The sequence below is a fragment of the Pectinatus sottacetonis genome, from assembly GCF_015732155.1.
GTDB lineage: Bacteria > Bacillota > Negativicutes > Selenomonadales > Selenomonadaceae > Pectinatus > Pectinatus sottacetonis.
The window spans coordinates 282,501-743,873 of the sequence record NZ_WIQK01000001.1 but is presented as its reverse complement, the minus strand read 5'-3'; the positions used below and the strand labels follow the sequence as shown (position 1 = coordinate 743,873).

At 36.0% G+C, this 461,373-nt stretch carries 425 protein-coding genes, 13 tRNA genes, 5 rRNA genes, 8 pseudogenes, 1 riboswitch and 4 other annotated features (2 of these 456 running past the window's edge); of the genes and pseudogenes, 285 read left to right on the top strand and 166 right to left on the bottom strand.

Annotated elements, in window-relative coordinates; translation table 11 throughout:
• The 56 genes and pseudogenes from flgA to I6760_RS03180 form a co-directional block, all read left to right on the top strand.
• Positions 1 to 701, top strand: partial view of a flagellar basal body P-ring formation chaperone FlgA gene (gene flgA / locus I6760_RS03455; protein ID WP_196593104.1) — the 3' portion only. It extends 283 nt beyond the left edge of the window; the window shows 701 of its 984 coding nt (coding positions 284–984); its start codon lies beyond the left edge, outside the window; its stop codon occupies positions 699 to 701.
• Positions 702 to 723: 22 nt separating this feature from the next.
• On the top strand, positions 724 to 1,323 hold the full coding sequence (locus I6760_RS03450; RefSeq protein WP_196593103.1) for a flagellar basal body L-ring protein FlgH: 600 nt from the start codon (positions 724 to 726) through the stop codon (positions 1,321 to 1,323).
• Between the two features lie 25 nt (positions 1,324 to 1,348).
• Positions 1,349 to 2,458, top strand: coding sequence for a flagellar basal body P-ring protein FlgI (locus I6760_RS03445; RefSeq protein WP_196593102.1), 1,110 nt, complete (start codon positions 1,349 to 1,351; stop codon positions 2,456 to 2,458).
• Between the two features lie 29 nt (positions 2,459 to 2,487).
• Positions 2,488 to 2,886 (top strand): rod-binding protein, encoded by a 399-nt coding sequence (locus tag I6760_RS03440; protein ID WP_196593101.1) that lies wholly within the window; start codon positions 2,488 to 2,490, stop codon positions 2,884 to 2,886.
• Between the two features lie 353 nt (positions 2,887 to 3,239).
• Entirely contained in the window at positions 3,240 to 4,640 is a 1,401-nt protein-coding gene (locus I6760_RS03435) for a phosphodiester glycosidase family protein (RefSeq protein ID WP_196593100.1), read from the top strand.
• An 86-nt stretch (positions 4,641 to 4,726) separates the two neighbouring features.
• Entirely contained in the window at positions 4,727 to 5,026 is a 300-nt protein-coding gene (locus I6760_RS03430) for a biotin/lipoyl-containing protein (RefSeq protein ID WP_196593099.1), read from the top strand.
• Between the two features lie 36 nt (positions 5,027 to 5,062).
• Positions 5,063 to 7,012 carry a SpoIVB peptidase S55 domain-containing protein gene (locus tag I6760_RS03425; RefSeq protein WP_196593098.1) on the top strand — a complete coding sequence of 650 codons (1,950 nt, stop codon included), beginning with the start codon at positions 5,063 to 5,065 and terminating at the stop codon, positions 7,010 to 7,012.
• 105 nt (positions 7,013 to 7,117) lie between these two features.
• A complete protein-coding gene (locus I6760_RS03420) occupies positions 7,118 to 7,882 on the top strand; it encodes an MlaE family ABC transporter permease (protein WP_196593097.1) in 765 nt (254 codons plus the stop codon).
• A gap of 13 nt (positions 7,883 to 7,895) precedes the next feature.
• Positions 7,896 to 8,630, top strand: a complete 735-nt coding sequence (locus I6760_RS03415; RefSeq protein WP_196593096.1) for an ABC transporter ATP-binding protein — start codon at positions 7,896 to 7,898, stop codon at positions 8,628 to 8,630.
• Between the two features lie 24 nt (positions 8,631 to 8,654).
• Positions 8,655 to 9,929, top strand: a complete 1,275-nt coding sequence (locus I6760_RS03410) for an MlaD family protein (protein ID WP_196593095.1) — start codon at positions 8,655 to 8,657, stop codon at positions 9,927 to 9,929.
• A gap of 22 nt (positions 9,930 to 9,951) precedes the next feature.
• The gene (locus I6760_RS03405; protein WP_196593094.1) at positions 9,952 to 11,424 is read left to right on the top strand and encodes a TolC family protein; all 1,473 of its coding nucleotides are present in this window, start codon (positions 9,952 to 9,954) and stop codon (positions 11,422 to 11,424) included.
• A 39-nt stretch (positions 11,425 to 11,463) separates the two neighbouring features.
• Positions 11,464 to 15,774, top strand: a complete 4,311-nt coding sequence (locus I6760_RS03400; RefSeq protein ID WP_196593093.1) for a translocation/assembly module TamB domain-containing protein — start codon at positions 11,464 to 11,466, stop codon at positions 15,772 to 15,774.
• A 36-nt stretch (positions 15,775 to 15,810) separates the two neighbouring features.
• The gene (locus I6760_RS03395; protein ID WP_196593092.1) at positions 15,811 to 16,434 is read left to right on the top strand and encodes a sigma-70 family RNA polymerase sigma factor; all 624 of its coding nucleotides are present in this window, start codon (positions 15,811 to 15,813) and stop codon (positions 16,432 to 16,434) included.
• 166 nt (positions 16,435 to 16,600) lie between these two features.
• Positions 16,601 to 17,185, top strand: coding sequence for a hypothetical protein (locus tag I6760_RS03390; RefSeq protein ID WP_196593091.1), 585 nt, complete (start codon positions 16,601 to 16,603; stop codon positions 17,183 to 17,185).
• A 35-nt stretch (positions 17,186 to 17,220) separates the two neighbouring features.
• Positions 17,221 to 19,230, top strand: a complete 2,010-nt coding sequence (locus I6760_RS03385) for a BamA/OMP85 family outer membrane protein (RefSeq protein ID WP_196593090.1) — start codon at positions 17,221 to 17,223, stop codon at positions 19,228 to 19,230.
• 20 nt (positions 19,231 to 19,250) lie between these two features.
• Complete coding sequence (locus I6760_RS03380; protein ID WP_196593089.1) at positions 19,251 to 20,546, top strand: ABC transporter permease; 1,296 nt, start codon at positions 19,251 to 19,253, stop codon at positions 20,544 to 20,546.
• An 85-nt stretch (positions 20,547 to 20,631) separates the two neighbouring features.
• Entirely contained in the window at positions 20,632 to 21,105 is a 474-nt protein-coding gene (locus I6760_RS03375) for an OmpH family outer membrane protein (RefSeq protein ID WP_196593088.1), read from the top strand.
• A 57-nt stretch (positions 21,106 to 21,162) separates the two neighbouring features.
• A complete protein-coding gene (locus I6760_RS03370; RefSeq protein WP_196593087.1) occupies positions 21,163 to 22,227 on the top strand; it encodes a coiled-coil domain-containing protein in 1,065 nt (354 codons plus the stop codon).
• A 21-nt stretch (positions 22,228 to 22,248) separates the two neighbouring features.
• Positions 22,249 to 22,734: an OmpH family outer membrane protein gene (locus I6760_RS03365; protein WP_196593086.1), complete on the top strand. Its 486-nt coding sequence runs from the start codon at positions 22,249 to 22,251 to the stop codon at positions 22,732 to 22,734.
• Positions 22,735 to 22,752: 18 nt separating this feature from the next.
• Positions 22,753 to 23,763 carry a UDP-3-O-(3-hydroxymyristoyl)glucosamine N-acyltransferase gene (gene lpxD / locus I6760_RS03360; protein ID WP_196593085.1) on the top strand — a complete coding sequence of 337 codons (1,011 nt, stop codon included), beginning with the start codon at positions 22,753 to 22,755 and terminating at the stop codon, positions 23,761 to 23,763.
• A 283-nt stretch (positions 23,764 to 24,046) separates the two neighbouring features.
• Positions 24,047 to 24,451: an IS200/IS605 family transposase gene (gene tnpA / locus I6760_RS03355; protein ID WP_196593084.1), complete on the top strand. Its 405-nt coding sequence runs from the start codon at positions 24,047 to 24,049 to the stop codon at positions 24,449 to 24,451.
• 15 nt (positions 24,452 to 24,466) lie between these two features.
• Entirely contained in the window at positions 24,467 to 24,715 is a 249-nt protein-coding gene (locus I6760_RS03350; protein ID WP_196593083.1) for a helix-turn-helix domain-containing protein, read from the top strand.
• On the top strand, positions 24,715 to 25,344 hold the full coding sequence (locus tag I6760_RS03345) for a YjbH domain-containing protein (protein WP_196593082.1): 630 nt from the start codon (positions 24,715 to 24,717) through the stop codon (positions 25,342 to 25,344). The genes I6760_RS03350 and I6760_RS03345 overlap by 1 nt, the downstream gene beginning before the upstream one ends.
• Before the next feature lie 183 nt (positions 25,345 to 25,527).
• Positions 25,528 to 26,358: a UDP-3-O-acyl-N-acetylglucosamine deacetylase gene (gene lpxC, locus I6760_RS03340; protein ID WP_196593081.1), complete on the top strand. Its 831-nt coding sequence runs from the start codon at positions 25,528 to 25,530 to the stop codon at positions 26,356 to 26,358.
• Between the two features lie 24 nt (positions 26,359 to 26,382).
• Entirely contained in the window at positions 26,383 to 26,826 is a 444-nt protein-coding gene (gene fabZ / locus I6760_RS03335) for a 3-hydroxyacyl-ACP dehydratase FabZ (protein ID WP_196593080.1), read from the top strand.
• A 155-nt stretch (positions 26,827 to 26,981) separates the two neighbouring features.
• On the top strand, positions 26,982 to 27,797 hold the full coding sequence (lpxA, locus tag I6760_RS03330; RefSeq protein ID WP_196593079.1) for an acyl-ACP--UDP-N-acetylglucosamine O-acyltransferase: 816 nt from the start codon (positions 26,982 to 26,984) through the stop codon (positions 27,795 to 27,797).
• Between the two features lie 12 nt (positions 27,798 to 27,809).
• Positions 27,810 to 28,622 (top strand): LpxI family protein, encoded by an 813-nt coding sequence (locus tag I6760_RS03325; protein ID WP_196593078.1) that lies wholly within the window; start codon positions 27,810 to 27,812, stop codon positions 28,620 to 28,622.
• Between the two features lie 156 nt (positions 28,623 to 28,778).
• Complete coding sequence (gene lpxB / locus I6760_RS03320; RefSeq protein ID WP_196593077.1) at positions 28,779 to 29,933, top strand: lipid-A-disaccharide synthase; 1,155 nt, start codon at positions 28,779 to 28,781, stop codon at positions 29,931 to 29,933.
• Positions 29,930 to 31,669 carry an ABC transporter ATP-binding protein gene (locus I6760_RS03315; RefSeq protein ID WP_196593076.1) on the top strand — a complete coding sequence of 580 codons (1,740 nt, stop codon included), beginning with the start codon at positions 29,930 to 29,932 and terminating at the stop codon, positions 31,667 to 31,669. Before lpxB ends, I6760_RS03315 begins: the two co-directional genes overlap by 4 nt.
• Positions 31,670 to 31,677: 8 nt before the next feature.
• On the top strand, positions 31,678 to 34,167 hold the full coding sequence (gene lpxK / locus I6760_RS03310) for a tetraacyldisaccharide 4'-kinase (RefSeq protein ID WP_196593075.1): 2,490 nt from the start codon (positions 31,678 to 31,680) through the stop codon (positions 34,165 to 34,167).
• Between the two features lie 16 nt (positions 34,168 to 34,183).
• Positions 34,184 to 34,915 carry a 3-deoxy-manno-octulosonate cytidylyltransferase gene (gene kdsB / locus I6760_RS03305; RefSeq protein WP_196593074.1) on the top strand — a complete coding sequence of 244 codons (732 nt, stop codon included), beginning with the start codon at positions 34,184 to 34,186 and terminating at the stop codon, positions 34,913 to 34,915.
• Entirely contained in the window at positions 34,916 to 35,740 is an 825-nt protein-coding gene (kdsA, locus tag I6760_RS03300; RefSeq protein ID WP_196593073.1) for a 3-deoxy-8-phosphooctulonate synthase, read from the top strand.
• A 123-nt stretch (positions 35,741 to 35,863) separates the two neighbouring features.
• Positions 35,864 to 36,841: a KpsF/GutQ family sugar-phosphate isomerase gene (locus tag I6760_RS03295; protein ID WP_196593072.1), complete on the top strand. Its 978-nt coding sequence runs from the start codon at positions 35,864 to 35,866 to the stop codon at positions 36,839 to 36,841.
• Positions 36,842 to 37,474: 633 nt separating this feature from the next.
• A pseudogene (gene tnpB / locus I6760_RS03290) lies at positions 37,475 to 38,584 on the top strand (IS200/IS605 family element RNA-guided endonuclease TnpB).
• Positions 38,585 to 38,697: 113 nt separating this feature from the next.
• Positions 38,698 to 39,216 (top strand): annotated as a pseudogene (locus tag I6760_RS03285) (KdsC family phosphatase); the annotation flags it as partial.
• 73 nt (positions 39,217 to 39,289) lie between these two features.
• A complete protein-coding gene (locus I6760_RS03280) occupies positions 39,290 to 40,189 on the top strand; it encodes a lysophospholipid acyltransferase family protein (RefSeq protein ID WP_231036068.1) in 900 nt (299 codons plus the stop codon).
• Between the two features lie 3 nt (positions 40,190 to 40,192).
• Positions 40,193 to 40,747: an LPS export ABC transporter periplasmic protein LptC gene (gene lptC, locus I6760_RS03275; RefSeq protein ID WP_196593070.1), complete on the top strand. Its 555-nt coding sequence runs from the start codon at positions 40,193 to 40,195 to the stop codon at positions 40,745 to 40,747.
• A gap of 6 nt (positions 40,748 to 40,753) precedes the next feature.
• Positions 40,754 to 41,446 carry an LptA/OstA family protein gene (locus I6760_RS03270; protein WP_196593069.1) on the top strand — a complete coding sequence of 231 codons (693 nt, stop codon included), beginning with the start codon at positions 40,754 to 40,756 and terminating at the stop codon, positions 41,444 to 41,446.
• A gap of 258 nt (positions 41,447 to 41,704) precedes the next feature.
• Entirely contained in the window at positions 41,705 to 42,424 is a 720-nt protein-coding gene (lptB, locus tag I6760_RS03265) for an LPS export ABC transporter ATP-binding protein (protein ID WP_196593068.1), read from the top strand.
• A gap of 12 nt (positions 42,425 to 42,436) precedes the next feature.
• Positions 42,437 to 43,519 carry an LptF/LptG family permease gene (locus I6760_RS03260; protein ID WP_196593067.1) on the top strand — a complete coding sequence of 361 codons (1,083 nt, stop codon included), beginning with the start codon at positions 42,437 to 42,439 and terminating at the stop codon, positions 43,517 to 43,519.
• 40 nt (positions 43,520 to 43,559) lie between these two features.
• A complete protein-coding gene (locus tag I6760_RS03255) occupies positions 43,560 to 44,756 on the top strand; it encodes a DUF3084 domain-containing protein (protein ID WP_196593066.1) in 1,197 nt (398 codons plus the stop codon).
• A gap of 1 nt (position 44,757) precedes the next feature.
• A complete protein-coding gene (gene ruvX / locus I6760_RS03250; RefSeq protein WP_196594746.1) occupies positions 44,758 to 45,165 on the top strand; it encodes a Holliday junction resolvase RuvX in 408 nt (135 codons plus the stop codon).
• 41 nt (positions 45,166 to 45,206) lie between these two features.
• Positions 45,207 to 46,937: an adenine deaminase gene (gene ade / locus I6760_RS03245; protein WP_196593065.1), complete on the top strand. Its 1,731-nt coding sequence runs from the start codon at positions 45,207 to 45,209 to the stop codon at positions 46,935 to 46,937.
• A gap of 19 nt (positions 46,938 to 46,956) precedes the next feature.
• Entirely contained in the window at positions 46,957 to 47,763 is an 807-nt protein-coding gene (locus I6760_RS03240) for an MBL fold metallo-hydrolase (RefSeq protein WP_196593064.1), read from the top strand.
• 157 nt (positions 47,764 to 47,920) lie between these two features.
• Positions 47,921 to 48,247: a YerC/YecD family TrpR-related protein gene (locus tag I6760_RS03235; RefSeq protein WP_196593063.1), complete on the top strand. Its 327-nt coding sequence runs from the start codon at positions 47,921 to 47,923 to the stop codon at positions 48,245 to 48,247.
• A 42-nt stretch (positions 48,248 to 48,289) separates the two neighbouring features.
• Entirely contained in the window at positions 48,290 to 49,438 is a 1,149-nt protein-coding gene (gene hisZ / locus I6760_RS03230; protein ID WP_196594745.1) for an ATP phosphoribosyltransferase regulatory subunit, read from the top strand.
• Positions 49,435 to 49,956 (top strand): HD domain-containing protein, encoded by a 522-nt coding sequence (locus I6760_RS03225; protein ID WP_196593062.1) that lies wholly within the window; start codon positions 49,435 to 49,437, stop codon positions 49,954 to 49,956. Before hisZ ends, I6760_RS03225 begins: the two co-directional genes overlap by 4 nt.
• A gap of 38 nt (positions 49,957 to 49,994) precedes the next feature.
• Positions 49,995 to 50,648, top strand: coding sequence for an ATP phosphoribosyltransferase (gene hisG / locus I6760_RS03220; RefSeq protein ID WP_196593061.1), 654 nt, complete (start codon positions 49,995 to 49,997; stop codon positions 50,646 to 50,648).
• Positions 50,649 to 50,717: 69 nt separating this feature from the next.
• Positions 50,718 to 51,785, top strand: coding sequence for a histidinol-phosphate transaminase (gene hisC, locus I6760_RS03215; protein ID WP_196593060.1), 1,068 nt, complete (start codon positions 50,718 to 50,720; stop codon positions 51,783 to 51,785).
• Positions 51,786 to 51,789: 4 nt separating this feature from the next.
• Entirely contained in the window at positions 51,790 to 52,374 is a 585-nt protein-coding gene (hisB, locus tag I6760_RS03210) for an imidazoleglycerol-phosphate dehydratase HisB (protein WP_196593059.1), read from the top strand.
• A gap of 2 nt (positions 52,375 to 52,376) precedes the next feature.
• Positions 52,377 to 53,003, top strand: coding sequence for an imidazole glycerol phosphate synthase subunit HisH (gene hisH / locus I6760_RS03205; RefSeq protein WP_196593058.1), 627 nt, complete (start codon positions 52,377 to 52,379; stop codon positions 53,001 to 53,003).
• A gap of 251 nt (positions 53,004 to 53,254) precedes the next feature.
• Positions 53,255 to 53,983: a 1-(5-phosphoribosyl)-5-[(5-phosphoribosylamino)methylideneamino]imidazole-4-carboxamide isomerase gene (gene hisA, locus I6760_RS03200; RefSeq protein ID WP_196593057.1), complete on the top strand. Its 729-nt coding sequence runs from the start codon at positions 53,255 to 53,257 to the stop codon at positions 53,981 to 53,983.
• Between the two features lie 2 nt (positions 53,984 to 53,985).
• Positions 53,986 to 54,744 (top strand): imidazole glycerol phosphate synthase subunit HisF, encoded by a 759-nt coding sequence (gene hisF / locus I6760_RS03195; RefSeq protein WP_196593056.1) that lies wholly within the window; start codon positions 53,986 to 53,988, stop codon positions 54,742 to 54,744.
• Positions 54,741 to 55,451, top strand: coding sequence for a bifunctional phosphoribosyl-AMP cyclohydrolase/phosphoribosyl-ATP diphosphatase HisIE (gene hisIE / locus I6760_RS03190; RefSeq protein WP_196593055.1), 711 nt, complete (start codon positions 54,741 to 54,743; stop codon positions 55,449 to 55,451). Before hisF ends, hisIE begins: the two co-directional genes overlap by 4 nt.
• A 469-nt stretch (positions 55,452 to 55,920) precedes the next feature.
• Entirely contained in the window at positions 55,921 to 57,303 is a 1,383-nt protein-coding gene (gene ltrA / locus I6760_RS03185) for a group II intron reverse transcriptase/maturase (protein WP_231036020.1), read from the top strand.
• A gap of 120 nt (positions 57,304 to 57,423) precedes the next feature.
• Positions 57,424 to 58,143: a SagB/ThcOx family dehydrogenase gene (locus I6760_RS03180; protein ID WP_196593054.1), complete on the top strand. Its 720-nt coding sequence runs from the start codon at positions 57,424 to 57,426 to the stop codon at positions 58,141 to 58,143.
• Between the two features lie 190 nt (positions 58,144 to 58,333).
• On the opposite strand, the gene I6760_RS03175 is transcribed toward I6760_RS03180, so the two are convergent.
• Positions 58,334 to 59,464, bottom strand: a complete 1,131-nt coding sequence (locus I6760_RS03175; protein ID WP_196593053.1) for an N-acetylmuramoyl-L-alanine amidase — start codon at positions 59,462 to 59,464, stop codon at positions 58,334 to 58,336.
• 150 nt (positions 59,465 to 59,614) lie between these two features.
• Between I6760_RS03175 and nhaA the strand changes: the two genes are divergently transcribed.
• Positions 59,615 to 60,805 (top strand): Na+/H+ antiporter NhaA, encoded by a 1,191-nt coding sequence (gene nhaA, locus I6760_RS03170; RefSeq protein ID WP_196593052.1) that lies wholly within the window; start codon positions 59,615 to 59,617, stop codon positions 60,803 to 60,805.
• A 153-nt stretch (positions 60,806 to 60,958) separates the two neighbouring features.
• Complete coding sequence (gene ftsZ, locus I6760_RS03165; RefSeq protein WP_196593051.1) at positions 60,959 to 62,116, top strand: cell division protein FtsZ; 1,158 nt, start codon at positions 60,959 to 60,961, stop codon at positions 62,114 to 62,116.
• A gap of 90 nt (positions 62,117 to 62,206) precedes the next feature.
• Here ftsZ and I6760_RS03160 read toward each other — a convergent pair whose 3' ends face one another.
• The 3 genes from I6760_RS03160 to I6760_RS03150 form a co-directional block, all read right to left on the bottom strand.
• Positions 62,207 to 63,997, bottom strand: coding sequence for a heme NO-binding domain-containing protein (locus I6760_RS03160; RefSeq protein ID WP_196593050.1), 1,791 nt, complete (start codon positions 63,995 to 63,997; stop codon positions 62,207 to 62,209).
• A gap of 173 nt (positions 63,998 to 64,170) precedes the next feature.
• On the bottom strand, positions 64,171 to 64,635 hold the full coding sequence (locus I6760_RS03155) for an Hsp20/alpha crystallin family protein (protein ID WP_196593049.1): 465 nt from the start codon (positions 64,633 to 64,635) through the stop codon (positions 64,171 to 64,173).
• A 48-nt stretch (positions 64,636 to 64,683) separates the two neighbouring features.
• Entirely contained in the window at positions 64,684 to 65,145 is a 462-nt protein-coding gene (locus I6760_RS03150) for an Hsp20/alpha crystallin family protein (protein WP_196593048.1), read from the bottom strand.
• Positions 65,146 to 65,405: 260 nt separating this feature from the next.
• Between I6760_RS03150 and I6760_RS03145 the strand changes: the two genes are divergently transcribed.
• The 7 genes from I6760_RS03145 to I6760_RS03115 all read left to right on the top strand — a co-directional run bounded on the left by I6760_RS03145 (position 65,406) and on the right by I6760_RS03115 (position 74,248).
• Entirely contained in the window at positions 65,406 to 66,647 is a 1,242-nt protein-coding gene (locus I6760_RS03145; RefSeq protein ID WP_196593047.1) for an ATP-binding protein, read from the top strand.
• A gap of 378 nt (positions 66,648 to 67,025) precedes the next feature.
• The gene (locus I6760_RS03140) at positions 67,026 to 68,729 is read left to right on the top strand and encodes a solute:sodium symporter family transporter (protein ID WP_196593046.1); all 1,704 of its coding nucleotides are present in this window, start codon (positions 67,026 to 67,028) and stop codon (positions 68,727 to 68,729) included.
• Between the two features lie 51 nt (positions 68,730 to 68,780).
• Positions 68,781 to 69,386 (top strand): cytidylate kinase-like family protein, encoded by a 606-nt coding sequence (locus I6760_RS03135; RefSeq protein ID WP_196593045.1) that lies wholly within the window; start codon positions 68,781 to 68,783, stop codon positions 69,384 to 69,386.
• Between the two features lie 86 nt (positions 69,387 to 69,472).
• On the top strand, positions 69,473 to 70,642 hold the full coding sequence (locus tag I6760_RS03130) for a galactokinase (protein ID WP_196593044.1): 1,170 nt from the start codon (positions 69,473 to 69,475) through the stop codon (positions 70,640 to 70,642).
• A 60-nt stretch (positions 70,643 to 70,702) separates the two neighbouring features.
• Positions 70,703 to 71,695 carry a UDP-glucose 4-epimerase GalE gene (gene galE, locus I6760_RS03125; RefSeq protein ID WP_196593043.1) on the top strand — a complete coding sequence of 331 codons (993 nt, stop codon included), beginning with the start codon at positions 70,703 to 70,705 and terminating at the stop codon, positions 71,693 to 71,695.
• Positions 71,696 to 71,710: 15 nt separating this feature from the next.
• A complete protein-coding gene (locus tag I6760_RS03120) occupies positions 71,711 to 73,207 on the top strand; it encodes a UDP-glucose--hexose-1-phosphate uridylyltransferase (protein ID WP_196593042.1) in 1,497 nt (498 codons plus the stop codon).
• Between the two features lie 21 nt (positions 73,208 to 73,228).
• Positions 73,229 to 74,248: a LacI family DNA-binding transcriptional regulator gene (locus tag I6760_RS03115; protein ID WP_196593041.1), complete on the top strand. Its 1,020-nt coding sequence runs from the start codon at positions 73,229 to 73,231 to the stop codon at positions 74,246 to 74,248.
• A gap of 54 nt (positions 74,249 to 74,302) precedes the next feature.
• Here I6760_RS03115 and pheT read toward each other — a convergent pair whose 3' ends face one another.
• From pheT to I6760_RS03075, 8 genes are all read right to left on the bottom strand, one after another.
• Positions 74,303 to 76,735: a phenylalanine--tRNA ligase subunit beta gene (gene pheT / locus I6760_RS03110; protein WP_196593040.1), complete on the bottom strand. Its 2,433-nt coding sequence runs from the start codon at positions 76,733 to 76,735 to the stop codon at positions 74,303 to 74,305.
• Between the two features lie 21 nt (positions 76,736 to 76,756).
• Positions 76,757 to 77,782, bottom strand: coding sequence for a phenylalanine--tRNA ligase subunit alpha (gene pheS / locus I6760_RS03105; RefSeq protein WP_196593039.1), 1,026 nt, complete (start codon positions 77,780 to 77,782; stop codon positions 76,757 to 76,759).
• Between the two features lie 64 nt (positions 77,783 to 77,846).
• Positions 77,847 to 78,088: a binding site (T-box leader), on the bottom strand.
• Between the two features lie 113 nt (positions 78,089 to 78,201).
• The gene (locus I6760_RS03100) at positions 78,202 to 79,569 is read right to left on the bottom strand and encodes an amino acid permease (protein WP_196593038.1); all 1,368 of its coding nucleotides are present in this window, start codon (positions 79,567 to 79,569) and stop codon (positions 78,202 to 78,204) included.
• 36 nt (positions 79,570 to 79,605) lie between these two features.
• Positions 79,606 to 81,651 carry a glycine--tRNA ligase subunit beta gene (gene glyS / locus I6760_RS03095; protein WP_196593037.1) on the bottom strand — a complete coding sequence of 682 codons (2,046 nt, stop codon included), beginning with the start codon at positions 81,649 to 81,651 and terminating at the stop codon, positions 79,606 to 79,608.
• Positions 81,644 to 82,528, bottom strand: coding sequence for a glycine--tRNA ligase subunit alpha (gene glyQ, locus I6760_RS03090; RefSeq protein ID WP_196594744.1), 885 nt, complete (start codon positions 82,526 to 82,528; stop codon positions 81,644 to 81,646). Before glyQ ends, glyS begins: the two co-directional genes overlap by 8 nt.
• Positions 82,529 to 83,022: 494 nt before the next feature.
• Positions 83,023 to 83,190 carry a hypothetical protein gene (locus I6760_RS03085; RefSeq protein ID WP_196593036.1) on the bottom strand — a complete coding sequence of 56 codons (168 nt, stop codon included), beginning with the start codon at positions 83,188 to 83,190 and terminating at the stop codon, positions 83,023 to 83,025.
• A 64-nt stretch (positions 83,191 to 83,254) separates the two neighbouring features.
• Complete coding sequence (locus I6760_RS03080; protein WP_196593035.1) at positions 83,255 to 84,538, bottom strand: SGNH/GDSL hydrolase family protein; 1,284 nt, start codon at positions 84,536 to 84,538, stop codon at positions 83,255 to 83,257.
• Between the two features lie 116 nt (positions 84,539 to 84,654).
• Positions 84,655 to 85,923, bottom strand: coding sequence for an NAD(P)/FAD-dependent oxidoreductase (locus I6760_RS03075; protein WP_196593034.1), 1,269 nt, complete (start codon positions 85,921 to 85,923; stop codon positions 84,655 to 84,657).
• Positions 85,924 to 86,349: 426 nt separating this feature from the next.
• Here I6760_RS03075 and I6760_RS12910 point away from each other — a divergent pair, with 426 nt between their 5' ends.
• The gene (locus I6760_RS12910) at positions 86,350 to 87,192 is read left to right on the top strand and encodes a methyl-accepting chemotaxis protein (protein WP_196593033.1); all 843 of its coding nucleotides are present in this window, start codon (positions 86,350 to 86,352) and stop codon (positions 87,190 to 87,192) included.
• Between the two features lie 139 nt (positions 87,193 to 87,331).
• Here I6760_RS12910 and I6760_RS03065 read toward each other — a convergent pair whose 3' ends face one another.
• The 4 genes from I6760_RS03065 to I6760_RS03050 form a co-directional block, all read right to left on the bottom strand.
• Positions 87,332 to 87,646 (bottom strand): hypothetical protein, encoded by a 315-nt coding sequence (locus I6760_RS03065; protein ID WP_196593032.1) that lies wholly within the window; start codon positions 87,644 to 87,646, stop codon positions 87,332 to 87,334.
• A gap of 121 nt (positions 87,647 to 87,767) precedes the next feature.
• Positions 87,768 to 89,129 (bottom strand): RNA polymerase factor sigma-54, encoded by a 1,362-nt coding sequence (gene rpoN / locus I6760_RS03060; protein WP_196593031.1) that lies wholly within the window; start codon positions 89,127 to 89,129, stop codon positions 87,768 to 87,770.
• Positions 89,130 to 89,157: 28 nt separating this feature from the next.
• Complete coding sequence (locus I6760_RS03055) at positions 89,158 to 90,429, bottom strand: hexokinase family protein (protein WP_196593030.1); 1,272 nt, start codon at positions 90,427 to 90,429, stop codon at positions 89,158 to 89,160.
• Positions 90,430 to 90,445: 16 nt separating this feature from the next.
• Positions 90,446 to 90,811 carry a VOC family protein gene (locus tag I6760_RS03050; protein WP_196593029.1) on the bottom strand — a complete coding sequence of 122 codons (366 nt, stop codon included), beginning with the start codon at positions 90,809 to 90,811 and terminating at the stop codon, positions 90,446 to 90,448.
• 216 nt (positions 90,812 to 91,027) lie between these two features.
• On the opposite strand from I6760_RS03050, the gene dhaM (I6760_RS03045) reads away from it, so the two are divergent.
• Positions 91,028 to 91,423: a dihydroxyacetone kinase phosphoryl donor subunit DhaM gene (dhaM, locus tag I6760_RS03045; RefSeq protein ID WP_196593028.1), complete on the top strand. Its 396-nt coding sequence runs from the start codon at positions 91,028 to 91,030 to the stop codon at positions 91,421 to 91,423.
• Between the two features lie 68 nt (positions 91,424 to 91,491).
• Here dhaM (I6760_RS03045) and I6760_RS03040 read toward each other — a convergent pair whose 3' ends face one another.
• The 3 genes from I6760_RS03040 to I6760_RS03030 form a co-directional block, all read right to left on the bottom strand.
• On the bottom strand, positions 91,492 to 92,139 hold the full coding sequence (locus I6760_RS03040; RefSeq protein WP_196593027.1) for a hypothetical protein: 648 nt from the start codon (positions 92,137 to 92,139) through the stop codon (positions 91,492 to 91,494).
• A 31-nt stretch (positions 92,140 to 92,170) separates the two neighbouring features.
• Positions 92,171 to 92,380 (bottom strand): heavy-metal-associated domain-containing protein, encoded by a 210-nt coding sequence (locus I6760_RS03035; RefSeq protein WP_196593026.1) that lies wholly within the window; start codon positions 92,378 to 92,380, stop codon positions 92,171 to 92,173.
• Positions 92,381 to 92,528: 148 nt separating this feature from the next.
• Entirely contained in the window at positions 92,529 to 94,733 is a 2,205-nt protein-coding gene (locus I6760_RS03030) for a heavy metal translocating P-type ATPase (RefSeq protein ID WP_196593025.1), read from the bottom strand.
• A gap of 363 nt (positions 94,734 to 95,096) precedes the next feature.
• Between I6760_RS03030 and ispE the strand changes: the two genes are divergently transcribed.
• The 11 genes from ispE to I6760_RS02975 all read left to right on the top strand — a co-directional run bounded on the left by ispE (position 95,097) and on the right by I6760_RS02975 (position 107,874).
• On the top strand, positions 95,097 to 95,975 hold the full coding sequence (gene ispE, locus I6760_RS03025) for a 4-(cytidine 5'-diphospho)-2-C-methyl-D-erythritol kinase (protein ID WP_196593024.1): 879 nt from the start codon (positions 95,097 to 95,099) through the stop codon (positions 95,973 to 95,975).
• A gap of 34 nt (positions 95,976 to 96,009) precedes the next feature.
• Positions 96,010 to 96,705 (top strand): GntR family transcriptional regulator, encoded by a 696-nt coding sequence (locus I6760_RS03020; protein ID WP_196594743.1) that lies wholly within the window; start codon positions 96,010 to 96,012, stop codon positions 96,703 to 96,705.
• 1 nt (position 96,706) lies between these two features.
• Positions 96,707 to 98,074, top strand: coding sequence for a bifunctional UDP-N-acetylglucosamine diphosphorylase/glucosamine-1-phosphate N-acetyltransferase GlmU (gene glmU, locus I6760_RS03015; RefSeq protein ID WP_269140286.1), 1,368 nt, complete (start codon positions 96,707 to 96,709; stop codon positions 98,072 to 98,074).
• A 173-nt stretch (positions 98,075 to 98,247) separates the two neighbouring features.
• Positions 98,248 to 99,222 carry a ribose-phosphate diphosphokinase gene (locus I6760_RS03010; protein ID WP_196593023.1) on the top strand — a complete coding sequence of 325 codons (975 nt, stop codon included), beginning with the start codon at positions 98,248 to 98,250 and terminating at the stop codon, positions 99,220 to 99,222.
• 121 nt (positions 99,223 to 99,343) lie between these two features.
• Complete coding sequence (locus I6760_RS03005; RefSeq protein WP_196594741.1) at positions 99,344 to 100,156, top strand: undecaprenyl-diphosphate phosphatase; 813 nt, start codon at positions 99,344 to 99,346, stop codon at positions 100,154 to 100,156.
• Between the two features lie 279 nt (positions 100,157 to 100,435).
• Complete coding sequence (locus I6760_RS03000; protein ID WP_196593022.1) at positions 100,436 to 100,594, top strand: hypothetical protein; 159 nt, start codon at positions 100,436 to 100,438, stop codon at positions 100,592 to 100,594.
• 110 nt (positions 100,595 to 100,704) lie between these two features.
• A complete protein-coding gene (gene pth / locus I6760_RS02995; RefSeq protein WP_196593021.1) occupies positions 100,705 to 101,280 on the top strand; it encodes an aminoacyl-tRNA hydrolase in 576 nt (191 codons plus the stop codon).
• A 110-nt stretch (positions 101,281 to 101,390) separates the two neighbouring features.
• Positions 101,391 to 102,611: a radical SAM protein gene (locus I6760_RS02990; RefSeq protein ID WP_196593020.1), complete on the top strand. Its 1,221-nt coding sequence runs from the start codon at positions 101,391 to 101,393 to the stop codon at positions 102,609 to 102,611.
• 320 nt (positions 102,612 to 102,931) lie between these two features.
• On the top strand, positions 102,932 to 103,759 hold the full coding sequence (locus I6760_RS02985) for a CheR family methyltransferase (RefSeq protein ID WP_196594740.1): 828 nt from the start codon (positions 102,932 to 102,934) through the stop codon (positions 103,757 to 103,759).
• Between the two features lie 235 nt (positions 103,760 to 103,994).
• Positions 103,995 to 105,131, top strand: coding sequence for an exonuclease SbcCD subunit D (locus I6760_RS02980; RefSeq protein WP_196593019.1), 1,137 nt, complete (start codon positions 103,995 to 103,997; stop codon positions 105,129 to 105,131).
• A 1-nt stretch (position 105,132) separates the two neighbouring features.
• Positions 105,133 to 107,874, top strand: coding sequence for an AAA family ATPase (locus I6760_RS02975; RefSeq protein WP_196593018.1), 2,742 nt, complete (start codon positions 105,133 to 105,135; stop codon positions 107,872 to 107,874).
• A gap of 64 nt (positions 107,875 to 107,938) precedes the next feature.
• On the opposite strand, the gene nrdG is transcribed toward I6760_RS02975, so the two are convergent.
• From nrdG to I6760_RS02950, 5 genes are all read right to left on the bottom strand, one after another.
• Positions 107,939 to 108,445: an anaerobic ribonucleoside-triphosphate reductase activating protein gene (nrdG, locus tag I6760_RS02970; RefSeq protein WP_196593017.1), complete on the bottom strand. Its 507-nt coding sequence runs from the start codon at positions 108,443 to 108,445 to the stop codon at positions 107,939 to 107,941.
• Positions 108,432 to 108,716 (bottom strand): anaerobic ribonucleoside-triphosphate reductase, encoded by a 285-nt coding sequence (gene nrdD / locus I6760_RS02965; protein WP_196593016.1) that lies wholly within the window; start codon positions 108,714 to 108,716, stop codon positions 108,432 to 108,434. Before nrdD ends, nrdG begins: the two co-directional genes overlap by 14 nt.
• A 28-nt stretch (positions 108,717 to 108,744) precedes the next feature.
• Positions 108,745 to 111,012 (bottom strand): anaerobic ribonucleoside triphosphate reductase, encoded by a 2,268-nt coding sequence (locus I6760_RS02960; RefSeq protein ID WP_196593015.1) that lies wholly within the window; start codon positions 111,010 to 111,012, stop codon positions 108,745 to 108,747.
• A gap of 233 nt (positions 111,013 to 111,245) precedes the next feature.
• Complete coding sequence (locus I6760_RS02955; protein ID WP_196593014.1) at positions 111,246 to 111,974, bottom strand: glucosaminidase domain-containing protein; 729 nt, start codon at positions 111,972 to 111,974, stop codon at positions 111,246 to 111,248.
• A gap of 26 nt (positions 111,975 to 112,000) precedes the next feature.
• On the bottom strand, positions 112,001 to 113,305 hold the full coding sequence (locus tag I6760_RS02950; protein ID WP_196593013.1) for an NCS2 family permease: 1,305 nt from the start codon (positions 113,303 to 113,305) through the stop codon (positions 112,001 to 112,003).
• A gap of 293 nt (positions 113,306 to 113,598) precedes the next feature.
• On the opposite strand from I6760_RS02950, the gene I6760_RS02945 reads away from it, so the two are divergent.
• Positions 113,599 to 114,180: a hypothetical protein gene (locus tag I6760_RS02945; RefSeq protein WP_196593012.1), complete on the top strand. Its 582-nt coding sequence runs from the start codon at positions 113,599 to 113,601 to the stop codon at positions 114,178 to 114,180.
• A gap of 55 nt (positions 114,181 to 114,235) precedes the next feature.
• Here I6760_RS02945 and I6760_RS02940 read toward each other — a convergent pair whose 3' ends face one another.
• From I6760_RS02940 to I6760_RS02930, 3 genes are all read right to left on the bottom strand, one after another.
• Positions 114,236 to 115,009, bottom strand: a complete 774-nt coding sequence (locus I6760_RS02940; RefSeq protein WP_330997940.1) for an amino acid ABC transporter ATP-binding protein — start codon at positions 115,007 to 115,009, stop codon at positions 114,236 to 114,238.
• Positions 115,010 to 115,012: 3 nt separating this feature from the next.
• Positions 115,013 to 115,657 (bottom strand): amino acid ABC transporter permease, encoded by a 645-nt coding sequence (locus tag I6760_RS02935; RefSeq protein WP_196593011.1) that lies wholly within the window; start codon positions 115,655 to 115,657, stop codon positions 115,013 to 115,015.
• Between the two features lie 100 nt (positions 115,658 to 115,757).
• Positions 115,758 to 116,198, bottom strand: coding sequence for a hypothetical protein (locus tag I6760_RS02930; RefSeq protein ID WP_196593010.1), 441 nt, complete (start codon positions 116,196 to 116,198; stop codon positions 115,758 to 115,760).
• A 216-nt stretch (positions 116,199 to 116,414) separates the two neighbouring features.
• Here I6760_RS02930 and I6760_RS02925 point away from each other — a divergent pair, with 216 nt between their 5' ends.
• Positions 116,415 to 117,191 (top strand): amino acid ABC transporter substrate-binding protein, encoded by a 777-nt coding sequence (locus tag I6760_RS02925; RefSeq protein WP_196594738.1) that lies wholly within the window; start codon positions 116,415 to 116,417, stop codon positions 117,189 to 117,191.
• Between the two features lie 60 nt (positions 117,192 to 117,251).
• On the opposite strand, the gene I6760_RS02920 is transcribed toward I6760_RS02925, so the two are convergent.
• Positions 117,252 to 117,647: a nitrous oxide-stimulated promoter family protein gene (locus tag I6760_RS02920; protein WP_196593009.1), complete on the bottom strand. Its 396-nt coding sequence runs from the start codon at positions 117,645 to 117,647 to the stop codon at positions 117,252 to 117,254.
• A 198-nt stretch (positions 117,648 to 117,845) separates the two neighbouring features.
• Between I6760_RS02920 and I6760_RS02915 the strand changes: the two genes are divergently transcribed.
• The 32 genes from I6760_RS02915 to I6760_RS02760 all read left to right on the top strand — a co-directional run bounded on the left by I6760_RS02915 (position 117,846) and on the right by I6760_RS02760 (position 148,059).
• A complete protein-coding gene (locus I6760_RS02915; protein WP_196593008.1) occupies positions 117,846 to 118,907 on the top strand; it encodes a methionine ABC transporter ATP-binding protein in 1,062 nt (353 codons plus the stop codon).
• Entirely contained in the window at positions 118,876 to 119,529 is a 654-nt protein-coding gene (locus tag I6760_RS02910; RefSeq protein ID WP_196593007.1) for a methionine ABC transporter permease, read from the top strand. Before I6760_RS02915 ends, I6760_RS02910 begins: the two co-directional genes overlap by 32 nt.
• 75 nt (positions 119,530 to 119,604) lie before the next feature.
• Entirely contained in the window at positions 119,605 to 120,429 is an 825-nt protein-coding gene (locus I6760_RS02905) for a MetQ/NlpA family ABC transporter substrate-binding protein (RefSeq protein WP_196593006.1), read from the top strand.
• A gap of 196 nt (positions 120,430 to 120,625) precedes the next feature.
• On the top strand, positions 120,626 to 121,807 hold the full coding sequence (locus I6760_RS02900; RefSeq protein WP_196593005.1) for a type III PLP-dependent enzyme: 1,182 nt from the start codon (positions 120,626 to 120,628) through the stop codon (positions 121,805 to 121,807).
• Between the two features lie 284 nt (positions 121,808 to 122,091).
• Positions 122,092 to 123,543 carry an aminotransferase class I/II-fold pyridoxal phosphate-dependent enzyme gene (locus I6760_RS02895; protein ID WP_196593004.1) on the top strand — a complete coding sequence of 484 codons (1,452 nt, stop codon included), beginning with the start codon at positions 122,092 to 122,094 and terminating at the stop codon, positions 123,541 to 123,543.
• Entirely contained in the window at positions 123,540 to 124,214 is a 675-nt protein-coding gene (locus I6760_RS02890; protein WP_196593003.1) for a dTMP kinase, read from the top strand. The genes I6760_RS02895 and I6760_RS02890 overlap by 4 nt, the downstream gene beginning before the upstream one ends.
• A 305-nt stretch (positions 124,215 to 124,519) precedes the next feature.
• The gene (locus tag I6760_RS02885; RefSeq protein WP_196593002.1) at positions 124,520 to 124,972 is read left to right on the top strand and encodes a YaaR family protein; all 453 of its coding nucleotides are present in this window, start codon (positions 124,520 to 124,522) and stop codon (positions 124,970 to 124,972) included.
• On the top strand, positions 124,972 to 125,958 hold the full coding sequence (holB, locus tag I6760_RS02880) for a DNA polymerase III subunit delta' (protein WP_231036315.1): 987 nt from the start codon (positions 124,972 to 124,974) through the stop codon (positions 125,956 to 125,958). The genes I6760_RS02885 and holB overlap by 1 nt, the downstream gene beginning before the upstream one ends.
• 12 nt (positions 125,959 to 125,970) lie before the next feature.
• Positions 125,971 to 126,801, top strand: a complete 831-nt coding sequence (locus I6760_RS02875) for a PSP1 domain-containing protein (protein WP_196593000.1) — start codon at positions 125,971 to 125,973, stop codon at positions 126,799 to 126,801.
• Positions 126,791 to 127,549 carry a tRNA1(Val) (adenine(37)-N6)-methyltransferase gene (locus tag I6760_RS02870; RefSeq protein ID WP_196594737.1) on the top strand — a complete coding sequence of 253 codons (759 nt, stop codon included), beginning with the start codon at positions 126,791 to 126,793 and terminating at the stop codon, positions 127,547 to 127,549. Before I6760_RS02875 ends, I6760_RS02870 begins: the two co-directional genes overlap by 11 nt.
• Before the next feature lie 90 nt (positions 127,550 to 127,639).
• Positions 127,640 to 128,356 carry a PAS domain-containing protein gene (locus I6760_RS02865; RefSeq protein WP_196592999.1) on the top strand — a complete coding sequence of 239 codons (717 nt, stop codon included), beginning with the start codon at positions 127,640 to 127,642 and terminating at the stop codon, positions 128,354 to 128,356.
• A gap of 39 nt (positions 128,357 to 128,395) precedes the next feature.
• Entirely contained in the window at positions 128,396 to 129,412 is a 1,017-nt protein-coding gene (locus I6760_RS02860; protein ID WP_196592998.1) for a GGDEF domain-containing protein, read from the top strand.
• Positions 129,413 to 129,440: 28 nt separating this feature from the next.
• Complete coding sequence (gene rsmI / locus I6760_RS02855; protein WP_196592997.1) at positions 129,441 to 130,319, top strand: 16S rRNA (cytidine(1402)-2'-O)-methyltransferase; 879 nt, start codon at positions 129,441 to 129,443, stop codon at positions 130,317 to 130,319.
• Positions 130,320 to 130,421: 102 nt separating this feature from the next.
• A complete protein-coding gene (gene metG / locus I6760_RS02850) occupies positions 130,422 to 132,362 on the top strand; it encodes a methionine--tRNA ligase (RefSeq protein WP_196592996.1) in 1,941 nt (646 codons plus the stop codon).
• On the top strand, positions 132,362 to 133,126 hold the full coding sequence (locus tag I6760_RS02845) for a TatD family hydrolase (protein WP_196592995.1): 765 nt from the start codon (positions 132,362 to 132,364) through the stop codon (positions 133,124 to 133,126). Before metG ends, I6760_RS02845 begins: the two co-directional genes overlap by 1 nt.
• Positions 133,127 to 133,291: 165 nt before the next feature.
• A complete protein-coding gene (locus I6760_RS02840; RefSeq protein ID WP_196592994.1) occupies positions 133,292 to 134,281 on the top strand; it encodes a G5 domain-containing protein in 990 nt (329 codons plus the stop codon).
• Between the two features lie 87 nt (positions 134,282 to 134,368).
• Complete coding sequence (gene rnmV, locus I6760_RS02835) at positions 134,369 to 134,914, top strand: ribonuclease M5 (protein WP_196594736.1); 546 nt, start codon at positions 134,369 to 134,371, stop codon at positions 134,912 to 134,914.
• Positions 134,914 to 135,765, top strand: coding sequence for a 16S rRNA (adenine(1518)-N(6)/adenine(1519)-N(6))-dimethyltransferase RsmA (gene rsmA, locus I6760_RS02830; RefSeq protein ID WP_196592993.1), 852 nt, complete (start codon positions 134,914 to 134,916; stop codon positions 135,763 to 135,765). Before rnmV ends, rsmA begins: the two co-directional genes overlap by 1 nt.
• A gap of 48 nt (positions 135,766 to 135,813) precedes the next feature.
• On the top strand, positions 135,814 to 136,572 hold the full coding sequence (locus I6760_RS02825; RefSeq protein WP_196592992.1) for an exodeoxyribonuclease III: 759 nt from the start codon (positions 135,814 to 135,816) through the stop codon (positions 136,570 to 136,572).
• 55 nt (positions 136,573 to 136,627) lie between these two features.
• Positions 136,628 to 136,714: transfer RNA gene (locus I6760_RS02820), tRNA-Leu, on the top strand.
• 128 nt (positions 136,715 to 136,842) lie between these two features.
• Positions 136,843 to 137,085, top strand: a binding site (T-box leader).
• Between the two features lie 36 nt (positions 137,086 to 137,121).
• Entirely contained in the window at positions 137,122 to 137,955 is an 834-nt protein-coding gene (pheA, locus tag I6760_RS02815) for a prephenate dehydratase (RefSeq protein ID WP_196592991.1), read from the top strand.
• Between the two features lie 22 nt (positions 137,956 to 137,977).
• Complete coding sequence (gene aroF, locus I6760_RS02810; RefSeq protein ID WP_196592990.1) at positions 137,978 to 139,009, top strand: 3-deoxy-7-phosphoheptulonate synthase; 1,032 nt, start codon at positions 137,978 to 137,980, stop codon at positions 139,007 to 139,009.
• Between the two features lie 426 nt (positions 139,010 to 139,435).
• Positions 139,436 to 140,984 (top strand): 16S ribosomal RNA (locus I6760_RS02805).
• A gap of 131 nt (positions 140,985 to 141,115) precedes the next feature.
• Positions 141,116 to 141,191, top strand: a tRNA-Ala gene (locus I6760_RS02800).
• 9 nt (positions 141,192 to 141,200) lie between these two features.
• Positions 141,201 to 141,277 (top strand) — tRNA-Ile (locus tag I6760_RS02795).
• A 268-nt stretch (positions 141,278 to 141,545) separates the two neighbouring features.
• Positions 141,546 to 144,465 (top strand): 23S ribosomal RNA (locus tag I6760_RS02790).
• 399 nt (positions 144,466 to 144,864) lie between these two features.
• A 5S ribosomal RNA gene (gene rrf, locus I6760_RS02785) occupies positions 144,865 to 144,981 on the top strand.
• The 16S, 23S and 5S rRNA genes sit together here with 5 tRNA genes alongside, the layout of an rRNA operon.
• A gap of 56 nt (positions 144,982 to 145,037) precedes the next feature.
• Positions 145,038 to 145,113: transfer RNA gene (locus tag I6760_RS02780), tRNA-His, on the top strand.
• Between the two features lie 4 nt (positions 145,114 to 145,117).
• Positions 145,118 to 145,193 (top strand) — tRNA-Trp (locus I6760_RS02775).
• 17 nt (positions 145,194 to 145,210) lie between these two features.
• Positions 145,211 to 145,301, top strand: a tRNA-Ser gene (locus tag I6760_RS02770).
• Between the two features lie 325 nt (positions 145,302 to 145,626).
• Complete coding sequence (locus I6760_RS02765; protein WP_196592989.1) at positions 145,627 to 146,520, top strand: LysR family transcriptional regulator; 894 nt, start codon at positions 145,627 to 145,629, stop codon at positions 146,518 to 146,520.
• A gap of 315 nt (positions 146,521 to 146,835) precedes the next feature.
• Positions 146,836 to 148,059, top strand: coding sequence for an MFS transporter (locus tag I6760_RS02760; protein ID WP_196592988.1), 1,224 nt, complete (start codon positions 146,836 to 146,838; stop codon positions 148,057 to 148,059).
• A gap of 542 nt (positions 148,060 to 148,601) precedes the next feature.
• Here I6760_RS02760 and tnpB (I6760_RS02755) read toward each other — a convergent pair.
• The 3 genes from tnpB (I6760_RS02755) to amrA form a co-directional block, all read right to left on the bottom strand.
• Entirely contained in the window at positions 148,602 to 149,711 is a 1,110-nt protein-coding gene (gene tnpB / locus I6760_RS02755; RefSeq protein ID WP_196592987.1) for an IS200/IS605 family element RNA-guided endonuclease TnpB, read from the bottom strand.
• 570 nt (positions 149,712 to 150,281) lie between these two features.
• The gene (locus I6760_RS02750; protein WP_196592986.1) at positions 150,282 to 150,797 is read right to left on the bottom strand and encodes a radical SAM protein; all 516 of its coding nucleotides are present in this window, start codon (positions 150,795 to 150,797) and stop codon (positions 150,282 to 150,284) included.
• Between the two features lie 17 nt (positions 150,798 to 150,814).
• Complete coding sequence (amrA, locus tag I6760_RS02745) at positions 150,815 to 152,161, bottom strand: AmmeMemoRadiSam system protein A (protein ID WP_196592985.1); 1,347 nt, start codon at positions 152,159 to 152,161, stop codon at positions 150,815 to 150,817.
• Positions 152,162 to 152,406: 245 nt separating this feature from the next.
• Here amrA and I6760_RS02740 point away from each other — a divergent pair, with 245 nt between their 5' ends.
• From I6760_RS02740 to dhaK, 11 genes are all read left to right on the top strand, one after another.
• Complete coding sequence (locus tag I6760_RS02740; protein WP_196592984.1) at positions 152,407 to 153,459, top strand: DUF2939 domain-containing protein; 1,053 nt, start codon at positions 152,407 to 152,409, stop codon at positions 153,457 to 153,459.
• Between the two features lie 218 nt (positions 153,460 to 153,677).
• On the top strand, positions 153,678 to 154,079 hold the full coding sequence (locus I6760_RS02735; protein ID WP_231036060.1) for a DUF3783 domain-containing protein: 402 nt from the start codon (positions 153,678 to 153,680) through the stop codon (positions 154,077 to 154,079).
• A 3-nt stretch (positions 154,080 to 154,082) separates the two neighbouring features.
• Positions 154,083 to 154,766 (top strand): zinc ribbon domain-containing protein, encoded by a 684-nt coding sequence (locus I6760_RS02730; RefSeq protein ID WP_196592983.1) that lies wholly within the window; start codon positions 154,083 to 154,085, stop codon positions 154,764 to 154,766.
• Between the two features lie 312 nt (positions 154,767 to 155,078).
• Entirely contained in the window at positions 155,079 to 155,963 is an 885-nt protein-coding gene (locus I6760_RS02725) for a YitT family protein (protein ID WP_407947293.1), read from the top strand.
• Positions 155,964 to 155,984: 21 nt separating this feature from the next.
• The gene (gene dhaM, locus I6760_RS02720) at positions 155,985 to 156,371 is read left to right on the top strand and encodes a dihydroxyacetone kinase phosphoryl donor subunit DhaM (RefSeq protein ID WP_196592982.1); all 387 of its coding nucleotides are present in this window, start codon (positions 155,985 to 155,987) and stop codon (positions 156,369 to 156,371) included.
• A gap of 193 nt (positions 156,372 to 156,564) precedes the next feature.
• Positions 156,565 to 157,293 carry an MIP/aquaporin family protein gene (locus I6760_RS02715; protein ID WP_407947308.1) on the top strand — a complete coding sequence of 243 codons (729 nt, stop codon included), beginning with the start codon at positions 156,565 to 156,567 and terminating at the stop codon, positions 157,291 to 157,293.
• Positions 157,294 to 157,439: 146 nt separating this feature from the next.
• A complete protein-coding gene (gene glpK / locus I6760_RS02710; RefSeq protein WP_196592980.1) occupies positions 157,440 to 158,933 on the top strand; it encodes a glycerol kinase GlpK in 1,494 nt (497 codons plus the stop codon).
• A gap of 462 nt (positions 158,934 to 159,395) precedes the next feature.
• Positions 159,396 to 161,003, top strand: coding sequence for an anaerobic glycerol-3-phosphate dehydrogenase subunit GlpA (gene glpA, locus I6760_RS02705; RefSeq protein WP_196592979.1), 1,608 nt, complete (start codon positions 159,396 to 159,398; stop codon positions 161,001 to 161,003).
• Positions 161,000 to 162,265 (top strand): anaerobic glycerol-3-phosphate dehydrogenase subunit GlpB, encoded by a 1,266-nt coding sequence (glpB, locus tag I6760_RS02700; RefSeq protein WP_196592978.1) that lies wholly within the window; start codon positions 161,000 to 161,002, stop codon positions 162,263 to 162,265. Before glpA ends, glpB begins: the two co-directional genes overlap by 4 nt.
• Positions 162,266 to 162,267: 2 nt before the next feature.
• Positions 162,268 to 163,482: an anaerobic glycerol-3-phosphate dehydrogenase subunit C gene (locus I6760_RS02695; protein ID WP_196592977.1), complete on the top strand. Its 1,215-nt coding sequence runs from the start codon at positions 162,268 to 162,270 to the stop codon at positions 163,480 to 163,482.
• 189 nt (positions 163,483 to 163,671) lie between these two features.
• Positions 163,672 to 164,667, top strand: a complete 996-nt coding sequence (gene dhaK / locus I6760_RS02690; protein WP_196592976.1) for a dihydroxyacetone kinase subunit DhaK — start codon at positions 163,672 to 163,674, stop codon at positions 164,665 to 164,667.
• Positions 164,668 to 164,876: 209 nt separating this feature from the next.
• Here the strand turns inward: dhaK and I6760_RS02685 are convergent, their stop codons facing one another.
• The gene (locus I6760_RS02685; RefSeq protein WP_196592972.1) at positions 164,877 to 165,980 is read right to left on the bottom strand and encodes an ISAs1 family transposase; all 1,104 of its coding nucleotides are present in this window, start codon (positions 165,978 to 165,980) and stop codon (positions 164,877 to 164,879) included.
• 133 nt (positions 165,981 to 166,113) lie between these two features.
• Here I6760_RS02685 and dhaL point away from each other — a divergent pair, with 133 nt between their 5' ends.
• The 14 genes and pseudogenes from dhaL to I6760_RS02615 all read left to right on the top strand — a co-directional run.
• Positions 166,114 to 166,737 carry a dihydroxyacetone kinase subunit DhaL gene (dhaL, locus tag I6760_RS02680; protein ID WP_407947292.1) on the top strand — a complete coding sequence of 208 codons (624 nt, stop codon included), beginning with the start codon at positions 166,114 to 166,116 and terminating at the stop codon, positions 166,735 to 166,737.
• 14 nt (positions 166,738 to 166,751) lie between these two features.
• Entirely contained in the window at positions 166,752 to 167,147 is a 396-nt protein-coding gene (dhaM, locus tag I6760_RS02675; protein WP_196592974.1) for a dihydroxyacetone kinase phosphoryl donor subunit DhaM, read from the top strand.
• Positions 167,148 to 167,191: 44 nt separating this feature from the next.
• Positions 167,192 to 167,632, top strand: coding sequence for a desulfoferrodoxin family protein (locus I6760_RS02670; protein WP_196592973.1), 441 nt, complete (start codon positions 167,192 to 167,194; stop codon positions 167,630 to 167,632).
• A gap of 137 nt (positions 167,633 to 167,769) precedes the next feature.
• Complete coding sequence (locus I6760_RS02665; RefSeq protein ID WP_196592972.1) at positions 167,770 to 168,873, top strand: ISAs1 family transposase; 1,104 nt, start codon at positions 167,770 to 167,772, stop codon at positions 168,871 to 168,873.
• A gap of 253 nt (positions 168,874 to 169,126) precedes the next feature.
• Positions 169,127 to 170,251, top strand: coding sequence for a hydrogenase small subunit (locus I6760_RS02660; protein WP_196592971.1), 1,125 nt, complete (start codon positions 169,127 to 169,129; stop codon positions 170,249 to 170,251).
• An 8-nt stretch (positions 170,252 to 170,259) separates the two neighbouring features.
• Entirely contained in the window at positions 170,260 to 172,158 is a 1,899-nt protein-coding gene (locus I6760_RS02655) for a nickel-dependent hydrogenase large subunit (protein ID WP_196592970.1), read from the top strand.
• Positions 172,155 to 172,916 (top strand): Ni/Fe-hydrogenase, b-type cytochrome subunit, encoded by a 762-nt coding sequence (gene cybH / locus I6760_RS02650; protein WP_196592969.1) that lies wholly within the window; start codon positions 172,155 to 172,157, stop codon positions 172,914 to 172,916. Before I6760_RS02655 ends, cybH begins: the two co-directional genes overlap by 4 nt.
• Before the next feature lie 250 nt (positions 172,917 to 173,166).
• Positions 173,167 to 173,508: a hydrogenase maturation nickel metallochaperone HypA gene (gene hypA / locus I6760_RS02645; RefSeq protein ID WP_196592968.1), complete on the top strand. Its 342-nt coding sequence runs from the start codon at positions 173,167 to 173,169 to the stop codon at positions 173,506 to 173,508.
• On the top strand, positions 173,508 to 174,182 hold the full coding sequence (hypB, locus tag I6760_RS02640) for a hydrogenase nickel incorporation protein HypB (protein ID WP_196592967.1): 675 nt from the start codon (positions 173,508 to 173,510) through the stop codon (positions 174,180 to 174,182). Before hypA ends, hypB begins: the two co-directional genes overlap by 1 nt.
• Entirely contained in the window at positions 174,160 to 174,648 is a 489-nt protein-coding gene (locus tag I6760_RS02635) for a HyaD/HybD family hydrogenase maturation endopeptidase (RefSeq protein ID WP_231036058.1), read from the top strand. The genes hypB and I6760_RS02635 overlap by 23 nt, the downstream gene beginning before the upstream one ends.
• Before the next feature lie 12 nt (positions 174,649 to 174,660).
• Positions 174,661 to 176,925 (top strand): carbamoyltransferase HypF, encoded by a 2,265-nt coding sequence (hypF, locus tag I6760_RS02630; RefSeq protein ID WP_196592966.1) that lies wholly within the window; start codon positions 174,661 to 174,663, stop codon positions 176,923 to 176,925.
• A gap of 23 nt (positions 176,926 to 176,948) precedes the next feature.
• On the top strand, positions 176,949 to 177,170 hold the full coding sequence (locus I6760_RS02625) for a HypC/HybG/HupF family hydrogenase formation chaperone (protein ID WP_196594732.1): 222 nt from the start codon (positions 176,949 to 176,951) through the stop codon (positions 177,168 to 177,170).
• The gene (gene hypD, locus I6760_RS02620) at positions 177,160 to 178,254 is read left to right on the top strand and encodes a hydrogenase formation protein HypD (RefSeq protein ID WP_196592965.1); all 1,095 of its coding nucleotides are present in this window, start codon (positions 177,160 to 177,162) and stop codon (positions 178,252 to 178,254) included. The genes I6760_RS02625 and hypD overlap by 11 nt, the downstream gene beginning before the upstream one ends.
• A pseudogene (locus I6760_RS02615) lies at positions 178,244 to 178,540 on the top strand (AIR synthase related protein); the annotation flags it as partial. The gene hypD and the pseudogene I6760_RS02615, both read left to right, overlap by 11 nt.
• Positions 178,541 to 178,613: 73 nt before the next feature.
• Here the strand turns inward: I6760_RS02615 and ltrA (I6760_RS02610) are convergent.
• The gene (gene ltrA, locus I6760_RS02610) at positions 178,614 to 179,996 is read right to left on the bottom strand and encodes a group II intron reverse transcriptase/maturase (RefSeq protein WP_231036020.1); all 1,383 of its coding nucleotides are present in this window, start codon (positions 179,994 to 179,996) and stop codon (positions 178,614 to 178,616) included.
• Positions 179,997 to 180,394: 398 nt separating this feature from the next.
• On the opposite strand from ltrA (I6760_RS02610), the gene hypE reads away from it, so the two are divergent.
• Positions 180,395 to 181,129, top strand: coding sequence for a hydrogenase expression/formation protein HypE (gene hypE / locus I6760_RS02605; protein ID WP_196592963.1), 735 nt, complete (start codon positions 180,395 to 180,397; stop codon positions 181,127 to 181,129).
• A gap of 110 nt (positions 181,130 to 181,239) precedes the next feature.
• Here the strand turns inward: hypE and I6760_RS02600 are convergent, their stop codons facing one another.
• The 6 genes from I6760_RS02600 to I6760_RS02575 form a co-directional block, all read right to left on the bottom strand.
• The gene (locus tag I6760_RS02600) at positions 181,240 to 182,673 is read right to left on the bottom strand and encodes a sucrose-6-phosphate hydrolase (RefSeq protein ID WP_196592962.1); all 1,434 of its coding nucleotides are present in this window, start codon (positions 182,671 to 182,673) and stop codon (positions 181,240 to 181,242) included.
• 54 nt (positions 182,674 to 182,727) lie between these two features.
• Positions 182,728 to 183,693: a LacI family DNA-binding transcriptional regulator gene (locus I6760_RS02595; RefSeq protein ID WP_196592961.1), complete on the bottom strand. Its 966-nt coding sequence runs from the start codon at positions 183,691 to 183,693 to the stop codon at positions 182,728 to 182,730.
• Between the two features lie 11 nt (positions 183,694 to 183,704).
• A complete protein-coding gene (locus I6760_RS02590) occupies positions 183,705 to 185,567 on the bottom strand; it encodes a glucose PTS transporter subunit IIA (protein WP_196592960.1) in 1,863 nt (620 codons plus the stop codon).
• Positions 185,568 to 185,763: 196 nt separating this feature from the next.
• On the bottom strand, positions 185,764 to 187,650 hold the full coding sequence (locus I6760_RS02585; RefSeq protein ID WP_196592959.1) for a glutamine synthetase: 1,887 nt from the start codon (positions 187,648 to 187,650) through the stop codon (positions 185,764 to 185,766).
• Between the two features lie 283 nt (positions 187,651 to 187,933).
• Positions 187,934 to 189,076, bottom strand: coding sequence for a glycerate kinase family protein (locus tag I6760_RS02580; protein ID WP_196592958.1), 1,143 nt, complete (start codon positions 189,074 to 189,076; stop codon positions 187,934 to 187,936).
• 237 nt (positions 189,077 to 189,313) lie between these two features.
• Positions 189,314 to 189,541, bottom strand: a complete 228-nt coding sequence (locus I6760_RS02575; protein WP_196592957.1) for a helix-turn-helix transcriptional regulator — start codon at positions 189,539 to 189,541, stop codon at positions 189,314 to 189,316.
• Positions 189,542 to 189,708: 167 nt separating this feature from the next.
• Here I6760_RS02575 and I6760_RS02570 point away from each other — a divergent pair, with 167 nt between their 5' ends.
• A complete protein-coding gene (locus tag I6760_RS02570; protein WP_196592956.1) occupies positions 189,709 to 190,059 on the top strand; it encodes a helix-turn-helix domain-containing protein in 351 nt (116 codons plus the stop codon).
• 132 nt (positions 190,060 to 190,191) lie between these two features.
• Here the strand turns inward: I6760_RS02570 and I6760_RS02565 are convergent, their stop codons facing one another.
• The 7 genes from I6760_RS02565 to alsS form a co-directional block, all read right to left on the bottom strand.
• Positions 190,192 to 190,584 carry an arsenate reductase ArsC gene (locus tag I6760_RS02565; protein WP_196592955.1) on the bottom strand — a complete coding sequence of 131 codons (393 nt, stop codon included), beginning with the start codon at positions 190,582 to 190,584 and terminating at the stop codon, positions 190,192 to 190,194.
• A gap of 184 nt (positions 190,585 to 190,768) precedes the next feature.
• Positions 190,769 to 191,455 carry a DNA alkylation repair protein gene (locus tag I6760_RS02560; protein ID WP_196592954.1) on the bottom strand — a complete coding sequence of 229 codons (687 nt, stop codon included), beginning with the start codon at positions 191,453 to 191,455 and terminating at the stop codon, positions 190,769 to 190,771.
• Positions 191,456 to 191,472: 17 nt separating this feature from the next.
• The gene (locus tag I6760_RS02555; protein WP_196592953.1) at positions 191,473 to 192,096 is read right to left on the bottom strand and encodes a plasmid pRiA4b ORF-3 family protein; all 624 of its coding nucleotides are present in this window, start codon (positions 192,094 to 192,096) and stop codon (positions 191,473 to 191,475) included.
• 270 nt (positions 192,097 to 192,366) lie between these two features.
• The gene (locus I6760_RS02550) at positions 192,367 to 194,148 is read right to left on the bottom strand and encodes a sensor domain-containing diguanylate cyclase (protein WP_196592952.1); all 1,782 of its coding nucleotides are present in this window, start codon (positions 194,146 to 194,148) and stop codon (positions 192,367 to 192,369) included.
• A gap of 125 nt (positions 194,149 to 194,273) precedes the next feature.
• Positions 194,274 to 195,044, bottom strand: a complete 771-nt coding sequence (locus I6760_RS02545) for an SDR family NAD(P)-dependent oxidoreductase (protein WP_196592951.1) — start codon at positions 195,042 to 195,044, stop codon at positions 194,274 to 194,276.
• A gap of 253 nt (positions 195,045 to 195,297) precedes the next feature.
• The gene (budA, locus tag I6760_RS02540) at positions 195,298 to 196,023 is read right to left on the bottom strand and encodes an acetolactate decarboxylase (protein ID WP_196592950.1); all 726 of its coding nucleotides are present in this window, start codon (positions 196,021 to 196,023) and stop codon (positions 195,298 to 195,300) included.
• A 43-nt stretch (positions 196,024 to 196,066) separates the two neighbouring features.
• Positions 196,067 to 197,773 (bottom strand): acetolactate synthase AlsS, encoded by a 1,707-nt coding sequence (alsS, locus tag I6760_RS02535; RefSeq protein WP_196592949.1) that lies wholly within the window; start codon positions 197,771 to 197,773, stop codon positions 196,067 to 196,069.
• Positions 197,774 to 198,241: 468 nt separating this feature from the next.
• Between alsS and I6760_RS02530 the strand changes: the two genes are divergently transcribed.
• The gene (locus tag I6760_RS02530) at positions 198,242 to 199,126 is read left to right on the top strand and encodes a LysR family transcriptional regulator (protein WP_196592948.1); all 885 of its coding nucleotides are present in this window, start codon (positions 198,242 to 198,244) and stop codon (positions 199,124 to 199,126) included.
• Positions 199,127 to 199,216: 90 nt separating this feature from the next.
• Here I6760_RS02530 and I6760_RS02525 read toward each other — a convergent pair whose 3' ends face one another.
• Positions 199,217 to 200,071, bottom strand: coding sequence for a formate/nitrite transporter family protein (locus tag I6760_RS02525; protein WP_196592947.1), 855 nt, complete (start codon positions 200,069 to 200,071; stop codon positions 199,217 to 199,219).
• Positions 200,072 to 200,348: 277 nt separating this feature from the next.
• Positions 200,349 to 201,215, bottom strand: a complete 867-nt coding sequence (locus I6760_RS02520; RefSeq protein WP_196592946.1) for a Cof-type HAD-IIB family hydrolase — start codon at positions 201,213 to 201,215, stop codon at positions 200,349 to 200,351.
• Positions 201,216 to 201,659: 444 nt separating this feature from the next.
• On the opposite strand from I6760_RS02520, the gene I6760_RS02515 reads away from it, so the two are divergent.
• A complete protein-coding gene (locus I6760_RS02515; protein ID WP_196592945.1) occupies positions 201,660 to 202,769 on the top strand; it encodes a hypothetical protein in 1,110 nt (369 codons plus the stop codon).
• A gap of 161 nt (positions 202,770 to 202,930) precedes the next feature.
• Here the strand turns inward: I6760_RS02515 and rsmH are convergent, their stop codons facing one another.
• Together rsmH and I6760_RS02505 are read right to left on the bottom strand one after the other, a co-directional pair.
• Positions 202,931 to 203,995, bottom strand: a complete 1,065-nt coding sequence (rsmH, locus tag I6760_RS02510; RefSeq protein ID WP_196592944.1) for a 16S rRNA (cytosine(1402)-N(4))-methyltransferase RsmH — start codon at positions 203,993 to 203,995, stop codon at positions 202,931 to 202,933.
• Between the two features lie 31 nt (positions 203,996 to 204,026).
• Positions 204,027 to 204,620: a hypothetical protein gene (locus tag I6760_RS02505; RefSeq protein WP_196592943.1), complete on the bottom strand. Its 594-nt coding sequence runs from the start codon at positions 204,618 to 204,620 to the stop codon at positions 204,027 to 204,029.
• A gap of 193 nt (positions 204,621 to 204,813) precedes the next feature.
• Between I6760_RS02505 and I6760_RS02500 the strand changes: the two genes are divergently transcribed.
• The 3 genes from I6760_RS02500 (at position 204,814) to I6760_RS02490 (ending at position 206,545) form a co-directional block, all read left to right on the top strand.
• Positions 204,814 to 205,374, top strand: coding sequence for a PadR family transcriptional regulator (locus tag I6760_RS02500; RefSeq protein ID WP_196592942.1), 561 nt, complete (start codon positions 204,814 to 204,816; stop codon positions 205,372 to 205,374).
• 1 nt (position 205,375) lies between these two features.
• Entirely contained in the window at positions 205,376 to 206,101 is a 726-nt protein-coding gene (locus I6760_RS02495) for a flavodoxin family protein (RefSeq protein WP_196592941.1), read from the top strand.
• A gap of 102 nt (positions 206,102 to 206,203) precedes the next feature.
• Positions 206,204 to 206,545 (top strand): transposase, encoded by a 342-nt coding sequence (locus tag I6760_RS02490; protein WP_196592940.1) that lies wholly within the window; start codon positions 206,204 to 206,206, stop codon positions 206,543 to 206,545.
• Between the two features lie 84 nt (positions 206,546 to 206,629).
• Here I6760_RS02490 and I6760_RS02485 read toward each other — a convergent pair whose 3' ends face one another.
• Positions 206,630 to 207,415: a YdcF family protein gene (locus I6760_RS02485; RefSeq protein ID WP_196592939.1), complete on the bottom strand. Its 786-nt coding sequence runs from the start codon at positions 207,413 to 207,415 to the stop codon at positions 206,630 to 206,632.
• Between the two features lie 116 nt (positions 207,416 to 207,531).
• Here I6760_RS02485 and I6760_RS02480 point away from each other — a divergent pair, with 116 nt between their 5' ends.
• A complete protein-coding gene (locus I6760_RS02480) occupies positions 207,532 to 209,076 on the top strand; it encodes a hypothetical protein (protein WP_196592938.1) in 1,545 nt (514 codons plus the stop codon).
• A 145-nt stretch (positions 209,077 to 209,221) separates the two neighbouring features.
• Here I6760_RS02480 and I6760_RS02475 read toward each other — a convergent pair whose 3' ends face one another.
• Complete coding sequence (locus I6760_RS02475; RefSeq protein ID WP_196592937.1) at positions 209,222 to 209,797, bottom strand: chromate transporter; 576 nt, start codon at positions 209,795 to 209,797, stop codon at positions 209,222 to 209,224.
• 14 nt (positions 209,798 to 209,811) lie between these two features.
• Positions 209,812 to 210,393: a chromate transporter gene (locus I6760_RS02470; protein ID WP_196592936.1), complete on the bottom strand. Its 582-nt coding sequence runs from the start codon at positions 210,391 to 210,393 to the stop codon at positions 209,812 to 209,814.
• 153 nt (positions 210,394 to 210,546) lie between these two features.
• Between I6760_RS02470 and I6760_RS02465 the strand changes: the two genes are divergently transcribed.
• Entirely contained in the window at positions 210,547 to 211,002 is a 456-nt protein-coding gene (locus I6760_RS02465; protein WP_196592935.1) for an Lrp/AsnC family transcriptional regulator, read from the top strand.
• Between the two features lie 414 nt (positions 211,003 to 211,416).
• The gene (locus I6760_RS02460; RefSeq protein ID WP_231036307.1) at positions 211,417 to 212,790 is read left to right on the top strand and encodes an MFS transporter; all 1,374 of its coding nucleotides are present in this window, start codon (positions 211,417 to 211,419) and stop codon (positions 212,788 to 212,790) included.
• A 287-nt stretch (positions 212,791 to 213,077) separates the two neighbouring features.
• On the opposite strand, the gene pdxT is transcribed toward I6760_RS02460, so the two are convergent.
• Both pdxT and pdxS read right to left on the bottom strand, forming a co-directional pair.
• Positions 213,078 to 213,644, bottom strand: a complete 567-nt coding sequence (gene pdxT / locus I6760_RS02455) for a pyridoxal 5'-phosphate synthase glutaminase subunit PdxT (protein ID WP_196592933.1) — start codon at positions 213,642 to 213,644, stop codon at positions 213,078 to 213,080.
• Between the two features lies 1 nt (position 213,645).
• On the bottom strand, positions 213,646 to 214,524 hold the full coding sequence (gene pdxS / locus I6760_RS02450) for a pyridoxal 5'-phosphate synthase lyase subunit PdxS (RefSeq protein ID WP_196592932.1): 879 nt from the start codon (positions 214,522 to 214,524) through the stop codon (positions 213,646 to 213,648).
• Positions 214,525 to 214,596: 72 nt separating this feature from the next.
• On the opposite strand from pdxS, the gene pdxR reads away from it, so the two are divergent.
• The 7 genes from pdxR to I6760_RS02415 all read left to right on the top strand — a co-directional run bounded on the left by pdxR (position 214,597) and on the right by I6760_RS02415 (position 221,136).
• Positions 214,597 to 216,090, top strand: a complete 1,494-nt coding sequence (gene pdxR / locus I6760_RS02445) for a MocR-like pyridoxine biosynthesis transcription factor PdxR (protein WP_330997977.1) — start codon at positions 214,597 to 214,599, stop codon at positions 216,088 to 216,090.
• Positions 216,091 to 216,249: 159 nt separating this feature from the next.
• On the top strand, positions 216,250 to 217,356 hold the full coding sequence (locus tag I6760_RS02440; RefSeq protein ID WP_196592931.1) for a fibronectin type III domain-containing protein: 1,107 nt from the start codon (positions 216,250 to 216,252) through the stop codon (positions 217,354 to 217,356).
• Positions 217,357 to 217,926: 570 nt separating this feature from the next.
• Positions 217,927 to 219,036 carry an IS200/IS605 family element RNA-guided endonuclease TnpB gene (gene tnpB, locus I6760_RS02435; RefSeq protein ID WP_196592930.1) on the top strand — a complete coding sequence of 370 codons (1,110 nt, stop codon included), beginning with the start codon at positions 217,927 to 217,929 and terminating at the stop codon, positions 219,034 to 219,036.
• A gap of 197 nt (positions 219,037 to 219,233) precedes the next feature.
• The gene (locus I6760_RS02430; RefSeq protein ID WP_196594730.1) at positions 219,234 to 219,707 is read left to right on the top strand and encodes a glycosyl hydrolase family 28 protein; all 474 of its coding nucleotides are present in this window, start codon (positions 219,234 to 219,236) and stop codon (positions 219,705 to 219,707) included.
• 380 nt (positions 219,708 to 220,087) lie between these two features.
• Positions 220,088 to 220,282: a YwbE family protein gene (locus I6760_RS02425; RefSeq protein ID WP_196592929.1), complete on the top strand. Its 195-nt coding sequence runs from the start codon at positions 220,088 to 220,090 to the stop codon at positions 220,280 to 220,282.
• 119 nt (positions 220,283 to 220,401) lie between these two features.
• On the top strand, positions 220,402 to 220,671 hold the full coding sequence (locus tag I6760_RS02420) for a TrmH family RNA methyltransferase (RefSeq protein ID WP_196592928.1): 270 nt from the start codon (positions 220,402 to 220,404) through the stop codon (positions 220,669 to 220,671).
• Positions 220,672 to 220,779: 108 nt separating this feature from the next.
• Positions 220,780 to 221,136, top strand: a complete 357-nt coding sequence (locus I6760_RS02415; RefSeq protein ID WP_196592927.1) for a molecular chaperone Hsp90 — start codon at positions 220,780 to 220,782, stop codon at positions 221,134 to 221,136.
• 78 nt (positions 221,137 to 221,214) lie between these two features.
• Here the strand turns inward: I6760_RS02415 and I6760_RS02410 are convergent, their stop codons facing one another.
• The 9 genes from I6760_RS02410 to I6760_RS02375 all read right to left on the bottom strand — a co-directional run bounded on the left by I6760_RS02410 (position 221,215) and on the right by I6760_RS02375 (position 227,796).
• Positions 221,215 to 221,493, bottom strand: coding sequence for a glutaredoxin family protein (locus I6760_RS02410; RefSeq protein WP_196592926.1), 279 nt, complete (start codon positions 221,491 to 221,493; stop codon positions 221,215 to 221,217).
• A gap of 43 nt (positions 221,494 to 221,536) precedes the next feature.
• On the bottom strand, positions 221,537 to 222,190 hold the full coding sequence (locus I6760_RS02405; protein ID WP_196592925.1) for a CatA-like O-acetyltransferase, family 3: 654 nt from the start codon (positions 222,188 to 222,190) through the stop codon (positions 221,537 to 221,539).
• 371 nt (positions 222,191 to 222,561) lie between these two features.
• On the bottom strand, positions 222,562 to 222,858 hold the full coding sequence (locus tag I6760_RS02400; RefSeq protein WP_196592924.1) for a hypothetical protein: 297 nt from the start codon (positions 222,856 to 222,858) through the stop codon (positions 222,562 to 222,564).
• 253 nt (positions 222,859 to 223,111) lie between these two features.
• Positions 223,112 to 223,747, bottom strand: coding sequence for a GyrI-like domain-containing protein (locus I6760_RS02395; protein ID WP_196592923.1), 636 nt, complete (start codon positions 223,745 to 223,747; stop codon positions 223,112 to 223,114).
• Positions 223,748 to 223,797: 50 nt separating this feature from the next.
• Positions 223,798 to 224,409, bottom strand: coding sequence for a DJ-1/PfpI family protein (locus tag I6760_RS02390; RefSeq protein WP_196592922.1), 612 nt, complete (start codon positions 224,407 to 224,409; stop codon positions 223,798 to 223,800).
• Positions 224,410 to 224,645: 236 nt separating this feature from the next.
• The gene (locus tag I6760_RS13025; protein ID WP_407947307.1) at positions 224,646 to 224,891 is read right to left on the bottom strand and encodes a DJ-1/PfpI family protein; all 246 of its coding nucleotides are present in this window, start codon (positions 224,889 to 224,891) and stop codon (positions 224,646 to 224,648) included.
• 200 nt (positions 224,892 to 225,091) lie between these two features.
• Positions 225,092 to 226,042, bottom strand: coding sequence for a helix-turn-helix transcriptional regulator (locus tag I6760_RS02380; protein WP_196592921.1), 951 nt, complete (start codon positions 226,040 to 226,042; stop codon positions 225,092 to 225,094).
• A gap of 383 nt (positions 226,043 to 226,425) precedes the next feature.
• Complete coding sequence (locus I6760_RS13020; protein WP_407947291.1) at positions 226,426 to 226,545, bottom strand: putative holin-like toxin; 120 nt, start codon at positions 226,543 to 226,545, stop codon at positions 226,426 to 226,428.
• Between the two features lie 66 nt (positions 226,546 to 226,611).
• Positions 226,612 to 227,796, bottom strand: coding sequence for an MFS transporter (locus tag I6760_RS02375; protein WP_196592920.1), 1,185 nt, complete (start codon positions 227,794 to 227,796; stop codon positions 226,612 to 226,614).
• 114 nt (positions 227,797 to 227,910) lie between these two features.
• Between I6760_RS02375 and I6760_RS02370 the strand changes: the two genes are divergently transcribed.
• The 3 genes from I6760_RS02370 (at position 227,911) to I6760_RS02360 (ending at position 229,705) form a co-directional block, all read left to right on the top strand.
• A complete protein-coding gene (locus I6760_RS02370; RefSeq protein WP_196592919.1) occupies positions 227,911 to 228,735 on the top strand; it encodes a helix-turn-helix transcriptional regulator in 825 nt (274 codons plus the stop codon).
• 176 nt (positions 228,736 to 228,911) lie between these two features.
• On the top strand, positions 228,912 to 229,079 hold the full coding sequence (locus tag I6760_RS02365; RefSeq protein ID WP_196592918.1) for a hypothetical protein: 168 nt from the start codon (positions 228,912 to 228,914) through the stop codon (positions 229,077 to 229,079).
• Positions 229,079 to 229,705 carry a DJ-1/PfpI family protein gene (locus tag I6760_RS02360; RefSeq protein WP_196592917.1) on the top strand — a complete coding sequence of 209 codons (627 nt, stop codon included), beginning with the start codon at positions 229,079 to 229,081 and terminating at the stop codon, positions 229,703 to 229,705. The genes I6760_RS02365 and I6760_RS02360 overlap by 1 nt, the downstream gene beginning before the upstream one ends.
• Positions 229,706 to 229,831: 126 nt before the next feature.
• Here I6760_RS02360 and I6760_RS02355 read toward each other — a convergent pair whose 3' ends face one another.
• Together I6760_RS02355 and I6760_RS02350 are read right to left on the bottom strand one after the other, a co-directional pair.
• Positions 229,832 to 230,302: a nucleotidyl transferase AbiEii/AbiGii toxin family protein gene (locus I6760_RS02355; RefSeq protein ID WP_196592916.1), complete on the bottom strand. Its 471-nt coding sequence runs from the start codon at positions 230,300 to 230,302 to the stop codon at positions 229,832 to 229,834.
• Positions 230,289 to 230,984 carry a hypothetical protein gene (locus I6760_RS02350; RefSeq protein WP_196592915.1) on the bottom strand — a complete coding sequence of 232 codons (696 nt, stop codon included), beginning with the start codon at positions 230,982 to 230,984 and terminating at the stop codon, positions 230,289 to 230,291. Before I6760_RS02350 ends, I6760_RS02355 begins: the two co-directional genes overlap by 14 nt.
• A 139-nt stretch (positions 230,985 to 231,123) precedes the next feature.
• On the opposite strand from I6760_RS02350, the pseudogene I6760_RS02345 reads away from it, so the two are divergent.
• The 6 genes and pseudogenes from I6760_RS02345 to ltrA (I6760_RS02320) form a co-directional block, all read left to right on the top strand.
• Positions 231,124 to 231,653: pseudogene (locus tag I6760_RS02345) on the top strand (IS3 family transposase); the annotation flags it as partial.
• A gap of 157 nt (positions 231,654 to 231,810) precedes the next feature.
• Positions 231,811 to 232,218: a helix-turn-helix domain-containing protein gene (locus I6760_RS02340; RefSeq protein ID WP_196592913.1), complete on the top strand. Its 408-nt coding sequence runs from the start codon at positions 231,811 to 231,813 to the stop codon at positions 232,216 to 232,218.
• A 20-nt stretch (positions 232,219 to 232,238) separates the two neighbouring features.
• Entirely contained in the window at positions 232,239 to 232,958 is a 720-nt protein-coding gene (locus tag I6760_RS02335) for a Fic family protein (protein WP_196592912.1), read from the top strand.
• Positions 232,959 to 233,220: 262 nt separating this feature from the next.
• Positions 233,221 to 233,544: an IS66 family insertion sequence element accessory protein TnpA gene (gene tnpA / locus I6760_RS02330; protein WP_407947290.1), complete on the top strand. Its 324-nt coding sequence runs from the start codon at positions 233,221 to 233,223 to the stop codon at positions 233,542 to 233,544.
• The gene (tnpB, locus tag I6760_RS02325; RefSeq protein ID WP_196592910.1) at positions 233,534 to 233,890 is read left to right on the top strand and encodes an IS66 family insertion sequence element accessory protein TnpB; all 357 of its coding nucleotides are present in this window, start codon (positions 233,534 to 233,536) and stop codon (positions 233,888 to 233,890) included. The genes tnpA (I6760_RS02330) and tnpB (I6760_RS02325) overlap by 11 nt, the downstream gene beginning before the upstream one ends.
• Positions 233,891 to 234,346: 456 nt before the next feature.
• Positions 234,347 to 235,729 (top strand): group II intron reverse transcriptase/maturase, encoded by a 1,383-nt coding sequence (ltrA, locus tag I6760_RS02320; RefSeq protein ID WP_231036020.1) that lies wholly within the window; start codon positions 234,347 to 234,349, stop codon positions 235,727 to 235,729.
• 556 nt (positions 235,730 to 236,285) lie between these two features.
• On the opposite strand, the gene I6760_RS02315 is transcribed toward ltrA (I6760_RS02320), so the two are convergent.
• The 21 genes from I6760_RS02315 to I6760_RS02215 all read right to left on the bottom strand — a co-directional run bounded on the left by I6760_RS02315 (position 236,286) and on the right by I6760_RS02215 (position 257,358).
• Positions 236,286 to 239,261, bottom strand: coding sequence for a DEAD/DEAH box helicase (locus tag I6760_RS02315; RefSeq protein WP_196592909.1), 2,976 nt, complete (start codon positions 239,259 to 239,261; stop codon positions 236,286 to 236,288).
• 477 nt (positions 239,262 to 239,738) lie between these two features.
• The gene (locus I6760_RS02310; protein ID WP_196592908.1) at positions 239,739 to 240,977 is read right to left on the bottom strand and encodes a site-specific DNA-methyltransferase; all 1,239 of its coding nucleotides are present in this window, start codon (positions 240,975 to 240,977) and stop codon (positions 239,739 to 239,741) included.
• Complete coding sequence (locus I6760_RS02305; protein WP_196592907.1) at positions 240,978 to 241,853, bottom strand: hypothetical protein; 876 nt, start codon at positions 241,851 to 241,853, stop codon at positions 240,978 to 240,980.
• Positions 241,854 to 242,054: 201 nt separating this feature from the next.
• Entirely contained in the window at positions 242,055 to 242,462 is a 408-nt protein-coding gene (locus I6760_RS02300; protein WP_196592906.1) for a hypothetical protein, read from the bottom strand.
• Between the two features lie 56 nt (positions 242,463 to 242,518).
• Positions 242,519 to 242,755, bottom strand: coding sequence for a hypothetical protein (locus I6760_RS02295; protein WP_196592905.1), 237 nt, complete (start codon positions 242,753 to 242,755; stop codon positions 242,519 to 242,521).
• Positions 242,756 to 242,770: 15 nt separating this feature from the next.
• A complete protein-coding gene (locus I6760_RS02290) occupies positions 242,771 to 243,778 on the bottom strand; it encodes a virulence RhuM family protein (protein WP_196592904.1) in 1,008 nt (335 codons plus the stop codon).
• 316 nt (positions 243,779 to 244,094) lie between these two features.
• Positions 244,095 to 245,021 carry a DUF4268 domain-containing protein gene (locus tag I6760_RS02285; RefSeq protein WP_196592903.1) on the bottom strand — a complete coding sequence of 309 codons (927 nt, stop codon included), beginning with the start codon at positions 245,019 to 245,021 and terminating at the stop codon, positions 244,095 to 244,097.
• A 577-nt stretch (positions 245,022 to 245,598) separates the two neighbouring features.
• Entirely contained in the window at positions 245,599 to 246,651 is a 1,053-nt protein-coding gene (locus tag I6760_RS02280; protein ID WP_196592902.1) for an HNH endonuclease, read from the bottom strand.
• Between the two features lie 17 nt (positions 246,652 to 246,668).
• On the bottom strand, positions 246,669 to 246,854 hold the full coding sequence (locus I6760_RS02275; RefSeq protein ID WP_196592901.1) for a hypothetical protein: 186 nt from the start codon (positions 246,852 to 246,854) through the stop codon (positions 246,669 to 246,671).
• Positions 246,855 to 246,876: 22 nt separating this feature from the next.
• Positions 246,877 to 247,707, bottom strand: a complete 831-nt coding sequence (locus I6760_RS02270) for a nucleotidyl transferase AbiEii/AbiGii toxin family protein (protein ID WP_231036052.1) — start codon at positions 247,705 to 247,707, stop codon at positions 246,877 to 246,879.
• Positions 247,704 to 248,297, bottom strand: a complete 594-nt coding sequence (locus tag I6760_RS02265; RefSeq protein WP_196592900.1) for a type IV toxin-antitoxin system AbiEi family antitoxin domain-containing protein — start codon at positions 248,295 to 248,297, stop codon at positions 247,704 to 247,706. Before I6760_RS02265 ends, I6760_RS02270 begins: the two co-directional genes overlap by 4 nt.
• Positions 248,298 to 248,607: 310 nt before the next feature.
• The gene (locus I6760_RS02260; RefSeq protein ID WP_196592899.1) at positions 248,608 to 250,173 is read right to left on the bottom strand and encodes a recombinase family protein; all 1,566 of its coding nucleotides are present in this window, start codon (positions 250,171 to 250,173) and stop codon (positions 248,608 to 248,610) included.
• Positions 250,166 to 250,591 (bottom strand): recombinase, encoded by a 426-nt coding sequence (locus I6760_RS02255; RefSeq protein ID WP_118005362.1) that lies wholly within the window; start codon positions 250,589 to 250,591, stop codon positions 250,166 to 250,168. The genes I6760_RS02260 and I6760_RS02255 overlap by 8 nt, the downstream gene beginning before the upstream one ends.
• Entirely contained in the window at positions 250,591 to 252,153 is a 1,563-nt protein-coding gene (locus tag I6760_RS02250; RefSeq protein ID WP_118005361.1) for a recombinase family protein, read from the bottom strand. Before I6760_RS02250 ends, I6760_RS02255 begins: the two co-directional genes overlap by 1 nt.
• Before the next feature lie 60 nt (positions 252,154 to 252,213).
• Entirely contained in the window at positions 252,214 to 252,447 is a 234-nt protein-coding gene (locus tag I6760_RS02245; RefSeq protein ID WP_118005360.1) for an SHOCT domain-containing protein, read from the bottom strand.
• A gap of 55 nt (positions 252,448 to 252,502) precedes the next feature.
• Positions 252,503 to 254,425, bottom strand: a complete 1,923-nt coding sequence (locus tag I6760_RS02240; protein WP_196594727.1) for a DNA polymerase — start codon at positions 254,423 to 254,425, stop codon at positions 252,503 to 252,505.
• Positions 254,422 to 254,946, bottom strand: coding sequence for an NUMOD4 domain-containing protein (locus I6760_RS02235; protein ID WP_196592898.1), 525 nt, complete (start codon positions 254,944 to 254,946; stop codon positions 254,422 to 254,424). The genes I6760_RS02240 and I6760_RS02235 overlap by 4 nt, the downstream gene beginning before the upstream one ends.
• A 61-nt stretch (positions 254,947 to 255,007) precedes the next feature.
• Positions 255,008 to 255,190 (bottom strand): hypothetical protein, encoded by a 183-nt coding sequence (locus I6760_RS02230; protein WP_196592897.1) that lies wholly within the window; start codon positions 255,188 to 255,190, stop codon positions 255,008 to 255,010.
• A 75-nt stretch (positions 255,191 to 255,265) separates the two neighbouring features.
• Positions 255,266 to 255,832: a DUF2815 family protein gene (locus I6760_RS02225; RefSeq protein WP_196592896.1), complete on the bottom strand. Its 567-nt coding sequence runs from the start codon at positions 255,830 to 255,832 to the stop codon at positions 255,266 to 255,268.
• Between the two features lies 1 nt (position 255,833).
• Positions 255,834 to 257,006: a DUF2800 domain-containing protein gene (locus I6760_RS02220; RefSeq protein ID WP_196592895.1), complete on the bottom strand. Its 1,173-nt coding sequence runs from the start codon at positions 257,004 to 257,006 to the stop codon at positions 255,834 to 255,836.
• Positions 256,996 to 257,358, bottom strand: coding sequence for a hypothetical protein (locus tag I6760_RS02215; RefSeq protein WP_196592894.1), 363 nt, complete (start codon positions 257,356 to 257,358; stop codon positions 256,996 to 256,998). Before I6760_RS02215 ends, I6760_RS02220 begins: the two co-directional genes overlap by 11 nt.
• Positions 257,359 to 257,959: 601 nt before the next feature.
• Here I6760_RS02215 and I6760_RS12660 point away from each other — a divergent pair.
• Positions 257,960 to 258,435 (top strand): annotated as a pseudogene (locus tag I6760_RS12660) (transposase); the annotation flags it as partial.
• Positions 258,436 to 258,513: 78 nt separating this feature from the next.
• Here I6760_RS12660 and I6760_RS02205 read toward each other — a convergent pair.
• Complete coding sequence (locus I6760_RS02205) at positions 258,514 to 258,738, bottom strand: hypothetical protein (protein WP_196592892.1); 225 nt, start codon at positions 258,736 to 258,738, stop codon at positions 258,514 to 258,516.
• 127 nt (positions 258,739 to 258,865) lie between these two features.
• On the opposite strand from I6760_RS02205, the gene tnpA (I6760_RS02200) reads away from it, so the two are divergent.
• The 3 genes from tnpA (I6760_RS02200) to tnpC all read left to right on the top strand — a co-directional run bounded on the left by tnpA (I6760_RS02200) (position 258,866) and on the right by tnpC (position 261,269).
• Entirely contained in the window at positions 258,866 to 259,240 is a 375-nt protein-coding gene (gene tnpA / locus I6760_RS02200) for an IS66 family insertion sequence element accessory protein TnpA (protein ID WP_407947306.1), read from the top strand.
• Complete coding sequence (tnpB, locus tag I6760_RS02195) at positions 259,210 to 259,590, top strand: IS66 family insertion sequence element accessory protein TnpB (protein WP_330997939.1); 381 nt, start codon at positions 259,210 to 259,212, stop codon at positions 259,588 to 259,590. Before tnpA (I6760_RS02200) ends, tnpB (I6760_RS02195) begins: the two co-directional genes overlap by 31 nt.
• Before the next feature lie 107 nt (positions 259,591 to 259,697).
• Complete coding sequence (gene tnpC / locus I6760_RS02190) at positions 259,698 to 261,269, top strand: IS66 family transposase (RefSeq protein WP_196592889.1); 1,572 nt, start codon at positions 259,698 to 259,700, stop codon at positions 261,267 to 261,269.
• A 70-nt stretch (positions 261,270 to 261,339) separates the two neighbouring features.
• Here tnpC and I6760_RS02185 read toward each other — a convergent pair whose 3' ends face one another.
• The gene (locus I6760_RS02185; protein WP_231036049.1) at positions 261,340 to 262,512 is read right to left on the bottom strand and encodes an IS4 family transposase; all 1,173 of its coding nucleotides are present in this window, start codon (positions 262,510 to 262,512) and stop codon (positions 261,340 to 261,342) included.
• A gap of 143 nt (positions 262,513 to 262,655) precedes the next feature.
• Between I6760_RS02185 and I6760_RS02180 the strand changes: the two genes are divergently transcribed.
• Positions 262,656 to 263,327, top strand: coding sequence for an IS3 family transposase (locus I6760_RS02180; protein ID WP_196592888.1), 672 nt, complete (start codon positions 262,656 to 262,658; stop codon positions 263,325 to 263,327).
• Here the strand turns inward: I6760_RS02180 and I6760_RS13015 are convergent.
• The 28 genes from I6760_RS13015 to I6760_RS02040 all read right to left on the bottom strand — a co-directional run bounded on the left by I6760_RS13015 (position 263,259) and on the right by I6760_RS02040 (position 285,066).
• A complete protein-coding gene (locus tag I6760_RS13015) occupies positions 263,259 to 263,660 on the bottom strand; it encodes a helix-turn-helix domain-containing protein (protein WP_196594726.1) in 402 nt (133 codons plus the stop codon). The two genes, I6760_RS02180 and I6760_RS13015, sit on opposite strands and share 69 nt — an antisense overlap.
• A 9-nt stretch (positions 263,661 to 263,669) precedes the next feature.
• On the bottom strand, positions 263,670 to 264,053 hold the full coding sequence (locus tag I6760_RS02170; RefSeq protein ID WP_196592887.1) for a transposase: 384 nt from the start codon (positions 264,051 to 264,053) through the stop codon (positions 263,670 to 263,672).
• Between the two features lie 100 nt (positions 264,054 to 264,153).
• Positions 264,154 to 265,785, bottom strand: a complete 1,632-nt coding sequence (gene hcp / locus I6760_RS02165; protein WP_196592886.1) for a hydroxylamine reductase — start codon at positions 265,783 to 265,785, stop codon at positions 264,154 to 264,156.
• 138 nt (positions 265,786 to 265,923) lie between these two features.
• On the bottom strand, positions 265,924 to 266,499 hold the full coding sequence (locus I6760_RS02160) for a hemerythrin domain-containing protein (RefSeq protein WP_196592885.1): 576 nt from the start codon (positions 266,497 to 266,499) through the stop codon (positions 265,924 to 265,926).
• Between the two features lie 73 nt (positions 266,500 to 266,572).
• A complete protein-coding gene (locus tag I6760_RS02155) occupies positions 266,573 to 266,863 on the bottom strand; it encodes an antibiotic biosynthesis monooxygenase family protein (RefSeq protein ID WP_196592884.1) in 291 nt (96 codons plus the stop codon).
• A 104-nt stretch (positions 266,864 to 266,967) separates the two neighbouring features.
• Complete coding sequence (locus I6760_RS02150; protein WP_196592883.1) at positions 266,968 to 267,582, bottom strand: class I SAM-dependent methyltransferase; 615 nt, start codon at positions 267,580 to 267,582, stop codon at positions 266,968 to 266,970.
• A 17-nt stretch (positions 267,583 to 267,599) separates the two neighbouring features.
• A complete protein-coding gene (locus I6760_RS12905; RefSeq protein ID WP_196592882.1) occupies positions 267,600 to 268,187 on the bottom strand; it encodes a TetR/AcrR family transcriptional regulator in 588 nt (195 codons plus the stop codon).
• Between the two features lie 46 nt (positions 268,188 to 268,233).
• Positions 268,234 to 268,458 (bottom strand): ferredoxin, encoded by a 225-nt coding sequence (locus tag I6760_RS02140; RefSeq protein ID WP_196592881.1) that lies wholly within the window; start codon positions 268,456 to 268,458, stop codon positions 268,234 to 268,236.
• A 22-nt stretch (positions 268,459 to 268,480) separates the two neighbouring features.
• Positions 268,481 to 269,605 carry an ABC transporter permease gene (locus I6760_RS02135; protein WP_196592880.1) on the bottom strand — a complete coding sequence of 375 codons (1,125 nt, stop codon included), beginning with the start codon at positions 269,603 to 269,605 and terminating at the stop codon, positions 268,481 to 268,483.
• Between the two features lie 3 nt (positions 269,606 to 269,608).
• Positions 269,609 to 270,742 carry an ABC transporter permease gene (locus I6760_RS02130; RefSeq protein ID WP_196592879.1) on the bottom strand — a complete coding sequence of 378 codons (1,134 nt, stop codon included), beginning with the start codon at positions 270,740 to 270,742 and terminating at the stop codon, positions 269,609 to 269,611.
• Positions 270,739 to 271,716: an ABC transporter ATP-binding protein gene (locus tag I6760_RS02125; protein WP_196592878.1), complete on the bottom strand. Its 978-nt coding sequence runs from the start codon at positions 271,714 to 271,716 to the stop codon at positions 270,739 to 270,741. Before I6760_RS02125 ends, I6760_RS02130 begins: the two co-directional genes overlap by 4 nt.
• Entirely contained in the window at positions 271,709 to 272,647 is a 939-nt protein-coding gene (locus tag I6760_RS02120) for an ABC transporter ATP-binding protein (protein ID WP_196592877.1), read from the bottom strand. The genes I6760_RS02125 and I6760_RS02120 overlap by 8 nt, the downstream gene beginning before the upstream one ends.
• 3 nt (positions 272,648 to 272,650) lie before the next feature.
• Positions 272,651 to 273,643, bottom strand: a complete 993-nt coding sequence (locus I6760_RS02115; RefSeq protein WP_196592876.1) for an efflux RND transporter periplasmic adaptor subunit — start codon at positions 273,641 to 273,643, stop codon at positions 272,651 to 272,653.
• A gap of 623 nt (positions 273,644 to 274,266) precedes the next feature.
• The gene (locus I6760_RS02110) at positions 274,267 to 274,488 is read right to left on the bottom strand and encodes a DUF4314 domain-containing protein (RefSeq protein WP_196592875.1); all 222 of its coding nucleotides are present in this window, start codon (positions 274,486 to 274,488) and stop codon (positions 274,267 to 274,269) included.
• Positions 274,472 to 275,221: a virulence gene (locus I6760_RS02105; RefSeq protein WP_196592874.1), complete on the bottom strand. Its 750-nt coding sequence runs from the start codon at positions 275,219 to 275,221 to the stop codon at positions 274,472 to 274,474. Before I6760_RS02105 ends, I6760_RS02110 begins: the two co-directional genes overlap by 17 nt.
• Positions 275,222 to 275,306: 85 nt before the next feature.
• Positions 275,307 to 276,557 (bottom strand): site-specific DNA-methyltransferase, encoded by a 1,251-nt coding sequence (locus I6760_RS02100; RefSeq protein ID WP_196592873.1) that lies wholly within the window; start codon positions 276,555 to 276,557, stop codon positions 275,307 to 275,309.
• On the bottom strand, positions 276,557 to 276,721 hold the full coding sequence (locus tag I6760_RS02095) for a hypothetical protein (RefSeq protein ID WP_196592872.1): 165 nt from the start codon (positions 276,719 to 276,721) through the stop codon (positions 276,557 to 276,559). Before I6760_RS02095 ends, I6760_RS02100 begins: the two co-directional genes overlap by 1 nt.
• On the bottom strand, positions 276,721 to 277,296 hold the full coding sequence (locus tag I6760_RS02090) for a terminase (RefSeq protein ID WP_196592871.1): 576 nt from the start codon (positions 277,294 to 277,296) through the stop codon (positions 276,721 to 276,723). Before I6760_RS02090 ends, I6760_RS02095 begins: the two co-directional genes overlap by 1 nt.
• 81 nt (positions 277,297 to 277,377) lie before the next feature.
• Complete coding sequence (locus I6760_RS12805; protein ID WP_269140283.1) at positions 277,378 to 277,572, bottom strand: HNH endonuclease; 195 nt, start codon at positions 277,570 to 277,572, stop codon at positions 277,378 to 277,380.
• A gap of 325 nt (positions 277,573 to 277,897) precedes the next feature.
• Complete coding sequence (locus I6760_RS02080) at positions 277,898 to 278,314, bottom strand: DUF1492 domain-containing protein (RefSeq protein ID WP_196592869.1); 417 nt, start codon at positions 278,312 to 278,314, stop codon at positions 277,898 to 277,900.
• Positions 278,311 to 278,502, bottom strand: a complete 192-nt coding sequence (locus I6760_RS02075; protein ID WP_196592868.1) for a hypothetical protein — start codon at positions 278,500 to 278,502, stop codon at positions 278,311 to 278,313. Before I6760_RS02075 ends, I6760_RS02080 begins: the two co-directional genes overlap by 4 nt.
• The gene (locus tag I6760_RS02070) at positions 278,499 to 279,863 is read right to left on the bottom strand and encodes a DEAD/DEAH box helicase (protein ID WP_196592867.1); all 1,365 of its coding nucleotides are present in this window, start codon (positions 279,861 to 279,863) and stop codon (positions 278,499 to 278,501) included. Before I6760_RS02070 ends, I6760_RS02075 begins: the two co-directional genes overlap by 4 nt.
• Positions 279,838 to 280,431 (bottom strand): HNH endonuclease, encoded by a 594-nt coding sequence (locus I6760_RS02065; protein WP_196592866.1) that lies wholly within the window; start codon positions 280,429 to 280,431, stop codon positions 279,838 to 279,840. The genes I6760_RS02070 and I6760_RS02065 overlap by 26 nt, the downstream gene beginning before the upstream one ends.
• Complete coding sequence (locus tag I6760_RS02060) at positions 280,409 to 280,693, bottom strand: VRR-NUC domain-containing protein (RefSeq protein ID WP_196592865.1); 285 nt, start codon at positions 280,691 to 280,693, stop codon at positions 280,409 to 280,411. The genes I6760_RS02065 and I6760_RS02060 overlap by 23 nt, the downstream gene beginning before the upstream one ends.
• 220 nt (positions 280,694 to 280,913) lie before the next feature.
• Positions 280,914 to 283,241 carry a virulence-associated E family protein gene (locus I6760_RS02055; RefSeq protein ID WP_196592864.1) on the bottom strand — a complete coding sequence of 776 codons (2,328 nt, stop codon included), beginning with the start codon at positions 283,239 to 283,241 and terminating at the stop codon, positions 280,914 to 280,916.
• Positions 283,234 to 283,560 carry a DUF7768 domain-containing protein gene (locus I6760_RS02050; protein WP_330997938.1) on the bottom strand — a complete coding sequence of 109 codons (327 nt, stop codon included), beginning with the start codon at positions 283,558 to 283,560 and terminating at the stop codon, positions 283,234 to 283,236. Before I6760_RS02050 ends, I6760_RS02055 begins: the two co-directional genes overlap by 8 nt.
• A 94-nt stretch (positions 283,561 to 283,654) precedes the next feature.
• Positions 283,655 to 284,455 (bottom strand): phage antirepressor, encoded by an 801-nt coding sequence (locus I6760_RS02045; protein ID WP_196592862.1) that lies wholly within the window; start codon positions 284,453 to 284,455, stop codon positions 283,655 to 283,657.
• A 62-nt stretch (positions 284,456 to 284,517) separates the two neighbouring features.
• Positions 284,518 to 285,066 (bottom strand): sigma-70 family RNA polymerase sigma factor, encoded by a 549-nt coding sequence (locus I6760_RS02040; RefSeq protein WP_196592861.1) that lies wholly within the window; start codon positions 285,064 to 285,066, stop codon positions 284,518 to 284,520.
• Positions 285,067 to 285,736: 670 nt separating this feature from the next.
• Here I6760_RS02040 and I6760_RS02035 point away from each other — a divergent pair.
• From I6760_RS02035 to I6760_RS02015, 5 genes are read left to right on the top strand one after another with little or no spacing between them, the layout of a single operon-like run.
• Positions 285,737 to 288,076, top strand: coding sequence for an NACHT domain-containing protein (locus I6760_RS02035; protein ID WP_196592860.1), 2,340 nt, complete (start codon positions 285,737 to 285,739; stop codon positions 288,074 to 288,076).
• A gap of 17 nt (positions 288,077 to 288,093) precedes the next feature.
• The gene (locus I6760_RS02030; RefSeq protein ID WP_196592859.1) at positions 288,094 to 288,330 is read left to right on the top strand and encodes a helix-turn-helix domain-containing protein; all 237 of its coding nucleotides are present in this window, start codon (positions 288,094 to 288,096) and stop codon (positions 288,328 to 288,330) included.
• Positions 288,323 to 289,891 (top strand): type I restriction-modification system subunit M, encoded by a 1,569-nt coding sequence (locus tag I6760_RS02025; protein WP_231036047.1) that lies wholly within the window; start codon positions 288,323 to 288,325, stop codon positions 289,889 to 289,891. Before I6760_RS02030 ends, I6760_RS02025 begins: the two co-directional genes overlap by 8 nt.
• The gene (locus tag I6760_RS02020) at positions 289,888 to 291,144 is read left to right on the top strand and encodes a restriction endonuclease subunit S (RefSeq protein WP_196592858.1); all 1,257 of its coding nucleotides are present in this window, start codon (positions 289,888 to 289,890) and stop codon (positions 291,142 to 291,144) included. Before I6760_RS02025 ends, I6760_RS02020 begins: the two co-directional genes overlap by 4 nt.
• A 12-nt stretch (positions 291,145 to 291,156) precedes the next feature.
• A complete protein-coding gene (locus tag I6760_RS02015) occupies positions 291,157 to 294,318 on the top strand; it encodes a type I restriction endonuclease subunit R (protein ID WP_196592857.1) in 3,162 nt (1,053 codons plus the stop codon).
• Between the two features lie 206 nt (positions 294,319 to 294,524).
• On the opposite strand, the gene I6760_RS02010 is transcribed toward I6760_RS02015, so the two are convergent.
• The 9 genes from I6760_RS02010 to I6760_RS01970 form a co-directional block, all read right to left on the bottom strand.
• The gene (locus I6760_RS02010) at positions 294,525 to 295,364 is read right to left on the bottom strand and encodes a GIY-YIG nuclease family protein (protein WP_196592856.1); all 840 of its coding nucleotides are present in this window, start codon (positions 295,362 to 295,364) and stop codon (positions 294,525 to 294,527) included.
• 341 nt (positions 295,365 to 295,705) lie between these two features.
• Positions 295,706 to 296,050 (bottom strand): hypothetical protein, encoded by a 345-nt coding sequence (locus tag I6760_RS02005; RefSeq protein WP_196592855.1) that lies wholly within the window; start codon positions 296,048 to 296,050, stop codon positions 295,706 to 295,708.
• Positions 296,051 to 296,150: 100 nt separating this feature from the next.
• On the bottom strand, positions 296,151 to 297,074 hold the full coding sequence (locus I6760_RS02000) for a recombinase family protein (RefSeq protein ID WP_196592854.1): 924 nt from the start codon (positions 297,072 to 297,074) through the stop codon (positions 296,151 to 296,153).
• A gap of 296 nt (positions 297,075 to 297,370) precedes the next feature.
• Positions 297,371 to 298,741 (bottom strand): 23S rRNA (uracil(1939)-C(5))-methyltransferase RlmD, encoded by a 1,371-nt coding sequence (gene rlmD, locus I6760_RS01995; RefSeq protein WP_196592853.1) that lies wholly within the window; start codon positions 298,739 to 298,741, stop codon positions 297,371 to 297,373.
• Positions 298,742 to 298,774: 33 nt separating this feature from the next.
• Positions 298,775 to 299,434 carry an HAD family hydrolase gene (locus I6760_RS01990; RefSeq protein ID WP_196592852.1) on the bottom strand — a complete coding sequence of 220 codons (660 nt, stop codon included), beginning with the start codon at positions 299,432 to 299,434 and terminating at the stop codon, positions 298,775 to 298,777.
• Between the two features lie 17 nt (positions 299,435 to 299,451).
• The gene (locus I6760_RS01985) at positions 299,452 to 299,913 is read right to left on the bottom strand and encodes a methylated-DNA--[protein]-cysteine S-methyltransferase (RefSeq protein ID WP_196592851.1); all 462 of its coding nucleotides are present in this window, start codon (positions 299,911 to 299,913) and stop codon (positions 299,452 to 299,454) included.
• 51 nt (positions 299,914 to 299,964) lie between these two features.
• Complete coding sequence (locus I6760_RS01980) at positions 299,965 to 300,315, bottom strand: dihydropteroate synthase (RefSeq protein ID WP_196592850.1); 351 nt, start codon at positions 300,313 to 300,315, stop codon at positions 299,965 to 299,967.
• A 9-nt stretch (positions 300,316 to 300,324) separates the two neighbouring features.
• On the bottom strand, positions 300,325 to 300,948 hold the full coding sequence (locus I6760_RS01975) for an MBL fold metallo-hydrolase (RefSeq protein WP_196592849.1): 624 nt from the start codon (positions 300,946 to 300,948) through the stop codon (positions 300,325 to 300,327).
• Between the two features lie 3 nt (positions 300,949 to 300,951).
• Positions 300,952 to 303,183, bottom strand: coding sequence for a RelA/SpoT family protein (locus tag I6760_RS01970; protein WP_196592848.1), 2,232 nt, complete (start codon positions 303,181 to 303,183; stop codon positions 300,952 to 300,954).
• Between the two features lie 437 nt (positions 303,184 to 303,620).
• Between I6760_RS01970 and rny the strand changes: the two genes are divergently transcribed.
• The 6 genes from rny to I6760_RS01940 all read left to right on the top strand — a co-directional run bounded on the left by rny (position 303,621) and on the right by I6760_RS01940 (position 308,563).
• Positions 303,621 to 305,147, top strand: a complete 1,527-nt coding sequence (rny, locus tag I6760_RS01965) for a ribonuclease Y (RefSeq protein ID WP_407947305.1) — start codon at positions 303,621 to 303,623, stop codon at positions 305,145 to 305,147.
• Positions 305,148 to 305,274: 127 nt separating this feature from the next.
• Entirely contained in the window at positions 305,275 to 305,793 is a 519-nt protein-coding gene (locus I6760_RS01960) for a hypothetical protein (protein ID WP_196592847.1), read from the top strand.
• A gap of 121 nt (positions 305,794 to 305,914) precedes the next feature.
• Positions 305,915 to 306,697: a TIGR00282 family metallophosphoesterase gene (locus I6760_RS01955; protein ID WP_196594723.1), complete on the top strand. Its 783-nt coding sequence runs from the start codon at positions 305,915 to 305,917 to the stop codon at positions 306,695 to 306,697.
• 134 nt (positions 306,698 to 306,831) lie between these two features.
• Entirely contained in the window at positions 306,832 to 307,092 is a 261-nt protein-coding gene (locus I6760_RS01950) for a stage V sporulation protein S (RefSeq protein ID WP_196592846.1), read from the top strand.
• Between the two features lie 132 nt (positions 307,093 to 307,224).
• Positions 307,225 to 308,058 (top strand): Asp23/Gls24 family envelope stress response protein, encoded by an 834-nt coding sequence (locus I6760_RS01945; RefSeq protein ID WP_196592845.1) that lies wholly within the window; start codon positions 307,225 to 307,227, stop codon positions 308,056 to 308,058.
• Position 308,059: 1 nt separating this feature from the next.
• Positions 308,060 to 308,563, top strand: a complete 504-nt coding sequence (locus I6760_RS01940; RefSeq protein ID WP_231036045.1) for an HD domain-containing protein — start codon at positions 308,060 to 308,062, stop codon at positions 308,561 to 308,563.
• 126 nt (positions 308,564 to 308,689) lie between these two features.
• Here the strand turns inward: I6760_RS01940 and I6760_RS01935 are convergent, their stop codons facing one another.
• The 9 genes from I6760_RS01935 to I6760_RS01895 all read right to left on the bottom strand — a co-directional run bounded on the left by I6760_RS01935 (position 308,690) and on the right by I6760_RS01895 (position 317,702).
• Positions 308,690 to 309,946: an HD-GYP domain-containing protein gene (locus tag I6760_RS01935; protein WP_196592844.1), complete on the bottom strand. Its 1,257-nt coding sequence runs from the start codon at positions 309,944 to 309,946 to the stop codon at positions 308,690 to 308,692.
• Between the two features lie 272 nt (positions 309,947 to 310,218).
• Positions 310,219 to 311,886, bottom strand: coding sequence for a formate--tetrahydrofolate ligase (locus I6760_RS01930; protein WP_196592842.1), 1,668 nt, complete (start codon positions 311,884 to 311,886; stop codon positions 310,219 to 310,221).
• A 71-nt stretch (positions 311,887 to 311,957) separates the two neighbouring features.
• On the bottom strand, positions 311,958 to 312,818 hold the full coding sequence (gene folD, locus I6760_RS01925; protein ID WP_196594721.1) for a bifunctional methylenetetrahydrofolate dehydrogenase/methenyltetrahydrofolate cyclohydrolase FolD: 861 nt from the start codon (positions 312,816 to 312,818) through the stop codon (positions 311,958 to 311,960).
• Between the two features lie 17 nt (positions 312,819 to 312,835).
• Positions 312,836 to 313,687 carry a 4-hydroxybenzoate octaprenyltransferase gene (locus tag I6760_RS01920; protein WP_196592841.1) on the bottom strand — a complete coding sequence of 284 codons (852 nt, stop codon included), beginning with the start codon at positions 313,685 to 313,687 and terminating at the stop codon, positions 312,836 to 312,838.
• Positions 313,680 to 315,140: a menaquinone biosynthesis decarboxylase gene (locus I6760_RS01915; RefSeq protein ID WP_196592840.1), complete on the bottom strand. Its 1,461-nt coding sequence runs from the start codon at positions 315,138 to 315,140 to the stop codon at positions 313,680 to 313,682. The genes I6760_RS01920 and I6760_RS01915 overlap by 8 nt, the downstream gene beginning before the upstream one ends.
• A gap of 42 nt (positions 315,141 to 315,182) precedes the next feature.
• A complete protein-coding gene (gene tatC / locus I6760_RS01910) occupies positions 315,183 to 315,908 on the bottom strand; it encodes a twin-arginine translocase subunit TatC (protein ID WP_231036286.1) in 726 nt (241 codons plus the stop codon).
• A gap of 61 nt (positions 315,909 to 315,969) precedes the next feature.
• Complete coding sequence (tatA, locus tag I6760_RS01905; RefSeq protein ID WP_196592838.1) at positions 315,970 to 316,182, bottom strand: twin-arginine translocase TatA/TatE family subunit; 213 nt, start codon at positions 316,180 to 316,182, stop codon at positions 315,970 to 315,972.
• Positions 316,183 to 316,327: 145 nt separating this feature from the next.
• The gene (locus I6760_RS01900; protein ID WP_196592837.1) at positions 316,328 to 316,618 is read right to left on the bottom strand and encodes a Sec-independent protein translocase subunit TatA/TatB; all 291 of its coding nucleotides are present in this window, start codon (positions 316,616 to 316,618) and stop codon (positions 316,328 to 316,330) included.
• A gap of 115 nt (positions 316,619 to 316,733) precedes the next feature.
• Positions 316,734 to 317,702, bottom strand: coding sequence for a polyprenyl synthetase family protein (locus tag I6760_RS01895; RefSeq protein ID WP_330997937.1), 969 nt, complete (start codon positions 317,700 to 317,702; stop codon positions 316,734 to 316,736).
• A gap of 491 nt (positions 317,703 to 318,193) precedes the next feature.
• On the opposite strand from I6760_RS01895, the gene nadE reads away from it, so the two are divergent.
• The 7 genes from nadE to I6760_RS01865 all read left to right on the top strand — a co-directional run bounded on the left by nadE (position 318,194) and on the right by I6760_RS01865 (position 326,570).
• Complete coding sequence (gene nadE / locus I6760_RS01890) at positions 318,194 to 320,092, top strand: NAD(+) synthase (protein WP_196592836.1); 1,899 nt, start codon at positions 318,194 to 318,196, stop codon at positions 320,090 to 320,092.
• 66 nt (positions 320,093 to 320,158) lie between these two features.
• Complete coding sequence (gene rsmD / locus I6760_RS01885; RefSeq protein WP_196592833.1) at positions 320,159 to 320,728, top strand: 16S rRNA (guanine(966)-N(2))-methyltransferase RsmD; 570 nt, start codon at positions 320,159 to 320,161, stop codon at positions 320,726 to 320,728.
• Between the two features lie 12 nt (positions 320,729 to 320,740).
• Positions 320,741 to 321,220: a pantetheine-phosphate adenylyltransferase gene (coaD, locus tag I6760_RS01880; protein ID WP_196592828.1), complete on the top strand. Its 480-nt coding sequence runs from the start codon at positions 320,741 to 320,743 to the stop codon at positions 321,218 to 321,220.
• 167 nt (positions 321,221 to 321,387) lie between these two features.
• Positions 321,388 to 321,873, top strand: coding sequence for an ATP synthase subunit B family protein (locus tag I6760_RS01875; RefSeq protein ID WP_196592826.1), 486 nt, complete (start codon positions 321,388 to 321,390; stop codon positions 321,871 to 321,873).
• Between the two features lie 107 nt (positions 321,874 to 321,980).
• Entirely contained in the window at positions 321,981 to 323,861 is a 1,881-nt protein-coding gene (locus I6760_RS01870) for a TIGR03960 family B12-binding radical SAM protein (RefSeq protein WP_330997936.1), read from the top strand.
• On the top strand, positions 323,833 to 324,537 hold the full coding sequence (locus I6760_RS12900) for a TIGR03936 family radical SAM-associated protein (RefSeq protein WP_330997935.1): 705 nt from the start codon (positions 323,833 to 323,835) through the stop codon (positions 324,535 to 324,537). The genes I6760_RS01870 and I6760_RS12900 overlap by 29 nt, the downstream gene beginning before the upstream one ends.
• Before the next feature lie 311 nt (positions 324,538 to 324,848).
• A complete protein-coding gene (locus tag I6760_RS01865; protein WP_196592825.1) occupies positions 324,849 to 326,570 on the top strand; it encodes a methyl-accepting chemotaxis protein in 1,722 nt (573 codons plus the stop codon).
• Between the two features lie 42 nt (positions 326,571 to 326,612).
• Here I6760_RS01865 and I6760_RS01860 read toward each other — a convergent pair whose 3' ends face one another.
• The gene (locus I6760_RS01860) at positions 326,613 to 327,140 is read right to left on the bottom strand and encodes a sigma-70 family RNA polymerase sigma factor (protein ID WP_196592824.1); all 528 of its coding nucleotides are present in this window, start codon (positions 327,138 to 327,140) and stop codon (positions 326,613 to 326,615) included.
• A 1,303-nt stretch (positions 327,141 to 328,443) separates the two neighbouring features.
• Here I6760_RS01860 and I6760_RS01855 point away from each other — a divergent pair.
• The 12 genes from I6760_RS01855 to brnQ all read left to right on the top strand — a co-directional run bounded on the left by I6760_RS01855 (position 328,444) and on the right by brnQ (position 341,967).
• On the top strand, positions 328,444 to 329,808 hold the full coding sequence (locus tag I6760_RS01855) for a glycoside hydrolase family 1 protein (protein WP_196592823.1): 1,365 nt from the start codon (positions 328,444 to 328,446) through the stop codon (positions 329,806 to 329,808).
• Between the two features lie 16 nt (positions 329,809 to 329,824).
• Positions 329,825 to 331,159 carry a PTS sugar transporter subunit IIC gene (locus tag I6760_RS01850; protein WP_231036043.1) on the top strand — a complete coding sequence of 445 codons (1,335 nt, stop codon included), beginning with the start codon at positions 329,825 to 329,827 and terminating at the stop codon, positions 331,157 to 331,159.
• A 2-nt stretch (positions 331,160 to 331,161) separates the two neighbouring features.
• A complete protein-coding gene (locus tag I6760_RS01845; RefSeq protein WP_231036042.1) occupies positions 331,162 to 331,461 on the top strand; it encodes a PTS sugar transporter subunit IIB in 300 nt (99 codons plus the stop codon).
• A 12-nt stretch (positions 331,462 to 331,473) separates the two neighbouring features.
• The gene (locus I6760_RS01840; protein WP_196592821.1) at positions 331,474 to 331,806 is read left to right on the top strand and encodes a PTS lactose/cellobiose transporter subunit IIA; all 333 of its coding nucleotides are present in this window, start codon (positions 331,474 to 331,476) and stop codon (positions 331,804 to 331,806) included.
• 162 nt (positions 331,807 to 331,968) lie between these two features.
• Positions 331,969 to 333,879: a BglG family transcription antiterminator gene (locus I6760_RS01835; RefSeq protein ID WP_196592820.1), complete on the top strand. Its 1,911-nt coding sequence runs from the start codon at positions 331,969 to 331,971 to the stop codon at positions 333,877 to 333,879.
• 277 nt (positions 333,880 to 334,156) lie between these two features.
• Positions 334,157 to 334,444: a hypothetical protein gene (locus I6760_RS01830; protein ID WP_196594717.1), complete on the top strand. Its 288-nt coding sequence runs from the start codon at positions 334,157 to 334,159 to the stop codon at positions 334,442 to 334,444.
• A gap of 344 nt (positions 334,445 to 334,788) precedes the next feature.
• Positions 334,789 to 336,690, top strand: a complete 1,902-nt coding sequence (locus tag I6760_RS01825; RefSeq protein ID WP_196592818.1) for a BglG family transcription antiterminator — start codon at positions 334,789 to 334,791, stop codon at positions 336,688 to 336,690.
• A 17-nt stretch (positions 336,691 to 336,707) separates the two neighbouring features.
• Entirely contained in the window at positions 336,708 to 337,160 is a 453-nt protein-coding gene (locus I6760_RS01820) for a PTS sugar transporter subunit IIA (protein WP_196592817.1), read from the top strand.
• Positions 337,160 to 337,480, top strand: a complete 321-nt coding sequence (locus I6760_RS01815; RefSeq protein WP_196592816.1) for a PTS fructose transporter subunit IIB — start codon at positions 337,160 to 337,162, stop codon at positions 337,478 to 337,480. Before I6760_RS01820 ends, I6760_RS01815 begins: the two co-directional genes overlap by 1 nt.
• A 3-nt stretch (positions 337,481 to 337,483) precedes the next feature.
• On the top strand, positions 337,484 to 337,675 hold the full coding sequence (locus I6760_RS01810) for a hypothetical protein (protein WP_196592815.1): 192 nt from the start codon (positions 337,484 to 337,486) through the stop codon (positions 337,673 to 337,675).
• Between the two features lie 81 nt (positions 337,676 to 337,756).
• Positions 337,757 to 340,435, top strand: a complete 2,679-nt coding sequence (gene mngB / locus I6760_RS01805; RefSeq protein WP_196592814.1) for a mannosylglycerate hydrolase — start codon at positions 337,757 to 337,759, stop codon at positions 340,433 to 340,435.
• A 161-nt stretch (positions 340,436 to 340,596) separates the two neighbouring features.
• Positions 340,597 to 341,967 (top strand): branched-chain amino acid transport system II carrier protein, encoded by a 1,371-nt coding sequence (gene brnQ / locus I6760_RS01800; protein ID WP_196592813.1) that lies wholly within the window; start codon positions 340,597 to 340,599, stop codon positions 341,965 to 341,967.
• A 299-nt stretch (positions 341,968 to 342,266) separates the two neighbouring features.
• Here brnQ and I6760_RS01795 read toward each other — a convergent pair whose 3' ends face one another.
• The 3 genes from I6760_RS01795 to I6760_RS01785 form a co-directional block, all read right to left on the bottom strand.
• Positions 342,267 to 343,595: an amidohydrolase gene (locus I6760_RS01795; protein ID WP_196592812.1), complete on the bottom strand. Its 1,329-nt coding sequence runs from the start codon at positions 343,593 to 343,595 to the stop codon at positions 342,267 to 342,269.
• Between the two features lie 118 nt (positions 343,596 to 343,713).
• Complete coding sequence (locus tag I6760_RS01790; protein WP_196592811.1) at positions 343,714 to 344,616, bottom strand: DNA-binding domain-containing protein; 903 nt, start codon at positions 344,614 to 344,616, stop codon at positions 343,714 to 343,716.
• On the bottom strand, positions 344,601 to 345,935 hold the full coding sequence (locus tag I6760_RS01785) for a sensor histidine kinase (RefSeq protein ID WP_196592810.1): 1,335 nt from the start codon (positions 345,933 to 345,935) through the stop codon (positions 344,601 to 344,603). The genes I6760_RS01790 and I6760_RS01785 overlap by 16 nt, the downstream gene beginning before the upstream one ends.
• 245 nt (positions 345,936 to 346,180) lie before the next feature.
• Between I6760_RS01785 and I6760_RS01780 the strand changes: the two genes are divergently transcribed.
• Positions 346,181 to 347,605: a DASS family sodium-coupled anion symporter gene (locus I6760_RS01780; protein WP_196592809.1), complete on the top strand. Its 1,425-nt coding sequence runs from the start codon at positions 346,181 to 346,183 to the stop codon at positions 347,603 to 347,605.
• A gap of 170 nt (positions 347,606 to 347,775) precedes the next feature.
• Positions 347,776 to 349,164, top strand: coding sequence for an aspartate ammonia-lyase (locus I6760_RS01775; protein ID WP_196592808.1), 1,389 nt, complete (start codon positions 347,776 to 347,778; stop codon positions 349,162 to 349,164).
• 56 nt (positions 349,165 to 349,220) lie between these two features.
• Here the strand turns inward: I6760_RS01775 and I6760_RS01770 are convergent, their stop codons facing one another.
• The 3 genes from I6760_RS01770 to I6760_RS01760 all read right to left on the bottom strand — a co-directional run bounded on the left by I6760_RS01770 (position 349,221) and on the right by I6760_RS01760 (position 350,830).
• Entirely contained in the window at positions 349,221 to 349,658 is a 438-nt protein-coding gene (locus I6760_RS01770; RefSeq protein ID WP_196592807.1) for a hypothetical protein, read from the bottom strand.
• Positions 349,659 to 350,129: 471 nt separating this feature from the next.
• Complete coding sequence (locus I6760_RS01765; protein WP_196592806.1) at positions 350,130 to 350,456, bottom strand: hypothetical protein; 327 nt, start codon at positions 350,454 to 350,456, stop codon at positions 350,130 to 350,132.
• A gap of 26 nt (positions 350,457 to 350,482) precedes the next feature.
• A complete protein-coding gene (locus I6760_RS01760; RefSeq protein ID WP_196592805.1) occupies positions 350,483 to 350,830 on the bottom strand; it encodes a mannan-binding lectin in 348 nt (115 codons plus the stop codon).
• A gap of 173 nt (positions 350,831 to 351,003) precedes the next feature.
• Between I6760_RS01760 and I6760_RS01755 the strand changes: the two genes are divergently transcribed.
• From I6760_RS01755 to rfbD, 4 genes are all read left to right on the top strand, one after another.
• On the top strand, positions 351,004 to 352,374 hold the full coding sequence (locus I6760_RS01755; RefSeq protein ID WP_196592804.1) for a helix-turn-helix domain-containing protein: 1,371 nt from the start codon (positions 351,004 to 351,006) through the stop codon (positions 352,372 to 352,374).
• 48 nt (positions 352,375 to 352,422) lie between these two features.
• A complete protein-coding gene (locus I6760_RS01750; RefSeq protein ID WP_196592803.1) occupies positions 352,423 to 353,403 on the top strand; it encodes a hypothetical protein in 981 nt (326 codons plus the stop codon).
• 131 nt (positions 353,404 to 353,534) lie between these two features.
• Entirely contained in the window at positions 353,535 to 353,744 is a 210-nt protein-coding gene (locus I6760_RS01745; protein ID WP_196592802.1) for a helix-turn-helix domain-containing protein, read from the top strand.
• Positions 353,745 to 353,813: 69 nt separating this feature from the next.
• The gene (gene rfbD / locus I6760_RS01740) at positions 353,814 to 354,683 is read left to right on the top strand and encodes a dTDP-4-dehydrorhamnose reductase (protein ID WP_196592801.1); all 870 of its coding nucleotides are present in this window, start codon (positions 353,814 to 353,816) and stop codon (positions 354,681 to 354,683) included.
• A gap of 128 nt (positions 354,684 to 354,811) precedes the next feature.
• On the opposite strand, the gene I6760_RS01735 is transcribed toward rfbD, so the two are convergent.
• Both I6760_RS01735 and I6760_RS01730 read right to left on the bottom strand, forming a co-directional pair.
• On the bottom strand, positions 354,812 to 355,471 hold the full coding sequence (locus tag I6760_RS01735) for an NUDIX hydrolase (RefSeq protein ID WP_196592800.1): 660 nt from the start codon (positions 355,469 to 355,471) through the stop codon (positions 354,812 to 354,814).
• Between the two features lie 127 nt (positions 355,472 to 355,598).
• On the bottom strand, positions 355,599 to 355,940 hold the full coding sequence (locus tag I6760_RS01730; protein ID WP_196592799.1) for a cupin domain-containing protein: 342 nt from the start codon (positions 355,938 to 355,940) through the stop codon (positions 355,599 to 355,601).
• A 106-nt stretch (positions 355,941 to 356,046) separates the two neighbouring features.
• Between I6760_RS01730 and I6760_RS01725 the strand changes: the two genes are divergently transcribed.
• From I6760_RS01725 to I6760_RS01700, 6 genes are all read left to right on the top strand, one after another.
• A complete protein-coding gene (locus I6760_RS01725) occupies positions 356,047 to 356,805 on the top strand; it encodes a YdcF family protein (RefSeq protein WP_196592798.1) in 759 nt (252 codons plus the stop codon).
• 574 nt (positions 356,806 to 357,379) lie between these two features.
• Positions 357,380 to 358,489 carry an IS200/IS605 family element RNA-guided endonuclease TnpB gene (tnpB, locus tag I6760_RS01720; protein WP_196592797.1) on the top strand — a complete coding sequence of 370 codons (1,110 nt, stop codon included), beginning with the start codon at positions 357,380 to 357,382 and terminating at the stop codon, positions 358,487 to 358,489.
• Between the two features lie 261 nt (positions 358,490 to 358,750).
• A complete protein-coding gene (locus I6760_RS01715) occupies positions 358,751 to 360,085 on the top strand; it encodes an MATE family efflux transporter (protein WP_196592796.1) in 1,335 nt (444 codons plus the stop codon).
• Positions 360,086 to 360,556: 471 nt separating this feature from the next.
• Positions 360,557 to 361,909 (top strand): phosphohexomutase domain-containing protein, encoded by a 1,353-nt coding sequence (locus tag I6760_RS01710; protein WP_196592795.1) that lies wholly within the window; start codon positions 360,557 to 360,559, stop codon positions 361,907 to 361,909.
• Positions 361,910 to 361,984: 75 nt separating this feature from the next.
• Complete coding sequence (gene galU / locus I6760_RS01705) at positions 361,985 to 362,863, top strand: UTP--glucose-1-phosphate uridylyltransferase GalU (RefSeq protein ID WP_196592794.1); 879 nt, start codon at positions 361,985 to 361,987, stop codon at positions 362,861 to 362,863.
• Positions 362,864 to 362,936: 73 nt separating this feature from the next.
• The gene (locus tag I6760_RS01700) at positions 362,937 to 364,406 is read left to right on the top strand and encodes a glucose-6-phosphate isomerase (protein WP_196592793.1); all 1,470 of its coding nucleotides are present in this window, start codon (positions 362,937 to 362,939) and stop codon (positions 364,404 to 364,406) included.
• 97 nt (positions 364,407 to 364,503) lie between these two features.
• On the opposite strand, the gene uvrA is transcribed toward I6760_RS01700, so the two are convergent.
• The 10 genes and pseudogenes from uvrA to map all read right to left on the bottom strand — a co-directional run bounded on the left by uvrA (position 364,504) and on the right by map (position 377,171).
• A complete protein-coding gene (uvrA, locus tag I6760_RS01695) occupies positions 364,504 to 367,356 on the bottom strand; it encodes an excinuclease ABC subunit UvrA (protein ID WP_196592792.1) in 2,853 nt (950 codons plus the stop codon).
• A gap of 108 nt (positions 367,357 to 367,464) precedes the next feature.
• A complete protein-coding gene (locus I6760_RS01690) occupies positions 367,465 to 367,836 on the bottom strand; it encodes a MerR family transcriptional regulator (protein WP_196592791.1) in 372 nt (123 codons plus the stop codon).
• A gap of 150 nt (positions 367,837 to 367,986) precedes the next feature.
• A pseudogene (locus I6760_RS01685) lies at positions 367,987 to 368,862 on the bottom strand (helicase-related protein); the annotation flags it as partial.
• Positions 368,863 to 368,981: 119 nt separating this feature from the next.
• On the bottom strand, positions 368,982 to 370,091 hold the full coding sequence (tnpB, locus tag I6760_RS01680) for an IS200/IS605 family element RNA-guided endonuclease TnpB (protein WP_196592790.1): 1,110 nt from the start codon (positions 370,089 to 370,091) through the stop codon (positions 368,982 to 368,984).
• 573 nt (positions 370,092 to 370,664) lie between these two features.
• Positions 370,665 to 371,822: pseudogene (locus I6760_RS01675) on the bottom strand (DEAD/DEAH box helicase family protein); the annotation flags it as partial.
• A gap of 90 nt (positions 371,823 to 371,912) precedes the next feature.
• Positions 371,913 to 373,064: a S41 family peptidase gene (locus I6760_RS01670; RefSeq protein ID WP_196592789.1), complete on the bottom strand. Its 1,152-nt coding sequence runs from the start codon at positions 373,062 to 373,064 to the stop codon at positions 371,913 to 371,915.
• Between the two features lie 119 nt (positions 373,065 to 373,183).
• Positions 373,184 to 374,311, bottom strand: coding sequence for a murein hydrolase activator EnvC family protein (locus I6760_RS01665; protein WP_196592788.1), 1,128 nt, complete (start codon positions 374,309 to 374,311; stop codon positions 373,184 to 373,186).
• An 11-nt stretch (positions 374,312 to 374,322) separates the two neighbouring features.
• On the bottom strand, positions 374,323 to 375,210 hold the full coding sequence (gene ftsX / locus I6760_RS01660) for a permease-like cell division protein FtsX (protein ID WP_196592787.1): 888 nt from the start codon (positions 375,208 to 375,210) through the stop codon (positions 374,323 to 374,325).
• Positions 375,200 to 375,910 carry a cell division ATP-binding protein FtsE gene (gene ftsE, locus I6760_RS01655; protein WP_196592786.1) on the bottom strand — a complete coding sequence of 237 codons (711 nt, stop codon included), beginning with the start codon at positions 375,908 to 375,910 and terminating at the stop codon, positions 375,200 to 375,202. Before ftsE ends, ftsX begins: the two co-directional genes overlap by 11 nt.
• 388 nt (positions 375,911 to 376,298) lie before the next feature.
• A complete protein-coding gene (gene map, locus I6760_RS01650) occupies positions 376,299 to 377,171 on the bottom strand; it encodes a type I methionyl aminopeptidase (RefSeq protein WP_196592785.1) in 873 nt (290 codons plus the stop codon).
• A gap of 229 nt (positions 377,172 to 377,400) precedes the next feature.
• Here map and uvrC point away from each other — a divergent pair, with 229 nt between their 5' ends.
• From uvrC to I6760_RS01635, 3 genes are all read left to right on the top strand, one after another.
• Entirely contained in the window at positions 377,401 to 379,230 is a 1,830-nt protein-coding gene (gene uvrC, locus I6760_RS01645) for an excinuclease ABC subunit UvrC (protein ID WP_231036040.1), read from the top strand.
• 65 nt (positions 379,231 to 379,295) lie between these two features.
• The gene (locus I6760_RS01640; RefSeq protein ID WP_196592784.1) at positions 379,296 to 380,153 is read left to right on the top strand and encodes a PHP domain-containing protein; all 858 of its coding nucleotides are present in this window, start codon (positions 379,296 to 379,298) and stop codon (positions 380,151 to 380,153) included.
• A 451-nt stretch (positions 380,154 to 380,604) separates the two neighbouring features.
• Entirely contained in the window at positions 380,605 to 381,156 is a 552-nt protein-coding gene (locus tag I6760_RS01635; RefSeq protein WP_196592783.1) for a gamma carbonic anhydrase family protein, read from the top strand.
• A 126-nt stretch (positions 381,157 to 381,282) separates the two neighbouring features.
• On the opposite strand, the gene I6760_RS01630 is transcribed toward I6760_RS01635, so the two are convergent.
• The 6 genes from I6760_RS01630 to I6760_RS01605 form a co-directional block, all read right to left on the bottom strand.
• Positions 381,283 to 382,422 (bottom strand): HD-GYP domain-containing protein, encoded by a 1,140-nt coding sequence (locus tag I6760_RS01630; protein WP_196592782.1) that lies wholly within the window; start codon positions 382,420 to 382,422, stop codon positions 381,283 to 381,285.
• Positions 382,423 to 382,530: 108 nt separating this feature from the next.
• Positions 382,531 to 383,013, bottom strand: a complete 483-nt coding sequence (locus I6760_RS01625; RefSeq protein WP_196592781.1) for a hypothetical protein — start codon at positions 383,011 to 383,013, stop codon at positions 382,531 to 382,533.
• 9 nt (positions 383,014 to 383,022) lie between these two features.
• Positions 383,023 to 384,021 carry a flotillin-like protein FloA gene (gene floA, locus I6760_RS01620; RefSeq protein WP_196592780.1) on the bottom strand — a complete coding sequence of 333 codons (999 nt, stop codon included), beginning with the start codon at positions 384,019 to 384,021 and terminating at the stop codon, positions 383,023 to 383,025.
• Positions 384,022 to 384,055: 34 nt separating this feature from the next.
• Positions 384,056 to 384,688 carry an NfeD family protein gene (locus I6760_RS01615; RefSeq protein ID WP_196592779.1) on the bottom strand — a complete coding sequence of 211 codons (633 nt, stop codon included), beginning with the start codon at positions 384,686 to 384,688 and terminating at the stop codon, positions 384,056 to 384,058.
• 164 nt (positions 384,689 to 384,852) lie between these two features.
• The gene (locus I6760_RS01610; RefSeq protein ID WP_196592778.1) at positions 384,853 to 386,223 is read right to left on the bottom strand and encodes a type II secretion system protein GspD; all 1,371 of its coding nucleotides are present in this window, start codon (positions 386,221 to 386,223) and stop codon (positions 384,853 to 384,855) included.
• A gap of 21 nt (positions 386,224 to 386,244) precedes the next feature.
• A complete protein-coding gene (locus tag I6760_RS01605) occupies positions 386,245 to 386,775 on the bottom strand; it encodes a hypothetical protein (protein WP_196592777.1) in 531 nt (176 codons plus the stop codon).
• A gap of 341 nt (positions 386,776 to 387,116) precedes the next feature.
• Here I6760_RS01605 and hpf point away from each other — a divergent pair, with 341 nt between their 5' ends.
• From hpf to I6760_RS01495, 22 genes are all read left to right on the top strand, one after another.
• Complete coding sequence (hpf, locus tag I6760_RS01600) at positions 387,117 to 387,659, top strand: ribosome hibernation-promoting factor, HPF/YfiA family (RefSeq protein ID WP_196592776.1); 543 nt, start codon at positions 387,117 to 387,119, stop codon at positions 387,657 to 387,659.
• Between the two features lie 255 nt (positions 387,660 to 387,914).
• Positions 387,915 to 388,931, top strand: a complete 1,017-nt coding sequence (locus I6760_RS01595) for a LacI family DNA-binding transcriptional regulator (RefSeq protein ID WP_196592775.1) — start codon at positions 387,915 to 387,917, stop codon at positions 388,929 to 388,931.
• 3 nt (positions 388,932 to 388,934) lie between these two features.
• The gene (locus I6760_RS01590) at positions 388,935 to 389,435 is read left to right on the top strand and encodes an ureidoglycolate lyase (RefSeq protein ID WP_196592774.1); all 501 of its coding nucleotides are present in this window, start codon (positions 388,935 to 388,937) and stop codon (positions 389,433 to 389,435) included.
• Position 389,436: 1 nt separating this feature from the next.
• Complete coding sequence (locus I6760_RS01585) at positions 389,437 to 390,363, top strand: carbohydrate kinase family protein (RefSeq protein WP_196592773.1); 927 nt, start codon at positions 389,437 to 389,439, stop codon at positions 390,361 to 390,363.
• A gap of 272 nt (positions 390,364 to 390,635) precedes the next feature.
• On the top strand, positions 390,636 to 391,943 hold the full coding sequence (locus I6760_RS01580; RefSeq protein ID WP_196592772.1) for an MFS transporter: 1,308 nt from the start codon (positions 390,636 to 390,638) through the stop codon (positions 391,941 to 391,943).
• Positions 391,944 to 392,019: 76 nt separating this feature from the next.
• Positions 392,020 to 392,700 (top strand): fructose-6-phosphate aldolase, encoded by a 681-nt coding sequence (locus I6760_RS01575; protein WP_196592771.1) that lies wholly within the window; start codon positions 392,020 to 392,022, stop codon positions 392,698 to 392,700.
• 703 nt (positions 392,701 to 393,403) lie between these two features.
• Entirely contained in the window at positions 393,404 to 393,760 is a 357-nt protein-coding gene (locus tag I6760_RS01570; protein WP_196592770.1) for a zinc ribbon domain-containing protein, read from the top strand.
• Between the two features lie 1,814 nt (positions 393,761 to 395,574).
• Entirely contained in the window at positions 395,575 to 395,760 is a 186-nt protein-coding gene (locus I6760_RS01565; protein ID WP_196592769.1) for a helix-turn-helix domain-containing protein, read from the top strand.
• Between the two features lie 68 nt (positions 395,761 to 395,828).
• Complete coding sequence (locus tag I6760_RS01560; protein WP_196592768.1) at positions 395,829 to 396,065, top strand: helix-turn-helix domain-containing protein; 237 nt, start codon at positions 395,829 to 395,831, stop codon at positions 396,063 to 396,065.
• Between the two features lie 56 nt (positions 396,066 to 396,121).
• The gene (locus I6760_RS01555; RefSeq protein WP_196592767.1) at positions 396,122 to 396,661 is read left to right on the top strand and encodes a hypothetical protein; all 540 of its coding nucleotides are present in this window, start codon (positions 396,122 to 396,124) and stop codon (positions 396,659 to 396,661) included.
• Between the two features lies 1 nt (position 396,662).
• Positions 396,663 to 396,920 (top strand): hypothetical protein, encoded by a 258-nt coding sequence (locus tag I6760_RS01550; protein ID WP_196592766.1) that lies wholly within the window; start codon positions 396,663 to 396,665, stop codon positions 396,918 to 396,920.
• Positions 396,901 to 397,170 (top strand): hypothetical protein, encoded by a 270-nt coding sequence (locus I6760_RS01545; protein WP_196592765.1) that lies wholly within the window; start codon positions 396,901 to 396,903, stop codon positions 397,168 to 397,170. Before I6760_RS01550 ends, I6760_RS01545 begins: the two co-directional genes overlap by 20 nt.
• Before the next feature lie 215 nt (positions 397,171 to 397,385).
• The gene (locus I6760_RS01540) at positions 397,386 to 397,886 is read left to right on the top strand and encodes a protein NO VEIN domain-containing protein (RefSeq protein WP_196592764.1); all 501 of its coding nucleotides are present in this window, start codon (positions 397,386 to 397,388) and stop codon (positions 397,884 to 397,886) included.
• Between the two features lie 470 nt (positions 397,887 to 398,356).
• On the top strand, positions 398,357 to 399,490 hold the full coding sequence (locus I6760_RS01535; protein ID WP_196592763.1) for a tyrosine-type recombinase/integrase: 1,134 nt from the start codon (positions 398,357 to 398,359) through the stop codon (positions 399,488 to 399,490).
• A gap of 201 nt (positions 399,491 to 399,691) precedes the next feature.
• Positions 399,692 to 399,922 (top strand) — a binding site (T-box leader).
• A 48-nt stretch (positions 399,923 to 399,970) separates the two neighbouring features.
• On the top strand, positions 399,971 to 400,981 hold the full coding sequence (gene aroF, locus I6760_RS01530; protein WP_196592762.1) for a 3-deoxy-7-phosphoheptulonate synthase: 1,011 nt from the start codon (positions 399,971 to 399,973) through the stop codon (positions 400,979 to 400,981).
• Between the two features lie 2 nt (positions 400,982 to 400,983).
• Entirely contained in the window at positions 400,984 to 401,880 is an 897-nt protein-coding gene (locus I6760_RS01525; protein ID WP_196592761.1) for a prephenate dehydrogenase, read from the top strand.
• Between the two features lie 226 nt (positions 401,881 to 402,106).
• A complete protein-coding gene (gene prmA, locus I6760_RS01520) occupies positions 402,107 to 403,045 on the top strand; it encodes a 50S ribosomal protein L11 methyltransferase (RefSeq protein ID WP_196592760.1) in 939 nt (312 codons plus the stop codon).
• Positions 403,045 to 403,782 (top strand): 16S rRNA (uracil(1498)-N(3))-methyltransferase, encoded by a 738-nt coding sequence (locus I6760_RS01515; protein ID WP_196592759.1) that lies wholly within the window; start codon positions 403,045 to 403,047, stop codon positions 403,780 to 403,782. Before prmA ends, I6760_RS01515 begins: the two co-directional genes overlap by 1 nt.
• 40 nt (positions 403,783 to 403,822) lie before the next feature.
• The gene (gene mtaB / locus I6760_RS01510) at positions 403,823 to 405,112 is read left to right on the top strand and encodes a tRNA (N(6)-L-threonylcarbamoyladenosine(37)-C(2))-methylthiotransferase MtaB (RefSeq protein WP_196592758.1); all 1,290 of its coding nucleotides are present in this window, start codon (positions 403,823 to 403,825) and stop codon (positions 405,110 to 405,112) included.
• 79 nt (positions 405,113 to 405,191) lie between these two features.
• A complete protein-coding gene (locus I6760_RS01505; RefSeq protein WP_196592757.1) occupies positions 405,192 to 405,539 on the top strand; it encodes a histidine triad nucleotide-binding protein in 348 nt (115 codons plus the stop codon).
• A gap of 94 nt (positions 405,540 to 405,633) precedes the next feature.
• Positions 405,634 to 405,813, top strand: a complete 180-nt coding sequence (rpsU, locus tag I6760_RS01500) for a 30S ribosomal protein S21 (protein ID WP_182185884.1) — start codon at positions 405,634 to 405,636, stop codon at positions 405,811 to 405,813.
• 17 nt (positions 405,814 to 405,830) lie between these two features.
• Positions 405,831 to 406,277, top strand: a complete 447-nt coding sequence (locus tag I6760_RS01495; protein WP_196592756.1) for a GatB/YqeY domain-containing protein — start codon at positions 405,831 to 405,833, stop codon at positions 406,275 to 406,277.
• Between the two features lie 114 nt (positions 406,278 to 406,391).
• Here the strand turns inward: I6760_RS01495 and I6760_RS01490 are convergent, their stop codons facing one another.
• From I6760_RS01490 to I6760_RS01475, 4 genes are all read right to left on the bottom strand, one after another.
• Positions 406,392 to 407,273 (bottom strand): AraC family transcriptional regulator, encoded by an 882-nt coding sequence (locus tag I6760_RS01490; protein WP_196592755.1) that lies wholly within the window; start codon positions 407,271 to 407,273, stop codon positions 406,392 to 406,394.
• Positions 407,274 to 407,842: 569 nt separating this feature from the next.
• Entirely contained in the window at positions 407,843 to 409,099 is a 1,257-nt protein-coding gene (ilvA, locus tag I6760_RS01485; RefSeq protein ID WP_196592754.1) for a threonine ammonia-lyase, read from the bottom strand.
• A 360-nt stretch (positions 409,100 to 409,459) separates the two neighbouring features.
• A complete protein-coding gene (locus tag I6760_RS01480; RefSeq protein ID WP_196592753.1) occupies positions 409,460 to 410,392 on the bottom strand; it encodes a SufB/SufD family protein in 933 nt (310 codons plus the stop codon).
• Positions 410,392 to 411,120 carry an ABC transporter ATP-binding protein gene (locus tag I6760_RS01475; protein ID WP_196592752.1) on the bottom strand — a complete coding sequence of 243 codons (729 nt, stop codon included), beginning with the start codon at positions 411,118 to 411,120 and terminating at the stop codon, positions 410,392 to 410,394. The genes I6760_RS01480 and I6760_RS01475 overlap by 1 nt, the downstream gene beginning before the upstream one ends.
• A gap of 233 nt (positions 411,121 to 411,353) precedes the next feature.
• On the opposite strand from I6760_RS01475, the gene I6760_RS01470 reads away from it, so the two are divergent.
• From I6760_RS01470 to I6760_RS01385, 18 genes are all read left to right on the top strand, one after another.
• Positions 411,354 to 411,430, top strand: a tRNA-Pro gene (locus I6760_RS01470).
• A 97-nt stretch (positions 411,431 to 411,527) separates the two neighbouring features.
• Positions 411,528 to 411,603, top strand: a tRNA-Thr gene (locus tag I6760_RS01465).
• A 4-nt stretch (positions 411,604 to 411,607) separates the two neighbouring features.
• Positions 411,608 to 411,683: transfer RNA gene (locus I6760_RS01460), tRNA-Met, on the top strand.
• A gap of 4 nt (positions 411,684 to 411,687) precedes the next feature.
• Positions 411,688 to 411,763: transfer RNA gene (locus I6760_RS01455), tRNA-Thr, on the top strand.
• 11 nt (positions 411,764 to 411,774) lie between these two features.
• Positions 411,775 to 411,851 (top strand) — tRNA-Met (locus I6760_RS01450).
• Positions 411,852 to 412,081: 230 nt separating this feature from the next.
• Entirely contained in the window at positions 412,082 to 412,231 is a 150-nt protein-coding gene (gene rpmG / locus I6760_RS01445; RefSeq protein WP_196592751.1) for a 50S ribosomal protein L33, read from the top strand.
• A 132-nt stretch (positions 412,232 to 412,363) separates the two neighbouring features.
• Positions 412,364 to 412,573, top strand: coding sequence for a preprotein translocase subunit SecE (secE, locus tag I6760_RS01440; protein WP_196594715.1), 210 nt, complete (start codon positions 412,364 to 412,366; stop codon positions 412,571 to 412,573).
• A 20-nt stretch (positions 412,574 to 412,593) separates the two neighbouring features.
• On the top strand, positions 412,594 to 413,139 hold the full coding sequence (nusG, locus tag I6760_RS01435) for a transcription termination/antitermination protein NusG (RefSeq protein ID WP_196592750.1): 546 nt from the start codon (positions 412,594 to 412,596) through the stop codon (positions 413,137 to 413,139).
• Positions 413,140 to 413,166: 27 nt separating this feature from the next.
• Positions 413,167 to 413,592, top strand: a complete 426-nt coding sequence (rplK, locus tag I6760_RS01430) for a 50S ribosomal protein L11 (RefSeq protein ID WP_196592749.1) — start codon at positions 413,167 to 413,169, stop codon at positions 413,590 to 413,592.
• A gap of 52 nt (positions 413,593 to 413,644) precedes the next feature.
• Positions 413,645 to 414,346, top strand: a complete 702-nt coding sequence (rplA, locus tag I6760_RS01425) for a 50S ribosomal protein L1 (protein WP_196592748.1) — start codon at positions 413,645 to 413,647, stop codon at positions 414,344 to 414,346.
• Positions 414,345 to 414,500: a sequence feature (ribosomal protein L10 leader region), on the top strand. (Overlaps the previous gene by 2 nt.)
• 16 nt (positions 414,501 to 414,516) lie before the next feature.
• Complete coding sequence (rplJ, locus tag I6760_RS01420) at positions 414,517 to 415,056, top strand: 50S ribosomal protein L10 (RefSeq protein WP_196592747.1); 540 nt, start codon at positions 414,517 to 414,519, stop codon at positions 415,054 to 415,056.
• 50 nt (positions 415,057 to 415,106) lie between these two features.
• Entirely contained in the window at positions 415,107 to 415,475 is a 369-nt protein-coding gene (rplL, locus tag I6760_RS01415; protein ID WP_196592746.1) for a 50S ribosomal protein L7/L12, read from the top strand.
• Between the two features lie 215 nt (positions 415,476 to 415,690).
• Positions 415,691 to 415,869: riboswitch (cobalamin riboswitch) on the top strand.
• Between the two features lie 205 nt (positions 415,870 to 416,074).
• Positions 416,075 to 418,285, top strand: coding sequence for a methylmalonyl-CoA mutase family protein (locus tag I6760_RS01410; protein ID WP_196594714.1), 2,211 nt, complete (start codon positions 416,075 to 416,077; stop codon positions 418,283 to 418,285).
• The gene (gene scpA, locus I6760_RS01405; protein ID WP_196594713.1) at positions 418,282 to 420,483 is read left to right on the top strand and encodes a methylmalonyl-CoA mutase; all 2,202 of its coding nucleotides are present in this window, start codon (positions 418,282 to 418,284) and stop codon (positions 420,481 to 420,483) included. Before I6760_RS01410 ends, scpA begins: the two co-directional genes overlap by 4 nt.
• Positions 420,484 to 420,487: 4 nt before the next feature.
• Positions 420,488 to 421,669, top strand: coding sequence for a methylmalonyl Co-A mutase-associated GTPase MeaB (gene meaB, locus I6760_RS01400; protein WP_196592745.1), 1,182 nt, complete (start codon positions 420,488 to 420,490; stop codon positions 421,667 to 421,669).
• A 51-nt stretch (positions 421,670 to 421,720) separates the two neighbouring features.
• The gene (locus I6760_RS01395; protein ID WP_196592744.1) at positions 421,721 to 422,290 is read left to right on the top strand and encodes a peptide-methionine (S)-S-oxide reductase; all 570 of its coding nucleotides are present in this window, start codon (positions 421,721 to 421,723) and stop codon (positions 422,288 to 422,290) included.
• Positions 422,291 to 422,437: 147 nt separating this feature from the next.
• A complete protein-coding gene (locus I6760_RS01390; RefSeq protein ID WP_196592743.1) occupies positions 422,438 to 423,175 on the top strand; it encodes a DUF4198 domain-containing protein in 738 nt (245 codons plus the stop codon).
• 366 nt (positions 423,176 to 423,541) lie between these two features.
• Positions 423,542 to 424,378 carry an MBL fold metallo-hydrolase gene (locus tag I6760_RS01385; RefSeq protein WP_196592742.1) on the top strand — a complete coding sequence of 279 codons (837 nt, stop codon included), beginning with the start codon at positions 423,542 to 423,544 and terminating at the stop codon, positions 424,376 to 424,378.
• A 10-nt stretch (positions 424,379 to 424,388) separates the two neighbouring features.
• Here I6760_RS01385 and I6760_RS01380 read toward each other — a convergent pair whose 3' ends face one another.
• Entirely contained in the window at positions 424,389 to 425,561 is a 1,173-nt protein-coding gene (locus I6760_RS01380; protein ID WP_196592741.1) for a PucR family transcriptional regulator, read from the bottom strand.
• Positions 425,562 to 425,831: 270 nt separating this feature from the next.
• Between I6760_RS01380 and I6760_RS01375 the strand changes: the two genes are divergently transcribed.
• The 20 genes and pseudogenes from I6760_RS01375 (at position 425,832) to rlmN (ending at position 448,050) form a co-directional block, all read left to right on the top strand.
• Complete coding sequence (locus I6760_RS01375; RefSeq protein WP_196592740.1) at positions 425,832 to 426,902, top strand: pyridoxal phosphate-dependent aminotransferase; 1,071 nt, start codon at positions 425,832 to 425,834, stop codon at positions 426,900 to 426,902.
• A 136-nt stretch (positions 426,903 to 427,038) separates the two neighbouring features.
• The gene (locus tag I6760_RS01370) at positions 427,039 to 427,695 is read left to right on the top strand and encodes an amino acid ABC transporter permease (protein WP_196592739.1); all 657 of its coding nucleotides are present in this window, start codon (positions 427,039 to 427,041) and stop codon (positions 427,693 to 427,695) included.
• Between the two features lie 176 nt (positions 427,696 to 427,871).
• Positions 427,872 to 428,633 carry a DeoR/GlpR family DNA-binding transcription regulator gene (locus tag I6760_RS01365; RefSeq protein ID WP_196592738.1) on the top strand — a complete coding sequence of 254 codons (762 nt, stop codon included), beginning with the start codon at positions 427,872 to 427,874 and terminating at the stop codon, positions 428,631 to 428,633.
• Positions 428,634 to 428,875: 242 nt separating this feature from the next.
• A complete protein-coding gene (locus tag I6760_RS01360) occupies positions 428,876 to 430,897 on the top strand; it encodes a BglG family transcription antiterminator (RefSeq protein WP_196592737.1) in 2,022 nt (673 codons plus the stop codon).
• Entirely contained in the window at positions 430,890 to 431,330 is a 441-nt protein-coding gene (locus I6760_RS01355; protein WP_196592736.1) for a PTS sugar transporter subunit IIA, read from the top strand. The genes I6760_RS01360 and I6760_RS01355 overlap by 8 nt, the downstream gene beginning before the upstream one ends.
• A 13-nt stretch (positions 431,331 to 431,343) precedes the next feature.
• On the top strand, positions 431,344 to 432,405 hold the full coding sequence (locus I6760_RS01350) for a PTS fructose transporter subunit EIIC (protein WP_196592735.1): 1,062 nt from the start codon (positions 431,344 to 431,346) through the stop codon (positions 432,403 to 432,405).
• A gap of 27 nt (positions 432,406 to 432,432) precedes the next feature.
• Complete coding sequence (locus I6760_RS01345; protein WP_196592734.1) at positions 432,433 to 432,747, top strand: PTS fructose-like transporter subunit IIB; 315 nt, start codon at positions 432,433 to 432,435, stop codon at positions 432,745 to 432,747.
• Between the two features lie 140 nt (positions 432,748 to 432,887).
• Positions 432,888 to 435,248, top strand: a complete 2,361-nt coding sequence (locus tag I6760_RS01340) for a glycyl radical protein (RefSeq protein ID WP_196592733.1) — start codon at positions 432,888 to 432,890, stop codon at positions 435,246 to 435,248.
• Positions 435,245 to 436,147, top strand: a complete 903-nt coding sequence (locus I6760_RS01335; RefSeq protein ID WP_196592732.1) for a glycyl-radical enzyme activating protein — start codon at positions 435,245 to 435,247, stop codon at positions 436,145 to 436,147. Before I6760_RS01340 ends, I6760_RS01335 begins: the two co-directional genes overlap by 4 nt.
• Before the next feature lie 73 nt (positions 436,148 to 436,220).
• Positions 436,221 to 436,901, top strand: coding sequence for a fructose-6-phosphate aldolase (locus tag I6760_RS01330; RefSeq protein WP_196592731.1), 681 nt, complete (start codon positions 436,221 to 436,223; stop codon positions 436,899 to 436,901).
• Positions 436,902 to 437,507: 606 nt separating this feature from the next.
• A pseudogene (locus tag I6760_RS01325) lies at positions 437,508 to 438,771 on the top strand (SLC13 family permease).
• Between the two features lie 63 nt (positions 438,772 to 438,834).
• Entirely contained in the window at positions 438,835 to 440,175 is a 1,341-nt protein-coding gene (locus tag I6760_RS01320) for a serine hydroxymethyltransferase (RefSeq protein ID WP_196592730.1), read from the top strand.
• A gap of 28 nt (positions 440,176 to 440,203) precedes the next feature.
• Positions 440,204 to 440,515, top strand: a complete 312-nt coding sequence (locus I6760_RS01315; protein ID WP_196592729.1) for an OadG family protein — start codon at positions 440,204 to 440,206, stop codon at positions 440,513 to 440,515.
• Between the two features lie 77 nt (positions 440,516 to 440,592).
• Positions 440,593 to 441,708 carry a sodium ion-translocating decarboxylase subunit beta gene (locus tag I6760_RS01310; protein ID WP_196594712.1) on the top strand — a complete coding sequence of 372 codons (1,116 nt, stop codon included), beginning with the start codon at positions 440,593 to 440,595 and terminating at the stop codon, positions 441,706 to 441,708.
• A gap of 26 nt (positions 441,709 to 441,734) precedes the next feature.
• Positions 441,735 to 441,971 carry a hypothetical protein gene (locus I6760_RS01305; protein ID WP_196592728.1) on the top strand — a complete coding sequence of 79 codons (237 nt, stop codon included), beginning with the start codon at positions 441,735 to 441,737 and terminating at the stop codon, positions 441,969 to 441,971.
• A 207-nt stretch (positions 441,972 to 442,178) separates the two neighbouring features.
• Positions 442,179 to 442,856 (top strand): 3'-5' exonuclease, encoded by a 678-nt coding sequence (locus I6760_RS01300; protein WP_196592727.1) that lies wholly within the window; start codon positions 442,179 to 442,181, stop codon positions 442,854 to 442,856.
• A gap of 12 nt (positions 442,857 to 442,868) precedes the next feature.
• Entirely contained in the window at positions 442,869 to 444,629 is a 1,761-nt protein-coding gene (locus tag I6760_RS01295) for an ABC transporter ATP-binding protein (RefSeq protein WP_196592726.1), read from the top strand.
• A 221-nt stretch (positions 444,630 to 444,850) separates the two neighbouring features.
• Positions 444,851 to 445,624 carry a DUF116 domain-containing protein gene (locus I6760_RS01290; protein ID WP_196592725.1) on the top strand — a complete coding sequence of 258 codons (774 nt, stop codon included), beginning with the start codon at positions 444,851 to 444,853 and terminating at the stop codon, positions 445,622 to 445,624.
• The gene (rsmB, locus tag I6760_RS01285) at positions 445,624 to 446,955 is read left to right on the top strand and encodes a 16S rRNA (cytosine(967)-C(5))-methyltransferase RsmB (RefSeq protein ID WP_196592724.1); all 1,332 of its coding nucleotides are present in this window, start codon (positions 445,624 to 445,626) and stop codon (positions 446,953 to 446,955) included. The genes I6760_RS01290 and rsmB overlap by 1 nt, the downstream gene beginning before the upstream one ends.
• Positions 446,956 to 447,000: 45 nt before the next feature.
• Positions 447,001 to 448,050 carry a 23S rRNA (adenine(2503)-C(2))-methyltransferase RlmN gene (gene rlmN / locus I6760_RS01280; protein WP_196592723.1) on the top strand — a complete coding sequence of 350 codons (1,050 nt, stop codon included), beginning with the start codon at positions 447,001 to 447,003 and terminating at the stop codon, positions 448,048 to 448,050.
• Positions 448,051 to 448,309: 259 nt separating this feature from the next.
• On the opposite strand, the gene rbr is transcribed toward rlmN, so the two are convergent.
• Positions 448,310 to 448,846, bottom strand: a complete 537-nt coding sequence (gene rbr, locus I6760_RS01275) for a rubrerythrin (protein WP_196592722.1) — start codon at positions 448,844 to 448,846, stop codon at positions 448,310 to 448,312.
• 426 nt (positions 448,847 to 449,272) lie between these two features.
• On the opposite strand from rbr, the gene I6760_RS01270 reads away from it, so the two are divergent.
• The 12 genes from I6760_RS01270 to I6760_RS01215 all read left to right on the top strand — a co-directional run.
• Complete coding sequence (locus tag I6760_RS01270; RefSeq protein WP_196592721.1) at positions 449,273 to 450,016, top strand: FhaA domain-containing protein; 744 nt, start codon at positions 449,273 to 449,275, stop codon at positions 450,014 to 450,016.
• On the top strand, positions 450,016 to 450,447 hold the full coding sequence (locus tag I6760_RS01265) for an FHA domain-containing protein (RefSeq protein ID WP_196592720.1): 432 nt from the start codon (positions 450,016 to 450,018) through the stop codon (positions 450,445 to 450,447). Before I6760_RS01270 ends, I6760_RS01265 begins: the two co-directional genes overlap by 1 nt.
• 5 nt (positions 450,448 to 450,452) lie before the next feature.
• Entirely contained in the window at positions 450,453 to 451,157 is a 705-nt protein-coding gene (locus tag I6760_RS01260) for a Stp1/IreP family PP2C-type Ser/Thr phosphatase (RefSeq protein ID WP_330997934.1), read from the top strand.
• Positions 451,157 to 452,410: an FtsW/RodA/SpoVE family cell cycle protein gene (locus I6760_RS01255; protein WP_196592718.1), complete on the top strand. Its 1,254-nt coding sequence runs from the start codon at positions 451,157 to 451,159 to the stop codon at positions 452,408 to 452,410. Before I6760_RS01260 ends, I6760_RS01255 begins: the two co-directional genes overlap by 1 nt.
• Positions 452,403 to 453,818, top strand: coding sequence for a peptidoglycan D,D-transpeptidase FtsI family protein (locus I6760_RS01250; protein ID WP_330997933.1), 1,416 nt, complete (start codon positions 452,403 to 452,405; stop codon positions 453,816 to 453,818). The genes I6760_RS01255 and I6760_RS01250 overlap by 8 nt, the downstream gene beginning before the upstream one ends.
• The gene (gene pknB, locus I6760_RS01245; protein WP_231036029.1) at positions 453,815 to 455,551 is read left to right on the top strand and encodes a Stk1 family PASTA domain-containing Ser/Thr kinase; all 1,737 of its coding nucleotides are present in this window, start codon (positions 453,815 to 453,817) and stop codon (positions 455,549 to 455,551) included. Before I6760_RS01250 ends, pknB begins: the two co-directional genes overlap by 4 nt.
• A 26-nt stretch (positions 455,552 to 455,577) precedes the next feature.
• Positions 455,578 to 456,249: a 7-cyano-7-deazaguanine synthase QueC gene (queC, locus tag I6760_RS01240; protein ID WP_196592717.1), complete on the top strand. Its 672-nt coding sequence runs from the start codon at positions 455,578 to 455,580 to the stop codon at positions 456,247 to 456,249.
• Between the two features lie 7 nt (positions 456,250 to 456,256).
• Positions 456,257 to 457,042 carry a GTP cyclohydrolase FolE2 gene (folE2, locus tag I6760_RS01235; RefSeq protein ID WP_196594709.1) on the top strand — a complete coding sequence of 262 codons (786 nt, stop codon included), beginning with the start codon at positions 456,257 to 456,259 and terminating at the stop codon, positions 457,040 to 457,042.
• A gap of 390 nt (positions 457,043 to 457,432) precedes the next feature.
• A 16S ribosomal RNA gene (locus tag I6760_RS01230) occupies positions 457,433 to 458,981 on the top strand.
• 131 nt (positions 458,982 to 459,112) lie between these two features.
• Positions 459,113 to 459,188: transfer RNA gene (locus I6760_RS01225), tRNA-Ala, on the top strand.
• 9 nt (positions 459,189 to 459,197) lie between these two features.
• Positions 459,198 to 459,274, top strand: a tRNA-Ile gene (locus I6760_RS01220).
• Between the two features lie 268 nt (positions 459,275 to 459,542).
• Positions 459,543 to 461,373: ribosomal RNA gene (locus I6760_RS01215) — 23S ribosomal RNA — on the top strand; it runs 1,089 nt beyond the window's last position.

The following is a 461,373-nucleotide window of genomic DNA, read 5'->3' as shown; positions in this document are numbered from 1 at the left end:
GTAATATAAGCTGGAGTATGCCACAAAGCGTGGAGGTGACACGTGCATCGCAGACAGTTTCTGCTGATAAAATAATCGCAGCAGCAAAAGCAGAAATGAAACGGGTTATTTTGCAAACTGGAGAAACACGTCAATGGACAGCTGAAATTCTGACTGCACCTTCGGATATGGTTATTCCACCGGGGCAGTTAACACTTAAGGCAGAAATCCCCTATGGTGTAAAGTATGCTGTTCCTACTGTTGTATATGTTTATCTGCAAGTAAAAGGGCAGACTGTTGATAAGGCATTGTGTCGTTTGCAGATGCATTTATATGATAATGTAGTAGTTGCCTCTAAGCCATTACGTGCTAATGAAATATTGACTGCAGCTGATTTGCATATAGAAAAAAAAGAAATAGGTGCTATAAACACTGATTATTTGACTAAAATAAGTGACGTAACTGGTAAGATGTCTAGATATCCGCTTAGACCAGGTGATATACTAAAGGCAAGATTATTGGTAATGCCGGATATAATAAAACGCGGGGCACCTGTCAAGATTATTGTAAAAACAAAGGGCCTTTTTGTTAAGGCTAGTGGCATAGCCCTTATGGATGGCAGTAAGGGTGAATATATCCGGGTGAAAAATTTATCAACAGGAAAGATTATAAGTGGTAAGGTAGTTGATGCACAAACTGTTAACGTTGAAATAAGTGATTAAGAATTGATTACAGGTGGTAAAAATGAATTTAAGAAAAGTTGTAATTATAATATTCCTTTTATGCAGTGCTTTTTTTTATCAGCAGTCTTTTGTTCATGCCCAATCTTTATGGTCTGAATCACAGACTAATTCTTCAATGAATTTATTTGCAGATAGAAAGGCACGAAATATAGGAGATATATTGACAGTTATTATAAGTGAATCTTCTTCTTCAAGTGCTACAAAATCCACCAGTAATGGAAAAACGGCTAGTAATTCGCTTAATGGCGGAGTTGGAATATTTAGTTTTTTAGCGCAGGCAAGTGCCGGTCAATCTGATAGTTTTAAGGCAAACGGCTCAGCAAAGGATACTAATACGGTAAGTGGTAAAATAACAGTTACTGTTGTTGATATTCAACCCAATGGTAATATGATTGTACAAGGAACACAGTCCATATGGCAGAATAAAGATGAACATAAAATAACTTTGCGTGGAGTAGTAAGACCGGATGATGTTGCATATGATAATACAGTTCCATCTTATTTGGTGGCAGATGCTACGCTGAAATTTGATGGCAAGGGACCACTTAATGCTAAGCAAAGACAAGGCATTTTGTCACAAATATTTAATATACTCTTTTAAATGTATTGATTATAGAGGGAGATATATGGATAAGAGATTAAAATTTATAAGCTGTTTAGCAGTATTTATTATGATACTGGGAATTGAGGGAATGTCTTTGGCGGCAGGTGTTTCTTCAGCAAAAATAAAAGATATTGCAAAAGTTGAGGGCGTGCGTTCCAATCAGCTTGTAGGTTATGGGCTGGTCGTTGGGTTACAAGGGACCGGTGATAGTAATAAAACAATAGAAACTCTTAATTCTGTAGCAAATATGCTTAAAAACTTTGGGGTTAGTATAAATACAGCATCTTTGAAGACGAAAAATGTGGCCGCTGTTATGGTAACGGCAACATTGCCACCATTTGTACATGCTGGTGATACTATTGATTTTACCGCAGCGTCAATGGGAGATGCGAAAAGCTTGGCTGGAGGGGTATTACTCCAGACACCATTAAAAGCTGGTAATGGACAGGTCTATGCGGTAGCGCAGGGACCTATTGCTACAGGGGGATATTCTACATCGGGACGCAGTAAGAATATTACTACAGTGGGGATTGCTACTAATGGAGCAATTGTTGAACAAAATGTAGAAGATACTTTAGGTAAGGATGGGAGTATTTCATTGTCAGTTGATAATGCTGATTTTTCCACCTCTGCAAGAATAGCCAATGCAATAAATTCTCATTTTGGAAATGTAGCATCAGCAGTTAATCCAGGTCGAATCGAAGTAATGGTGCCACCATATTATCGTAATAATGTAGTAGGATTTGTCGCTAATATTGAAAATTTATCAGTTGTACCAGATTCAGTGGCTAAAGTAGTAGTAAATGAACGAACAGGAACAATTGTCATGGGAGGCAATATAACTGTTGATCAGGTGGCTATTGCTCAGGGTGGTCTTAGTATAAGTATTGATAAATCAACAGATGTGTATCAACCTTCTCCATATAGCTTGGGAAGTACGATTGTGACAAAAAATAAGAATACTAATGTTAAAGAACAAAAAGCCAATACTATTGTGTTGGATGCTACAGCAAATGTAAACGATGTTGTAGGGGCATTGAATGCAGTTGGAGCAACACCACGGGATATTATTGCCATATTGCAGGCTATGAAATCTGCCGGAGCGTTGCATGCAGACTTGCAGGTTATATAAGAAATTTTAGGAGTAATATAGGAGTAATAATGGAAACAATAAATCCCATATTGTCTTCGCCTATGATGGAACAGGCAAAGCAGGCTCAGGAATTGAAAAAATTTAAAGAGTCAGCTAATCAATTGGAAAATGCGGCAAAGACTTCGGCAGATAATAAAAATGATGCTAAGTTGAAAAATGCCTGTAAACAATTTGAAGCGTTATTTCTTGATCTGATGTATAAAGAAATGAGAAAGACAGTGCCTAAGGATCCGTTATTAGGTGATTCTAATGCAGATAACATTTTAAGATCAATGCATGATACCCAAATGACTAAGGAATTAGCTGATGCTGGGGGAATGGGCTTAGCTGATATGATGTATAAGCAAATAAAGCGGGAAAATGTAAAACAGCCCTTAACTGCCGTAGCACATGCTTATAAAAAATGAGAAATTATTAATATTTGAAAGAGGCTATTGTAAAGATAATTATTTGCAGTTGATATCATATATTTGATGATTTGACTCCAAATGATATTATTTACAGTGGTCTCTTTTGTGATTTTAGATTATATTAGTTATATATTAGTGAAAAAAGACATTAATTGTTTTTACTAAAAATATGCAGGAAATATTTATGTTCATAAAATAAGGGAAAAAGATGATAAAAAAATTGTTATTTACATCAGTCAGCATAATATAAAGTATGGTTAAAGTTTATGTATGAGATAATATATGGCTAATTAAGTAGAGCAATTTTTAATAAAATTGCTATTATAATAAAAGTGTAGGGAGATTTTGGTGTGAAACGATTATATAAAATATATTTTTTGTTTGTTGGTTTGATTTTTTTATTTCATTCATTAGCGTTTGCAGCTGGTAAACCAATAAACATGACGGATATACGTTCCAGTATATCACCAGAAAAAGAACGTATTGTATTTGAGTTTGATGATAAACCTGTTTATAATGTTAGCACAGAACAGGATGGAAAGTGCATTGTTTTTGATATTTCAGGTGTCAATGCCCAGGCAGTGAAGGATAAAATACCAGCACCGAATGATGTAATAAAGTCATTTAATATTAGTAATACTCAGGCTGGATGCAAGGTATCAATAGAACTTAAGCAAAAACAGCCATACACGGTGAATGTTTTAAATTCACCTGACAGAATTTTTATAGATATACAAAGATATTATAAGGATTCTTCAGTAAATCATGTAATGGATGGGTTTGATTATACAACATTTCGTCGGTACGATGAAAATGGTGTTTTGACAGCTTATATAGCTAATATAGATCCGGCTAAATTCAGTTTTGTTCCAGTACTAGGCGGTGGAAGAACTCTAGGGAAAAATACAGTTTTGAATATGGCCCGTTATTATAATGCGGTAGCTGCTGTTAATGCCTCTTATTTTGGCGGAGAAAAAGAAGTGTATGGACTAACTAAGATAGATGGAACAATTGCAACAAATACTTATTTAAAACGTACTGCGTTTGGAATAGATGCAGCAGGAAAACCAATTATAGGACAGGTAAGCTACAGTGGTAGTGTTCATACCAAAAATGGCGATTTTTTTATCAACGGAGTAAATTGTGCTCGGGAAGCAAATACAATTGTTGAATATAATTCATTTTATGGTGATAGTACACAAACTAATGAATATGGAATAGAATATGTAGTTGAAAATAATAAAATTGTCAAGATAAACACTAATGATACTCTGTTAAAAGATGGACAAATTGTAATATCGGCAAACGGAACAATGAAAGATGCGTTGAACGGGCTTAAAGTTGGCGATGAAATGACTATAAATGAAGATTTGGGCAGTGATGAATGGAATAAAGCTTCAGAAATAATTGGGGTTGGGCCGCAATTGGTAAAGAATGGGCAGATTGACATAACCGCCGCAGAAGAACAAATAGGACCTGATGTGACAGGGGGGCAGTCACCACGTACTGCTGTCGGCATAACTAATGATGGGCATGTTTTGTTACTGGTAGCTGATGGACGTCAGTCGATAAGTGATGGCCTGACGTTAAAGCAATTGGCTCGCTTGCTAATTGAATTTGGGGCAAAAAATGCAGTTAATTTTGATGGTGGCGGATCATCGGAATTAGTGATTAAAAATGAAGTCATTAATTCACCTTCTGATGGAATACAAAGGCCTGTTGGAGTTAGTCTGGCAGTTATAAAGAAATAAAAAGAAAAATATTCTTCTTGCTATTAGAAACAGCTACTGTATAATTAAAGAGAGAATATTAGTATGGCAGAGAAAGGAGCTCGAAAATGAAAAAAAAGTTATTACTTGCATTTATAATTGGCATAGGTATAATAGCAGGAATTTATCATATGGCAACTGCTCAGTCAATGATAAATGAAAAATCGGCTTTATCAGGCACGGTTTCCTGGACGGCAGTTCCAGGGAATAATGTAACGCAAGGCAGCGAACTGGTAAAGATATCTACAATTACAGGAAGTACAACAGCATGTAGAGCTTCAGCAGATGGTATAGTAAAAGAAATATTAGTTCATCCAGGGGAAAAAATAGAAGCAGGACAAATTGTAGCACGTATAATTACTAAATAATAGATATAAATCCATGATAATTTTGAGGTGAATTTTTTGCGTAATTTTGTAAAATATTGTTCAGTAGTGTTGTCATTTTTAATTTGGCTGTTACCGATCACCGCGTTTGCTATGCCAAAGATTTTAACAACAGAACAATTAAGACCTGGCATGATTGGAATGGCAAGAACGGTGGTTCAGGGAAATCAAATTAAAAGTTTTAATGTAAAAATAATTGGTGTAGAAGATAATGGAAAAGGGGCTCCAAGGCAAATAATGGCAAAAGCTTATGGGCCTATGATGCAAGACACAAATGGAGTTATTCATGGTATGAGTGGTAGTCCGGTATATGTTGATGGATACTTGATAGGTGCAGTTGCCCGAGGTATAGGTAGTGACACTAATCCGCATGTATTCTATATAACACCTATACAAGATATGCTTGCTTTATGGGATATGCCGGATAATAGGGCAAATACTAAAAAAGTAAAACAGATTAAAATAAGCCTGGAAAGCCATAAGGCGGAAGTGCTTAAAGAAGAAAAAGAGTTAGATAAAATATGGAAAAAAGATACAACGGAAAAAAAATGTATTAAAAAATCGGTTGCAAAGGCTAATGCTGCAACTGAAGAGGAATTTAATAAAGTCCAATTTGTGGATACAAAAGGCTGGAAGAAAAATTATGGTGTTCAAAAGGAAACAAAATTAAAAGGGGAAAGTATACCTTTAGCTGTTAATGGTTTTTCAAGTATAGGAATGGAATATTTGAAAAAGGAACTAGCGCCATTTAATATGTATCCATATATGATGAGTACGGCCTCGGGTAATTCAGATGATGATAGTCTTGTGGGAAAAGCTGATTTGAAGCCAGGCAGTTCCGTCGGTGTGGCAATTGCTTATGGTGATTTTTCTGTCGGAGCAGTGGGAACTATTACGGCTATTGACGGTGATAAAATCCTGGCATTTGGACATCCTTTTACTTATCGGGGAAATGTAAATTATTTCATGACAAATGCGGCTATTATTGGAACTGCTAGTGGTCTTGTTAACGGGCAGAAAGTGTCTTCTTTTGGAAAAATAATTGGCCGTATTAATCAGGATAGATATGCAGGTGTCAGTGGAATAACAGGACAGTATCCCCAAGTTGTACCGGTAAGAGTGACTGTAGATGACAAACAGCTGAATAAGCATGAAGTGTTTGGTACAAATATAGCTTATGATGAAGAGTTGATCCCTAATTTAACAGCAGGTATAACATATGCGTCTTTGGACCGGGCTATAGACAGCTTAAGTGCTGGAACGGCAAATGTTAAATTTGAGATAATGACAGATGCTGTTCCCAGTGGTAAAGTGGTTTGCAGCAATATGTATTACAATGGAACAGATGTAGGACAGTTTGCTGTGTCAGATTTGGCGCAGGTGCTTGACATAATATGTTCTGATCCTAATAAGGAGTATGACATTACAGGTGTAGAAGCACAAATATCATTTAATGAAGCTAGAAAAACTGCATCAATCATAAGTATAGTACCTGATAAGAGTATTGTTTATCCGGGTGAAAGAGTGAATTTTAAGCTAACTCTGCAGCCGTATCGTGCACCTAGGGAACAATTGCTGATTCCCTATATAGTTCCTAAAAATCAAATAGCAGGAAATATGACGATAGAAGCAAGAGGCGGTGGACTTATACCTGTGTCGGCATTAGCACTGCAGGGAGTTGATTTAAGCCCAGAGGAAAATAAGACGCTTACAGCTGCAGATAAAATAAATACTTTTTTGCAGACTGATAAAAATAATGAGATTATTGTAGATCGAGTTGTTCCACCAATAAAAAATGAAAAAGAACAGAAAAAAGCTATAGAAGATGCTGTGAAGATGCAGCAAAAAATGGAAAAAAACGGCCAACTTGGAAATAAGAATGCTGCTGTTGATAGAGTAAAAGCATCAACTAATTATGTAATAGATAATGTTGTACGGATAAACTTAAAGGTAAAAGAAATAAAATAGTGGTTAATTTAAAAAAAATAGTAAATTAGTATTTACTATTTTTTTTATTATTGTTAAAATCATTGAGTAGGGTTTTTATATAATATAAATGCAAGGAGGGATTAAATGTTTATATTGGAAAAGATTGGGTCTGTTGTTTTAAAGATTTTAGGAACATGGGGAGGTTTCGTAATTTTATTTGCACAGACTCTAACTCAATGTAAGCACATACCCCGCCCTCGTCATGTTTTAGTGCAAATGGCCCATTTAGGTGTGGATACATTACCTATAGTCACACTTACAATGCTTTTTACTGGAATGGTAATTACTTTGCAAACAGCAACGGAATTTATACGCTTTGGCGCACAGTCTACAATTGGTGGAGTTGTAACAATTGCAGTTGGCCGTGAATTGGGGCCAGTTTTGACGGGAGTGGTAGCAGCAGGACGCGTTGGGGCTGCAATAACTGCGGAGATAAGCACTATGAAAGTAACAGAACAAATAGATGCATTAAAAGTTATGGCGGCTAATCCGATAAAATATCTTGTGGTTCCAAGATTTATAGCATGCATGTTTATGCTGCCATTATTAGTAGTATTTGGTGATATAATAGGAACTTTTGGCGGATGGATAGTGGCAAGTTATTATGATATTTCCTCTTTCATGTATATGCAATCAATAAATACTTTTGTAATTGCGCATGATTTTACAGGAGGATTGATAAAGGCAGTTGTTTTTGGTGCTATTATTGCTATAATTGGCTGCTATTATGGAATAAATGCGGAAAATGGAGCAGAAGGGGTAGGCAAGGCAACAACAAAATCAGTGGTTGATGCAATAATAGCGATATTTTTTTTCAATTGTTTTTTATCTATAATTTTATATCGCTGAAAAGGTGAACTGAATGATAAAGTTAGTTAATGTTAACAAATCTTATAAAGACTATATGGTATTAAAAAATATAGATTTATTAATACAAAAGGGTGAAACCTTAGCAATTATAGGTGCCAGTGGTTCGGGAAAAAGTACACTGCTAAAATTGATGATCGGGTTAGAACGACCTACTACAGGAGAGATTTGGATAAAAGATAAAGAGATATCTCATATGGATGAAGAACAACTCGATGAAATAAGGTTGACGATGGGAATGGTTTTTCAATATTCGGCATTATTTGATTCAATGACAGTTGCAGAAAATGTTGCGTTTGGGTTGAATGAACACAGCAATTTTACAGAAAAAGAAATCGAAAAAATAGTCGATGATAAATTAGAATTAGTAGGCTTAAAAAAATTTAAGCACTATATGCCTAATGAATTATCCGGTGGTATGAAAAAAAGAGTAAGCTTGGCAAGGGCAATAGCTTTTGGACCAGAAATTATTCTTTATGATGAGCCTAGTTCAGGGCTTGATCCCATTATGGCAGGAAAGATAGACAATCTTATTAAATATACACAAAAAAAAATGAACGTGACTTCTGTTGTAGTTACGCATGATATGAATAGCGCATATTATATTGCAGATCGTATAGCAATGATTTATAAAGGACAGATAATAGCATTGGGGGATGTAAAAAGTATAAGGGAATCCAAGGACGAACGTGTACAGGAATTTATAAGTGGTGGTCGAAATAATATATAAATAATTTCGTAGGGAGGCGATTATATGACTACAGAGGCCAAGGTGGGCTTATTTACAGTGATAGCAGTAGTTTTAGCACTGGCAATTATAGTTCGTTTAAGTCATTTTAGTTTTGGCGGTCCGCCTCATTATAATGTAACGGTTTCGTTTAAATATGTAGATGGTTTAAAACCAGGAGCTTTGGTGCGATATGCTGGAGTAGATGTGGGAGATGTAGCTTCAGTAAAAACAGATGGAATGGGAGCAAAAGTTGTTTTAGAAATAAAGAAAAATGTTAATATTCCGCAGAGTTCTGTTATTACTATTTCCAGTGATGGATTGATGGGAGAAAAGTTTGTTAATATTTATTCAAATGGGAATCCTAGCAAAGCGTATTTAGAAAATGGGGCAGTTATGAGAGGAACTGAAGAGCGCAGTATAAATGCGTTGATAAAGTCAGCAGCTGATACCTTGGATAAAGTTGATAAAATGGTTACGGCTATGAATAAGGTGATAGCTAATCCAAAAGTACAGGATTCATTGATAAAATCAGCTGTTAATATAAAACAGATAACTGATAATATGAATCAAGCAACAGCGGTTATGGCAGATGTTATGCAGGCTAATAAGGCCAATATAAACGATATTATACGTAATTTGACAGTAGCATCGGCTAATGTGCAGAATATTACCGGTGATGTGCAAAATATGGTCGAGCAGTTAAATGGTGATGGAAAAATGACAGATGACATGCGTACTACTGTTGGTAATCTGGCACAAACCAGTACAAGAATAGAGCATATGGCTGCTAATTTAGAACCAGTAATTTCTGATCCACAGACTGCAAATGAACTGCGTAATATTATACATAATGCCAGTGATGTTTCTCAGCGTGCAGATCATATGATGAAAAAAATTAATTCCATAAAAATGAAAACAGGTACAGAAGTTTTATATAGTGGTAAAAAATCAGATTTGATGGTAAATGCTGATTTAAAAATATATAATAATCCTAATGATTTTTTGTTAATCGGAGGTGATGATATAGGCGGTGACAACCCGGCAATGAATTTACAGCTGGGGTCAGGTAATAAAAATTTTTCCGGCAGAGTAGGGATAATTGATAATAAAGCTGGACTAGGTATTGATGCTTATAGTGGTCCATGGAAATTTTCTGTTGATGCATATGATATTGATGATGTAAGGTTAAAATTGCGCAGTCAATACAGGCTATCGTCAGATATCTATTTATTGGGGCAGATAAGTGATTTAAACGATGCAGATAGAGCTGCTTATTTTGGAATACGTAAGGAATTTTAAAAAATTTTTAGGGGGAAATAAATTGAAAAACAATAAAAAATTGATTAAAAATTTAACGGCATTAATTTTAAGCGGGTTTATGACATTGTCTTTAACTAATCCGGTTTTTGCTCGTCAGATGTCATTGGAAGAAAGTATTACTGAAGCACTTAGTAATAATCATTCGATAAAACAGTCAGAGGCTGATTTAGAAAAAGCTAAGGCTGTTTTAGGAGAAGCAAAAGGCAATAAAGGTCTTAAGTTAACATGGGAAGGAACAGCTAATAAAGTAGGTGGACATTATTATAATCAATATGATATAGACCATTCTTATGGTAATGTTCTATCGGCAAGTATCCCAGTATATACTGGTGGGGCTTTAGAAAATCAATATAAGAGTGCTGATTTGGGAGTAGAAATTAGTGCACTTACTTTGGAAAATGAAAAACAAACTATACAGTTGCAAACTATTCAGGACTATTATAAAATATTAGATTGCCAGAATATAAAGAAGGTGCGGCAGTCAGCAGTAACACAATATAGTGAACATGAAAAAGTAGCTATGGCCAAGTATAATGCAGGGGTTGTTCCTAAATCAGATTTACTGCGGGCCCAGGTGAATTTAGCTGATGCAAAGCAAAATTTGATTACTGCTGAAAATGATTTACAGATTGCTGTGACAGATTTTAATAAATTGATTGGACAGAATGTATTGACTGATGTGGAACCAAGTGACAATTATCTTACAAATACAGAGTATCCCAATACATTGCAAAAATGTATGGATACAGCATTGCAGAATCGACCGGATGGTTTGGCTGCGCAAAAGGCAGTATTGCAGGCACAAAAATCAGTGAAATCGGCTAAGGCTGGCTATTTGCCGCAGGTATCCATTGTAGCGCAAAAAGATATAGCAGGGAATAGCATGTTTGATGATGATCAGACGGATAAGTCTGCTATCGGTGTGCAGGCTGACTGGACAATTTTTGATAGTTCTGTCACGAAATCCCAGGTTAAGCAGGCTGAAGCAACAGTAATACATGCACAGCAGGGAGTTGCAGAAACAAATGACCAGATACTTTTGGATGTGCGTCAGGCATATTTATCAATGGAAGCAGCTAAGAGAAATATAGAAACAACAAAAATTGCAGTTGCCCAGGCGGCTGAAGATAATAGAATAGCCCAGGTACGTTATCAGGCTGGTGTAGGCACGAACAGTGACAGACTGGATTCAATAGTTGATTATGTTACAGCACAGATGAATTATAATCAGGCACTATACGATTATACGATAAGCAGAGCTGCTTTAAATAAAGCGATGGGGTTGCCAGCTGAAGCAGTAGTTGACAATAATAATAAAGCAGATAAAGGAAAAGATGAAAAAGTAGTAAAACAAAAGGCAATAAAACGGAACACTACAGAACAGAAAGTAGTAGAACAAAAAGCTGAAAATACAAATCAGATAGATCAACAAAAAAATGATTCACCACAGTTGGATGTACTTGACAGAGGCTGAAAAATAAGACAATATAACAGAAATTAAGGGAGGATAATAATGAAGAAGCCGTGGAAAAAAATTGCGATATTTGTAGTGGCATTTATCTGTATATTTATAGCGGCTTCTTTTTTTTATATAAGCCATTCTGAATCTTTTATGAAAAGAGCAGCCAAAACAGCAGGTAATATATTAACTCAGTCAATACACACAAAAATAAATATTCAGTCAGTTAAAATAACTTCATTTTCGACTATTCAGGCAGACGGGGTAGCTATCTATGACAAAAAAGGCATTTTGTTTTTACAATCTAATAAGGTTGGTGTTAAGTTCAATCCGTGGAGAATTTTAACAGGCAAAATAACAGAAAGTGTTAATAAAATAATAGTTAACAAACCGCAGATGAATATTATAGAATATCAAGATGGAACTTGGAATTATAATGATATTCTAGTGCAGAATCAGACAAATAATGCATTTAGAGGTAATATTGTTGTTAAAGATGGATTAGTTAATGGGAATATAAAAAATAAGAAACTTATAATAGACAAGGTAAATGCAAAAATTGATTTATCAGATAGTAATAAAACTGTATTTAAAATCGATATGATGCAGGAAAGTAGCAAAATACATATTAATGGTTTTATGGATAAATATGCAAAGCATTTTAACATAAGAGCAGATAAAATAGATATAATGAAATACCGTATATTTATACCTTCAGGTAAAATTCCTAGTAATTTAAAAATAAAAGCAGGAATAATAAATAAATTAGACATATCAGTAAATATACCGGCAAATGGAAAAATTAGCGTGATAGGACAATTACAGGTAACTGGCGGAAAGTGTCAGTTTATGGATACAAATATTACAGATATTAAAGGGTTAGTTATTCTTAAAGACAAATACGCAGTTGTTTTTGCCAATGCTGCTGTAAAAGGACAATTGGTAAAACTACATGGGAAAATAACAATAGAAACTGATCCTAAAATTTCTATGACCGTTAGTGCAAATAAAATCAATCCGCATAGTATATTTAAAGAAAGTCCGTTTAACGGTGATGTAAAATTTACGGCTGACGTCACTGGTAGTATAAAAAATCCTGTGATTGCAGCAGAGCTTTCAGCTGGACAAGGCCAAATATATGGGTATTCATTTAGCAACGCCAAAGTGCAGGGAAATTTTTCTAATAATAAAATTTATTTGGATAAGGTTTCTGCTAATTGCTATGGAGGGATAATTAGTGCAGAAGGTATATTTGACCTTAGTAGTAAAAAATATCAAGGGCATGCCCAGATAAAAAATATATCTGCTAAAAGTCTGCCCCGTACTTTACCAGCATTGTCGGGTAAAATATCTGCTGATGCAGTGTTTAAAGGAACGATAAATGAATTTGATGACATGGTATTTTATGCTGTATTATCACTAGAAAATGGTAGCTATAACGGTATACAAGTAAGCCAAGCAAATGCTGTGCTGTCAAAAAGTGCTGGGCAAATGATAAGCTTACAAACTTTTACAGCTGATTTGGTAGGAAAAGGTAATATCACTGCTTCCGGCAGCTTAAATAGTGAAAATATTGATGTGGATTTTTATGGATCAAATGTTGATTTAAGTCTTTTGAATACATATATGGCTGTTCCATTAAGTGGACGGGCAGAATTTCATGGATATTTGCAAGGCAATATTGCAGATCCTTATTTGACGATAAAACTGGGGGCATCTGATGGGCAGATAGCAAAGCAGCCTTATCATACGTTATTACTTTCTGCTTCTGGTAATGCTAATAGTATCCATTTAGATAAATTTGTTATGAAAAATGATAAAAATAATGTTGTTCACAGTGCTATAGGGACTATTGGTCTAAAAAATAACCACCCAGTAGATTTAATTGTAAATACTAAAAATGCCCGCATGGAGAATATAGCCGCTGCTTTTTTCCCCGGTCAGCCTATAACAGGAAATATAGATAATACACTGCATTTAACAGGTACTTTTAATGATATAAAAGTACAGGGGCATGTGTTTTTTCATGAGGGAAGCTATCATGGTGTTTTATTGACAGCAGCTTATGGCAATTATGTATATGAATCAGGGAATATCATTTTAAAAGATTTTATAATCAAAACTCCGTTTTTGTCTGCAAAAATAAGTGGAGAAGTAGATAATAATAAACTCGACTTTGCAGTAGATATAGATCGAATATCCCTTGCCAAATTACCAGCATATTTTCCTTATCCTATAAAAGGTGAAGCAGGTTTTACAGGGCATGTAGGAGGAACTTTTGATAATATAATATTTACCAGTACCGTTAAAGCTGAAAAACTTATTTTCAATGGGGTGGAAATAACTGATGTAATCGGGCAGTGCAATTACCAAAATGGGATATTGTCTTTCCCGAAAATACAATGCAGGCAGGATAAGGGAACGATTTCACTTCAAGGGAAGATGGATTTGCAGACAAAGCAGCTTATGGGCAATTTGAATGTTAATGCAGTTGATATTAAATCTTTGGCAGCAATAGCGGACTTTAAAAATAAATATTTAACTGGGACTTTTAATGGGATAGTAAATATGGGAGGGAATTTTGCTGATCCGTTTATACATTTAGATGGAAATATAAAAAATGGATATTTAAAAAAATATCCATTGCAAAATATTGTTATTAATGTATCTTATAGGAATAATATTGTACAAATTAATAAATTTTATGGTGAACAAGGAGCTGGAAAAGTTGCAGCAAAAGGTACATGGAATATAAATGGGCCAATTGATATAATATTTTCAACACAAGGCATAAATGCTAAATTAATGACTGAACTGATGAATTATGATGTCGATGCGAAGGGAATCATGAATGCATATGCGCAAATAAAAGGCACAACAAAAAAACCTCAGGCTGATGTTTCTTTTGAAATAGATGGTGGAGGAATAGGCACAGCAACATTTGACAGGATGACAGGGCTTCTAAATTTAAAAGACGGTGTTATAAATGTTAATCAGATTTTAGTAAATAAAGGACAGTACAAAGCATCTGCCAGTGGGCGGGTACCTATTGTAGCACTTAAGGCGAAGCCGTGGGAAATGCTTACACAGTACGATCAGATTGATCTTGATATATCACTAGATAATGCTGATTTGAGTATTTTGCCATTTTTATCTAAAGATATTGATTGGGCTGCTGGACCTTTACAAGGAAGATTGAAAATTAATGGTACTTTAGCACATCCTTTATTTGATGGATTCATAAAAATGCATAATGGTACAGTAAAATTAAAAGGATTGGTAGATCCCATACAAAATATGCAAGCTGATATTGTTTTCAACCGTGAAAAAATGAAAGTAAATGATTTCAGTGGCAAAATAGGTTCTGGGAAATATTCTCTTGTAGGTGATACATTGCTTACAGGTGGAGGTCTGCGTGATTACAAATTTACTTTGAATATGGATAAATTATCTATCAACAGTAAATATTATCGTGGACCATTTAGTGCGCAATGCAATTTGACAGAAGAAAATTTATTTGGTAGAGTTATGCCTAAATTAACAGGGACAGTAAACATAGAGAAGGCCACCATATCTTTTCCTGGGATACCAGATAATAATATTTCTATCTTGCCAAAGATGATATTAGATTTAGGCATAAATGTCGGGAAAAATGTTCGTTTTGCTAGTTCAATGCTTTATGATATGGATATTTCGGGAAATATTCATTTTGGTGGGACGACAAAATATCCACTGCCATCAGGTGAAATTATCGTAGATAGAGGTACGATAAATTATTTAAAGACAATTTTTAAAATACGTGAAGGTGTTGCTTCCTTCAACCAAATTGGTTCCTTTTTCCCTAGTATAGTTTTTAAAGCTGATACGGAATTGATGCAGACTAAAGTGTTTTTATCAGCAGAAGGGCCTGTGGAAAAAATGAAATTTACTCTTGTATCAGAACCGGCGATGAGTCAGGAAGAAATAATTAAGCTTTTGACTTTTCGCAATAATTATCGGGAGGGCGGCCGTATTGGGTCAGCCGATTTAGCAGAGCTTGCTTCTATCGGATTTCAAATGAGCTTTTTCAATGAAATAGGAAACTTTATGCGTGATACTTTGAAATTGGATGAATTTAATGTAGTAGGAGATACTATATATAACGGAAACGTACGAAATAATCAGGATAACTATGATGAAGTTTATAATATAGAAATTGGAAAATATATTTCTAATAAAATGATGTTAAAATACACTAACAGTATAAATTATGATGATTATAAATATGGTGTGCAATATGATTTGAATAATAATATAAGCATTTTAAATGAATGGGATAAAAAAGATGGATATAAAATTACCTTGCAGGCTAATATTAAATTTTAGTGTAAATAATAATATTGGTGAAAGGAGGCGGCTGGTATGCAGCTTAGAGAGTATATGGCAGAAATACAAAAGGTTATTCTGCTGGAACCGGAAAAGGAAGCAAAACTGTGGAAAGCCTATAAAATAAATAATGATAAAAATGCACGCTGTGAGATAATAGAATCATATCAGCCGCTTGTATTTAAGTGTGTAAAACCTTTTTCCCACGTTGAGTTTGTCATGGATTTAATACAGGAAGGAACTGTTGGTTTGATCGAAGCTGTTGAGCGCTATGATCCGGGGAAAAAAGTAGCATTTTCTTTATATGCTGTCCATCGTATTAAGGGACGTATACTAAATTATTTTGATAAAGAATGTAAAGGGGCAAAATGCTGTAGTTTATATGATTTTTTTGATGATATAATAGTAATTGCAGATGATAAGATAAATATACAAAATCAGGCTGAGAAAAATTTTTTACAGGGACAAATACGAAAAGAAATGCTTCGCCTGCCGGTAAAGGAACGAGTGGTTTTAGATGGTGTATATCTTAAGGATAAAGCTCCGCAAGAAATAGCTGATATAATGAATGTCAGTTTATCTCATGTATATCGACTGCAGAAAAATGCGGTACGTCGTTTACGTGGTATGATGGCAAAATTTATGCAGCATTGGCATTGAAAGGCTAATGATAAAGATATGAAGATAATGTGTTGAAATATGTTTAAAAATAGTATTAATTTCCTGAATATAGTATAATATAACTAAATTTACCTGAAAATGACATGTAAAATAATTTTTTATTATTGGATATTATTAATAGACATGGATAAAGGAGGGCAGTCATATGGCAAAAGTTGACAAAGTAATGAAAGATCATGTTGCAGCTGCTAAAAAATGGCTGGGCAAGGCGGAAACATCATTGGATAATGATAATGATATTCGCGGAGACCTTCACATTATGTTGGCGGAAGCTGAATTGAAATGTGCAAAGGAAAAGCGGCATAATACTTTTCATCCAATATGGGTGAAATATGTTGTCTTACTGTCATCAATTGTGTTATTTTTGTCGGCTGGTGGTTATTGGTTATGGGGAAAATCAAATAGTTATGATGAAAGTAAGAGAACACCCGTTATAGCAACTACTGTTAATAATCCTGCAGTAAATAAAGCCAAAAAACAGCTGGCCTCCGTTGATCCAGAGAAAAAAATTATAACAAATAATATTGCTGAAACAAATTTTTCCAGTCATAAATTACAAAAAAAAGAGATAACCAATGTACCAGAAGAAGTCATAACTACACCTGCAGCAAACCATATGAATAAAATTTCCAGGCAGGAAAAGTCAGATTATCCTAAAGTGCAGACTCAAGTCCCTTCGAAAAAAATGCAGCAATTAATGCGAACAGCAAAAAAGACATTGCAAGAATAATAAAAAATTAGAAAGTGATTCAGGAGGTAATTTATTTGAACAAAAATAAGGGTCGTTTATTAGCTTGTGCTTTAGCTGTGGCCGTAACAAATGTCACTATGTTGGAAATACCAGTTGCTCACGCGCAAGATAATGGTACAGCCTATAATAATGTGATTGTTGATAATAATCCTAAAGAACCAGCTTCTCAATTGGCAGCAACTGATAAATTAAAAAAAGAAGATGAAGATATAGATGTTAAAACTGATCAGGAATCAATTGTAAAAAAAGATTTACCGGCTGAAGAAAATAAGGCCGTTTCCAGCAATAAAAAAATGATAGAAAAAGAAAATCCTATTGAAAAGTGGAAAAAACAGCGTCCAGAAGAAAAAAAAGTTGTTGATTCAGCTGCGCAGTATAATGGTATGACAGTTGTGAGTGTCGATGTTGCTGGTTTAACTACACTAACTAAATCAACCGTTATGGATGCAGTAAAAATTAAACCGGGTGATATATTTGCCAGTAAAAATATTACAATTGATAGACAGGCTATTTATGAAACAGGATTATTTTATGATAATTTTCCGTCCTATGAAGTGGTACCTGAAGGCGTGAAAATAACTTACCATGTTATGGAAAATCCGGTATTGCGTAAGATTAACATAACAGGAAATAGGGATATTTCCACTGACAAGATTAAGTCAATGTTGCATGTTAAAGTAGGGCAGATATTAAATAGCAAAACATTGAGTAATGATATTGCTAACATTGAAGAAGAATATAGAAGCGAAGGATATATTCTTGCTAAAGTAAGCAATATGGCAATAGATGAAAATGGTGTCTTAAATCTCAAATTTGATGAAGGCATCCTAGAAGGTTATGTAGTTAAGGGTAATGATAAAACAAAAACGAAAGTAATAACACGTGAAATGAGAATGAAACCAGGAGATGCTTTTAATGCGAAACTGGCAAAAAGAAGCATGCAGCGGATTTATAATCTGGGTTTTTTTCAAGATGTAAATATGAAACTGCTGCCGGGTGAAAAAGATCCTAATAGCGTGATTATCGAAACAACTGTTGTGGAAAAACGTACGGGTTCTTTTGGGATTGGAGCTGGGTATAGTAATAGCGATGGTTTTATTGGTATGATTACTTTAAGTGATAGTAATTTCCGTGGTACAGGAGATGCTACTAAGCTGGTGTATGAGTTTGGTGGTGATGATAATAATGACCGTGGATTTACTTTCAGCTATAGACATCCCTGGCTCGATTCTAAAGAAACTTCCTTAAGCCTGAGTATTTATAATCGTACATATGAGTATGACGACTATGATTCTGACGGAAATGAAATTGAAGATTATGACCGAAGTTATAAAGGTGGAGAAATTACTTTAGGAAGACCTGTTAATGAATATTCTACTAATTATATAACACTGAGAAATCGTAAAGATGAGTATGCAGGGCATGAAGATGGTCTAGATCGAAGTAACAATACGGAATGGAAGGACAGTAATTTTGGTACTACCAGAAGCATAACTTTTATGCATGTGTTAGATACAAGAGATAATGTGTATAATCCAATGGAAGGAAGCAGGTACAGTGTATCTGTTGAAGCTGCTGGATTAGGTGGTGATTTCAACTATGATAAATATATATTGAATACCCAGAGATTTTATAATTTAGGTCATTCTCATGTACTGGCGTTAAAACTCAATGGTGGTTATGCTAACCATGATCTGCCTGAGGCAGGTAGATTTGAAATTGGTGGTCAGGGAACTCTGCGTGGCTATAAAGATGATCAGTTTAAGGGAAACAAGATGATTTTAGGATCAATAGAATATCGTTTTCCTATTATCACTAAAGTCCAGGGAGCGTTGTTTTTTGATATGGGTGATGCCTGGGGTGGACGGAATTGGTCATGGCAGCCTATTGAAGATAAACTTTCCCTGCATCATAGTTATGGTGTTGGTATTCAGATTGAAACCCCTGTAGGACCGCTTCGTTTGGATTATGGTATTGGAGAAGATGGCGGGCGCACTAACTTCTCAATAGGCGGGTCGTTTTAGATGTTTTTAAAGGCATGAATATGAACTTAAGAAAAATATTTTTGCTGTTGCCATTGTTTATAGTTGTTTTTAGTTTTAGTAATGTTTATGCGGCAGCAGCTGATGATAATAATATAAAAGTTGATATAGTTACTTCAGGACGTCTGCCTGTGCTTATAAAAAATAGAATGGAAAGAAGTGTAACAGTTATTGCCGATCAGCTGATGAGTGGAAAACAATTTGCTGATATCACAGATAAAAAAATTCAGTATGAGAATATAATAAAAGATGTCTTTGATAAAATTCTTATTGGTTATACGGTGAGTAATGTAAATATTTATTTTGATAAGAGTAATGTATATGTTACAATAAACTTACTTCCATGGAATGATGTTATAACGAATGTAGATGTGGATATTAAGACCGATGGTGTTTCGGCGGATATAGCCAATTTGGCAATAAGTGACATACAGGGGGTTGATGAATTATTTAAGAATAATTTGTGCGGACTTCCTGTTGATGCAGTGGATTGGACAAATGGAGTATTGAAACGCAGCCTGGATGACTTTATGAAAATACATCTGCCGGAATTTCGGGCGGACTTTGAAATGACTCCTGGTATAAATACGAAGATCACTATTACCATTTACCCACGAATGCCGGTTGTGCGGAACATTGATTTAAAAATGCGTTCATCATCTATGCCTAATATTTATTTATTACAGGAACGTTTATATTTTCAAGAGCAGACTAATATTTTATTAGGCGTGCCAGTAGATTTTGTAGAAAGGCATAAAAAGTATTTTGCCGTTCGACTAACAAAAACACTTGATAAACAAAAAGCCTTTTCTATGGTTAAGATGCATACGACAGTTGATATAGAACCAGGTGAAAAGACATATATCACTACTCATTCAGATACTGATAGGTATAATATAAATCTGGAAGGTTGGGTCGATTTTGGTCGCAATAATGATAATGACTCAATTTATCGGGCACATTTGGGAAAAAATATAAATAAAAAGAATGAAGTTTTCAGTGAAGTGTTTTTTAAACCGCAGGATGCTGTAGTAAAATGGGCAGTAGGCTATGATTATCATTTTAACGATCAATGGAAGCTGGGCGGAAGATATTTTTTTAGGGATGGGATAAAAACTATTGATGTTCAGAGAAAATTTAACAATCGCTGGCAGGGACGATTTAATTATCTTCTGACAAAGGATTCGTGGGAAACGGCAATTCGTTATCGTATACATGATTTTGTGGGTTTAGAATATATATGGCAGAATCTTGATAATAGGGAAAGTAAATGGATACGTTTAATTGGTACTTTTTGAGGCTGCTTGAATAAAAAAAATTTGTTTGATATAATTATTTTGTTTATATAAAATATACGTTTATAATTAAGAGGAGATTTATTTAATGATTAATTTTGAAAAAAAACAAATTAAAATTATAAGTTTTGTTATTGCAGCTGTATTTGTTCTTAGTATAGCAGCTATTGGTATTTCACAGTATGATTCAGGAATTGCTTCAGCAGCGTCTTCTTCCAATGTAGGCATTGTTGATTATCGCCAGCTTATTTCCAGTTCACCTCAATTGGCGGCAGCACGTCAGCAAATGCAGACTGAACAGAAAAAAGCTGAAGAAGATTTTAAAGCTAAAGCAGCTAATATGGATGATAAACAAAAAAGTGAATATGCCTTAAAAATTCGTGAAGATATGATGAAAAAACAAAAAGAATTATTGAATCCTATAGTTGAAACAGTAAAAGCCAATGTACAATCGGTGGCTGATGCTAAGGGTTTAGCTGTAGTCCTTGATAAAAGCAGCGTAATATATGGTGGGCAGGATATTACTCAGGATGTTTTAAACAAAATGCAGAAAAGTAAATGATAATGTATTATTTTACTGAAATTACCGAGCCTTTGTGCTCGGTAATTTTCTCAAGAGGTGAGTTCTACGAATAAACAGCAGTACCGGAAGAAAAAAAATATTATTTTAGGAACAGCTATAATTATTATTGCCTGTATAATATTGTTTTTTATTATTAAACATTTTTATAAACCGGCTGCTGTCCATAATCCACCAATACTTTATGCAGCTGGTGTTATAGATATAAATAAAGTGATAAAAGTTCATCCCCGCTATGAGGAATTTCTCAAACTGCAAAGTGAACGAGTGTCTCTGGAAAGTAAAATAGATGCACTATCAGGCAATATGAATGATTTAGCAAAAACTTTCAATAGTCGTGATAAAGTGGTGAATGAGTCTTTTCTTAACTTTACGCAACAAAGAGAAAATATGAGAAATCATATTGCATATAAAGTTTTGCAAAATAAAATGACTGATAAGGAAAAAGAATTACGTCAGCAAGTAGCGGGACAGAAATCGGCTGATATAAAAAAAATAAGTGACAACTATAAGACTGATATATTTAACTGTACATTAAAACTAGATAATGCTGATAATTTGCGGTTAACTTACGATCAAATAATAGAAATTAAAACACAATTGACTGCTTTAAAAAAAGAGCAGGCAGAAAAGATCCATACCGTGAATATGAAATATGAAATGTATATAAAAAATCAACTAGATGCCTATTATGCTGAGCAGATAAAGCAATTTAGAGCTAAATTGGCAGCGGAAAATGACAATGATAGACAGTTAGCAGATAAAAAATTATTAGAATTTAAGGCTAAAAGGGATGAAATATTAAATCAACAAGCTGCCCAGATGAATACCCAAAAGAAGGATATTCTGAAAGTACAGCATGACTTAATGAATAAAAATGATGAGATTAATGCCTTGAAAGAGACAATGATAAATGATATAAGGGTAAAAGTGGCTAAAATAGCTGTAAATGATCATTTAAATATTGTATTTATTAACCAGGATAGTTTAGATGATGAGGCAATAGAAAGCATGGATGATTATTTAAAAAGACAAGTCGTGAAGGGAGCATCTACACAGGATATTACAGATGCTGTTGTAAAAGAATTTAGAAATGCAGATTAAAGCTAATAGGAGGATATGGTTTTGAATCAGAAAATGAGAAAAGTTTTAATAATAGTAGCTGTTACAATTGCTGCATGTTTTGTATTAACTGGGTGTTCTAATAATGCTAAAATAGGCTATGTTGATTTGGAACGGGTATCGAATGAAAGTCCGCAAATAAAAAATATAAATAAAAATTTTGAAAATGAATATAAAACTGTCAGTAAACAAATGGAAGATTTGATGCAGAAACAAGGAAGTATGCCAAAGGATGAGTATACTAAAGAAGTAGGAAGTTTGCGACGTAAAGCATATGGCATACAGCAAAAATATACGGTGCAGCGGCAGAATTTAATGAATAAGGTATTAGCTGAAATTGTAAAGGAAAAAGGTCTGTCTGCTGTAACGGTAAAATCGTCTGTAGGACTTGATCCTGAAGATGCTTCAGGAAATGCAGCTACTGTTGATGGTGTTGTGGTACAAGGCGGAATAGATATAACGGATGAAGTTATACAGAAATTACATTAAAAAGGGGCAGTTTAGGCAATGGAAAAAACATTAGGGGAATTAGCAAGATTTGTCGGCGGCAGATTATCAGGAGATCCGTCAATTATAGTAAAGGGTGTAGCTAATATTGCGTCTGCGGGTTCTTGCGATATTACATTTGCAGTAGAGCCACATGTAGAAAAAGCAAAAAAATGTAATGCTGCAGCTGTTATTTTATCTAATGAAATTAAGAATTTCCCATTGCCGGCAATTTTTGTCAAAAATCCGCGTGAAGTTTTTATAAAGTTAATTAAAATTTTTACACCTCCTTTAAAAATAAAAAAAGAAATAAGTAAACAGGCATTTATTGGAACTAATGTAGTTATTGGTAAAAATACAGCTATAATGCCATTTGCAGTTGTTGATGATAATGCTGTAATAGAAGATAATGTCGTATTATATCCGCATGTTTACATAGGACAGTATGCACAAATTGGCAGCGATAGTATATTGTATTCTAATGTTACTGTAAGAGAATTTTGTGAAATCGGGAAGAATGTTATACTGCATAGCTCGGCTGTAATTGGTTCTGATGGATTTGGTTTTGTTACAGAAAATGGGATACATGAAAAGGTACCACAGGTTGGAAATGTTGTAGTGGAAGACAATGTGGAGATAGGAGCCCATACGGCAGTTGATAGGGCCGCTATGGGATCTACGTATATCCGTAAGGGAACTAAAATTGACAATCTTGTACATATAGGTCATAGTTGTGATATTGGAGAAAATACATTGATCGTAGCGCAAACGGGAATATCAGGTTCTACAAGGGTCGGGCATAATGTTACTTTTGGTGGACAGAATGGAATTGTTGGACATATAGATATAGGGGCAAATTCAATATTTGCAGCACGTTCTGGTGTTATAAATAATGTGCCTAAAGGATCATTTTATGCAGGTTTTCCGGCAAGGCCGCATCAGGAATGGTTAAGGATAATAGCAGCTTCATCACATACGCCGGAAATTTTGAAAGAAATAAAAAAAATTAAGCGTCAGCTGGAAAATAAATAAAGTTTATTTTCCAAAAGCGGTTGTCGCATGTAGACACTTTTATTCATAAATATGCAATATACCATGTTTTTCTAGTATTAGAAAAAAGAAATTCGCGTAGCAATGGTTGATTGTATTATCATGAAATTAGTGTTACTTGTGCGGCAGCCTCTTTTTTAATTTTTTGTGGGGAGAATTCCCCCACTTCTAAAGTGGTTGGATGAATCACCACGGTTTTAATATTGCAAGTATAATTTTTTCATGCTATTATATTATCAGTCGAAATGATTGGAGAATTTTTATAATGAGGGAATTACAGCATAATTCACATTCAGTTTTTCTGATGTATTACCATCTCGTTTTGGTTGTAAAATATCGTCGCAAGGTAATTAATGATGATATTTCTGGGAGACTTAGAGGAATATTTGACTACATTAGTCCAAAATATGGAATTACTATAGATGAATGGAATCATGATAAAGATCATGTTCATATCATGTTTACAGCACAGCCCAAAAGCGAACTTAGTAAATTTATTAATGCATATAAAAGTGCAAGTAGCAGACTAATAAAAAAAGAATATCCACAAATTCGTAAAAGTCTCTGGCAGGAACGTTTTTGGAATCAAAGTTTTTGCTTATTCACAACAGGCGGTGTTCCTATTGAAGTGATAAAGAGATATATTGAAGAACAAGGTAGTAAAAATTAAGCAGGAGGTAAGGCTATGAACAAGGCATATAAATTTCGTATATATCCTAATACTGAGCAAAGTGTTATGATTGCAAAAACTTTTGGCTGCACACGTTTTATTTACAATAGAATGCTTAGTGATAGAATAGAACATTACAAAACAACTAAGCAAAGACTGAAAAACACGCCTGCACAATATAAAGCAGAATTTATTTGTCTCAAAGATGTTGATAGTCTTGTCCTCGCCAATGCTTTGAATGTGGTGTATTCAGGAGAGGTGTAATGCAAAAAAAATTTGTTGTGATTTTATTAGTGCTTGTGGGAATTATGGTAAATTGCGATATAACTAAGGCAGCACCTACAACTTATGGCCCTACTGGTCTTATTGATGTACCATCTGCTGATGTAATGCGTAGTAATCAAATGGAAATAGGTTATTATCATTTGAATACGGCTGCTTATGAAGTTATAGCAGTTCCTCTGTTTCGCAGTTTTGAAATGAGTGGGGCGGTACGTGATGAAAATAATATTCATACATTAAAGACATTTAATTTGAAATACAGCCTGGAGCAGGAAGGTGTTTTTACCCCGGGAATCGCTATGGGGGTTGATGATATAGCTGACAATGATAATACTGCAGCTTATTTGGTATTGAGCAAGGCACTTCCTTTTGGTTTGAGAATTCATACAGGAATTGGGACAATGCGTTATAAACATGGGTTTGCAGGTTTAGAAACAAGACTTATTCCCTTGTCAAAAGGAGGAGAATTTCCTGATTTATCCTTTATGGTGGAACATATTGACAAAAAAACTTCGTATGGTTTTCGCCTGGCAACAGCAAAGGGATTACAATTTACGGCAGGTTGGCGTGACAAAAAATCTTTTTGGGGGATCACATATACAGTACCGTGACTATCAAAACATAAGAAGAAATTATTTTGCGGCATTATATATTTGTGCTGGCAAAGTTAAGTGTATCACAGAGAGAATGTACAGTGTAAATTATAGTTATCTTTCTAAATTTAACAAGTAAAAAAGCTTGCAGTTAAAGATGATGTCTTGTAGAATATAATAAGATATGGCAGGAGGATTTTTATGTGTTATCAAATAACGCTGGCACGAGAAGTGATTTGTGAGGGAATAGGCCTTCATTCAGGCAAATTATCTAAAATAAAGCTTTTACCAGCACCAGAAGATACGGGAATTATTTTTGTAAGAACAGATCTGGCAGGATGTCCGCAGATAGAAGCTGTTGCAGAAAATGTAACGACAACGCTTAGAGCTACTACAATCAGCAATGGACAGGCTCAGGTTTTTACTATCGAACATTTAATGTCGGCATTGCATGTTTGTAAAATTGACAATTGTCGTATTGAAATGAGTAGTGAGGAGCCTCCAGTTGAAGATGGTTGCTCGGCTATTTTTTTTGCAGCTTTGCAAAAAGCTGGGCAAAAAAAACAACAGAAGAAACGCAAAGAGATAGTTATAGATAAAGTTTATCGAATAGATGATAGGGAAAAGTTTGTTGTTGCTCTACCATATGATGGTTTCAGAGTGAGTTTTACATCGCTTAATGAGCATCCACTGATAGGAATCCAGTATGCTGATTTCACAATTAATAAAACTACATATGAGAAAGAAATTGCACCAGCTCGGACAATTGCTTATGAAAAAGAAATAGAACAGTTGCGCTCTATGGGCCTGGGACTAGGTGGCAGTCTGGAAAACGTAATTGTCTATAATGATAAAGGCTGGATAAATAAATTGCGTTTTGATAATGAGCTTGTTAGGCATAAGATACTTGATATTATTGGTGATCTGAGATTAACCGGTGGAATAGTCAAGGGTCATTTTATTGCAGTCAAATCAGGTCATAAACTTAATACAGCGTTAGCAGGACTTATTAGAAGGAATGTCAATACATAGACATTTAGCATTGGAGGAAAAGAAATGATAGATATAAATGAAATTCAAAAAGTGTTACCACATCGTCCGCCTTTTTTACTTGTGGACCGCATATTAGAAGTAGTTCCTTTTAAGAGTGCTACTGGAATAAAAAACATTACTATGGGCGAAGCTCAATTTAGAGGTCATTTTCCAGGACATCCGATAATGCCAGGAGTTCTTATTCTTGAAGCAATGGCTCAAGTTGGTGGTTTTGCGATGCTTTATCCAGAAGAAAATCGGGGGAAGTTGGCTTTTTTTGGCGGCATGGAAAATGTAAAATTTAAGGTACCGGTAGTTCCTGGAGATCAACTTGTTATGAAGGCTGAACTTATGCGTGTTAGGGGAGATTTTGGCAAAATTCATGCCGAAGCTTTTGTAGAGAAAAAACTTGTAGCACAGGGAGATTTTACATTTGCTTTAAAAAATGTGAAAGATGCTGATAAATAGTGATATTATAGATATAAATGCTCAGAAAACATTTAATATCGTTTATTTTTACGTTTTTTAAGCATAAATGAAGGGTGGAATATTTTTCCTCATGTGGATTTTATCCATAGAAAAGACGTGTTACTAATTAAGAGACGTCAGCGAGGAGTGGGATTATGAATGCAGAAAATAAAGTGATTGCATATATACATCCAACCGCTGTTATAGATCCCCATGCGAAAATTGGTAAAGATGTTCAAATAGGGCCATATGCAGTAATTGATGGAAATGTTGAAATCGGTGATGGGACAAAAATAATGTCGCATGCGCTTATAACAGGTTGGACGGGCATTGGTAAGAACTGTATAATTTATCCGGGAGCAGTTGTAGGTACGGAACCGCAGGATTTAAAATTTAAAGGTGAAAAATCATATGTTTTTATTGGTGACAGAACTACTGTAAGAGAATGTGCAACTATTCACCGAGGCTGTGGTCCTGAAAGTGAAACACGCATAGGTAATGATTGTCTGCTTATGGCTTATACTCATGTAGCGCATAACTGTCTTGTTGGCAATAATGTTATTATGGCTAATTCAGCGATGATTGCAGGTCATGTGGTAGTAGAAGACAGAGTTGTTATCGGAGGAATAACAGGTGTACACCAATTTGTACGCATAGGACGCAATGCGATGATTGGTGGAGCTTCGAAATTAGTTCAGGACGTTGTGCCATATACTATTGTTGACGGACATCCGGCCAAAGTCAGTGGATTAAATAATGTTGGCATTTCACGTGCGGGTATTTCAATTGAGGTAAGGCGCAATATAAAAAAAGCATATAAAATATTATATCGTTCGGGTCTCAGTTTATCACAAGCAATAGAAGTAATAGAGCAGGATGTTGATTCTTGTGAGGAAATAGAACATTTTTTACGATTTTTACGAAATGCAGAACGTGGTATCTGCCGCAGTCGTAGGGAAAGTATTGAATAAAAGGGGATTTTTATGGAGTCTATAGGGTTATTGGCCGGAATTGGCAGGTTACCGGTAGAACTTGCAGTTGCAGCCCGTCAGGCAGGATTTAGGGTTTTTGCTGTTGCGCTGCTTGACGATGTTGATAAAGAGCTGGAACATGTTGTAGAAAAATTTGCTAGAATAAATGTAGCTAAGTTAGATGAAATTATAACATTTTTTAAAAAAAACGATATAAAAAAGGTAACAATGATCGGAAAAGTTACTAAGGAATTATTATTTAATGGGCAGCATGAACAGCTGGATACACGAATGCTTAAGCTGCTGGCTGGTGCTAGAGATAAAAGTGATGATACTTTGATGTTGAAATTCGTTGGAGAATTGGCAGCAGAAGGGATTGAAACCTTAGATCAGACAATTTTGTTAAAACATTTTATGCCGAATGAGGGAATTTTATCAGCAAGAAAACCTTCTGAGGAAGAAATGGAAGATATCCGATTGGGTTTTTTTATGGCAAAGAAATTGGGTGACCTTGATGTAGGGCAGACCGTAGTGATAAAAAATAAAGCGGTTATGGCTTTGGAAGCCATTGAAGGCACGGATGCATGCATTAAACGCGGTGGAGTTCTAGCAGGAAAAGATGGTGGAGCCGTCGTTGTAAAAGTTGCAAAACCAAATCAGGATAATCGTTTTGATGTGCCGGTTATAGGTGTAAATACTATAGAAGTTATGATTAAAGTTAAGGCAAAGGTGCTAGCGGTTGAAGCTGGGAAAACGCTTATAGTTGATAGGCAGAAAGTAATTTCCTTAGTAAATGAAAACGATATGATAATAGCAGTAATATAATAAATGGGCGCGGCGGATTTTCAAAAATGAATTATCCTCGCGTCTTTTTCTGCCTGATAATATTCTAATTGGCTAAAAAGATTTATATGGTGAATATTATACGGAAATGAAACCACGTTTGAATTAATGTAATGGTAAGTATGGAGCGTTTATTTAATGCATAAGATTATGTTTTCAGCCGGTGAAGTGTCAGGAGATATGCATGGGGCTAATTTAGCTGAGGCATTAAAAAAAATTGAACCTGATATAAAGCTTGTTGGTTTTGGCGGTAACAAGATGGAAAAAGCTGGTGTCAGATTAATTGCCAATATGGCCCAATATAGTGTAATGGGTTTTTATGAAGTGTTGGTAAATTTACGTAAAATGATTAAATTACGTGATAAGTTAGGCCGTTTCATGGAAAAAGAGAGACCAGATATATTGGTATTAATAGATTATCCTGATTTCAATTGGCGGTTGGCACCTATAGCAAAAAAATTAAATATTCCTGTTTTTTCTTATATTCCCCCGTCAGCGTGGGCTTGGCGCAGAAGCCGAGCTAAAAAAGTGGCAGTATTAGCAGATAAGATTGCGTCTATTTTTCCCTTTGAAATAGATGTTTATAAGGAAAATGGTGCAGATATAGAATTTGTGGGCAATCCTTTGATAGAAACTGTAAAACCGTCCTTAAAGCCAGAAAATATTAATGAATATTTTTCCCTGGATAATGGGGAAAATAATATTTTACTTTTGCCGGGAAGTCGTAAACAGGAAATAAAGGCAATTTTTCCGGTAATGCTGCAGGCAGCAGAATTATTTCAAAAACGGCATCCACTGACGAAATTTCATTTAGTAATTGCACAGGGAATTGAAGAAGAGCAGTTAAAAAAAATTGCTAGTAGATATACTTTAAATATAGCCTATCATAAAGATCATCTTTATGACTTAATGTATGGATGTGATATGGCGTTTGCGACATCAGGAACAGTTGTTTTGGAGGCAGGTTTGATGGAATTGCCGACAATAGTTTTATATCGAATGTCTTTTCTTACGTATTGTATAGCCAAGGTAGCTGTTAATATAAAATATTTTAGTCTTCCTAATATTTTGGCGCAAAAACAGGTTATGCCGGAACTACTTCAATATAAGGTAACTCCAGCTAATATTGTGATACATGCAGAAAAAATATTACAAAATGGCGGTGAAAATATAAAAAAAGAATTACGTAAAATAAAAATGAATTTAGGGAGGCCGGGTGTATCAAGACGCGTGGCTGAGTTAATAATAAAAACAGCAGATAAAAATAAGCTGATGAATGGGAATAAAACATGAAAAATTATAAAAGACTTTTATTATTTATAAAACCATATATCCCCCGTCTATTATTGGCAGTAGTATGTATAATGTTGGCAGCTGCGGCCAATTTATATGTCCCATGGATAATAAAAGACCTTATAGATAAGGTCTTGGCAGAAAAAGATATGGTAACACTTAATATATTGGGAGTAGGTATTATTATTGTCTTTTTTTTCCGGGGAATATTTTATTATGGACAAACATACCTAGTATCTTATGTAGCAGAACGAGTCATTATAGATATAAGAGAAGTTCTTTATAAAAAATTTCAGGAATTTCAACTTGCTTATTATGAGAACAAACAAACCGGAACAATTATGAGTTATATAACTAATGATGTAGCGGCACTGCAAGTTGCGCTTGTTGATAGCCTGATAGATATGGTTACAGAATTGTCGATATTTATAGGTTCTATAGCAATGATGCTTTATCTTGATTGGAAACTGACACTTATCACAATAATAGTAGTGCCATTAATTGGGCAGGCCATGAAGATTTTTGGACGCAAGCTTAAGGCCAGTGGTGTGGTGGTTCAGGAACGTACAGCGGATATAACTTCATTATTGCAGGAAACTATTTCAGCAGTGCGAGTTATAAAGTCATTTGTGCGTGAAGATTATGAAATAGAGCGTTTTAAAAGACAAAACTACTTAAATTTCCGGGCAAATATGAAAAGTGTACAATTAATGTCGTTATTAACACCAATTGTTGAATTTTTGGCAGCGGTTATTGTAACTCTTATTTTATGGTTTGGGGGATATCAAGTTGTCCATGGCAATTTGACAGCAGGTTCATTAATAGCTTTTTTAACGTATGCCGTAAATTTAGCTAATCCGGTAAAACGGATCAGCCGTGTTTTTGGGACAGTACAAAAAGCTATGGCTGCTGCTGATCGAGTCTTTGGTGTATTGGATACAGAAGAAAAAATCAAGGATAAACCAGGGGCAGTTGTTCTTCCCGATGTGGCTGGGGCAGTAGAGTTTAAAGATGTTTGTTTTGAATATAATACAGGGCATCCTATAATTAACAATTTGTCGCTTAGTGTAAAACCGGGGCAGGTAGTAGCTATAGTAGGTCCAAGTGGTGCGGGTAAGACGACCATTGTCAATTTGATTCCACGGTTTTATGATGTTACATCAGGATCTGTTAAGGTTGATAATATTGATGTGCGTGATGTAAAAATTAATTCGTTACGGGCGCAAATTGGTATAGTTCCGCAAGAAACAATGCTATTCAGTGATACTGTAATGCATAATATTCGTTATGGCAGGCTAGAAGCAGCAGATGAAGAAGTTATTGCTGCTGCAAAGGCAGCAAATGCACATGATTTTATTTTGGAATTAAAAGATGGTTATGAAACTAAAATTGGAGAAAGGGGAGTTATGCTGTCAGGAGGGCAACGGCAACGTATTGCCATTGCCCGTGCGATCTTAAAAAATCCACGAATATTGATATTGGATGAAGCTACATCAGCTCTCGACACAGAAAGTGAAGAATTAGTACAGGATGCTCTTGATAAATTAATGGTCGGGCGGACTTCTTTTGTTATAGCACATCGTTTATCTACTATTTTACAGGCAGATAATATAATAGTTATGGAAAGCGGTAAAATGGTTGAATCGGGAACGCATAAAGAGCTATTGGCTCAAAATGGATTGTATAGTCACTTATATAACATACAATTTAATGATAAAAAATCTAGGCAGGTGTGATTTGATTTATGCAGATACTATATGATGTTGTAGTTGTATTACTCATAATTATACTGATGCCGTATTTTTTCGTACGATTGATAAGAGAAAAGGGATTTTGGCGGCGGATAAAACAGAGCTTTGGTTTTTTGCCGAAACATGCACTGGATAAGGTGGCAGGAAAAAATTGTATCTGGGTACACGCAGCATCTGTAGGAGAGATAGTTGCTACGAGTCCTTTAATACGCGAATTTCGCCGGGAATTTCCCCATACACCTATATTAATATCTGTTGTCACATGTTCAGGTTATACAATGGCTAACCGTATTATAAAAGATGCTGACAGTATAATATATTTCCCCTTGGATTTGCCATTTTTAGCGGCAAATACAGTTAAAAAAATACGACCACGTATATTTTTACCGGTAGAAACAGAGCTTTGGCCAAATCTGTTAAAGGCAGCACGCAAGTACAATGTAGCAGTAATGATGGTAAATGGCAGAATAAGTGATAAAAGTGTAAAACGTTATCAGTACATGTTTAGTTTGCTTACTGATATGATTGGGACAGTAAACAAATTTGCTATGCAGTCTGATATTGATGCTTCCTATATAATGCGACTGGGAGCAGATCCCAAACTGGTAGCTGTAACAGGAAATACCAAATTTGACCAGACATATACCAATGTTTCTTCTAAAGAAAAGCAGATCCTTATAGATGAAATGGGGCTTAGCAGGGCCAGTGGAATTGTTATTGCTGGAAGTACCCATAAAGGCGAAGAAAAATTTGTACTTGATGCTTTTGCTGGATTACGGCAGGAATTCCCCGATGTTAAATTGATTATTGCGCCGCGTAAAATACTGCGTAAGGATGATGTCAGGACAATATGTGAGCAACATGGATTAAAGACAGCCTTCCGCACTGAATTAAAAAATAGAAAATCTTCAGAACACGATGTATTAATTTTAGATACTATAGGTGAGCTGGGACGGATATATAGTGTCGGTGATGTTATTTATGTTGGCGGTAGCCTTGTTCCGCATGGTGGGCACAATATATTAGAACCGGCTGCCCATGGTAAGGCTATAATCGTAGGCAGAAATATGTTTAATTTTAAGGACACATATATGTTGTTTAAAAATAATAACGCGTGTATTACCGTAAAAAATACGGCTGAACTTACTAGGGCAATGATTGATTTGTTCAGGCAGCCGGAGCTTCGGCATGATATGGAAGCGGCAAGCCTAAAAATAATTCATGATAATCAGGGAGCTTCTAGGCGTTCAGCTGTAATTTTGCGTGAAGTTCTGACGGAATTAGGCGATAATCCTAAGATGGTTGCAATTCAGTCGACGGAGGCAATAGAAAACTTTCAAACATATTTATTTGAGCTGGCGCATGGAAAAAGGAAAAAAACTTTTTTTGGTTATCTGTTGTTATTTATTTTACAGATATTTTCCTTTATATATGAAAAACTGGTTAATTTTAAATTGTGGCTTTATCGCTGCAATTTTTTACGGCAAAAAAAGATTGATTGTTATGTTATAAGCATTGGTAATATAACGGTGGGAGGAACGGGCAAAACCCCAACTTCACAGAGGCTGGCTAAGGAAATAAGTGGAATGGGCTATAAAGTAGCTATTTTAAATAGAGGATATAGGGCGAAATGGCGCGGTGATGTAGGTGTGGTTTCTAATGGGAAAAAATTACTGATGACAGCAGCGCAGGCTGGTGATGAAGCTTACTTACTGGCTAAAAATTTACCGGATGTCCCCGTATTGATTGGTGCCGATCGGTCTTTGACAGGTCGATATGCAATTGAGAATTTTGGTATAGAAATTGCTATTTTGGATGATGGATATCAACACTGGCAGTTAAAGAGAGACTTAGATATATTGCTGGTTGATTCGATAAATATTTTTGATAATGGATATGTTTTACCACGGGGAACCTTGCGTGAATCGCTTACTCATTTAGATCGGGCCGATATATGTTTATTGACTAAGGTGGATCAGGCAGCACCGCATTCGTGTGAATATATCAGGAATACACTGGCACAGAATAATAATCATGCACTGGTGGTGGAAAGTATTCATAATCCGCGGGGCTTTGTGGAAATTGGTGATTGGCTAGCTAATATCGGTTGTAGTGGAAAGGAAGTAACAGAATTGGCTGGAGCTAAAATAATAGCTGTTTCAGCTATTGGCAATCCGGCATCTTTAGAACAGACTTTGCAGAGTATCGGAGCCGTGATTGTGGAAAGTATTCGTTTCCCTGATCACCATGATTACACATCGGCTGAAATTACGGAAGTAATGGAACAGGCTAAAAAACGTGGCGCGGAGGCAATAGTAATAACTGATAAGGATGCAGTGAAATTTCCTCGGGAGATTGTAGAGCAAAAACGCAGAATTCCTATTTATATAATATGTATAGAAATAAGATTTAAAAAGGGCGCAGAAGAATTCGAAAAGTATTTGCGTAATCATCTGCCGCCTGCAAAAAAAGCTAAGTCTTGATAGGAGGGCAGGATTAATGAAGATTATTTGTATAATACCGGCAAGATATGCGTCAACACGGTTGCCGGGTAAGCCTTTAGCAGATGTGGCAGGTAAACCGCTTATTGTCAGGGTATATGAGCAGGCTGTAAAAGCGATGGTACCGGAACAGTTTATCGTGGCTGTAGATGATAAACGGGTTTATGATGCAGTAATAAATGCAGGCGGTAAGGCAGTTATGACACGGGCTGATCATCTTACAGGGACGGATCGTCTGGCAGAAGCAGCAATGCATTATCCGGATGCTGATGTTATAGTCAATATCCAGGGAGATGAACCGCTTATAGATCCAGCCCTCATAGATGAATTAGGGAAACTGTTTTTGGAAAATGATGCACTTGATATGGCAACGGTAAAAACACCAATGCTGGAAGAAGAAAAAACGAAACCAGGCAATGTAAAAGTTATTACGGATAAAAATGATTATGCAATATATTTTTCCCGTTCTTTAATACCTTATCCTCGTAATGATACAGGTGTTAAGGTCTATAAGCACATTGGAATATATGCGTATAGAAGAGATTTTTTATTTAAGTATGCTCAAATGCAACCTACGCCCTTGGAAAAGACGGAATCACTTGAACAATTACGGGCAATTGAAAATGGTTATAAAATAAAGGTTATAACTTCGCCAAAACGTTTTATTGGTGTAGATACACTGGAAGATTTATTAAAAGTAAATGAATATTACCAGAAAAGGAGATTATGAATGAATAATATTAAGATAGGTAATTTTGAAGTAGGTTCAGGAAATCCACTGATACTTATTGCCGGACCATGTGTACTTGAAGGTTATGAAAGAAGTCTTTATATTGGTAAGAGAGCAAAAGAAATAGCACAAAAATTAGGTATACCATATATTTTTAAAGCTTCATTTGATAAGGCTAATCGTTCTTCGTATAAAGGTTTTCGCGGCCCGGGATTGAAAGAGGGATTGGCTATAATAAAAAGAATAAAAAAAGAATTAAAGGTACCAGTGATAAGTGATGTACACACAGAAGAACAGGTAGAGCCAGCTGCACAGGTGCTTGATATAATTCAAATCCCAGCATTTTTATGTCGTCAGACAGATTTATTATATACTGCTGCAAAAAGTGGTAAAATAGTAAATGTAAAAAAAGGTCAGTTTATGGCACCTAAGGATATGAAGAATGTTGTGGAAAAAATAGAAAGTGCTGGCAGCCATAAAATAATGCTAACAGAAAGAGGCGCTTCTTTTGGTTATAATAATCTAGTAGTGGATATGCGTGCGTTTCCAATAATGCGATCTTTTGGTTATCCTGTTATTTTTGATGCAACACACAGCGTACAGTTGCCTGGTGGAGGCGGTACATGTTCAACCGGAAATCGTGAATATGTAGAATATTTAACGAGAGCTGCTGTAGGAGCAGGCATTGATGGTTTATTTATGGAAGTACATGATAAACCAGAAGAAGCTTTATCAGATGGGCCAAACATGGTTCGACTGGATGATTTATCAGTAATATTAGAAGATGCCTTGGCAATTCATAATATAGTAAAAAAACATTTTTGATACTATTGGTAGTTAGTATAGACAATTTAAGAAAATATTCATGATGCAAAATAAGATAATATGGATGATAATTTACTTAGATTTTCTTATAGAAATACTTTGGTTTATGAGGAGAATTTTGTTATGCAGGGAACAATAAAGGAAAAAGCAGTAGAGACACTTATGATAGAAGCAAATGCTGTAAAGGCATTAACACAACATATAGATCAAGAGTTTGAAACAGTAGTAAGAGCTATTTTAGCATGCAAGGGCCGTATTATATTGACCGGAATGGGAAAATCGGGCCATATCGGACGTAAGATAGCAGCAACATTGGCTAGTACAGGAACACCAGCTTTTTTTATGCATCCGGGAGAAGCGTTCCATGGAGATTTGGGAATGGTAACAGCTGAAGACATCGTCATGGCATTGTCCCATAGTGGTGAATCTGCTGAAGTAATAAATATATTGCCAATAATAAAAAGAATTGGAGCATCAATAATAGCTTTATGTGGAAAACGTGATTCTTCATTAGGTCGTAATGCGGAATATTATGTTGATGTAAGTATAGAAAAAGAAGCTTGCCCACTGGGATTAGCACCGACAGCAAGTACCACAGCTACTCTCGCTATGGGAGATGCTATTGCGATGGCTCTTTTATCAGCACGAAATTTTACTGCAAAGGATTTTGCCGTATTTCACCCAGGTGGTGCTTTAGGACGAAGATTACTGCTGACGGTAGAAAATGTTATGCATAGTGGTGAAGATAATCCGGTTATAGGAAAAGATAAAACGGCGAAGGAAGCTTTGTTCTTAATGACAGATAAAGGGCTGGGGGCTACTTCGGTTGTGGATGAAAATAATAAATTTATCGGGCTTATAACAGATGGAGATATAAGACGAGGTTTATCTCAGGGCATAGAATTTTTAAACGAACCGGTAGAACGTCTTATGACAAAATCACCAATTACTATTGCACAAAATAAGATGGCAGCACAGGCTTTGAGTATTATGGAAAAACATAAACCACGGCCAATTACGGTACTGCCGGTTATTGATACAGAAAATAATCCTGTAGGGATTGTCCATCTTACCGATCTGCTGCGTCAAGGTGTAGTATAATGGAATTGAATGAAGGAGCGAATTTAAAAGCAGCAAAAGTTCGCTTGATTATTTTTGATTAAATGGGAGCCGCACACTCGTGACATTAGTCGTGAGTTAGGCGACCAAACTAGTCAGTATGTATAGAAATATGCATATAGAGATTGGCAAAGACCAATCCAATACTGCCTGAAATGCTGGAAACTCCTAAAGACAGCATAGCCACAACGCTAAGATGAAACAAGCTCAAACGTGACGGCGACGAAAGTAAAAAAAATATGCTGTATGGTGCAAGGTTAAACCCTAAACACTAAGAAAATGGACAATCAGCAGGAAAGCTCCGAACAGGAGAATCCCCAACGACTATTCCTCTTGAGGGAAGTACAGCCAAGCGGCTGGAAGTGGGCAGACCTTAACGGATAATGCCGAAGGACAAGATATAGTCTGTGCTTTATGGAAACATAAAGGAGTTCATAAGAGAACCGCATAGGAAGCAGCGAGCCAGTGTGAACGACACCTCCCCCATACGACTAAAAAAGAACTTACGACTCTTATATATGTTACTGCAAAGAACTTGCTTTTCTAAAGCCTGCATGTTAAGTTTAAAATAATCAGGCAATAATCTTGTAAAGATAAAAAGAAAAGTGAGCAATCATGGAAAAAGCCTTCAAATTTAGGATATACCCCAACAAAACACAATAACTACTGCTGCAAAAAACATTTGGCTGCGTAAGATATGTTTTTAATCACTATCTCGACATGCGAATCAAAGCATACAATAATGATAAAACCACACTTACCTATACCAAATGTTCCAGTAATTTAACGCAGTTGAAAAAAGAAAACACCTGGTTAAAAGAACCAGATAAATGTTCCTTACAAAACGCGTTAAAAGACCTCGATACAGCTTACCAGAACTTCTTTAAACACAAAAAAGTTGGCTTTCCTAAATTCAAGACCAAAAAAAACAGGCATAAATCCTACAAGACAAACTTTACCAATAGCAACATTGAATTTCTGGGAACAAAAATAAAACTTCCCAAACTAGGTAAAGTAAAAATAAGAGATAAGCAAGTACCGCAGGGCAGAATCTTAAACGCAGTAATATCACAAACCCCTGATGGTAAATACTTTGTATCCCTATGCTGTACAGAAATAGAAAAACCTGTTTTTAATCGTACTGACAACTATGTCGGTATCGACCTTGGCCTAAAAGAATTTGCAATCACCTCCGATGGCGATAAACATCCCCATCACAAATACCTCAAGCAGTCACTACGAAAACTTGCCAAACTGCAAAAAAGCTTGTCCCGAAAAACAAGGGGAAGTATAAACAGAAACAAAGCAAGAATCAAAGTAGCCAGATTACAGGCACGTATTGCAAATCAGCGAAAAGATATGCTGCATAAACTATCTCATAAACTTATAGAAAACTACGATGTTATCTGCTTAGAAGACTTACAAATAAATAACATGCTGAAAAACCACAAACTTGCCCGAAGTATTATAGATGCCAGCTGGTCAGAATTTATCCGCCAGATAAAATATAAAGCTCAGTGGTATAGCAAAGAAATAGTACAAATAGACAAATTCTATCCATCAAGCCAGCTGTGCCATAATTGTGGTTACCAGAACAAAGAAATAAAAGACCTTACTATAAGGAAATGGGAATGTCCTAACTGTAAAGCCCAGCATGACAGAGATATAAATGCCGCCATAAACATTCGCAATGAAGGACTAAGAATATTAAACATAACAGCGTAATAACATATATAAGAACCGTAGGAACTACGGGGATAGCCTGTGGAGATAATGTAAGACGTGCTTTTGGCGCAACTATCCGTGAAGCAGGAACCCCGCGACTTTAGTCGTGGGAGGTTCAGGTTGACGGTGTATTAAGTGATGGCAAGTTGTATTATGGTAATAAAGGTGAACTGCTCAAAACATTTTTTGTCAGAGATGGTTTAGGGATAAGTTTGGCCAGACAAAATGGTATAAAATTGGCAATAATAACCGGAAGAAAATCTGAAATAGTAGAAACACGTGGCAGAGAGTTAAAATTTAATGCTATTTATCAAGGGCAGTTATTCAAGATGGATGCTTTTGAAGCATTAAAGGAACAGTTTTCCCTGAAAAATGATGAAATTGCCTATATCGGTGATGATCTAGTGGATTTACCTATCATGGTAAGGGTCGGATTTGCTGCTGCTGTTGCTGATGCCGTTGAAGAAGTAAAACAAAATTCAGATATGGTAAGTGATTTTAAAGGCGGTTATGGAGCGGTACGTCAGATAATAGAGTTTATTTTAAAAGCGCAGGGCAAATGGCAGAAGATAGTAAAAGATTATTTAGAAAAAGCAGATTCTGCCAGATTATTTGATAATAAAGCTCAATAATTATATTATTAGATTGATTTTTAAAATTATTTTTGTTATTGTGATGGTAAGCGTTTGGAAAGGGGAAGTACTGTTGCAGTATCGTATATTAAAAATATTAAGTTTTTGTGTGTGCATGCTGCCGCATAAAGCATTATTATATATAGGTAAAGTTTTAGGAATATTATATTTTCGTTGTATAGCAAAGGAACGTAATAGGGCTATAAAACAAATGCGTGCGTCATTGGATAATAGTGAATCAGAAGCTGCTGAACTGGTGAAAAAATCTTTTATAAATATGGGACAATCTTTTCTGGAAATACTTTATACACCGCGTTTAAATAAAGCTAATATAAATGATTTTGTCGCACCGGAAGGACTCGAGAAGGTAAAGAATGCATTAGCAGAAGGACATGGAGTAGTACTTCTTACGGGGCATGTGGGAAATTGGGAATGGCTGGCAGCTTCACTGGCCTTTAATGGAATGCCAACGACGACTATAGTTAAGCCACAGCCTAATTCACAGCATACACGTATATTGAATGAATACAGGGAAATGGTAGGAGTAGAAGTTTTTGCCAGAGGAACAAGTGAGCTTTTAGCAGCGGCTAGAGCTTTAAAAAAAGGAAAAATTTTAGGTTTTCTGGCAGATCAGGATGCTGGTCCGGGCGGTGCGTTTATTAAGTTTTTAGGACGGACAGCATCTACTCCATTAGGACCAGCTGTATTTGCTCATAAATTTTCATCACCAGTAATACCTATGTTCATAGTGCGGCGTAACGATGGCAAACATCGTTTAATAGTCGGTAATGTTATGCGTTACAAGGACTCGGGAAATATAGATGATGATTTACTTACCTTTACACGGGAAATGACTGCTTTTGTGGAGAAGGTAATTAGAGAAAACCCTACGCAATGGCTATGGTTCCAGAAACGGTGGAATACTAAACCAAATGAACAAAAAATAAAACATCATGTATCGGGAAGACGATAAAGTATGAATAAATTAACAAAAAATAAAAAATTAATATTAATATATGCGCTTATCATATTTGTCGTTGCTGTCTGTGTATGGGCTGTTGTAACAAAACCAGTACCGACTAAAAAATCGGCTCAGAATGTAAATAATGAACGAAGTATGGATTATAAGTCCAATACTATTGTGGAAGAAAAAGATGGTAAAAAAATATGGGAAATAAAGGCTGAGAGCATAAATATGAACACTGATACACAAGAAGCGGAAATGAAAAAAATAGAAGGGAAATATTATGGTGAGCCGGGAAAGATTTTAACAGTGACAGCACCGCATGGGCTTTATGATGCAAAAGAAAAAAATATTATTTTGGATCAGGGAGTACATGCAGAAAATAGTGATGGTTTAAGCTTTGATGCGCAAAAAATGACATGGAATAATAAAGAACAGCTGTTTACAGGTGAGGGAAATGTAAGAATAGTCAGAGCTGATATACAGGCTGCTGGAGATAAATTTGAGAGCAGTAAAGCTTTTTCTCAGTTTAAGTTGACCGGTCATGCGCATATAATAAGGAGATAGAATGAGATGAAAAAAATGACCAATAAATTTAAAATAGCTGTTATAACTGTAGTATATACTTTTATAATATGTGTCGGGACAGTTTTTGCGGCAGAGAATAAAGCAACTGAAGTAAATGCAGATACAATAGAATATAATATGCAGACAGGCGTTATAAACGCTATGGGAAACGTGGTAATGATGCAAAATGGAGCAAGAATAAGTGGAACAAATGCCGTATATAATACAAAAACACAGCAAGGTAGTGTTACTGGTAATGTTGTTGCCGATAAGGGTAATATGCATATGACAGCAAATGAAGTTTTTACGCAAGGAGCAGACAATATAGTCGCGTCGGGAAATGTGAGAGCACATCAATTGGACAAGACACTTATTGGTTCAAAACTGGAGTATAATTCTAAAACAGATTATGCGATAATGCCTAGCGGAGGTAAAATCATATCAAAAGATGGTACTATCACTGGGAATACATTAGAAGCTTATATGGATAGTAATCATTTTATTGCGGCGGGAAATGTACATATAGTCAGTCAGACACGTAATATTGAAGCATATAGTGATAATGCAGATTATTATAGTGATGCGTCGGGAAAAATTGTGTTAAATGGTAATGCAGTAGCTATGCAGGATAATAATACTATAAAAGGTGATAAGCTTACCTTGTATTTAGATGATAATGGAAATGCGGCAATAAAATAGAAAATACAATGTAGTTGTTAATGCTTATTCATTTGAAATTCCCATTATAAAAGTTCGGGAAATTATAAAGTTCTGTCGCACATAACCATTTTTCTTCATAAATATGCAGTACACTATTTCCCATATCCGATGTCAGAGGGTGGAGAAATGCACAACGGGGGAGGCTGCATTTTATGATTTTTAATGTTGTTTGTGCGGCAATCTTTGTCTAGCGGGCTATTATGGCAGGATAGGCAAAACTGCTTTGGAGGTATAGTCTTGAATATAGATGCTAAAAATCTTATAAAAAATTATAAGGGCAGAAATGTGGTTAATAATGTATCACTTAGTGTAAAAAAAGGTGAAATTGTTGGACTGCTGGGACCTAATGGGGCAGGTAAGACTACAACATTTTATATGATAATAGGAATTGAACGACCGACAAAAGGTCAGATTTTTTTATCAGATTTGAATATTACAAGACTGCCTATGCATAAACGGGCTGAGCTGGGAGTTAGTTATCTAGCGCAGGAATCATCAATATTTCGCAAATTGACTGTTGAGGAAAACATATTAGCAATATTAGAAACAACGAGTTTATCGAAAAAAGATCAATTGAGAAAAAAAGATGAACTAATGGAAGAGTTTGGTTTGGAACATGTTAGCCAGCGTAAAGGAATGCAGCTTTCAGGAGGAGAAAGAAGGCGTGCTGAAATTGCCCGCTGTCTGGCATTAGAACCCAAATTTATTCTGCTTGACGAACCGTTCGCTGGTATAGATCCTTTAGCAGTAGCTGATATTCAAAATATAATCGGTTATCTTTGCAAAAGGGGAATGGGTATATTGATAACAGACCATAATGTGCGTGAAACTTTACAAATAGTAAATCGCGCTTATATAATGAATGAGGGTAAAATACTTGTATCTGGAGATAGTGCAACTATTGCTAATAGTGAAATAGCAAAGAAATTTTACCTTGGAGATAATTTTACTTTATAGGAGCAATTGTACATGCGAATTTTAGACCGATATATATTAAAAGAAGTATTATTAGCATTTTTATTTGGTATATTTGCTTTTTCTGCTGTTTTTATCGGCTCGGGTACATTGTTTCGTATTGCTCAGTATGTTACACAGTATGGTGCGTCTTTCTCTTCTGTAGTCAAATTATTTATATACAGCATGCCGGCGATAATGCTTTGGACCTTTCCAATGTCGATGCTGTTGTCTTCATTACTCGTATTTGGGAAATTATCAGGTTCAAGTGAAATAACAGCAATGAAATCATGTGGCGTAAGTTTTTATCGTCTTATGAGACCGATTATCATAATGGGATTTATCGTTAGCCTTTTTGCCATTGCTTTTAATGAATATGTAGTTCCTTGGGCTAATCAGGCTTATGCTGATGTTATAAATTATGAAATTAAGAATAATGCCAAACCGCAATCACAGGAACATATAATACTCAAGGAAATAAAGGATGGCAATATCCAAAGACTGATTTATGCACGCCGTTATGATGCTAAGAAAAACCGCATGGAAAGGATTGCCATGCAGGATTTTGAGAATGGGAAATTAGTGCGGGTGGAAAATGCGGATTACGCTGATTATTCAGGTAATGAATGGATATTGCATAATGGGATTATTTATTCCATATCTGATGGGGAAATGTCACATACAATGCATTTTGGGACGCAAAAACTTCCTATAAGGGAAGGTCCTGACAGTATAATACGTGAACAAAAAAAACCAGAAGAAATGACAATGAAGGAACTGGAACAGCAGATAAAAATAATGAAGAGCCAGTATGTTGATACAACTGATTTGGAAATAGAACTATATCAGAGAATAACTGTACCAATGGCCAGCTTAATATTTACTCTTATAGGGGCACCATTGGGAATGCAGCCAAATCGTAACAGTTCATCAATAGGTTTTGGTCTCAGTATTATTATAATTTTTATTTATTATGCGTTAATGACAATTGCAAGTGTGATAGGCAGAGTGGGTATACCACCAGCTTATGCAGTATGGCTGCCTAATATAATAGGAGCTGTTATTGGTATATATCTTATAAGAAAAGCGGCCAGATAGTGCATAATTCATAATTTGTAGGAAAAGGGGGGCAGCTGATATGTATGGCATTGTGTTGATAGTAATATTAGTAATAGTAGGCGGTATGATAGCTTTTATTGGCGATCGTCTGGGAAGTAAAGTAGGAAAAAAGCGAATGTCTTTGTTTGGTCTGCGGCCAAGGCATACATCGATAATAGTGACAATAATTACTGGTATTGCTATTACGACAATGACACTGGGGATTTTAGCTGTCACCTCAAAAAATGTACGAACAGCTCTTTTTGGTATGGAAAAACTTCAAGAGAAAATACAAATAACACAAAATAACTTAAATACGGCGCAAAATGGTTTGAAAGTAGCAGATGCTGATTTAAAAAAGGCGAAAATACAGCAGACTAAAATGCATATGGAATTGACAAAAACTAATGATGCACTTAGTGCAGCGCAGAGAGAAACAAAAAAAATGCAGAAGCATCAATTGCAACTGTTGGCTGATAATGATAAACTCGAAGAGCAGAATGTATTTCTTGATAATACAAATGAAGCATTGCAAAATAATAATGATGATCTTAAGAATAATAATGACCAACTGCAAAAACAAAATGATGATCTCCTTAAAAGAAATGGAGATTTGAGCAATAAGAAGATTATATATCAGGCGGGAGAACTTATTTTTGGCGGAATTGTTTCCTCTACAACTGACAGGGCAGCTGCTCAAAGCAGCTTGTCAAAATTGATTACTATTGCCAATACTAAAGTAGCAATAAAATCAGGAGAATCAGTTAATGGTAAAACAGGAATTTGGATTTATCCCAGTGAGTATGAGGATGCTATAGATAAAATATGCTCGGCTAAGACAGAAATGGTCATTCGTCTTATTGCAGCAGCAAATCTGGTAAAAGGTGAACCTGTACGCACAAATATAGAATTATATCCTGATAAAATAGTTTATTATGATGGAGAAGTTATTACGAATGGTGAATTTATTTTAAATGGAACGAAAGAACGAGCACAGCAGGTATTACTGGTTTTTTTACATGATATTAATAAAATAGCTTCGGCTAATGGCATTTTACCGGATCCATTGCGTGGATCTATAGGTGTGATAAATATGGAACAATTATATAATGTTACCGATGTTTTATCACGGGTGAATGGTAAGATCATCATTACGGCATATTCCCGGGGAAATACCGATATATTAGGCCCGTTGCACTTAACATTAAAAGTAGAGGAACTGCAAGAAAATGAGTAATATGGATGAAACATATATAATGGCTATAGATCCTGGACGTGATAAAAGTGGAATTGCTGTCTTATCTTTAGATAAGACAGCAATTTTTCATAAGACAATACTTACAAGGCAGATTACTATCGCTGTTGCCAAGTTGCGAGAAAAATATCAGATAAAAAATATAGTTATAGGTAGTGGTACTACCAGTAAAAAAATGCAGGCAGTAATAAAGCAATGTTTGCCAGAAATAAATATACATATAGTTGATGAATACAGGACGACTGATGCTGCTAAAAAAAGATATTGGCAGAAAAATCCGCCAAAAGGGTTAAGAAAGATTATTCCACGGGGAATGCTTGTACCGCCGGTGCCAGTTGATGATTTGGCAGCAATTATAATTGGTGAAAAATTTTTGGATAATAGAGCTTAAAAAATTCAGTATAATTATTTTATAATAGGAGGGAGTAATAAATGGAAAAGGAATATTTGAGAAAATTGATTGATACGGCAAAAGGCCGCAGAAAAGCAGATCTAGTGCTAAAAAACTGCCAGATAGTCGATGTTTATAATGCTAAACTGATAAAAGGAGATATTGCGGTAGCGGGAGCTTCTATAGCCGGTATTGGAAAATATACGGGCAGTGAAGAAAAAAATATGAATGGAGGATTTGTTATACCTGGTCTTATAGACAGCCATATTCATATAGAATCTTCCTGTGTAAGCCCGGAAGAAATTGGTGCTCTTCTAGTACCACATGGAACGTCGACTATTATTGCTGATCCTCATGAAATTGTTAATGTATGCGGGATGAATGGCCTGGCATATATGATTAAAGCTGCGGCTAATACACGATTGGATATAAAATATATGATGCCATCATGTGTTCCAGCAACGCCTTTTGAACATGCAGGGGCAAATATTACGGCTGATGTTATGCGTGATATGATGGCTTCGGATAAGATACTGGGATTGGGAGAATTTATGAATTTTCCCGGAGTAATAGCAGCAGATGAGGAAGTTTTGGCAAAGATTTTGACAGCGAAGGAAAATGGTAAAATTATTGATGGACATGGACCCGGATTAGCAGGAAATGATTTGAATACGTATATTGCTGCGGGAATAAGCGATGACCATGAGTGTACTACTGTTGAAGAAATGAACGCGAAACTTGAACGCGGTATGTATATACTTTTGCGTAATGGGTCAGCCTGTCATGATTTGATAAAACTTGTCAAAGGAGTAACTGCAGCTAATGAGCGCCGCTGTTTATTATGTTCAGATGATAGACAACCAAAAACAATTTTTTCCAAGGGGCATCTTGAAGATCATTTGAGAATATGTGTGCGGGCGGGATTAGATCCTTTTACGGCGATAAGAATGGCGACAATTAATGCTGCTGAATGTTTTGGACTGACAGATAGGGGGGGGATAGCTCCCGGGAAAAAAGCAGATCTTGTCGTAGTTGATGATTTGGAGAATTTTAATGTATCAGATGTTTATATTGATGGAATTTTAACGGCATCACGAGGACAATATTTGCCGCAAATAAAGAAATATCCTATTAATAAGGTCACAGGCACATGCCATGTGAAGGATTTTTCGCAGGAAAAATTATCTTTGAAACTTACATCTAACAAAGTAAAAACAATTGATATTATGCCGGATGGTGTAGTTACAGGGCAGGGAACAGCAATAGTACAATTGAATGAAAACAGTGAGTTTGTATATTCTCCGGATAATGATATAGTCAAAATAGCTGTTATTGAAAGACATAAATATACAGGAAATGTGGCAACAGGGTTGTTAAGAAATTATGGGATAAAAAAGGGGGCTGTTGCTGTTTCAATAGCGCATGATTCGCATAATATTATAGCTGTGGGAACCAATGATAAAGATATATACTATGCAGTTAATGAATTAATAAAACATCAGGGGGGGATTGTCCTGTCCTGTGCTGCTAAAACTATAGCAGCAATGCCAATGCCTATTGCGGGGATTATGAGTGATAAGGATGGCAGGTGGGTCAATGATAAGCTGACGATAATTCATAAGGTTGCGTATGAAAAACTTGGAATCAATAGAAATATAGATCCAATTATGACATTATGTTTTATGGCACTGCCGGTAATTCCAAAATTAAAGATAACTGATATGGGTTTATTTGATGTTACAAAATTCGCTTTTACTTCTGTAGAAGCTTAGAATATGAGGTCGATTTATTATGCGGGAAGTTATTATGCTAGGAACAGGTAATGCTATGGTCACGAAATATTATAATACCTGTTTTGCGGTTCGATTGAATGAAAAAGAATTTTTTTTAGTAGATGCTGGCGGAGGAAATACTATTTTAAAACAGCTGGAAACAGTTGGATTAAAATATAATATGCTTCATCATATGTTTGTAACTCATGGACATACAGACCATATCTTAGGTGTAATATGGATTATAAGAAAAATTGCTTCTCTGGCGGAACAGGATAAATATGCAGGTATTTTAAATATATATGGTTCTGTTGAGGTGATAAATATAATAAGGACAATAGCAGAGCTGACTTTAAAAGATAAGGATCTAGCGCAGATAGGTAAAAGTATTATGCTTATGCCGGTAAAAGATCGGGAAGTAAAAATGATTTTTGCAGCGGAAGTAACTTTTTTTAATATTTTTTCTACTAAGAAAGCACAGTTTGGTTTTAGGCTAATTTTCCCGGATGGCTATAAGCTATCATGTCTGGGAGATGAACCATATAATACGAAATGTTGTGATATAGTTAATAATAGTGATCTTTTACTATTGGAGGCTTATTGTTTATATTCAGATAGAGATAAATTTAATCCGTATGGAAAACACCATAGTACTGTCAAGGAAGCATGTGAAACAGCGCAAAAATTAAATGCTGTCCATGTACTCCTTTATCATACTGAGGATAAAACTTATCCTCAGCGCAAGGAAAGATACACTGCTGAAGCAAAGCAATATTTTTCTGGAATTGTATATGTGCCGGATGATTTGGAAAGAATAATATTATGAAAATAAAACCCGCATAATTTTTGGATGTGGGTTTTATTTTGTTTAATGACAAATATTGATTATTTTGTTGTTTTAGTGTATAACTATAATATAGACTTTTACACGATAAAGACTTAACGAGAGAAAATATAATATTTAGATTAACCAGGAGGATCATATGAGTAATCCAAAATTGAAAGATGAATTGAATGACCATTTATGTGAATCAGTTTTAAGCTTGAAGAGCATAGAAGAATGTTATCAGTTTTTTGAAGATATCTGCACTGTAAGTGAAATAAAAGCAATGGCGCAGCGGCTGGAAGTCGCATCTATGCTTAGACAGGGATATATATATGAGGAAATAGTTGAGAGAACCGGAGCAAGTACAGCCACGATAAGCCGTGTAAAACGATGTTTAAATTATGGTGCTGATGGGTATAATATCGTATTAGACCGGTTGGGAGTGAAACATAATACTGCATTAAGAAATGGAGAGAAGAAATAAGTGTGTCGTGATAAAGAATTTTTATTAGAAATACCATATGGAATGCGTGATTTTTTACCACATGATGCTGCGATAAAGAGAAATGTGGAAAATGTATTAGCAGAATTATTTAAGGTTTGGGGATATGATGAAGTTATTACACCAACTGTTGAATATATGGATACACTTACTATAGATAACAAGGATACTATAGATAAACATATGTTTAAGTTTTTTGATAAAAATAATCGTACATTGGCGCTGCGTAATGAAATGACAACTTCTATAGCCAGGCTTGTTTCCAGCAGAATGCAGGATGAAAACCTGCCGTTAAAACTGTCATATATTTGTAAAGTATATCGATATGAGCAAGCCCAGACTGGCAGACAGTGTGAGTTTTATCAGGCTGGAGTGGAATTGATGGGTAATAATGATCCATCAGCAGATGCAGAAATAATTGCTTTGTCCATAGAGAGTATGCTAAAAGCAGGTCTGAATGACTTTCAAGTTTGTATGGGACAGGTGGCTTTTATAAATGGTCTTATGCAGCAATGGCAATTATCAGATGAGGAACAAAAAACTTTGCGGTCTGCTTTAGAAAGACATGATTTGGTTAAATTGGAAAAAATAGCTGATAAAACAAATTTATCAGCGGAAGATAAAAATATATTAAAAATGTTGCCAATGCTTCATGGCAAGGAAGAAGTTTTGGCAAAAGCAAAAATTTTTTCTAATAATGAACAAAGTAAAAAAGCCATAGCTAATTTGAAAACTGTTTATGAATTACTTAAAAGTTATGGAGTAGAAAAATATGTTGTATTCGATTTGGGTGTTATCCGCGATTTTACCTATTACACAGGCATGGTTTTTGAAATATATGTACCTGGATTGGGTTGTCCGTTGTGCGGTGGTGGTCGATATGATAATCTTTTGGCTAATTTTGGTAATAAATGTCCGGCAACTGGATTTGCGTTAGGTCTGGAACGGTTAATGCTAGCTCTCAAAAAACAAGGGAAAAGTGAGCAATTAGTAAATGGAAAAGATAATTATGTGGCTTACGCAGCAGGCCATTATAAAGAGGCAATAGAAAAAGCTGTAACATTGAGAATGGCGGGGGAAGTAACAGAACTTGCTGATAAAAAGCAAAGTTTTGCAGAAGCAGAGCTTTACTGCCAGACAAAAGGATATATGAATCTGGTTTACTTAGCATGATGAAAAGAATAGTGCAGTTTTACCGGGCAGTTACAGCAGACTTATCATATTGTGATGAATTGTTTATAAAGGCACATTTATCTGATAAGGAATTAAAATTATTTAACGATATGAATGCATATGATAAATGTCATGCAGTCAATGTGGCTGTAACAGCAGAAAAAATGGCAGAACAAAGAGTGGATATTAATAACGAACTACTCATAAAAGCAGCATTATTACATGATATAGGAAGAGATAGGTATACAAATCTTTGGGATAAAGTATTTACAGTAATTATATGCAGTATTTCCAAAAGTCTGTCATTGCGTTTAGCAGAAAAAAATGCCAGGGGCATTGGCGGTAAATGGCGCAGAAACTTGTACATATGTATAAATCATGCGGAACTGAGTGCGCAGAAATTAGAAAAAATCAATCAGAAAAGTATTGCTGCTATAGTAAGACAGCATCATGCAGAACCGTTGCCGGATGATAATGAGGAACTTGTTATACTACGCAAGGCTGATGAACTGAATTGAAATGCAGCAATATTCTTATAAGGAAAGGTGTTGGATAAATGTCAGCAGAAAATATGGAATATCTTACGATTGCTCTGCCGAAGGGAAAAGTTTTTACTAAGGCAGTTGATTTATTTAGTAAAATCGGCTATACCGCGGAAGGCCTGTCTGATAAGTCACGTAAACTTATTATTGTTAACGAAGAAAAGAAAATAAGATTTATAATCACTAAAACAGCCGATGTACCTGTGTATGTAGAATATGGAGCAGCTGATATAGGCATTATTGGTAAGGATGTTTTGCTGGAATCGGCAAAAGATGTTTATGAATTATTGGATCTGAACATAGCTAAATGCCATTTAATGATGGCTGTTCCTAAAAAATTAAAACGACTGCGGCTTATTGATTATGCTAACACCAGAGTGGCAACCAAATTTCCCCATATTGCAGCTAGTTTTTTTAACAGCAGGGGCATGCAGATGGAATATATAAAATTACATGGGTCAATTGAATTAGGTCCTATTGTCGGATTATCAGAAAGTATTGTTGATATAGTGGAAACAGGAACTACTTTGCGGGAAAATGATTTAGAAGAATATGCTTTTATAGCTGATGCTACAGCAAGACTGATAGCCAACAGAGTCAGCTTTAAACTGAAATTTTCCCGCATCAATCAAATGACTGAAGAGCTACGGCAGGTAATAAACAAATGACTAAAATATATGGGGTTAATGTGTTATTTATATAAAGAACAGGCTGTTAAATTTGGGGAGGTTGTACTATTGTTAAAATATCGTGCGGGAATAAAAAAATTACCTGAATATAATGTCAATGAACATGACTGGAAAATAAAACTGGATGCTAATGAATGTAATATGAACTTGCCGCCATTGGTTGAAGAACGAGTAATGGGACGTATTTCCCGGCTGGCTTTTAATCGCTACCCGGCATTAGAAGTTCAATCACTTATTGAGCAGCTTGCTTCTGGATATAACGTTATGGAGGATAATATAACTATTGCTAATGGATCAAGTGAAATTTTAGAAAAATTATTTTTCTCCTTTGGTGGACGCAATCACAGGATAGTTTATCCGCAGCCATCTTTTTCTATGTATAAAATATATACTGAATTGAGTAATTCTGTAGGAATACCATTTGATTTGGCAGAAGACTATACTCTTGATTCTCAAAAATTTGTTAATACCGTAAATGAAAATAAGGCTCATCTGGCTATTATATGTGCTCCCAATAATCCTACCGGAACCCATATCCCGTTAGAAGATATTGAATATATTGCTAAAAATATTGATTGTGCGTTTGTGGTAGATGAGGCTTATATCGAATTTGACGGTGAATCAGCAGTTAAATTCTGCGCTAGATATCCGCATATGATGGTAGCACGGACTTTTTCCAAGGCATTTGGGTTGGCTGGAGCCCGAGTAGGGTATCTTATAGCTGACAGTAGGATAACAAAAGTTATAGGAAAAGTATTTATGCCATATCATGTGAATAGTATGTCAGCTGCAACAGCGGATATTGTTTATCAGATGAAAGTTGAATATGAACCGCGTATTGCAATGATGCAGACTGAGCGCAGCCGTATTGAAAATGAACTGAATAAGCTGGATGGTTTGAAGGTATATCCTTCAAGAACAAATTTTGTTTTGTTTAAATATGATAAGGCTGATGCATTGAATGAATATTTGAACGGTAGGGGAATTGCTGTGAGAAATTTTGGGAATGCTCCGCGTCTCGATAACTGCATACGGATGACGGCGGGACTCAGGGAAGAGAATGATATTTGCATGAATATAATAAGAAATTTTGTGCAAAACGGCGGCAGGGAGTAAAAGCATGCGTAAATTTAGTATAACACGTAAAACAGCGGAAACAGCAGTTTCTGTTGTTATGAATCTTGATGGAACAGGAAAATATGATATTGATACTAAAATAGGTTTTTTTGATCATATGTTGACGCTCTTATCTGTGCATAGTCTGATTGACTTACAGGTGAAATGTGATGGTGATACAGAGGTAGATGGACATCATTCAGTAGAAGATACTGGTATTGTGTTGGGAGATGCTTTTGCCCGAGCCATAGGTGACAGAAAGGGAATTAAACGGTATGGAACATTTTTTCTTCCTATGGATGAAACACTGGCAATGGTTTCGCTTGATATTAGCAATAGGCCATTTTTAGTTTTTGATGCTGGAACATTGGTACCGATGGTGGGCGATTTTGCCACAGAACTTACAGAGGAATTTTTTAGAGCTTTTACAGTACATGCAGGATTGACACTTCATATTAAAATATTATATGGAAAAAATTCTCATCATAAAATTGAAGCAGCTTTTAAAGCTTTTGGACATGCTTTACGACAAGCTGTAGAAAAGGATCCTAGAGTAAATGGGATACCAAGCAGTAAGGGAGTATTGTAATTATGATAGCCATTGTAGATTATGGACGGGGAAATTTGTTTAGTGTGAAAAAAGCATTTGATTTTTTAGGTGCTGACGCCGAGATTACAGGTGATATAAAACGTATAGAAATGGCAGATAAAGTTGTGCTGCCGGGAGTAGGGGCTTTTGGCGACTGTATGGATAATTTGACAAAAGCAGGGTTGGTAGCGGTATTACAGGATGCTGCGGCAAGAAAGCCTTTTTTGGGCATTTGCTTAGGATTACAGCTCATGTTTGAGTATAGTGAAGAAAGTCCTGGAGTAAAAGGCTTGGCTATATTTAAAGGAAAAGTAAGAAAAATCAAAGCGCCAGGCCTTAAAATACCGCATATGGGGTGGAATAATATTTTTATTAAAGAAGATGAATCATTACTGCAGGGGCTGCCGGAAAGACCGTATGTTTATTTTGTACACAGCTATCATGCTGTACCGCAGGATAAATCGCTTATAACTTCATGGACAGAGTATGGGGAACATGTAACGGCTTCTGTTGGCAGGGGAGATATACAGGCAACTCAGTTTCATCCAGAAAAATCTGGTGATATAGGAATGAAAATTCTGCAGAATTTTGTTGGTGACGAAAAAAAGCATTGTAATGGTTTAAAATAAAAGTCTGTTTATGGTATAATTAAATATAGTAATTGTTTTACCTATCTTTAGATGTTTAACCGTTTAGCAGTGGGCTGCTGCGTTGTAATTTTGGATAAGATATTATTGTACATTAATGGCTTAAATCAAATAAAAAATGCATTATTCTATTACTTATAAAGCGAGAAGAAGAAAAACAGTAACTGGTAATTAGGAAAAGATGGGATGATATAGTATATTATTAAAAATAAATAGATTGTGAGGTTGTGAATATGCTTATTTTACCGGCGATTGACATACGAGGCGGAAATTGTGTACGCTTATTCAAGGGAAACTTTTCTAAGGAAACAGTTTTTTCTGATCATCCAGCAAAAATGGCTAAAAAATGGATGGCTATGGGGGCAAGATATTTACATTTAGTTGATTTAGATGGAGCTCTTGCAGGCGTATCAAAAAATTTACCGGTAATAAAGGAAATTGTTGATACTGTTAACATTCCTATTGAATTAGGTGGGGGAATTCGCACAATTGATAATATAGAGAAAATATTATCAATTGGGGTAAAGCGTGTAATCCTAGGATCTGCAGCTGTTAAGAATACTGAATTGGTACGTGAAGCTTGTAAGATATATGGTGATAGGATTGTTGTGGGAATAGATGCAAGAGATGGTGTTGTGGCCGTAGAAGGCTGGGGAATATCAGGCAATATTCATGCGGATGAACTGGCGAAGAAAATGGCTGATGTTGGTGTTAGATGTATTATTTACACAGATATTTCTCGTGATGGTACTCTATTGGGAATCAATGTGAAAGCAACTGCAGCCTTGGCAAAGGCAAGTGGTATAGATGTGATCGCTTCAGGTGGTCTTTCTACTTTAGAAGAAATAAAAGAATTAAAGAAACATGAAGAGGAAGGAATTGTCGGGGTAATAGCCGGGAAAGCAATTTATACAGGGGCACTTGATTTGAAAGATGCAATAAAAACTGCTGAGGATGGATGAATATGTATACAAAAAGAATTATTCCCTGTTTGGATGTAAAGCGAGGCCGGGTGGTAAAAGGAACTAATTTTGTTTCACTGCGGGATGCAGGAGATCCGGTAGAATTAGCTTGTTTATATGACAAAGAATTTGCAGATGAGCTTGTTTTTTTAGATATAACTGCTTCAAATGAAGCGAGAAACACAATGATAGACGTGGCTTCCAGGTGTGCTTCGCAGGTGTTTATTCCTTTTACTGTTGGTGGTGGTATAAAAAGTACAATTGATATGAGAAACATACTCAAAGCTGGGGCGGATAAGATTTCTCTTAATACTGCCGCTGTGAAAAATCCACAGCTTATAGTTGAAGGCGCTGAGAAATTTGGCAGACAATGTGTGGTATTGGCTGTAGATGCGAAAAAAAATGGTGATAATTCCTGGGAAGTATATGTGAATGGCGGGCGTACACCTACGGGAATTGACTGCATTGAATGGGTAAAAAAAGCTGTAGAACTGGGTGCGGGAGAGATTTTGTTGACGAGTATGGATTGTGATGGCACAAAAAATGGTTATGATATTCCTTTGACAAGAACAGTTTCAGAGATGGTGGAAGTCCCTGTAATAGCTTCTGGAGGAGCAGGAGAGTTGTCACATTTTTATGATGTATTAACGGAAGGCAAAGCTGATGCAGTATTGGCCGCTTCCGTGTTTCATTATGGACGATTTAGAATACGCCAGGTTAAGGAATATTTGCTATCACGCGGAGTGGAGGTAAGATTATGATAGATATCAGCAATATAAAATTTGATGATAACGGGCTAGTTCCAGCAATTATTCAAGAAGTGGATAATAATCAGGTATTGATGCTAGCTTATATGAATGAAGCATCACTACAACAGACATTAAAAACTGGTTATACATGGTTTTTCAGCCGCAGTCGCAAAAAATTATGGAATAAAGGCGAAACATCAGGTAATAAACAGAAAGTTAGGGAAATATTTTATGATTGTGATGGAGATACGTTGCTGGTAAGAGTTCATCAGACGGGTGTTGCTTGTCATACAGGAACATATACCTGTTTCAGTGGTCGTCGTTTAGGAGCAGATGAAAAAGCTGTGGCTGTTGTTAAAGACGACAACATGAAGCGTGAGAATAGCCTAACACGTGTATTGAATGATTTGTATAATGTTATTCAGGATAGAAAGCTGCATCCGGTGGAGGGATCTTATACTAATTATCTGTTGCGTCATGGACAGGATAAGATTTTGAAAAAATTGGGTGAAGAAGCAGTAGAAACCATAATTGCTTCCAAAAACAATGATAAAAAAGAAATTTTGTATGAAATGGGAGATTTGTGGTATCATTGTATGGTAACGTTGGCTTTTCATAATATAGCACCTAATGAATTATTGAATGAACTTTTGACAAGGAAGAGCGGTGGCGAATACCACAAGTTTATTGATCCTGATGATTTGGACCATCAGGAGTGATAACTGATCTTTTATACTCCGCTAAAGCGCATGTACAGCGTTTTAGCGGCTTTTTCTAGTGTGCCCGGCATGGGCGCAGTCTAACGGGTGAAAGTCCCGAGTGCAGGTTAATAGTGCCAAGCACATAGCTTAAGGCAAGGGTGTCCATCGCGAGGTGGAATCTAAAGGAAGCCAGCGGCAAATCTCTGGTCTGACGAACAGAAATCACATATAAGGCAGGAGTAACCGGGTAAGGTTGCTAGACAAACCAAAGCCCAAAACTATTCGAGGCCAATCCTGTAAATGTGGCAGATGGATGGAGAGAAAGACTGCGTTCTTACCCGGGGAGGTCTCGCGGACATGCAGAAATAAAATTGAAACATGGTTGAAATAAGATTTATCGTGAGAAGTCAGCTGAGGTCATAGTACTGGAAGAAATCCAGGAAGGACCGAACAATAATAGCGTTCTTGGGCAGAGGGAGGAGAAGTCATGCAAAGAAAGCAGAAAACCAATAAAATGGACTGCCCTTGTAAGGGTATGTTGGAAACAGATAGTAGCAAGGGAGCGCAGAGCATGACATCGCTGGGAACTGCAACAAAGAACCGTGTGAACCTGTTAGAAATAATCCTAAGTCCGGCAAATCTCAATGAAGCCTATCTCAGGGTAAAGCGAAAGAAAGGCGCAGCCGGAGTAGATGGCATGAAAGTTGACGAAATGTACGGATGGTTAAAAGAACATAAGGAAGAATTCCTTGAATCGCTAAAGAACGGGAAATATAAACCACAGCCGGTACGGCGGGTAGAAATACCTAAGCCAGACGGAGGGAAAAGAAAGCTTGGCATACCAACAGTACTGGACAGAGTAATACAACAAGCAATAATGCAGGTACTACAGCCAATTTTCGAACAGACATTCTCAGACAACAGTTATGGATTCAGACCGGGAAAGAGTGCGCACCTGGCCATAAAACAGGCGGAAGCCTATTATAAAGAAGGATACACTAAAATAGTGGACCTTGACCTTGCACAGTACTTTGACACGGTAAATCATGACATGCTCATAAACATGCTCCGAGAAGAAATACAGGATGAGCGCGCAATAGCACTCATCCGAAAATATTTAAAGAGCGGAGTAATGGAAGGCGGAATAATAAGCCCGACAATGGCAGGAACGCCGCAGGGAGGAAACCTGTCACCATTACTGTCTAACATCTATCTTACAAAATTTGACAAACTGCTAGAAAGCAGGGGACATAAATTTGTAAGATACGCCGATGACTGTAACATCTATGTAAAAACGCCAAGAGCGGCAAAACGTGTAATGGAGAGCTGTATAAACTATCTTGAAGGAAAACTGAAACTAAAAGTCAACCGGAAGAAAAGTAAAATAGGCAGCCCATTGCGGGAAAAGTTTTTAGGATTTTCTCTGCACAAAGTAGTAGGGAAAATAGGAATCAGGCCACACCAAAATGTAATCCGGAAATTCAAGCAAAAGGTGAAAGAAATAACCGGCCGCAGTCGCGGCCGGTCAATAGAAAGCATCTTGCTTGAATTAAAAAATTATACAATAGGCTGGCTTAATTACTTTTCCATAAGCGATATGCGCAGCAGAATACAAGATTTAAACCAGTGGATTAGGCGTAGATTGAGAATGTATCTGTGGAAACAGTGGAAGAAAATTTCCGCGAGATTTAAAAATCTGAATCGATTAGGATTGTACAAAGGCAAGGCGTGGGAGTATGCCAATACAAGACTGGGGTACTGGCGCATCGCAAACAGTCCAATATTAGGCAAAACACTAACAGATAAATATCTTGAGTCGCTTGGTTATATGAATATAGCCAAGAAATATGAGATGTTTCATTCACGTTAAATTATTGAACCGCCGTATACTGAACAGTAAGTACGGTGGTGTGAGAGGTCGGTCATTCAATTAATGAGTGACCTCCTACTCGATTTAATAATTTAAAAAAATCCAGGAGAGAATATTATTATGAATAATTTTGAAGCTGCTCAGAAGTTTTTACACGAATCTGCATGGAAATCAGGATCGACTGTTCTATCAGGAAGTAAACCGGCATTAGAATTGCCTCTTGCAAAGAATGAACAAATTATACCTCTGCCAGATCCGGGAATGCTGCATGACCATCATGTTAATTTTTTGGAAATGGTAGAATTGCGGTCTACTGTGCGGCAATACAGCAATGTTCCGCTAACTTTAGAGGAACTATCCTATTTATTATGGTGTACACAAGGTGTAAAGGCAGCTAATCCTAATATGACGCTGCGGACAGTTCCCTCAGCAGGAGCAAGTCATTCGCTAGAAACATATATTTTGCTGAATAATGTAAGTGGACTGGCAAAAGGTATATATCGGTTTTTAGCAATAGAACATGCTTTAATTCCTGTAAGCGCAGATATTGAGGCAGTGATGAAATGTTTTTCAACATATAAAGTGGTACACAATAGTGCGGTAGTATTTATATGGAGTACTGTGATCGAAAGATTATCTTTTAAGTTTGGGTTAAGAGGATATAGATATGCTTTTATTGATGCAGGGCATGTATGTCAAAATCTTTATCTTGCGGCTCAGACAATTAATACAGGTGTATGTCCTTTAGGCGCATTTGAAGATGAAAAACTTAATGAATTATTAAATTTTGATAATGATAAGCAATTTGTTATATATGGGGCCGCTATGGGAAAAGTTTAAAAAAGCTGCTACCCATAAACATTTTCATTCATAAATATGTGACAGGTATTTATCCCACTATTTTTAAATAGCAAGAAAAAAACTATGCAGTAATAGTGGTCCAATTTTTATGAGATTGATGTTAATTGATGTTATTTGAGTGGCAGTTTTTTATGTTTTATAAATAAAGGGAAAAATCGATTATAAATTTTTATGAAGTTGCAGGAGAAAAGAACTTACTGATTCCACTGAATATACCTTCAGCAATTTTTTCATCACCAGACTGAGAGGTTAATAGTTTTTCTTCCGTGGGATTTGAAATAAAAGCGACTTCTATTAATGATGCAGGCATTTTCGTGTGTTTAACAACATAAAAATTGCAGCTGCGCGTGCCACGGTCAGGGGTATGTATGGCATTTATAACGCCCAGCCTGATATAGTTAGCTAGTTGTTTACTGAGCCCAGAACCTTTGGCGTAATAATATGAAGACGTTCCATTGGTACTGCTGTCAGTAAAGGAATCATTGTGGATACTTATAAAAATATCGGCATTGGCATTATCAGCGACATCACAGCGTTTTTGCAATTCTTCCACGTCAGAAGCGGTGGGAGCAGCGACTGATGTATCTGTAGTTCTTGTCATTACTACTACAGCGCCAGCATTTTCTAATAATTTTTTTAGTTTTAATCCAATACTCAATGTTGTAGTTTTTTCCATGGCGCCGGAAGGACCAATAGCACCTGAATCATTACCACCGTGTCCGGGATCAATAGCGATAATCTTTCCCTTTAATCCAGTAGTTTTAAAAATATCTGTATGATTTTTTGTTGTGACTGCAAGCGGTGTTGTATTGGAAGAAACAATATGTTTATTGGAACTGGTGGTATGTCTAATGGAAGCAGTTTTTTTATTATCAAAATCCATCACGACTCGGTAAGGAATATTTCCACTCGTTAAGGAAAAAACATCATAGTTATCTTTTTTCAGTGAGGTTTTTATGACAATGCGTACTGTGTCGGGAGAAAATTGGGCAATGCGAATATCCTTAATAATTTTATTGGCTACGGGATAAACTTTTTTTACTGATGGAGTAAGATAAGCTCCCTGTAAATCGATAACAATTCTGTCAGGAGCAGACAAGCCAAATGATTTGTAATCAACTTCTTTATCAGCATCAGCAACAAGGCGCAGTTTATTGTCAGTTATGCTTATTCGTAGATCTTTTATTTTTGCCAATGATGATTTAGCATAAGATTTATTGGCTAAAGCAACAGTAGAAGAAGATATGCCGAAAATTAGTAAAAGTATAGCTATAGTAAAAATTTGCAATGATTTGGGCAAAAAGATCCCTCCTGTTACAGTGAATAGTATTTTCTTATATCACTTAATATTGTACAACAAAGCGGTAAAAAAGACAAAATAAAATTAACATACTTGTCATATACTACTATCAATGTATATAATAAAGACAGTAATATAAGGGAGGAAGAAATGAAGAGAACAATACGTGATATGAGAAAACGGGCAGAGAATTTAACACTACCATTTAGTAAGTTTTTTAAAAATGAATCATCAAGTGGCTTGGTATTATTGTTATTTGCCGTTTTAGCTATGATAATCGCAAACACAATTGCTGCAGATAAATATAAATATATTTTACATATGCATTTTACTATTGCTTCATTTAATTTATCTATTTTACATTGGATTAATGATGGATTAATGGCGGTTTTTTTCTTCGTGGTAGGCTTAGAAATAAAAAGAGAATTTTTGTTTGGTGAATTAAAATCATTATCGGCTACTATCTTACCTGTTATGGGGGCTATCGGTGGCATGATTATGCCAGCTATTATATATAGCTTGGTAAATTGGGGACAGGTCACTTTACATGGCTGGGGTATTCCCATGGCTACAGACATAGCGTTTTCTCTGGGGATTTTGTCAATTGCAGGCAGTCGGGCACCGCGGAGTATAGCAGTTTTTTTAACGGCATTGGCAATAGTTGATGATTTGGGAGCAATAATTGTGATAGCATTGTTTTATAGTAGTGATGTATCTTTTTTATATTTAGGATATGGTCTTGCAGCTCTGATGATGGCAATTATACTTAATAAGGTTGGCAGTAAAAATGTATTATTATATTTACTGGCAGGTATAGCAGCTTGGACTACGTTTTATAAAGCTGGTGTACATCCGACAATTGCCGGTGTTGCCTTAGGCATGATAATACCAGCTGATAAAAGCCAGAATGTTGCTAAATCTTTATTACATAAACTTGAGCATATGATTCAACCATGGTCATCATGGGTTATAATGCCTGTTTTTGCTTTGGCTAATGCAGGTGTCCAGCTTAATTTTTCTGGGCTGGAAGAATTATTAACACCAGTATCTGTTGGTGTAATATTAGGATTGGTAGTTGGCAAACCATTAGGAATTTTTGGCACGGCGTTTTTGTTATTTAAGATGAAAATTGTAAAATTACCGGAAAAAACATCATACAAACATTTTTTAGGGGCAGGCGCACTGGGGGGTATAGGTTTTACAATGTCGTTATTCATAGCTTCGTTAGCTTTTGCCAATACAGCAGAGTATATAAATTCTGCTAAGATAGGTATTATTATGGCTTCATGTTTATCAGGGATAGTGGGAATGTGTATTTTTAAAATGATAAAATATGAATAATCTTAAATAAATAAGGGCAGGATTGTTTTATTATATAACGAATATAAATATAATAATTTATTATAGTAGTTTATGAAATTAAAAGGTAAATTTTACCAGAAATTGTTATAATATGTAATTAAATGTATATATAACATTAAAGGGGGTGTATTTTTGCAGAAGGAACACAATATAAAAAGTGCAATTGTTAATATAAAAGTCGTGGGAATAGGCGGCGGTGGCAATAGTGTTATAAAGCGCATTGCTGCTGAGGGAAGTTCAGGGATGGAACTTATTGCCATAAATACAGATAAAAAACAATTGAAAACCCTTGTAGATGATAAAATAGAAATATTGCACATAGGAGAAAATGTTACACGTGGTTTGGGTAGCGGTGGAAAGGTAAGTATTGGTGAAGAGGCAACTAAAAATGACGAAACACTAATAAAAAATGCCATAACAGGTGCTGATATGGTTTTTATTACCGCCGGAATGGGTGGTGGCACAGGAACAGGGTCTATGCCTGTAGTTGCTGAAATAGCACATTCAATGGGAATATTGGCAATAGGTGTTGTTACTATACCATTTTCATTTGAAGGCTCGCGTAAAAAAAGGACTGCTATGGCTGGAGTTGAAAAAATGCGTCCATTTCTGGATGCCCTTATTGTTATTGAAAATGATAAACTTCTGCAGTTGCAGACTGATAAACATATGTCACTTATAAATGCCTTTAATATGGCAGATAGTGTATTGAAACAGGCGATTCGCTGTGTTTCAGAATTGATTTTGACGGTAGGGGTAATAAATGTCGATTTTGCCGATGTTAAATCTATTTTCAGACAGAATAGTAATGCTGAAGCCCTGCTGGGAATAGGTGAAAGTGATGGTGCGGTAAAAGCTGTAAAAATGGCGATAGAAAGTCCTCTTATAGAACGTTCAGTCAAAGGGGCACGCGGGATAATTCTCAATATAACAGGTGATGCATCTTTAAGCTTGTTCGAAGTTAATGAAGCCACAAAATTTATTTATGAAAATACAAGTCCTGATGTTAATATCATATTAGGGACAGTTATCAACAGTAAATTAAAGGGTAAGGTCAGAGCAACTGTCATTGCGACAGATTTTGTGGATGATAAAGTTCCAGACAAGAAAAAAGAGTATGAGATAGAAAACCATAAAAATAATATAGATGGTTTTAATTTACCTGAGTTTATGAAAAAGAGGAATTTACCGAAACCACCTGTATTTAAACCAGTTATCAATAAACATAAGCCTTTTGATATAGATAAAATTAATAAAGATTGGCGCATAACTGATAGAGATAAAAGATGAATGTTTGAATAAAAAACGTCTATTAATGTTAAAAATAACATTAATAGACGTTTTTTATATAGAATATTTTATTAACCTGTTATGTATAAATTAAACTTTAAATATACTAATATCATCAGCAAAATATTGGGCTAATTTTTTAAATTCACCTATTTTATCCATAAGATTCTGGATACGTTCATTGTATGTATGGATAGAAGCATTTATTTCCTCAGTGGAAGCAGAATTTTCTTGAGCAATATCGACAATAGATTCTATTTTGTGATATACCTGGTTCATGCCACTCATTTCTTGTTCCAGTTGTCTTATTATTTCTACTATAGCATCAGATACATTGCGTGCTTTTTTTAGATATATGGCATTTTCATTTACGGCAGTTACAAGACTAGTATTTTCTTTAGATAATATATCATATTCTAGATCAACATGTTCTACTACTTCCTCAATAGTTTTAGTTATTGATAAAACATCATCGGAAATTATTTGGGATTGTTCCTGCGATTGTTCGGCTAGTTTCCTTACTTCTTCGGCAACTATAGCAAAGCCTTTACCATGTTCACCAGCTCGAGCTGCTTCAATAGCAGCATTCAAAGCTAATAAATTGGTTTGTCCTGCTATAGCTGCAACTGTATTTGTTATTTCAGTTATACGTTTTGTTTGATTACGCAGGCCTTCAACTGATGCGTTAACCTTGGCAAAATTAGCCATACTGGAGTTGATTTTATCACTGGAACTACGTACATTGCCAAAGCAGTTTTCTATTTCACCCACAGCTGTTTGCAGGTGTGAATTATTATCAGATTGTTTTTCCACGACATTTTTCAGTGTTGATATACTGTCATTTAAAATATTTACAGCCTGGGAAACTTCTTCAGATGCTTTTATTGAAGCTTCAGCGCGGGCATTGACAACATCAGCAATTGTATCAGATGTTGAACTCATATTATCAGCCAGATCATTAAATACATTGCCATATCGTGCTAGTTCATCATCATGGCCTTTTATGCCTGTAAACCGTCGACGTATGCTAATTTTATAGTCTTCTATCTGCTGGGAGATTTTTTCAAAAATATCACCGGACTTTATTTCTACAGTAGTAGCATATTTGTGTTCCTGTAAATCATGGAGTATATTTTCTAAGGCCCTGAAAGGCCTTAAAAGTAAGTTCGTAGTTAAAGCTGTAATGATACCAGATAATATAGGGATCCATAAAGGAAAGGAAAAACCGATAATTTGTGTAATAAAAGCAATGATAAACGATAAAACAGCAGATACTATACCGGCTTTTATTGCTAGAGAAGGAACAAATTTCATGATATTGTTTATATGATAATATTTTTTATTGGTTATCTGATAAGGAAACTTTAATTTTAATTTCAGGAAATCACTACCACTTTCAACTACAGTTATAGTAATACTTTCATGGTAATGGGCAGCTGCACCATCTAAAAGACCGCGGAAGTAATTAAACATTTTTCTTTTAGAACGATATATAAATAATGATTCATCAGATGAAATGTTTTTAATTTCTATGCCTGGAGGATTGGCTCCAGGGATTAGGCGGGTTATTTCTACATGAATGTCATGAAGTGAACTTAAAAAAGCATGTAGATTTTCCCTTTGGAAAAAACCAGGATAAAATTCAAAAAATGTTTCAGCGTTATCTCTACCTATAGCATGCCAAATCTCAGCAGATGATTTGCCTAATTTTTTTGCAATGATGTTTCCCAGTGACTGGGCAGTAGCATCATTTATATCTTCACTTGGGAGAAAAATATGATTGGATTCAAGACCAATTTCCTGCATAACTTCTTTTACCAGATCATTACCCCAAAGTTTTTTGCAAGTGCGGACCCATGTGCCAACTATTGTACCTTTCATTGTCGATACACCTCTTAATTATTATATATACATAATATTATATAACGTTTTTTTTATGTAGTAAATAATATTATTGTTTATTAGGAATATATATTAAATAAAAAAGCCTTGCATAGCAAAAATGTATATTTACTATGCAAGGCAACTATATTATTGCTGTAAATCAAATAATATTAATTTTCAATATTAATTTGCTTAGCTGTACTTTTGGGTGTGGCTTTGGGCAGCATTATTGTCAAAATACCATCTTTAAATTGAGCTTTTGCTTTTGTATCATCTATATTGTCAATATAAAATGAACGTGACATGCTGCCACTGCAGCGTTCCCGGCGGATGTATTTATCGTTATTGTCTTTTTCATCCTGGCCACTGTTGGTCACGGCCTGAATTGTAAGATAACCATTGTCATAGCTAAGTTTTATATCTTCTTTTTTGATTCCAGGTAGTTCAGCGGTTAATTCATATGCATCGTCCATATCCTTTACGTTAACTTTAAATGAAACAAAGTTAGAGGCTGCTGTCCGCAGCGGAGCAATGGCTGAATCAAAAAAAGGTTCATTAAAAACATCAAATAACCGACCAAATTCACTGTCTTTACCCATGACATTGTTTTTAACAAAAGGAACTAAACCGAACATAATAAGATCTCCTTCAAACTTATTTATAAATTAATTTAATAAACACTATCAATCAATACTAATTTGTTTAGCATCATTTTTTGGTGCTGCTTTAGGTAGATTAATAGTTAAAATGCCATCTTTAAACTGGGCATTTGCTTTGCTGTCATCAATGTTATCAATATAAAAGGAACGAGACATGCTGCCACTGCGGCGTTCCCGGCGAATATATTTGCCACTGTCATCTTTTTCATCTTTACTACTGTTAGTATTAGCCTGAATTGTGAGATATCCATTTTCATAACTTAATGATATGTCATCTTTTTTGATGCCAGGGAGTTCGGCTGCCAACTCGTAAGCATTACCGAGATCCTTTACATCAACTTTAAAAGAGGCAAATCCAGATATTGCCGATTGCATTGGGGCAATTGCAGAATTAAAAAAAGGTTCATTAAAAATATCAAATAAGCGATCAAAACCATCATCTTTTTTAGTAATATTATTTTTAGTAAAAGGAACTAAACCGAACATAATGAAAACCCCCTTGAATAAGATATATTTTTTTATTCGTAAGGATGAATCCTCAATCTGTTGATTTATCCTTACAAATTCTATTATACTCATAAAAGTCAAAAAGTCAATATATCAAAAGGTAAAAAATGTTTATTATAAAAAATAATTTTTTAAGCTAAACCGTATATTAATCCATTGGCATCAGATTAATTTTTTGTTATTATATATAAAAGTGTATTTATGATAATTATTTATAATAAACATTGGGAGATAGTATATTGAATAAAAGTATGAATAAAGGCAAAATACCGTTAATAGTTTTTCGTAAGCTTATGAAAAATTCTATAATACGGGCATATAATATAGCGGATAAAAGTAATTCACCGAAGGACTGGCGAAAATTTTTTTATAAAATAATAAAAAAAGCCGAAAAAAAAGGATTGTCAGGGAATATATTATCTTCATATATAATATATTTACTGGCACAAGGAAATAATCCTATTGCTTCTAGAATCCAATGTAGTGGTGATATAGGTCAGGGACTGGAAAAAATGTTAAGGCTGGACATGAAGAAATTATATCCTTATTTGAATATAAAAGTGTCAGGAAACAATTCTTATGCAGAAATTATAAATGAATATGAACCTTCGCATATGTGTAATGATGAGCCATACATGGAGTTATTGCAAAATATGGCGAAGGCAGAATCAGCAGATGAAGCAGCAAGGATATTGGTAAATCATTATAAAAAATATGGTTCAGGAAAATTGGCCAATTATAAGGCTTTTTATTGGAACCGTGGTAAGCTTAAAGGAATTACTTATTTTGAAAAAGTAGAAATGGCAGATCTGATTGGATATGAAAAGCAAAAGCGGCTGTTGCTCGATAATACAGCAGCGTTTATTAATAATAGGCCGGCAAATAATGTATTATTGACAGGGGCAAGAGGGACAGGCAAGTCTTCCAGTGTTAAGGCACTAATTAATATGCACTATAAAAAAGGGCTGCGGTTATTACAGATAAGGAAAAACCAAATACAAAGTATGGAAGAAATTATGGAATATTTGCGTAATTTGGCAGGATATAAATTTATTATATTTATGGATGATCTTTCATTTGGAGAAACAGAACCAGAATATAAATATCTTAAATCAATTATTGAAGGCGGGGCGGCATCATGTCCGGAAAATGTTATTTTATATGCTACTTCCAATCGGCGTCATATGATAAAAGAAACATGGAACGATAGAGAAGATACTCAAGAAGAATTATATAAAAATGATAGCATAAATGAGTCAATATCATTGGCTGACAGATTTGGTATTATTGTTACTTATGATACACCGGATCAGAACCAATATTTGTCAGTTATTAAGTATTATCTGCAAAAAGCAGGCATCCATATGGATGCAGAGGAACTGCGCTTAGAAGGGATTCGCTGGGAAATGCTCCATTCAGGTAGGAGTGGACGTACAGCAAAGCAGTTTGTTAACTGGTACTTGGGCCAGAAAAATAATTAAGTTAGTATTGTGGTACAGTGTATTAAATCTACTCAAGTATACTGTACCATGTTTTTTAGTTAATAAAATTTTATAAAATCAGGTTATCAATAAACTATTCTTACATTTTGAATTTAGCAAATGTAATGTAGATTATAAGAAATTATATAATTAGTGCAATGCAAAGATTAATATAAAAATTTATTTACTTTTTATGTTTATTGGGTTATAATTTAAATAATGAGTAAACGTTTACAAGAAAATAGATAGAAAATTTGCAAGAATGATAATATCTTAAAAATATTATCTAATATGAAAAAGAAGGTGTTATAAAATATTATAATTGTTTTGGTTATTGGCAGAAGAGTTATTATCAAAATTATTATGGGAGGATTAGTCATGCAGTATTTAACAATAATAACCTTTGTTTTGGCTATTGCAGTAGTAGGAATATATACATATAGGAAAATGAAAAAGGGACAGAGTGCATCGGGGTCGGAAGATAATTATTTTCTAGGGGGACGCAGCCTTACCTGGGGTGTAGTAGGAATGTCACTTTTACTGACGAATATGAATCCTACTCAGTTTGTCGGCATGAGTGGGCAGGCTTTTAGTCAGAATATGAGCAATATGGCCTATGAAGTAACATCTGGATTTGTTTTGGTGATAGTAGCATTGCTGCTTGTTCCAAGATATTTGAAACAAGGGCTTACTACTATACCACAGTTTTTGGAGTATCGTTATGATAAACAAACAAAATCCATAGTTTCCATATTATTCATGATATTATTTATTATTAATATTATCCCTACAACGTTATATGCAGGTGCCATTGCGCTAAGTCAAATCTTTAATGTTCAACAACTTTTTGGACTGACTTTTGCTCAAGGGATATGGCTTACAGTATGGGTCGTTGGTATTATAGGTTTTTTCTATGCCATATTAGGGGGATTAAAGGCTGTTGCTATTTCAGATACATTTAATGGAATTGCTCTGGCCATTGGTGGCTTATTAGTACCTATTTTTGCGCTTATCCATATGGGAAATGGCAATTTTTCAGTTGGATTGGCGCAGTTTTTAACAGCAACACCAGAAAAATTCAATGCAATCGGCGCTGTTGGTGATGCAGTTCCTTTCAACGGCGCGATAATTGGTTTGCTGTTAGTTAACTTTTACTATTGGGGAACAGATCAGTCTATTGTTCAACGTGCTTTGGCGGCAAAAAGTTTGGAACACAGCCAAAAAGGTGTTATGCTATGCGGATTGTTGAAAACGTTTACGCCTATATTAGTTATTTTACCAGGGATTATGGCTTTCCAAATGATTGGTAATGACGGTTCACCGGCAGATACAATGTATGCTAAATTGGTTCTTCAGGTTTTGCCAACGTGGCTTATTGGTTTATTTAGCGCAGCGATGTTTGGTTCTATTTTGAGTGTTTATAATGGTGTATTGAATAGTGCAGCGACACTTTTTGCTATAAATGTTTATAAACCGCGTTGGGGAAAAGGAAAGAATGACAAACAGATAGTTGCTGCTGGTAAAAAATTTGGTATACTCATCGCGATTATTTCAATGATAATTTCACCAATGATCATGTACGCACCAGCTGGCTTATTCCAGTTTACCCAGACTCTGTCAGGTTTTTTTAATGTTCCTATATTTACTATTATTTTTATGGGGTATGTTACAAAACGAGTTCCTGCTGTAGCTGCTAAAATTGGCTTGGTGTTTTTCATTGTTGTATATGGTATACTACAGCTGATTATTCAGCCGGAAATGTCATTTTTGTATCAGTTGTTGATATTGTTTATTATAACCTGTGCTATAATGCTCATCATTGGCAGAATAAAACCGCGTAAGGAAGATTTCGTACTGGAAACATATAATGTTGTAGAGTTAAAAGAATGGAGTCATCGTTATGAAGCAGCATGGTTTGTAACATTTTTGGTTTTCTTCTGGTATATAATTTTTTCGCCATTGGGATTGGCAAGTACACAAGGTCTTGGTGTTCACACATTAATATATATCGGTATATCGGCAGTATTCTGCATAATTGGTTGTGTTATTTGCAAGAAAAAATTTTATTCTAAGAATGCTTAAAATGATTTTAATGGATAATATATTTGGTATCTAAGAAAGGGAGAAAAAGTCATGGATAAAAATTCTCTTATCATTACAATAAGTCGTCAGTATGGATCAGGCGGCCGAGAAGTAGCACAAAAATTAGCTGATAAGCTTGATATTGCTCTTTTGGATAGAAAAATAATTAATACAGCGGCACAAAAGTTAGGAGCGCAGGATTTACCGAAAGGTTTTTTAGATTCATTGGAACATCATGTAAATGCAGGGTATGAGTTTATCCCGTTTGTTCCTTTTGGAACTAATATAATGCCTAGCAGTACAGATATGTTTTTTGCAGAAGTAAAGGTTATTTATGAATTGGTAAAACAAGGACCATGTGTTATTTTGGGACGAAGTGCTGATGTTATATTAAAAAATTATCCACATAAGTATTCATTTTTTATTTGTGCAGATAAGAATTTTCGTCAGCAGCGTGGCAAAACAGTATATAATGGAAAGACTTTTGCAGAACTTGAAAACGAAGATAAGAAGCGGGCTGAATATTACTATCGCTTTACCGGTCACACATGGGGCCGTGGGGATAATTATGATTTGTCGATAAATACCTCAAAAATTGGCACTGATGGAGCGGTAAATATAATAATGAAATATATTGAAAATGTAAAAAAATTATAAATAAATTATACTCAGGTAGAGTAAAATCCCACCTGAGTATAATTTAAAATATTTGATATGATTATGTATGCAAGGAGAAATAAGAAATGGAAATAATAGATAAATTAAAAAAAAGTTTTTATGATCAATTCAAAGAAGAAGCAATAGAATTATTTTTTTCTCCGGGACGGGTTAATTTGATTGGAGAACATACTGATTATAATGGAGGACATGTTTTCCCTTGTGCTATTTCATTAGGAACATATGGGGCTGTATCGGCAAGAACAGATAATAAAGTCTGTTGCTATTCCCTTAATTTACCCGATATAGGTGTTATCAAAACAGATTTAACCGATATTGTTAGTAAGAAAAGTAATGATTGGGCAAATTATCCTTTGGGAGTAATAAAGGTATTCCAGGACAGCGGTTATGAATTTGCGCATGGTTTTAATATTGCTTTTTATGGTAATCTGCCTAATGGAGCAGGATTATCTTCATCAGCATCTATAGAAATGCTCACTGCTATGACACTTAAGACACTTTTCTCACTTGCTATACCAACATTAGAAATGGTAAAATTGTGTCAGAAAGCAGAAAATCAATTTGTGGGAATGAATTGTGGGATATTGGATCAGTTTGCTGTAGGAATGGGAAAGAAAAATCATGCAATGTTCCTTGACTGCAATACATTAAAATATCGTTATGTAAAGTTGGTTTTGGAAGGATATAGTATTGTTATTTCTAATACTAATAGCAAACACAGTCTGGTCGATTCTGAATATAATATGCGCCGCAGTCAGTGTGAACAGGCTTTGGCAGATATTCAGACTGTCAGGAAAGTAAATAGCCTGGGAGAATTAACAGCAAGTGATTTTGCTGTTGTAAAAAAAGCGATAAAGGATCCTGTATGTGCTAAAAGAGCACGTCATGCTGTACTGGAAAATCAACGTACGATTAAAGCGGTAGAAGCCCTTGAAAATAATAATATGCAATTATTTGGGCAGCTTATGAATGAATCACATATATCACTGCGTGATGATTATGAAGTTACAGGAAAAGAGCTTGATACGCTTGCTGAAGCAGCATGGAAAGAAAAAGGTGTGCTTGGTTCCCGGATGACTGGTGGCGGGTTTGGCGGCTGTACCGTCAGCATTGTAAAAAATGATTGCCTGGATGAATTTAAGCATAATGTTGCAGAAATTTATATAGCTAAAATAGGTTATAGTCCTGAATTTTATGTTGCAGATATAGGTGAAGGAACACATGTTATAAAGTAATATATATGATATAATTTTATAGTATCTGTTTTTTATAAATTGGAAAAGAGGTCATTTTTAATGGCAATATTAGTATGTGGCGGAGCTGGATATATAGGTTCACATATGGTTGATGAACTTTTAAAAAGAAAAGAAGTTCCCGTGGTAATTGATAATTTGCGGACAGGGCATAGAGAAGCTGTTCCGGAAAATGTGAAATTCTATCAGGCAGATATACGTGATAGTAAAGCTTTGGATAAAGTTTTCACGGAAAATAAAATAGAAGCTGTTATCCATTTTGCCGCCTGCTCACTCGTAGGTGAAAGTATGGAAAAACCTTTGTTGTATTTGAATAATAATGTGTATGGAATGCAGGTATTGCTTGAAGCAATGGTAAAATATAACGTTGATAAAATAGTATTTTCTTCTTCAGCTGCTACATATGGTGAACCCCAAAAGGTGCCTATTGTAGAAACAGATCCTACAGAACCGACTAATCCCTATGGTGAATCAAAATTGATGATGGAAAAAATGATGAAGTGGGTAAGTTTGATTCATAAAGTGCGGTATGTGTCTTTGCGATATTTTAATGTTGCTGGTGCTGCTGAAGATGGACATATTGGCGAAGCTCATAGTCCTGAAAGTCATTTAGTCCCAATTATATTACAGGTCCCATTGAAAAAACGGGCTGCTATAACGATTTATGGGGAAGATTATCCGACAAGAGATGGCACATGTATAAGAGATTATGTACATGTTGTTGATTTGGCAGATGCACATATAAAAGCACTTAACTATCTGCGGGAAAATAATAAGAGTGATATTTTTAATCTTGGCAGCGGCAATGGTTTTTCTGTAAGGGAAATGATCGAAGCTGCGAAAAAAGCTACCGGAGAAGATATAAAAGTAATAATAGGGAAAAGGCGTCCGGGAGATCCGGCACAGCTTGTAGCGGCCAGTGAAAAAGCACAAAAAGTTTTAGGCTGGAAACCGCATTATACTGATATGGAAAGTATTATAAAGACGGCATGGACATGGCATAAAAGTCATCCTAAAGGATTCAATAAACTGTGATAAGAGGCTTTAGCAATGAAAATAAATCATGAGATAAACAGATTACTAAATTTCGCTTTGCAAAATGGACTTATCGAAGCAGAAGATGTTGTTTATTCAGCTAATTTATTGCTTGATCTTTTAAAGCTGGAGGAATTTGTCCCGGAACGAATAGAAGAAGAAACAGCGGATGTTTCCCCCATTTTAAGTGAAATACTATCATATGCAGCAGCGCATAATATAATTGAAGATACTACGGCACAGAAAGACTTATTTGATACGCGTATCATGAACTGTGCTATGATGCGCCCGTCTGATGTCATAAGCCGGTTTAAAAAGTGTTATAGTGAATCGCCGCAGGCAGCTACACAGTTTTTTTATAAACTTAGTATTGCTTCAAATTACATACGGCGAGCGCGCATTAAAAAAAATATAATATGGAAAACCGGCACTCAGTATGGTGATTTGGATATAACAATAAATTTATCTAAACCAGAAAAGGATCCACGTGATATAATAAAAGCAAAAACAATGAAGCAGCAGACATATCCTAAATGTCTGCTGTGCCGTGAAAATGAAGGGTTTGCTGGTAATATAAGCCATCCGGCCCGTCAGACACATCGGCTTATTCCGCTTGATTTAAGCGGGCATCAATGGTTTTTGCAGTATTCGCCGTATACTTATTATAATGAACATTGTATTGTTTTGAACAAAGAACATATTCCAATGAAAATCGCGCGTAGTACTTTTGTGAATCTGCTTGATTTTGTCAGTAAGTTTCCGCATTACTTTATCGGTTCAAATGCCGATTTGCCAATTGTTGGTGGTTCTATTTTATCGCATGACCATTATCAGGGCGGCTGTTATGATTTTGCGATGGCAAAGGCGTCGGTGGAGAAATATTATACAATCAGTAAATTTCCTCAAGTAGCAGTAGGCAGGGTGAAATGGCCAATGTCAACAATACGGCTTAGCGGTGAATCAAAAAATGATTTAGTGGAACTGTCTACTGTTATTTTGGAAAAATGGAAAAAATATTCGGATGCATCTGTTGATATTTTAGCGTATACTAATAATATACCCCATAATACTATTACACCAATTGCCCGTAAAAAAAATGACAAATATGAAATGGATCTTGTGTTGCGCAATAATCGTACGACAAAAGATTATCCTTTGGGGATTTTTCATCCTCATAAGGAAGTGTATCATATTAAAAAAGAAAATATTGGTCTTATTGAAGTAATGGGGTTAGCTGTTCTGCCGGCAAGATTAAAAAATGAACTTGCCAAATTAAAAATGGCACTGCTGGAAGGTAAAAATGACATAAGTAATGATAAAGCCATAGAAAAACATGCACCATGGTATAAAGAGATAAAAGCAAAATATTCTAATATTAATGAAAATGATATTAATGGTATTCTCAATGACGAGGTAGGAAAAGTTTTTTTACAGGTATTACTTTATGCTGGTGTATATAAGCGCGATGAAAAGGGTATGGCAGCATTTGATCAGTTTATATCTACAATATAATGTTTTAAGGATGATATATTGATGAAAACTACGACAATAATAGATGTAGCAAAAAAAGCCGGTGTTTCAGTTGCAACTGTTTCGCGGGTAGTAAATGGAAACTATCCTGTTAAGGAAGAAACAAAGAAAAGGGTAATAAAGGCTATAGAAGAACTTCATTATGTGCAGAACATACAGGCCCGTGAGCTGAATACGCGTCAATCGACAACTATTGGTGTAGTTGTTCCCAGTTTATTTAATATGTTTTTTGCTGAAGTATTTGATGGAATAGAAGAATATATAAAGCATTATAACTATTCTATGCTTATTACCTGTGCTAAGGATAACGCGGTGAAAGAGAAACAATGTATGCAGGAATTATTGTCGCGCAATGTTTGTGGGATCATTAATATATCACCTAATACATATGCTGTGGAGGCTCCCTTCTATGATCAGATAGCACAGAGAGTTCCTCTGGTTTTCATTAATAGTTATGTGAAGCGTCCTGGTATATCATATGTATCAAATAATGAGGGAGCAGGTACAAAACTGGCTCTGGAACACCTCTTGCAACTTGGTCATCGTGAGATCTTATTTGTGCGCGGTATGAGTAGCGATTCATATGAAATAAAAGAAGAAATTTATCGTAAGATGATGGCCCAATATAATATACGACCTTATATTTTAAATATAGGGGAAGGCAATGTGGAAAAAACTGTGGATAATGCTATGGAAAAAGTTATGATGGCAATAAAGAGCGGACGAAAAATAACCGCAATATTTGCTTGTAATGATTTGATGGCAGTAGGGGCAGTTAATGGTTGTCACCGGTTACAAGTAAAAGTACCGGAAGATATATCAGTCATGGGATTTGACAATATAGCTATCAGCCGGTTCGTGGAACCTAAGCTGACTACTATAGATCAGAATATGTCATTGCTAGGCCAGTCAGCAACAGCATTATTATTGGAAAAAATTGAGGCTGATAATAAATCAAGTGACGAAATTATTTTGGAAAATACATTGATAAAAAGAGATACAACAGCTCCGGTTAAAAAATAATAAAGAAAAAAACCACTAGTTTTTTAGCTAGTGGTTTTTTTCTTTAGGAGTTATTTATGAACGTAATACAGCAGCAAATGATTTTTTTAAGGCAGTAATTATTGCTGTAAAAGATTTATCTATTTCTTCGTCAGTGAGTGTTTTTTCTGCTGCCTGAAAAGTCAGGGCAAAAGCCAGACTTTTTTGTCCTGCTTCGATCTGTTTTCCGCTATATACATCAAATAAATCAAGGTTTACAAGATACTGGCCGGCAGATTTAGTAATAACTTTTTTAATTTTCTCTGAATCAATTCCAGCATCTACAGTGATTGCCAGGTCCCGGGAAACAGCAGGATATTTTGGTAGAATTTTACTTTTTATGTGTTTTGCGGCATATTTCATTAATCTTTCTACATCAGCAGAGAAAATATAGACAGGTTTAGTTATATTGAAAGCAGCAGCAGTGGATGGATGCAGTTCGCCTACCGTGAAAATGGTATCACGCCCTTTTTTGAACAGGGCTGTTTTTCCCGGATGCATGGCAAAGTGTTCTCCTGCTTCAACGGTATAACGATTTATGGACAGTTTATCCAGTAATTCTTCAACAATACCTTTGGCATCATAAAAGTCAATATCATTATTGCTTTGGTTCCAGCCGACTGGATCTCTTCTACCGGAAATGGCACCGGCTAGTTTCAAATATTCATCAGGTTGTTCAGTTACAGGCAGGGCTTTAGGCTGAAAAACAGTGCCTACTTCAAAAATTTTTATGTCATTGTTTTTGCGGGAGAAGTTGCGTGCCAGATTTTCCATTACAGAACCCAGCAGACATGTGCGGACAAGAGGATATTCATCTGTAAGAGGATTCATTATAGGAATGGCGCGGCGCATTTGATGATTTTCTGGGACATTTAATTTGTCGAATATAGAAGGATGAGTAAAGGCAAATGATATTGTTTCAGACAGGCCGATACTGGATAATACATCCTTGATCTTGTCGGTGAATATTTGTTTTTCTGATTCCTTGCCCTGTAGAGCAATGCCGAATGGTAAAGTTGAAGGAATGTTTTCAAAACCATAAATACGGGCAATTTCTTCTGAAATGTCTTGCATACATGTTATGTCATTGCGCCATGAAGGAATTTTAGCTGTAATGCAGTCCTGTTTATCCACAGTAGTAATTTCCAATTTTTCCAGAATGTGCAACATTGTTTCTTTATCAATAGTAGTTCCCAGGTGTTTATTTATTTCATCAGTGGTAAAGTCTACACTTATGGGCTGTTTGGGTTCAGGATATATATCGACGATACCTTTACATACAGTGCAGGCGCCTATATCTTGTAATAATTGGGCAGCACGGTCTAGGGCACAGGTGGTGTTTTCTATATCAGTACCGCGCTCAAATCGGCCGGAGGCTTCTGAAGTTAAGCCACAGGCCCGTGAGGTGCGGCGTATACTAGGTCCATAGAATTTGGCGGCTTCTAAGATAACAGTAGTAGTTTTAGCTGTTACTTCTGTTGCTAAACCACCCATTATTCCTGCCAGTCCGACCGCTTTTTGGTCATCAGCAATCATGAGCATATTTTTTTGCGTTTTGTGGACGGTATTGTCTAATGTGTGGATAAGTTCTCCTTCCACAGCTCGGCGGACAATTAATTTATGTCCAATGATAGTGTCATAGTCATATGAATGCATTGGCTGACCTAATTCAATCATTACAAAATTTGTTACATCGACGACATTGTTTATGGAACGGATACCGGCACCATCAAGACGCTGCTGGAGCCATTCAGGAGAAGGACCTATCTTTACATCTTTAAGCATGCGGCAGGAAAAACGTGAACATAGATCAGGATCTTTGATTTCAGCATTAAAGGAACTTTCAATTGCCAGAGGATTATCTTCTTTTACATGGATAACAGGCCAGACAGGCTTGTTGCCTGTCAAAGCAGCTATTTCCCGGACAAGCCCGAAGACACTAAAACAGTCGCTTCTGTTGGCAGTCAGTTCAAATTCTAAAATAATATCATTGAGGCCAAGTATATCCTTTACATTTATACCGATTACTGTATCAGAAGGTAGTATATATATACCTGTTTTTTGTTCATTGGGAAGAGCTTCAAGATCAAGTTTTAATTCCTGTGCAGAACATAACATACCATAAGACATTACGCCGCGTAGTTTTCCCTTGGAAATTTTCATTCCATTGGGCAGATGAGCGCCGATCATAGCGACAGGAACTATCTGGCCTTCGGCAACATTCTGTGCTCCGGTTACGATGATTATGTTTTTTTCCAGACCAACATTTATTGTGCATATTTGTAAATGATCTGAGTTTTGGTGTGGTTCTAATTTTTCAATTCGACCAGTGATTACCTTGTCTAAGCCTGCACCTGGATCTATAATATTTTCTACGGGAACACCAGCCATTGTCAGCAAGTCAGCAATTTTTTCCGGAGTTTCACTGAATTGAATATAGTCTTTGAGCCATTTTATGGATACCTGCATGTGAGGAAATCTCCTTTACTATTAAAATTGTTTTAAAAAACGTAAATCGTTGTCGAAGAAAAGTCTTAAATCTTCTATGCCGTATGAAAGCATGGCAATGCGTTCTACCCCCATGCCAAAGGCAAATCCGCTGACTTTTTTAGGATCATAACCACTCATCTGTAATACATGAGGATGAACCATACCGGCACCGAGTATTTCCAGCCAGCCAGTTCCTTTGCAGACACGGCAGCCTTTGCCATGGCACATGACACATGTCATATCAACTTCAGCACTGGGTTCTGTAAAAGGGAAGAAGCTGGGACGGAAACGCAGTTGTAAATCATCACTGAATAATTGTTGCATGGCTGATGTTAAAGTACCTTTTAAATCAGATAAACGGATATTTTTATCAATGCACAATCCTTCCACCTGAGTAAACATAGGCGAATGTGTAGCATCATAATCATCACGGCGGTATACCCGGCCTGGTGCAATTATACGAATGGGACTGTTAGGATCATGTGCCTGCATGGTTCTTGCCTGGACAGGAGAAGTCTGTGTACGCATGAGTATGTCATTAGTGATGTAAAAAGAATCCTGCATGTCGCGGGCAGGATGATCCTTGGGCAGATTTAATGCTTCAAAATTAAAATAATCTGTTTCGATCTGCGGTCCTTCAGCGATGGAATAACCCATGCTTTTAAAAATATTTTTAATTTTATTGAGTGTTAGTGTTAATGGATGGAGATGACCAAGGTGCTGTTTTCTGCCAGGGAGGGTAACATCAATTTTTTCATTAGCCAGACGATGTACCATTTCTTCTTTTTTTAATGTTTTTACCCGTTCTTCCAAAAGAGATTCGAGTTCTATGCGTACATTGTTGACAAGTTGTCCGACACGCGGACGGTCTTCTGGTGCCAGTTTGCCCATACCGCGTAGTATAGCGGTAAGAGAACCCTTTTTTCCCAGATATTTCACTCGCTGTTCATTAAGAACAGTTAAATTTTCAGCAGCTTTTATTGCTGTTAGAGCTTCGTGTTTGATTTGAGATAATTCCTGTTCCAAGATAAGTGCCTCCTGATGAAGTTTTATAATTAAATTTCTAGAAAATAAAAAAACCTCCCCCCTATAAAGGGGCGAAGGTTAAACTCGCGGTACCACCCTAATTGATACTTTGACTGCGTTAACGCCGCCAACGCTATAGCTACACAATTAATTGCCGGTAAGCTCATAAAATAAAATATATATTTTATAATTTTCACTATAGAACTCAAAAGTGAACTTCTGCCTGAAATTTCGGTATCGCTCTCAGCTGAAACGATATTTTCTGTACGAAATAAGCAGGCATACTCTCTTTATCATTGTCAAATATCTATATATATACTAACTTTCTAATATATCATAGCTCAGTATATCACAAAATAAATCATAAAACAATTATATATAAATTCAGCGCATATGGTTTAAGCAACATGTCATTTATTTTATAAAAACGTATGTTTTTTATCCGGCTGCCATATTATATAATAGATTGATAATATGCCGCAGAAGATCCAGCCGACGATTAAAGAAGTCCGAGTATCATTATTCAGCCACATGCCTATTATTACTAACAGAAGAAAAATAATGCAGAAATAGTTGCTGTAAGGATATAGGGGAGATTTAAAGGGGTGTTCAGCCATAACTTTTTTTCCATGAGTTTTCCGAAAATTTTTTTGAGCTATAGCTATGACAAACCAAGCAATCATTCCGGGAAATACACTGGCACTGTAAATATACAAAAATAACTTTGAGTTAGGAATTAAATAATTCAAGACAACACCGATACTAAGTAACGCAATAGTAAATAAAATAGCATTTTGGGGAATACCTGATTTTGATAATCGACAAAAAAATTTAGGAGCCTGACCGTTTTCTGACAAAGTGTAGAGCATGCGGCCGGCACTGTATAAGCCGCTGTTACAGCCGGAAAGTGCAGCAGTTAATACGACAAAATTTATAATGCCAGCAGCCGCTGTAATGCCCGTACGGGAAAATATTGTAACAAATGGGCTGCCGAGCATACCCAGTCGATTCCAGGGATAGATAGTAATTACTATAAAAATAGCGCCGATATAAAATAAAAGAATACGCCAAACAATTCCCTGGATGGCTTTTCTTAAAGTTTTTTGAGGTTGTTCAGCTTCACCAGCGGTTATGCCTATTAATTCTATACCTTGAAAAGAAGCAGTAACTATACATAAAGCAGTCAGCATACCTTTTGCTCCATGGGGGAAAAATCCGCCGTGGGACCATAGATTGGAAAAACCAAGGGGATGACCACCATAACCTATGCCAAATAATATGATACCGAAGCCAAGCAGGATCATTATAACAATCGTACTGATCTTTATTATAGAAAACCAGAATTCAAATTCTCCATAATATTTTACAGCTGTTAAATTAGCGGCAGCAATAATAAACATGCCGCCAAAAGCGGAGATCCATTGGGGCATAAAAGGCAGCCAGTATCTTATATAGATACCAATAGCTGTTATTTCAGATAAACCTACAGCAACCCATAAAAACCAATAACACCACGCTGTCAAGTATCCGGCAAAGGGATGAATGTATTTATAGCCGTAAGAGGCAAAAGATCCGGTTACTGGTTCTAAATATAACATTTCACCCATAATTCGCATTATGAAAAATATTACAAGTCCTGCTAATCCATAGCAGAGTAAGACGGAAGGGCCAGCAGTTTCAATAGTGCTGGCCGATCCCATAAATAATCCTACGCCTATTGTTCCTCCTAAGGCGATCATTTCTACATGTCTGGCTTTCAGATTACGTTGTAATCTTTTTTTTTCCATATAATCAAAGCCCTCTCTTTAAATATAAATTAGATATTAGAGAACAATTTTACTGAAGTCAGCGGTTTGTTTGCTCAAGTTATCTATATTCTTTAAGAGTGCCAACCGATTATTTTTTATTTTTTCATTTTTATCCATTACCATTACCTTATTGAAAAAGGCATCAATAGGGATGGTTAGTTTTTTCAGGTTTTCAATCATAGATGCATAATCATCATGTAAGTTTGTGTTAGCGGTTTTAATAGCAGTATAAATGTTATAAAGTGTTTTTTCTTCTTTTTCTACAAATAAATCAGGGCTCATTGTCAAACTATCTTTTTTGGCAATATTGCTGACACGGACAAATGCCTGTATGGTATCATCCATGCTGCCAGTAGTAATTTTTTCATTAAGAATGACAGCTTTCTGGTAAACAGAGTAAATATCATCCACATTATTGCTCACAGCATCTACAATATCGTAACGAATTTTTTTGTCAGATAATATAGTCTTTAGACGCAGGTGGATGAAGTCAAGTATATTGCTCAATAAATTAGATTTGCTGTCAGAATTGATGTTGAGCAAATCCATTGATTTTTCAATGAGAGCAGTCAGAGATATATGCATGGCTGCTTTTATTATTGTATTAATCATGCCTAAGGTCTGGCGGCGGAGTGCAAATGGATCCTGGGAACCTGTAGGTATAAGATTGCGGCTGAATGTTGCGGTGATATTATCGATTTTATCAGCAATACTTACCAGCTGACCAGCAGTTTCGGAGGGAAGCTTATCTCCAGCAAAACGCGGCATGTAATGTTCATAAATGGCTTTTGCCACCGCTGTTTCTTCACCATCTAAAAGAGCATATTCGCGTCCCACGGTTCCCTGTAGTTCAGTAAATTCACATACCATGCCGGTAACTAGATCTGCTTTAGATAAATAGGCGGCACGTTTTGCTGTCTTCAATTCACCAACAGATATATTCAAGTAATGACCGAGGTAATTAGTAAGTTCAACTAGTCGTAGTGATTTGTCATAGATACTGCCAAGATTTTCCTGAAAAACAACAGTCTTTAATTTATCAAGATAGTCAACGAGTTTGTTCTTTCGGTCTTCATCAAAAAAGAACTGAGCATCGGCAAGACGAGCCCGAAGAACTCTTTCATTGCCATGTTGTACAATATTAAGGGATTTTTTACCGCCATTGCGTATAGTAATGAATAAGGGCAATAAATTATTCTTATTGTCTAGCACAGGAAAATATCGCTGGTGTTCACGCATTGGAGTTATTACCGCTTCTTTAGGTAACTGCAAATATTTATTTTCAAAACTGCCGCATAAAGCTGTAGGGTATTCAACCAGATAGGTAACTTCTTCTAGAAGATCTTCCGTTATTTGTGCATTACCATTATGTTCAGCAGCAAGTTTATTTATTTGTTTTTCAATAATAGCCCGGCGTTTGTTTTGATCTACTATAATAAATAGGTCTTGCATTGTTTTTTCATAAGCTGAAGCACAGCCTATGATATGTTCACCATTACTTAAAAATCTATGACCGCGAGTTTTGTTGCCGGATGTTACATTGGCTATAGTAAAATTAATAATTTCCCTGTCATATAAAGCAACTATCCAGCGAATAGGACGGACAAAACGGAAATCAAGATTACCCCAGCGCATTGTTTTGGGAAAATTTAGTTCAGTAATCAGCTGAGGAAGTATATTTTTCAGCAGACTGAAAGTGGCTTGGCCCTGTTCATGAACTACAGCATATACATAACCGTCTTTGATGGTAAGCGTTTCTACAGGAATCTTCTTACCGCGGGCAAACCCTTCAGCTGCTTTAGTAGGATTGTTGTCAGCATCAAAAGCTATTTTTACAGAAGGTCCTTTATGTTCGGTAGAGATATCAGCTTGTTTTTCTGCTAAGCCCTTTATTAAAAGAGTAAGCCGGCGTGGTGTGCCCAATGTCTTAATTTCGCTGAATTCTATATGAAGACTGGAAAACTTTGTCTGAGCTTTTTCTTGTAATTGTTTTAATATGGCCGGCATAAAATGGGCTGGAATTTCTTCAGTACCTATTTCGAGTAATAAATCTTTACTCATTATTGTCACCTCGTGTTAACATTGGATAACCTAATTTTTCGCGTTGTTCCAGATAGCATTTTGCGCATAAGCGGGATAAATTTCTGATCCGGCTGATAAATGCTGTGCGTTCTGATACACTAATAGCACCACGTGAATCGAGTAAATTAAACGTATGGGAACATTTTAAGACATAATCATAAGCTGGATGGACATAACCAAGTTTTATGATACGGGTTGCTTCTTGTTCATATTTATCAAATAGGTCAAATAATAAAGTAGTATCAGCAAGTTCAAAATTATAGGTGGATTGTTCAAATTCATTTTGTTTGAAAACATCACCATATGTATAATCACCAGACCATACTATATCGAAAACATTTTCTTTTTCCTGTATATACATGGCGAGTCTTTCCAGGCCATATGTGATTTCAGAGGCTACAGGCTTGACATCAACACTGCCGACTTGCTGGAAATAGGTGAATTGAGTTATTTCCATGCCGTCAAGCCACACTTCCCAACCCAATCCCCATGCACCAAGTGTAGGAGACTCCCAATTATCTTCCACAAAGCGTATATCATGGTCTTCAGGATGGATGCCTAGTTTTTTTAGACTGGTTAAATATAATTCTTGGATATTATCAGGTGAAGGTTTCATAATAACCTGAAATTGATGATGCTGGAATAAGCGATTAGGATTTTCTCCATAGCGGCCATCAGCAGGGCGGCGGGATGGCTCAACGTAAGCAATATGCCATGGTTCAGGGCCTAGAACACGTAAAAATGTCGAAGGATTCATAGTGCCTGCACCCTTTTCTACATCGTAGGCCTGTCCTAGAATGCAGCCTTGATCAGACCAAAATTTTTGTAATGTCAGGATAATTTCCTGAAATGTCATCAAAATAAAAACCTCCTTGATATGATGGTGAAGATAAATTTTCGAGACATACTCCCACCACCTACGCTGATACATTAGAAGGCGGGAATTTCTTGTTCGATACGACTGATGCCGCAAGCATAAACAAGCTACCCCCGTGTGTCCCACGGTTTTATGTTTTATCTATGGTGCTAATTTCACTGTATCGGAAGAAAAGGAAAGTTATCACCATACAAATGATACATTAAAATAAAAAAGTCCCTGTGATATAAAATATCACAGGGACGGATTCATATATTATAATCCGCGGTTCCACCCTGATTGGCAAAATGCCCGCTTATATATTTAATTATTAGCTCATGGCTGCCGCTGACTCCATTAACGTCTTTCACTATCACGTTTCGCTTTATATTGAAGTCGATATACCATTCATTGCTGAACGTGTATAGTCTAGCAGATAAAATACATATTGTCAATTAATATATAATAGTTATTGCCAAAAAATAAAAAATATGTTATTTTTGTTCTTTTTCCAGTTTCAGTAGATCATAGTGAAGCGATTCTATAGAGCGTCTGGCTATCGCTACAGGGCAGTCAGGACTACAGATTTCACAATGTCCGCATAGTTTATTAATGGCTGTTATGGCAGCTTCGGCATTTTTTATGCTTTCATGGTTTAACATTGTAGTTCACTCTCCTTGACAGGGTATAAGTTATAAAAAATTAATTACAGTATTCTTCGAACAATCAATTGGGGAAATGGTTGGACACAATTGTCGGATAATTCTGTAGAAGTTTGGTCCCAATGGTTTTGCCGATAATACATTTGCCAGTTTTATCGGGATGCAGTCCGTCTGTTGTAAAGGTGCTTTTCAGCTGTCCAGCTTTATCAGTTAAAAATGGTGCTACATCAATTGAGGTTTTAAAAGAACGTATCCAATTATTAAGAATTAATAGCTGTTTTTGCCAACCGGCGGATGGTGTAAGGTTGATATTCTGCATTTTTTGCGGGTTTATTGGCGCAACAGTTACCATTACAGGAATAATATTATGCTTTATGCATAACGTGCGTATTTTGGTTAAATTAGCAATAACATCAGATGCTTTTGTGCCAATTCGTATATCATTTATTCCTCCCATAATTATGAGAATACTTGGTTTAAAGGGAAGAACATCCTTGTGAAAACGATTAAGCATAGCTGTTGTGGTGTCACCACTGTAGCCAATATTCAGTATAGGGACAGGACTGTAAGTTTCCCAGTCATATATTGGATAACTTGGAGGAGTACTTATTGCTCCACCGCCATGTGTAATACTATCTCCTAAAGCAGCAACTTTGATATTTGACCTTGTTACGGTAAAATAGCTTGGTTTTGACCAGCGGCTTACTGGAAAACCTACTGCATCCTGTGCCTGGATTGTCCAGTAATAACGACCTTCACTAGTGTAAGCAGCAGGGTCATAAAAATCAAAACTTATATTATTATGTAGATGATATTCATGGATTAATGTGTCATTTGTATAAACTGGTGATAAGGCAGTTTTATAAATACGTATTTCATATTGGGCGGCGTTTAAGTATGGTATCCAGGAATAGACTGGGTAAACAGGCATATAGGACATTTTATTGAATTGTGTGGTAGTAAAAGGACGCATTGAATTATTTAGATCAGCCATTAATGGCAGTGGTTCGGAAAAGTTATTTACTGGCCTGCCATTAAAGTCCAGTCCGCGAACCCGCCAGTATAAATTATCCAGGTTATACTCCAAACTGTTGGTACTGAGTTCGTAGCCAGCAGCATAAATGTGATTTATATCATTTATAGAAGCATGAGTAGTTTTATCAATAATAGTCACTTCATATTGCACAGCTTTTGGGATAGGCTGCCAAATAAGAGTAAATTTTTTTGTATGAGAAACAGTTCCTTTTTTTATTATTGTATATGGGTTGACAGGTGCAGCATACAAGGGTGTAATATAAGAAAAAAACACAGAGATACTAACAGTTATTACAAATAAAATACGTAGCAATACGATACACTTCTCCTTTGCTTTTTTTATGATTACCTAATATTATAGCATATCAGACACAAAGAAAATACCAAACTATTATTCCAAGTTTGGTATTTTAATAAAGTGATAGATTTTTATTTAGAATCTCTATTATCGGGGATATTAGTAATGATACGGCCAAGTCTTATACCTGATAATAAATTCCAAGCCCATTTTAAGGCAACTGTTATATTAGTATGAGTACCGGCAAGCCGCATAAGATGAACTAACATCCAGGCACACCAGGCAAAAAAGCCTTTCATTTTCCAGCTGCCTTTAGCCATTACGGCTTGACCACGACCTATTGTTGCCATACTGCCGACATCATGATAGACAAATTCTTCTAAATCGGTTTGACCTTTGATAAGTTTTTTTATATTTTCCACGCATACTAAGGCTCCTTGTGTAGCAACGGGAGCAATTGTAGCTAAAGGGCGACCATTTTGTTCTAGATGAGAACAATCACCAATGGCAAAAATTTCGGGATGACCAGGAACCTGTAAAGTTTTGTTTACAATGACGCGTCCTGCTCGATCAACTTCAGAACCTAATTTTTCGATAACAGGAACAGCTTTTACTCCTGCTGCCCATATAACAGTATTAGTGTCAATCTTACTGCCATCTTTTAAAGTAAGACTGTCTTCACTGCAATCTACGACCTGTGTGTTTAGACGTACATCAACTTTTTTTGACTGGAGAATTTTTACTGTTTCATCACGTAGATCTGGTGGCATCATGGGAAGAACTTTGTCAGTAGCTTCAATTAAAATAATAGAAACTTCGTTCATATCAAGTCCATGATATTCATCTTTCATAGCATTGTAAATGAGTTCGGACAAAGAACCAGCTTCTTCAATACCAGTAGGCCCGCCGCCTACACAGACAAAGGTAAGCATCCTTTTGCGTATTGTTGGGTCAGATTCACGTTCAGCTCTTTCGAACATATGTAGTACATGGTTGCGGATATGAATGGCTTCACGCAGTGTTTTCATTCCATAAGTCGTATATGCTAAATTATTCATACCAAAATAATTCGTAGTAGAACCTGCTGCGATAATAAGATAGTCATATTTTACCCGTTTATAAGGTGTAATAACTTCTTTGTTTTCTGGATCAAATCCTTGGACATGTGCGAGCATAAAACGAACATTTTTATGTTTGCGGAAAAATGCCCTGGTCGGATAGGCAATTTCATCAATTGACAGCATAGAGGTAGATACCTGATATAATAAAGGTTGAAATAAGTGATAATTATTGCGATCAATCAAGGTAACATCAACGGCTTCATTTGCAAGTAATTTTGCCGCTTTTATTCCACCGAATCCGGCACCGATGATTACTACATGAGGTCTTTTTTCTGACATTTTTTCCACTCCTAATATAAACCCTAATAATATTAAAACAATTTACTATAAGCATGTGCTTTTTGTAACATAGTTATTATATATGATTGTGAATAAAATAACAAGAGAATTTTACAATTATCTGACTTTTTTTCTTAAAAACCAACAATTTTATAATATATTTATCTTGTCAAGATAAATATAGCTTATTTTGTTATATTATGGTAATAGGATGATTAATCAAATTGTCATAAAATGGTAAAATATTCATAAATAAGAAAAAATAATACATTTTATTGCTAGTTATATGAATTATATAATTAAATAGTAAAAATAGATTTACTAATATAAATATTGACTTTTTCTTGTCTATAAACTACAATCAATTTATATAAATTTTCTAAAAATATTATTTAAATAAAAATTTTATAAGAGGGGGAGCATATAATGAATTATCCGGATAGTGTGAAAAGTAACGAGGATATATTAAATGCTTTTAAAATTGTTATGCCTTACATAAAACAAATTGTTCGTGAAGATTTGGTTATGGGATTGACTGACTTGCAGGAATATATTGGTTATGAAAAAGGGAAAAGTTTTGAAATAGATCTTCATCCGGGTAAACCTGTTACCCCCGTAATAAAAAAATGTATAGATGGGAAAAAGGTTGTACGACAAGATATTGATGCTACTGTTTATGGTGTTCCAATTAAAGCAATTTTTGCCCCTATTTATGGGATAAATAATGAGGTAATAGGAACCATAAGTACAGGTATAGATATGGAATCAAGTCTTGATTTAATAAAATCAGTAAAAGATGTAGTCAATTCAACACAAACAGCATATCAATCTATTGAACAAGTGGCAAATAGTGCTAGTGAACTGGCTAAATCGGGTCAGGGGTCTATTACACAGGCTACTAATTTAAAAGAAAAAAGCGGAGAAACTGCTAAAGTAATAGAATTTATCAATAATATAGCACAGCAGACTAACTTATTGGGACTTAATGCAGCAATTGAAGCGGCTAGGGCTGGTGAACATGGCAGAGGATTTGCCGTAGTTGCCGAAGAAGTACGGAAATTAGCAGATCAGTCTAAAAATGCTACTGAACAGATACATTCTACTTTGGAAGAAATGAACAAGGCTGTAGAAGAAATATTCAAGTCTACTGAGACAGTGGGGGCAATCAGTGAAGAACAAGCGGCATCTACTGAAGAAATAACAGCAACGCTAGCGCATATTACAAAGGCTGCCGACCATTTGAATTCTTTTCTCGAGGATTATAAATAACAGTTGTATAATGAAGCTGCTACGCATAAACATTTTGATTCATAAATTTATACTGTTTTCCTTAGATTATTTATAGAAGGACTGAGGAAAATGATGGGGTTTATGCGGTCGATGTTAATTTGCGCGGCAGCTTTTTGTTTTAATAGGATAAAGTTAAAATATCAGTTGTACAATAATTATTGGAGTTTGAATTTTTCAATGATTTCTGCAATGCATCAGCATGGGCGGCAAGATTCTTGGCACGTTTTGTTACTTCACTTATTATTGAGGTCGTTTCTTCACTTAATGCAGCTACTTCCTCTGTTCCTTCAGCTGCTTTTTGAAAAATGACGGTGGCTTGGTTTATTTCATTACTGGCAGATTCTGTTTCGGTATTGATTGCTATAGATTTTTCTGAAATAGTAGCTATTTTTTCTTCAATTATGAATTTTTGATCAAAAAATAATAAATTCATAATATTAATATAGTATTGGTATAAAAGTCCAATATTGACTTAAATAATAAATAAAAAATTACCGAATATAAAGAAATAATCAATAAATCGGTAATTGTAGAATGAATAAATATATATTTTTTTATTTATATTGTTTTCTATTAGTAGATGATGGATAGCCGAGTTGCTCGCGATATTTCATTACAGTACGGCGTGAAATATTTATATCCTGCTGTTTTAAAAGATCACATATTTTTTGGTCACTCAGCGGATTTCTATTGTTTTCTTTATCGATAAATCCCCTTATAATATTTTTTATTTGTCCGGCAATTAATTCTTCTCCGGCAGCATTTGCGGTAATACCGGTATTAAAAAAACTTCGTATACTTATGATACCATGTGGAGTTTCCATATATTTATTGGCAATAGCACGGCTAACTGTTGATTCGTGAATATCTAACTTATCCGCAATCAATTTCATTGATAAGGGATGAAGGAAAGCATTTCCCTTATCAAAAAAATCTTTTTGGTAAAAAATAATTTTAGCAGAAACGTTGTATAAAGTCCGCCGCCGCTGCTCAATACTGTTTATAAGCCATATAGCGGAATTAACACGCTGTTCTACGTATTTTTTTGTCGGTACATCCATATCATGAGTATTGCGATAAAGATCACTTATACGTAAGCTGGGAACAGTGTATTCATTGACAAATACGATATAGTCATTATCAATTTTTCGTACAGTAACATCGGGAATAATCAATTTTGGTTGTTCATCACTGTAAGAAGAACCTGGTTTGGGATCTAAATGTTTTATTTTATCAACTGCGGTTTGAACGGCATTAATAGAAGTGTTTTCCTGCTGGGCTATTTTTTTTATTTGATTTTTAGCAAGATCATGGAGATGTTTATCAATTATTACAGCAATAAGGCCATGATATATACCTGAATAGCGGGCTTGCAAACGTAAACATTCAGATAAATCACGTGCGCCGACGCCAATGGGGTCAAATGACTGGATACGCTGCAGCACATCTATAACAAAAGATTCAGCAGTATTTGTTGACAGAGCTATTTCTTTAGTTGAAATGGTAAGATAACCACGCCCATCGATACAACCGATTATATAATCAGCAATATGCTGTTCGGTATAGTTGGTAAAAGTAAAACCGGCCTGTTCATGGAGCATATCGGCAAGACTACTACCGGGAGCAGGCAATTGTTTAAAATCGTAGCCATCATGAGAAACTGAGTGAGTGTTGCTAGAGCGGTCATTAAGAAATTCAGCAAGATTGTTTATGTCATCAGCAGCTATTTTTTCATCACTTAATTGATCAGTGTTGCCAGTTGATTCATCAAATTCCAGCGTAGGATTTTCATTGTATTCCTGTTCTATTGTTTCGTGAAGTTCTTGTGATGACATTTGAAGAATTTTGACAGATTGTTGCATTTTAGGGGTCATGACCATTTTTTGTTTTATGTGAAGTGACAAATCTTGTTTCATTTTAACAACCTCATAGTAATCTAGTTGATTATTTACTCATGGCAGCGGCTAGGGCAGCACCTAATATTGATCCGCCATTTTCCAATACCAGGTTAATACCAGCAGAGTCACTTCCCAATACCTGATGAAGTGCCTCATGCATATTGTCAGTAACTGTAGGCATTTTTTCAAATAAAGAACCGTCAATGACAATGTTATGTCTGGGAATATTATTTGGGAAAATATGCCATAATATGCCGCAATAGGTTGCAGCAACAATACGGGCTGACCGGCTTACTATATTCTGAGCAAGTGTCTGTATTAAGCGGGCATTTTCGGTAGATAATTCTATGGATAAATGATTTGTTATTAATGTTTTCACATCATTTAAAGTGGTTGAGTTATCATTGAGAATGGTAGATAGATCAATACTTGTAAAATCAGGCAGTTTTTCTAATTGTAAACCATCTTGTAAACAGTAAGAAAATAGCTCACCGATATAGCGGCCTGAAACCATTTTTTCTAGTCTTTGATGGTCAGGTAGTTCGGAATTATTGTTAAGTATAGTATCATATTTATTTACAGCAAGCTTATAAAAATTACCTATTTCCAAATTAATTATCATAGGCTGGCTGTTACTTTCAGGATATGATTCAAAATAACACGTATTATGTCCTGTAGCATATATCGAGCCGATATATGTGTCAGAAGATTTGTAAGCGGCAGCTAATAGTACAGCAACAGTATCATTTATTACCGCAATGGGTTTTACGTTATTAAAACCATATCTGGACAGGGATTCTTTTAATAAGTCATTAACTACCTGTCCTTCAACACCGCTGGTGGCAAATTCCTTAGTCCATGTTATTAATTTTGCGTTATAAATATTAGTTTGGCTTGAAGGGAAAGAGAAAGTATGTCCTAAAAAATATTCTTCATTTTTATTGCCTTCAATTACTTCATCAATGATTTCAGTTATAAAATCAAACATATCTTTCGCACATGATCCTTTGCCGACAAAGTCATAGTTTCCAGCAACTTTTAATGGTTTAGCCACTTTTTTTAATATAGTAAATTTACCATTTTTATGTAGTTCTATTAATACTACGCGTAAATTTGTTCCACCAAAATCGAGTGCGAGATATTTACCTTCTTCCTGACCGGAAGGCAGACCAATATAGGATTTTAGCATTTTTAATGAAGATGTATTTCCCTTGAGCCCTTCTTCAATGTCATATCGTACAGCGGCAGCTATATCCATAAGATCCTGCTGGGAAGTGGAAAAAGTATTTATTATAGCTGAAAATTTATTATTATCCATTATTAATTACTTCCTTTTATTTATTTGCAGGGATAATTTCTGACCAATAGCCATCAGGATCAGAAATAAAATAAATTCCCATGTCTTTATTTTCATAACAAATACAATTCATTCGTTTATGTAGCTCATGGGCAGCTTTAAAATTATCAACAGAAAAAGCCAAATGTGTTTCATTATCGCCTAAATTATATTTTTCTTTGCGATTTTTAAGCCAGGTTAATTCTAATTCGTGGCAGCCTTGTCCATCGCTTAAATATGAAAGTATAAAATTGTCGGTTTCTTTGCGGCGGATTTCCGTCAGACCAAATGCTTCTTTATAAAAATCAATTGATTTTTTTAGATCCAGGACATTGATATTATTATGGGCAAATTTGAAATTCATAAATGAGTCAACTCCTTTACATTTAGTTGGCATTTAATAAAATATACAACATATATTTTATCAAACAATATATATATTAACAAATTGATTTTGGTGTTAGTAATGTAATCAGAGAATATATTAAAGATAATTGTTTGTGATATAATAATCAATGTGTTTTACATATTATAACATAATAAATATATTGTATATAATAATTTTATGAGGGTGAAAATAATGGTAGGAATCATAATAGTATCACATAGTTTAAAAGCAGCAGAAGGAATAAAAGAAATCGCGGTAGAAATGGCAAAACCAGATCAGCCTATAAGTGCTGTGGGTGGAACTACTGACGGAAAACTGGGAATAGATCTTGATAGAGTGGAAGATGCTATTGAAAAAATGGATGAGAAAGATGGAATGATTTTATTTGTAGATCTAGGAAGTGCTATAATTTGTGGTGATATGATAAGAAATAATAAAAAAATAAATAAGAAAAATGTTTACATAGCAAATGCACCTATCTTAGAAGGTACTGTAATTGCAACTATAGAAGCATCTTTAGGCAGCTCGGTGGAAAAAGTTTTAGAAGTGGCAGAAGAAGCGGGTAAGTTGCCTAAGTTTAATTTTTAAGTGAATATAGCGGAAATTCAGCTTTGCAGAGCAGAATTTCCGCTATATATTATAGGTAGATGGGGCTTTTATAGAGTACTTGCTATACTGCCAGGAGTTAAATGTGTAGTCATGACATTTTGCCATTCTCTTATTATCTGTGAGGGGATTATATAGCGTTTTTCTATAACAGTAGAAGTGTCAGTTAAAACATTTTTTTGATATAATTTTTGCAAATTTCCTTTTTTATTTTTTTTATAAATAAAATTACAGCCGTTTGTTATGACGGGAAAAACAATTTCTACCTTATCAGCAGTATAAAGCGGCATTAGGGTATTTTTTTTTAGCTTAAAAGAAATAAAGTACTGATCGTTATAATAGACATCCTTTAATATTAAATTTTTTAATTGTCCATTTGAAGTATATTCAATTTTCGGTGGATAATTTTTGTTAAATAATAAATCAATTTTTTTAGTACGAGAAGTCAGTTCTAGCTCGCAGAGTGAACGGAAATGGGTTTTGTCACGATTGTAGAACTGAGTAATTTTTACAAAACTGGAAAAAATATTTTCTGATTTTATGTTTTTATTGTAGGATTTATTATCAGAAATAGGAACAGTGTAAGTGAAAGCACTTTCCCTCGTAATGGTATTGCCGGATTCTGTTTGTCTGATTTCGGCATGAACATTTAAAGGAATTATCAACATAACAGACAAGATAAGTAATAATTTTTTCATGAAAAAATCCTTTATTAATTAAGTTGGTAGCTTAATATTCTTCTATTTTAGTTACATTATAACCTTCATCTTTTATTGCGGCACGCAAGGTATTTTCATTCGTACTACACTCGACAGATATATAATTTTCAGCTAAATTTGCTTCCTGGATTTTATGCATTCCTTCAAGATCGCCCAGGGCAGCAATGATACGAGACATACTATGACTGCTGTCCATGTTTTTAATATAAATTTTCAACATAATAAAAACCCCCTTATAAAATATCAATCATTAATAAATATGATAAAAATTTCCTTGGGAATATTACAGGTATAATATAATTTGGTAACTAGGATTGTCAATAAACATCCTGTTGACCTAAAATAACTTTTTAAGCCAGGGAAATTTGTTATACTTGTTTATGGTGAAAGTGCACATATAATGCCCGAGTTGTTATAAAAATAGGAACAGGCATAATAGTTAATACAGCAACTAATGGATTGAGTAGTTGTTGGCTCCAAGGATAGAATAAGCCGGCAGCTGTTAGTATACAAAAAAGATTACAGATGGCAGCTAAAATGATATTTTGTTTTGTCTGGTGGATTATTTTACGGCTAAAATTAATAGTATCTGAGATGAGCGGGAGATTATCGGCAAAAATAATAACGTTTGCAGCCTTGATAGAACTTATAGCGTAGTTATCAAAAGCAATTCCGATATCAGCGGCAGTAAGAGCAGCATCGTCATTCATATCATTGCTGATCATGCTGATAGTTAATCCGTGAGTATGCAGTAGGGAAATTTCCTTGGCTTTATCTGCTGCTGATAATTCGCAGCGTATTTGGTTTATACCAGCCTTAGCGGCAAGGTTTTTAGTAGTAAGTCTGTTATCGCCTGTAAATATAATAACAGCTGTGTTTTTCAGTGCATGAAGAACATCTTTAATATTGTGATTGAGTGGGTCATTGATAACGATAACTCCGTGGCAATATTTATCTAGAGCAATAAATAAAGGTGTGTTTCCCTCATTGGCAGCTTGCAGAGCTTTTGCTTGGAGTTCATTACTCACTTCAACACCCTCATCTTTCAGCCAGGAAAGTTTTCCTACACGAATAATTTCTCGGTTTATTAAAGCTTCTACGCCCTTTCCTCTTATTAATTGTGCTGATGATATACGTTGTAATTGAACTCTGTTTTTGGCAGCAGAGGCAAGAATGGAACGGCTTAGCAAATGATTTAGAGATGCTTCAGCGCTAGCAGCTAATGAGAGTAGAACCTTAGGTGATAGTCCTTCAGGATATAAACCGGTAACACGAGGCTGGCCTTTTGTTAATATTCCTGTTTTAGCAAATATTAAAGTATCAAGATGGTAGGATTGTTCAAATACAGAGGAATCTTTAAGAAAAACACCTGCCCTAAAACACCGCTTTATGGCAGACATAGCTGGTAATTTTGCTGATAGGTCGATGCCATATGGATATGCTGTAATTAATATTGTGGAAAATACAGTAATTATAAAGGAAAGGGGCTTACCAGTAACAGCCCAGTAAATGGACATTATTATAGCTGCTAACAAGGCAATAATCAGCATGATATGAGATAATTTATGGGAACTATCTGCAGTAGATAGGGCTGAAAATTGAGCATTATGGGCAAAAGTACAAAGCTGCAACGCTAGTGTAGCAGAACCTGTATTATCGGCTTGATATTGAAAAGTACCGGATGTATTGACAGTAAAAGCATAAACCCTGTCATCGATCCCCTTTTTTACAGGAGTTTTTTTGCCGGTTAAAATAGATTCATTGATAGATGCATTTCCCGCTATAATTTTGCCATCTGCTGGAAGTGTGTCATTTGGGCCAATAAGCAGGGTAGTAGCAGAAGAAATTTCTTCTATAGGAATTTTTGTTTTTTCACCTGATATAGGGTCAAGTATATTTACAAAGTCAGGCAGTTTATCAATTGAAGCAGGATTCAGTTGCCAAAAAATTTTTTTAGCATATGCAGTATATAATTCCATTATGGTAGAAAATGTCAACAGTAGTGCAATGGATTCAAGATACAGGCTGTCAGCGGGTAAAAATGTGTTATGGGAAAAAGTATCATAGATAGCAAGTATTAAAAGAGCAAATGTACTTAAACTCAGCAGAAGATATCGGTGTATTTTCTTTGCAGCCATAGCATTGACACTTATCATATAGTAACGGTAATTTATAAGCAATAGCAATATTACTAAGGAAAAATTGCTTATAGTAAATATTTGGGGATTATGCAGATAGTCCGCGATAAAAAATGGTGATGATCTCAAAGTTGTAACAGAATTTATGGCTAATAAGACAATAAAACATATTATAGACATAAGGGCAGCAGCAACCATCTGTCTGATTGTATTAAATTTTTTAGCAGATAAGAATGTGAGTTTATACCCGGCTTGGTCTGCCGCATAGATAACAATGTTTTTATCTACATAATGGGATAATAATATTTTGAGTTCTTTCGTATGTATGTCGATTGAAGCAGCATCTATACCAGGAATGTTGTTTATTATACTTTCAATATTATTGATGTCAGTCTGATTTTCAATATTGGCAATATAAAAATTTTGCTGCAACATAGGAAAACTCCTTTAATGATAATAAAATCAGCGATTTCACTAATTTTTATCACTCATAAACTGTAATAAAATAGTAAATCTACTGACTTTTGTAGTATTATAGGAAATAGTTAAATTAATATATTATAGCTGTACAAAAATAGCTTTAATATATTAAAATATAAAATTAAATTATCTTATATTTTATTATGCGATTTATTAGTAATATTGTCAAGAACAAACATTTATATGCTTGCTGTTTAGGGAAAAAATTGTTACAATCTTATTATATTTATTGGATATGTCGAGAATAATTTCGGCTGAAAGTAAATATACGCTAGAATAAAATTTTTTACAATATGATATGGGATGAGTGAATAAAAATTGCTGACGGTTACTGCTAATAGCAAAATTAATTTAACACTGGATGTTTTAGGTAAACGCGATGATAATTATCATGATGTAGAAATGATAATGCAGTCTATAAATCTTAGTGACAAACTTGTAATTGAAAAAAGTGATATTTGCGATATAATAATTGATTGTTCTATACCGGGAGTTAAAAGTAAACAAGACAACCTTATATATAAGGCAGCAAAATTATTTTTAGAAAAATATAAGATTACTTCTGGTGTAAAATTTACTTTAGAAAAAAATATACCGGTAGCAGCGGGATTGGCGGGCGGCAGTGCCGATGCAGCAGCGGCTTTATATGGACTTAATAAATTGTTTGGGTTGAAGAAATCTCGGATTGAGCTATGTAGTATAGCTGCTTCACTGGGGTCAGATATTCCCTTTTGCCTTATTGGAGGCACAATGCTTGCTCAAGGCCGGGGGGAGAAAATAACTTCTATGCCGTCTTGGGGAAATGGTGCTTTTGTAATAGTTAAACCACCAGTAAGTGTTTCAACTGCATGGGTGTATGGGCAGTATAAAGAAACTAAGATAAAAGATCATCCTCATGCGTCTGTGATGATAGAAGCATTAAAAGCTAAAAATCTTGATGATATTTGTAAATCATTGGGAAATGTCCTGGAAAGTGTGACTATTACTAAGTTTCCACAACTGGCTGAATACAAGAGTAAGTTGTGCAGATATGGGGCGAAGGCGGCATTAATGTCCGGTAGTGGACCAAGTATTTTTGCAATATGTGAAAACATTGCAAAAGCAGAGAAAATTGCAGAAAAAATGAACCATGAGTATTGTGATATGGATATATATGTTGCGTCAGCAGTATCTGTGGGATGCAGTGCAGATAAGTAGGGGGAGATATTAAGTGGGAGAAAATAAAAAACTTATGCCAATAAAGCTTGATAGTTACCAGCCGTTGCGTGAAGTGGTATTTGAAACTTTGCGTAATGCTATCAGGACAGGGCTGTTAAAACCCGGACAAAGGCTTATGGAAATACATTTAGCAGAAAAACTTGGAGTCAGCCGTACTCCGGTGCGGGAAGCTATAAGAAAACTGGAATTGGAAGGGTATGTAATAATGATGCCGCGTCGGGGAACTTATGTGGCTAATTTGTCAATACGTGATGTAAATGAAGTTTTTGAAATACGCACGGCATTGGACTCTTTAGCCAGTGGGCTGGCAGCTGAACGGATTTCGGAAGATGAGCTGGAAGAGTTACAGAGATTATTAGTTCAGATTGGTGAGTATATTGAAGAAAATAACATGAATAAAATAGTAGAAATTGATACTAAGTTTCATGATTTATTATATAAAGCAAGCCGAAATAATCGTTTAGTAGGAATTATTTCCAATCTGCGGGAACAGCTTACACGTTTTCGGACAAAATCAATGTCGTATCCAGGACGGTTACGGGAAACTTTGGAGGAACATCGCCGGATAGTGGATACTATTGCCCAGGGCAATGTTTCAGATGCGCAAAAAGCAGCGGAAAAGCATATGGAAAAATCAGAACAGACTTTATTGAAAAGTATGGAAGATATGAAGCAAGATGTGAAAAACAAAAAAAAGGAAAGTGAATAAATTGAGTAGTGGGGAATTTTCTACCGTAATATTAGCAGCTGGCAAGGGAACACGTATGAAGTCAAATATACCAAAGGTCCTGCACCATATAGGAGGCAAACCGATGCTGCAGCATGTTATTGATGCAGCTATTGGGGCTGGAGCGGTAAAAAATATAGTCGTTGTCGGATTTGGCCGGGATGAGGTTAAAGCTGCTGTCGGGAATACAGCACGTGTCGTTGTTCAGGAGGAGCAACTGGGTACTGGACATGCAGTACTGCAGGCAAAACCATTGATAAATGAAAATGATACAGTGATGGTTTTGTGTGGGGATACACCTTTGCTGACGGCGAAGATGCTAAAAAAATTTTATGATGCCCATAAAAAAGAAAAAGCCCAGGCATCAGTATTAACTGCTGTTATGCCTGATCCTAAAGGCTATGGACGTGTCATAAGAGATTTTAATGGCTATGTTAAGAAAATCGTTGAACATAAAGATGCTACGACAGCAGAACGGGCAGTAACCGAAGTAAATACGGGTATATACTGTTTTGAAGCGAAGACATTATTTGCTGCATTGAAAAAAGTAGGCAATAATAATGCCCAGGGAGAATATTATTTACCAGACGTGTTAGAAATTATTAGAGATCAGGGAAAGAAAATAAGTGCAGCAGCAGTAAAAAGCTATGAAGCTACATTAGGAATAAATTCACGACAGCAGTTAGCTGAAGCCGAAAGAATATTACATCGGCGAAAAAACAGGCAGCTTATGGCAGACGGTGTAACAATAATGGATCCGGCTACTACATATATAGATGTGGATGTGACAATAGGGCAAGATACAGTTATTTACCCGTCTACATGGATACAGGGTAATTCCACTGTAGGCAGCAATTGTGAAATAGGGCCGTGTAGCAGATTTACTGATATTAATATTGGTGATAAAGCTGTAGTTACATTTACCTATGCACATGAATGTGAAATTGGGGCAGAAGCAACTGTGGGTCCTTATGTACACTTACGGCCGCATACTAAAGTTGCTGATAAAGTCCATATAGGCAATTTTGTTGAAGTGAAAAATTCTAATATAGGTGAAAAGACTAAACTGCCACACCTGAGTTACATTGGAGACAGTGATATTGGGTCGGGTGTAAATATGGGGTGTGGAACTATAACCGTGAATTATGATGGGAAGAAAAAGTATCGGACAACGATAGAAAATGATGCTTTCGTAGGTTGTAATTCTAATTTAGTAGCTCCGGTAAAAGTAGGAGAAGGCGCTTATGTAGGAGCAGGTTCTACTATTACGAAAGATATTCCAGCAGGTGAGCTTGCTGTAGGAAGAGCCAGGCAAACAAATATACCTAAATGGCGTGATAAAAGAAAATAATTGACAATTGTGTTATGATGAGTGATTATAAAGGTAGAATAAAAATAACTGCTTATTGAAGAACATTTTGAGGATGGTAATATTTGCTAAGGTTATTAAATGATCTCGGTATGTTCTTTTATAACAAATATAATAAAATTTATTTAAGCATCTAAATTGCAGGAGGAAAATTGATGATTTTGGACACAGACAAGCTATGTATTCTTACTGGTAATGCCAACCCTCAGCTGGCACAAGAGGTAGTAGATTATATAGGAGTCGAATTATGCCATGCGTTTGTGGGACATTTTAACAATGGGGAAACACAGGTAATGATCAGTGAAAGTATCCGAGGAAAGGATGTTTTTATTATACAGCCAACCAGTCAGCCTGTGAATGACAATCTTATGGAACTGCTTATAATGGTAGATGCGTGCAAGAGGGCATCAGCACGCAATATAACAGCAGTTGTACCATATTACGCTTATGCACGGCAGGATAGGAAGACCCGGGGTCGTGAACCTATATCAGCTAAATTAGTAGCTGATTTAATGACTACAGCTGGTGTTGACAGAGTTGTTACAGTAGATTTACATGCTGGTCAGATACAGGGATTTTTTGATATTCCGGTAGATCATTTGGCAGCTGCGCCGGTTCTGGCAAAATATGTCAGGGAAAAAAATTTAACAAATATAGTTGTAGTCTCACCTGATCTTGGCGGTGTTACACGGGCCCGTAATTTGGCTGACAGATTGGGTGCGCCAATAGCTATTATCGAAAAAAGACGTCCTATGCCGGGCAAAGCTGAAGTTATGAATCTTATCGGTGAAGTAGAAGGAAAAGATGCTATTATAATTGATGATATTGTTGACACCGCTGGTTCATTATGCGAAGGGGCAAAAGCATTAAAAAATCGAGGTGTAAAATCCATTCATGCCTGCTGTACCCATGGCATTTTGAGTGATCCGGCAATTCAGCGTATTGATGATTCACCTATTGATGAGCTTATTATAACTAATACTATTCCATTGCCTAAAGATAAACATTCTAGTAAAATTATATCATTATCAATGGCTCCAGCTATTGGTGAAGCTATTGCGCGTATATATACACAGACTTCTGTAAGTAAATTATTTGATATGGAAAATGCTGTACAGACTAAAGTTTAATGATTTAATATTTCCTATTATTATATGTACCAATTCAAAGCCTTTCCTTTTGGGGAGGCTTTTTTAGATAAATATGCAGTAAAGAAAGACATCTTAGGAGGAAAAATAATTGGACTTTGTAATGATGATAAAAGTAGTTATCCTGGGAGTTGTTGAGGGACTCACTGAATGGCTGCCGATAAGCAGTACCGGACACATGATTCTGGTAAATGAATTCATAAAAATGGCTGTAGATAAAAAATTTATGGATATGTTTTTGGTTGTTATTCAATTAGGCGCAATTATGTCCGTAGTCGTATTAAATTTTACGAAATTAAATCCATTTGCCAGAAGTAAAAATAAAGTGGAGAAACAGCAGACCTTTTCTTTATGGTATAAGGTAATATTTGCCTGCATTCCAGCAGCAGTAATAGGTTTGCTGTTTAATAACTACATGGAAAAGCATTTTATGAATGCTCATGTAGTAGCATTTACCCTTATCTTATATGGAATATTATTTATTATTGTAGAAAATTATAATAAAAGAAGAACTTCTACCATAAATAGTTTAGAAGAACTTGACTATAAAACAGCGTTTATTATAGGGTTATTTCAGGTTTTAGCATTAGTTCCGGGAACATCACGGTCTGGTGCTACTATTCTGGGGGGAATTATTTTTGGTACTTCCCGTTATGTGGCAGCAGAATTTACTTTTTTTCTGGCAATACCAGTAATGTTTGGTGCCAGTCTACTGAAAATGGTAAAATTTGGACTTAATTATTCGGCCGAGGAAACTATGATCATGCTTCTTGGTATGACGGTGGCATTCGTTGTATCTATAGCCTCAATTAAATTTTTGCTACGGTATATTAAAAAGAATGATTTTAAAATATTTGGCTGGTATCGGATAATATTAGGAATTATTGTTTTTGCATATTTTATATTAATAAGTTAAAATATATATATATAATATGAAATAAAAGTTTTCATTAATAATATAATGAAAGCTTTTATTTTTTTCAGATTTTGCTATATAAAATCAAGTGGTTTATATGCTAAAGTAAAATGGAGCTTTTCAGGAAAAATGTAAAAATAACTCTATTGCTAATCCAATGGTATGCTTAATCAGGTTTGCAGCATTCTTCTTGTGTTTAATAATGAAAAAAGTGAGCTTTTCTAATTGGCAGATCGGTATAATGAGAAATAAATGTTTTTTAGAGGTAAGCAGGGATAAATGCCCAAGGGGAAAAATGATTTTGTGATGTATGAAAAAATAGAAAATGAGTTAGAGTATTATAAAAAATATGATGTTCTTACTGTAGTATGCCATAAAGCCCCTTGCTTTAGCAATGGGGATATAAGCCATGTCCATCGAATTTGCGTAAGCAATTGAAAGTGGGGCATTTTATATAATAAACAGTATTGGATTAATGAATAAATTGCTGCTATGCAGCAAAAAAGTGATTGTATATAATACACAACTTTAAAGGGGAAGATTTTCTAATGAAAATAATTGCCGGTCTTGGAAATCCGGGGCAAGAGTATAGCAAGACAAAACACAATGTAGGTTTTATGTTTATTGATGCATTAGCGGAAAAACTTACAGTTGGCAGCTGGCAGGAAAAATTTAATGCTGCTGTTTCGCAGACCGTTATTGGTACAGATAAGGTATTATTATTAAAACCACTTACATTTATGAATCTTAGTGGCAATGCAGTGGCACCAGCAATGCATTGGTATAAATTAAAACCAAGTGATGTTATAGTTGTACACGATGACATGGATTTACCGCCTGGCATGATAAGAATACGTACAAAAGGCAATTCTGGCGGACATAATGGAATAAAGTCAATAATATCATCTATAGGCAGCAATGAATTTATCCATGTACGCATAGGTATAGGGCATCCCTTACCCAATTGGCGAGTAAATGACCATGTTTTATCACGGTTTTCGCCAGAAGATCAAAAATCAGTGCAGGAAGCAATACAAAAGCTGATACCGGCTGTAGAATGCATAATTAATGAATCTGCAGATAAGGCTATGAATAAATATAATCCACGTCGGGTTAAAAAGTAACTGTATAAATAATAGATAATTTTGTAATTTGGTCCTTGAAAATACTTATTGTTTTATGTAAAGCAGATATGAAACCAGCATAGTACACATTAGATAATGGGAGAGTTTAAATGGATACTGTAAAAATTACAGCTTTATATGCTGATGAAAATGGAGGGATTTTTGATGCTCCAGGAGTAGCAGCTATGGGTAGAAGTGGTAAAGAAAATATAGTCTTAAAAAAAAGGGATTTAATATTACTGCCTGATGATGCTGTTTTTATGTATTTACCGGGAAGGATGACTTTGGGACAAAGAAACGGCGAAATAATACCAATATCGGGACAGGCTGTAGCAGCAGTATTGCCAAAAGAATATATCAGGGGTTATTTGCCGTCTTTTTATAAAGAAGAAACAGCAGTTCAATTGCCTTCATATGCATATACTGCTGTAGGCCTATATAAGGAACAAATATATGCAGCTGCATTGTATACGGATGAAAAGAAGAAAACGGTCAGAAATAGTTATGATATAGAAGCATTAAATGTTTCCGTAAAAAAGGTAAAAAATGCTTTACCTGATAATAGGCTTGTTTGCTGGTTGGCGGATTGTGCATTGAAACAGCAAGAGCAGGCAACAGATTTGTTTTATCATCGCAAAGTAGTAACGATACCAATGTCAGATGCTTATAATAATACAGCTTGTCTTGGCTGTGATTTGATATCGGAGGAAATTCAAAAGCCTTTAAATTTTATTCCTACAACTGAGGAAATAACGCAAATAGGGATATATTATTTTGAACATGTCAAAGATGGAATATTGAATTTTGGCTGCGGGGGAAATACTGATCCGGCCCTTATGGCTGAAAAATTAGCAGCAGCAATAGGCAAGATTAGGGAGAAAACTGCTGGACATATAAATATAAGGACCAATGCGGGGTGTACGACAGGAATTGCTAAATTGGCTGATGCAGGATTGGATAGTATGACGGTAGATATAATAAGTGCTGTACCGGAAAATTATCAAACATATTTTAACTGTAATTATGAACTGGCTGATGTAGTGAAGTCGCTTATTTATGCTAGAGAAAAGGGTGTGGTTATTACTCTTAATATGTTATATTTTCCAGGATTCAATGATAATAAAAGTGAAGCGTTGAACTGGCGAAAATTTTTGCGTAAAATACCAGTGGATAGGATCTGTATATGTGATTTGAACATAGACCCTGACCTTTTTACTAGAGTAATGCCCATGCTGGACAGGGCTTTAGGTACTAAAATGTTTTTTGGCGGGCTTAAGGGAGAATTTTCTGCAATAAGAATTCCCCAATTATTTCGATATAAGAATAACTGATATTTTGTGTAAAAGTTTTTCTGAGTATTCTGATGTTCGTTTAGTTAAGATAATGACAGGTTATATCTTTTCTAGAAAATATATGATAAAATGATAACAGTTTTATTATATATTTAGTTTATTCAAGAAATCATTAAAATTGCCATAGGGAAGCTCCCTGCTGGCTGAATATTATTTATATTGTCAGGATCTTGATTTTATAGGAGAATTATAGTAAGTAAGCAGATTTATATTTTAATCTGTTTATTCCAGGGACGGTTTTTATGAATGAAAGAAAAAAATACTATAGTCTGGGGATTGATGAAACGTGGGGAGTACCTATGTATATTCTCAGGAATGGTAAAAAGGGAGAAATAATTGAAGTGAATGAGCATGATTGGAGTACCTTTAAGCAAAAACTTAATAGGAAGACTGGTATAGACCTTGACTTATATAAAGAAGCACAAATGAAAAGGCGTATAAATAATCTTGTTATGCGCAAGGGATATAAAAGTTTTACAGAGTATTTAGATTTTGTGGCAAAAGATAAAGATGAATTTGCGTCATTCATAGAATATTTAACAATTAATGTATCAGAATTTTTTCGTACACCGGAAAAATTTTCTGAACTGGAAACAGTAATAATTCCAGAGCTGTTACAAAGAAGCCCTCGGCTGAACATATGGAGTGCTGGATGTTCAATAGGAGCTGAACCGTATTCTATTGCCATGATATTGGATGAGAAAACACCAGGAGTTAAGCACCGCATACTGGCATCAGATCTTGATGTTGATATTTTGAATAAAGCAAAAACGGGTATTTATTCGGATAATGAGCTTAAAGCAATTTCTTTAGGACGTAAACAAAAATATTTTACTAAAACAGCAGATGGTAAGTTTGCTGTTAGCCCGACGATAAAAAGCAAAATAGAGTTTCGCCGGCACAATCTGTTAAAAGATTCTTTTGAGAATAATTTTGATCTTATTTTATGCAGAAATGTAGTGATTTATTTTACTGAGGAAGCAAAGGATAAACTTTACAAGGAATTTTTTAAAGCATTAAAGCCTGGAGGAATTTTATTTGTAGGAGGAACAGAAGCTGTTCTGAACTATCGTGATATGGGATATGAAAATCACCGCCCATTTTTTTATAGAAGACCATTGAAATAATTTGCCCAGGATATTAAATAGTAGTTAGTAGAGTATATTAGTCGAGTTTTTGTACATATATACTGAAGAGGTTGTCGCAGAAAAACATTTTCATTCATAAATATGCAATATATCATCATTACCTTTGTTTGTATTTAGAGGAATAATACCTTACGGTGATGGTAGTCTGCATCATTATGAGAGTTAATGTTTATCGTGCGGTAGCCTTTTGTTTTTATATAAGGAGGATTTTATAATGAAATTTGTTCACTTAGGTGATTTACATATAGGTAAAAGGGTTAATGGTTTTTCAATGCTGGAAGACCAAAAATATGTACTGGAGCAAATTCTAAAATTTTTGGAAAATAATAAACAAGATGCTGTTTTTATTGCTGGAGATATATATGATACACAGCTCCCTTCAATAGAAGCTGTACGGTTGTTCGACAAATTTTTGACGAAGTTGTCAAATCTGGGAACAAATATATTTATTATTAGTGGGAATCATGATTCAGCAGATAGACTGGCATTTGCAGCCGACCTGTTAAGCCAGAGCAGAGTGTATATTTCACCGGTATTTAATGGCAATATAACCGCTACAAAGATGAAAGATGCATATGGATATATAAATATATATATGCTCCCCTTTATAAAACCTATTCACGTAAAAAAGATATGGCCGGAAGAAGATATACAAACATATGATGATGCAGTAAAAACTGTAATCTCTAAGATGTCAATTAATCCTGATGAACGCAATGTTATAATAGCACATCAATTTGTCACTGGGGCGAAGACCAGCGATTCTGAAGAGATAAGTGTAGGAGGAATCGACAATGTATCAGCAGAAAATTTTCTGTCATTTGATTATGCAGCATTAGGGCATATTCATCGTTCGCAGTCTATAGGCAGAAAAACTATAAGATATGCAGGGGCTCCGTTAAAATATTCTTTCTCTGAATATAATAATGATAAAGTAATTACATGCGTTGAAATAAAAGCGAAAGGAACAGCTATTAATATCAGTCAGAAAAAATTGCACCCATTGCGTGACATGAGAAAACTACGCGGACAATATATGGATTTAACATTAAAATCTAATTATGAAGGAACAAGGGTTGATGATTATTTAGCGATAACATTGACTGATGAGAATGAGATTCCTGATGTTATAGGAAAACTAAGAACAATATATCCTAATATTATGAAAATAGATTATGACAATACAAGAACGCGAACAGCTAATATGGTTGATATAGATTATAAGACATTGCAAAAGAGCCCCATAGATATGTTGAATGATTTCTATTTATTACAGAATAATAGATCTTTCAGTCAGCAGCAGTATGATTTTGTAGAAAGTATAATTGAGGAAATTTGGGAGGAAGAATGATATGCGGCCTTTAAATCTTATATTATCAGCTTTTGGACCCTATGCGGGAGAAGTAAAAATAGATTTTTCTCAGCTGGGTAGAAAAGGACTATATCTTATAAGTGGTGATACAGGAGCAGGAAAGACAACTATATTTGATGCGCTTATATATGCTTTATATGGAGAAGCTAGTGGAACAGTGCGTGAAACAAACATGTTTCGCAGTAAATATGCTGATAAAAATACGGCTACATTTGTTGAATTATATTTTTCTTATAATAATTGTGAGTATAAAATACATCGAAGTCCGGAATATGAACGGCCGTCAAAGCGTGGTGATAAAACAGTTCAGGCTAAACCGAAGGCATATATTGAGCTGCCGGATGCTCCTCCTATAACAGGTGTAAAGGAAGTTACGCAGTTTGTGGAAAATTTAATGGGATTAGATCGTGTTCAGTTTACCCAGATTGCAATGATTGCACAGGGAGAATTTTTACGTTTGTTATTATCTTCAACAAGGGAACGTAGTGAAATTTTTCGTAAAATATTCAATACACAGCGTTATCAGCAGCTGCAGGAAAAAATAAAAAAGGCCGCTGATGAAACTGCAAAAAAACTTGAGTATATAGATATGGAAATAATACATAATAAAAAAAATATCCAGCTTGATACAGAAAAATTGCCGGATATTCCTGTAGTAAATGAATTTATTGATTTTATAAAAAAGTATATTGAAACTGATGAAAATAAGGAAAAAGCCTTGCAGCTTAAACTTCAGGATAACGAGAAAAAAGCGGCATTTAATAATGTGCAGCTGGGACATGCGGATTATTTGGAAAAAACACGTAAAGCAGCATTTTTATGCAGGGAAAATATAAAAAATACGGCTGGGTTATTAGGAAAAACCGAAGGAAATTATAAATATGCTAAGTCATGTTATGATAATGAATACATACCAGTGGTGGAGATGGTAAGTAAAATAAAAGATAAAATGGATTCTTATGATGAATTGGAAAAGCTTTTAACTTTAGTAAAGCAGCAGGAAATAGAATTACAACAGCTTGATAATAAGAGAAGTTTCATAGAGGAAAAACAGGAAACTTTAAAATTAGAAATAACTGCTAGTAAAGAAAAACAACATTTATTAAAAGATATTTTATTGGAAAAAGAGCAATGTGTACAAAAAATAGCTGAAATATCGAAGCAGGATAAGGAATTAAAAGATCTGTTAGCTGATATGGAAAAATATAATAAAATGCTGTGTAAGTATAAAAAAGCACAAAGTGAATATAAAAAGCAGCAGGCGGAACAAGAAATATTGCATAAAAAGTGTGATAAAATGGAAAAGGCATATCTTGATGAACAGGCTGGGATATTGGCTTTATCACTTGAAGATGGACAGCCATGTCCCGTTTGCGGGTCATCAAATCATCCTTTTCCAGCGGACTTACTAAAAGAAGCACCAACCAAAGAGGCTGTAGAAGCAATAAAAAAAATAAGGGAGAAGCTTGATACTGTAGTGACACGGCTGAGCATGGAAGCAGGAACATTAAAAGGTACATTTACGGCATTGGAAAATGATGTTAAGAAAAAAGCATCGCAATTATTATCATGTACTGATAAAGATAAAATCAGAAAAGGAATAAGTAAGCGGGAAAATGATCTGCAAAAAAAGACAATAGATTTGAAAAAGAAGTTATTAGATGTTAAAAAATCTGTTTCTGTAAAAGAAGAACTGGATAAAAATATTCCTTTATGGGAAAAACAATATGAAACAGAAAATATGGAAATGAAAAATTTAGAACAGATAATGGCAGTAGCAACAGAAACTATTAAAAATAATACCAGCAAAAGAACTGAGCTAACAGAAAAATTGACATTTAAAGACAGGAAAACAGCGGTTAGTGTATTGAAGGAAAAAGAAACATATATAATGCTGTTGGAGAAAAATCTGGAAACAAATAAAGCGGCATATGAGAAGCAAAAGAGTTTTATTGATAGTGAAAAAGCTAAGTTGACAGCATTAGAAAAGCAGATGAAAGACAATAATCCGGTTAATATAGCAGAATTGCGCAAACTGCAGCAGGATTTATTGCATGAAGGGGATAAGTTAACCAGAGAAAGACAAAAAATAAACATACGTATTGCTGGTAATAAAAAAGCATTGTTTAATATTATAGAAAAGCAGACTGACTATGAAAAACTTGCTCGGAAATTATCATGGCAGAAAGAATTATCTCAGACGGTTAATGGCATGCAGACAGGAAAAGATAAAGTAACATTGGAAACTTATGTACAGATGCAGTATTTTGACAAGATAATAGCAAGGGCAAACAGCAGGTTTATGGTAATGAGTGCAGGCCAGTACGAATTGAAAAGACGGTTGGCTGCACAAAATATGCGTAGCCAAAGCGGATTGGAATTAAATGTCATAGATCATTATAATGGCAGTGAACGCAGTATAAAGACACTTTCTGGCGGTGAATCATTTAAGGCATCACTATCACTGGCATTAGGGTTATCCGATGAAATTCAGTCTTCTTCAGGAGGTATAAAATTGGATACGATGTTTGTCGATGAAGGCTTTGGCAGCCTGGATGAAGAATCATTGGAATATGCAGTAACTGTTTTAAATAATCTTACCTATGGAAACAAGTTAGTGGGAATTATTTCCCATGTAGAAGAATTAAAACAACGTATTGACAAACAGATAAGAGTTACCAAGACACCACATGACGGAAGTAAAGTAGAAATAATTGTTTGATATAAACAAAAAGTCCGGCATATTAATGTCAGACTTTTTTGCTGAATGAAATTATCCATATGAATTATTCATAAATTTTTAAAATTATTTTACCCTGCTGACGTGTCTTATTCATATCAATTATACGTTGATTGCGGCTGCCGCGAAATGTAAGAGTTAAATCACGCTGTGCAAGTATAAATGGACCGTCAATTAGAATATCAGTATCATATAAGAGGGCAGTTATATTTTTGTCAGGCATTGATTGTAGCTGTTCCAGTGTATAACCAGTATATGTAGTTATATTAAGAGCAGTATTTTGGTGTATTTTCCTAGCCAACAGAGCAAGGGGGGAAGGCTGCATAAAAGGCTCACCACCACTGAAAGTTACGCCTGATAGCAGAGGATTTTTTCTGATAGCGGCAAATAATATATCTGTATCTGTAATATAACCTTTTTGGGGATCGTGTGTCTGAGGATTATGACAGCCGGGACAATTATGCATGCACCCCTGAGTAAAGATCGTAAAACGATATCCTTCTCCATCAACTACTGAATCGTTAACAGTGCCAGCTATTTTAATTAAGGCCATGTTTTACCCTATCATGTTCTTCCGCGCGTTTGGCATTATTAAAACGATCAGTGGTGCCTACTAAGTAACCAGTTATACGGCGGATTCGTTCAAATTTTGCAGGGGAAAATTTATAATCAAGAGCAACGCTGCCATCAATAGTACTGGATATTTTGAGATACTGGAGTTTTTTTGGTGAAGAGTTTTCTATTTTATTTATATAACTTATGATTTCGTTTTTTGATAAGTCATTAATTCCAGTTACATTAACTTTGATACCTTTTACTAACATTTTACAAGACTCCTTTATAAATTTAATATTATATTTTATTTCGGGCAATTACCATATGGTGCATATGTTCTTCTTCACGACGACCGCATTTAGGACATATATCATTGATTATACCGGTATAACCGCAAATCGGATCACGATCTACGGGGTGGTTTACAGAGCCATAACCGATACCGCTGTCATGCATGCAGCGAATTATTGTTTCAAACGCTTTTAGATTTTTAGTGGGATCGCCATCCATTTCCACATAGCTTATGTGGCCGCCGTTGGTTAATGCATGATAAGGGGCTTCAAGCTGAATCTTTTTGTAAGCACTTATATTGTAATAAACTGGTACATGAAAAGAATTAGTATAATATTCGCGATCGGTTACACCGGGAATTTTTCCGTAGCGTTTAGCATCAATTTTTACAAAACGGCCGCTTAACCCTTCAGCAGGAGTGGCAATTAAAGAAAAATTCAAATGAGTACTAGCCGAAGCCTCATCCATGCGGTCACGCATGTGACCAATTATTTCGAGCCCCAGTTTTTGTGCTTTTTCGCTTTCACCGTGATGTTTACCAACAAGGGCTTTTAATGTTTCGGCCAGCCCAATAAAACCGATGGTAAGTGTACCGTGTTTTAATATATCACCGACTTTGTCATCAGCAGAGATTTTTTCTGAATCGAGCCAAATATGTTCACCCATTAAAAAAGGATAGTTACGGCCGCATTTTGCAGCTTGGATTTTAAATCTGTGTAACAGTTGCCGTATGACTAAATCAATCATTCCATCGAGGTCAGCATAAAATTTTTGGATGCTGCCATGTGCTTCAATACCCAGGCGGGGCAGATTTATGCTGGTAAAACTTAAATTACCACGTCCGCAGGTAACTTCATGGGCAGGATCATATACATTGCCCATAACGCGCGTACGACAGCCCATGTAAGCAACTTCTGTATTGTAATCCCCTTTTTTATAATATTGTTTATTGAAAGGAGCATCAATAAAGCTGAAATTAGGAAATAATCTTTTGGCGGAAGTTTTTATTGCCAATTGAAATAAATCATAGTTGGGGTCACCTGGATTATAGTTTATACCTTCCTTTACCTTAAAAATCTGTACAGGGAATATAGGTGTTTCATTATTGCCGAGACCAGCTTCTGTTGCCAATAAAAGATTTTTCATTGCCATACGGCCTTCTGGTGAAGTGTCGGTGCCATAGTTAACTGAGCTAAAAGGGACTTGTGCACCGGCACGTGAGTTCATAGTATTTAAGTTATGAATAAAAGCTTCCATTGCCTGGTAAGTAGCGGCATCAGTTTCCCTCAATGCTGTTTTTACAGCATAATTATGCGCCAAAGAGGCAAATTTTGAGGATATGGTCTGATAATTGTGTGCTTGTTGATGCTGGGGCAGGTAATTTACTAAGGCATGACCAAAATTATCAACGTCAGCTATGGTAATTTTCAAACAGAGTGTATTTTCGATTTCTTTTACTAACAACAGAGCATCATTGATATTCATAGCCAAGGCTATATTAAAATATTGAGCCAAAGCTTTAAAATATTGTTTGCGAAATGTTTTTCCTACACCGGGAGCCATAGAAAAGTCAAAGTTTGGCACAGCTTGACCACCATGCATTTCGTTTTGGTTTGCTTGTATAGCAATACAGGCAAGTGCTGCATAGGAACGTATATCGTTAGGTTCGCGCAGGGCACCATGTCCGGTAGAGAAACCATTGTGGAATAATTTTAGCAAATCTATCTGGCAGCAAGTTTCTGTGAGCATATAAAAATCCATGTCATGTATATGAATATCTCCGTCAACATGTGCAGCAGCAATGTCTTTGGGCAGTATGTAATTATCAATGAAATATTTTGAGCCTTCTGAACCATATTTGAGCATAGTACCCATGGCAGTATCAGCATCAATATTAGCATTTTCTCGTTTTAAATCGGCATCTTTAGCTGTTTTGAAAGTAAGTTCACTATAGATATCCATGAGATCCATAGTGGCTTCACGAATTTTTGTGTGTTCAGCGCGGTATAAAATATAAGCTTTAGCTGTACTGGCTAAATTGGCAGCAATAAGCACTCGTTCGACTGCATCTTGAATTTGCTCCACTGTAGGTAATTTAAAAGTCTGTATTTCGTTTATTACCCTTTGGGTTAATTCCTGCAGGTTATCTGGAGAAAATGTTTCATCTACAGATTCAAGATTAGCCTTTTTTATGGCAGTAGTAATTTTTTGGGCGTCGAATGCCACAATGTCACCGGTACGTTTTTTGATAGAATTGATTGCTTTTTGTATCATTTCATACTCCTGTTTGTTTAAGCTTTTATTATTTTGCAATAGGCAAATTATACTATATATGCCACATAAAGTCAATTTACACACTATATATTGTGTTGAAATAAGAAACCGGCATCCGCTGTCTGGAGCATGTTTATCGATTTTAAATTTTTTATAAGTAGAAAATATTGGAATGATAATGCCGCCAATCAACAAGATGACTGGCGGCATTATCACGAAAAAAGAAAATTTTTCTATGAATTTAATATAGCATGGTATATTTTTAATATATTTTGTCCATATGTATTTCCAGGGACAGCCCAGCGTCCATTTAGATCCTGCCATGTATCCAGCGTGTGGTGTTTATAAATAGAACGCACAAGAGAATAACGAGGATCTATTATAGGCTCTTTTGGTGGTTTATTAGACGCATAGGCCAATAAATGCTGTATATGGGCACGTACGCCCAGCAGAGACGAAGAAAAGTATGCACCTTTTACCAGTGTGTTTGTAGTTCCTAGGCCACAATAATTGTTTTGATCAGGTGTTACTGTGCCGCCATAACGGAAAAAACCTGTTTCGACTAAAGCCTGAGCAAAGGCAATATCGGGACGAACGCCTTCACGATCGCCTTCCTTGTAGTAATATGAAACAAGTTTTTGCGGGGAAACTGAAATTTCCGGATTAGGATTGATGCGCAGTAAATAACGCACACATTGTTCAGGTGTAGCAGTAGCACTGCCTAGAATAGAACTAGGTGCATTAGTTTTTGGACTGGATGAATGCTCAGTATCGTAATTTTGAATTAAATTTTTTATCTTATCAGAAAAAGAATGAGCTTGTGATTCATCAGTGATAACTTTTACTGCAATAGTATTATTGTAATGTCTAAACTGGCTGGCATTACAAACACCGGATGCACTTGATAAAAGGGAGATAAAAATTGTTAAAACTGTTGTTGAAATGAAGTTTATTTTAAACAATATAAATTTATCCTCCTATATCATAATTAATGATTCATCATAATGAACTGGATAATAAATAAAACAAGGAAAACATATAGGAGAGGATGGATTTCTCTCATTTTTCCCCGAAAAATCTTAATCAGTGGATAGAGTATCAATCCAGCACCGACACCGTTGGTTATACTATAAGATAAAGGCATCCAGAAAAGAACAAAAAAAGCTGGAAGGGATTCTTCAATATTTTTCCAGTCAATATTATTAAGACTGCCCATCATTAGGAACCCGACAACAATAAGTGCTGGTGATGTTATTGCTGGTACGGATGCTAATACCTGGGCAATAGGGGCCAGGAAAAGCATAAAGAAAAATAAAATGGCAACAACAACAGAGGTAAAGCCAGTCCGGCCTCCAGCAGCAACACCAGAGCCTGATTCTATATATGAGGAAGTAGGTGATGTACCTAATAAAGAACCAAAGGTACTAGCAACGGCATCAGCTAAAAGGGCACTTCTTACATTGGGAAAATGGCCGTTTTTCATCAAACCGGCTTGTTCTGCTATACCAATCATTGTACCAGTTGTATCGAATAGGGTTACAAGGAAGAAAGTAAATATTATAGCAAAGAGGTTAGGCGTAAATGCTCCGGAGATGTCAAGATGCATAAAAGTAGCACCAAGACCTGTAGGCAGGCTGAAAATTGAAGAGGGAAGAGTTATATATCCCATGCAGAATGAAACTATAGCAGTTATTATCATACCAAGAAAAATAGCAGCTGGAACATTATTTACCAGCAGGATAATGGTTATTATAAGACCTAAAATGGACATATAGGCAACCGGCTCAGAAAAATTCCCCAAAGTTATTATGGTTGCCGGGGAAGCAACAACCAGATGGGCATTCTGCATGCCAATAAAAGCAACAAAAAGACCAATACCACCGCTGATACCGGCTTTTAAGGAAGGAGGAATAGCCTCAATAAGGGCCTGTCGAAAACTTGTAAGTGATAGCAGTAGAAAGATAACTGAAGCTATAAATACACTCCCCAAGGCTGATTGCCAGGGAATACCCATACCAAGGACTATTACAAAAGAGAAATAGGCATTCATGCCCATGCCGGGAGCAATGGCAATGGGATAATTGGCGAAAAGTCCCATTATCAATGTTCCGATTATAGAAGCCAGAATAGTTGCGATAAATACACCATGAAAATCCATACCGGCTTTATTTAGAACACTGGGGTTTACTATGATGATATAAGACATTGTGACAAAAGTAGTAATACCAGCTATGATTTCAGTTGACATAGTAGTATTGCGTTCAGCAAATTTAAATTTGTCATTTAAAAACATTAAAAGATCAACCTCCTTAGAATAATAAAAATATAGAATATCTTCGCCATATACTTCGCCATATAATTGTACTAAAATGAAAGTAATTAAGCAAGGCAAAAAGTTGGAATATGTAATGGTGTTTTATATGAATAGTAGTAAATTAGTTATATATTAAAAAGCTTTTGAAAGTAAATAGAATTTACGGTTTTTCCTGAAATAATATTATGGTATAATTTAGGAAGAATAAATATAGGAGGTATATAAGAGAGGTGTACAGGACAACAATATTTTTTATAATAATATTCTCATTTATGGCTAGAGCCTTTGCAGCAGCAGAAACCGTTCCAACAGATATTTATGAATGGGTGCAGGCTTCGCCTAGAATAAGTTATTATTTTAACAAAAAGGAAATGAAATATGTAGTTGGTGACGATGGTATTGTTAATACAGATATTTTAGAAGTACCTGTTTTAGAACAGTACGATTGGATAGAAATACAGGATGTAATTCAAAAAAGACGATGGAACAATGAAGATGTAAGTACTTTAGGGGGGATATGGGGTGCTGAGGCAATTCTCCATATAGACACTAAAAAACGTACTGTAGCATATTTGCAGCAAAGCTATTTAGATGCAAATTGGAATTCGATATTAGATATAACGTCAAATCGTGTTGACAATATTGATAAAATGTCTGATAAAAATTTAGATAGAAATTTTTATCAGGCGATAATTGATTATGCGGAGAAAAATAAGCAAGAGTTAATAAAACGACAGCAAGGAAAAATATCTCCCGCAAATCTACAGGAAGATACTAAGGATAAATTGAAAAAAAACTTAAAAACAGAAAAGCAGAAGGTAAAAGAGATAATAAAATTATATGGAAATAAATGAAATAGGAATGCAACTTCTTCCATAATAAAAACTGTCGGACATTGTTCGACAGTTTTTATTTAAGCATATTATGCAAAAATGCTCTTGTACGATCTTCTTGTGGAGCATTAAAAAATGACTGTGGTTCACCTTGTTCAATAATATTACCGTCAGCCATGAAGATTATTTTATTGGCGACATCCTGGGCAAAACCCATTTCATGAGTAACCACGATCATGGTCATATGATCATCAGCTAATTGTTTCATAGTGTTCAGAACCCCTACAGTGAGTTCAGGGTCAAGGGCAGATGTAGGCTCGTCAAATAGCATTATATCAGGAGACATGCATAAAGCACGGGCAATAGCTACTCGCTGCTGCTGTCCACCGGATAGGCGGCTGGGATAAGCATCTTTTTTATCAAATAAACCTATTTTATGCAGCAAATCTTCTGCAATGGGAAGAATGGCTGTTTTTTTCATATTTTTTACATGCATAGGAGCTTCCAGAAGATTTTCAATTACGGTCATATGTGGGAAAAGATTAAATTGTTGAAATACCATTCCCATGCGGCTTAAGATATTCTTTTGAGTTTTCCTATCAGCATAAACTGCCCTGTTATCAATACTTTTAACAAGAAATTCATCTTCTATTTTTATTATACCATCATCAATGGTTTCCAGATTATTAAGACAGCGCAGAAGTGTTGATTTACCTGAGCCAGAAGGCCCAATAACAGCTAAAACTTCGCTTTTTTTTACAGTTATATCAATTCCTTTCAGTACAGGAATTCCATTAAAACTTTTGTGTATGTTTTTCATGCAGATGATATTGTTGCTAGTAGTTACCATTGACTATACCTCGTATTTTCCATAGTGTGTTTCAAGACGATTGAAAATGTAAGTAAGAACAAACGTCATAATGAGATAAAAAACCGCAGCAACAATAAAGGGAGTCATATCGAATTCACGTTGAACAATTGTTCTGGCTACACGCAATAAGTCATTCATAGCTAAAATATAAATTAATGAAGTATCTTTTACAAGATTGATGGTTTCATTGCTTACCGGTGGCAGGACTCGTCTTATTACCTGAGGAAGAATTATTCGGCGCATGGTTTGAGGATAACTCATGCCTAATGTTTTAGCAGCTTCGTATTGTCCACGGCTGATAGACTGGATACCTGCGCGGAATATTTCAGCAAAATAAGCGGCATAATTTAATGTGAAAGCGAGTAAAGCAGCACTTATATCGGATAATTTTATTCCGATCATGGGAAGGGCAAAATAAACAAATAATAATTGCAGCATGAGTGGTGTACCGCGCATTATCCATATATATAGTTCCATTAATAGACTTAGCGGTTTTAATTTTGAAAGTCTTGATAGTGAGACTAATAAACCAAGTGGAATAGATAATATAAAAGTAATACAAAAGATTTTTAAAGTAGTTTCGGTACCTTCCAGCATCAATATAATAGTATTTGCAATGTGCTCCATAAATTAACTCCCAGAATAAGATTTAAGATGTTATTGAGTAATAAAAGCCTGCTCATTATTCTATAACAAATATGAGAAAAATACAAAAGGAAAATAGCTGTTAGTAATGAGTTCTGGTAATAATGTATTTTAGCTCTTTAATTTGCTGATATGTAAAGCTGTAATTAATATTTTGTTCTGGTATGATGATAGTTATATTCTGGGCTTGATTGATATTATTTATCATGTCATCTGACAGCACGAATTCAAAGCGCCGGGCTGTTTCATCGTTAGGAAAAGACCTAATTTGACGTGAAAATAAGCGTACCTGTGGAAAGAATGTATATCCGTTTATGATAAATTTTAATGTGGAATTGTTGTTAAAAATACAATACCAGTTTTTATTATATGCAGTAAATGTATAATAAATAGGGGAACCATCTGTCGGGAAAAACTTTTGGGTATAAATGGTAATATCGTTGCGTCCAGGATGTATAATACTACTTATGGAATAGGCATCATGCAGTTGATCATATGCCTGAACAGATTGGGCGCTGGTCATCAAAGGATAAGCAAAGAAACAAAAAAATATGACAGATAATATGAGAATAAAATTTTTTATATTTTCTCTCTCCTTTCATAATTTCACTTTGTAATTTTTTATTGCAATAAAGTAAAACGTAAACTATAATATAATTATCGCTCGTAAAGCTTTATAAATCAAGTGTTTTTATATATTTTATATTAGGGGGAGTTTTTAGTGAAGAAATTTTTGATTATGAGCCTGTGTATTGTTTCTATGCTGTTTTTAGTAGCTGGATGTGGACAAAAACAGCAGGCTACATCATCTAGCAGTGATAAAAATAGTAAAATCGTAGTCGGTCTTGATGATAATTATCCACCGATGGGATTTAGGGATGAAAATAATAATATCGTAGGTTTTGATGTTGATTTGGCAAAAGAGGCAGCTAAACGTCTTAATCGCAAAGTAGAATTTAAACCTATTGACTGGTCCAGCAAAGAAGCGGAACTTAAAAGTGGTCGTGTTGATGTTTTATGGAATGGTCTTGATATAACAGAAAAACGCAAGGAAAATATGTTATTCAGTGATCCATATATGGATAATAAGCAGATTGTTTTTGTAAGAAAAGATTCAAAAATAAAAACGGTGGCTGATTTAAAGGGAAAAATAATAGGAACACAAAGTGGTTCTACTGGTGAAGTTAATATAAATAAGGATAAGGCACTAAAAGATTCCCTGAAAGAAGTAAAAGCTTACCCCGACTATATAGCTGCCTTTATGGATTTGGAAAATGGACGCATCGATGCGATTGTCGGCGATGAAATAACAGGCCGCTATTATATGAGTAAGCATCCTGATAAATTTGCTGCTCGTGATATTATAATTGGTAAAATGACAAGCTTTGGCATAGGTTTCGCAAAAGATAATAAGAAACTTCGCGATGAAGTGCAAAAAGTAATGAATGAAATGAAAAAAGATGGAACGATGGCCAAAATTTCTAAAAAGTGGTTTGGTAAGGATATAACAAAATAATAGGTTACTATAATAAAAATGCTGTACCAAATCTTAAAAAGATTTGGTACAGCATTTTTATTATTTTTTTTGGTTTTGTTTTTGTTTCATATAGGCAAATCCCCATTCTTTGAGTTTTTGTTTGATAAACATCATTGGATGACGGAAGAACATACCCCTTTGTGAGCTTTTCATTATTTTACGAAATTCCATTGTTTGTTTTTGACCGAAACATGGTGTTTCACATATATGACAAAGTGGCTTAGTAATACCATAAGGACAGCGTTGGATTTTGGTCATTGCTGTCATTAAAAGGGCATTACACTTAGGGCAGAGTGCCTTGCCGCTAGTATTGTGATGACTGTGGCAGTATATGCCAAAAGCCTTTCTTATTGCCTTTTTTTCTTCAGGTACAGTGTTTTTTATAGGTGCTGGCTGTTTAGTACGCTTATTAAAAAAGCGAGAAAAAATTCCCATTTTGCTTCCATCCTTATTATAAAATAAATAAATTATTGCTAACCTTATTTATTTTACGTTGTATTACTATTAAAGTCAATGGCTGTATTACCTTAACGCAGTATTGGCAAATTACAGCTGTAATTCTATTGCATTGATGGTAAGAAGGCTTTATGATAATAAATATATATTTAATAAAAGAAAGGAAAGTGTAATTATATGATAAAGCTTTCCCATATAAGAAAAGTATACGATACTCCATCTGGGCCGTTAGAAGCACTCAAGGATGTAAGTTTAACAATTGAGGATGGAGAGATTTATGGGATTATAGGACTTTCAGGGGCAGGCAAATCTACTTTGGTGCGATGTATCAATATGCTTGAAAGGCCTACATCAGGAAGTGTAGAAGTCGATGGGGAGAACTTGACTGCATTAAGTAATAAGTCACTGCGGCAGGTTCGCAAAAATATTGGAATGGTATTTCAACAGTTTAATTTATTGTCTTCGGCGACAGTTTATGATAATGTTGCATTTCCCTTAAAGTTGTCAGGGGAAAGCAGCACTGTAATACGAGAAAAAGTACAACCGTTGCTGAAATTGGTGGGCCTGGAGGAAAAGGCAGGTCAGTATCCTTTACAACTTTCAGGGGGACAGAAACAACGGGTAGGTATAGCAAGAGCTTTAGCCAGTAATCCTAAAATACTTTTATGTGATGAAGCAACATCAGCTCTTGACCCCCAGACTACACAGGCAATTTTAAATTTAATTCGTGAAATAAATAAGAAAATGAATATTACCGTGGTCATCATAACGCATGAAATGCAGGTTATAAAAGACATTTGTAGTAAAGTAGCTGTTATAGACCATGGCGTAATTGCTGAAAAAGGGACTGTTATAGAAGTATTTACCCAACCAAAGGAATCAATAACGCGGGAATTTATCAGTGTATTGCTCAGTGATGAACTTCCCAGTGCTTTTAGAAATCAGCCTGTTTCGAAAATACCAGTGGAAAACGGGTATTTACTGCTGAGACTTACATTTATTGGGGAATCAGCTGATGAACCTGTTATAATGAAGCTTATCCGGCGACACAGAGATATCGATGTTAGTATATTATTTGGTGATTTGGATCAAATACAGATGGTACCTTATGGGAGAATGATCATAGGAATTAAGGGACCAGAACAGCAAGTGACAGAGGCAAAGGACTGGCTTAAACAACAAAAATTAAAAGTAGAGGTGATTGGATATGTCAAGCGACATGATACTACTTTTAGGTAAGTCTTTATGGCAGACAATTTATATGGTATGTGTGTCTATGGCTATAGCATGTATTATAGGGATTCCCTTAGGTATATTATTAGTAACAACCGCTAAGGATCAGATATTGGAATGTAAAATAGTCAATCGTATTATTGCGGTCATAGTCAATGCTGTGCGTTCTGTACCGTTTATTATTTTAATGGTTGCTATAATTCCTTTTACGAGAATGATTGTTGGCACATCTATAGGAACGACAGCAGCAATGGTTCCCTTGACACTTGCAGCTATCCCATTTATAGGAAGACAGGTGGAAAATTCTCTAAAGGAAGTTCCTTATGGTTTAGTTGAAGCTGCATTATCACTGGGAGCGACACCGCTGCAAATAATAAGACGTGTATTATTGCCGGAAGCATTGTCTAGCATCATTTCCCAGCTTACAACAGTCGGTATTGCTTTGATTGGGGCATCTGCCATGGCTGGGACAATTGGTGGCGGTGGTATTGGTGATTTGGCAATTCGTTATGGCTATCAACGGTTTAGACCTGACATTATGATAATAACAGTAGTAATTTTGATTGTATTAGTTCAGTTGGTTCAGTTGGTGGGAAATTATGTTGCTGATAAAGTAAATAAAAAATAATGATATATTGCACATCAATACATCATAAGGTAAAATAAATATTAAAATATTTATATTGTCGGGGAGGATTTTTTAGTGAAAAAAGTATTATTGGTAATAGCAGCACTTATAGCTATGATGGCTGTTTTTGCTGGATGTGGTTCAAATAATCAACAGGCGGTAAAAAAAGATTCGTCAGGAAAAATTATTCTTAAAGTCGGAGCTACGCCGGTTCCGCACGCAGAAATCCTGGAACAGGTGAAACCAGAGCTGGCTAAGGAAGGTATTGATTTGCAAATAAAAGAATTTAATGATTATGTTCAACCTAATTTGGCACTTAATGATGGTGAACTGGATGCAAACTTTTTTCAACATCTTCCCTATCTGAAGAACTTTGATGCTGAACACAATATGCAGCTTGTAAGTGCTGGAGGTATTCACATAGAACCAATGGGGGTATATTCACATAAGATAAAGAAGATTAATGAATTGAAAGATGGAGCGGAAATTGCTATTCCCAATGATCCTACCAATGGAGGTCGTGCTTTATTGTTGTTGCAGCAGGCAGGTATAATCAAGCTAAAAGATGGTGTTGGAGTAAAAGCTACAGTGCAGGATATTACGAGTAATCCTAAACATATAAAAATTGATGAAATAGAAGCAGCACAGCTGCCACGCTCACTCGATGATGTAGATGCTGCTGTTATTAATACAAATTTTGCGGTTCAGGCAAATTTAGTACCTACTAAAGACGCGCTGGTCATCGAAGGTGCATCTTCACCATATGTAAATATAATTGCTGTAAGAAAAGGCGATGAAAATAAACCAGCAATTAAAAAATTAGTTAAGGCTTTGCAGTCAGAAAAGATAAAGAAATTTATCGAAACAAAATATAAAGGTGCAATTATCCCAGCTTTTTGATTGTTAAAATAATAATTATGGATATGATTCATATATTTTTATCCTTATAATGCTCATTATTATGCGATAAAAAAATATTATATTTGCGGCAAAAAATTATTGAATATAAGTATTGATTTCTGATAAATTTTAGCGTATATTAAAGGCAGTTTCATGAGAATAAGTACAATTGTACGTAGAGAATAAGGGGAGTGTTATGAAGAGTTTCAAATTGACAAAGGAACAAGCGGAAATGCTAGCAAGGAAATATCCTACACCGCTTGCGGTTATATCGACAGATCAAATAGAAAAAAATTATCACTTTTTACGTGATAATATGCCGCGTGTGCGCGTGTTTTATGCGATGAAAGCAAATCCTTCACCAATTATTCTTAATAAGATGTTTCAATTAGGAGCAAGTTTTGATGTTGCTTCTGACGGGGAGATAAGAACACTGCAGGAGATGGGAGTTAATGGAGATAGCATGATATATGCTAATCCCATAAAAACCATTCAGGGACTCAAGGCTGCAGCTGAAGCTAAAATTAATAAATTTACGTTTGATAATGAAAAAGAAATTTATAAAATGGCTGAATATGTTCCAGGGGCAAAGGTACTTTTAAGAGTACGCATAAAAAACGCTAAAGCACTTGTTAATTTGAATGAAAAATTTGGTGCTGAACCTGAAGATGCCGTGGCGCTGCTGAAAAAAGCACAGGATAATGGCTTAGAACCGGTAGGAATTGCTATCCATGTAGGTAGCCAGACATTATCAACGGAGCCTTACCATGAAGCTTTTGGTATTTGCCATGAAATTATAAACAGAGCAGGAGCTGCAGGTCTTCAACTAAAAGTTATTGACATTGGTGGAGGTCTGCCAGTACCAGCTCCGGATACATGTGTGAACTTGGAAAATATGGTAAATGATATCAATAGGGGTATAGAAAAATTTCCGCCTAATATTGAGATATGGGCTGAACCGGGACGCTATATCTGCGGAACAGCAATGAATGCCATTACCCGTATTATAGGAAAACAGCCGCGTAATGGGAATATATGCTATTATCTTGACGATGGGGTATATGGTATATTTTCTGGTGTGTTTTTTGATCATTGGGAATATGAAATTAATCCATTTTGTCAAGGTAAACTTTTGCCTTCTACATTTTTTGGTCCTAGTTGTGATTCACTGGATGTTATTGTCAAGAATTATTTATGCCCAGAATTAGAGATTGATGATATAATAGCTGCATATGATTGCGGAGCGTACACAATTGCTTCTTCGACAAAATTTAATGGATTTGCCAGAGCCAGGGTGTTGCATTGGGAACAAGAAAATACTGAAACATCTACTGTCGGTGTATTTACTGGGAAAAGTAAATGTGAGGCCGTTATTTAGAGAACAACGGGGTGATCATATATCAAGTTTAATAAATATATTTTTATTGGCATGTCTTTTGCTGTTTATGTATTATGATATGACCGATCAGGTTAACCCGGGGCTGAAAAATAAGTTTTTATTTATCGCTATTTTTATCTTAGCAATATTTGTTGCTGTGAAAATATTTTTGGCTAAACGTCGGAAAAAATAATTAATATGATAATTTATTAAGCCGTCTGGAATTAAATATAATTTTTAGACGGTTTTTTATTATATAAATCAAGGAGAGTTTGTTAAATTTTATGAATCAAAATATAGCACCATTATTTGAAGCTATGGGTAAATATGTTGCAGATGGTGCGATTGCTTTTCATACACCGGGACATAAGCAGGGAAAAGTAGTTCCAACGGCAATTCGTAAAATTATTACACCGCTGGGATTAAAAATGGATGTTTCTCTCATGGATGAACTAGATGATTTATTTGAACCTGGTACATGTATAAAAGAAGCGCAGGAACTTGCTGCTGAATTATATGGAGCTGATGAAACTTTATTTATGGTCAATGGAACTACGGGGGCTATCCATGTAATGATACTTTCAGCTGTAGCACCTGGAGATAAGATTATTATACCGCGCAATGCGCATAAAAGTGTTTTAGGTGCACTGATTTTGTGTGGAGCAGTGCCTGTTTTTATTGAACCATTTATTGATGAAAAAATGGGAATAGCGATGGGGGTTACCGAAGAAAGTGTGCAAAATATTTTACAAAAAAATCCTGACGCTAAGGCACTTCTTTTAGTTTATCCTACATATTATGGTGTAGCCTGCAATATAAAAAAAATAGCTAAAATGGTGCATGATGCAGGGATGTTATTATTGGTAGATGAAGCTCACGGACCACATTTAAAATTTTCCTCGCACCTGCCCATTCAGGCTATTGATGCCGGAGCTGATATGGCAGCACAAAGTACCCATAAGATTTTGGCATCTGTTACACAGACTTCGATGCTGCATGTCAGTTACAAAAGAATTAGACGGGAACGGGTTCATATGATGAATGCGGTTATTCAGACAACAAGTCCTAATTATTTATTTTTGTCAGCATTGGATACTGTTAGAAGACAGATGGCGCAGTCTGGAAAAGTTCTTATAAATCGTGCCTATGAACTGGCCCAGCAACTGCGCAAAAATATAAATACCATTAATGGTTTATATTGTTTTGGTGATGATATCGTAGGAAGTGATGGCATTTTTGCCCTTGATTATACTAAGATTACTGTAACTGTGAAGCAGCTTGGAATAACAGGGTATAAAGCCGAGCAGATTCTGCGTCATAAATATAAGATTCAGTGTGAATTAGCTGATATGTACAATGTTTTATTTATAATATCACTGGCTGACAGTAATAAAGAAACAGCAATATTATTAAAATCATTATCTTTGCTGGCATATGAATATGCTCAAAATAATGCACCTTTAAATATTAAACTGAAAAAAATGCCGCTTCCAAAAATGATTATACCGCCGCAGCAGGCCGTATATGAAGATTATACAACTATTCCTTTTAATGAAAGTAAAGGGTGTCTTTGTGCAGAAACGATAACTTTTTATCCTCCGGGTATACCCTTGATTTATCCTGGAGAAGTAATATCATCAGAAATTATAGAATATATTATTCAAGGCAGAAAGTATGGTGGAAAAGTAGTTGGGCCATTTGATAATGAATTAAATACAATAAGGGTGATCAAATGATACGGGGAAAATTGATAATAATAGAAGCAGGAGATGGATCAGGGAAAGCTACACAAACCAATAAACTATATACTCACTTACAAGAAGAGCATAAAAATGTTTATAAGGTAAGCTATCCTGATTATGAAAGTGAATCATCAGCATTGGTAAAGATGTATTTGCGAGGAGCTTTTGGCAAGTCTGCTAATTCAGTTAATGCCTATGCAGCGTCTACTTTTTTCGCTGTCGATAGATATGCTTCATATCGTTTGAAATGGGAAAAAAACTACAAAGAAGGAGGTATTATACTAGCTGATCGTTATACTACCTCAAATATGGTACATCAGGCTGTTAAAATAAAAGAAAAGCAGGCGCGGGATGTATTTCTTGACTGGCTTTGGGATCTGGAGTTTGTAAAGATGGGGATGCCTAAACCCGACTTAGTTATATTTCTTGATATGCCGCCGGAAATAAGTGATAAACTTTTGGCAGACAGAGGAACATCTTCAGGGGAAAACGATATTCATGAACTGGATAGGAATTATCTGCATCACTGCCATGATGTATATAAAAAAATGGCTGACAAATATGACTGGAAAACAATTCCCTGTTCTGAAAACAGCAGGATCCGTTCAATAGACGATATTCATTCTGATATATATGATTTAGTGACAGAGCTGTTAAATAAGTGATTTTATTGCTAAATTATATAAAACCAATTATAATTATTAATTAATAGATGAAAAATTTTCTTTTAGCTTATATCCAATGGTGAGTATCAGAAAATTACAGATAAATTTGTTTAAGTAAAAAACAAAAATTCTACTATTTCTAAAGAATATGTGGGTAAAAAAGATAATTTGTAAAATGGTGAATGGATGAGTACTTGCTTATGGCAGAAATTGCATCGAAGAGAAATTCGCTGATTCAAAGATCGTGAGAAGGTTGTCGTATATTTTTAGGGGATAGTAAATGTGAATAAAGTAAGGTGACAGATATGATAAAAATAGATTCGCTTAATCCGAAGGGGCAGTTATTCAAGCCGGCAGAAAATAACCGTGATGTGCAGGTAAAAGAACATACTGATGATTTTTCCATGGAACTTGAGCATAACCAAGAAGATCTATCCATGGAACAGTTAAAAAAATTATTTGATAAAGTATCTGAGCAGGGGGAAAAGCTTACTAAAACACCTACTTATGATGAATTACGTTCATATCGTGATGTAGTAAAACAGTTTATTGGAGAAGCAGTTACACGCATGTATTCTATGCGTTCACAATCAGGCTGGGATAGGCTGGGCCGGCAAAAAATCTATACAACAGTCAGAAAAGTCGATTCTAAATTAGAAGAGATGGCCGAAGAAATTCGCTTAGGTCAGGCAAGTGCTCTTACTATAGCGGCAAAACATGAAGCTATACGTGGGATGCTTGTTGATTTGTATATGTGATGGACTGGCAGAAAATAGTAGGACATGAACATATAATTGACAGTCTGCAAAGAATGGTAAAGGATGAAAACATGCCGCACGCATTACTGTTTTTTGGCATGAAGGGCATAGGAAAATATTTGACTGCGAGAATACTGGCTAAGGCCTTATTGTGCGAAAAGAATGATGGACCATGTGGTCACTGCTCTTCTTGTAATGCTTTTTCCCACGGTGTACATCCAGATTTTTTTGTAATAAAACCAGATGGAAAAACTGTAAAAATGATTAAAATAGAACAAATTAGGGAAATGAGACTCAATATCTCATTAGCCCCGTATTTAGCAGATAAACGCGTGATTATTATAGATAATGCTGATACTATGAATGAAACAGCAGCTAATGGTTTGTTAAAGACATTGGAAGAACCTATAGGAAAAGTGTTTTTTATATTAGTTGCAAGCAATCGGGAAAAGCTCCTGCCTACAATACTATCTAGATGTATGCAGATTTATTTTGCCCCTTTGAAAAAAAATCAGATTAGGCAGATCTTGTATAAAAGGGGAATAGCAGAAGAGACTGCCCGGAGTTTATGCAGTCTGTCTGGAGGAAGTGTTGAACAAGCATTAGCATTATATGAAAATGGTGGGTTGGAAAGTCGTTTATCAGCTTTTGCGTTTATGCAGAATATTTTTAAATATACTGATGAAGATATATGGAAGAAAACGGATGACTTATCATCTTTTACAAAAGAAAAATTTAGTGAATGGGTTTTTTATTTACAGATGTTTTGGCGTGATATGATAATTTTACAGCAAAAGAATAATGATGTGGAGTTATATAACAGTGATATAAAAAATGATTTGCTAAAACAGTCTTCATTTTGGGATATATCCTGTATATTTACAGCTATTGAGTATGCTGATGAAGTGCAGAAACGTCTTATATCTAACGCAGATTTAAGACTTATTATAGAAGCTTTTATGATAAAATTACGTGATTTGAAATAAGGAGTTATTTTTGTGCAAATAGTAGTAGGGATTCGTTTTAGAAAAGCGGGGAAAATATATTATTTTGCTCCCGGGAAAACTAAATTAGCAAACAACGATGGTGTTATTGTAGAAACAGCCCGTGGTGTTGAGTATGGCACAGTAGTCATAGAGGAACGCAGCGTTCCAGATAGTGAGATAGTCCAGCCTTTAAAAACTGTTTTAAGAAGGGCCACAGAAGAAGACTGCAAGAAAGTTACTGAAAATAGAGAAAAAGAAAAAGAAGCTTTTAAAATATGTGAAAAGAAGATAGCTATACATAATCTGCCAATGAAACTTATTGGGGTAGAATATACCTTTGATATAAATAAAATAATTTTTTATTTTACGGCAGATGGACGGGTTGATTTCCGTGAATTGGTAAAAGATCTAGCTGCTGTGTTCCATACACGCATAGAACTGCGACAAATAGGGGTAAGAGATGAAGCTAAAATTATGGGTGGAATAGGTTATTGCGGTAGAGCACTATGCTGTGCTACTTTTTTAGGTGAGTTTGAGCCTGTTTCTATACGTATGGCTAAAGATCAGAATTTATCGCTTAATCCTACAAAAATATCAGGTATATGCGGCAGACTTATGTGCTGTCTAAAATATGAAAATGATATGTATTGTAACTCCAAATGCTGCCGTAATACAATAATAGCACCGCCAAAACGTGGCAGCCGAGTAGTTTCGGTTGATGGCGAGGGAAAAGTCATATCTATTAATGAACAGAAACGTACGGCTACGATATTGCTGGATGACAAACATACTATAGTTGCTTCATGGGATGATGTTATTGAAAAAGACGAAGATGATATATGAACTTAATCCTTTTGAACGCATTGATGATTTATTGACAGATGGGCTTAAGATAATCCAAAATAAAAAAGAATTTTGTTTTTCCCTGGATGCTGTATTGCTGGCTCATTTTGTTAATGTAAAAAAGAAATACTGTGGAGTTGATTTAGGCACAGGAACAGGAGTTATTCCGTTGCTTTTATCTAAAAAAGTAGAAAAGATATATGCAGTGGAATTAAATCCCGTGATGATAGATTTAGCGCAGAGAAATGTAATCTTGAATAATTTAGCGGATAAAATAAGTGTCAAATCAGGCGATTACCGAAAAATAAGGGAATTTTATCCGCCGCAATTTGCTGATTTTGTAGTAGTAAATCCACCATATAGGCCAGTCCGGCATGGCAATATAAATGTTACTGCCGGTATAGCCAGTGCCAGGCATGAAATAACGGCTACACTGGCTGATGTAGTGAAAGCAGCTGCATATGTCTTGCGTTTTCGCGGTAAATTTGCAATGGTGCATTTGCCGGAGCGACTAGCAGAAATAATAGTTGAAATGAATAAAAATAATATTGTACCTAAACGTTTGTGTTTTGTCCAGCCGAAGAAGGATAAACCACCTAATATGGTACTTATAGAAGGAGTTTCAGGTGGAGCACAGGGAGGGCTTAAAGTGGATACACCGCTTATAGTCCACAATGAAGATGGTAGCTACACTAAAAATTTATTGGAGTATTATTATCCAGATGAGTTTGTTAATAAAAATATTTAGATAAAGGAATTTCTCTATAGGACAGAAAATAATATATAGGGAAATATTTTTTACACTAAAAATGATAATAAACAGAAAGAGAGGATTAGTGTGGATGCAAATGAGCTTATTGAATATGTGAGAACAATATTAATAGGATATTTTCAAAATCATGATTGGTATACAGGATTTTGCGCATTTCATCCAGAACATTTTTCTTTTATTTCTGTGGGAGTAGCAAAACCTATTAATTCCCATCACAGCTTGAAAAAGGAATTGCAACGGTTTACAGATAAATATAAGAATACATATATAAATGACCTAAAAGTAGAATTGGTAACAAATTGCAAGGCCTACGTTGTTATAACAGCTCGATTTAATATGCATATTGATGATTCTATGTGGGGAAAATATTATGAAAGTGCACGCTGCGTGAGCATGACTTTTATTCCATATAAAAATACATACAAGATAATAAATTATCATATTGCAAAGCCGAGCAATGATTTTAAGAAAAATGAATATATACCCCAGGAAATAAGTTCTGATAACTACCTGAATTTGGAACGTAAGTTGACTGAGAAAAAAGAACAGATTGAAATGATTCTAAGAACCACTGCCGGAGGGATGAAAGGCAGTTTTGACGATGATGATTATACTTTTTTTTATGTTAATGATGAATTATGCAGGATGTTGGGGTATTCCCATAAAGAATTTGTCAAAATGAGCCGAGGCAGTGTTGCTGGAATGATATACCCACCGGATGCCGGACGAGCGCTTACTGATATAAAAAAAGCATTGTCTAAAAATGAAACTTATACTACCTAATATCGTGTTAAGAAAAAAGACAATACTTTATTGTGGGTTATGGATTCTGGACGGAAAATAATAAACAGTAACAGGCAGATAGTAATAAACAGTATAATAACAGATATATCGCCATTAAAAAATGCTTTAGAAAGGTTGAAAATTGAGCAAAATATAAATGATATATTGTTTGATTTATCCGATGAAATAATTTTTCAGTATGATGCTATAAAAAATACGGCTATTTTAAAATTAAAGAATAAAAATAATAGTAATATTCATAAAAAGTTTTCCCTGCTCTCTACTAAAAAGCTGGAGCGATATGGGATAGTTGACGAAAGCATACAGAAAATAGAGCATTATATTATTAAGTTAAAAAATAAACTTTTTTTACATAGGCCGATTTTTGATTTTACTTTGCATCAGATATATAACAACAAACATATTTGGTGGCGGGTAAAAGGGATAGGAATACTTAATTCTGAACATAAAACTGTAAGAATGATAGGTAAATTAACAGATATTACCAATAATGTATGTCTTGAAGAAAAGAGCAGTCATGATTCTCTTACAGGACTTTATAATAGAGATTACCTTATAAATTATATTAAAGAAAATATAAATATAAAAAATGATGTTAAAAATTGCTATTATACGCTGGTTCTTTTTGATATAGATCATTTTAAAACAATAAATGATCTGCTGGGGCATCCTACAGGAGATAAAGCCTTATGTCTTATTGCAGATGTTTTATCAGCTAAATGTTCTTGTGATATGATTGCTGCACGTATCGGTGGTGATGAGTTTGCTATATTTGTTCCGCATATAGATGCACGTGATAAATTGAAATGCATACTAGTAGAAATTATAGATAATATAAGGGAAGAAGGCTGGAATAATCATATTTCGTTGAATTTGAGTATAAGTATTGGTGTGTCTTCTTTGTATAGTTATAGTAAAGACGTGTCTTTTAAGAAATTGTATAAAGAAGCAGATATAGCATTATATAAAGCTAAAAATAGTGGTAGGAGCCGCTATGTATTTTATGAATATGATGAAACCAAAACCACTTTGTAATAGAGTGGTTTTTTATTTAGGAGAATATATGGATACGAATAAAGAAGGAATATTATACTTAGTAGGGACGCCTATAGGAAATTTAGATGACATTACCTTTCGGGCAATAAAAATTTTGCAGCAGGTTGATTTAATAGCCGCTGAAGATACACGGCACACTCGTAAATTATTGACGCATTTTGCTATTCATACACCATTGACAAGTTACCATGAACACAATAAATTTGTAAAGGGACCAGAATTACTGGAACAATTATTACAAGGAAAAGAAATTGCTGTAGTGAGTGATGCCGGACTGCCGGGAATTGCCGATCCCGGCAGTCATATAGCCGCTTTGGCCATTGAAAATGAGATAAAAGTTTTTCCAGTGCCGGGAGCCAATGCAGCCTTGACAGCGCTTATAGCCTCGGGGCTTGATACGACAGCATTTTCTTTTATTGGTTTTTTACCCAAAAAACTGGCAAAAAGAAGAGAGATATTTGAAAAAATAAAATATCGTACGGATACACTTATTTTTTATGAAACACCGCATCGGCTAAAGAAAATACTGTGTGAGATTTCCGAAGCTCTGGGAGAACAAAGAAAGATAGCTGTCTGCCGTGAACTTACAAAAAAATTTGAACAATTTATACGTGGAACAATTAAAGATATTAATGAGTATTTTATTGATAATGAACCGCGAGGAGAATTTGTTCTGATTATAGAAGGAAATAATGAATCCTGTAATAATAAATTACAGGATAGGGTAGAGAAAGAAATAGAACCAATAAAATACATATTAAAACTCATAGATGAAGGTCTAATAAAAAAAGATGCGGTAAAAAAAGCCGCTAAGGATTTAAATTTGAATCGCAGAGATCTTTATAAATGTATGGTTGAATATAAAGGTGATGAAAAGCAGTTATAAGTCACAGGAACAGTAATTGATAAGCGGGAAAGTGGAAATTTTTCTTAGGATAAAGTATAATTTAACTTTACAGAACATATAATAAACATGGAGGGTTTTCTTTTGGAGAAAAAATCATTTTATATAACAACACCTATTTATTATCCTAGTGCCAAATTACATATAGGTCATGCCTATTGTACGACGATTGCGGATGCTATAGCCAGGTATAAAAGGTTGAACGGTTATGATGTATTCTTTTTAACAGGATCTGATGAACATGGTCAAAAAATACAACAAAAAGCAGAAGAAGCGGGAATAAGTCCTATTGAGTATGTAGATAAAATAGTTGCGGGTTTTCAGGATTTATGGAAACGCTTGAATATTTCCAATGATGATTTTATCCGGACAACGCAAAAACGTCATTATGATGTGGTACAGGAAGTATTCCGCCGTATATATAAAAAGGGGGATATCTATAAGGGCGAATATAAGGGCCTTTATTGTACTCCCTGCGAATCATTCTGGCTCGAACGACAGTTAGTAAATGGTAAATGTCCTGACTGCGGACGTCCAGTTAAAGAAGTGAGTGAGGAAGCGTATTTCTTTAAGATATCTAAGTATGCTGACCGTCTGTTGGAATATATTGAAAATAATCCAGAATTTATTCAACCTGTTTCCAGAAGAAATGAAATGATAAATTTTATAAAGCAGGGACTAGATGATTTATGTATATCAAGAACTTCTTTCAGCTGGGGGATACCGGTACCAATTGATACAAAGCATGTCATCTATGTGTGGTTTGATGCGTTAACTAATTATTTGACACCCATAGGATTTTTAGATGACCAGGAAAAATTTAAAAAATACTGGCCGGCTGATCTGCATTTAGTAGGAAAAGAAATAGTTCGTTTCCATACAATAATATGGCCTATTATATTAATGGCACTGGATTTGCCATTGCCGAGAAAAGTTTATGGTCATGGATGGCTTATAGTTGATGGGGATAAAATGAGCAAGTCCAAGGGAAATGTCATTGATCCTATTGGACTTATTGATGAGTTTGGAGCAGATGCAATAAGATATTTCCTGCTGCGGGAAATAAATCTGGGGCAGGATGGTAATTTTTCACGTGATGCATTGATAGCACGGATCAATTCAGACTTGGCAAATGACTTGGGGAATTTGCTGCACCGTACCCTTAACATGATTGATAAATTTAATGATGGTATTATAGGAGAAAAGGCAGCTGTCAGAGATGTTGACCAGAATCTGATTGCTGAAGCAGAAAAAACCATAAGAACTTATAAAGAACTTATGGATAATATGCAGTTGTCTGATGCTATAAAATTAGTATGGATGTTTATCAGCCGTTCTAATAAATATGTTGATGAAACTGCACCGTGGATATTGGGCAAAGATGAAAATAGAAAAAGTGAACTTAATCGTGTTCTTTACGATTTAGCAGAAAGCCTGCGTATTGTAGGTATCTTGATTTTTCCATTTATGCCTGGCACTGCACAGAAAATATGGAAGCAGCTTAATATAGCGGAGAAAATTGAAGACAGCAGTTTGAAGAACCTTAAATGGGGTGATCTGCCAGAAAATATGAAAGTAAATAAACCAGTACAGTTATTTCCACGAATTGAAATAGAAGAAAAACAAAATAGCAATAAATACATACAAACTGTTAAAGATGATGATAGTGAAAATGTAAAAAAGATAACTGCTGACAAAGACAGTGTTGGACTGATATCAATAAAAGATTTTTCTAAAGTTGATTTGCGTGTTGCGGAAGTAAAGGCAGTAATACCAGTGCCTAAAACAGAAAAATTATTACAACTTACGGTTGAACTTGATGGTAAGGAAAGGACGATCGTATCAGGTATTGCCAAGTTTTATACACCTGAAGAACTAGTTGGCAAACATGTGATACTTGTAGCTAATTTAAAACCGGCAAAGTTACGGGGGATTTTATCACAAGGCATGCTCTTAGCTGCCTCTAAAGGTGAAAAATTGAAAATTGTAGAAGTAGATATGCCGGTTGGAAGTAAGGTGAAATAATGCTTGTAGATACACATGCTCATTTAGATGATAAACAATATGATGCAGATAGGGATGAAGTTATAAAACGGGCTGCTGCCGATGATGTAAAATTTATAATAAATATGGGAGCAGACATTGCTTCATCACGGAAAGCATTAGTTGTAGCTGATAATTATGATATTGTTTATGCAGCAGTAGGTATACATCCAGAAGAAGCAGATGGGATGACATCTAAGGACGACTATATTTTATCTGAACTGGCAGAGGGGAAAAAAATACTAGCTATAGGTGAAATAGGACTTGATTATCATTTTAGGATGGATAACAAGGAAAAACAAAAAAATGTTTTTGTGCGTCAGCTGGATATTGCCAGGCAGCTGCATTTACCGGTAAGTATACATGCACGTGATGCCCATGGAGATTTAATGCAGATATTAAAAAAAGAAGGTCGTGGCGTAAGAGGCACAATCCATTGTTATTCCGGTAGTATGGAAATGGCCCGGGAATTATTTAAAATGGGCTGGTATATTGGAGCTGATGGTCCGCTTACCTTTAAAAATGCGGCAAAATTACCAGAGGTAGTGCAAAAAATGCCCTTAGAACGGCTCCTTCTGGAAACGGATTGTCCTTATTTGGCTCCTGTTCCTAAAAGGGGAAAAAGGAATGAGCCGGCATTTGTAAAATATACAGCGCAAAAGGTCGCGGAACTGCGCAATATTGCCTATGAAGAGGTTTCACGAATAACAACGGCAAATGCTGAAACACTTTTTTTAGAAAGATAAAATACAACAATATTATCCTGATTGTGTGTGTATTAGTCATATTGTTTATTTATAGTATAAAAAGAGTATAAATGTATATAGTTGGTACGTTGTTTTACAGTTGATCCTAGCGATTTGACAAAAGTGTAACTGCCATGTTATAATCGCAAAAATAGGAGGTAAGCAATGACTGTAAAAGAACTTTTATTACATCATACTAAATTCGCCAGAGTTTTATTGTGTACGACATTAATTTTTATAATGTCAGTAGTGGTTGGCTTTTCTAGAATAAGTAAAAATGTTTGTATTGTTGTTGATGGTCAGACAAAAATGATTAATACCATAAATAATGACCCGAAAGATATAATTAGGCAGGCCGGAATAAAAATCGGTACAGCTGATAAATATGTAATATCAACAAAAAATATAAAAGATGGAACAACCATAACGATACACAGAGCTGTTCCGGTAATGGTACAGCTTAACAATAACACTCAGAAAATAAAAACGACTGCTGGAAATGTAGAAAATTTATTGAAAAACCTAGGGTATAATCCCTTGAATTTTTATACTATGCCGGCAGGAAATGCAGCATTAAGTCCAAATATGTTAATACGCTTAGAACCATTAATAGATAAAATAATATTTCGTGAGTCGCAAGAACCTTTTAATACTGTTTATCAAAATGATGATAGTTTACCAAAAGGAGAAACCAAGGTAGTTCAAGAGGGTGCGAATGGTATAGCACGTTTTATGGTTAAGGAATATTATAAAGGCGGAAAAAAAGTTGATGAAGAAATCTTACAAAAATCGATGATTAAAAATTCTGTTCCCAAAGTAATAGCAAAGGGAACATATTCACCACAGACTGTTGTTAATGGTGAAATAATTCCGGCATATAGTTCTACTATGTATGTCGAGGCTACGGCATATTTACCGACAGATGGCAGCGGTAGCGGCTATACTGCAACAGGTATTGAGGCTCATCATGGTGTAGTGGCAGTTGATCCAGATGTAATCCCTTACGGGACAAGGCTGTATATACCCGGTTATGGAGAGGCTGTAGCAGCTGATACGGGTGGATTTTCCGGCAGAAGAATTGATTTATGTATGGACTCTTATTCAGAGGCAATGAGCTGGGGCCGTCGTAATGTAAAAATATATATTTTGCAATAGATACTGTGCCGTAAAGGCACAGCTTTTTTTTACCAGGAAAAGTAAAATCGGAATTTTATGTCAGAAAAATTTTTATGGGAGAAGAAAATGATAAAAGAAGTTTTAGTTGTAGAAGGGAAAATGGATGTTGTTGCTGTAAATAAAGCAGTAGAAGCTGACTGTATAATTACAGGTGGGTTTGGCCTGCAGAAACAAACTGTTGATAATATTCGGCATGCATATAAAAAAAGAGGTATAATAATATTCACTGATCCTGATACGGCTGGTGAGGCTATCAGACGATGGCTGATAAAGAGGTTTCCTAAGGCTAAACATGCTTTTATTTCTATAGAGGAAGCAAGTGCGCATAATGATATTGGGGTAGAACAGGCTTCACCTGATTCTATAAAAAGAGCACTCAGCAGGGTAAGAACGCCTAACTGGCAGGTGCAGAATATTTTTACTGCACAAGATTTGTTGCGAGAAGGTTTGAGTGGTGGTACCGAATCGTCTCATAAAAGAGCAAAACTAGGGACAATGTTAGGAATAGGTTATGCAAACGCAAAAGTTTTTCTGCAGCGTCTTAATACATATGGTATAAAGCGCGATGAATTTGAAAATGCATTGAAAATATTGCAAAAAGAGGTGAAGTGATGCAGCATCCGATAATTGCTAAAAGGGAAATAACCCAATATATACTAAAACGATTTGGTATTCGCATGAATAAAAAACTAGGGCAAAATTTTCTGATTGATGAGGGAATAATAGCAGGAATAGTCAATACTGCTAAAATAACGGCTGATGATGTAGTATTAGAAATAGGTCCGGGCATCGGTACTTTAACGCAGGGGGTGTTAGAAACAGGTGCTCAGGTTTATGCTGTAGAAATAGATAAAAAATTACTGCCAGTACTGGAACACACTTTAGAAGGATATGATAATTTAGAAATTATTAATGCCGACATATTAAAAACTGATATAAAAGAATTAATTGGCAACAGGTCGTTTAAAGTAGTGGCAAATCTGCCATATTATATAACAACACCAATTATAATGGCACTATTGGAAGAAGATTTGCCGATAACTCAATTGGTGACAATGGTGCAAAAAGAAGTGGCTGAACGGATGGCCGCTGTACCTGGCAGTAAAATATATGGGGCTTTGTCAGTGGCAGTGCAGTATTACAGCAAACCAGAAATTTCTTTCATCGTACCGCCAAATTCTTTTATGCCGTCGCCAGAAGTTGATTCGGCAGTCATTGTATGTGATATCTACAAAGATAAGCCGGTAAAACCTGTCGATAAAAAAGCATTTTTTCAGGTAGTTAAGGCAGCCTTTGGACAGCGTAGAAAAACATTAACTAATTCGTTAGGTCTGCTGGGACTGCCTAAGGATGAAGTGCGTGAATTATTGGCACAAGCGCAGATTGATGGTAGAAGACGAGGTGAAACATTGTCGCTGCAGGAATTTAAAATATTAGCTGATATTTTAGTGTTAAAAAAATAAATAGTCAGGACAGGGGCTTTATTTAAAATGTAATGGAGAAAAGATAATATGAAATTTATATCATGGAATGTAAATGGATTACGAGCTTGTGTAAAAAAAGGTTTTTTAGAATCATTTGCTCAGCTTGATGCAGATTTCTTTTGTCTGCAGGAAACTAAAATGCAGCCGGAACAATTGGCTTTGGATCTGCCTGATTATAAGCAGTACTGGAATAGTGCCGAAAAAAAAGGCTACTCTGGTACGGCTGTATTTTCTAAATATGAACCATTAAATGTTTTTTATGGCATTGGTATTGAAGAACATGATAAAGAAGGTCGTGTCATAACCTTGGAAATGCCGCAGTTTTATCTGGTTACCGTATATACACCTAATTCACAAAATGAACTAGCTCGTCTTCCTTATCGAATGGTATGGGAAGATGCATTTAGTGAATACTTACAGAGCCTTAAACAAAAAAAGCCTGTTATTGTTTGTGGTGATTTAAATGTTGCCCATAACGAAATAGATTTAAAAAATCCTAAAACAAATCACAAGAATGCCGGATTTACTGACGAGGAAAGAAGGAAATTTAGTGATCTTTTATCAAATGGATTTATAGATACATTTCGTTTTTTATATCCTGATAAGGAAAGTATTTATAGCTGGTGGTCGTATTTGAGAAAATCGCGTGATAGAAATGCCGGATGGCGTATAGATTATTTTCTTGTTTCAGATGCGCTAAAAGAGAATATAAAAGATGCATATATTTATAATGATATACTGGGCAGTGATCATTGCCCAGTTGGGCTGGTATTGAAAAACATATAAAAAATGATTGACAAGCTAAGTATTTGATATTATAATATTATATGTTTCACAGCTCGCCGTTGTGGCGGAATTGGCAGACGCAGCAGACTCAAAATCTGCCGCCTTCACGGGTGTGTGGGTTCGACTCCCACCAACGGCACCATAGAAGATAGAGGCTCCCCTTTTTAGGAGAGCTTTTTTGTTTTTTACAAGTAATTGATTAATAAAAACAGATACTTGCAATAAAAAAATATATATGATATGATAGTATCACTTTTAAATGTATATATGTAAAAAGCATGGAATGAGAAAAGTAAGCGATTATAATTATTACAGAGAATCTTGGCTGCTGAAAACAAGATATAAAAGTAATTGTTGAAGTTCACTCAGGAGCTGCTTACTGAAAATATGTAGGTAAAGCCGGAGCCCCACCGTTACAGAGGGGAGAGTATCAGCAGACAGCTTGTACTTTTATGAGATAAATCAAATTTTGATTTTATTAAGGTGGTAACGTGAGCGAGTCTCACCCTTTATGGGGTGGGACTCATTTTTTTTTAGGAGGGAGAACAAATGTTAGTGCTGGGTTTTTTAGGACCGTGCGGAACCCATAGTGAAGAAGCTGCAATGTATATAAATAAAGTGTGTGGGGGAAAATGGCAGCTGCAGCCATACCAAAATATTTATGAAACAATATATGCTGTCCACGAAGGAAAAATTGCTGCTTGTTTGGTTCCTATAGAAAATTCTATAGAAGGAACTGTAAGAATTACATTGGATACACTAGCCCACGATGTTGATTTGAAAATAAATATGGAACTTGTGTGGAAAATACAGCATCAATTATTGGCAAAAAACAATAAGAGAGATTTTAATAAAATAATCTCACACCCACAGGCATTAGCTCAGTGCTATAAGTACATAAAGAAGAATTATCCTTGTGCCAAGCTCATTGAAGCACCTAGTACAGCTGATGCAGCAGCAACGGCAGCAGTCAATGAAAAAACAGCAGCCATTGCTTCTAAAAGAGCTGGAAAATTATATAGGTTAAATATTATTGCTGATAATATCCAAGATGTTAACAATAATGTTACGCGTTTTGTACTTTTAAATAAAGAACAAATAGATTATGCAAAAGGCAATACAGGAAAAATATTATTGATTTGCCAAATAGATGGTGCAAAAGCAGGTAGCCTGTGTGAAGTGCTTATGATATTTGCCAAATATAATATAAACATGACACATATTGAATCAAGACCGGCAAGGACAAAATTAGGAAATTATATATTCTTCTTTGAAATAGAAACAGATATGGCAGGTGAAAAATATTTATCAGAAGCATTACAAAAAATTAAACAGAAATGTTTATGGGTAAAAAATCTAGGAACTTTTTCAGTATTAAAATAGTAAATAATGGAGGCAGACAAAAATGATAGTTATAATGAACCCGGATGCAACTTGCCGAGAAGTAAAAAATGTAGTAGATGCAATTGAAAATGTTGGAATGGAAGCAAAAATCATGGAGGGCAGTAAACAGAAAATAGTAGGGCTGATAGGTGATAAAAGCAATATTAATTCTTTATCATTAGAAGCATTACCTGGGGTTGATCATACGGTACCTATTTCCAAAAGTTATAAATTAGCAAGTCGTGAATTCCATCCACAGTCGAGCATTGTAAACATTGGTGGAATAAAAATAGGCCGGGGCAATTTTGTTATAATGGCGGGACCATGTGCTGTAGAATCACTGGAACAATTATTGGAATCGGCTAAAATAGCAAAAGCCGGCGGGGCACAATTTCTGCGGGGCGGTGCTTACAAACCCCGTACATCACCATATTCATTTCAAGGTTTAAAAAATGAAGGCCTTAAGTATTTGGCAGAGGCTAGAAATCAAACAGGATTGAAAGTTATAACTGAAGTAACAGAAGTTGAAGCTGTAGAAACTATAAGCAAATATGCAGATATGCTACAGGTAGGCGCCAGGAATATGCAGAACTTTCGTCTATTGAAAGAAGTAGGACAGACAAATATGCCTGTGTTATTAAAAAGGGGATTGTCAGCTACGTTGGAGGAATGGCTTAATGCAGCTGAATATATAATGAAAGAAGGAAATAATAATGTTGTGCTATGTGAGCGGGGAATACGTACATATGAAACATATACGCGCAATACACTGGATATGAGTGCGGTTGCAGCCATAAAGCATTTAAGTCATCTGCCAATAATAGTAGATCCGAGTCATGGCACGGGAAAATGGCGCATGGTGAAACCGATGTCGTTTGCAGCAGTAGCTGCTGGAGCAGATGGATTAATGATAGAAATGCATCCAGATCCGGCTAAGGCTTTATCCGATGGGCAGCAATCACTTACACCGGAAAATTACCTTGAAGTTACGAAGGGCGTCTATAAAATTGCTAATTTTATGAAACAGGAAAAATTAACAATAACCCAATTATGAAAAATATAGGAAAGAAATAAGAATAATAAAGTTATTAGCGGATAAAATATTAATACAACTGCCAAATCTTTGTTTTAAAGATTTGGCAGTTGTATTAATATAATAAAACAAGGAAAAGATAAAAAAGGAAGAAAAAAGATAAGAAAAAGTATTGACAAAATATACAGGATTAGATATAATAATTTCTGCGCTCGAGAGAGCGGCCGGGACTTAGAGGGCTAAAGAAATTTAACTTAAAAAAGTTCTTGACAAACGAAAAGGTTTTTGATAAAATATAAAAGCTGACTCGTTGAGGCAGGCACCTTGAAAACTGAACAATACATCATTATATGTTTTCTAAAATATACCAGATGTGCGGTTTAAATATAAACCTGAAACAATTCTTTAAACAACAAATGAAAGAGCCAAATTGGCTCTCCGATAAATTTAATGGAGAGTTTGATCCTGGCTCAGGACGAACGCTGGCGGCGTGCTTAACACATGCAAGTCGAACGGGGCTTTTATTTCGGTAAGAGCCTAGTGGCAAACGGGTGAGTAACGCGTAGGCAACCTACCTTCAAGATGGGGACAACATTCCGAAAGGGGTGCTAATACCGAATGTTATAAAAGCTTTGCATGAAGCTTTTATCAAAGATGGCTTTGGCTATTACTTGGAGATGGGCCTGCGTCTGATTAGCTAGTTGGTGACGGTAACGGCGCACCAAGGCGACGATCAGTAGCCGGTCTGAGAGGATGGACGGCCACATTGGGACTGAGACACGGCCCAGACTCCTACGGGAGGCAGCAGTGGGGAATCTTCCGCAATGGGCGAAAGCCTGACGGAGCAACGCCGCGTGAACGAGGAAGGTCTTCGGATCGTAAAGTTCTGTTGCAAGGGACGAATGGCAATATCGCTAATATCGGTAATGCATGACGGTACCTTGTTAGAAAGCCACGGCTAACTACGTGCCAGCAGCCGCGGTAATACGTAGGCGGCAAGCGTTGTCCGGAATCATTGGGCGTAAAGGGAGCGCAGGCGGATAGTTAAGTGGATCTTAAAAGTGCGGGGCTCAACCCCGTGATGGGGTCCAAACTGGCAATCTTGAGTGCAGGAGAGGAAAGCGGAATTCCCAGTGTAGCGGTGAAATGCGTAGATATTGGGAAGAACACCAGTGGCGAAGGCGGCTTTCTGGACTGTAACTGACGCTGAGGCTCGAAAGCTAGGGTAGCGAACGGGATTAGATACCCCGGTAGTCCTAGCCGTAAACGATGGATACTAGGTGTAGAGGGTATCGACCCCCTCTGTGCCGGAGTTAACGCAATAAGTATCCCGCCTGGGGAGTACGACCGCAAGGTTGAAACTCAAAGGAATTGACGGGGGCCCGCACAAGCGGTGGAGTATGTGGTTTAATTCGACGCAACGCGAAGAACCTTACCAGGGCTTGACATTGATTGACGTATCCAGAGATGGATATTTCTTCTTCGGAAGACAAGAAAACAGGTGGTGCATGGCTGTCGTCAGCTCGTGTCGTGAGATGTTGGGTTAAGTCCCGCAACGAGCGCAACCCCTATTATCTGTTGCCAGCACGTCAAGGTGGGAACTCAGATGAGACTGCCGCGGACAACGCGGAGGAAGGCGGGGATGACGTCAAGTCATCATGCCCCTTACGTCCTGGGCTACACACGTACTACAATGGGATACACAGAGGGAAGCGAAGGAGCGATCTGGAGCGGAACCCAAAAAATATCCCCCAGTTCGGATTGCAGGCTGCAACTCGCCTGCATGAAGTTGGAATCGCTAGTAATCGCAGGTCAGCATACTGCGGTGAATACGTTCCCGGGCCTTGTACACACCGCCCGTCACACCACGAAAGTCATTCACACCCGAAGCCGGGAAAGGGCCTTATGGAACCGACCGTCTAAGGTGGGGGCGATGATTGGGGTGAAGTCGTAACAAGGTAGCCGTATCGGAAGGTGCGGCTGGATCACCTCCTTTCTAAGGATTTTTAATAAAATCTGTCGAGTACATCTGGAAACAAGCATATCAGGGGCAGGCAGCTGCAACTGAGAAGCTTGATGTATTGTTTAGTTTTGAGGGTTTCTTCCCTCAAAAAAGCTAGGACTAATGGGGGCGTAGCTCAGCTGGGAGAGCACCTGCCTTGCAAGCAGGGGGTCAGGAGTTCAAATCTCCTCGTCTCCACCAGAAGAGAATGGGCCTATAGCTCAGCTGGTTAGAGCGCACGCCTGATAAGCGTGAGGTCAGTAGTTCAAGTCTACTTAGGCCCACCAAATTGCACATTGAAAACTACACAGAAGAAAAGCAAAGAACAATTATCACCAATGCCAAACTTGTGAAAATGAGAATGGCGAGGGAATAGTTGGACCAAGCACAAAGGATTATAAAGAAATACGCCAAGATAAAACGTATGAACTTATAGCAAAGGTGGCATTTTATAAGTAAGATTATGAAATGCAAAAACAGATTGCGGCAGTTATTATGATACCAGGCAGAGCTTAAAGCACTGGCAGGGATAATAATAACCAAGCAATACTGATAAGTTAAGTGAACAAGGGCATATGGTGGATGCCTTGGCGCCAGGAGTCGAAGAAGGACGCGGTAAGCTGCGAAAAGGTACGGGGAAGAGCAAGCATCTATTGATCCGTACATATCCGAATGGGGCAACCCGATAGAAAAAGTTCTATCATCCGAAAGGAAGACAAACCCGGGGAACTGAAACATCTAAGTACCCGGAGGAAAAGAAATCAAACGAGATACCCAAAGTAGCGGCGAGCGAAATGGGTAAAAGCCCAAACCATATTACTTCGGTAATATGGGGTTGAGGACTGACAAAAATGCTGAAACATTTAGCCAAATGACTTGGAAAGGTCAGGCATAGAAGGTAAAACCCCGGTAGGCAAAAAGTGGGGCAGCATGGTCAGTATCCAGAGTATCGCGGGGCACGAGAAACCTTGCGAGAAGCTGGGGGGACCACCCTCCAAGGCAAAATACTACCTGGCGACCGATAGCGCATAGTACCGTGAGGGAAAGGTGAAAAGAACCCCGGAAGGGGAGTGAAATAGAACCTGAAACCGTATGTCTACAAGCAGTCGAAGCTCCGTAAGAGAGCGACGGCGTGCCTATTGAAGAATGAACCGGCGAGTTACATTATATTGCGAGGTTAAATGGAAAACATGGAGCCGAAGCGAAAGCGAGTCTTAATAGGGCGGCAAGTAATATGGTGTAGACCCGAAACCGCAGTGATCTATGCATGCCCAGGTTGAAACGCAGGTAAAAATGCGTGGAGGACCGAACCCGTGAGTGTTGAAAAACTTTGGGATGAGGTGTGCATAGGGGTGAAATGCCAATCGAACGCGGAGATAGCTGGTACTCCCCGAAATAGCTTTAGGGCTAGCCTCAAGGGAAGATTACAGACGGTAGAGCACTGATCAGGCAAGGGGGCGTAAAGCCTGCCGACCCTAGTCAAACTACGAATGGCTGTAATAAAATACTTGGGAGTCAGACTGTGAGTGATAAGACCCATAGTCGAAAGGGAAACAGCCCAGACCACCGGCTAAGGTCCCAAATGCTGTGCTAAGTGGAAAAGGATGTAGGACTTCATAAACAACCAGGATGTTGGCTCAGAAGCAGCCATCATTAAAAGAGTGCGTAATAGCTCACTGGTCGAGAGGCTCTGCGCCGAAAATATCCGGGGCTCAAGCACAGAACCGAAGCCGTGGCAGGATGTAGCAGTACATTCTGGGTAGGGGAGCATACTGTATGCGACTGAAGATGTACCGTAAGGAGCATTGGAGTGTACAGCAGAGAGAATGCCGGTATGAGTAACGACAAGAACAGTGAGAATCTGTTCCACCGAAAGCCTAAGGATTCCTGGGCAACGCTCGTCGACCCAGGGTAAGTCGGGACCTAAGCCGAGGCGAAAAGCATAGGCGATGGACAACAGGCAAAAATTCCTGTACCGTTTTATTTTGTTTGAATGATGGAGTGACACAGCAAGCAGTTTGAGCGTACGGATGGAAGAGTACGTCGAAGCCGGTAGGCTGTGCAGCAGGCAAATCCGCTGCATAAGAGCCGAGAAGTGATAGATAGGTAAATCTACGGATGAGCCGAATTTGAATGAGCTACACTGTCGAGAAAAGCTTCTAGTGAGAAATAAAGCGCCCGTACCAAAACCGACACAGGTAGGCACGGAGAGAATCCTAAGGTGCGCGGGACAACCCTCGTTAAGGAACTCGGCAAAATATATCCGTAACTTCGGGAAAAGGATAGCCGCAGGCAGTGAAGTCCGAACGGATGGAGCAGCAGGCGGTGGCACAAGAGAGGCCCAAGCGACTGTTTAGCACAAACACAGGTGCCTGCGAAAGAGAAATCTGACGTATAGGTGCTGACACCTGCCCGGTGCCGGAAGGTTAAGAAGAGAGGTTAGGAGCAATCCGAAGCTTTGAATTGAAGCCCCGGTAAACGGCGGCCGTAACTATAACGGTCCTAAGGTAGCGAAATTCCTTGTCGGGTAAGTTCCGACCCGCACGAAAGGTGTAACGACTTGGGCACTGTCTCAACGAGGGACCCGGTGAAATTGAAATACCTGTGAAGATGCAGGTTACCCGCGACTGGACAGAAAGACCCCATGGAGCTTTACTGCAGCTTGGCATTGATATTCGGTAAATGACGTACAGGATAGGTGGGAGACTTAGAGATACATGCGCAAGTATGTAAGGAGTCATTGTTGGGATACCACCCTTCATTTAACGGGCATCTAACTGGAAGAGTAACGATCTTCAAGACAGTGCCAGGTGGGCAGTTTGACTGGGGCGGTCGCCTCCGAAAGAGTAACGGAGGCGCCCAAAGGTTCCCTCAGCGCGGCCAGAAATCGCGCAAAGAGTGCAAAGGCAGAAGGGAGCTTGACTGCGAGACCAACAAGTCGAGCAGGTGCGAAAGCAGGGCTTAGTGATCCGGTGGTACCGAGTGGAAGGGCCATCGCTCAACGGATAAAAGCTACCCTGGGGATAACAGGCTAATCTCTCCCAAGAGTCCATATCGACGGGGAGGTTTGGCACCTCGATGTCGGCTCATCACATCCTGGGGCTGGAGCAGGTCCCAAGGGTTGGGCTGTTCGCCCATTAAAGTGGTACGTGAGCTGGGTTCAGAACGTCGTGAGACAGTTCGGTCCATATCCATCGCGGGCGAAAGAAACTTGAAGGGGGCTGCTCCTAGTACGAGAGGACCGGAGTGGACGAACCAATGGTGTACCAATTATCCCGCCAGGGGTACAGTTGGGTAGCTACGTTCGGAAAGGATAAACGCTGAAAGCATCTAAGCGTGAAACCTGCCTTAAGATGAGGTTTCCCATAGCGCAAGCTAGGAAGGCACCTTGAATAACACGAGGTAGATAGGTCGGGAGTAGAAGTATTGTGAAATATGAAGCAGACCGATACTAATAAGCCGAGAACTTAACTTAAAAAACAATTTGACTGCTTGGTCTAATTTTCTTCTGTGAAGTTTTGAGTGTGCAAACACTTAAAAAAGATACAAAAGAGTAGAGATTATATAAAGGATATTGAAAGTATGGTAGAAAAAACATGTTCGCACAGTTCTTTTTACGTGGTTTATTTCTGGGTACTGGAAGATAAGATTTATTAATAAGAAGCGCATTTGCGCTGCTCACTCTGCGTACTTTATCTCTAACTGCTAAAGCACTAAGAGAGTAAAAAGGAAACGCGTCGTTCACATAGTGAACTGTGCGTACTGTTTATCTAAATAACAAGTTATAAAGATTTGTTTACAGATGAAACGCGCGTTCGCGTTGTTCACTCTGCGTACTTTATCTCTAACTGCTAAAGCACTAAGAGCTAAAGCATCTGGTGGCGATACCTGGATGGATCCACCTGTTCCCATTCCGAACACAGCAGTTAAGCATCCACAGGCCGAAAGTACTTGGGGGGCAGCCCCCTGGGAGGATAGGTTGCTGCCGGTTAAGTTAATATCAGGTCGTCTTAGGATGACCTGATATTACTTTATAAATTTTAAATGGTGGCTATGGTGAAGCGGTTAACACGGCGGATTGTGGCTCCGTTACGCGTGGGTTCGATCCCCACTAGTCACCCCATTGTAGGGGTATAGCTCAATTGGTAGAGTAGTGGTCTCCAAAACCATTGGTTGAGGGTTCAAGTCCTTCTGCCCCTGCCATTATAATTTAATAATCTGGAGTGATACTCAAGAGGCTGAAGAGGACGGTTTGCTAAATCGTTAGACCGGGTAACCGGTGCGAGAGTTCGAATCTCTCTCACTCCGCCATTAGTAAATGTAAGGTATTAGGAAATTTTTCTAATGCCTTTTTTGTTATAGGTACACTATAAGATATAGATGTCCATTATAATAAAAAGGAGTTTACAGATGTATTTGTTACTAATAAACTTTGGGTGTTAGATTAATTATTATTTTAGAAAATAGGCTTTGTTTTATTTAATGAGAGTGATATAATTATATTATTTTAACAGCAGATAAAGATTGTTGATTAATATCAAAAATAATATATGGTAGTATATAACTAGAGAAAAATTTTTGTATGTAAATAAAATTTATTGTTTCAGAATGTTAATGTTAATTGAGGAGAATGAGTATGACGCAGCTGCCAAGTATTCAGCAATTAGAGAATTTCGTTATTTATGGTAAAGTCAGGAATTTTACAGCCGCGGCAAGAGAGGCTAATATCACACAATCAGCTTTTAGTTTTCAAATGAAGAAACTGGAAGAACTTATTGGTATTCAACTGATAGCACGATCAAACAGAGGAAGTGATTTAACTGAGATAGGGGAAGACTTTTTTCAGCGTGTACAAAAGATTATTGATGAATTATCTGGTTGTATTTATGATATTAAAAGAATAAATGGTCATAAGATCACCTTAGCTGTTGGAACTTTGATGTCGTTGGGAGATGTTCTCATGAATCAGCATGTGGAATATTTTCAGGAACATAATATGAATTTTATGATTAATGTATATAATTTAGAAGCACATGAGCTTTGGAAACAATTAGAAAATGACAAGCTCGATATAATATCTACGTTTTTTATGCCTCAATTGGATATGGATAAGTATGAGAAAAGATTTTTTTGCAAAGAAAAAATGGTTTATTATGCACCTAATCTTGGAATAGATGGCAGCAAAATCAATATGGATGTGATAAAAAATTATGATTTGGCACAGTATTCGCCTTATTATTTAATGAATGCAATTATAAAAGATTTTTTTATTTCTTATGGAATAGCACCAACGGTTAAAACATGGCTTTCTACGCCGTATGCTATTATGCATTATTGCCAGCAGAATGAGGCAGGGAGTATTTTGTCGAAAAGATTATTAAATGCTATGCATATACAATCAGGATATTATGAAATTATGCCGCAGTTTGAACTTGAGTGTTATCTTTTATATAAACGTAATAATCCTAAATATAAGATCATGAAAATTTTTATCGAGCATATACAGGAGTTTTATAAAAATAAATTATAATATTAGGCAGCTTATGGATTTTAGTATAATATCCATAAGCTGTTTTTGTTTATGATAAAATATTCTGCCATAATATTTTTTTATGATATATATATGTTTCTTTTGTTATACAAGAAAAAATTAAAGGTATATAATGTGCAAGTATAAATTTTTAGCAAATGGTTGATGTTGTTGTGTGTATTGAAACATTAATCATAGTTTGCGTGTAGGTATACATTTATGGAGATGATGCTGCAAAAGGATATAAGATCGGTAATTAGTTTTTAGTCGTTGGCAATTACAGCTAAAAAAATATAAATTAATGGAGATGAATTTATGAAGAAGAATAGCTTATGCAATAAAGATTTTATCCTGGATACAGGGATAAATTTTGTTGTATACCTTATTTATTATTTATTGATGGTCATTATAGCTGTTGTAGCCAAACAAGAATTGAAAGCTTCTTTGAGTGAGGCAGGATTAGCTTCGGGAATTTTTATTTTAGGCACATTATTGGCACGTTTGCAACTTGGTAAGGAAATTGAACTTTATGGACGTAAAAAAACATTATACTTTGGAGTTGTATTTTATTTATTGACGACGTTGATGTATTTTTATATTCCTAATCTGGGAATTATGTATCTTATCCGTTTTCTTAATGGAATGGCATATGGAGTTATATCAACAGCTACGAATACTATTATTGCCAGCTGTATTCCTATTGAACGTCGTGGTGAAGGAATAAATTACTATGGATTAAGTACTAGTCTGGCAGCAGCAATAGGACCTTTTTTAGGAATGCTGCTGATGTTAGTAGCTAATTTTCATATTATTATTATTACATGTGTAGCACTCATTCTTTTATGCGTATTCGGTTGTTTAATGCTGACAGTTAAAGAAATAGAACTTACAGATGCCGAAATAAAAAATATGAAGGCATTTACTTTTGAAAATTATGTAGAACCGCGTGTATTGGTCATATCTGTAATTGGCTTGTTAATGGGATTTGCCTATTCCAGTGTGTTAAGTTTTCTTGCAGCATATACGCGTGAAATAAATTTAGTTGATGCAGGAACATTTTTCTTTGTCGTATATGCTGTTGTGATTACTGTTACCCGTCCATTGACTGGAATATTATTTGATCGTAAAGGAGAAAATTCTGTATTGTATCCCTGCTATCTGTGTTTAGCACTGGGGTTATTTATGCTTAGTGTAACGCATACTTCTGTTATTTTATTATTATCGGGAGTTTTTGTGGGTCTAGGGTATGGAACTTTTATGTCAAATGGACAGGCAGTGTGTATAAAACTCACACCACCGCATCGTGTTAGCGTAGCATTGTCTACCTATTTCGTGGCACTTGATCTAGGGATAGGTGTTGGTCCATATATACTGGGGACAATGCGTACTTTTTTAACGTTTCAATCACTTTATCTTGTGGCATCAGCCATTGCTCTGGTATGTTTCATTATTTATTATTTATTTTATGGCAGAAAGGCAAGTATGCAAATGCAACCTGTTGTAATTGAAAAATTGATTGACACGGATAATTTTGAATAATTAATAGCTTTGTCAATACAAAAAACCATTTTCATTATTTATTTTAATGAAAATGGTTTTTAAGTATTATTTTTATTGTATAATTTAATGCATATTTCCTAAATAAACATTATGTAAATACTGCTTGGCAATATTTTTTAGTTGGTACATCTCAGATGCATGGGGAGGAGGTATATTCATTTTAAAACAAGGAAAGTAGCGTGACAGATGTAAGGGAATGTTTTTGTCTATTGAAGCTATCCATTTAGACAACATGGATATTTCTTCGTGGTTGTCATTTAATCCGGGAATAATAAGTGTTGTTATTTCGACATGACATGTATCGGCAGCTGCTTTAATATTTGCTTTGACAGGTGATATTCTTCCAGCGCAGATTTGTTTATAAAATTTATCAGAATATGATTTTAAATCTATATTTACTGCCTGAACCTCCCACGACTAAAGTCGCGGGGTTCCTGCTTCACGGATAGTTGCGCCAAAAGCACGTCTTATATTATCTCCACAGGCTATCCCCGTAGTTCCTACGGTTCTTATATATGTTATTACGCTGTTATGTTTAATATTCTTAGTCCTTCATTGCGAATGTTTATGGCGGCATTTATATCTCTGTCATGCTGGGCTTTACAGTTAGGACATTCCCATTTCCTTATAGTAAGGTCTTTTATTTCTTTGTTCTGGTAACCACAATTATGGCACAGCTGGCTTGATGGATAGAATTTGTCTATTTGTACTATTTCTTTGCTATACCACTGAGCTTTATATTTTAGCTGACGGATAAATTCTGACCAGCTGGCATCTATAATACTTCGGGCAAGTTTGTGGTTTTTCAGCATGTTATTTATTTGTAAGTCTTCTAAGCAGATAACATCGTAGTTTTCTATAAGTTTATGAGATAGTTTATGCAGCATATCTTTTCGCTGATTTGCAATACGTGCCTGCAGCCTTGCCACTTTGATTCTTGCTTTGTTTCTGTTTATACTTCCCCTTGTTTTTCGGGACAAGCTTTTTTGCAGTTTGGCAAGTTTTCGTAGTGACTGTTTCAGGTATTTGTGATGGGGATGTTTGTCGCCATCGGATGTGATTGCAAATTCTTTTAGGCCAAGGTCGATACCGACATAGTTGTCAGTACGATTAAAAACAGGTTTTTCTATTTCTGTACAGCATAGGGATACAAAGTATTTACCATCAGGGGTTTGTGATATTACTGCGTTTAAGATTCTGCCCTGCGGTACTTGTTTATCTCTTATTTTTACTTTACCTAGTTTGGGAAGTTTTATTTTTGTTCCCAGAAATTCAATGTTGCTATTGGTAAAGTTTGTTTTGTAGGATTTATGCCTGTTTTTTTTGGTCTTGAATTTAGGAAAGCCAACTTTTTTATGTTTAAAGAAGTTCTGGTAAGCTGTATCGAGGTCTTTTAACGCGTTTTGTAAGGAACATTTATCTGGTTCTTTTAACCAGGTGTTTTCTTTTTTCAACTGCGTTAAATTACTGGAACATTTGGTATAGGTAAGTGTGGTTTTATCATTATTGTATGCTTTGATTCGCATGTCGAGATAGTGATTAAAAACATATCTTACGCAGCCAAATGTTTTTTGCAGCAGTAGTTCCTGTGTTTTGTTGGGGTATATCCTAAATTTGAAGACTTTTTCCATGATTGCTCACTTTTCTTTTTATCTTTACAAGATTATTGCCTGATTATTTTAAACTTAACATGCAGGCTTTAGAAAAGCAAGTTCTTTGCAGTAACTCTATATAAGAGTCGTAAGTTCTTTTTTAGTCGTATGGGGGAGGTGTCGTTCACACGGGCTCGCTGCTTCCTATGCGGTTCTCTTATGAACTCCTTTATGTTTCCATAAAGCACAGACTATATCTTGTCCTTCGGCATTATCCGTTAAGGTCTGCCCACTTCCAGCCGCTTGGCTGTACTTCCCTCAAGAGGAATAGTCGTTGGGGATTCTCCTGTTCGGAGCTTTCCTGCTGATTGTCCATTTTCTTAGTGTTTAGGGTTTAACCTTGCACCATACAGCATATTTTTTTTACTTTCGTCGCCGTCACGTTTGAGCTTGTTTCATCTTAGCGTTGTGGCTATGCTGTCTTTAGGAGTTTCCAGCATTTCAGGCAGTATTGGATTGGTCTTTGCCAATCTCTATATGCATATTCTATACATACTGACTAGTTTGGTCGCCTAACTCTGACTGAAGTCACGAGTGTGCGGCTCCCATTTAATCAAAAAGTTTTATAAGATTTTTAAAAGGAATACTGTTAAGAAAACCGTTAGTTACTAAGACTGTTTTTAATTTGGTATTATGAACCATAACAGCGGTATCATAAACATATTCATAGCAAACGAGAGGTTCAGAGTAGGTAAAGGCAAGACCAAGGTTATTATCACCGCTGGCAAGGGCAATTTTGGTAATAGTATCAGAGGATATATATTTTACTGAAGGGGATTTCTGTGATATTTCATAGTTTTGGCAAAATTTACATTTTAAGTTACATCCCCAGCTGCCTATTGATAATATGTTGTGCTGGGGAAAAAATTTATATAATGGTTTTTTTTCTATGGGATCAATGGATAAGGTGGAACACATGCCGTAATTAAGGCTATATAATTTATGTTGTTTATTTAAACGTACATGGCAAAGTCCAGTATCTCCAGGATTGATTTTGCAATTGTGTGGACATAAATCACAAATAATAGAATTTTTTTCGTGGTGATAATATAAAGCTTCATGCATTTTTATACCTCAATAGTTTAATAATAACGAGTTACTGTAAACCTATATAAAACAGGTTTTTCCCATCGTGCAATATTACCTTTTTCCATGGCTATTGATATTTGAGTATCAACTGATTCAATTCCATCAAGCATGGGCAGCAGAAGACCTTTTCGTCCATCAGCCATAGCGGTTATTATACCGTATTTCTGGGGATTTAGATTATTCCTGGTAGTTATTTCGGGGGTGCTTAATATATCTACAGAGATAGTTATATCAGCTAATTCATCTGAATTCATTGGAGGAAAACGAGGATCTGCAGTTCCTGCGGCAACGGCATTGTGGATTATTTCTGCAGCAATGTTTTTATATACAGGCGTGATTGTGCCAATACAGCCACGCAGTTGCCCCCACTTTTTTAAAGAAACAAATACACCGGCTTTTCTGGTAAAAGTTTCAGTCAGGTTATTGGGAATGGAAAGAATTTTGCCAGTATTTAAATAGTGGGTAAGGGACTTTTTTGCCAAGGCGCTTTCCCGGCTATGCAGGATTTTTTTATTGGCTTTATGCAAAAATAAAGCTGTTCCGTAGCCCACACCGAATGGACCTTTATGTGATAAATACTGAGGAGTAGATTCACTGTTATATAAGGCACCAAAAAGAAAAAATATAGGACGCAGTCCACATTCACCGGCAGCATCGATAAAGCTTTGTTTCATTTTAAATAAAGGAGAAGGATTCATACTGCATAATGCCTGCATTACTTTTTCATCGAATACTTGGCCTTCTGCCGAATAACCATTGGGGGAATACTTTGTCAAACGATGTGATAAATCTCCGGAAGCTAGAACAAAAGTCTTCCTTCCAGTGGCTTGTATCGCATTATAGATAATAGTGCCAAAGGAGAACATCTTTTTATAAGGAATAAAGCCCATTGATAGATGGACAATTTTCCCATTAAATCCTGCTTTATAAAGATAATATAAAGGAACAAAAGCTCCTTTATCTATATTGAAAGAAATATTATTTTTTTGGCAGAATGATTTAGTGATAATTTTTAAGGGTAAGTTATTTTCTTCACACAATAAAGCAATTTTTTCGACAAGCTCAATATCTATTTTATAAGTTAAAGATAGCTCAGGATAGCCGAACTCAGCCATAGTTCCCGTTAATTTTTCTGCCGCACTTATACCAACACAATCTGAGAAAACAGGAGCATGGGGAGAAATGATAACAAGGGTATCTGGTTTTTGAGCGGATATTTCATTTGCTATATTTTTAACAGCTGTTACAGTAGTAGTAATTTTATTTAATTCATTTTTGCCAATTTCCGGCAGCATTATGGGAGGATGTGGCATAAGAGCTCCCCCAAGAAAATAGTTCATATAAAAACCTCCATTACTAACAGGATATTTGGTCCATATGATAAGATAAAGTAAAAATAATTTAGATATATTAATACAAAATAATATACTTATAAGAGTTTACTTAAATTATACTATCAAATCTATTATTTTTATAGATGTATAATAATTTTTAGTGACATAAAATTTATTGTTCAGGTATTGCGTAAAAACTAACATGATGTCATAATATGAGTTAAATTGGTGCAAGGGAAGAAGGTGTTGAAATGAAAATGATTTCTAAAAACTTAAAAATAAAAATTTTTATTACAGGTATTATTTTATTATTAATGGGGTGTGGTACCTTATATTGGTATTTTGGTTATTATGTAAAAACTCCTGAATATACATTGCAGATGACAGAAAAAGCAATAAAAAATCATAATGAGGAAAAGTTTGCAGAATATGTAGATAAAAAAGCTTTGATTGACCAGCTTTCAAGTGATGTGGTCAATAATTTAATTAATTCTAATCAGGAAACACCAAATGGAATGCCAGCTACTATGCAGGAATATTCTGGTATATTTAAGGAAGCTTTTACCAAAGAATTAAGTGATGCTTTAGACTTTTACGTTAAAAATGGCAAATGGCAGAACAATGCTAAACAGCAAAATGAATCAATTACTCAGTATAATGCTTTGCTGGAAAATTTAGGATTAAATAATCTCACGGTCAAGGATTATAAAATGATTAGTGTAGACAAAAAGGCAGGCAAGGCTGTTTTTCAAATAAATGTGGTGCAGAATGAATTAAAAAAAGCTTTTCCTTTTAAAATAATATTGCTTAGACAGTTAGATGGACATTGGAAAATAGTCCGTATAGCTAACTTTTCTGATTTTTTTGTCATGTTGAATCAGGATAGACGACAATATATGTACTTATATGTAAATAAAACAGATTCATTGATGAATCAGCATAGGGAAACCTTTATAAGTATTCAAGATCAAATTCAGTCTATAATAAGGTCGGGAAATATCGGCAGTGACGAAGTGAGAAATAAGCTAAAGGTAATCATAAATACAAATATGATTCCTCACTGGCAAATGCTCAAGACGGCATTGTCAGCTATAAATGCACCTCAGTCAGCAGTAACGCTGCAAAAATTGCGTCTGCGTGTGTGTGATGCGTATATTGCCTATTATCAAAATTATGCAAAATGGCTTGATGATAAAAATATCAACAGTCTGCATGCAGCTAATGATAATTTAAAAAAGGCAAAAATTTTAGAGGATAATGAGAGGAACTTAACAAATATTATAAAAAGAAATTTAACACAATGAATAGCAGAGACTGTCCGCACATAGCCATTTTATTCATGATATGCCATTTCCCTTGTCTGTTTTTATAAGGAACAATTTCCTATAGAAGTTAGGCTGTTGATGATATAAAATGAATTTCTTGTGGGCAGTCTCTTGTTTTTGTAATAATATCTTAGTGCTTCTATTGAGATATTATAGGGCATCACTTATAATAATAGGAGTAGAGGTGTAAAATATTCATGAAGATAAAAAGGCAGGAAAAAGTATTAATATATAATTTTAATGAGGTTTCTGATGAAGAAAAAGCATGTGATTTTTTCCAATCACTGCATATAAAAACAATTGTGCTGAGCCCAGATGCTTTTTGCCAAAAGGTCGGATTTTTGTTGGGAATTACAGGCTTTTCCCGAGTTGAAAAAACTAATAATGCAAATTTTTATTTTTGTCAAAAAGTAATAGTTTTTTATAATATCAAAAATAAGCGTTTAGATGAAGTTTTGCAAAAGATGAGGCAAGCAAATATAAATATAGCCTATAAGGCTGTAGTGACTCCCTTAAACCGATTTTGGTCATTACAAAGACTATGTCTTTCTATGCAGAAAGAACATGGTTTTTTTCTGGATAAGAAAAGAAATGAGTAACAAATGTCAGGAGAAAACGATTCTAAATTAAATATAACGCATGAAATGCAACCTGTAAAACCAAAAGAAATAATAATAGATACCAGAAAAGATATTGAAATACAAGATACAGGCGGTAATAAGAAAAAAGTAGAAAAAAATAGAAAGTATAAGAAATATTTATTAATAAGTTTTTTTATTATAGTTTTTGTAGGTGCTTTATCAGGTGGATTCATGTTGTCATCATATTATAATAATAAAATGCAGCAGGTTCAGAACAGTAATATATCAGAGCAACAAAAATTAAAGCAAGAGCAAATACAAATAAGCAATGAACAAAAAGACTTAGAAAGTCAGAAGCAGCAGTTGGAAGAAGAAAAAGATCATTTAAAAAGTCAGGAAAAATTACTAACGGAGAAAGTATCGTGGTTGGAAAATGTTTGGGACACATTTACAGGACAAAAGCAAAAAGAAGTAGACAAGAGAAATGCAGAAAAAGCACAATTTAACACAAGACTTGCGCAAATTCAAAATTTGATAGAAGGAATAAACAAGAGAACAGAGCAATTAAATACAATGAGAGGAAAAACTGATTCATTGCAAAAAAAAGTACATGAAGAATATGTTGAAAATAAAAATGTATGGGGATTTTTTAAAAATCAGTTATTGGACATTATAGCAAATAGTATTAGCACATTAAGCAATTAAAGACATTAATAGGTAGCAACAAAAGTTTATGTGCTTGTACATAATATAAACAAAATAGTTTATTTTTATAAGAATTATTATATTAAAAATGAGTTTGGCAGTATAAAAAATGCATTTGAAAACAGTAATGCTTACGGAAAAAATATAGTTTACTTGTTTAGTTTCTTTAATTTAATATGATTAATCAATAATATATTGCAATTATAATAAAAAAATTTTTATATAAAAATTTTTTATTTGCATAAATTAAAAATTTCATTTATAATTTGTCTTACACAATGAGGCAGGATAAAAACGAGGTTAGTTATTTATTTGGAGAATTCAGAAATAGATGGTTTAAACAATAAAAAAACAGTTTCTGGGTATCGATATCTAGGATATTTACGAAAATACTTGCTATTGTTTATTGGCACAATAATAACAGCGGCAGGTTTGGAATTATTTTTAGTTCCCAATAATATTATTGACGGAGGTGTAGTGGGACTGTCAATAATGGGAAGTTATTTAGTAAAAGTACCATTGGGTGTTTTTTTAATAGGACTTAATATACCATTTTTATATTTGGGATATCGTAGTATTGGTAAGGCTTTTGTAGCTGCCAGTGTATTCTCTATAATATCCTTGTCAATATGGACAGCCGTATTTGTGCCGGTTCGAGAAATAACGGGTACACCATTTTTGGCTGCAGTGTTTGGTGGTATTATTACCGGTTTTGGTGTAGGCATAATAATCAGGAACGGTGGTTCACTTGATGGAACAGAGATGGTAGCAATTATTCTTGATAAAAAAACTGTTTTTTCCGTTGGTGAAATAGTAATGTTTATTAACCTGTTTATACTAAGCAGTGCTGGGTTGATATTTGGTTGGGATAACGCGATGTATTCACTAGTAGCGTACTTTGTTATAGCTAAAACTATTGATGCTGTAATACAGGGACTGGAAGAATCATATGCTGTTATGATAGTGACATCCTGTTATAACGATGTATCTGATAAGCTGGTCAATGAATTAGGGCGTGGTGTTACGCTGCTGCACGGAGAGGGCGGCTATTCGGGAGATCCTAAGAAAATTTTGTACTGTGTAGTGACACGATTAGAAATAGATAAATTAAAAACGACGGTTCTTAATGTTGATGATCAGGCGTTTGTTACAATTTATCAGGTTAATGATATAATTGGTGGACGATTTAAAAAATAAGTTTTTATGGCGAGGATAATTATGGTCGGTTTAGTTATTGTTTCGCACAGCAAAAAAATTGCTGATGGAATTAGAGATTTACTGATAAATAAGGTTGGCAACTGTGAGTTAATTGAGGCAGTTGGTGGTGCAATTGATGGAACATTAGGGACAAATGTTGTAGCAATTAGGAAGGCAATTGAAAAAGTTGCCCAACCGGATGGGGTAATAGTTTTTGCTGATTTAGGTAGTTCTGTTATGAGTGCATCTATGGCAATTGAATTCATGGATATGAAACTGCAGGAGAAAATAAAAATTGCTAATGCTCCTATTTTAGAAGGAGCATTAGCTGTTGCTAAATTTTTAAAAAATGCGGATTTAGATGAAATTATGGCTGTAATTAAAAAAAGCAGAGAAACGGCAGTGTAATATCTGCTTTTTTTATCTGTTATGTAATGTTAAACTGATTATTCTGAAAAATAATAAAAATTAATATTATATGATATATATAATATTAATTTTATACTGATACATACCAAAGTGTAATATAAATAAAAGGAGGGATATTATTATTAATAAAGACTATATTACACGGGGATAATTTCATATGGAGGAGGAATTTATAATGGATAATTTATTTGGAGAATTTTTAGGAACTGCTGTGCTTATAATTTTTGGGTGTGGTGTTGTTGCCAATGTGTGCTTAAAAGGCTCAAAAGGTGAAAACAGTGGTTGGATTGTAATAACTGCCGGATGGGGATTTGCTGTTATGTTGGGAGTTTTTACAGCAACATCATTAGGAGCACCGCAGGGAGATTTGAATCCGGCAGTTACTCTGGCAAAAGCATTAAACGGTGTTTATTCTCCTGGACAGGCTGTAGCAACTATGGGAGCACAGATATTTGGTGGAATAGTAGGGGCAATCGTAGTATATCTTTCTTATCTGCCCCATTGGGAAACTACAGAAGATAAGGCAACAAAATTGGGAGTTTTCTCGACTATACCAGCAATAAGAAGCTATGGAAAGAATTTTTTATGTGAATTTATTGGTACATTCATGCTTATTGTAATGATTTTTGCGATGTTTCATGCTAATAATGGTAAATTTCCCGCTGGTGTAGGACCCTATCTTGTTGGAGTGTTAATTTGGGCACTGGGCTTGAGCTTAGGAGGACCAACAGGATACGCAATAAACCCTGCCCGTGATCTTGGACCGCGTATAGCACATGCAATTTTACCTATAGCAGGTAAGGGTAATTCGGATTGGGCATATAGTTGGGTACCGATATTGGGGCCACTAGCCGGAGGTTTTGCTGCCTATTTATTTGCAAAAATGATTGGAATTATTTAAGATTTTAAATTATTTATTTTTATCATATTGAAAATAATAATTATTATTTTTGTTATAATATCAATTATATTTATTTAATGATAATAAAAGGTGGAGTAAGTTATTTTATCAAATAAGATACAATTATACTGAGGAGGTTTCTTGTAATGGAAAAAAAATATATATTGGCACTAGATGAAGGAACAACAAGCTGTAGAACGATTTTATTCGATCATGAATCTAATATAGTAGCTGTGGCACAGAATGAATTTACTCAGATATTTCCTAAACCCGGCTGGGTAGAACATAACGCTAATGAAATTTGGTCTACACAGGTTGGAACTATCTCGGAAGTTATAGCAAAAGCTAATATAGATCCAAATGAAATAGCTGCTATCGGAATAACTAATCAGCGTGAAACAGCAGTAGTTTGGGATAAGAATACAGGTAAGCCTATTTATAATGCTATAGTATGGCAGTCTCGTCAAACTATGGAAATTTGTGATAAATTAAAAGAACAGGGACTTGCTGATATATTCCATAGAAAAACTGGCCTGCTGATAGATGCATATTTTTCGGGAACAAAGGTAAAATGGATATTAGACAACGTAGAAGGGGCACGGGAGAAAGCAGAAGCAGGTGATTTGCTTTTTGGTACAATGGATACATGGCTTATTTGGAAACTAACAGGCGGAAAAGTACATGTCACTGATTACTCTAATGCCTCTAGAACGCTGATGTATAATATACGTGAGCTTAAATGGGATGATGAGCTTTTAGGATATTTAGATATTCCTAAAGCAATGCTTCCAGAAGTAAAACAATCCAGTGAAGTCTATGGTGTGACTATTCCTAATGTAACCCAGGGAGCAGAAATTCCTATTTCCGGTATTGCCGGTGATCAGCAAGCTGCGTTGTTTGGGCAGACGTGTTTTAAAGCGGGAATGGCGAAAAACACTTATGGAACAGGATGTTTTATGCTCATGAACACTGGTTCACAGGTTTATGATTCTAAGAATGGTTTGTTGACGACAATTGCATGGGGACTTGATAATGAAGTCCAATATGCATTGGAAGGCAGTATATTTGTAGCTGGTTCGGCAATTCAATGGTTGCGTGATAGTTTGAAAATATTAGATTCAGCACCAGATTCGGAATATTATGCAAGTAAAGTGAAAGATGCTGAGGGAGTTTATGTGGTTCCGGCTTTTGTGGGATTGGGAGCGCCATATTGGGATATGAAATCACGTGGGGCAATTTTTGGGTTGACACGCGGCAGCACCAAAAATCATATTATACGTGCAACGCTTGATTCACTTGCTTATCAGACCAAAGATGTACTGGACGCTATGCAGGCTGACTCTGGTATAAAGCTCAATGAATTAAAAGTTGATGGTGGGGCAGTTGCTAATAATTTAATGATGCAGTTCCAGAGTGATCTGTTGGGAGTTCCTGTAGACAGGCCTAAAGTTGTAGAAACGACAGCACTAGGAGCTTCTTATCTAGCGGGATTGGCAGTTGGCTTCTGGAAAAATAAAGAAGAACTAATAAAAAATTGGCAGCTTGATCGCCGTTTTGAGCCTGATATGGAAGAGGAAAAAAGAAGAGAATTATATGTTGGCTGGTTAAAAGCTGTGCGCCGCACTATGAATTGGCTTTGATTTAGTGAGATACATGGTTTGATAAAAGGCTGCAGAGAGTTTGTTTTCTGCGGCTTTTATTATTTCCTAAAGTTACTATGGTAACTCGCCATACGAAATAATATTACATTCATACGAAAATAAAAATGTTTATTTATGTATGCTGTATTTATTGCTATAAAGCATATAATGCTTTATAATAATAATAAACTTCTCCTATATAGTATAGATTCATATTATCTAACATTATTTATAAAATATATATTTATTATAAACAGGGAGATATACTATATTTATAAATAATAATAGTTAATGGAATGGTATCTGTTATTATTGCTGTATTAATATATAGTATAGGTATGGACAAATTAGACTTAACAAGGTAATATGAAAAGCTTGTTGAAAACCATATTAATAGGTCATTAGAAAAGAGTAATCCCGGGATAACAGGGATATAATATTAAGGAGGAAAAGGGATAAAATATGTTAAAGACAACAGTGGTCGTTATAGGTGGCGGTGCTACCGGGGTAGGTATCCTGCGGGATTTATCCATGCGTGGCATAAAAGCTATTTTAGTAGAGCGTGATGATCTTGGTTATTGGACCAGCTCAAGATTTCATGGACTACTTCACAGCGGTGGGCGATATGCGGTGAAGGACAAGGAAGCTGCTAAGGAATGCATACAAGAAAATACTATTTTGCGCAGAATAGGACATCATTGTGTAGAAGCTACGGAAAGTATTTTTGTTCGTACCCCGGAAGACAGTGAGGAGTTTGAACAAGAATGGGTAAAATCATGTAAGGAATGTGGTATATCAGCTATACCGCTTCCTATGGATAAAGCCTTTGAACTTGAACCAAACTTAAGTCATAAGATATTATCGGCATATCGCTGTCCTGGTGCAGCCATAGATGGTTTTCGTCTTCTATGGCAGACAGTAGCATCAGCTGATAAATATGGCGGTAAGACAATGACTTATACTGAAGTTACGGGTATCGAAACAGTTAATGGTACTGTAAGTGGTGTAAAAATACGTGATAAATGGACAGGCAGGGAAGACAAAATAGCCTGCGATTTTGTTATAAGTGCAGCAGGTTCATTCGCTGGACAGGTAGCTCATATGGCCGGGCTGACTGTTAATGTAAAACCAAGTAAGGGAACACTTATTGCCTTTAACCATAGAATCTGCAATCGTGTAATACATCGTCTTCACAAATCTTCCGATGCAGATATTTTTGTACCACATGGATCAATAACTATTTTGGGAACAAGTTCTATCGACAGTGCCCCAGATGATACAAGTACAGAAACAGCTGAAGTTACGGCAATGATGGAAATAGGTAAATTAACATTTGAACATATTTATGATTATCGTATTCTGCGTGTATTTGCCGGAACACGACCGTTATACAGTGCAGATCCTAATGCTAAGGGACGTAGTGCATCACGTGGTTTTGTTGCCTTGGATCATGCGCATGATGGTATTAAGCATTTTATGAGCGTATGCGGTGGCAAATTTACCACATACCGTTTAATGGCAGAAAAGGTATGTGATATGGTATGCGAGCAATTAGGCGTAAATGAAAAGTGCCATACTGCTGATGAAAATTTGGTTGAAGATCCTTCACCTGAGTTAATGGGACGGGCTAAAGCAGTATTTCCGAGTTATGGTGCCGAGCTTGCAGCATCCCGTTTGGGAAATAGAAAATTAGAACATGTAATAGAACGTATTGAAAGCAAGCCGGAGATGCGAGAGCTGGTATGTGAATGTGAAAATGTTACATTAGCGGAAATTGAAGAGATAGCAGCAGAACCGACAAGCCATACTGTGAGTGATTTAAGAAGACGTACACGGCTGGGTATGGGAACCTGCCAGGGTACATTTTGTGCCTACCGCAGTGTAGGAGCAGTCGATAAAGAAGAGATGCCGTGGGCGAAAGATACAGTATATTTATTCAAAGAATTTTTGGAAACGCGCTGGAAGGGCATCCGTCCTGTATTATGGGGTAATATGCTTCGTGATATTGAACTTACGCGGGCAATTTATGATGCAGCCTTAAATTTAAGCGGGGTGGAAGAGATAAAATGAAAAAAAGTGATGTTTTAATTATAGGAAATGGTATCTCTGGTTTATTTGCAGCCTGTATTGCTGCGGATAGAGGTAAAAAGGTCCAAATACTGTCCTATGGTGCGGGTACGCTGACTATCGGCGGCGGTATAATAGATGTTTTAGGGTATACCGATGAAGGCAGACCGGTTACTGATCCAGTACAAGCTATGGGACAAGTTAATCCCACTCATCCATATGCTAAAGTTGGTAGTGATACAGCAAAAAAAGCTTTGAATACTTTCCTTAAAATAACAAATGAAGAAGGTTTTCCCTATATTGGCTCACCAAATAAGAATAAATGGATACCAACGGCAATAGGCAATTTTAAACCGAGCTGTCTGGTACCACGTACAATGGATTCTGATGTTGTATTTAAAACTTCTAATATATTAGTAATAGGTTTTGATACAATGAAGGATTTTTATGCTAATATGGTGACAAAAAATCTGAAAAAACGTTTAGATAGTGATAAAAGCATAAAAGAATTTACGGTAACATTAAATTTTGAATATGGCAAGGATTTACGTGACATATCAGCGATGGATGTTGCTAGATGGCTGGAAACAGAACAGGGACATGTATCTTTTGTCGAACAAGTAAAACCACATATAAAAAAGGATACAGTTATCATATTGCCACCTGTTTTAGGTCTTGATCCTAATTATAAGGTATTAGATTCATTAGAAAAGGATTTATCATGCTCATTAGTAGAAGTATCTTCTCTGCCACCGGCAGTTACGGGAACACGTTTGACCAAAATGCTTAATTCCTATGCTAAAAAACGTGGTGTGCAGGTAATTGAAAAAGCACATGTCGTTGGTGCCAAAGTTGTTAATGGAAAATGTAAATCAGTAATAACCGAGGGATTTGATCGACAGAGAGAATTTTATGCTGATCAATTCATCTTAGCTACAGGCGGTATATACGGTGGAGGTATTATTGCTAAAATAGGGGCACTTACAGAACCTATTTTTAATATTGCTATAGATGTTCCTAAGGTACAAACTGAATGGTCACATAAACAGTTATTTGCTGATAAAAAGCAGATTTTTGCTCAATATGGTGTCAGTGTTGATGAGAATTTGATACCACTTACAGCAGAAGGAAAACAAGTAGCATCTAATGTAAAAGTTGTAGGCAGAAGTCTTGCTGGATATGATTTTTGTTATGAAAAATCCGGCAATGGTGTAGCGCTTATTACGGCGTATAAAGCAGCTGCCGCATTTTGTGGGGAGGCATAAAGATGGCAATAAATAAACAACATGCGATAGATCCTGATAAATGTACAGCTTGTACTATATGTATTACTGCATGCCCAGTGACCGCAGCTACCAGAAAATTTCGGGGACCTAAAATGACAGGACCGGCTCTTACGCGATTAAGAAAGCTGGTATCAGATGATGATCCAATGCTGGATTACTGTTCCAATTGTAAAACCTGCGATTTGGTATGCCCATCAGGAGTTCCGATTTCGACACTTAATATGATGGCCAAGAATGAATATTATAAGACCCATCCGCGTAAGTCAAAAGCTGATGATATGCTGGCTCACAGTGAAAAAATGGGAAAATTGATAACGGCACTTCCATTAGGGTCTACTTTTGCGAATTTAGGAGTGTCAATAGGTAAGGCTTTTAATATGATGGGAGCTATGGGTATAACTAAGGACGCTAAAATGCCTTCTTATGCTAGTGAGTCATTTATCAGTAAATTTAAGAAAATTAAGCAGACTTCGTATCCACGAAAAGTAGTGTTTTTTTCCGGTTGTTATATTAATTATAATCAACCGGAAGTAGGCGTTGATTTGGTAAAAGTTTATCAGAAAAATAAGATAGAAGTTGCTATTGATGAAAATTTTGTTTGCTGTGGGTCGCCAATGGTGTCAGGTGGTTATATAGATGATGCCCGTGTAAATGCAGCCAAAAATACAGCTATATTAAAAGCATGGGTAGATAAAGGATATGATATTGTTACGGCATGTACAAGTTGCGGGCTTATGCTTAAGCAGGAATATCAGGAGTTATTTGATTTTGCGGGAATGTCCGAATATGCAGCGCATATGTATGATTCTATCGAGTACTTGGCTAAGTTGAATGATGAAGGTAGCTTTAATACGGATTTTACTCCAATCAACAAAAAATATATTTATCATGCCCCCTGTCATTTAAAGGTACAAGCTATAGGAAGACCTTCAATGGAGCTGTTGCCACTTATTCCTGGTATAAAAATAGAAGAGGCTGATGCTGGTTGCTGTGGTATTTCAGGCAGCTATGGATTTAAAGCTGATAAGCATGAAATAGCGATGAAAGTTGGTTCTAAGTTATTTGCAAGAATTAAAGATTCAGGAGCAGATTTAGGCGTTTCTGAGTGTGGCACTTGCCGTCTGCAAATGGAAAATGGCAGTGGTGTGGAGGCAATACATCCTCTTACTGTTTTAAGACGTGCATACGGTTTGTAAGAATGGCATGTTACTTTGATAAAAATGGCATCTTAATATTAAGGTGCCATTTTTTTATCTCCCATGATAGAACGTAAAATATTGGGAATAAAATAAAAAATATAATTGGAAGTGTTTTAAAGGAATTTTTTCTGGTAAAGTATAATATATATACAATATAAAACTACAATAATAGGAGGACAGTAAATTATGAAAAAAATTATTAATAATCCGGATAATGTAGTAGAAGAAATGTTGAAAGGCATGGCATTGTCACATCCCCAATATTTGAAAAAACTTGAAAATTTTGACGTTTTAGTAAGAACAAATAAGAAAGATGGTAAAGTTGCTGTAGTAAGTGGTGGCGGTAGTGGACATGAACCCGCTCACGCAGGATTTATTGGAAAAGGAATGCTTGATGCAGCAGTTGCTGGGGCGGTATTTACCTCACCTACACCCGATCAGATTTATGAAGCAATAAAAACAGTTAATACAGGAAAAGGTGTTTTGCTTGTAATTAAAAATTACAGTGGTGATGTTATGAATTTTGAAATGGCTGCTGAAATGGCTGCTGCTGATGGGATTTCCGTTGAAAAAGTCATAACTAACGATGATGTTGCAGTGGAAAACAGTACATGGACAACTGGCAGACGAGGAATAGCGGGGACAATTTTTGTTCACAAAATTGCTGGAGCTAAGGCCGAACAAGGTGAATCTCTTCAGGCAGTAAAGAGTATTGCCGAAAAAGTTATTAGTAATGTTCGATCTATGGGAATGGCGCTTTCCTCTTGTACTATTCCAGCTGCTGGCAAACCGAGTTTTACATTGGCAGAAAATGAAATGGAAATTGGTATAGGAATACATGGAGAACCGGGAACACATCGTGAAAAAATAAGAACCGCTGATGAAATAGCAGCACAGCTTCTGGATAAAATTTTAGCGGAAAATATTTATGGGAATAAGGATCAAGTGGCTGTTCTTATCAATGGACTAGGTGCTACACCATTAATGGAACTTTATATATTAAGTGGCAAAGTGCAGGCAATGTTAGGAGAAAGAGGTATAAGAATTGTAAAAACTTTTGTAGGAAATTATATGACTTCACTGGAAATGGCAGGATGTTCAATAAGTCTACTTAAACTCGATAAAGAATTGAAAGAGTTATTACTAGCTCCTGCAGATACACCAGCATTAGTGCAATTTTAATATATTATGCTGAGAATGTCCTTGCTTCTAGAGCAATGAAATGGTAATCACCACGAAGAAAATGTAAAACTGTGAAATATATAAAGTTTTATGGTAATAGTCATATAGAATAAAAAATTCCCACCTAATAAATAAACGCTAGAGCAGAAAGTATATTGCCACGTTCGTTTCATAAACAAGATAATTGTTCTTAAATAAGAAATGTTAGTTTATAAGTCAGCGACCTCACATAACAGTTGGCTATTCATAAGACATTTTAACAGATTAGCTTTAATGCTACATTTTTTAAGCTGCTTAGCTAAATATCTTTTATGTAGCAGTAATGCCAATTTTCTAAGGCTGTTTAAAGTTTTTTGCCCATTTTCAGATATAATAGAGCACTCATCTTCCGAAAAGGTTACATCTAACAGCCAATGCATGCTTTCAATTTTCCAATGTTCACGGCAAATATGTAAAAGCTCTTTGGCATCTGTATCCTTACTTGTTATATAATAACCAGTTTCATTACTGGTTCCACGGTTCGTTGTTGTAATACGCTTAACTGCAAATATTGAACTCAGTCCTGCCCATTCTTTATATCCATTCAGCCATTTAATATCTGAACATTTTTTGCAGATGCGTTTCTCAATTCTTCCTCCATTTTTTTCAACTGTCGTATAAGAATCTAATGTTTTGCTATCGAATTCTTCATCAAAGAAAAATTTAACATCATCGTGCAATGTCTTTTGGTTTTCCTTAAGCCCAAAAACGTAATTGCCATGCTTGGCTATAATTTTCTTGCAGGTTTCTTTTTGACAATGCATCGCATCAGCCGTTACTGTCTTGTCCTTAATGTTTAGATTATCCAATAGCTGCTGGAATACAGGAATCTCGTTCGTCTTTTCATGTATAGATTTTTGCCCTAAAACGATGCCGCTTTGTGTTAAATATACAGTTAATATTTGCAGTGCTGAATGCGGTGTACCTTTTTTAGAGGTACTACGGATTGCCTTCCCGTCTACAGCAATAACATCGCCCAAGTCACAGTATGCTGCATCATGCATTATTTCAATAATTACACTGGCTACTTTATCTGCGTCCATCATATTTAATATACGGCTGAAAGTAGCTTTAGAAGGGATTTTAGTGATATTAAATTTCTTTTTTAAAAATTTTGCATTGCTTTGTGCATAAGTTGTTATATCTGCCAGTTCATCTAATCCACACAATACGGCACACATTATTATAATAAGTATATCTGTTAAACTATGTTCTACATAGCTTGAATGTCTGTTATCTTCTATTATTGCAAATTTTTCTTTGATATAATCCATTTTTTCACCTATACTTTTTTACTTTGGATTATATCATTTATTTCCTTTTTTTGTTAATATTTATTTTCCGGTTTATGAAACGAACGTGGTATATTGCTTGATAGTGTGGACAATCAGTAAAGGGATGTGGATATTGATGGCAAGTATAAGGGAAGCTGTAAGAGTTGTAAGTAAAGCTGTTATTGCTAAGAAAATATTATTGACGGATCTTGATCAAGCTATTGGTGATGGAGATCATGGAATAAATATGGCGCGTGGTTTTGAAAGTGTTTTAAAAAAAATTGATTTGTTAGAGGAAAATACGGATGCTGCATTGATTTTAAAAACTGTTGGTATGGGTTTGATTTCTAGCGTTGGTGGAGCAGCTGGTCCTTTGTATGGTACGGCATTTTTACGCGCTTCGGCTGTATGTAAAAATAAAAGTGAAATTGATTTAGCAACGGCACAGGCAATGCTGGATGCAGCTATTAAGGGAATTCAAGACCGAGGAAAAGCGCAAAAAGGAGAAAAAACGATGCTGGATGCGCTTATTCCTGCTTCCGAAGCTTTTTCAGCAGGTACTAAGAATAAGAAAAATATACTTCAATGCTTAAATGATGCTGTTAAGGCAGCACAAAAAGGTGTAGAATATACGAAAACAATTATTGCAACTAAGGGAAGAGCCAGTTACCTTGCAGAACGAAGCATAGGACATGAAGATCCTGGAGCAGTTTCATCTGCTATTATGTTGGAGGCACTTTATAATTATTTGAAATAAAAAGGGATGATGGGATGGTAGGCATAGTAATAGTTTCACATAGTATTAAAATTGCTGAAGGAATAAAAGAATTGGCATCTCAAATGGCGGCTGGCGATCAGTCTATATTTGCAGTCGGTGGAACAGAAACAGGGGAAATAGGAACAGATCCTGTACGCATTCAGGAAACTATTGAAAAAGCTGATCAGGGAGAGGGAATTGTAGTTTTTGCTGATCTTGGAAGTGCAATAATGAGCATAGGAGTAGCTAAAGAAATGCTTAATCCTACATTAGCTAAACGTGTATATTTAGCTAATGCACCCATTGTCGAAGGAGTAGTCGCAGCTGCCGTTGAAGCATCTTTAGGTAGTTCCTGTGAGAAAGTATTGCAGACAGCACAAGATGCAAATAAAATGGATAAATCATTATGAAGAAAATTAGTAGATAACAATATATATTAGGAAGGAAAAGTGTAATGAAAAAATTATTGGTTTACAAATGTAATATTTGCGGTTATGTTTTAGAAGTTATAGATGTAGGTAAAAGAAAGCTTATTGAAAGTGGTTCTGGTTATACAAGAAGTCTTACTGTAGCTGATGCAAAATTAATCTGCTGTGGCAAAGAAATGAGCCTTCTGGAAGCAAATTCAGTGGATGCTTCTAATGAAAAGCATGTGCCCGTTATTGAATTTATAGGAGATAAAATAGTAGTAAGGGTTGGCAGTGTAGAGCATCCAATGATACCGGAACATTATATAAAATGGATAGCAATTTTGTATAATTCAAGGATACAGCGCATAGAATTAGAACCAGGTGATAAACCGGAAGCTGTTTTTTGTGTTGGTGACATCGCAAATGTTAAGGCTTATGCATACTGTAATTTGCATGGCTTATGGACTAGCGGAAAGAATAGATAATATATTAAGTAATATTTCTTATGTTTTATATAATATCAGTATATAGATACACGTTCGTTTCATAAACCGGAAAATAAATATTAACAAAAAAAGGAAATAAATGATATAATCCAAAGTAAAAAAGTATAGGTGAAAAAATGGATTATATCAAAGAAAAATTTGCAATAATAGAAGATAACAGACATTCAAGCTATGTAGAACATAGTTTAACAGATATACTTATTATAATAATGTGTGCCGTATTGTGTGGATTAGATGAACTGGCAGATATAACAACTTATGCACAAAGCAATGCAAAATTTTTAAAAAAGAAATTTAATATCACTAAAATCCCTTCTAAAGCTACTTTCAGCCGTATATTAAATATGATGGACGCAGATAAAGTAGCCAGTGTAATTATTGAAATAATGCATGATGCAGCATACTGTGACTTGGGCGATGTTATTGCTGTAGACGGGAAGGCAATCCGTAGTACCTCTAAAAAAGGTACACCGCATTCAGCACTGCAAATATTAACTGTATATTTAACACAAAGCGGCATCGTTTTAGGGCAAAAATCTATACATGAAAAGACGAACGAGATTCCTGTATTCCAGCAGCTATTGGATAATCTAAACATTAAGGACAAGACAGTAACGGCTGATGCGATGCATTGTCAAAAAGAAACCTGCAAGAAAATTATAGCCAAGCATGGCAATTACGTTTTTGGGCTTAAGGAAAACCAAAAGACATTGCACGATGATGTTAAATTTTTCTTTGATGAAGAATTCGATAGCAAAACATTAGATTCTTATACGACAGTTGAAAAAAATGGAGGAAGAATTGAGAAACGCATCTGCAAAAAATGTTCAGATATTAAATGGCTGAATGGATATAAAGAATGGGCAGGACTGAGTTCAATATTTGCAGTTAAGCGTATTACAACAACGAACCGTGGAACCAGTAATGAAACTGGTTATTATATAACAAGTAAGGATACAGATGCCAAAGAGCTTTTACATATTTGCCGTGAACATTGGAAAATTGAAAGCATGCATTGGCTGTTAGATGTAACCTTTTCGGAAGATGAGTGCTCTATTATATCTGAAAATGGGCAAAAAACTTTAAACAGCCTTAGAAAATTGGCATTACTGCTACATAAAAGATATTTAGCTAAGCAGCTTAAAAAATGTAGCATTAAAGCTAATCTGTTAAAATGTCTTATGAATAGCCAACTGTTATGTGAGGTCGCTGACTTATAAACTAACATTTCTTATTTAAGAACAATTATCTTGTTTATGAAACGAACGTGTATATAGATATAAGGGGTATTGCTTTTTTTATAATTAGGTTTATTTTTGCAGTATTAAATCATTGGAAGCATAGAATATTAAACATAATACAATTATAGGTAAATAGGCTTTTCCTTGACTAACAAAATAAATAGGGCTTATAATAAACGCATATAAAGCAATATTATTATATTATATTAATAGTATGTTTAGGAGGTCTAATATGGAAAAATATAATTCTATCTGGGACATGTACCAAAAAAAAGGCATCAGTCGCCGCAGTTTTATTAAAACATGTACGGCAATGACGGCACTGCTGGGATTGGCACCGGCGATGTTGCCTAAGGTAGTTGAAGCAGCAGAAAAAAGACTACCAGTGGTTATATGGCTGCACGGACATGAATGTACGGGATGCAGTGAATCTTTTTTGCGTTCTACGGCACCAATGGCGTCTGATGTAATACTTAATATGATTGCCCTGGAATATGATGATACGTTGGGGGCGGCCTCAGGAGAACCATTTGAGCATCATCTTCAGGAAGTAATGAAGAATTATAAAGGAAAATATATTTTAGCTGTAGAAGGGGCTGCTCCGCCTGATCCCAAAGGTGGCTTTTGTATGGTTGGTGGAAAACCGTTTGTCGATCAGCTTAAAGAAGCAGCTGAAGGGGCAGCTGCAATAATTGCTTATGGTACATGTGCCACATGGGGTGGAATCCAGGCAGCTCGTCCTAATCCGACACAAGCTGTATCTGTCAATGAAATTATAAAAAACAAACCAGTTATAAATGTTCCAGGTTGTCCTCCTATTCCAGAAGTTATGACGGGGGTTATTGCCCATTATGCAATGTTTGGCAATTTACCGCCGCTTGATAATAGAAATTGTCCAAAACAATTTTTTGGTAATCGTATACATGACACTTGTTACCGTAGACCATTTTTTGATGCAGGAATGTTTGCTAATGATTTTAATGATGCAGGAGCAAAAGCCGGCTGGTGCTTATATAAACTTGGCTGTAGAGGCCCAGAAACATATGCATCATGTGGTAATATGAGGTGGTGGAATGGATTATCGTATCCTATTCAATCAGGTCATGGCTGTATTGGTTGTACCAGCAAGGATTTTTGGGATAATGATCCTTTTTATCAAAGACTTCCTGAAGTAGCAGGACTCGGGTTGGGAAATATAGATAAAATAGGGGCAGCGGTTACTGGTGGTTTAGCCATAGGAATAACAGCTCATTTGGCTACATCAGCTGTCCAAAAGAAAAAACGTGATCACAAAGAATTAGAAGAAATAAAGAGAAAAGAAGAAGAAAAAGAACGGGAAAATAGAGGAAAGGACTGATTTTATAAATGAAAAGAGTTATAGTTGATCCTGTTACTCGAATAGAAGGTCATTTGCGTTTAGAAGTTGAGGTTGATGAAGGAACAGGGAAGGTAAAAGATGCTTTGTCAAGCGGTACGGCATGGCGGGGTATTGAAACTGTAGTAAAAAATCGTGATCCCCGTGATGCATGGGCTTTTGTCCAAAGAATATGCGGTGTATGTACGAGTGCTCATGCATTAGTAGCAGTACGTGCGGTTGAAGATGCCCTGGGAATAAAAATTCCTAAAAATGCACACTATGTAAGAAATATTATGGCGGGAGCAATATTAGTACATGATCATATAGTTCATTTTTATCATCTGCATGCACTTGACTGGGTTAGTCCTATTGAAGCATTAAAAGCTAATCCTGTTGCTACGGCTTCGTTGCAAAATGCTGTTCTGGATAATTATACAATACCGGTAAAAGGGCCGGATGGTTTTGATTTTAGTGCCTATCCCAAGGTATCTCCCAAGGGGACAGCAGCTTATTATAAAAATATTCAAAGTAAAATAAAAGAATTGGTGGATACTAATCAGCTGGGAATATTTGCGGCTAACTGGTGGGATCATCCTGCATATAAAATATTACCGCCAGAAGTACATTTAATGGGAATTGCACATTACCTGGAAATGCTTGACAAACAACGCGAAATAGTTACACCTCATGTCGTATTTGGCGGAAAAAATCCACATCCTCATTATGTAGTTGGTGGAATGTCATGTGCTATCTCCATGAATGAAATGAATGCGCCTATTAATAGTCAGCGTCTGGCCAGAGTAGAAAAAGCAATAGATTCGACTATTAATATGACTAATCAGTTTTATGTGCCTGATGTAATGGCTATAGCACATATTCATGCTCAGCATGGCAGTGCCTTAGATGGAGGTGGATTATCAAAAGTACGTGTATTGGGGTTTGGTTCATATCCAGATGAACCATTTGTGTCGCATCGGGATTTTGCATCGGCAGCATTAGTCCGCTGTGATGGAGTTGTAGAAAATTTTGCACAGGGAATAGACAATGCTGCGTATATTCCATTAACAGGTAAAGATCTTGAGGATAGTGTAGTTATAACTGAAAGTGCAAAGCATGCATGGTATAAAGATAATGAAGCTCTTCATCCATGGAAGGGAAAAACAAATCCTGATTATACAGGTGATAAAAATGGTAGTAAGGAAAAATGGGATGAGCTTGATAAAGATAAAAAGTATTCATGGATTAAAACACCCAAATGGCGGGGAAAAGTTTGTGAAGTAGGTCCACTGGCAAGATATATAATAGTTTATACTAAGATAAAAAAAGGTATTATAAAACCGACATGGGCTGAGCAGATCATGATGGACCAAATTGCTAAAGTGTCAAATGTTTTAAATTTGTCGCCGGAAAAATGGCTTCCGTCTACTGCCGGTCGTACTATGGCACGTGCTCTTGATGCACAGCTGGCAGCTATAATGGAGAAATATTTCTTTGATAAATTAGTAAAAAATATTGGTACAGGGGATACTAATATTGCCAATACCCTGAAATGGGATCCCTCGTCATGGACTGATGGAGAATTTAAAGGTGTAGGGCTTTTTGAAGCACCACGCGGCGCTTTGTCACATTGGATTGTCATTAAAAATAAAAAGGTAAAAAATTATCAGGCTGTTGTCCCTACAACATGGAATGCATGTCCACGTGATGATAAGGCTGGAAACGGTGCTTATGAAATGTCAATGATTGATACGCAACTGCAGATTCCTGATAAACCGCTTGAAATTGTCAGGGCAATAAGATCTTTTGATCCATGTCTGGCTTGTGCAGCACATGTGTATGACAGTAAGAAGAAAACGCTTAGCATGGTTGATACTGATCCATATATAGGAGGGAGTGGTAAAGCATGACAGTTAAGGAAAGAGATTTTTTGGAAACATATATCCCCGAAGGCAAGCAGGTGCATTTGTCGCGGTATTATATCTTCAGTCCATTTTTACGGATTTTTCATTGGACAATGGTTGTTTGTATAGTTATTTTATTTGCAACAGGAATAGTTATTATGACACCTATGTCAATGGGGGAGGGACAGTATGTTGCGCTCAATGAATGGCATTTGTCAGTCGATTGGATAAGAAATCTCCACTTCCTCGCAGGTTTTATTTTGACAGCAGCATTTTTATTCAGAATATATGGTTATATAATAAATAAAGGAGATAGACTTTTACCAAATTTTTTCAAAATGAAATTTTGGGATGATTTAGTTGAAGTAATGCTGCATTATTGTTTGCTGAAATATTCACATAAGCAGTTTTTGCGTAATCCAATGGCACGTATGTCTTATCTGGCAATATATGGCTTGATATTTGTGGAAATGCTTACAGGTTTTGCTATGTATTTTCAAGTTAATCCTACAGGAGTAGGGGCAACTATTTTTGGTTGGTTGACAATCCCTTATGGAGAAATGGCCTTACATGTTGTCCATCATGTTGTTGCATGGGGGATTTTCCTATTTGCTGCTATCCACGTATATATGGTTGTCCGGGCTGACTTTATGGAACGTGAAGGAGAAATATCAAGCATGATTTCGGGAACAAAAGTTTTAGCACATTTGCCAGATGATATTAATGATATCAGGGATAAAAGCGGGCGGATAATAAAAGGTTGAACCATAAAGAAGATTATTGTAAGTGTGAAAGTTATTATCAGGCAGGACATGATTTTATGTTTTGCAGGGAAATCTGTCAGCACAGCTATGTGAAATAAAAGGGGCTGTCACATGAATGACATTAACCTCATAAAGATGCAATCTATCACCGCTATGCGGTTTCCCAGTTTTTGAAGGAAAGATGTGTTTGTTTTATGAGTAAAAATGCTCATGTGTGACAGCTTTTTGTTTAGAAATAATAGGAGAAAAAATGCATGAAATGGCAATGGCACAGGGCGTCATGGAAATAGTAGAAGATTATGCCCATAGGAGTAATGCGAAAAAGGTCTGTACTATATCACTGCTCATAGGAGAAATGGCCGGAGTAGTTTTTGAGTCATTGGAATTTTGTTTTTCGGCATTAGCAAAAGGGACTATTGCTGAAGATGCTGAAATAAAATTGAAGAAAGTTCCACTTGTAGGTCATTGTAACAACTGTGGTTGGCAGGGACATATTGAAAATTATAATTTTTTCTGTCCTGAATGCGGTTCAGCTAAAGTCGATATTATTTCAGGGCGGGAATTACGTGTTGAATATTTGGAGGTAGACTGATGGAAGTACCTGTAATGGAAAATATTTTAAGCAGCAATGACAAAAAAGCTGCGGAAAATAAGAAAATTTTTGCTAAAAATAAAATATTTGCGCTGAATTTAATTGGTTCTCCTGGAGCAGGTAAAACTTCATTATTAGAAAAAACTATTGATGTTTTAAGTGATCAAGTAAAAATGGCAGTTATTGAGGGAGATTTATTTACTAATAAGGATGCTGACCGCATAGCCAAATATAATGTGCCAGTTATTCAGATAAACACGAGCGGCGGTTGCCATCTTGATGCCATGATGGTAGCAAAAGTGCTGCCACAATTAGATTTATCCGAGTTAGATCTTGTTATAATTGAAAATGTGGGGAACTTAGTCTGCCCGGCAGAGTTTAATATCGGAGAAGATACAAAGGCAGTAGTATTGAGTATTACTGAAGGTGATGATAAACCGCTTAAATATCCACTTATATTTAAAGAAGCAGCTGTGGCGGTATTAAATAAAGTTGATATATTAAAGTTCACTAACTTTGATATGGTTTCAGCGCGGCATGATATTAATTGTTTAAATCCCGGAGTAACAATATTAGAAACATCTTGTCAGACTGGCAGGGGTATAAATGAATGGTGCAGCTGGATTAAGGAAAGAATAAATTCAAAGAAAAATGGATGTAACAATAATGGATGATATAACAGTACTAGGTGTAGGAAATACGATCATGCAGGACGATGGTTTCGGAGTGCATGTAATAGAAAAAATGCAGGAAATGAAGTGGCCTGATAATATAAAATTCCTTGACGGAGGAACATTAGGGATGGGGCTTCTGCCATATTTAGAGGGAACTACCAGACTGCTTATAGTTGATGCAATAAGTGCTGATGGTAAGGCCGGTGATTTTTTTTCTTTTGCAGGAGAAGAAGTTAATGCATATTTTTCCCATAAGATTTCAGTACATGATTTAGGTTTGAATGATTTACTGGCTGCATTATCAATAACTAATAAACCAATAAAAGAAACAATTATCATGGGAGTAAAACCAGCAGTAGTTGATTTAGGTGTAAGTATGACGAAAAATATAGAAGCTAAAATTGATGAAACGGTGGAGAAAATAATTATCCAGTTAAAAAAATGGCATGTACAGCCAATCATATAACGGAAAATAATTATGATAAAAAGATTAGCGATACGTGTCAAGGGAATAGTACAAGGCGTAGGTTTTCGTCCTTTTATTTATCGACTGGCTTATAAATATGGTATACATGGATTCGTTTTTAACGATGGCGAGGGAGTATTCATTGAAGCACAGGGAGAAAACGCCAAATTGGAACAATTTGTGGCTGTCCTTAAAAATGAATTGCCACCAGCGGCAGTAATAAATGAGCTTATTATTAGAGAAACACAATTAGAAAAAGACAATGAAGAATTTGTTATAAAAAAAAGTCCGGCAACTAAAAAACATGAAACTTATATTTCACCGGATTTGGCAATATGCCCAGATTGTCAGCAGGAAATAAGAAATAAAAACAACAGAAGATACCATTATCCTTTTACTAATTGTACTAATTGTGGTCCGCGGTTCTCGATAGTAAAAGATATTCCGTATGATCGTGAAAATACGACAATGAAAAAATTTGTTATGTGCGAGCAATGTCAGAAAGAATATGATGATCCATCTGACAGACGTTTTCATGCTCAGCCCAATGCCTGTGGTAAATGCGGACCACGTTATGAGTTGCAGGATAATACGGGACGATTGATTACTGCTGATAACGAAACAATGCTTCGGCAGGCACACCAGCTTATAAAACAGGGCCAGATTATTGCACTAAAAGGAATTGGTGGCTATCATCTCGTCTGTGATGCCTGTAATAAAAATGCGGTTGATATACTGCGGCACAGGAAAAAACGTTTTGACAAGGCACTGGCCGTAATGGCTGGGAGTATACAGGCAGCGGAGAAAATATGTGAAATAAGCAGACTGGAAAAAAATTTATTGCTTAGCCCGGCAGCACCCATAGTATTATTGAAGAAAAAAAAGAAATATAATTTGCCTGAAGTGATAGCCCCAGGTACTCAATTTCTTGGTGTTATGCAACCATATGCACCTATTCACTGCCTGCTATTGCAATCTGATGATATATTTGTAATGACTAGTGCTAATATAAGTGAAGAACCAATAGCTTATTTAAATGCTGATGCGCAGAAAAGATTATGTAGTTTGGCAGATTATTTTTTAATACATGACCGTGATATAAATATGCGTATTGACGATTCTGTTATACGCGTCATGGAAAAGGCTGTTTTTTATATAAGGCGCAGCAGGGGATTTGCACCATCTCCCATAAAAATTTCAAACAGCAGCAAAGAAATATTGGCAGTAGGAAGCCAGTTAAAAAACACTTTTTGTCTGTTTAAAAATGACAAAGCATTTTTAAGTCATCATATAGGTGATTTAGAAAATAAAGCAGCTAATGATGCTTATAAAGAGGCTATTATCCATTATGAAAAAATTTTTGCCATAAAACCGCAGATTGTTGCCTGCGACATGCATCCGGAATATTTTTCTACTAAATATGCTGAATCGCTGAATTTACCGCTTGTTAAAGTACAGCATCATCATGCCCACATTGCTTCAGTTTTGGCAGAAAATAATATAACTACTAAGGTAATAGGAATAGCACTGGATGGAACAGGCTATGGTGATGACGGCTGCTTATGGGGTGGTGAATTTTTCATATGTGACTGCAAGGAATATAAACGGGCCGGCCATTTTTCCTATATCCCATTGCCTGGCGGCAGTATGGCAATAAAAGAACCATGGCGGCCGGCGGTATATGTTATGGATACCTTGTATGGTAAAAATGCCCAGAAGCAAAAATGCGGCTTATGGGGTGTTACACCGGCTAATTGGCAGTTGGCAGTACAAATAGCCAGAAAGAATTTTAATTCACCATTATCTTCTAGTGCAGGACGCTTATTTGATATAGCGGCGGCTATTCTTGGAATAAGAGGCAAAATAAATTATGAGGGACAGGCCGCAGTAGAATTAGAACAAATAGCTGCAAAAAGCAGTGGGAAAATACTTCCTTATGATATAAAACATGATAATGGGATGTATGTATTAGATTTTCTGCCAGTTTTTAAGTGCCTGGTTGAAAATAATAGAAATATTGCAGAAAAGGCAGCTGATTTTCATGTGACTATGGCTGTTGCAATTAAAGAAATGACAGAACGTTTGAAAGAGCTGACAGGGATAAATAAAATTGTTTTATCAGGTGGTGTATGTCAGAATAAAGTATTATTGGAATTGATATTGGAATTATTGCAAACAGAGTTTATTATTTATATAAATCGGAAAGTTCCTGCTAATGATGGCGGTTTATCATTTGGACAGGCAGCAGTAGCAGCGAATATAATAAATGACATTTGATATTAAAGGGAGAAGAGATTAAGATGTGTCTTGCTGTTCCGGCAAAAATAATAGAAAAAAACAACATGATGGCAACAGTAGATGTTGAGGGAATAAAGAGGCAGATCAGCCTTATGCTTCTGCCTGATGCACAAACGGGTGATTTTGTGCTGATGCATGCAGGGTTCGCTATTCAGCTTATAGATAAACAAGAGGCGGAAATTACAACGCAGCTCCTAAAAGAGGTATCTTTAGATGACGCCTGAAGAAAGTAGAAAAGCGGCAGAATTTTTTTTGCGGAAGATAGATGAATATATTGATCATCCAGTAAGATTTATGGAAGTTTGCGGAACCCATACAGTAGCAATATTTCGTTCAGGCATAAGACAGCTTCTGCCGGAAAAGGTAGAGTTGGTAAGTGGTCCGGGATGCCCTGTATGTGTTACACCGAATGATTATATGGATATGGCTATTGCCTATGCCAAAGAGGAAAATAATATTATTGCTACTTTCGGGGATATGCTAAAAGTTCCTGGGACAACATCAAGTTTGATTGAAGCAAATACGCGGGGGGCGGATATAAGAATCATTTATTCGCCACTTGATGCTTTACAGATGGCCAGAGATAATCCGTCAAGAAATATTATTTTTTTGGGAGTAGGTTTTGAAACTACAGCACCATTAACTGCGGCTACTATACAGGCAGCAAGACAGGAGAATATTAAAAATTTTTTTGTTTTGACCTCACATAAATGGACCGATGCACCAGTTAAAGCATTACTTAGTGATGATAAAGTTAATGTGGATGGATTTTTACTTCCGGGACATGTATGTGTTATTACTGGAGAGGGTCCATTTTCTTTTGTGGCAGAAAAATATAAAAAATCAGCAGTTGTTACTGGTTTTGAAGCTCTGGATATATTACAGGCCGTATATATGCTGGCAAAACAAATTCATGAAAAACGAGCAGAGATAGAAAATGCTTATAAACGTGTAGTTAAATATAATGGAAATATTATTGCCCAGAAAGCTATAATGGAAGTATTTGATAAAACAGCAGCAACTTGGCGTGGTTTTGGTTTAATAGAACAGTCGGGTATGTCTATTAAGGATGAATATAGTGAATATGATGCATTAAAATGTATAAAAGGGGATAAGGAAATATCAAAAGAAAATCCCGCCTGCTGTTGTGGTGATGTATTGCGGGGAATAATAAAACCACCGCAGTGTCCTTTATTTAAAAAAATCTGTACACCGGATAAACCAGCAGGAGCATGTATGGTTTCAGTGGAAGGAGCATGCCATGCATGGTATAAATATGGGCAGGGGAGATATCACTATGGAAGATAAGTTTATAACATTGGCACATGGGGCCGGTGGGTTAAAAAGCCGCGAATTAGTTGAAGATATAATGCTGCCGGCATTTGATAATGATTATTTGCGGCAAATGCATGACGGAGCAAAAATAACCATACAAAACAATATTGCGTTTACTACTGATTCTTATGTAGTACAGCCCTTGTTTTTTAATGGTGGTAATATAGGAAAATTGGCAGTCTGCGGTACTGTTAATGATTTAGCGGTAACAGGAGCTGTTCCTAAGTATATATCCGTGGGAATGATAAATCGAGTAGGAGGTCACTCATTAATTGAATGACCGACCTCTCACACCACCGTACTTACTGTTCAGTATACGGCGGTTCAATAATTTAACGTGAATGAAACATCTCATATTTCTTGGCTATATTCATATAACCAAGCGACTCAAGATATTTATCTGTTAGTGTTTTGCCTAATATTGGACTGTTTGCGATGCGCCAGTACCCCAGTCTTGTATTGGCATACTCCCACGCCTTGCCTTTGTACAATCCTAATCGATTCAGATTTTTAAATCTCGCGGAAATTTTCTTCCACTGTTTCCACAGATACATTCTCAATCTACGCCTAATCCACTGGTTTAAATCTTGTATTCTGCTGCGCATATCGCTTATGGAAAAGTAATTAAGCCAGCCTATTGTATAATTTTTTAATTCAAGCAAGATGCTTTCTATTGACCGGCCGCGACTGCGGCCGGTTATTTCTTTCACCTTTTGCTTGAATTTCCGGATTACATTTTGGTGTGGCCTGATTCCTATTTTCCCTACTACTTTGTGCAGAGAAAATCCTAAAAACTTTTCCCGCAATGGGCTGCCTATTTTACTTTTCTTCCGGTTGACTTTTAGTTTCAGTTTTCCTTCAAGATAGTTTATACAGCTCTCCATTACACGTTTTGCCGCTCTTGGCGTTTTTACATAGATGTTACAGTCATCGGCGTATCTTACAAATTTATGTCCCCTGCTTTCTAGCAGTTTGTCAAATTTTGTAAGATAGATGTTAGACAGTAATGGTGACAGGTTTCCTCCCTGCGGCGTTCCTGCCATTGTCGGGCTTATTATTCCGCCTTCCATTACTCCGCTCTTTAAATATTTTCGGATGAGTGCTATTGCGCGCTCATCCTGTATTTCTTCTCGGAGCATGTTTATGAGCATGTCATGATTTACCGTGTCAAAGTACTGTGCAAGGTCAAGGTCCACTATTTTAGTGTATCCTTCTTTATAATAGGCTTCCGCCTGTTTTATGGCCAGGTGCGCACTCTTTCCCGGTCTGAATCCATAACTGTTGTCTGAGAATGTCTGTTCGAAAATTGGCTGTAGTACCTGCATTATTGCTTGTTGTATTACTCTGTCCAGTACTGTTGGTATGCCAAGCTTTCTTTTCCCTCCGTCTGGCTTAGGTATTTCTACCCGCCGTACCGGCTGTGGTTTATATTTCCCGTTCTTTAGCGATTCAAGGAATTCTTCCTTATGTTCTTTTAACCATCCGTACATTTCGTCAACTTTCATGCCATCTACTCCGGCTGCGCCTTTCTTTCGCTTTACCCTGAGATAGGCTTCATTGAGATTTGCCGGACTTAGGATTATTTCTAACAGGTTCACACGGTTCTTTGTTGCAGTTCCCAGCGATGTCATGCTCTGCGCTCCCTTGCTACTATCTGTTTCCAACATACCCTTACAAGGGCAGTCCATTTTATTGGTTTTCTGCTTTCTTTGCATGACTTCTCCTCCCTCTGCCCAAGAACGCTATTATTGTTCGGTCCTTCCTGGATTTCTTCCAGTACTATGACCTCAGCTGACTTCTCACGATAAATCTTATTTCAACCATGTTTCAATTTTATTTCTGCATGTCCGCGAGACCTCCCCGGGTAAGAACGCAGTCTTTCTCTCCATCCATCTGCCACATTTACAGGATTGGCCTCGAATAGTTTTGGGCTTTGGTTTGTCTAGCAACCTTACCCGGTTACTCCTGCCTTATATGTGATTTCTGTTCGTCAGACCAGAGATTTGCCGCTGGCTTCCTTTAGATTCCACCTCGCGATGGACACCCTTGCCTTAAGCTATGTGCTTGGCACTATTAACCTGCACTCGGGACTTTCACCCGTTAGACTGCGCCCATGCCGGGCACACTAGAAGAAGGATTTCCTGTAAAGGATTTACAGAAAATCGTTAATACGATGCATGATGCAGCGCAGGAAGCTGAAATATATATTGTTACTGGAGATACAAAAGTAGTTGATAAAAACCATGGCGATGGTATTTTTATCAATACAGCGGGAATAGGAGAAATAATAACGGGCAGTAATATTGCGCCGCAAAATGTAAAAGAGGATATGGATGTAATAATAAGTGGTAATATAGGTGATCATGCCGCCTGTATTATGGCAGCAAGGCATAGCCTTGCTCTGCCGGATACACTGAAAAGTGATTGTGCACCGTTAAATAAGCTTATTTATAAAATACTGCACGCTGTTCCGGATATAGCAGTAATGCGAGATGCTACCCGGGGTGGGACGGCAGCAGTATTAAATGAGATAGCGGCTCAATCTGCGACAGGCATTATTATTGATGAAGCTGAACTTCCCGTAAGAAAAGAAGTAGCAGGATTTTGTGATATATTGGGATTTGATCCGTTGTATTTGGCAAATGAGGGAAAGTTTGTTGTTTTTGCTGCTAAAAAAGATACGGATAAAATATTGAAAATAATGCATGAAGATAAATATGGCAGAGATGCTTGTGTAATAGGTAAAACTAACAGCCAGTCACCAGGAGAAGTAGGGCTGCATACAATAATAGGCGGCATACGGATAATTGATATGCCATCTGGAGAGCAGATCCCCAGGATTTGTTAAAATAAAAGGTCCGTTTAATTGAAAAGTTAAAATTTAAAACAAGGTTATTGATAAAACTATATTTCATTTTATCAATAACCTTGTTTTATTATACATACATAATTATTTTTTTAGGAATATTTTATAGATCCCAGTTCGTAAATAGTTAAATTTAAATCAACTTTTTTCTCCATGAATATTTGAAGAATAGGAGTTGATTCATGCTGGGGATAATAAGTCCATGTAGCGGCAGAATATCCTTTTTGGGCATATAATTCCATTATTGATTTGTCAATAAATAAATCAATAACAAGACCACTGGTTTTATGAACAGGCAAATAACGCTTTCCTTTGCCGCCCAGCAGCATATTGCTGCGGTCTATGCATATTTCCTGGGTGTCTTTTTTATAGGAAATTATGATAGCTTCATTACCAAAACCCAGAGTTAATGAAAAAGTATCAGTATCAGTTGGCAGTATTTCAAAATGTATTTCACAGGCTGCTGGTAAAATACCGGAAAAATTGTTTGTTTTTCCCTGATAAGTTATTTTCTTTTTGCGAAGTTTTTGTAGTTCTACCACAGGATATTGATATAAACGATTGTTTTTATAATGAAGCTGGCGGGGAAGAGTAAGCGAAAACAGCCAGCCATTTTCGCTGCTAGGATAGTCTTTTTCCTGCTCAGGCATACCGACCCAGCCGAATAATATAGATCTTTTTTCTTCTGATAGAACTTGCGGAGCATAAAAATCAAAGCCATTATCAAGCTCCGTAAATTTCCCATGTGACAGTGTGCTGACATTATTATTGAGCTTACCAGCAATATAGCCACTTTGATAAAGATTATTATATTGATGACCGCTGCTTTTTAAACCTTGTGGACAAAACAATAAAATATCATTGCCGTTTAGTGTTATTAAATTAGGACATTCCCACATATAACCAAAATTGTCATAATTAGTTTGTAATTCTCCGGTGAAGGTCCACTCTCCTGTAAGCTGTTCCCGGTAGATCAAAGTACAGCCTGTCAAATTACTGCGCTGTGCTCCTAGGATAATGTAGTTTTTATTACGTTTTTTAAATATATATGGATCGCGAAAATGAGCAGTATAATTTGGTGGTTGATGAGGAATTATAATTTTTTCTTTAGAAAAAGTGCCATCAGAATTTTTTTTGACTAATATCTGACAGGAGGAACGGGCATTACGTCGATTTTTTACATTACCAGTGTAAATTAAATATAAATTATCATTTTTTACATAAGCACTGCCGGAATAACAGCCATCTTTGTCAAATGAATCAATGGGAGCTAAAGCTAATTGGGGAATACTGTAGTTTAAGAAATCCCTTGTGCGAATATATCCCCAATGCTTAAATTTATGTTCGCAGTTGAAGGGATTCCATTGATAAAATATATGATATTCATTATTGAAAAAACATAGTCCGTTGGGATCATTTACAAGGCCAAATGGCATTTCAATGTGGAAATTATTTCTCCAGATGTCATTTTTAGCTCTACTTTTTTGCCAAATTGTTAATAGGTCATTATTATTTATTGTTTTCATAAAATCACCTGAATTCATTTTACTGCGATGTTTTTTAGTCAGATAACAGAATAATTATGTACTTTCTCTTATTAATAATTTGAAATCATCTTCAAAATAAGAAGAAAATGTTTCTCCGGAAAGTCTTTTGAATGTAAAAAAAGCTATTTTTCTGCCTAGAGCTTTAAAATTAAAGAAGATACTGGTAAGTGATGGTGAGGAAACTTCTCCCATGGAATAACCGCCAAAGCCTGCTAAGGCGATTTTTTGCGGGACGTTTATTTTATTTTGATGCAGATATTTTAAAAAACCTAAAGCAATATTATCCGTTGCTCCGACAACAACTGACGGAGTATAGCTCATTATTTTGTCACCCTGTGCATAAGCTTGTTCAAAACTGAAATCAGTGTGAATAAGAATAACTTTATTTTTAAAGGCCTTGATAAAACCGTTGCGGCGCTCAATTCCTACAGCTTTATCGGAATCAGGAACACCAAGATATACACATGTTTTAAAGCCTTTTTGCCGAAGATATTCTCCCAAGATGCTGCCGGCCTTTTTGTCGTTGAATTTTATACAAGACAATCTTTTATCATACTGTCCAGCAAAAACTATAGGTGTAGAATATTGATGGACTATTTCTATTTGTTTTTCTGTAATTCCAATAGAAATCACAATGATGGCATCTACACCTTGTTCATTAAATTGATGGATCGCACGAATTTCTTTTTCATGATCAAGATCACTGGTTATAATAATAGCCTGATAGGATTGTTCATTTAATATTTGTGTTATACCGGCCAGCATTTGTCCTACAGCATAAGAATCAATACGCGGCAGGACAATACCAATAAGCCGGCTGTATTTTGTTTTTAGGCGTGAAGCAAAAAAGTTTGACTTGAAACCAGTATCTCTTATTAACTGGCTGATAATAGCCGACTTTTTCTCACTTATATAACCGTTATTTAAGTAGCGGGAGACAGTACTTTTAGAAACACCGGCCATTTTAGCAATATCACTGATAGTTACCTTTTTTGCCATAATTTGTAAATCTATTCCTCTGGTTTAAAAAATATAATAGTAAGGCCAAATCCAACTATAAGGCCTATAGCATTAACTAATAAATATTGGGGCAGCTGGTGCATATATAAAAGAGTTCCAGGAATAACTGTAATACCCATCCCTGTTCCTGCAAGATGCATCCAACTTGCAGCCATTCCAGATAAAGCTCCGCCTGCCAGACCACAGATAAAAGGTTTGATGAAACGTAGATTTATGCCAAAAATAGCTGGTTCAGTAATGCCCAAAAAGGCGGGAATTACTGAAGAAATATATAAAGAACGCTTTTTAGGATTTTTAGTACGTATGGCTACTGCTAGAGCCGCACCACCCTGAGCAATTACAGCACCGGTTATTATTGCGTTGAACATATCCTTGCCAGTAGAACTCAATAATTCTATTTCCAATGCATTAAAAATTTGATGCACGCCGCTTACAACTATTACCTGCTGTAAACCGCCTACAACAAAACCACCTATGCCATAAGGCAATTCTAGAAACATGCGTACAGCGTTAAAAATAAATAATTCAATATGGTGCATCACAGGCCCAATAATAAGTATACCTAAAATCATGGAAATAAACAATGTTAAAAAGGGTGTAAGAATAAGGTCGAGAACATCAGGAATGATTTTTTTCAGACCAAGCTGCAGTTTAGATGCAAAAATTCCTAATATCAATGCAGGAAGTACAGAACCTTGATAACCAATTACCGGAATAGATGCTCCAAATATATTGAGCATTAATGGTTGGCTGGAGCCATTAGCTACTAAATAAGAATTCGGTAGCTGCGGGGCAACTAGCATAAGCCCTAAAACAATACCTATAACTGGGGTACCACCAAATTTTTTCATGGCCGACCATGTTACGAGAGCTGGCAGAAAAGCAAATGCCGTATCAGTCAAAATTTGTGACATCAGCATAAAATGAGGACTGAATTTAACGCCTAGGCTGATAAGGGTACCGCGTAGTCCCATAAATAGTCCTGTAGCCACTAGTACAGGGATTATTGGCACAAAAATATCACCTAAAATACGTGAAGCTTTTTGAAGTAAAGTCATATCAGCATAGGCAGTGTCTTTATTGTTGCTTTGGGATAATGAGTCAGAACCGCGGATTATTACTGCATAGACCTTATTAACAAAGCCGGTTCCCAGAATTATCTGGTATTGGGCTGCAGCAAAGAACTGTCCTTTTATGCCGTCGATATTTTCTATAGCCTTTTCATTTATTTTTGTTTTGTCTTTTAATATTAGTCTAAGACGTGTTGCACAGTGTTCTACGGACCGGATATTTTCTTTTCCACCAATATTAGCGAGAATTTCCCCGGCAACACGTTCGTCAGCTGAAAGTTCAGCATGTTTTGCAGAAGATACAATATTATTAGGTGGAGAAGGAATAATAGTATTAATATCATCTTTTATTATAACAGAATTTTCCTCATCTTTTACAGAAATATGAGAAAATTTATCAGCATTAGTAATTATAACTGGTGTTGTCACATCATAACCATTCTTTTTCAATAAATCAATATCGAATTCAAGCAGAAGATCCCCCTTTTTTATGTTATCTCCCTGCTTAACGTAAGTTTTGAATCCTTCTCCCTTCGTATTAACCGTGTCAATTCCGATATGAATCAAGAGTTCAGCATCATTGTTCTTTCCTGTCAAACCTATAGCATGCTTAGTAGCAAAAAGTACACTTATTGTTGCATCAAATGGTGCGTAAACTTTGCCTTCAAGTGGTTTTATAGCAATACCAGGTCCCATGGAGCCACTGCTGAATCCGGGATCTTCAACATCACTTAGATTAATAATACTGCCTTTTATTGGCAGCATAAAAGATAAGTTTTTCATATTGTGCAAATCCTTTCTAAAAATAGAAAATTGTTTATATTATAATCATTTATGGAACCAATTCCATAAATGATTATAAATTAAAAAGAGAAAAATAGCAATAATAATGTAGTTTATTTTATATTAATTTTAGATAAAAAAATATTGAGGCAAAATAATTCTATTCGCCTCAATATTTTAGTAACAATTACTAATACTAAATCATATTCATTTTATAAGCAGCATAAAGGGTTTTTAATTCTTCAACTTTATCATACATTTCGATCTGCAGACCAGAAGCTGTAGCAAAATCATTTTCATTCAGAGCTTTTATCAATAAGGTAAATAAAGATTTTTCGTCAATACTGTCTTTAGCAAGATAACAACGCATACTGTTAATTTTGTTCCAATTATAAGAATCCTGGTCAGTAACATAATTAGATTTTATTTCCTGGCATGCGCTTACTATAGCGCGATTTTCTGGAATTATACGACTGATAAGTTCTGTTTTCCAGCGAATGAGTTCGCCAGCAACAAAAGCATCAATTATTTGGTCACGCAAAGCACCGCTAGCAGTAATAACAGAACGTTTTTCCGGATAATTTTTCAATGCCTGCATGTTTTCCCATACAGTAGCAGGTGGTACAGAGAAGAGATGATCACGCTCTTCTTGGGTATAATCTTCAAATACATCGTTTTCACTGCGATATGCGCGGTCTTTTTCTAAATAACCAGCAGATGAACCAGCTTCTTTTGAAAGTTCAGAAACAAGTTCAGTGGTAGTTTTTGTAATAGAATATTTAACACCATCTAAAATAGCTGAATAAATAGCTGACAATGCGATATATGTATTTGTATATGGGTTGCAGGCGCGTAATTCAAAACGCGTAGCCATAGGGCTGTTTATATCACGAACAAGGCCGGCTAGTATAGTACGGTTACGTGAAGGAATTTTAGGATCATGCCCAAGTGATGTAACTATACATACAGGTGCTTCAAATCCTGGCTTAAGACGATTGAGTGAATCATTTGTAGAAGAAACGAATGGATTGATTACTTCATAATTTTTCAAAAGTCCCATTATTGCACCATAACCTATGGAACTCATGAAATCTTTTGTCATTTCCTTGGGCGAGAATAAGTTTATTATTTTACCACTTTTTAGTTTAGCAGCCATACCTATATGAGTATGTTCTCCATTACCAGCCAGACCAATCATGGGTTTTGCCTTAAAGTTAACTTCAAGTCCATTAGCGCGAAATACTTCTTTAGCAATGGTACGGACGAGTAATTCATTATCTGCGGCTTGTACAGCATTAGCAAATTTCCAGTCAATTTCGATTTGTTCACAAACATGGTTCATATGACCTGATGAATCCATGTGTCCTTTCATGCCGCCAACTTCTTTATGACCCATTTCTGGTTCCAAACCGTAGTCTTCCATGGCTAGAATTGTTTCTTCCAGCGCGGAACGAACTGCCCCACGGGTACGCTGCCAATATTGTTCCTGCATGACCTGGGATGCACTCATTTCGGAAATGTCAGCTTCACTTAATGGTGTTTTTACCCAAAATTCAAGTTCAGTGGCAGAAGTAAAGAGAATATCTTCCACATCACTGCTTTTAATATGTTCAAGGCCAGAAACTGTTTCGTTTTGTGCAAATAGGCCAAGAAGTTCTTTTTTGACATAAGAAAGAGTATCAGTAAGAACAGCACGAGAATCAACACGCTTACCTTCATGAATAAGAAATGCTGGGATGCGGAGTGTACCAATAGGTTTATCTAATTCAGCATCATAATGTTCCATATTATAATCAATAAACCAATTAACAGATGGATCTACTGGCATATCAACTTTGGCATTATTTAAGGTAGCAATATTAGTTAAAACTACAGAAGAACCATCTGTCTGAACTGCTGATCCCTCATAAAATTTGTCTATATCATCCAGAAAAATCTGCATAGGTATTTTTTCATCAGTATCATTACCAGCAAGGTCAATACCGACTAATGAAACAAATTTAATTTCAGGGTGTTCTTTCAATTTGCACAGAATATCTTCTTTTTTAGAATTCGCAGGGATAACGAAAAGTAAATCGTCCATAAGAAAACCACCTTTATATTTTAGAAATTAAGCAATAAAAAAACCATATGAATGAACTAACCCCTACGATAATATGCAGAAATCAGGTAATCATATGGCTCCATTGCCTTGTTAACATCTTTACGTTTCATATCTTAGCATATCTGCGTACTTTTGTCTAGTAGTTTATAATATATTTTACAGGTATTTATTAAAAATTCATAAGAATATAAGAAAAAAAGTAAAATATATTAATTTTTACGAAAAAAAATCCTATTTTAGATAAATTTATTATATAATAGCATTATTTTGCAGAACAAATCAGTAATCGCAGAATATTATCCATAGTTATTTGTAAATTTTTAGCAGTTAATGGGGCACTTTGCGAAAAAGGCAAAGGATTTTGGTTTATACTAAAAATAGCGGTAATACCTCTATTGTACATCTCACTTATATCACCTTCAACTGCGCCGACCACGGCAATTACTGGTACAGAAAATTGCCTGGCGTGCTGGCATATTCCGTCTAATACTTTTCCTTGTAGTGATTGGTGGTCAAGTTTTCCTTCACCGGAAAAAATGAAATCAGTATCGCGACAAATTTTATCAAAATTTACACAATCAAGAATTGTATTTATACCACTGGATAGTGAACCATTTAAAAATGCGGCAACACCGGCTCCCATACCGCCGGCAGCTCCACCGCCTTTTAAATCAGCTATGTCCATACCCAAGGACGCTTTTATAACGCTTGATAGATGCATAAGTCCTTTATCGAGTAATTCTACAGTTGCGTCATCAGCACCCTTTTGCGGGGCGAAGATAAAAGCTGCACCATTTTTTCCATATAATTTGTTATCAATATCGCACATAGCATAAAATTTAATATTAGAATAATTGCTTTTTATGGAAGATAAATTTATGGTGGCAATATCCTTTAACGTATTACCGACTGGAAGAAAAGCATTGCCAGCAATATCTTTAAAAATACCGCCTAAAGCCGCGGCCATACCACAGCCTCCATCATTAGTACAGCTGCCTCCTAGTCCCAGAATAATTTTTTTACAGCCGCAGTCAACAGCTTTTTTTATTAATTGACCTACGCCAAAAGTGCTGGCATATTCGACATGCAGATTATCTTTTACTAAGGGCAGTCCTGCTGCTGCTGCCATTTCAATAACAGCTGTTTTGTCAGGCAGAATACCAAAAAATGAAGTGATCCTTTTCTGATAAGGACCATTTACTTCTGTTATTATTTTTTGACCTCCCAGTGCGGCTATAAAAGCGTCTGTTGTCCCTTCACCACCGTCAGCTATAGGGATAGTCACTATGTTGGCACAAGGAAAATAAGCAGTAATTTTTTTACTCATAATGGCACATATTTCATAGGAAGAAAGTGTTCCTTTAAATGAATCAGGAATTACTATGAATTTTTTTCTGCCCGGCATAATAAATCTCCTTGTTATTGATAAAATGTGTTTGCAATAATTCTGCTCATGCTAAAAACAATTATCATAAAAAATGAAATAAAACATAATAAAATACTCAATACGCCATAGAATTTCGATAAAAATATTTAATTTAAATATTATATCATAGTTAAATTTTAGTAAAGTGTTTATAAGCTTAGTTACTACTTATGTAAATATAGTAACTGATATAATATTATGTTTGCTAATATTATATTAGCACTTTTTACTTGTTGGTTTTTTCTTGCGAGAAGGACGATTATTAGAAATAATAAGCTCATCAATAGTACAATTCAATATTTTAGCAAGCATAGGCAGCTTATCAGCTCGAGGTAGACAAATCCCTGCCTCCCATTGAACTACAGCACCTTGTGTCACATTCATTCGTTTGGCTAAATTTGCCTGAGTAATTTTTAGCTTTTCTCGATATTTTTTTATGTTCATAATAAACCTCTCCTAAACAATAAGATACATAAATTAGCTAAACTAATATTATATATCATAATATAATAGGATATCTAATATGTCAATAACTTAATAGAAAAATATTGATAAAATTGCTATGATATTTTTAATACATATTAGTTAGCCTATTATTAGGGGGCACAATTTTGAATAGACTAAAAGAATTACGTAGGAAAAAAGGTTTATACCAAAAAGACTTAGCAAAAATATTAAACATATCACAAGGTGCCTTATCCGGTTATGAAACTGAGAGATACCAACCAGATCCACAAATGCTGAAAAAATTGGCAAATTATTTTGAAGTAACAATAGATTATTTATTGGGTCGTTGTGATGATGTTGCCATGAATTTTTCCAAGACTAAGGAGTTGACTAAAATTATTGCAGAAGATGAGTATACGATACATGGGAGGGTGATACCATTTCAGGAACGGCAAAGACTTATAAAGATTATCGAAGCCGTATATTGGCAGCCAAAATGTGAATATAAAAACTGAAAATTTTGATGATTTTTAGCAGTACAGATGTTTTTATGAGAATTTATGTTATAAAATCTCCCACAGTTTATTTCTGTGGGAGATTTGTTTAGATATATTACTAAAATAATATAATATATTATGCATAAATAATTACTCTTTTTTTAGTTGATTTACCAATATTTCTACTTTACTTTTTATTAAATCACGTGTTTTACGGAATTCAACATCAGATTTGCCCGATGGGTCTTCAATTCCCCAGTCTTCGCGGTGTTGACAAGGAATATAAGGACAGTTTACGTTACAGCCCATTGTTATCAAAATGTCTATAGGAGGCAGGGTATTGAGTAGTTTTGGTTTTTGTAGGATTTCCATATCTATGCCTAATTCTTTCATTATTTTTACAGCTGCAGGATTTATATTATCTCTTTTTTCTGTACCCGCAGAATAGGCTCGGCAAACTCCTAAACCTATGATTCTGGTGAAAGCCTCTGCTATTTGAGAACGACATGAGTTATGAATACAAACAAATGCAATATTTTTCAAATTATTTCTCCCTTGATTTGAAATGTATTGTAGTTATAAGAAATATTTAATATATTAAAAAATAAATTAATGTAAATAAAATATAACATATGATTGTATATATATGCAATCATATGTTATATTTTAAATTATATAGATTATTTTTACAAGGCTTTTATTTTTATTAGTAGCTGTAAAAATATTATTATTTTTTCATTTTTTTTAATAATATTTTTTCCTGTTTATTTATACGATATGATTCAATAATTTTTTGCAGAGCCTTATTATAAGTAAATTTGTCCAGATTGTTATTATGTAGAAAAGGCATAGTCTGGACAGGCAGTTTTATATAACATTCTGAAATTGTCCAGGCTGTGGCCATTTTTACATAATATCCATTATGGTTAATATTATTTAGTATAGTAAAAATTTTGTCAACGTAGGTAGTTTTTATATAATATGTTTTTAGCATAACGAGCGCAAATCTTACTTTAAATTCAGAATCGCTGGAAAAATAAGGCTGGAGGAATTGCCATGTTTCCTCTAGGTGATTTTTAGTAAATTTTAAGCTAGTGCAGAAACTGTCACATGTAGACCAATTGTTTATTTTAGGAATAAAGCTTTTTATATAAAAAATCTTTTCTGCAAATGAACAGTCAGCATAACCGATAACAAGGCCTTGTAATAAAATTTCCTCAAAAGAATCATTACAAGCTGATCTTAAATATTTTCTAAAATCATTTTTTTTAATAATATTCCTGGCTGTTTTACGAAGCAACGGAATACGTATGCCTAAAATATTATCATTAATGTTAGGCAGTAATTTAGAAATAAAATTTTTGTAATCAGGATCAATTTTTTCATATAAAAGCTGCTTTATTTTTATTCGCATTATAATACCTTATTATTTTATTTGAAGCAATTTTTTAATTGATTGTTAGCAGTTTTTTGATTGAAACTATGATAATGCTGAGTGTTTCCCCATTTTACAGTATCATTATGTTCAGGGTGATTGGGATCGCTCCATGCAGTAAGAAACTCATCATAACAAGCTGTTCCACCAACATCTTCTGGTGGACATGCACCAATTCCAGAAATAATTGTGGGATAAGAATATTGATAGTCAGTTAATATTTCTCTGAGAAATATTCTATGAACCCAGTTGTCCCCAAAATCATAAATATAATTAAGAAATTTATATTTTTCCATGTAATTTTCTATTTTTAGGTCCTGGGGCCGTTTTATAGTAGTTTTTAATAATTCATAGATTAGTTTGTTATTATTGTCAGCAGGGGAAATTTTAGTATATTTTTTCCTGGCTGTTTTAAAATTACTAAAGCTTTCTTCATCATTGGTTATCCGTAGTTTTTCATCAGGTAAATTAAATTCGTATAAATGGCTGTTATACCATCCCATTGAAGTTTGGATAGTATTATGAAGTAATTTAAAATTAATATCTGCAGGAATTATTACTTCGCGCCAGATATCATGGTGAAAATCGAGCAATTTAATTCGTACTTGGTAAGCTTTCATTAGCATTCACACCTCAGATTAAAATCATTTTAGTCTATTAATATAAATTGCCGTAGAATAATGGATAATAAATACTAGAAAAAATATTTGTGCAATGGTTGTATAGCTTATCTTATTAGATAAACTAAGAGAATATTATTCTCGAGTAATATATACACTATTATTTTACCATATAATATGAATTTTTTGTATTAATAACATAAAAAAATATGAAAAGCTTAAAATAAATTATTTTCCTATTTGGGATAGAATAAATTTTACTCAATACTGTTAGCAGTTACTGAAAAAATTATAATCACTACAGTGTGTCTTTTTTACATAATACATAGCCTTATCAGCCATTTTTATGAGTTCTTCCATATTTTTACTGTCATGGGGATAAAAAGAAATACCTAAGCTGGCACCCACAGATATATATTTTTTTTGCAGGCAAAAAGGGCGTGTTAGATTTGTAATAATTTTTTTTGCTAATTCTGCGGCATCGCTCTTAGCAGTTAAATTAGCTGCTACTATTAAAAATTCATCACCGCCTATGCGTGAAGCCATATCATTTGCAGACAAGCATTGTTTTATTTTATCTGCGGAGTGGCGCAGAACAAGCTCACCAATGGCATGACCATAGGTATCATTAATTTTTTTAAACCCATTTAAATCAATAAATATGGCAGCAATTAGTAATCCCTTAGTGCAATTTGTTTTTTGTATTGATTTTTGCAAATGGTTAGTAATCAGGCGTACATTAGGAAGATTTGTCAAGGGATCGTGCGTAGCCAGGTGAAAGATTTTTTTCTCCATCTGTTTACGGCTTGTTATATCACGTGTTATACCGACTAATTCGATCAATTTATTTTCTTTATTGTAGATGCCATTTATTGTTATCTCGGCCCAGCCTTTTGAGCCATCTTTACGTATTCCTTGCAGTTCGCTCCGATATGTGTTTATAGGAAGATTGGATTTTACGCAGTTATGCACATCTAGTAAATAGGATTTTATTTGGGAAAAAGAGTCGGGAGTAAACATTTTTTCCAGAGGAAGTTTGAGATATTCATCAGGAGTATAGCCAGTACATTTATTAATAGATGGGCTAATATAAGTTAGCTTATTATTTTCTATATTTAAAGTCCATATAATGTCAGAAATGTTATCGGCAAGCAAACGATGTCTTCTTTCACTTATACGTAGTTTTTTTTCTGAATATTTCATTTTTGTAATATCTATTAAAGATGTCAGAAGCATATCTTCGAGAACTACTGTAGTGACTAATATATATTTTATTTGGCCGTTTTTGCACTTTATTTTGAATTCTGCTGGCTCAGTGGATATACCGCGCTGATGTTTAGCCGTTTTTACTAATTCATTCCATGCATATAAATTATTTTTAGCGTCATAAAGACTATTGGTTGAAGTAAATAAATGAGCTAAAACATTGATATCTTTGAGTACATAGCCAAACATTTTAGTAAAATAATCATTTACATATATGAGTCTATAATTGGGAGCAAAAATTCCTAGTCCGATAGCTGTAGGAATGTTATCAAGAACCCGGCGTAAAAACGATTTACTTGTAAGATATTGCTGATTCCAAAATTTTTCTTCTATTACGAGGCTATTTTCAATAAGATCGCGCATTTTTTCCATAAGCTGAATAAAATCAGGCGAAAATTGGTTTTCTTTATCGTCAAGCAGGCAGATTGTACCGAAAGGAGCACCATTAGCTGATCTTATAGGAAGACCTAGGTAAGATATCATGTTTAGTTCTATGTCGGGATTATTTTTCCATAGTTCTGATTTTGTAGCGTTGGGAACTAAAAGCATTTTCTGATTTTTTATTACATTTTCACAATATAAACCAGAATCCGGACAATAATTTTTATTGCCGACAGTATAAGGATTGCTCTTGTTTTCACTGCGCAAAAATACTTCGAGATAATCATCACTGTTTAAATGCATAATAAGAGCTGCTTTTACTTTTGTTATATGGACAACAAGATTTAAAATTTTCTGCCATTCCTTAATTGTATCATACGGAATAATTAGATTTTTTTCTTTCATAGAGAATCACTTCCATATTATGTTTATTTAGCTGAATAAGATTATAATAACATAAAATAAAGAAAATCCTATAAAAATATATTATATATTATTAAATATTAACAGAAAAAAGAAAAAACATCATATTAAAATTTACGGATGAAGTTCCATAAACACATCATAATTTCATATGGAATAAATTTGGCAGCAAAATGGTGCAGGGTGCATATAATTCCAGGAGTGGATACTGCTTTGTTATTTATCATATCTTTTAACGCTTTTTTGGCAATAGTTTTTTTGTGTGAGGCAAAGTAAAAATTTTTTATATAACTGCTATTGGGAGTTTTAACAGCAGTTTTTATGAAATTGGTATCTTTTATCCAATAGGGACATACTGCTGTTACAGAAATATTACAACTATGGAGCTCGTTGTTCAGAGCACGGCTGTAATGGTAGAGAAAAGTTTTACTGGCAGCATATATATTTATATATGGCAGAGGCTGAAAGGCAGCAGTGGAACAAACTTCCATTATATGACTGTTTGGCGGCATATAAGGAATGACTATTTGGGTAAGTAGTACTGAGCTGCGGCAATTTAAGTCAATCATAGCCGCACAGGCAGTTAAAGATATATTGTTATATCGTCCTATTTTAGCGAATCCTGCGGCGTTGATAAAAAACTTTATGGCAGGATTTTCCGTTTGAATAATATTTTGAAGGATATGAAGTGATACATCTTTAGTAAGGTCGTAAGCAAGAACTCTCACAGATGTTTTCATGGATGACTGCATTTTTTTCATAGTTTCTTCTGACCGTGCTATAAGCCAGATTTCATCCAGTGTTTCCTTTTTATCAAGCAGATAGGCAAGTTCTTGTCCTAAACCGCTTGAAGCACCGGTAATTATTGCGATTTTCATAAAAAAAGCCTCTTTTATTTAAAAAAAATTATATATATTTATATCACTTCAAGAAAAAAAACAAAAATCCTATCAAATTATAATTTGTATTATTGTGATCAAAATATAACTGTTTTTGTTGCTATATTCAAGATGAATAAAAAATTTTATAAATTGTGTTTCAGTATGGTAAATATATAAATTGCCCCCCATAAATCGACTAATTAAAGTCCGACTCATGGGGGGCAGTTTAATAGGAATTTGTATATTTTTATCAGCCTTCAGTAAGATTAATTTCTTTTATTAAATTTTTACGTGAGAGCCGGGCATTAAGAAACGCCTTTGTAGTCGGAGTATATAAATTCATATGTGACTTTTGGTCAATAAATACAGCAGCGGAATCTATTACATAATCAAATACATGGCCGCCTTTTTGTTGATTAGCATCAATGAAATGGAAATGATAACCAGCAACTGCTATACCCTGAGCATAGGGGGGAGTCCAGAATCCGACAATAGTTCCCTTAGTATTTTCAAATTCAATTGACTGCTGTTCAGCTACTGCTTGTGTCATAGGAACATAATGTTCCTGATAACTTACAGTGCGGGTGCTTATCTTTTTAAAAGTTCCTTCGATGCGAAACGCATAATATAGATTTTCGCTGGGAACAAGATCTTTTAAAAGTGTTTCAAATGATTCCTTTCCCATAGGCTGGTCAATGTTATACTTTGTCTGCGGGTTAAAATAAGTTACGGTACAAAAGGGTGTACTGTCTTTTTCTGTCAAAGGAATTGCCGAACCGCCGCGCAGACGATAAAATTTACCATCAAAAGCAAGTAATTCACCATCAAGATGATCAAATGTACCTATACCGAAATCACCATGTTGCTTTATTTGATTATATGTTAACACCCCGTCATAGACGCCGTCTAATAATGCACTCATTGTTGAAACCTGATAAATTTCTCCATAATTTTTGGAGCAGGACTTTTCATTCATTTATAGCACCTCTTTCAAAATTGTTTAAACATAGTAGTAAAAACTAATTTAACTGATTTGGTAGCATCTTCTGACCAAGTTCAATATTATCACTGTAGTCAATAGGAATATCTACTACTACGGGGCCGTCCTTATAAGCGAGGGCTTCTGAGATAATATATTTTAACTTATCAGGTGAATCAACGCGCAGTCCCTTGGCACCAAAAGCTTCAGCATACTTAACAATGTCTATAGCACCAAAATCTACGCCGGAAGTACGGTTATATTTCATCATCTGTTGAAAAGCTACCATATTATATGAGCCATCTCTCCAAACAAAATGGACGATTGGCAGTTTTAAGCGTACAGCTGTTTCTAGTTCCATAGCAGAGAATAAGAAACCACCGTCACCAGAAATGGAAATTGTTTTAGCACGATTATTTACCAAGCTGGCTGCCATAGCCCAGGGAAGAGCAACTCCTAGTGTCTGCATGCCATTGCTGAATAAAAGTGTTTTTGGTTCATAAGTGCGGAAATGACGTGCCATCCAAATATAATGTGAACCCACATCACAGGTGACAGTGGTGTTATCAGTAATCATTCTGCGTAGTGTATGGATAAATTCTAATGGATGTACCAGATTGTCATGGCGTAATTTTATTAAAGTGTCATTGCTGGACAGCTGTTTTCGCATATCATCCAAAAATATAATATTTTCTGGACTGGCAGATAAATTGTCCAAACGCTTTTCCAATTCATTTATAGTTGATTCTATATTGCCGATTAATTCAATATCAGGCTGATAGCAGTTATCTATATCAGGAGAGCTTTCATCAAGATGGATTATGGTACGGTTGCTGTCCTGATTCCAGAATTTAGGATCATATTCTACTGGGTCATAGCCTATAGTAAGTAGTACATCGGCTTTTTCCAGTACATGGTCACCTGGCTGGTTACGGAATAAACCGACGCGTCCGAGAAAGTTTTTTTCTAAATCACGTGAAATTAGTCCGGATGCCTGAAATGTTTCGACAACAGGAATACTGCATTTTCGCAGTAAAGTTCTTACTGCGTTTACTACAGAAAACCTGCTGGCACGAATACCAGCCAGAATTACAGGCATTTTAGCATGTTTCAAAGAATCGACAGCTTTTTCAATGGAACTGATTGAAGCAGTCCCTAATTCAGTGTTTGACAGCGGATTAAGAGGTTTTACTGATACCGTATCGGATAATACATCCTGGGGAAAGCTTACGACAGCGGCACCTTGCTTAGAAGATTGTGCTGACCGGAAAGCATTTGTCATAACTTCAGGAATAGTATTAGCATCAATAACTTCGGCACTAAACTTAGTTATGGGTCTAAAAACGGCTACATTATCTAAAGCTTGATGCGTTTTTTTTAATTTATCATCGCGGCTTACATTGCCAACAATAGCAACAATTGGATCATTTTCAACATTTGCAGTAGCAATCCCCGTGGCTAAATTAGTTGCCCCGGGACCTGATGTTACAAGACAAACACCCGGTTTACAAGTTAGACGGCCAACCATAGCAGCCATAAATGCAGCATTTTGTTCATGACGGCACACAATAAGCTCAGGTCCATGATCTTGCAGAACATCAAAGACTTTATCAATTTTTGCTCCGGGGATGCCAAATATATATTTTACGCCTTGTTTTTCTAAACTGTCTACGACAAGTTCAGCTCCAGTCAAAATGTTTATTTTATTTGCTTTTTTCTTTTGTAATTCTAAAGTTAACGGTTTCATAAAATCTCCCTCTTTTGCAATCGCCTGTTATTTATATAGTAAAATTTCTATAAATGATACAATTAAAAGAAACTATTTTTAATAAATCAATAATATCCATGAAATTGTCTATAAAGTGATAATGAAGGATCAAAAACAAGTCAGGTACTGGATAGATATATTATAAATGTAATATGAATTGATTTATAAAAAAACAAATATATCACTTATGGTGAAATATCTTGGTGTTGCGGACTAAGAATAAATTTCTCCGGCCAGAGAAAACTTAAAAAACAGCTTAAATTTAGAAAAGTAACTATAAATATTATTAATTGATTTTTACCTTTTCTATAAATATAATATAACATGTAGAAAATGATTGTTCAATTAACATTTTTCGATTATTATGATAGATATAAACTATTATAGTGATATACTTATATACAAAGAAGTATTAATATATTATTAGATTACACAGGAGTAAGATAAATGGAAATAAGGCACTTACAATATTTTGTTGCAGTTTGCAAATATCTGCATTTTACTAAAGCAGCAGAAAGTCTTAATATAGCACAGCCTACCCTGAGTCAGCAGATACACGTATTGGAACAGGAAATAGGCGCGCAGCTTTTTGACCGGGTAGGAAAAAAAGTTTTGCTTACACCGGCAGGCGAAATATTGTTCCGCCATAGTATGCGCATTTTTGATACCGTTGAACAGGCCCTTGCAGAAATAAGCCAGCTCAATGGTCTGGAACGCGGTCAGATAAAAGTTGCCTGCTTAGGTACTTATCTGGCGATGGAAACAGTGATAGCTTTTCATAAACAATATCCCAAAATTCATATAGAACTGGAGCAATTATCTACAGAACAGATTCGTTATAAATTACTCCAGAACGAATTGGATTTTGGTGTGGTTTTTTTGCCATTAGCTGATCGGGAATTGGAAAGTATTCCTTTATATCAGGAAAAAATGGTAGCGATGGTGGCAAAAAATCATCCTTTTGCCAAGGAAAAAAGCATAGATTTTGAACGATTGGGAGATACTTCCTTGATATTAATGTCGGAAAATTTTATTATACGGCAGATTTTTGATCAAATATGCCAAAAAAAAGGTTGTACTTTTACACCCATTCTGGAATTAAGTCAAATGGATGACTTGCGGGAAATGGTTGAACAAAACATAGGAATCAGTGTATTGCCACATCTGTATATACAAAGCATGTGCAGCCGGCGCAGTATTAAAGCAGTTCCTTTCAAAAATACCAGCATCGAGCGAACTATTGGAATTGTCTATAAAAAAGGCCGCCATATGTCGGCGGCATCATTGGAACTTATTGAAAAACTACGTAATTTTTTTACTAAACATCAATAGTAAAATGGTTTTGTTGATAAAAAATTTGTTGTACGCAATATATATAATATGCAGTGGCTGCGGGATGTATATCATACGGTCAAGATAATTCTATTTAAGTTCTCTGCTTACCTGAGCATAAACCAGCAGGGTAAATACGATGGTTCCTCCAATTATATTACCTATTCCTGTAGGAATGAGGAACCGGAAAAAATAATCATATAAATTGGCACCACCATGCAATACTTCATAGGCTAATTCACATGAGCCGACTACAACATGAGCAAATCCGCCGAGAGAAATAAAATAAGTGAAAAATAAAATTAGGAAAAAGCTAAAGCTTTGGGACATAGGCATCATCCAAACAATAGCAGCAATTAGAATACCAGCAGGTATCCCCTGGACTATATTTTGCATTGGAGCCATATGAACAACATGCAGGGCAATAGAATGAAGCGATGCCGTAAGTTCCGGTGATATGAAAGCAGGACTGGATAAAAATAAGGCAGCGAGTAATGTTCCTAAGAGGTTTGACAAGAATACTAATCCCCATAGCCTAAGTATTTGCACAATTTTTCTGCCAGAAAAATCCTTGAAAAGAGGAATAACTGTTGTGATAGTATTTTCTGTAAAAAGCTGCATGCGGCCTAGGATAACAATAATAAAACCTGCTGTATAGCCAATACTGGTTATTAAGTTACTCCATGGAGCATGGGGAAGATACATAGTTAAAACAGCTTTGAACAAAAAAGAAAAAGAAATTACGATACCAGCAGCAAAACCGGAATAGACTAATGATTTTGTTGGTCTTGCCAGTTCTTCATCGCCATCGCGGCGGATAATTTCAAATAATAAATGTGGGGATAAACGTTCATGTTCTTCAAGCACAACTTGTTCCTGACATGAAAGCTGCATTTGTATATGGGGATTTTCCTGTCCCTTGATTTTTATAATATTTTTAGCCATATTTACAGCAGAACATCTCTGTCGGATGTTAGCTGTTCTCACCTCGCTTATAGATAAATTGTTCCGATTATGTAACTGCAGCATAGTGTTTAGAAAGAGTATTGTTAGTATAATATATTTTGATATATATTAGTAATATACAAGATAATCGGAAATTAATAATTATGTACTGAAAGCTTTATATTATAGGATACCGCATGTAAAGTTTATGCAATACTAACGTTACAGAAATTGTAATACTATATATTCTGCAATATAACAGTACAATCACAAATTGTCAACAGGTAAGAACATTGTTGATTGCCTTTGCTACGCCAGAGTGATCACAATCTGTTGTTATAAATGATGCAATATTTTTTACTTCGGGAGCAGCATTTCCCATAGCAGCAGAATTGGTAGGAAACTCTTGAAACATACTCAAATCGTTGAGTCCGTCACCAATAACCATGACTTCATTTTCCTGGATATTATCCTGTTCTGCAATTTTGTGAAGAATATTTCCTTTGGTTGCTGTTTTTTCATTAATTTCTACATTAGTTGTAAAACTGCCAGAAACAGCAATATCGTCAATAATTTTGAGTTTTTCTTTTAAGTTATGGATAGACAAAGGATTATCACTGTAGCTGATAAATTTTGCTATATTAATATTCTGCATTATTAAGTCATTCATATCTTTTATATAGTGTATTTGATGAAAATGAGTATTGCAGAGAGTATAAAAAATCCTTTGCAATAAACTGTAATCAGCATGATAGACATGTGCCCGTTTCATAAAACCGAAAAAAAACTTCAAGCGCGAATCAGCGGTATAGCAACCTCTATTTGTATACATTTCAATAGCAAATTTACCATCCGCTTTCATAAAATCAAGGATTTCTCTGGCTTTTTCCTTAGAAAAATAAATACCATTGATACATTGCCCATCTTTGTTATAGTATTCGGCACCGTTCATGGTTATGCATTCACACGAAATATTATACTTACTGAGAATAGTATGTACTTCCTTATAGAATCGTCCGGTGGCTACTACAAAACGAATGCCATGTTTTTGTGCAGCATGGATCATAGCACAATTTTCTGGAGAAAGAATATGTTTTCTGTTTATTAAAGTGCCATCCATATCAGCAGCTATGAGCTTTATCATATTTAAAAACTCCTTATATTAATGTTTCGACGGGTGTAAGATGTTATTTTATATAATAAAATGAAATGCTATAATGATTATATTGACATTATATTTGCAATTCATTGATATATTCACAAATATAATTATTTATCACAAATATAGAAATTGCAAGATTTATCTTTGTGAGATCAAAAATAATTGAAACTTTTTTGCAATGTATACCATATACAGGATTTCCTAAAGTTCTTAATGCAGTGTTTACAGCAAAAAAAGTGTTCGATGAACGGGGAATTTCTTTATAAAAATTAGTTTTAAATTATAATTGGTACAACAGAAATTGCAAATAAACTTAAACCTGATGACTGGTTTTGGTTATTCTAATATGAAACGGTTAAAGGCAAGTTAGCTTTATTTCCAAAATAACAATGGATAGAATTGTTATGGTGAAAGAGAGGGATATATATGAGTTTAATCGATTGGTTTACTAGTTTGTTCGTAAGAGAATCTAAGCATTACGTTTTTACGTCAGTTCCTTCTGATGTGGAAAAAATTGAATTTAAAGAAGGACAGCAATATTTTCGCTTGCGTCTGGCAGAGATGTTTCTGAAAGATGATCGTAAACTATTTCGTACCTATGTTCCTGTTGTTTCTTCTGTTGTAGAATTGCAATTTGGTTCTAATGCTGCACAACAGTTACCTAATGTTGCGGGACCGTTATCGTTAAGCCTCAGTGAAAATTCATTGGGAAAAGGGGTGGAGCTTAATTATCCTCTGACTAATTTAGTACCCTATCGCGGTGGTACTGTATCTATAAGTGCTGCATTACTATCCTATTGCAGAAAAGATTATTTGCAATCTTTTCTGAACCTTGCTAATGGTATTTCCAGTTTGCTGACAATTGGACAACTATCTACTACATTAAAAGTGGTGGATAGTACAGTTCGGGCCATTCAGGATCTGCTTGATGGTGGGGATAAGGATGTTCGTTTGGTATTTCACAATACTTATTCTGGGACGGATAGCTTGGGAGGAGTATCATTATCAAATGGCTATTTTGTAATTATTGGGACGGATGCAAATAATTTTGCTACAAAAAAATTGTTCGTAAAAAATTCACAGTTGCAGTTTGGTGATGATGCAGCATCGGCTAAGCCGCTTACAGGATATGATTATATGCTGTTCAGCATAGAGGCTGCACTGCACCGTGATGATTTTCGTTATTTTGACGAATATGATGGACTGCTTGATATGGCAATTGAAAAAGGCATAACTGATAAAACTGCAGGTGATGCTGTTATTCGCGCGGCAATACTGGCGGTATTTAAGTCAAATGATTTAACATATGTCGATAAAACGAGAGTCGCTGTAGCACTTAAAAAAGAATATGAAGATCGTATTTCATTACGGGGTAATGGATATGAAAAGAGTCCACAGTGGTTACAAAGTAAGATAACGACGATTGATCCAGAACTTACTTTGGACAAAATATCTCCAATATTAGAAGAATATAAATCAGACGATAGATTACTTGTCGATAAGATCATTGAATTAGTCAGCAAGGATAAAATATAGGTATATATTATTTTTTGCAGAGTAAAAAAATAATAAAGTAATTTTGTATGTTACTATTATAAATTATGTTTATTTAGTGAAATATATTGTTTGGGTATAAATTTCAGCTGATAAAATCTTGCAAAGTAAATGGCTCCTCCTGCTAGATGTTGGTCTGGATATCAGGCTTTTATGGCCCAGCGCATTTTTGTAGAATGGGCGCGACTGTTACGAATACATTCTTCTTTAGACGGGCGGAGTACATCTTTAGCAATTTGGTTGTAGATTCCACGATGATAGAATTCTTTAAAAGCTTTTTTTACTAATCTGTCTTCACCGGAATGAAAAGTTAAAATGGCAACTCGTCCTTTTGGTTTTAATACATGGGGAAGTTTTGCCAAAAAATCATATAATGCCTCATATTCATGATTTACGTCAATGCGTAAAGCCTGAAAAGTTCGCGCACTTGCTTTTTTTATGGCAAGTTCTCTGTCTTTATAAGGCAGATGAGCCAAAGCTTTTTTTATTTCATTATGTAATTTTTTAGTTGTATCTATAACTTGATTTTGTCGGATATCTTCAGTTATGACTTGGGATATTTCATAGGCAAATGGTTCATCGGCATTATCAATGAGCATTCCTTCAAGTTCAGGTTGTGTAATGTCTTGCAGGCGTTCAGCGGCAGAAATTCCTGTCTGGGGATTTAATCGCAGATCAAGGGGGCCGTCATTTTTATAAGAGAAACCTCTATCAGGATTATCTATCTGCATAGAAGATACGCCTAGATCAGCAAGGACAAAATCAAATAGTCCAGCTGATTGGGAAAGCTCATCTATACATGAAAAATTCATTAATTTAACAGTCAGTGTATTTTCGTCAAATCCTTCTTTGTACAGACGTTTTTTTGTTTTTTCTGATTCTAGCGGATCAACATCGCAGGCATAAATATGTCCATGGTGATTAAGCTTTTTTAACATTTGCAGTGTATGTCCGCCGTAGCCAAGTGTAGCATCCAAGCCAATCATTCCAGGATGTATTTGTAAGAAATCCAATATTTCGTTTACCATTATAGGAATATGCATACCTGCTGGTGTACTGCCCTTATTGATAACTTTTTCCACTATGCCGGAGTATTTTTCAGGATGAAGTTCCTTGTATTTTTCCTTAAACTGGCGTGGATATTTTCCTTTATATCTTATGCGTCGTTTATGTGGGAGAGAGTCATTAGAATTTATTATGTCAGTCATTGTAAACTTCCTTTGATATATTTTATGGTAACTACCCTATCAAGATAATACCGCCTTTTTTTGTGTAGCCTGTGTCCCAGAGTTGATCTAAAGACAACCAGCGGTAATTACCGTAGCTTACTGCTTTTACCATGAGTATATTCCCCAGTTCTTTGTAACCGGCCAGCCAGAACCAATGCCATACATAATCACTGAGAACAGGGTTCTTATGCTTGAGATTTAAATACGGAACAGGCATTTTTTTATCAATCTGCTGACGCACCAATGCTTTATATTTTTCCAAAGGGCAATTAGCGTAAATGCCTTGAAATTTTATATTTTCTTCGTGGTTATCGTGAAGATATTCTTTAAAGCCATTGATAAATATTTCTAAAGTATCTATACCGCGGATACGTGGTGATAAATATGGCTTCATTATGTTGGAGAAATGTATATAATCTTTTTGAGTGATATTGTCTGTGTTATAAGGATATAAAATTTTTTTTTGAAAAAACATGGCAAAGTATATACAAATATCGCAGGCTGTTACTGCACCGCAGCCGCCGAGTTTCATCCAATAGTCTGTAAACCAGTCTTGATTGCCGCCAATAGCATTATCTACTTTAAAAAGGGACAATTCATTCATAAGTATCTCCTTGATTTTTAGATTTATTTATAATAATAATCTCATTATATAATACTATTCTAATACTATTTATGTTATTTGCAAATAAAAAAAAATAAACTTTTATATATTATCATATTTATATTTGACTTTGCATATATAAATATGATAATATATAAATAATTTGATTACACTTTAAGGAGAAACTTATATTATGTCTTTACATTATGCTCTACTGGGAATGTTGATGCGTAAATCGATGACTGGTTATCAGCTCAAGCAGAAATTTGAGTCATCAATTATATTTTTTTGGAATGCACATATAAGCCAGATCTATAGAGAACTTAATAAGATGGAAAAAAAACATTGGGTATCATTTATAATTGAACCCCAGTCAGGAAAACCTGATAAAAAAATTTATTCTATAACTTCTTCGGGAAAAGAAGAATTTATACAGTGGATCCGGGATTTTTCCAATAGACCAGAAGAAACTATTAAAAGTGAATTATTGACAAAGATATTTTTTGCTGAAAATATGGAAATGGAACAATTGAAATATGAATTTAAACGATTTATCAAGGACAAGCAAAATGAATTAAAAGGATATAGTGATATAGAAGAATGTATCAAAGGAAAATGTGATGATAAATTATATTTATTTGGGAATATGACTTTACAGCGTGGTATTAAATCTGCTGAAGCTGATATTTTGTGGGCAGAAGATTGTCTAAACAAAATAAAAGAATATATATTAGGAAAAAAAGGAGAAAAATAATATGAAAATTCTAACTATTAACGGCAGTCCCAGAGGAGAAAAAGGAAATACCCACCAAATGGTGAAAGCTTTTTCAGCTGGGGCAGAAAAAGCTGGTGCCCAGGTGACACATATATTTTTAGCTGAAAAAAAGATTGGACATTGCCGGGGTTGTTTTAACTGCTGGTTTAAGACACCAGGAAAATGTATCATAAAAGATGATATGGAAGAAATAAATGCTGTGTGTGCTGATGCGGATATTTTATTACTGGCATCCCCACTTTATGTTGATAATATAACGGGACTAATGAAAGATTTTATAGATCGCCGGGTAATGAATGCTGACCCTCATTTTAACAAAGATAATAATGGCGAGTGCCGTCATTTTAAGAGAGCGAACTATAAGGCACCAAAGCTTATTTTTATGTCTAATTGTGGTTTTCCGGAACGGTCTCATTTTCAGGCAGTTTCACTTTGGATAAAAAGGGCAGCTTTAAATATGAAAGCTGAAATTTTGGGAGAATTTTATACTTCACAGGGGAGCCTATTACAGAACCATACATTCATGTTAAAACCTATACTATACCGCTATTTTAAAAATATGGCAAAAGCAGGGGAAGAAGCTGTAACCAGAGGAGAAATTTCTGAGGAAACAAAGCAGAAATTATCAAAGAAATTTATACCCGATGAAGTTTATATAAAACATGCCAATAAATTTTTTGACGATATGCTTGCCAAGATAAATTAAAAGTAATAATGATTTTTTGATTTAAAAGAAGGTGGCTTTTATGCGTAAAACTTTCCGAAATGAAAATGTATTGTAATTACATAGATATTCGGGAGGATAGAAGTGAATAGTTCTAAGAAGATTTATAAATTAACAAAAGCAAAATGGCGTAAGATAAGTAAATATTTTCCTACGGAGCTGACAACAAATGAATTCAGTAATTCTAGAGATGTCTACAGAATTGTAAGCGGTATTGTATGGGTTGCCAGTAGTAATTTACCGTGGCGGGAAATGCCTGCTGAATATGGTGACTGGGAAACAGCATATGACTTTTTTGTGAAAAGTAAAAAGTATAATTTATGGCCGAAGGTTTTCAGCGACATAGATAAAACAATAGACTACCAAAAACTATATTTTACTATGCCGCATGGAAGTGAAACATTATTGTGTCATTTCTTTATATAGATGCCAAAAAGTATTTTGTAAATGGCTGTTTAATAAAAAACAGGGGCAGAATTTTAAATATTCTTGTCCCTGTTTTTTATCTTGTCACGATGAGTATAATGGATTTGCTTTTCTGATCATAGAGCCATATGTTTTTTTTAATTGAGTAAAAGCGGTGGCTACTTCCAATGGGATATCTACATGGGCAATATAGTTTTTTCCCCTTGGACCATAACCTGTTTTGTTATCAGATAGTCGGGGAATTTCGCCCATCAATAAGGTAATATATTGTTCTATGGACCACATACCAGGAATATTGTGTTCAAAAGCAGGCTGGCCGTTTTTTATAGTGATATTTGCTGTATAAGCAGCAAAATTGATAATGGTTATATCGGTTTTTAAATATTTTCTAAGACCCGCTTCCATGCGTTTTTGCATAGTAGCATCCTGTGTAATGATCATATTATTAAACGGGATTTTGTGGGTTTGGAGTAATGACAATAGGTAAGTTATATTATTACCACAATTTGTTGATCTGCATTCTAATAAATCGGGTGTTACGTTATATTTATATTTTAAATATAACGTAAAGATTTCGGCTTCCGATAGCTCTGCTGTTTGTATACCAGGGCAGACTATCTCTGCCTGATGGCGCAAATTATTTGTTGTATGGCCGGCACCACCGACAATGATGTATTTCTTGGCAATTTTATTTTTTATGGCGGCCGCCATTATGTCACCGCCTGATATAATGCTGCCGCCAAAAAGAACCATTATATCAGCTTGCAGTAAACCGTATTTATCATTTAATTCAGATGCAGTTAAAGCTTTTAAATTACGTTCGCCGCAGAATTGGCCCAGTAAATTGATATTTTTTATAATTTCTTTCATAATGCCTCCTATTAGATTAATTTTATAGCAGGGCGGCATAAAAATACAAGTAATTTATAATCGAATAATTATGTGTTATTATATTATTATAAATAATTATAAAGAGGGTTATTGCTATGGTGCATAATCTTAAAGGGCTTACTATCAATGAATTAGCTAAGAATAAAAAATTTTGTCGTGAAATTGATAAAATTTTGCAAAAAAATCCGCAGTTAAATAAAAAAATGTTTTCTTTACCTAAAGAGTATAAAATATTTTTTAAAGATAATACTCTTTGGACGGAAATATATTGTTACAAAATAGCACTTATTTTTTCTGTAATTGAAACGAAAAAGCCGGATATCATGGAATGTATGAAAAAAGTCTTAAAAAAATGCTATAAAAATATCTATAATTACATTGCTGCTGCAGATGAGTATGTATCTTTTGATGAATTTTTTTATGAGGAATTAACCCATTCTTTTAACTTGGATAGAAAAGACTATCCAGCAAATATACCTCAGGATTTTCATTGTATAGCATGTCGAGTTATGAACATAAATAAAGTATCGTTTAGTGTATTTTTGCTAATAACAAATTTATTGGGAAAGAAATTTAAACCACCTGGAAGATATAGTGAAGGTTTCTTATCACTATATCATGGAAAACTTGATGAAACAAAAAAGGTAAGTACGTTTGAATCGATAGAGCTTAATGCAAAACAAAAAGAATTATTAAAAAAAATACAATTGGTTCTTAAAGATAAACTGCAATATATACCACATAATCTGGATGAGCTTTTTTCTCATAATACTATGAAACCTGATAATATACTACGTCTTTATTATAAAAAATATTTCAGTGAATTTCCTTTTGGAAGTATTAGTAATATTTTAATAAGTCAGAGTTATATACAGGAAATGCTGAAATTATTAGTATGTGATATATATTATCCTGAAAAAGTAGAAATAACACCACAGTATGAAGATTTTATAATGAAGTTTATATATATTGGATTTTTTAGCAGGGCCTGCGCCAAGGAATATGCTGCTTTGCGCAGCAGCAGTATAAAATATATAAAAAAAGATATTATGCAAAAAGCAGAGAAATCCCAGCCCAAAATAAAGGAAAAAACCGATCCAGATTTAAGAGAAAAAAAATTACATGCATTAGAAAAAGAACTTTTTACTGCAAAAAGAAAGTTTGCTGTGAGAAATGCTGATGCAGATAAGCTGATTTTTTCATATAAACAGCAGTTAAAGGATTCAGATAAAATAATTGTGTCACTGCGAAAAAAAATTTCTTCTTTGCAATGGAAATTGAAACAATGCAGGGTAATAAAACAAGTACAGATACCATTTATAGATAGGCTTGGTATAGAGAAAATAAGAAAAGAATTAACAAAAAAGAAAATAGTTATTATAGCAGGGTTTTTAGAATGGCAGCAAAGGATAAAAGTCAAAAACCCTGAATTTGTATTTATAAGTGCAACTGATGTTGCGTTTGACATGAATTTGCTGGATAATGCCGATATAGTAGTCATAAATGTTAAACATGCTGGACATAGTCAGACACTCAAGGCAAAAAATTATGCTAAAAAACATGGGAAAAAATATATATTAATTGGAAATACAAATGAAAAACAGCTGCTGGAACAAATTTGGTGGGCATTAAATAAGTAATATGGTTATTGCATATTTTTCTTTTATTGTATATGATAATGGTTATCAACTATTAATAACCATCGTGTATGGAGAATTTTATGGAAATCAGTAAAATAGAAAAGCTTATCTATAATAAATATTATTAGTATATTTCCCCTTTTAATTAATGAAAGAACATTGTTTCTCCTATTCCCATGAAGAGACCTAAAATACCCGAACCGATCAGGACAAGTATTACACCAATATTTTTCTTTACTGCGATAATGGATATGGTTAGGATTATTAGTCCGCTGAAGTCAAAAGCCAGGAGCTTATTTGGTATACCTTCAGTATTCCAGAGTGCCAGCACAATAAAACTTATACCGGCTGCGCAGATCAGCGCAATTACAGCAGGGCGCAGTCCATTCAAAGCACCTTTTACTATACCGATATCGCCGTATTTTAAGAAAAGTCGTGCCAGTATGATGCCGATAATCAATGATGGAGTGACAAAGCCGGCTGTAGCAGCTATTGCTCCGCTGATCCCGGCAATTTTCATGCCTGCAAATGTTGAGGCATTTATACCAATTGGTCCCGGTGTCATTTGGGAGATGGTGAATATATTAACGAATTCGCTCATACTCAGCCAGTGATGAATATCAACTACCTGTGCCTGAATAAGAGGCATTGATGCATAGCCGCCGCCAACACAAAAAAGGCCTACTTTAACAAATTCTGTAAAAAGTTCTAAATAGATCATTATAAAAGCTCCTGTCAATTATATTTTTTTGCCCGTAAAAAAAATAAGCCGATAAGTCCGTCTATAAAGACTAAATACATAATATTTATATTAAAAAATAATGCGGCGATAAAAGTACCCGTCAAAATCAGTAAGGGAATTAGCAGTTTTTTCTCTATTTCTTTTTTTATCATGTTAATAGCTACATTAACTATCAGAGCTGTTGCACCGCATTGCATTCCTTTTAATATATACTGTATATATCGGTTGGCTGCAAAAAAATTATAAAAATATGCAATAATGGATAATGTTACTAATGGAGGTAAAACTGTGGCCAATAGAGCCGTTAGTGTCCCTTTGATGCCTGCCATGCGATAACCTAGAATAATTGATGCATTGACTGCTACGACTCCTGGCATGGATTGACTGACGGCAACAAGACTGAGCGTTTCTTTGTCATCGAGCCAGCCGTATTCGTCAACGTATTTTGCTTTTAGCAGCGGGATAATTACATATCCGCCACCGACAGTAAAGGCACTGATCAGAAAAGTGGATTTAAATAGCTGCCAATAAAAATGCAGATCAGGTTTTTTATTAGCAAATTTTTTAGTGATCATAATAAGACTCCATTCCTGTTTTTAATGTAGAATTAAAATATTGTTTTACAATTGTCAAATATATTATATACATGTATAATATATTTGACTAATATATTTGCCATAAGTATAAAATATTTTTTACAAAGTTGCAAGGAGAATAAAGAGTTATTTATGAAATTTAAAAACTTGGATGAAATAGATGAAAAAATTTTACAATATCTTTCTGAAAATGGACGTATGACTAATGCTGAACTTGGCCGCAGTGTAGGACTTACAAGAGCTGCTGTACGAGAACGAGTCAATCAACTTGTCAAACGTGGGATCATTGAACATTTTACGATTGTAGTCAATCCATTAAAAGCGGGTAAACAGTTGTCATTATTTTTTGATATTGCAGTAGAATGGAGTTATCTTGATAGTGTAGCGGAGAAACTTCTAGCAACGGAAGAAGTTACAAATGTTTATGCGATGAGTGGAAAACCGCATCTGCATGTACATGCATTATTGGATACTCAGGAACATGCAGCAAAGTTTATGCAGACGCTGAAAAAAACGGAAGGAATTGTTTCAGTGGAAACAGAACTGCTTTTAACACGCTATAAAGAACGTGACAGCTTATTGATTTAAAATTTTTCGGCACTTTTAGTAAATGTAAGTTGGTATCTGCTAGTCAGGATAACTATAGTTAAATAGAAGTTATAAAAAGAGTTTGTCAAACGTAAACATGCAAAAAATGCTGCTTTTGTCTAGCCTTAAAAGGTAGATGATTAAATAGCGATGCTGGTCGACATAAATAAAACAGAAAAAATTAATAAATTACTTTGTTATGCTGTAACAATATATAATATATTATATAGCAGTGATTATAGAAATTATGTTTTATTGACTTTGAAGTAAAAAAAACATATAATATAACAAATTGCACAGTACGCGTTAACAATAATCAACGCACTTTCTAACCCATAGGGTGGAGAGTGCGTTTTTTTAACCCTCCCCCTAGAAATCAATAATTATTATCAGGAGGTTCTTAATTTGTTAAATATGATTCCGAAAGAAATAAAAACAGCTTTATTGATGGCGGCCAGTCTTTTTATGGCAATGCTGGATGGAACAATAGTGATTACTGCCCTGCCGAGAATGGCACAGTATTTTAATATGAGTATGGCTACGGTTTCGTTGCTTATAAGTGCTTATTTAATTACATCGGCTATTTTTATTCCACTAAGTGCATGGATGGTAAGCCAATTTGGCAAGAAAAAGATCTGGCTTGCTGCTGTGTTTATTTTTACTTTAAGTTCACTGGCTAATGCTGTGGCTCCCAATTTTTGTTTTTTATTGCTGACTAGAATTATCCAGGGAATATCCAGCTCGCTTATGCTGCCAACAGCGCGATTGATAGTATTAGAAAAAGCACCGACAGCAAGATTATTGGAAATGGTGAGTTATCTTATATGGCCGGCGTTGATAGCACCGGTAATAGCACCTCTGGTAGGAGGCTTCATTATTACATACTGGAGTTGGCAGTGGATATTCCTTATTAATATTCCTATAGGATTGGTGATAATTTTGCTGGGAATTGTATTAATTGATGCTGATGAAGTAAATTCCCAAACTGGTTTTGACCTTTTAGGTTTTATAGAAATTGCTGTTTCATCTGGTATAATATTATTAGGGGCAGAGCTGGCTACACATGGCAGAAATTATTGGTATGCAGCTTTAGGCCTGGTTATAGCAGGTATAGTATTGGGCTTTATTGTTTACAGGCACTTGCAAAAAACATCTGTTCCCTTGTTTTCTGTCAATGCACTGAAGATAACTTCTTTTAGGATTTGCCAGACGAGTGGCTCTGTTTTATGGCTGTGTGTCGGAGCACTGCCATATATTCTTACTATTTTTTTGCAGACGATCTTTCATTGGTCTGCCATAAAAGCAGGCAGTTATGTTTTGTTTATTTTTATCGGAAATATAGGCATAAAACCTTTTACAAACTTTATTATTCGTAGGATTGGTTATCGGAGTTCCCTGTTAGTTTCATTTGGAATGATATTTATTACTTCGATAGCTTTGGCATTTATCACTAATGATACTATTGCCGGGTATATAATAGTACTTGCAGTGATTTCAGGGGCAGGTCGTTCATTGGCTTTAACTAATTACAGTGGCTTATGTTTTTCTGAAGTTAGTCCAGAAGACAGAAATAGTGCTAACACCCTGAATGCTGTTATCCAGACATTATCACAAGGCTTGGGGATATCCCTTATCACTGTGGTTATTAATCTTTTACAGATAATTGTTTCTATCAGTGTAGCTTATAAATTAGGATTTATATTTCTTGGATTATTAATGATTCCACCTGTATGTGAAGTGTTTTTGCTTCCTAAAAGTATTGGTCAGTTTACGCTTACTAAGCAGTAAAGTTATATGTATTAAAAAATATGGAGAAAATAATGTGGTTCTAAAAACAGCACGATTGATTTATCACCACACTAATAAAGATATACCATGGCCACTAATGGGAGATATCAGAACAGAGTATGTATCTTGTTTAATTAATAGGCAGTAAAAACCAGGGAGCTGTCGCCCACGAACATTTTTAGTCATAAATATGCAGTATATTATCCCAGTCTGCTTATAAGAGTTTTGAGATGTTTAGCATTTTATGAAATTAATGTCATTAATGCGGCAGCTCCCTTAAGTTTTTATCAGCACATTGACAAAAAGTATTTATGAAAGCTGGTATCATCTGTAAGTTCAGGATGAAATGATGTTGCCAGCATATTTTTCTGTCGGGCAGCAACTATGTTACTGTTTACTTTTGCCAGAATGCTCACACTATCAGTAACTGACTCGATATACGGAGCCCGGATAAACACTAATGGTAATTCATATGGTGCTATACTGGAAATTAATTTTTGGGTTATAAAACTATCCAGCTGACTTCCGTATGCATTACGCCGCACAGTAATATCCATAGTATTAAGATAGGTGTTTTTTTGTCCGCAGATTTTTTTAGCCAGTAAAATCATTCCGGCACAAGTACCCCATACGGGTAATCCATTTTGTATAGCTTTATTTAAAGGTTCCATTAGTTTAAAATCAGTAAGCAGTTTGCCGATGGCTGTAGATTCTCCGCCGGGTATAATAATACCATCTATTTCTTTTAATTCATTAATATTGCGGATTTCCTTATGACCTGCGCCGAGTTGTTCTAATTTGTTTAAATGTTCAGCAACAGCTCCCTGTAGAGCCAGTACCCCAATAGTTTTCATTTTACCAGCCTCTGTTTGCTAATTTTTCTTCTTCCGGTAGCGTTTCGATGTTGATACCGACCATGGCTTCTCCCAGATCTTCTGAAATAGCAGCTAATTTTTTCGGGTCGTTATAATATGTAGTTGCTTCAACAATGGCTTTAGCTCTTTTGGCCGGATCACCTGATTTGAATATACCTGAACCGACAAAAACACCGTCAACACCAAGCTGCATCATAAGTGCTGCATCGGCAGGTGTTGCTATTCCACCGGCAGCAAAGTTAACGACAGGAAGCTTACCGTTTTCATGGACATATTTTATTAACTCAAACGGGGCACCAAATTCCTTGGCAATATGCATAAGTTCCATAGCTGATGCTGTTTGTACTCTCCTCATGTCATTTTTCATTGTGCGCATATGGCGTACAGCTTCAATGACATTGCCGGTACCTGCTTCTCCTTTTGTCCTGACCATAGAGGCACCTTCACCTATTCTCCGCAATGCTTCGCCCAGATTTCTGGCTCCGCAGACAAAGGGAATTTTAAAAGAAGCCTTATCAATGTGGTTTACATCATCAGCCGGAGTCAGAACTTCTGACTCATCAATATAATCAATGCCAATAGCTTCAAGGATTTGTGCTTCTACAAAATGGCCTATTCTTACTTTTGCCATGACTGGAATAGATACGGCATTTTGTATTTCGCGGATCATTTTGGGATCAGACATTCTGGCTACGCCGCCTTCACGTCTTATATCAGCTGGTACGCGTTCTAATGCCATTACTGCTACAGCACCGGCATTTTCGGCAATTTTTGCCTGTTCAACATTGGTGACATCCATAATGACACCGCCTTTTAACATTTGTGCTAGATTCTTGTTTAATTGAGTTCTTTTTTCCATGTTAGTATCTCCTTATAGTTGACAAATTGTAAAAAATCATTAAAACATATATAATTGTATCAGCACAATTATATATGTTTTTTAATAAATTTTCTTATTTTACCAATAAAACAGGAGGAATGCAAGATTAAAGAAGAAATAAATATTTTTGTATCGATACAATTATCAAAGAAAGATAAAGAGCCATTATATGTACAACTTTATGATCAGTTATTGACCATGATTCATACTGGACGGCTTGGTTCAGGCTGTAAACTTCCTCCTGTAAGAAAATTGGCAAGGTATTTATCTATCAATCCCGGGACGATAGTCAATGCCTATAAGGAATTGGAAAAAAATGGTTTTATTTTTTCGTCAGCTGGGAGTGGCAGCTATGTTTCCAGCCAAACTTTGCGACAGCACAGTGCTGCTGATTATGAATTTGCGACAGATAATATTTATATGGATGAAGTATTAAAACCGCAAAAAAATAGTCAGGCAGTGAATATGAGCAGTATTTCACTTAACCCTGATGTAATTTCTGTTGAGCAATTGAAAAAAATTTTCATAGAAGTTCTTGATCGTGATCAAGGACGTGCGTTTAGTTATCAGGACAGCCAGGGATTCCTTCCACTGCGGGAGTCAATAGCAGCTAATCTGCGTAGTATTAATATACATACAAGTGCTAAAAATTTACAGATAATTTCTGGTGCCCAGCAAGGGATAGATATAGTGGCACGTGCTCTTTTGAAACATGGAGATTACGTATTCACGGAATCTCCCACTTACCCTGGGGCAATTGCATCATTTCTTGCCAATGGAGCTAAAATAATTGACATTCCGTTGGAACAAGATGGTCTTGATATGAATGTTTTGGAAAAAAATTTACAGCAGTTTCATCCTAAACTGATATATCTCATGCCTGTATTGCAAAATCCTTCAGGCTGTTCATATAGTCTAGCCAAGCGTGATAAAATAATAAAATTAGCGCAGAAACATAACGTAATAATTTTAGAGGATGATTATATAAGTGAGCTTTCTTACAGAACAAAATTATTGGCACCGTTAAAATCAATTGATCGGCATGATAATGTTATCTATTTGAAAAGCTTATCAAAGATTTTTATGCCGGGATTGCGATTAGGTTTTTTGACCATGCCGGAATATTTAGCAGCCAAACTACTCAACGTTAAGTATATAACGGATATATCTACTTCTGGTTTTACCCAGCGTATATTTGATCTTTATTTGCGGGAAGGTTATTGGGAAAAGCACATTAAGGATATTAGGCGTATCTATAAGACTCAGTTCGAATTTGCCTATAAAACAGCAAGGCAGTATTTTCCGTGTGATGTTACCTGGCATAATCCAGAAGGGGGGCTATCGTTTTGGCTTAAATTACCAGAGCGGTTTAAGTCAAAGGAGTTTTGCCGGAAAGCTAAAGAAAATAATCTACTGATTACTGATGGAACCAATTTTTATCCACAGCATATGGATACACGGCATATACGTATAAGTTTTGCTACACTTTCTCTGCAGGAAATAGAAACAGGTATGCGGATTCTCGGTGCTATGTTTACTAAATAATATGGTATTTTTCCCAAGTTAAAGTGCTGCATAGCTGGCAAAACACAAGTTTTCTAAAAGCATATGAATAAAGTGATTTGGAAAATCATTAGTTAAATTGCAAATAAAATTGAGGAGAACAGTTTAATTAAATGCGTAATATTATTTGGAGAGTGAGTTATGAAAAAAGTTATATGCGGGCTGTTGCTGTTCACTACTGTAATTAGCATTGTTTTTGTTTTGGTTAATTGTAAAGCATACGGAAAAATTCCGTCACCGACGGGATTAAAAATACCTGTTCTAAGTTGTAGTAGTCATAGTATTTGGCTTATTTGGAACCGGTCTGATAATTCACAGATTGCATATTATAATATTTATGTTGATAATAAAAAGGTAGGTAATACTAAAAACTTGTCCGCTGAAATTGGTATAAAACATATCCAAAAATTTCAAAGTGAAAATAGAAAATTAGCGAAAAATTTAATTTCTTTTCATAGCTTTAATGTAGAAAATTTGCAACCAGATACGGATTATTATTTTAAGGTGTCTGCTGTAGATATTAATGGTAGGGAATCTGTGGTTAGTGTTGCTGTGAAGGGACATACTCCATCCAATGAGAAAAATGTAATTAAGATAACAGATTTTGGGGCAATAGGGGATGGAATTACGGTAAATACTACTGCTTTGCAAAAAGCAATCAATGCCTGTCCGTTTGCAGGTACTTTGGAAATACCTAGAGGAAGTTTTGTTACAGGATCAGTAAATCTCAAAAGTGATATGACGTTACAGCTTGATCAAGGAGCCGTTCTTATAGGATCTGGAAAAGCAAGTGATTATATATTGAAAAAAAATAATCATTATACTGGAATGCTAAATGCTGATAGTATAAGTAATATCCGTATCATTGGCAAGGGGACTATTAGTGGGAATGGTTGGAGAAAGGATAATACAGGGCACTATTATCTGAAGGCAAATAATAAAAGTGATGAAAATGTATTAAATATAGGAATATTGGCTAAAGCGCAGACAGAATCATTGCTTAATAAAAAATATGATTTTAAAACTGCTTATAACAGTCGTTCCAGTGTATTGGTTTTTCATAATGTCCATAATATATATTTGGCGGGAATTACATTAACCAATCCATCTATGCATATGATTGTTGCAAATAATTGTAATAATATGCGTTTAAATAATGTAAAAGTCATGACATATAATTGTAATAATGGGGATGGTATTGATTTTTCCGGAACTGATCTGCTTATAGCAAATTCTTATTTTGATTAAATGGGAGCCGCACACTCGTGACTTCAGTCAGAGTTAGGCGACTAAACTAGTCAGTATGTATAGAAATATGCATATAGAGATTGGCAAAGACCAATCCAATACTGCCTGAAATGCTGGAAACTCCTAAAGACAGCATAGCCACAACGCTAAGATGAAACAAGCTCAAACGTGACGGCGACGAAAGTAAAAAAAATATGCTGTATGGTGCAAGGTTAAACCCTAAACACTAAGAAAATGGACAATCAGCAGGAAAGCTCCGAACAGGAGAATCCCCAACGACTATTCCTCTTGAGGGAAGTACAGCCAAGCGGCTGGAAGTGGGCAGACCTTAACGGATAATGCCGAAGGACAAGATATAGTCTGTGCTTTATGGAAACATAAAGGAGTTCATAAGAGAACCGCATAGGAAGCAGCGAGCCCGTGTGAACGACACCTCCCCCATACGACTAAAAAAGAACTTACGATTCTTATATATGTTACTGCAAAGAACTTGCTTTTCTAAAGCCTGCATGTTAAGTTTAAAATAATCAGGCAATAATCTTGTAAAGATAAAAAGAAAAGTGAGCAATCATGGAAAAAGCCTTCAAATTTAGGATATACCCCAACAAAACACAAGAACTACTGCTGCAAAAAACATTTGGCTGCGTAAGATATGTTTTTAATCACTATCTCGACATGCGAATCAAAGCATACAATAATGATAAAACCACACTTACCTATACCAAATGTTCCAGTAATTTAACGCAGTTGAAAAAAGAAAACACCTGGTTAAAAGAACCAGATAAATGTTCCTTACAAAACGCGTTAAAAGACCTCGATACAGCTTACCAGAACTTCTTTAAACACAAAAAAGTTGGCTTTCCTAAATTCAAGACCAAAAAAAACAGGCATAAATCCTACAAGACAAACTTTACCAATAGCAACATTGAATTTCTGGGAACAAAAATAAAACTTCCCAAACTAGGTAAAGTAAAAATAAGAGATAAGCAAGTACCGCAGGGCAGAATCTTAAACGCAGTAATATCACAAACCCCTGATGGTAAATACTTTGTATCCCTATGCTGTACAGAAATAGAAAAACCTGTTTTTAATCGTACTGACAACTATGTCGGTATCGACCTTGGCCTAAAAGAATTTGCAATTACTTCCGATGGCGATAAACATCCCCATCACAAATACCTGAAACAGTCATTACGAAAACTTGCCAAACTGCAAAAAAGCTTGTCCCGAAAAACAAAGGGAAGTATAAACAGGAACAAAGCAAGAATCAAAGTAGCAAGGCTGCAGGCACGTATTGCAAATCAGCGAAAAGATATGCTGCATAAACTATCTCATAAACTTATAGAAAACTACGATGTTATCTGCTTAGAAGACTTACAAATAAATAACATGCTGAAAAACCACAAACTTGCCCGAAGTATTATAGATGCCAGCTGGTCAGAATTTACCCGCCAGCTAAAATATAAAGCTCAGTGGTATAGCAAAGAAATAGTACAAATAGACAAATTCTATCCATCAAGCCAGCTGTGCCATAATTGTGGTTACCAGAACAAAGAAATAAAAGACCTTACTATAAGGAAATGGGAATGTCCTAACTGTAAAGCCCAGCATGACAGAGATATAAATGCCGCCATAAACATTCGCAATGAAGGACTAAGAATATTAAACATAACAGCATAATAACATATATAAGAACCGTAGGAACTACGGGGATAGCCTGTGGAGATAATGTAAGACGTGCTTTTGGCGCAACTATCTATGAAGCAGGAACCCCGCGACTTTAGTCGTGGGAGGTTCAGACTGGTGATGATTGTATTGATTTTAGTGCTGGCATAGGAAATCAGGCTGCCAATAAATTACCAGTTAGTGGAATATAGATATTCAATAATTATTTTGCACATGGACATGGGGCTATTGTATGTGGTAGTCACACTGGAGCATGGATTCAAAATATTTTGGCAGAAGATAATGTAATGGAAAAGACAGATACAGGGCTTCGTTGTAAAACAGGTAAAAATATCGGCGGTGGGGCGCGTAATATTGTTTTTCGGAATAATGTCATGAAAAAAATGAAGCGGCAGGGATTTATTTTTACAACAAAATATATTGATGAAAATTTTGTTACTGATTATAAATCAGCCAAACCAGGACAATTTCGTGATATTAGAATAGAAGATTGTAATGTTGATGGGACAGGAGGGCCAGCAATAGAAGTTGACGGATTGGCAGAGATGCCACATGAAAATATTACTTTTTATAATGTTCATTTTTTTAATACGAAAACAAATAAAATTAGTTATTTAAAAAATGGTATATTTAATAATGTCACATACAAGAATGTAGATGATTAACAATATTAGGATTATAAATAAAGTTAAATTACAAAAAAGGTTCAACAGGCTATTCTTCTAAGTATTTGACTTTAAAAAAGTGTAGCAAATGTTGAACTAATTCAAGTATAGACAAAATAATAATGTTACAATCATATTTATTAAATTGGTAGCAAAATTTATTGGTACAGATCCCTATTCCTTGCTGCTGTGCTTCTAATATAATAGTTCTAGGGCAATTGCGCTGTCACGGATAATAAGCTTAATATCTGGAACTGCGCTGCTGTCCTGATTTATTGTAAAATATTTAGAAAATTTTAAAGAAAAATTTTGAGTATAATAAGGACAGTATATTTGAAATCAGGGATAGTACGGTTATTATAAAAGGAGAAATAAAATATATGATTAGCGGAACTGAACGGAAAAATATTCAACCAGGGATCAAGGTAAAAATAGTACGGAAACAACATCAAAAAACTGGACAGCTAACTGAAGGAATTGTAAAAGATATATTGACAAATAGTGCTGTGCATCACAGAGGCATAAAAGTACGGCTTGAAAGTGGACTAATTGGTAGAGTTCAGGAAATCTTATAGTATTATATAAGCATTAGTAATTGAATATTATATGAGGATGATGATATCATTTTGGTCAATGTTATAGAAATACATGATCTTTATGCTCCCGAACTATTTTTCAACTACCATGGACCAGAATGGGTAGTGATGTCTCTATATTGAGAAACTGGGGATTTAAAACAGTTGCAATGGCATTGAATACTAATTCCATAAGCATTGAAGATAAAAAATTGTCTGCGGAAAAACGTCTGGCTTTAATATTTGGCAGTGAAGGTTATGGTTTACCATCAAATATTATCACTGCCTGCGATTATGTAGTAAAAATTCCTATGTCACATCAAGTGGATTCACTTAACGTAGCTGCTGCAAGTGCTGTAGCATTTTGGCAGCTACGAGTAAGAAAATAAACTGGGGATGATAGGTGCTTTGGCAAAATAATTTTTAGATAATGATTTGTATAAGTACATTAGTTATGCTAAAATACGAGCAAATAATAAAAATGGAGATGTTAAGTTATGGATAAAGAATGGTTGGACTATATAACGGAAAAGACACATGACTTGATAAATGCTGCATCGTGTTGTGATGAAGCAAAGGCAGCAGCCCAGGCCTGGCTGGCTGCTGTTAATACAAAGCAGGAAGTTGCTGAAACCCAAAAATATATTGCAGAATTGAAGGCCGATATCATGCCCGTTGGGATGCTGGTTGATTTTGCTGAATCAGATAAGGGCATACAGCTTTTTGGTGTTGATACAGCCAAAAATATTGCAGCACATGGCAGACAGATTCAATCTGCCGGGGCGAAATATTGTGATTGCCCTGCTTGTACAGCTGCAGCTGCTATTCTTAGCAAGACAAATACACCTTTTTAAAATTACGTAAAAAAAGACTCATGTAATGGTTGTTTTAAAATAATCATTACATGAGGACTTTTCTAAAATTATTTAAAATCAAGCTAATGCTTTGTCAAGTGCTGCTTTTACGTAACTTTTTATTTCTTCGTAACTTTGTCCTGGTTGAGCTTCATATAATTTTTCCCTGCCGATGAATAAAGAAGGCACATAATAATATTCGTAACCTTTTATGGCACTTGGGTCTTCATTTTCTTCATGCCACTGGATAGAAATAGCCGAATAAGCTTGATTTTCCATTATTAATTCCTTAATGGCTTTTTTTGCTTTATGACAATATGGACAGTCTGCTAGATAAAATGCAGTAATTGTTTTCATGTGTGGTTCCTCCCTTATTAGTTAATATATTACGTGTATTATATTATTTTTGCTGAGTGAATTTCAGGATTTCCTCTTGTAATAGCAAGAATACTTTAGCTAATAGATATCCATCAGCTGCTGCGTGATTTAAGCGTACACTTACTGGCATTATCAGTCGATTATTTTCTTCGTGATAACGTCCCCAATTTACAATTGGCATAAAATAAAGATATCCATCTGGTAATTCCACGTGCATTGAGTCATAGGATAACCAGGAAATATATGATGCATCGAACCAGTTGGGGTGGTTTTCTATATCCAGTGCGTATTTTTGCGACTGTTTTGCTTTTACTATGTCTTTTGCACATGCGGCATAAAAATATACATAGTCATTCTGGTATTGGCTATAAACCGGGGTGCAGGTTTCTGTATCTTTATGAAAAATATAGTGTGTAGGATTTATTTTATCATATATAACAACCTGTTGTGTCTGCCAGAAATATCCCATTCGGTAATCTTCCCGCGAGTTTAGTGTTTTTGCCAGTATATAAAGAAAATTTATATAAAACTTTGTTTTCGTGTCCTGCGAATACTTTTTTAATACTGTTACATCTAGGTGGCTGGTCATTGATATAGAGCATTTGCAGTCCTCAGAAAAATGGCGGAATACACCGCGCCGATAATATTTATCCATATTAATAATTTTGTAATTCATGTATTTTGCCTTCTTTGCCTTAATTTTTTATTAAATTATGATGCAAAGCCGGCAGCCAGCAACTTTTTTACTTCATACAATCGTCGCTGTACCAGCTTTGTATGAAGCTTTTGCAATACAAAGAATCATATTAATCATCTCCCTTATGTATATTATATAAGACTGATAGTATTTATTTCAATATTATGAGTAGATAATTTTTTTGTTTTTGTGTGTCATGGATATTTTCTCCCTATTCTCTATGTTTTATGCATTTTTATCTAAAAGTAAAACACAGATAGTATTAATTGTATAAATCTAGTTTCTAATTTCTGGGGATATATAATAAAGAAATACCCCTTGGAAAATATTATTTCATTTATGCTATTATATCACTTAACACGGATACGGAATCGATTTAGCCATTCCCGTTTAATCAGCGAATGAAAGGACTCGATACAGGCATTATATCCCACGGAAAAGCTTTTTTTGAGTAACTGCGCTGCATGTTTTTCGTAGCACGTATGTACTCCTGTGATACGTAAGCACTGCCGCGGTCTGAATGAATAACCAATGGTTGGTCTCAATGTTTGCTGGCTTATGTTGAGATTTTTAGCACAACCGACCAACCCCAGATCTCGATGATCATGATAGTAGTGAACGGCATCCAGCTTAAAATGTTTTGCCATAATAAATTTCTCCTATTACTGATACTTCTATTGTATCATGGTTTCATGTATAGGATTTTCTCATTTTGGCTTGTACTATTTTTATTCTAATACTAAACCTTATTCTCTTTGCTTCAGACCTTAAAGCCGGAAATAATCTTAACGACACTATTTCGCAAGAATTTCAGCGTCTTCCTTATTGCTGTCTTGACTATAGATAAATAAACTTTATTTGATTTTCCCCCATAAATAACAGCGTTTTATTTTATATCCATCACTTTATTTTTCTAATCGGATGACGAATAACCGTTTTCATTTTAGCAGATATGGTCTTTCTGGGATCAGAAAGATATATTTCATGATGTAATCGCTCATCCGTAATATCATTTTTAAATCCGTTGTTCTTAATATATTCATCTATGATTGCAACAGTAGCCAGTTCGTCATCAAATGGACCAATATGCATCATTTGCACACACAAACCTTCGTTAATTGTAATAAATTCAGCAGAAGAACAATCTATCTTCTTTTTCTTCGCTGCTGTTTCAACTGCCCAGTTAAAATCGACTTCTTTTACAAAATCCGGCAGTCTGATAACGGAGATCCAATGAAAATTATCCTTATTGCTATAGTCAACACCTTCAACATTATTCTGCCACCAAAAACCTTCAAGCGGTGGTACTACATATTCAAAAAATCCATCAATCTTGTATTCTCCTTTATAGCTCATTTTTAATGTATAGGATACTGCATATAATACACTGATCGCCTGTTGATATATACCATCTTTTTCATTTGGATTACCCTTACCACGCACAGCAATATAATTCATTGCTGGAATAGTTATAATTTCCGGTTTCTTTTTTGGCATATAAAGTTCTTTGTATTGCTTTTTAAAATCAAAAATCATATTTCCCTTCCGTTTTTATTACACTCTATTTGGGTAGTATATATTGTCCATCATCTAAATGGTATGTCTATTCCCTGCTGAATGGATTTATATAGCCCATTTTTCATAAAATAGTAGTAATCATCAAGCTGTTTCCCCTGTATAATACCTAATATGGATAACATCAATTTTGTAAATTCTAATGTTGCTGCTCCATTGGCGGTGACTATATTACCATCGACTACAGCCTGCTCATTTATATAATTTTCTTCATTGGTATACTTATCTTTAGCATACGATTTTAATTCAGTTAAAGCATTGCTGGTATGTTTTACATTGTTTAAAACCCCGTTAGCTCCTAAAAATACTGTGGCATCGCAAATTGCACCTATAGGGATTTTTTTTGCTAAAGCTGTATTGACTAATGTCATTACCTTTTCTGCTCCTTTTGTTCTCCAAGAAAGGCCGCCAACCAACACTAATCCGGAGAATTCTTCTGGAGCATCCTGTACTGTACAGTCGACATTGACCTGTAATCCTCCGATAGAAGTACATATCCCTTTTTCACTACTTACATATTTGACTTGATAATCAGGATCGATGCTTTTTATTGTTGAAGTTAAAAAGGCTGCCTCCCAATCAGCAAATTCTGGCAATATAACTACTAGAAGAAGTTTTTTCATAAATTTTCTAACCATCCTTTTATTTTATTATATGTATGCTTTCAGAGATTAAATCTTTAGACATCAAATGGATCCTGTCCTTTATCCTCAGGCCAGATATATTCAATATCATCAGCATACTGACGCGCAATGTATGTTCCATAAATATCCTTAATGAATCCTAATGCCATATCAATGCCGGCAGAAACTCCTGATGCTGTATAAAATTTACCATCTACTACCCATCTGGCAGATTTTTACCATAATACTTTATCTGAACTTGTCATGACCCAATTAAAAGCTTTTTTATTAAATGTTGCTTTTTTACCGTCTAATACGCCTGCTTTAGCAAGTACTGCTGACCCGGTACAAATAGATAAACAATATGTGGCTGTTGACGCCATAGCATATAAAGCTTTTAAAAATATAGTATCTGAAATCAATTTTCTGGTCCCCATTTTACCAGGGATAACCAAAACACCGGACGGATTAGCCTGCGCTATTGGTGATGTATTGACTTCTAGTCCTTGAGCACTTGTTACTTGTCCTCCATTGAGAGAATAATAGTTGAATATTCATCAAATCCTGCCCAACGTGATAGAATATACATGGCCAAAAAGTGAAAATCAATATCCATTTTATTACCTTCTTAGGAGAAATCAAAAAACCTTTTCTGCTTATTATACAGCAATAAAGGTGACAACTATATGTCACCTTTATAAAAAGAATATATTTTATTTAATTTCTGCTCAATTTCTGCTTTCAACTCTACAGGAGAAATAATCTTAACTTTGTCCAGGATACTAAATACAAAATCTGCTGCCCAGTTTAAATTATAAACATTAAAACAGATTTGTCCTTTGGTATCACGTTTTTTAATCGAACGTTTCAAGAAACAAGCATCGATTTTATTTGTCAAATAAAATTCATCTGCTTTATTATATTCAAGGACAACTTCAAAAAGTTTAGTTTTATCCTTGGAATTGAAAATGTCTGCTTCATTATTTTGCAGCATTTTAATTTTTTCAATAGGCTGAACTTGAAATGTTTCCTCCAGCACCTTATATGAGGCAATCCGGCTGATTTTAAATAGCCGGAAATCTTTTCGCTTCCGGCAAAAAGCATACAGATACCAGTTTGACTGTTTAAAAACTAATTTGTACGGTTCTATTATCCTCTCTATTCGGGAATCTGTAGATATGTATTCTAAACGAATGCAATGCTGGTCAGTAATGGCCTGATGCAGGTCAGACATTTTTTTAGCAGTGATATCATTCGGGTACCATGCTGAAAAATCGATGGCATACTCACTTTTAGAAAAAGCAGTTCCTTCTTTTTCAGGAATAAGCTTTGCAATTAAATTTGTTATAGAAGTATCACTGTCAATACTTTTAAGAGCATTTAGTCCTGTAAATATTTGTTTAATTTCGCCAGTTGAAAGGATATTCTTGTTAAATTTATGTTTTTCTAAAATATGTATGCCACCATCATGGCCAGAAATAGATTCAATTTTGATTCCAGCGCAACTTAAGGCAGCTAAATCTCTTTGAATTGTTCTTTTTGATGTTTCGAAACGGTCAGCAAGTTCCCTGACTGTAGTTTTATCAGTATTTGCAAGTACATAAAGTATGCTGGCTAATCGACCTGTTTTCAAAGATGCTCACCTCACATAAAATTATTCCATTTCACCTTTTAACATCGATTCAAAGATGGAGCCAAAGATTTGTTTTAATGCACCTTGAACATCTTCAGCAGTTTGTAAATCATAGTTTGAGAGAATTTGCTAATATCTGTTCACCGGGAGTTTTTTTAGTCATGGTGGATACCTTCATTAAATGATATTTACCCTATTATGAAGGATTGAGTAGATTAAGGTAAAGTTCTTTTTACACAAACTATTTTACACTCCCCATTGCATTATTAAATAAATTATGATAGTATAAAAAATAATAAAAGGATAGTTGATGCCTGCAAGCTCGGCTTTCCTCATATAATGAATATGTTTGGAAGAAAGCCGGCTTACATATGTGAGTCGGTCTATTTCATTTTAGTATATGAAATAATGGCAACTATAAGAATACCAAAACTTATCATTAGAGATAAGACTTGAAATGTATTCACAGCACCACCTCCTCCATAGAGGAAGAACCGAAACATCAACTATCCGTGAAAATTAGTATATCATAATGAATTATCAGCGTCTACTTTAATAGTAGATGCTTTTTATTTAATAAAACGAATTAGAGCAATTATTTGTGTAAGTAATGCCAATAGGCAGCTGCCTGTCCAGCTATAATGCTGATAAGCCCAGGCACCGCTGAAGGAACCAAGTGCACCGCCGACAAAAAAGGTAATCATATATACTGCCGTAATACGGCTGCGGGCATTTTCATTTAATTGGTGAATGCGGGTTTGATTGCTGACATTGCAGCACTGAACACCGATATCGAGTAAAATTAAGCCGATGATTAATCCCCATAAAGTGTAGCCGCACAGCAGAAAAATAAGATAGGAAATAATAATGACTAAAATGCTGCTTCCAACAGTAAAACGGGTGCCTTTTTTATCGGCAATACGACCAAAAAATGGAGCTGAGGCGGCGCCAATGACACCAATAAGACCAAATAAACCGGCATAACTGGAATTAAGTTGATAATAATCATGTAATTGAAATGTAAGTGTAGTCCAAAAAATACTAAAGGCAAAAAAAGCCATAGCACCAATAATAGAAGCCTGTCGCAGGGCTGGATAATTTTTTATAACAGTAAATATTGATAATAACGATTGTGAATATTTAATTTTGTTAAGGGCAGGTGAACGGGGCAGAGTGAAACGCAGTATTACTGCTAGAATAAACATGATAAAAGAAGCTATTATATAAATGGTTTTCCAATTATAGAATTGAGCGATATAGCCACTGAAAACACGTGATAATAGTATGCCGATCAATATACCGCTCATAATAGAGCCGATAGCGCTGCCACGTTTTTGTGGCTTGGCCAGTTGGGCACCAAGTGGAATTAAAAGCTGAGGAATAACAGAAGTAAAACCGATAAATAAAGCGGCAACGGTCATTAAATACAGATTAGGCGAAATATATAAAGTTAATAAAGCTATGCCAGCTAAAGTTGACATTATAACAATAAAACGCCGTTTTTCTAAAATGTCAGCTAAGGGAAGCAGTAACAGTATACCTAGAGCAAAACCTATTTGGGTTAAGGTTACGATGAGACCGGCATTAGCCGGATTGATATTGTAATAGGCGGCTATTTGTGCCAGTAAGGGCTGCATATAATAAAGGCTGGCTGCAGAAATACCGGCAGCAATTGACATTATTATTAATAATAAATTAGTAAGGCTGTTTTTTTCGGCTGTTGCTGGGACCGAAATGTAATTAGTAGTATTCATAAAAACTCCTTTGCTATTGCTATTTTCTTTATATAAATATACAATAAATTTATCATAGTACAAGATGTTTAATTATCATAGTATAAATACTAACAGCATATTTTTAGGAGCGTTATGAGTAATAATATTGGTAAAAATAAAGAATTAGGAAATTTTTTAAAATCACGGCGGGAAAAAATACGTCCATCGCAGGTAGGATTGCCCGATAACGGACGACGGCGCACACCGGGACTGCGGCGGGAAGAAGTCGCTGTGCTGGCGGGAATAGGGACTACATGGTATACATGGCTGGAACAGGGGCGGCAGATAAGTGTATCTGATAGTGTATTGGCAAGTGTAGCCCGAGCATTATTGCTTGATAGTCATGAAACAGCGTATATTTTTGAATTAGCGCAGTTAAAACAGGAAAAAAAATTAGAAGCGGTTGTAAAAGCCGATACTATGTACCAAAATTTTCTAGACAGCCTTAATTATTCACCGGCAACAATGATTGATAAATATTGGAATGTAATAGCTTGGAATAAGGCGGCAGAAACTGTATTTATTAATTTTGCGGACATTGATATTGTCGAAAGAAATATATTAAAATTGATGTTTACCAACGAAGAATATCAAAGTCGTTTTGCTAATTGGGAAAAAAAGGCCAAAAGAATGCTGGCTGTTTTTCGCGCTGAATGTGCTGATACTGTAAACGACATCTGGCTTAAAAAGTTTATCGGTGATTTAGAAGTAAAAAGTACGGCGTTTGCTAAGTGGTGGCAATTGTATGATGTGGCAGCGGAAAAAGAAATACGTAAAATAATCAATCATCCGCAGGTCGGTAAATTATCATTTGAGCATACGGTATTTTTAACACCGGAAAATAATTTTAAAATATATATTAATACACCGGAAAAAGCAACGGATACGGTAGATAAGATGAAAATATTATTGAACTAATAAGGAATAACCTCATAGCTTAGGAATTTTGGTCACTATCGCAGGATCACGCATTTCGTTTATTAGTGCCTGCAAGATGCATAAAATCCAGGAATTTGATATGTTATGGGAAAGTATTGGTAGTGTACCAAAATGAGAATAAAAACAATGAATCATGAAAGTGAGGAACATATCCTATGAAAACGAATGCCAAACGTACACCAGTGACGGATGATATTGTTGAAGCTCTTCTTCAAGGAGCTATTGACACCCATATTCACGCCAGCCCTGATCTTGTTCCAAGAAAAATGTCGGATATAAATAGTTCTTATTATAACTACACAATGTGGAGGAGAGATCTTTGATGAAAAAAATTTTGCTTTTTTTATTAGAAGGTTATGCGGATTGGGAATCGGAATATGCAAGTGCTAAGTTAAATAAAGCTGAATTAGGATATTGCGTTCAAACAATTTCCTTAAACGATTCACCGGTTATTTCACAAGGTAATATCTCTACTAATATAGATTATTCTCTAGACTCTTTTCACGATTTTAGCACGCTGTCTGCATTTATATTAATTGGTGGTATTGGCTGGGGCAACAGAAACTTAATAAGAGGATACAACCTGGGACGATACGATTCTGATATGAGCAACAAGATCAATGACTTTATAAACAAGTGTTTATCATCTGACATCTTAGTTGCAGCAATTTGCGACGGGGTTACATTTTTAGCAGATAACGGCTATTTAGATAGTATTGTTCACACTGGTAATACAGTTGAATATCTACAGGAAAAAGCTCCATTATACAAAGGGACCGGGTATTTTAAAGAGAAACAAGCAGTAACCGATCATAATATAATAACTGCCAATGGAACCGCAGCTTTGGAATTTGTACGAGAAATATTAATCAAAATGAATATGTTAGAGAATGAAAAACAGGCAATTGAATGGTTTGATTTATATAAAAAAGGTTATTATTTAGAATAGACTTTTTTATAATAAACTAGAAATTTTTCATTAGAAGCAGGAAAATCAGTTCGTTTTGTCTTAATCGGTGCAACATGTCCACGGATAACGTCTCGAGCTATAATCTTTATGCTACAATCTTTCTCATCATTCACCGATACCTTCAAAGATATGGTCTAACTGTTCAAACGTATTAACTGCCTGATTAAATTCCTGATTTTGATTTGTATAGAGTAAATCCTCATGCAACGATTCATATCTGCGGTGAATAGCATCATCAAAACAGTGCTTCCACGAAGAAAAATCATATTTACCAACTGGGTTATAATCTTTATCAATATTGCGCTTCTGCAGGTAAAATCCGTCCGTAGTCTTTGTAAGCTCAAGCAGCCTTTTTAACTCTGGCGCATTACTCAAAAAGCGCTGAATATCCTCTCGTTTAAAAAGTGCTGTTACATCATAGATGTGACGAACTTTATTAACCAATGTTCCACAAATCGCATGCCTTTTTACAGCCATCACCTTATCAAGAAAAGTCCGCTCTATGGCTAGTGTATTTATAGAAATTGGTTCCAATTCAAATTCTGCAACAGCATCATATAAATTATTTTCCTCCATATATTTCCTTCATGCTTGGAATGGCATACTTAGATACAGGAGATAGAAATTTTCGTATGTTATTTTTTACATGAAAATTACTTAGAACTCTTTCCAAAAATGCCAACGTCGATTTTTTATATTTTCGATGTGCTAAAACGTACTCCACTGCTTGCTCAGAATATTCATTAGCAAATTCCTTCATGTATTCAAGCAGCCTACGATAATTTATTTCTTCTATTTTATCGTAATTTTGAAGAATTTCTAGCATTTCAATTATAGAAATGACCTCTGAATTTAATGTCATATTCAGCTTACGTATTATGACATTACGAATATTTTTCTTTTCTTCATTCAATGCAGTGGATAATATCTCCAGTTTTTTTGCAATTTGCGTGGTCAATCCTTTTTGATGATACAGCTGATATCCTATTACCATACCGCTATTATTGGCTACATAATGTTTTGAAATTTCATTATCACTGATTGTCACCAGACCAAATCTAGATTGCTTGGGACGATAATACACTCCCTTTGTCAAATGCACAAGTTTCCCATGCTTTACCAATCGCGTAATTATTTTATAATATGTTTGTGCCGGAACATCCATTACAGACTCGCGGTAAAAAGTTCCAGCTTCTATGATTTTATTTTCTTCCTGCTTCAGAATTAGCTCTTCCACATATTTCGAATAGTTAATCATCTATATCACCTCCACACTTTCAGTATAACCAGATGTATTAATTTTTATCAAGTAAAATTGATTTTTACTCTTCAATTCAACATCAACGAGAAGATTGCCTGTCCACAACGCAGTAAATAGCACAACTTTCCAAATTCAAAAATACAATGAAGATCCTGTAAAGAATGAATTGAACCGGGAATTTAACGGTCAGAGGCCTTATCTGTAGTTGTAAGTGATTTGATATATGTTAGAGTAAACTACAAATGAAATTACGCGTGTGTGCTGGTAGATTTATTTAACCGGGAAATTATTGGTTATAGTGCTGGCGTGCATAAAAATGCTCAATTGGTATATGATGCCTTTGCAACAGTAAAAACAGATTTGCGAAAAATCCAAATATTTCACTCAGACAGAGGCAGTGAATTTAAAAATGAACTGCTTGAAAAAGTAATCACTACATTTGAAATTAAACGATCTTTGAGTATGAAGGGGTGTCCGTATGACAATGCTGTTGCCGAGGCGACGTTAAAAATATTTAAAACGGAATTTGTTTATGGACGCAATTTTGACAGTTTGAGCCAGTTGCGGTACGAATTAAAGAGTTATGTGAAATGGTTTAACAATAATAGAATTCATGGATCATTAAATTATATGACTCCGGTGGAATTTAGAAAATTGACCTTATAAAAAGTGTTCGACAAAGTGTTGACAATCCAGTGCCTTCCTTATATCCGGGTTTTTGGCAATAAAGAGTTTTTTCAAAGTATACACTTCCTTTTTACTCTATATGTGGTAAAATATATTTATGTTTACCACATATCTGATAATTGTGAGGTAGTCTTTGATGAATCGTCCGCAAAAAAAGATAGATGATCTAAAACAAATGAATAAAGAAACCCTAGCGCAGCGAATCCGTGTGGTGCGCGGCTACTATGATAAATCACAAACGGAATTTGCCAAAGAATTAGGCATCAGTCAATCTGCTCTTTCGGCCATTGAACTTGATAGAGGCATGCCGTCGGCCGATATCATACAAAAAATCGGGAAAATGGGCTTTGATCTCTATTGGTTGCTTTATGGGGAAACACCTAAAAAAGAACTATCAGAAATAACGGTGACCAATACTGCGTTAAACTGGGAAAAAATTCAAATCAATAAAATTTTGGGTTCTCTTTCCTATGAAGAATTACGTTTTTGCCGTCAATGGCTTGAGCTGTATGCCAAATCGCTAAAGAAATCTGATTCTAAATAATTGGGAAAGGAGACGATCAAATGTTGTATTTATCGCAAGATTATTTTAATGACCTTATGGTAAGAATGGCTCACCACAGTACTGCCATTGAAGGAAACAGCCTTACCCAGGGTGAAACGAAAAGCATTCTGATTGATGGCTACGTGCCACGGCCTATGGATATGCGTGAACTCCATGAGGTATTAAATTACAAAACGTATGTCCCTAAAATGCTGGAAGATTTAAGGCTTAAAACAGAAATCTCTCTGGAATATATTCAATCTATACATGCGATTCTTTGTCATGAAGCAATTGAATCCGTTCCGGGTAAATTTAAAGTTCGCCAGAACATGATTGTTGGAGCTAACTTTGAGACAATACCTCCTTACCTTGTACCAACCGAGCTAGAAAATTGGCGGCAAAATTTGAAGTATCAATTAGAACAGGCCAAAAGCAATGATGAAATGGTAGAGGGAATCTGTCGGCAGCATATCCAGTTTGAACACATTCATCCTTTTCCAGACGGAAACGGGCGCGTTGGACGGGCTTTAATGGTCTATAGCTGCCTTCAGATGAAAGTGCCGCCCATTGTCATTCCTGTAGAAGAAAAGAAAAAATACATCAACTATCTCAATACGGAAAACTTAGCGGGACTTATCAATTTTTCAAAGGGACTGCAACAAAAAGAAATAGAACGCATCCAAGCTTTTGTTCATGAAAACGAGCAAGAATTTGTCGTCCAAAACATTTTCCAGAAGTAAAACCGTCCCGCCAGGCTCTCGTATCAATCCAGAAGCAAACAGTGAAAAATGGTTACCATAAAAAGATAATTAAACCAAAGCAGGACACATCGCGTGGTTTTCTCATAGTAACCGCAAAATAAAGCAGTGGCTATAAAACATACCTCAAACATGAGATAATTTCTTTAGAGTTTTCAAAGCAGGTCGAAAAACTCGAAAAACTCGAAAAAGTCTAAAGGGGGATTTTCTCATAAGTACTAAAGAATTAACAAGACAATATCGTTTGCAGCAATGGCGGAAGTATTTGAAAGAGCGAGCGGGCAGCAATCTTACAGTAAAATCTTTTTGTGAAAAGTATGGTTTAAACGTAAAAAGTTATTATTATTGGCAGAAAATAATCCGTAATGAAGCAGCTAAGTCTTTAGTAGGTGCTATTGTTCCTGTTAATATTTCGGGTGCCTGCTCGTTAAAATCAGCAGCTGTTCCAGCAAAAATCATCATTCGCTATGGTGATTTTTGCTTGGAAACACGGGATAATATACGCCCTCAATATCTGGAAGAAACGCTGGCGTTATTTATAAAAATGGAACAGAAGTATGCTCGGTGACATATCTTCAGTAGAACATATTTATATAGCCTGTGGTCATACGGATATGAGAAAGTCAATAGATGGTCTTTGCTGTTTAGTACAGCAAAAATTCAAGATGGATCCGTTTGACAAGAGTTTGTTTTTATTCAGCGGCAGGAAACACGACCGGCTTAAAGCATTATTATTTGAAGGTGACGGTTTTGTCCTTTTATATAAACGGCTGGAAAATGGCAAATTCCAGTGGCCGGATACACCTGAAGAAGTACTGGATTTAAGCCGGCAGCAATTACGCTGGCTGCTGGAAGGTTTATGCATAAACCAGCCTAAAGCTGTAAAGAAAATAACCGCTAAAAATTGTATATGACCGGTAAATTCATAAATTGCTATGAATTTACCGGTCTTTCTGCTAGTGTGCCCGGCATGGGCGCAGTCTAACGGGTGAAAGTCCCGAGTGCAGGTTAATAGTGCCAAGCACATAGCTTAAGGCAAGGGTGTCCATCGCGAGGTGGAATCTAAAGGAAGCCAGCGGCAAATCTCTGGTCTGACGAACAGAAATCACATATAAGGCAGGAGTAACCGGGTAAGGTTGCTAGACAAACCAAAGCCCAAAACTATTCGAGGCCAATCCTGTAAATGTGGCAGATGGATGGAGAGAAAGACTGCGTTCTTACCCGGGGAGGTCTCGCGGACATGCAGAAATAAAATTGAAACATGGTTGAAATAAGATTTATCGTGAGAAGTCAGCTGAGGTCATAGTACTGGAAGAAATCCAGGAAGGACCGAACAATAATAGCGTTCTTGGGCAGAGGGAGGAGAAGTCATGCAAAGAAAGCAGAAAACCAATAAAATGGACTGCCCTTGTAAGGGTATGTTGGAAACAGATAGTAGCAAGGGAGCGCAGAGCATGACATCGCTGGGAACTGCAACAAAGAACCGTGTGAACCTGTTAGAAATAATCCTAAGTCCGGCAAATCTCAATGAAGCCTATCTCAGGGTAAAGCGAAAGAAAGGCGCAGCCGGAGTAGATGGCATGAAAGTTGACGAAATGTACGGATGGTTAAAAGAACATAAGGAAGAATTCCTTGAATCGCTAAAGAACGGGAAATATAAACCACAGCCGGTACGGCGGGTAGAAATACCTAAGCCAGACGGAGGGAAAAGAAAGCTTGGCATACCAACAGTACTGGACAGAGTAATACAACAAGCAATAATGCAGGTACTACAGCCAATTTTCGAACAGACATTCTCAGACAACAGTTATGGATTCAGACCGGGAAAGAGTGCGCACCTGGCCATAAAACAGGCGGAAGCCTATTATAAAGAAGGATACACTAAAATAGTGGACCTTGACCTTGCACAGTACTTTGACACGGTAAATCATGACATGCTCATAAACATGCTCCGAGAAGAAATACAGGATGAGCGCGCAATAGCACTCATCCGAAAATATTTAAAGAGCGGAGTAATGGAAGGCGGAATAATAAGCCCGACAATGGCAGGAACGCCGCAGGGAGGAAACCTGTCACCATTACTGTCTAACATCTATCTTACAAAATTTGACAAACTGCTAGAAAGCAGGGGACATAAATTTGTAAGATACGCCGATGACTGTAACATCTATGTAAAAACGCCAAGAGCGGCAAAACGTGTAATGGAGAGCTGTATAAACTATCTTGAAGGAAAACTGAAACTAAAAGTCAACCGGAAGAAAAGTAAAATAGGCAGCCCATTGCGGGAAAAGTTTTTAGGATTTTCTCTGCACAAAGTAGTAGGGAAAATAGGAATCAGGCCACACCAAAATGTAATCCGGAAATTCAAGCAAAAGGTGAAAGAAATAACCGGCCGCAGTCGCGGCCGGTCAATAGAAAGCATCTTGCTTGAATTAAAAAATTATACAATAGGCTGGCTTAATTACTTTTCCATAAGCGATATGCGCAGCAGAATACAAGATTTAAACCAGTGGATTAGGCGTAGATTGAGAATGTATCTGTGGAAACAGTGGAAGAAAATTTCCGCGAGATTTAAAAATCTGAATCGATTAGGATTGTACAAAGGCAAGGCGTGGGAGTATGCCAATACAAGACTGGGGTACTGGCGCATCGCAAACAGTCCAATATTAGGCAAAACACTAACAGATAAATATCTTGAGTCGCTTGGTTATATGAATATAGCCAAGAAATATGAGATGTTTCATTCACGTTAAATTATTGAACCGCCGTATACTGAACAGTAAGTACGGTGGTGTGAGAGGTCGGTCATTCAATTAATGAGTGACCTCCTACTCGATTCCATTGTTTTATTAAGCGCTTACTTCTCATATACAAAAAGACGCCCAATACGAATATTGAACGTCTAATAATTAATAAACTCATTATTTATTGTAGAATGAAAATCTTTGCTTCCGACAAAATAGGTGATTTCTTGTGTCTACTCATACTAGGTTGATAACTACCGAGACATTGATGTAGTCCTTAATGACCTTTTTGCGTTCAAAACCATCTTTTTTTACAAATATGCAATGGCGGTAGAAGTACCGGAAATTAAGGATTTCTACATAGTACGGCGTTGTATCAATGCTACAGCCTCGACGTGGTTCCAAGAGCTCATTTTGATGTTTCGGATGTATTTTCAGTGTGTTTTTAACACCCATTCGTCCTCGGAAACAAGTCCACGGCATTTTGTGCTTTTATCCGTTCTTGGGAATATGTCCAGTTTAACCCTGAAATGGCACTACTTATGTTGTATTTAATATTACTAACCTAACATATTAATTTCAAATCAATTCCAAATGTATCCATACAATATGAATGAGCTGTAGATAAGATATAATCCATATCTTGTGTTATTTTATCTGCTTGCACTCCTGGTTGAACAATATAAATGTTCATTTTCATTTTTTTCCTTAATGCTTTTTTATGCATTATAGATAATTCATGCAAATTACCGACCTCAAATCTTGACGGATTAGCTGTAGTGCTACGTTGCCTTTCTCGATATTTCATACGCTCCAATAGCATAGTTAATTGCTGTGCCCATGTTATAGATTTTTCAGCCTGCCCACAAACCTCATATAAATCACTAACTCGTGCTCCTGTTTTTTTAGCATGAGCATATTTACAATGAAATAAATCAAATACTACCATATGATTTCCCTGATCCTCATATATCGCAACGATATCTGCTATTTCTCCTGCTCCATCATCATCAAAAATGATTTCATATTTATTCATATTTTTCAGTATATCAATCATACAATATTGTATAGATTCCGGTTTCTTAGCATGAGTTGCCTTATCCAATTGAGATTCCACTGTAATATCCATCGTGCTAGGCCAACTTCTCTGAATAATATTACTTTTAGGAAAACGTATACGCTGATCGGTTGGCACTTTTACATAACTATTTCCTTGTAGTGATGAACCATCAGTAAACCAAATTATCGGATAATTCTCCCGAAAAAACTCCAGCAAAGATTTGCTTTCACGACGGTTTTTTATTAATAATTTTGTGTTAGAAATACTAGATAATTTTTCACCATCAGGTTCTATCACAAAAGAAATTTTTTCCTCAAACGCGTCTGTATAAACTTTGAATACTATTTTTTCATCAGTAATTTCGTTATAACACAACTCAATACTACTTTCATAAAATGGAATATCTATTACTGTATTAGATAACCACAAATTTTCATTACATTCGTTCTCTAATCTAAATGGCCAATCAATCCGATAAGGTGGTCTTGAAGGTAACTTTTTTATTATTTGTCGTGTAAGAACTCCTTTTAATATATCCTTAACATCGATATTTACATCAAGTACCTTATCAATAATCTGATTACACCAATTTTTCCAAAAATCAATGCTTTCTATCCAACGTGACCAAATTGTACCTTTATATGATGCCCCTATGCTAATGCGTCCTTTACCATTATATCCGTTCCCAAATAGATTGGACTTAACACAATTAGCTTTTTGTGATTCAGATATTCCTTCCGCAACATCTATCCCTGCAAACATTTTATACCGTACAGGTCCATCAATAGCTGAATTAAGGCCAACTGTTCCTAACATCAATCGTTTGATACCGCTAAAGCTACGGAAAACTATATCAGATTTAATTGTTTTCGGCTCTACATCAAAAATAGCCTTGATTAAACGATATCCTTTAGACTTATCTGTTGCATTAAGAAAAACTACATTTTTCTCACAATTCCAATATATAATATACAAATGCCATTCCAAATCATTAAAATCTTTCTGATTAGTCCATTTTACACCAATTTCCGTTGGTTCTACGATAATCATTATTTTTTCTTTTTGATTAATAAAGCGTCTACAACTGTCGCTACTAAATATATGAATCCAATTATCAGGATGCCATTGTTTACCAACAGTCTTATAAGCAATCATGCTAACCTTCGTTCTTATTTGGGAAATATTTAGTTTGTCTATCCCATTACCTTGAAAACCACTAACCATTTTTTGTAAAGATATCTCGCTATCAATAAATTCATCGGCCTTAAGTGGCAATAACTTATTCCAATCAGCATCCTGCGAATAAAGATCCTCTATTGCCTCCACGATATTATCGTCAGCAATATTAGCTACAATTTTAGCACTACCAACCCCATCTGCCGCTCTTGCAAAACGTCCTATAAATTGCAATGTTATTGGCATTGATTTATATTTATCATGAATAGCTGCAATTTTTAAATTTGGAATATCAATTCCTTCCCCAAACATATCAACACAAACCAGAATTTTAGATTTTAATGATTTTAATAGCAACAGATTTTCTTGTTGCTCCTTTTTGGATTGTTTATTTGTAATTAAGACAGGATGATACTGTGAAAACTTCTTGTTGTATATTTTAAAAAGTTCATTGGCTCTAGTAATCGTATTTCCTCTTACAAGCAAAATATGCTTATATTCTGCTTGTATATCTTTTTTCAAAAGTGAAACCGCTTTTGTTGCTATCGCCAGATCACTTTTTCTGTCATCATATTCTTCAACTGATACAAATTGGATTTTTTTAAAATATCCTTGCTCCTGAGCAAGAGATAATGGGAAATTGTATATAATTGTTCCATCTACTTTTTCTCCGTCTTCACGAAAAGGCGTAGCTGTAAATTGTAGAATTTTATTTGTTAAAAACCATTTTTTTGTATTAGCCCATGTTCTAGAAGCAATATGGTGCGCTTCATCCACCATAAATAAATTAACATTATCTGCTAAAAAATTCACCTGCTGTGATGATAAATGCTGTAATAACGACATGGTTGATATAATAACATTCGATTGAAGTATCGCCTGCTTAAATTCATCAAAATTTTTCGTAGAATGTTCTAACTTCAAAACATTCGGCGTCTTAATATCATCATCTAATACACCAATCTGATAAAGAATGCCAAAATTTTTAAATTTTTCGTATAGCTGTGAGCGCAATAAATCAGACGGTACAACAACAAGAGATCTTAAAATTTTTCCAGCAACTATTACTGCTAACATGGTCTCTGTTTTCCCAGTTCCAGTTGGCATGACGATTGTTGAATTATTCCCTTTTATTGTCCAACGAGACTTTATAGCACACACAGCCCCAATTTGCGCAGGACGTAATTTACCATCATGAATGCCATTCCCCCATGTTCCAACAATCTGTTCAGGTTGTAAATATACACCATTAGATTGTATTCCTGCAAACAAATTATTCTGAAACTTTTTCTCAATAATATCCATCCATGCCGCCTCCTTATAATGCTAGAATATCACTAACAAATTCAATAAAAATCAGTTTTTTATTACTATAAATTTTTCCATTTATTAACAGTATTTGATACAATCATATATAATTTCTACTAACTCACAAGCACCACGTATCATTGGGTTTCCAAATTCCACGGATGTAACATTACGATTTATTCCATTCTCCCCAGCATAGCTGGAAGATTAGGATTTTCATTTAAGTTTTCATGAATGTAGCATATAAAGGGGTGCAGACATAAATCTATACTATCATCGAATTTTTACTTTATATAATTTTAAATTTAGCTTCTGTTACCACGTTATCATAAGGATATCCTTTAGCACTAAGAGATCGACAGATTTAGAATTCTTTCAAAAAATCATCAATCAGATAATTTTAAAACTCAATTTTCTACTCCATATAAGATATACAGATATATTCTTTAAAATGGATTTTATTTAGCTCATTTTTTATATGCATAAATCACTAATGTTTTTTTCATTTTCCTTCGATGTTATAATACTAAACGAACATTTGCCCATAAAATCTAAAGTAGACTTTACATATTCTTGATTATTAACATAATTACCATAAATATCTAATCCATCTGTAAAACGTTTCATAATCGCTTTTATGCTTTCAATACTATTATCTACACCAATCCAATATCGATTATTTTCAAAAGCTGCCCCTAAAGTTGTTCCACTGCCAGCAAAGCAATCAAGAACTAAATCTCCAGGATCAGATGAAGCCAGCACTATTAACTTGAGCATATTTAAGTTTTTCTCTGTCGGATATCCCGTCGTTTTTTGTGCCTGATTAATTGAGTCACGATAATTTAACCAAATATCTTGTACTGGAATACCTTTTTGTGGATCACAAAAAACCATCCGCCTTGGATTTCCTGTTGGACTCCAATAAATTTCTCCTGCAGCATCAAATTTATCTAATTTATCAGGTGTATATTGCCAATGTTTACCAGGTGGTGGCATCTTACCACGCCATTCTTTTCCTGTTTCTCCATTTCTGATACCAGGTGCATGAACTGGAACCTTTTTGTATCGTCTCCCTGTCCTTTCATCAACATAAGGATATTGTTCAATCATTTTTTCATACTCCCATGGATCGTATGGACGATTCCATGTATACTTATTGGATTTAGAATAAAATAATATATAATCAGAAATATTTCCATAAGTATTTTTAGTATAATTTTTTGTACTGCACTTCTTCCTCGTAATAAATGCCCGACAATTACTTTCTCCAAAAACTTCATCCATGACTAATTTCATAGTAAAAACCATTTTATTGTCTAAGTGAAGATAAATCGATCCATCATCTGATAATAATTCATATAGAAATACAATCCTCTTACGCAAGAACTCAACATATTCTCCACCATCAAGTACGTCGCTATACGCATGCTCTTGCTTGCGATTAACAAAGTTTGAAGAGGTAGCAAATGGCGGATCTATATATATTAATTTTATTTTTTTTCGATATCCATTATTTAATAAATAGCTTAAAGCATCAAGATTATCCCCATAAAATAAGCGATTATCCCCATCACCGTTTACAGGTATTTGTATATCAAAAGGCTTATTATGATATGATAAAATTCTTTTAACATCCTCCTTTCCTTCATATGTAAGGGAAACGGAAATCTTCTTATGTTTTAAATATTTTTTAGGCGGTATGCCTGTAGCCATTTACTCTCCTCCTGTCAACCACTCTTTTGTCAAGCGTTCGTTTATCATGCGTAAGGTAATAACTATAACTTCATTCGGAAAACGTTCCTCTATACTAGAATAATCATCCCACATTGAACCTAACAGTAATCCAGGTCCATCATTTAAAAAAATTACCTTTGTTTTTAAATCATGTGTATGTACATATCCCAATATCTCATCAGCACAATTTTTGTATCCACCGGTTCTATCATCTTCCTGAGCCCCGCCTCTATCACCATCATATCTAGCAAGTCCAACAGCATATATATATTTTTTATCTTTCGAATAAATAACAAAGTCCAAAGGTCTACTCTTATTAGGATAATCATTCCAAATAGATGTTGCTTGAATATCTGCTCCAGCACCACGTGGTCCTTCAATAATCAAATGTGGAAATTCGCTTTGAATCAAGTCAAAAAACTTACCTGTAAGGTCGTATCCTTTTTTGCCTCGATCTTTATATTCCCATAAAATAGCACATAATGCCTCATCCGGAAGCGGCCGCATATCAAAGCGTTCTTGCACTATATGTATTGCTCTAAATCCATCACCAAAATCTTTACAAATCTTCTCTGCCTGAGATTTTTTCTTTAACATTTCAACAGGTGTTTCTGGCGAAACATACTTCCTAAACACCCGACAAAGCTGAATACGCATCCATTGATTTGGCGCTTCAGATATATTCATAAGCAATGCTGAGGAACTTTCTGAGCGTCTTAACATATTAGAAAACATCTCTAATACAGGTGAATATAACCTGCAAGCATCTTCTAAAATATCTGGATAATACTCGCCTGTAGAAAGAGTTATATAATTACGTCGTTCATGAGGGGTAAAATCTCTAAAGTTTCTCATTAGTACCACTCCTATTATAATAGTTTTGGGAATCTCTTTTATTACTCATATGATTTTAACGCCATTGACGAACTTGCTGTCTAATTTCTAAATTATTTATGATACACCCTTTAGGTATTCATTCTACAAACAAATTTTCTAATTTCTGGGTTCTGCTTATATATAAATTAATTTTTATGAACTTGATTTAACTTATAACCTTTAACTTATAAATAATTCTGGCATATTATATTGAATTTCCAATGCTTCTCTTTTCAAACTTTGATTATGGCATTCTAAAATTGATTTTCTTATTTTTTTCTCACCGTTTTTCATAGTAAATACATATTCATCCCTATTTTTCTTTATGTAAGTGGATGTTTCACGAGAAAAGCCACTCCGTTGCAACACAATTGTTAATGGATTAGTTGTACCATATTCCACATATTCATACCAATCATTCTGTAACGTTTGTATTTGATGGTATTTTTTATATTCATTTGTAAATCGTAAAAAATAATTAGAAATACTAAATAAAATTATGTTTTCAATTACACCCAATGTTTCAGCAATAACAATATTGCGGTGTTGCAATGAATTATCATAAGGGATAATCTTTCCCTTAAACATAACGCCAGTGGATGGATGTTGTTGCTTATATTCAATTGCCTTTACTATAATAAAACTCAGTCCAGAGCCTTGCATCCATTTTCGTCAAGTTCCCCACTGTCAAAAATATTTTTTAAATGCTTTGTTGCAACACTTCTATCCACATTAAAAAGCTGTCCAATTGCTTTTTGGGTCAGCCACACATCATTATCCTGTACACGTACTTCTATTCCGTCTTCCTTCGCATCCATAGTGAACACAAGGAAATCTACGGTACTATTACGGATTTGAAGCTTGTTATTTTTTTCAACCACTAAAAATCACCTTCTTTATCTTCTACCACTTGCCTTTTTCTCCAGCTGTTTTATGCTATCAAAATAGTCCCGCTCCACACTGCTAAGTGTTTTGGCTTCATATTTTTTGTATTCCGTCTGCGCTTTATTCATAGCCTGATTATGGCTAATACTTCCGTTTCCAGTTAAAAGTTTTTCACCGGTAGATGTTAAAATTCCATCCAGATGCTTCGACCAATCCTCCATGGTCATCTTGATTTCACGCTCAGCCTGTCTCTCTGCAAAATCAAGATAACCTGAGACGAGCTGTCCCATCGATCTTAGTTCCTTTTCATCCAAATAGTTCTTAGCAATCTTTGCCTCACGCAAAGTAGGCTCATCTCCTGAAAAAGTCATCAAGCCCATGAAATCCTTCTCTGCATCCGCCCGATGATAGATGACCTCCGCTGCAGTTTCACCTGAAACAGAATAATGGATTTTGTTTTGCACTCGCTTGAAGAACTGCATAGAAACTGCTGCTGTAGGATTGTAATCGATACTGGTCGCATAAATTTCGAGCACCTGCCGATAGAATACCTTTTCAGAAGCTCGGATGTCACGGATTCTTTCCAGCAGTTCCTTAAAGTATCCACCACCGCCCAATTCTTTTAAACGGTCATCATCCATTGCAAAGCCTTTTTTTATGTACTCTTTCAGTATATTTGTTGCCCATATACGGAACTGCACACCACGCTGTGATTTTACACGATAGCCAACGGAGATGATGACATCGAGATTGTAAAACCTTGTAATGTTATTCTGTGTCTTCCCCTCTATAGCACCATGTTGACTGGTTGTTGCAAATTCTGCAACAACCACTTTTTCATCCAACTCTCCTTCAGAAAAAATATTCTTTATATGCCGAGAAATCGTAGATTTGTCCCTTTGAAACAACTCCGCCATTTGCTCTTGTGTCAACCACACAGTTTCATCCTGCATATTTACATCTATTTTTGTCAGACCATCTTCGGTTTGATAAATAATAATATCTCCATGATTGTCCACTTAGTTATCCTCCGCTCACTAACTTTATTACCTTTGCATTCACAACACCAAGCTTCATCGATACTAATATAGTTATCATCCATACTGTTGTCTTTACTCATTCTCATCGCCGCTCACTTTATGTATGTAGACACAAATATATATTTTTTATTATAACACCAGCGACTTTGATTCGCGATAATTTTTATTATCTTTCTCCTCTTTATATGATATTTTATAATATTTGATGATACAGCTGATTCAAAGAATATGGTCAAAGAATATGGTCAAAAAAAGCCGATCAGATTTTGACTTCCACTCGGATTTTCTAAAAATATCACAGATATTTCTTAAAGGCCTTTTTCATCTTCATTGCAACATCCATCGCCCATTCAAACTGTTCTGACCACTTGTCTTTGTTATCAAACTCAGCTGGATGTGTAATAATAACCCTACTTGCCTTTTTATCTGGCAGTTCTCGCCAATCAAGGGCTATTCCCATTTCTGTTTCAATTTCTGCCTTATGTGCATAAAATTTCTGGTATAATTCCTTGTCGTCAGTAATATACCATTCTACCGTAAGAGTATTGTCTTTCCTGACTTGCAATAGGCTAATATGGCAAGCCGAAGAACCAACGCTTAGTGTCATCCAATGGTCAGTGCTAGCTTTTCTCCTGTTAAATGCCCTTGCAAACGCTTCATCATTAAATGCGTGTTCATTAAACGCAACCCAATAATCATACCTGGCCTGAAGTGTAGCAGAACTACTTGTTTGACGTTTGATTTCCTTCGTCCAATCGTTTGGTTTTTCAATTACCTCAAATTTTACGGCGATATCTGAATTCCCAATTTGATACAGTTTAATTTCCAAAAGGAAGAATGCGATATTTTCATCTGTGTGATTATTCAGCCATTCAATAGCTGAACGATGTTCTTCTCTTGCACGTTTCACAACCCATATCACGACATCGGCAGACTTGCCAGAAGCATAAGTAATCAGCTTGCCAAGATGGTCATGGTCGGTATCCTCAAGCTGATTTTCAATAATTATCTTTCTATCAGTTCCTGTTTCAGTAGCGTATATATCAACATTAAAATCGCCCACGTTTGACTCAGTTTCATCCAGAGTTATTTCCAAGCCCACTGTATCTGATAGCATAGCTAGGTTTTCTTCATCAGCAAGCCACGGTGTGAAATCTAAAGCCTCATGCGGCCATACTGTTCTCAAGTCTTTTATCTCGCTCAGTTTCCCCAAAGTCGGCATTTAAAAATCTCCTCACTTTCTACCATATGAAGTAATTTATACACAGTCATTCCATAACATTTGCAATGATTCCCCTAGGATATAGTCCTTTACCGTTAACAATCCTGTCAACTCAACCCTACGGTATTTTGTCAGTGGATATGTTTAGTTCCTAGCGTATAGCTAAAAATTCGAGAGCTGAAGTTTGACCTCCAATTCTCGGAAATACCTTTATTTCAAGGCTTTTTTAGACATTACTTTTGAACCCTTGACATCAAGCAGACACTCTCGACGTGAAACGAGAGGAGTGAATGAATGTCAAATCCACATTTTCGACACCCCTCGTCCGTGGAAATATATCCACGATATTTTATCGCTTTGTGGGAATATGTCAACAGTATTCCACAAAGTTGTCATTCCATAGCAGGCTCTGTTGCCGTTCCCAAAATGATACAATGTAACGAATAACCTTTTAACGATGCACCCACCAAGGCTTTAGGGGGTGCATTATTTAACGATAATGGGTGCAAATGCACACCCCTGTTAACGATTGGGTGCAAAATCCATCCTATGTTAAAATTTTTTAGTATTCCAATAATCATGACTCTGATTTAAACATTATTCGTTTTTTCCCTTTTTCTTGCCTTATTTCGACATCCTCGGTGCATTCATTCATATTGTCGAAAGACAAAGTTATACTATGTTTAAAGTTCTTGTCTCCATCTTTCTTCGACAAATCCCAGGTTCCTTCTGTTGATGTATAGAAAGGGATTTCTGGAAATGGAATGTTTATAAATTCAGAATTCGGACAGTTATCACTGTTTCTTGGTATTTCTACAAATAATGAAAAACATCCGTATGTCAAATTAAAGAGCATATATGGCTTATCCCAAACAGTCTTTTTTCGTTTAAACAACACATAATGCGGATATTTTGTTACATTGAATCCGGGAATCATTTTATATCTAACAAGTAATTTTTTATTGTTATACAGATTAGAATGTTCTGGATTAAGAATCCACTTTATTGTATCAGAGAAAATCGGTATTTCTTCAATTGGCATAACTGTAATTGCCATTTTAACGATGGCTTTAAATACCGCAATTGGACAATGCTTTCCTACTGGTTTTGAAATAGTCATTGAATTATTCATGCATTTTATATACTGATCATTTACTTCCCTACATTTGCGAATAGAAGGTATACTATCTTTAAAATCAATATCCACACAATACTTGGCACATTCATTAGTACGTATCAAGCAAGGTATTTTAAAACTACATTTTGGTATTCCACTCTTGCCATCTACCTGCATTATGCTATGATAGAGACTAAAGAAATTAGCATAATCGTTTTCAATAATATTACCAAAAAATTGATTGCAAACATCACACTCATAATTTGATGCTAAAGCATTATTACCAATAGATTCTGGAAACACGTGTGCAATTTTCTTAAAATTCACTTCATCTTCGCCTTTACCGCAAAACCTACATATTTTGTTTTTTGAACATCCTATTGTGTTCATTCCATGATTTGGTATTAATAATCTTGACTTTTCATCAAAATCTGGCGTACGCACCACATCATAAAATGACTCATAATATTGAACCGTGTTTGAATCTACTTCTTTTTTAATACCGACTTTCATTTATACACCATCCTCTATTAATCATCTTTCTTCGGACATATCCTCGGCAGTTCCTCCAAGAAATGCTGTCCTATTTTTTCCGCATCATAGTAACACGCTTCACAGATGAACCTCAGTCCGTCCGATGTCAGCAGACAGCCATTGTTCCTGTCACGGCAAAGCTGCTCATAATCCTCTAATTGCTTTTTCGTTATTGTCAGCATCTGTTGCCACCTCTGTTTCTATTCAACTCTGCATCATCTGCTCCAGCACTTTAATGATTTGTTCATAAGTGATATCCTGTGCATAAGCAAACTTTTTCCGGTACTTCGACCACATATCCTGCAATTCTTCACTGCTAGATATTAATGTCAGTATGGCTTTTGTATCTGCAATATTCTCTGTACTTCCTCTATGTGATGCCGTGGCTGCGAGTGCTTCTTGGAACAGTTTCTTATCATATGCTTGCGTTGTACAAAGAATGTAAATATCATAATAATCTCTCGGTCTTGTGTTAAATATACCACGGCTTAAAACGGTTTCTACTTTTTCCGCCATTACCGTTTCAATATTATAACCCCACAGTTTGATACGGACATTATCATCAAAAATCCCGCCAAATTCATACTGTACTGCAGACGGAGTAATCACATCACCAGTAGACACATCTATCGAAAGTGGGGTAACTATCGTATCATATACCGCATTAAGTCTCACACAGAATCCACCATATTTGTCATCTTTGCGAATCGGTGCGATGGATACCGTTTCAAAATTCACATCATCTCCAAGGTCAATACTGCATATGTTCGTTACTGCTTCCACAACTTTTTCTTCCGTCAGCGGAAGGTTTTTTAATGTGGTGTCCAAATCCATTGTCGATCTGGTATCCAAGCCTACAATAGCTGCAATCAACATACCGCCCTTTATAACAAATTTCTCGCTGTATTCTGACTCAGACATTCTTGCCAAGAACCGCTCAAACATATAATTCTGAAGAACCACTTGTGCAGCGATATTACTGCTCTTGGCATAGTTTTTTATTTTTGCTTTCAGACTCATTGCTTTGGAACTCATAGCAGCACCTCTAGATATTTTTTCAAGTCTTTTGCCACCTTGAACTGCTTCGCATATACCGACAGGAGATTCAAATCCTTCTTATCATACAAAGCATAATTCTTGATAGCACTGATAACCGTTTCTTCATCACAGCGATTACGGCATCTTAGAAAATCACAAATCGTTCTCTCCACATTATAGCACCTGACAATATTTCCGAATGTAGTATTTTTTTCTATAATCCCAATATCATGCAGCTCCGGTTTCACATAAAAGCAGGCGCATTCGCCTTTCAGAGAATTGGGCAGTGCCGCATTGCTTGGAATCGTAACTGTATGCATAAATGGTGTTCGTTCTGATAATCCATTCAAAAACAATGCTGTATCATGCGAAAAAACAATTTTTTCAGAACGAAGCATCAAAGTGTACATATCATCATGCACCGCATTTGGAAGCGTATAGACACCATGTCTGCATCGTTCAAGCAATCCTTCTTTTACATAATTCGTCAGCAGTTGTTTTGAATATCCTAATGAAAGCACTTGAGATGTGGTTATCATATTATTGTTCTTTTTAATCTGATCATAAATCGTCTGATTGATATTCATTGCTTCACCTCCATCGTTGACTTTCATACGGTATTATACTGTATATCCATTCGAAAGTCAATATATACAACTTGACTTTCGAATGGATATTATCACTTTTTTCAATTCAAAAGAATACACCCTGCATCTCTGCAAGGTGTCCATGTATCTCCGATCCGTCCTTAAATGTGACGGTCATTTTTTTATCCTTATCCACCGTGATGAAATCTACCATGCCGCCCCACATCCCGGCATCGAATTCCGTAATAGACTCTCCATGCTCCTCAAGGGTCTGAATGAGAATCCCCAGTTTTTATGCATGAAATTATCCTTATCTCCCTACATCCACGCTCATGCCAGACTTAAACTCGATAGTGAACTTTTCCTCGTAAACCGTTATCTTCTCCACCATTCTTCTGACCAAGTTTTCATCGTATTCCTCAATCTGTTCCGTCTGCCCGGCAAGGAACTGCTGCATTTCGGCAATTCGCTGTTTTGTTCCGTCTCGCTCGGCATTATCCGCCATTACCTTTTGCTTTCTCTCACGCAAGTGGTCAATCTCATCAGCAAGGTATTCATAATCCTGTCTGGCATTGGCTCGTTTCAGAAGTTCCTGCTGCAGGTCTTCCAGCTTGGCATCAAGGCTTTCTATTGAAGTCTCATCTTCCAAAGCAAGCACCATCGCTATATTTTCTTCTAAGTCGGCAAGCATATCCTCCTTGCCACCGAGTGCCATATTAATTGCCTTTACCACAACGCTCTGTAATTCTTCTTCCTTCACAGTTGGTGCATCACAGCAGTCGGGACCATGCTCCACTCGGTTTACGCATCGCCATACCGTAGAGCGTTTTCCATGATTGTTCCAAGCAACCCTGCGGTAAATCTCCCCGCATTTCGAGCAATAGACAATACTGGAAAGTGCATATTTGCTGCTGTAGACTCGTTTCTTTCGGTTCGCACCGCTATGAAGATTGGACCTTCTGAGCATTTCTTCTTGCACCTGCATATAAAGGTCGCGGGGGATAATCGGTTCATGACTGTTTTCTACATAATACTGCGGAACGATGCCGTTATTTTTCACTCGCTTTTTTGTTAGTACATCCACGGTATAAGTCTTTTGCAAAAGGGCATCACCAATGTACTTTTCATTTCGAAGTATTTTCTTCACTGATTCAGGACGCCACTTTGGTTTTCTGGCACCCGTTAAAATACCATCCTCCATCAAGCCGTCTCCGATTTGCTTTAGGCTTGCACCCTGCAGGTATTCTCGGTAGATTCGTTTGACGATTTCTGCCTCGGCAGGCTCAATGATGAGGTGTCCATCTTCGTCTTTTGTATATCCCATAAAGCGATTATGGTTGACCTGCACCTCTCCCTTCTGAAATCGAAACTGCATCCCCATCTTTACATTTTTGCTTAAGGATTCCGATTCCTGCTGTGCAAGGCTGGCCATGATGGTCAGCAGAACCTCGCCCTTGGAATCCATTGTATTGATGTTTTCCTTTTCAAAAAACACGGGGATGTTCTTTTCCTTCAGCTGTCTTATGTAGCGAAGGCAGTCCAAGGTATTACGGGCAAATCGGCTGATGGACTTGGTAATAATCATATCAATATGGCCTTCCATACACTCGGAAATCATGCGGTTAAACTCCTCACGCTTTTTGGTATTGGTGCCTGAGATACCATCATCTGCGAATATTCCGGCAAATTCCCATTCCTCATTTTTCTGTATAAAATTAGAGTAATGTTCCACCTGTGTATCATAACTGGTAGCCTGCTCATCGCTGTCGGTACTGACACGGCAGTACGCTGCGACTCTGAGCTTCGGCTTTACTTCTTTATTTACTGTGTTTCCCACACGTCTTCGTGCCGGGATAACTGTGATACTCTTATTCAACTATCGCCACCTCACTTTCAATTAAGCTGTAGGCATATTCTGCCTGTTCAAATGGATCTGCAAATTTTCTCTCAACAAACGGCATGGTAAACATTGTATCTGCCATTGGTTTTGGTGCATCCTGCAGTTCTCTGACCCTGCCCAAAGAGGATGCCCTCGACATTCTAATTTCTTCTGCCTTGTCAAAACGCTCTCTGTCGATGACGGCAGGATAATATTCATCTCCAAGGTAATGCGTGTTTCGCAGCATTCTGCCTGCACTGCCATGATAAATCTCAAAGCCTGCATTCTCCGCCGCAGGCTTTAATCCAAGTCCTGCAATGTAGCCGTCAAACAGCTTTCTGACTGCTTCCGCCTGTTTTTCATCGACTTCTGCTTTTCCATTCACAATTTTGTATCCGTAGGGTATATGTGCCATTATCCCACCAACCTTTCCTTTAATTTCAGTCCACACTTCAGTTCAAAGACGATTTTTTCTCTTGAAAGCACGATAATCCCTTCTACATAGGAAAGGAATATCTCATCCGAATATTCCGTCAGCATCTCACTGCCGGATGCAAATTTTATAAGTGTCTCCAAGGCTTCAATCTTTGTCCTGTCACCGCTGACGGAATTTATCATTTGTTTCTTTTCTTCCTGCAAATGCTTTTCTTCCAAAATCAAAGCATTGTTTTCCTTGCTAAAAAGTGCTGGCTCTAATAGTCCGCCTGCCATAAGGCTCGTCAGCACCTGCCTTTTCTCCATATTCTTTTCCAGTTTAGTTTCATATTCCTGTATCTGTAGAAGCCTATCCTTATCATCAAATCCCTGCAGGCTGTGAAGCAGTGGCTTTAATATCATCTGATGGGCAAATATCAGTTTATTCATCATAGTAAGGAACGCCGTCTTTATGCCATCATCCGTAATGTACTTCATGGAACAGGAGTTCCTGTCCTCGATATGATGGGTGCAGCACCAAGCAATGTAACTTCCGCTGGGCTTATAGTGGATTCTTCTTTTAAAGACTCCGCCGCACTCTCCGCACTTGATTCTGCCTGAGAAGCCATAACGATTCTGATAGCGTTCGGTTCGCTCTCCATTGCCTTTTTCCTTGCCACGCTGATTCAGGACCTCATTTGCCTTTTCAAAAATTTCGTGGCTTACAATCGGCTCATGATGATTTTCACACAGATATTTATTTAACTCGCCATCATTGGTGTGGCGGCTAAACTGACTGTCGGTGTAGGTCTTTTGAAAAATAACATCTCCCGTAAACTTCTCATTGCGAATAATCGCATTGATTGCTCCGGGAGTCCATTTTCCGCCTTTCTTGCTTCTCACACCGCTGTCATTCAGTTCCTTTGCAACGGCATGGGTACTTTTCCCGGCAAGCGTATCTTCAAATATCTTTTTGACAACCTCTGCCTGCTCCGGCACAACAATCATTTCTCCGCCGGCATTTTCATAACCATAAGGCGGATAGGAAATAATGTAGGTGCCATTCTGAAAGCGTTTTTGTATTGACCATTTATTGTTTTCAGAAATGGACACCGACTCGCTTTCCGCAAGACTGCTTAATATGGAAAGCATCAATTCACTTTCCATCGTATCCGTGTTAATATTTTCTTTCTCGAAAATCACGGTCACATTTAGCGCCATCAGCTTTCTTACCAGTTCCAAACAGTCTGTTGTATTTCTGCTGAATCGGCTGATGGACTTTGTAATGACCAAGTCCACAAGACCTTTTTCGCAGGAATCAATCAGGGAATTCAGACCGTCACGACACTCCTTTTTGGTGCCAGTAATACCTTCATCAAAAAATACCCCTGCGTACTCCCACTCGCTATTGGATTTGATATAATCCTCATAATGTGCTTTCTGCGTATCAAGGCTGATAAGCTGTTCATCGCTTGCCGTGGACACTCTGCAATAGGCAGCAACACGGGTTTTCGTCTTAACCGATAAGGCATTATTTTCTTCAATTTTTGTTATCCTTTTCATCAACTCACCTCGCTTTCGGTATGGACATATTCCCGTACTAATCGATATATATCAAGTCTTTTATGGCATAATTTCAGCTAAATATGGAGAGAAAGCTTGGCGGTTTCTTTCGCTGATTTTGTTGAATTCATCCACAGAAATCAGGTCCTTATCAAGCAATGCTTTTGTCATTTTCTGTGCCATACAATATTTATAATCACCGCACAGCTGTTCCTCCGTCATGCGTGATTTCATAAGGACAGGTAAACTGTCCGGCTCTGTAATTTTCGTTACTGTTTTATTCTCATCATTCATTAGAAAAGCACCTCCTACCTTATAGCCTTGGCAGGAGGTGCAATCTGACGGTTTCCTAATCTTTTTTATAGAAGCTGCATTCGTATCCATCCGCACGGAGAAGAAGCCCGGAAATCCAATGCGGAGTCCTGCCCATTTGTTCACACACAGCATAAAGGGAAACTCCCATGCTGCACTCGATAATCAGTTCATCATGAACATGACCGCAAACAAAAAAGTGCGACAGCGTTCGCATGGAATGAGCCAAAATATCCCTGCTGATTGCCTGCACGATATTTTCCACAAACTTGGGTCCATAGCTTTCGATGCGTTCCCATTTCTTTGTACCACCCACACCTTCATAGGTCACAGCCTCACCGCCGAAACGGTTCTCTCCCATACGTGGTTTCACATAGGAAAGCCATCTGCCGCTTGGCAGCTGAATGAACAGCATTCCGCTCTGGTAGAAAAAGCGAATGCCATGTGTTTCCGTGGTCACTCTGTTTTTGACCGTATTCTTTACACAGCGGTCAACATCCCACCAAAAACGCACAATGTTTGGGTTGGCGGCTCTCCATGAATCCACAAGTGGCTGAAGTTCTTCTTCCTCAAGTCCCATATCCAAAGCACCCATCGCTTTTAGAGCACCGACAGAACCGCCGTAGCCGAGAGCCAATTCAGCGATTTTACCCTTTTGACGGAGATATCCATTAACACCGTGCTTTTCCACAGGAACACCAAACATAGCGGATGCTGATGCACAATAGATGTCCCCGTTATCTGCAAAGACAGCTGTTCGCCAGCTTTCCTTGGCAAGATAGGAAAGCACCCTTGCTTCGATGGCAGAAAAGTCCGCCACCACAAACTTCATCCCAGCTCTTGGCACAAAGGCTGTGCGGATAAGCTGTGACAGGGTATCCGGGATATCATCATATAGAAGCTCTATCGCATCATAATTGCCGGACTCCACCAGACCTCGCGCCTGTTCTAAATCCGGCATATGGTTCTGAGGGAGATTTTGCAGCTGTATATATTTCCCAGACCAGCGTCCAGTTCGGTTTGCAGAATAAAAGCCAAACATTCCTCTGGCACGGTCATCTGAGCACATACAATTCTCCATCGCCACATACTTTTTTACAGATGATTTGGAACTTTTCTGCCTTAAGGCAAGCACTTCTTTGAGCGTTCCCTCTGTGCTTTTAACAGCTTTGGCAACTTCTTTTTTGCCGAGCGAATCCATAGTAAGTCCCTGTTGAGACAACCAACCTTTAATCTGCGGTACACTGTTTGGGTTTTCAAGTCCGGTTAATTCCTTCAACTTGTCGATAAGCTCTGCGTTTGACTTCTCAGCCATTGTTAAAGCATTTTTTACCAGCGTGCGATCTATAAGAATTCCTCTATCATTTATTTCCTCACTTCGATAGAACTCTCCCCATAGGAATTCCGGGACAGGATAACGGATTAGTCGTTGCTGTATTTGCAGTTCAACCTCAACATCACGCTTATTATAGTTCTTGAAAGCTGACCATTTTTCAAGGTGGTCTACAGGATCATTAAATTCACCAGATTTGTTTGGCACACAAAAAAACTTGATAAGATCCTTTCCTTCGGTCATTTTTTGTTTTTCAAGGCCCAGTACAGATCCTACACCCGCGAGTGATTTAGGCAAGCCCAGCGTGGATGCCCAAACCATCGTGCAATTCCATGAATTTGGAGATAAGTACTCTCCAATAGGATATCCGGTGTATCGAGAGAGACAGATTCTCTCAAACTGACTGTTATACGCGGTTTTTATGACAGTTTCATCCTCAAGTGCATTCAAAATATCCTGTGGAATCTTTTCTCCATTTGCCAGATCGATAACCTTTACCGCACCATAATTAACGGAGTATGCAAACAGCAAAATATCAAATCTATCTGTGTCACAGTATTTATACACGCCGCACTTCGCCAAATCGATGTTGCTGCGTGTTTCAATATCGATGCTTAAAATTTTTATTTCATCCACGAATAATGCTCCCTTCTTTTTATTTTGCTTATAGTTTGGTGGCACACCCCATACATTTGACCCAGTTCACGGAAGCTTATTCCGCAGGCAAGACCAAATCGGATGGCGTCAATATCATCCAAGGAAAGCACACTCTTGCCCTTGCCGTTTTTATATGCGTCTATCATATTTTCAGTGCGGGTATCGTATCTTAGGTTTTCAAGGTGATTATCTGAGCCGTTGCAATTGTTATGGCATACTTCCATACCCATAGGCGGTTCACCACAAAAGGCGAGCATTACCAACTGATGGATGCCATATGATTTTCTGTGATGGTCATGAAGCACCACCGACAAATGACCATAGGAGTCTCTTTTTCCAGGCGATAATATAGTTTCCTTGGTACGCCATTCAAAATCACCATACTGGTTTTTACTCGTAACAATACGGGCTAAACTTTTGATTCTCCCCATATTGCTTGCCTGATATTTCCCTTCGTAACCGGGGATATCTTTCCATATTTCATCTGTCATATGTTGTCACCGTCCTTACGATAAGCAAGGCGGCGAAGAATACACCTCCACCGCCCGCTGTTTACTGATTATTCTGTTCTGCTTTGACTGCTGCCTTTTTCTTTTCCCTGTGCAGTTTCCATTTCTTAAAGCACCAGTGCAGGAAATCCATAATCCAATATACCAAGCTGCCGATACCAAAGCCGTACAGCACCACAAAAATCACAATCACATCAAACTGCTTTGCAAATTCATATAAATCCATCTGTTTACCTCACATTTTCATAATATCTGCAGACAGCAGTTTCCCACCGCCTGCATTGATTGTCACTGCATTTTCTTAAGAGAGAAAATCTTCATCGTCTTCAGTGGCAAAATCGTCCTCGGCACGGCTCTTGCCACCAAGCGGCTCACCATCCTTGATTTTCTGCAGATTATTAAGGCCACAGGCGATACCCTTATTTCCGTTGGAATTGAAGGCATAGAAATTGATGGATGCACGGCCATACACACCGCTGTATACCTCGCTGCGGTCGATGATAGGCTGACGGTCTGCATCCACGATACCAGGTGCAGATGCACTGTTGGCATTGATGAAGTAGCTGTTCGCGTAGGCTTCATCATCGGGCCTTTCCAGATCACCGTCACGAAGCGGAGTCTTAAGTACAGAAAGTGCAGGCACTGTCTTGCCATTGCCCTTCAGCTTGGACTGGCCTTCCTCGTAAGCAGACTGGATGGCTGCCTTGATTTTGTTGACCGTTGCAGTATCGTCCTTTGGAATGATAAGGCTCACGCTGAACTTAGGTGTGCCGCCGTTGATGGATTTTGCATCCCACACATTTGCATAAGACCAGCGTGTTTTTACTCCTGTGATTACCTTGGTAGGGTTGGTATAATTCTTTGACATATTATTTGTCCTCCTTAAAATCGTTTGCTGCTGTATTCATTGCTGGACGCTTGTCCGACATAGGTACTAAGGTTGGCTTGCCCTGCGGTTTTTCGATAAAACCGGAGAGCAGTTCTTCAAATCTTGTCTTGCCGAGCAGTTTGGTCATTGCCGTAACACCCAGAACCTTGTATTCGTATGGGTCATAACCGGCACCCTTAACCGTATCTACCACAGCGGTTTCATTAACATATTTCCTGTTGGAGCGTCCTTCGACAATCTTCCAGTCATTCCACTCCTTGCCGCTGACTGCCTGCTGCAATGCGTATTCCTTGATATCGCCTGCCCAAGATACCAGTGCATCAACTTTTGAAAGAATGGCCTCTATCTCATCATCTTCAAGGGTGGAAGGCATCTCAAAATCGTAACGTGCAAGTTCAAGGTTGTATTCGGCTCTCTTACGGCAGGTGGCTTTTACTTTGCAGAACTGACAGTGGTTTCCGGCTTTGTATTCGCCCTCGCCTATTGCCGCCAGCTGTGCTGTTGGACTCAGCACTTCATCCGCCCATTTCAGAAGTTCTTCTTTGGAAATGGTGTATGTGCTGACACTATCCCGCCTTGGCTGGAAGATAGTCATGGTCACCGAATCAATATCATAGATACCGTCAAACAGTTGTAAGGCTCCCAGTGCGTAGCACATCATCTGCGGATTCTTTTCTGCTTCTACCAGAATGCCGACACCGTATTTAAAATCAATGACGGTCAGCGTTTCATCTGCAACAATCACGCAGTCCCCGGTGCCGAAGCCCTGCGGCACCCATTTGGAAAAATCAAGATGCTGTTCAATTAGAACAATAGGGTCTTTGCATTTTTCTTTTGCCACAGCAAGCTGCTCCATCACATACTGGGCATACATATCCGAGCAGTCCGCCATTTCTTCATCGAAGAAAGTAAGGTTTTCTGTTGGATCTTTCGATTTCTGCCCCAGTGCTGTTTTCAGTTTGTGTTCGCAAAGGCTGTGGGCATCGGTGCCCTGCATTGCAAACTCGCTTGTGGTGTCACCGACCTTAGCACACTGCAATGCCGATGGCGGACACTCCAGCCACCTGTGACTGGAGGATGCTGATAAGACTGCGTGGTCCAGACCGGTCTCTCTTGCACCTACAGTACAATTCACCTTCTGTTTATTGGGCATTCCCAAGTACCTCCACTTCAGCAAGCAGTGCCTTATATTCTGCTGGATTTATCCCGGACAGCTTTTCTGCACCATGCTTTGTAAGGATTGCTTTGACTTCTGCCGTATAGCCTTTGCGGGATTTATCCGCACACACGGCTCTGACATCTTCCAACGTGAGTGCTTTTTCTTCCGGCGCTTCAGCTTTTGGCTCCTCGTTGGTTTTCTTCTTAACAGCAGTCTTTTTTACAGGCTGCATTGCGTCCTTTCCACTGCTGAACAAATCAGCCAGTTCTTCGGAAATACGTACCAAGGTTTCGCCGCACTTTTTGAGTTCATCCACGAGCATGGATAATTCGCTTACTTTACTCACGATGTCGCACCTCCTTCCTTAACCGTACAAATGGAAACTTCTTCCACGTTGTCACCGGGTACAAGAATTGTGAGTTTCTGTTTTCTTCCGAGGAAGAAGCATAGAATACGTTCTCGTACACTAATACTGCGGCAAGAAAGAATACCATCTGATTTTTGTTTCTTGGATACACTGATTCTCAAATTGTGTTCCATCTTTATCCCCTCTTTCCGAGAGTGTTTTTTGACCCTCTACCTAATAGCCTTGAAAAAGAAGTAAATCTGACGGTTTTGAAAAAATATAAATAAAAAAAATAAACCCACCAAGAAAATTCATCCTCAGTGGGCATCAAATTATCTATTCTATTTCCTAACTAAAGCATATAGTAAAACCGCTCCAACTCCGTAGGCTACATTCCTCTGATTCTTAATTGCCTGCATTTTTTTCTTCTCCTCGGACGCGTACGTTTTCAAGGATGCGTTGGCACCCTGCAATAAGTCCGTCTGCATCTGTGAGGTTTTCTTCAATACAGTCAGCTCGCTCTTGGATCTATATTAATAAAGTAGACACAAATACATGTTACTTGTTACAATAAATTACACACCCAAACGGAGGTAATATTATGGCTGACAAATCAACACGTTATGACGAAGAATTCAAAAAGTCTGTTGTGTCCCTGTTTAACAATGGTAAAACTCAGACGTCCCTGTGCAAGGAATACGGTATTTCCCAATCGGCCTTGGCCAAATGGATTAAACAGTATTCCACGGTTAAGACTGAAGATGGCGAAATTCTCTCCGCCAGACAGATTAAAGACCTGCAGAAACGCAACGCCCAGCTTGAAGAAGAAAATGTCATACTAAAAAAAGCGATTGCCATCTTCACGCCACACTCAAAGAACGACTAGTCGCCGTTCATAAGCTCAGATTCCAACACAACATCAAAATCCTGTGCAAAGTCCTGCGTGTAAACCGCAGTACATACTACAAGCACTTCCATTCTGCTCCGGCACCCCGAAGTCTGGAAAACCAGATCATTAAATCCTACATACTCCACATCTACGCTGACTACAAGAAAAGACTCGGTGCTTACAAGATTACATACTCAAACTTCGCACATCCCAAACAAGCCTGCAATAATGCACAGCAAGGGAATGTGACTCCTTAAATGCCAACATCATGCACGGTGTTTCAAACAGTTGTGCCATAAGAGTGGCAGTTTTTCTAAGAAAGAATTAAGCATCTCATCCAGTTCTTTTTCCATGAAAAGCATTCGTTCCTTTATCCTGTCAATGAATTTTTTCAAAATCAATAGCAACGCGTCCATATAACGTAAATCTTGCAGCTCATCATACGAGGCAAAAAACAGATCACCAATGCTGCGTTTATCGTAAGCGCACAATAATACGGTGTATTTAATCCACGCCTCCCAAGTGAGATAATAGACTTAAATAAGTCACACAAAAAAGCTGAAAAAGCCATTTCAGTCATTTTTGTCATCTCATTGGGGAGGTTTTCTTTTGACTCAAATGCAACAGATCAAGCACCAGCATTCTATGAAATACTGGAAACAGATTCTCATCGCCCAGCAGCAAAGCGGCCTGCCTGCTACTGAGTATTGCCGGCAGCAGGATATCAAGTACAACGCTTTTTATTACTGGCTCCGCAAGATCCGTAAGGAGTTTGCGGAAGTGGTTCCGCAGCTTCCTGCGGAAACAACGTCCGGTCCCCGGTTTGCCGTCTTGTCGACGGCTGCTGTCATCACTACGGTTCCGGCGTTATCACAATCGTCCATGCTAAAGCTTTCCTGCGGCCCTGTCATACTTGAAATCACGGAGTCGACGTCACGGCAATTACTTACACAAACGCTGCGATGCATCAAGGATGTGTTTCCAGTATGCTAGTCCATGCGCTCACGGCAGATCATGTTTACCTTGCCTGCGGTCGGACGGATATGCGTAAGTCTATAGACGGGTTAGCTGCTTTGGTTCTGTCTCGCTTTAAGCTGGATCCACAGCAGCCATTCCTATTCCTTTTTTGCGGCCGCCACAAAGATCGCATCAAAGGCCTGCTGTGGGAGGAAACCGGCTTCCTGCTTTTATACAAGCGCCTTGAAAACGGTCGGTATCAATGGCCGGACAAGCCGGAGGATTTGCGGGAAATCTCAGAGCAGCAGCTTCGCTGGCTGACGGAAGGCTTATCCATCTCCCCGTCAAAAGCTGTGCAAAAGGTTTATCCCCTCCATAATTTCTAAAATCTGTGCATAACGAACCGAAATCTGTGGACAGTCAGCCTTCGCTATTCCTGGCTTTGCTGGCTTTCTTGCAGTATAATAGAAGCATAGATTTTAGGAGGCTTTTCATGACAGACCAACGCGAGCAAGAGATGCAGAACCGCATAGATGGTCTCCTCTTGGAAAAGGAGAACCTGAACCATGAGGTAGGTTATCTCAAGGAGCAACTTGCCCAGTTAAAGAAAATGGCTTTCGGCTGCCGTACAGAGAAGACTACGGAAGTCCTCGGTGATCCCGCAGAGCTGAATCTTTTCAATGAGGCTGAAATCGAGGTCCGGGTCAATGCTCCGGAACCGGTCATCGACGTGCCGGCACATCAGCGTCACAAGAAACAAAAAGGGCATCTTGAGCAGCTGCTCAGGGAACTGCCCCATGAGGAACGCCTCATTACGCTGCCGGAAGATGTGCGCATCTGTAAACGTTGCGGTACGCCGCTTACCCCCATGGGCAAGGAAAAGATCCGCACGGAGGTGCAGTTCATTCCGTCTCAGGTGAAAGTCATCGACTTTTACCGTGCGTCGTTCCAATGCCTGGAGTGTCGTAAGCAGGAGCATTTCTCCATTGAGAAGCCTGTCATGCCGCAGCCGGTGCTGGCCAAATCCATTGCCTCACCTTCCAGTGTCGCTCATGTTATCACGCAAAAGTATCAGTTCTCCATGCCTCTTTACCGGCAGGAACAAGAATGGAAAGCAATCGGGCTCGCTTTGCCCCGGGCAACGCTGGCCAATTGGGTCATCCGTGCCGCAGAAGATTGGCTCATGCCTCTTGTGGACCGTATGCATAGTCTGCTGCTGGAGAAACCCATTATCCATGCCGACGAAACCCCCGTACAAGTCCTTCATGAGAAGGGCCGTAAGAATAAGACGAAGTCTTATATGTGGGTGTATACCAACGGCGAGTTCCAGACCGATGGGCAGCAGATTCGCATCTACGAGTATCATCCCGGACGCAGCGGCAGCTTCGCAGGAGAGTTCCTTAAGGATTATAAGGGCATCCTGCAGACCGACGGTTACGCCGGCTATGAGCAGATTTCCAGCAAGGAACACGCGCTTTGCTGGGTACATGCCCGCAGATACTTTGTGGATTCCATTCCTGCAGGGCTGACAAAAGAGGATGCCGCCACTTCCGTCAGCGGACAGGCCATCCAACGGATCAACGAGTTCTTTGCCTTGGATAAGGGTCTGGCTGACAAGACCCCGGAAGCACGGCAAGCAGAGCGTCTGCGGCTTATAAAGAACAAGCTGGAGGCTTTCTTTGCATGGCTGGAAACCATCCGCCCTGGCACATTGCCAAAATCGGCACTGGGCAAGGCTGTAAATTATACTCTTAACCATAAAGAAGGCTTGCGCGTTTTCTTGAAAGATGGGAATGTGGCTTTATCCAACAACATCTGTGAGCGTGCGATCCGCAACTTTACCATCGGCCGCAAAAACTGGCTTTTCAGCGCATCGCCAAAAGGCGCAGCAGCCAGTGCTGCTATCTACAGTATCGTAGAAACCTGCAAGGCCAATGGACTTGCCCCATTCAGCTACCTGACCTATCTCTTTGAGCGAATTCCCAACATGGATTTCAAAATACATCCGGAAAAACTGGATGCGGTCCTTCCTTGGACGGATGAAATACAGAAAAACTGCAAATAAGTTTCCTGAGCATGACCGATATCCCGGTTATGCTTATTTTATTTACCGGTAACACCAGATGATTTACCGCTTACCGTTTATCTGCATTTCGGCGCTGCTCCAGCGACAACATCGTGTAGCGAGCAAAGACAATGGAGACATGAGCCGTCATGGCATCATAAGACATTGTCCGGTTTTCTTTCCCCAGCTTCAGGAACGATTTGCACATCTTGAAAAAGACTTCAATGTTCCAGCGCTTACCATAAGTCTGGATGATTTCTTCTTCTGACAAATTGACATCAGTCGAAGCTAGGATGAGATACTCCTGACGGTTATTCTTGTTCCTTACGAAGACTAATTTCACCGGTGTTGACATTGAGTCTTTTACTGCTTCAACTTCTACAGAAAGCAGGAACTTGGCACGCCCACGACGTTTCGTAGCAGCACGGAAGATAGCTGGCGCGCTTTGCATTCGGCCATTATAACGGAAATGGATGGTCTCCGATTTCTTGACCATGGCAATAACGTCGTAGCCGATTTCCTTGATTTGAATCAGCGAAATCGGCGAACAGAACCAGGTGTCAAAGAGAACATACTTAGCTGGAATTTCGACTGCTTTCGCCTCTTTCAGAAGCGTCTGGAGTACGCTGGTTGCTTTAGTCTGTGCCAGCTTACGTTGCTTACCGCCATTACTCCTGGCATCAACGCCAACGGACGCTTCCTGCAGACGGTTTTCACGGTTGGCAGAGGAAAGCAGGCAATGACTGAGCGGAAGGAATGAATTACCATCACTCCATCCAAGCGTCAGCATGCGGAAACCTTTGGTATATTTGTGCTCCACATGGTCATAGACCTTTGCCAGCAGCTCAACCTTCTTGGAACGAGATCTGCTGAAAAGAGAATCATCGATTATGAGCACATTGCGACGACTCTCATCCGTAAGCGGAGCAATTTTATGGATAACAGCAAAGCCCAGCTGAAGCGTAAACTTACGCCAGTTGACACTGCAGGAGTTCATGAAACGGTAAAACGTATCTTTGGCAAAGGGGAGAGAGGGCAAAGTCTCTTTCTCCTTCTGAAAAAACGATTTGTTGCTGAATGCATTTTCAAAGGCAACCTGAAATACCGTTTTTACTGAAAATCCGCGTACTTTATATGCATTGCAGGAGCTGAGGATCTTGCTGACATGGAATTCTTCAAGAAAATGTGAGATTTTCGAAGAAAGAAGTTCACTGGAACGATGATGATGTGCTACAATATTCATGGCATAAGCCCTCCGTTTGTGTTATGGATTTTTGTCACTTTCATTATACAAAGCGGAGATGACTTATGCTATTTTATTTTGAAAAAGTTGATTTAAGAATTAATGGACCGTTTCACAACTGCGAAGTTTGAGTTACATACGTATTGGAGCGTGATTATGGCATCAAAATCAGCGTTGGCAGAGTGTACCGCCTGATGAAAACCATGCAGCTACCACCAATGTCTACCGTTAAGCCTTCTTTTGTTCGTGCTGCAGCAGACGAGGACGACTGCCCGAATCATTTAAAACAGCTCTTTACGCAAAAAGCTCCTAACCTTGCTTGGGTCAGCGACTTTACCTACATCAGAGCCGGTGGCAAATGGTATTACTTATGCATAATCATCGATCTTTTCTCAAGGAAAGTAATTTCTTGGCATCTTTCCGGCAAACCCGATGTAGACCTTGTCCTGAAAACATTTAAAAAAGCCTATGCAAAAAGGAATGCACCATTCGGCCTGATGTTCCACTCAGACCGTGGTTCCCAGTACACTGCATTTGCTTTCCGGCAGCTACTAGACTCTTTGAACGTCGTTCAGTCTTTCTCTAAAAAAGGCTACCCTTTTGACAACGCTGTATGTGAATCTTTCTTCAAATATCTGAAGAAAGAAGAAACTAACAGAAAGACATACCATACTTTTGAAGAATTGAAAAGCTCGATCTTTGAATATATAGAAGGCTACTACAATCCTAAGCGTCCTCATGGCGCCTTAGGCTACTTGACGCCCAATGAAGCTGAGGCTGCCTATGACAGCCAAATATCTTCTGCTTCTGCTTGATAACAAATTAGCTGAATTTGTGTCCACTTGCTTGACTATAGTGCAAATCCTTTCGAATTCTTTCACTTTTTTTAACAGTTCTGCTAGCATATCCTTTTCTTCAAGTTGGCGTTTTAGCCTGATGTTTTCACGTCTAAGTTGCTCAAGTTCATCAACCTCATCGTCTGTTTTGTGATGTCCTCGTTTATCAAATAATGTGTTTTCACCACCTGCATCGTATTTCTTCACCCACGAATATACCTGGCTATAAGACACATCATAAAGTGATGCTGTATCTTTATAATTCCGTTCGTGATTTAAACAGTATTCAACGATTTGCTTACGTTCTTCAATAGTTGTTTTTCATCTCGCCTCTGCCATATAGACCTCCCGTTTCGGACAGTAGTCCTTAAGTTTTCTATTGGCATTATACAACGAAATCCATTCTCGTAGCTGGTGTGAAGAAGAAATATCATATTTTATTATCAAATCTTGTAAAGAACCCAAACCAGCGATATATTCTTCAACTACCCGAAGTTTGAATTCTTTTGTATAACTTTTGTTGCCTGAATGTTCCTGAAAAGCCATTATTCCATACTTTTCATATTTCTTAGACCATTCCATAATTGTCTTTTCCCTCGGTGTTCCAAGAGAAATACATATTTCTTTTAAGCTACGTGTGCCACTGCGATAATCCTTGCAGGCTTGCACTCGTTGTTCAATAGAATATTTGGATTTTCTAGGCATGAAAATACCCCCTAAGTAGATTTTGGTTATTTACCTTGTCTACTTAAGGGGTATCATATGAATATCCGAATGCTAATAAGGGCTGTTTACTTCTTAATATTTAGGCCCCCATGAACAGTTTGATATCGTCGTCTACGCTTCCGATACCCGCGATACCAAAAGTCTCAACAAGGACCTTTGCAACATTGGGTGACAAGAATCCCGGCAACGTCGGCCCCAGATGGATATTTTTCACTCCGAGGTAGAGCAACGCCAATAGAACAATAACCGCTTTCTGCTCATACCAAGCGATATTGTAGGCAATAGGTAGTTTGTTGACATCATCGACGCCGAAGACTTCTTTCAGTTTTAGTGCTATGACAGCGAGTGAATATGAGTCATTGCATTGCCCTGCATCCAATACGCGCGGAATACCGCCAATATCTCCTAAAGCTAGCTTGTTGTATCTATATTTTGCACAACCGGCAGTCAGAATTACCGTGTCTTTCGGCAGTTTTGTCGCAAACTCGGTGTAATATTCCCTTGACTTCATGCGACCATCACAACCGGCCATTACAAAGAATCTCTTAATCGCGCCTGACTTCACAGCAGCCACAACTTTGTCCGCCACGGCAAAGACCTGCTCATGAGCAAATCCTCCAACAATCTTACCGGTTTCAATTTCTGTCGGTGCCTTCAGTTTTTTTGCCATCGCAATGACCGTCGAAAAATCTTTTTTGCCGCTCGTATCTGCTACGATATGCGGGCAGCCAGGGTAGCCCGCAGCGCCGGTTGTGAATATCCGAGTTTGTACTTCTTCGCTCCGAGGCGGAACAATGCAATTGGTCGTAAACAGAATTGGGCCGTTGAAAGTTTCGAACTCGCCCACCTGTTTCCACCAAGCGTTCCCGTAGTTCCCCACGAGGTTGTCATATTTCTTGAAAAAAGGATAATAATGAGCCGGCAGCATCTCACTATGTGTGTACACATCGACCCCTGTGCCTTTTGTCTGTTCCAGCAGTTGCTCCAGGTCAGTCAGGTCGTGGCCAGATATTAGGATTGCAGGGTTATTGCGTACACCGATGTTCACTTCCGTGATTTGAGGATTGCCATACTTTGAAGTATTAGCTTCGTCCAGAAGTGCCATCGCTTTTACACCATATTCGCCTGTTTTCAGTGTCAAAGCAACCAACTCGTCAGCAGAAAGTCCGTCATTAAGTGTTGCCGCCAGGGCTTCATAAATAAAAGTGTAAAGCTCACCATTTTCTTTGCCGATATTGAGAGCGTGATGAGCGTATGCCGCCAATCCTTTCAAGCCATAGGTAATCAGCTCCCGCAAGGAGCGCACGTCTTCGTTCTGTGTTGCCAGCACGCCGACCGCAGCAGCTTTTTCCACCATGGCTTCTTTTAACGAAACTTCAAACGTTGCGGCGTCATGCAGTTGACCAGCAGCAATTTTCGCCCGTAACTCATTTCTCAATTTAAGCATTTTTTTAATTTCTGCTTCAAAGGCAGCCGCATCAAAATTCGCGTTCGTAATTGTCATAAACAAGCTCTTCATAACCTCATGGTTAATGTTCCCCAATCCCTTGGTGTCAAGTTTTCCTTTCACAACGACTTCCGAAATGCCTTTCAGGGTATAAATCAGTAGATCCTGAAGTTTGGCTACTTCTTCTGTTTTGCCGCATACTCCTCTGACTTCACACCCCGTGCCTTTTGCAGTTTCCTGGCATTGATAACAGAACATACTCATTAAAATTTCCCCCTTTTATTTTTGTCCACAAAACTATGAAACGTTGGCTACCATATCAAAGCTTAGGCCACCAACCATTCATCACTAAATTAGTCCAATGACCGAATCTTTCATATATGGCTGTTCCCGTTTGATTTTTCAGTGTTGCCCGTGACCGGAACGACCAAGATACGTTGTTCCCAATCTTTCCAGCCGCTTGTGCAATTCTTCGTGTTTACCCATTCCGATCACTTCTTCTTCCAGCGTCTCGAACCTGTCGAACAGTTTCTCCTGCATCTCTGCCGATAAAAGCTTATCGGCCATTGAGAAAAGCATTGTGTTTTCTTTGCTGATGTGTTGTTCCAGCAGTTCGATGTAGTCCGTGATATATTTAACCAACAAAGCCGTCGCCTCTGCATTCCCCACTTCATAATCGACTACGGCCTGACTCATATTCCGGATGTAAACCCTTCCCTGTTCATGTTCGGCAAGCATAACGCCGATTGGACCGCCTTCCTTCGGCACTCCCGCCAACTCCAGCTGGGGAAACAGGATTTGTTCCTCTTTGCCATGATGGCACCGATCCACGAATACTTTGAGAAAGTCGATCATGTCGTCAATATCTGCAGTCTGAAGTTTCTGTTGAGCATTAATTTTTACGCAGGCAGCATCCATGATTTTCATCATCAACCTAACCGCTTCGTGTTCTTTTTTCAAGGCATCAGTTGCTTTCATTCCTGTACCCTCCTCTATTATTTGGTAAATCGCTAACCATCATGGTAACCAGATGCCATTAAACACCAATATTCTAGGGAATTATGATTTTGTAAAAAGTGGGCTTCGGATTTCCTTGGAATAATGAAGCCACTTTTTTTCCAGCTTCCGCATGTATTGGACTGGAATGCATGGCCAAAAATGCTTCTTTTGTTTCCATCTCCACTATGGCGACATATGTTCCACCATTTTCAGGTTCTAAGAGACTTCGCCGGATAAACCCCGAGAACTTGCGAAACTCTGAGTTTGACCATTTAAACCAATCCTTAAATGCCTCGTCTTGACCTTCTTTAATCGCCGGAAACTGAACGATGGAGATGAACATGAACAGCACCTTCTTTCAATATTTTTCAATCGAAGCGGTTAAACTAAGCGATCTTTTTTCGATGATAAAACAGCTTGTCTAGATCATTAGGCTCCTTGACATAATCAAAGTGTACGTTCTGCTACAATCACTCTTACAATATCCCAGAGGAGGTATTCCATAATTTGTGTTCCAAACCTTGCCCCGGTCACCAAGTCGGCCGTATTCCGGTTAATGTGGTCCCCTAAAAGCATAACTGCAATCGGATTTAACCAATTCATCAGACAGCGAAGCACTGATTTGTCACTGCCCATATGTTCCAACAGGATTAACCTGCCTCCCGGCCTAAGAACCCTATAGCATTCTTTTAGCCCCTTGATGGGATCTGGTACAGTGCAAAAGACAAAGGTGGCCACCAAACAATCGAAACTGCCGGAAGGTAGCCGCAAGTCTTGAACATCCATCACTTCCAGCTTAACAGGCGTCTTGCACTGAGCCGCTTTCTCTCGAGCTCTATCAAGCATTCGCGAGCTGACATCAATTCCAATAATTTCTTGGCAATGATCCGAGTAATAGGGAAGATTTAAACCCGTTCCGACCCCCACTTCCAAAACACGGTCGTAGGCAAAACTGGTCGCCCTACGACGCCAAGCGTCGGGAATAAGCAAATCAACCACACCGTAAATGCCGGCTATATTGTCATATTTGGTTTTAACTCTTTCATTTTCTTCACTATCCAAGGAATTTCTCCTTAAAATTATAAATCTATGGAACGTTGGTAACACTGCCACAACTTAGTTGGGCACTCATCCAATACGTTAGGGTCCACTTGACCAAGGATGGCTAACGGTTGAATCATTCCAAGAAACAGCATCGCAGCTGCCGTGACATCAACGTCCGCATTGATCTCTCCTTTTTTTTGCCCTTGAAGTATCATTTTTTTCACCTGTTGCACATAGGAGCCAACCGCAGACAACATACCGACTTTTAATTCGGGTTTACGTTCACTGCTGAGAAGAAAATAAAGTATCCTAGGAATAGCGGCTTCCTCCTTGAGCAGCTTGACGTGCAATTCAAAGAGCAGTTTCAATTTAACAATCGCCGTGCCGTCATAATCCATTGCCTGGCTTAAATTGCATTGCAGGCATTTATCGGTAAACTCGATAAGGGCAGCGACAATATCTTCTTTCCCTTTGAAGTGCCTATATATCGCGGCCGGCACAAGTTTAACTTCCACGGCTATGTCAATAATGTTCAATTTGTCCAAGCCGTTTTGCTCGACTAAAAATAGCGCAGCCCGCACAATTTCCTCTTTTCTAACTTCAGTGCTCTTTCGACTTCTCACGTCAATCCTCCCGAATATCCAGCAATATTACTCCGACCAATCTCAACTAATCCAGTGAAATTACCTGTACGGGACAGCCATCTGCTCCTTGTTGGGCGCATTCGACCAAAGTCCCTTCCACACTTCCTTCAGCGATGTTTTCCGCAACTCGAAACTTGCCAACAATTTGACTTTTCTCATCCTCGGCATTTTGCTCGTAAATTTCAGGACATGCCCCCCAGCAAGCTCCGCAGCTAATGCAACCATCCCTGTCGATTTTGATTTTTGCCATATCATTTCCCTCCTCAATTTTTCTAGGCCAAATTCTTACGAAACTTCTTAACAGCTAGTGTCAGTACTAAAATGCCCAGTATCAAGAGCGCCATGATTTGCGGCCACAATATCGCCACTCCCACCCCTTTCAGGAAGATTCCCCGGATAATCACCAAGAAATAGCGTAATGGGTTTAAATAAGTGACGGCTTGCACCACCTCCGGCATGTTAGCGATGGGAAACATGAAACCAGACAGCAGGACCGCCGGGAGATAAAAGAAGAAAGTAGACATCATTGCTTGTTGCTGCGTTTCTGACAGTGTGGAAATAATCAGCCCGATGCCAATCGTCGTCATCAGATAAAATCCGTTGGCGACAAATAGCGTGATGATGCTGCCCCGAACTGGTATATCAAACCAGAACACACTGATCAGCGTGACAAAAATCATATTTACAAAGCCGAGAATGATCGACGGCATGGTCTTGCCCAGAATAAACTCCAGAGGTGTGATCGGCGTGACCACAATCTGTTCCATGGTGCCCATTTCTTTTTCCCGGACTACCGACATACTGGTCAATAAAAGCGTGACAAGCATTACGATAACCGCGATAACCCCAGGCACGTAAAAATTGCGGCTGGTCAAGTTTTCATTGAACCAGGCCCTGGTTTGCAGATTGACCCCAACCGCTTCCCCACCATGACTGCCAGTCCGCTTCCGCAACAATTCGAGGGCATCACTGCGCACGATGTTACCTGCGTAATTCAAAACGACTCCTGCCGTATTGGAATCCGTTCCGTCAACGATAATTTGAACGGTAGCGGTTGCACCTGCGGCAATCTTTCCGCTGAAATCGGGAGGAATCCGGATGATGGCTGCAACTTTTCCGTAGTCGATCAGTTCATCGATCTCACGGTCGCTATGGATTTGTGTCTTGACCAAAAAATAACCAGAATGTACAAAACGGTCGACCAGGTCACGGCTTTCCGGGGTTTGGTCCTGGTCGTAAATCGCCGTTTCAACCTGTCTCACGTCAGTTGTTACCGCATAACCGAAGACCATGCTCTGAACCAGAGGCATTACTAAAACGATCGCCCTCATTTTAGAATTACGGAATACCTGGATGAATTCTTTCCGAATCATGTGACGCAGACGCTCAAATGTCATGATCTACACCAACCTTTTTTTGAGCTTTTTATTAGCAATGAGGATAAGAGCCACGGCAAAAAACATTAGAATCATCGTTTCAGACAAGATTATCGATAGCCCGGCACCCTTCAGATAAATGTTCTTAAGTATAGCGACGAAATAGCGGGAAGGGACCAAATAGGTTATTCCCTGAATGGCTATTGGCATATTCGCTATGGCGTACATAAAACCAGACAACAGGAAGGAAGGGAGAAAAGTCAGCACCATAGCCAGCTGGCTTGCTAAGAGCTGCGACCTTGTCAATATGCTGATCAGCATGCCCATGGCAAGCGATCCGGGGAGAAAGATTGCAGCAACCCCAAAAACAAGCGCTGCATTGCCTCTCAAAGGCACTTCAAAAAAGTATTGCCCCATCAGAACGGCAAATAGCACATCAAACATACCGATTAGAAAATAGGGCGTCAGTTTACCAATGATCAGTTCGATAGGTTTCAGCGGCGTGGTGATCAGTTGTTCCATCGTGCCATTCTCCCATTCACGGGCAATGGTGAGAGACGTCAGGAGCGCGGCGATAACCATCATAATCACTGCGATAAGACCCGGTATAATGTAATTCTTCGCCTGCATATTCTGATTGAACCAAACCCGCGGTTTCGCCTCCAAAGGGACAATTGCTGTTTTGCCCCCCCTCTTTTGGGCTGCTTCAATCAGCAGTGAACTGGTATAGCCGTCAGTTACCATTTGGGCATATCCTATGGCAATTGTAGCGGTATTGGCGTCACTGCCGTCGACAATCAGTTGCACATCAGCTTTGCGGCCGCTTTCCAGTTTTCGGCTGAAATCAACCGGAATGACCAGGGCCAAAATCGCCTCACGCTTGTCTACGACCTGTTCAATTTCTGCATACGAATTAACGTAACCGGATAGGCCAAAATATCGGGAAGAAGTAAAACGTCCAATGAATTCCCGGCTTTCGTTTGTATCGTTTTGGTCCCACACCACCAACGGAACATTATCCACATCCAAACTTAAAGACGAACCAAAGAGGAATATCAACAGAACGGGCATGGCAATAGCCATTCCCAAACTGCGCGGGTCGCGGATGATGTGGATAAATTCCTTCCGGATAATTGCTATTATGCGATGGATATTCATATCGTCACCGCCTGAAGATTCTTTTTACTATCGCGAGCTTCAATGATCGAAACAAACACGTCTTCGAGGGAGGGTTTAATTTTATCCAGCCTAGTATAAGAAGATTCCTGCTCTTTTAAGGCTGTGACTATAACAGGAATGGCTTGTTGTGCGTTTTCTACCGAAAGATGCAGACCACGTCCAAAGAGGGCCGCTTCCTTTATTTCTGGAATTTTCTTTACCTCTTGCAGCATCTTAAAAGGATCAGAACACTCCAAATTTAATATATCTGCGCTCATATATCGGGTTTTCATTTCATCGGGAGTGCCGATAGCCACTAGCTCACCCCGATAAATCATTGCCAGACGGTCGCAGTATTCGGCTTCATCCATATAGTGGGTTGTTACAAAAACAGTGACGCCTTCCGCCGCGAGTTCATAAATCAGATCCCAGAAGTTGCGCCTAGATATGGGGTCTACTCCTGAGGTCGGTTCATCAAGAAATATCACAGGAGGTTTATGAAGCAAAGCGCATCCCAAGGCCAATCGTTGCCGCCAGCCGCCCGCCAGAACCGAAGTAAGGCTGTTCCGGTGCTCGTCAAGCCCTGACATCTTTATGACCCATTTTTTACGGGCGTTTTTTTCGGCCTGCGGTATTTGATAGATCCCACTGTAAAAATCAATGTTCTCTTCGACTGTAAGGTCTTCATAGAGTGAAAATTTTTGCGACATGTAGCCGATTTGGGCCTTTATTTTTTCAGCTTCTTCGAATACGTCATAACCGAGGACGTTCGCTTTGCCCGCTGTAGGAACAATAATGCCGCAGAGCATTCTCATAGTGGTTGACTTTCCCGCTCCGTTTGGTCCAAGAAACCCGAATATTTCGCCCCGCTTAACTTGAAATGACACCTTATTGACGGCCTGAAAATCTCCATACCGCTTTTCCAGGTTCTCCACCGTAACCGCATATTCAGCTGCCGTCGTATCATCAGCCACCCGAACCACTTCCCTCCGTAGGCATTATCATGGAAATGAACACATCTTCCAGCGATGGCACAACAATTTCCACTTCTGCCTGCACTCCTATCTCTGTTAGCGAGCTGTTTACCATACGCAGGACCTGTGGCATTTCCCCTTCCAGCACCAGATGGATTTTTGCGCCGAACAACCCTGCCGATACAGGAGCTAACCCCGCAACCAATGAAGCAAGGACCTGCCTCGGCTCACCGCAACGGATTTCAACCAATACGCCGCGCATCTGTTCCTTAACTTCATCCGGCGTGCCGGAAATGATCAACTTACCCTTATGCAGCAGGGCAATTCTCGCGCATCGCTCCGCTTCATCGAGATAAGCCGTGGAAACGAAAATAGTGACCTTTTCTTCGAGTAGCCGGTACAGGATTCGCCAAAAGTCCCGCCGAGACAATGGATCGACTCCATTCGTAGGTTCATCCAGCAGTAAAACCTTAGGGGTATGTACCAAAGCGCAGGCAAGCGCCAATTTCTGTTTCATCCCGCCGGATAATTTTCGTGCCTGACGGTCGCGAAACGGCTCCATATTGCTGAAGGCAAGCAGTTCGGGGATTTTCTCTTTGCGTATTTGCCGCGGCACATTATACAGGTCGGCATAAAAATCTATATTTTCCTGCACGGTCAGATCCTGATACAGCCCAAAACGTTGCGGCATATAGCTGATATGACTTCGCAGCTGCTCCGAATCCTTAACAGTGTTGCAGCCATATACCCAGGCCTCGCCAGCCGTTGGTAGCATCAGGCCAGCGAGAAGCCGCATCACAGTCGTTTTACCAGCGCCGTCCGGTCCCACCAACCCGAAAACCTCTCCCTCGTTGACCGTAAGTGTCAGGTTATCTACGGCCGTGTTGTCGCCAAATCTCTGAGTCAGCCCTTCGGCTCTAATAACATCCATAACTCATTCCCCGCTCAGCTTGATGACTGCGTCAGCAGGCATGCCGGGTTTTAATTCGCGAGCGGTATTTTCGATCATGATTTTGATGCGATATACCAATTTTACCCGCTCTTCCGCCGTCTGGATGTTCTTGGGCGTAAATTCAGCCTCTGAAGCAATATAGCCGATGGTGCCTTTGTAAATTTTATTTGGATAAGTATCTGTAGTTACCGCCACTTTTTGTCCCAGCTTCACCTTGCCAAGATCGCTTTCCGAAATATATGCTTTTAACCACACCTGGTCAAGCTCCCCAATAGTCACTACGGGTGTTCCCGGTGAGACATATTCGCCAGACTCTATATTTTTTGACAACACAACCCCATCGATAGGAGATGCAACTTGTGCGTAGGCTAATCGTGTCTGGGCTAATTTTAGAGTCTGTTTTGCCTGCTCTAACCGGGCCGCAGCCAATTCAATTTCTTCCTGTCGCGGCCCCTCCAGCACCAGGCTAAGCTGCTGCGCCGCCTGATCAGCACGGGCGGTCGCCGTTGCATAGGCAGTTTGACTTCGGTCCCGATCCTGCGTTGATATTGCGTTTTGGGCAAACAATTGTTGCGTACGCCAATATTCTGCCGCAGCATTATTCTTATCCGCTTCAGCACTGCGCAGTGTCGCTCTCGCCGCAGATACATCTTGAGGGCGAGAACCGTTTGTCAGTTGGGCAAGAGTTGCCTGAGACGCGAGCAATTGTGCTTTGGCGTTGGCAACCTCAAGCTCGAGGTCTGCGGTTTCCAGTTTGGCTATCGGTTGCCCTTTCTTGATACTGTCCCCTTCTTCTACAAGACGCTGGACAACATGCCCGGCAATTTTAAATCCTACGCCAACGGTAGTGGTTTCGATATTGCCGGATACCTTGACCTGATTCGGGTCAACTTGTTTTTTGAAATAAAGGAAATAACCGCTTGCCGCCAATGCGATGATCAAAACAAAGATCAATACTTTCTTTCTCTTATTCATACCAACGCCCCCAAGAAATTTTTGGATAGCACGCCTAATAATTTACTCAATATTATTCGTGAATGTAAATTCACTTTCACTTAAAATATAACACGAAGTATTGCAAAAAGCAACTGTTCTATCATTTTAAAAAACATTTTATTTAAAATTTCATTTGTCCCTCGCATAATTCAAAATTAGGCCCATCTACTGAAGCTTATAGGGTAAAGAATTTCCAGTTTGTTGCTTTGGTTTTTTATAGAAATACCTAAAACAAAAAAATCGGTCAGGATTACTTTTACAGCAACCCCAACCTGCTTATTTCTGTCTCTATTTAATGAAACACTCGACTTCTGTACTATCAAGCCAACTCACTGTCAACCTGCTGTCAGCATAAACTACTACTTTTTCCGTTAACGCAAAATATAGGTCAATATCGAATTCCTTGATTCGCCCTGTTTCAGTTATGATTTTTAAAAACTGTTTCGCCTTGTACCGCTTGTCTTATAATCTTTTCGTTCATGGTTCTTGCCTCCTTGTTTTTGTTATACACATATTCGCTCTTTATGTGCATAATAGCAACTCATTATCGGCAAGTATACATTATCTCTGTTCTTATAATCAGCACCTTTCAGCAGGTCTTATTATGTATCCTTCCGGCAAAGATCCTCGCCATAGACTACATTAAGACTGCTCCCGTTATCCCAATTTACTAAAATACTGGCAGTATCATCCACGCCAGTCACGGTTCCTTTTGTGCCGACTGGCGGAGCCTGCACATCGTCCATCTTTAAAATCTCCACTCTAGTTCCTGCCGGATACTGTCTGCGTACCATCTCCACAATTTCTTTACTCGGAAATCTCATCGTCTGCCGCCTCCTTTTTCGCACCGCTCTTGAATGCACTGCTGCCAGTCAGATTCTTCAGCAGGATTTTTCGGTCAGCCTTGTACTCGGCACCCACAAATCCCAGTCGAAGAAGCAGGCATCGGAATGCATACTTTTCATTTTTCACAGTCTTTTCGGTATTGGAGATACGTTTCTGCTCCAGGCTCATTTTGCACATAGCGGCGATGAAGTTGGTGTAGGCTTTAACCGTTTCGGCATCCAATCCGTCTGCAAACCAAGGGAAGGAAATCTGCTTCTCTGTAATTTCAATCGGCAGTTCGCTGATTCCCAGTGCCTTCTTAATCAAACTGCCCTTGGCTTCCAAGAGATTCGTAAGGTTGCCGACCAGCACCTTATCTAGCGGCATCACCACCGTAAGCCCCATGGTTTCGCCCTGTGGCGCGGTTTCCGGAACTCCATATGCAGACGGGCAGTCCTCCAAAAGCTCCTCACAGTCGATTTCCGGCTGTGGTTCATCGTACTCCGAACTCGCGCAGTGAAAACCTCTCTGATCAAGTCCCTCCAGCACACGCTCGATTTCCTCGCTGCCTGCCATGTCATTGAAGGTAAGGTTGCCCTCACGAGTCACGGTAAAATAGTCCACCGTGTATGCGTAGGTTGGGGTTCTCATGTAGACTGCTTTCGCCCCTGTGATTTCTTCCAGTGCCTTTACAAAAGGCTTTCTGTCGGTGATGTTGTAAATAACTTTCATTTTGTAAGTACCTCCTTTTCTTCGGTACTACATATATCACTCTAAAAGGAATAAATAGCAAGCTAATTATGTAGAAACTTTTAAGTTATTCTCCATTGGCACTGACCTCCAAATCCTCAAAACGGATGGTCTTGCCATCACGAAATACGGATACTGTATCCGCAGAGCCAACCTGCTCAATATAGCGTTTTACGATAACATCGCAGTATTTCTCATCCAGTTCAATGGTGTGACAGATTCTGCCTAGCTGTTCGCAGGCAATTAAGGTACTGCCACTGCCACCAAAGGGATCTAGAACAATACAGTTGCTCATACTGGAATTCTTAATTGGATAGGCAATGAGCGGAATCGGCTTCATTGTTGGATGGTCACCATTTTTCTTTGGCTTATCAAACTCCCAGATGGTAGTCTGCTTTCTATCGGAATACCACTGATGCTTGCCTTTTTTCTTCCAACCGTAAAGGCATGGTTCATGCTGCCATTGGTACGGTGAACGTCCTAAAACCAGACTTTGTTTTTTCCAAATACACGTTCCGGACAGATAAAAACCTGCCTCTGAGAATGCCTTTCTGAAATTAAGGCCTTCAGTATCGGCATGAAATACATAAATACTGGCATCATCTGCCATGGCTTTTTCCACATTTGTAAACGCATCGAATAGGAACTGATAGAACTTGCCGTTCTCCATATTGTCATTTTTAATTTTTCCTGCACTGCCTTCGTAGTTGACGTTGTATGGCGGGTCTGTTACTACGAGGTTAGCATTTTTACCGTCCATGAGCACCATATAGGTTTCTTTCTTTGTGCTATCACCGCAGACTAGACGATGATTTCCCAGAAGCCAAACATCACCACTCTTGGAAACAGGCGATTTTTGCAGTTCCTCATCCACATCGAAATCATCATCCTTTGCATCACCGTCTTCGACTGCAAAAAGTTTTGCGATGTCCTTTTCATCAAAGCCGGTTAAAGCAATGTCAAAATCCGCACCTTGCAGAGTTTCGATTTCCACTCTTAGAAGCTCTTCATCCCAACCGGCATCCATTGCCATACGATTATCAGCCAGGATATAGGCTTTCTTTTGTGCCGGAGTAAGGTAATCAACAAATACACATGGTACTTCTCTGATGCCTTCTTCCTTGGCTGCAAGAATCCGTCCATGCCCAGCGATCACATTGTAGTCCCTGTCTATAATAACCGGATTAATAAAGCCAAATTCTCTAAGCGAAGAACGCAGTTTCAAAATTTGCTGGGAATTATGAGTCCTTGCATTATTTACATATGGAATAAGCTTTGCTACATCCACCAGCTGCATTTCTGTTGTCGTTTTTCCCATTAAGCACTGCTCCTTTCCAAAATCTTACTAAGGCCTTTTTCAGCACCGCTGATATTACTGGACAGTGCCTGACCCTTTAAACTTCTGACTTGTTGCCGCGTAAGCTTAGGTCTGTGAAATTTCAACTTATGCAAAAACACTGTCAGCTCATTTCTGTCCGCCATTATTTTCTCCTTGCCCGCAAAAGCAGTTCCATAGTATCTGTGGTATTATCCTCAAATACCTCCGTACAGTTCTGCTTTACAATATCGTAAATTTCATACCAGATAAGATTGGCACTTTTCTGGTATTGCTGTGACATCTGCACAAAAGGCGAGGTCATAACCCCGCCTGTAGTTGGATGCTTTCCTAGTAGGCCATACGCACTCGTTGCATCTTCGCACTGAATATATCTGGCCAGTGCCTGTGAATAGGTTTCTATAAGTCTGGGATTGACCAGCCTTTCACAATTTCGCTCTTTTAGCCACAGCCAGGTTTCTTTATATATTTCATCAGCGCCTAAAGGAACACCATTTTTCTGTCTTGCCGATAAATATTCGCTGGGTTTTGGCATATCCATTCCTTCCAGGACTGCCCCTTCCGGCAAATCTACTGCAGCAAGTTCTGCTGTTTTTAAAACCGGTATATCATTTACCAGTATTTTTACTGTTTTTCCACTTTGTATTTTATCGGCAGCAGCGGCTGGCTTATCTCCTGCCCGAACCCTTCTGCCGCCACGATTTGTACCGTCTCTTGCCATACCTTACACTCCTAAATCTGATTTTTGGGGTTAATCCCCTGTTTGAACTGCAATTTTTGTGCGTGAGAGCCTATGCCCGGTCTAGCTTGGCGGGTTTTTAGAGATTTGACCTCCCCCTCCCCTGGACCATCTGCCGCCAGTTTTAGCTGTGATTCTGGAATGGCAGACTTTGCACAGTGCCATGAGGTTGTCCTCATCGCTTGTCCCGCCAGCAGCCAGCGGCAGAATATGATGAACCTCGGTAGCTTTCGTCAGCCGATGTTCCTTCTCGCACATTTCACAGAGTGGATGCTTGCTGAGGAACGCACGTCTGACCTTCTGCCACTGCCAGCCATATCTTTTCTTGACCTCGGGGTTTCGGCCGTACTTATCGTATTGTTTGACCGCGAGCTTTTTATGTTTCTCGCAGTATCGTTCATCCGTCAGCCTTGGGCAGCTTGGATACGCACAGGGTTTCTTTGGTCTTTTCGGCACACCTGCCACCTCTTTTCGGGCATAATAAAAGCCCTCGAAGGATTGCTCCTGCGAAGGCTGCTACTCTTTATCTGCTTCTTTTGCTGACTATAGCATATCACAAACATTCGACTGACATCTAGTGCATTTAACTGACATCTTGCGGTGGAATGAAACTTTTTAAAGCTTCTTTGTGAATGCGGTACACATGCCGGACATTATAGTGCATGACTGCTGCCACTTCATTCCAGGACTTAAAAGCGAGGTATCGCATCCGCAGTACCTGCCGATACTCAGGGTTTTCCACTCGCTCGATGGACAGCTGCATAGCTTTCTTGCAATCCACCAAACGGTCAATCTCAGCATCTATCAGTTCTTCCTGCTCGATGATCTTCATAATAGCATTTTCCATCTTGCAGGTGTTCCTTGTCGGACTGCCGGGCATATCGCTGACCGCAGCTGTAGCCTTAGTAACCAATGTTCTAAGCACACTCAGATATTCTAGTTGGCTCTTTATCTCCCGCTCTATCTGTATTGCCCTGCTCAGATATTCCTTGGCGTTCATCGGCATTCCTCCTTGAGTTTCTGTTCTAAAAGCCGGCCATCTATATTAGTCAGCATGGCAAACCACTTTGACCTAAAGAACTGCACCAAGACAGCCTGATCTTCTGACTCTTTCTTTTTCTTTGCCAGCCGATAATCATTAACTGCCTGCAGGACAATGGCATTAGCAAGCTGTTCATACCCATTCATATTTCCTCCAATTCTGCTCTGACTGCATCCATCAAAGCAAGCTGCGTTGTATTCTTCTGCGCCAAGGCTTTCATGATGTGTTCATCGACTGTAGCCTTGGCCACGATATGTTGTATGACCACGGTCTCAGCCGTCTGTCCCTGACGCCACAGTCTGGCATTCGTCTGCTGATATAGTTCCAAACTCCAGGTTAATCCAAACCACACCAAGTGGTTGCCGCCTGCCTGCAGGTTCAGCCCATGACCAGCCGAGGCTGGGTGAATAAGTGCCACCGGTATCCTGCCGTTATTCCAGTCGGCTATATCCTTTGCAGTCTTGATTGCCCTCACATCAAAACGTTTTCTGATACGCTCCAAATCGTGACGGAACCAATATGCCACAAGGACAGGCTTGCCGTTTGCCGATTCGATAATATCCTCCAGTGCATCCAGCTTTCTTTGGTGTATCTCCAAAATGCTCTCATCATCGGAATAGACTGCTCCGTTTGCCATCTGGGACAGCTTGCCTGTAAGCGATGCGGCATTGGCGGCAGTAATCTCTCCGTCTGGCAGCTGAAGAATGAGGTCTTTTTTCAGTTCCTCGTATTTCTTCTTTTCTGAATCCGACAATTCCACCTCATACTTGGTGCTGATCATTTCCGGCATTTTCAGATGGTCGGTGGATTTCATGGAAATCGTAATGTCCGAAATCTTATCGTATATCTGCTGTTCGGCATTTGGCAGCGGCTTGTAATTGTAAATAATTTGACCGTTCCGCTTGTCCGGAGAGAAATAGGCATTTCTGTATTGACCGATAAATCGTCCAAGCCTTGCACCCATATCCAAAAGTTTGAACTCTGCGAATAAATCCATTAAGCCGTTACTGGAAGGAGTGCCAGTCAGACCTACCATTCTTTTTACCTTCGGTCTTGCCTTCATCAGTGCCTTGAACCGCTTGGACTGATAATTCTTGAAGGACGAAAGCTCATCCACAACCACCATATCAAAGTCAAAGGAAACCCCGCTTTTCTCAATCAGCCACTGTACATTTTCACGGTTGATGATGTAAATATCCGCCTGTGTTTTCAGTGCCGACAGTCGTTCTGACTCAGAACCGACTGCCACCGAATACCGCAAAAGGTGCAGATGCTCCCAATGTTGTATCTCATTCGCCCAAACATTACCTACTCTCAAAGGGCATATAACTAAAACACGATGAATATCAAAATAGTCAAACATCAAATCATTTATAGCCGTAAGTGATGTTACAGTTTTCCCAAGTCCACAATCTAAAAGGACTGCAGCTACAGGATGTTCAATAATAAAATTGACACTATATTCCTGATACCCATGCAAATCATTCTTTTTTAATAAATCTGCCATGACAGTCCCTCTCTTTCTGGGAAGCGTGTATTTTCATATGCTCTGAAGCTGTAACAACTTTTAAATTGGCAAAATCATTATTTAGATGATTGCCGTCAATATGATGAACATCCTCATTCTCTTGAAGTTTTCGTCCAATCTTCATTTCTGCAAGCCTGCGATACAGTTTTTCTCCTGATATCATTTGATTATCTGCACCAGCTTTTTCAAAATTGACGTAGTCGATATAGCACCCATAATCACAAAAATTATGCTCGTTTCTTGCAACATCAGAACGCTTTTTGTAAATTGGATTGCCACACCAATCGCATGATACATATATTTTTTTCACTTTGAATTCATAGCTGCATTCTGGGCAACAGAAGAAATGTTCGTTTCTCTTTTTATGGTTACCTCTGTATTCAAAAATTTTCCCACAGTTATCACACGTTCGCAGACTCTTCAATCGAAAACGTTCTGCGTTTGCTTTTCCTAAACACGCTCTGCAGCAATATTTTTTTTCATGAATGTGATTATGGTTTCTCTCAAATTCTTTTCCACACCAGTCACATTGAATTTTCAATTTCATCAAGAACCCCTCCAATCTGTCCCTCACTGTCAAGAACATACACTCGAAATCCCAGACGGCTCAGCAGTTTGTGCCTTGCCAACTGTAACGGTCTTGGCTTTTCTCCCGGTGCTTTGACTTCCACAAAGGCAAACTTACCATGAGGAAGAAGCAATAAGCGGTCCGGCATACCATCGAAACTTGGAGAAGTAAACTTGGGACATATCCCGCCATGCTTTTTTACTGCTGCTGCAAGTTTCTGTTCTATTATTTTTTCTCTCATGTTTTCTCTCCTAAAATCACAAGACACAACTGACACAACTACCTCGGAAAATTTCTATACGCGCGTATGTGCCTACACACGCTTGCATTACCCTATATAAAATAGATTTAATTTATATAGTAATTCTTGTGATACTTGTGTCAGATGATGTCTGAAAGTGCCTATTTTCAAGGCTTTTTTGCAGTTCACAACCTGTGGCATAAAACACAGGCTGTTGAAATCACAACCTCTCATAAATCCTCTGCCTGCCGTAGATGGCAAGCTTTCTGATTTTATCTGTTCTCTGCCAGCCGTCCACTTTGCTCATAAGGGCAGCTATCGCATAGGAATCGGATGGCTTGAGGTCAGATAAGTTCCTGCAGAAGCATTCGCTCCAAATTTCCGTATTGCTGACCGTCTTTCTTTGAACCGTACCCTTGACCACTGTGTTGTCCGTGAAGAAATTCCTTCTCTCATACAAATCCATACTGTTCCAGTTATCCGGCAGGATGGTGTTCAGATATTCCTCCACGATGCCCTGACGCTCATCGGTTTCCATCGCATCAATCTGTTCACTCAAGGCTTCACTGCTTTCCTCCATATTCAGATACAAAGGCTCGCCCTGCCCATACAGGTACTTCGCCTCCGCCCACATCTGCAAAACATCTTCACTGGTTATATCCCACGATTTACGCTTGGATTTCCCAGTTACCTTAATCGGCCAAAAGCGGCGGTTGCCTGTAATATCACGCAGGAATCCCGTATCAGAATTGGTGGTACCCACAATGACACACTGCCTTGGGTGACTTTCCACGGTTCTGCCATAGGACGGGCGATAGATATCATCTGTGCGGCTAACAAAGGCTTTTACAACTTCAATGTCCGCTTTCTTAAGACCAGCCAGTTCACCCAGCTCCAGAATCCAATATCCCTGCAGTTTCTCCGCTCCTGCCTTATCCTTCATATCCGTCAGATTCAGACTGTCAGAATAATACTCTTTCCCCATTCTGGCAAAGATGGTGGACTTGCCGCAGCCCTGCGGACCTACAATCACCACCACGGAATCGAACTTGATACCCGGCTCGTAAATTCTCGCTACCGCCGCCACAAAGGATTTTCTGGTCGCAGCCTTCACATACCCGGTGCTGTTCGCACCAAGGAAATCAATATAGAGATTTTCGAGCCTTGTCACACCATCCCACTCCGGCAGAGCATCCAGCCATTCACGCAGGGGATTGAAATGCCTGTCCTCGACCACCTTCGTAAATGCCACATCATGGTTTCGGCTGGAGAATGTTTCATAGCGGATGTCAATCAGCGCCTTCATCTGTGCTGTATCTGCATCCCTCCAGAATTTGTTGTCACCGGGTCTTGTCCACGGCACGGCTCCCGTAATCTGCACTCTGCCCACCAGCTCATTAAAGGCGATATTTGCAAAATCAGGGTCATTATTCAGAATCAGCATCAGATTCCACACGCTGTTTTCAAGGCATTTGCTTCTCGGCATATAGCGGAGCTTCGTCTGCCAGTCGGTATCTTCGGCAAATTCCTCTGCCGCCATCCTTTTCTTTTCCTCAAGGTCTGCCAGCTTTACCTTATCCAGTGTCATGACGAACTCGCACATCTGCTTATAGGACTTTTTATCATCGTCATCGCCAAATTTATGAATGCGGACAATATCAAAGGCATTGCACAGCTTTAAGTAAGCAGGATCTTTTGCATGGTGACTGTAGACAAACTTGCCGTTCTCCTTGATTTCCACACCTGCCATACTGCTGGATTCAATCAGATGGTAACGGCTGTCCGTATCGGTCGGCTCATAAATATCTGAAAGGAACTCATCCACGGCAAGATTCACAGGGAAGTAGACCCTGTTGAAAAGACCGACCACACCTTCTTTTTCGAGCGGGTTCTGCACCTTTTTGAAGCTGGCTGTATTTGCCTTGCTCTCCCTTGAGGATGTAGGCAGTCTGGTAGGGTCTTTCCATTCCGGATGTGCCGATAAAATCTCGTCCGGGTCAAGCCAGTCCTTATCGACTTCCTTGTACAAGAACACACCGTTTGACGGAGTACTTGGCCAGTACATCAGCTGATTCGGCTGATAGGAGCATTCATCAAAATAATCCATACCCAGTGCCTGTGCCAGATATCTTGCCACCGCCACGTATTCCTCTGAGGTTACATCCCTTGTAAGGGGAAACACTGCTCTCACTCTTGGGTTCTCATCCGTATGACTATGGGTGGTATAAAGAGCAGAAGTATAGCGTGCATTTTTCTCATAGTCCTTCAAAAACTCTGCATCGATTCTGTCTCCGTCCAGTGCCACCATAGAACGGGACTCCACAGTATCAATCTTTCGTCTGCCGCCCTTCAGTACCCCGGCAACAAAACCGCCATGGTCTTTTACAGCATCACGCTGTGCCTTGTTAAACTTGGCATACTCCTCCGCAGACTCTGAGGTTCTGATTGTTGTCTTCAGACGCTCCTTCAAATCAGAAAAGCGAATGGTCTTATTACTCCAATGCTTTGCCGTCCTGCTGTTGCCATAGGCAATATTCAAATCACGCATCTTTGCTTACCTCCTCCAATCCACTGCTGAAATACCGCAGTCTGTAATTTTTTCTTTTGGCTCTCCTGATTTCTGCATCCATTCCTGCTGACATCACTTCTCCGAACACCCACACCTCAGCACAGTGGCTCATCAGCACATTTCCAAAGTGCAGTCCCATCTCACGTTCCGTTAAATCGTTATCGTTAAGAAACTGCGGAAACAGCAAATGCGGAGCAATGGGAATATACCCCTGCTCCACAGCATAACGGCTGTACTTTCGTGCATTTGCTGTGTTTCCGACAACATCTCCCGAAAATGGGGAGCATACATACACCATCGGTCTGTAGCTCCGAGCCACCTTCGTTTCCTGTTCGATATTGGATAAGGCACCGTAAGTGGTCGGATCAGGATAGCCCTCGCTGTTATACCTGCTAATCGACATCACTATCCTCCTGTTCCATTGTTGGCAAAATCCCATCTGCTTTTAATAATTCATAGACAAACAATCTGCCTTTTTGTGTCCAGTAGGTATGTGGCTTAGTATGAATCGTTCCGTCATTAGCAGAATAGCTATGTGTCTTGGTGTTTGTATAACCTTTTTCTGCGTATTTCTGATATAACAGCCAAATCTCGCCCTGTTTAAACTGCACACCTTTTTCATGGAGATAACGATTCATCCAAATAGCAGACTTTCCATAATCTTTCGCTACCGTAGAAGTGGAAATAAGGTCTTTGCAGTTAAGTACCACATCGTAATAGCTTGCCTTTGGCTTCATTTCCGCAATCTGCTGTTTTTGGACGGCAGTAGTTTGTTCAAGCAGTCGGTTCTTTTCTCGCTCTTCCTTTAATGCAGTAAATGCTGCAATCGCAAGGTCAGGATTTGCAATTAGTTCATCTGTCGCATACACACCATGTTTTCTTATAGTTGGAAGAATCTCGCTTGTTACCCAACGTTTAAACCTTCTTGCATTCGGCATCTTGCTAGAAAGAATAAGGCTGTAAAGGCCAGACTCATTTATCAGAACCGGAGCCTGTTCACGTCCGATGGAGTCACGAATCGTTACCCCATCGGTTTTATCCTCTTCATCCACATGGTCTAGCAAAGCTTTCCTTGTATTGCTATAGCCAAGAATTTCAGCTACGTCCTTTCCCACAAAATAAGGAACTCCATTAATGTCTGCTGTTCTCACCGAGCCAAACTCAGCATTTTGAAAAATCTGTATTCCGTTCATTGAAATACCTCCCATTCATATTTGGAGGATTAGTCCTCCTACCTCATAGCCACGGCAGAAGGTCAAATCTGACGATTTTTAAAAATACCTTGAAGTTTTTTCTCGGCTCTCTTTAGTTTATGTGTGATATTGTTTTCGTCTGTACCTATTGAAGTCGCATATTCTCTAATTGGAATGCTATCGATACGGACTGCAATAAACATATCCGCCCAGTCCTGCTTTTTACCAAGTGCTTGACGTATCTTTTGGCATACATCTTCATACTCATCCTGATAATTACGCTCTATTTCCTGAGAATTATCAGCTAATGTATCCATGACATCCGTATTATCTTCTGATTCATCATCCTTGCGATATGGAGTCTTTGGATTTCCAAGATGTCTATGGTACCTACGCCAGTGGTTGTATTCCTTTTTGCTCATCAGGTCGAACATTTCTTGCACCGTTTCACAGCGCTTTACTTCCGCTTTCTTTTCAGGCTTTGCCTCTGTAAGACGCTGCTCATAGTCGATATCCAGCATGACACTATAATCTCCATCTGGAATTTCAATAGTGGTGTAGCTCTTGTGACCGTTTTTGATGTTGTCTTCATATAAAACTCGAATCTTCATTAAGTATTCCTTTCCGTCATGGCATTGACGGCGGAATACAAAAAGAGCCTATGGTTTCAGATGCACCACAGACTCCGCTTGTCCGAAAAATGGGCGCACGAAATCACGGTGGGTGCATCTTCATTCCAAACACAGCCTTTATCGCTGTGTTCTGAACTCTTATGCATCCCGCCGTCCTAATGCGCATCTCGGACATTGAGATATTGGTTTGTTAAATTGTATTTCTTAAGGCTTTTACGGCCTATCTGACCTCTATATGTCAGAGGATTTAGTGGATTTCATGTACCTATCAACGTTAAAATATCTTGTAATTTCATACACAATGCTATATAATCAAGAAGGTTTATGTATGAATAAGTTGATTTTAGTTGAATTAGTAATGATTAGACTTTATACATCTACACTAATTCATTACATAAAATCTTATAAATCCAAATAGCCCATGGTAAGCTTTGTATATACAAGAGGTATTAAACTGTTTTCAAAAATTCAGTACACATTCAATATTTCTTGCTCAATACTTTACCTTGTCCAACCTTATAATCTAATTATAGAAAATATTGCTTCTAGCTTCACCGACTTGAATTTAGACATTATTGGGACAAGCTAGGACATTATTGGGACAATTCGGACAAGAATATAAATTAACAACTATGAGAGGGGCGCTAGAATGAAATATACGGATTTTTTCTCAAAATTTTATATGGGTAGAAGCTCTGGTGGCATCCTTGGACACAAGTCTAAAGAAAAAATACCGGAATACTTTATGAAAGCTGCACTTCTTGAGGAGTTCCATGATTTGTTACCCCTATCTAGTAGCACTTATGGAAAATGGTTCAGTGGAAATCGCAACCCTGAAAGTACGCTTTGGAACACAGTTGTATCTAATTTTAATGAAGATGGTTTTGTTGATAAAATTTCAAGAGACCTAAACGACAGTGTACTGCGTAATATCATGGTTGATTTTAAAATTGGTCTACAAGAAGGTGAAGATCCAGACAAACGGCTCTTTGCATCTGCTTTAGCTAAACAGTTTTATGCAATTGCTCAAGGTAACGGTAATGCTGATAATATAGTTAAAGATTATTACAAGCCAGAAGCGCATATAATCTCTTTTCCTGAGTATACAAATAGAACAAAAATAAAATATGAGAAAACAAAAACGCCCTTCTCGGATGGAGAAGAACGTTTATTAGAAGATATTTATGTTTGTAATATTTTGAGTAGTCGCCTTACAGCTACAAAAAACAGGCATAGTAGGACTCAAGAAAAAATTATTCAGAATGTAAACCTAGAATTGATAGCGGAATATTCAAAAAAAGTTATCCTTGTCGCAAACGGAGGAATGGGCAAATCTATGATGCTCAAGCATCTATTTCTTGAATCTATTAATAAACACATGCAAACAGGTTTGTTACCTATAATACTAGAACTACGTGACTTTAACGAAAGCAATGATTTATTTAAAGATTATATTGTAAAGACCGCTGAGATATATGACAAGAGTCTAACTACCAAAATACTTGAAAATTTGATGTCCTCTGGCAAATGCCAAATTTTAATGGATGGTGCCGATGAAATCGACCCATCGGATGTAAATGCCTTTCAGCGACAAATAGATGAACTTGCTGATAGATACCCCTACAATCAATATATCATTGCATCAAGAGAATGCGATATAATAAAAGCTGTCAAGGGATTTTCTAGGATGTATCTTCGTCCATTTAACAAAGAACAGGCTTCTTCATTAATTAATAATCTTTTAGATGATACTGAAGAAGAGTCAATCCGGGATGAAATCACAAATTACATTGAAGGTGATTATCTTCAAAAACATAAGGTTTTTGCCTCAAATCCAATGCTCTTAACTTTCGTTATCATGAAATATCCAATAGTAGATTGCTTTGATGGGAAAAAGAGGCTTTTTTACAGAACTGTATATGATGCAATTGTATATGGTCATGATGAAGAAAAGAAAGGTTATTCAAGAGTATTTAGAAGTTCACAGGATGTCGAGGAATTTACAAAAGTATTTAGAGAATTTTGTGCTACTACATACTTAAATCATGCCATAGAATTCGACCATGACACATTCGATGAGTATTTTGAAAATTTGGCTAGTAAGGAAACTCTTGAAAATCCAAAAATTATGACCAGTAAGAATTTCATCCATGATGCTTGTGCAACGGCCTGCATGATGTATGAAGAAGATATAAAACTTTTATATATTGACCCTGGCTTTCAGGAGTATTTGTTTGCTCGGTACTATTATTCTGCCAATCCTGAAGAACTAGAAACCCTCGGTCATAATCTCTGGGGAGTTGCTGAAACTGAGTTTGATGGAATTGATGCATTCGAAATGCTAAAAGAGTTTTCAGAAGAAAAATTTGAGAGGTGTTTACTTAAGCCCTACTTACATAATGTTTTTAATGGTAAAACTAAAGATAGTTCACTCATCTCTTTTTTGAAATACGGATACAAAGAGATAACATATCATTTAATTTATTCTGATACAGTAACAAATTACTCCCAAATAAATGATGCAGAATGGGTACCACCTAAAAATACTATTTCAGAACCAGCAAATGTTATTTATTCTATTCTTTTGCGGCATCTAAAGATTTCTAACTTGTTGTGTTTGAATGTCTTTGAAAATGCACCTGATTACCAAGAATTTATAACAGCAGGAATATTTGGAGAACATTATTTTGACCCACATGACGGCAAGGAAAAAATCCTTCCCCGTAGATTGTTGCAACATGAATTTGATAACCTGCAATCATACCAAAAGACACATAATGTTGAAAATTTTATTCGCGATAATGATATGCATTTAGTTTGCTTTGGATATGAATATACAATTGACTTTGATAAGGTTATGAAAAGTCCAGAAAAATACAGTGATTTAATTAATATCTTGAAGGATCCAGAAAAAGATATTTGCAAAATCTACTGCGACGTAAAAAAATATTATGAAAACTTAATGAAAAATACGGTGATTAATTCTTAGGAAGGAGTTTTATTAAAATGAAAAATAATAAACCAGATGAACTTGAACGTTGGCTTAGCCTTGATGAGATTTCAAAACATGTGGGCTGTAGCAAAGACACAATTAGAACTTGGATAAAAAAAGAAACAATACCATATTACAAAGTTGGTAGATTGTATAAATTTAGGGCCTCTGAAGTTGATTCTTGGATTGAGAGTGGTGCTAGTGCAAATGCAGATAAACAAAACAATTGGGAGGTTACAAATAATGATTGAAAACAAGAAAAAACAAGAACGTGAAGAATTACACCGTGCTATTTGGGCAATTGCTGACGAGTTACGAGGTGCTGTTGATGGATGGGATTTTAAGAATTATGTTCTTGGAACAATGTTCTATAGATATATTTCCGAAAATTTAACAGCATATATCAACGATGGTGAAATCAAAGCTGGAAACAACGACTTTAACTATGCAAAATTAACCGACGAAGAAGCTGAAGAAGCTCGTGCTGGCTTAGTCGAGGAAAAAGGTTTCTTTATGCTTCCTAGCGAACTTTTTTGTAATGTCAGAGCAAGGGCAATGATAGATGAGAACCTAAATGAAACATTAGAAAATGTGTTTCGTAACATTGAAAACTCAGCAAAAGGTGGAGCCTCTGAAAACAGTTTTACTGGCCTTTTTGATGACTTTGATGTCAACAGCAACAAGCTTGGTAGCACAGTTGCCAAGAGGAACGAAAGACTAGCTAAGCTTTTAAATGGTATTTCCGCAATGAACCTTGGTTCTGTTAAGGACCACGATATTGACGCTTTTGGTGACGCTTACGAATATTTGATGACCATGTATGCATCCAATGCAGGCAAGTCAGGTGGTGAGTTTTTTACTCCTGCCGATGTTTCTGAACTACTCACACGCCTTGGCACAGTTGGTAAGAAAACTATTAACAAGGTATATGACCCTGCTTGTGGCTCTGGCTCACTTTTGTTAAAAGCTGTAAAAATTCTCGGTAAGGATGCCATTACTACAGGGTTCTATGGTCAAGAGATTAATATTACCACTTACAACCTTTGTCGTATCAATATGTTTCTTCATGATATTGGCTTTGATAAATTTGATGTGGAGTGTGAAGACACACTGACAAACCCACAACATTGGGATGATGAACCATTTGAACTAATTGTTTCAAATCCTCCATACTCTATCAAATGGGCCGGTGACGAGAACCCTCTACTTATAAATGACCCTCGTTTTTCTCCTGCAGGAGTTCTGGCGCCAAAGAGCAAAGCTGACCTTGCATTTGTTTTACATAGCCTATCTTGGCTTGCGTCTAATGGTACTGCTGCCATTGTATGTTTTCCCGGCATTATGTACCGTGGTGGCGCTGAAAAGAAAATCCGTAAATATTTAATTGATAACAATTACATTGACTGTATCATTCAGCTACCTAGCAATCTATTTTTCGGCACTTCCATTGCCACTTGTATTATGGTAATGAAAAAAAATAAAAATGACAACAAAACTCTTTTTATTGATGCAAGTAATGAATGCGTTAAGGTCACAAACAATAATAAATTAGAACCAAAAAATATAAATAAAATTGTTGATACATTTGCAAACCGTGAAGAAATAGAGTGTTTTTCCCACATTGCAAGCTATGACGAAATAGTTGAACACGATTATACTCTTTCAGTTTCTACTTATGTAGAAGCAGAAGACACAAGAGAAAAAATTGATATAAAAGTTTTAAATGCTAAAATAGAAAAAATTGTTAAGCATGAAGATGAACTTCGTAAAGCCATTAGCACCATCATTGAAGAAATTGAGGTGAGCAAATGAGTAAGTTAGAAGAATTAATTACGGAGTTATGTCCAGAGGGAGTAACCTACAAACCACTTGAAGCACTTGGTCATTTTTTTGGCGGGCTTACAGGAAAATCTAAAGATGATTTTACAAATGGAAATGCTACATTTATTACATACAAAAATGTGTATTCTAACCCTGCCTTGAATATCGCTCCTAATGACACCGTAAAAATTGCAGAACGAGAAAATCAACGAACTCTTAAATATGGAGATGTCATATTTACTGGTTCCTCAGAAACACCGAATGAATGTGGATTTTCATCCGTAGTTACTAAAAAGCCAGAGAAGCCACTTTATCTTAACAGCTTTTGTTTTTTCTTTCGCTTTAACAACCTTAGCATAATTGAACCAGATTTTGCAAAACACCTTTTTCGTTCAAGCAACCTCAGATACCAAATTAGTAAAACTGCTAACGGAGTAACAAGATTTAACGTGTCAAAGAAATTAATGGCGAAGATTGTTATTCCCCTCCCCCCTTTACCCGTGCAGGAGGAAATTGTACGTATATTGGACAATTTCACGGAGCTTACAGCGGAGCTTACAGCGGAGCTTACAGCAAGAAAAAAACAGTATGAGTATTATAGGGATGAGTTGCTTACTTTTGGGGATGAGGTGGAATGGAAAACATTAGAAGAATTAATTATTTCTCTCACCACAGGACTAAATCCACGACAATTTTTTAGATTAAACACCGATGATGCACTTAACTATTACGTTACAATACGGGAAATACAGAATAATACTATTGTATTTTCTGATAAAACTGATCGTATTAATAACGTGGCATTAAAATTATGCAATAACCGATCAAATCTTGAAGTTGGAGATGTGCTCTTTTCCGGAACTGGAACAATTGGTGAAACTGCTGTATTAAGTGCTCCCCCTACAAATTGGAACATTAAAGAGGGTGTTTATGCAATAAAACCAAACCAAAATAAACTACTACCTCGATTTTTAATGCACTTATTACAATCTAATGATATTAGGTCAAACTATCTGGCTAAAGCGGCAGGTGGTACAGTTAAAAGTGTTTCAATGAAGGCAATGCGAAAATTAAAAATTCCAGTACCATCAATCGAAGAACAACAACATATTGTTGATATTCTCGATCGCTTTGATACTCTATGCAACGATATTTCTACAGGTCTACCTGCTGAAATCTATGCACGTAAAAAGCAGTATGAATATTATCGAGATAAACTTTTGACATTTAAAGAATTATCCTAAGGAGGTGAACATATGCCATATTTTAATATTGTAGCAGAAACGAACGAAAATACCGTTGTTACGGAATATGAACCAGTTAAAAATCGTTCTGATAGTTATCAAAGCGAGGCCGCACTAGAACAAGAGTTTATACGTCTGCTTTGTGAACAAGGCTATGAGTATCTTCCTATTCACACGGAAGCAGATTTGATTGCAAATCTTCGAACCAAACTGGAAGAACTCAACAGTTATCATTTTTCCGATACCGAATGGGAAAGATTTTTTGCTGACTGCATTGATAACAAAAATGATGATATTGCAGATAAAACTCGCAAAATACAAGAAGACTATGTTCAGGTACTTAAGCGTGACGATGCGCTTTCAAAAAATATCAAATTAATTGATAAGACAAACATACACAACAACCGTCTTCAGGTTATCAATCAGTATGTTAATGGCAAAGAACAGGGTGCAAAATATGATAATCGTTATGACGTGACCATTCTTGTAAATGGACTACCTTTGGTTCATATTGAGCTAAAGCGTAGAGGTGTTGCTATTCGAGAGGCCTTTAATCAGATAAATCGCTATCAGCGTGATTCCTTTTGGGCGGGTTGTGGCCTTTTTGAATATGTGCAACTCTTTGTTATCTCCAATGGAACGAACACCAAGTATTACTCAAATAGTACACGTTTCAATGCTATTAAGGATACATCCTCAGGTAAGTCAAAAAAAGGTAAAACAAGTAATAGCTTTGAATTTACATCTTTTTGGGCTGATGCAAAAAATCACGTCATCTCTGACTTAATTGACTTTACAAAGACATTTTTTGCAAAGCACTCCCTTTTAAATATTTTAACAAAGTACTGTGTTTTCACTGCAGAAAATATGCTGATGGTTATGCGCCCATATCAGATTACTGCGACAGAGCGAATTCTTAACCGAATTGACATTGCTCATAACTATAAAAAATACGGAAATATTGCCGCAGGCGGATATATTTGGCATACAACAGGCTCTGGTAAAACTCTAACGTCATTTAAGACTGCCAGACTTGCCTCTCAGTTGCCATACATAGATAAGGTACTGTTTGTAGTTGACCGTAAGGATTTAGACTATCAAACAATGAAAGAATATGACCGTTTTGAAAAAGGAGCTGCCAACAGCAACACATCAACGGCTATTCTTACAAAACAACTGGGTGATAAAAAGTCCCGTATCATTATTACAACCATTCAAAAACTATCAACTTTTATTAAGAAAAATAAAGAACACCCGGTTTATAATAAACAAGTTGTTATTATCTTCGATGAGTGTCACCGTAGCCAATTTGGTGATATGCACATCGCCATTGCAGGTGGTGTTGATAAAGATGGAAAAAAGAAAAAAGGCGCTTTCCAAAAATATTATATGTTTGGTTTTACTGGAACACCAATCTTTTCTACGAATTCGGGTTCAAGTAGAAGTGGTCTATTATTAACTACAGAACAGACCTTTGGCGACCAGCTCCACACATATACTATTGTTAATGCAATTAACGATAAAAATGTTTTGCCGTTCCGTGTAGATTATATTAAAACAATCGACTCAGACCATGATATCGATGATGAGCAAGTATGGGATATTAATCGTGAAAACGCATTTATGGCACCAAAGCGTATTTCTCTTGTTACTCGTTATATTTTGGAACACTTTGATCAGAAGACCTACCGAGGAGATAGATCCTATATTTTTAATCAACTAACAAATATTTCCGATGTCGCTTCCGCAAAGAGAGGTGCCATTGAGGAGATAAAACAAAAACAACGTGTTAGCGGATTTAACTCCATTTTTGCGGTCGCTTCTGTTTCTATGGCAAAATTGTACTATGACGAGTTTCGCAAACAGATGAACGCAGACCCAACTAAAAAACTAAAGATAGCTGTAATTTATAGCTATGCACAAAATGAAGAAGAGACTGATGGCATTCTTGACGAAGAAAATCCTGAGGATACTTCTGCATTAGATAAAAATTCACGTGATTTTTTGGAAAAAGCTATAGATGACTATAACAAAATGTTCAATACGACTTATGATACATCTTCTGATAAATTCCAAAATTATTATAAAGACGTATCACTTCGTATGAAAAATAAGGAACTTGACCTCCTAATTGTGGTAAATATGTTCCTGACTGGTTTTGATGCAACCACCTTGAATACACTTTGGGTAGATAAGAATCTTAAAATGCACGGACTCATTCAAGCCTTTAGCCGAACTAATCGTATTCTCAACAACATCAAGACATTTGGTAATATTGTGTGCTTCCGTAACCTGCAAAAACGTGTTGATAGTGCCATCTCTTTATTTGGCGACGAGGATGCAGGAGGTATTGCTCTTCTTCACAGTTTTAAAGATTACTATAAAGGGTATATATCAGAAAATAAACATGTACCTGGTTATGTAGATTTAATTAAAGATCTTTCAAATAAGTTTCCGATATCCGAATCACAGATTACCGGTGAGAAAAAGCAAAAAGACTTTATTGCTTTGTTTAGCGCAATATTACGTATGCGAAATTTACTAGTATCCTTTGATGAATTTGCCGGTAAAGAAATCATTTCAGAAAGAGATTTACAAGATTACTTAGGTAGATATCAAGACTTAAGGGACGAATGGAAACGGAAACGCGAAAATGGTGAGAGCACTGATATTATTGATGATATCGTATTTGAAGTTGAACTCATTAAACAAATTGAAATCAACATAGATTACATTCTCATGCTGGTGAAAAAATATCATGATACACACGGTGAAGACAAAGAAGTTATGATCACGATAAAAAAAGCCATTGATGCCAGCCCAGAACTCCGCAGTAAAAAGCAATTAATTGAAACCTTTATTGCCGGAATCAATGACGTAGATGATGTTATAATTGAATGGAATAATTTCGTTGCCGAGCAGCGCGAGAAGGACCTTAAAGAACTCATCAAAAATGAAAGATTAAAGTCAGATGAAACTCGAGTTTTTTTAGAGAAATCATTCAAACAAGGTGAAGTAAAAACATTAGGTACAGACATTGATAAAATCATGCCGCCCATAAGCCGTTTTGGTGGCGGAAATCGTGCAAAGAAAAAGCAAACAGTAATTGATAAGTTAAAAGCTTTCTTCGAAAAATATTTTGGAGTAGGTAACTCAAATAAATTTACACAATGATTAAGCCTATCCGAATAATATACCTGCTTTTACTAATGTGGACGCTTTGACAATAACGCCTTATAAAAACTATTAGTCAAAATCAAACCCGACATATAAACTTTTCATTTATGTGTCGGGTTTTTCATGATTATTCTAATGTAATATATCTATATTTTTAATTATAGTGTTTACACATTAAAAGCAGCTTTTATGAAAAAAGCCATTTAGATATTATACTCTTTTAATTTCTTTCCTGATGCATCAATCCAATACTCCATACCTGATACATAGCTCTGCAAAACAACATCTGCTGCTGCAGTCGGTGATCCAAAAGTGTAATCTTTTTCAAAAATAAAATCAACAATAATCTTGTTTTCAACTAACTTGTCTAGAATTTTAGCATATTTATTCATAAATGTTTTTGATGAACATTTACTTGCTATTTTGCTACCAACACAAACAGTAAAACCATTTTCTGAAACATATCCCTTAGCATCAGCGCCTGTCTTTGACCCACAATAAAAATATGTTTGTGAAGCTGATTCATTTTCCTTACTTTTTTCTAAAATATTGTATCCAATCGTACCCATCAACATGTCAACATTATCTGTGAATTCATCCATTGCAGCCTGTTCTGCTCTCTTAAGTGTCATATTGGGTGATGACTTTCGAGTCAACAATTCATATTTACTAGATGATTTAACCTGTTGACAGTAATAATTCTCTAAGTACTTGATGAGTGCTTTATTTAAATCCTTTCCCGAAACGCAGACAGCGTTATTCCAGAAGAATTTCTCCTTGCCTGCATTATTACTCTGAATATGTTGTTTAAGTCTTAAAAGCAGATTTTCTGCCTCTCCAACGTATACTGATTCGCCGTCTCCGTCATCTTTACAAAACAAGAAGTAAATTCCTGGCTTATCTAATTCAACATCTGAATATGTACTTATTTCTTTTCTTGGAATCTTGATTATCATTCCGTTCCAATTAAGCATTTCAAGCTCTATAGGCCCATCAGATGCTCCTGTAGGCAAGAATATATTTATTGATTTTGAATACGACATAGGAAATCTCCCTCCGTTTATTATATCTATCTTATCTACTCACCGCCAATTTGACAACATTTTTGTCAACTCACAAAGCCAAAAGTAATCCTGTCCACTCAACCCCATATTTTTGTGGTTTTGGATATGTTCCCAATCAAAAGAATTTCCAAAAGCTATAACCGTCTGGATGACAAGTCCTAACCCTCGGAAATCCTTTGTTTTCTACACTTTCTAGACTTTTACTTTTCTATCCTTGACATCAATACTACTGTTTCAACGTGAGAAACTTAGGCTATTTCCAAATATATCTACAAGCACTGTAAAACCTTGATTTTATGTATGTTTTACATTAATTCTATCTACTCACCACTATCATTTTCGACTAGGCTATTTTTGCCCTTATGCTGTATGTAAGAAATCATTTCATCTATTGTGGCTAGTCTATCATTCATCATTAGTGTAACCTTAGGATACCAACCCAAAGCCTCTGCGATTTGCTTCCGTTCCTCTTCCTTTTGAAATTCTTTACTACATTTCTCACAGGCATTAAGCTGTTCAAAAGAACAAGCTCCAAATGCAGCATAACTCACATCTTCAATTCTATGTAAACTTTTGCAAACATCACAATACACATAAATTGCATCATCCAATAATGGAAGAAGTTCCCCCTGCTTATAATCAGCATTTAGCTTTAAGTACATCATATATAATCCCTACCTTTCTTCTTTTGGTAGTACTATATATCACTCGTAAGGCACATAATAGCAAGTCATTTATTGTACAAATATGATGCAGATTATCCGTTTACTTTGTCTTGGAACTATACTTATTGGAACTGCAGTGCTTCGTTCCGTCTTCATCAACAGTAATGTTACTTCTTTGAATTTTTCTTTTTTGTACAGCATTAAAAACTTCCTTAGAGATGATTGCCGGGTTATTGTCGCTGACCAAATAATATGTACCTTGTTCATCAGATTTCAAAAGTTCTGCTTCTCCGATATACTTTCTTCTGATTAGCGTTTCCTCAACTGTTCGCTTACTCCACTTATCTTTTCCAGTTGGCGATTTGATTCCTAGGCTCTCCAGCTCTTTCAAGATACCATTTATACTTTTGCCACCCAAATAAAAATTAAAAATCTTCTGAACAACAGATGCCTGTTCACCATTAACAATCAATTTTCCGCTCTCATCGTTATCATATCCATAACATTTTCTATCTGCTAATTTTGAAGTACCTTGCTCTACCTTCTTCTTAATACCCCATTTTATATTTTCACTTCTGCTTTCATTTTCTGCTTGTGCCAGTGCCTCCACGATGGAAATCATCAGCTGGTTGTCGGTTTCAGCGGAATCCAGATTTTCTTGTTCAAAAATAACACGAACATCGGATTCTCCTAGTATCTTCAAAGCCTCGAGTGTATCAACAGTATCCCTGCCAAACCGACTAAGACTTTTGGTTATCACTATATTAATTTTCTTTTGCTTGCTATCTTCAACCATACGAGCAAAATCTTTTCTTAGAGATTTGGACTTACTGGATGCAATATCAATATAGACATCAACTAATCTCCAAGTATCCACTGTAGCCACAAGCCTAGTAAGTCCGGAAATCTGAGCAGTAAGACTATTCAATTGTTGCATGTCATTTGTACTAACCCTGCAATATATTCCAACCTTCTTTTCAATTCTAGAACGTACAGCCGGAATATAGTTTACTTTCTTTTCCATTTTCACTCCTTGTGGCTAATCAACATCAATTTCATTTTATCTATGATGAATAGCCTATTTTTCTTCAAACCACACATATACTCTAGTGAAAAATCAATTTACAATCATTCCGTCAACTTGCCATCACATCTTAACAATCCTATCTCCACAACCTACCCGTTTTCAAGCTGTCAACTCGACCCTACGGCATTTTAGCCGTGGATATGTTTAGTTCCTCGATTACAACCAAAAATTCGAGAGCTGAAGTTTAACCTTCAACCCTCGGAAATCCCCTTATTTCAAGCCCTTTTCACACATTACTTCTGAACCCTTGACATCAACGCTACACACTCGACGTGGCTGGTTTGAGGAAACATATCCACAGGCTGGATTTGTTTGGTCTTATAGCCCAGTTCTGCGAGCAGAGCAATGTCACGGGCCAAAGATGCCGGATTACAGGAAACATAGACAATACGCTGGGGGTTCATGGAAGCAAATGTTTTCAGTACAATTGGAGTGCAGCCGGCTCGCGGCGGGTCAACTACGACGACATCGGGATGTATGCCCTGTCTATAAAGGCGCGGCATGACAGCAGTAGCATCGCCGATGACAAATTCGGCATTTTTTATGTGGTTGTCACGGGCATTTTTTCGTGCATCATATATGGCGGGTTTCACTATTTCTATTCCATATACTTTCCGGGCTTTCTGGGCAAGAAAAAGTGTTATAGTACCTGTGCCGCAGTAAGCATCAATTACAGTTTCACTTCCTGTAAGGGCAGCAAATTCGAGAGCCTTTTTATAAAGGTTTTCTGCCTGTATGGTATTTACTTGAAAAAATGAACGCGGAGAAATATGGAAGGAGAGGGGACCTAATGAGTCTTTGATGGTTTGTTTTCCCCATAAAAGATTAGTTTCACGTCCCATTATTACGTTGTTGCGGTAGGTTTGGACATTCTGATGGACACTGACTAATTTTGGCAGTTTTTTGCGTAAGAGGGTTATAATTTCCCTGGAACGACGCAACTCTTTAGTTGCGGTTACCAATACGATCATACAGTCACCGTTTTTCCCCACACGTCCTACTATATGACGCAGAGTTCCGGTGTGGCGATCTTCATCATATACACTTATGCCTAATTTTTGCACAATGTCACGTGTGGCGTTTGCTATATCGTTGTTTAATTTATTTTGGATATAACAATTTTCTGTATCTATAATATTATGGCTGCCCTGGGCAAAGCAGCCGATAATTACTTTTTTGTTTTCTTTTCCGATGGGAAATTGCATTTTATTGCGATAGTTCCAAGGTTCATGTGCCCCTAAGGTTGGCTGAATAAGAATATTTTTTTGTTTGCCGATATGTTCTATGGCGTCTATTACCTGCTGACGTTTAATTTTCAGCTGCTCCGGGTAAGCAATATGCTGGAGCTGGCAGCCGCCGCATTGATAATAAAGCCCGCAGCGTGGGGTAACACGCTGCGGGCTTGCTGTTATTATGTGTTTTATCTTGCCGACAGCATAAGTTTTTTTTACGGTAGTTATAGTGATTGTGATGTTTTCATTTTTTAGGGCATAAGGAACAAATACCGTGAAATTGTCAATACGTCCGACCCCTTCTCCATTACTGCCGAGACTGGTTATATTAATAGTATAGGTGTTACCATTTTTTACAGGTATAGCTTTCATTTTTATAAAAACTCCATTGTTATATATTATTATTTAACTGATAAAATTGATTTTATTAAAAAATTCATTTGGTTTTTTTAGTAGTATGCGAGCGCCATTTGCCAGAAGTTCATTTTTATTCCTAAAGCCCCATAAAACACCAACCGGCAGCATTGAAGCGTTTACTCCGGTCTGCATATCTACGGATGAATCCCCGACATAGGCTATTTCTTCAGGTTTTAATCCCATGTGCTGTGCGATCAGCAGGACTTTTTGGGGGTCTGGTTTGCGTTTGAATCCTGGTAAGTCACCGATTATTTCGACAAAGGTATTTGGTGGAAATAGGGTACTGATGATTTTTTTTGCTGCTTCGTCGTGTTTATTGGTACATACTGCTGCGGGGATGTTTTTAGTATGAAGATTTTTTAGTAGTTCTTTTATTCCATTATAAGGAATGGTTTTTTCCAGCTGGTGCCTGGCATATATTTTTTTAAATTTCGCTAATGCTTCTTCAATAAAATTTTCTGAACTGTCCGCTGGCAGGGCGCGTTCTATTAATTTTTTTATGCCGTTTCCTACCATCATGCGATATGAATCAATGGGATACTCAGATAGTTTATATGAATTAAGTACAGCATTGACGCTGTCTGCGAGATCGTCAAGAGAATTTATTAGTGTTCCATCAAGATCAAAGATTACTGCTTTATAAAGCATTTTATTACCTTCTTTAGTTAAGCATTTTTGCGTTCAAGTTCTAAGAGAAATTTTTTTATTTTTACACCGCCGCTATATCCTGATAGCTTACCATCAGCTGCAATGACTCTGTGACAAGGAATGCATATGGCAATGTGGTTCTTATTATTGGCTAATCCAACTGCCCGCATTGCTTTGGGTTTATTTATGGCAATGGCAATTTCTTTATAGGAACATGTCTGTCCATAAGGAATTTTCAAAAGTTCTTCCCAGACTTTTTTTTGAAAAATTGTTCCGCGTGGTTTTAAGGGAATAGTAAATATTTTTCTTTTTCCCTCGAGATATTCTTGTATTTGTGTATAAGTTTCTCGGATTAGCAGGGTTTCTTTTTTTACGGCCGGCGAAAGTGGATTTTTGAAATTAATGCCGATAATTGAAGAATTTTCTTCAGTAATATATATATTGCCTATTTTTGTTTTATAAAAAAATATTTTCTTCAATAAAAATACCTCTTTTTAATGAAATGATGAAAGTAATGGATACAAGGATTATTAGATAGTAAATCCCAATGTTCTTTTTAAGTCCGCAGCAATTTTTTTTAATCCCCAGGGTTGAATCATTAAAATGGGAATAACCGCTCTGTATTGTTTTAATGTACCCATTAGTATTACATCAGTATATTCACGGCTTAAATCAGCGCAATACCTTGATATAGCTGCCTCACCGCCTTTGCTAAGCATACTTTGTTTTAAGATATTAGCAGCTTTGGTAGTTATATGGGATAGTTTTATTACACGAAAGACAGCTTTTTCAGCCATCATATTAATACCTTCTGTTGTACAATCAATAGCTGATATTTCTTTTTTGGCGTCATCAGTATTATTTATAGTAAGTATTTTCATAATTATTCCTCAGACGGAAAAATATGGGTTAAAATCTTTTTCGTGACCGATTGTTGTCGTTGGACCGTGACCGGGATAGACAATAACGTTATTATCTAATGGTAGTATTTTATTTTTTAGACTGGTAACAAGGGCTTTTGTTGATCCACCAGGAAAATCAGTGCGTCCTATTGATTCGGCGAAAAGAGAGTCCCCAGAAAATATTATATTGTCATTAACGATACAGATTCCACCGGGTGAATGTCCAGGGGTGTGAATTATTTTGAAAGTATTTTTCCCTAATGTAACTATATCATTTTCATTTAAAAAGAAATCGGCTGGCTTAGATATGACTTCCATACCCCAAAAAGTGGAAAGGTTAAGCTGAGGATTGATAAGCATTGGGGCATCTAATGGGTGAATGCCGAGCTTTACTTTAAATTCGTCACATACAGCAGTATTGCAGCCAATATGATCGCTATGACCATGTGTATTTAAAACGTATTTTATGGTGCAGTTTGCACCTTTCAACCAATTAAGAATACGTTCTGGCTCGGAACCAGGGTCAATGACTAATGCCTCATTTGTTGTTTCATCGATTACCATGTAGCAATTTTCTTCAAAGGAACCATTAATTAAAGTTTTCACTTTCATAAATCAATTTCCTTTCGTTTCTTTTATACCACCTAAAGCGCGAATTACTTTAAATACATCTTTATTATGGCGGAATTTATTCATTATAGCTTCGGACTGAGCCATGCTTCTAACTTCCAGACTCATGAAAATAGTGGAGGTTTTATTTTTTTTGTTAGGACGAGCGGTTACGGAATGTATATTTATCTTGGATTCAGATGGAATGGCAAGTAAGTCTGTGAGTACTCCAGGGCGATCATTGCAGGTTATTTCTATTGTTACAGTATAAGTCTTGTCAAGGCCAACATCCCAACTGACGTCAACGACACGCGAAAGATCATTATCATCCTTTATTACATTGGGACAGTCTATTCTATGAATGGAAACACCGCGACCGCGGGTTATATAACCTATTATGGGATCACCGGGAATAGGATTACAGCACTTTGCCAAATGTACGAGAAAACCGCTTTCTCCGTCGATCAGAATGCCGTGGCTACCTTTTTTCTTTTCTCCCTGTGGTTTTTTTATTTTTTCCAGCATTTGCGAAATGTCAGGTGGGGTTATTTCTTTTAAGTCTTTTTTATGAAGTTCAATTAAACGCGAGATAACACCATTTACAGTTATTCCCCCATAGCCGAGAGAGGCTAAAAGATCATTTGAACTTTGAATGTTCATTTTTTGCGCGACATTTTCCAGGCGGTCTTCTTTTAGTAGTTCTTTGACGTTATATCCAAGATGTTTTATTTCTTTTTCTATAAGTTCTATGCCTGAGGTGATGTTTTCTTCTCGCCGTTGTTTTTTAAACCATTGACGTATTTTGGTACGTGTTTCTGAAGAAGCCACAATGTTAAGCCAGTCAGGACTTGGGCCGTTATTTTGTTCATTAGTTATTATAGAAACTATGTCACCATTGCGTAGTTTGTATTCTAATGGGACAATTTTACCATTTATGGTGGCACCTACGCAGTGATTACCTACATCAGTATGAATGCGATAGGCAAAATCAATAGGATTGGAGCCTTTGGGAAGGCCAATTACATCTCCCTGAGGGGTAAAAACGAAAACCTCATCAGAAAAAATATCGACTTTTAAAGCTTCTACATATTCATCGGGATCGCTGAGTTCTTTCTGTAGAGAAATAAGTTGTCGCAGCCAGGAAAGTTTTTGATCATAAGCATTACTAGCATCAATACTTTTGCCAGATTCTTTATATTTCCAATGGGCGGCAATACCATATTCGGAAACCTGGTGCATTTGAAATGTCCGTATTTGAATTTCCAGAGGATAGCCATTGGCAGCGATAACAGTGGTATGAAGTGATTGATAACCGTTGCTTTTTGGCATGGCAATATAATCCTTGAATCTACCTGGTATAGGTTTCCATATATTATGAATTATGCCTAAAATAGTATAACATTCCTGAACGGTGTTTACGAGAACACGTACAGCTGACAGATCATATATTTCACTTATGTCTTTGTGGTCGCGTTTCATTTTGCGCCAGATACTGTAAAAATGTTTGGCACGTCCCTGGATCTCAGCTTTTATATTTGCTTTTTTGATTTCCCTACACATTTCTTTTATAGAATCGTCTATAAATTTCTGTCGTTCCTGGCGCTTTTGTTTTACTTTTTCTACTAGATCATAGTATTCTTCCGGGTAAAGATAGCGGAAACATAAGTCTTCCAACTCCCATTTTATATTGGAAATACCAAGGCGGTTAGCCAGTGGTGCGTATATTTCCAGTGTTTCTCTAGCAATGCGTTTTTGTTTTTCCTCGGGCATGTATTTTAAGGTGCGCATGTTATGAAGGCGGTCAGCTAATTTTATCATAATTACACGGATATCCTTGGCCATAGCTAAAAACATTTTACGATAATTTTCTGATTGCTGTAATTCTTTTGATTTAAAATGAATTTTGTTTAACTTTGTTACGCCGTCGATTAATAAAGCAACTTCTTCACCAAATTTTTTTTTCATTTCTTCTAGAGTAAAAGTGGTGTCTTCCACGACATCATGTAAAAGTGCTGCAGCTATAGTTACTTCATCTATATGCATTTGTGTCAGGATCGCTGCCACATGGAGCGGGTGTATTATATAATGTTCACCGGAAGCGCGTTTTTGGTCAAAATGAGCTGCATATGCCAAATCATAAGCTTTTTGGATAAGACTTATGTCAGCATTAGGTTGGTATTCTTTTACGGCGTTTTTTATGTCGTCAATAGTTATTTTTACAGCATTATCATCAATCATATTATTACCCTCATATCCGTGAGAAATCAATTCATTTGAATGATTCTTACTAAATAAACTTTTGTAATTGATTGTATCATATTAGTTAGTTTTATAGCAATAGAAAAGACACTTGTAAAATATTATCTTTTAATATTTACAGCCCTTGCTGTATCAGGCTGTAAGATTGCTTGACACTGTCATTAAAAACCTTTAAAATAATCAATATGTGATGCTAGTATGTTTGACCAATGTGGTAAGGATTTTTGCAATTTAAGTAGTAAGAATTGCTGGATAAACTGTGAAACTGCGGATACGTCTATTTATTGACAATAATATTGGCATGGTGCAGGAGCTTTGCCTAAAGTGGTTAGTAGAATCACTGTCAAGTAATATTGTATACTTGTAAAAAATTAAAAATATAAAAATTTGAAAGGAGGACGAGAGTTATTATCGGGATAATTTTAGCGGCACTTATTGCTATTATCTTGGGAATTGTTGTTGGATATGTTATACGGAAAAAGAAAGCTGAAGCTATTGTGGGTTCAGCTGAAGTGGAAGCAAAACGTATTATTGATTCAGCACATAAAGATATTGAAACACGAAAAAAAGAATCTATACTTGAAGCCAAAGAAGAAATGCATCGTCTGCGTCAGGAAGTTGATCGTGAAACACGTGAACGCAGAAATGAACTTCAGCGCCAGGAAAGACGTCTGATGCAAAAGGAAGAAAATCTTGATCGTAAAATAGATGGGCTGGAAAAAAAAGAAGCATCACTTTTTCGTAAAGAAAGTGAGCTCGATAAAACACGTGAAGCTGTTAACTCTATGCATAAAAGACAGCTTATGGAGTTGGAACGTATATCAGGACTTACCATGGAAGAAGCTAAATCAATACTTTTATCCGACGCTGAAACAGCTATCAAGCATGATAAAGCGGTTATGATAAAAGAATATGAACAGCAAGCCAAAGATGAAGGCGAGAAAAAGGCCCAAAATATAATTGCTCAAGCTATCCAGCGCTGTGCGGCAGATCAAGTAGCAGAAACTACTGTTTCTGTAGTGGCGCTCCCTAATGACGAAATGAAAGGCCGTATAATTGGTCGTGAAGGACGTAATATAAGGGCATTGGAAACTCTTACAGGAATAGATCTGATTATTGATGATACACCTGAAGCAGTTATTTTATCAGGATTTGATCCGGTACGGCGTGAAATTGCGCGTATTGCTTTGGAAAAACTCATAACAGATGGCCGTATCCATCCGGCACGTATTGAAGAAATGGTAGAAAAATCGAAGAAAGAGGTAGACCAGCGTATAAAGGAAGCAGGCGAACAAGCTTCTTTTGATACGGGAGTACATGGTCTTCATCCTGAACTTATTCGTTTATTAGGACGGTTGAAATATCGTACAAGTTATGGACAAAATGTTTTAAATCATTCTATGGAAGTAGCCCATTTAGCAGGAATTATGGCGGCTGAATTGGGAGTAGATGTGCAGTTTGCCAAACGTGCAGCCTTATTGCATGATATTGGTAAGGCTGTAGATCATGAAGTAGAAGGGTCCCATGTAACAATCGGGGCTGATTTGGCAAGAAAATATCGGGAATCAGCAAATATCGTAAATGCAATTGCGGCACATCACGGTGATGAAGAACCAAGAACTGTTGAAGCAGTTTTGGTGGCAGCAGCTGATGCTATTTCAGCAGCTCGTCCAGGTGCACGCAGGGAAAGTTTGGAATCATATCTTAAACGACTTACACGTTTGGAAGAGATTGCTGAATCTTTTGAAGGTGTTGATCGCTCTTTTGCTATTCAGGCCGGTCGTGAAATACGTATTATGGTTAAACCGGATAAAATAGATGATGTTGCTTCGGTAGGACTCGCACATGATATTGTTAAAAAAGTTGAAGGTGAACTGGAATATCCTGGTCAGATAAAAGTAACAGTTATTCGTGAAACACGAGTAATTGATTATGCAAAATAAATAAGCAAATGACAGGTATCGTGCAAAAAAATTATTTGCCGTGCCTGTTTTTTTATTCTTTTGTTGCTTGTATCATAAGGCCTTGCTATAATAATAATTACTTATAATAGTAGAGGTGGTGAATGTCATGCAGGGATTGAAAGAAGAACAGACTGTTAATATGGATGGTGTGAATTTGTTGGTATCTATTCTTTTGCGTTATCCAGAAATTGGCACTATAAGTTTTGATCCTGACACGGGGTATTTAAAAATTACTTTTACTTTAGATAAAATGGTTTTATCTGATGAATTTAAGAAATTTAAAAAGTTGTTGCTTGACAGTATTTCAGCGTATCATTATCTTGAGAAAATAGAGAATGCCAAGATTTCGATAAATACTGATTTGCAGGAGAATACTTTGTTTATGAATATATTACGCGATATGGATACGGTTTCGCAAAATGAAATTAAACTTATAAGTACATTAATGAATGAGCATTTTGGTGATGCAATAATAAAAGGCTGTGGGAGTACGGCTGAAAATGATAATGAACTTGTACAGGAAGATCTTATTGATCGTATGCTGGGAAATGTAAAACTTAATCATGTAAGTGAGCGTATTATCGGGATATGGGAAGAAGGTCGCGTGTTAGTATTTAATAAATGACAAATTTGAATTAGTCAGCGGATGCGCTTACAATATATATAAGCGCATCCGCTGATTTTGCCTATTGCTAGCAAAGATTATGTAAAAAAGTAGTAAAATATTATTAGAAATGGAGAATTTAATGAGAATATTGATGGTAGGGGATATATGTGGACGAACAGGTCGAACGGCTTTGTTGAAATATCTGCCAAATTTAAAAAAGGAAAAGAAAATAGACGCAGCTATAGTTAATGGAGAAAATTCAGCAGGTGGAAGAGGTATCACTAAAAAAACTCTTGATGAAATGTACCGTGCTGGTGCAGATGTAATAACATCAGGTAACCATATATGGGATAAAAGAGAAATAATAAATTTTATAGACAATGAGCCTTTTTTAATCAGACCGGCCAATTATCCTGAACCAGTACCGGGAAAGGGATATTGTATATATCCTTTTAAAGCCAAAAATATCGGGATAGTTAATTTATCAGGGAGATCTTTTATGCCACCGATGGATTGTCCATTTCAAAAAATAGATCAGATATTGAAAAAAATAAGTCGTGAGTGTCAGATTATAATGCTTGATTTCCATGCAGAGACAACTTCGGAAAAAATTGCTATGGGATGGTATTTGGATGGACGTGTTACTTGTGTTGCTGGTACCCATACTCATGTACAGACGGCTGATGAACAAATATTACCCCAGGGAACAGCATATATGAGTGATTTGGGAATGGTAGGACCGCGTGTATCTGTTCTGGGAATGGAGAAAGATACAGTCATAGAACGTTTTAAATCATGTCGACCGGCAAGATTTGAAGCAGCAGAAGGACCGGCTATTTTTAGTGCACTGGTTATAGATATTGATGATAAAACCAATAAAGCATCCGCAGTAGAGCGAATATTAATAAAAGAACCGTATTAAAATACGGTTCTTTTATTAATATTCGTAATTTTTTATTTTACGGTATTTATTTATAAATGAAGGGAATAGGTTTTTTTTAGCGAATATTCTACTATATCATGTAGTTTAGTTATATTATAGGGAGCGTGCTAATAATGGAAATATTAAAAGTATCAGCTAAATCTAATCCTAATTCTGTTGCAGGGGCTCTGGCCGGAGTTTTGCGTGAAACTAAAAGTGCTGAAATGCAGGCTATTGGTGCAGGAGCTATTAATCAGGCAGTAAAATCAATTGCCATAGCCAGAGGATTTGTTGCTCCACATGGTATAGATTTAATCTGCATACCAGCGTTTACCGATATTGAAATTGATGGGGAAGAACGTACGGCAATAAAATTGATAGTAGAACCGCGGTGAATTAAAAATAAAGAACATGAACAGTTTTATTGCCAGATAGGCTATTAATGAATTTATTTAGTATATAATATTTCTAAGAATTAAGCTTAAGAGGCTATATTTATTAAAATCGGATTTGAGGAGCGGCCTAAGATGGATGTTATTGCTTTAGTCGGGCCAAGCGGAACAGGCAAAAGCCACCGTGCGCTTATAGTGGCTCATGAGAATAAAGCTGATGCTATAATTGATGATGGTATTTTAATTAAAGATGGGAAGATAATAGCAGGTCATTCTGCTAAGCGAGAAACTAGTAAGATTATGGCTGTACGGCGCGCTATCTTTATTCTTCCAGGGCATGCGGATGAAGTCAAAGCTGCAATAAGAAAGGAAAAGCCGCATCGAATTTTGGTATTGGGTACATCGGAAAACATGGTTCATAAAATTTGTAATATATTAGGTTTGCCACCAATAGCAAAGATAATAAATATTGCGGATATAGCTACACGTGTAGAAATGCAAAAGGCCTATAAGTGCAGAATGAAAGAGGGTAAGCATATTATACCTGTGCCTACTATTGAGCTTAAACCACACTTTTCGGGGTATTTAATAGATCCAATACAGTCATTTTTTAAGAAGTCACGAACCAAGCGGCGTAAACTGGGAGAAAAATCTATTGTACGGCCGGTTTTTAGTTATTATGGTAGGCTTATAATTGATGATTCTACGATATCTTCTATTATCTTGCAGGTTTGTTCGGATAAAAAAATAGTCGATAAATTGTTTGGTGTTCGTATAAGCCATGTACTGAAGGATAATGAAGATCAGGGAATTTGTATATCTTTTAAAGTGGTTTTATGCTATGGAAAACATATTCCTACGTTATTGCATGATATGCAGGATAAAGTCAAGAAAGCTATTGAATATATGACAGGAATGGTAGTACAAAGGATTGATATTACTGTTAAAGCTTTGCGGGTTTTAGTTTAAAATGAAAGGAGAGATATGTATTACAAATAAAGTTTTTACCAGTATGCTGGATTATTTTAAAGGGGATGCCAAGCGTATTCAGCATTTTACAAAAGTGTATACGTATGCCTCCATGATAGGAAAAATGGAAAAACTTTCTAATAAAGAGCAGAATATTTTAGAAATTGCAGCATTGATGCACGATATTGGAATCAGGCCGGCGGAAGAAAAATATGGTTCCTGTAGCGGGAAACTGCAGGAACAAGAGGGGCCGGCAGAAGCAGAGAAAATTTTGACAGCACTGCATGTTGATGAAGCAGTGAAAAAACGGGTCTTATTTCTTATTGCCCATCATCATACCTATAGTAATATTATTGGGAAGGATTATCAAATTCTGGTAGAGGCGGATTTTTTAGTTAATTTATATGAAGATACAGCGGGTGAAGAAACTGTTAAATCAGCATATAATAGAATTTTTCGCACAGTTGCCGGAAGATATATCTGCTCACGTATGTTTGCTTTATAATAAAAAAAGCTGTCGCATGAATGACATTGCCCCCATAAAGGTGCCATAACTGCTTTGTTTTTTAGAAAAGACAAGAAGTATATGTGCATATTTATGAATGAAAATGTTTACATGCGACAGTTCTTTTTAGCGTGGGTCGATTCCCTTGCCACTGCCTTTGACTAAAAGTGAAATTGTTGAATAATTTTCTGCCAGTAGATGTACTATTTTTTTATCGAGTTTGTTATTATCTGCCATATTTAATACAATAGATAATATTTTTTCCTTAGGGAGTCCCTGGCGGTATGGGCGATCTTCTCGCAAAGCGGTAAAGACATCAGCAACAGCTACTATTCGTGAACCAAGAGATAAGTCAGCTCCCTTAAGATGGAATGGATAGCCGGAGCCATCTAGATATTCGTGATGATATGCAGCCCATTCAGCTATTTGCTGAAATCCGTCTATCTGCTGAAGAATTCTATAAGTATAATAAGTATGCTGTCTTATTAAGGCAAATTCTTCCTTGTTTAAAGCACCAGGTTTTTCTAAAATAGAATTAGGAATAGATAGTTTACCGATATCGTGTAACAGACCAGCGATCATCATATCTTGTAATTCTTTTTCGGAAAAGCCTTTTTTTTGAGCCAGAAAAACAGATACTTTAGAAACACTGCGGGAATGTCTATAAGTAAAACCACTGGCTTCATCAATTATGTTAGCAAAAATTTTGGCAACATCTATGACATCTTCCTCTGTATATGGCATAGTCATGCCATAAAAATTATTGCGGCTGAAAAAAAGTTCCGCATAAGAATTATCAACTATGTTAAGCCAAAAGCTTTCCCTGTGGGAAATTTTAGTAAAATATTTCACTATTTCTGGAGAAAAAGTTGTACCTGATTTTTTTATGATATCTTCTGTTATATCTTCAGCTTGTAAAAGTATGTGTTTATCTGGTTTTATACATACTTCCAGATAATCAGCCAGACGTAGTATTCTTGATTGTATGGGAATAGTTTTTTTAGCAGTAGTCGAATCTTGCCAATCTGTATGATGGTAAAGAATTATTTTTCCAATATCATCAAAAATATGCGATGGTTGTAAAAATTTGTATCCATTATAGGCATGAAGAGCATATTTCCCCTTAATCTTTTTTTCATGATACCATCCATTAGATCTTAATTTTATTCTTGCACTCCAGCTTGTAGCAGCACCAATATCATGCAACAGGGCAGCCTGCAGAAGGGTGGAGCACTCTGTATAGGATAGTGGCATTTCTTCAGCAATAGCCATAGAAATAATGGCAACACGCCAATGGTGAAAAGATAAATTAGTTGATAATAATTCTAAGGCCATTGATAAAGATTTTATGAGATTCAATGGGTTAATATGATGTATTTGCATAAAACACTCCTTGTTTTATTTGTAAATAATTTTTAAATACCTATATTAAAATATTTTAGATATAAATAATTAATTAAGTGAATATTTTATATAGATATTTGCCTTCGATTTCCTTTTCCTGTGAAACCATAAAGACAGATTTAGTTTGTCCGCGCAAAAGTATAACTAATAAAAAGCAAGACTAAAGGTCAGACAATAACAACTGCGTCTGACCTTTTAGTTGACAACTACCATTATAATATTCCCTATAGTGATTAAATGCAAGAATAATTTTAAAATAATCCGGTTATTTTCCCGTTTATATCTATATCCATGTTTTCAGCTGCTGGTTTTTTGGGCAGACCTGGCATCGTCAGTATATTTCCAGCAAGGGCAACAATGAAACCAGCGCCAGCAGACAAATGAATCTCACGAATAGTTATTTTGAAATTAGTAGGACGACCTAATTTATTCATATCATCGCTTAGTGAATATTGAGTTTTAGCCATGCATACAGGAAGTTTGGCAAAATTGAGCTGAGTTAATTCAGCAATGGCTTTTTCTGCCGCCTTAGTATAATTGACTCCATCAGCACCGTAAATTTTAGTGGCAACAGCAGCAATTTTTTCTTTTATGGACATGTCATCAGTATATGTAAATTTAAGTTCCGATGGTAAATTTGCTGCTGCAATAACTTTATTGGCCAGGTCAATACCTCCCTGACTGCCATCGGTATATACGGTTGATAAGGAGAATTCTGCGCCGAGTTTTTTACATTGTTCTTCTAGTAAGGCTATTTCTTCTTCGGTATCTGTAGGAAATTGATTAATCGCTATAACAGCAGGCAAACCAAATGATTTTATGTTTTCAATGTGTTTGGTGAGATTATTTATTCCTAGCCTTAGGGCGTTTAAATCTGGTTTATTAAGTTCATTTTTGGCAAGCCTACCATGCATTTTTAAAGCACGAATAGTTGCAACTATTACTACTGCGTCTGGTTTTAAGTTGGCGAAACGGCATTTTATATTTATAAATTTTTCGGCTCCGAGATCGGCTCCGAAACCTGCCTCTGTAACAACGTAATCTGCTAATTTAAGAGCATATTTTGTAGCTAGAACACTATTGCAGCCATGCGCAATATTGGCAAATGGGCCGCCATGAATAAAAGCAGGTGTTTCTTCCAGTGATTGAACCAGATTTGGTTTTATAGCATCTTTTAATAAAAGTGCTAGTGCCCCAGTTACCTTTAAATCATCAGCGTATACGGGCTTGCCGGCACGTGTATAGGCAACTACGATACGGCCAATACGTTTTTTGGCATCCTGTAAATTATCAGCTAGGCATAGTATAGCCATTAATTCAGAAGCTACAGTAATATCAAAACCTGTTTCACGGGGGATACCGTGAGCCTTGCCCCCAAGACCACATATTATATTGCGCAAAGCCCTGTCATTTAGATCGACAACGCGACGCCACGTTATACGGCGTACATCAATGTCAAGCGCGTTTCCTTGCTGTAAATGATTATCAAGAACAGCGGCAAGTAAATTATGAGCAGAAGTTATGGCGTGGAAGTCCCCTGTAAAATGTAAATTTATATCTTCCATAGGCACTACCTGTGAATAACCGCCACCGGCAGCACCACCTTTTATTCCGAAGCATGGACCAAGTGATGGTTCTCGCAGTGCTAAGGCTGTTTTTTTACCCAAAGAATGGAGTGCATCACCAAGGCCAATACTAGTTGTTGTTTTGCCTTCACCAGCAGGTGTGGGATTTATAGCCGTTACTAAAATAAGTTTACCATTTTTATTATTTTTTATTTTATCCCATGTATGTATAGATAACTTTGCCTTGTATTTACCATATAATTCTAAATCATTTTCGTCAAGATCAAGTTGGGCAGCAATTTTCTCAATGCGTTCCATTTTCGCTTCTTGGGCAATTTCTACATCACTTTTCATTTTATAACCCTCCAAAATTATAATTATGCAGCATTATTTTCTAGTTAATATATTTTTTATATTAGCAGACATCATAATAATTGATGATAAGCAGCGTCAGCTGTGTTATGCATTAGCATTGCAATTGTCAATAAACCTACACCACCTGGAACAGGCGTAATGAAACCGGCTTTTTCTTTAACATTTTGAAAATCTACATCACCGACAATTTTTTTTGGTGCTATACGATTTATACCTATATCGATTACTGTAGCACCTGGTTTTACCATATCTGCTGTAACAAATCCTGGCTTACCCACTGCGGAAATAAGAATGTCAGCATTGGCTGTTATATATGGCAGATTTTTTGTGTGAGAATGACAGATTGTAACTGTTGCATTATGTGCAAGCAATAAATTAGCCATAGGTTTGCCTACGATGTTGCTTCTGCCGATTATAACGGCATTTTTTCCATCTATAGGAATATTGGCAAGCTCCAGCATTTTTATACAACCAAAAGGTGTACATGGTACTAGAGCTTTTTCGCCAATAGATAATTTACCAACATTTACAGGATGAAAACCATCAACATCTTTATGTGGAGCTATTTTATAAAGAATTTCACTTTCATATTTTTGTAAATGCTGAGGTAAGGGAAGCTGCAGTAAAATACCGTGCACCGTTTTATTTTCATTAAGCATTTTTATATTTTTAATAAGTTCATTTTTAGATACATCTGCGGGCAATCGTACTATTTGTGAGTTTATACCCATTTCTTCACAAGTACGGTGTTTATTTCTCACATAAATTTGTGAAGCAGGATCTTCTCCTACGATTATAACGGTAAGACCGGGATGAATACCAGTTTTTTCTATTAATGCATTTATTTTGTTTTTAGCGGCTTGTTTTAGTTGCTCGGCATATATTTTTCCGGCGAGGATAATTGCTGACATCATAGTCCTCCTAAAATTTATTTTGCTGATATGCTGATTACTGTAAATATGAATATGACAATGGAAACTATTCCATTACGCATAAAATATACTTGTGTTAATCGGCTGTAATTATAAGGTGAAACGATTGAGTGCTGATAAATTAATGTTATTATGGCAATTAATATACCTATATAATAAGTGTAGGTAAGATGATAGGCATAGCCAGTGATAATAAAACAGATAATACTTATAAAATGGACAACAGAGATTATGGGAAAAACCCTACGGGCAGTAAATTTTGTTGCCAGTGAGTGCAGTCCGTGTTTTTTATCAAAAGCTTCATCCTGACTGCCGTAAATAGCATCGAACCCACCAATCCATAAACATACACCAAGCCCAAGAATTAAAATGGGAAGATTTATAGTCCCGGTCACAGCAATATAACTGCCTATTGGTGCCATAGCTAGAGCACTCCCCAAAACAAAATGGCACATGAATGTAAAACGTTTTGTATAAGGGTATAGGAAAAGAATCAAGATAGCCAACGGGGCAAGATATATGCATATAGGGGCAAGTTGCAATGCAGAAAAAGTAAAGAGAATGATGCTTATGAACATTAAAATGAGTACTTCAGGAGTTTTAACATCGCCAGTTACCATGGGCCTTTTGGCCAAGCGCGGTTGAAGCCGGTCATATTTTAAATCTATGAGATTATCAAGGATTAAGGCAGTACTTCTTGCGCCAATCATGGCAAGGGTTATGAAAATGAAATCATGTAATGAGGGAAGTCCATCGGTAGCTAAAAACATTCCCATATAGGCAAATGGCAGGGCAAAGATAGTATGATGTAAAGCAATGTTATTGACATGAGCGGATATTTTATTCAAGACCAAGATCCTTCCATTTTTCATCAACAGTCTTTTTTATATCATCCGACATTGTAATTTCATCTGGCCATTCACGGGTATGTCCTTCTTCTGGCCAAGTCTTTGTCGCATCAATGCCAATTTTGGTACCCCACTTTGGCATTGGTGAAGAGTGATCCAGAACATCAAGCGGACCGTCTACCATTGTAATATCTTGTTTAGCATCTATGTTATTATAGACACGCCACCACACTTCTTTTGTATCCTGTACATTTACATGTGCGTCTACGATGATGATCATTTTTGTAAACATGGCCTGTCCCATGCCCCAAATAGCCTGCATTACTTTTTTTGCCTGCTGGGGGTAGGTTTTTTTTATGGAAATCATCATGCAATTATGGAAAACACCTTCAAGCGGGCAATTTATATCTACTATTTCAGGTATTAATTGTTGCATTAAAGGTAGAAAAATTCTTTCAGTGGCTTTGGCGAGATAGCAGTCTTCCATAGGTGGTTTACCGACAATGGTTGTGAAGTAAACAGGATTTTTTCGATGAGTAATGCAGGTTATATGAAATACTGGATATTCATCAGCTAATGAATAATAACCGGTATGATCACCGAAAGGACCTTCGCGGCGTGTTTCATCTATATTTACATAACCTTCTAATACTATTTCACTAGATGCAGGGACTTCTATGTCGACGGTTTCGCATTTTACCATTTCTACTGATTTTTTTCGTAAAAAGCCAGCAAATACCATTTCATCTACATCACGTGGCAGAGGTGCCGTAGCAGCATAAGTAAGGACCGGATCTGTTCCTATGGCAACAGCTGCTTCTAGTTTAGTATATCCCAGACGCTTATATTCCCGGAAATTTTCCGCTCCATTTTTGTGGATATGCCAATGCATACCAGTTGTATTGCGATTATATTTCTGCAGGCGGTACATACCGACATTTCTTTTTTTAGTAACAGGATTTTTGGTAAATACTAGCGGCAAGGTAATAAAAGGACCGCCGTCCTGTGGCCAGCAGGTGAGAATAGGAAATTTATCCAAAGAAGGATTATCTTTTATAATAACTTCTTTACAGGGAGCTTTTTTTACATATTTGGGGAAATTTATAGCTCTTTTAGCCATAGGAATAATATGGATAAGATCCATTTTCTTTTGTAATGATATATAAGGAAGTCTTAAAATTTCCCTTAAATCATTTGGCACATCTTCGAGTTTTTCCACGCCGAGCGCAATAGCCATACGCTGCATAGAACCAAAAGCATTTATTAATACAGGAATATCATATCCCTTAACATTTTCAAATAATAGGGCAACATTTTTATTGCCATCCATTTTACAGATACGATCAGTTATTTCAGTGATTTCCAAGTAACAATCTACTGGTGTATGTATGCGTTTCAATAATCCTTTTTCTTCTAATACGGTTATGAATTCGCGTAAATCATTAAAAGCCATGCAGGAACCTCTTTTCATAAATATTTTAAACGAGATAATTTGTTATTTTTTTAGGATAAAACGAACAATAAAATAACTGGAAAAATATAGAAAAATCATGGGAAGGGCAATGGTTGTCTGGGTGAACATATCAGGTGTAGGAGAAATAACAGCACCAATTACAAATGTCAGAAAAACAACAATACGCCATTTTTTTATAAGAAACTTAGATGTTACAAGCCCTATTTTTGCTAATAGTATAACAATAAGCGGTAGTTCAAATACTAAACCAAATGGCAGGACAAAAGAAATGACAAAAGTAAAATAATGGCTTACAGAAAAAAGCGGCATTAGATTATTATCACTAAAACCAATAAAAAACTTTATAGCGGCTGGCATTACTAAAAAGAAAGAGAAAGCCAGGCCACAGAAAAATAATAATACTGAAGAAGGAACTACTAAAAGTAAAATCTTTTTTTCTTTTATGGTCAGGGCAGGCAGGACAAAACACCATATCTGATATAATACTATGGGTAGGGCTAATAAGAAACCGGCAAAGATAGAAACTTTTATATAAGTGAAAAAGGCTTCTGTTGGCTGCATATAATAGAGTTTGCCAGCAGGGAGCGTCAGATAATGCATTATATTATCTATGAAATAATAACAAATAGTGCTGCCCGCAACTATAGCAATAAGACTTTTTATTATACGTTTGCGCAGTTCCTCAAGATGACCGATTAATGTCATATTCCCCGCAGGAATCTCATTTATTTCAGTTGAAGGCAGCATTTCATCCGTTCTTGTATTTTGCAATTCGGCAGGATATTTATCTTGTGTCATAGCATAGCACTCACTTTTTCTGTTCTTCTTTTACATCAATAATTTTTTCTTCAGTAAAAGGTTTTTCTTTTGAAGCGGATGATTCATTTTCTGATGAAGCATTTTTGAATTCTTTGATGCTTTTTCCTATGGCTTTGCCTAATTCAGGTAATTTACCGGGACCAAAAAATATGAGCCCGATGATCAAAATGAGTAGTAACTCAGGTACGCCTATATCAAACATTTTTATCCTCCTAATAATTTAACATGATTAACCTAAATTCATCTAAGAAAATATCTTGTGTTTCAAAACAGGGCTTTATAATATTTTAATTATTAAACTGATAAATAATTAAAAAGCGCCTTTAAAATTCAAAGACGCCTTACAATTATTTATTAGTTGTTTTGGTAGAATTGGTTTGTGTTGCTGTGTTGATGTTAGTACTCTGTGCTGTGGTCTTGGCTGGTTCTTCTGTTTTGACTGAAGCAGTAGCAGCTGGCTGCTGGGCCGGCTGTTGAGACGACTGTTGCGGGGCATCAGTTATACCTGCTGTTGCTTTTTTCAGCTCATTAATGCTTTTTCCTACTGCACGACCTACCTCTGGAAGTTTTCCCGGTCCAAATAAAACTAAACCAATAATCAAAATGACGATAAGTTCAGGAACACCAATGCCAAACATTTTCATCGCTCCTTTTAAGAATTAATAAGATAAAAAATCAATGTTATTAATTATTAATTATATTTATTAAATAAGCAATAACTATAAATACAATTGTATTATAGCATACTTAATTTTAAAAATCACGTTTTCTTACAAAATCAGCTACCTGGTAAAATGACTTTTTTATTATAGGCGGAAGTGTATCTGGTAACACTCTTTTTGACTTATCAAGATAATCATAAACTTTTTCCCGGGCATAATCAAGACCATTACTATTTTTTATTATTTTTATTGCATCTTTGACCATTAAGGAATCTACGTTTTTATTAGTTATTATTGTAATGAGTTCATCTTTTTGCGGACTGGCTTCTATTGCTTTTATAACAGGTAGTGTTATAATGCCTTGCAGAATATCGTTACCAGCTGGTTTGCCTATTTTTTGTTCATTTGAAGTTAAATCTAAAATATCATCAGTTATTTGGAATGCCATGCCTAAATAGAGACCATATGTATAAAGACTGTCAGTATCAGCTTTTGACAAGCCGGCGGTAATACCACCTATTTCACAGCTGGCAGCTATAAAATCAGCAGTTTTTTTCGAAATAGCATCATAATATTCCTGTTCTGTCCTCAATTGGTAATGTTTTTCATTTTGGTGAATCTCACCTTCACTTAATCCGCAAATAATTTTAGCCAGGCGTAATAATATGCGTTTATCGTAATTTTTATCAGCGACTATGGCAAAAGCACGGGCAAAGAGAAAATCACCACTTAAGATAGATATATTATTGCCCCACTTAGCATTAGCTGTAGCAGAACCTCGTCTGGTTGATGCATTATCTAAAACATCATCGTGTACCAGTGAAGCCATGTGGATGAGTTCTATGGTTATTGCCAGCGGTAAAGTGTAGTTTAAGTTGTATTTTTGCTGACTGTGTGCTGCTAAAAAATAAAGTGAAGGTCTGAGTCTTTTTCCTCCTGACTTGACTAAATGTTCACCGATATCGGTTATTAAAGCAACATCTGAATGAACCTCTCGGTGTAAGCCGCTTTCTAGAGCTTGTAAATCTTTTTTTATAATGTATAACATTTTGTTAATCAACAAATAAATCACCTACAAGTAAATTCATAACTAATTAAGTTTACTACAAAATATAGCAGTTAGTAAACTACCATGGCAAAAAAACTTTAAATTATTATGATTATTATCTAATTTTTACTAAGTTATAATTAAGAAAAATTTTGTATCCAATGTGTTTTAAATAGTTGCATTTAAAATATTTGTTGTACGGTAGTTTTAAACTAGGAATTTATTATCACCCGTAAAAAGAAAATAAAATATGAATAGATTGTGGGCGCTATAATTGTCTGCGGTAGTTCTAGAAATGAATAAAATTAGCTAACAATAAGTATCAATGTACATATTTTGCTTGTCAAAGAATAATTTTCGTGATATTTTAATATTTATCTGACAATTTAAATATTATAAAAAGCACTATAACTAATATAAGACATGCAGTAATAAAGTCGATGAAGGCAAATAGACTATATTTTATATATGAAGTGAATTAATATAGAAAAGGCGGAAATGTTATGATAAAAATCTGTTCATGCCAGTTTGAAGTTGAGGCAGGACATCCCAGCAGTAATTTAAAAAAAATGCTTGCGTATATAGAAAGTGCGAAAAAAAATGCAGCTGATATTATAGTATTTCCGGAAATGGCTGTGCCAGGTTATTTCATTGGTGATACATGGGATTCATCAGCCTTTTTGCGTGATTGTGAAGAATGTGGCAGAGTAATAATAAAAGCAGCAGAAAATATTGTAATAATTTTTGGTAATATCGCAGTTGACTGGGAGAAAAAAAATCGAGATGGTCGACAGCGAAAATATAATGCTCTTTTTGTAGCGCAAGATAAAAAACTGATAAGACCGCAGGACTCTAAGTATCCGTTTGCAATAAAAACCCTTCACCCTAATTATCGCGAATTTGATGATACACGTTATTTTTATAGTACAGCGATGCTGGCTACTGATTTAGAGGTTAATGTGAGGGAACTTATAAAGCCCTTCAAATTATCTATAAAAGGAAAGAAGTTATCAATAGGATGTATTTTGTGTGAAGATGGCTGGGATGATGATTATCCTATCTCTCCTATAGATATTTTATGTGAAAATAATAAACTGGATGTCATTTTTAATATATCAGCGTCTCCCTATACTTTAGGAAAGAATGATAAACGGCACAGAGTATTTTCTAGACATGCTAGAAGGAATAATGTTCCTATTGTATTTGTAAACAAAGTTGGAATACAAAATAATGGTAAAACAGTATATACATTTGATGGTTCAAGTACTGTTTATAATAATGACGGAACTATTATTGATTATATAAAACCATATGAGGAAAAAAATAGTTATATTATACTACCGGCCAGGCAAAAAAATTTTGTAAATGGGATAGATAAAATTAAGGAAGATGAAACTGCATCAATATATAAAGCTTTATTGTATGGAATCAAGCATTTTTTAAGAAAAATACACATGAAGAAAGTAGTTATCGGAATATCTGGGGGGATAGATTCAGCTGTTGCAGCAGCATTATATGTTAAAGCTGTTGGCCCTAAAAATGTGCTTTTAGTAAATATGCCTAGTGTATATAACTCTTCCACAACTAAGAGCCTTGCTCACGAAATGTCATTAAATCTAGGGTGTCCATATGCGGTAATACCTATTCAAAAAGTTGTTGATTATACAATAAACCAATTAGAAAATACAGAAATAGAAAATGCTTCAGAAAATATTCCCCGACAAATAAAAGTGTCATCATTTACAGCGGAAAATATTCAGGCTCGTGATCGGTCTGCTCGTATTTTAGCAAGCGTAGCAGCTGCTATTGGAGCTGGATTTACTTGCAATGCTAATAAGGCAGAAACCACTGTGGGGTATTCTACGCTTTATGGCGATCAGTCAGGTTTTTTGGCGGCTTTGGCGGATCTATGGAAATATCAGGTATATAACTTAGCAAGGTATCTTAATGGTAAGGTCTATAAAAAACAAGTTATCCCTCAGGCTGTAATAGATATAGTTCCTAGTGCAGAACTTTCTGTTGAACAGAATGTTGATGCAGGTAAAGGTGACCCAATAAAGTATTTATATCATGATTATTTATTTCGTTCATTTGTGGAGCGGTGGGACAAGGCTGTACCGGAAGATATATTACAATGGTATAAGGATGGTGTATTAGAAAAAAATATTGGTTGTGCACCGGGAATAGTCAAAAAATATTTTGCTAATGTCAGTGAATTTATTACTGATTTAGAGCACTGGTGGAACTTGTTTTCCGGCATGGCTGTGGCCAAGCGTATTCAGGCACCACCGATATTAGCTGTAAGCCGCAGGGCATATGGCTTCGATCAGCGCGAAGCGCAGAACGGACCATATTATACTAGACAGTATGAGAAAATTAAGCAGGAATTGTTAAATAAATAAATTTTGGCAGGACATATTTTTTCTGTTATACTATATAATTAATAATGGTTTGCAAAGGATGAAACTATGAGAATAATTACCGGCTGTGCTCGTGGCACAAAATTAAAGGCACCAAAAGGGATGAATACCCGTCCAACAGCAGATCGGATAAAAGAATCACTTTTTAATATATTGAATTTTAAGCTTGCGGGTGCTATTATACTGGATGTTTTTGCTGGCAGTGGGTCTTTAGGACTGGAAGCATTGAGCCGGGGAGCAAAAAAAGCTGTTTTTATCGATATGGATAGTGACAGCATAAAGGTAGTTCAAGCTAATGTATTGCATACACATTTGCAGGATAAGGCTGATATATTTCAGGGTGATGCATTAAATTTAATTAAAGTATTAGCAAGAAAAAGGCAGCAGTTTGATTTTATATTTTGTGATCCGCCATATCATAAAGGAATATGCGAGACTGTATTAAATATGGTGGAGACATATGAGATTTTATCTAAAAATGGTATGTTTATTGCTGAAACCGGCGCAGATGAACAAATTACCTTAGAAAAGGATAGATTTTCGCTGATACGCAGTAAAGTATATGGAGCAACAACAAAAATAGACATATATAAATGTACAGTTTTAGATAATGCCTGAGGAGGTAATATATTGACAATTGCATTATGTCCTGGCAGTTTTGATCCGGTGACGAACGGGCATATAAATATTTTTGAGCGGGCAGCAGGGATATTTGATCATCTTATTGTTGCTGTATTCAATAATATCAGAAAAACCCCTTTTTTAACAATAGAGGATCGCTTGAGTTTACTGCAAGAATCAACTAGGCATATAAATAATATAACAATAGATGCGTTTGATGGACTTTTGGCTGATTATGTTAAAGATAAGAAAGCTGATATTGTTGTAAGAGGACTTAGAGATCAAAATGATTTTTTTTATGAAACGGCGCAGATGATAATGCTTAAACGCATGGTGCCTGATGTGGAAATGGTATACCTTATGAGTGAGCATAAATATTCTTATGTAAGTTCATCGGCAATACGGGAGCTTGTAAGATTTAAGGGAAATATTGAAGGACTTGTTCCTGATTGTGTAGAAAAAACTATAAAGGAAAAGTCTATTCATTAAGATTGATAATTTTGTTAGATGTCAGTTTGCTTAAAAAAAGAAAGTTTATCCTTAAATATTTGGCAGTAATATCATTCTTAGTCAATGATATTTTGGAGGAAAAGGCTTTATTTAAGCAGCCATAAAAGTAAAAAAGTATAAAATACAAATGAAGGTAGGATGTATAAATGGCTATAAACGCACTACTTGATGAATTGGAAAACTTGGTAGTCGATGCCCGTCGCCTTGTATTTACCAATAAATGTATCATTGAAGAAGATGATATTATGCGTCTTATTAATGGTCTGCGTAAGGAATTGCCGCAGACGATAAAGAGTGCAGAAGATGTTATCCGCACTAAGCAGATGATACTAGATGATGCGAAAAATGAGGCAGCAAAGATAGTCGAACAAGCAAAAGTTTATGCTACCAAAATGACGGCAGAAGATCAGATTGTAGAACAGGCACGAGTGCAGGCAAAAGAAATTATGGATAAGACTATAGAGCATTCAGATGATTTGAAGAATGATTCATTGCATTATGCTAATCAGGTATTTGATCATCTTTTGGGAAATTTGGGTAATATTTTAGAAGTGGTTCAACAGGCTAAAAATGGACTTAATGATGATGGCAGTGGTGATACGAGGCAGGCCCAAGGGAAAAAAAATGAATGATAGATGTAATAAATTAATAATATGTGCCAGTTTATAAACATAAAGCTACTGCCTATGCAGATTTTGGCAGCAGCTTTTTTGATAAATGATAGGAATGAAATAATAGTATGATAAAATTATCTCCGTCTATTTTACAGGCGGTCAGCAAACCAGCTCGTTATACAGGTGGTGAAGTAAATGCAGTGTGTAAGGATTTAGATAAAATTGCCTGTAAATTTGCTTTGTCAATGCCTGATGTATATGAAGTGGGAATGTCCAATTTGGGACTGAAGATTTTATATGAAATATTAAATAAGCGAAATGATACAGCAGCGGAACGAGTATATACACCATGGCCTGATATGGAAGAAAAAATGCGACAAAATAATATTCCTCTATATACTCTGGAATCATTTACTGAATTAGGAAAATTTGATTTTGTCGGGTTTACGTTACAATATGAATTAAGTTATACTAATATACTGAATATGCTTGATCTAGCGGGTATTTCAATACTTTCTAAAGAGCGAAAGAATTATGAACCTTTCATTGTCGGCGGTGGTCCCTGTGTCTATAATGTGGAACCAATAGCCGATTTTTTTGACTTTTTTATTATTGGTGAGGGTGAAGAAGTTATAAATGAAGTAGTAACAGAATTTATAACATGGGATAAAGAAACAAAAACGCATGACAGGCAGGAACTTTTGCATCGGCTTGCTGCAATAAGGGGAATATATGTGCCATCTTTTTATCGGGCTGAATATAATGAAAAAGGGGTTTTTAAAGAACTAGTACCGCTTTTTCCTGATATACCTAAAGTGATAAAAAAACGTGTAATAAAAAATATGGATGATATTCCCAGTATTGAAAAACCAATTGTGCCATATATAAATATTGTTCATGATAGATTGATGCTAGAACTTTTTCGCGGCTGCAGCCGCGGTTGTCGATTTTGTCAAGCAGGAATAGAATATAGGCCAGTGCGTGAACGACGTAGAGAAACTTTGTATGCTCTGGCAAAAAAAATGATTGATAACACAGGTTATGATGAAATGTCATTAACGTCATTGAGTTCAGCAGATTATTCCTGTCTGCCGGTATTGATTGAGAACCTGATCGATGAATATGCTGGAGAAAAAATGAATTTTTCTCTGCCTTCATTGCGGATTGACAGTTTTTCCATAGATATAGCCCATAAACTTCAGACAACAAGAAAAAGTGGTCTTACTTTTGCACCAGAGGCAGGAACACAAAGACTGCGTGATGTTATAAATAAAGGCGTTACAGAAGCTGATCTGCTGCGAGCCTGTGCTGCTGCTTTTGAGCATGGATGGAAAACAGTAAAATTGTATTTTATGATGGGGTTGCCTACTGAAACCGATGAAGATCTTATTGGCATAGCTGAATTAGCGGAAAAGGTTGTTGATTTGTATAAAAAAGTCAAGAGCCGTCGTGATGTTAAAGTAACAGTCAGTGTATCCTGTTTTGTACCTAAACCTTATACTCCTTTTCAATGGTTTGGGCAGAACAGTAAGGAAGAATTTGAGCGGAAGCAGCGATTGTTAAAGGCTAATATAAAGAATAAGGCAATACATTTCAATTATCATGATGCTTCTACAAGTATTTTAGAAGGAATAATTTCGCGTGGTGACAGGCGTCTGGCAAAAGTCATTTATCTGGCTTATAAAAAAGGTGCTAAATTTGATGGCTGGAGTGAAATGTTTAATTTTAAAACGTGGATGCAGGCTTTTGAGGAAATCGGTGTTGAACCTAATCAATATAATTTGCGTACACGTGATGTTACAGAAAAACTGCCATGGGATTATACAACTCCGGGGGTAAGAAAAGAATTTTTATTAAGTGAATATAAAAAAGCTGCGGCTGAAGAATTAACGCCTGATTGCCGCAGGAGTAAATGTATAGGCTGTGGTATTTGCCAAGAACTTGGGGTAGATATTGTTGATTGGAAGGGGAATAACGATGATGATATATCGCGTAGAGATAACTAAAAATGAACAGTTACGTTATATTTCCCATTTAGATTATGCCAATCTTTTACAGCGTTGTATTCGTCGGGCAAAACTGCCGGCGGCTTATTCAGAAGGTTTTAATCCTCATATGAAAGTTTCTTTTGCTTCAGCATTGGCACTTGGGATTACTACTGATGCTGAATATGCAGATATTGAACTGACTAAAGATGTTTGTCAGCCGGAATTCTTTTCTAGGCTGAGTGAATCACTGCCTGAAGGAATAAATTTATTACGGGCTAAAAAACTTGTGGACAGACATCATAAATCAATGAATGCTTTAGTAGATATGGCGGTATACAAAGTAATACTGCCCGCGGATATTGATAAGAGAAAATTTACGGAAGCTGTACGGAAATTCAATAATGCGCTTGTGGTTGTTTTTGTTAGAGAGCGCATGGGGAAAAAGGCACAAAAGGGACGTATGGTAAAAAAGGAAATTGATATAAAAAAATTTTTAGCAGCAGATCCACAGTATGATAATAAGGAAAACAGCCTTTTATTAAAGCTGCGAGTATCATCAGAAGGAACGGTAAAGCCTAGTGAAGTGACAAAAGCTATATGCAGTGAATATATACCGGATTTTAATTATGATGATATTCTTATAAACCGGACAGAACTGTTGGCAGCTGGTAAGAATTTGCTGGATATTGTCTAAACGTAAAAATTTTGTTAAAGGGGTCATCGTATAAAAATATATTACTAATAAAAAAAGCTTGTCACCGTGTAACGTAGCAGTGGCAGGCTTTTTTATATTTATGATGCTCATCCATATAAAAGCAGTTTTTCTAATATTACTCTGTTGACTAGGCACATTAAAAAAAGGAATACAAAACAGTATATAGAATATATTGAATAAAATCTTTTATCTTTTAGAAGAATCAATGTTGACTTGTATCCTGTATTATTATAAATGAAAGGATCAGGCAAAATTAATCTTGTAACATTAGGAAAATAGGGGTGAATAAAATGGAATGGTTTGATAATTTAAGGATCAAACAAAAATTAGGCTTATTAATCATTATTTTCAGTGCAGCAATCCTCATTGTGGGAAGTATAGGTTACCTTGATTTGAAAAAGAGCAATGAGAATACTAACAAGATATATAATGGAAACATGACAGAAATTGATTTGGCCTATCAAAACCGTGTATATATCGGCAGGATACAAAGTGATTTATTTGAAATTATTTTAACAAAAGATAAAAAAGAAAATGAGCGGCTCTTTGCAGAAATTGACAATATGAGAAAAATATATACAAAAAATATTGAACAGTTTAATTCTATGTCCTTAAGTTCGGCACAAAAAGAAAAAATGGATGCATTGAACAAAATTTTGGTTAGATATAAGAAAGAAAATAATATAGCAATGGATATGGTAAGAAGTGGTAAAAATCAGGAAGCCTATGTATATTATCAGGCCAATGTCACTGACCTTGCTGCTAAAACTACAGGTATACTGACAGACATGACAACAATAGCTAAAAATGAAGCAAAGGAAATGAAACAAAAATCGGATGCAGATTTGGAACAAATGCGGATATTTTTTATAATTATAATTTTAGCATCTATTTTGATAGGAGCAGCATTAGGCTGGTTGATCATAAAACAGGTGATAGGACGTTTAAGCGAATCTACTGAATTCCTAGATAAAATTGCCTCGGGTGATTTTTCTAATGATGTAGCTAAAAAACATCTTGAAGATAAAAGTGAATTTGGTTTTTTAGCTAAATCAATTGATCAGATGAATCGTAATGTACGAACACTTATTAAACAGTTATTAACTACTTCTGAACAGCTTGCTGCTGCATCAGAAGAATTGACAGCCAGTGCAGAACAATCTTCTTTGGCAACTAATCAAATAGCTGATTCAATTACAGAAGTCGCGGCGGGAGCAAATCGGCAGTTAGAAATAGCAATTGCCACTAATCAGGTGGTAGAGGAAATGGCCAAAGGTATTCATCAGGTTACTAGTAGCACTGTAGAAGTGGCAGGTTCAGCAGAACAGACATCAGAAGCAGCAAATAAGGGACATGAAGTTATTAATAAAGCGGTAGAACAGATGAAAACTATCGGCAGTAAAACGGATGATACAGCCGATGTTATTGAAAATTTGGGCGAAAAATCAAAGCAAATTGATAAGATTGTAAAACTGATTTCAGATATAGCAGAACAGACTAACCTTTTGGCACTCAATGCAGCAATAGAGGCTGCTCGTGCTGGTTCAGCGGGACGAGGATTTGCTGTGGTAGCTGATGAAGTCAGAAAACTTGCTGAACAGTCAGCCATGGCAACAAAGGATATTGTTACTATTATAGATGATGTGCAGGCTAAGACAAGGTCAGCTATTGTATTTATGAATGAAAGTAAGCGTGAAGTTGAGAATGGTAGTGAACTGGTGAATATTGCCGGTAGAAATTTCAACGAAATACTGCAGATGGTTCAATCAATATCAGGGGAAATACAGGATATATCAGCAGCAGCAGAAGAATTAACAGCAGGAAGCGATGAGGTAATAAATTCTGCGCAGAATGTAAAAGGCGAAAGTCAAAAGACAGCAGAAGAAACAGAAACGATATCAGCAGCTGCTGAACAGCAGTCTTCGGTTGTTCAGGAAATTGCCACAGCAAGTACACATCTGGCACAATTAGCAGAAAATCTGCAAAATGCCATAAATAAATTTAAAATATAAATATTTAAACAAAAAAGTGCCGTTGAAACGGCACTTTTTTGTTTAAGACAATAATTTTTTTAAAATAGCTAGGGCATGTTTTTTATTTGCTGCTACAGCTTGCTGAGAAATATTTAATAATCTAGCTGTTTCTTTTTGCGTATATCCAACTATAATAGTATATTTTATTATTTTTTGCTGTTGTGTTGATAACTGCTGCAGTGCATTTATTAATATAGTTTTATTAATAATATTATTTTCTATGAAATATGCATTGTGATGGAGTATATATTTAGCTTCCGTACTATTGGCATTGGTATTAACAGGAGTTTCTCTCTGCCAATTACGACGATATTTTTTGAATAATGTTCGCAGATCACTGTAAATTTTTGCCTTTGCATAGCCAGGAAAAGGAATTTTTCGGTTTTTGTCATAGTTTTGTAGCGCCTCATAAAGACTTACTGAAGCACAGGCATAAGCTTCTTCATAAATGGGACGAAGATGGTTTTGACTGGCAGCCTTGTGAAGCAGACCTTGGTAATCCTTGAAAATTTTGCTGAAATTGAGTTCATTAGAACTTTTTTTATACATATTCTCACCTTTAGTGAGAAACCGGTTTCCCGTAAATTAGCGCTTATCTTTAAAATAGATAGCATTTTTTTAGTAGACAAATAATCCCTTATTCTTAATAAGATTGAATAATATGAAAAATTAAATAATTAATAATAACAAATATGATTTTACAGTTTCTATTTTTCGTTGATATGTTGCATAAAAATTAATTTATAGATATTTCTTATGAAATAACAAATAAATAAAGGCTTTTACCTTAGAAATATAGAATTAATGATAAAGGTACAGTACGGTCTAATAAGAAAGAAGTCCTGTTATGCCAAAATATCTTTTTTCCCAAAGAGAAGTACATTATTGCAAATTAAAAAAATACAATGTTATGCTGTGGATTACGTACAAAAAAACAAAATCGGGGATTCGGGTTGATAATAGAGAATGTGAATACTGCTGGGAATGCAGCAATAATCATATAAATTGTGCTTATGCTGATTGCAAGAATGGTAAAAAATATTTGGTTAACTCATAAAATATTTTATAAATGATATATATCAATGTCACTGTTATTTAGTCTTGTGATAATATGAGCTCATAAATTTTTGTAATTATAATTTTATAAAATTAGGCCGCGCTTATGTACTTTTCTTAAACAATATATTTTAAATAAAAGTTATTTTTTAATAAAAATGCCTCATCTGATAAGATTTTACTCATACCAGATAAGGCATTTTTTTATGGGCAAAAATAAGACTGTTGCATAAAGCATTGATTCATTAAATATAATTATCAAAATCAATAGCTGGCTGTGGGTTTTGGCAGGCAGCTTAAAAGACCAGGGAAGGGGTGATTTCAATTAATATATGATGATGAATGTGCTTACACAGCAGTCTTATTATATATGTTATCTCACCAATACATGAATCATAATCCAGATGGGTGGATACTGACGGGGGAGCCAATATATGACCATGCTGGTGATGGTTGCAAAATATGTATAATAGTAAGTAACTATTTACTATCTATAAATAGTATTATACACTATTTATAATCAAATGTGTGTTTTTCTTGTGACAGTTTACTGAAAAAAGTCTGAAATTAATATTTCTTTAATTAATGGATTTTATGTATATAATCAAGCAGTAATTGAATGGTTTAAAATGTATGTAATAATAAAAAATATTATTAATTTTATATGTTAAATAATGTGTAGTGATATTATTTATGCAGTTATTTTGCACTGTGTAGTGCAAAAGAGAAGTTGAGTGATTAATGGGATGTACTGTAAGATACACATATAAACAAGACAATAAAGGAGGAACATATAATGACAGATAAATTTTTTTGGGGAAACAGTGTCAGTAGTATGCAGACTGAAGGTGGTTGGAATGAAGGTGATAAAAGCTTATCAGTCTATGATATAAGAAAAGCATCTGAAGATGCCAGTGATTGGCATTTTGCTAATAATAATTATAATGATTTTACGGAAGATTTTGATTTGATGCAAGATATGGGAATGAATATGTATCGTTTTCAGATAAGTTGGTCAAGAGTAGTAAAAGATGGCGATGGTGCATGGAACGAAGAAGGGATAGCCTATTATAATCGGTTTATAGATGAGCTCATAAAGCGTGGTATTGAACCAATGATTTGCTTATATCATTTTGATATGCCATTGCATCTAGCAGAAAAGTATAATGGTTTTCTTGATAAAAAAGTAGTGGATGCATTTGTCCGGTTTGGTAAAGAAATGGTAAGGCGTTTTGCTAAAAAGTGTAAATGGTGGATTACCTTTAATGAGCAGAATCTTTATTCGCAACCCGATATTGCTTTTAAAATAGCCGGATATGTGAAGGGTGAAAAAACAACCGATGAGTTATATCAGATAATCCATAATGTAATGACAGCCCATGCACGTATCTCTAATTTTGTCCATGAGGTTTCAGATGCAAAAATTGGTGGAATGCTGGCTTATAGTGAAGTATATCCAGCAACATGCAGGCCAGCAGATATTAAGTGTGCCAGAGAATGGGATGAATTTATCAATTTTTCTCTTTTAGATTGTTATGCGGGTAAGGGCTATTCTATAGCAATGCTTAAAGGTGTAAAATTTTATGGCATTGATATGAAAGCATTACCAGAAGAAATGGATGATATTAAAGCTTTAAAAAATGATTTTCTTAGTTTCAGCTATTATGCTTCAACAACGGTGGATTCAACGAAAATAGCAGATAAAACGATACCTAATTATTATTTAGCTAAAGGTAAGACTAAGAATCCGCATGTAGATGAAACAGAGTGGGGCTGGCAAATAGATGCTTTAGGTTTTAGGGATGTTTTGAATAAAATGTATCAGCGTTATCGTATGCCGGTATTCCCAATAGAAAATGGTATCGGGGTAAGAGAAGAATGGGATGGGAAAAATATCATTCAGGATGATTATCGGATTAAATATCATTCAGATCATATCAAAGCTATGTTTGAAGCAATAAATAAGGATGGTGTAGCTGTGATAGGTTATTTAGGATGGGGGCTTATTGATATATTGAGTTCTCAGGGAGATATGGAAAAGAGATATGGCGTTGTTTATGTTAACAGAGGAAATCATGATTTGCGCGATATGAAGCGTGTACCTAAAAAAAGTTATTATTGGTTCAAGGGTCTGATTAAAACTAATGGACAAAATTTGTAATAGGGGGCGATAAATCATGGATAATGAAAGATTTTCTGCAATGACCGATAAATTTGCCGAGATAGCAGTAAAAGTAGGAAATAACATTTATTTGCGTACGCTGAGAGATTCATTTATAACTATCATGCCGGTATTTATATTGGCTGGTTTAGCAGTTCTTATAAATAACGTTATTTTTCCTTTGGTTTCCAGTGGAGAAGAATTAAAGCATTTACAGGTGTTTGGTAATGTATTGACTAATGGGACACTGAATATTGCCGGGCTTTTAATATCAGTAATGATAGCATATATTTATTCAGTAAATAAGGAATTTAAGAATCCTATTTCTACAGTAGTCATTTCGCTGTCCAGCTTGATTATCATGATGTCAAGCACTGTGCTTGTAACTCCTGATGGCAGTAAAGAAGCCGTATCTGTCATGAATAGTGTATTATCGTTTAATCATATAGGGACAAAAGGCATGTTTGCAGGTATTATAATAGGGCTTGTATCGTCTATGCTGTATGTAAAACTTACGGAATTGAAGCATTTGCAGATAAATATGCCGGAAGGTGTTCCACCTCAAGTTGGAAAGACATTTAGTGTCCTCTTATCATCAATGATCACGCTTATAATCATGGGTGTTATATCTGCTTTTATGCAGGTAGCAATGCATACTGATCTTATCAAGGTAATATCGACTTTAGTGCAGGAACCGTTGCGCCAGGTTAATACATCTTTGCCGGGGTATTTGTTGATATATTCTTGTGGTAATATATTATTTTCCTTAGGGATACATCAATCTGTAATAAATGGTTCCCTGCTTGACCCAATAATGCTGGTAAATATGAATGAAAATATGCAGGCAGTCCAGGCTGGTCATCAGGCCATGCATATTATAAATTCAGATTTTCAGACTTGTTTTGCGCAAATGGGAGGAACAGGGTTAACAATTTCATTATTATTGGCAATCTTTTTATTTAACAAATATAAACCTTATAATGAAGTAGCAAAATTAGGGCTTACTCCTGGTATTTTTGAAATAAATGAACCAATAATTTTCGGCTTGCCGATCGTGTTTAATATTCCTATGATGATACCTTTTGTTTTATCGCCAATTATCGGAGCATGTATAGGCTATTTTGCAACAGCTATAGGTTTTATAAAGCCGTTGTTCATATTTGTTCCATGGACAACACCCCCGTTAATATCAGGATTTTTATCCAGTGGTGGTGACTGGAAAGTTGTTTTAGTACAAATAATTATCATTGCAGTTACGACCTTGTTTTATATTCCGTTTTTGAAGATAAGTGAAAAAGTAGCGATAAGAACTTATGAATTGGATGTACAGAGTGAAGGAAAGGATGAATAATAATGAAAAATATTTTATTAGTTTGTTTATCGGGAATGTCAACCAGTCTTTTGGTCCAGAAAATGGAAAAAGCTGCTGAGAAAAATGATATAACAGTAAGGATCTGGGCTGTATCGGAAGCAGAAGCTCATAATAATTTTGCTGAAGCTGATATTGTATTATTGGGTCCGCAATTGAAATTTAAATATAAAGAATATAAAAAAATGCTGGGAGAAAAACCGGTAGAAGTTATCAGTATAGCTGATTATGGTCGTATGCAGGGAGAAAAAGTTTTAAAATGGGCTCTATCAATATTGGGTTGAGGAGGAAAAACAATGGAAGATAATGAATTACAATTCTTTGAGTTAATATCAAATGCAGGGGCAGCACGTTCGGCTTATATAGAAGCAATAAACTGGGCAGAAAAAAAAGACTTTGCTAAAGCGGCCCAGGCAATAGCTGAAGGGGATAAAGTTTATGCTGATGGACATAAAGTTCATTTTAAACTAGTGCAAAATGAAGCAGCCGGCAAAAAAAATAATACATCACTTTTGCTTATCCATGCCGAAGATTTGCTTATCGGTGCAGAAATGTTTAAAATTATTGCTGAATCATTTATTAAAGTTTATAAGCATATGGATGAAGAGCTGGCTAAAAAAACTGTTTAAATAAAGTTTATTATAAAAGATTAGTATATAACGCATAATGATTTCCGACTTCCAGGTTAATATGGATTTTATCTGGAAGCTGGAAATCTATTTGTGGTTGATGCGAAATATATGAAGATATGATATGGTTTTTATATTCAATCATTAGGAGGTGATTTGTATATGGTTATAAAATCTCTGGATATTTTTCTGTTTTTGAGTAAGCAGCATGATTTTGTCAGCAGTAAAAAAATAGCGGCACATTTTGAAGTCAGTATGCGCACTGTTAAAAGTTATATAAAAAAATTTAATATGCAGCATGGCAAAAAAATTATTATATCTACTAACAGAGGCTATAAAATTAATCCGCAATGTTCAGTAAAAAATATTTTAAGTCAGGAAAATAATGAATATACAGGTGTAAGTTCAGAGCAAAGACGTAAGTATATAATAAAAAAAATATTAATGACGCATGATAACCCTATTGATGTATTTGATTTATGTGAGGAACTGCATATAGGTTATTCTACGTTAATGGGAGATTTTTCCAAGCTCAACAAGATTTTTTCACCATATGAAGTTACTGTTTCAGTTAAAAATGAACAAGTTTATCTGCATGGACAAGAAAAAAAAGTGCGTAAAATGGTTAGCAACTGGATATACAATAATGGGAAAAACTTTTTTATGGATATTTACCAGCTGCGAACATATTTTAATAAAGTCGATATTGATGGTCTGGCCGCATTAATGCAGTCATTTTTTGTGAGTCATGATATTTATATAAATGATTTTGGTTTTAATTTTGTATTGTTGCACTTAGCGATTATGATAGATTGTAAAAAGAACAATAAAAATGTTACATTTGCGAAAAATAATAATAAGATTAGCAGTGATATGGATAACCATCTATGTGAACTTTTATGCATGAAATTACAAAATGAATTTGCTGTTTCATGGGATAAAGCAGATAGATATGATATATATCTGCTCATAAAATCAAATACGATAATATCATATCCTAAGTCGATGAAGGAGCTTGTGAATATAATAGGCAGAGAGCTTATTAATAAGATAAATCTATATATAAAATCTATTGCTAAAATGTATTTTATAGATTTGTCCAATAAGTCTTTTATTATTCCTTTTTCTCTTCATGTACGTAATCTGCTTTTCCGCATCAGAGAAAATAAAATGATCAGCAATCCTATGACCATGGTCATAAAAACAGAAAATCCTATAATATATGATATTGCTATATATGTTTCATTATGCCTTAAAAAAGATTTTCAAGTGGATATAATAGAAGATGAAACGGCTTTTTTGGCTATACACATTGCCGGTGAAATAGAAAGGCAGAATAAAACACAGGACAAACTCAATGCAGTTATCTTTTGTCCTAATTATTTGAATATAACTAATTACCTTCGAAATAAATTGATGATAAATTTTGGCAACCAGTTAAATATTGTGGACATTGCATATAATATAGATGATTTAAATAAAATGTCCTATGATATTTTATTTACGGGAATCAAATTGCCATCGGCCTATGCAAACAGGAGCGTAGTAGAAATCTTTCCCTATGCTATTGAAAATAGTCTTGGTTCTATCCAGGATGCTATTAATAATGTATGGAAAAATAGGAAAAACAGACTTTTAAAAAGATATTTTGATGAGCATTTTGAAAAAAGACTATTTTTTTCTGATATTCCTTATAATTCCAGAGAAGAAGTCATTGAATTTCTTTGCAATAACCTCAAGTTATTAAAATATGTGGAAAAGGGATTTAAGGATAACATATTCCAAAGAGAAAGAGCGGCAAATACGGCTTTTGACGGTATAGCAATACCTCATTCTGTCCAAATGGATGCAATAAAGACCTGCGTTTCTATAGTTATATCAAAAAAAGGGATAAAATGGGGCGATGATAAAAATATAGTACATGTTGTATTTTTGCTGGCGATAAACAAGATACATGTTAGAATTTTCCGAAAACTTTATGAATCACTTATTTCTATTTTTTCTACGCCACTTATGATAGAGGAACTAAAAAAATGTAATTCTTTTGAGGAATTTAAGCATTTGCTGGTGTAATATGAATTATTATATATTGAAAAAAACTTTCCGAAGCGGCATGAATATAAATTTGTTATTAAAAATATTCATGAATGGTAGGGAGGTTTTTTTTATTTATTATATTATGCTAATAAGATAGATAATCAGCAAAAAATATTATAAGGGGGACAAGATTGCTTTTAATGATAGATAACTATGATTCATTTACGTATTTATTAGGACATTATTTAAAAAATCTGACTAATGTGAATTAAAATATGCTGATGTCACATAAAAAGTCTTAGAAGGAAATCATCTGCAGTATTTAAGAAAGTTATTAGAAGGACTTCCGCCAGTGTCTTATAAAGAGTTAGCATTTATTGGTGGTGCTGTTGGATATTTTGGCTATGATATAGGATGTTTTATTGAAAATATCCCGCATATTACAATTGATGATGTAAAAATGCCGGATTGTTTTTTGGGATTTTATGATGGAATATATATATTTGATCATAAGCTGCCTATAATGTATATTGCTGTATTAGGTATAAATGGGAATTTACAGCAAAATATGTTTTTGTTACTAATTCTTTGTTGGGGATAATGCCGGTCTGCCAGATAGATGGACATGATTTTGCTGTTGCAGGAGAATTAACTGAGAAAATTAATAAATGGTTGTTCTAGCAAAAAAAGAAAGAGCTACTGGTTGAATATATGACTTTAAAAGAAGCTATGCTGTAAAATGGATTATATCAGTATAGCTTCTTAATTTTTCTTCGTGAGTAAATTTAGTTTATGTATGGGTATAGTCCATGATTTAATTTCCGTAAATAAAGTATAATGCGGCAAGTGTATATTATGCTTGTAATATTTGCCGTATTTAACCGGCAATAGTTAATCTGTGATTTTGAGTTTACATAGCTATAATGAAAGTAAAGAGGGAGATTTATGAATAGAGCAAGTAAATTAATCTTACAAATTTTGCTAAAAGCGATAGAACCAGTGACAGGGGCGGAGCTGGCAGCACAAGCAGGCTGTTCCGAAAGAAGTGTAAGAAATTATATGAAGACACTGCAAAGCATATTGGCTGATTATAATGCACATGTCAATGCTGTTCCTCATAGTGGATATATGCTGGATGCAGATGAGAATACTATGGAAGTTTTGCAAAAAGTTTTTTTTCAGGACAGATTATGGGACATGGGAGCTGATATCACTTTATTGCTGGATAAGCTTATAGAAAATGTTTTATGTGATAAGTGGATAATTCAGATAAAGTTGGCAGAGGAAACATATATGAGTGTATCAACCTTAAAACAACAGCTTAAAACTGCCGGTAAAATATTAAGGGAATATAACTTAAAGATATGTTCTTCAGTCAAAGGGGTAAAAATAGAAGGAGAAGAGAAACAGTTAAGGCGTTTTTTATTTGAATATTGCCACGATAATAAGAAATCATCTGCAGCGGTTTTTTTATTCAGAAACATTGATTGTGGCAGGCTGGATATGATTATACAGAAAAGCCTTAGTAGTCATTCTATAAAATTGACAGATAAGGCAGTAAAGGAGATACAGCTGCATATTGTAATGGCAATACAACGTTCGAAGCTGCAATGTGATTTGTTTTATACAATCAGTGAAATAAAAAATTTTATTGAACGGGTAGAGTATAGTATTGCCAGAGATATTGCCTTTTCTTTATATGATAATATGCAGATAAATCTTTCCGGTAATGAGATATATTATATTGCGCAGCACTTGATTGCTAGTAAGAAATTTTTTGCCAATATTGATAAGGTGTCGAAAAAATATGTTGGGGGAATGGTAAAACGTATTTTAATGAGATTAAAAAAGGAGTTTGCCATAGACTTTACAGCAGATGATTGTTTGGCTGATGGCTTGGCACTGCACCTGCAGGTAGCATTGAGCCGAATGAAATTTCATATGCAGGTAAAAAATGAATTACTGGAAAATATAAAGGCCGAATATCCATTAGCATTCCGCTTGGCAATAGCAGCAGGCAGCGTAATTCGCGAAATGGAAAGTATTACCGCCGATGAAGATGAAATAGGGTATATTGCTATTCATTTTGGGGCGGCGTTGAGTCGCAAGGGAATACACCAGTCTAAACTGCCTAAAAAGGTCATTATTGCTTGTGATTCAGGAATGGGGGTGGCTATATTATTGCGCAGTAAATTAAAAGAACGTTTTGGTGAGTCCATAGATGTCGAGAAAACTATTCCTGGTTATGATATCAGTGATGAACTTTTATGCAATGTGGATTATGTCATTACAACAGAACCGTTAACTAATATAAATGGTAAAAAGGTAATTTGCCTGCATAATTTATGTAATGAAGAAGATTTACAAAGGATTGAAACAAAAATGTTTCAAAGTGATGTTATTGAATCAATGCATCTGAATACATTGTTCCGCCCAGAATGGTTTTTTGTGGAAGAGCTGCCTGATAAAGTTGCTGTATTAAAATTTTTGACCAAAAAGCTTATGGAATCAGGTTATATGACTAAGAATACCAGAGATTCAGTATTTGCAAGAGAAAAAATATCTTCTACAGAGATAGGAAATCTGGTGGCATTGCCACATCCATTAGTAAATGGGCAGAAAAATTCAGCAATCGCAATCCTTGTTCTTACGAAGCCTATTCAATGGGATGATAATATGGTCCAGGTGATTTTCCTGATAAATATAGAAAAATCACTGTTGTATTTATGGAATACAATTGCAGTAAAGTTATATGACTATTTAGTAAAAAATAATGAGGTAAAAAATTTATTAAGAGAACAATCTTTTACAAAATTCTTTGATTCTTTTGTAAAAATGTTTAATTAGGTAAAGGACGTGATTGGATGAAAATTTCTTCTGAAAATATTTTTTTGGAAGTGTTTGCAGAAAATAAAGAAGAGGTATTTACCTTTTTAGCAAAGCAGGCAATGCAGCTTGGGCTTACAAAACAGCCGGATATGCTAAAGGAGGTTCTTAAAAAGCGGGAAAAGGAAATTTCTACAGGGTTACAGGATGGTTTTGCTATTCCGCATGCTAAGAGCAGTATAGTAGAACATCCTTCGCTGCTGTATGTGAGATTGAGCAAACCATTAAAATGGGACACGTTTGATGGGAGTGATGTGGTTAATATTTTGTGCCTGCTGATACCAGAAAAGCATAGCGGGAATGCACATTTGCAGATATTATCCAAATTGGCAGTATGTTTAATGGAAAAAGAATTTCGCGATGATTTAAAAAATGCACTTGACTGTAAAAAAGTAGTAAATGTTTTACAATTAAAAATGGAGGGAAAATAATGAATATTGTAGGAATAACAGCATGCCCGGCAGGATTAGCACATACGCCAATGGCAGCAAGAGCTTTAGAAAATGCTGGCGAAAAAATGAATATAAATATAAAGATAGAACAACAGGGAGCTATGGGTACAATTAATAAAATCAGTAAAGAAGAAGCAGTAAATGCCAGTTTTGTATTAATAGCATCTGACCAAAAAGTAACGGGAATGGAACGGTTTAAGGGGAAAAAAGTTATCAGGGTAGGAATTAATACGGCTTTGGCAAAACCAGAATCTGTATTGAAAAAATGCATAGCTTTATGGGAAAATAAGGAGGGATAATTTATGATAAAATTTGTTAAAGATTTAAAAATGCATTTATTGACAGGTATATCATATATGCTGCCGTTGATAATAGGGGCTTCTTTAGTTATTGCTATTCCTAAACTTATTGGCTTGGGATTTGGCATAACCAGCCTTGATCCTTATGCCAATCAAACGAAAATTTTCCTTCGGGGAAAGATGATGATGAAATAATATTGGATATAGAATAACTTAACTAAAAAATAGCAATTTTCTGTAATTAATAAGATACATTGCCTTATAGAGGGAGTCATTATGGGGAAAAAAGTACACATAATACCGCATTTTCATTGGGATAGAGAATGGTATTTTAATACATCACGGTCTAAAGTATATTTATTGAAAAACTTATCTGATGTAATGACCGTTTTGGAGAATAAACCAGATTTTAGATATTTTATAGTTGATGCGCAGGCGTCGCTGCTGGAAGATTATCTGCAGTGGAAACCGCAGGACAGAAAGAGAATAAAGAATTTAGTTGAAGCAGGAAAACTAATAATAGGACCGTGGTATACACAGACAGATTTATTGCTTATCAGCGGAGAATCTATTGTACGTAACTTACTATATGGCATTTCATATTGTAAAAAATTAGGCGGATACATGAATATTGGCTATGTACCTGATTCTTTTGGGCAAGCAGCGCAGATGCCGCAGATTTATAAAGACTTTGGCATGGATGATACAGTTTTTTGGCGGGGGGTATCAGATGATGAGGTGCAAAAGACAGATTTTTTATGGCGGGGTGATGATGGCACAGTAATTAACGCATATCAGCTTCCCTATGGATATAATATTGGTGGGAATATTCCTGAGCAGGACGATGAGCTGGAAAAATATCTACAGACTAATATCATTGAGCGTATAGGTAAGAGAGCATCAACGGATCAGTTATATTATCCAAATGGATTTGATCAGGCTCCGGTGCGTACTAATCTGCCGGAATTGATACAAAAAGCCAACAAACTTGATAAAAAAAATTTTTATGAGATAAGTTCAATAGAAAATTATGTTAAGGCTGTAAAAAAAGAGTCTCCCAGGTTAGAAGAAATTCATGGTGAACTAGTTAATGGGAAACTGATGCGGATACATAAAAGTATTTTTTCTTCCCGTCCAGATATTAAAACTTTAAATACACAGGTACAAAATTATGTGGTCAATATATTGGAACCCATTTTAAGTATAAGTAATTCCCTGGGCAATGAATATCCACAAGGCGCAGTTGACAGTATTTGGAAGTTGTTATTTGAAAATGCAGCCCATGACAGTATAGGTTCCTGTGTGAGTGATTCGACAAATGAAGATGTCTGCATGCGTTATAAACAAGCAAAGGATATTGCGGAAAATTTGACAGAAATTCATTCACGTATGATTGCTGTTAGGATAAAAAATGAGCGGGAAAAAACTCCTATTACACTGACTCTTTTTAATACTGTCCCGTATAAACGGTCAGGACTGGTGCGCGCTGAAATTTATATTACTGAAACCCCATTTTCATTAAAAGATGCCGCGGGAAATAGTCTTCCTTATACAATTTTAGGTAAAAAAGATATGACTGATTATGTATTAGCGCAAATAATAAGATTAAATCCCAGTAAAAAATGTTATATGCCGCATAGGGTGTATTTGGCAGAAATATTACTGGAAGCAGATTCACTGCCAGCAATGGGGTATAAGCAGATTTATATGGAATTAGGAAAAAACAGTGAAGCAGTGCTGAATAATAACAGTAATAAAGTAATTACTAATAAACATTATGAAATAAAAATTAATAATAATGGGTCATTGGATATTTTTGATAAAAAATCCAGCAGACTTTATAAACAACAGGCTGTAATTGAAGAAAACGGCGATGATGGAGATTCTTTTAACTATTCACCGCCGTATGAAGATATGATTATTTCATCGCTTAATGTAAAAGCTGCCTGTAAATGCAGGCACTCTGATATATATGATGAAGCTTATATTGAGTATTCTATGTTGGTTCCAGCCGATCTTAGAGAAAGGGCACAGAAAAAATGTACGGTTATCATGCCCGTAAAAATGAAAGTAAAATTAAGCCGAAACAGCCGTGTAATTGATTTTTCCCTTGAAATAGAAAATAAAGCTGAATCACATCGGTTAATAGTGAAATTTGCTACTGGTATTGCTGCTCAATTTTCTATAGCTGATCAGCAGTTTGGTTTGATACAACGACCTGTGAAGCGCCCTGAATTATCTTTGTGGGAAAAACATAAAGATGAATGGAATGAAATGCCCCTTACCATTGAACCGATGCAGTCTTTTGCTGCATTGAGTAATGAGTCCCATACCTGTGGTATTATACCCAAAGGAGTTCGTGAATATCAGATTGTCGGAAATGATTTTGACACAATTGCATTAACGCTGTTTAGAAGTTATGGATATATGGGGCGGGAAAATCTATTATACCGACCAGGACGTGCTTCAGGAGAAAAAATTATTGCAACACCGGCAGCACAACTTAAAGGCAGACGGAAATTTAATTTTTCATATTATATTTATCCGGGAAATATAAATATGAGTGATATGGCTGCTGTTGCGAAGGAAGTCCTTTCACCGATACAAGTATATGAATATGCAGATTTTTTGAATGGGCGGCTAATTTTTGTACAGGAAGATACAATAACAGATCTGCCTGATAGTTATAGCTTACTTGAGCTTAAAGGAAAGGGGGTTGTAATGAGTGCTTTAAAGAAAGCCCAGAACAGCAATAAGGTTATTTTACGATATTATAATGGACTGCTTAATGAAATAGCAGTGCCTGAATTAAATGGACTGACAAATTTTCATACTGCCAGGCTGCTTCATTTAGATGAATCAACAAATGGTAACGTTTTTATTGAACTGGATTGTAATAGCAAGGATCTGCCTAAGATCAGACATTGCAAATTTGCTACTATCGGCTTGGAATGAAGCATCTGTTGACAGGTAAAATTATTATTGCTGTTCTGGAAATATTTATATGCATGAAAACAGGAAAATATTATGAAGAAATATGTTTATGATAATATTTTACATTTGTGATAGAATATACTTTGTATATAAAAATATTATATCAAAGAGGTGCTAGTTTAATGACTCGCAGTAAACTTTCCCTGTCCTCATACATATTTGTTGGTTCTATGCTGTTTGGCTTGTTTTTTGGTGCCGGCAATCTTATTTTTCCAGTACATATGGGACAGGAAGCTGGTACAAATATCGTACCAGTAGTATTAGGTTTTCTTTTAACAGGTGTTGGACTTCCTTTTTTAGGCATAATAGCGTTAGGCGTATCACAGTGTGCTGATCTACATGAACTGTCCAGCAGAGTTCATCCAATATACGCCATTTTTTTAACAGTCCTTTTAAACTTGACAATTGGACCTATCTTTGCCCTGCCGCGTCTTGGATCAGTTTCATATGAAATTGGTTTATCCCCATTTATTGCCGCACCAAATAAAACATTGGCTTTGTTTGTTTTTACGCTAATATTTTTTTCAGTTGCTTTAATATTTTCGTTAAAACCGAATAAAATATTATTGTGGGTTGGGAAAATACTTAATCCGTTATTTTTATTATTCCTTGCCGTGTTAATAATAACAGCGTTTATTGATCCGATGGGCAGTGGAATAACTGCACCGGCACAGGGCGCATATGCTTCAAGTCCTTTTTTCCGTGGCTTTACTGAGGGTTATAATACAATGGATGCGCTTGCTTCACTTGTATTTGGCGTTATAGTAATAGATACTCTACGTGAATTAGGGTTAAAAAGTCCGCGTGATATCACCATTGGTACTTTAAAAGCCGGTATAATATCATTGGCATTAATGAGTGCAATATATGCCTGTCTTGCTTATATAGGAGCTTTCAGCACTAATAAACTTGCTATATCAGCTAACGGTGGTATTGCACTTGCCCAGATAGCTGGTTATTATTTAGGAACATCAGGAGATATCCTTTTGGCGGTAATTGTTACATTAGCTTGTTTAAAAACATCTATTGGTCTTATAACGGCATGTTCTGATATATTCCATAAAATGTTTCCGTCATTACTTAGCTATAAGAAATATGTATATCTTTTTACAATAATTTCTTTTGTAATAAGTAATGTAGGGTTAACAGCAATAATCAATCTGGCTGTTCCTGTACTGATGTTTCTATATCCCTTGTGCATAACATTGATATTGTTATCATTCTTATCACCACTATTTAATCATAGACAAATAGTATATGTGACTACTACTATTTTTACAGCAATTGCGGCCTGTGGTGATGCTTTATCCAGTATGCCTGCTGTAATAAAAAGTACTGGAATAGTGCAGTATATTTTATCTGTTTATCAATCGTTTATTCCTTTTTTCCATATAGGAATGGGGTGGACAATACCTGCTCTCATTGGATTTATCATTGGCTGTTTATTACGAACGAAGGGCAATTCATCGCAAAAAATTACAAAGGCTTACTGACTTTTATAGTATAGAATTTTAAAAATATGAAACTGTCACATGAATAACATGGACTTTATAATATATAGTTTTATTGCTGTTTCTTCAATGGATATAAAAATGGCAATTTGTATATTTATGAAGGAAAATATTTAGGTGTGGCAGTTTCGTTTTTTGCCTTAGTAGAAATTGTTTTCTTCGTTAAAAATTTCATAGCAAGTTCTTCTCTTAATCCAGGAAACTCAGTGGTTTTTTTTGCGATATTTTGTAAATATAATAAGTAGTATTTTTATTGTATTTATATTAGCTGCTACTGCAAATTAATTATTCAATATATTATCCATTAGTAAAAGGCCTGTTGCTGTACTGGATATTATCTTTACGGCATATCCTAATGCTTTTTCGTCAAAATCAAATCGCGAATCGTGATGGCCAGCGGCAAGGTCAGCTCCAATCATTATATAAGCAGCTTGTCCCCCGTTTTTTTGCACTCGTTCCATGAAATAAGAAAAATCTTCACTAGCACCAAAATCACAATTATCAACAATGGTATCAAATATATTTAAGGCGTGTGCTTCTTTTTGTATATATTGGGCTAATTCAGGTGTATTGTTGGCTCCTGCCGCTCCGCCTACTTTTTCTATTTGCACTTCAACATCATACATTTGTGCGGCAGCTTTAACTATTCTTAATGCTTCATTTTCCATATATTCGTTTATGTTACTGGTGCCACCACGTGTTTCCAATTTTATCAAGGCTTTGTCACCAATAACATTTCTGCCGCTGCCTGCTTCTATAGTACCCACGTTGATTCGTGAAACTCCTTCCGAATGGCGAGAAATAGCGTGTAAATTGAGAACTGCACAACATGCTGCTAGTAATGCATTTTTGCCTTTCTCGGGAGCTGCACCAGCATGTGCAGGAATACCTTTATAGCTTACATCGTATTTACTGGTAGCTAAAAACCCTTTTACATTACAGGCAATACTGCCAGTTTTTTTCATTTTGAAACCGAAGTGTGCGCCTAACATATAATCCACATCGTCAACATCACCATTTTCTACCATGGCTCTGGCACCGCGTACACCTTCTTCCGCAGGCTGAAAAATTAATTTTATTGTACCTTTCAGGTCATTTTTTAGTTCTGCTAATATTTCAGCTACAGCCAATCCGACTGTAGTATGCCCATCATGTCCGCAAGCATGCATAGCATTTTCATTTACAGAAGCAAAACCTTCTCTATAGGGTCGATGATCAACAGATTTAATTTCTGAAACATCATTTGAATCCATATCAAAACGTATTGCTACTATAGGACCATTAGATGAAAACTGCATTGTTGCAACAATACCGGTAAGCCCGCCGGTCATTTTTTTTACCCAATTTGCATCAGCACCCTGCTGAAGGGCTCTTTTTTGTGCTGTTTTTAATATAGATACAGCAGGAACTCCCATCATGGAAGAAGGCTTTATGGCATCTGTGCCAGTTTGTACAATATAACCTAATTCGGTTAATTCCTTTGCGACTAAAGATGCAGTACGAAATTCTGTCCAACCTGGTTCAGGATATTTATGTAGATCACGGCGTCTTTTTATTAAATCTTTTTGCATTTTATCAACTATATCGGCAATTTTTTTGTTTAACTGCATAAAATTTTTCTCCTTGTATTAAATGGTTAAAAAATATATAGTGTAATAATTTTAAGAATATTGTATCATGCATATAATCTTCAAGCAATAAAATAACATTTGCTTATATCATAAAGGTTCATTTTTCTTGTTTGTTGCTTTCTATATATAAAGTACGGATGAATTTTTTGCTGTTTATGTGCATATGGGAAATTTTTGGTTTTTCACCATGTTCTAGTCTTCGCATGAGTCCATAAATTTCACCTAAATCAAAATAGCGGGATGCATAATCGTCAAATTTGGGATTGGTACAATCTACAATACCGATAGATGCTATATTCACTGCTGCTTGGAAAATAGTACGCCGCAGCCTTTGCTCCATAGTTTTTATATCTTTCGTAGGATTTTTACTGTTATTTTCCTGTGCTAATTCGGTAAAAAGTATATTTAAAGAAGGAAATTTATCTATTCTACTGCCAATATTTTTTTCTAACCAGTTAAGTGCCAATAAAAAATCTTGTCCGCCGCATTCACCATCTATGCCAAGATCACGTAATATTATTTGGCCATTGGTAGTTATTGTATTTTTGGCAGGATATATAGAGTTATCGCTATGATGGTCAAATTTTAAAATTACATGAAGATCATTTTCAATATTATTTACGAAATTTTTTAAACAGGTATGCTCACTAACGGTGCGTATGACGCCTATAACTTCATTACGGTTGAGCGGCTTTGTTATATAATAATCTATACCAGAATTGTAAGCATTGCCGATCATATCTTTATTCTCAACTTGTGACAGCATAATTATTTTACCAGGAAAGTTTTTTTTCAGTGCCTTGGTAGTTTGTATCCCATCTCTGTCCGGCATCAGCATATCAATAATCAAAATATCTATTTTCTTCAATTTTAGAAAATCACTATCAATACCTATGGCACTGCCAACTGATTCTACTACTTCACCCAAAGCATAATCTTCAATAATATCCTGTAGCATAAAACGAGTTGCCTTATCATCATCTATTAGCATGAACCGCATAATAAATCATCCTTTTTTAGTTTATTTATGGGAATATATATAGCGCATTTAACGGTATTTATACCATTTGAACTGATAGTGGCTGTCCCCCCTAATCTTTCGGCATGGCTTTTTACATAAGATAAACCTACGCCGGCAGATGCCGCCCCATTAATATCAAATTTTGTTGTATAGCCAGCTTGAAAAACCAGATCTAATTTTTCTGTAGTAATAAAACTTCCTGTGTTAATAACACATATATATAGCATATCATTTTTATTCATTAATAATAATTTTATTGTTCCTTTTTTATTTATAGCTTCTACGGCATTGGAAATTAAGTTATTTACCAAAGATAATATTGTGTATACATGAAATGAAGGCATAGATGGCGATGTTTTTAAAGAAAAATCAATGGTTTTGCCTAAAGCTTTGGCGTAGCGTTGGTGGATATCAATGGCAAATTGTCCTATACTTTCTGCTGACATGTAATTATCTAATTTATTACTGCGATTGTCCATAAGGGTAACAAAACCAGCATATATTCGCTGGTTATCCTTTTTCATTTCATGCATAGCTCCGGCTATGGACAAAACTTTTTGTGCCATAGCTTTTTCTCTGCTGTTTGTAGCATCACGGTGTAGTTGTTCATAAACTTTGTAACAATCACGTGTTATTGTTTCAGCATTTTCCTGTGATTTATTGAGTTGTATGACTTCATTGTAAATATCAGTTATCAATAAGAGTATTCTTTCCCGTTCTTTATGTTCCTGATGCATTTTACTTTCCATAACATATATTTGCGCTAAAAAGAAAAAACTCAATATAAATAAACATCGCAGGATGGCTATTAACATTATTTTTAGCAGTATTTTAAATGTAATAATAAATATAGAGTGATGGAATAAAAAACAAACTACTGTTAATTCAGTAATACTAGCCGATATTTCAGCAAAAATTGAACAAATGACTATTTGCAAAGATTTATTATACAGACATTTTTTATCAAATCTAACAAAAATGAAACATCCAGCATAAACAAAATAATAAAAAAAAGTGGCAGCATGGGTTAAAAATGCATTTTTTATTTCTATACCGAAGCAAAAATTATCTAATAATGCTCTAAATATTACGACCGATATGCCGGTACAAACTCCTATTACAGTTAAGGAAATTTTATGGATTAGCAAGATAAACAGCAGGAAAACAGGTGAGCCTAAGCTCACCTGGAATGCAGCAAAGCAGCCGCCGAATGGATGAAGTTTTAATTCTCCTGCTAAAGGAACTAGGAAAAGCATAAGAATAAAAAGCATTAGATTGCGTTTTTGCTTTATAAACATTAATAATCTCCCCAGATTAATTTTTTTATAGAGAATATATAAGGCATATAAATTAATATGAAAAATGCATTATATTTATTCTAACATAATTAATATTTAATTTTAAAGTGATTTTATTATAAATACACTGATAAAAAATAAATATATAAATTGTCTAAATAAACTGTAGATTTATGTCGTATTTTATAGTTGTGGGAATATATATAAATGTAGCAGTATACCAATAAAAGTAAAGGAGATTTATAATGGCTAAAAAAAGGTGTTTAACAACTGTTTTAATCCGCGGACTCATGTGTATTGTTGTCGGTATAATATTATGGTTCTTTCCTGTTCCTTTAGGTATAAGACCAGAAGCATGGCATTTATTGGCAATATTTGTCGCTACTATTGCTGGTTTTATTCTCCAGCCACTGCCGATTGGTGCTGTTGCTATAATTGCTTGTACAGCATCGGTAATACTACACGTGCTGAAGCCAGGGCAGGCTCTGGCTGGATTCAGCAATACAACGATATGGCTTATTGTATCAGCATTTATGTTTGCTGAAGGTTTTATAAAAACAGGTTTGGGACGACGTATAGCATATTTGTTATTAAAAAAATTTGGCAGTAGTACACTTCGCGTGGCTTATGTTATGAGTGCAGCAGATTTCATAATTGCACCATTTACGCCATCAAATACAGCCCGTGGCGGTGGTATTATATTTCCCATTGTGCGTAGTATATGCTCGACTATCGGAGCTGAGCCAGGACAAAAAGAAAACCAGCGCACTGGAGCATTTTTAATCTACAGCTCGTATTGTGCTGTTATCACTTCAGCTTGTATTTTCCTTACAGGTGCTTCTAATAATGCTTTGGCAGTATCATTGGCAAAAAGTTTATTTAATATTACCATAACATGGTCGGATTGGTTTATTGCCTGCATATTTCCAGGACTTTTTTTAGCATTATTTACGCCGTGGCTTTTATATAAAATTATAAATCCTGAATTAAAAGACACCCCGAAAACAAAGTCATTGGCGGCAGAACATCTAAAAAAAATGGGCAAAATGTCATTATCTGAAAAAATGCTATGTATAATTTTTTTTGCTGCATTATTGCTTTGGGCCACAGCATCATTGCATGGTATAAATTCAGCTTTTGTTGCTTTATTGGGACTTAGTGCGATGCTGGCAGTGCATATTTTGGAATGGGATGATGTGCTGCAACAAAAAAATGCTTGGGATGCATTGATCTGGATGGGAGTACTTGTGAATATGGCAGCTTATCTAGCTAAATTTGGTCTGATGAAATATCTGGCTCGGACTATTGGGATAAGCCTTGCAGGCACATCATGGATGCTAATGCTTATCATATTGGCAATAGTTTATGTTTATCTGCATTATGGTTTAGCCAGTAATAGCGCACATATTATGGCATTATTCGCAGCTTTTTCCACAATATTGATTGCTGCTGGAGCCCCTGCCTTGGGAGTATTAATAGTTTTTAGTGTTTTAGCAAACAGTTGTTCATTTCTTACACACTATGGCTGTGGAGTAACGCCAATATTTTTTAATGCTAACTTTATGAGTCAGGGTAAATGGTGGAAAATAGGTTTTCTTATGTCTACACTGCATATAATTGTTTGGCTACTTATTGGATTACCATGGATGAAATTTGTAGGATTTTTTTAATAAAAAAATTAAAATGCATTGCTATTGATCAAGTTATATTATACAATGTTAATGAATTTTGTATTTTGTATACAAAAAGTATTTGAAACTAGATTTGAGGTACAAATTTTTACAAAACATTTCCTATTATAAAGACTCATTTAAAATAATTTAAGAAAGGTGAACTAAAAATGAGAAAAGAACGTGACTTTATAGGAGAATTAGAAGTACCTGATGATGTATATTACGGTGTACAGACCTTACGGGCCAAAGAGAACTTTCATATAACAGGTCAAACTATTGATCCTGAGTTTGTGCAGGCAATTGCAGAGGTAAAAAAAGCGGCGGCCATGGCTAATTTAGAGACTGGACGGATGGATAAAAAAATTGGTAAGGCCTTGATTCAGGCGGCTGATGAAATAATAGCGGGTAAAATGCTTGATCAATTTCCTGTAGATCCTATTCAAGGTGGAGCGGGGACTTCTATTAATATGAATATGAACGAAGTCCTTTCCAATCGTGCTTTGGAAATTATTGGCGAAAAAAAGGGTCGGTATGATATTATTTCTCCTAATAATCATGCTAATATGGCCCAATCGACTAATGATACTCTGCCCACAGGGATTAAAGTATGTATAAGCCATAAGAGTAAAAAACTTATAGCAGCTCTCACTCGATTAGCTGTTGAATTGGATAAAAAAGCTGAAGATTACAAGAACATTCTGAAAATGGGACGAACTCATTTGCAGGACGCGGTACCAATTACCTTGGGACAGGAAATGGGATCTTATGCTTCGTCAGTGCGTCGTGGTATAAATCGTATTAAAAGTGCTGTTTCATCTATTCATACGATAAATTTAGGTGCTACAGCAGTAGGGACGGGACTTAATGCAGAGCCGGCATATATAAAGGATGTTGCTATAACTCTTTCAAAAGTTACCGGTGAAACATTTATTACGGCAGATAATCTTATTGACACAACTAATAATACGGATGGTTTTGCCGATGTATCATCTGCTTTAAAAGTGACGGCGCTGGTGTTGATAAAAATGGCTAATGATTTTCGCCTAATGGCTTCTGGACCCCGCTGTGGACTTAATGAATTAAAACTTCCTGCTCGTCAGCCGGGGTCTTCCATAATGCCAGGGAAGGTTAATCCCGTAATAGCAGAGGTTCTTGATCAAACTTGTTATCAGGTGATTGCCAATGATATGGCGGTAAGTCTTGGTGTTGAAAATGGTCAGTTTGAATTAAATGTAATGGAACCGATAATGGCCTTCAACATATTTAATTCAATGAATTATTTAACAAATGCAGTTAATACTTTTATTGATAAACTTCTTATTGATTTGCAGCCTAACGAAAAACAATGTCATAGTTGGCTTGATAATAGTGTAGGCATAATAACAGCATTGCTGCCGCATATTGGCTATGAAAACTCCGCAATATTGGCTAAAGAAGCTTATACAACAGGTAAACCTATTCGTGAAATAGTTTTGCGCAAGGGATTGTTGCCCAAGAAAAAATTGGAACATATTCTTTCACCGGAACAAATGACTCATCCGGGAATAGCTGAATAACCATTTATAATTTTAATAAATTGTTGCCTGAACAACAGAGAAATAAGTCTGGGAAATTAATATCCAGACTTATTTTTTATACTATTTTCAGCTAGATTAATGTTAATTATTTCAAAAAAATTTTCCTGTATTTTTTCTGCTGTATTGGATACCCATATACATATATGTTTTTTATAAGCTGCTAAATTACCATCATTGCGCATTAAAAGTATTTCTGCTTTATTATTATCAATAGTATATTGTTTGCTGCTGCATATCCGTATGATTCCAGTAATATCATGAAATTCAATGCAGTTGGTCAAGGGTAAAACCGATTCCCATAATATTTTTTGTGTATTGCATATGATAAAATTTCCCGTTTTTTGCATTACCGCTGCAAATTTTCTGTTGGCACTTATCAGGCACTCACCAGGTAATAATTTTTCACCACGAAATAGCATGTTTCCCCGGCATTCGCAGCCATCAATAAATTTTCCATTTAGAATTATACTCATATGTTTTGTTTATTCCTTTTCAGAAATTTTGTTATATAAATTAAGAGAGCAAATGTTTGTCTGTAATATACAAACAGCTCATTATTTTTTATAACTATTATAAGACACACTAAGGTTTTTTAACGCAATAATATTTTTTAATTAAGTATGTAATAATAAATAGAAAATTATTACATATATTGTTATAATATATGTATATTCATTTATTTAGTAGAAAATTATTATATATTGAGAAATATAATCTATCTACAAATATTAATGAGTAAGAAAATTTAGCGTTAATATTTTGGTAATATATGCTTATTCAGTATATTAAGTAATATCCCTTGAATTAACGGAAATGCCTGTTAAAATATGTATTTTTAATAAAAATATAAAACAGGCTTTGTTAAAACAAAGTCTGTTTTATGTTTTTATAACAGTGAGTATATGTGTAAAATAGTTATAGAAAATATATTTTACAATATAATATTATAACTCATGTATGGAAAAATTAAGTGTCGTTCCTGTTACTTTGAAACTTGCACTTTGCTTATTTTTTTTATAAAAAAACTTATGGGTATTACTTGTTTTAGTTTTTCCCAGTATCGCATGAACTTGGATCCAAATTGGGGCTCCTTCTGGTATGGGATGAGATAATTCTGCTAGATCACAGGTTCTTGACTGACCTACAGGATATTTTCCACTGGACCAGTCGGCATTTAGTTCATTACCATCTTCATCAGCATATTTTACCTTGAATTCCATAACGAATGCGGCGCTGTTGACACATGATATTTTTTCTACTTCAATAGCCATCGTCTGACCTCCTAAGATAAATATACTTATTTTACTTTAAATGTACAGCCGCATACGCTCATTTTGCCATCTATAACGGTAGTCCACTGGCCATTCCAGGTTCCGCCATATGAAGCACATACTATGGGACATTTTTCAGCGGCATCTTCCTGATTGAAGATAGGGCCTGCTAAGACATCCATAGTATATGATTCTGCTCCTTGGGATGGAACATCAAAAACGCAGCCGCATACACTCATTTCACAAGTTATTACAGTATTCCATTCTCCATTCCATCTCCCAAGATGTGCAGCACAAGCAATAGGACATTTCTTTTTTGCTTCTTCCTGATTAAAAATAGGACCCACGGGGATATCAACAGTAAATTCAGCCATAATAAAACCTCCTAAATATATAATAATATCAAAACATTCTATCTATAATGTATTATAAGTTTGTTAGTTTTTACTATGGTGAATTAAATTGGTTTATTTATAAAATAAATAGAAAAAGATAAAATTAATGTATCTATAGGATAATTATATCATGATATGGGGGTAATTTTAGCATGAAAATAAATAATAGAAATCTTACCAAGCGTGAAGCAGAAATTCTTACTTGTATTTGTAATGGTTATACTAATATTGAAATAAGTCGTGCCTTGAAATTATCGCTGAATACAGTTAAAGTACATGTTAAACACATTTATAAGAAACTCGATGTAACTAATCGTACCGAGGCGGCTATGTCAGTGCAAGGTAATGCAGTGCAGGATAAAAATAGTGTTCCTTTATTAATTATTGATAATTTTTCTAAAAATATACACGATTCTGTTTCTATAAAAATGAAACATATGGTTTTGCAGCTGCAGGATAAATTATTAAAGTTTCTTATTCAAAAAGACTTATTTTATGTATGTACTAATTCGTCACCTTACGAGCTTAATGAAAACCAGGAAAATTACCGTGTCTACGGTCAGACTGAGAAAATAGGCAATAAAATGTTATTATCGGTATATTTGGAGACTTATCCCAGACATTATTACCTGTGGAATGAAAATTTTATTATAGACAGCAGTAATTCTCTTATTGAGTTGTCAGCACAACAGATAGCAGCGTCACTAACATATCATTTATTAGAAAAAGAGGCAATCCATCAGGTTATAGCAAGACTGCCGGAAAAGTCGACATTTCAGAAACTTATATTGTCAATTCATTTACTGAATGAGTCAACAAATACTTCTATTAATGCCGCAAAGAAATTCTTGGATGAAATTTTGGCAATATGTCCTGAACATATTGTTGGGCTATATAGCCGCTGTATTGCCAGTTATCTTGCAATAATAACCAATTGTAGTAAAAATCCAGAGCAGGATAGTATACTATTGGCTCAATATTGTAAAAAACTCACGCAGATCACAAGGAATAATGCAAAGTCATATTATGTGCGGGGATTATACTGTTTATTGCAAAAAAATCGTATCAGGGCAATACATTTATTTCAAAAAGCTGTGTCTATAGATCCTTCATTTCAGGAATGCTATCTAATGTTGGCACAGATTTATGCTTTAAATAATGATAAAACTGATGCTGAGTATATGTTAAACAGAGCATTTAGTCTATGTGCTGATTATCAATATAAGGGAAATAACCTTATTGCTGTGGGAATAATATATTTCTGTCTAAAAAAATATGATAAGGCAATACATTTTTTGGAAGAAAATTTTTGTGTACAGGAAAATCATATTTTTGAAAGCTTATTATATATTTGCTGCTTGTATATGTCAGGGAACATAAATGCAGCTATGAAATTTGCCGATAAAGTAAATGTTGACGATGAATATATAAATACGATATTGCAGTTTACTAATGAAGATCTGGCGCTTTATATAAAAAAAATGCTGCAGAAGCTGCATATTGTCACTTCTGAATTTGTTTAACTTTTTTAATATAAATTACAAACTAATTATTGTTAAGGAGTGTTTTTTATGGGTGATTTAATAATTAATGATTTTCTTACAGGCGATATCATTCTTTTTAAAGTAGATTTTAATTCTCCTAATACAGAGTGGATTTCCAAAGCTATTGCTCTTTTAACAAAATCCGATGTCAGCCATGCTGCATTATATATGGGGAAAATATCATCCCAGAAAATTGCGTGTCTTTCTGATGAAGGGCTTAAAGGTTTGTCAGTTCACGAAATTACTCCTGCCTATGGTAGTTATTTTCGGGAAAATAAGAATCCACGACCTGTTTATATTCGTCGCATGCTTATCCCTGTTGAAAAAAATCCTGTAATGAAGGCAGCATATAATTATATTGAGCAGGATGAACCTTATGATATACCAGGTCTTGTGATGGTAGGATTGATACTATTGTATAGGGATTGTCCTGTTCATTTACTGCCGGTTTCATTGATTAGTAAAATATTCGCGATGGGTGCGACTATTTTGGATAATTTTATCCAGCAATACCTTCATCCCGGTAAAAAACCTATGATATGTTCTCAGTATGTATTTCAATGTTATCAGGATGCTGGTGGGGCATATCCTTTGCAGGTAGCTGTATCCGATAATAGTAGGTCTGGTTTAATAGATATTGTCTGTGATAATTTTTTACAGCAGGATAAGTTCTCTGCAAAATTACAGAGAATGTACTATGATGAAGAATCCATAATTCAATTAGTTAAAATTCTTCATAAAAATAATTTTGTTCAATTGAATCGGGAAAAAGTAAATAATATGCTCAATACAGACTCAGTATTGGTGCAAAATATAATTAATTTTGTGGACAGATTTTATTGTATCCTTTCAAATAATAATAGCACAGATATATCACTCAAGGAAAAATTGCAAAAATTGCAAATTAATAAAGCTTTATTTGTTACGCCAGCGGATATAAAAAATTGTACCAACTTGGTAACTACAGGATCTTCCTGTATATATAGAAGTGAGGAAAATTTTCAATAATGAGTTTAGTATAACACTTTAGAGTTATTTTTTTTATTTTCAATAGAGCATATACTTATATACAATAGTAAAATTATTTTTATGTTATTTCAATGAATAATTGTATTTTATTTTTGTGAGGAGTATTTGATATGCTGTATTATAAAATAAAGGAAGCACGCATAAAACATGGTCTTACACAGCAGCATCTATCACGATTGTCGGGAGTCAGTGTCAGTATGATATGTGCAATAGAAAACAACTATCGCAATCCTACAGTATTAGTTTTACATGAGCTGGCAAAAGCAATGCATCTTCAGATTTCTGAATTATATGAAGAGTGTTCTGTCCCTTTTTATTGATCAAATGGCTATTTTAGGATAAACTATTAGTTATAATAATATTTTAGGATGGCTAGGGGATAAAAAAAGATGAAAATTTTGGTTACAGGATATTCAGGACAGCTGGGATTTGATGTATGCCGGGAACTTGATCGGCGTAAAATAAGTTATTATGGGGCAGTACGCCGTGATTTTGACTTGACTGATGCTGATGCTGTAAGTCAATTTATAATAAATTATAAACCTGATGCGGTTATTCATTGTGCGGCATATACTGCTGTTGACAAGGCCGAAGATGAGGTTGGGCTGTGCCGGAAAATAAATGTAGATGCTGTAAGAGCAATAGCAATGACTTGTTGCAGTATAGGAGCTAAACTGGTATATATAAGTACTGACTATGTGTTTCCTGGTGATGGAGAAGAATTTTATGAGATAAATGATGCTAAAAAACCGTTGAATGTGTATGGACAATCTAAACTTGACGGGGAAAGAATAGTCGAAACTTTATTAGAAAAATATTTTATTGTTCGTATATCATGGGTTTTTGGGATAAATGGGCATAATTTTATAAGATCAATGCTGAATCTGTCTAAAACGCATAATAATTTGACAATAGTAGATGACCAAATTGGTTCACCTACTTATACAGCAGATTTGGCACCACTTTTATGCAGTATGGTGCAAAGTGATAAATATGGGATTTATCATGCGACTAATGAAGGAATATGCTCGTGGGCGGAATTTGCGGAGAACATATTTATGTCAGCTGGATTAAAAGTACGGGTAACAGGACAGCCAAGCAGTGCTTATCCCACAAGGGCAAAGCGTCCACTGAATTCACGAATGAGTAAAAAGTCATTAGATAAGGCTGGATTTAAACACCTGCCAGATTGGCATGATGCTTTACGGCGTTATATATATGAATTGCAGGCCGTCGGTGCTTTACCAGAAAAACAATAAGTTTATTTTATAATAAAAACAGTATTATTCACTATAAATATGCCATAGTAGTGTAATAATACTGTTTTTTTAGTTATATAGATGGATTTATAATGAAGTTTTTATTATATAAAATCTGTATTATAAACTTATTGATAAAACTTCGTACATACATCGCGGATAATACGCGCTGTTAATCCCCAGATAATACCTTCATATGTTTTGTAAACATAAATATGATGTCTAAGATTTCCCCACGGTTTTTCGTATTGTGATGGTAATCCCAATTCTTTTGTAGGCAGTAATTCGACGAGTTGGTTTTTATTATTAAAATAGGATGGATGATTTTTTACTAAGACACTGTATTCAGACGGTGGATTATTTTTAAAATAGGATATAGGAAGTGTAAAAGCCCGTTCTACTTCATCGTTGTTTATTTTTAAATCTTTGAGCATGTAGTCAGCTGTACCAATAAAAATGTTAATAATTTTTCCTATGGGAAGAATTAAAGTATCAGCTTGTCCTATTATAGAAATTTTATCAGAGCAGACGCCTAATTCTTCGCTCGTTTCCCGCAGGGCAGTATGCTGCAGTGAGGTATCTTGTCTTGGATCGTATTTGCCACCGGGAAAACATATTTCGCCACCTTGGGAAATATGAGGGCTTCTTTTCTGTAGTAGCAGATGATATTCATTATTTATTGGTAATAATAAAACAAGGACAGCGGCATTCATATATTCATCTTTTCCCTGGATTCCTGGAAATGGTGGCAGATGTTTTTTGAAATTATTTAATGTATTATCCTGCATATTATCTTCCTTTTGTTCTTAACAATCATATTATTTTCCATGCGGCCTGAAAAATTTTTATTTTGCTGCAATTAGCAACATATAATATATGAATTGTTATGGTATGTCATGAACATTATTTAGTTAGTTAGTCATTAATTATAAGCGCAATAAATACCAGATTACTGCTGCTTATATTTTCGATGCCGTGTGATTCGCCATTAGGACAAAAAGTTGTGTCACCTGTTTTTACAGTTATTTCATTGCCATTGTTATTATAGATACCACTCCCCTTTATTACGTGGTAAGTTTCAGTATTACCCTGGTGTTTGTGATAACCAAGGGAGCAGCCTGGTTCTAAGGTTACTTTGGCAAACATTTGGCATTTATCTTTCATTTCTGTGGGAGTAATCAGATGTTCAATAAGTACATGTCCCTTGCCGCCGGCTTTTTTTTCAGTACGAATAATTTCTTGTTTTTTCATTAACATATTATTACGCCTCTTTTGCTAAGTTTTGTTATTTTGTGATAATATAATAACTATATTATTTTATTTCGTTGTTGATTTAAAATATCCTTGTAGGGGAGTATTATAAATGATCTACTTGCTAAAATTTGGAGCTAGTTTCGTCCTGCCACCAGGAATATTCATAGTAGTGTTTTTTCTATTGGCAGTATATTGCTGGAACCATGTAAAAAAAAATATTGCCGTAATTATTTTTGCGATTACCTTTGTATTGTATTTAGCATCGACGGGCTGGATAGCAGAAAAGTTAGTGAGTAATTTGGAAAATGTATATAATCCACCAGTATATCCAACAGGTGATGCGATAATAATGCTCGGGGGTGGGGCTACTTTAGATACACCAGATGTAAGCGGCACCGGACAGCTGTGTAGCGTTCCGGCGAATCGACTGCTGACAGCAGTAAGGCTGCAGGAGCGGCTGGGAGTTCCTATTTTAGTATCAGGTGGGCAGGCCTATGAAGATAGTGGTAAAGAAGCAGTTATAGCCAGGCGGATTTTAATGGATCTGGGAGTGCCAAAACAAAAAATACTAGTTGAAGATAAGAGTCTTAACACAAAACAAAATGCAGTGTTTTCAGCAAAGATATTAGCAGCACATGATTTAGTTGAGCCGCTTTTAGTCACATCGGCATTTCATATGCGACGGGCTGTGTTGAATTTTAAGCAGGAAGGGATACATGTTACTCCTTATCCGACTGATTATATAGAAAATAAAAAACGTGTTTTTCATTATACAAAACTGGCTCCGTCGGCAAATGCACTGGCTGATACAGAAATGGCTCTTCAGGAAAATTTGCGTTTTTGGGTGACAAAATATCTTAAATATTGATTAAATGGGAGCCGCACACTCGTGACATTAGTCAGAGTTAGGCGACCAAACTAGTCAGTATGTATAGAAATATGCGTATAGAGATTGGCAAAGACCAATCCAATACTGCCTGAAATGCTGGAAACTCCTAAAGACAGCATAGCCACAACGCTAAGATGAAACAAGCTCAAACGTGACGGCGACGAAAGTAAAAAAAATATGCTGTATGGTGCAAGGTTAAACCCTAAACACTAAGAAAATGGACAATCAGCAGGAAAGCTCCGAACAGGAGAATCCCCAACGACTATTCCTCTTGAGGGAAGTACAGCCAAGCGGCTGGAAGTGGGCAGACCTTAACGGATAATGCCGAAGGACAAGATATAGTCTGTGCTTTATGGAAACATAAAGGAGTTCATAAGAGAACCGCATAGGAAGCAGCGAGCCCGTGTGAACGACACCTCCCCCATACGACTAAAAAAGAACTTACGACTCTTATATATGTTACTGCAAAGAACTTGCTTTTCTAAAGCCTGCATGTTAAGTTTAAAATAATCAGGCAATAATCTTGTAAAGATAAAAAGAAAAGTGAGCAATCATGGAAAAAACCTTCAAATTTAGGATATACCCCAACAAAACACAAGAACTACTGCTGCAAAAAACATTTGGCTGCGTAAGATATGTTTTTAATCACTATCTCGACATGCGAATCAAAGCATACAATAATGATAAAACCACACTTACCTATACCAAATGTTCCAGTAATTTAACGCAGTTGAAAAAAGAAAACACCTGGTTAAAAGAACCAGATAAATGTTCCTTACAAAACGCGTTAAAAGACCTCGATACAGCTTACCAGAACTTTTTTAAACATAAAAAAGTTGGCTTTCCTAAATTCAAGACCAAAAAAAACAGGCATAAATCCTACAAAACAAACTTTACCAATAGCAACATTGAATTTCTGGGAACAAAAATAAAACTTCCCAAACTAGGTAAAGTAAAAATAAGAGATAAACAAGTACCGCAGGGCAGAATCTTAAACGCAGTAATATCACAAACCCCTGATGGTAAATACTTTGTATCCCTATGCTGTACAGAAATAGAAAAACCTGTTTTTAATCGTACTGACAACTATGTCGGTATCGACCTTGGCCTAAAAGAATTTGCAATCACCTCTGATGGCGATAAACATCCCCATCATAAATACCTGAAACAGTCACTACGAAAACTTGCCAAACTGCAAAAAAGCTTGTCCCGAAAAACAAAGGACAGCTCAAACAGAAATAAAGCAAGAATCAAAGTGGCAAGGCTGCAGGCACGTATTGCAAATCAGCGAAAAGATATGCTGCATAAACTATCTCATAAACTTATAGAAAACTACGATGTTATCTGCTTAGAAGACTTACAAATAAATAACATGCTGAAAAACCACAAACTTGCCCGAAGTATTATAGATGCCAGCTGGTCAGAATTTATCCGCCAGATAAAATATAAAGCTCAGTGGTATAGCAAAGAAATAGTACAAATAGACAAATTCTATCCATCAAGCCAGCTGTGCCATAATTGTGGTTACCAGAACAAAGAAATAAAAGATCTTACTATAAGAAAATGGGAATGTCCTAACTGTAAAGCCCAGCATGACAGAGATATAAATGCCGCCATAAACATTCGCAATGAAGGACTAAGAATATTAAACATAACAGCGTAATAACATATATAAGAACCGTAGGAACTACGGGGATAGCCTGTGGAGATAATATAAGACGTGCTTTTGGCGCAACTATCCGTGAAGCAGGAACCCCGCGACTTTAGTCGTGGGAGGTTCAGATTGTTGTGTTTTTTTATTGGTCGATGCAAGAAAAAATATAAAAAAGTTTTGCAATATATTTTTTTTTATGCTATTATATCCAGATGGTAAATATTTATTTACCATCTGGATATAATTTTAACTAAGAATTGGTGAATTTTTATGACGAAAGATCTTACTACAGGTGGTCCGGCTGGTCTGATATTTTCATTTTCTGTACCTTTGATAATAGGGAATATTTTTCAACAGATGTATTTATTGGTAGATACACTTATAGTTGGCCGCTTTTTAGGTGTAAGTGCATTAGCGGCAGTGGGCTGCAGTGGTTGTCTGATGTTTTTAATGATTGGATTTGTTTTAGGGTTTACGAATGGTGTAGCTATTTATACAGGGCAGAGGTTTGGAGCTGGAGATCTAGCAGGGGTACGCAAAAGTACAGCGGCCTGTATGCTTATTTGTGTTGTTATGGCGGTAGTTCTGACTGTTGTAGGCATCTTACTGGCAAAACCGATGCTTATCTTTATGCAGACACCAGCAGAAGTTCTGCCTATGGCGTATGCTTTTATCAGTGTGATTTATGGTGGTATTACGGTAACAATAATGTTTAATATGCTTATGAATCTTATAAGAGCGCTTGGTGATAGTCGTACACCTTTATATTTTTTAATTTTTGGTAGTGCAGCCAATATCGGATTAGAAATTATATTTATTCCTGTATGGGGATTGGGAATTGTCGGAGCCGCTGCTGCTACGGTAATATGTCAGCTAATTTCAGCTGTTTTATGTTTGCTGTATATAAAAAAGAAAATGCCCGTTCTGCATATAAAAAAATCAGATTGCTGGCCGACCGCGGCTTTTGTGTGGGCACATCTAAGAATAGGCTTGCCAATGGGCTTTCAGGCCTCTATAATAGCGTTAGGAGCTATTATTCTTCAGGTATCATTGAATAATTTGGGGGAATTTGCAGTAGCCGGTTATGCAGCCGCGCAGAAGATAGATATGATTGCTGTTATGCCGATGATGTCTTTTGGAATGGCAATGGCAGCATATACGGCACAGAATTATGGGGCAAGAAAAATTCAGCGGATAAATCAGGGCGTTAAAAAGTGTATTTTGATGTCAGGAATTTTTTCTATTTTTATAGGGGCTTTTTTAATACATTTTGGTCCAGATATGCTTAGGCAGTTTGTTGGTGATGGACAACCAAAAGTAGTTGAATACGGACAGCTCTATTTGATTATTGATGGAGTCAGTTACATAATATTGTCACTTCTTTTTATTTATCGTTTTACTCTTCAGGGATTAGGACAGAGTATTGTTCCTACTATTGCTGGGATAATGGAACTTGTAATGCGGGGAGTAGCTGCTGTGTTTTTAGTAAATATATATGGTTATATTGGGGCTTGTCTGGCTAATCCTTTGGCTTGGATTGGGTCATGTCTGCCCTTGGCAATAATGTATTATTATACGCAACGTAGTTTAAAAAGTTCATATTAATATAAGGTAAACGTTTAACTTATGCTTTTTTTGATATTAGCTGTTACAGGGAGGAAATTAATAAGTAAATAACGAATTAATAAAATATTATTAAATATAAGGATATCCTATTTTAAAGCTTTTAATTTAAAAATGAAATGTTTTCTGCTGTATTTTTATTATCGCGAGATGAAGATGTTGTAGAAGGCAAAAATTATTCTATTTTTTAGGTACAGCTGTCAAGTATATAGTTGAATTGTAAGATATAAAGTTTCTTAAAAAGCAGGGGCTTCTGCTATTACTAAAATAGTATAGGCGAGAATAGATTTAAAAAATGTGGGATATATGAGAATGGCCTGTTTAGGGTTATGATATTAGTATTATTGGACAAGAAAGTTTTTTAGCACAAAGGTATTAAAGAGTGTAAATTATCGCTGAAATAGCAAGTGACAGTTAATTACCAGAAAATTTAACGTAAGAGGAGAAATTTATATGGAATTAAAACGTGCAGGATTTAAAGCGTATGATATTCGCGGCAAATATCCAGAAGAAGTAAATGAAGAACTTGCTTATCGGGTGGGGTGTGTATTTGTTGATATTTTTAAACCTAAAAAAGTTGTTGTGGGACATGATATAAGATTGTCAGGGCCAAAATTGAGAGATGCACTTGTACGAGGATTTACTGACATGGGATGTGACGTTGTTGATATTGGTCAGTGTGGTACTGAAATGATTTATTTTGCGACATACTTTTTGCAGCTTGACGGCGGAATAATGATAACTGCTAGTCATAATCCCAAAGATTATAATGGCATGAAACTCGTTCGTGAGGGGGCTCGGCCTATTAGTTCTGATACGGGTTTAAAGGAAATAGAAGATAGGGTTATTGCAGGTAAGATAGGAACAAAAGCAGCAGTAAAAGGAATTGTAATTAAACAAGATATTATGAATGATTATGTTAATCATATTATAAAATATGTAGACATAAAAGAGCTTAAGCCGCTAAAAGTTGTTGTTAATGCTGGAAATGGTTCTGCCGGTCCTATTATTGATATGATGGAAAAAATGCTGCCTTTTGAATTTATAAAGATAAATAATGAACCGGATGGAAACTTTCCTAATGGGGTGCCTAATCCTATTTTGGTTGAAAATCGTGAAGTTACAGCTAAAGCTGTCAGAGAAAATAAAGCTGATGTAGGTGTTGCATGGGATGGGGACTTTGACCGCTGCTTTATTTTTGATGAAAAGGGCAATATGATTGAAGGATATTATATTGTTGGATTTTTAGCTAAAGCTTTTCTGGCTAAAAATCCTGGAGCAAAAATAATTTATGACCCCCGGCTTATATGGAATACTATTGAAATTGTTGAACAGGCTGGTGGGGTACCTGTATTGTGTAAGAGCGGACATGCTTTTATTAAAGAAAAAATGCGTAAAGTCAATGCTGTTTACGGCGGGGAAATGTCAGCGCATAATTATTTCCGCGAATTCACTTTTTGCGATAGTGGTATGATAACATGGCTTTTAGTTTTGGAATTAATGTGCAAAGCGGGACGTCCCTTGTCTGAGATTTTAGAAGAACGTATGCAGCGATATCCTATAAGTGGTGAAATAAACAGCACGGTAAAAGATGCTAAGGCTGTTATGGAAAAAATAGAAAAAATATATGGGCCTGCTGGTAAAGTGGATAAAACAGACGGACTTAGTGTGTCGTATGATAAATGGCGATTTAATTTACGTATATCTAATACTGAACCGGTTATTCGTCTTAATGTTGAATCGCGTGGAGATAAGACTTTACTTAAAACTAAAACAGAGGAATTGCTTAATATCATACGAGCATGATATATGGTATTTACTGTACTCAATGAATACAGCTCAATCAGCACTAAATTAATAAGCAGATAGGAATGTAATTTTATGAAAAAAAAGATAAAAAGAGCTATTATACCAGCTGCGGGATTGGGAACTAGATTTTTACCAGCTACAAAAGCTCAACCTAAAGAAATGCTGCCGATTGTTGATAAACCAGCAATACAGTTTATTGTCGAAGAAGCTATTGCTTCAGGGATAGAGGAAATTCTAGTAATAACAGGGCGGAATAAGCGTTCTATCGAAGACCATTTTGACAGATCCCTGGAATTAGAAATGCAGCTTAAGGCAAAGGGAAAATATGAAATGTTAAAGACGATTGAGGAAATATCCAATATATCACTTCATTTTATACGGCAAAAAGAAGCACGTGGTTTAGGACATGCTGTTTTGTGTGCTAAACAATTTGTTGGCGATGAACCCTTTGCGGTATTACTGGGAGATGACCTTGTAGATGCGGAAGTACCATGCTTGTCACAGCTGATAAAAGCTTATGATGATTTAGGTGGCAGTATCCTTGGCGTGCAGAAAGTACCTCATTCGCAGGTATGTAATTATGGAATAGTAGATCCGCAGCAGGTAAATGATAATATCTGGCTGGCCAAAAACTTGGTGGAAAAACCGCCAATTGACAAGGCACCATCTGATTTGGCTGTATTGGGACGGTATATTTTGGAACCAGAAATTTTTGGTATATTAGAACATACAAAACCAGGAAGTGGTAATGAAATACAATTGACAGATGCTATATGTGAATTGAGCCGCAAGCAAAAAGTTTATGCATTTAATTTTGCTGGTAGGCGTTATGATATAGGCGATAAAGAAGGTTTTTTGGAGGCAACAGTGGAATATGCTTTAAAAAGACCGGAATTGCGTGATAGATTTATGGCCTATATGGTGAAAACTATTGGGCCTTTGCTGAAATAAAAGATGTCTTATGTTTGGGAAAATATTTCCTAAATATGATAAAGTATTTATGTAGAGAGGGGTATATTGAATAATGAGTTTAAAACTGAAATCAGGATTTGAATTCGATTATGACAATCTTTTAGGCGAAGGATGCGTAACTGAGGCTGATGTGCAGGAAATGATGCCTAGGCTGCAAAAAGCACACAAGGCAATGGATGTTATGCGTAAAACTGGTATTATCCGGGGACATTTATCAAAAGATGGTACACCAGAAAAAGTTTTATTTAGCCAGCTGCCATATGTAAAAGAAGGCAATTTGAATTCACCCGAATCAATAAGTCGTTTGAAAAAATTTGGTGAATCTGTAAAAAATAGGGTTGATGCCGTCATTTCATTGGGAATTGGTGGTTCTTTTCTGGGGAATAAGGTTCTGTTTGATGTTCAGTGCGGTAGTTTTTGGAATTTAAAAACAAAAGAAGAACGCAATGGATACCCAAAAGTGTTTTTTAGTGGAAATAATATTGACCCGCGCAGTACAGGGGATTTACTTGAATATATAAATTATATGGCTGATATGGCTATGCACCATGATAAAAAAAGTCCACATACGTATAAAGTTATGCTTATATGCATATCAAAATCAGGTGGTACACTTGATACAATGTCTAACTTTATGGTCATATATGATGCTTTAAAACGTAATCCTAATATAGAAGTGGAAGTTACTGCTGTTACTGATCCTAATGAAGAAAAGCCTACACTTCTCAAGAAAATGGCTATGAAAAATAAATGGGAAACATTTGCTGTTCCTGATGGTGTAGGTGGTCGGTTTACGATTTTTTGTGAAGTAGGACTAGTTTTGGCTGCTGTTATTGGTTTTGATATAGAAGCCTTTTTAGAAGGGGCCAGGCAGATGGATATTGCCTGCCAGGATGATAATATATGGAAAAATCCGGCAATGCTTAATGCTGCTCTTAAATTTATTGCATCTGAAAAATATGGTCGTAATGAAGAAGTAATGATGCCATATGGTGATTATTTGGAATCGGTATCAATGTGGTATATTCAGCTATTAGCTGAATCGCTGGGAAAACAATTTGACAAAGAAGGCCGGGAAGTATGTTATGGTCGTACTCCTATAGTTGCTATAGGAACGCGTGATATGCATTCGCAAACTCAGCAGCATCAGGAAGGCAGCTTAAATAAAGTTGTCCAATTTATTCGTATAGATAAATGGGATAAGGATATTGTTATTCCTAATGCTTTTCCTGAAGCAAAAAAATTGTCAGATATTTCAGGGGTAACAATGGGACAGGCATTGGAAGTAGCACGCCAGTCTAATGCCGATGCGCTTATATCAAATCATCGTTTTAATGCTGTATTCAGTTTGCCGCAGTTAAATGCGTATCATTTAGGTGAACTTTTATATATGCTGGCGATGTCAGTAGCATATGAAGGTGAACTTGCTGATGTTGATGCATTTAATCAGCCTGGAGTAGAAGCGTATAAACGTATTATGGGACCTAAATTACAGCAGGTAAAATTAGCAGGTTTAAAATAATACAAAGTTAACAACGATAGGTGAATAGAGAAGTTATACAAAAGACTGCCGCAGGATCATTCTGCGGCAGTCTTTTGTATGGAAAATATAGAAATTTTTATTCAACCTGGGCATCTTTGGTTAATTTTATGCCTTCTTTAAGTATTGGAGCCAGGAAATGGCCTGTATATGATTCTTTTACTTTTACTATTTCCTCGGGAGTTCCCTTGGCAACTACGGTACCCCCTTTATCGCCGCCCTCAGGGCCAAGATCAATTATATAATCAGCAGTTTTTATTACATCAAGATTATGTTCTATGACAATAACGGTATCACCATTATTGACTAAACGTTGTAATACTTCCATCAATTTGTGAATATCAGCAGTGTGAAGGCCTGTTGTTGGTTCATCTAAAATATACAAAGTCTTTCCTGTACTGCGTTTGGCCAGCTCAGCAGCCAGCTTTATGCGTTGAGCTTCACCACCTGATAGAGTAGTGGCAGGCTGTCCCAACTGCATATAACCAAGTCCCACATCCTGTAAAGTCTTGAGCTGCCGTGCCAAGCGGGGGATATTTTGAAAAAATTCAACTGCTTCATCAATTACCATGTTTAAGACATCTGATATATTTTTTCCCTTATATTTTACTTCTAAAGTTTCTCTGTTATAACGAGCTCCCTTGCATACTTCGCAAGGAACATATATATCAGGAAGAAAATGCATTTCTATTTTTATAATGCCGTCACCGTGACAGGCTTCACAACGTCCACCTTTAACGTTAAAACTGAATCTTCCTGGTTTATAACCGCGTATTTTAGCTTCTTTTGTCTGGCTGAATACTTGGCGTATTGTGTCAAATACACTGGTGTAAGTTGCTGGATTAGAGCGAGGAGTGCGTCCAATAGGTGATTGGTCTATATTAATTATTTTATCAATGTTTTCAACGCCTTTAATAGCTTTATATTTGCCGGGTTTACCTTTACTGGTATAAAATTTTGCAGCGAGTCCCTTATATAGTATTTCATTTACTAAAGTGGATTTTCCTGAGCCTGATACTCCAGTGACAAGTGTCAGTACACCTAAAGGAAATTTTACACGCAGGTTTTTCAGGTTATTTTCAGCAGCGCCGATTACTTCAATGTATTTGCCATTGCCTTTTCTTCTGATCAGTGGTACAGGGATAAATTTTTTACGGCTTAAATATTGGCCGGTAATTGATTCAGGAATTTTTTGTATTTCTGCGGCTGTTCCTTGCGCAACAACTCTGCCCCCATTAGCACCAGCTGCCGGTCCAATGTCGATGATGTCATCAGCAGCATACATAGTATCTTCATCATGTTCTACTACTATAAGAGTATTTCCAAGATCCCGCAGATGTTTTAATGTAGCAAGCAGACGATTATTATCACGTTGATGCAACCCAATACTAGGTTCATCAAGTATGTATAATACGCCCATAAGTCCCGAGCCTATTTGTGTGGCTAGACGTATACGCTGCGCTTCACCGCCTGATAATGTTCCGGCTGCCCGGCTTAATGTAAGATAATCTAATCCAACATTTAATAGAAAACCAAGACGGGAATTTATTTCTTTTAGTATTTGTGCGGCGATCATTTTATCACGCTTACTCAATTTTAGCGAGCAGAAAAATTTGTCAGCTTCAGCAATAGTCATATTGGTCACTTCGTTAATATTCTTGCTGCCAATAGTTATAGCAAGTGCTTCTGGTTTTAAGCGGGCTCCATGGCATACGGGACATGGGGTTATGCTCATATATGCCTCATAGCTTTCCCGCATTACATCGGAATTGGTTTCTTTATAACGGCGGGCTAATAACGGCAGAACACCCTCGAAGGCTGTATGATATTCTTTTAGTTCCCCGAACATGTTTTCGTAAGAGAAGGAAAAACATTCATTACCTGATCCCTGAAGAAGTATTTTTTGTACTTTTTCTTTTACAGCTGGCCAGGTAGTATCAAGTGTATAACCATAGGATTTTAATACAGCCTCAATTTGACACATGGCATATGATGCGGGATTTTTTGATAAAGGGGCGAATAAACCGTCACTAAAGGAAAGTGTTTTATCAGGCATGACTAAATCAATATCAAATTCTTGTTTACTGCCAAGCCCATCACATTCTGGACAGGCACCGTAAGGACTATTAAAGGAAAATAACCTTGGGGCAATTTCAGGTAGGCTTATACCACAGTCAATACAGGCAAAATTTTGGCTGTACATTAAAAGTTTACCATCAATGATTTGTACGTAAACGATATCATGACCTAAATCCAAGGCTGTTTCTATAGAATCAGCTAGACGGGATTCTATACCTTCTCTTACAATAAGCCGGTCAATAATGACATCAATAGTGTGTTTTTTATTCTTTTCTAAATCAATATCATCATTTATATCCATTATTTCTCCGTCAATACGGACACGAACATAGCCTTGTTTACGGATACTTTCCAGGATTTTTTTATGCTGTCCCTTTTTTCCGCGGATTACCTGGGCCATTATGAGTAGTTTGGTTTGAGGTGGCAGGTTCATTATATTATCAAGAATTTGGTCGACAGATTGCTGGGTGATGGGCTTGCCACATATGGGACAGTGTGGTTTTCCGACACGGGCGAATAATAAGCGGAGATAGTCATATATTTCTGTGACGGTGCCAACTGTTGAACGAGGATTCCGGCTTGTAGTTTTTTGGTCAATGGATATTGCCGGGGAAAGACCTTCTATATAATCTACATCTGGTTTGTCCATTTGGCCTAGAAACTGCCGAGCATATGATGATAATGATTCTACGTAGCGCCTTTGTCCTTCGGCGTATATAGTGTCAAAAGCCAGAGAAGATTTGCCAGAACCGGATAAACCAGTTATTACTACTAGTTTATCACGTGGAATAGTTACATCGATATTTTTTAAATTATGGGAACGAGCCCCTTTTATTTTTATAGAATCCGGCAAAATTTTCAACTCCTAAGATTTTTTATATCATAGGAATAGTATATAGTAAAAAAAAAAAAATATCTATAGTTTATTTATATAAACTATAGATATTAAATTTAATTTTGTTTACTGAACTTTTATTGGAGCTTTTTTCAACTTGACTTTATATATTTTTATTTTTGCGTCTAAATTATTTAAGTAATCCAGCCATTGTCGCTGTTTTTTTAATACATAGTGCCGATGTTTTAGTAAAAGATTTAAACGAGCCCGCATAGTAGCATCGCCCTGATAGCGGAGCTTGGCGTAGGTTTGGATATCACGCAGCAGCATGCCGGTATCCTTGAGTCGTTTAATGAAAAGTATCCATTCAATGTCATTCTCTGAGTAGTCACGGCAGCCATTCTTGTTGCGGGTGACGCGAATTAATTTTTTCTTCTCATAATAACGTAAAGTAGATTCACATATGCCGGTTATTTTGGAAATTTGACTAATAAACATAAAATCACCTCAAAATTTGACATAAAATATAATTATTATTTATTTGTTTTTTAACCAACCTGTATTAAATAAATAAAATGATTTTAATTTTAGTGCAAGAAAGGTTTGTATTTAATTGGAAAAAGCAGTTTATACATAGTAATGTATTAATTATCGTTTTTTTAATTTTTTTTCGTTTTGCAATTCAAAAATTATATCGCGTAATTCAGCAGCTTTTTCAAATTCTAAAGCTCGTGATGCAGTTTGCATTTCTTTAGTCAGGGTAATTATTAATTTTTGTTTTTCTTTAGCAGTCATTTTTAATTTTCTTTTGCTGGTTTTATATTCTGTTTTGTTTTCTGCTACCATAGTCGTTTCAATGAGATTTTTAATCTTCTTCTTTATTGTAGTAGGGGTTATGCCGTGTTTTTTATTATAAGTATCCTGTATTTTGCGGCGGCGTTCAGTTTCTTCTATAGCTCTTTTCATGGAATCAGTAATACGGTCGGCGTATAAAATAACCATACCATGGGCATTGCGGGCAGCACGTCCTATAGTTTGGATGAGTGATGTTTCTGAACGCAGGAAGCCTTCTTTATCAGCATCTAATATAGCTACCAGAGATACTTCGGGCATATCCAGGCCTTCACGCAGCAGATTGATGCCGATGAGTACATCAAAGACACCTAAACGCAGGTCGCGGATTATTTCAGTACGTTCTATTGTGGCAATATCTGAATGGAGATAGCGTACTTTTATACCTAAGTCTTTTAAATAGTCAGTTAAATTTTCCGCCATTTTTTTTGTTAATGTAGTGACAAGTACACGTTCCTGCTTATCAATACGGATTTTTATCTCACTCAATAAGTCATCCATTTGGGATTTTAACGGGCGGACTTCTATACGGGGATCTAATAATCCAGTAGGACGAATTATCTGTTCAACAATCTGATTTGCCTGGCTGAGTTCATACTGAGCCGGAGTTGCTGATACATAAATTATTTGATTAATGCGTTCTATAAATTCTTCAAATCGTAAAGGTCGGTTCTGAACCTCCCACGACTAAAGTCGCGGGGTTCCTACTTCATAGATAGTTGCGCCAAAAGCACGTCTTACATTATCTCCACAGGCTATCCCCGTAGTTCCTACGGTTCTTATATATGTTATTACGCTGTTATGTTTAATATTCTTAGTCCTTCATTGCGAATGTTTATGGCGGCATTTATATCTCTGTCATGCTGGGATTTACAGTTAGGACATTCCCATTTCCTTATAGTAAGGTCTTTTATTTCTTTGTTTTGGTAACCACAATTATGGCACAGCTGGCTTGATGGATAGAATTTGTCTATTTGTACTATTTCTTTGCTATACCACTGAGCTTTATATTTTAGCTGACGGATAAATTCTGACCAGCTGGCATCTATGATGCTTCTGGCTAATTTGTGATTTTTCAGCATGTTATTTATTTGTAAGTCTTCTAAGCAGATAACATCGTAGTTTTCTATAAGTTTATGAGATAGTTTATGCAGCATATCTTTTCGCTGATTTGCAATACGTGCCTGCAGCCTGGCTACTTTGATTCTTGCTTTGTTCCTGTTTGAGCTGTCCTTTGTTTTTCGGGACAAGCTTTTTTGCAGTTTGGCAAGTTTTCGTAGTGACTGTTTCAGGTATTTGTGATGGGGATGTTTATCGCCATCGGAAGTGATTGCAAATTCTTTTAGGCCAAGGTCGATACCGACATAGTTGTCAGTACGATTAAAAACAGGTTTTTCTATTTCTGTACAGCATAGGGATACAAAGTATTTACCATCAGGGGTTTGTGATATTACTGCGTTTAAGATTCTGCCCTGTGGTATTTGTTTATCTCTTATTTTTACCTTACCCAGCTTGGGAAGTTTTATTTTTGTTCCCAGAAATTCAATGTTGCTATTGGTAAAGTTTGTCTTGTAGGATTTATGCCTGTTCTTTTTGGTCTTGAATTTAGGAAAGCCAACTTTTTTATGTTTAAAGAAGTTCTGGTAAGCTGTATCGAGGTCTTTTAACGCGTTTTGTAAGGAACATTTATCTGGTTCTTTTAACCAGGTGTTTTCTTTTTTCAACTGCGTTAAATTACTGGAACATTTGGTATAGGTAAGTGTGGTTTTATCATTATTGTATGCTTTGATTCGCATGTCGAGATAGTGATTAAAAACATATCTTACGCAGCCAAATGTTTTTTGCAGCAGTAGTTCTTGTGTTTTGTTGGGGTATATCCTAAATTTGAAGGCTTTTTCCATGATTGCTCACTTTTCTTTTTATCTTTACAAGATTATTGCCTGATTATTTTAAACTTAACATGCAGGCTTTAGAAAAGCAAGTTCTTTGCAGTAACATATATAAGAGTCGTAAGTTCTTTTTTAGTCGTATGGGGGAGGTGTCGTTCACACGGGCTTGCTACTTCCCATGCGGTTCTCTTATGAACTCCTTTATGTTTCCATAAAGCACAGACTATATCTTGTCCTTCGGCATTATCCGTTAAGGTCTGCCCACTTCCAGCCGCTTGGCTGTACTTCCCTCAAGAGGAATAGTCGTTGGGGATTCTCCTGTTCGGAGCTTTCCTGCTGATTGTCCATTTTCTTAGTGTTTAGGGTTTAACCTTGCACCATACAGCATATTTTTTTTACTTTCGTCGCCGTCACGTTTGAGCTTGTTTCATCTTAGCGTTGTGGCTATGCTGTCTTTAGGAGTTTCCAGCATTTCAGGCAGTATTGGATTGGTCTTTGCCAATCTCTATATGCATATTTCTATACATACTGACTAGTTTGGTTGCCTAACTCAGACTGAAGTCACGAGTGTGCGGCTCCCATTTAATCAAAGGCAGAAGGAAGACGAAACCCATTGTCCACAAGGGAAATTTTACGTGAGTGATCACCAGCATACATGGCACGCAGCTGGGGTAAAGTCACATGTGATTCATCAACGACAATAAGAAAATCCTCAGGAAAATAATCTAAAAGGGTATAAGGCGATTCACCTTTTTTTCGTCCCGTCAAATGGCGTGAATAATTTTCGATGCCAGAACAATAGCCCATTTCCTGCATTATTTCTAAGTCATAGTTAGTACGCTGTTTTATGCGCTGGGCTTCTAATAATTTTCCTTTATTTTCAAAAAATTTTACTTGCTCATTTAGTTCTGCTTCAATTGATTTTACAGCTCTTTTCATGTTTTCCGGTGAAGTTACATAATGGGAAGCGGGAAAAATAGTAACACTTTTTCGTTCGCCTAGGATTTTTCCTGTTAAAGGGTCAAATTCACTTATTCTGTCTATTTCATCACCAAATAATTCAATACGTACGGCACGGTCTTGATAGCCAGCAGGATAGATTTCAATAATATCACCATGTACGCGGAATTTGCCGCGGATAAAATTTATATCATTTCGTTCGTATTGTATTTGTACCAGCTTGCGCAGTATGGCATCACGTGGATATTCTTCGCCGCGGCGTGCAGAAAGGACAAGTTCATAATAATCTTCTGGTGAGCCTAAACCATAAATGCACGATACACTTGCTACAATTATTACATCGCGTCTTTCAAATAAAGAACAAGTTGCCGAATGGCGTAATTTATCAATTTCATCATTTATGGAAGAATCTTTTTCTATATATGTATCTGTCTGGGCAATGTATGCTTCCGGCTGGTAGTAATCATAATAACTGACAAAATATTCAACAGCATTGTTGGGGAAAAATTCCTTGAATTCACTAGCAAGTTGAGCTGCCAGTGTCTTATTATGGGCAATTACAAGAGTGGGTTTTTGTACTTTTTCTATCATTTTAGCAATGGTAAAAGTTTTTCCTGTGCCTGTAGCACCAAGGAGTACCTGTGCGGTTTGTCCATTTTCTACTCCGGCAGCAAGATCTTTTATAGCTGCTTTTTGGTCGCCCATAGGTTTAAATGGTGCAACAACTTTAAATGGAGTCTTTTCCACTAAATGGAGGGTATTTAATTTTGGTACAGTTGCCATTATATTATCTCCCGAATAATAAAATAAAATCATCCTATTAGAGTATAAACTCAATAATTAGAGTATAAACTAATAGGATGATTTTGTGAACTATTTCATTTTCTCTTTTAGCACATTAATTGCTGTTTCTAGCTGATTGTCGATTGTTCCATTAAGATTTAACTGTACTGGGACATCAGGTTCAATACCTATGCCATCTATAGATCGTCCGCTGGGAGTATAGTATTTAGCAATTGTTATTTTTAATGCACGGCCACTGCCTAGAGGAATAATCTGCTGCACAGAACCCTTACCATAGGATTTTGTTCCTACAAGGGTAGCTGCTTTGGTGTCCTGCAAAGCTCCAGATAATATTTCTGCGGCACTGGCACTGTTTTTATTAATCAATACGACTATAGGATACTTTGTTTGTGCTAGATCAGATTGGAAAACTTCTTTTTTGCCATTGCGGTCAACTGTTGAAACAATAATTCCTTTTGGTACTAATTGTTTAGCAATTTGTACACAACTGGTCAATAATCCACCGGGATTAGAGCGCAGGTCGATAATTAGTCCCTTCATATTTTGCTTTTGTAGATCATCATAAGCTGTAGTAAATTCATTACCGGTATTTTCAGCAAACATACCTATTCTTATATAGCCAATATTATTTTTTAACATTTGATGACTTACTGTTGCTGTTTTTATTGTGGCACGGGTTATTTTTATTTGTTTTGTTCCCTGGGCATTTTTTATAGTCAAAGTAACACTTGTTCCGACAGGTCCTCGTATATGGGATGCTATTTGTTCAAAGGAAAAATCTTTTGCTGGTGTATCATCTATGGCAATTATTTCATCACCCGGTTTTATACCAGCATTTTCTCCAGGAGTATTTTTCATGACGGCGATGACATTTACAATTTTTTTATCCTTGTCATATTGCATAACAACACCAATTCCACCGAATGAACCTTCAGTTTGTTCCATTAAGCGTTTATATAAACTTTGATTAAGATATATAGAATGAGGATCTCCTAGAGAGTTAACCATTCCGGTTATGGCCCCGTCGATAAGTTTATCATCGTCTACCTTTTTCACGTAATAGGTTTGTATTAGTCTTAAGGCACTAAAAAAGCGTACAGTATCAGATATTTTATACCGGTTGAATCCACATAGAAAATAGATACCGGTAAGAGTAATAAAAGATGATACAAGAAAGACGATAATTACTAATGCAGCTAGAAATTTTTTCTTTATTTTCATAAATTAATCACATCCAATAATTTTTTTTGAAACGGGACCAAGGAAATTTGGTAAAATAGATTACTGCTGCAAATATTACGAATTTTATATAGAGTATAAAGTGGAATAAAAAGATATTTTTATAAATAATTCAAAGGGTTTACCGGATGCCCATTTTTACGTACTTCAAAATGACAGTGAGGCCCGGTAGAATTACCAGTAGAACCGCAATAGGAAATAACCTGACCTTGTGATACATGCTGTCCCTGGCTGACGGCAAGTGACTGGTTATGACCATATAGTGTTTCCAGCCCACCACCATGGCTTATAATAACAGCATTACCATAGCCGGATATCCAACCAGCATATATAACTGTACCACTGGCTGCTGCATGTATTGGTGTGCCATAGCTGCCACCAATATCAATGCCGGTGTGAAATATCCGTCGGCCATAAAGCGGATGAACGCGCCACCCAAAGGGAGATGTAATCGGGCCTGATAAAGGCCATATAAAAGTACCATTTCCGGCAGGCGTGCTTGAAGAATCATATTGACTGTTATAATTCTGAATAAGTTGTTCTACCTGTCGTGATGCGGCTACTATTTCATCATAAGCTTGTTCAGCGGTTTTTCTATCATGTTGTACTTTATATAGCAAAGCTTGTTTTTGGTCTTCAGTAGTTTTCAATATATTGTATTTTTCTTTTGCTGATTGCACCAATTTAGCCGTTTTACTGCGGTCGCTCTCTAATTCTTTTTTCGTGGCAGTTATAGTTTGTTTTTCTTGCATGATACTGCTTATAAGATTGTAATCATAACGGATTATTCGTTTTACCAGTGATAAGCGTGTCAAAAAGTCAGAAAAACTGTTTGCTCCGACAAGTACGTCTATATAGCTTATTTGTCCATGCATATATATATCACGAATCCTTTTATCAAGAATTTCCTGGCGCTTACTGAGCTTTTTCTGAGTTCCTTGCAGCAATTGTTCATTATTGTCAATCTTTTTTTGTGTGGTATCAAGTTGGTTTTTTACATTGTTATAAGCTGCTGTTGCATTATTTACTTGTGCGGAAATATTACGCAATTGTTCCGATACAGTTAATTCCCTTGATTTTACTGCATTTATTTCATTTTTTTTGGCAGCAGCCTCATTGTTTAAATTATCTAGTTTATTTTGCAATGATTCAGCAAAAACAGAACTGCAAAAACTTGTTATAATAATTATACTTGTAAGAATATAACAAAGTCGTTTGTGAAAAAACATAAAAAAATCTCCTATACCTCAAGAAATCGTTTTATCGATATGGTACTTCCTAAAGCACCAATAATAATACCGCTGAAAATAATGAGTAGTGTAATATATGTTATAAAAGGATATATGGAAATTAATGGGAAAAAGGCCATCATATCATATATTTTATGGGTTAGGACAGAGTAGGAAATATGTAGGAGTAAGGCAGCAATGTCACCACCGATGAATCCCAGGACAACACCTTCTAATAAAAATGGCCAACGAATAAACCAATCAGTTGCACCTACATACTTCATTATAGCTATCTCTTTACGCCGGGCAAAAACTGTTAATCGTATAGTGTTAGAGATTATAAATATTGTTGCTCCGGCTAAGAAAATTATTACGGCTATACCAATGAATCGGATGAGTTTTGTCAGTTCGAATAAATGCTCAACGACATCCTGGGCATAAACAGCACTATCAATGCCCTTGAATTTAGTTACTTTCTGGGAGATAGTTTTTACCATATCAGGTGATTTAACAGTAACTTCAAATGCATTAGGCAAAGGATTGGTATTATCTAAGGCATTAAGAAGGTATTTCTGATCGCCCAATCTACTTTTGAAGCGTTTCATGGCATCTTCTTTAGATACATATTTTATGGAGTCAATACCGGGTATTCCCTTGAGCTCATCTTCTATAGTCGATTGCTGCTGTTTGGTAATATTATCCTTTAAATAAATACTTATCTGTACTTGTGATTCCAAAGTAGATGCCATACGGTCGAGATTAGCAACGACCATTATAAACATTCCTAAGATGAAAAGCGATATAGTAACAGTTCCTATTGAAGCTAAGGACATCCAATTGTTGCGTTTTAGGGATATGGCAACTTCCTTTATAAAATATTCTGATGTTCTAAATTTCATAGCCATAACCTCCTATTGAATCATCGCGGGCAATACGACCATTTTCTATGGCAATTACACGTTTCTGCATGGTGTCTACAATGCTTTTGTCATGTGTAGCCATTACGATAGTTGTTCCTGCGGCATTTATTCGCTGGAAAATATCCATAATTTCCCATGAAGTTTCTGGGTCAAGATTACCTGTTGGTTCATCAGCGATTACAATTGAAGGATTATTGACAACGGCTCTTGCTATAGCTACACGCTGCTGTTCGCCTCCCGATAATTGTGAGGGAAAGCATTTGTATTTTTCTCTTAGTCCCACAACGTCTAGGACACTATTGACACTTCGTAGAATCAGGCGCCGGGGCGATTCTATTACGCGCATGGCAAATGCTACATTTTCATAAACAGTTTTGTTAGGCAAAAGACGGTAGTCTTGAAAAATAACACCAAGACCGCGGCGTAGATAGGGAATATCACGTTGCTGCATATCATTTATAGAGTAGCCATTTACTAATAAACTTCCTGTTGTAGGAAGTATTTCCCGTAATAATAATTTGATGAAAGTGGATTTGCCTGCACCACTTGTTCCAACAATAAAAACAAATTCTCCATATTTTATTTCTATATTTACGTTGTCAAGAGCAATTGCACCGTTATCATATACTTTGGAAATATTTTCCATTTTAATAACATTTGTTTCATTGGATGATTTCATTAAAGATGTTCTCCTTAGCTATTGTGATAGACTTTCCGGTAAATTGTCTAAATAAATATTACAGGAAAATTATGGAATGAAATAGTTCAGTTACTGTTTGGTAGCACCAAGTTTTATTAGTAATATCTACCCTGCTTATATAATATAATAAAACACAAATAGTGCTCTTATTTGTATTCGTTTTACAGTTGGTATAGATATTATTAAAATATACGTGAAAAATAGAATGACTATTTAATTGTAACATATTATTATGTGTTTGTAGAAATAATTTAAAAATTTATTACTTATGGAATTAACCACTTTTTGCCTGCTGTTCACTGAGCAGCAGGCAAAAAGCGGATTATTGTTGGAAAGGGTTTATGATTTCAGTAATATGACTGAAATATCAATCGGCAAGAATCTGTGTCCCAGTTTGGGTGATAAGAATAGTCTTTTCCCATTGGGCAGATAGTGAGCCATCTTTGGTGTAAACGGTCCATCCGTCTTTTTCATCGGTATATACATCATGACCACCAATATTTATCATTGGTTCAACTGTAAGTACCATTCCTGGAACTAGCAGCATCCCGGTATTTTTTTCTCCGGCATGGTTTACAAATGGTTCTTCATGAAATTTTTTACCAACGCCATGTCCGCCTAATGCAGTGACTACAGAGTAATTGTTAGCATGGGCATATTTTTGGATCATTGCACCTATATCCCCAACAAAATGCCATGGTCTTACAGCTTCTATCCCTAATTCCATGCACTTTTTAGTAACTTCAACAAGCTTTTTAGCTTCAGGAGATACATTGCCAATCATGAACATGCGCGAGGCATCAGCAAAATATCCATCGAAAATAGTAGTTATGTCAACATTTACAATATCACCGTCTTTTAAAATAGTATCTTTAGAAGGGATACCGTGACAAACTACGTTATTTATCGAAATACATATACTTTTAGGATATCCGGCGTAATTTAAACAAGCTGGAATGCCACCGTTATCAACTATGAATTTGTGAACCATATCATTTAATGTGAGTGTGTCCATACCTTCTTTTATGTTATCAGCAACTAGGTCGAGGGCAGCATTATTTATTTGGCCGCTTTTTATGATACCGGCAATATCTTTTTCATTTTTTATTATTTCATGCGGCGGTTTTATTTGTCCTCTTCTGGGGTCAAGTTTTATTGAAGCAATTTTTTCATCAAAGTCTAGATGACAGCGTTTATATTTAAGGCCGCTGCCGCACCAGCAAAGATCATTTCTATGCAAGGTTATTCCTCCATTATTAGTAAGTTAAACTTATTATCATTATAAATTAATTTTGCAGATAACTATATATAATTCTGCTTTAAAGAAAAATAATCCTTTATTTTATTTAAAATTAAAAAAGATATAAGAATAAATAAATATTAATGGATTATAATTATTTTACAATTTATGTTGAATATTATAAAATAATTATCTGGATAAAATTTATAAAGAAACATGGTTGATATATATGAATGATTTAATAGAACAAAAATTAAAACAGCTGCCGTCTGCTCCCGGAGTATATATAATGAAGGATGCGGCAAAAAGGATAATATATGTCGGGAAAGCTGTAATATTAAAAAATAGGGTAAGACAATATTTCCAAAGTAATAAAAATCATTCGGCAAAAGTTATTGCAATGGTTAAAAAAATTGCTGATTTTGAAACAATAATTACTGGATCAGAAATCGAAGCCTTAATTTTAGAATGTAATCTTATAAAAAAGCATCATCCCCGCTATAATATAAGTCTGCGTGATGATAAAACTTATCCATACTTGAAAATAACCCTGAAAGAAGATTTTCCCCGGGTATTAATCACAAGAAGAATAAAAAAAGATGGTTCACGTTATTTTGGACCGTATACCAATGTAGGTGCTATGAAAGAAAGCCTGAAACTTCTGAGAAGATCTTTTCCCCTGCGCACTTGTAAGAATATGAATGTTGATCGACCTTGTCTTGAATATCATATAAAAAGATGTATGGCTCCATGTGTAGGGAAAATTGGTAAAAAAACTTATGGTGAAATGGTAAAATCTGTATTATTGTTTCTAGAAGGTAAAAGTGATATCTTGGAAAAAGTACTTTATCAGCGCATGGAAAAGGCAGCAGAGAATTTTCAGTTCGAGCTGGCAGCGTCTTTGCGTGACCAATTAGCAGCAATAAAAAAGACTACTGAAAAACAGAAGATAATGACTTATGGCAAAGATCAGGATGCAGTGGGGATGGCCCGTTCTATATATGGTGTATGCATGCAGGTATTTTATATAAGAGGCGGGAAAATGATCGGCCGGAATCATTTTATATTAAAAAATATTGAAAATGAAAGTGATATTGCTGTAATGACAGCGTTTTTTAAACAGTATTATAATCAAGCGTCTTCTTTACCGCAGGAAGTTTTACTGCCAATTAAAATTTATGATGGACTGCTGATGGAACAATGGTTGACAGCGGTAAAGGGTAAAAAAATTGATATAATAATACCGCAAAGAGGATTAAAAAAGGATCTGGTCAATATGGCTGCCGAAAATGCAGCAAAATTTCTGAAGGATGAAGAAGAACGTATAATGAAGGAAAATGCTCAGACTATGGGTGCCGTTAAGGAATTAGGAAAATATCTGCATTTGGCACGTTTACCAAGACGTATGGAATGTTTTGATATATCTCATATACAAGGTTCAGAAACAGTTGCATCAATGGTTGTTTTTGAAGATGGGCTGCCAGATAAATCCTCATACAGAAGATTTAAAATCAAATCTACAGAAGGAAAACCAGATGATTTTTTATCAATGAGAGAAGTAACTAAAAGGCGCTATGAAAAAGTAGATGCTGATGATATGCCTGATCTTATAATAATTGATGGAGGCAAGGGACAGCTTAGTTCTGCCTTGGAAATAATAAGAGGGGCAGGACATATGATGGTACCAGTAGTCGGACTGGCTAAACAGTTTGAATATATTTTTACTGAAGGAGAAAGTGAACCTGTTATTTTACCACGACATAGTGAGGCTTTGTATTTAGTACAGCGAATACGTGATGAGGCACATCGTTTTGCGATCACTTACCATAGAAAACTGCGCGGCAAAAGAAATATGGTTTCGATTTTAGATCACATTGATGGGATTGGTCCCAAAAGACGGCGAATATTGTGGGAGCATTTTGGCAGACTGGATAAGATAAAGGAAGCAGACGTCGCTCAATTAGCAGCGGTTAAAGGAATGACAAAATCAGCGGCACAGGCAGTTTATAATTTTTTTGCGGCACAGGAATCGTTTGTTACTAAAAATAATATAAAATAGTTTACATTGTTTTTGTGTAAGAGTTGCTTTACAATAAATGTATAATTATCAAAAGGCGGGATAATATGAAATTTATAGATTTACATGCCCATTCTACAATGTCGGACGGCACGTGTACTCCTGAAGAATTGGTAAAACTAGCAAAAAAAACAGGATTATCAGCAATAACAGTTACTGATCATGATACTATTGATGGTATACAGGAAGCAGCAACGGCAGCTGAGAAAATTGGAATTAAATTTATTACAGGTATGGAAGTATCTGTTGATTATAAAGATCGTAAATTACATGTTGTAGCCCTGGGATTTAATCCGATGAGTGATAAGTTTAAAAAATTATATAAAAAAATCCGCAGTAACAAAGAAGATAAAATAGAAAAGGTTATTGCAGCTATTCGTGAAAAAGGAATAGATATTAGTATGGAAAAAGTAAAACCTTTTGTATATGGGAAAAATATGGAAAGATATGCAATAATGCGTTATATGGCAGCAATTAAGGTTTCGGATAAAATTCAGGAAATTTGGGATAAATATTTAAATCCGGTAATAGAAGAATTGGGTCTCAATAAAAATGTCACTATAAAAGAAACTGCTGAGGGAATTCATGCGGCAGGAGGAATAATTTCTTTGGCACACTTTCATAAATTCATAGGATTAAAAGGATTAACTCGTGTTGACCAGGAATCAGCAATAGCTGATCTCCGTATCCAAGGACTTGATGGAATGGAAAAATATTATAGCAATTATACCGGAGATGATAAGGCTTTTGCTGCGGCAATGATTAAAAAATACAAGATGCTGCCGACAGGTGGTAGTGATTTTCACGGAGCAAATCGTGTAGGTGTAGAACTAGGAACGGGGATAAATAACAATTTGCAGATTCCTTATTCGCTTTACGAAAATATAGTAAAATTTATATTATGATACTTAAGACAGTCTTGTTTTGACATAAGTCAACCGGGGGAATAGATGCCTATTCCTCCAGCTTTGTTCTAAAAAATGATGAATATTGTAATATAATATTAAAAGCGGTGGTCAGATGTTAAATATAGGAAATAACATATCTTCAGCTGGTGGATTTACAGCAATGGTAAAAGAGATAGTTCATTTAAGTAAAGACCAGACATGAAAAATAGGCAAGGAAATATTGGTTTGGATGTGTTAGTAAGAGTAATTAACCATCCTAAATTATGCCATCTGCTGTTTATTTTATAAATATCCAATGATCATGACGGTTATGCTGAAGAAATAGCTTTATTGAGAAAGTATTATACTAGATGACTTGTTCCTTATAAGTATAAATCTTCTTTATAATAAGGGAAAAATATGATAATATTATAAATAAATAGTATTTTGTGAAAAGGAAGGATCTAGTATGATTAAAGATTTTAGAGGTAAAACTCCTATTATTGACAAAAAAGCATATGTGTTTCAGGAAGGCTGTATTATTGGTGCTGTAGAGATGGATGAATACAGCAGTGTATGGTTTAATGCTACTGTTCGTGGTGATATTGCGCCAATTAAAATAGGTAAGTACAGTAATATTCAGGATAATGCCGTATTACATGTAGCTGATAATTTGCCATGTATTGTGGGAGATTTTGTTACAGTGGGGCATAGTGCAATTCTTCATGCTTGTACTGTTAAAGATAACTGTCTTATTGGAATGCATGCCACTGTTCTTGATGGAGCTGTAATTGGTACGGGGTCTATTGTAGGAGCAGGAGCCCTAGTAACAAAGAATACAATTATTCCGCCACATTCATTAGTTTTAGGAATGCCGGCGAAAGTTGTAAAAACAATGGATGCAAAGACGATGGAAAATATGCATGCGCAGGCTGTTAAATATAAGATGGAATGGACAGAAAAATATGGTATTCTTCCTAATGCTGGCGGTGAACAATATAATGGAGAAAAAATAGTTTAAAAACAAGGAATTATCATATGAATAGTATTTATTTTATAAAAAATGAACTCACTACCGTGTTATAGTGGGTTCATTTTTGAATAAAAGTATGTATGACAATTTTTACTACTATGCATGCTTAAATAACTATTGTTCATCTGGCAAATATAAAAGTGTTACTGGATCAAAATTGAGTTTTTCTATCAAGGACAATACTTCATAATCATCATAGACGCGTTCAATATAACAATAATTATTTTGTGATAAATTTAGTAATATCGGCTTAGGTAAAAGCTTTTCTGATTTATCAGTAAAGATATAGATAATAGGAGCCAGTATCTTCCCATATATAGATTTTTTTACTATAGCTGTACCCATATTGGTTTTTAAAATAGTTCCATTAGGATAAATAGCGACATTATCAAAAAATTTTTTTAATATTTTCATATCAAACTGTCCTTGTGAATGAAACATCATAATATTATATGCTATATGCGGTTTATAGGCTTTTTTATAAGGACGTACGCTGGTAAGAGCATCGTATACATCCGCTATTGCCACAATTTTAGCATAAAAATTTATCTGTTTGTCAACAAGCTTATATGGGTAACCGGTTCCATCTATTTTTTCATGATGCTGACCGGCTATATCAATAATATTGTTACTGAAATGTCCAGCCTTGCGTAGTTTTTGCATAGAAAAAACGGGATGTTTTCTTATGAAGGAAAATTCATCTTCTGAAAGCGTAGTAGATTTATTTAAAATTTCAACAGGAATAGAAGTTTTTCTGATATCGTGCAGCATAGCACCTAGTGTCAGTTCTTCTAAATCCCTGTAAGATAGATTATATAATACACCAATTAATGATGATAAAACAGCAACATTTACAGAATGGACCATAGTGTAACTGTCATGAGTGCGAATATCAGTCATTTGTACCAGATTATCTTTATTTTTCATAATTTCTTTTATGATAGAAATTATGGAACTTTGCAGTTTATCTACTAAGAGTATGCCTTTTTTTTCTAGTTCATCAAGAGAGTTAGATAAATTTTTTATGGCAGCAATGCGTGTAGCTTCACAAACAATGTCATTAGGTAGCACAAAACGAGTAGAAATATTTGTTGATATTACAGTTACTTCTTTTATTCCGGCTTGCTGAATTTTAAATATGTAAAAAGGAGTCAGCTTTGTGCCACGGCGCAGTAAAAAAAGTCCGTTATCATCATAAATGCTCTGGCATATTATCATTCCAGGACGCAGCCTGTCTACAGGTAATGTAATCATAAATTCACCTTATTGATTAATTAAAATAGTTATAGCAATAAATTATTAATGTAAAATATGTGTATTATAAACGAGATATTAGTATTGTAAGTTCAGTTCAGGTGATAGCTATTTTAGCGGGAAACGTTTTATGCCGAATTGTTCCATATATTTTAAAGATTTTGGTGGACCCAGTACCTCTATATAAGTAACAGCCCGCAGAATTGATTGTCTGGTGATATCTATGGGTTGTGAAGTCTCGTAATTAGAGGTGGGTAAAATGTTTAGCATACAAGGTTTATCACTAAGTGGACTAGGAATATTTTGCTCATTACTTTTATCAATATGCATATTTGGAGTATTTATATTTGGTTTAGAAAAGACAATTGTAGTCCCAGGAGCTTTAGGTTCAGGTGACAGCTGTTTTTCTGGCTCTTGAACTTTATTGGGTTTACGAATCATGTAATCATAAGTTTTTTTATCTGAAGAAGTATTATTTTTATCTGTAGGTTTGGTTATCGGTGGGAAAGTTTTTTTCTGCCGCTTTTTTTTCTTGTCTGTTAAGGAAAAAATATATATAACTATAGCAGCAATAATTATAAGTGTAGTCATTTAATTCACCTATTTTACCGATTGAGGTGGCTGCTGAGTGTGATTATCAGAAGTTTTACCAATGGTTTCGCGCATTTTAGTGTCAGCCTTGATATTATTTAGATTATAATAATCCATTACACCGAGTTTTCCTTCACGCAGAGCTGCTGCAAGTGCATGAGGAACTTCTGACTGGGCTTCAACAACACGAGCCTGCATTTCTTGAGTATAAGCACGCATTTCTTGTTCCTTAGCTACAGCCATTGCTCGTCTTTCTTCAGCTTTGGCTTGGGCAATACGTTTATCAGCTTCAGCTTGATCAGTTTGTAGTTGGGCACCGATATTTCTGCCTACATCTATATCAGCAATATCAATTGATAAAATTTCAAAAGCAGTTCCAGCATCTAAACCTTTACCCAATACAGTTTTAGAAATATCATCAGGGTTGGCTAGAACATCAGTATGACTTTCTGATGAACCTACAGTAGTGACAATACCTTCTCCTACACGGGCAATTATAGTAGGTTCTCCAGCGCCGCCAACCAGTCGGTCGATATTAGCTCGAACTGTTACCCGGGCTTTGATTTTTAATTCTATGCCATTTTTAGCAACAGCAGAAACAACAGGTGTTTCTATTACCTTAGGATTGACACTCATCTGCACAGCTTCTAATACATCACGTCCAGCTAGATCTATAGCTGCGGAACGTTCAAAAGGCAAGGGTATCTGTGCTCTTTGAGAGGCGATTAAAGCATCGACTACTTTATCAACATTACCACCGGCAAGATAGTGGGCCTCTAACTGGTTAGCGTTAACGGTCAATCCGGCTTTATTGGCTTTAATTAATGGTAAGATTATTTTCTGTGGTATAACACGGCGCATACGCATACCCACTAATGTAAATATGCCAACTGATACATTTGCAGCAAGAGCAGAGATCCATAGTCCCAATGGAACAAAGTAAAGAAATAGCATCACGATGACAACAGCAATGATAAGCAGAAAACCAGATCCAAGCAATATTTCCATTTTGTAACCTCCAAATTACATAGTTAAATTAGTTTTATATTTTTCTTACGATAACCCGGCCACCAGTAGTTTGTATAACGTGTATTTTTTCTCCTTTTTTTATATAGGATCCTTCTGAAATAACATCTACTGGAGTACCATCGATAAGAGCAGTGCCGGACGGACGAAGTTCAGTGATAACAATACCTTCTTTATGAAGTAAAGAAGAATTGTCAATGTTGCTTATATAGCCTTTTTCTTCCGTTGAAGAATTGACTAAGATAATTTTTGACCATAATTTACTGGCAGGAAGTTTTTTTATTATAAATATAAAAATTATTATGGCAATGATAAAAGATCCAAGCAACATATATACAGCACTGAGATTCCCCCCTAATGCCAGTATAATACTATACAACATCATTACAATGCCTAATGCTGCAAAAATTCCAGTTGCCGGAGTAAAAAGTTCAACTATTATAAATAGTATACCGCCTAAAAATAAAGCAATATGGTAAATGTTGACAAGACCATTTATATAGCTGCTGCCCCAAAATATAGCAGCAGCTATCATTCCTAATAAAGCACCAAAACCTGAACCACCTGTTTTAACCTCTATCAATATAGATAAAAATATTATTGCAAGCAAAATTATTTTCAGTGCTGGCAGACCAACAGCAATCCCCATTATAAATACTCCTTTTAGCTTACGTATGGTATAGCTATATCAATTATTATTCAAATAGACATTATTGTTAGCTGAATATATCTATAATTATATTAAGATATATTATAATTTTACACTATATTGTGTATAAGATAAAGAAAAATATAATATATAAAAAGGATTTCCTAAATTTTATTTTTAATATGTGCCGTAAGAAAAATAATTATTTCACTTTCTGATTTGCTTTTTTTGGTATTACGAAAAAATTTACCTAGAATGGGCAAATCCCCGAGAAAAGGTATTTTGCGTATATTTTTACTTTCTTCACTGCCAATAAGACCACCGATAGCTATTGTTTCTCCATCCTTAAGTCTTACAGTAGTGTCAGCTGCTCGGGTTTGGAAACGATATGCCTTTAATGTTTCAATATATAATGGGCTGCTGACTTCAGTATGTACAGCTGCAGTAATATAATTGTCATCATTTATGCGAGGTGTACAGCATAAAATAATGCCGGTTTTATGGTATTCATACGAAGTTGTAGTTGTTGAATTTATTGTACTGAGTTTAGGAACAGGAACACTGCCACCTATAGTAATGACAGCTTGATGATTGTTAAGTGTCATTATATTTGGTTTTGCTAAGACAGATGCTTTTCCTTGAGTTATAAGGGCATTTATTTTTGCGCCATAATAAAATTCAAAAGGTATACCTTCAGGTCCTTTACCGAATTGTATTACTCCGGGAATAGTATTAGAACCGTTATATTCTCGTATAGTTTTACTAGTAGGCGTATTATCAGTTATAATGCTATAAGTCCCATCAGCATTTTTTATACGACGACTTGCGGATGAATATGAATTTTCGTGTTGAGGATATTGGGGAAATTCAGACCAATCCCATTCAATACCCAGATTTTTAGAAGCATCTTTTTGCAGGGCAATAACTCTTGCTTCCAATACTACCTGCCTAGCTGGAACATCTATTTTTTTTATAAATTGTTCTAGTTGTTTTGCTTGTAAATCCGTACCAAAAAAAAGCAGACAGTTATTTTCTTTATCAAGTATAACATTATTATTTTGTTCGATAGTTTTACCATGTGTTGAAGCATTACTTTTAAGAGAAGTAATTTTTACTTGCGATGTCTTTGGTATAATATTTGTGGAATTATTAGAATATGTTGATATTTTTATAAAATCAGCTAACATATTGAGATCAGCATATTTAATTTTAAAAATATGCTGTTTTTTAAAATTATAATTGATAGTTTTTCTACTACTTATAAAAAATATACCATCTTTTTCATAGAATTGAAAATTCTTTATTTGGGAAATCGCTTGTATTGCCTTTATTGGTGATATATTTTTTAGATTTATGGAAATAGTCCCTTGGATATCATCGTTTATTACAATGTTTATATTATTTGCAGCAGCCAGTGAAGTAAGTATACAACGTACGTTGGCATCACTGGCGGATATAGATATATTTGCGGCGTAGCATGGTGTATATTTAAGACAAAGAATAAAAGAAATGATCAATAAATTTTTTAATCGCATAAATTTACCTACTAAAAATAGTTAAAATCCCTTTAAATGATAAACAAGTATAGTTCCTGTATTTGATTGCAGTTTTATACTATTTTTATTAATTGAAAGTACATTGTACTGGGAAAAATGATTGCCGGCTTTGGTGAAAAAAGATTTATTATTATATTCGATAATAGCATTGTATTCATTATGATTATATATTATACTTGTTAATTTTAGAGGAATTATCTGGGAAGTTTTGGAAGGTGTTATAAAAATTTTATTCGTGGTGTATTTTTTAGCAGGGGAAGAAGGTAGTGTAAGATTATTTGCCAAAGCTGGTTTAGGATTATGGTTAGTGTCCTTTGGAGGATGCTTGGGAGAAAAAGGATCATGAATTATATAAGGCTGCTGTTTAATAGTAAAATTATATTGACTATTGTGAACAATAAGTTTATTCTTGGGAGAATAAGACGGAGCAGAAACTTTATTTACAGTCAGAAACAGACAGGCATTGAGAAAAATCGTCAGCAGGATAATTATTACAATAATATGTTTGCGTTTTAATGAAGAAAAATGCAAAAAAAATTTTTTACTATGAAAGATTTTTTTATTAAGCAGTATTTGACACCTTCTTTTTATAGTGCAATAATATTCCTAATATTAAATTTATTTAAACATAAATAGTATAAAAGTTTTTTACTTTTATGTCAATTTTCTAAATTATAAATGACAGCAAGCAACTTTATTTAAAATATTTTATTATGTTTATTAATGTTCTTTATGAATGAAATTTTGATACAAGGAGCTGATTAATTAATAAAAAGCTGTTATAATGAAAAAAATAAAGGTATTTTTTATTATTGTAGCGAAATATAATATAAAATCTTAGCTTTATATTCTAAGAAGGGTGTTGAAGAAATATGGCAACATTTACTATCAGAGGGAAAAACATCGAAATAACGCCGGCATTACATGATTATGTAGAAAAAAAAGTTGGCAGGGTAACTAAATATTTTGACACCGTAGGAGAAATAACTGTATTATTAACGGTAACGAAGGGACGTCATATTGTAGAAGTGACAGTTCCGGTGGAAGGTATACTATTACGTGGAGAAGAATCAACAATGGATATGTATACATCCATAGATTTAGTTATAGAAAAACTCGAACGACAAATTCGTAAACATAAAACTAAACTTGCTAAACGTTTCCGCAATGGTAGTTTTAAACCAAATGCAGTTCCATCATCAAAGACTGATGATGAGTATGATGACGATGATGAATATACTGTGGTAAAAACAAAACGTTTTGCAGTTAAACCAATGGATGTGCAAGAAGCCATTATGCAGATGAATCTGCTTAACCATGAGTTTTTTGTATTCCGTGATGCACGTACAGAGGAAGTGAATGTGGTTTATCGTCGTAAAGATGGTAATTATGGTCTGATTGAACCAAGCCGTTGAGTTTAAAATAAAAAACATAAGAAAAACCAGTTGTTATATGCAGCTGGTTTTTTTTATTATGTAGAGTATCCCATGTTTATTATAGATAGACATAAAATAATATATTTTACAATAATAACATTAATATATTAATAATACAAAAATTTTAAATTACAAAAATTTACAATAAATTATTTACAAATTAGAATGTATTTGATATACTAAAAGAAGTTTTATATTAATAAAAAAATGATAACGTTGTCATAGGTGAAGTTAATGATTACTAATATTAAACAAATTGCTATATTGACGGGAGTTTCTCCTTCTACAGTTTCAAGAGCAATATCTCATCCGGATAAGGTTGCTTTTGCTACACGTGAAAAAATATTAAAGGTTGTCAAAAAACTTGGTTATGAAAAAAATCAGTTTGCAGTTAATTTACGACAACAAGATTCTAATTCAATTGGTTTGATTGTAACAGATATACTAAATTCATTTCAAGCAAATATTATAAAGGCTGTTCAAAATATTGCTTATAAAAATGATTATAACTTGATTGTTTGTACTTCAAATGAATCACAAGTTATAGAAAGAAAAGCCTTATCTGTTTTAAGGGCAAATCGTTTGAAAGGATTGGTTGTGATTCCTGCGCCTGGACCTGCATACGAATTATCAGTGGGAAATAATATACCTATTATAGAAATAGATAGAATTTCCTCTAGAGAAAATGTTACTCAAATACTTTTAGATAATGATAAGGGAATGTATTTAGCTGTACAACATTTATTGAAATTAAAACACCAGCGAATTGCATGTGCTGTTGGAAATATGCAAATATCAAGTTTTCATGAACGAATGAAAAGTTTTTATAGATATACAAAAGGTAAATGTGAATCAATAGATGTCATTTTACCGGATAAAAACACATTAATGGAAGAAGCCTTTCAAGCATTTATAAAATTGATGCGTGGTCCTAGAAAAAGATTACCAACAGCACTTATTGCGGGCAATAATGATATTGGAAAGGGAATAGTAAGGGCAATAGCTAAATTAGATTTAAAATTACCGAGGGATATTTCTTTAATTTGTTTTGATGATACAGATTGGGCTCAATTATATCCCTGCCCAATTACTGTGATTTCTCAGCCTGCCTATGAAATGGGAGAATTTGCAGCAAAAAAATTACTTGAACAAATTGAAAATCATCAAACGATTAAACATGAGTGTACACGATTTGATCCTATTTTTATTGTTAGAAAATCAACTACTAAGAATTTTATTAATGGAGGTTAGATTATGGCTATTTTAATGAAAGATATTCCTTTAATTAAAGCAGTCCCTGAAACTATTGAAGCTTATGGAAAATTTTTAGGTAAACCTGATAGAAAACCAACGTTAGAACGTGGTGATATTGATTATTATCACAATATTGCACCTTCAGGAGATTTTACCAAATATCCTGTTTCAAGTTTTCTGATTTGCCATAAACATGATTTTATTTTAAAACGAGTAGAACGACATAAATTTACGGAGGAAACTTTTATTCCTTTAGAAGGGCACAGCTTAATGATTTTAGGGAAAAAAGGAGAGTTAAAGGAAGAAAATTTAGTTGCAGTATATATGGATGGTTCATGGGGAATTCAATTGTATCGTGGTACATGGCATTTTGCACCATTTCCTTTGGATCCATTGGCTACATTTATTCTTTTGTCTGGACGCGATTCCGGTCCTGATATTGAGGTTTGTGATGTAAAACAACGCAAAATGCCTTTGCCTCAAAGCTGGGGGATGATATGAAATGAAATACGAAAATAACATTGCCGTTTATGGAGAGGCACTTATTGATTTCACATATGAAAATAATGGTTATGTGCCTCATCCGGGTGGGTCACCATATAATGTAGCTATAGGATTAGGACGTTTAGGTATTAATGTTGCATATTGCACTCAATTAAGTAAAGATATGTTTGGTAGATTATTATATAATTATTTGCAAGAAAATAATGTAAATGTACAACATATAAAATTCACTGATAAGCCAACAACGCTTACCTTTGTGAAAATAGCAGATAATGGTGAGCCCCAATATGCAGTTTATTCCAATGGGGCAGCCGATGTAGAAATTTCTAAAGCTGATTTTCCTAAACCAGAAATAAATGCGCGTATACATCATTTTGGTTCTATTTCGATAGAACAGAATCCATGTGGACAGGTGTGGGAAAACTATATCAAACAGCTAAGGGAGTTTGTATCATTTGATCCAAATATAAGAGCTAATCTTATTAAGGACAGAGAATTATATTTACAACGATTCAATAATATTTTATTAAATACAGATTTATTAAAATTAAGTGATGAGGATTTGTTATGGCTAGCACCCTCAAAAAAAGTTGATGAATTTGTCCAGGATGTAATATCATATGGTGTAAAGGCTGTAGCAATTACTAAAGGGAGCAAGGGAGTACAATTTTATTATAATGGGAAAATATATAATCAAGCTGCGTTAGCAGTTCCAATTGCTGATACTGTTGGTGCAGGAGATACTTTTTCAGCAGCATTTTTGATGAAATTATTGCCATGTATAAAAAATAAGTTTTTTGTTGACTTAAATGACAACGTTGTCATAAATGCATTAAAAACAGGTGTTATTGCTGCTGCTCTCAATTGTTGTAAAAGAGGTGCAAATCCGCCAACTATATCAGAATTAAAGATAAAAAATTTATAATTATTTTTAGGGAAATTGGGGTAGGGTATAAAATAAATATTAATCAATAATATTTATTAAGTTTATAAAGAAAATGCTGACAATAAGAATAGAAAAATATCCCAATAAAAGTATAATAAATGTTTTGCTGTAATATTTTTAATTTAATAATTTTTATAATATTTACATTTTATAGAAAAATTATTAAAAATTTATATTGTTATTAGTTTATTTTATAATTAACTGATTAATAAAAATTTAGAGAATTTTATATTTAGAAATGAGGCAATAAAATGAGCATACAAAAAATCTTTATTACTCCAGATGGAAAAAATCATTTTATGACATTTTTATTACTTACGGGATTATTTCTTGTACTTGGTTTTAGTACGGGGTTAATTGATGTGCTAAATAAGCATTTTCAAAGTGTCTTACAAATTAGTAAAGCAGAATCCGCATTAGTGCAATTTTCTAATTATATTGCATATTTTATATTTGCTATTCCCGCAGGAATTTTTGCTGAAAAATATGGTTATAAAAAGGGAATATTTGCCGGATTAACTATAATTGCTATAGGCGCATTTAGTTTTATTTTTTCCTTGAAAATTAATACTTTCTTTGCCTTTTTATGTAGTTTGTTTATTTTAGCTACAGGATTAACCTGTATAGAAACTATGGCTAATCCCTATGCCACTTTTTTAGGCTCGGCAAAAGCCGGTGCGGCCAGATTAAATATAGCTCAATCAGTAACAGGAATTGGATTAATTTTTGGACCATTAATAGGTGGTTATTTTGTACTTTCTAATGGTGGTACTGTAGTATCTACGAACAATAATTTAATTATTCCTTATATAGGAATAGGTATTATTGTTTTGCTTTTGGCAGCATTATTCTTTTTTAAGAATATACCTGATTTTGCTCCAGTGAAAACAAAACAAGAAAATGGTATAGAAGAAGAAATTCCTTTATGGAAAAAACCTCATTTTATATTTGCGGTTGTTGCACAGTTTTTATATGTAGCAGCACAAACGGGAATTTTTAGCTTTTTTATAAATTATGTAGTAGAACATTCACCAATTTTTACAGAAACTATTGCAATTTTCTTACCCGCTAACTGGTGTTGGAATAGTCCTGCAGGCTGGAAATTTAGCGAAATAGGAGCTTCACAACTTTTAGCTTTTGGTGGATTTGGCCTCTTTATGATAGGAAGATTTAGTGGAGGTATTTTAGAAAGCAAATATAAATCATCCAAATTACTGGCTATTTTTTCTATAGTCAATGCTTTATTAATGGTATTAATAGTAATAACTGATAATGGATGGATGGGAATATCAGCGTTGATCATTAGTTTTTATTTTATGTCAATTATGTATCCAACTATTTTTGCATTAGGAATTTTTGGTTTAAAAACTCAAACTAAACGGGCTTCCTCATACATTGTTATGGCTATTGTTGGTGGAGCTGTCGTACCAATTTTGATGGGGAAAATGGCAGATATTTGGTCTATGAGTGTAGGCTTTATAGTACCATGCATATGTTTTATTGTTATTGCAATATATGCATTACGTTGGAATAAACTTGTAGAATATAATAATTTGTGATACCTTATTATATGCACAATATTTATAAAACAATAAAATATCATTATGCAATTTATTAATAGGAGGAATAATTAAAATGAAATATTTAATTGATACTGCTAATCTTGAAATGATAACAAAATGTAATGATTTACTGCCAATTGCAGGAGTTACAAGCAATCCCAGCATAATAAAAAAAGAAGGGAAAATAGACTTTTTCGCTCATTTTAGAAAAATACGCCAAATAATTGGGTTGGAAAAAGCAATTCATATACAGATATTGGCACAGGATAGTGAAGGAATAATAAGGGAAGCTCATAAGATACTCGATAATGTCGATAAAAATGTTTATATAAAAGTGCCTGTTACCCCACAAGGACTCAAGGCTATACAGCTGCTGAAAAAAGAAAATATAGGAGTAACAGCTACTGCTATATATAATAAAACGCAAGGATTTTTGGCAATGGAAGCCGGAGCTGATTTTATTGCACCATATTATAATCGTATGGAAAATCTTGATATTGATGCTGCGGATACTGTAGCTTCCTTTGCTAATATGATTAGTGTTTATGGTTATGAAACACAGATCATAGCAGCCAGCTTTAAAAATATGGCACAGGTAAATACGGCACTGGGCTGTGGAGCACAGTTAGTGACAATGGCACCGGATATTCTTTTGTCAGCACTTGCTGTTCCCTCAATAAAAAAGGCTGTTGATGATTTTGCGGATGACTGGAAAAAAATATTTGGTGATATTTCTATTTGTGATATGAAATAAACTAGTATAATTATATTTTTTATAGAGTAATATTAGTACAATTTAAAAATTTTATTATTTATCGTTAAAAAAATAGATAAACTAATATACTATAGTATATTAGTTATTTTAAAAATTATCCGTGATTGTAATATAAAATATATAATAATTATAAGGCATTATTATATATTAATTGACAAATTTACAATATTATTTGCTTGACAAAATTAAAAAATGCTGGTATATTCTTATGCAAGATGAAATGCAGTGAACAAGATAAGTACATTGAAGTGTATTTTTTAGAGAGTCAAAAGCCTATAAAATCAACTTTTATAGCACATCATACACCATCAAAAAATGGTGGCAACTATTAAAAATGGTGGCAAATAACAATTTAATTACGGAATATTATAAGACAGTCATTAATTGACTGTCTTTTTTGTATTTAAAAATAAATAAAATATATATGATACGGTGGGGTGCATTTTCAAAATACAAACGACTTTTTTATTATTAGGGTGGTGACGTATTGATATTGTCTAAAAAAAATCTATGTTTTTAATAATAATAAAATAATATATATTTTGAAATAATTTTATTAAGGTATATAATTATTTTATCCAATACTGTTTTTCTTATGCATAATAGATTAATGATTGTATATTTTGCCAATTATTTTAGATAATAAGAATAACTGTATAATAAAATATTAAGAGGTGTTAACATGACGATAGTCATAGCTATTGCTGATGTTGTTTTATTTGCAATAATTTCATTTTTTGTAGTACTGGACATAGACCCTACCGCAGAGTATTTGTTTTATACACTAATAATTTCTAGTGTACTTGGTTTGATTCCAGCGATGATTGCACATAAAAAAGGTCGAATATTTTTTCTGTGGCATGTTTATGGGTGGTTATTATTTATTATTGCACTGGTTCATTCATTACTGCTGAAAGAAACAGATGAATCAAAGTTAAGAAATGGTATGAAAAAATGTTTGTTTTGCGGTGAATTTATAAAACGTGAAGCAGTTATTTGTAGATACTGTGGAAAAAATCAATATAAAAGTAATGTATAACAAAGTTAATAGGTGATTATGCTTATTTCATTTGTTGTATTAGCTTTATATAAGTTGATTTATTTCTATGTTGACAACGAAGTTGGCTATGCGAGGTACGAGCATACTGTTTGCTACGCAAAGCTGAAAAAACATCAGCAACTTTTATTTTAATCAACTTTATAAATAATAAAACATGGTTTTAAATATCACCTATTTTATACACTATCTATAATCATAAAAATGTCTTGACTTATAGATAAGATAAAATTTTGGCACAAAAACGCTGTAAGCCTTGTTATCATTGGTTTAACTGCCATTTTGATAGGTGAGGTGAGTTGCACCTATTGGTACGGTCAGATGCACCTGTTTAATAAATATTAATATTTAATACTTATGTAAAACTAGCGTTTAAACCTCATTTTTGAAACAAACTATGTTTAGGTATGTAATTACATAGGCAAGCTATGTTATGTGCTAAAACATAGACAGCCGTCTATATTTTAGACATTAGAATTGATTCTATGCATATGATATTGATACATAATAATGAAAATAGTTATAATGAAATTTTTTATATATTAATTTATACTTATAATTTTATTAATGATTCATAAAATACGCTTAGAACGTAAATATGGAGCTTTGAGAGCTACTGTAGTAAGTAAGTTGATTTATTTATAGAATAAAGTTTATCTATAAAAAATAAAACAAACTATGTTTGGGTATGTAATTATATGGGCAAGTCGTGTTATGTGCTAAAATCTTAACGCCCGTCAAGTTTTTAGGGCTTAGAATTGATTCTGTGGGTAATATATAATCATGGTTTGATGTTTATTTATTTGTGGAATAAAATTAATATAAAAATATTTATATTAATTTAAGAAAACACCAAAAAAAGTGCCATTTTCATAAACACCTTCGCACATATCTTTTATAGAGGGGTTTTTATTTCAGTATTTCATCATCTAAAAATTTTATCAATTTCCAAAAAAAATGTTATAACCATAAAAATGAATAAAAATATTAATAAATTCAATAATAGCTACTAATAGCTTAGTGGTGGGGTGCATATAACATATCGTTTAACATGTTAAGGTCTTGTTTTAACTTGTTAAAAATTTTTTTCTATAAAATTACGAGTCTGGTAAAAATATTTAAAATAATTTTAATTTTTTTTAAAAAAAGTGCCATTTTTGTCACCCCCCTTCGTAGCTAGTATATATAGAGAGAGTTTTATTTACGGTATAAATTGAAATTCTAACATTTATAGGTCAGCAATTTGCTGGCTTATTTTTTTTGCAACAAATAACAAACTAATGATTGATTATTACCGTAGTCTTGTCGTGATGACACCATAAATCGCTAGTAATCTAATTATATAAAACATACATAAAGTGTTTTATGCATTTTATAGTTGGTATAGTTTTGGCACACACAAGTAGAATAAGAGTCTGTCAGCTTTGTATATTTATACATTGAGATTCGGAGAATTATAAACAACCAACAGCGACATAAGAACCCGCCAGTAATTGTAAAGGTAGTGGCATTACAATTGGAATCGCTAAGTTGAATTAAGTTTTTGTATGTTTTTTCTTATAGTGCTGTACAGACTAACCGCCAGCAGAAAGCTTAGTTAAATGCCTATACACAGGTTATGTGACTTTTGTTATTACTTGTTAGTGTTCATATTATAACTTTTATGAACTAGAGATAATCTCAAAAGAAGGTAGATTTTCCCCCAATAGGGGGAATCTATACCTGCCACAGGTTTTAGGGGTTTTAGATACAAAACATATAAAAAACATATACACAAAAATGGAGATGATAAAAAGATGAAAACAACACCTATGAAAATAGCAAGACTTAAAGTAAATATGAAACAAAAAGATGTAGCAAAAATACTTGGTATATCTAGAAGTACATTTAGTAATTATGAAACAGCTCGTTATCAATTACCTGCTGGTATGCGAGAGCGATTAGCAGAAATTTATAAATGTAATAAACTCGATTTAATTTGACTGGTGAAAAAGCCAGTCTTTTTTTTTAACAATTTTATAAAGCATTTGCTTAGAAATGAGGTGATAATATGGCAAGAAGAAAGAAAATAGTTATACCAGATGGAACACACCCGATTAAGAAATTTAGACTTATTAGAGATTTTACTTTAGGTGAATTATCATCGTTGTTAGACATGACAGTTCAACATCTTGATGATATTGAAAAAGAAAAAATTAAACCAACACCAAAAGAAAAATATTTAATTTTGATTATGACGGGGATTCGATTATCTGGTGAACTAGAAATCAATAGTTATTCATATTGATAAGAATATGACTTAATTATGTAAATTATAAAAATAAAGAAAGTAGTTGATGTGAAATGAAAAGAAAAGTAATGAAGTTTATTTGTTCAGACTGTAAAAAAGAATTTAAACCAGATGGTGATGTTTACTATTTGCCAGCCAATTTGATGAATGGTCAAAAAGAACCACAATGGATTTGCCCAAAATGTCATAAGAAATGGTTAGACGGCTGGAAAGTTGTTAGAACAGTTGTAAATCCACCTAAGTATAAAAATACTCATTGTACAGCAACATGTACATTGAAAAATGGTAAAATATTTTTTTTTAATCCAGTGAGAGATTATTTTAATGAAGATATACCAATTGATGCAATGGAAACAGCAAGAAAAGCAATTAATGATTATATTATGGAATCAAGAAAACACGAAGTAGACATAGCTATCACAGATAGTTTTGATGAACAATCTATTACTGGTAAAGATGGTACTGGCAATACAATAAAAGTTAAATTTAGACACGATAGAAACGGTAAATTGCAGATTGATGATAAAGCATTGATTGGTAAAGATGAAAATTTTGTTAATTTATTTATAAAAAAGATAAAAGAGGTGTTTTAATATGATAAATATTTTGAGTGCAAGAAAAAATGACAATTATGGTAAATCTATTGATGGTAAAAGAAGTCATGTTATGGGGTATGCAGATATTCAGATAGACCATTTAATAATTTATGATATATCAATTGTTAAATATAGTGATACTCTTTATCGAGTTTATTCAAATAGAAAAATAAATATAGTTTTCGATGCTGAAATTGAAAATCAAATAGTAAAAGATGTTTTGGAAGTGATAAAAGATGAAGATAACGAAAGTTGAGTTATATACACCAAGTAATATCATTAATAGTAATCATAAATATAGAGCTGATATAACTATTGATGATGTATTTATAGTTAGTGCCATAAATGTATTTGTGTACGAAGATAACCATATTAAAGCATTTTTGCCATGCTTTAGAACTAAACGTGGTAAATGTTTTTCATATGTATTTTTTAAAGATAGTGAGTTCTTAAAAGAAATAGATAAAGCTGTAGAACAAGAAATATTAAAACTAAATTTGCATTAAATGTTGCTTTTAATTTACTCAAAATTGAGTAAAAGCCAGTATTTAATGTCTTGAGTTCAATTCGGTCAAAAATGACAGAAAGTCAAACAGCAGATAATAATTGTACATGATTCGTCACAATGGCGAACGGTGATAATATACATGAATAGTGTAGGGGCGGAATAATCCGCCCCTTTTTTGTATCCAAAAATTTAAAGAAAGTTGAGAAAAAAACAATGAAAACAATAAAAATAGTAAAGATGGTGGTAGAAATGATTAATAATTTTAGAAGTCAATTAGCGTTTGGTCATAGTAATGAAGAAAAAGCAATGAAATATATAAAAGAGCATTTTGGTAATCAGATTGAATCAATCCAATTTATAGAATATAACAAAAAAGATAATAGAAAACAGCAACTTTATGGTGATATAGAGGTAAAAACTACAGGTGGAAGAACAAAATATTATGAGGTTAAGAGTAGAAGAAAGCATGATAATTGTTTTTGCTTTGAAATTGATGAAAATAAGAAATTAAAGACAAAATATGTAGATTATTATATTTTTATAATTCCAGATTATCCAATAATGGTTGTAGACTACTTTGAATTTTTAGCTGTTTATGATGAATTAGCTAAGAATAAACCAGTTAGATATGTTCCAGATGGTGAACCAGTTATATTTTTACCAATTGATGAAGTATTTAAAGCACTTAATGAATTGAATGGGGTGGTAGCATGAAATATAAAAATAAATTTGAAACATATCGTTGTTTATTACAGACAGCGATATTAATAATTGTGTCGTTGATATATTATATAGTTACTGTTAAATAGCTGTTAACATAGGTTATAACATGTTGTAATAACAAATGCATAATGGGTTAAGATTGTACCATACCTTAGACCGTTGATTTACCAATGTTTTATCCTGATAATAAGGTTGTAACATTAAATATATATTGTTACATACTAAAATATGGTGCAATCTACCCTAAAAGTATATGTTATCAATCTACATATAATTAAAAAACATGAACATTACATATAACATGTTCATAATTATGAATAACACCATATGAATTTATATACGATAAACCCATATGGTGAAAGCTTATTAATTAATTAGAATAGTATAAGAGTTGGTTAAAATATGTTATAATATAAATGTAATTAAGTTGTTATTATGCCAAGAAATTGGAGCGAATAACAATGGAAAAATTCAAATATATCACTTATAGAGAAAAAAGAAATTCGTATCAGATTAAGATTAATATTAAAACCAAAAACGGTATGCAGTCAGTGGTTAGAACAGCTAAAACTTTAGCTAATGCGTTGAAAATTAGAACGGAGATGATGAAACTTTATAAGCTTGACACAAAGTTGTTATTATCAGTAGATAAAGCCCTAAAAAATAAAACTGATACTGAAAATGTATTAAATGATTTGTTAGTTGATGCTTTAAAAAACTGGTATACGATTTATAAAAAATCATACCTAGAAATACAAAGCCAACGTAAATATGAAACTTTATTATTCAAAGTAATAGCACCAATTTTCCAAACATTTAAAGTAAAGCAAATAACACAAGATATTATTCAATCATATGTAAATAGCTTATACAAGAGAAATTTATCGACATCATATATACGTTCTATTATCAAGTTATTAAAGCAGTTTTATGCCACTGTTGATGGTATGAAGAACCCATGTAATAATATTATCTACAAGAAAGATATACGAAAACCTAAAGTAGTATTAACGAGTAGTGAAAAAAACAAACTTTTGTTATATGTCAAAGACCACAAACCAGAGTATTATTTTTTATATTATTTATATTTTGCTACTGGCTGTAGATGTGGTGAATTACTAGGGTTAACATGGTCAAATGTAAATTTTGCTGATAATGCTATACACATTGAACAAACATTGATTTATAATCATAATACGAAACAACATGAGTTAAAAGATTATCCAAAGAACAAATCAAGTATAAGAGATATATTCTTAAGTCCTAAATGTATGTTTTACCTGCATTATATAAAGAACCAATATAAATCTAATGAGTTGGTATTTTGTAAGAATAATGGTAGACCATATAGTTTAAGACAAGTATCAAGTAATTTTACTTTATGTGCTAAGCTGGCAGGTATTAATAAGCATGTAGTATTACACAGTACCAGACATTATTTTGCTACACAGTTAATTAATAATGATGTTAGCATACCAGTGATACAAAGTTTGGGCGGTTGGAACACACCAAACACTTTGATGAATGTATATGCACACAGTAATGTTTTAAAAGAGCGTCAAGCGATGAAAAAAGTTGTGTTTAATGAACTTTAACTTGCCACCTTTTTCAGGTGGCAAAACCAAAAATGGTGGCAAATCATCATATATGACACTGAAAAATTAAAAAGTTTATTAAAAAAAGATAAAAAAACCTAAAAAATAGTGTTTTATTTTGTCAATAACTATAAAATTGACAAATTTACAATATTATTTGCTTGACAAAATTAAAAAATGCTGGTATATTCTTATGCAAGATGAAATGCAGTGAACAAGATAAGTACATTGAAGTGTATTTTTTAGAGAGTCATGGAGTGGTGGAACATGATAAATACATCAATGGAAATACACTTGTGAGCAGCAGGCTGAAATTATAGTAGGCTGTGCCGGATTGCCTCCGTTATCTCAGGCTAGGATATGTTAGTATCTGAAAAAGTGGCTTGCGTAAGCAAGTAGGGTGGTACCACGGGTGATTAACTCGTCCCTTTTTAGGGACGGGTTTTTTTGTTTACATTTATAAGTTTGGGAGGAAAAATAATGATTATAGTAATGAGTCCAGAAGCAACACAGCAGGATCTGACAGATGTAGAAAATAAGATTGAAGCGGAAGGATTATCTTATCATTTGTCGAAAGGGTCTATCCGGACGATAGTTGGAGTCATCGGTGACAAGAAAATTATTTCCGGACTTCAAATGAATGCATTTAAGGGAGTGGAAAAAGCTATTCGTATTACAGAAAAGTATAAATTGGTAAGTAGAGAATTTCAACATGAAGATACTATTGTAAATGTTGGCGGAGTCAAAGTCGGTGGAAAGCATCTGGCTGTTATGGCTGGTCCTTGCGCTGTAGAAAGCTATGAACAATTGATGGAAGCGGCAGAGTGCGTAAAAAAGGGTGGGGCTAACTTTTTACGTGGAGGTGCTTTTAAGCCGCGTACATCACCATATGATTTTCAAGGGTTGGCTGAAAAGGGACTGGCAATGCTTAAAGAAGCCGGTGAAAAATATGATTTAAAAGTTGTAACAGAAGTTGTAAACCAGAATGATATCCCGATGATAAGCAAATATGCGGATGTTTTGCAGATTGGAGCGCGTAATATGCAGAACTTCCAGCTTTTAAAAGAAGTTGGAAGAACTCATAAACCTGTTTTATTAAAAAGAGGTTTGTCAGCTACTATAAGTGAATGGTTAAATGCGGCTGAATATATCGCAAACGAAGGCAATTATAATATAATATTATGTGAACGCGGTATTAGAACATATGAAACATTTACAAGAAATACTTTAGATTTGAGTGCAGTAGCGGCAGTAAGGGAACTATCTCATCTACCAGTTATCGTAGATCCTAGTCATGGAACAGGGCGTTGGCAGATGGTTCAGCCGATGGCAAGAGCAGCAATTGCTGCTGGGGCAAATGGACTTATAATAGAAGTACATCCTCATCCAGAAAGTGCATTGAGTGATGGCGATCAATCTTTGACACCGCAGAATTTTACAGCTACTATGGCTGAAGTTAAAAAAATAGCTGAAATTATGGGGAAAGAATAATAATGATAAAATTGAAACTGGCAATTTTAGGAGTGGGTTTAATTGGTGGGTCCTTTGGACTTGCTATGAAAGCTAAATTGGGCAGTGAAATTTATATTACAGGGTCGACACGTACAAAAGAATCTTCTGAGTGTGCTGAAAAAATGGGAGCAGTAGATAAAAGCTATACAGATAATATTTCTGCTGTTAAAGATGCAGACATAATTTATTTAAGTACACCGGTACTGCAAATGGTTCCTATAGTCAGGCAGATACTACCTCATTTAAAAAAGGGAACGATAATCACGGACGCAGGAAGTACAAAACAGTATATTGCTAATAAGCTTCATGCTATACTGCCTCAAGATATTTATTATGTTTCTGCGCATCCCATGGCTGGCAGGGAAAAGAGTGGAGTATCCGCTGCGACTAAAGAGTTATTTAAAAATAGATGTTATGTAATAATAAAGGATCGGGAAATGCCAGTACCGGAGAAAGTAATGGAAAAAGTCCGTACACTTATTGCGCTTACGGAGGCCAACATAACAGAGTTGGATTTGGTGCAGCATGACAGATGTGCTTCAATAATAAGTCATGTACCGCATATTACAGCATCGGCACTAGTTTGGCTTTTAAATCGCAATTATGAAGATATTGAAGCCTGTATAAAGCTCGCAGGAGGCGGATTCAAAGATACCACAAGAGTTGCTTCATCTAACGCAGATATGTGGTCAGATATATGTTTGTCAAATTCTGTGGAAATTATAAATAACCTACAGACTCTCCAAGATATAATAAATGATGTTATAACAGCAATAGATAGTAAAGATAGAGAAAAACTATATGATTATTTTTCACTTGCCAAAAAAACACGTGATAGAATAATCAAAGAATCTAAAAATATTTATGAAATAGAATAAATGTAATATAGTTAAGAGAGATTCGAATTTCAAGTTTCGAGTCTCTCTTATTAATTTACACGAATTATTTATATAACAATGAAGGAAATTTGCAAATAAGAAATTCTTATATTATAGTATAAACAATTGTTTAAAATGTTGTCTGGATAATAAAAGACTTAAGAAAATAAAATATTTACAGATTAAATAAAATTATTGTGACAATATGAGTATGAGGAGGATATTAATGGATTGGATGCAGATTTCAGTGCGAACATCGCATGAAGCTATGGATATTATTGCGGAGATCTTTGGCAATTTAGGTGCTAATGGGACACAAATAGAAGATCCGGCTATTATAAATGAGTATATAAATTCTAATTTATGGGATTATACAGATATTCCGTTGCAAAAAAGAACTGATGTAATTACGGTACATGCGTGGCTGCCTTGTGACAGTATGCTTGAGAAACGAATAAAAATGTTAAATAAACAGCTGGAAATTCTTTCCAGTAGAATAAACACAGCACCATGCGAAACAATGACACATAAGATAAAGGAAGAAGATTGGGCAAATAACTGGAAAAAGTATTTTCATCCATCTAAGATAGCAAGTAAAATTGTTGTAAAGCCATCATGGGAAGCATACCAGCCGCAAAAAGATGAACTGGTAGTAGAACTTGATCCAGGCTGTGCTTTTGGAACGGGGACGCATCCTACTACGTCCATGTGTGTGAAATTCATGGAAAAGTATCTACAGCCTGGGGCAAAATTATTTGATGTAGGTACGGGGTCTGGAATATTAGCTATAGCTGCTGCAAGACTGGGTGTCAAAGATATTGAAGCTGCCGATTATGATAATGTTGCAGTTAAGGCAGCCAGGGAAAATATTAAGAAGAACGATGTCATGGAAATAATAAAATGTTTCCAAAGTGATTTGTTAAAAAAATTTTCAGGCAAAGCAGATTTTATATCGGCTAATATTATAGCTGACATAATCATTCGTCTTTTTGATGAGCTGCCAGATAAATTGACTAAAAATGGAATATTTTTGGCAAGCGGAATTATAAAGGATAGGTTAAATGATATAGAGAAGGCAGCTGAAGAACATAAAATGTATATTGTGGATAAGGCTGAAGAGGGTGGTTGGGTTGCACTTGTATTGAAATTTGAGGCAGATAAATAATGCGCCGTTTATTTATTGATAGAAAAATGGAAAAAAAGATAATAATCACCGGTGATGATGCAGCTCATTTACTTTATGCTATGCGGTCAAAACCGGGACAATATATTACAGTAGTTGATAAAGAGGGAAGAATAGCTAGAACAAGTATTGCTGATTGTGGACCACAGAAAGTGGACTTGGATTTTGTTGAATGGATGGATAAAGCTGAAAACGAATCATCAGTAAATATAACTTTGATGCAGTGCCTGCCTAAGGGTGATAAGATGGACTATATTGTGCAAAAGGCAGTTGAGCTGGGGATAACATGTATTATACCTGTGGAAAGTCAAAATTGCGTTGTAAAATATGATGCTGCCAAGAAAGAAAAACGATGTCAAAAATGGCAAAAGACAGCTAAAGAGGCAGCAAAACAATGTGGTAGAAGTACTATACCGGAAATTGTACCAATTACAAACCTGAGTGAGGGACTTAACCATATAAGCGGATATGCTGCCTGTGTGTGTTATGAGAGTGAAGCAAATATATCTTTTAAGCAATATCTTCAAACACATAATAAGAAAAATGGTTATTTAGTGTTGATCGGACCGGAAGGTGGATTTACAGCAGAGGAAATAGAGATATGCCGCACCAAGAAGATAGAAAGTGTTTCCCTGGGAAAGCGTATATTGCGTACAGAAACAGCAGCAGTTGCTGCTTTGTCAATACTGCAATATGAAAAAGGGGACTTAGGCAGTTAAATTATAAATATTTTTATTTTATATAAGGAAAGGGTTATTTATGGCTAAAGTAGCACTTACTACATTAGGATGTAAGGTAAATCAATTTGAAACAGAAACTATAGCAGGACTTTTCAGGCAGAGAGGATACGATGTCGTTGATTTTACAGAAAAGGCAGATGTTTATATAATTAACACCTGTTCCGTTACGCATTTAGGAGAAAAAAAATCCAGGCAGCTGATTCGTCGGGCTAATCATTTAAATAATGATGCGGTAGTGGCAGTGACAGGATGTTATGCACAGTTGGCACCGAAAGAAATAAAAAAGATAGATGGGGTCAAGGCTGTAATTGGGACTAATGAACGTAAAAATATTGTTGATGTGGTAGAAAAGGCAGCTGTAGGTAAGACAGTTATTTCTGATGTAAAAGATATTATGCATGAGCATGAGTTTGAAGATATTCCCATGTTTGGTATGCAGTCGAGAACCAGGGCTTTTTTAAAAATCCAGGATGGATGTAATAATTTTTGTTCTTATTGTATAATTCCTTATGCCCGAGGACCGTTACGTTCGCGTAGTCTGAATAGTATAATAAAAGAGGCTGATAAACTTATAAACAATCAATTCCATGAAATAGTATTGTCAGGGATACATTTGGGGGCATACGGGCGTGATTTGCCGGAAGATATTACTTTGGCTGATGCAGTAGAAGTAGTTCTTTCACTAAAGGGACTGAAAAGACTTCGCTTGGGATCTTTGGAATCAATAGAAGTGTCAGATAAATTGTTGGAGTTGCTTGTAAATAACAGACATTTTGCCCATCATTTGCATTTACCGCTGCAAGCAGGAGATAACGAAATATTAAAAGCTATGAACAGACATTACAGTATTCAAGATTTTGCTGAACTATTGAAAAAAATTACAAAACATGTTCCTGATATTGCGATATCAACGGATGTTATTGCTGGTTTTCCAGGAGAAACAGATGCGCAATTTGTCCATAGTCTGGAATATATCAAAAGCCTGCCTATCTGCCGTATACACGCTTTTCCTTATTCCAAGAGGAGGGGAACGCCTGCCGCTGCTATGGATAATCAAGTAGCTGAAGGTGTAAAAAAGCAGCGGGTGCATGAATTACAAAAACTTAGTAAAGAAAAATCCAGTCAGTTTTATGCACAATTTATTGGGAAATCATTAGATGTTTTAGTTGAGCAGGAGAACGATGGTATTGTTGACGGACATACTGGCAATTATATAAAAGTATATACTGACAAAAAAATAAAAAAAGGTGAAATATATTCTCTAAAAATGATAAAGTCTTATAAAGATGGTCTTTGGGGAGAAAATTAATTTTTGTAAAAGGAAGGGATTATAAAATTAAAACAGAACTAGTAATACATAGGATTTTTCCTCGAACGGGGGTGTTGTTATGTCTGATTGTATTTTTTGCAAGATAGCAGCTAAGAAAATACCATCCAGTATAGTATATGAGGATGATATAGCTGTAGCTTTTAAAGATTTAGAACCACAAGCTCCTGTACATATTCTTATAATACCTAAGAAGCATATAAAAAGTCTTAATGACACCACAGCTGCTGATAAGGAAATAGTAGCCCATATAACTGTTGATATAATTCCTAAGTTGGCAGAGGACTATAATATTGCTGCTGATGGTTTTCGTGTGGTTATAAATACAGGGGTTCAGGGTGGTCAGACAGTGAATCATCTGCATTTTCATCTTATTGGGGGCAGATCTATGCAATGGCCGCCAGGGTAATTATTATTGACAATTATGCTACTTTTCAGTTATAATATCTTGGTGTACCAAACAAATACACTCCCATAGCGTGTGGAGGGGAGGGAAGATATAGATGTCAGAAGTTAAAGTTGGAAAAAACGAAACAATTGATAGTGCGCTTCGTCGGTTTAAACGTACTTGTCAAAAGGCTGGTACCCTCGCTGAAGTAAGAAAACGTGAGCATTATGAAAAACCTAGCGTAAAACGTAAGAAAAAATCTGAAGCTGCTCGCAAACGCAGATATAAAGCTTAAAACGCGGAGGTAAGAGAATGTCTATTAAGGATAGGCTCATGGCAGATATGAAAGAAGCTATGAAGGCTAGACAAACAGATCGTCTTACTGTCATTCGTTCGATGCGTTCAGCGATACGTAAAGCTGAAATTGACGGCAAAACGGATCTTGATGATGCAGGAGTAATTGGCATTATAGGTAGGGAACTTAAAATGCGGCAAGATTCTCTTGAAGAGTTTAAAAAAGGCAATAGGGATGATTTGGTGGAAAAAACTAAAGCAGAAATTGCTGTAATAATGCCATATTTGCCAAAACAAATGTCAGAAGATGAAATTCGGACGTTGGTGAAATGTACTATAAAGAAAATTGGAGCAGCAGGTTCTAAGGATATGGGCAAAGTTATGAAGGAACTTATGCCTGATGTAAAGGGCAAGGCTGATGGTAAACTGGTCAATAACATTGTTCGGGAAACTTTGGCTCAATAGCTGAATAGTATGTTTTGTAAAATAATAAGGACTTCTGTTTATTTAAACAGAAGTCCTTATTGTCGTAAAATAAATTTTGTCGCAAGATGAGTATGTTCCAATGAATATTGCTATTCATTGAACTAATTTTTTTATATTGCAGCTTTTTTGATATTTACGGGGTGACATTCCTCTGTATTTTTTAAAGGTTTTTATAAAGTAACTTAAATCATTAAAACCACATGATAATGCTATTTGCTTTATAGAGGTATTCGAAGATATTAGTTTTAGACATGCCCTGTCAATGCGGTAATAGTTCAAATAATCTATAGGAGTGTGATTGGTCATTTTTTGAAAAAATTTACAAAAATAGTTGGTAGAAAATCCTGCTGCTTTAGCTAGATCTCTGAGCGTAATAGGTGTGTCATAGGCCTGTTCTATAAGTTGGAAAGCTTGTTTTATTTGATAGATATGATGTCGGCTTATCGCAATAGCATAATTATTTGCTGGGTGGTAAAGCTTATTTTTTAGTATTGTTCCCATAAACATATAGAGCATACCAAGTGTTATAAATTCATAACCTGGTGGTTTTTCTCTCAGAGCATTAAAAAGCGGTTTAATTATTTTTTGTATAGAAGTTTTTTGTGAATTGAAATAATTGTTTATATGGAGTTTATGATTAAGTATATCAATTATTAAATCATAATATTTTATATTATGATTTAATAATTTTTTCATATCAAAAACAATGTATTCGTATATACAATCATCGGATTGAGGGATACCTCCATGTATAACATCGTCATGAATGAATATTATATCACCAGCTGAAACCTCAAGTTTGTCTTCATTAAGAGAAAAAAGAAATTTTCCTTTTAGTAAATAGAGAATCTCATATTCACCATGCCAGTGGAAGGGCATAGTAAAATTAGGATGATGAAAATCTACATAATGCAGTTCTATGGGAAAAGCAAAATTATTAGTTGAATAGTTTTTGTTAGATTTTTCTTGTTCCATGATATCTACTACTTAAAAATATATGAATATTTTAAGCGGTAGTTTTCACCTCTTCCTTTGGGAATTGTGTTGTAAATAATATTTTAATTTGCATTGTATTGATTAAAATATTACTTTATATTATGATAAATTATTTAAAATAAAGGCAGTATTGATTTATAATGAAATATTTGTTAGAGCTATGCAATATGTTTAGATGATTGGGATTGCATTAATAAACCAATAGTTGAATAAATATATTATATAAGTATACTTGTATATATTTGATAAGTATAAATTTTCACATAATTTTAATATATTATATTTGATTAAATTATATCATAATATACACAATTTAAGCAATGTTGTACTTATTATCTTATGCTATAAATAAAATCACTAATAGTTATAAAAAAAAATGATAGCAAGCAGGATTTATTGTATATTTCCTGTTTATCCTTTTGACTTGATATGTATATGATTTTATCTATAATTGACCATTTCTTATATTAAAGAAATATAAGCAACAATAAAAATCGTCAGGAGCTACAGTAAATGCACTTCTGACGATTTTTAATAAGAAACGATTATCAATATACTTTAGATATTTGAAAGCCATATTTTTTTAAGGTTTCGGTTATTTGACTGATATGATTGCTATTATGTGTTTCTACAGTTACTTCTAATAATACTTTTTCAAAACTGTCGGTTACCTTAGCCTGATTATGATCCAGATGAATGACATTGGCATTAAGGTCAGATAAGATTTGTGATATTGCTAAGAGTTGACCTGGTTTATCAGGAAGCTTAACACTAAAACAAAATACACGACCACGAGCAACCAGAGCCTTGTCAATTAAAGCAGATATAGTAGATATATCTATATTACCACCGCTCACAATAGCAGCAATTTTTTTATTTTTACAGGATAGTCGTTGCAAAGCGGCTAAAGATAACACTCCAGCCCCTTCTGCAATCAGCTTGTGTTTTTCAATTAATGATAGAAGAGCAGACATTATTTCTAGCTCGGAAACGGTTATTATTTCATCAACATATTTTTTTATAAAAGCAAAGGTTAATTCTCCTGGTGTTTTTACGGCTGTGCCTTCTGCTACGGTATCAACTGATGGTAGAGTTACTATTTTTCCTGCTTGTAATGAAGCTTTCATACAGGCAGCACCTTCAGGTTCTACACCAATGACTTTTATAGTTGGGTTTACTAGTTTTGCTGCCAGTGCTGTGCCGCTGGCAAAGCCACCTCCACCTATTGGAACAAGAATGATGTCAACATCTTTTAAATTGTCAATGATTTCCAGTGCTGTTGTACCCTGTCCTAATAATACTTCCAGATTATTAAATGGATGAATGAAAACATAACCATGTTTTTTTTCAAGTTCATATGCTTTAGCGCAGGCATCATCATAATTATCACCATAGAGGACAACTTCTGCGCCATAAGCACGTGTGGCTTCGACTTTTAAAATAGGGGTAGTGGCAGGCATAACGATGACAGCTTTTAGCTTCAGCTTTTGTGCTGCATAGGCAACTCCCTGGGCATGGTTGCCAGCAGAAGCGGCTATTACGCCACGTGCTTTTTCGTTATGTGAGAGTTGACTTATACAATTGTAAGCACCGCGTAATTTAAAAGAGCCCGTTTTTTGTAAGTTTTCGGGTTTTATGTAAATTTCATTATGAGATATTTGTGAAAAATATTCACTATAAATTAATCTGGTATGACGTGTTATGCCATCGAGCTGTTTAGCTGCTCTGTAGACATCGGCAATAGATGTTTTTTTGACAATTTCTTCCGGGTTTAAAGTGGTTTGTTTTGCTGCTTCTTTTTCCATATGATTTCTCCTATAATATGTACTTTAAAATGAACATCCGATTTAAAGTCGGTAAAAATCATTATAACGAAAAAAAAATATGTTTGCAATATTACATTCATAAAAAATAAAGTAATATTGATTATTACTTTATTTCCACAAGAAAACAAAAAATATTATAAAATATAATGAAAAAGTTTCTTTTTTAATTATTATATTTTACTGTATTTATACGGTAATTATGATTTTGTGCGTGATTTAGATAAAGATTTTTTTTAATACACTATCAGATAATAAAAAAATGACAGAAGAAAAGGACCTTCTGTCAAAATGAAAATAAAAAATATATTGGATAATAATTCAAATCACATAGCTAAGTAGTCATTTTAAAAATCCAGCAATTATATGTTGTTCAGCTTCTTTTTCCGTTAGTCCTAAAGACATTAATTTTATAAGTTGTTCACCGGCTATTTTCCCAATGGCTGCTTCGTGGATTAAATTAGCTCCAGGATCATTTGCCTTTATTTCAGGAACTGCAGCTATATGTGCTTCATCCATTATTATAGCATCACATTCCGAATGACCATGGCATTTGTTATTTCCATAAATTTTAGCAGTAAACAATTGCCGTGATTTATCCTGTGCTACAGCACGTGATACAACATTAGCACTTGAATTCTGCCCATCCAGATCTACCTGAAAGTCACTTTCAGCATATTGTGATTCATGGGTTAGAAGTTTTTCTTTTACAATAAAAGTGGCATTTTTGTTAACGCGGGCATTAGTTATGCGTTTAGTGGAATTGATACCACGGATTTGTGTTGATTCCATTTCCATGTAGCCATTTTCTTCTATATTTACGATTGTAGTAGGATTCATAATTTTTTCCCCAGTGCCACCACCTTCACCAAAATGTTTTTCTATGTACTTTACTCGGGAATTTTTCCCTACATAGAATGAATGAATACCATCATGCTGTGAATCATGGCTACCACAGTTATTTATACCGCAGCCGGCAATAATAGTTACATCACAGTTATCTCCAATATAAAAGTCATTATAAACCAATTCAGACTGTCCAGATTTATCCATGATAACAGGAATATATACTTTTTCATTTTTGGTTCCAGATTTTATGTTTATATCAATGCCATCCTTGCCATCAGTTTTTTTGGTAATAGTTATATTATCACTGGAAGCACGGACAAAGGGCGTACCATTCAGCCGTATGTTATAAGCACCATTAGGTAAATTTGTCAAACCAGAAATTGTTTCCAGTAACTGACGTTCACTGTCATTAAGTTTTTGTTCCATTATTTATCCACTCCTTTATATATGTCACAGCTTCCGGCAATAGATACTAATCGAGGAATGATTACGTCTTTTTTACCAATTTGTTCTACATGTCCATCAGCTATAAGAATAATTTCATCGGCAATATTTAATATTCTTTCCTGATGTGAGATGATTACAATAGTGTGATGTGTATTATGCATTTTTTCAAAGACTTGTATGAGCTTTTGGAAACTCCAAAGATCAATACCTGCTTCAGGTTCATCAAAAATAGCCAATTTAGTAGATTTTCGGGCTAGTATAGTAGCTATTTCTATACGTTTTATTTCCCCACCGGAAAGAGAGGTGTCAACATCTCTTCCTACATAATCAGCGGCACATAATCCTACCTCAAGCAAATATTCACAAGCTCCCTTAGTAGTTAGTTCTTCTCCAGCAGCTAGTGATAAAAGTTCCTTAACTGTTATACCCTTAAAACGTATAGGTTGTTGAAAAGCGAAACTTATTCCTGTCTGGGCACGTTTTGTTATATCCCAGTCGGTTATATTTGTGCCGTTAAATATTATTTCACCAGAGGTAGGCTTTTCTATTCCCATGATTATTTTAGCAAGAGTTGATTTACCTCCGCCATTAGGACCTGTTATTACGATAGTTTTTTTATCATCTATATTTAGATTGATATTTTTTAGTATTTCCTTAGAGCCCTTTTCGTCTTTTACAGTAAAAGACAAATTATTTAATTTTAGCATAACATATCTCCTAAATTTATTATGTGGAAGTTTATTTATAAAATAAGTAATAAATATATTATATATAATAAATTAGCTATAGACAATATATTAGTCTATTCATAATTATAATATAAATAATATTTTAGTTTTTTAAAAAGCATAATAGTTATTATTAATTTTACAGATGAAAAAAAATGAAAAAAAGTATTGCATTTTTAAAATAAAAAAGGTATAATATATTTTGTTTCCAACGGGATGTAGCACAGCTTGGTAGCGCGCATCGTTCGGGACGATGAGGTCGCAGGTTCGAATCCTGTCATCCCGACCATTTGTAAAAGTGCTTTATAAAATAAAAAAAGTTCTTTACAAATGAGTTAGAATGTGGTAACATCTTATATCAGTGACCGATTGAAAAAACTGAACAGGCTGATGTAGCTCAATTGGCAGAGCAGCTGATTTGTAATCAGCAGGTTGGAGGTTCAAGTCCTCTCGTCAGCTCCAATATCGCGGGGTGGAGCAGTTGGTAGCTCGTCGGGCTCATAACCCGAAGGTCAGAGGTTCAAGTCCTCTCCCCGCAACCAATATGCTGATGTAGCTCAGTCGGCAGAGCGTATCCTTGGTAAGGATAAGGTCACCAGTTCAATCCTGGTCATCAGCTCCAGAAAAAAATGTGGCGGCGTAGCTCAGTTGGCTAGAGCATGCGGTTCATACCCGCAGTGTCCGCGGTTCAAATCCGTGCGCCGCCACCAGAACTGAATTGTAACCCCTTTTCAATGGGGGTTTTATTTATGTAAATAAGGAATAATGGTTTTGATTACCAGTTTTTGATTGACAGTTACAGTGTGAATATGGTAAAGTTTATGATATTGGCAAGGTTTTCCCATAGTTTGTTTTACAAAGATATACAGCCGCTGATTTTCAGAAGAAAATGTAGGTTGTGGTCTATAATAGAATTATTTTATTAAGGAGTGCATGAAGAATGCGTAATGCTGTTACTTTGGCTTGTACTGTTTGCAAACAGCGTAACTATCAAACCAATAAAAACAAAAAGAATGATCCGGATAGATTGGAAATGAATAAATATTGTAAGTTCTGCAAGAAACATACATTACATAAAGAAACAAAATAATTTATTGTTTTATTTGCAGCTTACGGTACTGTGCGACGGCCTTAATTTGGCAGATAATATAACTGCTAATAAAGATGAAGCGTTTTACAATGTATTTATTTTAGGATGTGAATAAACTTGGCTGATGAGAAAATGACAACTGAAGAAAAAAAGAATCATAGCTTTAATTTAAAAGAATTTTTAAATGGCGTCATGTTTGAAATGAAGAAAGTGGTTTGGCCAACTCGTAAAGAATTGTCTTCTTATACAGCCGTTGTATTTATCGCAGTGATATTTGTTTGTGCTCTCATCTGGATATGTGATAATTTTTTTGCCAGAGTTTTGGAATTGATTTTACGTTAAGTGCCGGGGAGGTGTAATGAATGTCCATTGATACGGAAAATATAAAAAAATGGTATGTCATTCATACTTATTCCGGTTATGAAAATAAGGTAAAGGCTAATTTGGAACGAAAAGTTCATTCTATGGGAATGGAAGATGAAATATTTAAAATTGTAGTTCCCATGGAAAATGAAATTGAAAAGAAAAATGGCAAGGAAAAAGTGGTCAGCCATAAAATTTTCCCTGGGTATGTATTAGTAGAAATGATCGTAAGTGATCGTTCTTGGTATGTCGTTAGGAATACGCCAGGTGTAACGGGGTTTGTTGGCTCTGGGACTAAACCTATTCCTCTTAGTGAAGGCGAAGTCAAGAAAATTTTAGGATCCTGTGATGAAAATGGTGAAGGCAAGGTTCATCTTGATATTGAAGTAGGAGAAAGTGTACATATTAATTCAGGAGCTTTCGAAAATTTTGCGGCTACCGTTACTGAAATTGATTATAATAAATCTAAAGTAAAAGTTATTATTGATATGTTTGGCAGGGAAACAACTGTTGAAGTTGGCTTTGACCAAATAGAAAAAATATAGTCTATTTAGTTTAAGGAGGTGTTATTAATGCCGAAAAAAGTTGTTAAAATGGTAAAGTTACAAGTTCCTGCTGGTAAAGCTACTCCAGCTCCTCCAGTTGGTCCAGCATTAGGACAGGCCGGGGTTAACATTATGGCTTTTGTAAAAGAATTTAACGAACGCACCGCAAAGCAGGCTGGACTTATTATCCCAGTTGAAATTAGTGTGTTTGAGGATCGTTCCTTTACTTTTATCACTAAGACGCCGCCAGCTGCTGTGTTATTAAAAAAAGCTGCTGGCATAGATAAGGCTTCTGGCGAACCTAATAAAACAAAAGTTGCTAAATTAGCACGTGCAAAAGTTGTTGAAATAGCACAAACAAAAATGCCTGACTTAAACGCTGCTGATATTGAGGCTGCTACCCGCATCATAGAAGGAACAGCACGTAGCATGGGTATTGAAATCGTAGATTGATTTTGTACTCGTGGGAGGCAAAACCGTTATAACCACGAAAGGAGAATTTTTTATGGCCAAATTTGGCAAGAAATATCAAGATGCAGCAAAACTTATTGAAGATAAGTTTTATGATGCTGCTGAAGCAGTTGATTTAGTAAAGAAAACAGCTACAGCAAAATTCGATGAAACTATAGAAGCTGCCATTCATTTAGGGGTAGATCCTAAATATGCTGATCAGCAAGTACGCGGTGCTTTAGTTTTACCACATGGTACAGGCAAGGCAAAACGTGTTTTAGTTTTTGCTAAGGGTGATAAAGTTAAGGAAGCAGAAGATGCTGGTGCTGATTTTGTTGGTTCAGATGAATTTGTGACTAAAATTCAGGGTGGATGGTTTGATTTTGATGTTACAGTAGCAACACCTGATATGATGGGAGTTGTTGGTCGCTTGGGTAAACTTCTTGGCCCTCGTGGCTTAATGCCTAATCCTAAATTAGGCACTGTTACCATGAATTTAACTAAAGCTGTTAATGAAATCAAAGCAGGTAAGATAGAATATCGTACCGATAAAGCGGGAAATATTCATGTTCCTATTGGGAAAGCGTCTTTTGATAATGCTAAATTATTAGAGAATCTTCAGATTTTACTTGATACACTTGTAAAAGTAAAACCAGCTGCTGTAAAAGGACAGTACATGAAATCTGTTACTATAGCTGCAACTATGGGACCAGGGATTCACATTAACCCGCTTATAAAGACTTCTAAAGCTGAATAATATAATTCTTATAAAACTTAAGACAGCAGGTGCTGCAGACGCAGTATAATAGATAAGCCTGCCGAGGTTAAATGGATTTTTGATATATAGTATTTAATATAATCTTAAATTCAGCCTGCGGCAGGAATGTCGCAGGCTGTTTTAGTTTTGTATGAGAGGAGGTGTTTTCATTGGCAGTACGTCCAGAAAAACAAGCTATTGTTGCTGAATTAAAAGAAGAACTTTCTAAAATACAAAGTCTTGTTCTTACAGGATATAAAGGTCTTAATGTTTCACAGGATACTCAACTGCGTACAAAAATGCGTGAAGCAGGTGTTACTTACCGTGTAGTAAAAAATACTATGCTGCGTTTTGCTGTGAAAGAATTGGGATATGAAGAATTGGTTCCTTACTTAGAAGGTACTACCGCTATTGCTTATTCGGCAGAAGATCCTGTTGCACCAGCAAAGGTAATCGAAGCTTTTATTAAGGAAAATAACTTAGCAAAAACAGATGTTTTAACTGTTAAAGCTGGTGTAGTTGATGGTAAAGTTATTGATGAAGCTGGAGTTAAAGAATTGGCTTCCCTGCCATCTCGCGAAGTTCTCATTGCCAAAATGCTTGGCAGTATGCAGGCTCCTATTTCCGGTATGGTCAATGTACTTCAAGGAACTATTCGCAACGCTGTATATGTGCTTGAAGCTATTCGTAAACAAAAAGAATCAGCATAAGCAGATTACTATATAAAACTAATAAAAATTATCTTATGGAGGATATTAAAATGACTAAAGAAGAAATAATGCAGGCCATTGAAGAAATGACTGTTCTTGAATTATCTGAACTCGTAAAAGCTATGGAAGACAAATTTGGTGTTAGTGCAGCTGCTCCTGTTGCTGTTGCAGCTGCTCCCGCTGCCGGTGGTGCTGCTGCTGAAGAAAAAACTGAATTTGATGTAGTTCTTGCATCAATTGGTGCTAGCAAAATCAATGTAATTAAAGCTGTACGTGCCATTACAGGTCTTGGCTTAAAAGAAGCTAAAGCTTTAGTTGATGGTGCACCTGCTCCTATCAAAGAAAAAGTTTCTAAAGATGAAGCTGCTGATATTAAAGGCAAATTAGAAGAAGCCGGCGCAACTGTAGAAGTAAAATAAATTATTTTACAGCTCGGTTAAAAAAGCCCTGTATCTAAAAAAGATATGGGGCTTTTATATTTTTCTATATGTAAAAAAATATAATAAAAATTTAAAAAGTATTAATTAAAAAAACATTATGTTATAATTTTCATAATAACTGTGTCATATTAAAAAATATCTAAAAAAGTATAGTTGACAAATACAATAAATCCGGTTAATATTAACATGAAAATAGAATATAGAGGAAAACAGGTGTCTATTAGGACTTAATAGGGAATTCGGTATAAGCCGAAGCGGTCCCGCCACTGTAAAGATGAGTTTTTCAAACTATGCCACTGAAGCTGATGCTTTGGGAAGGCTTGAAAATACAATGAGTCTAAGCCAGGAGAACTGCCTGTTTTAACATCACCGTTAGCATCAGAACTTATTGATGCTTATACCTGCGAGCGATAGGGAGGAGATTTTTACTGTGCATATAAAATTTTACATAGTTATTTCTCCGGCTTAGTTTTTTAGCCGGTTTTTTATTTGCCTAAATTTTATAAAGCTTAGTATTTATCATCTGTCTGGAACTTGCAGACAGATTTTTTTATTTTGTAATTTTGAGAGGGAGGTTTCTGATGAAAGAAGAAACAAAAAATCAAGATGAAGGCGGCAGTCTTGATTTGAAGGCTATGCTGAAAAAAGCGGACGAACAAACAGATTTTCCTAAAGTACCATTTGATGAGTTTGTTCCGCCTACTTATGAAGAATGGAAAGATGCCTGTATTGCGCTGCTAAAGGGTGCACCATTTGATAAGAAAATGTATACGAAAACATATGAAGGCATTACATTTGAACCTATGTATACCAAGGCTATGACAGAAAGTATCCTACCCAAAAATTCTTTTCCGGGAATGAATGATTTTATGCGTGGTTCACGTATAAGTGGGTATGTAGGACAGCCATGGGGTGTGGCACAGTCATGTGATGAAACTCTGCCGAAGGAAAATAATGAGCTTCTCAAACATGAAATTGACAGGGGATCAACTATCTATAATTTGAGGCTTGACAGGGCTACTATATTGAATGAGGATGCTCAAAATGCCGATAAGGTTGGTGATGAAGGTTGTAGTATAACTACACTTGCTGATATGCATAATATTCTTAACGGTCTTGATCTGAAGAAATATAGGTTATATATTTATGCAGGTGCATCGGCACTGCCTATTTTATCAATGGCTGCAGGGGCATTACAAGCATCAGGGAAACATTTGAAAGAACTGCATGGTTTTATAGGCGCGAATCCTATTGGACAGATGGTAGCACAAGGAAAAAATTACACTGCCCTTACTGATTTGTATGATGAAATGTACCAATGTGCGTTATGGGCTGATAAAAATACACCTGACTTGCGGACTATTATGGCAAAAAGTGATGTGTTTAGTCGTGGTGGAGCTAATGATGTACAGGAAATGGCATATACGATATCCATGGCTGTAGCTTATTTGAGAGCTATGCAGGAACGCGGTTTGACAATTAAGCAAGCGGCATCAAAGATTTGTTTTGGTTTTTCAATGGGTGCTAATTTCTTTATCCAGATAGCAAAATTGAGGGCCGTTCGTCCTATATGGGCAAAAATTGTAGAAGCATTTGGCGGAGATGAAAACGATCAGCGTATGTATATTCATGCCAGACCGGCATTGTTTTTTAAAACAGTTTATGATCCCTATGTAAATATGCTCAGAAATACTACGGAAATTTTTTCTGGTGTTGTTGGAGGGGTGGATTCATATGAAAATGCAACTTTTGATGAACCTATTAGAAAAGGTGATGAATTTTCCCGCCGTATAGCCCGTAATGTGCAGATTATGCTTCAAGAAGAGTTTGGTTTATTAAAACCGATAGATCCGGCAGGTGGTTCATGGGCTGTTGAAAGTCTGACAAAACAGATGAAGGAAAAGATTTGGGCAGAATTTCAATTAATAGAACAAAAAGGTGGATTAATCAAGGCCCTTCAGGAAGGATATCCGCAGACTCAGATCGCTGAAGTATTGCAATCAAGATTCAAAAATGCAGAATTTCGTAAAGATCGTATTGTTGGGAATAATATGTATCCTAATATGACAGAAAAACTGATTGATAAACGTCCGGAAGATACAGTTGCCCTTAAAAAGCAACGTACAGATGAAATTAACGAATATTTGAGTGATATTGATGAAGTATTTAAGCAGGAAAAGCTAAGTAAACTAGCTGATATATCACAGAAAAATTTGGTTGATTCAGCTATAGAGGCAGTAAAATCTGGGGCAACTATTGCTGAAATACGTAAAGCGCTTAATACGAGATATGATGGTGTAAGTGAAAATATAGAAGTAATAATGCCGCACCGTTGGAGTGAAAGATATGAAGCTTTGCGTAAGGTAACAGAAAATTATAAAGAAAGAAATAATGATAATGTCAAAGTGTTTTTAGCGAATATGGGGCCGATACCGCAACATAAAGCCAGAGCAGATTTTTCTACCAGTTTTTTGCAAGTAGGGGCATTTGATGTCCTTTCAAACAATGGCTTTAAGACAACAGATGAGGCAGTTGAAGCGGCTAAAGAGTCAGGAGCAGATGTTGTTGTTATATGTTCTTCAGACAAAACATATCCGGAAATTGTGCCAGAATTAGCGCCTAAACTGAAAAAGGCTCTGCCGGATGCTGAACTCTATTTAGCTGGCGCTGCTCCTAAGGATTTAGAACCTGTATATCGAAAAGCTGGCGTGGATGATTTTATTTCAGTCAGAGCAAATTGTTATAAAATTTTACAGTTTTTGCAAAAAAAGAAAGGTATGGTTGAATAATGTCTTTTCAAAATCCTGATTTTAGCAAAATAAAAATTAATGACATACCATCCCATTCGGAAAAAGAATGGAAAGAACGTTTAGAAAAAGAAACAGGCATGAAATATGATGATTTAATTGGCAAAACAATGGAACATATTCCTGTAAAGCCAATGTACAATTTTGATGAGTATGCACATATGAACCATCTGGATTTTGCCAGTGGTATTCCTCCATGCCTGAGAGGTCCATATTCCACAATGTATGTATTTCGTCCATGGACAGTACGCCAGTATGCTGGGTTTTCTACAGCAGAAGAATCAAATGCATTTTATCGCCGCAACTTGGCAGCAGGACAAAAAGGATTGTCTATAGCATTTGATTTACCGACACATCGCGGTTATGATTCTGATAATCCTCGTGTATTGGGTGATGTAGGTAAAGCTGGTGTTGCTATTGACTCCATTTTGGACATGCGTATACTATTCAGTGGGATTCCACTTGATCAAATGTCAGTATCAATGACAATGAATGGAGCTGTGCTGCCGATAATGGCTTTCTACATTCTATCAGGAGAAGAACAGGGTGTAGATAAGAAAGTTATGGCTGGAACAATTCAAAATGATATTTTGAAAGAATTTATGGTTCGTAATACTTATATTTATCCTCCGGAAATGTCTATGCGCATAATAGGTGATATATTTGAATATACAACAAAATATATGCCTAAGTTTAACAGTATATCCATATCAGGTTATCATATGCAGGAAGCAGGTGCTACTGCTGATATTGAACTGGGATATACTCTGGCAGATGGACTTGAATATATAAGGACAGGTGTTAATGCAGGATTGCCTATAGACTCTTTTGCTAAGCGTTTATCATTTTTCTGGGCAATAGGAAAAAATTATTTTATGGAAGTGGCAAAAATGCGTGCCGCACGTGTTCTCTGGGCGAAAATAGTAAAATCGTTTGGTGCAGAAAACAATAAATCAATGGCACTTCGTACACATTGCCAGACTTCAGGCTGGTCACTTACAGCACAAGACCCGTTTAATAACATATCGAGAACCTGTATGGAAGCAATGGGAGCGGCTCTTGGTCATACACAGTCATTGCACACGAATGCTCTTGATGAAGCAATAGCATTGCCTACAGATTTTTCAGCGCGTATAGCTCGTAATACACAGCTTTATATCCAGGATGAAACACGAGTATGTAAAATAATTGATCCATGGGGTGGTTCTTATTATGTAGAAGCACTCACTGATGAAATAATTCGTCGTGCATGGGCTCATATCCAAGAAGTAGAAGCATTAGGTGGTATGGCTAAGGCAATATCTACAGGTTTGCCTAAGATGCGTATAGAAGAAGCCGCTGCCCGCCGCCAGGCACAGATAGATTCAGGCAATGAAACTATTGTTGGACTTAACAAATATCGTTTGGAAAAAGAAGATCCGTTGCAGATCCTGGCAATTGATAATACGGCTGTTCGTAATTCACAGATTGAACGATTAAAGAAATTACGTGCAGAACGTAATGATGATGAAGTGCGCAGTTGTCTTGAAGCTTTGACGAATGCTGCTGAATCGCGTAAAAATGGTAACCTGTTGGAATTAGCAGTAAATGCTGCTAGAGCACATGCTTCATTAGGTGAGATATCTGATGCTGTGGAAAAAGTTTCTGGTAGATTTAATGCGGTTATCCATACTATTTCGGGAGTTTATTCCTCTGAATTTACCGATAAGACTGAACTTAATAAAGCTCGGCATATGGCAGATGAATTTGAGAAGCTCACTGGTCGTCGGCCGCGTATTTTTGTAGCTAAAATGGGGCAGGACGGTCATGACAGAGGACAAAAAGTTATCGCTTCATCATTTGCTGACATGGGCTGGGATGTAGATGTAGGCCCGTTATTTCAGACACCTGAAGAAACAGCGCAGGATGCTGTTGATAATGATGTGCATATGGTAGGTTTTAGTTCTTTGGCTGCGGGACATAAAACATTATTGCCAGAGCTGGTAGAAGACTTAAAGAAATTAGGACGTGAAGATATATTAGTTGCCATTGGCGGTGTAATTCCTGTACAGGATTATGATTTCCTTTATGAACATGGTGCTGTGGCAATTTTTGCACCAGGAACAAATATTCCCGAAGCAGGAATAAAATTATTAACAATTTTAATTAATGATGCTAAGGAAGAATTAGCCGAGGGATGATATTATGGCTGAATATAAAAGTTTTAAGCCCGATTGGGCACCTGATGAAAAGGATGATGCTTTTGCCTGTAGCGTGATGGATGGTATCAATGGAATAAAAGATACAACGGTTGGTAATCTTAATCCTGAATACGCTAAAGGCCGGAGAAAACCTATATGCAGAAGAAAAATGGAAGTAGATGATTATGTAAAAGGAGTTTCAGAGGGAAACCGTATGATTTTATCACGGGCCATTACATTGATTGAAAGTAATAATCCCGCGCATTTTTCTAAGTCGCAACAAGTTTTGCAAAAACTTTTGCCACGGACAGGTAAGGCACTGCGTATAGGTGTAACAGGTGTTCCAGGTGCAGGAAAAAGTACGATAATAGAAACTTTTGGTAATATGCTATGTGATAGTGGACATAAGGTGGCAGTACTTACTGTTGATCCTACAAGTTCAGTTACTAAGGGATCAATATTGGGGGATAAGACGCGGATGGGTACTTTATCGCGTAACCCTAGTGCCTTTATAAGACCATCTCCAGCGGGAGGCACATTAGGCGGAGTTGCCAGAAAAAGCCGGGAAACTATGCTTATGTGTGAAGCCGCGGGTTATGATACTATTATTATTGAAACAGTTGGTGTTGGACAGTCGGAAATTACTGTGAGATCAATGGTCGATTTTTTTATGCTGGTTGTATTGACTGGTGCAGGAGATGAACTGCAAGGGATAAAAAAAGGAATAATGGAATTGGCAGATGCGATAGTAATCAATAAGGCTGATGGAGATAATCTTTTACGGGCCAAGGTATCACGTGGTGAATATGAAAGAATGATCGAATACATTAGACCGGCAACTGAAGGTTGGGAAACCCATGCATACCTTTGTTCAGCGTTGAAAAAAACTGGTCTAACTGAATTATGGGATGTAATAAAAATATTTGTAAAGGTAACCAAGCAGAAGGGATCTTTTCAACGCAGGCGTGATAATCAGCTGCTTGACTGGGTTCACAGTATGATAGATGAACACCTTCATAATTTGTTTTTTGATGATCCAGTGATAACGGGGCGTATGCCTGAGGTACGCAATGCTGTACTGGCAGGAAAAATTTCACCGACTCAAGCTGTAGGTGAGCTTATAAGATTGTTTGATGTTGAAAGAGCTGCTAAGCGTCGTGTTGATTTATTTGAGCCGACAAAGTAAAAAAAGTATATATTTTTATATTGTTGAATAATTTAAGCGGGAGGTGAGATAATGTTTACTAAGACAATTTATTTTTCCGGCGGGGATTTTCACGAGTTACAGGAAGTTTTTTCACGTATAAAAGGTGTAACTAGTACAGCTGTAGGATATATAAACACAGATAATGAAGCTCCTTCATACGAAAGTGTCATTAAGGGAAATATTCAGGCTGTTATGGGAATAAGGATTGACTATAACCCCAAGAAGATTGATCTATCAACATTGATGGATATTTTATTTACCATTATTGATCCTTATAGTAAGAATAAGCAAGGTGAATGTGAGGGACAGATGTATCAAAATGGTGTATATTATTGCGATTATGAAGATCAGCCGATTGTTGAATTATATATGAACTTTATAGCATCAAAAGGAAAAGCACCAGCCGTGACGACAGCTAATGTCACAATGAATGATCCATCAGGGGCAAAAGCATATCGCAGGTGCTATGTACAGGCTGTTCCTCTGGAAAATTTTTGTCTGGCAGAAGAGCAGCATCAACATTATTTGAGAAAAAATCCTACAACGAAGACTTTTATTGATTTTATGCGGTTGCGGGAACTGGATATTATTATGAGATGAACTACCATATACGCAGTATCATTTGTTGAAATTAATGGATGATACTGCGTATTGTTTTAAATCAGCAATATAAATATTTTGCAGGTTCAATATATTTATTGGATTTACAGGATACTTTTATATAAATATTAATTAGGCGGTGTTGTGATGAAAAAAATTTTTAGTAGTTTACTGTTGATAGGATTTCTGATGTGTTTTTTTGTAGTTGAACCGGTAAATGCCCATGGAGTATGGTTCGCAAATCGGTTAGACCAGACACAGTTGGTTTTAGGGGAAGGCTATAAGGATAATGCTTATGCCCCTGCTATGGTAAAAAAATTATATGGCTACGATGCAAATTACGACCACATAAATTTACAGGCCGTAAATCATAAAAACTATATAACAATTAAACCAGAAAAAAATCTTTCAGTAGCAGTAGTATTTTTTGATTATGGATATTGGAGCAATGGAACTGATGGAAAATGGCATAATGCTCCTATGAATATGGTCAAGGGGGCAACTATCGGGACACATGCTATAAAATACAGTGTTAATTATTTAAAATCAGTAAATAATCCTCAGCCGATAAATAATATTCCCTTGCAAATTGTCCCGCTTAAAGATCCTACAAAATTAAATGTAGGGGATCAGCTGCCAATACAAGTGTTATATAATGGAAAACCCTATTCTTATGCAGAAATTATTCCTGATGTTATTAACCATCATACAGTAACGATGAAAACGGATAAAGACGGTAAAGCTGTGTTGCCTGTTGCTAATGGAAGTATAAATGTGATTGGAATAGAAAAAGCCTTCCCATATAAAAATAAAAATGAAAAAGCAACCCAGGATAAAATTTTTTCCAGTCTGAGTTTTACTATTTATCCAGCAGAAAATGATTAATAGATTGTAGGATCTTATTTTATGCCTATAAAAAGATAAAAAATCATTTAAAGTATAATAATAATGAGACTATATATAATTTTTATAAAGAAGGAGAATATTCGTATTTTTTGATATGAGTATTCTCCTTTTTCAATACTTATTAAATAGGATATGCTTATTAGTTTTTATTTATGGATAAAAATAGTATAATTATTTTTAAGGAAGTAAAATAATAATTAAAAATATAGGCTTAATATATTCAGCTTTACGCATAAGTTGAATAGGTAAAAATTTTGTGTGTATTCAAATAAGTAAGATGTTATAAGACAAAAAGAGCCAAAATATTTTTTAATTTATAAAAATAATATGAAACAGGAGAAATATATGGAACTTAAAATAACAACATTAATTGAAAATATGCCAGGGAAGGATAATCCTCTTTGTTATGAGCACGGGTTTTCCCTGTTTATTGAATTTGCGGGTAAAAAAATAATTTTTGATACGGGGCAAACTGCATCATATATTAAAAATGCTGAAAGACTTAGTATTCCATTAAAAAAAGCTGATATACTTATAGTTAGTCATGGACACTATGATCATAGTGGTGGTGTGATGAAAACATTAGGTTTATTAGAAAATAAGATTAAGATGTATGTTGGAAATGAATTTTTTGCTTTAAAATATAAAAAAATGGAAAATGCTACTTATAGATTTAATGGAATAAATTTTACAGAAAATGATTTAAAAAACAATTATGTTCAGTTGTATAAAATATCGGATGATATGACATTTGTCAGTGATAAGATTATTCTTTTTAAAAATTTTGTTCCGAGTAATGATTTTGAAAAAAGAAATCCTAAATTTATGGTAAAAAAAGGAAATGATATGCTGCCTGATTCTTTTGCTGATGAAATAGTATTAGGGCTTATTACTACAAAAGGACTAGTTGTCATTGCAGGTTGTTCACATGTTGGTATTGTAAATATCTTAACAAATATTACTGCTAGGATAAATGTTCCGGTTTATGCAGTTTTGGGCGGAACCCATTTGGTCGAGGCAGATACGAACCGGATAGATAAAACTATAGCAGCTTTTCGTAAAATGAATATAAAGTATATAGCAGTATCACATTGTACAGGAGAAGCAGGGATTGCAGCAATTCGACAGAACATGAAAGATCAATTTATTTTAAATAACACCGGAAATGTTTTTTCAATTTAATATATTAAATTTATTCAAGTTTATTTTGCATAAGATACAGGTTGAATATAATAAATATTTGTTCATAAAAGTCATTATTTCCAAGATGGGGATGAAGGAGGTCCCTGCTTTTTTGCAAACGATATCTGATTGTATTGGGATGCTGAAAAAGTTCGGTTGCAGTTTTGGCAATTTCACCATTATTTTTTACATAGCAAATTAATGTTTGCAACAGACTAGACGTATATTTTTTGTCATAGTCGGATAAAATCTTTATGATAGTTTGTATTTTTTTGCGGATGCCAGACTGCTCTAAAAGAGGCAAAAGATAAAGATATATCTCTGATTTGTAGTAGTAAACATAAGCATTTTGGGTTATATAGCATGCTTGGTTGGCATAGATACTTTCTTGTATAGCTTGGTCAAAATGGGTAAATGTTTTATGCTTATTACTTATACCAATACGAAATAAGTCTGGTGAAATATCGAAGTGTTGTAAAATTTTATGACAAAGATTTATGTTGTTAAGGCAGTTGTCATTGTCAGAAAAAGTGTAGAAAATAATGAGTCCGCTTTTATATTTTACAAGAGAAATATTGGATAGATCGGTTTCTCTGTATTGTTTATAAAATAGTCTATTTAAGTAATTAAGTATTTCACGTGGTGAAGTGGTTTTATTATGGAAGGTAAGATAAAAAGTGATTAAATTATTTTTAAAATGAGGATTTATTTCACGGGCTGTAGAATTGATTTTTTCTTCATTATTAGTTTTAGTGAGCAGTTCGTAAATTTTTTCTTCAAATAAGAGATAATTTTGTTTTGATTTTAAAAGTTCATTAAAAGCGATGATAATGTCTTCCATGTATTCTGTAGAAAAAAGAAATAACGGAACATTATTATCATTGGCCATATTTATTATATTCAGGGGCATTTTTTGGAAAAAGACAGTCTTAACAGCAATGCCTGAAATTTTTTTTTCTATAAGGCGGGCAAAACTTTTTTCAATAAGTAAGGGGTTATCCTTGGCAAAGAATAATGATGTCATTATAAAATTGCCAGCATGAAAAACATCAAAACCATTATTGAACCATTCATATTCGAGGATATCTATATTGGTAATTGTATTTTCTAAGCCGTTTTTTCCGGCAACGAGTTTAAAGTTTTTAAAAATTGTCAAATTAATAACTTCTTTTATTTGTAACACGCTAAAATCCTCCTCCATAATATTTTTATACCATAACTATACATAACATTTTCTTCTTTTACAAGAAAATGTTATGTATAGTTAATTTTTTAGTTTCTATAAAAATAAGTGTAAATTTTTAGGCAAAAGTAAATAGAAAAAAGTGTTGTCATAGATTATACTGTAAAATAGTTGATACAATAATATGTAATATTGTTTAGAGCAAAGGCGCTCAAAATAAAACATTTGTTTTATTTTGGGTGCCTTTTAATTTTATAGGAGATGATTATATTGGGAAAATTTATGAGCATACGTTATAAGAATTTACAACCGTATATTCCAGGAGAACAGCCTAAAGATAGAAAATATATTAAACTTAATGCAAATGAAACATCATGTCCACCTTCGCCCAAAGTATTGGAAGTTTTAAAAAGTCCTAGAATGAAAAATTTGGGTGTTTATACAGATCCTTATTCTATGGAGCTTAAAGAAGCTGTTTCGTCTGCCTATGATATAAATACGCAGGAAGTTTTTGTAGGAAATGGTTCTGATGAAATTTTGGGATATATTTTTTTAGCCTTTTTAGAAAATAAAAAAATATGTTATCCTGATATTACATATAGTTTTTATAATACATTATCATTAGCACTTAACATTGATGCTGAAGAAATAAAATTGAAAAAAGATTTTAGTGTTGATTTGGAACAATTTATAAGGACAGATCGTCATGTAGTATTGGCTAATCCTAATGCACCTACGGGATATACATTATCAATTTCTCAGATAGAAGAAATTGTGAGTGCCAATAGGGACAGGCTGGTAGTGATTGATGAAGCTTATGTTGATTATGGTAATGAGAGCTGTATTCCCTTAATAAAAAAATATGATAATTTGTTAGTAGTGCATACTATGTCGAAATCGCGTAATTTGGCTGGGGCACATATAGGTTATTGTATTGGTTGTGAAGATTTAATAAAAGATGTTGAAGCAATAAAATCAGTATTGAATCCGTTTAATTTAAGTGATATAAGTATGGCAGTGGGAACTGCGGCTGTTAAAGATACAGAATATTTAAGACAAACTGTGCAAACTGTTATCGGGACGAGAGAGTTTGTGAAGGATGAGTTAAATAAACTGGGTTTTTGGGTTTTAGATTCAAGAACAAATTTTGTTTTTGTGCAGCATCCGTGGCTGAATGCGGAAGAATATAAAAATAAATTGAGGGGAAATGGCATATTGACACGTCATTATAAAAATCCGGCAAGAATAAGAAACTTTCTCAGAATAACTATAGGAACAAAAGAAGAAATGATGGTGCTACTAGAGGCAACAAGAAAAATTTTAATGGAATTGGCAGCTTAATGTATAAGTAAGGAACTTATCAAAAAAATAAATATTATTATAATATTTGAGCGAAGATGCTTTTAACAGAAAATAAAAGCATCTTTTATTTATTTAGAAAATATTCTGACAAAATAATAGGATGGTGTACAGTAATATGGATTTTGATTATTCACTTATAATAAATTCTTTTCCCTTGCTTTTGGAAGGAGCTTTTATTACTATCAAAATAACAGTATTGAGCGTTGCTATTGGTATAGTAGTGGGATTTTTAACAGGAACAGTAAGAATTTCCAATATTAAACCTTTACGTATTTTATCAATTTGTTATATAAACTTTATGCGGGGAACGCCACTTCTGGTTCAACTGTTTTTTGTATATTTTGCGCTGCCATTATTTACTGGGTTAAGGATAAGTCCATTTTTTGCCGCAATTTTTACATGTGGAATTAACAGTGGGGCTTATATAGCAGAAATTTTTCGCGCGGGTATACAATCTATTGATGACGGACAAATGGAAGCAGGACGTTCCCTGGGAATGAACTGGGTGCAGGCAATGTGGCTGGTGGTAATGCCGCAGGCATTTAAAAGAGTCATTCCGCCGCTGGGAAATGAATTTATTGCTCTTTTGAAGGATTCATCACTTGTATCAGTAATTGGTTTTGAAGAATTAACGCGCCGAGGACAATTAATTATTGCCAGAACATATGGATCTGTGGAAATTTGGCTTAGTGTGGCTATCCTTTATCTTATAATGACTTTGACTATTTCGCGCATAATATCATATATGGAAAGCCGATACGAAATAAAATAGATTTTTATTGCTGTGGCAGAGAGATGATCATTATTATGAATACTTTTCCAGAAAAAGTATTATATGATATAATACTTATTATTAATATTAGATTTTGTCGAAACTTTATTATGTACCGTCGACAGAATAATGACTGTGTAAAATAAGTTTTTAATAAAATATTTGGAGAGAAAATAATGTTTGTCCAGGAACGGCAGGAAAAGATAATAGAATTACTGCAAGAACGCGGGAGGGTATTGGTAAAAGACCTGAGTATATATTTTAAGGTTACTGATGATTGTATACGGAAAGATCTGGCATTACTGGAAAAAAAAGGATTACTCAAACGTGTATATGGCGGAGCTGTTTTGTATCGTACTAATACACATCAACTAAAGGTGCAGCAGCGGCGGGATGTGAACATTGAACAGAAGCAAATTATTGCCCAAAAAGCCTTGAGTTTAATAAATGAAGGCGAAGTTATATTTTTGGATATTTCGACTATAAATATAGAGCTGGCTAAATTGATATTTATGGCAGGATTAAAAGTGACTGTTATTACTAATATGATAGCTGTAATGAGTATAGCAGTGGAAAAAAAAGCGAAAGATTTTATTTTTATTGGTGGTGTTTTGGATTCTGGTTCTGATGGTTTTATTGGAACAACAGCCAATGATATTATTAAAAAATTTCAGTTTGATGCTGCTTTTATGGGAGCGGTTGGTATTGATATTTATAAAAATGCTGTTTATACATATAAAGCAGAAGATGGTTATACAAAAAAGACTGCAGTAGAAGCTGCTGGCAGGAGATATATTTTGGCAGAATCAGAAAAATTTTCCAGAAGTGGTAATTTTATTTATGCGGCTGTTACTGATTTTAATGCTATTGTTACAGAAAAAAAACTGCCATCGCTAGCATTGAAAAAATTACAGGAGTATGCTATTATGGTGTTCTAATAAAAAAATAAAGCCTGAAACTCTGATATTATAATTGTATCAGAGTTTTTTTGTATTTTTGAAGAAACTATTTTTCCTTTACATAATTATAATAATTTATAATTTTCCCATGTTGAGAAAATTTTTAGATTATTCATATGTTTACAAAACATACATTATGATGATATATTTTAAGTAACAAATAAAGTTCGCTGCGCAGTGATAAAGGGGGCTGTTGTTACCAATTGATACAGGTGAGATAAATGAAAAAATTTGATAGTAAAATTTATATTATTAAAATATTATTAACGAATACGGAAGCTGTGCCAATCAAAATATTAGCACAAAAAATAAACAAAAATCAGCGTACTGTCAGAAATTATTTAAAAGAAATAAAAGCGGAAAAAAAAGAATTTGTCTTAAAATGCAGTAAGCAAGGTGTATTTTTTGCCATTGAAAGAAATTTGAAAGAAAAGTATTTAAATTTGTATAACCAAATTTCCCAGCAGGAGCAATCTTCATTAACGCAGAGGCAAAGGCAGGAATATATACTAAAAGTGCTTTTCCTTGAGCGTAATAGTTATACGATACAATTATTTGCAGATGAGTTGTTTTGCAGTAAAAGCTGTATAATACAGGATTTAGTACAGATAGATAAGTGGCTTTCAAGTAAAAATATTACTTTATGCAGGCGGCAGAATCAAGGTATTTGGCTTGAAGGGGAAGAAAAAAATTTACGCTTGGGATTTAAAAAATTTTTAGACGAAATTAGTATATTTTACAGCACGCAACAGGATGCCAATAGTTCTGTTGAATTAGATCTTGATTATAGGATTAATATAACTAATTATAAAAGGATATGCGCTATTTTAAAAGGAATAGACATTATTTTTATTCAAAAAATAGTGCAAAATATTGAAAAAAAACTTAATTTTTGGTTTACAGAACAAGCTTTTCAAAATCTTGTTATTCATTTAGCAATTGCCGTAAAACGGATACGGGAAGATAAGTTTATTAAAAATTTTGCTCTTTCTCCTAAATTAAAAGAAACTCCGGAATATGCTGCTGCCAGTGAGATGATAAATATTTTAAGTAAAAAGTTAGGGTTAAAATTTCCTGTTTCTGAGATAGATTACGCAGCAGTGCATGTCTTGGGATCGAAAATCCAAATAAATGATGACAAGAATGTTATAGATTCGTTTATGGTCAATTATGGTAAAGCAGAGATTAACCTTGCCAGAGCAATACTTTCAATATCATCTAAAATTCTTCAGATCGATTTACTTTCGGACAAACAGCTTTCAATGCAATTGGTTCAACATTTGCGGCCCACTATTATAAGGATGAAACAGGGGCTTAGCCTGATTAATCCATTATTACTGCAAATAAAGAGAGAATATCCGGCAGCCTATGCAGCTGTATGGGCCTGTAATGATGTTTTTGAAAATATTGTGGGTGTTCCATTAAATGAAAATGAAGCAGCATATATAACTATGCATTTGGTAGTGGGAATTTCAAAATATAAGCCAAGGTATAAAGCTGTTGTTGTTTGTGCCAGCGGTATAGGAACATCACAGTTTATTACTAATAAGCTGGAACAGAATTTTCCTAATCTTGAGATAGTATTTACTCTGCCATACACTGATTTGACAGAGGAGATAAGGCAGCAGGCTGACATTGTGATTTCAACCATAAAAACAATTCAGGGAGAAAATACAGTTTATACTTCTGTATTATTGACCCAGAATGATAGGGAAAATATTAATAGAGTTTTACAAAAAATACGTATAAAAAAAGAAATTGATTTTAGCCTGCGGAAAAATGATCGGGACAACAATACTGTTCCCCTTGATATTTTTGATAGTAAATATTGCTATCTTGATGAAGCAACAGCATCATTTGAAGAAACTGTGATAAAATATGGTGCTATTATGGAAAAAGATGGGTTTGCCAAGAATAAATTTACAAATGATGTTATAAAAAGAGAACAGATAAGTTCTACGTATATTGGCTGCGGGATAGCAATTCCCCATGCAAAATCGTCTTTTGTTAATAGGTCAAAAGTTATCTTTATCCGTTTAAAAGAACCGATACAGTATTGTTCAAGTCAGGTCCATATAATACTATTGCTTTGTTTGTCATTAACAGGAACGGGAAGTGCAATGCAGTTTTTTAAAAACTTTTATTCAATATTATCAGATAAGGATAAAGTAGCAGCACTTCATAATGAAAACGATAAAAGGAAAATAGTAAACATTTTAAATAGTGGAGAAATAAATGAATAATTTAATAACAGAAAAAATGATAATACTGGATAAAGTATTAAAAGATAAAAATGAAATCATTACTACTCTGGCACAGCAGATGAATAGTGCCGGCCGCTTAAATAATCTTGATAAATATATTGATGCAGTGAAGTCAAGAGAGGCAGATTTTTCAACATCTATGGGTTTTTATGTAGCAATCCCACATGGAAAGTCTGATGCGGTAAAAAATTCGGCACTAGCTTTTATTCGCCTGAAAGATATGGTTGAGTGGAGTGACCAGGAAAAAGTAAAATATGTTTTTATGATAGCTGTTCCGCGTGAAAACAGTGGTGATGAACATTTGAAGATTTTAGCATCACTTTCCAGAAATTTGATTCATGAAGATTTTCGTGAAAAATTAATGACTTTGCAAAAGGCAAGTGAATTGGTTCAGATTATAGAGAATATATAATGGAGAGATGAAAATGCAGGAATTTATAAATATCTTTAAAAGAATGCGTGAACATTTAATGAATGGTGTGTCATATATGATCCCAGTTGTTGTTGCGGGTGGAGTATTAATGGCTGTGTCCCTCATTATGTATGGGCAGGCGGGAGTACCGGAAAAAGGTTTAGCTGCTGATATATGGAAAATAGGAGTTACGGGAATAGGTCTTATGGTACCAGTGTTGTCAGCATATATTGCAGCATCAATAGCAGATAGGGCAGGAATTGCTCCAGGGCTTATAAGCGGACTTATTGCGGCTAACATAGGAGCAGGATTCCTTGGCGGATTGGTTTCAGGGATAATTGCCGGTATTGTATGTTATTACTTGAAAAAAATTCCCTTGCATCCTTATATACGTTCATTGGAACCCATAATAATTATTCCCATATTAGGAACCTTGATTACATCGGGTATATTATTATGGGGAATTGGAACATATGTAGCGATAGCTATGGGGGCAGCAAAAGAATTTCTAACCTCGATGACAGATGCCAATAAAATAGTTTTAGGATTGATTGTTGGTGCAATGATTGCCTTTGATATGGGTGGTCCAATAAATAAGGTAGCATATAGTTTAATGGTTGCTACAGTAGGATCGGGAATATTTTCATATGCGGGGCCTTGCGCGGTAGCTATAATGATACCACCAATGTCTATGGCGATAGCATCTTTTATTATGCCGAAAAAATATTCAGAAGAAGAAAAAAATGCCGGGAAAAGTGCATTTTTTATGAGTCTGGTGGGAATCACGGAAGGGGCTATTCCTTTTGCAGCTAATGACCCCATAAGAGTAATTCCTTCATTGATGACAGGATCAGCTATTGGCTGTGCTTCAGCTTATTTTTTTAATGTGCAGACACACGTAGCATGGGGTGGTTTTATTGCACTGCCTGTAACACAAAATATTGGTGGTTTTATAGCATCGGTAATTATTGGATCAGTAATAGGGGCAGTGCTAGTAAACTTGTTGAAGAAAAATATTGTAGAAAGTGATAATAATGAAGAAAATATGGATGTAGAGCTTTCTTTTGAGGATTAATAATAGTTAAAAATGGAGTGTTAAAATATGAATATATTAGCAGTAACAGCGTGTCCATCTGGAGTAGCTCATACGTATATGGCTGCTGAGGCTTTGAAAAAAGCAGCTGAGGCAAAGGGACATAATATAAAAGTAGAAACACAAGGCTCTATTGGAATAGAAAATGTTATAGTTGAAGCAGATGTAGAAAATGCAGATGTTGTGATTTTGACTAAGGATATGCCTATAAAAAATGAAGTTCGGTTCAAAAATAATTTACTGGTGCGGGTGGCAATAAGTGATGCTGTAAAAAAAGCACCGGCCATTATTTTGAAAATAGAAAAACATTTGGCTAATAAATAATAGTAAAAATAATAAAAAGGAATAATATAATTCCTTTTTATTATTTTTTTGTAAATTAAGTGTTTATTCTTGAAAAATAATATAAAACAATATATTATAATAACAAACAATAAATAATAAAGAATAAGGGAGGTAATAAAATGAATATAAAAAATTTGAAGATGTCTGGGCGTATAAATATTTTAAAAAATAAAATGTTGTCACAGAAGCGGTATATGTCTATAGAACAAGCTCTTATAACAACACAGGTTTATAAAGAAAATGAAACTAAACCCGTTATTATAAAAAGAGCATTAGCGCTAAAAACGTCTTTATCAAAGATGGAAATAGCTGTTGAACCAGAAGAATTGATTGTGGGAAACCGTACTAAAGGGGTAAGGTTTGGCGTAGTATCACCAGAAAGCGGTGGTTCATGGATAGACAGGGAATTGGAAACACTGGCATTGCGTCCGCAGGATAAGTTCAATGTTAGACCAGAAGATGTTGAAGTTTATCGCAATGTTATAAAACCTTACTGGCAGGGAAAATCACTGGAGGATGTATTAAAGAATAAATATAAGGATGAGTTTGCATCTATAGGCAAAGTTGCCAAAATCAATCAAACCGATCACTCACAAGGACATATATGTCCTGACTGTGAACAGTGGTTGACGCTGGGGCCGCAGAAGATAAAAGAATATGCGCAGGAAATGTTAAAACGGGATTTAAATAATTCTCAGCAGAATTTTTATAAAGCTGTTATTTTAACAATGGAAGGCGCGCAAGTATTCATGCGCAGATATAGTATATTATTACAACAGACTGCAGAAAGAAATCATAAATTTGCGCCTGTATTAGAAAGAATGGCCGATATATGCAATTGGATCTCTGTAAAGCCACCGGAATCTTTTCACCAGGCAGTACAGTCTTTATGGTTTTTATTTGTTGTTTTGCAAATGGAATCTAATGCCTCTTCTTTTTCACCTGGACGTATGGATAGATATTTATATAAATTTTATGAAAAAGATATAAAACAGGGCATAATAAATGAAAGTCAGGCGTTAGAAATAATTGAGTGTTTATGGCTTAAATTTAATCAGATTGTCTATATGCGTAATGCTGATAGTGCAAAATATTTTGCTGGTTTTCCTATAGGTTTTAATATTGCAGTGGGTGGACTTGATGCGTCAGGAGAAGCAGCAGAAAATGAGCTGTCATATTTGTTTCTTAAAGCGCAGGAAGATCTGGGCCTGCCCCAGCCAAATTTGTCAGTGCGGTTGAATAGAAGAACTTCGGAAAAATTACTGGAGTATGCTATAGAAGTAGTGGCAAAAGGCAGTGGTATGCCGCAGTTTTTCAATGATGAAGCGGTAGTTAATACCATGGTAAATGATTTAAATATAGAAAAAAAAGATGCTCTTGATTATGCTGTAGTAGGATGTGTTGAACTTACTACTCAGGGAAATAATCTGGGATGGAGCGATGCGGCTATGTTTAATCTAAATAAAGCATTGGAATTGGCAATGAATCATGGCCGGTGCCTGCTTACGGGAAAGCAAATGGGGATGGATATGGGAGGATTAGATACATATCTGTCCTATAGCGATTTGGAAAAAGCTTTTGCAGCACAGATAGATTATTTTATAGGCAAGATGGTAAAAGCCTGTGCAGAGGTTGAACAAGGACATATAGATTTACTGCCATCGCCGTTTTTGTCAGCAGTAATAGATAACTGCATGCAGAAGGGAATTGATGTAACAGCTGGCGGGGCAAAATATAATTTATCCGGGATACAAATGATACAAGCTGCTAATATAGCAGATAGTATGGCAGCTTTGCAGCAGATCGTATATAAAGATAAACGTGTAAGCGGAAGAGAGATGCTGAGGGCATTACAGAATAATTTCGAAGGTTTTGAAGTGTTGCGGGCAGTAGTAGAAAATAAAGTGCCTAAATATGGTAATGATGTTGAGTGGGTAGACAATATTGCTGTTAAATGGGCTCGTTATTTCAAGGAAAAGCTGACACGTTATAAAAATTATCGTGGTGGAATTTATCATACAGGTATGTATACGGTTTCAGCACATGTGCCTATGGGAGAAAATGTCGGAGCTTCACCTGACGGCCGGTTAGCATATCAACCGTTAGCTGATGGCGGAATGTCACCAGTATATGGGCGTGATAAGGTCGGCCCAACAGCAGTATTGCAGTCAGTGGCGAAACTTGATAATGCACTCACTTCTAATGGTGGTTTGCTGAATATGAAATTTCTACCGGAATTTTTTGCTGAAGAAGAAGGAATAAAGAAATTTGCCATGTTTATGCGTGCGTTCGTGGAACTTGCGATACCACATATACAATTTAATGTTTTGCATAGAGAAGATTTGCTGGAAGCAAAGGTACGTCCAGAAAAGTATAGCAGCCTGACAGTCCGTGTTGCTGGTTACACAGCATATTTTACAGAACTTGACGGAAAACTTCAGGATGAAATAATTGCCAGGACAGAGTATGGTGCGGTATGAAAGATAAGGGACTTGTATTTGACATAAGGCGTTTTTCTGTGCATGATGGAGCGGGAATAAGGACAACCGTATTTTTTAAAGGCTGTCCATTGCGCTGCATATGGTGTCAAAACCCTGAGGGGATAGCACCAAAAGAAAAATTGGTTTACTTTGCCAATACGTGTATATTGTGCGGCTATTGTACGAAGATAAAAGATAGTGCTGTTAAATTAGAGAATGGCAAAATTATATTTAATGAACGCAAAGTATATAATCCGATTGAGTATGAAAATATATGTCCATCCGGGGCATTGAAAATGGATAGTAGATGGTATGACACTGTTGAATTGGCAGCTATAGTGAAAAAAGATAAGATATTTTTTAAATATGGCGGTGGAGTAACTGTTTCAGGCGGAGAACCTTTTATGCAGCCGGAATTTCTGCTGCTGTTTTTAAAAAAATTAAAAGCAGATAATATTAATACGGCGGTCGAAAGTTCTTTGTTTGCCGATGCAGAGAAAATAAAAAAGGCAATGCCATTTATAGATACTCTTTTTGCAGATTTTAAAATATATGACAATGACATTCATAAACAATATACAGGAATGGATAATACTATTATAAAAAATAATTTGGAAATGCTGCTGCACTCGGAATATAAAAATAATATAATAGTGCGTACACCACTTATACCACAATATACAGCAACAGAAAATAATCTGCATCAGATAGCAGAAACAATCACTAAATGGTATCCACGGGTAAAATATGAGTTACTCAATTATAACCCATTGGCCAAGGCAAAATATCAGCATATGGATTATGAATATTGTTTTAAAGAGAATCCGCCCTTATATACGAAAGAAGAAATGAAATATTTTTATAATATAGTGAGAAATGCAGCTGTGCATATTTGCTGATTACTTTATCGGGTAATTAGTATGATATAATAAAAATAGTAAACAGACTGAAAAATAAAAGGAGATAACCTAAATGAAATATTTAATTGACACTGCTAATCTTGAAATGATAACAAAATGTAATGATTTATTGCCAATCGCAGGAGTTACAAGCAACCCCAGTATAATAAAAAAAGAAGGAAAAATAGACTTTTTCGCTCATTTTAGAAAAATACGCCAAATAATTGGGTCGGAAAAAGCAATCCATATTCAGATATTGGCGCAGGATAGTGAAGGAATAATAAGGGAAGCTCATAAGATACTCGATAATGTCGATAAAAATGTTTATATAAAAGTACCTGTTACCCCACAGGGGCTCAAGGCTGTACAGCTGCTGAAAAAAGAAAATATAGGAGTAACAGCTACGGCTATATATAACAAAACGCAGGGATTTTTAGCAATGGAAGCCGGAGCTGATTTTATTGCACCATATTATAATCGTATGGAAAATCTTGACATTGATGCTGCGGATACTGTAGCTTCTTTTGCTAATATGATTAATGCTTATGGTTATGAAACACAGATCATAGCAGCCAGCTTTAAAAATATGGCACAGGTAAATACGGCATTGGCTTGTGGAGCGCAGTTAGTGACAATGGCTCCGGATATTCTTTTGTCAGCACTTGCGGTTCCCTCAATAAAAAAGGCTGTTGATGATTTTGATGATGACTGGAAAAAAATATTTGGTAATAGCTCTATCTGTGATATGAAATAGAATAGAATAATATTACGATTGTATAATTAATACAAAAATGAAGCTGTTGCATATAACATTTTCATTCATAAACGGGTACTTACCATGCACCTTATATCTGGGTTAAAGGAATAAGGACATTGCAGTGGTGCAGTCTGTATCTTTATGAAGCTGATGACATTATGTGACAGCTTCATTTTTTTAGATTAAATATATTGCCGGTTTACAAATATTATGGAATAATTTATTCAAATATGGAATAAATAGCTATTATGTCTTTTATAAAGAAATTTTTTTACAAAAAAGTTAAATTCTTTATTATTAATAAGCATAAATAAATTGTTAATAAAATACATGTTTTTTCTATAATTGGAGATATTTTTATCAATTCGAAAAACGCATAATAAGCATTACAATAAGGAATACTTACTCCAAACCTTTATGTAATAACATTTATGACACTTTGTGAAGATTTTCTTTTACCAGACTAATAAAAATTTTCTTGATAAATAATTTATCATTGCTATAATAAAATTTAAGAGGAGATTATTTCTAAGATGAGTACACTACATATGATATAATAACAGCGCTGTTATATATAAATGTAAACTTAGGAGGTAAAACTTTATGGATCCCGCAATTTTGACACTATGTGTCTTAGGGGTAGCGGCATTCTTTTTTGCTACTGATGCCCCCATTGGCTGTTACGGCCATGGGGGCATCAGTTGCGTTAGGCTTTTTGGGAGTGCTTACCCCAAAGGAAGTTTTTTCTGGTTTATCTAATTCTACAGTTGTACTGTTTGCCGGTATGTTTGTTATTGGGGCTGCAATGTTCCAAACCGGTTTAGCACAGAAAATTGGTATGACGGTTGTAAAAAGTGCTGGTTCTAGTGAGCGAAGGCTGATGGCATATTTAATGATAATTACTGTGTTGTTATCAGCTGTATCATCTAATACGGCAACTGTAGCTTGTTTAATGCCGGTGGTAATTGAAATTTGTGCGGCAGCTAGAATAGCTGCATCCCGCCAATTGATGGCGTTGGCGATAGCGGCTAATGTAGGCGGCACAATGACGATGGTTGGTACTCCGCCTAATATATTGATGAGTGGAGCATTGCAGGCAGCCGGATTTCATCCGTTTGGTTTTTTTGAATATGCGTATATAGGTATTCCTTTAGCAATAGCAGGTATTATTTATATGCTTACAATTGGCAGTAAGCTGTGCCCTGTTCATATGGCTGAAGCTGTTGACCCCGTGGAAAATTCGGATACACCTAAAGATCCTAGAAAGATGATAGTTTGTGCAGTTATATTAATAGTAGTAGTTTTATGTATGGGTTTTCATAAAACCATAGGAATTCCAATGCAGGTAGCAGCTGTGACTGGTGCTTTAGTTTGCGTACTTACAGGATGCCTGACTGAAAAACAGGCTTATTTGGGAATAGACTGGGTTACGATTTTTCTTTTTGCCGGAATGCTTCCATTGGCTGGAGCAATGGATAAGACCGGAGCAGGAAAAATGATAGCACATGGTGTTATCGACATAATAGGAACTCATCCATCGCCTATGATTATAGTTATTGCAATGTTTATTTTGTCATGCGGCCTGACGCAGTTTATGTCCAACACCGCTTCAGCAGCTCTTTTGGCACCTATAGGTATTTCCATTGCCCAATCAGTTCATGTTTCACCGTATCCAGTATTGATGGCTATAGGTATAGCGGCATCTTGTGCTTTTACTACACCGGTTGCAACACCGCCAAATACTTTGGTTTTAGGACCAGGGAAATTTAAATTTATGGATTACGTTAAAACAGGGATACCGCTTGTAGTAATATCACTTATTGTTTGTACAATTATAATTCCATTCTTCTGGCCGTTTAATCCTTAATAGCCTTTATGAATATGGGTTTTGTCGTTTAATTACTACTAATTGAAAGGAAGGAATTATAAAATGGAGACAGAAAAAATACTCAGTTCAATAGCAGCTTTTGATCCTCAATTATATAATTATTTTCAAGATGAACTACAAAAACAGAAATATGCCTTATCACTTATGCCGGAGGAAAATTATACTTCACCACTGAGTGCGTATTTGGAAGGCAGTATATTAAGCAATACTTCCATGACACACCATGATGAGGAAGCTCCTGCTGGTTTGGAAAGTATTACGGTCAGTCGTGTCAATAAATTGTACGGCAGTGAACATGCGAGTATCCGTACAAGTAATATAGCAGCTGCATCAAGGGTCGTTTTTTATAGTTTGTTGAAAAAAGGTGATACTGTATTATCACTGGATAATCGTAAGAAAGATCACTGTAACAGCGAAAGCTTACAATTTAATTTTGTTAAATTTAGTATAGATCCGCATGAACAGCGCATAAAACTTGATCAGGTCGAAAAACTGGCTAACGAACATAAACCAAAAATTATAATTTTTTCACCGGTAAATTACCCGCGGATAGTTGACTATAAGCATTTATCCGATATTGCAAAATCTGTTGGAGCATATATGTGGTTTGATATCTGCCAGAATGCAGGGCTTGTTGCGGCAAAGGAAATACCTTCACCGGTTCCCTATGCTGATGTAGTTACATTTTCCACGCATGATTCACTGCAGGGACCGCAGGGATGTGTTATCTTATGCAGAAAAAAAATGGCTAAAAGTATAGATAATACCGTTATAACAACAGGCCATTTTGCCTTAAAGAAAAACATCCTCGCTGCTTTAGCTATTGTGTTTAAAGAAGCAGCTACAGAAAAATACGGGCAATATTGCCATCAAGTAATACTAAATGCCAAGTCTTTACAAAAAGGACTGGAAGAAGAAGGCTTAGAAATATTATGCGGTGGTACGGATACAAATCTGGTTTTATTGAATCTTACAAAGCTGCAGATGTCATGTAATAAAGCGTGTTCAGCTTTACGACTAGCGGGAATAATGACAAAACCTACAGTATTGACAACAGCAGAAGACAAAATCACTTTTGATATTTTGCGTTTATCCAGCCTTATTTTAACGACACGTGGATTAAAGGAAGCTGAAATGTACACGATAGGCCATATGATAGGGATTGTCCTTAAAAACCACAATAATCCGGAAAAATTAGATGAAATAAGACAGGATATAACAGATATAGCTATACAATATCCATTGTTTTCAGATGAATGGCTGGCAGCAAAAGCTATATTAAATCCTGTATACAGTGGTGGTAATTTATCCCTGCCCCATGAGCTGGCAGCTGAACGCAAAAAAGCTGTACTGAAAAAAATATTGGGTTTTATAAAAAAATAGATATTAAATTTAAAAGGAAGTGTAACTTATGCATGGTACACATGATCCTCTGCTTATAATGCTGATAAATATGACGATCGTTTTTGCTGTGTTGTTTGTTTTGAGTCTGATAATAAGACTTTTAAAAGTCATTAATGATGCTATTTATGAAAAAAAAGGCAAAACAGATATACCAAGTCCCGTATCTATACGAAGACCGTCTGCAGTGCCGTCAGCCTCCCTGCCACAGGAGAAAAAGCTTAATATGGAAGACAAAACTTTGCTTGCTGTTATAACTACAGCGATTATGGCTTATGGGTATAAAGATGTAAAAATAAGATCCATTGTCAAAAAGTCATAGTCGATATGGTAAAGTCATAGTAATTATTGCTTAATAAACTTTTGTTTTAGGAAGGATTGGTATATATGGATAATTTTATGGGAGCCTTTGCTGTAGCACTGCACTCGGTATGGGCTGACAGTGGATATATATCACTGCACATGAGTAATATAATAATGATGATAATAGCAGGGATTCTACTGTATCTGGCGATAGTAAAAGGATTTGAACCATTACTTTTGACCCCAATTGCTTTTGGCTGTATATTAGCTAATTTTCCCAATAATGGGTTTGAAGAAGGTGTCATGCATGCCATAAGCATGGGAATTCATTTTGAAATTTTTCCGCCTTTAATATTTTTAGGTGTAGGGGCGATGACAGATTTTGGGCCGCTTATTGCTAACCCAAATACGTTATGGTTGGGAGCAGCAGCACAGTTTGGTGTTTTTATTGCCCTCTATGGAGCAATGTCGATGGGTTTCACAGTACAGCAAGCTGCTTCTATTGGAATTATCGGCGGGGCTGACGGACCAACCGCCATTTATCTGGCAACAAAACTGGCACCGGAGATTCTGGGAGCTGTTGCCGTGGCGGCGTATTCTTATATGTCTTTAGTGCCGCTTATCCAACCGCCGGTCATGCGGCTTTTGACAACTAAAAAAGAACGTGAAATAAAGATGGGGCAATTACGTCATGTAAGCAAGTTTGAAAAAATCTTGTTCCCGATAATCACAACAATAGTCATAAGCTTATTGCTGCCATCGATATCAGCTCTTATTGGTATGCTTATGCTGGGAAATCTGTTCCGTGAATCAGGTGTTACTGATCGTCTGGCTGATACAGCGCAAAATGCCCTTATCAACATTGTTACCATTTTTCTGGCATTGGGCACAGGTCTTACCATGTCGGGTGATGCTTTTCTCCGTCTGGCAACAATAAAAATTATATTATTAGGTTTATTAGCTTTTATTGTGGGGACAGCTGCTGGTGTTCTTTTGGGAAAAGTAATGTGTTATTTCAGCGGAGGAAAAGTGAATCCGTTGATTGGCTCAGCTGGTGTTTCAGCAGTTCCTATGGCAGCACGTGTTTCACAAATTGAAGGACAGCGGGCTAATCCAAGCAATTATTTGCTTATGCATGCCATGGGACCGAATGTTGCCGGAGTTATCGGAACGGCTGTGGCAGCAGGGACAATGCTGGCTATGTTTGGCTGATATTAAAGGAGTGAGGAGTGCATCAAATGAAAAACTTTCATGTTAATGTTGAAGGGGAATCCTTTGAACTCAGCGTTGTAAATGAGCAGGCTTTAAAAAAACGGCAATTTAATGTAATTGTTGATAATACAAGTTTCAATCTTGATGTAATATATCAGGAACATCCACCTTTTTTCCGTCTTGCTAAAATGCCGATGTGGTCTTTTTCCCGTAATGAACATGCGGCACCTTCGTTGAGAAAAAGAATGACAAAATGTAGATAAAATACAATATAAAAGCTGGAAGTTAAGTGTTATTATTATTTAACTTCCAGCTTTTTTTGTTTTTAGCTGTTATCATAATAAAATATACCTAGCAGCATATGTACTTATGGTAAAATATGATGTAAAATAAATATTATTATACAATATAAACAGTAATATTTATTATTTGTATTACAGATAGTTTCGTATGCCGAGAGGATATAATTTATGAAATATATTATTATTGATTTAGAGATGAATCCTATAATAAATAAATTTAAAGAAGAACGCTGTATTTGTAAGAATGAGATAGTAGAAATAGGAGCTGTTATAGTAGATGACAGCTATAAAAAAACGGCACAGTACCGTCAATATGTAAAACCACAGTATAATCCTATAGGAAAACGCTATGAAAAACTTACAGGTGTTACAAATGAACTAGTAGAGGATGCTCCGTATTTTGCAATAGCAATGCAGGAATTTGGCCAATGGCTCAAGGTATATTGCAACAAGGATGAAGCTTTATCTGTTTACGCGTGGAGCGAAAATGACCGCAGGCAGATAGAACAGGAAGTTACTCTCAAAAAAATGAAATTAGAAAATTATCCAGTGCTTATTTGTCCGTGGTATGATTTACAAAAAGAATATTGTTCAATGCTTGGATTAAACAGGATGATAACATTACGGGCAGCTGTCGGGGCAATGGGAGAAAATTTTGTTGGCAGAATGCATGATGCTTTATGGGATGCTGAAAATACAGCTCGTATTTTCATCTTGTCACGTGATAAAAAGAATTTTCAAAAAGTCATGGATCCTGTATTGAATGTTTTGAAACCAAGCAGTCCGATGACATATTCACTGGGGGATTTATTTGGTGATAAATTAAAAGGGATGAAAGTGGAATAAAAGGGGTAAAGTATGAAAGTTTTTTATCGTTTTATTGAATTTTACAAACCGCATATGCGGTTATTTTTTTTCGATTTGATTTGTGCGACTTTAGTGGCTGCTGTAGATCTGTCTTTTCCACAGCTTTTATATTATGCGACGCATACGTTATTCGTGGGACCGCAGAACGAAATAATAAAAGGTTGTATTTATATAGCTGCTATAATGATAGTTCTTTATGTAATAAGATATTTTTCACAACTTTATATAACAACATGGGGTCATATAATGGGAGCGCGCATGGAAAGTGAAATGAGACGTATTTTATTTGAAAAATATCAGGCACTGTCCTTTTCATATTATGATAAAAATAATACAGGAATAATGATGAGCAAACTTGTTTCCGATTTATTTGACATCTCAGAACTGGCGCATCATGGACCAGAAAATCTGTTTTTGGCAATATTGGAAATTACCGGAGCTTTTATTTTAATGGGAATGATAAATGTACAGCTGTCGGCAATATTATTTACCATAATGTTGCTAATGCTATTTTTTGGCGTATGGCAGAATCGTAAAATGAAAGCAGTATTTCTTGATAATAGAAAGAAAATAGCTGATGTAAATTCATCTTTGCAGGATAGCCTGGCGGGAATACGGGTAGTCAAATCATTTGGTAATGAAGTGCTTGAACATGCTAAATTTAAAAAAAGTAATGATAAGTTTCTTGCGTCTAAAAATGCTAGCTATATGGCAATGGGACGTTTTGTTGCCGGAGGTGGCGTTTTTGTCGGATTGAGTTATATGGCAGTGCTTTCGGCAGGTGGCTATTTTATAGCACATAATATGTTAAAACCAACTGACTTGGCAGTATTTGCGCTTTATATAGGGATATTTTTAAAACCAATAAATATGCTTATAAGTTTTACTGAGCAGTTTCAGAAAGGTTATACAGGTTTTTGCCGATTTGTTGATATAATAGATACTGATATTGCAATAAAAGATAAATTGGGTGCAATAGATATTGGGAAAGTAAAAGGCAATATAGCTTACAAAAATGTTTCTTTTTCCTACGAAGACAGCCAGAATGTTTTAGAAAATATAAGCTTTACGGTAAGAGCAGGTAACACTGTTGCCTTAGTGGGACCTTCAGGCGGAGGAAAAACGACGATTTGTTCACTTTTGCCACGTTTTTATGATGTAACAGACGGATCTATTTGTATTGATGGGAGAGATATAAGAGATATAAAGATTGCTTCTTTAAGAAATAATATAGGGATTGTACAACAGGATGTTTATATGTTTAATGGAACAATAAAGTCAAATATAGCCTATGGAAAGCCTAATGCACCAGAAGAGGAAATTATTGCCGCGGCAAAGCAGGCTAATATACATGATTTTATTATGAGTCTGCCAGATAAATATGACAGCTTGGTAGGGGAACGGGGAACGAGGCTTTCAGGTGGACAAAAGCAGCGTATTTCCATAGCCAGAGTATTTTTAAAGAATCCCCGTATTTTAATACTTGATGAAGCAACAAGTGCGTTAGATAATGAAAGTGAACGCTATATTCAAAAATCGTTGGATTTACTAGCGGAAAATCGTACAACTGTAGTAGTGGCACATCGTCTTAGCACTATCCAGAATGCAGATGAAATTCTTGTAATACGGCATCATAATATTACAGAACGTGGCAGTCATGAAGAGCTTATGCAAAAGAATGGTCTATATGCCAGGTATTATCGTATGCAGTTTCATAAGCAGACTTCGGCAGAAACAAATAAAAAAAATTAATAATAAAGACAGACATGTCTTATTTTAGGGAATGTGATAAACTTTAAAGTGGAATTAAAAAATATTATTATAAAACTGGTTATTTATTAATTATTTATAGCAAAAATTGAAAATAACTGCTAAAAATTTTCTATAAAATAATAATAACTATGACAAATAAAGTGATTATTAAAAATCAGTTTTAACGATAAAATTTTGTTATTTGTTATGGAGTATGAAATATGGGAGAAAATAAAAAGATACTTTTGCCTTTATTAATGTTTTTGAGTATAATAACATTATTTATTATAGCTGGTATTATTGGTAAAATAAGCTATTTAGGTCTCAGAGAAATATCTGTGGGCCTGCCATCATTTTTTCTTGGTATATGTATAATCATTTTTGTGGTTATGACCATTACCCTTTTGAACGTTATAATTATAATATCTCCGCTGGCCAGATTTAGTTTTGGACATAAATTTATTTATCATATGGTAAATATGCTTTTTCCGCTAATACTTTTATGGGGCCGGATATTAAAAATATCACGCCGCAGTATAGAACGCTCATTTGTAAATCTTAATAACAGACTTATAAAATACAGGCATATAAAAGTAAAACCAGAAGATTTACTGGTTCTTTCACCACATTGTCTGCAGCTGGCATCTTGTAAATATAAAATAACCTACGATGTTAATAACTGCCATAAATGTGGTGGCTGTGCTATTGGAGAAATGTTGAAAATGGCAGAAAAAGTCGGCTTCCATTTTCACGTTGTTACAGGGGGAACACTGGCGAGAAAACTGGTTCGTGAAATGCATCCAAAGCTTATTCTGGCAATTGCCTGTGAACGGGATTTGACAAGCGGTATACAGGATGTTTATCCTCTACCAGCTGTTGGTGTGCTGAATATAAGACCCAATGGGCCATGTTATAATACTACGGTTGATTTAGTAGAAGTTAAAGCAATGATACAAAAATATATAATAAATGAAGATGGAGATAAAAAAAGATAATGAATGCCAGAGAAGCAGCTTTTAAGATTTTGTTAGATATATATAATAACGGGGCATATGCCAATATAGCTCTGGGACGGTTTTTAAAAAAAAATAAACTGGCAGATAAAGACAGGCGGTTTGTGACAGAACTTGTATATGGTACGGTAAAAGCAGGGGATACTCTTTTATGGATATTGCGCCAATATATTAAAATGCCGTTAAAAAAAATACATCCTATGATAAAAATAATTTTACGGATGGGAATATATCAATTATTATATATGGATAAAGTTCCTGTTTCAGCAGCTTGTAATGAATCCGTAAAATTGGCTAAAAAACATGGACATACAGGGACCGTTAAATTTGTAAATGCTGTATTGAGGACTCTTTCGCGAGATGAGAGTAAAGGCGATTTTAATAAAGTCAGCAATGACAAAAGCTTGTATATTGCATTGAAATATTGGCATCCGGAATGGATGGTAAAACTTTTTATTAAAAAGTTAGGTGTAGAGGAAACGATTAAATTGTGCCAGTTCAATAATACTAATGCCCCGCTTTCTCTAAGATGCAATACTTTAAAAATAGCTCCTAATGAACTAGTAAATGTTTTAGAAAAAAATGGTGTTATTTGTCACAAATCAAATATTTGTGATGAGGGTATAATATGTGATGACCATCCGGCTCTGAGTAAAATAGGAGCTTTGAGTGATGGTTCAGCCATAGTACAGGATGAAAGTTCGATGTTGGTAGCACATGTTGTAGCGCCTTCACCACATGACATGGTCATTGATATGTGTAGTGCTCCTGGGGGCAAAACCACGCATATTGCAACTCTTATGGGAAATAAGGGCCGAGTTATTGCCAATGACATTTATGAGCATAAAATTAAGCTTATTACAGAAAATGTCGTGAAATTGGGATTGACAAATATAGAATATAGTTTATCTGATGCCCGTTTGCTGGGAGAAAAATATAAAGGGCAGGCCGATAGAGTTCTGGCTGATGTTCCCTGCTCCGGCCTGGGTGTATTGCGCCGGAAAGTTGATGCCCGCTGGAACAAAAGCAGAGAAGAATTAAAAAAACTGCCGCAGCTACAGTATGAAATACTGCAGAGTGCTGCTATGACAGTAAAAAAAGGCGGTATACTGGTCTATAGTACGTGTACAATAAATCGGGAGGAAAATAATGATGTTGTAAATAAATTTTTACAAAAGAATCCTGAATTTATTTTAGATAATATTGATCAGTTCCTTCCAGCAGGTTTGACCAGCGATAATAATATGCTGCAGTTAATGCCGCATATAAATAATACTGATGGGTTTTTCATTGCCCGATTAAAGAAAAAATAATGATAGTTTTTTTGACAAACTTTATTTTAGAAAGCAGGAAAAGATTTGACTAAAAATATCTTTGGGCTTACATTGACAGAACTGAAAAATGAATTGCAGCCGGGTGGATTTCCACCATTTCGGGCCAAACAGATAGTAGAATGGCTTTATCAGAAAAACACATATGATTTTGCAGCAATGACAAATCTACCGCTGCCACTACGGCAGCAGCTTACAGACTTATATACAATTGAAACAGGAGATGTTATTGTAAAGAGAGAAGCAAAAGATAAAAGAACTACAAAAATGTTGTTGGAATTTACCGATAAAGCCGCAGTAGAAACAGTCTTAATGCGGCAGAATTATGGTAATAGTATCTGTGTATCTTCACAAGTGGGCTGTAATATGGGCTGTACTTTTTGTGCCTCTACCTTAAACGGACTACAGCGTAATCTTACTACGGGGGAAATGCTTGCCCAGGCTTTAAAAAGTCAGGAACTAGTTAGAAAAGACAATGAACGGATCAATAATATCGTTATAATGGGAAGTGGTGAGCCGCTGCTTAACTATGATAACGTTCTGGGGTTTATTAGGCTGGTACATGAAAAGTACTGCATGGATATTGGCTATCGCAATATTACATTATCAACATCTGGTATTATACCTATGATGAGAAAATTGGCTGATGAAGATTTGCCCATAACCTTATCAGTTTCCCTGCATGCTCCTGATGATGAGCTGCGTTCTCAGCTCATGCCTGTAAACAAACGGTATAAATTAGAAAATGTTATGAAGGCAGCCGATTATTATGCAGAAAAAACAAAGCGGCGTATAACATATGAATATATATTGATCAATGAATTAAATGATAACATAGCCCAGGCACATGCATTGGCTGATTTATTGCGGAATCGTCTGGCAAATCTAAATATCATTCCGATAAATCCAGTAAAGGAAAGAAATTTTGACAGACCATCGCCGCAGCGTATGAAAACTTTTTTAGCTGTGTTGGATAAACGTCATGTTAACTATACAGTAAGAAAAGAAATGGGAACAGATATTGATGCCGCATGCGGACAGCTCCGTAACGCATATTTAGATGCTGAAAATGAGTAGTTTTTTGTTTTCCCTTGATTTTAATGGAAAGATAAAAAACAGTTTTTATATAGGTTCCTATATATTACCGCACCAGTATAATGCAAAGTTAATATTAATTCTAATATTTTTACAAGTTACTCTTCCTTACATCATTAGAAGGCCTTATAACTTCGAGAGAAAGTTTTTTTACAGAGATTTTTTCATATGCTCAAACAAAAAAGGACCACTAGCTCAAAATAGCCGGTGGTCTTATCTTTATGCTATGAATAGCATAAAATTATTTGTAATTATTGGCACGAACTTTAAAGAAAGCTTGTGGATGTGCACATACAGGACAGATCTGGGGAGCATTTGTAGCTTCACATACATAGCCGCAGTTTGAGCAGATCCAAATTACTTTTTCGTTCTTTTTGAATACTTTATCTTCCTTAATATTAGTTAAAAGAAGTTCATAACGTTCGTCATGTTCTTTTTCGATTTTTGCGACCATTTCAAAAAGATTAGCTATTTTAGTAAAGCCTTCTTCATGGGCAGTTTTAGCGAAACCAGGATACATGCTTGTCCATTCATAATGTTCTCCGGCGGCAGCATCTTTAAGATTTTCAGGAGTATCAGCAATACCGTGTACAAGTTTGAACCAAATCTTAGCATGTTCTTTTTCATTACCGGCAGTTTCTTCAAAAATTTGAGCAATCTGCTGATAACCATCTTTTTTTGCCTTAGAAGCATAGAATGTGTATTTATTACGAGCCTGAGATTCACCAGCAAATGCAGCAAGTAAATTTTTTTCTGTTTGTGATCCTTTTAATTCCATCTTAACCTCTCCTATATGAATTTAATTTTATTTACCATACACAGTATCTAAGTTAATATATAACATGATAATGATATGGATTAACATATTGTCAATAAAATATAAATAATATATTTTTATTGTTATGTTTTATATTAGATTAGGCAGAACTTTATTATCCAGAGAATAATTACTTTATTCAAAGGATAATATTATCTACCATGATACATATAATTATATGGAAAACTATTATTGCTTAATATTATATATTATATGAAGAAAAAGTCAATAGATATAGCGGTTATTTTTATGTTTATATTGATATGGATAGTATTTGTTTGTATAGGCGTGTATAGTTATTTTTAAGTACATTATATTTTTGACTTAGTATGTAATTTTGCATATAATAGTAATATTCAATTAGAATAAAATAACGAGGAGATAGAAATGTCATTTTCTAAAATGGAAACTTTTTTGGAGAAGCATATTGAAGGATTCTTTAATAGTAAATTTGCCAGTGATTTACAATTCGTTGAAATTCAAAAGAATGTTATGCACATTATAAATCGCAATCACAAAAAAATGAATGATGTTTTATTTGTGCCGAACTATTACGAAGTAGAAATGAGTGAACCTGACTATGAGCGTATTTGTTCGCGTAAATCAAAAAAAATGTTGTATGAATATATTGTGCGTAATGTTATACGGGAAAATTTATTTATTGCAGGACAATTGTGTATAAAATTTTGTCGACAGTCTTCTATGAAAAAAGGTAATTGTAATATAAATTCTCTTTTCAGAGAAAATACACCAGATAGTGTAAAGAATGATGTGGCAGAATGCACGATTGTAATAAAAAAACCTACGATTGAAGAGGCGGCAGCAATGCCGTCAGAGCATTTTTATGCGGGGCTGACAGTTGTCAAGGGACAGGATATAGATGCACATCTTGAAATTGGTGAGCAGCAGATACATATCGGTCGCCGCGAAGAAAATGAATTTTTGTTAACTGATTTAAATGTTTCCAGGCTGCATGCGTATATTTCTTTTAAAAATTATCGTCATATATTATCTGATGCCAATAGTTTAAATGGTACATTTGTTAACGGGAAAAGGATTCAGCAGTTATGTCTGAAGAACAAAGATGTTATTTCTATGGGAAACAGTCAGCTGTTGTATGAGGTACTTTAATGACAATAAATATATTGATGATAATATTAGAATATGCAGTATTGTTTTGCATATGTGCATTTATTTATAAAGTAATGAGTGCAATATACCATGAACTTCATACTGAAGCCTATGAAGATAAAGCACAAATAAATCATAAAGCAGCGCTTACTATATTAGAAACTTATGATGATAAACTGATTAATAAAAGGATATTATTCAGTGAAACATTGACATTGGGGCGTGGTGCCGATAATAATATAATTTTATCTGAAGCATATGTATCACATCATCATGCGATAATAAGTCCAGTGAAAAACCAATACCAGATAGAAGATCTGCGCAGTCGCAATCATACATATGTGAATGGTCAGGAGATAATGGGAAAAACATTTTTAAAAAATGGCGATATAATAAAAATAGGTACTACTGTACTTAAATTTGAGAGGTGATGACAGTGAACGTAACATGTGGCAGTAATGTCGGACTGGTACGCACCAATAATGAAGACAGCTATATTTGTATGGAGCCTTATGTTTATGCTGTTGCTGATGGAATGGGTGGACATGCTGCTGGGGAAGTAGCAAGTAAGTTACTTATTGAAGAAGTGAAAAAGGATTTAAAAAATGATGACGTTTTTAAGTATAATGAAGAAATGCTAAAACAGATTATTATAAGGGCAAATAATGTAATTTTACAAAAATCAGCTGCTGACGAAGCTCTTGCAGGCATGGGAACTACAGCCAGCCTGATTCTACTGCAAAACAGCAGAATATTATGGGCGCATATAGGAGATAGTAGAATATATTATATGCATGAAAGTAAGCTGGTGCAGATAACAACAGATCATTCATTAGTAGATATGTGGGTAAAAAATGGTACAATAACAGCAGAAGAAGCCTTGCATCATCCACAAAAAAACATTCTTACACGTGCTGTGGGGGTGGAGAATGCCATTGAAGTTGATACAGGTGAGTTTTCTATTTTGCCAGGCGATAAGGTTTTACTTTCGACAGATGGGTTAACTAATATGGTAGAAGATAAAAAAATAAGGGAAATATTACTTGATGAAACTATAAATAATAAAGCAGATGTTTTGCTTCATGAAGCTCTTGAAAATGGTGGACTAGACAATATAACAGCAATTGTGGTGGAATTTTGATGAATTATTTAAAAAAGAAAATATTACTGTTACCATCATTAGTGATTATTTTAGCAGTATGTATTTTCTATTTACATAATAAAATAATTACCGATGCTAATTTAGTAATAGCGGCAGCCGCAGCAATATTATTTTTGGCTGGGTTGTTCATTGTCAGGATATATCTTAAAAATGTTGATAATTATATATTGCCTTTGGTTATTTTTTTGTGCAGCATAAGTTTAATAATGATTCTTCGCTTGAAACCAACTTTATTTAAAGCTCAATTTGAATGGATATGCATAGGTTTTATTCTGCTTGGTCTTACCGTCACTTTTGCCGATAAGATATTGCAATTCCTTGATTATCCTTATTTGCTTGGCTTAGGAAGTATTATTATTATTGGTTCTGTTCTTTTATTTGGGACTGATATAGGTGGTAATAAAAATTGGATTTTAATTGGTCCTTTTCAAATTCAACCGTCAGAATTTGCCAAGTTATTGATTTTGGGCTTTTTGGCGTCTTATCTGCAGGAAAATAAAAATACACTTAATCTGCCTAATAGGCACTGGATATTTTTGTATTTACCACCGCTTAGATTTCTTGCTCCTCTGGTATTGATATGGAGTATGGCTTTGCTAATGTTTGTTTATCAGCGCGATTTAGGTTCAGCTTTGCTTTTTTTCAGCATGGCAGTAATGATGACATATGCGGCTACAAGTAATAAATCCTACCTTTTTTTGTCAGGTGTATTTTTTATTTTTTCAGGATTTATTAGTTATATGCTTTTTGGGCATGTACGAGTTAGAGTGGCTATCTGGCTTAATCCATGGGCTGATCCAATGGGAAAGGCGTATCAGATAGTCCAATCATTATTTGCCTTAGGATATGGTGGCGTTTTTGGTGCTGGTTTTATGCATGGTTCACCGGATATAATTCCTGCTGTATATACAGATTTTATTTTTTCGGCTATAGGAGAAGAGTTTGGTCTTCTGGGTGTACTCAGCGTAATTTTGACATATTTATTAATATTTTTCCGTGGTATGAAAATTGCTTTAACATGTACTGATGAGAAATATAAATTGCTATCTTTTGGTTTATCAGCAACGATGCTTTTACAGGCGTTTATAATTTTGGCGGGAGTAACTAAACTGCTGCCCCTGACAGGAATAACGCTGCCCTTTATCAGCTATGGAGGAAGTTCTATGACCGCCAGTTTTATCGCTATTGGGCTTATATTAGCAATAGGCGCAAAGGAGAACAATTGTGCATAATAATATGAATAAAAATATGTTTAGGATAATGCGTGTTTTTATTGTGTTGTTTGTTTTATTAATAATTAATTTATCATATATTCAAGTGATAAAAAGTGATTGGTTTACTAATAATCCGTTAAATCCGCGTATTGCTAATAGGGCTAATAATACCTTACGTGGTGATATTATGGACTGCAATGGGAAAAAAATTGCCTATAGTAAAAAAAGTGGAGAAAAAATAGAAAGAATTTATCCTTATAATGAATTATTTGCGGCACCTGTTGGTTATTTGGGGAAAAATATTGGCAGCGCTGGAATTGAGCAGTCACAGAATAGTAATTTATGTGGTATTAATATGACGCTTCATAAACTAGGGCCTATTGAACAGCTTTTTATGGTAGAAAAGGGCAATAGTGTAAAACTTACTTTAAATGCAGACATACAAAAAAGTGCATGGGATGCTATGGGAAACAGACGCGGGGCTGTTGTGGTAATGGATGCTGCCACAGGTGCGGTACTGGCAATGGTGAGCAAGCCATCTTTTAACCCCAATACAGTAGATGAAGACTGGAAGAAACTTTATGCCGATAAAGCCAGTCCTTTACTGAATAGGGCGGCACAGGGGCTTTATCCACCTGGTTCATCGATAAAACCAATGATTGCTGATGCTGCACTAGCACAAAATGTAATAAATACTACTGAAAAAATATACTGCGGGCCATATTATGATTTAGGTAATAATCAGAAAATTGGTGAAGCAGATAAAGCTGTATATGGTTCAATTAATTTGGAACAAGGGTTGATTCATTCAAGTAATGTTATGTTTGCTGGTCTTGCTGTTAAGATGGGCAGTGAGGGTCTCCAACAGGCTTTTAAAAGATTTGGGTTTTATGATAATTTTCAGACTGATTTTGCTGCGCAAATGCCGCATATTCCTAATTTTCCTAAACTTAGTAAGGGCGAAACAGCTCAAGTTGGTATAGGCCAGGCTGACTTGTTAGTGTCGCCGCTAAGAATGGCGATGCTGGCATCAGCTTTTGGCAATAATGGTAAATGTATGAAACCATATTTAGTAGCACAAGTATTATCACCACAAGGGCAGGTGATTCATACTACTATGCCCGCTGAATTTAAAGAGGTAACTACGCCAGATAGAGCGAATATAATAGATAATTATATGAAGGCTGTAGTATTGCAAGGAACTGGCAGAAAGGCAATTGTAAAGGGGGTTACTATAGCTGGCAAAACAGGAACAGCAGAAAATCCTTTTGGAGCTGATCATGCGTGGTTTATAGGAACAGCTCAGGTTGGGACAAAACATATTGCCTTTGCAGTTATTTTAGAAAATAGTGGTTATGGCGGTTCAGAGGCTGCGCCGGTAATAAAAGATATAATAAACACCATGCTTAAGGAGGATCAAAAATGATGTCTAAACAAATATTAGCCGAACGTTATGAATTGATAGAGCGCATTGGTGATGGAGGAATGGCTTCCGTCTATCGTGCTCACGACCAGCTTTTGGACCGTTATGTAGCAGTAAAAATACTTCATCCACAATTTGCTAATGATGAGGAGTTTATTGTCCGTTTTAAAAAAGAAGCTCAGGGAGCAGCTAAACTATCACATACAAATATTGTAAATATTTATGACGTTGGCGAATGGGATAAACAATATTTTATTGTTATGGAATATGTTGAAGGGGAAACTCTTAAAAATAAGATTCAGCGTGAGGGAAAGCTTTCCATTGCAGATGTTCTCGATATAAGTGGACAAATCGTTGAGGCTTTAGAACATGCCCATACGCATAATTTGATCCACTGTGATATAAAACCGCACAATATCCTGATAAAACCCAATGGACAGGTAAAAGTTGCTGATTTTGGTATTGCTAGGGCAGCTTCTTCAGCTACTATGACATATAGTGGCAATGTAGTGGGTTCGGTACATTATATATCACCGGAACAGGCACAGGGAAATGCTATAACACCAAAATCAGATATATATTCACTGGGAGTAGTAATTTATGAGATGCTTACAGGTGAGGTGCCTTTTAAAGGAGAAAATGTTGTAAGTATAGCTTTAAAACATTTACAGGAAATACCTGTCCCAATACACGAGCTTCGTCCTGATGTACCACCTATTGTAGAGGCAATAGTACTCAAGGCAATGGAAAAAGATCCACAGAAACGCTTTAGCAGTACGCAGATGATTTTAGAAATACATAAAGCGCAAAAAATGTTATTTCCTGATGGTGAAGAAAGAAATGATCCTTATGCAACAAGAGTTATACCCCGTAATCAAATAACAGAAGCAATGAACACTGATAAAAATATTACAAGCAAAAAGCCTATACATTCTATAATGAAATCAAAAAAATTCATTATGCTTTTAGTTTTTATACTGCTGCTGGGTTTTTTTACAGGAGCCTTTTTATCATTTGGTAAATTTTGGAGTAATACGGAAGTAGTTGTGCCAAATGTTGTCGGTCAATCTGTTGAACAGGCTAAAACCATTATTACAAGTAAAAATTTACGGGTTCAGGTTACGGAAGTTTACAATTCAGATATAGCTAAGGGATATGTTGTTTCTCAGACACCAAATGCTGGTACTAAAGTCAAGGAAGAACGTCAGATAACACTGTATGTAAGTAAAGGAGCGGAAACAACAAGTGTTCCTGATGTTACAGGATTTACTAAAGAAGATGCAGAAAGACAACTTCAGAAGGCTGGATTAAAAATAGGCAATATTGTAGCTGTGGCTTCAGATAAACCGGCTGGTGTTGTTTTAAGTCAGGACCCTATACCAGGAATGCAGATAGAAAAAGGCAATGCTGTTAACCTGACTATTAGCAAGGGAGAAGAAGTTAAGACCGTATCTGTGCCTGATGTAACGGGTAATACCTTGAATACAGCTAAGATTATTCTGGAAAAAGCAGGCTTCACCATAGGCAGTATTTCAGAACAGGAAAGTGATAAGGCTCCGGGAACAGTCTTAGGTCAGTCACCCAGATCAGGCGAAAAATTAAAGGAAAAAAGTGTTGTTAATTTAATAATAGCTAAGTCTAAAAGTAAAAAAGAGGCAGTAGAAAAGACTAATAATAATACTTCTTCAAATAATGTTAAAAAGGGAAACACTCAGGAGAAAAAGACCAAAGATTAACGCACATATATAAGGGGGATAAGTTTTTGAAAGCCGTTATTTTATTATCGGGTGGATTGGATTCGACTGTTTGTATGGCAGTAGCTAAGAGTAAAAATTATGATCTTTATCCGATAAGTTTTAATTACCATCAAAGACATAGTATAGAATTAGAAAGCGCTAAAAAAGTTGCGGCGTTTTTTGATGCTAAGCGCCATTTGATAATAGACACAAATATGAATCAAATAGGTGGATCGGCACTTACAGACAAAAGTATAAATGTTCCTGATCGTGATCCTGATACTGAGGATGTACCAGTTACTTATGTACCAGCCAGAAATTTGATCTTTTTGAGTTATGCATTGGGATACGCAGAAGTATTAGGCGCGCCTTATGTATATATTGGAGTAAACGCAGTGGATTATTCCGGTTATCCAGACTGTCGACCAGAGTTCATTAAAAAGTTTCAAGATTTAGCTGATTTTGCCACAAAAGCTACAGCGGCTGAGCATAAAAAAATAAAAATAGAAACTCCATTACAAAATTTATCAAAAAAAGATATTGTATTGCTAGGAACAAAATTAAAGGCTCCATTTGCTTTGACACGTAGTTGTTATAATGGAGGAGAAAAAGCCTGTGGACACTGTGATAGCTGCAAATTGAGATTAAGAGGTTTTGCAGAAGCCGGATTAAAGGACCCAATTGAGTACATGGAGTGATAATGTTTTGAAAGATGTCCAGAATATGGGAGATACACGAGGAATTGCCATTCAACGTGTAGGAATCAGTAGAGCTTGGATTCCATTTTTGGTGGCAGCACAAGAGGGCGGTTCTCAGCATGTAACAGCCTCAATTGAACGTTTTACAGTTGATTTACCAATGGAATATAAAGGTACACATATGAGCAGATTCATGGAAATATTACATGAATCTGCCAATAGACCATTAAATTTCTTGACTGTTGATGAATTATTAAAACATGTTCTTTGTAAATTATCGGCTAAATCAGCACATATTGCTATAAGCTTTAAATATTTTATAAAAAAAGCCGCACCGATAAGTAAAAAAAAGTCCTTATTAGATGTGGACTGCATGTTTATAGGTGATAAAATAAAAAATGAACCTTTAGATTTTACAATGGCAGTAACGGTACCTGTAACATCATTATGTCCGTGCAGTAAGGAAATATCTGCATATGGAGCACATAATCAGCGCAGTAGAATAAAGGGAGCCGTAAAATTTAGTAAGGAAAATGATATCACTATTGAAAAAATGGCAGGTATAATTGAAAAACAAGCTTCATCCGCAGTATATCCGATTTTAAAACGTGAAGATGAAAAATTTGTTACGGAAACCGCTTATGATAACCCCAAGTTTGTAGAAGATATATTGAGGGATTTGGTATTGGCACTGCGTAAGCTGGATAAGATAGATTATTTTTCTGTTGAATGTGAAAATTTTGAGTCAATTCACAATCACAATGCTTATGCATCGCATCAAGAATATAAGTAAATCTATATTGGTCAGATTTCAGGTAAAGCAGCATGATAAAATATTTATTTATATGCTCTTTGCCTGTTTTTTGTTATTAAGATAAAAAAAGGAAGAAAAAAGATAAGAAAAAGTATTGACAAAATATACAGGATTAGATATAATAATTTCTGCGCTCGAGAGAGCGGCCGGGACTTAGAGGGCTAAAGAAATTTAACTTAAAAAAGTTCTTGACAAACGAAAAGGTTTTTGATAAAATATAAAAGCTGACTCGTTGAGGCAGGCACCTTGAAAACTGAACAATACATCATTATATGTTTTCTAAAATATACCAGATGTGCGGTTTAAATATAAACCTGAAACAATTCTTTAAACAACAAATGAAAGAGCCAAATTGGCTCTCCGATAAATTTAATGGAGAGTTTGATCCTGGCTCAGGACGAACGCTGGCGGCGTGCTTAACACATGCAAGTCGAACGGGGCTTTTATTTCGGTAAGAGCCTAGTGGCAAACGGGTGAGTAACGCGTAGGCAACCTACCTTCAAGATGGGGACAACATTCCGAAAGGGGTGCTAATACCGAATGTTATAAAAGCTTTGCATGAAGCTTTTATCAAAGATGGCTTTGGCTATTACTTGGAGATGGGCCTGCGTCTGATTAGCTAGTTGGTGACGGTAACGGCGCACCAAGGCGACGATCAGTAGCCGGTCTGAGAGGATGGACGGCCACATTGGGACTGAGACACGGCCCAGACTCCTACGGGAGGCAGCAGTGGGGAATCTTCCGCAATGGGCGAAAGCCTGACGGAGCAACGCCGCGTGAACGAGGAAGGTCTTCGGATCGTAAAGTTCTGTTGCAAGGGACGAATGGCAATATCGCTAATATCGGTAATGCATGACGGTACCTTGTTAGAAAGCCACGGCTAACTACGTGCCAGCAGCCGCGGTAATACGTAGGCGGCAAGCGTTGTCCGGAATCATTGGGCGTAAAGGGAGCGCAGGCGGATAGTTAAGTGGATCTTAAAAGTGCGGGGCTCAACCCCGTGATGGGGTCCAAACTGGCAATCTTGAGTGCAGGAGAGGAAAGCGGAATTCCCAGTGTAGCGGTGAAATGCGTAGATATTGGGAAGAACACCAGTGGCGAAGGCGGCTTTCTGGACTGTAACTGACGCTGAGGCTCGAAAGCTAGGGTAGCGAACGGGATTAGATACCCCGGTAGTCCTAGCCGTAAACGATGGATACTAGGTGTAGAGGGTATCGACCCCCTCTGTGCCGGAGTTAACGCAATAAGTATCCCGCCTGGGGAGTACGACCGCAAGGTTGAAACTCAAAGGAATTGACGGGGGCCCGCACAAGCGGTGGAGTATGTGGTTTAATTCGACGCAACGCGAAGAACCTTACCAGGGCTTGACATTGATTGACGTATCCAGAGATGGATATTTCTTCTTCGGAAGACAAGAAAACAGGTGGTGCATGGCTGTCGTCAGCTCGTGTCGTGAGATGTTGGGTTAAGTCCCGCAACGAGCGCAACCCCTATTATCTGTTGCCAGCACGTCAAGGTGGGAACTCAGATGAGACTGCCGCGGACAACGCGGAGGAAGGCGGGGATGACGTCAAGTCATCATGCCCCTTACGTCCTGGGCTACACACGTACTACAATGGGATACACAGAGGGAAGCGAAGGAGCGATCTGGAGCGGAACCCAAAAAATATCCCCCAGTTCGGATTGCAGGCTGCAACTCGCCTGCATGAAGTTGGAATCGCTAGTAATCGCAGGTCAGCATACTGCGGTGAATACGTTCCCGGGCCTTGTACACACCGCCCGTCACACCACGAAAGTCATTCACACCCGAAGCCGGGAAAGGGCCTTATGGAACCGACCGTCTAAGGTGGGGGCGATGATTGGGGTGAAGTCGTAACAAGGTAGCCGTATCGGAAGGTGCGGCTGGATCACCTCCTTTCTAAGGATTTTTAATAAAATCTGTCGAGTACATCTGGAAACAAGCATATCAGGGGCAGGCAGCTGCAACTGAGAAGCTTGATGTATTGTTTAGTTTTGAGGGTTTCTTCCCTCAAAAAAGCTAGGACTAATGGGGGCGTAGCTCAGCTGGGAGAGCACCTGCCTTGCAAGCAGGGGGTCAGGAGTTCAAATCTCCTCGTCTCCACCAGAAGAGAATGGGCCTATAGCTCAGCTGGTTAGAGCGCACGCCTGATAAGCGTGAGGTCAGTAGTTCAAGTCTACTTAGGCCCACCAAATTGCACATTGAAAACTACACAGAAGAAAAGCAAAGAACAATTATCACCAATGCCAAACTTGTGAAAATGAGAATGGCGAGGGAATAGTTGGACCAAGCACAAAGGATTATAAAGAAATACGCCAAGATAAAACGTATGAACTTATAGCAAAGGTGGCATTTTATAAGTAAGATTATGAAATGCAAAAACAGATTGCGGCAGTTATTATGATACCAGGCAGAGCTTAAAGCACTGGCAGGGATAATAATAACCAAGCAATACTGATAAGTTAAGTGAACAAGGGCATATGGTGGATGCCTTGGCGCCAGGAGTCGAAGAAGGACGCGGTAAGCTGCGAAAAGGTACGGGGAAGAGCAAGCATCTATTGATCCGTACATATCCGAATGGGGCAACCCGATAGAAAAAGTTCTATCATCCGAAAGGAAGACAAACCCGGGGAACTGAAACATCTAAGTACCCGGAGGAAAAGAAATCAAACGAGATACCCAAAGTAGCGGCGAGCGAAATGGGTAAAAGCCCAAACCATATTACTTCGGTAATATGGGGTTGAGGACTGACAAAAATGCTGAAACATTTAGCCAAATGACTTGGAAAGGTCAGGCATAGAAGGTAAAACCCCGGTAGGCAAAAAGTGGGGCAGCATGGTCAGTATCCAGAGTATCGCGGGGCACGAGAAACCTTGCGAGAAGCTGGGGGGACCACCCTCCAAGGCAAAATACTACCTGGCGACCGATAGCGCATAGTACCGTGAGGGAAAGGTGAAAAGAACCCCGGAAGGGGAGTGAAATAGAACCTGAAACCGTATGTCTACAAGCAGTCGAAGCTCCGTAAGAGAGCGACGGCGTGCCTATTGAAGAATGAACCGGCGAGTTACATTATATTGCGAGGTTAAATGGAAAACATGGAGCCGAAGCGAAAGCGAGTCTTAATAGGGCGGCAAGTAATATGGTGTAGACCCGAAACCGCAGTGATCTATGCATGCCCAGGTTGAAACGCAGGTAAAAATGCGTGGAGGACCGAACCCGTGAGTGTTGAAAAACTTTGGGATGAGGTGTGCATAGGGGTGAAATGCCAATCGAACGCGGAGATAGCTGGTACTCCCCGAAATAGCTTTAGGGCTAGCCTCAAGGGAAGATTACAGACGGTAGAGCACTGATCAGGCAAGGGGGCGTAAAGCCTGCCGACCCTAGTCAAACTACGAATGGCTGTAATAAAATACTTGGGAGTCAGACTGTGAGTGATAAGACCCATAGTCGAAAGGGAAACAGCCCAGACCACCGGCTAAGGTCCCAAATGCTGTGCTAAGTGGAAAAGGATGTAGGACTTCATAAACAACCAGGATGTTGGCTCAGAAGCAGCCATCATTAAAAGAGTGCGTAATAGCTCACTGGTCGAGAGGCTCTGCGCCGAAAATATCCGGGGCTCAAGCACAGAACCGAAGCCGTGGCAGGATGTAGCAGTACATTCTGGGTAGGGGAGCATACTGTATGCGACTGAAGATGTACCGTAAGGAGCATTGGAGTGTACAGCAGAGAGAATGCCGGTATGAGTAACGACAAGAACAGTGAGAATCTGTTCCACCGAAAGCCTAAGGATTCCTGGGCAACGCTCGTCGACCCAGGGTAAGTCGGGACCTAAGCCGAGGCGAAAAGCATAGGCGATGGACAACAGGCAAAAATTCCTGTACCGTTTTATTTTGTTTGAATGATGGAGTGACACAGCAAGCAGTTTGAGCGTACGGATGGAAGAGTACGTCGAAGCCGGTAGGCTGTGCAGCAGGCAAATCCGCTGCATAAGAGCCGAGAAGTGATAGATAGGTAAATCTACGGATGAGCCGAATTTGAATGAGCTACACTGTCGAGAAAAGCTTCTAGTGAGAAATAAAGCGCCCGTACCAAAACCGACACAGGTAGGCACGGAGAGAATCCTAAGGTGCGCGGGACAACCCTCGTTAAGGAACTCGGCAAAATATATCCGTAACTTCGGGAAAAGGATAGCCGCAGGCAGTGAAGTCCGAACGGATGGAGCAGCAGGCGGTGGCACAAGAGAGGCCCAAGCGACTGTTTAGCACAAACACAGGTGCCTGCGAAAGAGAAA

Excerpts from the sequence above, each read along its gene's own strand:
- glpK (WP_196592980.1), top strand. The coding sequence starts at position 157,440 with ATGGAAAAAAAATATATATTGGCACTAGATGAAGGAACAACAAGCTGT.
- I6760_RS02895 (WP_196593004.1), top strand. The coding sequence starts at position 122,092 with ATGAATCAAAATATAGCACCATTATTTGAAGCTATGGGTAAATATGTT.
- I6760_RS01795 (WP_196592812.1), bottom strand. The coding sequence starts at position 343,595 with ATGCAGTTAAACAAAAAAATTGCCGATATAGTTGATAAAATGCAAAAA.
- I6760_RS01765 (WP_196592806.1), bottom strand. The coding sequence starts at position 350,456 with ATGGCTATTGAAGTAGAAAAAATATCATGTGTCAACAGCGCCGCATTC.
- I6760_RS02375 (WP_196592920.1), bottom strand. The coding sequence starts at position 227,796 with ATGAATACTACTAATTACATTTCGGTCCCAGCAACAGCCGAAAAAAAC.
- budA (WP_196592950.1), bottom strand. The coding sequence starts at position 196,023 with ATGAATGAAAAGTCCTGCTCCAAAAATTATGGAGAAATTTATCAGGTT.
- I6760_RS01595 (WP_196592775.1), top strand. The coding sequence starts at position 387,915 with ATGATTACTAATATTAAACAAATTGCTATATTGACGGGAGTTTCTCCT.
- I6760_RS01615 (WP_196592779.1), bottom strand. The coding sequence starts at position 384,688 with ATGGGGATTGCTGTTGGTCTGCCAGCACTGAAAATAATTTTGCTTGCA.
- rfbD (WP_196592801.1), top strand. The coding sequence starts at position 353,814 with ATGAAAATTTTGGTTACAGGATATTCAGGACAGCTGGGATTTGATGTA.
- I6760_RS01480 (WP_196592753.1), bottom strand. The coding sequence starts at position 410,392 with ATGGAACAAAAACTTAATGACAGTGAACGTCAGTTACTGGAAACAATT.
- I6760_RS01295 (WP_196592726.1), top strand. The coding sequence starts at position 442,869 with ATGAAAGTTTTTTATCGTTTTATTGAATTTTACAAACCGCATATGCGG.
- hisG (WP_196593061.1), top strand. The coding sequence starts at position 49,995 with ATGTCAGCAGAAAATATGGAATATCTTACGATTGCTCTGCCGAAGGGA.
- I6760_RS02515 (WP_196592945.1), top strand. The coding sequence starts at position 201,660 with ATGAGTTTAATCGATTGGTTTACTAGTTTGTTCGTAAGAGAATCTAAG.
- I6760_RS01370 (WP_196592739.1), top strand. The coding sequence starts at position 427,039 with ATGGATTTTGATTATTCACTTATAATAAATTCTTTTCCCTTGCTTTTG.
- I6760_RS02765 (WP_196592989.1), top strand. The coding sequence starts at position 145,627 with ATGACGCAGCTGCCAAGTATTCAGCAATTAGAGAATTTCGTTATTTAT.
- I6760_RS01525 (WP_196592761.1), top strand. The coding sequence starts at position 400,984 with ATGATAAAATTGAAACTGGCAATTTTAGGAGTGGGTTTAATTGGTGGG.
- nusG (WP_196592750.1), top strand. The coding sequence starts at position 412,594 with ATGTCCATTGATACGGAAAATATAAAAAAATGGTATGTCATTCATACT.
- I6760_RS01550 (WP_196592766.1), top strand. The coding sequence starts at position 396,663 with ATGATAAATATTTTGAGTGCAAGAAAAAATGACAATTATGGTAAATCT.
- ftsX (WP_196592787.1), bottom strand. The coding sequence starts at position 375,210 with ATGAAATTTAGAACATCAGAATATTTTATAAAGGAAGTTGCCATATCC.
- I6760_RS03120 (WP_196593042.1), top strand. The coding sequence starts at position 71,711 with ATGAAAATAAATCATGAGATAAACAGATTACTAAATTTCGCTTTGCAA.
- I6760_RS02395 (WP_196592923.1), bottom strand. The coding sequence starts at position 223,747 with ATGATTTTTGATTTTAAAAAGCAATACAAAGAACTTTATATGCCAAAA.
- I6760_RS12900 (WP_330997935.1), top strand. The coding sequence starts at position 323,833 with ATGATGATATATCGCGTAGAGATAACTAAAAATGAACAGTTACGTTAT.
- I6760_RS03345 (WP_196593082.1), top strand. The coding sequence starts at position 24,715 with ATGCAAAAAAAATTTGTTGTGATTTTATTAGTGCTTGTGGGAATTATG.
- tnpB (WP_196592790.1), bottom strand. The coding sequence starts at position 370,091 with ATGGAAAAAGCCTTCAAATTTAGGATATACCCCAACAAAACACAAGAA.
- I6760_RS02915 (WP_196593008.1), top strand. The coding sequence starts at position 117,846 with ATGATAAAGCTTTCCCATATAAGAAAAGTATACGATACTCCATCTGGG.
- I6760_RS01315 (WP_196592729.1), top strand. The coding sequence starts at position 440,204 with ATGCATGGTACACATGATCCTCTGCTTATAATGCTGATAAATATGACG.
- I6760_RS02925 (WP_196594738.1), top strand. The coding sequence starts at position 116,415 with ATGAGCCTGTGTATTGTTTCTATGCTGTTTTTAGTAGCTGGATGTGGA.
- I6760_RS01915 (WP_196592840.1), bottom strand. The coding sequence starts at position 315,140 with ATGGCTTTTAATGATTTACGCGAATTCATAACCGTATTAGAAGAAAAA.
- I6760_RS02960 (WP_196593015.1), bottom strand. The coding sequence starts at position 111,012 with ATGATACAAAAAGCAATCAATTCTATCAAAAAACGTACCGGTGACATT.
- hypA (WP_196592968.1), top strand. The coding sequence starts at position 173,167 with ATGCATGAAATGGCAATGGCACAGGGCGTCATGGAAATAGTAGAAGAT.
- I6760_RS02410 (WP_196592926.1), bottom strand. The coding sequence starts at position 221,493 with ATGAAAACAATTACTGCATTTTATCTAGCAGACTGTCCATATTGTCAT.
- I6760_RS02060 (WP_196592865.1), bottom strand. The coding sequence starts at position 280,693 with ATGAGAGAAAAAATAATAGAACAGAAACTTGCAGCAGCAGTAAAAAAG.
- ade (WP_196593065.1), top strand. The coding sequence starts at position 45,207 with ATGGAAAAGGAATATTTGAGAAAATTGATTGATACGGCAAAAGGCCGC.
- lpxC (WP_196593081.1), top strand. The coding sequence starts at position 25,528 with ATGTGTTATCAAATAACGCTGGCACGAGAAGTGATTTGTGAGGGAATA.
- I6760_RS01955 (WP_196594723.1), top strand. The coding sequence starts at position 305,915 with ATGAGAATATTGATGGTAGGGGATATATGTGGACGAACAGGTCGAACG.
- lpxK (WP_196593075.1), top strand. The coding sequence starts at position 31,678 with ATGCAGATACTATATGATGTTGTAGTTGTATTACTCATAATTATACTG.
- I6760_RS01725 (WP_196592798.1), top strand. The coding sequence starts at position 356,047 with ATGATCTACTTGCTAAAATTTGGAGCTAGTTTCGTCCTGCCACCAGGA.
- I6760_RS01505 (WP_196592757.1), top strand. The coding sequence starts at position 405,192 with ATGTCTGATTGTATTTTTTGCAAGATAGCAGCTAAGAAAATACCATCC.
- I6760_RS01565 (WP_196592769.1), top strand. The coding sequence starts at position 395,575 with ATGAAAACAACACCTATGAAAATAGCAAGACTTAAAGTAAATATGAAA.
- hypB (WP_196592967.1), top strand. The coding sequence starts at position 173,508 with ATGGAAGTACCTGTAATGGAAAATATTTTAAGCAGCAATGACAAAAAA.
- I6760_RS02080 (WP_196592869.1), bottom strand. The coding sequence starts at position 278,314 with ATGAACGCCAAGGAATATCTGAGCAGGGCAATACAGATAGAGCGGGAG.
- I6760_RS02655 (WP_196592970.1), top strand. The coding sequence starts at position 170,260 with ATGAAAAGAGTTATAGTTGATCCTGTTACTCGAATAGAAGGTCATTTG.
- tnpA (WP_196593084.1), top strand. The coding sequence starts at position 24,047 with ATGAGGGAATTACAGCATAATTCACATTCAGTTTTTCTGATGTATTAC.
- meaB (WP_196592745.1), top strand. The coding sequence starts at position 420,488 with ATGGCTGAATATAAAAGTTTTAAGCCCGATTGGGCACCTGATGAAAAG.
- I6760_RS02985 (WP_196594740.1), top strand. The coding sequence starts at position 102,932 with ATGTATATTCTCAGGAATGGTAAAAAGGGAGAAATAATTGAAGTGAAT.
- hisH (WP_196593058.1), top strand. The coding sequence starts at position 52,377 with ATGATAGCCATTGTAGATTATGGACGGGGAAATTTGTTTAGTGTGAAA.
- I6760_RS02840 (WP_196592994.1), top strand. The coding sequence starts at position 133,292 with ATGACTGTAAAAGAACTTTTATTACATCATACTAAATTCGCCAGAGTT.
- I6760_RS02135 (WP_196592880.1), bottom strand. The coding sequence starts at position 269,605 with ATGACATTTGAGCGTCTGCGTCACATGATTCGGAAAGAATTCATCCAG.
- pdxT (WP_196592933.1), bottom strand. The coding sequence starts at position 213,644 with ATGAAAACTATTGGGGTACTGGCTCTACAGGGAGCTGTTGCTGAACAT.
- I6760_RS01475 (WP_196592752.1), bottom strand. The coding sequence starts at position 411,120 with ATGCTAAAATTAAATAATTTGTCTTTTACTGTAAAAGACGAAAAGGGC.
- I6760_RS01495 (WP_196592756.1), top strand. The coding sequence starts at position 405,831 with ATGTCTATTAAGGATAGGCTCATGGCAGATATGAAAGAAGCTATGAAG.
- I6760_RS02105 (WP_196592874.1), bottom strand. The coding sequence starts at position 275,221 with ATGAAAGTTATTTACAACATCACCGACAGAAAGCCTTTTGTAAAGGCA.
- I6760_RS01590 (WP_196592774.1), top strand. The coding sequence starts at position 388,935 with ATGGCTATTTTAATGAAAGATATTCCTTTAATTAAAGCAGTCCCTGAA.
- I6760_RS01945 (WP_196592845.1), top strand. The coding sequence starts at position 307,225 with ATGGATGTTATTGCTTTAGTCGGGCCAAGCGGAACAGGCAAAAGCCAC.
- I6760_RS01665 (WP_196592788.1), bottom strand. The coding sequence starts at position 374,311 with ATGTTTTTTCACAAACGACTTTGTTATATTCTTACAAGTATAATTATT.
- I6760_RS01930 (WP_196592842.1), bottom strand. The coding sequence starts at position 311,886 with ATGAAAAGTGATGTAGAAATTGCCCAAGAAGCGAAAATGGAACGCATT.
- hcp (WP_196592886.1), bottom strand. The coding sequence starts at position 265,785 with ATGAGTATGTTCTGTTATCAATGCCAGGAAACTGCAAAAGGCACGGGG.
- I6760_RS02545 (WP_196592951.1), bottom strand. The coding sequence starts at position 195,044 with ATGAAAATCGCAATAATTACCGGTGCTTCAAGCGGTTTAGGACAAGAA.
- I6760_RS03155 (WP_196593049.1), bottom strand. The coding sequence starts at position 64,635 with ATGTTCGGTTTAGTTCCTTTTGTTAAAAACAATGTCATGGGTAAAGAC.
- I6760_RS01690 (WP_196592791.1), bottom strand. The coding sequence starts at position 367,836 with ATGTTTATTAGTCAAATTTCCAAAATAACCGGCATATGTGAATCTACT.
- I6760_RS03260 (WP_196593067.1), top strand. The coding sequence starts at position 42,437 with ATGCGAATTTTAGACCGATATATATTAAAAGAAGTATTATTAGCATTT.
- I6760_RS03380 (WP_196593089.1), top strand. The coding sequence starts at position 19,251 with ATGAACTTAAGAAAAATATTTTTGCTGTTGCCATTGTTTATAGTTGTT.
- I6760_RS02265 (WP_196592900.1), bottom strand. The coding sequence starts at position 248,297 with ATGAATATCAATCAGACGATTTATGATCAGATTAAAAAGAACAATAAT.
- hisZ (WP_196594745.1), top strand. The coding sequence starts at position 48,290 with ATGCGTGATTTTTTACCACATGATGCTGCGATAAAGAGAAATGTGGAA.
- I6760_RS03270 (WP_196593069.1), top strand. The coding sequence starts at position 40,754 with ATGAAAAAAATGACCAATAAATTTAAAATAGCTGTTATAACTGTAGTA.
- I6760_RS01255 (WP_196592718.1), top strand. The coding sequence starts at position 451,157 with ATGAATTATTTAAAAAAGAAAATATTACTGTTACCATCATTAGTGATT.
- tnpB (WP_196592910.1), top strand. The coding sequence starts at position 233,534 with ATGCTCGGTGACATATCTTCAGTAGAACATATTTATATAGCCTGTGGT.
- I6760_RS01715 (WP_196592796.1), top strand. The coding sequence starts at position 358,751 with ATGACGAAAGATCTTACTACAGGTGGTCCGGCTGGTCTGATATTTTCA.
- glpB (WP_196592978.1), top strand. The coding sequence starts at position 161,000 with ATGAAAAAAAGTGATGTTTTAATTATAGGAAATGGTATCTCTGGTTTA.
- I6760_RS03315 (WP_196593076.1), top strand. The coding sequence starts at position 29,930 with ATGAAAAATTATAAAAGACTTTTATTATTTATAAAACCATATATCCCC.
- I6760_RS02005 (WP_196592855.1), bottom strand. The coding sequence starts at position 296,050 with ATGATGTACTTAAAGCTAAATGCTGATTATAAGCAGGGGGAACTTCTT.
- I6760_RS02860 (WP_196592998.1), top strand. The coding sequence starts at position 128,396 with ATGGATTCTGGACGGAAAATAATAAACAGTAACAGGCAGATAGTAATA.
- pheT (WP_196593040.1), bottom strand. The coding sequence starts at position 76,735 with ATGCAGGTATCCATAAAATGGCTCAAAGACTATATTCAATTCAGTGAA.
- I6760_RS02045 (WP_196592862.1), bottom strand. The coding sequence starts at position 284,455 with ATGAACGGAATACAGATTTTTCAAAATGCTGAGTTTGGCTCGGTGAGA.
- I6760_RS02360 (WP_196592917.1), top strand. The coding sequence starts at position 229,079 with ATGAAAAAAATTTTGCTTTTTTTATTAGAAGGTTATGCGGATTGGGAA.
- I6760_RS02580 (WP_196592958.1), bottom strand. The coding sequence starts at position 189,076 with ATGCCGGGCAGAAAAAAATTCATAGTAATTCCTGATTCATTTAAAGGA.
- I6760_RS01790 (WP_196592811.1), bottom strand. The coding sequence starts at position 344,616 with ATGCGGTTCATGCTAATAGATGATGATAAGGCAACTCGTTTTATGCTA.
- I6760_RS02235 (WP_196592898.1), bottom strand. The coding sequence starts at position 254,946 with ATGACAGATGAAATATGGAAAGATATCCCCGGTTACGAAGGGAAATAT.
- I6760_RS03055 (WP_196593030.1), bottom strand. The coding sequence starts at position 90,429 with ATGGATAATAATAAATTTTCAGCTATAATAAATACTTTTTCCACTTCC.
- I6760_RS02000 (WP_196592854.1), bottom strand. The coding sequence starts at position 297,074 with ATGGAAAAGAAAGTAAACTATATTCCGGCTGTACGTTCTAGAATTGAA.
- I6760_RS01515 (WP_196592759.1), top strand. The coding sequence starts at position 403,045 with ATGCGCCGTTTATTTATTGATAGAAAAATGGAAAAAAAGATAATAATC.
- I6760_RS03400 (WP_196593093.1), top strand. The coding sequence starts at position 11,464 with ATGAAGAAGCCGTGGAAAAAAATTGCGATATTTGTAGTGGCATTTATC.
- hisIE (WP_196593055.1), top strand. The coding sequence starts at position 54,741 with ATGATAGATATCAGCAATATAAAATTTGATGATAACGGGCTAGTTCCA.
- I6760_RS03420 (WP_196593097.1), top strand. The coding sequence starts at position 7,118 with ATGTTTATATTGGAAAAGATTGGGTCTGTTGTTTTAAAGATTTTAGGA.
- cybH (WP_196592969.1), top strand. The coding sequence starts at position 172,155 with ATGACAGTTAAGGAAAGAGATTTTTTGGAAACATATATCCCCGAAGGC.
- I6760_RS01570 (WP_196592770.1), top strand. The coding sequence starts at position 393,404 with ATGACGATAGTCATAGCTATTGCTGATGTTGTTTTATTTGCAATAATT.
- I6760_RS02400 (WP_196592924.1), bottom strand. The coding sequence starts at position 222,858 with ATGGCAAAACATTTTAAGCTGGATGCCGTTCACTACTATCATGATCAT.
- dhaM (WP_196592982.1), top strand. The coding sequence starts at position 155,985 with ATGGTCGGTTTAGTTATTGTTTCGCACAGCAAAAAAATTGCTGATGGA.
- I6760_RS02950 (WP_196593013.1), bottom strand. The coding sequence starts at position 113,305 with ATGTTTTTAAATGACAAATTTAAATTTGCTGAACGCAATACTACTATG.
- I6760_RS03395 (WP_196593092.1), top strand. The coding sequence starts at position 15,811 with ATGCAGCTTAGAGAGTATATGGCAGAAATACAAAAGGTTATTCTGCTG.
- floA (WP_196592780.1), bottom strand. The coding sequence starts at position 384,021 with ATGGAAATATTGCTTGGATCTGGTTTTCTGCTTATCATTGCTGTTGTC.
- I6760_RS03100 (WP_196593038.1), bottom strand. The coding sequence starts at position 79,569 with ATGGAAAAAAAAAGATTACAACGTAATCTGAAAGCCAGACATGTAGAA.
- I6760_RS02670 (WP_196592973.1), top strand. The coding sequence starts at position 167,192 with ATGAAAAAATTATTGGTTTACAAATGTAATATTTGCGGTTATGTTTTA.
- nadE (WP_196592836.1), top strand. The coding sequence starts at position 318,194 with ATGATAAAAATCTGTTCATGCCAGTTTGAAGTTGAGGCAGGACATCCC.
- hisB (WP_196593059.1), top strand. The coding sequence starts at position 51,790 with ATGCGTAAATTTAGTATAACACGTAAAACAGCGGAAACAGCAGTTTCT.
- I6760_RS02020 (WP_196592858.1), top strand. The coding sequence starts at position 289,888 with ATGAGTAAGTTAGAAGAATTAATTACGGAGTTATGTCCAGAGGGAGTA.
- I6760_RS02220 (WP_196592895.1), bottom strand. The coding sequence starts at position 257,006 with ATGCCCAATAAACAGAAGGTGAATTGTACTGTAGGTGCAAGAGAGACC.
- I6760_RS02665 (WP_196592972.1), top strand. The coding sequence starts at position 167,770 with ATGGATTATATCAAAGAAAAATTTGCAATAATAGAAGATAACAGACAT.
- I6760_RS02585 (WP_196592959.1), bottom strand. The coding sequence starts at position 187,650 with ATGGACGATTTACTTTTCGTTATCCCTGCGAATTCTAAAAAAGAAGAT.
- I6760_RS02025 (WP_231036047.1), top strand. The coding sequence starts at position 288,323 with ATGATTGAAAACAAGAAAAAACAAGAACGTGAAGAATTACACCGTGCT.
- I6760_RS01835 (WP_196592820.1), top strand. The coding sequence starts at position 331,969 with ATGGTTATAAAATCTCTGGATATTTTTCTGTTTTTGAGTAAGCAGCAT.
- I6760_RS01360 (WP_196592737.1), top strand. The coding sequence starts at position 428,876 with ATGAAAAAATTTGATAGTAAAATTTATATTATTAAAATATTATTAACG.
- aroF (WP_196592990.1), top strand. The coding sequence starts at position 137,978 with ATGATAGTTATAATGAACCCGGATGCAACTTGCCGAGAAGTAAAAAAT.
- I6760_RS01305 (WP_196592728.1), top strand. The coding sequence starts at position 441,735 with ATGAAAAACTTTCATGTTAATGTTGAAGGGGAATCCTTTGAACTCAGC.
- I6760_RS02350 (WP_196592915.1), bottom strand. The coding sequence starts at position 230,984 with ATGATTAACTATTCGAAATATGTGGAAGAGCTAATTCTGAAGCAGGAA.
- I6760_RS02530 (WP_196592948.1), top strand. The coding sequence starts at position 198,242 with ATGGAAATAAGGCACTTACAATATTTTGTTGCAGTTTGCAAATATCTG.
- I6760_RS02575 (WP_196592957.1), bottom strand. The coding sequence starts at position 189,541 with ATGAACATAAAAAAATATCGAGAAAAGCTAAAAATTACTCAGGCAAAT.
- I6760_RS02305 (WP_196592907.1), bottom strand. The coding sequence starts at position 241,853 with ATGAGAAACTTTAGAGATTTTACCCCTCATGAACGACGTAATTATATA.
- I6760_RS03050 (WP_196593029.1), bottom strand. The coding sequence starts at position 90,811 with ATGAATTTCAAATTTGCCCATAATAATATCAATGTCCTGGATCTAAAA.
- I6760_RS03440 (WP_196593101.1), top strand. The coding sequence starts at position 2,488 with ATGGAAACAATAAATCCCATATTGTCTTCGCCTATGATGGAACAGGCA.
- I6760_RS02685 (WP_196592972.1), bottom strand. The coding sequence starts at position 165,980 with ATGGATTATATCAAAGAAAAATTTGCAATAATAGAAGATAACAGACAT.
- I6760_RS01980 (WP_196592850.1), bottom strand. The coding sequence starts at position 300,315 with ATGAAAATACTTACTATAAATAATACTGATGACGCCAAAAAAGAAATA.
- I6760_RS03020 (WP_196594743.1), top strand. The coding sequence starts at position 96,010 with ATGCCAATAAAGCTTGATAGTTACCAGCCGTTGCGTGAAGTGGTATTT.
- I6760_RS01850 (WP_231036043.1), top strand. The coding sequence starts at position 329,825 with ATGGATAATGAAAGATTTTCTGCAATGACCGATAAATTTGCCGAGATA.
- I6760_RS02040 (WP_196592861.1), bottom strand. The coding sequence starts at position 285,066 with ATGAAGATTCGAGTTTTATATGAAGACAACATCAAAAACGGTCACAAG.
- I6760_RS02730 (WP_196592983.1), top strand. The coding sequence starts at position 154,083 with ATGTCAGGAGAAAACGATTCTAAATTAAATATAACGCATGAAATGCAA.
- I6760_RS02480 (WP_196592938.1), top strand. The coding sequence starts at position 207,532 with ATGGTGCATAATCTTAAAGGGCTTACTATCAATGAATTAGCTAAGAAT.
- I6760_RS03410 (WP_196593095.1), top strand. The coding sequence starts at position 8,655 with ATGACTACAGAGGCCAAGGTGGGCTTATTTACAGTGATAGCAGTAGTT.
- lpxB (WP_196593077.1), top strand. The coding sequence starts at position 28,779 with ATGCATAAGATTATGTTTTCAGCCGGTGAAGTGTCAGGAGATATGCAT.
- I6760_RS02155 (WP_196592884.1), bottom strand. The coding sequence starts at position 266,863 with ATGTTCATCTCCATCGTTCAGTTTCCGGCGATTAAAGAAGGTCAAGAC.
- I6760_RS01585 (WP_196592773.1), top strand. The coding sequence starts at position 389,437 with ATGAAATACGAAAATAACATTGCCGTTTATGGAGAGGCACTTATTGAT.
- I6760_RS01320 (WP_196592730.1), top strand. The coding sequence starts at position 438,835 with ATGGAGACAGAAAAAATACTCAGTTCAATAGCAGCTTTTGATCCTCAA.
- I6760_RS02230 (WP_196592897.1), bottom strand. The coding sequence starts at position 255,190 with ATGGATTTATATGAATTTGCAAAGCAGTTTGATGTGATTGTGATTTTT.
- secE (WP_196594715.1), top strand. The coding sequence starts at position 412,364 with ATGACAACTGAAGAAAAAAAGAATCATAGCTTTAATTTAAAAGAATTT.
- I6760_RS02090 (WP_196592871.1), bottom strand. The coding sequence starts at position 277,296 with ATGGCAAGAGACGGTACAAATCGTGGCGGCAGAAGGGTTCGGGCAGGA.
- I6760_RS02495 (WP_196592941.1), top strand. The coding sequence starts at position 205,376 with ATGAAAATTCTAACTATTAACGGCAGTCCCAGAGGAGAAAAAGGAAAT.
- I6760_RS03375 (WP_196593088.1), top strand. The coding sequence starts at position 20,632 with ATGATTAATTTTGAAAAAAAACAAATTAAAATTATAAGTTTTGTTATT.
- hypD (WP_196592965.1), top strand. The coding sequence starts at position 177,160 with ATGACGCCTGAAGAAAGTAGAAAAGCGGCAGAATTTTTTTTGCGGAAG.
- I6760_RS03135 (WP_196593045.1), top strand. The coding sequence starts at position 68,781 with ATGGATAAAAATTCTCTTATCATTACAATAAGTCGTCAGTATGGATCA.
- ltrA (WP_231036020.1), top strand. The coding sequence starts at position 234,347 with ATGCAAAGAAAGCAGAAAACCAATAAAATGGACTGCCCTTGTAAGGGT.
- lptC (WP_196593070.1), top strand. The coding sequence starts at position 40,193 with ATGAATAAATTAACAAAAAATAAAAAATTAATATTAATATATGCGCTT.
- I6760_RS02130 (WP_196592879.1), bottom strand. The coding sequence starts at position 270,742 with ATGAATATCCATCGCATAATAGCAATTATCCGGAAGGAATTTATCCAC.
- rplA (WP_196592748.1), top strand. The coding sequence starts at position 413,645 with ATGGCCAAATTTGGCAAGAAATATCAAGATGCAGCAAAACTTATTGAA.
- I6760_RS03430 (WP_196593099.1), top strand. The coding sequence starts at position 4,727 with ATGAAAAAAAAGTTATTACTTGCATTTATAATTGGCATAGGTATAATA.
- alsS (WP_196592949.1), bottom strand. The coding sequence starts at position 197,773 with ATGAAACCGTTAACTTTAGAATTACAAAAGAAAAAAGCAAATAAAATA.
- I6760_RS01750 (WP_196592803.1), top strand. The coding sequence starts at position 352,423 with ATGGGTGATTTAATAATTAATGATTTTCTTACAGGCGATATCATTCTT.
- I6760_RS01900 (WP_196592837.1), bottom strand. The coding sequence starts at position 316,618 with ATGTTTGGCATTGGTGTTCCTGAACTTATCGTCATTTTGATTATTGGT.
- tnpB (WP_330997939.1), top strand. The coding sequence starts at position 259,210 with ATGCATCAAGGATGTGTTTCCAGTATGCTAGTCCATGCGCTCACGGCA.
- I6760_RS01335 (WP_196592732.1), top strand. The coding sequence starts at position 435,245 with ATGAAAGATAAGGGACTTGTATTTGACATAAGGCGTTTTTCTGTGCAT.
- I6760_RS02470 (WP_196592936.1), bottom strand. The coding sequence starts at position 210,393 with ATGATCACTAAAAAATTTGCTAATAAAAAACCTGATCTGCATTTTTAT.
- I6760_RS01810 (WP_196592815.1), top strand. The coding sequence starts at position 337,484 with ATGATAAAATTTGTTAAAGATTTAAAAATGCATTTATTGACAGGTATA.
- folD (WP_196594721.1), bottom strand. The coding sequence starts at position 312,818 with ATGTCAGCAATTATCCTCGCCGGAAAAATATATGCCGAGCAACTAAAA.
- I6760_RS02370 (WP_196592919.1), top strand. The coding sequence starts at position 227,911 with ATGAGTAATAATATTGGTAAAAATAAAGAATTAGGAAATTTTTTAAAA.
- I6760_RS02660 (WP_196592971.1), top strand. The coding sequence starts at position 169,127 with ATGGAAAAATATAATTCTATCTGGGACATGTACCAAAAAAAAGGCATC.
- I6760_RS03160 (WP_196593050.1), bottom strand. The coding sequence starts at position 63,997 with ATGAAAGGTACAATAGTTGGCACATGGGTCCGCACTTGCAAAAAACTT.
- I6760_RS01875 (WP_196592826.1), top strand. The coding sequence starts at position 321,388 with ATGGCTATAAACGCACTACTTGATGAATTGGAAAACTTGGTAGTCGAT.
- I6760_RS01385 (WP_196592742.1), top strand. The coding sequence starts at position 423,542 with ATGGAACTTAAAATAACAACATTAATTGAAAATATGCCAGGGAAGGAT.
- brnQ (WP_196592813.1), top strand. The coding sequence starts at position 340,597 with ATGACTCGCAGTAAACTTTCCCTGTCCTCATACATATTTGTTGGTTCT.
- I6760_RS02185 (WP_231036049.1), bottom strand. The coding sequence starts at position 262,512 with ATGAATATTGTAGCACATCATCATCGTTCCAGTGAACTTCTTTCTTCG.
- I6760_RS01990 (WP_196592852.1), bottom strand. The coding sequence starts at position 299,434 with ATGCTTTATAAAGCAGTAATCTTTGATCTTGATGGAACACTAATAAAT.
- I6760_RS02160 (WP_196592885.1), bottom strand. The coding sequence starts at position 266,499 with ATGAAAGCAACTGATGCCTTGAAAAAAGAACACGAAGCGGTTAGGTTG.
- I6760_RS02990 (WP_196593020.1), top strand. The coding sequence starts at position 101,391 with ATGGATACTGTAAAAATTACAGCTTTATATGCTGATGAAAATGGAGGG.
- tnpB (WP_196592987.1), bottom strand. The coding sequence starts at position 149,711 with ATGGAAAAAGTCTTCAAATTTAGGATATACCCCAACAAAACACAGGAA.
- I6760_RS01300 (WP_196592727.1), top strand. The coding sequence starts at position 442,179 with ATGAAATATATTATTATTGATTTAGAGATGAATCCTATAATAAATAAA.
- I6760_RS01265 (WP_196592720.1), top strand. The coding sequence starts at position 450,016 with ATGACAATAAATATATTGATGATAATATTAGAATATGCAGTATTGTTT.
- I6760_RS01350 (WP_196592735.1), top strand. The coding sequence starts at position 431,344 with ATGCAGGAATTTATAAATATCTTTAAAAGAATGCGTGAACATTTAATG.
- I6760_RS01860 (WP_196592824.1), bottom strand. The coding sequence starts at position 327,140 with ATGTATAAAAAAAGTTCTAATGAACTCAATTTCAGCAAAATTTTCAAG.
- I6760_RS01395 (WP_196592744.1), top strand. The coding sequence starts at position 421,721 with ATGTTTACTAAGACAATTTATTTTTCCGGCGGGGATTTTCACGAGTTA.
- I6760_RS01635 (WP_196592783.1), top strand. The coding sequence starts at position 380,605 with ATGATTAAAGATTTTAGAGGTAAAACTCCTATTATTGACAAAAAAGCA.
- uvrC (WP_231036040.1), top strand. The coding sequence starts at position 377,401 with ATGAATGATTTAATAGAACAAAAATTAAAACAGCTGCCGTCTGCTCCC.
- I6760_RS03325 (WP_196593078.1), top strand. The coding sequence starts at position 27,810 with ATGGAGTCTATAGGGTTATTGGCCGGAATTGGCAGGTTACCGGTAGAA.
- rsmH (WP_196592944.1), bottom strand. The coding sequence starts at position 203,995 with ATGACTGACATAATAAATTCTAATGACTCTCTCCCACATAAACGACGC.
- I6760_RS02015 (WP_196592857.1), top strand. The coding sequence starts at position 291,157 with ATGCCATATTTTAATATTGTAGCAGAAACGAACGAAAATACCGTTGTT.
- pknB (WP_231036029.1), top strand. The coding sequence starts at position 453,815 with ATGATGTCTAAACAAATATTAGCCGAACGTTATGAATTGATAGAGCGC.
- I6760_RS01825 (WP_196592818.1), top strand. The coding sequence starts at position 334,789 with ATGAATAGAGCAAGTAAATTAATCTTACAAATTTTGCTAAAAGCGATA.
- I6760_RS03295 (WP_196593072.1), top strand. The coding sequence starts at position 35,864 with ATGCAGGGAACAATAAAGGAAAAAGCAGTAGAGACACTTATGATAGAA.
- I6760_RS01960 (WP_196592847.1), top strand. The coding sequence starts at position 305,275 with ATGCAGGGATTGAAAGAAGAACAGACTGTTAATATGGATGGTGTGAAT.
- I6760_RS02120 (WP_196592877.1), bottom strand. The coding sequence starts at position 272,647 with ATGGATGTTATTAGAGCCGAAGGGCTGACTCAGAGATTTGGCGACAAC.
- I6760_RS02625 (WP_196594732.1), top strand. The coding sequence starts at position 176,949 with ATGTGTCTTGCTGTTCCGGCAAAAATAATAGAAAAAAACAACATGATG.
- tnpB (WP_196592930.1), top strand. The coding sequence starts at position 217,927 with ATGGAAAAAGCCTTCAAATTTAGGATATACCCCAACAAAACACAAGAA.
- I6760_RS02065 (WP_196592866.1), bottom strand. The coding sequence starts at position 280,431 with ATGAAATTGAAAATTCAATGTGACTGGTGTGGAAAAGAATTTGAGAGA.
- I6760_RS02275 (WP_196592901.1), bottom strand. The coding sequence starts at position 246,854 with ATGCTGACAATAACGAAAAAGCAATTAGAGGATTATGAGCAGCTTTGC.
- I6760_RS02590 (WP_196592960.1), bottom strand. The coding sequence starts at position 185,567 with ATGAAAAACTTATCTTTTATGCTGCCAATAAAAGGCAGTATTATTAAT.
- I6760_RS02750 (WP_196592986.1), bottom strand. The coding sequence starts at position 150,797 with ATGCATGAAGCTTTATATTATCACCACGAAAAAAATTCTATTATTTGT.
- I6760_RS02100 (WP_196592873.1), bottom strand. The coding sequence starts at position 276,557 with ATGGGAAAAACGACAACAGAAATGCAGCTGGTGGATGTAGCAAAGCTT.
- kdsA (WP_196593073.1), top strand. The coding sequence starts at position 34,916 with ATGAATAATATTAAGATAGGTAATTTTGAAGTAGGTTCAGGAAATCCA.
- dhaK (WP_196592976.1), top strand. The coding sequence starts at position 163,672 with ATGAAAAAAATTATTAATAATCCGGATAATGTAGTAGAAGAAATGTTG.
- nrdG (WP_196593017.1), bottom strand. The coding sequence starts at position 108,445 with ATGGCCTTAATTAAAATAGCTGGCACTGTTAACGATTCAGTAGTTGAT.
- I6760_RS02250 (WP_118005361.1), bottom strand. The coding sequence starts at position 252,153 with ATGAAAAGGATAACAAAAATTGAAGAAAATAATGCCTTATCGGTTAAG.
- I6760_RS03030 (WP_196593025.1), bottom strand. The coding sequence starts at position 94,733 with ATGTTGCAGCAAAATTTTTATATTGCCAATATTGAAAATCAGACTGAC.
- nhaA (WP_196593052.1), top strand. The coding sequence starts at position 59,615 with ATGAAGAGAACAATACGTGATATGAGAAAACGGGCAGAGAATTTAACA.
- galU (WP_196592794.1), top strand. The coding sequence starts at position 361,985 with ATGAAAAAAAAGATAAAAAGAGCTATTATACCAGCTGCGGGATTGGGA.
- I6760_RS03445 (WP_196593102.1), top strand. The coding sequence starts at position 1,349 with ATGGATAAGAGATTAAAATTTATAAGCTGTTTAGCAGTATTTATTATG.
- I6760_RS02475 (WP_196592937.1), bottom strand. The coding sequence starts at position 209,797 with ATGATCTATTTAGAACTTTTTACAGAATTTGTTAAAGTAGGCCTTTTT.
- I6760_RS02140 (WP_196592881.1), bottom strand. The coding sequence starts at position 268,458 with ATGGCAAAAATCAAAATCGACAGGGATGGTTGCATTAGCTGCGGAGCT.
- I6760_RS02035 (WP_196592860.1), top strand. The coding sequence starts at position 285,737 with ATGAAATATACGGATTTTTTCTCAAAATTTTATATGGGTAGAAGCTCT.
- glyQ (WP_196594744.1), bottom strand. The coding sequence starts at position 82,528 with ATGACATTTCAGGAAATTATCCTGACATTACAAAAATTTTGGTCTGAT.
- I6760_RS02885 (WP_196593002.1), top strand. The coding sequence starts at position 124,520 with ATGATAAAAATAGATTCGCTTAATCCGAAGGGGCAGTTATTCAAGCCG.
- tatC (WP_231036286.1), bottom strand. The coding sequence starts at position 315,908 with ATGCTGCCTTCAACTGAAATAAATGAGATTCCTGCGGGGAATATGACA.
- I6760_RS02075 (WP_196592868.1), bottom strand. The coding sequence starts at position 278,502 with ATGAATGGGTATGAACAGCTTGCTAATGCCATTGTCCTGCAGGCAGTT.
- I6760_RS01780 (WP_196592809.1), top strand. The coding sequence starts at position 346,181 with ATGGCTAAAAAAAGGTGTTTAACAACTGTTTTAATCCGCGGACTCATG.
- I6760_RS02695 (WP_196592977.1), top strand. The coding sequence starts at position 162,268 with ATGGCAATAAATAAACAACATGCGATAGATCCTGATAAATGTACAGCT.
- rplL (WP_196592746.1), top strand. The coding sequence starts at position 415,107 with ATGACTAAAGAAGAAATAATGCAGGCCATTGAAGAAATGACTGTTCTT.
- I6760_RS02030 (WP_196592859.1), top strand. The coding sequence starts at position 288,094 with ATGAAAAATAATAAACCAGATGAACTTGAACGTTGGCTTAGCCTTGAT.
- I6760_RS02930 (WP_196593010.1), bottom strand. The coding sequence starts at position 116,198 with ATGACCAGCGCCCAATCTGTTCAGGCATATGATCAACTGCATGATGCC.
- I6760_RS02740 (WP_196592984.1), top strand. The coding sequence starts at position 152,407 with ATGAAAATGATTTCTAAAAACTTAAAAATAAAAATTTTTATTACAGGT.
- rpmG (WP_196592751.1), top strand. The coding sequence starts at position 412,082 with ATGCGTAATGCTGTTACTTTGGCTTGTACTGTTTGCAAACAGCGTAAC.
- I6760_RS02465 (WP_196592935.1), top strand. The coding sequence starts at position 210,547 with ATGAAATTTAAAAACTTGGATGAAATAGATGAAAAAATTTTACAATAT.
- rsmA (WP_196592993.1), top strand. The coding sequence starts at position 134,914 with ATGCAGCATCCGATAATTGCTAAAAGGGAAATAACCCAATATATACTA.
- I6760_RS01290 (WP_196592725.1), top strand. The coding sequence starts at position 444,851 with ATGGGAGAAAATAAAAAGATACTTTTGCCTTTATTAATGTTTTTGAGT.
- ruvX (WP_196594746.1), top strand. The coding sequence starts at position 44,758 with ATGGATGAAACATATATAATGGCTATAGATCCTGGACGTGATAAAAGT.
- I6760_RS02910 (WP_196593007.1), top strand. The coding sequence starts at position 118,876 with ATGTCAAGCGACATGATACTACTTTTAGGTAAGTCTTTATGGCAGACA.
- I6760_RS01535 (WP_196592763.1), top strand. The coding sequence starts at position 398,357 with ATGGAAAAATTCAAATATATCACTTATAGAGAAAAAAGAAATTCGTAT.
- I6760_RS02555 (WP_196592953.1), bottom strand. The coding sequence starts at position 192,096 with ATGAAAGCTTACCAAGTACGAATTAAATTGCTCGATTTTCACCATGAT.
- I6760_RS03035 (WP_196593026.1), bottom strand. The coding sequence starts at position 92,380 with ATGTTGAAAATTTATATTAAAAACATGGACAGCAGTCATAGTATGTCT.
- I6760_RS01545 (WP_196592765.1), top strand. The coding sequence starts at position 396,901 with ATGAAGATAACGAAAGTTGAGTTATATACACCAAGTAATATCATTAAT.
- I6760_RS03450 (WP_196593103.1), top strand. The coding sequence starts at position 724 with ATGAATTTAAGAAAAGTTGTAATTATAATATTCCTTTTATGCAGTGCT.
- I6760_RS01630 (WP_196592782.1), bottom strand. The coding sequence starts at position 382,422 with ATGATTACATTACCTGTAGACAGGCTGCGTCCTGGAATGATAATATGC.
- hypE (WP_196592963.1), top strand. The coding sequence starts at position 180,395 with ATGCCGGGCACACTAGAAGAAGGATTTCCTGTAAAGGATTTACAGAAA.
- I6760_RS02520 (WP_196592946.1), bottom strand. The coding sequence starts at position 201,215 with ATGATAAAGCTCATAGCTGCTGATATGGATGGCACTTTAATAAACAGA.
- I6760_RS03040 (WP_196593027.1), bottom strand. The coding sequence starts at position 92,139 with ATGAAAAAATTATTACTTATCTTGTCTGTTATGTTGATAATTCCTTTA.
- ltrA (WP_231036020.1), bottom strand. The coding sequence starts at position 179,996 with ATGCAAAGAAAGCAGAAAACCAATAAAATGGACTGCCCTTGTAAGGGT.
- I6760_RS13020 (WP_407947291.1), bottom strand. The coding sequence starts at position 226,545 with ATGTTTCGGTTCTTCCTCTATGGAGGAGGTGGTGCTGTGAATACATTT.
- I6760_RS01865 (WP_196592825.1), top strand. The coding sequence starts at position 324,849 with ATGGAATGGTTTGATAATTTAAGGATCAAACAAAAATTAGGCTTATTA.
- I6760_RS03390 (WP_196593091.1), top strand. The coding sequence starts at position 16,601 with ATGGCAAAAGTTGACAAAGTAATGAAAGATCATGTTGCAGCTGCTAAA.
- I6760_RS02405 (WP_196592925.1), bottom strand. The coding sequence starts at position 222,190 with ATGAATTACAAAATTATTAATATGGATAAATATTATCGGCGCGGTGTA.
- dhaM (WP_196593028.1), top strand. The coding sequence starts at position 91,028 with ATGGTAGGAATCATAATAGTATCACATAGTTTAAAAGCAGCAGAAGGA.
- I6760_RS01575 (WP_196592771.1), top strand. The coding sequence starts at position 392,020 with ATGAAATATTTAATTGATACTGCTAATCTTGAAATGATAACAAAATGT.
- I6760_RS02760 (WP_196592988.1), top strand. The coding sequence starts at position 146,836 with ATGAAGAAGAATAGCTTATGCAATAAAGATTTTATCCTGGATACAGGG.
- I6760_RS02890 (WP_196593003.1), top strand. The coding sequence starts at position 123,540 with ATGATACGGGGAAAATTGATAATAATAGAAGCAGGAGATGGATCAGGG.
- I6760_RS02170 (WP_196592887.1), bottom strand. The coding sequence starts at position 264,053 with ATGCCTAGAAAATCCAAATATTCTATTGAACAACGAGTGCAAGCCTGC.
- I6760_RS02845 (WP_196592995.1), top strand. The coding sequence starts at position 132,362 with ATGCTTGTAGATACACATGCTCATTTAGATGATAAACAATATGATGCA.
- I6760_RS01775 (WP_196592808.1), top strand. The coding sequence starts at position 347,776 with ATGAGAAAAGAACGTGACTTTATAGGAGAATTAGAAGTACCTGATGAT.
- I6760_RS01700 (WP_196592793.1), top strand. The coding sequence starts at position 362,937 with ATGAGTTTAAAACTGAAATCAGGATTTGAATTCGATTATGACAATCTT.
- I6760_RS03085 (WP_196593036.1), bottom strand. The coding sequence starts at position 83,190 with ATGTTAAACCATGAAAGCATAAAAAATGCCGAAGCTGCCATAACAGCC.
- I6760_RS02355 (WP_196592916.1), bottom strand. The coding sequence starts at position 230,302 with ATGGAGGAAAATAATTTATATGATGCTGTTGCAGAATTTGAATTGGAA.
- I6760_RS02420 (WP_196592928.1), top strand. The coding sequence starts at position 220,402 with ATGGGTAGTGATGTCTCTATATTGAGAAACTGGGGATTTAAAACAGTT.
- I6760_RS03115 (WP_196593041.1), top strand. The coding sequence starts at position 73,229 with ATGAAAACTACGACAATAATAGATGTAGCAAAAAAAGCCGGTGTTTCA.
- I6760_RS01820 (WP_196592817.1), top strand. The coding sequence starts at position 336,708 with ATGAAAATTTCTTCTGAAAATATTTTTTTGGAAGTGTTTGCAGAAAAT.
- I6760_RS02270 (WP_231036052.1), bottom strand. The coding sequence starts at position 247,707 with ATGAGTTCCAAAGCAATGAGTCTGAAAGCAAAAATAAAAAACTATGCC.
- rsmI (WP_196592997.1), top strand. The coding sequence starts at position 129,441 with ATGGATACGAATAAAGAAGGAATATTATACTTAGTAGGGACGCCTATA.
- I6760_RS01950 (WP_196592846.1), top strand. The coding sequence starts at position 306,832 with ATGGAAATATTAAAAGTATCAGCTAAATCTAATCCTAATTCTGTTGCA.
- I6760_RS02980 (WP_196593019.1), top strand. The coding sequence starts at position 103,995 with ATGAAATTTGTTCACTTAGGTGATTTACATATAGGTAAAAGGGTTAAT.
- tnpB (WP_196592797.1), top strand. The coding sequence starts at position 357,380 with ATGGAAAAAACCTTCAAATTTAGGATATACCCCAACAAAACACAAGAA.
- pheA (WP_196592991.1), top strand. The coding sequence starts at position 137,122 with ATGTTAGTGCTGGGTTTTTTAGGACCGTGCGGAACCCATAGTGAAGAA.
- I6760_RS01540 (WP_196592764.1), top strand. The coding sequence starts at position 397,386 with ATGAAAACAATAAAAATAGTAAAGATGGTGGTAGAAATGATTAATAAT.
- I6760_RS01745 (WP_196592802.1), top strand. The coding sequence starts at position 353,535 with ATGCTGTATTATAAAATAAAGGAAGCACGCATAAAACATGGTCTTACA.
- I6760_RS01710 (WP_196592795.1), top strand. The coding sequence starts at position 360,557 with ATGGAATTAAAACGTGCAGGATTTAAAGCGTATGATATTCGCGGCAAA.
- rnmV (WP_196594736.1), top strand. The coding sequence starts at position 134,369 with ATGATAAAAGAAGTTTTAGTTGTAGAAGGGAAAATGGATGTTGTTGCT.
- I6760_RS01855 (WP_196592823.1), top strand. The coding sequence starts at position 328,444 with ATGACAGATAAATTTTTTTGGGGAAACAGTGTCAGTAGTATGCAGACT.
- tatA (WP_196592838.1), bottom strand. The coding sequence starts at position 316,182 with ATGTTTGATATAGGCGTACCTGAGTTACTACTCATTTTGATCATCGGG.
- I6760_RS02940 (WP_330997940.1), bottom strand. The coding sequence starts at position 115,009 with ATGGTAACTACTAGCAACAATATCATCTGCATGAAAAACATACACAAA.
- rsmD (WP_196592833.1), top strand. The coding sequence starts at position 320,159 with ATGAGAATAATTACCGGCTGTGCTCGTGGCACAAAATTAAAGGCACCA.
- I6760_RS03150 (WP_196593048.1), bottom strand. The coding sequence starts at position 65,145 with ATGTTCGGTTTAGTTCCTTTTACTAAAAATAATATTACTAAAAAAGAT.
- I6760_RS02225 (WP_196592896.1), bottom strand. The coding sequence starts at position 255,832 with ATGTCAAAGAATTATACCAACCCTACCAAGGTAATCACAGGAGTAAAA.
- I6760_RS02280 (WP_196592902.1), bottom strand. The coding sequence starts at position 246,651 with ATGAAAGTCGGTATTAAAAAAGAAGTAGATTCAAACACGGTTCAATAT.
- lpxD (WP_196593085.1), top strand. The coding sequence starts at position 22,753 with ATGGAAAAAACATTAGGGGAATTAGCAAGATTTGTCGGCGGCAGATTA.
- ftsE (WP_196592786.1), bottom strand. The coding sequence starts at position 375,910 with ATGAAATCATCCAATGAAACAAATGTTATTAAAATGGAAAATATTTCC.
- I6760_RS02010 (WP_196592856.1), bottom strand. The coding sequence starts at position 295,364 with ATGTCGTATTCAAAATCAATAAATATATTCTTGCCTACAGGAGCATCT.
- I6760_RS02935 (WP_196593011.1), bottom strand. The coding sequence starts at position 115,657 with ATGGAGCACATTGCAAATACTATTATATTGATGCTGGAAGGTACCGAA.
- I6760_RS12910 (WP_196593033.1), top strand. The coding sequence starts at position 86,350 with ATGAATTATCCGGATAGTGTGAAAAGTAACGAGGATATATTAAATGCT.
- I6760_RS02505 (WP_196592943.1), bottom strand. The coding sequence starts at position 204,620 with ATGAATGAATTGTCCCTTTTTAAAGTAGATAATGCTATTGGCGGCAAT.
- I6760_RS01390 (WP_196592743.1), top strand. The coding sequence starts at position 422,438 with ATGAAAAAAATTTTTAGTAGTTTACTGTTGATAGGATTTCTGATGTGT.
- I6760_RS02600 (WP_196592962.1), bottom strand. The coding sequence starts at position 182,673 with ATGAAAACAATAAATAATAATGACCTATTAACAATTTGGCAAAAAAGT.
- hisA (WP_196593057.1), top strand. The coding sequence starts at position 53,255 with ATGCTTATTTTACCGGCGATTGACATACGAGGCGGAAATTGTGTACGC.
- I6760_RS01840 (WP_196592821.1), top strand. The coding sequence starts at position 331,474 with ATGGAAGATAATGAATTACAATTCTTTGAGTTAATATCAAATGCAGGG.
- I6760_RS02245 (WP_118005360.1), bottom strand. The coding sequence starts at position 252,447 with ATGAATGATGAGAATAAAACAGTAACGAAAATTACAGAGCCGGACAGT.
- I6760_RS03130 (WP_196593044.1), top strand. The coding sequence starts at position 69,473 with ATGGAAATAATAGATAAATTAAAAAAAAGTTTTTATGATCAATTCAAA.
- ltrA (WP_231036020.1), top strand. The coding sequence starts at position 55,921 with ATGCAAAGAAAGCAGAAAACCAATAAAATGGACTGCCCTTGTAAGGGT.
- tnpA (WP_407947306.1), top strand. The coding sequence starts at position 258,866 with ATGCAACAGATCAAGCACCAGCATTCTATGAAATACTGGAAACAGATT.
- I6760_RS03140 (WP_196593046.1), top strand. The coding sequence starts at position 67,026 with ATGCAGTATTTAACAATAATAACCTTTGTTTTGGCTATTGCAGTAGTA.
- I6760_RS02550 (WP_196592952.1), bottom strand. The coding sequence starts at position 194,148 with ATGAAAGAAAAAAATCTAATTATTCCGTATGATACAATTAAGGAATGG.
- I6760_RS01770 (WP_196592807.1), bottom strand. The coding sequence starts at position 349,658 with ATGAGTATAATTCTAAATGGAAAATTTATTGATGGCTGCGAATGCCGG.
- I6760_RS03240 (WP_196593064.1), top strand. The coding sequence starts at position 46,957 with ATGCGGGAAGTTATTATGCTAGGAACAGGTAATGCTATGGTCACGAAA.
- holB (WP_231036315.1), top strand. The coding sequence starts at position 124,972 with ATGGACTGGCAGAAAATAGTAGGACATGAACATATAATTGACAGTCTG.
- hpf (WP_196592776.1), top strand. The coding sequence starts at position 387,117 with ATGGCAACATTTACTATCAGAGGGAAAAACATCGAAATAACGCCGGCA.
- I6760_RS03235 (WP_196593063.1), top strand. The coding sequence starts at position 47,921 with ATGAGTAATCCAAAATTGAAAGATGAATTGAATGACCATTTATGTGAA.
- I6760_RS01730 (WP_196592799.1), bottom strand. The coding sequence starts at position 355,940 with ATGTTAATGAAAAAACAAGAAATTATTCGTACTGAAAAAAAAGCCGGC.
- I6760_RS01560 (WP_196592768.1), top strand. The coding sequence starts at position 395,829 with ATGGCAAGAAGAAAGAAAATAGTTATACCAGATGGAACACACCCGATT.
- I6760_RS01365 (WP_196592738.1), top strand. The coding sequence starts at position 427,872 with ATGTTTGTCCAGGAACGGCAGGAAAAGATAATAGAATTACTGCAAGAA.
- hypF (WP_196592966.1), top strand. The coding sequence starts at position 174,661 with ATGATAAAAAGATTAGCGATACGTGTCAAGGGAATAGTACAAGGCGTA.
- I6760_RS02825 (WP_196592992.1), top strand. The coding sequence starts at position 135,814 with ATGAAATTTATATCATGGAATGTAAATGGATTACGAGCTTGTGTAAAA.
- I6760_RS01760 (WP_196592805.1), bottom strand. The coding sequence starts at position 350,830 with ATGGCTGAATTTACTGTTGATATCCCCGTGGGTCCTATTTTTAATCAG.
- hisF (WP_196593056.1), top strand. The coding sequence starts at position 53,986 with ATGTATACAAAAAGAATTATTCCCTGTTTGGATGTAAAGCGAGGCCGG.
- I6760_RS02975 (WP_196593018.1), top strand. The coding sequence starts at position 105,133 with ATGCGGCCTTTAAATCTTATATTATCAGCTTTTGGACCCTATGCGGGA.
- I6760_RS02920 (WP_196593009.1), bottom strand. The coding sequence starts at position 117,647 with ATGGGAATTTTTTCTCGCTTTTTTAATAAGCGTACTAAACAGCCAGCA.
- I6760_RS02415 (WP_196592927.1), top strand. The coding sequence starts at position 220,780 with ATGGATAAAGAATGGTTGGACTATATAACGGAAAAGACACATGACTTG.
- pth (WP_196593021.1), top strand. The coding sequence starts at position 100,705 with ATGAAAATAATTGCCGGTCTTGGAAATCCGGGGCAAGAGTATAGCAAG.
- I6760_RS02115 (WP_196592876.1), bottom strand. The coding sequence starts at position 273,643 with ATGAATAAGAGAAAGAAAGTATTGATCTTTGTTTTGATCATCGCATTG.
- I6760_RS01345 (WP_196592734.1), top strand. The coding sequence starts at position 432,433 with ATGAATATATTAGCAGTAACAGCGTGTCCATCTGGAGTAGCTCATACG.
- I6760_RS02425 (WP_196592929.1), top strand. The coding sequence starts at position 220,088 with ATGATTAGCGGAACTGAACGGAAAAATATTCAACCAGGGATCAAGGTA.
- I6760_RS02070 (WP_196592867.1), bottom strand. The coding sequence starts at position 279,863 with ATGGCAGATTTATTAAAAAAGAATGATTTGCATGGGTATCAGGAATAT.
- I6760_RS02285 (WP_196592903.1), bottom strand. The coding sequence starts at position 245,021 with ATGCCGACTTTGGGGAAACTGAGCGAGATAAAAGACTTGAGAACAGTA.
- I6760_RS02110 (WP_196592875.1), bottom strand. The coding sequence starts at position 274,488 with ATGAGATTTCCGAGTAAAGAAATTGTGGAGATGGTACGCAGACAGTAT.
- rplK (WP_196592749.1), top strand. The coding sequence starts at position 413,167 with ATGCCGAAAAAAGTTGTTAAAATGGTAAAGTTACAAGTTCCTGCTGGT.
- I6760_RS02300 (WP_196592906.1), bottom strand. The coding sequence starts at position 242,462 with ATGTTTAAGGGAAAGATTATCCCTTATGATAATTCATTGCAACACCGC.
- I6760_RS02870 (WP_196594737.1), top strand. The coding sequence starts at position 126,791 with ATGATATATGAACTTAATCCTTTTGAACGCATTGATGATTTATTGACA.
- pdxS (WP_196592932.1), bottom strand. The coding sequence starts at position 214,524 with ATGGAAAAAAGAACTCAATTAAACAAGAATCTAGCACAAATGTTAAAA.
- I6760_RS03075 (WP_196593034.1), bottom strand. The coding sequence starts at position 85,923 with ATGTCAGAAAAAAGACCTCATGTAGTAATCATCGGTGCCGGATTCGGT.
- I6760_RS01355 (WP_196592736.1), top strand. The coding sequence starts at position 430,890 with ATGAATAATTTAATAACAGAAAAAATGATAATACTGGATAAAGTATTA.
- I6760_RS02900 (WP_196593005.1), top strand. The coding sequence starts at position 120,626 with ATGAAGAGTTTCAAATTGACAAAGGAACAAGCGGAAATGCTAGCAAGG.
- lpxA (WP_196593079.1), top strand. The coding sequence starts at position 26,982 with ATGAATGCAGAAAATAAAGTGATTGCATATATACATCCAACCGCTGTT.
- glpA (WP_196592979.1), top strand. The coding sequence starts at position 159,396 with ATGTTAAAGACAACAGTGGTCGTTATAGGTGGCGGTGCTACCGGGGTA.
- I6760_RS02255 (WP_118005362.1), bottom strand. The coding sequence starts at position 250,591 with ATGGCACATATACCCTACGGATACAAAATTGTGAATGGAAAAGCAGAA.
- I6760_RS01815 (WP_196592816.1), top strand. The coding sequence starts at position 337,160 with ATGAATATTGTAGGAATAACAGCATGCCCGGCAGGATTAGCACATACG.
- tnpC (WP_196592889.1), top strand. The coding sequence starts at position 259,698 with ATGACAGACCAACGCGAGCAAGAGATGCAGAACCGCATAGATGGTCTC.
- I6760_RS12805 (WP_269140283.1), bottom strand. The coding sequence starts at position 277,572 with ATGTGCGAGAAGGAACATCGGCTGACGAAAGCTACCGAGGTTCATCAT.
- I6760_RS01975 (WP_196592849.1), bottom strand. The coding sequence starts at position 300,948 with ATGAAAGTGAAAACTTTAATTAATGGTTCCTTTGAAGAAAATTGCTAC.
- rpsU (WP_182185884.1), top strand. The coding sequence starts at position 405,634 with ATGTCAGAAGTTAAAGTTGGAAAAAACGAAACAATTGATAGTGCGCTT.
- I6760_RS03415 (WP_196593096.1), top strand. The coding sequence starts at position 7,896 with ATGATAAAGTTAGTTAATGTTAACAAATCTTATAAAGACTATATGGTA.
- I6760_RS01490 (WP_196592755.1), bottom strand. The coding sequence starts at position 407,273 with ATGGAACAAGAAAAATCTAACAAAAACTATTCAACTAATAATTTTGCT.
- rbr (WP_196592722.1), bottom strand. The coding sequence starts at position 448,846 with ATGGAATTAAAAGGATCACAAACAGAAAAAAATTTACTTGCTGCATTT.
- I6760_RS01735 (WP_196592800.1), bottom strand. The coding sequence starts at position 355,471 with ATGCAGGATAATACATTAAATAATTTCAAAAAACATCTGCCACCATTT.
- I6760_RS02525 (WP_196592947.1), bottom strand. The coding sequence starts at position 200,071 with ATGGCTAAAAATATTATAAAAATCAAGGGACAGGAAAATCCCCATATA.
- fabZ (WP_196593080.1), top strand. The coding sequence starts at position 26,383 with ATGATAGATATAAATGAAATTCAAAAAGTGTTACCACATCGTCCGCCT.
- I6760_RS01310 (WP_196594712.1), top strand. The coding sequence starts at position 440,593 with ATGGGAGCCTTTGCTGTAGCACTGCACTCGGTATGGGCTGACAGTGGA.
- amrA (WP_196592985.1), bottom strand. The coding sequence starts at position 152,161 with ATGAACTATTTTCTTGGGGGAGCTCTTATGCCACATCCTCCCATAATG.
- I6760_RS01640 (WP_196592784.1), top strand. The coding sequence starts at position 379,296 with ATGAAATTTATAGATTTACATGCCCATTCTACAATGTCGGACGGCACG.
- I6760_RS02095 (WP_196592872.1), bottom strand. The coding sequence starts at position 276,721 with ATGGCGGACAGAAATGAGCTGACAGTGTTTTTGCATAAGTTGAAATTT.
- I6760_RS02735 (WP_231036060.1), top strand. The coding sequence starts at position 153,678 with ATGAAGATAAAAAGGCAGGAAAAAGTATTAATATATAATTTTAATGAG.
- I6760_RS02055 (WP_196592864.1), bottom strand. The coding sequence starts at position 283,241 with ATGCGTGATTTGAATATTGCCTATGGCAACAGCAGGACGGCAAAGCAT.
- nrdD (WP_196593016.1), bottom strand. The coding sequence starts at position 108,716 with ATGTTAGTAAAAGGTATCAAAGTTAATGTAACTGGAATTAATGACTTA.
- I6760_RS01340 (WP_196592733.1), top strand. The coding sequence starts at position 432,888 with ATGAATATAAAAAATTTGAAGATGTCTGGGCGTATAAATATTTTAAAA.
- I6760_RS02560 (WP_196592954.1), bottom strand. The coding sequence starts at position 191,455 with ATGCGAATAAAAATAAAGCAGCTTTTATATGAAAAAATTGATCCTGAT.
- I6760_RS03065 (WP_196593032.1), bottom strand. The coding sequence starts at position 87,646 with ATGAATTTATTATTTTTTGATCAAAAATTCATAATTGAAGAAAAAATA.
- I6760_RS02315 (WP_196592909.1), bottom strand. The coding sequence starts at position 239,261 with ATGGATATTATTGAGAAAAAGTTTCAGAATAATTTGTTTGCAGGAATA.
- I6760_RS02340 (WP_196592913.1), top strand. The coding sequence starts at position 231,811 with ATGAATCGTCCGCAAAAAAAGATAGATGATCTAAAACAAATGAATAAA.
- rsmB (WP_196592724.1), top strand. The coding sequence starts at position 445,624 with ATGAATGCCAGAGAAGCAGCTTTTAAGATTTTGTTAGATATATATAAT.
- prmA (WP_196592760.1), top strand. The coding sequence starts at position 402,107 with ATGGATTGGATGCAGATTTCAGTGCGAACATCGCATGAAGCTATGGAT.
- I6760_RS01940 (WP_231036045.1), top strand. The coding sequence starts at position 308,060 with ATGAAAGGAGAGATATGTATTACAAATAAAGTTTTTACCAGTATGCTG.
- I6760_RS03010 (WP_196593023.1), top strand. The coding sequence starts at position 98,248 with ATGATTTTGGACACAGACAAGCTATGTATTCTTACTGGTAATGCCAAC.
- I6760_RS02310 (WP_196592908.1), bottom strand. The coding sequence starts at position 240,977 with ATGGCTACAGGCATACCGCCTAAAAAATATTTAAAACATAAGAAGATT.
- I6760_RS01330 (WP_196592731.1), top strand. The coding sequence starts at position 436,221 with ATGAAATATTTAATTGACACTGCTAATCTTGAAATGATAACAAAATGT.
- I6760_RS01270 (WP_196592721.1), top strand. The coding sequence starts at position 449,273 with ATGTCATTTTCTAAAATGGAAACTTTTTTGGAGAAGCATATTGAAGGA.
- I6760_RS02635 (WP_231036058.1), top strand. The coding sequence starts at position 174,160 with ATGGATGTAACAATAATGGATGATATAACAGTACTAGGTGTAGGAAAT.
- I6760_RS02945 (WP_196593012.1), top strand. The coding sequence starts at position 113,599 with ATGGCTAGAGCCTTTGCAGCAGCAGAAACCGTTCCAACAGATATTTAT.
- I6760_RS02335 (WP_196592912.1), top strand. The coding sequence starts at position 232,239 with ATGTTGTATTTATCGCAAGATTATTTTAATGACCTTATGGTAAGAATG.
- I6760_RS02440 (WP_196592931.1), top strand. The coding sequence starts at position 216,250 with ATGAAAAAAGTTATATGCGGGCTGTTGCTGTTCACTACTGTAATTAGC.
- ilvA (WP_196592754.1), bottom strand. The coding sequence starts at position 409,099 with ATGGAAAAAGAAGCAGCAAAACAAACCACTTTAAACCCGGAAGAAATT.
- kdsB (WP_196593074.1), top strand. The coding sequence starts at position 34,184 with ATGAAGATTATTTGTATAATACCGGCAAGATATGCGTCAACACGGTTG.
- I6760_RS02390 (WP_196592922.1), bottom strand. The coding sequence starts at position 224,409 with ATGAAAAAACTTCTTCTAGTAGTTATATTGCCAGAATTTGCTGATTGG.
- I6760_RS03255 (WP_196593066.1), top strand. The coding sequence starts at position 43,560 with ATGTATGGCATTGTGTTGATAGTAATATTAGTAATAGTAGGCGGTATG.
- I6760_RS02500 (WP_196592942.1), top strand. The coding sequence starts at position 204,814 with ATGTCTTTACATTATGCTCTACTGGGAATGTTGATGCGTAAATCGATG.
- I6760_RS01625 (WP_196592781.1), bottom strand. The coding sequence starts at position 383,013 with ATGACTACACTTATAATTATTGCTGCTATAGTTATATATATTTTTTCC.
- I6760_RS01670 (WP_196592789.1), bottom strand. The coding sequence starts at position 373,064 with ATGAAAATAAAGAAAAAATTTCTAGCTGCATTAGTAATTATCGTCTTT.
- I6760_RS02595 (WP_196592961.1), bottom strand. The coding sequence starts at position 183,693 with ATGGCAAAAAAGGTAACTATCAGTGATATTGCTAAAATGGCCGGTGTT.
- glyS (WP_196593037.1), bottom strand. The coding sequence starts at position 81,651 with ATGAGTAAAGATTTATTACTCGAAATAGGTACTGAAGAAATTCCAGCC.
- I6760_RS01970 (WP_196592848.1), bottom strand. The coding sequence starts at position 303,183 with ATGATTGATGATAATGCTGTAAAAATAACTATTGACGACATAAAAAAC.
- I6760_RS01755 (WP_196592804.1), top strand. The coding sequence starts at position 351,004 with ATGAAAATAAATAATAGAAATCTTACCAAGCGTGAAGCAGAAATTCTT.
- I6760_RS02485 (WP_196592939.1), bottom strand. The coding sequence starts at position 207,415 with ATGAAAGAAATTATAAAAAATATCAATTTACTGGGCCAATTCTGCGGC.
- I6760_RS01610 (WP_196592778.1), bottom strand. The coding sequence starts at position 386,223 with ATGCGATTAAAAAATTTATTGATCATTTCTTTTATTCTTTGTCTTAAA.
- I6760_RS01580 (WP_196592772.1), top strand. The coding sequence starts at position 390,636 with ATGAGCATACAAAAAATCTTTATTACTCCAGATGGAAAAAATCATTTT.
- I6760_RS03350 (WP_196593083.1), top strand. The coding sequence starts at position 24,467 with ATGAACAAGGCATATAAATTTCGTATATATCCTAATACTGAGCAAAGT.
- rlmD (WP_196592853.1), bottom strand. The coding sequence starts at position 298,741 with ATGAAAGCTATACCTGTAAAAAATGGTAACACCTATACTATTAATATA.
- I6760_RS02050 (WP_330997938.1), bottom strand. The coding sequence starts at position 283,560 with ATGGTGTATGTATGCTCCCCATTTTCGGGAGATGTTGTCGGAAACACA.
- I6760_RS02365 (WP_196592918.1), top strand. The coding sequence starts at position 228,912 with ATGAAAACGAATGCCAAACGTACACCAGTGACGGATGATATTGTTGAA.
- I6760_RS03225 (WP_196593062.1), top strand. The coding sequence starts at position 49,435 with ATGATGAAAAGAATAGTGCAGTTTTACCGGGCAGTTACAGCAGACTTA.
- I6760_RS01935 (WP_196592844.1), bottom strand. The coding sequence starts at position 309,946 with ATGCAAATACATCATATTAACCCATTGAATCTCATAAAATCTTTATCA.
- I6760_RS03005 (WP_196594741.1), top strand. The coding sequence starts at position 99,344 with ATGATGATAAAAGTAGTTATCCTGGGAGTTGTTGAGGGACTCACTGAA.
- I6760_RS01845 (WP_231036042.1), top strand. The coding sequence starts at position 331,162 with ATGAAAAATATTTTATTAGTTTGTTTATCGGGAATGTCAACCAGTCTT.
- I6760_RS01870 (WP_330997936.1), top strand. The coding sequence starts at position 321,981 with ATGATAAAATTATCTCCGTCTATTTTACAGGCGGTCAGCAAACCAGCT.
- I6760_RS01555 (WP_196592767.1), top strand. The coding sequence starts at position 396,122 with ATGAAAAGAAAAGTAATGAAGTTTATTTGTTCAGACTGTAAAAAAGAA.
- aroF (WP_196592762.1), top strand. The coding sequence starts at position 399,971 with ATGATTATAGTAATGAGTCCAGAAGCAACACAGCAGGATCTGACAGAT.
- I6760_RS01785 (WP_196592810.1), bottom strand. The coding sequence starts at position 345,935 with ATGTTTATAAAGCAAAAACGCAATCTAATGCTTTTTATTCTTATGCTT.
- I6760_RS02460 (WP_231036307.1), top strand. The coding sequence starts at position 211,417 with ATGATTCCGAAAGAAATAAAAACAGCTTTATTGATGGCGGCCAGTCTT.
- mngB (WP_196592814.1), top strand. The coding sequence starts at position 337,757 with ATGGGGAAAAAAGTACACATAATACCGCATTTTCATTGGGATAGAGAA.
- I6760_RS03180 (WP_196593054.1), top strand. The coding sequence starts at position 57,424 with ATGAATAATTTTGAAGCTGCTCAGAAGTTTTTACACGAATCTGCATGG.
- galE (WP_196593043.1), top strand. The coding sequence starts at position 70,703 with ATGGCAATATTAGTATGTGGCGGAGCTGGATATATAGGTTCACATATG.
- rpoN (WP_196593031.1), bottom strand. The coding sequence starts at position 89,129 with ATGAAACAAGATTTGTCACTTCACATAAAACAAAAAATGGTCATGACC.
- mtaB (WP_196592758.1), top strand. The coding sequence starts at position 403,823 with ATGGCTAAAGTAGCACTTACTACATTAGGATGTAAGGTAAATCAATTT.
- I6760_RS03000 (WP_196593022.1), top strand. The coding sequence starts at position 100,436 with ATGCCCAAGGGGAAAAATGATTTTGTGATGTATGAAAAAATAGAAAAT.
- dhaM (WP_196592974.1), top strand. The coding sequence starts at position 166,752 with ATGGTAGGCATAGTAATAGTTTCACATAGTATTAAAATTGCTGAAGGA.